We start from the raw sequence: 325,703 nt of genomic DNA, 5'->3' as shown, positions 1-325,703 counted from the left end.
TCGCCTGTGCCGCGGCCGGTATGAAGCGTTCCGGCTGGGACAAGCTGTTTCTTTGGTTACTTTCTTTGCAGCAGCAAAGAAAGTGACTGCCGCCCCGCACAGGGGCAACACTAATAGACCGACACGAATACGGGATCCGGCGAAACCCCCACGTATGCCACCCCATACGGGTAAACCTAAATTCAACAATATAAAACGTCTTGTACAATAATAAACAGATAACCGAAATCGAAGCAATTCGCACCTGAGCCCGAAGCGTCATACCACGACGAGAGGAGGCTCCACGATGGAGACGATCGAATGTCCGTGAACTACGCCACGCTGCGTTTCGACTACGCCCGCGCCCCCGAGCACGATGCGCCCGCATCCTCGCCCTATCCCGTCGCCGTGATCGGCGCAGGCCCGGTGGGTCTCGCGACAGCGATCGATCTCGCGCAGCAAGGCGTACGCACCATACTCCTCGACAACGACGACACCGTATCCACCGGCTCACGCGCAATCTGCTTCGCCAAACGGACGCTGGAAATCTTCGATCGCCTCGGCTGCGGCGACAGAATGATCGAGAAGGGCGTGAGCTGGAACGTCGGCAAGGTGTTTCTGCATGACGATCTCGTCTACACCTTCAATCTTCTGCCGGAAACGGGGCACGCGCGTCCCGCGTTCATCAACTTGCAGCAGTACTACGTCGAAGGCTTTCTCGCGGAACGCGCAATGCAGATGGAGCAACTGCAATTGCGCTGGAAAAGCAATGTGATCGGCGCGACGCAACACGACGAATACGTCGAACTGCAAGTCGAAACGCCCGACGGCGTCTATCCGCTCAAGGCGCAATACGTCGTGGCCGCCGATGGCGCACGCAGCCCGATGCGCCGCGCGCTCAATCTCGATAGCCACGGCCGCACGTTCAAGGACCGCTTTCTGATCGCCGACGTGAAGATGAAAGCGCCATTCCCGACCGAACGCTGGTTCTGGTTCGATCCGCCGTTTCATCGTAACCAGTCGGTGCTGCTGCATCGCCAGCCGGACAACGTATGGCGTATCGATTTCCAACTCGGCTGGGACGCGGACCCCGTCGCGGAAAAAGAACCCGAACGCGTGATTCCACGCGTGAAGGCGCTGCTCGGCGAAGATGCCGAATTCGAACTGGAGTGGGTGAGCGTCTACACGTTCTCGTGTCTGCGCATGGATAGCTTCAGACATGGCCGCATCATTTTCGCGGGCGATTCCGCGCATGGCGTGTCGCCGTTCGGCGCGCGCGGCGCGAATAGCGGCGTGCAGGATGCCGATAATCTCGCGTGGAAGCTGAAGCTCGTCGTCAATGGCGATGCACCGCCCGCGCTGCTCGATACCTACGCTTCCGAGCGCGAATACGCCGCCGACGAAAACATCCTCAACTCGACGCGCGCAACCGATTTCATCACGCCGAAGAGCGCGGTTTCACGCCTCTTTCGCGATGCGACGCTCAAGCTCGCGAAGGATTGCGCGTTCGCGCGGCGCATGGCGAACAGCGGCCGGCTCTCGGTGCCCGCGGTGCTGCGCGACTCGACGCTCAACACGCCCGATGCAAACGACGATGCCTTCGACTGCGCGATGATCCCCGGTGCGCCTTGCGTGGATGCGCCCGTGCGCGTCGATGATCGCGATGCGTGGCTGTTGCCGCAAACCCATGGCGGCGCGTTCACGGGCATCTATTTCTGCGGACTGGGCCACGGCCCCGACGTCTGCGCGCAAAGTCTCGCTGAATTGTCGAAGACGCCGCTGCCGGTGCGTACGCTGATCGTCGTGCCGAGAGGCATGGCCTGCACGGTGCCGGGCGTGACGGTGGTGGAAGATATCGAAGGCATGGTCGCGCATCGCTTCGACGCGCGGCCGGGCACGTTCTATCTGCTGCGTCCCGATCAACACGTATGCGCCCGCTGGCGCACCTTCGAAGCCGCATCGGTCACGGCCGCGGTCAAGCGCGCAACCTGCAACGGATGATGAATCGTATGAAGCTCAATCTCGAACTGAATATCGCGGACCACGACGCGTTCTATGAGCGTCTCATCGACACGCATAACGGGCTTACCGATGAAGAAAGCCAGATGCTCAACGCGAAGCTGATCTTGCTGCTGGCGAATCATATCGGCGATAACGACGTCCTGAAGGAAGCGTTGACGATGGCGCGTCACGGCCTCGCCGCCAGTTAAATCTTCAGCACGATGCCCGCGCGCGCGCAGATGAACGCGCCGATGCCCGCGATGTCGTCGAGCGCGAGCAGCGGCAACGCGGAATCGATCGCGGCGGGCTCATCGGTTGCGATTGCCAGAATCTCCACATCGGTCTTGTAGAGTGGCTCGCGGCCGGCCGACGGACGCACGACTTCCAGACGCGGCATCGCTTCGCGCGCGAATCCTTCGACGATCACGAGGTCCGCGTGCGACAGCCGCGCGGCCAGCTCGGTCAGCGGCGGCTCCGCGTCGCCGTTCAGTTCACGCACGATCGCATACCGGTAAGGCGATGCGATCAGCACTTCGCCCGCGCCCGCGCGACGAAAGCGCGCACTGTCCTTGCCAGGCGGCTCCAGTTCGATCGAGTGATGACTGTGCTTGATGACGTTGACCGTGAGGCCGCGTGCGCGCAACCACGGCAGCAGCGCTTCGATCAAGGTGGTCTTACCCTGGCCCGAGCGGCCCGAGATGCCGAATAGCGGCGGATGTTGCGGATTCATGCGAATGGTCGGCACTTTGTTCTGGTTTCGATCAGACGAGTTTAACGGGTCAATGGCGAGCGAGGAGAAATCGCGCTATCGTCGGGCATTGCCTTTGCGGCACTTCACGCCAGCGCGCGCAACGCGTTTCCGACGCCATCGCGCGAGGCAGCAATCAAAGGATCTCCGACATGGCCGAAGACAATCCCAGCACCGCTCTCGCACCGCAACAGTTCTCCGTCGACGTGATGCTCGAAAAATATGCCAAGGGCGACGAGACGCGCGTCGAGGATATTTATCGCCGCGTGGCGCGCGGTGTCGCGCAAGCCGAGCCGAACGAGGCGCGCGCGAAGATCGAAGCGGAGTTCGTCGACAACTTCCGGCGCGGCGCACTCGGCGCCGGACGCATCATGAGCGCGGCCGGCGCGGGCATCGACGCGACGCTCATCAATTGCTTTGTGCAGCCGGTGGGCGACGCGATCCAGAGCGCCGACAGCAACGGTCTGCCGGGCATCTACGTCGCGCTGTTGCAGGCGGCCGAGACGATGCGTCGCGGCGGCGGCGTCGGTTATAACTTCTCCGCGATCCGTCCGCGCGGCGCGCGCGTGCATTCGACGGGATCGGCGGCATCGGGTCCGTGCAGCTACATGGACGTGTTCGATGCGTCGTGCCGCACGGTGGAAAGCGCCGGTTCGCGGCGCGGCGCGCAAATGGGCATTCTCGATTGCACGCATCCCGACCTGCTCGAATTCATCGCGGCAAAACATACGAAAGGACGCTGGAACAATTTCAACGTATCGGTCGCGGTGACCGATGAATTCATGCAGGCCGTCGCCGACGACGCCACATGGCAGCTCACGCACAAGGCCGAGCCTTCGCCCGCGCAGCGTGCAGCCGAGGACATGCATCGGCGCGATGATGGCCTGTGGGTCTATCGCGAAGTGAAGGCGCGCGAAGTGTGGAACACGATCATGCGCTCGACCTACGACGTCGCGGAGCCCGGCGTCGTGTTCATGTCGCGCATGAACGACGACAACAACTTACGGGCGGTCGAAGCGATCCGCGCGACCAATCCATGCGGCGAACAGCCGCTGCCCGCATACGGCTGCTGCAATCTCGGTCCGCTCAATCTCACGCGCTTCGTGCACGATCCGTTCGCGCAGATGCGTGGCGGCGTGCCTTCCTTCGACTGGGACGGCCTCGCTCACACGACGCGCACGCAGGTGCGTTTCCTCGACGACGTGCTCGACGTCACGCTCTGGCCGCTCGACGAACAGGCGCGCGAAGCGGAGGCGAAGCGTCGTATCGGCGTCGGTTTTACGGGTCTCGGCGACACGCTCGTGATGCTCGGTCTGCGTTATGACGAACAGGAAGGGCGCGACTTCGCCACACGCGTCGCGCGCACGATGCGCGATGAAGCGTATCGCGCGTCCGTCGAACTCGCGAAGGAGCGCGGCAAGTTTCCGCTCTTCGATGCGAAGCGTTATCTGGAAGAGGGCACGTTCGCTTCGCGGTTGCCGGACGACATCAAGAGTGCGATTCGCGAGCACGGCATTCGCAACAGCCATCTGCTGTCGATCGCGCCGACGGGCACCGTGAGCCTCGCGTTCGCGGACAATGCATCGAACGGCATCGAGCCTGCGTTCTCGTGGACGTATCAGCGCACGAAGCGCATGGCGGACGGCTCGCGTCAGACCTTCGCCGTGGAAGATCACGCGTACAGGCTGTATCGCGAGATGGGCGGCGATGTGAACGCGTTGCCCGCGTACTTCGTGAGTGCGCTGGAGATGTCCGCGCACGATCACATGGAAATGATGGCAGCGGTGCAGCCGTTCGTCGACACGTCGATCTCGAAGACCGTGAACGTGCCCGCCGATTATCCGTTCGACAAGTTTCAGGATCTCTATTTCGAAGCGTGGCGGCGCGGCCTGAAGGGGCTCGCGACGTATCGGCCGAACGAGACATTGGGTGCGGTGCTTTCCGTCACGCCCGCTGAAACGCCGAGCGATTCGCCGGACCCCGAACTCGATCTCGATCCGCTGCGCATCGCGATCGATCATCGGCCACGAGGAGAATTGCCCGCGATCATCGAGAAGGTCGAGTATCTGACGCAGGCAGGGAAGAAGTCGATCTATCTCGCGGTGTCGTTCATCGAGGTGACGGGGCGGATTTCCGGTGAAGACGTGACGATCGAGCGGCCGATCGAATTCTTCATTCCCACCGGCCAGCGCGACGAATCGCAGCAATGGATCACGGCGACGATGCGTTCGCTTTCACTGGCCGCGCGCGGCGGCTTTGCGGCGCGCACCTTGCAGGACATGCGCAAGGTGTCGTGGGATCGCGGACAGGTTCGTCTTGGCGATGTCGAACGGCTCGATGGACATCGCAGCCCGCGCTGGCACGATTCGGAAGTCGCCGCGCTAGCGTATGCGATCCAGCAGATTCTTCATCGCCGCGGTTTTCTTGATGCAGAAGGAAACCAGGTACCGTCGCGCGTGCTTGCGCGCAAGGGTGCCGATCGCGCGCCGCATGCAGTAGCTGTAGCGGACGAGGGCGAAGAAGTATCCGAGGGTATCGCGCGAGTCGAGATCGATCCGCATAGCCTTCCCCTGATGCACGGCCGAAAGTGCGCGACATGTGGTGCGAATGCAGTGATCCGCAAGGATGGCTGCGACTTCTGCACGGCGTGCGGCGAAATCGGCGCGTGCGGTTAAGTTGAAGAAAAAAAGGCGCGGGCTTTCGTCCGCGCCTTCTGTCACGCTCGATGCGAGCGTTCGGTCTTACTCTCTTCGTGCGATTCGCGCGCAACATCCGACCCATGCGATGCGTGCTGCGTGAACGGATGCCATACCGGCGTGAGCGAAGGAAGTTCGTCGAGAAGCGAGAACTGATCGAGTGATGTGTTTTCGAACATGATGACCTCTTGAATCTTTTCCTGACGACGCGATCAGCGCGCCGTCACGTTTGCATGCGTGGCCGAGCCGTTGGCGTACTCGACGATCTCACGGTTGCGCGCTTCCGCTTGCGCAGCGACGGCGTCGCCCCACATGCTGCGCTCGGGATAGGTGTTGCGGTTCAATGCGGGCAGCGAGCCATTCGAATACGCAGCGACGAGTTCGGCACGTACTTGCGCGCGGGTCTTGGGCGTATCGCTCGCGCTTGCTTGCGTCTGCGTCGAAACCTGATAGGTGCCCGCGCGGCCGATGCCTTGGCCGCCCTCCGCAAATGCGGTGGTCGAGACGACGGCGGAGATGGCGGCGAGAGAGAACCCCGTGATGAGCTGTTTCATGCTTGCGACTCCTTTCTTTCCGATGCGGCGTGCGGGCAAATGCGGATTGCATTCGGTGTGAAGCACGCTGCGTTAGGAGCGAATGTAGCCGCGCGGACCGGGCGGATAAATGCCGTATCGGCGAATAGATTTATCGATTTCGGCGAATAATCGTGCGCAGGCTTGATGGGCGGGCGTTTGCGGCCCGCGTCAAACGAGTTGCTTATGGAAGAAAGTGGTCCCGCATGGGGTGCCGTCGGGCATCAATGCGTAGTTCGGCACCACGCCCACGCGCTGCCATCCGGCGCGCTCGTAGAGACGCTCGGCATCGCCGCCGGTGACGGTGTCGAGCACGAGAACGGACTTGCCGGCGTTGCGCGCGGCATCGTCGGCGGCCGTCATCAGTCGGCCTGCAATGCCCTGGCGCCGCGCTCGACGCGCGACGAGCATCTTCGCGACATCGGCGCGATGCGGCTGATTCTCCGGTTGATCGATGACGAGCTGCACCGTGCCCAGCAAATGCCCTTCAACGTTCTCGGCGACGAGCAGAATGCGTTCGTCGCGCGCGACGCCATGCGCGACGCCCGTCCAGAACGCGACCGCCGTCGCGCGTGAGATCGGCAACATGAAGCTGACGGACGCGCCACCTTCGACGCAATCGATGAGCACATCCGCCAGCGACTCGACATACCCCGCTACTTCGTTCGCGCCTATGCGGCGCACGGTGACGTTTTCGTTCATTGGTGTTCTTGTCCCGCTTGCAGCGCCGCCAGCGGCGGATGGTTAGCTATGCAACGACATCCTCGGTGCTCGCAACTTCCGGCGTGCCGTGACGCACGATGGCAGGCGACGACGTGCTCGTCGGCAGGCAGCGCTCTTCCGCATCCTTTTGACCTTGCAGCAGCGGGCAACGCTCGAACAGCTCGGCGGCCCAGTCGACGAACACGCGCACCTTGGGCGAAAGATGGCGGTTATGCGGATACACCGCCGAAATCGGCATCGGCAGCGGGTTCCATTGCGGCAATACTTCGACGAGTTCGCCCGCGCGCAGATGCGGCAGCGCCATGAAGCGCGGCACCTGAATGATGCCGACACCCTTCAGGCCGCAGCTCAGATACGCTTCGGCGTCGTTCACCGCGATCATGCCGCGCATCTTCACTTCGATGGTTTCATCGTCGATGACGAAGTCCATGTCCATGACGCGTCCCGTGCGGCTCGAAAAATAATTCACCGCCGTGTGATTCTGCAAATCCTCGATCGTCTGCGGCGTGCCGTTGCGTTCGAGATATTGCGGAGCCGCGACGGTCACGCCCTGAAACACGCCGATGCGCCGCGCGACGAGACTCGAATCCTGCAGCGTGCCCACGCGAATCACGCAGTCCACGCCTTCCTGAATCAGATCGACCGGTTTGTCGCCGAAGCCCATCATCAGCTCGATTTCCGGGTAGCGCGTGTGGAAATCGCATAGCTGCGGCATCACGATGAGCCGCCCGATCGCGCCCGGCATATCGACGCGCAGCTTGCCGTGCGGACCCTTGCCATTATTCGAGAACGAGCCTTCCGCTTCCTCGATGTCGGCGAGGATGCGCACGCAGCGCTCGTAGTACGCCGCGCCATCGGGCGTGAGGTTGAGCCTGCGCGTCGTGCGCTGAAGCAGCCGCACGTTCAGATGCGCTTCCAGATTCTGGATGATCGTCGTGACCGAAGCGCGCGGCAGATTGAGCGTGTCCGCGGCGCGCGAAAAGCTGTTGGTGTCTACGACGCGAGTGAAGACCTGCATTGCCTGAAGCCGATCCATGTTCTCTCACCTTCCTTGACTAGCGATGCACTAATTAAGCACGCGCTAAAGAGTGGCCGAAAAAACAATCGCAAGGGATAACCACGATTGTTCGGTGCGACCGAATTGTGTTGCCGGATTATAGGCATTTATCTAAAAAGGCGCGGACTCCAGAATTCGGACCATCGCAACTCATGCGTGAAGGCCTTGCAGCATCGGCCCTGCACCGAAAATAACCATGGCAACACTGTTGGATCTCGAGTCGGGCCCGCGTTTGTGCATCGAGGATGTGCACATCACGGGACACGCGCAACCGATCACCCTGCGCAGCTATCGCCCGGCGTCGGACGGCACGGTGCTGCCCATCGTTCTGTACTTTCACGGCGGCGGTTTTATTCGCGGCGGACTCGACGACGCGGATATCGCCGCGGCGACGATTGCACGCGATACGCCCGCCTGGGTCGTCGCGGTGGGCTATTCGCTCGCGCCGAAATTTCCGTTTCCCGCCGCACCCGAAGACGGTTATCGCGCGGCGCAATGGGCCGTCGCGCATGCGCGTTCGCAGCGCGCGGACCCGCAGCGCATCGGCGTGATGGGCCACGACGCGGGCGGCAATATCGCTACGTGCGTCGCGGCCATCGCGCGCGATCGCGGTGATATTCGCATGTCCGCGCAAGCCTTGCTCGCGCCGCTGCTCGATCCCAGCATGACGCGCCTCGCCGACGAACGCAAAGTGCTGTGCCCCGATTTCGAAGCCTGCGAATGCGCACAGTGGTATCGCGCGTATCTGCCGAATCCGTCGCAGCGGCTGCATCCATATGCGGCGCCGCTCGAATCGCGCCGTCTCGCGGGCCTGCCGCCCGCGCTCATCGCGAGCGCCGAGCACGATCTGCTGCATATCGAAGCCGAGAAATACGCGGGCGAACTGATCGCCGCGGGTGTCCCGACCGAAGTCACGCGCCACGGCAAGACATCGCATCAGGCGCTCGCCGCGCATCCCGATGCGCTCGCCGATGTCGTCACGTTCTTCAGAAAACGGCTTGCGCGCGGGAAATGAGCGCAAGAAACGGCACGCCGCACACGCACCAGACAACAACAATCTCAACGTAACCGGAGCCTTTGACCATGTTATTCACTCGCAAACGCATCTACGCCGCGCTGGGCGCGACGCTGATCGTCGCCGGCGCGGGCGGCTATACCGCCTGGCGCGGTCACGGCGACGCGGCGATCAATCAGGCGCAAGCCGCCGCACACAGCCCGACCGCCACCGAGGTGGACGTGGCCACCGTGGTCTCGAAGACCATCACCGACTGGCAAAGCTATTCGGGCCGGCTCGAAGCCGTCGATCACGTCGACATTCGTCCGCTCGTGCCGGGCACGATCGTCGCCGTGCATTTCAAGGATGGCCAGCTCGTGAAGAAGGGCGATCCGCTCTTCACGATCGATCCGCGTCCCTATGAAGCCGAAGTGGATCGCGCGCAGGCGCAGATCGCGGCGGCGCAGGCTCGCAACGGGTATACGTCGACCGATGCGGCGCGTGCGGAACGTCTGCTCGCCGATAACGCGATCGCCAAGCGCGACTACGACGAGAAGCAGAACGCCGCGCGCGAGGCCGTCGCCAACCTGAAGGCCGCGCAGGCCGCGCTCGAAACCGCGAAGATCAATCTCGCCTATACGCATATCGTCGCGCCGGTCTCCGGGCGCGTCTCGCGTGCGGAACTCACGGTCGGCAACATCGTATCGACGGGCGCGAACGCGCCTTTGCTGACGACGCTCGTATCGGTCTCGCCGATCTACGCATCGTTCGATGTCGATGAACAGACGTACTTGCGCTATCTCGGTCGCGACGCGGGCAGCGCCGTGCCGGTGTCGCTCGGTCTCGCGAACGAGGACGGTTATTCGCGCGATGGCGTCGTCGATTCGGTCGACAACCGGCTCGATACCACGTCCGGCACGATCCGCGTGCGCGCGCGCTTCAACAACCCCGACGGTACGCTCGTACCGGGTCTCTATGCACGCGTGAAAGTGGGCGGCGGCACGCCGCACCCGGCCGTGCTCGTGGAAGACGAGGCCATCGGCACCGATCAGGACAAGAAGTACGTCATGGTCGTCGACAAGGACAACCGCGTGCAGTATCGCGAAGTGATCACCGCGCAGACGCATGAAGGCCTGCGCGTGATATCGAAGGGCCTGCAGCCGGGCGAGCGCATCGTCGTGAATGGCTTGCAGCGTGTGCGCCCGAACGATGTGATCAAGGCCAACAACGTCGCGATGAACGACAGCGATGCACCCGTCGTGAAGACCGCGTCCGCACAGTGATGCGCGTCCTCCGCAACAGACAGAACTCGTCATGAACATATCCAAATTTTTCATCGATCGCCCGATCTTTGCGGGTGTGCTATCGGTGGTCGTGCTGCTGGCGGGCATCATCGCGATGTTCAAGCTGCCGATCTCCGAGTATCCGGAAGTCGTGCCGCCTTCGGTCGTCGTGCATGCGCAGTATCCCGGCGCGAACCCGAAGGTGATCGCGGAGACCGTGGCCTCGCCGCTCGAAGAGCAGATCAACGGCGTCGAGGACATGCTCTACATGCAGTCGCAGGCCAATAGCGACGGCAACCTCACGACCACCGTCACGTTCAAGCTCGGCACCGATCCTGATAAGAACACGCAGCTCGTGCAGAACCGCGTGAACCAGGCGCTGCCGCGCCTGCCGCAGGATGTGCAGCGCCTGGGCGTGACGACCATCAAGTCGTCGCCGACCTTGACCATGGTCGTCCACCTGAACTCGCCCAACGGCCGTTACGACATGACGTATCTGCGCAACTATGCGCTGATCAACGTGAAGGACCGGCTCGAACGCATCGCGGGCGTGGGCGAAGTGCAGTTGTGGGGCTCGGGAGATTACTCGATGCGCGTATGGCTCGATCCGCAAAAGGTCGCGCAGCGCGGCATGACGGCGACGGATGTTGTCAACGCGATCCGCGAGCAGAACGTGCAGGTCGCCGCGGGCGTGATCGGCGGTTCGCCGACGCTGCCGAATGTGCCGCTGCAACTGAACGTGAATGCGCGCGGCCGTCTCACGAGCGAGTCTGAGTTCCGCGACATCGTGCTGAAGACATCGCCGGATGGCGCGGTCACGCATCTCTCCGATGTGGCGCGTGTGGAACTCGCCGCATCGGAATATGGCTTGCGCTCGTTGCTCGACAACAAGTCGGCCGTTGCAATCGCAATCAATCAGCAGCCGGGCGCGAACTCGCTGCAGATCTCCGATGAAGTCCGCAAGACGATGAAGGAACTGCAAGCGGACATGCCGGCTGGCCTGGAATATCAGATCGTCTATGACCCGACGCAGTTCGTGCGCTCCAGTATCGAAGCGGTGATCCACACGCTCGCGGAAGCGATCGCGCTGGTCGTGCTCGTCGTGATCGTGTTCCTGCAGACGTGGCGCGCATCGATCATTCCGTTGCTCGCGGTGCCGGTGTCGATCGTCGGTACGTTCTCGCTGCTGCTCGCGTTCGGCTTCTCGATCAACGCGCTGTCATTGTTCGGGATGGTGCTCGCGATCGGTATCGTCGTTGATGATGCGATCGTGGTCGTCGAGAACGTGGAGCGCAACATCGAAGCGGGGTTATCGGCGCGGGAGGCCACGTATCAGGCGATGCGCGAGGTGAGCGGGCCGATCATCGCGATCGCGCTGACGCTCGTCGCCGTGTTCGTGCCGCTCGCGTTCATGTCCGGTCTCACGGGCCAGTTCTACAAGCAGTTCGCGATGACCATCGCCATCTCGACGGTGATCTCCGCGTTCAATTCGCTGACGCTGTCGCCGGCACTGGCCGCACTGCTGCTGAAGGGTCACGATGAGCCGAAGGACTGGCTCACGCGTGGCATGGACCGCGTGTTCGGCGGCTTCTTCCGCGCCTTCAACAAGGTGTTCCATCGGGGTTCGGATGCGTATGGCAAGGGCGTGAAGAGCGTCATCAATCGCAAGGCGCTGATGATGGTCGTGTATGCCGTGCTGCTCGCGGGCGCCGTGCTGATGGGCAAGGTCGTGCCGGGCGGCTTCGTGCCCGCGCAGGACAAGGAGTATCTGATCAGCTTCGCGCAGTTGCCCAACGGCGCATCGCTGGATCGCACCGAAGGCGTGATCCGTCAGATGTCGGATATCGCATTGAAGCAGCCGGGCGTGGAAAGCGCGGTCGAATTCCCGGGCTTGTCGGTGAACGGCTTCACCAACTCGTCGAGTGCGGGCATCGTGTTCGTCACGCTGAAGCCTTTCAAGGAGCGCGTGCATGACAAGGCGCTGTCGGCGAATGCGATTGCCGGTGCGCTGAATCAGAAGTACGCGGGCATCAAGGGCTCGTTCATCGCCGTGTTCCCGCCGCCGCCCGTTCTCGGTCTCGGCACGCTCGGCGGCTTCAAGATGCAACTGGAGGATCGCGGCGCGCTCGGCTATGCGGCGCTCGCCGATGCGACGCAGGCGTTCATCAAGCGCGCATCGCAGACGCCCGAACTCGGCCCGACGTTCTCCAGTTATCAGATCAACGTGCCGCAGTTGAACGTCGATCTGGATCGCGTGAAGGCGAAGCAACTGGGCGTCTCGGTGACGGACGTGTTCGACACGATGCAGGTCTATCTCGGCTCGCTCTACGTGAACGACTTCAATCGCTTCGGACGCGTGTATCAGGTGCGCGTGCAGGCGGACGCGCCGTTCCGTGCGAATCCGGAGGATATCGGCTTGCTGAAGACGCGCAACGCGAACGGCGACATGGTGCCTTTGTCGTCGCTCGTGAAGGTGACGCCGACGTACGGCCCCGAGATGGTGGTTCGCTATAACGGCTACACCGCGGCCGACATCAACGGCGGCCCGGCGCCGGGTTACTCGTCGGGTCAGGCGCAGGCGGCGGCGGAACGTATCGCGGCGGAAGTGCTGCCGCGCGGGATCAAGTTCGAATGGACCGATCTCACGTATCAGCAGATCCTCGCGGGCAACGCGGCGCTGTGGGTGTTCCCGATCAGCGTGCTGCTCGTGTTCCTCGTGCTCGCGGCGCTGTATGAAAGCCTGACGTTGCCGCTCGCGGTGATCCTGATCGTGCCGATGAGCATTCTGTCCGCGCTGGTCGGCGTATGGCTCACCGATGGCGACAACAACATCTTCACGCAGATCGGTTTGATGGTGCTGGTGGGCTTGTCGGCGAAGAACGCGATCCTGATCGTCGAGTTCGCACGCGAGCTGGAGATGCAGGGACGCTCGATCGTGCAGGCCGCGATCGAAGCGAGCCGGCTGCGTCTGCGTCCGATTTTGATGACGTCCATCGCGTTCATCATGGGTGTGGTGCCGCTCGTGCTGTCGACGGGGGCGGGCTCGGAAATGCGTCACGCGATGGGCGTCGCCGTGTTCTTCGGCATGTTGGGCGTGACGCTCTTCGGTCTGATGTTGACGCCGGTGTTCTACGTGATCCTGCGTAAGCTGTCCCGCACCGAGCATGTGACGGACAAGCACGGCTCGCATCCGCAGATGCGCGGTATCGGTGCCTCCTACGAGGCGCAATGAGGTCGATGATGATGAACAAGCTACATATCGTATCGAGTCTGATGGCCACGCTGTTGCTGGTGGCAGGCTGCTCGCTCGCGCCTACTTACGAGAAGCCGGACGTCAACGCGCCGTCCGCCTACAAGGAAACGCCGCAACAGACGCTCGACGCGTCCGAGGCGGGCACCTGGAAGACCGCGCAGCCTTCGGAAGAGATGTTGCGCGGCGAATGGTGGACGATCTTCGACGACGCGACGCTGAACGATCTGGAAAAGCAGGCGCAGGATGCGAACCAGAACCTGAAGGCGACGGCGGCGCGCGTGAAGGAAGCGCGCGCGATCAACCAGACGGCGCGCGCGGGCCTGTTCCCGACGCTCGACGCGGGCTTCGGCCCGACGCGCGAGAAGTTCTCGCCCGCATCGCAGTTCCTGCCAGCCGATGGCAACGTGCCCGCGCAAACGCTGTGGCGCGCGCAGGCGAGCGTGTCGTATGAAGTGGACCTGTTCGGCCGCGTGTCGAACTCGGTGCAGGCCGCCAACGCCGACACGCAGCAGAGCGAGGCGCTGTTCCGTTCGGTGCAGCTTGCGTTGCAGGCGGACGTCGCGCAGAACTACTTCAATCTGCGCGAGCTGGATGCCGAAACCGATGTCTTCACGCGCACGGTGCAGTTGCGCGAGCAAGCGCTGAAGCTCGTGCAGAAGCGCTTCACGGAAGGCGATATCAGCGAACTCGACGTCGCACGCGCGAAGTCGGAACTCGCGACCGCGCGCTCGGACGCGATGACGGTGCAGCGTCTGCGCGCGGCATCGGAACATAGTCTCGCGGTGCTGCTCGGCAAGGCGCCCGCCGAGTTCTCGATGGCCGCGAATCCGCTCAAGCAGGTGACGGTGCGTGTGCCGCCGGGTCTGCCTTCGGCGTTGCTCGAACGTCGTCCGGATATCGCGGCGGCGGAACGTGCGATGGCGGCGGCCAATGCGCGCATCGGCGTGGCGAAGGCGGCGTTCTTTCCGTCGCTGACGCTGACGGGTTCGGGCGGCTTCGAATCGGCGACGCTCGGTGATCTTTTCAAGTGGTCGAGCCGCACGTTCCTGCTTGGGCCGTTCGCGGGCACCGCGCTGAATATCCCGATCTTCGATGGCGGTCGTCGCAAGGGCAATCTCGCGAATGCACGCGCCGTGTACGAAGAGGATGTCGCGAATTATCGGCAACAAGTGCTGGTTGCATTCCGCGAAGTTGAAGACAATCTTTCCGATTTGCGCATCCTCGAAGGTCAGACCGCGACTCAGGACGATGCCGTGAAAGCTTCGGTGCGGGCCGCGCAGCTGTCGCGGACGCAGTACACCGAAGGCGCGGTCAATTATCTCGATGTCATCGATGCGGAGCGGACGGTGCTTCAGACGCAGCGAGCGTCGGTGCAGTTGCAGGGGACGCAGGCGATATCGACGGTGAATCTGATTCGCGCGTTGGGAGGCGGTTGGGGCGATGCCATGCCCAAGCCTGTGGCGGAGCCGAGCCTCGCGCAGAAGTAGGTTTTGTTTCTTTGGTTTTCGTCGCCGGATCCCGAATACGAGATCCGGCGAAAGCCTATTTACTCGATAAACAAAACCGATTGTTCGTCGAATGGAACATATGTCTTCACCTACGGAGCGTTTATCCGCAAGCCCCAAATCCATAAAATTCTAACTATGGGATAGGGAGCCGAAGATGAAAGACTTGATTGCAAGACAACTGTATCAGCCGGCGGTGGTGCTGCCACTGCTACTGTTGACGCGCCTGATGGTCACGCTCGACTTCAATCTCGCGCAGGTGATGTTCGTGATCATGCTGAGAGGTTCGCAGCACGCGTATCAGTTCGCGCTGCGTCTTGCAACGGCACGTCAGCGCAGCAATGCAACAGTGAAGCATCTTCCCTGCAGCAACTGCTGCTGACGCAAGCCGCGACGATATCGACGCTCAATAGATCTCGGGAACGTACATCTCATCAGGCACAGGCTGCCGCAAATAATCGGGGTTGAACACGCGATCCGGCAACTCGATCTGCTGATGTTCGACCTCGTGATACGGCACCTGACTCAACAGGTGATGAATGCAGTTCAGTCGCGCACGCTTCTTGTCGACGGCCTGCACGACCCACCACGGCGCTTCGGCGATGTGCGTGCGCTGAAGCATCACTTCCTTCGCCGCTGTGTACGCTTCCCATCGCCGGCGGCTTTCCAGGTCCATCGGGCTCAGCTTCCATTGCTTGAGCGGATCCTCGATGCGCGCCTCGAAACGCACTTCCTGTTCGTCGTCGGTGATCGAGAACCAGTATTTGATGATCTGGACGCCGCTGCGCACCAGCATCTTCTCGAACTCGGGGACCGAACGGAAGAATTCCTCATACTCGGCGTCGGTACAGAAGTTCATCACGCGCTCGACGCCCGCGCGGTTATACCAGCTGCGATCGAACAGCACGATTTCGCCGGCCGCCGGCAAGTGCGACACATAACGCTGGAAATACCACTGCGTCCGTTCGCGATTGTTCGGCGCGGGCAGGGCCGCCACGCGACACACGCGCGGATTCAGCCGCTGCGTGATGCGTTTGATCGCGCCGCCCTTGCCAGCGGCGTCGCGTCCCTCGAAGATCACGACGAGCCGATGCCCCGTATGCACGACCCAGTCCTGCAACTTCACGAGTTCGCCCTGAAGACGGAACAGCTCGCGGAAATAGGTCTTGCGCAATTGCCGCTCTTCTTCCGAGAAGGTCGATTCGCCGTCCAGGAAGCGATCGTCGACCTCCATCTCGAACTCTTCGTCGTAACTGTCGATGATATCGGCGTGAAAACGGCGCTGCTTGTCCGTCGTGTTCATGAAGGGCTCCATGGGCGTTCTGGGGCCGCCGCCGGATCGATACCGGTTGCGGCGCGGAACCGCCGATTATGCCGATATTCGATGGCAGTCATATGACAGCGGCTGATTCGGGCATTGTAGTAACCCGATGTCGCGCACCGTTAGAATGTTCCCGCACTTCGATGGCATGCCGATGGCATTGCCAGCCTCCATTCAACGCCCACAGCGAGCGAATCCGATGACCGCAACGATCCAGAGTTTCGACGAAGCCCAAACCGCGCGCCTCGTGCCGTACGACCGGCTCGTGGACACGCTCGCCGCGACGATGCTCGATTACGCGGCGGGCCGCATCGTCAGTCCCGAGCGCATGGTGGTGCCGATCGAGGGCGGCGTCATGCTGTCGATGCCCGCGAGCGCCGCCGATCTCGCGATGCACAAGCTCGTGAACGTCTGCGCCGGCAATGGCGCGCGCGGTCTGCCGACGATCCACGGTCAGGTCACCGCATACGATGCCGTGACCGGCGTGCCACAGTTCATGCTCGACGGCCCGACGGTGACGGGTCGCCGCACCGCTTCGGTGTCGATGCTCGCGATCCGCGCGCTTCATGCGAACGCGCCGCGCGAAGTGCTCGTGATCGGCACGGGCAAGCAGGCGGCGTATCACGTCGAAGCGCTCGCAGCGGTTTATCCCGAGGCGCGCATTCGTGTGCAGGGCTCGCGTCCCGGGCGCGCGCGCGAATTTTGCGCGGCGCATGCGTCGGCGTCTGCGCTGGACGAAGCCGCGATTCCCGATTCGATCGATGTCGTCATCGCCGCGACCACGAGCAAGACGCCCGTCTACACGATGCCTGCGCGCGCGGGCCGCCTCGTGATCGGCGTGGGCGCCTTCACCGCCGACGCCGCCGAGATCGCCGCCGCGACCGTCCATGCGAGCGAGCTTTATGTCGACGATCCCGCGGGCGCGCGGCACGAAGCCGGCGATTTCATTCTCGCGGGCATCGACTGGAACGCGGTGCATGCGCTGGCCGAAGCGCTCGCAACATCGTCGAGCACCGTCGATACCGCGCGTCCCGTGATGTTCAAGTCGGTTGGCTGCGCGGCGTGGGATCTGGCGGCATGTTGTGTCGCGCGGGCGGTTTTGTCGGAAGAAAGCGGGACGGCGTAAAGCAATCGAGCTTGGAACGGTACTTGCTGCTGGTTTACAAATATGGACGGGCGCCAAGCGCCACCGGACAAACGGCGCAGCAATGCGCCACAGCAACCGAGCCAGTGAACCAACCCATGAAAAGTCGATACGACAGCAAATGGCATCCGTGGATTCCCGCGCGCGAAGACGGGCGCGAAGGCGCGGGCGGGGACCGCCGTGCGGCTTCCCAGACAAGCGCCTCACCGCCAGCGGCCTACTTCATCTCCGTACTGGAGCTTGCCACCGGCGAGAAGCTTGGAAGTGACGAGCGCGTGCGCGCCGTGGCCATGCTCGAATCGCAATTCGGCGAAGGCAGGCCGCGCACGCTGAAAGAAGCGGTTCGAATCTGCGCCGCCGCGATCGATTCATCGACATTGCAGCGCATGGCGCGCGGCGCGAAGGCGTAAGCAAAACAACATCACGCGAGGCGCGTTTTTTCACACGAGTGTAAAACGAGCGTGCTCGCCATAAAAACGCGCGCTCGTGCGGAACGCGCGCCTTCATCGCCTATTTGACGGTCTGAATCACCTCGAATCCTTCGAACTCCGGGTGGCCGAGATAAAGCTGGCGCGTCTCGCCGCCGGCATTGCGATGCGCCGCGCGGAACGCGTCCGAGCGCGTCCAGTCCTCGAAGGCCGCCTGATTCGCCCAGATCGTATGGCTCGAATAGAGAACGTGATCGTCCTTCACGGGCCCCTTGAGCAGATGAAACTCGACGAATCCCGGCACATCCTTGAGATGCGTGTCGCGGCTGGTCCACAGGCGTTCGAAATCGGCCTCGGCGCCGGGCACGATCTTAAAGCGGTTCATGGCGATATACATGTCGATGCGTTTCCTTCAACGTAAGCGGTCAAAAGTAAAAAATATCAGCTGCGCCCGAGTTCGACGATCGTCTTGAAGCCGCCGAAAAACATTCGCTGCGGGTCGAACGGCATGTCGGCGGATTCCATCATCGACTTGAGGCGCGGGTCTTCCATCACCTTCGCGTTGACGCGGTCGCGCTCCTCGCGCGATGCGTAGACGATATACGAGAACACGACGGTCTCGCCGTCCTTCAACTGCACGCTCTGCGGAAACGATGTGACCTTGCCGGGTTTCACGTCGTCGGCGAGGGTCTCCACGAACTGCAGCGCGCCGTGCTCCAGCCAGATCTTGCCGGCGGCTTCGGCCATCGCGCGATAGGCATCGATCTTGTCGGCCGGCACGGGTACGACGAATCCATCCACGTAGTGCGCCATCTGAGTCTCCTGAATCGGTTCGGGAAAGGCCGCGCATGTGATGCGCTGCTCGTTGGAGCGCTTTGTAAGGAACGAAGTTCAGACGAGCGTCCAGGCATCTTCGGGCGACGCGCGTTTGAGCACCGTGGACGAAAGCGGCGCGAGGTCCATTCCGTAGACGGAGGCGAGCGGCGTGCCGAGCACATGCGCGAGCGCCACTTTCACGACGATCGCATGCGTGACGACGATGCAGCGCTCGCGCGCATTCAGGCGGTCGATGAAGGTGAGGCCCTGCGCAACGCGCATCGCCAGCATGCCGACGCTCTCGCCGCCGTGCGGGCGCGCAAGCGGGTCCGCGAGCCACGCCGCAACATGCTCCGGCTCGCGCTCGCCCATCTCGCGGATGGACAGGCCACGCCAGCGGCCATAGTCGATGTCGTCGAACGCGGGCACGATCTCGAACGCATCCGCGATCCATCCGGCCGTCTCGCGCGTCACGCGTGCGGGGCTCGCGATCACGCGCGTGTCGCCATACGCGCGCAATGGTGCGAGCAGCGCGCGTCCGTCGAACTGGGCGGGTTCGTCGCCGGTGGGAAAGCGGCCGGTTTTCATCGCGCGCGTGGCGGCGTGGCACAGGAGGATGAGTTCCAAGGGAGCGGGACCGGCGGGATGAGATCGTTTTACTTTGCCGTCAATCGTCATAGAATGGCAAGCTTGCAGTGCGAGGAAGCCGGTGCAAACCCGGCACGGTCGCGCCACTGTATGCGGTTCGTGTGTCGAAAGGCGCTGTGCCGCGAGTCAGACCCCGCTGCACGCTCTTCATCAATCGGGACGCGCTTTTCCCTGGAGAACCATAATGAATGCTTCCAACACGCCGGCCTTTTCCGCTCCGGTTTCCCCGTCGCTCGACGTACCCGTGCCGATTCCGGTGCGCGAAGTGCTGCCCTGGGCCGTGTTCATCGGCCTCATTTTGCTGATCGCAATCTATTTCGTCGGGGCCGAGCAGGGCGCGACGTCGATTTTCTCGGGCACCTACGTCCACGAATTCGTTCACGACGGCCGGCATCTGCTCGGCTTTCCGTGCCACTGAGGTCCCGTCATGATTCGCACTTTGCTGATACGCGGCATGATCGCGGGATTAGTCGCGGGCCTGATCGGCTTCGGTTTCGCGCGTGCGTTCGGCGAGCCGTCCGTGGCGCGCGCGATCGCATTCGAGGCGCAGCATGAGCACGCGCAGGCGCCGCATGACCATGAACATGCCGATGCGTCGGCCACCGCCGCACATTCGCACGATCACGGCGACGAAGAACTCGTCTCACGCGATACGCAAGCGGGCCTCGGTCTGCTGACTGGCGTTGCGGTGTTCGGCACCGCGCTGGGCGGTCTTTTTTCGCTCGTGTTCGCGTTCGCTTATGGACGGCTCGGCGCACTGCATGCGCGCGGCACGTCGGCACTGCTGGCGTTATTCGGTTTCGTGAGCGTCGCCATCGTGCCGTTTCTCAAGTACCCGCCGAATCCGCCGGCAGTGGGCAATCCCGAGACCATCGGCCCGCGCACGGCGCTTTTCTTCGGCATGGTGGCGATTTCGATCGCGGCGGCTGTGTTCGCCGTGCGGCTCCAGCGGCGCATGCAGGCGCGGCATGGCGGCTGGAACGCGACGCTCATCGGCGCGGCGGCGTATATCGTCGTGATCGTGGTGGCGCAGGTCGCGTTGCCGCGCATCGATGAAGTTCCTGCCGAATTCTCCGCATCGCTCTTGTGGAATTTCCGCCTCGCCGCGATCGGCATGCAGGCGCTGATCTGGGCTGCGCTCGGTCTCGTGTTCGGCGCGCTCGCCGCGCGGGAACTGGAACGGCCGGCAGTCAGGCGCATGGCCACGGCCTGAGCGGCCGCGTTGCCTATTTCGTTATCGCCGCACGCCGCGCAAGCAGTTCGTCGAACAAGGCGAGTTTCGCGGCGTCATCCATCGCGCGGAAGGTCTTGATCTCTCCGCGGCTTCGGAAGCAGCCGAGGCACAGTCCGGTATCGGCATCGAGCTTGCAGACGTCGGTGCAGGGCGAGCCGACTGGCTGCTGAGTTTTGGCGCGTTCGATGGTGAATGCGAGGTCGAGCGGCGTGCGAATGTCTGGCGTGGTCGTCATAGTGATTCACCGCGAAAGAGCGCGGCGGCTGCGGCCGGATTCGACGGCCAGTATGCGTGCATATACGTGGCCGTGACCGGGCCGTGTCGATAAAGCGCTTCGCCCGATGTGCCGGTGGTCGCGTGCATCGCCTGAAGCGTGGGCTGCATCGGCGTCTGCAAGGTCGAGTAATGGAAAGTGTGGCCAGTCATCGGGCCGTGCGTCGTATCGATGCGCTGCATCGCGAGGCGCGACAGCTTGCGTTGCATCGCCGCATCGCCGGGCAGAACGCCGAGCATCGCGTGCCGGGTGCCTTCTATATCTGTCAGCGTGTCGAGCAGATATAGCATGCCGCCGCATTCCGCGACGACCGGTTTATTTTGCACGACGTGCTCATCGATCGACGCGCGCGTGCGCGAATGCGCAGCGAGCGCGGCGGCATGCAACTCGGGGTAGCCGCCGGGAAGATAGAGCGCGTCGGCATCGGCAGGCGCGGGTTCGTCGGCGAGCGGCGAGAACGTGCTGATGCGCGCACCCATCGCGACGAGCAGATCGACGTTTGCCGGATAGACGAAGGAAAACGCGGCGTCGCGCGCCATCGCGATATGCAGGCCTTCGAGCAGACGCGGCGGCGCGGGAAGCGTGGCATCGTCGAAATGAACCGGCGGCGGCAGATCGGCCAGCGCGGTTTGCGCGATGGCGTCGGCGGCGCGTTCGAGCCGCGCGTCGAGGCCCGCGACTTCTTCGGGCTGCGTGAGACCGAGATGACGCTCGGGCAAGGCGATATCGTCGGCATTCGACAGATGGCCGCAATAGCGCAAGCCTTCGGGAATCGTCTCCGACAACATTTGCGCATGACGCGCCGACGCGACGCGATTCGCGAGCACGCCATGAAACGGTACGTCCGCGCGATAACGCGCGAGCCCGAACGCGATGGCGCCGAACGTCTGCGCCATGCCGTGCGCGCCGATCACCGCGAGCACGGGCACCTTGAACGCGGCGGCGAGATCGGCGCTGCTCGGCGTGCCGTCGAACAGGCCCATCACGCCTTCGATGAGAATGAGGTCCGCCTCGCGCGCCGCCTGCGCGAGCAATGCGCGGCACGCGTCGAGCCCGACCATCGACAGATGCAGCGAATAGACGGGCGCGCCGCATGCGCGTTCGAGGATCATCGGATCGAGAAAATCCGGACCGGTCTTGAAGACGCGCACCTTCAGGCCGCGTCGCGTGTGATGGCGCGCGAGCGCGGCCGTCACCGTGGTCTTGCCTTGATGCGACGCGCTTGCGCCGATGAAAAGAGCGGGGCAGTCGGACATCGCGTTCAGAATTCCACGCCGCGTTGCGCCTTCACGCCCTGCTCGCGATACGGATGCTTCACGAGGCGCATCTCGGTGACGAGATCGGCGAGCTCGACGAGGGCATCGGGTGCATGGCGTCCCGTCACGACGACATGCAACATCGCGGGCCTTGCCTTCAGCACGTCGAGCACTTCGTCGAGCGGCAGATATTCATACTTGAGCACGGCGTTCAGTTCGTCGAGCACGACCATCTGATACTCGCCGCTTTCGATCATGCGCCGCGCCTCGTTCCAGCCTTTGCGCGCGGTCGCCATGTCGGCTTCGCGGTCCTGCGTGTTCCAGGTGTAGCCGTCGCCCATCGTGATGAAATCGCAATGTGCGATTGCGCCGAGGAAATCGCGCTCCGATGTGTGCAACGCACCCTTGATGAACTGCACGACGCCGAGCTTCATGCCGTGGCCGAGGACACGGACGGCCATACCGAAGGCGGCGGTGGTCTTGCCCTTGCCGTTGCCGGTGTTCACGATCAGCAAGCCTTTCTCGTGGTCGGCGGCGGCCTGTTTCTTTTCGTGGCCTTCCTTGCGGCGCTGGGTCATGCGCAGATGCGATTCGGTATCGGTTTTCACATGAACTCCGGTGAATGGGGTGGCGGTCTGTGCCCGCATGACGAAAGACGGCCGTATCGTACCTTGGCGAGCGGCCTCGGTGTGGCCTGTCCACGCGTTAATTCTGCGCTAACAGACGGTGTGCATCATGCAATCAGGCAATGACGCAATCACCGAAATCGGGAGCAAGGAAATGGACGCGATCTACCTATATCTGGAACTCGTGGCGCTGGCGATCCTCGCCTGGCTCTGCCGCGACAAGCTGATATCCATCGTCGCCAAACCGTCCGCCAGCAAGGAAACCGCGCGCACGACCGTCAAGCCGCGCCCGCACAGGACCCGCGCGCCACTGCGATCGCGACGGTTACGCCACAACCGATCGTCTTTGGCACGATGAGCGTTTGCGCGTTGCCCGCGAGCAGCGCGCATGGCTCGCATACGCCGTCCACGTTCAGATGCTTCGCCGCGTGTTGCGAAGTCGTAGTGCGCGGCGCCCGCGCAATTTCATCGGCGCGATAGAAACACAACGGCAAACGATGACGCTCGCAGAACGCGAGCAACCCCGCTTCGTCGCGCTTCGCATCGATGCTCGCGACGATCGCGATATCGCCGAGCGAATGCGGCCCGAGCGCCAGCCGCACGGCGTGTTCGATCGCATCCGCGCTGGCGCCGCGCCTGCATCCTATTCCTACCGCGAGTCGCGCGCTGACGGATTTCATGTCGATTCGAAGCGGTTGCATTTCAAGGCGGCCCAACATTAACACAGCACGTCGCGCGCGCGGCCCTTCCATTCTTGACGCTCGTAGCCGCCGGGCCTAGACTTTCACGCAGTTTTGGTGCTCGCGCGCGGATTCTCTCGCGCGCAGTTAAACGGGAAGCAGGACGCGTTCCATTGCTCCGATCGAACGGACGTCAACCTGCGCTGCCCCCGCAACGGTAAGCGATGCCCTTGTATGGTCGATGTTTTCATCGCATGCATGGGGAGCCGGCTTCGAGGCCACTGCGCGTGAACGCGCGGGAAGGCGAAGCGGCGTGGTCGTCAGCCCGGATACCGGCCAGACTTCAGAAGGATCGCTGCCGCGGGGATGCGGCGCGGTCCGTGATCCATCGAAGCGTGCGTTTCCTTTTTGTCCAGCAGCGTTGCCACGCATCGCGCGACACGAAGCGCACGCACCTGAAAAGCCACGGAGCTACGATGCAAACCCGCAAGATCCCCGTAACCGTCGTGACCGGCTTTCTCGGCAGCGGCAAGACCACGCTGATGCGGCATATCCTGTCCCACGCGCAAGGAAAGCGCATCGCGGTGATCGTCAACGAGTTCGGCGAACTCGGCATCGACGGGGAAATCCTCAAGGGCTGCGGCATCGGCTGCGACGATGAAGCCGCTTCGAAAGACCGCAATCTGTACGAACTCGCCAACGGTTGCCTCTGCTGCACCGTGCAGGAAGAGTTCTATCCTGTGATGGAGCAGCTCGTCGAGCGGCGCGACAGCATCGATCACGTGCTGATCGAAACGTCGGGACTCGCGTTGCCGAAGCCGCTCGTGCAGGCGTTCAACTGGCCGTCGATCAAGAACGCCTTTACCGTCGATGCGGTCGTGACCGTCGTCGATGGTCCCGCTGCCGCGAGCGGCCAGTTCGCGGCGAATCCCCTCGCGGTCGATGCGCAACGCAAGGCCGATCCGAATCTCGATCACGAATCGCCGCTGCACGAATTGTTCGAGGATCAGCTCGCGTCGGCGGATCTCGTCATCGTCAACAAGACCGATCTCATGGATGCCGACGCGCTGCGAAAGGTCGAAGCGCTCGTGCGTCCGGAGATTCCGCCCGAAGTGAAGATCGTGCCCGCGCAGATGGGCAAGCTCGATGTGCATACGCTGCTCGGGCTCGAAGCGGCATCGGAAGAGACCATTCATCTGCGCCATGATCATCACGGCGCGCCCGACGATGAAGGCCACGCCGATCATCATCATGACGCGTTCGATTCGGTTGTCGTGCATGGCGAGATCGAATCGCGCGAACAGGCGCTTGCCGCCTTGCATGCGCTCGTCGAGCATCACACGATCTATCGCGTGAAGGGCTTCGCGGCGCTGCCGGGCGCTGCGATGCGGCTCGTCGTGCAGGGCGTCGGACGACGCTTCGACAGCTATTTCGACCGGCGCTGGGAAGCCGGCGAAGCGAAGACGCGAAGCCGTTTCGTGCTGATCGGCGAAGACCTCGAACGCGATGCATTGCAGCGCGCGTTCGATGCCGCGCTCGCGGGCACGCCGGCGCAGGTCTGACGCGATGCATCTGCTTCGCACCACGCCGGGAGGCTTCGTCGACGATGCGCAAGGCGTCATGCGCATCGAGCAGACGCGCGCGCCGATCGTCGTGCTCAGTTCCGCCGACACCACGCTCGCCTTGCTCGCCAGCGTATTTCCGCGTCTGGAAGCGGGCTTTCCCGAAGTGCGGCTCGCGAATCAATCGTTTCTGCGTCAGCCCGCATCGGTCGATTTCTATGTCGACGATGTATTGCGTCACGCGAAGGTCGTCATCGTCGATCATCTCGGCGGCGAATCGTACTGGCCTTATGGCATCGAGCGGATCGTCGCGCTTGCGAAAGAGCGCAAGCAGATGCTCGCGATGTTCTCGGGCGACCTCACCGAAGACCCGAATCTGACCGCGAAAAGCACGGCGGACGCGGCGTTCTGCCGTGAGTTGTCGCGCTATCTGCGCGAAGGCGGCGCGCGCAACGCGGAAGAATTCCTGCGTTCGATCGCGTATGCCGCATTCGGCTTCGGGCGCGAGCCGCAACGCCCGAGCCCGTTGCCCGCGGTCGCGATCTATCATCCCGAACGCGATATCGCGGCTATCGAGGACTGGCAGGCGCGCTGGACCGAAGGCGCGCCGGTCACCGCGATTCTGTTTTATCGCGCGCATTTGCAGTCGGGCAATACCGCCGTGTTCGATGCGCTGATCGAAGCACTCGAACAGCAAGGCATGAATCCGCTGCCCATCGCGATTTCGTCGCTGAAGGAAAGCGTGAGCCGTGAAGTGGTCGAGCGTTTGTGCGCGGAGCATCGCGCATCGCTCGTGTTGAATACGACGGCGTTCGCCACGAGCGTGATCGGCGAAGACGATGCATTCGAAGTCGCGGGCGATGCGCCCGTGCTGCAGGTCATTCTGAGCGGCGGCAATCGCGACGACTGGCAAAAGGACAATCACGGCCTGAATTCGCGCGATGTCGCGATGCACGTCGCGCTGCCCGAAGTCGACGGCCGCATCATCACGCGCGCGGTGAGCTTCAAGGGGCTCGCCTATTACTGCAAGCACACGCAGGTGGATGTCGTGCGCTATCAGGCCGATGCGGAGCGGGTGCGCTTCGTGGCCGAACTGAGCCGCCGATGGTGCAGGCTGCGGCATACGCCGAACGCACACAAACGTATCGCGCTCGTGCTTGCGAACTATCCGGCGAGCGAAGGGCGTATCGGCAATGGCGTGGGTCTCGATACGCCCGCATCGGCGATCGGCATTCTGTCGATGCTCGCGCGCGAAGGTTATCGCGTGGGCGAGATTCCCGTGCATGGCGATGCGCTCATCGCCGCGCTCACCGAAGGCGTGACCAATGATCCCGTCGTGCGCGATTTGCGCCCGGCGTTGCAGAGTCTTTCGCTCGACGAGTATCTCGATGCGTATCGCTCACTGCCCGCCGATGCGCGCGCCGCGCTGGAAAAGACCTGGGGCGCGCCCGAAGACGATCCCACGATCAGACGCGGCCGCTTCATGATCGCGGGCTATCGCTGCGGCGAAGTATTCGTCGGCATTCAGCCTTCGCGCTCGCGCGCACGTAACGATTACGCAAGCTATCACGACGCCGAACTCGTGCCGCCGCATTCGTATCTCGCGTTCTATTTCTGGCTGCGTCTGCGCTTTCAAATGGATGCGCTCGTGCATGTCGGCAAACACGGCAATCTCGAATGGCTGCCGGGCAAGAGCGTCGCGCTATCGTCGTCATGCTGGCCCGACGCGATTCTCGGACCGATGCCGCATCTCTATCCGTTCATCGTGAACGATCCGGGCGAAGGCAGCCAGGCGAAGCGTCGCGCGCAGGCGGTGATCATCGATCATCTGATGCCGCCGCTCACGCGTGCCGAAAACTACGGGCCATTGCAGGATCTGGAACGTCAGGTCGACGAGTACTACGAAGCATTGATGGTCGATGCGCGCCGAGCGAAACTGTTGCGCAAGTCGATTCTTGCGAACATCGTCGAGAACAGGTTGCATGACGAACTCGGACTCGATGCGCCGCGCGATAGCGTCGGTGAAGATGCGCTGCTCACGCGCGCTGATGCCTACCTCTGCGAACTGAAAGAAGCGCAGATTCGCGACGGCCTGCATGTGTTCGGCGTGTCGCCACAAGGCGTGCAACGTCGCGACACGCTGCTCGCGCTCGGCCGCTTTCCTGTCGGCGACGGGCAGGGCGGCAATGCGAGCCTCATCACGGCGATCGCGCGCGATCTGCAATTGCCCGCCGGTTTCGATCCGCTCGATGCCGACTGGGCCGCGCCGTGGGACGGACCGCGTCCACGCGCGCTCGTCGAAGTCAGCGATGCGCCATGGCGTCATCATGGCGACACGCGCGAGCGCATTGAATGGTTCGCGATGCAACTACTGTCGGACGACGATGCCGCCGCGCCCGGTCCGTATGCATCGCTCGTGCTCGAACGCCTGCGTGGCGACGTGCTCGCGCGGCTCGATGCGTGCGGTCCGCAAGAGCTTTTGCAACTGAAGCGCGGACTCGAAGGACGTTTCGTGCCGCCGGGTCCGAGCGGATCGCCGTCGCGCGGACGGCCCGATGTGCTGCCCACGGGCCGCAACTTCTATTCCGTCGATACGCGCGCCTTGCCGACGCAAGCGGCATGGTCGCTCGGCCTCAAGTCCGCGAATGCGCTGGTCGAACGGCACGCGCAGGATCACGGCGATTTTCCGCGCGCGATCGGTCTGTCCGTGTGGGGCACGGCGACGATGCGCACGGGCGGCGACGATATCGCGCAAGCCTTCGCGCTGATCGGCGTGCGGCCGAAGTGGGCGGCGGGCAGTCATCGCGTGACCGACTTCGAGATTTTGCCGATCGCCATCTTCAACCGGCCGCGCATCGACGTGACATTGCGCGTGTCGGGATTCTTCCGCGACGCGTTCGCGAATCTGATTCATCTCTTCGATGCGGCCGTGCAAGCCGTCGCCGAACTCGACGACGAGCCCGCCGACGTCAACCCGATCCGCGCACGCATCCTGCGCGAGCGCGACGAACTCATCGCGCGCGGCATCGATGCGAAGGAAGCGCGGCGTCGCGCGGGCTGGCGCGTGTTCAGCACGAAGCCCGGCGCATACGGCGCGGGCCTGCAGGAACTGATCGACGCGAAGCAATGGCAGACCGATGCAGATCTCTCCGCCGCGTATCAAAGCACGGGCGGCTACGCGTATTCGCAAACCGGCGATGGCGTCGAAGCACGCGCGAGTTTTGGCGCGCGGTTATCGACGCTCGATGTCGTGCTGCAGAATCAGGACAACCGCGAACACGATCTGCTCGATTCGAACGACTATCATCAGTTTCAGGGCGGCATGGTGGCGGCCGTGCGTTATCTGTCCGGCGTGCAGCCACAAGCCTATAACGCGGATCACAGCAATCCCGCCGCGCCGCGCGTGCGCACATTGAACGAAGAGATCGCTCGCACGGTGCGTTCGCGCGTCGTCAATCCGAAGTGGATCGACGGCGTGAAGCGCCACGGCTACAAAGGCGCGTCCGAGCTTGCCGCGACCGTCGATTATCTGTTCGGCTATGACGCCACCGCGCGCGTCGTGTCGGATCATCAATACGCGCTCGTCACCGATGCGTATGTGAACGATGAGGACACGCGCGCGTTCATCAAGCAACACAATCCCCACGCACTGCAATCGATCTGCGAGCGTTTGCTCGAAGCGATGCAGCGCGGTTTGTGGCAGGAGCCTGCCGATTATCGCGAGCAGGTCGAACGGCATCTGCTCGATATCGAACAGCGCATCGAAGGCCGACAACATTGAATCCACTCAATTTTCCCTTTACCGCGCTCGTGGGTCAGGAGCCGTTGCAACAGGCTTTGCTTCTTGCGGCGGTCGATCCCGCGATAGGCGGCGTGCTCGTCAGCGGGCCGCGCGGCACAGCCAAGTCGACGGCGGCGCGCGCGCTCGCGGAGTTGTTGCCTGAAGGGCGGCTCGTGACCTTGCCGCTCGGCGCGAGCGAGGAGCAACTGATCGGCACGCTCGACATTCAAAGCGCGTTGCGCGATGGCGGCGTGCAGTTTTCGCCGGGCTTGCTCGCGAAAGCGCATCTGGGCGTGCTGTATGTCGACGAGGTCAATCTGCTGCCGAATCCGCTCGTCGATCAGTTGCTCGACGTCGCGGCGAGCGGCGTGAACATCATCGAGCGCGATGGCATTTCGCATCGGCATGACGCGCGTTTCGTGCTGATCGGCACGATGAATCCGGAAGAGGGCGAGTTGCGTCCGCAATTGCTCGATCGCTTCGGGCTCGCTGTTGAGATGAGCAATTGCTTCGATGCGGGCGTGCGGCAGCGCATCGTGAAGGCGCGTCTCGCCTTCGATTCGGATTCCGATGCATTCCGCGCGCGGCATGCAAGCGAGCAGACGTCGCTGAGCGCCCGCATTCATGCGGCGCGTGCGGCGCTCCCGTCATTCGAGTTCGACGATGCGGTTCACGCGCGCGTGAGCGAGCTTTGCATCGAGGCGCATGTCGATGGTTTGCGCTCGGACATCGTGATGTTGCGCGCAGCGCGGGCGCTGGCTGCGTTCGAAGGCGCATCGAATGTGGTCGTGGCCCATGTCGAGCGTGTCGCCGATGCGGTGCTGAAGCATCGTCGGCGAGAGGTTGAAGCGCCTGCGCGTGAGCCGGCCGCACGTGAATCGGTGCAACGCGATGCAGGTTCGGGCGATTCGGACTGGGGCTATCTGCCGCCGGAGCCGACCGGAACCGCGAAGATCAAGCAAGTGAGGCCGCTGCCCGCAAAAAAAGCCTGAACCATCGAGGGCGCGACGCGGATGCCTTCAACACAGGGCATCGCCTTCGATGGAACGAAGCGCGTGTGAAAGGCCGCATCGCCGCGCGCGATGGGGAACGCAGCAGGACCATCGACTGGCTGGCGACATTGCGGGCGAAGCGTTCTGCGCGCCTCGATACTCAACATTTGCGCTATCGACGTACGCAGGGCGAAGGCGCGGTGCTGCATTGCTTTCTGCTCGATTGCTCCGGTTCGATGCTCGCGGGCGAGCGGCTTGCGCGCGCAAAAGGGATGCTCGTCGCGTTGTTCGATCGGGCTTATCGCGAGCGTGCCCAAATTGCGCTCGTGTGTTTCGGCGGCGGACGTGCGCAGGTTCGCCGGCAACCGGGCGCAGCGCATTGGTTCAATGAGCGCTGGGTTGCCCCAATCGCCGGTGGCGGCGGCACGCCGCTCGCGCTAGGACTGGCGAGCGCGGCGACGGTGCTCGAACGCGCGGCAAGGCGCAGACCGTCGCAGCGGCGCAGGCTTTGGGTGCTGACCGATGGGCGCACGAATGAACGGCCGGACGCGCCGGTATCGGCGGATGAAATCGTCGTTGTGGATTTTGAAGAAGGGTTGGTGCGTGTGGGGCGATGCGGGGAGTTGGCGCGTCGTTGGGATGCGGAGTATTGCGTTATTGGGGAATTGATTGGAGAGGTGGGCCGGTAGTGTTATGGCCTTTTGTGCAAGTAACCAAAGAAAGCAGCTTTTCCCCTCCGGAACGCTTCAAGCCGGCCGCGGCACGGGCGAGCGAGTTTGGGCACAGCAGTAGCACGTGCCCTCGTAGGTCTAACGGGGCGTGGACCGCGCACGGTACACGATCAGGGGATCAGGCGAGAGCCAGCTTGTGTTTGTAGCGTGTACCCCACGAGGCGGAATGACAACCGAATGCCGCGCCCCGATCTCACCCATACCACCGCGGCGTATAAACCCAATCCCCCACCACCCGCGTAGTCGATGACCCCACGATCACCATCGTCCGCATATCGACGAGATCGCTTTTCAACTCGCCCAGCGTAACGACACGCAACGCTTCGGCCGGACGCCCAATATCTCGCCCGAGCACGACAGGCGTCTCCACGCCACGATACCGCTTCACGATTTCAATCGCACGATCGAACTGCCACGGCCGCGCCTTCGATAGCGGGTTATAGAACGCCATCACGAGATCGGCTTCGCCCGCATGCGCGATGCGTTTCTCGATCACGCTCCACGGCTTCAAATTATCCGACAACGACATCACGCAAAAATCATGACCCAGTGGCGCACCCGCCCGCGCGGCCGTAGCAAGCGATGCCGACACACCCGGCACGATCGCGAGTTTCACCGCGCTCCACTCGGGATGCGCGGCGCGCCCTTCGTCGAGCGCTTCGAGTACGGCAGCCGCCATCGCGAACACGCCCGGATCGCCCGATGACACCACGACCACACGCCGTCCTTCGCTCGCCAGTTCGAACGCGTGACACGCACGCTGCAATTCCTCGCGATTGTCGGTGATATGCACGCGTTGATCGTCGCGAAACGGCCCGGCCATGCGGACATAGGTTTCATAGCCGAGCACGTCTTGCGCGGCGGCGAGCGCATCTTTCGCGGCGGGCGTCATCAGTGCGGCGCTGCCGGGGCCGAGTCCGATCACCGTCAGCGTGCCGCGCGCGCGGCCTATTGTTTGCACGTCGATGGGTGCATCGCGCACCTGCAAGGCGATATCGCGCGCATCGCTCACATCGAACGGCGCGGCATCGCAAAAGCGCAGCGGCACATCGAGTGCATGAGCGGCATCGGCAAGCGATTGCGCTGTCATGTCGCGCACGGGCGCAATCAGCGCCGCGAGCGCAAGCGGCGCGAGACCCCGTTCGTGCATTGCGCGACGCACGCGTTCCACGATGTCGTCGTCGCGCGAAGAATCTTCGATCCACGCTAGCACGCAACGCGGGTGAATCACGAGGCTATCCGCATCGCTGACGGCAAGCGGCGTGATGCGCACCGCGCGACTTGCAGCGTCGGCGCGGGGCAGCGCGGCATCGTCGAGCCAGGGCGCGTGGCCTTCGATGCGCGTCGTTTCTCCCGCGAGCAAGTCGGACACGAAGCGCTTGCCTTGCTCGATATCCGCGAGCGCATAGCCTTCGGGCGGCGCGAGCAGACATTGACCGAAGCGCAGTTCGCCGCTTGTCGTGATCGCGGGCGCGACGTCGAGCGCGGCGCCGATATCGCGCGCCAGCACATTCACGCCGCGCACGCCGCCGAGCAGCGGCACGACCGCGCTGCCATCCTGTGCGATGGCGAGCACGGGCGGCTCGGCGCCCTTGTCGGCGAGACACGGCGCGAGCGCGCGAATCACGATGCCCGCGGAACACAACGCGACGATGGGCGTTCCCGCTGCATACAGCTCGCGCACGTGCGCGCCGAAATCGTCATAAGCGATGTCCGCGCTCACACGGCTCGCCAATCCATGTACGCGCGATTCCGGAAAGCGCGCCTGTATGCGCCGCGCGGTCGCGAGCGCGCCCGCACCCAGCACGACGAGCGCCATCGGCATGGAAGCACTCATGCGCGCCATTTTTTCCCCGGCACGACGAGCAGTGAAAAATACGGCGACGCCATCGGATCGACGTCATCGAGCGGCACGATGCGCTGATTGGCCATCGTCGCGCGTTCGACATACAGCGCGCGCTCATCGAGTCCGAGTTCGCCGAGCACGCGCCGCACCTTCTCGAAGTTGCGTCCGAGTTTCATGATGACGGCCGCATCCGCCGCTTCGAGCCGGCGCTTCAGATCGTCTTCCGGCAACACGCCCGACAGCACCGACAGACTCTGATTGCGATACACGAGCGGCACGCCCAGTACCGCGACGCCGCCGAGCATCGAACACACGCCCGGCACGACCTGCGCATCGAAGCAACCGGCGAGCCGGTCGTGCAGATACATGTACGAGCCATAGAAGAACGGGTCGCCTTCGCAGATCACCGCGACATCGCGTCCGGCTTCGAGATGAGCGGAGATCGTGAGCGCGGCTTCGTCGTAGAACGCGCTGATGATCGTCTCGTAGCAGAGTGGCGGCTCCAGCGCCTCGGTCGTCACCGGATAGACGAGCGGCAGGCGCGTCTGGTTATCGCCGAGATGCGCTTCGATGATGCCGAACGCGTTGCCCTTCTTGCCCTTCGCGACGAAATACGCGACCACGGGCGCGGCCTTCAGCAGGCGCAGCGCCTTCACGGTGATAAGTTCCGGATCGCCCGGACCGACGCCCAAACCATAGAGACGTCCGCTCATCATTCGGCCTCCGAAGCAAGAGCGTTCACTGCCGCTGCTGCCATCGCGCTGCCGCCGCGACGGCCGAGCAGGGCGACGAAGGGCACGCCGCGGCTATCGGCGGCGAGCATCGCCTTGGATTCCGCCGCGCCGATGAAGCCGACCGGAAAGCCCAGAATGAGCGCGGGCTTCGGTGCGCCGGCATCGAGCATGTCGAGCAGATGAAAGAGCGCGGTCGGCGCATTGCCGATCGCGATGATCGCGCCTTCGAGATCCGGCCGCCACAGTTCGAGCGCGGCGGCCGAGCGCGTGTTGCTCATCGCGCGGGCGCGCTCGGGAATCGACGGATCGCTCAACGTGCAAATGACCCGGTTGTCCGCGGAAAGGCGTGCCCGCGTGATGCCTTCGGCGACCATGCGCGCGTCGCACAGAATCGGCGCGCCGGCTGCGAGCGCGCGTCGGCCCGCGTCGCCCGCGCCTGGAGAAAAGCGCAGATCGCTCACGATATCGATCATGCCGCACGCGTGGATCAGGCGTACCGCGAGCTTTTCCAGATCGGCGGGCATGGCGGCGAGGTCGGCTTCGGCGCGGATCGTCGCGAACGACTGGCGATAAATCTCCGCGCCGTCGCGGATGTAGTCAGGCATCGGCATGGCTCCGGGCGAGCCGTTCGGCCGCCTCTTCGATAGTCAGATTGCGCGCGACGATGCGACCGTCGCGATGAAAGTCATAGCGTCCCGGCGCGACCGCAAAGAGCGTCACCGGGACCGGATGCGCCGCCGCGCACGAACGCTCGCAGCCGCTCAGATGCACGGGCGTTTCGTCGTGCGCGGGCAGAAGGGACGCGAGGCGATGCGCGTCGGCTTTGGTGTCGGCGTGGCTTTTTGCGCAGCCCTCGGACCCGGCACACGCGATCAGGCGCGCGAGCGGATCGCGCGGGTCGGTGGCGAGCCCGAGCGCGCGCAAGGTTTGAAGCACTTCGTGCGTGTCTTGCGGCGCGATGCCTGGCAGCAGCACGCTTTGCCACGGCGTCATCGTCAGGCGCCCTTCGGCGTGCTGTTCAGCGAGATCGGCGAGGGCTTCGAGCGTGCGCGCGTCGAGGCGTCCGAGCGGCGTCTGCGCGCCTGCGTACCACGTCGCGCGATACGGTTCCGCGTGCGCGCCGAGCCGCAGCGATGCATCGGCGGGGGCGCGTCGCCAGGTCTGCACGTCCGCGTCGAAATCGAATCCTTCGAGAAATTGCGCGACGCCTACACGCGCGAGCAGATCGCGCATACGATGTTCGTCAGGCGTCGCGAGCGCGAGAAACCTGCGCAGCGCGCGCGCAACGAACGTCACCAGATTCGCGCGCGGCACCGCGCCGAGCGCGCACTGCGACATCGTTCCCGCGAAACCGAAGGCGAAGCGCGCGCCGTCGTCGAATGTGGAGAGCCAGAGATCGTGTGGGTGATCGAGCATCGCGAGACGTTCGCCGGCATCGAGTTGCAACGCGAACTTGGGCGACAGCGCGTGCAGCGAGGCATCGGCCTGCATCGCGTCGATGATGTCCGCGGCGAGCGCGCGCGTGGCGTCGCTCGCGAGCGGGCTCAGCATCACGTTGCGGATGTCGTCGGCGCTTGCCGTCGACGGACCGAGGGCCGCGTCGAGTGCGATGTCGATCAGCGCGGCGTGGGCGTCGTCGCGGATGCCGCGCAATTGCAGATTCGCGCGATTGGTCACTTCGATCACGCCCGAGCCGCAGTCGCGCGCCGCACGCGCAACGGCCCGCGCCGCGTGCGCGCTCAGTGCGCCGCCCGGAAGACGCAGACGCGCGAGACCGCCATCGCGCGCGGGCACGATGCGCATCAGGCCCGGGCACGCCGAAGCGCGCGGGGCGGCGTTGAGCGATGGGCGGTCGAATGAAGTCAAAAGCAGGACCCGTTGGGCTTCGCACGTGATGAGCGAACCGGTACACCCCGCCCGGTCGGCGTCGCGCGAAAGCGATGAGTCGGCAGGTCTCTTGGCTGGCAGGTCTTCATTCGCGCCGGCCTTCCCGGTAAAAACCAGTGGCAGTGGAGCGCGGACTCGCTGCGTACAATTGCGGGGGCAGCCACAGTTTTGCTGTGTTCCCTCTTAGGCCCCAACGGGCACCGACGGACCTGTATTATGCCCGCTTTTATCGACCATCCAGGCGCTTCAGGGCACAAGCCCGAAGCGCGATTCGAATCGCAAGGAGGCGGCGCATGTCGACCTGGCTGACCGTGGTGGGGATCGGCGAAGACGGCTGGCACGGCCTTTCCCGTGTGGCGCGCCGCGCGCTGCTCGACGCGCAATCGATCCACGGCGGCGAGCGCCATCTCGCGCTGCTGCCGGTGCGCATCGCCGCGCGCCGCGTGCCGTGGCCGAAGCCCTTTTCGATCGATGCCGTGCTCGCCGGGCGCGGCGACGGCAAGACCCGCATATGCGTGCTCGCGAGCGGCGATCCGATGTGCTTCGGCGTCGGCGCAACGCTCGCGCGTGAAGTCGCCAATGGCGAAATGCGCGTGATTCCCGCGCCGTCGTCGCTGTCGCTGGCGGCGGCGCGTCTGCGCTGGGCGTTGCAGGACGCGGTGTGCGTGTCGCTGGTCGGGCGGCCCGTCGCGTCGCTGCTCGCGAGCCTGCATCGCGGCGTGCGCCTGCTCGTGCTGAGCGGCGACGGCACCACGCCCGCCGCCGTCGCCGCGCTGTTGACCGCGCACGGTTTCGGCGCGAGCCGCATGACCGTCTTCGAACACTTGGGCGGCAACCACGAGCGCCGCGTCGACGAACGCGCCGACGACTGGCGCGAGCCGCTCGTCGCCGCGCTCAATCTCGTCGCGATCGAATGCCGCACGCATGCAGGCCACGCCGGCCCGCCGCTCACGCCCGGTTTGCCCGACGACGCCTATCGTCACGATGGCCAGCTCACGAAGCGCGACGTGCGCGCCGTGACGCTCGCGCATCTCGCGCCGCAGCCGGGCGAATTGCTGTGGGATGTGGGCGCGGGCTGCGGCTCGATCGGCATCGAATGGATGCGCGCGCATGGCGCGTGCCGCGCGATCGCGATCGAAGCGAACGAAAGCCGGCAGCGTCTCATCGAATCCAACCGCGATGCGCTCGGCGTGCCCGCGCTGCAACTCGTGAAAGGCGAAGCGCCCGCCGCGCTCGACGGCCTGCCCGCGCCGGATGCCGTGTTCATCGGCGGCGGGCTGACCGTGCCGGGCCTGCTCGATGCCTGCTGGACGCGGCTGCGTCAGGGCGGCCGCCTCGTCGCCAATGCGGTGACGCTGCAAAGCGAAGCGGCGCTGGTCGAATGGCGTGCGCGGCATGGCGGCGAGCTGACGCGCATCGGCATCGCGCAGGCGGAGCCGCTCGGCAGCTTCGATACGTGGCGGCAGGCGCTGCCGATCACGCTTCTGCACGCCAGCAAACCGTGAAGCGTCATGCGTGAAGAAACGCCGGAACAGGCCGCGCCGCTCAGAAGCGGCTACACGACCGGAAGCTGCGCGACCGCGACGAGCCTCGCGGCCGCGCGCCTCTTGCTGCTCGGCGAGACGGGCGAGCGCGCGGAGATCGTGCTGCCGAAAGGCCAGTGCGTGACCATGACGCTTTCCTTCTGCCGCCGCATCGCCGAACCAGCCGACGCAGCGGAAGCCGGCGTCATCAAGGACGCGGGCGACGATCCCGACGTCACGCACGGCGCGCTCGTGTTCGCACGCGTGCGTCTGTCCGACGAAACCGGCGTGCGTTTTCATGCGGGACCGGGCGTCGGCACCGTGACGCGCGCGGGGCTGGCGCTCGCCATCGGCGAACCGGCGATCAACCCGATGCCGCGCAAGATGATGGCGCAACATCTCGACGCGCTCGCCGCGAGCACGGGTTATGGCGGCGGCTTCGACGTGAGCATCGGCGTGGAGAACGGCGAGGCGCTCGCGCAGAAGACGATGAATCCGCGCCTCGGCATCGTCGGCGGCTTGTCGATCCTCGGCACGACAGGGATCGTCAGGCCGTTTTCGTGCTCGGCGTATATCGCGTCGATTCATCAGGGCATCGATGTCGCGCGGGCGAACGGGTATCGGCATATCGCCGCGTGCACCGGCAATCAGAGCGAGGACGCGATGCGCGCGCATTACGGCCTGCCCGATATCGCGCTGATCGAAATGGGCGACTTCGCGGGCGCCGTGCTGAAGCATCTGCGCCGCGCGAGCGTCGACAAACTGAGTCTGTGCGGCGGCTTCGGCAAATTGTCCAAGCTCGCGGCGGGGCACATGGATCTGCATAGCCGCAACTCGAGCATCGACCTGACGCTGCTCGCCGTCTGGGCCGCCGACGCGGGCGCGAGCGACGCGCTGCAGGCGGCCATCCGCGCGGCCAACACGAGTCAGGAAGCGCTCAAGCTCGCTCGCGTCGAAGGCATCGCGCTCGGCGATATCGTGTGCCGTCGCGCGCGCGCCGTCGCGCTCGATGTGGTGCCGCCGGGCATCGAAGTCGAGACCTTCGCGATCGACCGGCACGGCAATATCGTCGGGAGCGCGGCATGAGGCGCGTGCTTCTGCTCGGCGGCACCGGCGACGCGCTCGCGATCGCGCGCAGCCTGCCCGCCGCGCATGTCTACAGTCTCGCGGGCCTCGGGCGCGTGCCCGGCGATCTGGCGTGCGCGGTGCGCGTCGGCGGTTTCGGCGGCGTCGACGGGCTCGTGCGCTATCTGTGCGATGAAGACATCGCGCTCGTCGTCGATGCGACGCATCCGTATGCCGCGCAGATGAGCCGTCACGCGCGCGAGGCCTGCACGATCGCGCGCGTGACGCTCTGGGCGGTGCGCCGTCCGGCGTGGCAGCCGCAGCCCGGCGACGACTGGCGCGACACGGCGGACTGGCGCGGGATCGTCGAACGGATCGCGGGGTTTCATCGGCCGCTGTTTACGCTCGGACGCGAACCGCTCGCGCATCTGCACGAAATCCCCGCATTGCAGCACTGGACGATTCGCTGTCTCGACGCCCATCCGGGCAACGAACGCGCCGATATCATCGATGCGCGCGGGCCGTTCGATCTTGCCGGCGAACGCGCGCTGTTCGACGCGGCGCGCATCGACGTGATCGTCAGCAAGAACAGCGGCGGGCGAGCGACCGAAGCGAAACTGGCCGTCGCGCGCGAGCGAGGCTTGCCAGTCGTGATGCTCACGCGTCCCGCGCTGCCCGACGCCGACCGATCTTTCGACGATGCCGTGAGCGCCCGCGACGCGCTCCAACACTGGCTCACCACACAATGACTGTTTACTTCATCGGCGCCGGTCCGGGCGATCCGGAACTCATCACCGTCAAGGGGCAGCGGCTCATCCGCGCGTGTCCCGTGATTCTGTACGCCGGGTCGCTGGTGCCGCGCGAGGTGCTCGACGGCCATCGCGCGACGACATGCATCGACACGGCCGAACTCGATCTCGACGCGATCGTCGCGCTGCTGCGGGACGCGCACGCGAACGGGCAGGACGTGGCGCGCGTGCATTCGGGCGATCCGTCGCTCTACGGGGCGATCGGCGAGCAGATCCGCCGGCTCGACGCGCTCGCGATTCCCTATGAAGTGGTGCCGGGCGTGACGGCGGCGGCCGCATCGGCGGCGGCGCTCAAACGCGAACTCACGCTCCCCGGCATTTCCCAGACTGTCATCCTCACGCGCTACGCAACCAAAACGTCGATGCCGGAAGGCGAAAGCCTGGCGGATCTCGCGCGCCACCGCGCGACGCTCGCGATTCATCTCGGCGTGCGGCATATCGAGCGAATCGTCGCGGAGCTCGTGCCGCACTACGGCGCGGATTGTTCGGTGGCGGTCGTGTTCCGCGCGAGCTGGCCGGACGAGACGCGCGTGCAAGGCACGCTTGCCGATATCGCGTCGAAAGTGCGCGCGGCGGGCATGGAGCGCACGGCGATGATTCTCGTCGGGCACGTGCTGAGCGCCGAAGGTTTCGCGGATTCGACGCTCTACGCCAAGGACTGATCACGCCATGCGCGACCTCGACGCCGTGTTCGATGCGCTCGCGAAATCGGCGTTTCGGCGGCGCTTCGCGCTCGGCGTGCGGGAGGGGAAGATGCTGCGCGAGACGGGCATCGACAGGATTGTCGCGCAGGCGCATGAACTGATCGGCAAGCGGCTCGCGCCGCAAGCGCCGCTGAACGACGGCAAACAGACGTCGTTTCGCGGGCATCCGGTGTTCATCGCGCAACACGCGACGGCGACGTGCTGCCGCTCGTGCCTCGCCACGTGGCACGGCATCGCGGCGGGCAGGGCGCTCGATGAAAGCGAGCGCCAGCATGTCGTCGATGCGATCGAACGCTGGCTGCGGGCGCAACCGCTGCCGCCCGCGAACGCCGCCACGCCCGACGATCCGCAGCTTCGCCTACCGTTCTGACGGTCGTTCGAATGCGGCAAGCGTGCTGCCATCGGCCGCTTCGAGACGCGCGCGCCGTATCGCCACGAATATCAGCGACGCGAACACGAGCGGCCCCGGCCCGAAGCCGAAATGCTTGGCCAGCAGATCGCCCATCTGCGGATACAGCCACGCGAGCACCAGAATGGCGATTTCGCCGCGCAACCAGCCATCGCGCATGGCGCGGGCGGCGAGAAGCGCGAGCGGCACGCCGAGCCAAACCGCATCGTAGTTATAGATGTAGGGGCTGATCATGAACGTGCCCGCGACGAGCGCGGTGGCGCGCACTTCCAGCGACTTGGCGTTGCGCCACACCCACGCGACCGCGCAGACCGCGACGAGCGCCTGACACGCCTGCGCGACATACGCCGGGCCGGTCGCGAAGTGCGCCATGCGCAAGGTCGCGAACAGGCTCGCCGTCTGATCCCAGGGCAGCACGCCGCTTGCGATATAGCCGTTGGCTTCGCTGAGCCCGTGCAGAAACTCGGGCACGATATCGAGCCCGAACACGGCGACCGATGCAGTCGTGAAGAGCACGGCCGTCACCGCGGCGGCGATGAAGGTCTTCCACATGCCCGCGCACGCGAGCGCGACCGGAAACAGAATCGCCAGATGTGGCTTGATCGACAGCAGGCCGATGAAGACGCCCGCGAGCACGGGCCGCGTGCGTATCGCGAGGAATGCGGCGAGCGCGAGACTGGCGGTGATGCAGGCGTTCTGTCCTTGCGCCGCGTTGAGCCACAGGCCGGGAAACGCGAGTATCCATATCAGCATGGACCGCATCGGCAGCACCCGGCGGATCAGCAAGACGAACAGCGCCGACGACAACCCGATGAAAAGCGCGTAGCCGACGGGCGCACAAAGCAATGCGAACGGGCGCACCAGCAGCAGAAAATTCGGCGGATAGAACCACGGGCCGGGCATCACGATATCCGGCGACAACTGCAGCAGAACGTGCTTGATCGCGCTCCAGGAATAGGCCGCGAGCGGCGTGCCGTCGAGCGTGAGGCGCGACGCGGCCCAGAACGTCAGGAAGTCCCAGCCGCCCGGATGGCCGTATGCGGCCCAGGAATGCCGGGCATTGAAGCAGAACCCGAAGCACTGGAAGGCGAGCAGGGCCGTGGCGCACCAGGCGCCCGCCCGCCAGCCGTTGAACCAACGGCGTGCGGGCTCGCGTGCGAGGGAAGCGGGTTGGGTCGTCATCCGTTCGATATCGGCGGATGACGGGGGAACTTTAACCGGGCTTCGTCCGGGATTCGAAGCCGCCGGTGACTTATCATGTATTTGCTTAACAATTCTTCAGACCATGTAAAATGACGCCCTACAAGAGGTCGCACGATCGCGACCCGAATCAATAAACGGGTTATGCAAGTAAAGAAAGTCGAAGTCGGGAATGTTTTTCTGAGCAGTGCAATTTTTCTGATTGTGTTCGTTGTTTCGACGGCGTTTATTTTCGCCGTTCTGCAAGGCTCCGGAATTGCCAGTCAATGGGCTTTTATCGCTCCTCTACTCGCGGGTGGCGCATCGCTGACCGTGACGAAATATGCTTCCCCAACGGTATTCGTCAAAAGCGCCGTATGCGGCGTTACGCTCATCGCGCTTTCCTTCGCGCTATCGAACGCATATTTTGATTTCTCGAACGATGGCATTGGATACCACTCGGAGGCGATCATCGAACTCGCGAGACGATTCGATTTTCTTGAATCGACGCTGCGCGGAGTGAACGCAATCTATACGAACAACTATCCCAAGCTCGCGTGGTTTTATGGCGCGGCCATTTACAAGCTCTCTGGAAACCTTGAACTCGCGAAGAGCATCAATTTCCTGCTGCTTGTCTCGGTGATGTTGATCTGCCTTTCCGTGACGAGCAAGCTGCGAGCCGATGCGCGCCTGCTCGTGTGCGTCGGCGTCGCGGCGAATCCCGTTGTGTTGGCGCAGCTCTTTACGCACTACGTCGATGGTTGCATGGCAAGCTTTCTGGCGATTCAGATTCTTACGCTCTACGGCTTTTTCTGGGGCGCGCCTTCGAGAAATCTCGTGTTGGTGTTTGTTTTGTCGCTGATCGGCTGCGCAGCGTTGAAACATACTGGACTCGTCTTTTCGACCATTTCCATGGTTGCATTTCTGGCGATAGCCCACCGAAAGAAAGTCGACTTGCGTCCATATTTTTTCCCGTGGTGGCGAATTGCCGGTCTGGCCTTGGTCGGCATCGTGCTCTGCGTGAATCCGTACGTGAAGAATCTCATTGAAGGACATCATATTTTCTATCCTTCGATGGGCGAAGGGCGTGTGCAGAATCTCATTTCCGCGCAGACAACGCCCGAATTTCACGCGCTCGACAGATTTTCCCAGGTCGCCTTGAGCGTCTTCGGCGAGACGGCCAATCAAAGCCCGAGCAATCCGGCGACACCCCGGCTGCCCGAGATTAAAATGCCATTCTCCATGACGGACGCGGAAGTGTCGGCTGCCGGCGCCGCGGACGTTCGATGGGGCGGGTGGGGACCGCTCTTCGGCGGCGCGTGCCTCGTCGCAATGGTCTTCGCCGCGGTTCGATTTCGCTCGATGCGCTCCGAAGCGCCGGTCTTCATCCTGGTCTGGGTGCTGTGTTTCATCAGCCCCGAGTCGTGGTGGGCAAGGCTGAATCCACAGATTTATCTCCTCGTGGCCTTGGTCGGCGCGCTCGCGATCGGAAGACATCGGCTCGCGGGCTACGCGATTTGCCTGATTCTCCTAGCCAATTCAGCAGTCGTGGAATATAGCGCGCTAACGATTGCCCGGAACGGCAATGACTATCTTCATAAGGCAGTGAACGAATTGACGTCGAACGGGCAAGAGCCGGTTTATTGGCGGCGCACCGGTGTCGCGCTAGGACCGATGTTCGACCGTTTTCACGTCCGCGTCATCAACGATGCGCCGTGTGCCCGTGATTCGTGCAAAGACTTCCGATGCAAGACGCTGCTCTGGAATTCGTTGGTCTGCGTGAAGCACCGTCCATCGGACGATATTCACGATAATCGCAAAGCCACGGCGACCATCGCGACGAATTAGGCTTCGCCTGTCGCCGGAACCCGATATCGCGCCGACGCGGAGTTGTGTTAAGTTCGGTCGGCGAGCGTAATGGCGCGCCCGCATCAAGCGTCCGCGGCCGTCTGTCCGCCGGCGATTCGAACTCGAATGTGATGCAGAGGAGCCGTCGATGAATCTCGTAACGCAGCTTCGGCGTGGTCATCTTTTGAAGCACACCGACCTGTCGGGGCTCGGGTTGGAACTGGGCCCTTACGACCAGCCGACGGTCTTCAAGACCGAAGCTCAGGTGCGTTATCTCGACTGGAAGAATCGCGAGCAACTGGTGCGCGAATGCACGCATCCTGATCTGATCGAGCAGATTCCCGAGATCGATTACGTTGTCAGTTCGAACCGGTACGGCGATTACATCAGCGACAAGTTCGACTACATCATCGCGAATCATGTAATGGAGCACGCGCCAAACATGATTCAGTGGCTTGCGGATCTCTGCGCGATGATGAACGACGGCGGGATTCTTTTCCTCGCCTTGCCCGACAAGAAGTTCAGCTTCGACAAGTACCGGCCGGATACGGCGCTGAGCCACTTCGTCGCCGAGTACCTGGCGGGCGTGGAAGAGATTCCGCGCGAGCATCAACTGGAGTGCGAAATATATTACGACGAGGCCTTCGTCAATCGGCCGATGGACGTGCGCGACAAGCTGAATCTCGATCGCATCAGTGAAAAGCTGAAGGCGCCGCCGCATGTCGGCATTCACAGCCATGTGTTCGACAGTGAAACGATTGAGAGCAAGGTGCTGAAGCCGATCCTCATGATGGGCTTCCTGACGTTCAATCTCGTCGATTTCGTGGCTGCCAGGGGCGAGACCGGCGGCGAAATGATCATCATCCTGCGCAAGGAACGTCCGGACGTGCAACTCACGACGGAGGAGTTCTACACGGCGAGTGGGGGAATGGAAAAGCGGGCCGCCGAAGCCGAAAGCCGTGCCACGCTCGCGGAGAGCGACCTCGCGCGAGCCCAGGCCATGCTCGCGGACACCCGTCGTATTCTCGCCGATGCCGAAGGCAAGCTCGGCGAAACGATGGACAAGCTACGGACTTCCCAGACCGAACTTCAGGCCAGCAACGCGGTCATCGCGGAGTTCGTCTCTTCCACGTCCTGGCGCATCACCGCGCCGCTTCGGCGCATCGTGACCGCGCTCCGGGGGAACGGTGCGCGCGGTCATACCCATGCCGGCTAATTAATCTGCGCAGGCGAGCGTTTCATCGAACGTTTTCGCGGGGGGCTCGCCGCCCCTTCGCGCGCCGCGCCAGCATGTTCAACCCTTCCACCAGCGCCGAGAACGCCATCGCCGCATAGATATAGCCTTTCGGTACGTGCGTGCCGAAGCCTTCGGCGACCAGCGTCATCCCGATCACGAGCAGGAAGCCGAGCGCGAGCATGACGATCGTCGGGTTGCGTTCGATGAAGCGCGACAGCGGCCCCGCCGCGAACAGCATCACGGTCACGGCGGCGATCACCGCGACGAACATGATCGGAATGTGCTCGGTCATGCCGACCGCCGTCACGATGCTGTCGATCGAAAACACGAGATCGAGCAGCAGGATCTGGCCGATCGCCGACAGCGGTGTCAGGCTCGCGCCGGATTCGGTTCCGGCGTGGTCACCGGTGTCGAGCGCGACGTGATGGTGGATTTCCGTCGTCGCTTTCCAGACGAGAAACACGCCGCCCGCGATCAGGATCAGATCGCGCCACGAAAAGCCGTGGCCGAACGCTTCGAAGATCGGCGCCGTGAGGCGCACGATCAGCGCGACCGTGCCGAGCAGACCCAGCCGCATCACGAGCGCCAGCCCGATGCCGATCCGCTGCGCGCGCGCCCGATGCGCGACGGGCAGCTTGTTGGTCAGGATCGAGATGAAAATCAGGTTGTCGATGCCAAGCACGACCTCCATGACGACGAGCGTCGCGAGGGCGGCCCAGGCTGCGGGATCGGCGAGGAGAGCGACGAGATAGTCCATGTTCACGAGGGTTCGACGGTGAGGGCGTGATATTAGCCTGAGAATCGCCAGAAATGAAAGGAACTTGAAACCTTCTGAAGAGATCGAAGGATTTTGTCGGCACAACTGGCGAATCGGCCACAAATACCGGATTAGAAACGTTTATTTGCGCTTCTTCTGATGATGCACTGCGTCATTTACGGGTAAACTCCTATGCTTTCGTGCCGCGTGCCCGCGGCCGCCGTCCAATCTCCTGTCGCCGCAGGACATCACGCGAAGCCGCATGCAGCAAAAATCACAACGTCTCATCGAGCTGGACTTCTTCCGGGGACTGGTTCTGCTGATCATCGTCGTCGATCATATCGGCGGCAGCATGTTGTCGCGCTTCACGCTGCATTCGTTCGCGCTGAACGACGCCGCCGAAGTGTTCGTCTTCCTCGGCGGCTTCGCTACGGCGACGGCGTATGTGTCGCTGGCCGCGCGCCGCTCCGAGCACGCGGCGCGCATGCGCTTCGTCAGGCGCGCGTTCGAACTGTACCGCGCGTTTCTCGTCACCGCCGTGCTCATGCTCGTCGCGTCCTTCCTGCTGCGGCCCTTTTTCGGCCACGCGCCGAATCTGGCGCTGCATGATCTCGACAGTTTCGTGTCGGAGCCGGTTGCGTCGATTGCGCAGATCCTCACGTTCGAGCGTCAGCCTTATCTCGCCGCCGTGCTGCCCATGTACGCGCTGTTTGCGCTCGCCGTGCCGGTCGTGCTGCCGCTTGCGCGCAGCAAGCCGTGGCTCCTGCTGGGTCTGAGCCTCGCGCTATGGGCTTTCGGGGCGCAGATCGGCGAATACCTGCCTTCCGTCGACGACAACCTCTGGGACTTCAATCCCGCCGCATGGCAGTTGATGTTCGTGCTCGGCGTGCTGGCGCGTTGCCAGCCGGTTTATCAGCGCGTGAGCGCGAACCGCTTTGGCTGGATCGTGAGCGCGGGCGCCGTCGCGCTGATCGCCGGCATGGCGTATTACAAACTGCTGGTGCTGCCGCCCGTGCTGGACAGCGCCTTCAAGCGCGATCTGGCCGGCCCGCGCGTCGTGAATTTCCTCGCTATCGCTTGGGTCGCGGCGAATCTCGCGCGGTATGGCGTCGTCAAGGCCGTGGCGCGACGGCTGCCGTGGGTCGGCGCGTTGGGGCGTGCCGGCATGGTGTCGTTCGTCGCCGGCACGGTGATTTCGCTCGTCGTCGATTCGATCCTGTTCACGCTGACCGATGGCCTCATCAACGTGCCGGCCGGGCTCGCCGCCGATGCGATCGCCATCGGCGCGCTGCTCGCCGTGCCGCGTGTGCAAGAGGGGATCGCCAACTGGCTCGGTACGCGAAAGCCGGTGCCTGTACTAGCCAAAGCCCCCGCCCCCGCGACCGTTGCGGCGACGGACAATCGCCTGCGCTGAGTCCGAGCGAAGCGGGCGGTTCGCCGCCCGCTTTTTATTCGTGCGAGTCACGCAACTAACGGTCTTTCCAGCCCGCAACCATCAACAAAAGCGCGACGCGGCACGCGCCTTGCAGGCAAGAGTCATCACAACAAAACCGGACCTGCCATGCTCAAGCTCGCCATTCTTTTCGCGGTCATCTCCGTCGTCGCCGGCTTTTTCGGCTTTACGCGCGTGTCGTCGGGCGCGGCGGGCATCGCCAAGATCTGCTTCTTCATCTTCCTGATCCTGTTCGTCGTGTTCCTGGTGATCGCGATCACGGCGGGGTCGCTGGTGCTGTAGCGATCGCGGGAAGCACGCGCACCCGCGTGCTTCCTCGAATCGACCGCCACGTCACGACGGTGTTACATTGCCCCGAGGAGACATTCACGCGACGACGCACGTTGCGATGAACCAAAAGGAGGAGGCGATGCAGCATGCCATCGGCGCGGCCTTGCAGCCTGCGCAACGCGAGGTCATCCGTCACTCGCACGAGCGCTCGGCCACGTTCGGCCTGTTCGAGACGATGCGCCCGGAATACGCCGTGCTCTCCGGCGCAGAACTCGCCGTCAAGCTCGATGAAAGCCGCGCGCTGTTCGCGCACGCTCTGCCGGTGATGGAAACGCTGTACGCGCAGATCGCGAACACGCACAGCATGATCGCGCTGACCGACGCGAGCGGCCTCATCCTGCATTCGCTCGGCGACGACGACTTTCTCGCCCGCGCCGAAAAAGTCGCGCTGCGGGCGGGCGCGGTATGGAGCGAGGCGCATCAGGGCACGAACGCGATCGGCACGACAATCGCCGAGCGCACCGCCGTCACCGTGCATGGCGACCAGCACTATCTGCGCGCCAATCATTTCCTCACTTGTTCCAGCGTGCCGATCCTCGATCCGCACGGCAATCTCTCCGGCGTGCTCGACGTCACCGGCGATCGTCGCGGCTATCACCAGCACACGATGGCGCTCGTGAAGATGTCCGGGCAGATGATCGAGAACCGCCTGATCGCGAGCGCGTTCGGCGACGGTTTGCGCATCCGCTTTCATAGCCGGCCCGAGTTCCTCGGCACGCTGATGGAAGGCATCGCCGTGTTCGATCTCGACGGCCATTTGCTATGCGCGAACCGCAGCGCGCAGTTCCAGCTCGGGCTCGAACTGGGGCATCTGCGTTCGCAGACGCTGGAGACGCTGTTCGGCGAGCGCGTCGATGCGCTCATCGCGTGGTCGGGTGACGCACCTTGCCGGCTCGAACTGCATAGCGGCGTCGTGGTGTTCGCGAGCGTCGATGTCAACGCGCGTCTCACGCCGAACGTACGGGCCACGACGAACGTACGGGCCACGACGAACGCCGTCGTCGTGAGGGAACGGACGACCTCGGGGCTCGCCGATCTCTGCACCGGCGATGCGCAGATGAACGACATCGTCGCGCGTGTGCGCAAGGTCATCGGCAAGAACATCCCGATTCTGATCGGCGGCGAGACGGGCGCGGGCAAGGAAATGCTCGCGCGCGCGATTCACAGCGATTCGCCTCGTCACGCGGGGCCGTTCGTCGCGGTGAATTGCGCGTCGCTGCCGGAGACGCTGATCGAATCCGAGCTGTTCGGCTATGCGCAGGGCGCGTTTACGGGCGCGGCGAAGCGCGGCGCGACGGGCAAGATCGCGCAGGCGAACGGCGGCACGCTCTTTCTCGATGAGATCGGCGACATGCCGCTCGCGATGCAAAGCCGTCTTCTGCGCGTGCTGCAGGAACGTGTCGTCGAGCCGCTTGGCGCGGCGCGCGCCATGCCGGTGGATTTCATGCTCGTTTGCGCGAGTAATCGCAAGTTGCGCGAGCGCGTGGCGCAAGGGATGTTTCGGGAGGATCTGTATTACCGGATCAATGGTCTTTCGGTGACGCTGCCGCCGCTTGCCGAGCGCACGGACCTGCGCGCGGTCGTCGACAGGATCGTTCGACACGAGCGTTTCGCGGGGCGCGTCGTGAGTATCGACGATGATGTGCTCGCGCTTTTCGCGCGTCATCCGTGGCCGGGGAATTTGCGGCAGTTGAGCAATGTGCTGCGCACGGCGTGCGCCATGCTCGACGATTACGATACGCATATTCGCGTCGAGCATCTGCCGCATGATTTCGTCGATGAACTCGGGGCATGTGTGCAGAGCGACAGGACACCACCGCCTGCGAGCGGGGCGCGGCTCGTCGATATCGAAGCGAGCGCGGTGGCGGCTGCGCTTGCGGCGCATGGCGGGAATGTATCGGCGACGGCACGCGCGCTGGGGATATCGCGGACGACGCTGTATCGAAAGTTGCGGGTCTAGGCTTCGATGATTCCAGCATCCGGCGCCGGCAGCGATCCGCTGTGATCCTTGAGCGCGACCCCGGTGAGCTTCAACCTGCGCGCTTCGTTCAACAGCCACGTCAACTTGAACGCAGCGGTTTCGTAATCAAGTCCTTCGGGCCGCACATTCGAGATGCAGTTGCGCTCGGCATCATGGCGGCCCGTGCGCGGCGCATACGTCACATAGAGACCGAGGCTGTCGGGCGAACTGAGTCCCGGCCGCTCGCCGATCATCACGACGACGATCCGCGCCCGTAAAAGCTCACCGATACGATCGCCCAGCGCGACACGCGCCTGCGTCGCGATCACGACCGGTGCAACGCTCAAGCCACGGAGTTTCGCGCGCACGCGCGTGAGCAGTGGCACGACGTGGCGTTGCGCGGCGAAAGCCGAGAGACCATCGGCGGCGATGAAGAGCAGATCGGGCGCATCGCTGTTCGCCGCAGCTTGTTCGGCAAGACGCGCCTCACTCGCATCGTTCAGCATGCGACCAAGATCCGGGCGACGCAGATAGTGATGACGATCGGGCGCGGCGCTCTGCACATCGAGCGTGTCGAATCCGGCGGCACGCAGCGTGGCGGCGAGCGCGGCCGTGTCGAGCGGCTGATGCACCGCGTCGCGCGCCTGCGCATGCGCGAGTTCGAACGCGAGCAAGGGCGCCGTCGGCAGGCTGCTGCCCGCGCGGCCAAGCGCGATGCGCGCGTTGGTGAAGCGCCGCAGCGCATCCCAGGCGTTGGCGTTCGTCATGAGTCGATCCAGTCGAGCAAAGGCGGCGCGCTTGCCGCGAGGAGGTCGCCGTGGCCATCGGTGACGCGCATCTTCGCGAGCCATGCTTCGAATTCCGGCGCGCGTTTCAGGTTCAGCACGCGGCGCACGTAGAGCGCGTCATGAAACGACGTGCTCTGATAGTTGAGCATCACGTCGTCCGCGCCCGGCACGCCCATGATGAAGTTGACGTTCGCCACGCCGAGCAGCGTGAGCAGCGTGTCCATGTCGTCCTGATCGGCTTCGGCGTGGTTCGTGTAACAGATGTCGCAGCCCATCGGCACGCCGAGCAGCTTGCCGCAGAAGTGATCTTCGAGCCCCGCGCGGATGATCTGCCGCCCGTCGTAAAGATATTCCGGGCCGATGAACCCGACCACCGTATTCGTCAGCAGCGGGCTGAAGCGGCGCGCGACCGCATACGCGCGCCCTTCGCAGGTCTGCTGATCGACGCCATGATGCGCGTTCGCCGACAACGCGCTGCCTTGCCCGGTCTCGAAGTACATGACGTTATCGCCGACGGTGCCGCGTCCGAGCGACAACGCCGCGTCGCGCGCTTCCTCCAGCAGCGCGAGCGACACGCCGAAACTCGCGTTCGCGCGTTCGGTGCCCGCGACCGACTGAAACACCAGATCAACGGGCGCGCCTTGCTCGATCGCCGCGAGCGTGTTGGTCACGTGGGTCAGGACGCACGACTGCATCGGCACGTCGTAGCGCTGGCGGAAGTCATCCATCATCGCGAGCAGTCTGCCGATGTCGGCGGGCGAATCGGAGGCGGGATTCACGCCGATGACGGCATCGCCGCAGCCGTAGAGCAGGCCGTCGAGCATCGATGCGGCGATGCCCTTGGGATCGTCGGTCGGATGATTCGGCTGAAGGCGCACCGAGAGATGTCCGGCCAAGCCGATCGTCGTGCGAAAGCGCGTGATGACCGGGCGCTTGCGCGCGGCGAGAATCAGATCCTGATTGCGCATCAGCTTGGAGACGGCGGCGGCCATCTCCGGCGTGACGCCCATCGTGATGCGTTCGAGCGCGGCGGTATCGGTCGTATCGGCGAGCAGCCATTCGCGGAATTCGCCGACCGTCAGATGCGCGATCGGCACGAAGGCCTCGCGCGAATGCGTATCGACGATGAGGCGTGTGACTTCGTCGTCTTCGTAGGGAATGAGCGGTTCGGCGAGAAACGCGGCGAGCGGCACCTGCGCGAGCGCCAGTTTCGCGGCGACGCGCTCTTCCTCCGTCGCCGCCGCGACGCCCGCGAGTTCGTCGCCGGAGCGGCGCGGGCTTGCGCGCGCGAGCAGCGTCTTCAGATCGTCGAAGCGGTAGCGGCGCGCGCCGATCGTCTCGTGATAAGTCATCGCTCCCCCTGAATGGATCGATGCAAGCACTTTAGCCGCTTCGCGCACGCCGCGCCTCGTTCAAAAATACCCGCCGAGGGCGAAACGCGAGCGCGTGAGATAATTTTTCGCTCGACTCAGCCTGAGCCTCGTCCGTAGCCCGTGAAAAACCTGCTCGTTTCCATCGACCGTCTGGGCGATTTCGGCGAAATCGTCGATGTCCGCACGCCGCTCGAATTCGCCGAAGATCACATTCCCGGCGCGATCAATGCGCCGGTGCTCAGCAATGAAGAGCGCGTGATCATCGGGACGATGTACAAGCAAGTGTCGCCGTTCGAGGCGACGCGCGTCGGCGCGGCGATGGTCGCGCGCAACATCGCGATGCATCTCGATACGCTCTTCTCGGCCAGGCCGCGCAACTGGCGCCCGCTCGTCTATTGCTGGCGCGGCGGCAAGCGCTCCGGCGCGATGACCACATGGCTCAACATGATCGGCTGGCAGGCCCGTCAACTGGAAGGCGGCTACAAGAGCTACCGGCGCGACGTGATCGAGCGGCTCGGCACGCTGCCCGGGCGCTTTCGCTATGTCGCGCTGATCGGCCATACGGGCAGCGGCAAGACGCGGCTCCTGCAGGCGCTCGACGCCGCGGGCGCGCAGACGCTCGATCTCGAAGGGCTCGCGGCGCATCGCGGTTCCTTGCTCGGCGCGTTGCCGGGGCGGCCGCAGCCGTCGCAGAAGGCGTTCGATTCGGCGCTCGTCCACACGTTTTCCGGCTTCGATGCAGCAAAACCGGTTTTCGTCGAAGCGGAGGGGCGGCGCATCGGCTCGATCACGGTGCCCGACGCCGTGCTCGACAAGCTCCACGTGGCGTCGTGCGTGCAAGTGGAAGCGCGCCGCGAAGACCGCATCGCGTTCCTGTTGCAGGACTACGCGCATCTCTTCGACGATCCCGCGTCCTTCAAGGCGCAGTTGTCGAAGCTCGTCGCGCTGCATAGTCGCGAGCGCGTGGCGCACTGGCATCGGCTGATCGATGAGAACGCGCGCGCCGCGCTCTTCGCCGAGCTGATCGAGCGTCATTACGATCCCGCGTACCGGCGCAGCAATCAGGCGCTCTATACTGAATTGCCGCATGCGGCCCGCGTGCTGTTCCGTCCGAACGATTCGGACAGCATCGATCAGGCGAAAGCCCTGCTCGCGCAGCTCGAATCGACACTCGCCACTTGAAAGAAAAAACTATGACCACGCTCCGACAACCGCGCGTCGCGCTTGGCTGGTTGGTGTTCCTGCTGATCGCCGTTGCAGGACTGTTCTACGTGAAATGGTTTCCGTACTACAACCGGGCGTTCGTCGCGGCGAGCCAGCACTCGATCGGCAAATCGATTCTGATGGGCACGGCGACGAGCGCGCCGGAGCCATCGTGGCAGGCCGCCCTCGATTACGCGATGGCCTACGGCCGCGCGATCTGGCAGGCGATGGTGCTCGGCCTGTTGCTCGGCTCGGCGGTGCAGGCGCTGATTCCGCCGCGCTGGGTCGCGCGCGCGCTTGGCGAGCATAACTTCGGCAGCGTGGTGAACGGTGGCCTGATGTCCCTGCCGGGGATGATGTGCACGTGCTGCGCGGCGCCGGTCGTCGCGGGCTTGCGTGCGCGCGAGGCGGCGCCGGGCGCAGCTGTCGCGTTCTGGCTCGGCAATACGGTGCTCAATCCGGCGGCGCTGGTTTTCATGGGCTTCGTGCTCGGCTGGCAGTGGACCGGCTTGCGGCTCGTGCTCGGCGTGCTGATGGTGTTCGGACTCGGTTACGCGGTGAACCGCATGGTGACGCCCGCGCAGGCGGCGGCGTCGCGCGCGACGCTCGCGAAGCTGATCGAGGAAGACGAACCGGGCACGGCGTTCTCGCGCTGGATCAAGATCCTCGGCCGCATGACCTTGCGGCTCGTGCCGGAGTACATCGTGCTCGTGCTGCTGCTCGGCGCGGCGCGCGCGTGGCTCTTTCCGCACATCGGACCGGATATCGACAACGGCATGCTGTGGATCGTCGCGTTCGCGGTCGCGGGCACGCTGTTCGTGATTCCGACGGCGGGCGAGGTGCCGATCATTCAGGCAATGCTGTCGCTCGGCATGGCTGCGGGGCCGGCGGGTGCGTTGTTGATGACCTTGCCGCCGGTCAGCGTGCCGTCGCTCGCGATGCTGGCGCGGTCGTTTCCGCCGCGTGTGCTGGCGTTTGTCGCGGTGGCGGTGGTGGGGTTCGGGATTGCGAGCGGGTTGATCGCGGCGGCGGTGTTTTAGAGTTTTTTGAAGCAGGGTGCTTTCGGGCATTAGTCTGAAAGCACTCTTGCCTGCTGAAGTTCAGCTTTGTCTGTGAGTTAACTGCGATAAGACATTAATTATTTAGGATTACTCGTGGTGACTTCGATTTAATCGCGTCCATAAAATGTCCCATTCGCCATTGACACAGGGGCAGAAAAAATGGCCCAGGATATTTTCCTGAACCTCAGCGGCATCGCAGGCGAGGCACTGGATGCCGCTCACGCGCAGCAGATCGATGTGCTCAATTGGGAGTGGGCCGTTTCCCAACCCTCCAGTACGCATGTTGGTCAAGGCGGCGGAGCGGGCAAGGCGCAGGTCGACGACCTGGTTTTCGAGCACTACGTCGATCGTGCGAGTCCCAATCTGATGATATATAGCCTCACCGGCAAACATATTCCTACCGCGACGCTTACCGTGCGTAAGGCCGGTGGTGCACCGCTCGAATATCTGACCATCAAGATGCATGACGTCATCGTCACTCGCGTGGCGCCGCACGCGCAACCCTCGATGACGGCGGCACGGGAAGAGGTGGCGCTGTCATTCGCTCGCGTCGAACAGGAGTATGTCGTTCAGTCGCCCAACGGTGGGAGTGCCGGCACCGTTCGGATGGCGTTCGACATCAAGAAAAACTGTGAATTCTGACGCTGGAGGCGCGCATGCTGTTCATATCGAAGCAAGGCCATGTCGATCATGATCGGGTTCGGATCAGGATATTCAATGCGATCGAGCACGGTTCCATGAACGTCGTACATGGCATCGTCGTGCACCAGACAGGAGCCAGCACGGCTGAGAGTACGTTCAGCAGCTATCAGCAGAAGGGCGCTAATGGTGCTCACTTTCTGCTCGACCAGGACGGGACGATTTATCAGACGGCGTCATTGACGCGAGTCACCTATCACGTGGGCAACATCAAATCGCGGTGTCTGGAAACGTTGCAATGTTCACCGGTGGAAATCGCCGCAAGTCGTGAAGCGTTTCGCCAAGGCAAATACAAGGGTTTGAATCGGCACGAGATGACCAAATCGTGGCCGGACCGCTTGCCGTCGAACATCGATTCCATTGGGATCGAACTGGTTGGAATGTATCGAGGCGAGGGCAAAGAGCAGATCTATGAAGATCCAACCAGCGAGCAGAACGACTCCCTCAAATGGCTGATCGCGGAATTGATAGAAACGCTCAGCATCGACAAAGCCGAGGTTTATGCACATCCGGCGGTGTCCTACAAAAATCCAACGGAAGCGAAGGCAGCACAATGGTGAGGTTCGGCGCACTCTCCAGAATCAAGTCCGTCGTGCTCTTTCTCATGTTGCTCGCGTGTTGCGAAATCAGCCTGGCGCGCGGGATAAAAAGCGTGACGATCGACGAAGTGGGCATCGTGCGGCCTGAGTCGGAACAGAAAGACGAGGCGCTGATCTTCTGGTGTCGAGCGTTTCGGCCGACTGTTGCTCAGGTACGCCGATATTTCGCAAACGCAGTCCCTGTTCCCCCCGTCGTAACCAGTCACGACCGCTATTCCCCTTGCGCAGCCAAAGGAACGGTCACGTTCAAGGACGGCTTCCGGGCCGACTGGATCCTTTATTCCGATGGGTCGGCCAGGATCGACTGGCAAGCCGGCGGGCACGTCTATCTGCTGCTCAAAGACAACAAATGGTACGACCCGATCGGCCCTTATGACCAGGGCTGACCACTCAGCCGCTCAATGAATCGCCGCCCCCGCCTTGATCAACAACTTGAACGGCAGCGCGAGCAGCATCGTGCCCCCGACGCCCGCAGCCCACAGCGCGACGAACCAGAACACCTTCCGCGCACGCTCAGTGGTAGTGATGTTCGCCATGGCGCACCTTTCCTCTGAATACCCAATACCCCAGCATCGTATAACCGACGATCAACGGCAAAATCACCGCCGCGCCGACGATCGTGAAAAGCTGGCTCGAACGGGGCGCGGCCGCATCCCAGATCGACACACCCGGAAAAATCTCGTGCGGTGAAATGCTCGCGACCAGTCCCGCATAGCCGAGCAGCACGAAGCCGAGCGCCATCGCGAACGGGCGCTTCTCGTGCCGCGATCGAATCGAGCGACGCATCGCCCACGCGCACGCGGCGACGAGCACCGGCACCGGCAGCAGCCGATAGAACAGCGGCGAATCGAACCAGCGCGACGCGATGCCCGCATCCTGCAACGGCGTCCAGATGCTGACCACCGCGATCGTTGCGAGCTGCAAGACGGTCAGCGGCCACACGACGCGATACATCCGCCGCTGCAGATCGCCTTCGGTCTTCGCGATCAGCCAGCACGCGCCGAGCAGCGCATACGTGACGACCAGTGCGCCGCCCGTGAAGATCGAGAAGGGCGTGAACCAGCCGAAGGCATCGCCGGAAAAACGGCCATCGGCGACCGGAATGCCGCCGAGGAACGCACCGAGCGCCACGCCCTGAAAGAACGTCGCGCCCGCCGATCCACCGATGAACGCAAGGTCCCACATGTGCTTCGTGCGCTGCGCCTTCGCGCGAATCTCGAACGACACGCCGCGAAAAATCAGGCACACGAGCATCAGCACGAGCGGCAGATAAAGCGCGGACAGTACGGTCGAATAGACCATCGGGAATGCCGCGAAAAGTCCCGCGCCGCCGAGCACGAGCCACGTTTCGTTGCCGTCCCAGACGGGCGCGACGGTGTTCATCATCACATCGCGATCGTGCTGATCGGGAAAGAACGGAAAGAGAATGCCGATGCCGAGGTCGAAGCCGTCGAGCACCACGTAGAGGAACAGGCCCAACGCGATGATCGCGGCCCAGGCGAGTGTGAGATCCATGTCGTTACGCTCCTTCGATGGACTGATGCGGGAGGCTGAGCGGACGTCGCGCGCTGCCGTCGGAAGGTTGCGAAGGCGAGTCCGGCAGAGCAGGACCATGACGCAGCAACTTCAGCAGGTAGTAGATGCCAGTGCCGAACACGATCGTGTAGACGATCACGAACGCGAGCAGCGACACGCCGACTTGTTGCGCGGTAACGGGCGACACGGCATCGGCGGTGCGCATCACGCCGTAGACGACCCACGGCTGACGGCCGGCTTCGGTCGTGACCCAGCCCGCGAGCAGCGTGATGAAACCGGTCGGACCCATCGCGAGTGCGAAGCGATGGAACCAGCGCGCATCGAACAATGCGCGCTTGCGATGCAGCCACCACGCGGCCACCGACATCACGATCATCAGCACGCCCAGACCCGCCATCACGCGGAAACTCCAGAACACGAGCGTCGAGTTCGGACGGTCTTCCTTCGGAAATTCCTTCAGGCCGCGAATCTCGCCGTCCCAGCTATGCGTGAGGATCAGGCTGCCGAGATGCGGAATCGACACGGCGTACTTCGTGGTTTCGGCTTCCATGTCTGGGATGCCGAAGAGATTGAGCGCGGTGCCGCCTTTCTCGGTTTCCCAGATGCCTTCGATCGCGGCGATCTTCGCCGGCTGATGTTCGCGTGTGTTGAGACCGTGCGCGTCGCCGACGAGCGCCTGGATCGGCGTCAATGCGAGCAGCAGCCAGAGCGACATCGAAAACATCTTTTTGATGGCCGGATCGCGGCGGCCTTTCAGCAGATGCCACGCGCCGGTCGCGGCCACGACGAGCGCCGCCACGATGAACGCCGCGATCGCCATATGCGCGAGCCGGTACGGGAACGACGGATTGAAGATGATCGCCCACCAGTCCACCGGCACGACGTGATCGCCCTCGATGCGAAAGCCTTGCGGCGTCTGCATCCAGCTATTGGACGCCAGAATCCAGAAGGTGGAAATGAGCGTGCCGATGGCGACCATCAGCGTCGCGCCGAAGTGCGCCTTCGGGCCGACCTTATTCCAGCCGAACAGCATGATGCCGAGGAAGCCCGCTTCGAGGAAGAACGCGGTCATCACTTCGTACGTGAGCAGCGGCCCGGTGATAGGACCGGCGAAGGTCGAGAAGCCGCCCCAGTTGGTGCCGAACTCGTACGCCATGACGACGCCCGACACGACGCCCATGCCGAAAGCGACGGCAAAGACCTTCGACCAGAACAGACACAGTTCCTTGTAGACCGGCTTGCCGGTTTTGAGCCAGGCGCCTTCGAGCACCGCGATGAAACTCGCGAGCCCGATGGAAAGCGCCGGAAAGATGATGTGAAACGAGACGGTGAACGCGAACTGGATCCGCGCCAGATCGAGTGCTTCGGGAGTCGAATGCATGATGACGTGTGCCTTGAAATTCACCCGCGCTCGCATGGCGAGGCGGCTTTGTCCTGTATCGGATCAGACGTGTGACGGGCCGGAGCTTAGCGCCATTTTGAGAAAGTGTTGCGCTGCGTCAGTGAATTCGCGTTGTGCGCAAATGCCGCAGTTTCAAGGGTGCGGCGTGCCTATCGAATTGATTTTTTGGTAATTTCGAGATGAATGGATGGTGCGGTGCGGCAAGAGCGCGCAGCGGCTTTCGCGACAATCGACCGCACTAATCGGATGCAGAGCGAGCAAGCCGGGAAAGAACTTTTACGATGCACCGGCACAAGACGTGCTGTTCGCGCGGGTACCATAATGGCTTTTGAACACGCGCACCGCGTGGGCAGCAAGGAGAACCAACATGCGCCTCGATGACGAAGCGGAAAGTCGGAACGTCGAAGACCGGCGCGGCGGGGGCGGCGGCTTTCGGGTCGGCGGCGGATCGATCGGCATCGGCACGATCATCGTGGCGCTCGCGGCATCGTATTTCTTCGGCATCAATCCGATGACGATCATCAACGGCGCGCAGGTGTTGCAAGGCAACGCGCCGCAGCAACAGGCCGCGCCGAGCAATGCGCCGCCCGCCAACGATGCCGGCTCGGTGTTCGTGCGCCGCGTGCTCGGCAATACCGAGCGCACCTGGCAGCACATCTTCCGCGCGCAGTTCAATCAGGACTATCCGGCACCGAAGCTCGTGCTGTTTTCGGGCGGCACGCAGACCGCGTGCGGCATGGGACAGGCGGCGATGGGGCCGTTCTATTGTCCCGGAGACCGCAAGGTCTATATCGATCTCTCGTTCTATCGCGAGTTGCGCGATCGCTTCGGCGCGAGTGGCGACTTCGCGCAGGCTTATGTGATCGCGCATGAAGTCGGGCACCACGTGCAAAACGTGCTCGGCATCATGGACAAGGCGGACCAGGCGCGCGCGCGGATGACGCGCGAGCAGGCGAATGCGCTATCGGTGCGCGTGGAATTGCAGGCGGATTGTTTCGCGGGCGTGTGGGCGGCCGTCGCGCAGCGCGATAACGCAAAGCTGATCGAGCCGGGCGATTTCGAGCAGGGCTTGAACGCGGCCGCCGCGATCGGCGATGACCGTCTGCAGCAGCAATCGCAAGGGCGCGTCGTGCCCGAGGCGTTCACACACGGCACGAGCGCGCAGCGGCAGCGCTGGCTGCGGCGCGGCATGGCGTCCGGCGACCTCAGCCAATGCGACACATTCTCGGCGCGCGCGTTGTAATGACGACGGCGTCCTCCGGGGTGGTCCGCCCATCCCGAAATAGGCTATTCTGAATCGTCGAATCGCCCTTGCTCGCGGTCGATGCTTACAAACGCTGACAGTGCGTTTGTCTTGAATTTATTAGAATCGCTAGTTTTCCGGGGCGCGGCTGGCCGCGCCTGGTGATGTGGCGACCGCCCGGATCGGCACACGCAGCGGAACACTCTCCTACCTTTTCATGAAGCGAATTCTGGTCGTCAAAGTCACGTCGCTCGGCGATATCGTCGAGACGCTACCGGTCGTATCGGATTTGCGGCGCGCGTTTCCGTCCGCCAAGGTCGACTGGGCCGCCGACGCCGCCTTCGCCGATATCATCCGCTGGAATCCGGGCGTCGATCGCGTGCTGAGCGCGCCGCTGCGCAAGTTCAAGAAGGCGCGTAGCTGGAAGGATCTGAAGGATATCGCTGCGTCGATCGGCGAGCTTCGCGCTGAAAAATACGATGTGATCGTCGATATTCACGGCGTCTACAAGAGCGCGATCATCGCGTTCATCGCGCGTGGGCGGCGGCGTTACGGCTATCTGAATCAGGATCTCGGCGAGCGCGGCGCGGCCTTCGCGTACAACGCGCGCTTCGGTCCGCGTCCGCTTACGGACGCGTGGCGCGGCATGCGGGTGAGTGTCGCCGATGCGCTCGGATATCGATTCGACGACACGCCCGACTACAACATTCGCCTTCCGGCAGTCACGCGCGATCTGGAGATTCCGCACAATACACGCATCGCGATGCTGTTTCATGCGACATCGGCGGATGTCAAAAAGTGGCCGAAGGAGCACTGGGCCGAGGTCGGCCGATGGCTCACCGCGCGCGGCTATTCGATCGCGCTGCCGTGGGGCACGGAACGCGAGCAGGGGGAGGCGCAGGCCATCGCTGCGCTCGTGCCGGGCGCGACGGTACTGCCGAAACTTTCTGTCGTGGAATGCGCGCACTGGATTCAGGCGTCGGAACTGGTCGTCGGCACGGATACCGGACTCGTGCATCTCGCGCATGCGCTGCAGCGCCGTACCGTAATGCTGTTCGCGGCGACGTCGCGCGAGCATTTCGGCATCGACGAGCCGGGGCGCTCGGTCTCGGTCGGCGAGGAAGGCGCGCCGCCCGATGTGCCGCAAGTGCTGGCAGCCATCGAAAGCGTGACGGGCGCGCCCTTGCAATTCGGCGAGCGCGTTATCTCATAAAAGAATTTATGCGCATAAACCTGCCGGCCACGGTTTGGCGGTAGGAAGTCCACGCGACAAGCGAAAATATCGGTGCGCTAACGTAAAACTTGCCGCACGACACTTGACGGCAGGCCCGGCAAGCACGACGATTGCAAAAAACACTTAAGAATCGTCCGATAAGATGACCGAAGAAACCGTCGTAGACGCGCGCCAGTCTCTGGTTCGCCTCGAACCATCCGAGATCCCGTTGGACAGCGCGCTCGAGTTCCCGATCGTCGCCGCCGATGGCGCGTTGCTGTTCGATGCGGGCACGGTCGTGCCGGACGGCGCGTCGCGCGAATTCATGTTTCGGCACTTCGAGCCGCACCGCGCGATTCAGGAGCCGGCGCAGAGCGTGCCTGACGAGGACGCGCTCAAGGATGGTCCGCTGACGCTGGAGGATATCGGTCTCACCATCGGCGCGCGGGTCGGCTTGCGCGGTACGGGCGGCACGGGTTCGGCCATGTACGCAAGCCGGGTGATCGGGTTCTCGACGCCGCGTCGCAACGGCGAGCGGTCCCTGTTCGTGACACAACCATTGATGACCGGGTTCGATCCGCTCGATCTCACGCTCGGCGAGCAGGTCGACCTCGTCGCGCTGACGGGGCGCGGCGTGTTCCGCTTCGCCTGCACGGTCGATGCAACCTGCCGCGAGCCGTTCAACTACGCGGTGCTATCGGCGCCGGGTGCGATCCGCAGACTGCGCACGCGCAAGTTCGCGCGCATGCCGACGCGCCTCGCGGCGCATTTCGCTGCCGAAGGCGCGCCGCAAAGTGCACGTCAGTTGAGCCGCGTGAGCGATATCAGCCCGTACGGCATGTCGCTGACGGTCGCGAATCCGGTCGCGCGGATGGGCGACCGTCTGCAACTTTCGTTTCAGTTCAAGACCGATGGCGTCGACGTGAAAATCGACACCATAGCGATCGTGCGCCATGTGGGAACGCTCGATCCCGCCGACGGCAGCGCGGCGTACGGACTCGAATTCGAATCGATCGAGCCGTCGCAGCGAATCGCACTGAAATCGTTCATGGCCGAGCACAGTTAAGGTTTTAGTTTCCCGGAAATCCATCCGGAAAGAGCCGTTCGACCGCCGCTTCGAAATGCTGGACCGGCGCTGCGCCGCGCAGCGCGATCGGCGGCGGCGCTTCCTGACCGGGCGCCGCTTCGCGCGACAGCACCGCGAACGGCACGCCGCTTACGCCCAGCTTCGTTGCAAACTCTTCGTCCTCGATCACGAGATCGGTGTAGGTGCCGTCATCGAGCGCTTCTTCGAGCATTTCGGGATCGATGCCGCAGGTCGCCGCGATGTCGAGCAGTGCGTCGGTGTCGCCGATATCGATGCCTTCTTCGAAGTACGCCTTGAAGATCGCGCGATGCACGAGATCGAAGCGTCCGGATTCGCGCGCGAACATCGCCGCTTCGAAGGCCTTGCGGCTGCGCGGCGTGACGGGCGGCATGCGCATCGTCACACCGCGTTCTTCCGCGAGCGGGCGAACCGAGTTTTCCCAGGATTCGACGATCTTGTCGCTGTTGGGATCGGTAAGCGGCGTCGGCTCCGGGCGCAGCTCGAACGCGTGCCAGCGGATTTCGATTGCATCGCCGTAAGCGTTGCGGAACTGATCGAGCACGGGCGTTTCGAGATAGCAGAACGGACACACGAAGTCCGACCAGACGTCGATAAACAGAACAGGCGTGGATGCCATGTGAGCCTCAAAAGCGAACGGCGCATGTGCGCCGTTTGACTGAACCGGGCGAACGTCGCGCAGCGGCGACGGACGCAAAACCGGTATGTTAGCGCGAGCCGACAGTCGGCGCGCGCGTCCAGGATGTGTCAGAAGCCACCGTCGATCTCGATCTTGCTGCCGTCGAAGAAGCGCGACAGGCGAAAGGCGCGTGGATCGACGAGCGGCGCATCGTTCGCGACGAGATCCGCCATCAGCTTGCCCGCGGCTGGCCCGATGCCGAAACCGTGACCCGAAAAGCCCGTCGCGATGAACAGCCCGGGTTTCCGGTCGACGCTCGAGATGACCGGCACGGCATCGGGCGTCACGTCGATGTAGCCGGCCCACGCCTGTTCGATGCGCAGTTCGGCGAGCGCCGGGAAAAGCTTGCGGAACTCCGTGACCGCGGTACGGTTGAACGACTCGACGGGCTCGGGATCGAGCGTGCGCGCGGTTTCGAAAAGCGTCGGCTGATCGAGCGGCCAACGGCGCGGCCGACGCAGCTCGTCGAAGAAACGCGCGTTCAGGCCGAGTTTGATCGAACCGATCTGACTCTTCAGCGCGGGCAGGAATTTCGCGAACAGACGGAAGCTGTCCGGCGTGATGTCGTGGTAGCTGTGAAACGCGTTGGCGATGGTGTAGCCGCCGTCGAGACGTTTGCGGTAGCCCATCTCCTGATTGCACGCGCTCACGTCCGGTCCGTTTTCCAGCGGGGACGTGCGCATGACCGACGAGCGCACCATGAGTTGCGGCACATCGACGCCGAGGCTCCCAGCGAAATATCGCGTCCACGCGCCGCCCGCGACGACCACGCTCGCGCAACCGATGCGCCCGTATTCCGTAACGACACCGCTGATCGCGCCGCCGCTCGTCTCGATGCCGCGCACCGCGCAGGGCGTCAGCACTTTCACGCCGCGTTCGCGCAGCGCGGCGGCCATGGCGGGCACGGCGCGCTGCGGTTCCGCGCGGCCGTCGCTCGGCGTGTAGATGCCGCCCGCGAAGCGCCGCGACGTGCCGGACATCAACGCAGCGGTTTCATCCGGCGAGACGATGCGCGAATCGAGCGCGTCGCGACCCACGAGTGCGACGGCGCGCGCGAGCCATGCTTCGTGATCGGCGAGGGCTTTCGGGTCGTCGGCGGCGTAGAGGATGCCGCATTCGCGATAGCCCGCATCGATGCCGAGTTCGGCATCGATGCGACGCCAGAGCTTGAGGCTTTCGAGGCTCAGTTCGAGCTCGCGCAAGTCGCGATGCGTCGCGCGGCACCAGCCCCAGTTGCGGCTCGACTGCTCGCCCGCGATATATCCTTTTTCGCACACGGCGACCGACAACCCTTTCTCTGCCAGCGCCCGCGCGGTGCTGATGCCGATGACCCCACCGCCGATGATGACGACATCGGCGTGATCGGGAAGGGTGCGGTCTTCAGGGATGCGTTCGGTGGGTGGACCCATGTTATGTGGTGCTCTTTAGTATGGTGGTGGCGAGTTTTGCGGATTGCGCTGCGAGTGCCTGATCGATGTGTTCGTTCAGGTGATAGTCCGCTGTGACACGCGCTTCGCGGAGCGTCCTCAATGTCCCTCCAATTGCTTTCGAGAGTGCGTAATGTTCATCGCTCAGACTGATCATTGGATTGCACAATTGTTCGATGAGTTGTTCGTGGCGACCTCGCGCCCGACGCACGGTTCCAGGAGCACGCAGTCGCCGATGGAATGCGTAGGCCGCGTGGTACGCGCCGTAATATGCGCGGCTACAGACAGCACGAAACTGTGGTTCATCCGTCGCATTGCGCATCAGTTCCTCCGCGCATTCGACGAGTCCTTGCGCAGTGCTGCTCATACGCCTGTTCCCGTGATGTTGACGCTGAACGCCGCGGTGTTGAAGTACTCGAGCTTGTCCTGCTCGAGCATCGCTTCGTGATCGATCTCCAGCGCGCGCTCGAACGAAACCGGGACGACGAGCTTGTAAGAGACGATGCGGCAGACGCCCTGCATGTAAAAGACCTTGGGCCTGACCACCGGCCTCAATCGAAGTCGCCGCAATACATTTCCCGCGCAATCGAGCCGTTGGGCGATCTCCTCGTCGGTGACGCCGATCTCAGTCATGATCGCGCGCGCCTGAATGACTTCCTGCACCCAAGCGTCGTCCCATGCGAAACCGTTCGCCCGCCCATCCTCAACCAACTCCGCCGTACGCCCAATTGCGCCAGCCAGAAACCCGTACCGCGCGATGATTCCCATATCCCCATTCCGCGTCACATCAAACTCGCGATACAACGCCTGCGCCGCTGAAAACAAACCGAGATTCAACCGCGTGATCATCCAGTTCTCGCGATTCACACCCGTCTCACCGAGCGCCACGCTGTTCCTGAACGCCGCCTCCGCGCCCTCGACATCGCCGGCGAGCGCGCGCCATGATCCCGTCAACTCCCACGCGGCGCACGCGTCCACGCGCATCAACTGATCGATGTCGTGTTTGATCGCGCGCCATTCGCGCGAGAGCGGGGTGACTTGCGATATGTCGATGAAGCGAGGCGAAGCGCTTTGCAGCGCGTTGATGCGATCGACGATCTGATGCGTTTTCGGTTGCGGTATTGCGTTCATGCCAGTTGCCGGGAGGTGCGAAAAGCGATGCCGTATCGGATGCGTGACCCGCGCGAGCCTTATCGCGCATGGGTCAAAACGGCGGGTCAAGGCATGCTAAGTGAATCGTCCGTTTTTGACCATACGAATGAAATTGCCTCCCGGCAGCGTGATCGCGAATGCTTGTCGCAAACCCTTGTCACGCAAGGCAAATCGGCCTGCATAGCCCGGCCGGCATAAGCCGATTGGCCAGCTCGCTGCGCCCGCTCGCGCGTTCCGCTACGATGCAGATCGACGCGCTTGCGGCAACCACGCAGGCTATCGAAGGACGCCGGAGCGGGCACGGCGCGTGCGGCTCGTTATCACCTGCAGGTCAACGCAGTTCCACTCATATTCTGGAGAACTCTCGTGCAAAAGACAGCATCGGCAAAATGGAGCGGCGGCATCAAGGACGGCAAGGGTTTCATCTCGACACAGACCGGCGTGCTCAACGAAGCGCCCTACGGCTTCAAATCGCGCTTCGAGGAAGGTCCGGGCACGAATCCGGAAGAGCTGATCGGCGCGGCGCACGCGGGCTGCTTCACGATGGCGCTGTCGCTGCAACTCGAACTGGCGGGCCTGAAGGCCGAGAGCCTCGAAACCAAATCGACGGTCACGCTGGACAAGGACGGCGACGGCTTCACGATCACCGCCTGCCAGCTCGATCTGAAGGCGAAGATTCCCGGCGCGGACAAGGCCGCGTTCGACAAGGCCGCGCAGGCCGCGAAAGAAGGCTGCCCGGTCTCGAAGCTGTTCGCGGGCAACGCGAAGATCACGCTGAACGCCGAACTCGTGTCGTAACGCGTGATGTAAATCGCCAGACGGACGGGCACTTCACCCGTCCGCGTTTTTTTCACGCGTGAGTTCCTCGATGATGAGTCGCGCGGGCGCCGGCAGCGTCGCGCCTTTGCGCGTCACGAGGCCGTACGGCTCCGTGCGCGAGCGCACCGCAATGGCCAGCCGCTTCGCGAGCCCGTGAGTTTCAAGGAACGTCGCCATGTCGAGCGGCATCATCGCGACGAGTGTCGGATCGCGTTGCAGCAGCAGGACGGTCGTGATGGTCGAGGCCGTTTCGATCGGATGAAGCGGCAGCGGCAGGCCCGTTTCCCTGAACTCGCGCTCGTAGAGATTGCGGATCGGCATGATGGCCGGATAGACGATCCATCGGCTCGATGCGAGTTCGGCCAGTTCGACGCGCGGCGCATCGACCAGCGCGTGCGCGACGCCCGCGACGATCGCAAGCGGTTCGTCGCGCAACTCGACATAGTGGTAATGGTCCGGCTGCCGCGCCACACTCGCGCGGCAGATCGCGACATCGAGCCGTCCCTGATCGAGCAGCGCGAGCAGCCGCGCGCTCGTGTCCTCGACCACTTCGACGGTCAACGCCGGTTGCCGCTCGCGCAGACGCGCGAGCGCATCGACGAGCACGCCCGACACCGCGCCGGTGATCGCGCCGATCGCGAGCCGCCCGCCCGTTCCTTGCAGAATCCCCGCCATTTCCTCGCGCAAGTGCGCGACGTCCATGTGAATAAGCCGCGCGTAGCGGATCACGCAGCGCCCGAGTTCGTTCGGCTGGATGCCTTGCGCGGAGCGCGTGAAGAGCGTCGCGCCGAGCGTGGCTTCGATCTCGCGCAGCGCCTTGGTCGCGCCGGGCTGCGTGAGCGCCATTTCATCGGCGGCGCGATGCAGCGAGCCGTGATCGTCGAGCGCGATCAGAAGGCGCAGTTGCTTGAGCCGCAGGCGCGCGGCGATGGAATCGGTATTCGGCAGCATGGATCGAAGCGGCTAGGGGATGACGAGAAGATAACGGAAAGTTATCGCCAAGGCAGCAGCTTTCATTATCCAAGGCCGGACGGCTTCTCTACATTGTGGGCTTCCGTTCAACCTGTTCAAGGAAACCCCGACTCATGAAGCTGCTGCGATACGGCGCGCCCGGCCAGGAAAAGCCCGGCCTGCTCGATTCAACCGGCGCGATCCGCGACCTGTCCGGCGTGATCGGCGATGTCGCCGGCGACGCGCTTCTGCCCGAATCGCTCTCGCGTCTCGCGAAACTCGATCCGTCGACGCTGCCGGCCGTGCCCGCGGGCGAGCGCATCGGGCCGTGCGTGGGGCGCATCGGCAAGTTCATCTGCATCGGCCTGAATTACGCGGATCACGCGGCGGAATCGAATCTGCCGGTGCCGTCCGAGCCGGTCGTGTTCAACAAATGGCTGTCGGCGGTCGTCGGCCCGAACGACGACGTGCGCATTCCCCGCGGCTCGCAAAAGACCGACTGGGAAGTGGAACTGGGCGTCGTGATCGGCAAGGGCGGCGCGTATATCGACGAAGCCGATGCGCTCAACCACGTCGCCGGTTATTGCGTGATCAACGACGTGTCCGAGCGCGAGTATCAGATCGAACGCGGGGGCACCTGGGACAAGGGCAAGGGCTGCGACACCTTCGGCCCGATCGGTCCGTGGCTCGTCACCGCCGACGAAGTGCCCGATCCGCACCGGCTGCCGCTCTGGCTCGAAGTCGACGGCAAGCGCTATCAGAACGGCAACACCAGCACGATGATCTTCAAGGTCGGCGAAATCGTCTCGTATCTGTCGCGCTTCATGAGCCTGCAACCGGGCGACGTCATCTCGACGGGCACGCCGCCGGGCGTCGGCATGGGACAGAAGCCCGCAGCCGTCTATCTGCGCGCGGGACAGACGATGCGCCTCGGCATCGAAGGGCTGGGTGAACAACGACAACGCACGGTGGACGCATGAACCAATACGACTTCACGAATCGCGCGGCCGTGGTGACGGGCGGCGCGCAGGGCATCGGCTACGCGGTGGCGGAGCGTCTGCTCGAAGGCGGCGCGCGTGTCGCGCTGTGGGATCGCGATGAAGGCGCGTTGTCCGAGGCGCGCGCGCGTCTGGGTGACGTGCAAACCGTGCTCGTCGATCTGACGGATCGCGACGCGGTCAGCAAAGCCACGTCGCGCACGCTGGAACACTTTGGACAAGTCGATGTTCTCGTGCACAGCGCGGGCATCGCGGGCGCCAACGCGACGGTCGCCGAGTACGCGCCGGATGAATGGTCGCGCGTGATCGACGTCGATCTGAACGCCGCGTTTCTCGTCAATCAGGCCGTCGTCCGGACGATGATCGCGCGCGGCTATGGCCGCATCGTCAATATCGCGTCGATCGCGGGTAAGGAAGGCAATCCGAATGCATCGGCGTACAGCGCGGCGAAGGCCGGCGTGATCGCGCTGACCAAGAGCCTCGGCAAGGAAACGGCAGGGCTCGACATCGCGGTGAACGCCGTGACGCCCGCCGCCGCGCGTACGAAGATCTTCGACCAGATGAAGCAGGAGCACATCGACTACATGCTGTCGAAGATTCCGCGCGGGCGCTTCGTCGAAGTGAAGGAGATCGCGGCGATGGTCGCGTTCCTGGCGTCCTCGGAGAACTCGTTCACGACGGGCGCGGTGTTCGATCTGTCCGGAGGGCGCGCGACGTACTGATCAACGCGGTATCGCAATAACAAAACCAGGAGACAACCACCGTGGATTCCATCGCCGCCCCGCGTGAACTCGCGCACGACGACGCCCAGATTTACCGCAAGGTGTTCTGGCGCTTCGTGCCGCTGTTCGTCGCGTGCTTCGTGTTCTCGTATCTCGACCGCATCAACATCAGCTTCGCGAAGCTGCAGATGCAAAGCGAACTCGGCTTCTCCGACGCGATGTACGGCTTCGGCGCGAGCGTGTTCTTCGTCGGCTATTTTTTGTTCGAAGTGCCGAGCAATATCGTTCTGCATCGCGTCGGGGCGAAGCGCTGGATCGCGCGGATCATGATCACGTGGGGCATCGCGTCGGCGTGCATGATGTTCGTGCGCACCGATACATGGTTCTACGTGCTGCGTTTTCTGATCGGCGCGCTCGAAGCGGGCTTCGTGCCGGGCGCGCTGTACTTCTTCACGAAGTGGTTTCCGTCGTCGCGGCGCGGGCGCATCAATTCGTTCTTCATGGCCTCGATCGCGCTGTGCGGGATCATCGGCAGTCCGCTGTCGGGCGCGATCATGAAGTTCTGCGACGGGCTGAACGGCATGCCCGGCTGGCAATGGCTCTTTCTGCTCGAAGGCATTCCGTCCGTGCTGCTCGGCTTCGTCGTGCTCGCGTTCGTCGATGACGAAGTCGATCACGCGAAATGGCTCGACGCCGGTGAAAAACGCGCGCTGAAAGCGCAACTCGCAAGCGATCCGAAAGTCGGCGAAGTGCATTCGCTGAGGGCCGCGTTCAGCGAGCCCGTCACGCTCGTGATGGCGCTCATCTATCTCTTCCTCGCGATGGGCATCTACGGTCTCGTCTTCTGGATGCCGCAACTCGTGAAGACCGCCGGCACCAGCGATCCGTTCATGATCGGCCTGATCTCGATGTTGCCGTACGCGGTCGCGGGCGTCGGCATGATCCTGATCGGCAGGCATTCGGACCGTACCGGCGAGCGGCGCTGGCATCTCGGCGCGTGCGCGCTCGCGGGCACGGTCGGTTACGTGCTGTGCGGCTTCTTCCCCGGCAACACGGTGATGCTCGTGATCGGCCTCACGATCGCGGCGACCGGCATCATCACATCGCTCGGGCTGTTCTGGATTCTGCCGACGCGCTTTCTCACCGGCATCGCGGCGGCGAGCGGCATTGCGCTGATCAATTCGGTCGGACAGTTCGGCGGCATCATCAGCCCGTACATGGTCGGCAAGGTGAAGACGATGACCGGCAGCGCGACGCCCGGTCTCTACGCGATCGCGTTCGCGTGCCTGCTCGGCGCGATGCTGATCGTGTGGGGCCTGCCGCGCCGTCTCTACTTCCGCGAGAGCGGCAGCGAATGACGCACTTCAGCGCTCCTGGCCGTTCTTGCGGGCGGCCTTGTGCGCGTACATTTTGCTGTCGCTCGACGCGAGCAGGTCGATGACCGACGCGTGCCGTTCCGCTTCGAAGCGCGTCTGCCCGACGCTGAAGCGAATCCGATAGCCACGCGACGTTTCCGCGTCGCGCGCCGCCAGCGCGTCGCGCAAGCGGTCGAGTGCGTGGCGCGCGTCGTCGTCGCCGGCGTCGGTCAAAAGCGCGACGAACTCGTCGCCGCCCAGCCGCCCGATCACATCGCTTTCACGCAGCGATTCGCGCAACGCGGTCGCGAAGATCGTCAGCGCGCGGTCGCCTTCGGCGTGGCCGAACGTATCGTTGATGCGCTTGAAATCGTCGAGATCGAAAAACAGCAGCGACGCGTCGCGGCCCATGCGCTTGCAGACATTCAACGCGTGCTGCGCGAGCGCCTCGAAACCGCGCCGGTTGGCGATCAGCGTCAGTTCGTCGACGGTCGCGAGTTCGATCGCCGTGATCTCCTGTTCGACGATATGCGCGAGGTCGCGCAGCAATCCGCATTGCTCCGTGTCGAGTTCGCGCGGACGCGTGTCGATCAGGCACAGCGTGCCGAGCCGCGTGCCATTGGGAATCGACAGCGGCTGGCCCGCGTAGAAACGGATGCCCGGACCGCCCGTGACGAGCGGATTGTCGTGAAAGCGCGTGTCGGTGCGGGCGTCGGGGATCATGAAGACGTCGTCGTGCATGATCGCGTGTCCGCAAAACGAGATATCGCGCGATGTCTCCTGCGCGTCGAGGCCCGCGCACGACTTGAACCACTGCCGGTTTTCGTCGATGAGGCTCACGAGCGCGATCGGCACATCGAACAGGCGCCGCGCGAGGCGCGTCAGGCGATCGAAGCGCTCTTCCGGCGGCGTGTCGAGGATTCTGAGGGTTCGCAGCGTGGCGAGGCGGGTGGGTTCGCTCTCGGGTATCGGTGCGACGAGCATGTGTCTCCGGTTCCTGGGCGTGGCCATCGAAAGCGCTATTCTCCGACAATTGCGCGATAGATTCACCCGCTGACGTTCTCGCACGGCTTCGAACGCGCGGCCGGCCGCGTTTTCGCTATCATGCCGATGGGCTGCGGCCTTATTGCGGCGGTTTGCGGCCGTTTGTCGCGGCAAACTCTTCGCACGCCCGGCGTTCGAGCGGGTCCGACGCATTCGGCGCGCTTTGCAGACCTGCGGCCACCTCGCATGAGCCGACGATCCCCTTCACCCGATCCGCCCGGAGCGCCGATGAAATTCAAGCTGGACTGGACCCTTCTAACCCCGATCCTCGCGCTCGTCGTGCTCGGCGCGACCGCGACGTTCCAGAGCACCGCGCTGATCGTGCTCGCGGCCGTCGCGCTCGCGTTCGCTGTGTTCGCGGCCGTGCATCATGCCGAAGTGGTCGCGCATCGCGTCGGCGAGCCGTTCGGCACGCTGGTGCTGGCGATCGCGGTCACGGTGATCGAGGTCGCGCTGATCGTCTCGGTGATGCTCTCCGGCGGACCCGATAAAGCCGGCCTGCCGCGCGACACCGTGTTCGCCGCGATCATGATCTGCTGCGGCGCGATCGTCGGCTTGTGTCTGCTCGTCGGCGGCTTGCGGCATCACGTGCAGGACTTTCAGCTGCAAGGTGCGAGCGCCGCGCTCGCGATGCTCTGCGCGCTGTCCGTGCTCACGCTCGTGTTGCCGAACTTCACGAGCACGGTCGTCGGTCCCGGGCTGTCTACCTCGCAGTTGATTTTCGTCGGCGTGATCTCGCTCGTGCTGTATGTGACCTTCGTGTTCGTGCAGACGATCCGCCATCGCGATTATTTCCTGCCCTTCACGCCGCCGGTCGTGGCGGGCGCACTGGACGAAGACGAGGCGCCGCATGCGCCGCCGCCGAGCAACGGCGAAGCGTGGCTCGCGCTCGGCTTCCTGATGTTGTCGCTCGTGGCGGTGGTCGGGCTCGCCAAGCTCCTGTCGCCGGCGGTGGAGGCGGGCGTCGCGGCGGCGGGCGCGCCGGAAGCGGTCGTCGGTATCGTGATCGCGGCGCTCGTGCTGCTGCCCGAAGGGCTCGCGGCACTGCGCGCGGCGCGCCTGAACCGCCTCCAGACGAGCCTGAATCTCGCGCTCGGCTCGGCGCTCGCGAGCATCGGCCTGACGATTCCGACGGTCGCGGTCGTATCGATCGTCATCGGCCAGCCGATCTCGCTCGGGCTCGCGCCCAAGGAAATCGTCATGCTGGCGCTCACGCTGCTCGTGTCCGTCATCACGCTCGGCACCGGGCGCTCGACGGTGCTGCAAGGCGTCGTGCATCTCGTGATTTTTGCGGCTTTCCTGTTTCTTTCGGTCGTGCCTTGATCGGCGTCGTGCGGCGAACCGTGTGGTTTTGTTACCATTCCCGGTTTTTCGCGCGACGGTTCACATGCCGTCGCGCGACGTTTCGCCGTCTCATCGAAAGTCACGAAGGAAAAGCATGTCATTCAAGAAGTCCGCGTCGCTGGCGTTGCTGGCCGCGCTCACCGCTGTTTCGTTTTCCGCGCAAGCCAAAGAGATCACGCAAATCCGCTTTGCAGTCGATCCGTCCTATCCTCCGTTCGAATCCAAGCAGGCCGATGGCAAGCTCGCCGGCTTCGATATCGATCTCGGCAATGCGCTGTGCGCGCAGATGAAGGTCAAGTGCGTGTGGGTCGAAAACAATTTCGACGGCATGATTCCCGGCCTGAAGGCGCGCAAGTTCGACGCCGTGCTGTCCGACATGGGCATCACCGAAGAGCGCCTGAAGCAGATCGATTTCACCGATCCGCTCTACGATACTCACGCGCAGCTCGTCGCGCGCGCCGGTTCGGGCATCCTGCCGACGCCGCAGGCGTTGAAGGGCAAGCGCGTCGGCGTGGAGCAGGGCACGGTGCAGGAGCGTTTCGCGAAAGTGAAGTGGGAGCCGCAGGGCGTGACGGTCGTGCCTTACGGCGATCAGGAACAGGTCGAGGCCGATCTCGTCGCGGGCCGCATCGACGCGATGTTCACCGACGCCGCGCAAGCCGCCATCGGCTTTCTGAAGAAGCCGCAGGGCAAGCCGTTCGCGCTCGTCGGTCCGATCGTCGAGGATCGCGCGATCATCGGTCCGGGCACGGCCATCGGCCTGCGCAAGGGCGACGCCGATCTGAAGAACGGCCTGAACAGCGCGTTTGCCGAGATCAGGAAGAACGGCACGTTCAAGCGCATCATGGCGAAGTACTTCGAGACGGACATCTCGATCCAGTAAGCGTTTTTTCCGACGCATTCGACCGGAAAGGCATCGCGCGCGATGCCTTTTCTTTTCGATGAGAGATTTTCGAAGATGCAGGTTCATCATCATCGGCTCGTCGGCGCGGCGCTCGGCACTCAGCGCGCGATCACGAGTTACGGCTTCGGTCCGCAAGACGGCGAGCTATCGCGCAAGGTGTACATCCAGGCGTCGCTGCATGCGGACGAATTGCCCGGCATGGTCGTCGCGTGGTATCTGAAGCGGCGCTTCGCCGAGCTGGAAGCGGAAGGGCGGCTGACCGCGCGCGTCGTGCTCGTGCCGGTCGCGAATCCGGCGGGGCTGAATCAACACTGGTTCGGCGCGCAGATGGGCCGCTTCGAACTGCGCTCGGGGCAGGACTTCAACCGGCGCTTTCCCGAGTTCGGGCCCGCACTGGCGCTCGATCTGAAGCATCGCCTGACGGGCGACGCAGCGCACAACGCGCGGCTCGTTCGCGCCGCGCTGCGTGGACATCTGTCGGCGCTGCGGGCGGCGTCCGAGCTCGAATCGCAGCGCATCGAACTGATGAAGCTCGCCTGCGATGCCGATCTCGTCATCGACCTGCATTGCGACTGGGAAGCTGTCGCGCATCTTTATACGACGCCCGACGCGTGGCCCACGATCGAGCCGCTCGCGCGCCATCTCGGCTGCGCGGCGCAATTGCTCGCGGATGTGTCCGGCGGCGAGCCGTTCGACGAGGCGTGCGCGTCGGCGTGGCGCTATCTGCGCGGCGCGTTCGGCGATCGTTTTCCGATTCCGATGGGCACCACGCCGGTTACGCTCGAACTGCGCGGTGTGCGCGACGTGTCGCATGACCTGGCGGCGCGCGATGCGCAGGCGATCGTCGACTATCTGACGCAGATCGGCATGATCGCGGGCGAGGCGCCGGAGCCGCCGCCGCTGCGTCATCCCGCGACGCCGCTCGCCGGATGCGAGTACGTGCACGCGCCGATATCGGGCGTGATTCTGCATCGGCGGGAGATTGGCGAGACGGTGCGCGCGGACGACATCATCGCCGAAGTGCTCGATCCGCTCGATGACCGGCTCGTGCCGCTCGTCGCGCAAACCGAAGGCGTGCTGTACGCGCGGCACTGGACGCGCTTCGCGACGGCGGGAATGCTGGTCGCGCGCATCGCAGGCCGCGACGCGGCACGCACGGGCGACCTGCTCGTGCCCTAGCCGTGCCGCGCGGTTACCATAGGTTCGGCCGGTTTCACGTCATGGAGAACAAGAAAACATGCTGAAGAACATCGATCCGCTGCTCAACGCCGACATCCTGCACGCCCTCTGCGCGATGGGCCACGGCGACGAAGTCGTGATCTGCGACGCCAACTTTCCCGCCGATTCCGTCGCGCGCCAGACGGTGCTTGGGCGTGTGCTGCGTCTCGACGGCGTCGATGCGCCGCGCGCGGTGCAGGCAGTGCTGTCGGTGTTGCCGCTCGATACGTTCGTCGATCATCCCGCCGAGCGCATGGAAGTCGTCGGCGACGCCGCCGCGCTGCCCGCCGTGCAGCGCGAAGCACAACGCGAAGTCGACGCCGCTGAAGGCCGCGCGGTGCCGTTTGCGTCGATCGAACGTTTCGCGTTCTATGAGCGCGCGAAGCAGGCGTATTGCGTGATCGCAACCGGTGAATCGCGCGGCTACGGCTGCTTCATCTTCAAGAAAGGCGTGCAACTCGCGCCGGACGCGCCGCGGCAAAATTGACCGGCCAACCTAGGGAATACCCTGTTGCATTTTTGAGAAGTTGTTGCAATGCAGCGTAAAAAGCGTATAGTCAGGGTTATCCCCTAGCTACTTACCCTGAGGCGCACATGAAAACCACCGCTCAACAATCCCTGCTCGTTTCGTTCGGTTCCTGGCTGCGCGCTTCGAAGGCTGCGGTGCGTCGCGAGTGGAACCGTGCGCTGCAACTGCATCTGCAGAACTGCGAGATTCTCGTCGAATCGTATCGCCGCAAGTAAGCAGCGCGCGACGCAAACCCGGTCAAGGGCATCAAGCAACGCCCCGGAAGCGAAAGGCTTCCGGGGCGTTGTCGTTTATACGCTGTCCGTTTCAATGATCGAAGCCGCTTGACATGCAACCATATGGTTGCATAATGCGTTCATGGATGACGATTCGGTATTTCGCGCACTCGCGGACGCGAGCCGCAGGCAACTGCTCGACCGGCTGCACGCGGAGAACGGTCAGACGCTCGGCGATCTGTGCGACGGCCTTCGCATGACGCGCCAGGCCGTGTCGAAGCATCTCGCGATACTCGAGGCCGCGAATCTCGTGTCGACACAGCGCCACGGGCGCGAGAAGCGTCATTTCCTCAATCCGGTGCCGATCCACGAGATTGCGCAACGCTGGATCAGCAAGTTCGAGCGTCCGCGCCTGGACGCTTTGTCCGACCTGAAACGCACGCTTGAAGGAGACGATCATGAGTAGCGACACGTTCGTGTATGTCACTTACATCCGCACGACGCCGGAAAAGCTATGGGAAGCGCTGACGACACCGGAATTCGTCCGGAAATACTGGTTCGGTATGCACCAGGAATCCGACTGGCAGGCCGGCTCGTCATGGAAGATGCTGTTTTCCGATGGACGCGTCGCGGATGCCGGCGAGGTGCTCGAAGCCGAGCCGGGCAGGCGCCTCGTGCTGAAGTGGCGCAACGAATTTCGCGAGGATCTGAAAGACGCGGGGTATTCGCGCTGCACCTACGAACTGGAGCAGCAGGGCGAAGCGGTGAAACTCACCGTCACGCATGTGAGCGAGAGCAAACCGTTCATCGAGGCCGTGTCGGGCGGCTGGCCGAAGATTCTGTCGAATCTCAAGTCGTTGCTGGAGACGGGCGCTGTCGCGCTGACGTCGAAGTAGCCGCGCAATGAAAACGGCGCGCTGTCCTTTCGGGCAGCGCGCCGTTTGCGTTTCAAGCGATGCAGCCGTCGATCAGATCGCCCAGCCGCCGAGGTAGAACACCGCCAGCACGACCGCGATCACCACCGTGCCGACATTCAGCTTGCGCCATTCACCCGCGACGATCCGGCCGATCACAAGCGTCGTGAAGCCGAGCATGATGCCCGTCACGATGTTCGCCGACAGCACGATATACACCGCGCAGACGAGACCGGACATGGTGTCGACGGTGTCGTCGAAGTGCAGCTTGCTGACGTTGCCGAGCATCAGCAGGCCGACGTACATCAGCGCCGGAGCGGTCGCGTAGGACGGCACGAGTGCGGCGAGCGGCGAGAGGAACATCACCGCGAGGAACAACACGCCGACGACCGTCGCCGCCAGACCCGTCTTCGCACCCGCCGCCACGCCCACCGACGATTCGATGTAGGCCGCCGCCGGCGCGCCGCCGAAGCAGGCCGAGAAGATCGAGCTGAGCGAATCGGCGGTCAGCGCGCGGCCGCCGTTGACGATGCGCCCGTTCTTGTCGATCTGGCCTGCCTGGCCGGCCACGGCGCGGATCGTGCCGGTCGCGTCGAACACGGCGGTCATCACGAGAGCGAGCACGCTCGGCAATACGGCCATCGAGAGCGCGCCCTTGATGTCCATCGCGCCGATCAGCGACGCATGACCCGGCGCCGACAGTGCGGGCCACGCGAACACGCCGTGATAACGCACCGACGGATCGAACATCAGGCCGATCACCGACAGGCCGATCACCACCAGCAGGATGCCGCCCGGCACGCGCCGGCGCTCCAGACCGAAGATCGCCGCGAGGCCGAGCACCGACATCAGCACCGGAAAGGCCGTGATGTGCCCGAGCGAGACCGGCATGCCGGGCGCGGGATTCTTGATGATCAGGCCGACATCGTTCGACGCGATCAGCAACAGGAACAGCCCGATGCCGATGCCCGTGCCGTGCGCGACGCCGGTCGGCAGATTGCGCAGGATCCACGAGCGCACGCCGGTGACGGAAATCGCCGTGAACACGACGCCCATCAGGAACACCGCGCCGAGCGCGATGGCGGGCGTGAGGCCCTTGCCGAGCACGAGCCCGAACGCCGTGAAGGCGGTCAGCGAAATAGCGCAGCCGATCGCGATCGGCAGACGCGCCCAGACGCCCATCAGCAGCGAGCCGAACGCGGTCGTGAGACACACGGCGACGAACACCGCGCTGGTGTCGAAGCCCGCCTTGCCGAGCATGCCCGGCACGACGAAGACGGAATAGACCATCGCGAGGAACGTCGTGACGCCCGCGACGACTTCGACCTTCTGGGTGCTGCCGGTTTTGGAAATGCCGAAGTAGCGATCGAGAAAACCGCTGTTTCCGGACGGAACGTTGTCCTCTCGTTCTGTGGGGGTGATGTCGATATCGCCAAGCTGCTGGGCGGAGGATTCCAACATGACTGCTCCTTTATCAGCACGCTGAAACGAAACTCCGTGCGCCGCGCATCAGCACGTCGGGCACTGCGGGTCCGTCGTCAGGGTCGTCTCGTATGTAGTTCTGGATGGTGCCGAGTGACGGGCGTTAGCGGCTGCACTCGGTCAGGACAGAGACTAGGGGAACAGAACGCGGGGTCCAATCCCATGAAAAACATGCCGGTCATGCCGAGGGGCTTATATGGGGCGAGTCCCGCGCGGGGCGGGGCTCTCGCGAGACCGGAAGAAGGCCGGACTAGGGCAAACGCCTAGTCCGGCCAAGGGCGCGATTTTACGCGATTGGCGTTGTGCGCCGCATCATTGAATCACGCGCGACACGCCGCGTCCGCGCGGGTCGGACATCGGTTCGGGCTTGTCGCCGTCGATGCGGATCGCCTGGATGTCGCCGTTGAAACCCTGCATCGTGAACTTGTAGCCCTTCGCTTCGAGTTGCTTCACGACCTCGGGGTCGAGCTGATGATACGGCTCCTGATAGATCGTGTTCGGCGGCAGCAGTTGATGATGGAAGCGCGTCGCGCCCACGGCTTCGGCGAGCGGCATCTCGAAGTCGTACACGTTCGTGATGACCTGGAAGATCGACGTGAAGATGCGCGAGCCGCCCGGCGTGCCGATCACCATCGCGACCTTGTCGTCCTTCGTGAGGATGGTCGGCGTCATCGACGAAAGCGGGCGCTTTTTCGGCGCGATGGAGTTCGCATCGCTGCCGACGACGCCGAACATGTTCGGCACGCCCGGCTTCGACGCGAAGTCGTCCATCTCGTCGTTGAGCACGACGCCGGTGCCGTCCGCGATCACGCCCGCGCCGAAGTAACCGTTGATCGTGTACGTGTTCGAGACCGCGTTGCCCCACTTGTCGACGACGGAGTAATGCGTCGTTTCCGCCTTCTCGGGCATCGACGTGCCGAGACCCGGCTGCACGCTCTTGGTGTCCGAAGGCTCGTCCGGATTGACTTCCTGCGCGCGCTTCAGGATGTAGTCGTCGTTGATGAGCTGCGCGACCGGCACCTTGTAGAAGTCGGGATCGCCGAGATACTGCGCGCGATCCGCGAACACGCGCTTCTCGATTTCCGCGACGAGGTGGATGTACTGCGCGGAATCGAGCGGCACGTTCTGGAACTTGTCCTTGATATCCGCCTTCATCTTCAGCAACTGCACGAGGCCGATGCCGCCCGAGCTCGGCGGCGGCGCGGTGATCACGCGGTAGCCGTTCCAGCTCGCGGTGATCGGCTGACGCCACACGGCCTTGTAGTCCTTCAGGTCGCGCTTGGTGATGAGGCCGTGACCTTCCATCGACTTCGCGATCAGATCGGCGGTCTCGCCTTCGTAAAAGCCTTTCGAGCCCTTGTCGGCGATGCGTTGCAGCGTCTTCGCGAGATCGGGCTGCTTGAAGACTTCGCCCGCCTTCATGCCACCGAAATACAGATCGAAGTTGGTCTTGCCGGCGAAGTCCTTCGAGGCGTCGTCGCGGCGCTTGACCAGTTGATCGTCGACGACGAAGCCGTCCTGCGCGTACTTGATGGCCGGTGCGAGCACCTGCTTCCACTTGAGCTTGCCGAAGCGCTTCTGCGCTTCCCACATGCCGTCGACGGTGCCGGGCACGCCCACCGCGCGATGCCCGAACAGGCTCATGCCCTTGATGACCTCGCCCTTGTCGTCGAGATACATGTTGCGCGTGGCGGCGAGCGGCGCGCGCTCGCGGTAGTCCAGAAAGTACGGACGATGATCGACGTAGAGCGTCATGAAGCCGCCGCCGCCGATATTGCCCGCTTCGGGATAGGTGACGGCGAGCGTGAAGGCGATCGCGACGGCCGCATCGACCGCATTGCCGCCGAGCTTGAAGATCTGCTCGGCGGTATCGGCGGCGTATTTGTCGGCCACCGCGACGGCCGACGCGGTGAGGACCTGCGGCTGGCTGTCGGCGGTTTTCGCGTAGGCCGGCGCGGTCTCGACGAATCCCGCCGTCATGAGCGCCGACGCGACGAAGGCGCCGAGCGCGAGGGAGCGGAAGCGCGGTTTCTGGTTCACGGACATCTCCTGCGTTCTCCTGTGTTATCTGCGACGAAAGACCAGACGTTTATATACCATGCGGCACGCCGCGCAAGAATCACGGCATCAGCTGACCGCCGTTCACGTCGATGATCTGTCCCGTCACATAGCGCGACATCGCTTCGGACGCGAGATAGAGAAACGCGCCGCTGCAGTCGTCGGGCTCGCCGATAAAGCCCATCGGAATCGACTTGCGGAACGACTCCAGTTGTTCCGGCGAGGTGAAACGCTCCTGAAACGGCGTCTGGATCACGCCGGGCGCGACCGCGTTCACGCGGATGCGATCGGGCATCAGCTCCTTCGCCATGCCCTTGGTGATCGTGCTGACGAAGCCCTTCGAGGCCGCGTAAAGCAGCGCGCCCGGGCCGCCGCCGTTGCGCGCCGCAACAGACGTCACGTTGATGATCGAGCCGCCGCCGCCCTCGCGCAGCGACGGCAGCGCCGCGCGCGTGAACGCGACGACCGAGCGCGCGTTGATGTGCATGATCTCGTCGAAGAGTTCGTCGCTCACGGAGGCGATCGGCTCGCGCTTCACGAGGCTGCCCGCGTTGTTGATGAGCACGTCGATCTTGCCGAAGCTGTCGACCACCTGCGCGACGGCGGCGTCGATCGCCTTCGAATCGCGCACGTCCGCGCCGACCGTGATCGCCGTGACGCCGAGCGCCCGCACGTCCTTCGCGACTTCTTCGGCTTTGTCTTTCGAGCTGTTGTAGTGCACCGCGACATTCGCGCCGTACTGCGCGAACGCGCGCGCCGCCGCCGCGCCGATGCCGGTGCTCGCGCCCGTGATGAGGATCGATTTGCCTTTCAGATCGTGCATGAGTGCTCCGTGTGGATGAGGATTGGCAACAAGCGAGAGTATGGGCGTGTCAGTCCGCGGCGAGAAGAACCTCTTCCGGGGCGTCCCCCGGGGCGTCAAACGAATAATGCTCGACGATTCGCTTCACCGAATCCCGGAACGACGCGACGAGATCCGAACGGATGCCGCTGCTCGGATACGACAGCACGTATTCATACTCGATGTCGGTCTCGAACGGCCGCACGACCACGCCGTGGGGGCGCCAGACCTTCGCTGCGAACGGCTCGACGATCGAGATGCCGAGCCCGCCCGCGACCATCGCGTAGCGCGTGTGGGCCGTGTCGGTGAAGACGGTGTAGCGCGGCCGGTCTTCCGTCGATGAAATCAGCGATTGCTCGGCCTCGTAGGGCTGGCGCGAATTGGGCAGCCAGCCGATGAGCTTTTCGCCGCGCAAGTCGGCCGGACGCACGATTTTCTTTTTTGCGAGCCGGTGCGTCGCGGGCATCGCGCACGACGCGGGCGCCTTCAGCAGCGTCTCCACCTCGATGCCCGCGACTGCCGGGAACGCGAGGCTCAGCGCGATATCGGCCTTGTGGTTCTGCAGGTTCACGAGCACCTCGGGCACCTTCACCGAATCGACCCTGATCGGCACGCCGGGGTGGCGCTCGGTGAAGTCGGCGAGCACGGGCGGCAGGAGCGTCGTCGCGAGCACGGGCATGCATGCGACGGTGAGGCCATCGGAGGCTTCCTCGCGGATCATGTCGGCGACCTGCTTCAGACGTTCCAGCCCGAGGAAATTCTCCTCGACGGACTTGTAGAAGCGCAGCCCGGCGGTCGTCGGATTGAGGCGGCCGCCGATGCGCGAAAACAGGCTGAAACCGAGATCGGCTTCGAGATCGGCGATCAGACGGCTGATCGCGGGTTGCGTCACGTGGAGTTTTTTTGCTGCGCCGACACTGGTGCCGGTCATGATGAGGCTGCGAAAAGCCTCGATCTGGCGAAAACGGATCATCTTGCGCAAAGTCGAAAAAGGCGACGCAATCTTATAGGAAACAAGCACTTGGTGCCGCAACCCTGTGCGCCTGCCAGGCGCTCACAAGTGCGTCTAACCAACAAATTGAACGAGTATTCGAAAAATTTAGTGTCTATAAGCACATGTGAGTGGCATCCGTCTTATTGATGCGAAATACTCGCCGCCAGCCTGAAGCGCGAAAGAAAGCGTCTGCGTAAGAAAACCTGCGTCGGACGCGCGTCCCGCGTGTGCGTGACCGCAGCGCACCGACAGAAATCAGAAAGCTTTTCGTTAGCTTTGCTAATTTCGAGCGCGGTTTGTTTATCCCGATCGAGATAAACAGCCGAGGCACGAAGACCGCGAACGTCCGCAAGGACAACGAAAAGTTACAAGCGTTAAACGAGACTAGGAAGGAGGATCCCCCATGACAATTTTTGCCATTCCCCACGCATCGATCCAACGCACGAAGCTCGCCGCCGCAGCGGCGCTGCTCTCGCTGTCCGCATTGCACGCGACGGCCGCCATCGTGCCGTCCGGCGTCACGCTTGCCGCGAAGCAGGAACTCGTGCGCAACAACGGCTCCGAGGTCGAGACGCTCGATCCTGCGCTGGTCGAAACCGTCGTGGCGGCCAACGTCGCGCGTGACCTGTTCGAGAGCCTGACCGCCACCGATTCGGACGGAAAAGTGGTGCCGGGTGTCGCGGACAAGTGGGAGCAGAAGGACTCGACGACCTGGATCTTCCACTTGCGCAAGAGCGCCCGCTGGTCCAATGGCGACGCCGTCACCGCAAACGATTTCGTCTACGGCAGCCAGCGCTTCGTCGACCCGAAAACGGCGTCGTCGTATGCGAGCGTGTTTGGTCCGTTCCTGCAAAACGGCGCGGATATCGTCGCGGGCAAGAAGCCGGCGAGCGCGCTCGGCATGCGCGCCATCGACGCGAACACGATCGAAGTCAAAACTGACGGTCTCGTGCCGTTCCTGCCCGAACTGATGTCGAATCCGAATTTCGGCCCCGTTCATCGCGCGACGGTAGAAAAATTTGGCAAGGAGTGGACGAAGCCGGGCAACCTCGTCAGCAACGGCGCGTTTCAGCTCAAGGACTGGCAGGTCAACAGCAAGCTCGTGCTGACGAAGAACGCGAACTACTGGGACAAGACGAACGTTCAGTTGACGCAGGTCACCTATCTGCCGGTCGAGGACGAAAACACCGACGTCAAGCTGTTCCAGTCCGGCGAAAACGACATGACGTATCAGTTGCCGACAGGCACGTACGCGAAGTACAGCCAGCAATTCCCGAAGGACATCCGCAACTCGCTGATTCTCGGCACGCGCTATTACAGCTTCAACAATCGCGATCCGCTGCTGAAGGACGTGCGCGTGCGCAAGGCGCTCTCGATGGTCATCGACCGCGATCTGCTCGCGCAGCGCGTGACCGCCGACGGCCAGACGCCGCTGTACGGACTGCTGCCGAAGGGCGTAAGCGGCGCGGACGTATCGAACTACGAATGGTCGACGTGGCCGATGGCGAAGCGCATCGAAGAAGCGAAAAAGCTGCTGGAACAGGCGGGCGTGAAGCCGGGCACGCAGCTGCGTTTCGCGATGAACACGAGCGACTACAACAAGAAGATGGCGATCTTCGTCGCGTCGGAATGGAAGACCAAGCTCGGCCTCACGATGGAAATCGAGTCGATGGAGTTCAAGGTGCTGCTGAAGAAGCGTCATAGCGGCGACTATCAGATCGCGCGCAACGGCTGGGTGGCCGACTACAACGACGCGACGACCTTCCTCACACTCGTGCAATGCAAGTCGGAGCAGAACGACAACTTCAACTGCAGCCCGAAGGCCGACGCGCTCATCAAGGAAGCGGCCGGAACGACGGATCTCGCGAAGCGCACGCAGTTGCAGACCCAGGCGGCAAAGATCGTGATGGACGACTATCCGATGCTGCCGCTGCTGCAATACGGCTTGCCGCGTCTCGTGAAGAGCTATGTCGGCGGCTACTCGCTGAAGAACCCGATGGATCACTACAGCAGCAAGGACCTCTACATCGTCAAGCACTGACATCATCGGTTTCACTGACATTAGCGAAGGGGAACGCTCATGTGGTCCTACACGTTGCGGCGCGTGCTGCTCACGCTGCCCACACTTCTGATCGTCGTGACGATCTGCTACCTGCTGCTGCACGCGACGCCGGGCGGTCCGTTCGACGGCGAGCGCAAGGTGTCCGCGGAAGTGCTCGCGAACCTGCAGGCGAAGTATCACCTCGACGAGCCGTTGTGGAAGCAGTACCTGCTCTATCTCAACGGCCTTCTGCACGGCGATCTCGGCGCGTCGTTCCGTTATGCCGACTGGAGCGTGAACGACCTCGTGCTGCGCGCGCTGCCGGTGTCGCTCACGATCGGCGGCGTGTCGATGCTGCTCGCCATCGTGACCGGCGTCGCGCTCGGCTGCACGGCGGCCCTGCGCCGTAACAGCATCGCGGACTACGCGCTCATGCTCGTCAGCAACGCGGGCAATGCGTTTCCGTCGTTCGTGCTCGGACCGGTGCTGATTCTCGTCTTCGCGATCCTGCTGAAGTGGCTGCCCGCAGGCGGCTGGAACGACTTCCAGTCGCGCTACATGGCGCTGCCCATCGCGCTGCTCGCGATGATCAACGTCGCGACGGTTGGCCGCGTAACGCGCGCGAGCCTGATCGAGGTGCTGAACACGAACTACATCCGCACCGCGCGCGCCAAGGGCTTGCCGATGCGCACCATCGTGCTGCGCCACGCGCTCAAGCCGACGCTGATTCCGGTCGTCTCGGTGATCGGGCCGCTCGCCATTTCGTCGATCACGGCGGCGGTCGTCACGGAATCGGTGTTCTCGCTGCCGGGAATCGGCAAGCTGATCGTGAACGGCGCGGCCAATCGCGATTACACGCTCGTGCTCGGCCTCGTCGTGCTGGTGACGGTGGTCGCCGTGCTGCTCAATCTGCTGGTCGACGTTGCGTACGCATGGCTCGATCCGAAAATCCGCTACTGAGAGGGCGCGCGATGAAATCTGCTTCTCTTGCACCCATGCTCGAAAAGGCGGTCGCGGGCCGCAGCCCGTGGCAGGACGCGCGCGCGCGTTTCCTGCGCAACAAGGCCGCCGTCGTGAGCGCAGCCTTGCTCGTGGTGATCACGCTAGCGTGCATCATCGGGCCGTGGCTCCTGCCGAACGCGTTCGATTCCACCGACTGGAACGCGACCAGCACGCCGCCCACGCTCGACAACTGGCACCTCTTCGGCACCGACGACACCGGCCGCGATCTGCTGGTGCGCTGTCTGATCGGCGGACGCGTGTCGCTGATGATCGGCGCGCTCGCCACGCTCACGTCGGTCACGCTCGGCATCGTGTGGGGCGCGATCGCGGGCTTCGTCGGTGGGCGCGTCGATAACGCGATGATGCGCATCGTCGACATGATGTACGCCATTCCGTATCTGCTCATCGCGATCCTGATGGTGACGCTGCTCGGCCGCGAGTTCTATCTCGTCGTCATCACCATCACGATCTTCTCGTGGATGGACATGGCGCGCGTCGTGCGCGGCCAGACGCTCTCGATCCGCTCGAAGGAGTATGTCGAGGCGGCGCGCGCGATCGGCGTGCCGACGCGGCGCATCATCGCGCGGCACGTGGTGCCGAATCTGCTCGGCATCGTCGCGATCTACACGACCGTGACCGTGCCCGGCGTCATTCTCACGGAATCGGTGCTGTCGTTTCTCGGTCTCGGCGTGCAGGAACCGATGACGAGCTGGGGCGTGCTGATTCAGGACGGGGTCGGCGTGATGGAATCCGCGCCGTGGATTCTGCTGTTCCCGGCGGCGTTGTTGTCCATCACGCTTTACTGCATCAACTTTGTCGGCGACGGGCTGCGCGACGCGCTCGATCCGAAGGACAGGTGAGCCATGCCGCTACTCGAAGTCAATGACCTGCAGGTCGAATTCAGGACGCACGACGCCGCCGTGCGCGCGGTGAACGGCGTCAACTTCACGCTGGAAGAGGGCGAGACGCTCGGCATCGTCGGCGAATCGGGATCGGGCAAGAGCCAGAGCGTGCTCGCGATGCTGGGGCTGCTCGCATCGAACGGGCGCGCGCGCGGCCGCGCGATGTATCGCGGCGAGAATCTGATCGGCCTGTCGGATCGCGCGATGAACCGCATTCGCGGCAATCGTCTCTCGATGATCTTCCAGGACCCGATGAGCTCGCTCAATCCGTATCTGACGATCGAGCGGCAAATGACCGAAGTGCTGGAGCTGCACAAGAACGTCACGCGCCGCGAAGCGAAGAAGCGCGCGATCTCGATGCTGGAAGCCGTGCGCATTCCGGAGGCGGCGCATCGCATCGGGCAGTATCCGCACGAGTTGTCGGGCGGCATGCGCCAGCGCGTGATGATCGCGATGGCCTTGCTGTGCGAGCCCGAAGTGCTCTTCGCCGACGAGCCGACCACCGCGCTCGACGTCACCGTGCAGGCGCAGATTCTGCAACTGCTGCGCAATTTGCAGCACGACTTCGGCACGTCGATCGTGCTGATCACGCACGATCTCGGCGTCGTCGCCGGGCTGTGCGAAAAGGTGATGGTGATGTACGGCGGCCGCGTGATGGAGCAGTGCGATGCGGCCACGCTGTTCGCGAAGCCCTCGCATCCGTACACCATCGGTCTTTTGCGCGCATTGCCGCGACTCGACCACGACGGCGGCGAGCTGACCGGCATCCCCGGCAATCCGCCGAACATGGCGCAGCCGCCGGCGGGCTGTCCGTTCCACGAACGCTGCGCGGACGCCAACGGCGAATGCGCCGTCGATGCGCCAGCGCTGAAGGCCGTCGAACCGGGCTGGCTTCGGGCCTGTCATCGTCCGGTTCATCAGATCACGAAGGAAACGAGCCATGTCTGACGCGACGATTCTTTCCGTGCGCGACATGCGCGTGCATTTTCAGGTGAAGCCGAAGAACCGCCTGCCGTGGGCGCCGCGCCGCACATTGAAGGCGGTCGACGGCGTGAGCTTCGATCTCAAGGCGGGCGAGACGCTCGGCGTCGTCGGCGAATCGGGCTGCGGCAAATCCACCTTGTCGCGCGCGATCCTGAACCTCATTCCTGCCACCGCCGGCGACATCGTATGGATGGGCGCGAAGCTGTCGGGCGCATCGACGCGCGAATGGCATCGCGTGCGCGGCGATGTGCAGATGATCTTTCAGGACCCGCTCGCGTCGCTCGATCCGCGCATGACGATCGGGCAGATCATCGCGGAGCCGCTCGTCGAGCATCGGCCGGGCATGAACAAGCGGGAAATCGATGAACGCGTGCGCGCGATGATGGCCAAGGTGGGCTTGCGCGAGCAGATGATCAACCGCTATCCGCACGAGTTCTCGGGCGGCCAGTGCCAGCGCATCGGCATTGCGCGCGCGCTGATCGTCGAGCCGAAGCTCGTCATCTGCGACGAGCCGGTATCCGCGCTCGATGTGTCGATCCAGGCGCAGATCGTCAATCTGCTCAAGTCGCTGCAGAAGGAGATGAAGCTGGCGCTCATCTTCATCGCGCACGATCTGGCCGTGGTGCGCCACATCTCCGATCGCGTGATGGTGATGTACCTCGGCCGCGTAATGGAGCTCGCGGACAAGCACGCGCTCTACGACACGCCGCGCCATCCGTACACGCGCGCGCTGCTGTCGGCGGTGCCGGTGCCCGATCCGGCGGTCGAGCGCGCGAAGACCGTGCAGATCCTGTCGGGCGATATTCCGAGCCCGATCGATCCGCCTTCGGGCTGCGTGTTCCATACGCGTTGTCCGATGGCGCAGGCGCGCTGCTCGCGCGAAGTGCCCGCGCTGCGCACGCTCGGGAGCGATTCGTCCGCGGCGTGCCTGTTTGCGTGAACGGCCTGCCGCGCTGATAAAAAACCCACGACACTCGAGGAAACGATTCCCCCGCAATAAATCACACTGACCCATGAGGCGGCCGCGCCGCCTCTGTTGCCCCGTTTGCCAATCCGCCTGTACACCTCGACGCTTCATTCGCGCCGCCGGGTGAGGCTTTTCGCAATCCTTAGTTTCGATCAAGCCGTTAGAAGTTGAATCAGAAAGTGGAGATTTTTTTCGTGAAAAAACAAAAACGTTCACTCGCGCTATCGATTTTGTTGTTCAGCGGTTTCATGGCTGCCGCAGTCACCGCGCAAGCCGATGAAACCGATGCCCAGCCGCCTTCGCGCCACACCGAGGCGCCGCCGGATTCGCCGCCCAATACCGAAGCGGACGCGCCGGTGAGCAGCCAGGCGAAATCGAAGGGCTTCGTCGAGGATTCGCATCTGAATATCCTCGCGCGTTCCTTCACCGAACATGACGAGTTCAAGGGCGCGGGCAAGAAGGACGCCTGGGTGCTCGGCGCGCAGGCGGTGTTCGAATCGGGCTATACGAAGGGGTTGATCGGGCTGGGCGGCGATGTATCGCTGTTCGGCGCGTTCAAGCTGAACGGCGGCAATGGCGCGGGCAATCGCGTGCACGTCGGCACGGACGGCGGCGGATCGAATCAGCTCGCGTGGGCGTATCCGGGCGTGTGGGACGTGAAGGCGCGCGTGTCGAATACGGTGCTCAAATACGGTCAGCAACTCTTCGACAACCCGTTCCTCGTGCCGCACGACAACCGCGCGCTGCCGCCGACCTATCGCGGCTTCTCGCTCGCGAGCGACGAGATCAAGAACCTGACGCTCAAGGCCGGCACGGTGGATGGCGTCATCGCGCGCGGCATGACGACTGTTACCGGTCTCACGACCGAATACGGCGGCACGCACGTCTCACGATTCACGTACTTCGGCGGCGACTGGACCCGCGGCGACGACACGGCGGTCACGCTCTACGGCAGCATCGCGAACGATGTGTGGCAGCAGTACTACCTGACGGCGACGCAGAGCATCGGCGATCCAAAGAGCATCCGCTGGACGGGCTCGCTGAACTACTACTACACGGGCGCGATCGGCGACAAGCGGCAGGGTTCGATCACCAACAACGCGTACTCGCTGGCGCTCGCCGGCACGCATGGCGCGCACACAGTGCAGTTCGCGTTCCAGCAGATCGTGAGCGATCAGACCTTCGACTACATGGGCCAGTCGGCGGGCGATTACCTCTCGAATTCACTCGATGTGGACTACAACCAGCCGCACGAAAAATCCGTGAGCCTGTCGTATTCGCTGAACATGAAGGACTACGGCGTACCGGGCCTGAAGTTCACGATGTGGGGTGCTTATGGCTGGGGCGCCGACGGCAGCACGATGGCCAACAGCGGCACCGCGCAGGCCGCCAACTACGTGATCAACGGCGAACCGCTCCATGGCACGCACTACGAAATCGGCGTGATTCCAAGCTATACGATCCCGGACGGCAAGTTCAAGAACACGTCTGTCAAGTTCTACTACATGCATCATCACAGCAACAGCGCGTACTATCCGGATGGCACGAGCAACGTGTATCGCCTGATGGTCAACGTGCCGGTCAACGTCTTCTAAAACCGCGAGAAGCACCGCAGCGTAAACCCTACAAAAATACCAGTTTACATTACGTTTAACTTTCATTTATAAAGAAGGTGCGTGTTGCGGATTGCCATGTCTCGCCACGCTCATCGCCCGGCAGGCCTGTCTCTGCCGGGCTTTTTTTTGTCTGCGCAAAGCAGGTGCACTGCAGCTTTCATGCGCTTACGCTGAAAGCTTTCATAAGTGAAAACCCCGTCATTTCTTTCGCTTGACTTACTTGATATATCACATACTGTGTATATGCGGCGCGACATGAAAACGCGTCGCAGGAGGCGCCGTTCGGCGTCCGAATACACAAGGCAAGCTTGCCAAGGAGACAGGCATGGGAATGAACCAGATGGGCCGCGAAGACAAGGTGTCGCGCCTGGCGTCGCCGTGGGTGCAGTTGGTTTTCGGCGTGATTTGCATGGCGATGATCGCCAACATGCAGTACGGCTGGACTCTTTTCGTCAATCCGATCGACGAGAAGTATCACTGGGGCCGCGCGGCCATTCAGGTGGCGTTCACGATCTTCGTCGTGACGGAAACCTGGCTCGTACCGGTGGAAGGCTATCTCGTCGACAAATACGGGCCCAGGCCCGTCGTGGTCGGCGGCGGGCTGCTATGCGCGATCGCGTGGGCGCTCAACTCGGTGGCGTCGTCGCTGCCGCTGCTGTACTTCGCGGCGGCGGTCGGCGGTGTCGGCGCGGGCGCGGTGTACGGCACGTGCGTCGGCAATGCGCTCAAGTGGTTCCCGGCGCGCCGCGGACTGGCCGCGGGCATCACGGCGGCGGGCTTCGGAATGGGCTCGGCGGCGACCGTCGTGCCGATCGCGCACATGATCAAGTCGAGCGGCTATGAAGCGACGTTCCTGTGGTTCGGTCTCGGCCAGGGGCTCGTCGTGTTCCTGCTCGGCATGGCGCTGTTTGCGCCGCCCGAGAAGATGATCGCGTCGGTGAAGAGCGCCGTCAAAACGGCGGTCTACAACGCGAGCCCGAAGCAGGTGCTGGCCTCGCCGATCTTCTGGGTCATGTACCTGATGTTCGTGATGATGGCCGCCGGCGGCCTGATGGCGACCGCGCAGCTCGGGCCGATCGCGAAGGACTTCGGCCTGCACGATTCGCCCGTGTCGCTGCTCGGTCTGACGCTCCCCGCGCTGACCTTCGCGCTGACCATCGATCGCGTGCTCAACGGGCTGACGCGGCCGTTCTTCGGCTGGGTATCGGACCGGATCGGGCGGGAGAACACGATGTTCATCGCGTTTGCGATCGAGGCGGTCGGCATCGTCATGCTGTCGAAGTATGGGCACAATCCGGTGGCTTTCGTGGTGCTGACCGGCATCGTGTTCTTCGCGTGGGGCGAGATCTACAGCCTCTTCCCGGCGACGTGCGGCGACACCTTCGGACCGAAGTTCGCTGCGACCAACGCGGGTCTGCTGTACACGGCGAAGGGTACGGCCGCGCTGCTGGTGCCGTTCTCGAGCGTCATCACGTCGATGACCGGAAGCTGGCACGCGGTGTTCATGCTGGCGGCGGGCATGGCGGCGATATCGGCGCTGCTCGCGCTCTTCGTGCTGAAGCCGATGCGCAATGCGCATTCGCAGAAGCATGCGCGTGCTGCATCGCTGGACATGTCGTCGTACTCGACCGTGAAGGAATGATGTTCAGGGCGTGATAGGGGCCTGGGCGGGCGACCCGGCGTGTCGCCCGTTTCTAGTTATCGAGCTCGCGCTTTCCGCATGCGGATGCGCGTTTTATCGTGCCGCCGGCAGGTGGTCTCCTCGCTCCCTTATCCCCGTGATTTCGAGCGATCCCGCGGCAGCAGGATGGGCGTTCAACGCCGCCGCGCACTAAGGCGACGCACGGAACGAGAGCAGATGCCGCCTCGGATTGGACGCGCCGCGATGCACGGCGCAACAGGCGAGGCGCGGCACGCATGCGTCGATGCTGGCGACCCACACCCGGAAGGCCGGCGCGCAGGCCGGCGCTACGAGAGCGAGAAGAAGCAGACTTACGTGAGCGTTCATGCCTATCTCCAGTCGATGTCGGTGTGAACTGCCGCCGACGGTTGCCCAATGAACGTAGTGTCCTCGCGAGCGGCGCGCGGGCAAACCCGGCACGCGCGGGGGCGGCGCGATTATTCAGGAGATAGACGAAGTGAGCCCTGCATGCGCAGGGACCGCGCGGTCAGAACCGCGTGCCGACGCTGCAGCCGCCGAAGCCGCCGCCGTTGCTCGCGAAGCCGCTGCAGCCGAACAGGCCGCAGCCGGAAAGTGTGAGGGAGGCGCCGACGAGCAGGGCAGCGGCGCAAAGAAGACGAAGGTGTTTCATGGCGACATCGGAATGGGGGAGAGCGGACGCGATTGTCGCGGAAGCCGCGCATTCGGATGTCAAAAGCCGTTGCCGCATCAACCCGGCTTGCCGTCTTCGCGTGGCCGGGAAAGCGGGGCCGCGTAGCTGGCGACGTACAGCGCAAACGCGACGACCCAGCAGATGCCTGCGGCGAAGATCCAGGTCGAATGCCACGAGGGCGCGACGAGCGGCCCGAGCACGCGCAGCGCGCCCGCCGCCATCACGAGCGCGTAACACGCGACATCGCGCCTGTCCGCGACGAGCGGACGGCCCGTATGTCCGCGCGCGGTGCGCGTGATCATCGCGATGATCGCGCCGCCGATCGCGCCGGCTGCGAACGCGTGCATCGCGAGGCTGTGCGGCACGCGTGCCGATCCGAGGGCGGATAGCGCGAGCATCGCGAAGCCGAGCGGCAGCCATGCGTACGCGAGATGCAGGATCGCGAGAATAGGGCGTCCGCGCACCGCATGGGAGCGCCAGCCGATCATCCGCGCGAGATGCACGCCGCACGCCAGCAAGGCGAGCGGCGCGACGATCGCGGCATGGAGCGCGAAGGCGTCCGCGAAGAACGCCGCCAGCGTGAGCGGCGCGACCGTCAGTTCGACGAAGCGCCAGCGTCGCGCGACGAAGCCGGGGATCGCGTTGGCGGTGAACATCGGAATCACGCGCCCGCTGATCACGCTGACCAGCAACACGACGATGCCCGCCGATGCGTACACGGCGCGCATCGCGAGATCGGGGCGCGCATCGATCGAGAAGGTATGGAAGGCGGCGTTCAGCGCGCCGAACGCCAGCAACACGACGGCGATGAAATAGTTGCGCCGGTTACCCGCCTTCACGAGCACGCGCAACAGCAAAAGCGCCGCGACGGGCAGAAACACGCTGTCGACGACCGCAGCCGGCAGCGCCGGTCCGCTCCACACGAGCACGCGGCCCGCGAGCCAAAGCAGTGCGAGCGAGGCGAGCGCCGCGCCTCTCGCGGTGTCGCGCCCGGTCCACGCGCGCACGGCCGTCAGCAGGAAGCCGACGACGATCGCCGCCGCGAAGCCGAACACCATTTCATGGGCGTGCCAGCCGATCGGGTCCGCGCGCAACAGATAGCCGCCGAAGAGCGGCTCGCCCGCGAGCACGAGTAGCCAGATCGTCAGGGCAAGCGCGCCGAACGCCGCGCCGCACAGATAAAACGGGCGAAAGCCGAGATCGAACAGCGCAAGGCGCCGCCGATGTTCAGGCTTGCGCCCTTCTGGCGCGGCAACGAAAACGGCGTTCGGTTCTGCGATCTTCATGACATCCTCACGTTGAAAACATCGACCCGGTCAGTGCGGAATCGGCTGCTTGACCGGATCGTTCTCGCCGACGACCGCGAACACGAGCAGCTTCGCGGGCTTCGTCGCGCTCGCATTCCTCGATACGACGTGATGCGCGCCCGGCGGCTCGTACCACGATTCGCCCGGACCATACGTCTTCGCCGCCGAGCCTTCGAGCTGCGAAGTCACATGGCCTTCGAGCACGTACGCGAAAATCGACCCCGGATGCATATGCGCTTCGGACGCCTGTCCCGGTTTGTACGAGACCGTTGCCATCAGCACGTTCTTGCCGGCGGCTTCCGGAATCGCCTGCTTCATCACCGGCGTGACGACCTCCGCGCCTTGCGTGTCGTGCGCGCCGGCGTTGGCCGCGCCGAGCATCAGCGCGGCCGCGACGACGAGAATCTTGCGCATGCTCATGTCGATGTCCTCACGCCGGCGTCTTGCGGAACGCGATCGCAAAGCGGTTCCAGCTATTGATCGCGGAGACGAGCAGCGTCAGGTCGACGATTTCCTCATCGCTGAAATGCGGCTTCACGGCTTCCCAGACGGCGTCGGGCACGTGATCGTGCGACACGAGCGTCAGCGCTTCGGTCCACTCCAGCGCGGCGCGCTCGCGATCGGTGAAGAACGGCGTTTCGCGCCACACGACGACCGTCGCCAGACGCCGGTCGGTTTCGCCGCCCTTGCGCGCATCGGTCGTGTGCATGTCGACGCAGAACGCGCAGCCGTTGATCTGCGATGCGCGCAGCCGCACCAGTTCGGTCAGCGATTTTTCGAGCGCCGACTTCGCGATGCGCTCTTCGACACCGACGAGCGCCTTGATTGCGGCGGGGCTGGCTTTGTAGAAGTCGAGACGGGGTTGCATTGAAGTATCCTCTTTGACTGGGTTCGAAAAGTGCGCCATATCGGCGCGGCAAGAGAAGATTAGGCGTTCAGGCGGCTATTTGAAATGACCGGTTTTTGGAAATTTCAGGTGACCAGCAAGACGACATCTTCGATGCTGCGCGGGCGCGCAAAAAACCCGCGGCCGACTGCACCGCGGGTCGGAAAGCGCCGCGCTACCCGCGCAATCAGTCGAGCGCCGCAGCCGGGCCGAAGAACTCGAAGCGGCTCTGCGCCTCGGGCACGCCGAGCACCTTCAGATGCTTCTTCACGGCCTTCATGAACGCCTTCGGTCCGAGGAAATACGCGTCGACATCGCGGTTCTTCGGCAGCCACGTGTCGAGCAGCTTTTCATCAACGAAGCCGATGCCGTGCGCTTCGTGATCGCCGTCGCGCTTGTGCTCATAGCAGTAGAAGCGCTTGAGCTGCGGATGGCGCGCCGCCAGATCCTCGATGACCGCGCGGAACGCGTGCACGCCGCCGTGCCGCGCCGAGTGAATGAAGTGGACCGGACGCTTGGTTTCGAGCGCGGCCTGCAGCATCGCGAGCGTCGGCGTGATGCCCACACCGCCGCTGATCAGCACGAGCGGCTTCTCGCTTTGCTCGAGCTTGAAATCGCCCGCGGGCGGATAGAGCTCCAGCACATCGCGTTCGCCCACGTTTTCGTGCAGGAAGTTCGACACCTTGCCATTCGCTTCGCGCTTCACGCTGATGCGATATTCGCGGCCATTGGGCGCGGCGGACAGCGAGTAATTGCGGCGCAGTTCCTCACCGTCGATGAGCACACGCAGGCCGATGTACTGCCCCGGATGAAAGTCGAGCAGCGCGCCGCCGTCTTCGGGCACCAGATAGAACGAGGCGATTTCGTCACTCTCCTTTTCCTTGCGCGCGACGGCGAAACGCCGCGTGCCGCGCCAGCCGCCCGGCGCCTTTTCGCGCTCGCTGTAGATGCCTTCCTCCAGCCCGATCAGCAGATCGGCGAGTTGCCCGTAAGCGGCGGCCCACGCGTCGATGACGGCATCGGTCGCGATCTCCTCGCCGAGCACTTCGCGGATCGACGCGAGCAGGCAACTTCCGACGATCGGATAATGTTCCGGCTGGATGTTCAGCGCGACGTGCTTGTTGATGATCTGGCCGACGAGCCCGCCGAGCTTCTCCAGTTGATCGATATGCCGCGCGTACATCAGCACGCCGTTGGCGAGCGCGCGCTGCTGCGCGCCGCTGGCCTGATGCGCCTGGTTGAACATCGGGCGCACTTCCGGGTACTCGGTGAGCATCTTGTTGTAGAAGTGCCGGGTGAGCGCTTCACCGCCGCTTTCCAGGAGGGGGACGGTTGCCTTGACGATGGCGCGGTGTTCTGCTGACAGCATGCTTCGGTTCCTCGTGTGATGGGCGGAAGCGGGGCGCTTCCGCATCGAAAGTCTTCGGCAACTTCTCATACACGAACCGTGCCAGAGTAGAATCGTCGATAAATCAATCAGTTAATTTCGCATATGGTCGATTCGACTCTAGTCAAAAGGACTGCCTACGTAGTCGCAATGACTTCACGGGTGCTGCTCGACGCCTTGGTTCCGCTGATCGAGGACCTGTCGAGCGAGATGCCCGACACCGAGCGCTACCGGCGTTTGCTGCACACGCTGCGCGCGCTCTTTCCCGGCGACGCCACCGCGCTGTTGCGGCTCGACGGCGACACGCTGGTGCCGCTTGCCATCGATGGCCTGTCGAGCGATACGCTCGGGCGGCGCTTTCGGGTGAGCGAGCATCCACGTTTCGCGCGCATTCTCGCGCGCGAAGAGCCGACGCGCTTCGCCGCCAGCTCCGATCTCCCCGATCCCTACGATGGCCTCGTGAAAGGCGTGAGCGGCCATCTGGAGGTGCACGATTGCCTCGGCTGCCCGCTCTTCATCAACGGGCACGCATGGGGCGTGCTGACGCTCGACGCGCTCGATCCCGCGCGCTTCGACGGCATCGACATGGCGTCGCTGCAAGCCTTCCTGAGCCTCGCGGCGGCGACCGTGAGCGTGGCCGAGCGCATCGACAGGCTGTCGAAAACGAGCGAGGCCGAGCGTCAGCGCGCGGAGGTGTATCGGCAGGCGAGCGGCCCGCGGCGGCGCGAGATGATCGGCAGCAGCGCGCCGCATAACCGTTTGCAGGAGGAGATCGCGATCGTCGCGTCGAGCGATCTCACCGTGCTCATCACCGGCGAGACGGGCGTCGGCAAGGAACTCGTTGCGAGCGAGATCCACGCGCTCTCGCCGCGCGCCGACAAGCCGCTCGTCAGCCTGAACTGCGCGGCGCTGCCCGATACGCTGGTCGAAAGCGAGCTTTTCGGGCATGTGCGCGGCGCGTTCTCGGGCGCGTCGTCGGACCGGCGCGGCAAGTTCGAACTCGCCGATGGCGGCACGCTCTTTCTCGATGAAGTCGGCGAACTGCCGCTGCCCGTGCAGGCGAAGCTTCTGCGCGTGCTGCAGAACGGCCAGTTGCAGCGCATCGGCTCGGATAGCGAGCACGAGGTCGACGTGCGGCTGATCGCCGCCACGAATCGCGATCTTGCCGAGGAAGTGCGCGCGGGGCGGTTCAGGGCGGATTTCTATCATCGGCTGTCGGTGTATCCGCTGGTGGTGCCGCCGCTGCGTGAGCGTGGCCGCGATGTACTGTTGCTCGCGGGCTACTTCCTCGAAGAGAACCGTTCGCGTCTCGGCCTGCTGAGTCTGCGTCTGTCCGCCGATGCCCAGGCCGCGCTGCTTGCGTATCGCTGGCCCGGCAACGTGCGCGAGCTGGAGCATCTGATCGGGCGCAGCGCGTTGAAGGCGCTGGCGGCGCATCGGGAGCGTCCGCGCATCCTGACGCTGACCGCCGACGATCTCACGCTGTCCGGCGACGGCGCACCCGGCACACCGGCGATCGCGCCCGCGCCGCCGTTGCCCGCGCCAGGCACCGACTTCCGCGACGCGGTGAGCGCGTACGAGCGCACGCTCATCCTCGACGCGCTCAAGCGTCACGATCAGAACTGGGCATCGGCCGCGCGCGAGCTCGGGATGGATCGCGCGAATCTCAACCGGCTGGCGAAGCGGCTCGGTCTCAAATGAGCGGTCCGCGATCCATCGCTTGTCCTGAAATAATTCGATCGACTGTTCAAAGCGATGATCTGCAATCCACAGCGGATGGGCACAAAGTCATTGCTCGTCTCAAAAAGATGCTATTCATTGTTCAAACGCAAAGAACGGTGCGTTGTGCGAGTCGAATCGACATCATGCATTGAGACAATCTCCAAGCTGGGAAAAACGGGCGGTCTCTTCTAAGATCAGAAAAGCCAAGCGCAACCCATCGGCACCAAGAACATCGCAGCGCCTGAAGAACCGCGTCGGACGCATGCCTCACGCCCGACTAATCGAACACGGCAAATCGACAACGGGGGTTACGTGCGAAACGTGGCAAAGCTCGGCGCTTTCCTTTTGTCCGCGCTGTTCGCGTTTTCCAGCTTCGGCGCGTTCGCGGCTGACGCCGTCCCACTGGAGCGCGCGCCCGATACGATGCAGGCCCGCGTGATGGGCTGTGCGGCCTGCCACGGCGCACGCGGCGAGGGCACCGACAACGACTACTTCCCGCGTCTGTCCGGCAAACCCGCCGGCTATCTGTACAACCAGTTGCTCGCGTTCCGCGATGGCCGGCGCAAGTATCCGCCGATGAACTACCTGCTCGCGTATCTGCCCGACGCCTACCTGAAGCAGATCGCCGACTACTTCGCGAGCGAGCGTCCGCCGTTTCCGCCGCCCGCGCCCGTCAAGGTCGATACAAAGACGCTCGATCTCGGCAAGACGCTCGTCGCGAAGGGCGACACCGCGCGCAAGGTGCCTGCCTGCGTGAGCTGCCACGGCGCGGCCATGACCGGCATGGAACCCGCGATTCCCGGCCTGCTCGGCCTGCACGCCGACTATCTCAGCGCGCAATTGGGCGCGTGGCGCTACGGCACGCGTTCGACCGTCGCGCCGGATTGCATGGCGCAGGTGTCGAAGCTGTTGAACGACCGCGACATCACCGCGATCGCGGCCTATCTCGCGTCGCTGCCCGCGCCGGCCGATCCGGTGCCCGTCGCCGCCGGTTCGCTCAGAATGCCGCTCGCCTGCGGCAGCGTTCACAACTAACCGAGGACCCGACGTGCTCCGATTTCGCCCGTTCCGAGCGCTGACCGTCGCGGTCTTTCTTGCGGCCTGCGCCGCGCCCATCCAGCAGGCCACGGCGCAGGCCGCCGACGCCGCCACCATCAAGCGCGGCGAATATCTCGCGCGCGCGGGCGATTGCATCGCGTGCCATACGCTGCCCGCGGGCAAGACCTTCGGCGGCGGCCGCCCGATGGACACGCCCTTCGGCACGCTCTATACACCCAACATTTCGTCGGACAAGGAGACGGGCCTGGGCAAATGGACCGCCGCCGAGTTCTACACGATGATGCACACGGGCAAGTCGCGCGACGGCTCACTGCTCTATCCGGCGATGCCCTTTACGTCCTATACGAAAGTCACGCGCGCCGACTCCGACGCCATCTACGCGTTCCTGATGTCCACGCCGCCGGTGCATCAGCCGAACCGGCCGCACGAGCTGCGTTTCCCGTTCAATCACCGCGAACTGCTGTTCGGCTGGCGCTCGCTTTTCTTCCGCGCAGGCGAGTATGAGCCCGACGCGACGCAATCGGTCGAATGGAATCGCGGCGCGTATCTGGTCGAAGGGCTCGGACACTGCTCGATGTGCCACACGGCCATCAACGCGCTCGGCGGCAATGTGAAGTCGAAGGCGTTCGAAGGCGGCCTGATCCCGATTCAGAACTGGTACGCGCCGTCGCTCACGTCGAACCGGGAAGCGGGTCTGGGTGACTGGAGCCTCGACGACATCGTCGGCCTGCTGCATGCGGGCGTGTCCAATCGCGGCGCGGTCTACGGACCGATGGCCGAAGTCGTCTACGACAGCCTGCAATATCTGACCGAGGACGACGTGCGCGCGATGGCCGTCTATCTGAAGGCGCTCCCCGCGCGTTCGGGCGACAAGGCGGAGCCGCCGAGCCAGGCCGCCGTCGAGGCGCGCTCGGATCTCGCGCCGCTCGGCAAGAAGGTCTACGACGCCCAATGCGCCGAATGCCATGCCGCGCAAGGTCAGGGCAAGCCGCCCGATTTCCCGCCGCTCGCGAACAATCAGTCGATCGTGATGAACTCGTCCGTCAACCCGATCCGCATGGTGCTGAACGGCGGCTATCCGCCCGGCACGTTCAAGAACCCGAAGCCCTACGGCATGCCGCCGTTCGCGCAGTCGCTCTCGGATCTCGAGGTCGCGGCGGTGGTCACGTATATCCGCACCGCGTGGGGCAACCACGGCACGCCGGTCACCGTGAAGGAAGTGAACGAGCTGCGTTCGGCGCCACTTTATTGAGCATCGATCACACCATGAACGAAGACCCGAACGAACTCACGAAGGAAGACGCGAAGCTCGACGAGATCGTGAAGCGCGGCCCGTCGGGCGCGATCGCGCTCGCAGGCATCTCGACCGCGATCGTGATCGGCATGTGGTTCATCTTCTACTTCGCCGTATTTCTGCCGCGTGGCGTGATTCAATAAGGCATCGCATATGGCCATCAATCCAAGCTCGCACGACGTCGCCGAACGGGTCGAACGGCGCTGGGCGATCCTCGTTCTCGCGATTGTCGTCGTGCTGGTCGGCATGGTCGTCTATACCGGCGTGCACTGGGCGATGATGCCGCCCTCGCGCGTCGAGACGGTTCGCCCGGAAACGCTGCATGTGTCGGGCGAATTCATCGAAAGCAATCTGGGCAGCGCGCCCGAGGCGGACGGCTCGGTGACGGTGCGTATCGTCGCGCAACAGTATTCGTTCACGCCGCAGTGCCTCGTCGTGCCGGCGGGCGTGCCGATCACGTTCCGCGCGACGAGCTCGGACGTCATCCACGGGTTTCTCATCACCAACACGAACATCAATTCGATGCTGGAGCCGGGCTATGTCTCGACCTTCAAGACGACCTTCGACAAGCCCGGCGAACATCTGATGCCCTGTCACGAATACTGCGGCACGGGGCATCAGAACATGTGGGCGCATGTGAAGGTGGTCGATCGCGCCGAATTCATGCAGATGGCCGACAAGGTGCCGGTCGCTTCGCGGAGAGTGTCCTGTGTTCAATAGCAAGCGCCTCGTCCTCGCGCATTTCTGGCTGGCGTTCATCGCCTTCGGCGTCGCGCTCGTGCTCGGCGCGTGGCAGATGCTCGTGCGCAGCCCGCTGCATCCGTGGCTGCAGAATCCGGAAATCTACTATCGCTCGGTCACCGCGCACGGCTCCGCGATGGGCTACGTCTTTCCCACCCTGATCGCGATGGGCTTCGGCTACGCGGTCTCCGAGCTTGCGCTGAAGCGTCCTCTCGTCGGCCTGCGCTGGGCGTGGCTCGGCTTCTGGCTCGTGGCCGTAGGCGCGGTGGTCGCGATGGTGCCCGTCGCGATGGGCCTCGCCTCGGTGCTCTACACCTTCTATCCGCCGATGATCGGCAACGCGTTCTACTACATCGGCGTGGTGCTCGTCGTGGTCGGCTCGTGGGTGTGGGTCGCGCTGATGTCGGTGAATCTCGCGTCATGGAAGCGCGAGAACCGTGGCAAGCCGGTGCCGCTCGCGATGTTCGCGACGGTGGCGGGCGCGTATCTGTGGGGCTGGACGGCGGTCGGCGCGGCAATCGAAGTGCTCTTCATGATCCTGCCCGTCGCGCTCGGCTGGAAGTCGACCATCGACGCGGGGCTCGCGCGCGTGTTCTTCTCGTGGACGCTGCACGCGATCGTCTATTTCTGGCTGATGCCCGCGTATATCGCGTACTACACGATCATTCCGCGCGCGATCGGCGGCCGCCTCTACAGCGATGCGATGGCGCGCATCTCGTTCATCCTGTTTCTCGTCGTGTCGATGCCGATCGGCATTCACCATCTGTTCGCCGATCCGCAAGTGGGCTCCGGCTTCAAGTTCATGCATTCGGTGTTCACCGCGCTCGTCGCCGTGCCGACGCTGCTGACGGTGTTCACGATCTGCGCATCGGTGGAGATCGCGGCGCGGCTGCGTGGCGGGCGCGGGCCGCTCGGCTGGATCAAGGCGCTGCCGTGGGACAACCCGATGATGCTCGCCGTCGCGTTCTCCTTCGCGATGCTCGGCTTCGGCGGCGCGGGCGGGCTCATCAACATGAGCTATCAGCTCGACTCGACCGTGCACAACACGCAATGGGTGACGGGCCACTTCCATCTGATCTTCGCGGGCGCGATCGTCATCATGTACTTTGCGATCGCGTACGACCTGTGGCCGCATCTGACGGGCCGCGCGTTGCAGAGCCTGAAGCTGATGCGCTGGCAATTGTGGCTGTGGTTCATCGGCATGATCGTGCTGACGTTTCCGTGGCACTTTGTCGGCATTCTGGGGATGCCGCGGCGCATGGCGTTCTACGACTACAACGATCCGGAGATCGCCGCGCAAGGTTTGTCGGTGGCGATATCGGTGCTGGGCGGATTCATTCTGGTGGTGTCGGCGGTACTGTTTTTCATCGTGCTGATCAAGGCGCATCGCGCGCCGCAGGTCACCGTCGAGGAGTTTCGCTTCAGCCGCGCGGTGCATGAGCCGCGCACCATTCCGGTGGCGCTGAACAGTTTCGCGTTGTGGCTCGTGCTGATGATCGGCCTCACGCTCGTCAACTACGGCTATCCGATCGCACAGCTCATCGCGCGTTCGGACACGGCGGTGCCCGCGGTGCCGATCGGAGCGCAGCGATGAGCGAAGAACGCCTCTTCACATTCCGCAACCGCTGGTTCACGGTCAGCGTGCTGGGGACGATTGCGATTGCGGTGGTATCGGCGTTGATCGGCTTCGTGTGGCTGCCTTCGGTGCAGCGCGACGCGTCCTTCACCGGGATCTGGAACGCGATCTGCAGCGCGGCTGGCGTGCCGCGCAACTGGTATGCGGGCGATACGACGGTCGAGCCGAAGATGAAGCTGACGAGCGTCGAGGTCACGCCGCAATTGCTCGTGAACGTGAGCGCGAATTCGATCGGGCGCGGCGCGACGTTGGCCTTGCGCTGCACGATGTGTCATGGCGAGCGCGGCATGAGCGACGCCAATTCGCCGAACCTCGCGGGGCAGTATGGATCGGTGATTTATAAGCAGCTGATCGATTTTCAGAAGGGTGCGCGTACGAACGCGGTGATGTCGCCGATGGCGATGAACCTGAGCGATCAGGATATGCGCGATCTCGCGGCGTATTACGCGAGCCTGCCGCGGCCGCCCGCGCAGCGCAAGGTGAGCGATGCGCTTGCACCGGCGATCGTGGCGCATGGCGCGCCGATGAGGAATATCGCGCCGTGCGCGGCGTGTCATGGGGGCATCGACAACAAGGCGGGAAGTCCGTGGCTCGATGGTTTGCCGGCGGCTTATACGAAGGCGCAACTGGTTGCGTTTGCCAACGGGACGCGGACCAACGATATCAATGAGGTCATGCGCAATGTGGCGCGGAATATGACCGCTGAGGAGATCGATGCGGCGGCGATGTATTATGCGCGGGAGTTGAATGCGGGTAGGTGATTGGGTTTGGTTTTGCTTCTATTCCATAGAGGCCGCACAAGCCAAACAGCGCAAAAAAATCGCCGCTACCCCAACAGGGACTTGATTGCTGCAAGCAAGACCTTTCTGTATCGTGACCCAAAGAATGCTGAAAAAACCAGCAAACCAAGGAAAAGCGAAACCGAAATGGAAGCAATCAAAACCGACATCCTGATCGTAGGCGCGGGCCCGGTAGGGCTATTCGCCGCCTTCGAAGCCGGCGTGATCGGCCTCACATGCCAGATCGTCGATACACTCGGCCGCATCGGCGGTCAATGCATCGAGCTGTATCCCGACAAGCCCATCTACGACATTCCCGCGATCCCCTCATGCACCGCGCGCGAACTCGTCGACCGATTGCTAGAACAGATTCGCCCCTTCGATGTCCCGATCCATCTCGATCAACGTGTGCAATCCGTCACGCAACGCGACGACGATCATCGCTGGACCGTGACCACCGAAGGCGGCATGACCTTCGACTGCGCCGCGATCCTGATCGCCGCGGGCAACGGCGCCTTCGTACCGCAGCGGCTGCAATTGCCCGAAGCCGCCGCGCTCGAAGGCCGTGACATCCACTACAGCGTCTCGCGCGCGGCGGATTTCGCCGACAAAAGCATCATCGTCGCGGGCGGCGGCGATTCGGCGCTCGACTGGGCGCTCGCGCTGAAGGACATCGCGAGGAAGCTCACGCTCGTGCATCGGCGCAATGGGTTTTCGGCGGCCGCGAATTCCGTCGCGACGATGAAGCGCGCAGTGGAGGCGGGCGAAATGGAATTCGTCGTCGGCATGATCGAATCGCTCGATGCGCCCGATAACACGCTGCGGGGCGCACGTATCAAGCAGGTCGAAGGCGCGACGGATATCGCGGCGGACAAGATCGTCGCGCTGTACGGCCTCGTCTCGGAACTCGGGCCGATCGCGACCTGGAATCTCGATGTGCGCGGCGGGCGCATCGATGTAGATACGTCGAATTACGAATCGTCGCGGCCGGGCATCTTCGCGGTCGGCGATATCGCCAATTATCCGAACAAGCAGAAGCTCATTCTGTCGGGCTTTCACGAAGCATCGCTTGCGTTGCGCAAGGCGTATTCGTATGCATATCCCGAGAAAAAACGCGTGCACGTGCATTCGAGCTACGACGCGAAACTCGCCGAACGCGTGAGCGCCGCGCACGCGGCCGACGACGCGTAAGCGCTTCGCGTGATCGCACGCATCGTCGCGTGGCTGTTGCTGGTGTCGCTGATCGGCGCGATGGCGTTCGCTTACGCGGTGTATTCGAAGCGCATCGCGCTGCCCGAGCGCTTCGATCCATTCGCGCCGCTCGACGTGCGCGCGCCGCAAGGTCCGCTCACGCGCTTCAAGCTATGGCGCACGATGCACGACGCGCAACTCTGCGATGCCTCGCTCGCGCGCTCAGGTCTCGTCTATCGCGCGATGGCCGATGCGACCGGTCCTGGCGGCTGCGCGCTCACGGACGTGGTGCGCGTCACACGGGCCGACGATCTGCGCTTCAGCGCGCCGTTTCTCGCGACCTGTCCGCTCGCGCTCGGCATCGCGTTTTTCGAGCAGCAGTATCTTCAGCCCGCCGCGCTCGACACATATGGCGAACGCGTCGCGCGCATCGAACATGTCGGCAGCTATGCGTGCCGTAACGTGAATCATCAGCAGGACGCCGCGTTGAGCCAGCATGCGAGCGCGAACGCCATCGACCTGACGGGTTTCGTGCTCGACGACGGACGCCGCATCACGCTTGCGCGCTGGGCCGATGCAGCGTCGCCGGACGGCCAGTTCCTTCGCCGGGTTCACGAAGGCGCATGCCGTTCATTCGACACGACGCTCGGCCCCGACTACAACGCGCTGCACGAGACGCACTTTCACGTCGACATGGGACCGTATCGCGTCTGTCGTTGATTCACGCATGCTGATGCGCCGGATTGCGGCACGTCGCATGATCGTGAGGCTGGTCGTTCCACGCCGAGCCGAGGATGATGCTGCAGAAGTTCAGCCGCCTGTAGTTCGGGTCTTTCAGCGCGAGCACATCGGCCTTGACGTTGCCGAAGGTGGACTCGGGCTTGTCGATTGTGCCTTTCGCGAACGCATCGATGATGCCTTCCTTGAAGTTCGCCTCGCGCGGATGCGCTGCGACCACGAGCCGGCGTTGATCGGCGCTGAATTCGTCGTAGGCGAGGCCGAGCACGTCCATTTCCACGCCCGCCGTGACCAGCGCGACGACCGGCTTCTTGTACTGCGGAATGCCAGGCGTGGTGTGCAGCGCGATCGCGTCCCATACCTGTTCGATGTCGTATTCGACGATGCCATGCTGGCGCAGGAAATCGCGCGCCGCGTTCGCGCCATCGACTTCGAAGCGATCGTGCGGGCTGCTGTACGCTTCGGTGAGGCCCATGTCGTGGAACATCGCGCCGATATACAGCAGCTCCGGATCGTACTTCAGTTGCTTGCGCTCGCCCGCGAGCGCGCCGAACAGAAACACGCGGCGCGAATGGTGATAGAGCAGGTCGGGTTCGGTATCGCGCACGAGTTGCGTGGCTTCGCGCGCCATCTGACTGTCGGGAATCCTGATGCCTGCGATGATTTCGCTCATGAGTGTGGCTCCGTGATGTGAGTGTGAGTGTGAGTGGCTCCGGCGCGCGAACGCCTGTGCGTTGCTAAAATCGCGCAGCGCGCCGGATGCCTTCAAGTCTCGTCAAAACGCCTGCACGTCTCAATCGGAACGACGCGTCGAACCCTGCCAGGCGCACGTCGTCTCCTGCCACGCGAACCCATCACGGACATTCCTTTCGATGCGTACAGTTGCGATCGCAATCTTCCAGGGCGTGCAGGCGCTCGATGTGGCCGGTCCCGTCGATGTATTCGCGGAAGCGAACGGCTTCATTGGCGCATCGGACGCCTACGAGATCGCGCTGGTCGGACCCGAGGAGCGCATCGTGCGGGCATCGAACGGCACGCGGCTCGTCGCGGATCTGTCATTCGACGAAGCCGATCGCCGTTTCGGCACCGCGCTCGTCGCGGGCGGCCCGAGTCTTCCCGTCGATCCACCGGATCCGCGCCTGAGCGCCTGGCTCACCGATGTCGCATCGCGCTGCGAGCGCTACGGCTCGATCTGCACGGGCGCGTTCGCGCTCGGGCACGCGGGCCTGCTCGACGGCCGCGACGTGACCACGCACTGGCAGAACGCGCCGCGTCTCGCGGAGCGTTTTCCGCGCGCGCGTGTCGAACTGGACCGCATCTATATGCGCGACGGCAATCTGGTCACGTCGGCGGGCGTGACGGCGGGCATCGATGTCGCGCTCGCGCTCGTCGCCGAGGATCACGGCGCGCAGGTCGCGCTCGCGGTGGCGAAGCGGCTCGTCGTGTTCGCGCAGCGGCGCGGCGGCCAGTCGCAGTTCAGCCCGTATCTCAGCGCGCCCGCCGATGAAACATCGCCCGTCGCGAAGGTCCAGGCTTATGTGATGGAGCATATCGGCGAGCGGCTGGCGGTCGCGCAACTGGCGAGCGTCGCCGGCATGAGCGAACGCAACTTCGCGCGCGCGTTCGTGCAGCTCGCGCAGATGACGCCGCACGAGTTCGTCGAACGCGCGCGCGTCGACGCGGCCCGCAATATGCTCGAAAGCAGCGACACGCCGCTGAAAACCGTCGCCTGGGAGTGCGGCTTCGGCACGGCGGATCGGATGCGGCTCGTGTTCGCGCGGCGGCTCGGGGTTTCGCCGAATGACTATCGGCTGAGCTTCCGCACGGGCTTTACGAAGTGATCGTGACCCTCGCGCGCCGACGTCGCCGCGATGGGTTCGTTAAAATTGAGATGAACGCGGCGCGCGTGGCAGTACGTGCGCCGCAGAATCCACCCTCGACATATCGGAACAGCGAATGACGAAACAACAGACCGCCACGCAAGATCCCTACGAACGACGCGCATTGCTTCTGCATCTGGGCGATGTGCTGGAGTCGGTGTTTTGCCTGAGCCAATGCGCCGACGAATTCGCGAGCATCGGCGAAGCGGTGAAGGGCAACGACGCGCTCGCGGCCTTTACGCTGCTCGGCTTCATCGACGAAAAGATGACGCCGCGCGATTTCATCAGGCGCGCGTCGGGCGCGTTCTTCGTGTGGCCGAAGGCGCTGCTCGACGAAACGCTGAATCGGCCGATGCTCGCCAACACCGTCAAGCACGATCTCTTCGCCGATAACGCGAAGGGCTGGGATGCCTACGCGGAAGAGCGGCGCAAGGGCGTGCCGTGGTTCGGCGAGGAACTGCCGGAGGTCGTGGAAAGCGCGGCGCCGGCGCACGCGACGGCGACGGCTTCGGTTCCCCCGAAGAAGAGCAGGACGAAAGCGTCGCGCTATTCGACCTGGCCGTGGCCGGACAAGCCCGCCGACGCCTGATCGCGGTGCCGTCGCTTTATTGCTTCTTGCCCATGCTGCTTGCGCCCGCGTCGAAGCCGAGACCATTCGGCCGATCGGGCGCGGCGCCCTTGCCGGATGACGTCTTGCCCGGCCGCGTCTTCAAGGCGTCGCTGGCGTTCGCGGCTGCTGTCGCGGGGGGCGTGACGTTTTTCTCCTGATACGCGGGCGTGCTGTCGTAATCGAGCTTGTTCGGCTTGCCCGTCGACTGCTGGGCACTCGCCACGACGGCCAGCGTGCCGCCGAGCAGAATCCCCGCCATGCGTCCACAGGTGCTGAGTGTGGGTCTCATCTGCCGCCTCCCATTTGTTCTGCACTTTCCCAGAAGCGCAGCAAAGCGCGGACCCGGCCGATATGTGCCGCCGCGCGCATTGTCTGAATGTTGGCGGAAGATGCCAGTGCTTCTGGCGTGGACGGTTGAACGGCCGCGGTATCCTTGACAGCAGGCCCGGCGCAGACTCGCGACGCTCGATCACGCATGAGCGTCGCGCGCCTGCAACGACTAATAAAACTGCATCGGGGAACTGCAAGCCAATGAGACCTTCCACTTACGCGGGAATCGCCTTGCTAGCGGCGTGTAGCAGTGCCTTCGCGCAACAGCCGCTGACCGTGCCCGGACGCAGCCAGAGCACGTGGCAGCAATCGGTCGATAACGCCGCCTGCTACGGCTACGCCAACCAGACGACGAAAGTGAACATGGCGCGCGAATCGCAAACGCCGCCGCGTGATGCCCAGCGCGAAACGCGCGTGCTCACGCCGCCGCGTGCGGTCGAACCGCCGTTGCCGCCGGGCGCATCGGGTGCATCGGGTGCGCTCGCGGCCTCGGCCGCGTCGCCCGCATCGGCGGCGATCGCGGCGTCGGCCTTGCCGCCGGGGCGGGTGTCGGGCGCCAACGGGCTGCCTGGCGCGTCCGGCGCGATGCCCGGCATGCCCGCGATGCCGGCATCGATGGCGGCCGGCGCGTCCGGCGCATCCGACGCGATCTACGGCGGCGACATGAAGATGCCGCCGCTGCCGCCGCCCGAGCCGCCGATGACGCGCTACTGGCGCGCCTACAGCGAATGCATGCAGAACCGCGGCTACTTCACGCGATGAACCTCGCTGCGCGCCCGGGCGACTCAGGGCGCGCAGCGATACGCGGGAGCAACGGCCCATGACCGCTCAGCCGATCCACGAAGGCGGATGCGCCTGCGGCGCGGTGCGCGTGCGCGTCACGGGCGAGCCGAAGGAAGTGAACCTGTGCCATTGCATGACGTGCCGGCGCATCCACGGCGCGCCGTTCGGCGTCTATGCGATTTTTCCGCGCGCGGCGTTTCAGGTGTCGGGCGACACCGCCGCGTGGGCGAGTTCCGCGACGGGCAAGCGGCACCATTGCCCGGTATGCGGCTCGCCGGTGTATCTGGCGTTCGACGGCGTCGACGAGATCGAAGTGCCGACCGGCATCTTCGATGAAATCGGGTTGTATCCGCCGCAGTACGAAATCTGGTGCAGAAGCGCCGAGCCGTGGCACGACGCGCAGGGGCGGCCGCGCTACGCACGCGGCGCGCCCTGATCAGACCTTCAGCACTCGACGATCGCCTTCACGACGCCCGCCTTCGGATCGAGCAGCGACGAGAATCGTTCGGGCACGTCGGCAAGCGTCAGACGATGCGTGTTGAGCGCATCGGTCGGGACTTCGCCCTTGCGCATCGCGGCGAGCACGGTCTCGAAGTCCTCGGGCGTCGCGTTGCGGCTGGCGAGCAGCGTCGCTTCGCGCTTGTGAAACTCCGGATCGGCGAACGAGATGCGGTCCGGCACGATCGACACCAGCACATACTTCCCGCCATGCGCGATGAACTCGAAGCCGCGTTCCATCGCGCGCGAGTTGCCGGTCGCGTCGAACACCACGTCGAAGAATTCGCCGTTCGTGAGCGTCGACAAGGTTTCCTTGTCGCGTTCGCCGATCTGCACGGTCGCGTCTACTTTCAGTTCGCGCTTGCAGAAGGCGAGGCGGTCTTCGCGCGTGTCGAGCGCGGTGACGTTCGCCCCGCGCAGGCGCGAGAACGTGATGGCCGCCATGCCGATCGGACCCGTGCCGACAACCAGCACGCGCTGGCCCGGCTTCACGTCCGCGCGGCGTACGGCGTGCGCACCGATCGCGAGAAATTCGATCATCGCGGCCTGATCGAGCGTGACGCCCTCGGCCTTGTGGACGAACTGCGCGGGCAGATTCAGATATTCCGTGAACGCGCCGTCGCGATGCACGCCGAGCACCTGGATATTCACGCAGCAATTGGTCTTGCCCTGACGGCACGCGATGCACTTGCCGCACGAGAGATAGGGCATCACGTAGACCGTGTCGCCCGCCTTCAGGCCGCTCGCCGGGTCCGCTTCCTCGATCACGCCGGAGAGTTCGTGGCCCATCACGCGCGGATACGAAAGATACGGCTGATTGCCCGTGAAGATGTGCAGATCGGTGCCGCAGACGCCGACGCGCTTCACGCGCAGCAGCACTTCGTTGTCGCCGCGCTGCGGCTTCTCGCGCTGTTCGGCTTTCAGGGTTCCGGGCGTTTCGCAAATGACGGTCAGCATGCTCTTGTCTCGTGGAGTCTTTGGAATGGGGCGTTCGACAATCTAACGATGCCAACGGATTTGGTCAAGCCAATTTAAATATTGTAAAAGTGGTAAGGCCAGAGAGGCGATCAGCGGCGCGCGCGGTTTCGCCTTATATTTCCACGAGAGCGAACCCCGCAAAACGCACAAAAAGGACGGCCCGTGCAGCAGCTTCATGAATTCGTCGAGCGGTATCCGCGGCTGTTCGTGCTTTCGGGCGCGGGCATCAGCACGGAGTCGGGCATTCCCTGTTATCGCGACCGCGAAGGCGAGCGCACGGGCCGTGCGCCCATTCTGCTGAAGGATTTCCTCGGCTCGGACTATGCCCGGCGACGTTACTGGGCGCGCAGTCTGATCGGCTGGCCGGTGGTCGCGAGCGCCCAGCCGAACGGCGCGCATCACGCGCTGCGGGCGCTGGCGGCGCGTTCGCGGGTGCTTCGGCTGGTTACGCAGAATGTCGACGGGCTGCACACGCGCGCGGGCAATCCCGATGTGATCGAACTGCACGGCAATATCGGCCGGGTGCGCTGCATCGAATGCGGCGAGCGTCATACGCGCGCGGCGGTGCAGCGTTTGCTGGAAGCGGCGAATCCGGACTTCGTCGGCCATACGGCGCCCGCCGTGCCGGACGGCGACGCGCACATCGAGGATCTCGATTTCGCCGCGTTCGATGTGCCCGGCTGCACGCGCTGCGGCGGCGTGCTCAAGCCCGACGTGGTGTTCTTCGGCGAGAGCGTGCCGCGCGCGCTCGTCGACGACGCGGCGCGCTCGCTGGAAGCCGCCGACGCGATGCTGGTCGTCGGCTCGTCGCTGATGGTGTATTCGGGCTACCGCTTCTGCGAATGGGCCGCGAAGAGCGGCAAGCCGATCGCGGCGATCAATATCGGCAAGACGCGCGCCGACGCGCTGCTCGCGCTCAAAGTCGAAGCGCCGTGCTCGACGGCGCTCGAAGGTCTGATCGAGCGCCTCGACGCGCGGCCGGTCGCGGGTTAGCCGCTACTTCAGCTCGCGCGATAGCGTCGCGATGCCTTCGAGCAGCCGCTGCGCATCCGAGATGCGGGAAAACAGCGCGGGCGTCACGCGCACGACTTCGCCCGCGTCGGGACCGGGACGCGTCACCGTGAACACGCCGAAGCGGTCGCGCAGCGCGGCGACGATCGCGTCGCAGCCCGCTTTGGTCGCGCATCCGTTCAGCCGGAAGGCGGTGATGCCGGCGGTCATCGTCGGGTCGGGCGGCGTCATGATCTGCACGCCGGGCAGCGCGCGCGCCGGTTCCGCCCACGCATCGCGCAAGGCGCGCAGGCGCGCTTCCTTCGCCTTCGCACCGATCGCCCCGTGCACTTCCAGCGCGGCCGGCAGCGTGAACCACGCGGCGAAGTTCGGCGAGCCGGTATGCACGCGCGCGCGGATATCGTCGGCGGGCCAGGTGCGGTCGCCGAGATACGGATCGATCGACGCAAGATCTCCCTTGCGGATGTAGATTGCGCCGCAGCCGAGCGGCGCGCCGATCCACTTGTGCAGGTTGAGCGCGGCGAATGGCGCGTGCAGGCCGGGCACGTCGAAGTCCAGTTGCCCCCACGAATGCGCGGCATCGACGATCACGTCCGCGCCCGCTGCCTTAGCCATATCCGACAGTTCGGCGACCGGCAGCACGAGGCCCGTCGCGAAGCATACGTGCGAGAGCAGCACGAGCCGCGTGCGTGGATGTTCGCGCAGCGCACGCGCGTAGGTTTCGAGCACCGCTTCGCGCGTCGCGGGCTCGGGCATCGTCAGGCGCACGGGCGTCACGCCGCGCCGCTCGCGCAGCCATTCCATCGCGTCCTTGCCGCACGGGTAATCGAGATCGCTGTAGAGCACGGTGTCGCCCGGCGCGAGACGGTTGTAGCCGCTGATCAGCGCGAGCAGTGCTTCCGTCGCGTTGCGCGTCAGTTCGATTTCCTCGACCGCGCAGCCCATCGCCGCTGCGAGGCGTTCGCGCAGGCCCTGATACAGCGTCATCAGATGCGGGCGGATCAGCAGCGTCGTCTCGCGGTTCACGCGCTCGGTCCAGTGATGGAACATCGCCTTCACCGGCTCGGTCATCGCGCCCCAGAAGCCGTTCTCCAGATTGATCAGCGCGTCCGAGTGGCGCCACAGGCCGCGCACCGCCGCCCAGTAAGGCTCGTCGGTGGCGAGTGCGGTCGTCGGGGTGGGCGGTAGCGCCGCGAGCGCAGCGTCGAATTCGGGTGTGCGGTAGGCGAGGAAATCGGGCATCGGCAATCGAATGTGTAAGAGAAAGGTAAGGCTTGCTCAGGACTCTCGTCGTGGATGGTAGCGGTATTACCGGTGGACGTGGACAAAATGCAGACCATTTGCATCTTTTCCCTTCAGTCTGGAACTGGCCCGCCGTAATCAGCAAGAAGAGCGCCGCGCTTCACGCGCGGAATAATGGCGCCGTATGTCCACCGAACGGACCCCTGAGAGAACCCAAAACATGAACCTCAAGAACATCACGATCAAAAACAGGCTGATCGCGGGATTTGGCATTCTCGCCGTACTGGTCGTGCTGGTTGCAGGCATGTCGCTGCGCGCGTTGTCCCACGCGACAGACGGCTTCGTCCACTACGTGAACGGCATCAACGCCCGCGCCGATGTGGCCGGGCAGATCCGCACCGCCGTCGACCGGCGGGCGATCGCGGCGCGCAATCTCGTGCTGGTCACGAAGCCCGCCGACCTCGAACTCGAAAAAGCCGAAGTCACGCGCGCGCACGAGGACGTGCAGGCGCGATTGCGGCAATTGAAGGACATGGTCACCAATGCGACCGACACGAACGAGAAGGCCCGCAGCCTCGTCGCCGAGATGGCGCGCGTGGAGACGCTGTACGGGCCGGTCGCGACGGGCATCGTCGGACTCGCGCTCGCGGGCAAGCACGACGAGGCGATCGTCAGAATGGACGACGAATGCCGTCCGCTGCTCGCGCAACTGGTCAAGGCCACCGATGATTACGCCAGCTACACGGCCACGCGCCGCGAGGAAATCGTGCGCGACTACCAGGCCAACTACGAGACGCAGCGCAACGTGCTGATCGCGCTGTGCGCGGCGGCGGCGCTGTTCGCGGTGGGTGCGGGCATCGCGATCACGCGCTCGATCACGACGCCGATCGGCGAGGCGGTCGGCATCGCGCAAACCGTGGCGCGTGGCGATCTGACGAGCCATATCGTCGCGGAAACGACCGACGAAACCGGCGATCTGCTGCGCGCGCTCGCCACCATGAACACGCGCCTCACCGAAACCGTCAGCCGCGTGCGCGAAAGCAGCGGCGCGGTCGGCGGCGCGGCGAAGGAGCTCGCGACCGGCAATACCGATCTGAGCCAGCGCACCGAAGAACAGGCCGCGTCCTTGCAGGAAACGGCGGCGAGCATGGAAGAATTGACATCGACGGTGCGTCAGAACGCCGAGAACGCGCAGCAGGCGAGCACGCTCGCATCGAATGCGTCGGATATCGCGAAGAAGGGCAGCGATGTGGTGGGCCGCGTGGTCGATACGATGAACGGCATCAGCGACAGCTCCGGCAAGATCGCCGAGATCACCGGAATCATCGAAGGCATCGCCTTCCAGACGAACATCCTCGCGCTCAACGCAGCCGTCGAGGCGGCGCGCGCGGGCGAGCAGGGCCGGGGTTTCGCGGTGGTCGCGAGCGAAGTGCGCAGCCTCGCGCAGCGCTCGTCGACGGCGGCCAAGGAAATCAAGGAACTGATCGCCGATTCCACCGCCAAGGTGCGCGACGGCTCCGTGCTGGCAGGTGAAGCGGGCACGACGATGGCCGAAGTCACGCAGGCCGTCGCGCGGGTGACGGACATCATGGAGGAGATCGCGGCGGCGTCGGTGGAACAGGGACGCGGCATCGAGCAGGTGAATCAGGCGATCACGCAGATGGACGAAGTCACGCAGCAGAACGCGGCGCTGGTCGAGGAAGCGGCGGCGGCGGCCACTTCGCTCGAAGAGCAGGGACGCAGGCTCAACGAAGCGGTGGCGTTTTTCACGGTGCAGGGCGCGGCGGCTGCGTTCACCGCGCACGCTGCGACCGCGCCGCGCGCGAAGGCCGCGCCTCGCGTGACGCGGGTTCAGGTGGCGAAGGTCGCCAGCGGCGACGGCTGGAGCACCTTCTGACGCGCGTCTACGCGTTCACATCGACGATCACGCGCCCCTTGATCTCGCCGCGCAGCAAACGCGCGGCGGCTTCGGGCGCATCGGCGAGCGTGATGGTGGTCGCGACGCGCTCGATGGTCGCGACCGGCACTTCATCGGCAATTGCCTGCCACGCCGCGACACGCCGTTCGCGCGGCACGTAGACGCTGTCCACGCCCAGCAACGCGACGCCGCGCAGGATGAACGGCGCGACCGTGGCGGGCAGATCCATACCTTGCGCGAGGCCGCACGCGGCCACTGCGCCGCCGTAGCGCAGGCTCGCGCAGACATTGGCGAGCGTGTGGCTGCCGACACAATCGACCGCCGCCGCCCAGCGCTCCTTCTGCAGCGGCTTGCCCGGCTCGGACAGCGTCGCGCGCTCGACGATGTCCGCCGCGCCCAGTTCGCGCAGCCGCGCGGCTTCCTCGGGACGGCCAGTCGACGCGATCACGCGATAGCCGCGTTTCGCCAGAATCGCGACCGCGAAGCTGCCGACGCCGCCGTTCGCACCCGTCACGAGAACGTCGCCGTCTTGCGTCGCGACGCCGTGTTTTTCCAGCGCCTGTACGCACAACATCGCCGTATAGCCCGCCGTACCGACGGCCATCGCCTGGCGTGTGGTGATGGTCGCGGGCAGCGCGATCAGATGATCGCCCGGCACGCGCGCCTTCTGCGCGAGTCCGCCCCAATGCGTTTCGCCCGCGCCCCAGCCGTTCATCACGACCTTGTCGCCGGGCTGGTAATCCGGGTGCGAACTCGTTTCGACGACGCCCGCGAAGTCGATGCCCGGCACCATCGGCCACTTGCGCACGACCGGGATCTTGCCCGTGATCGCGAGTCCGTCCTTGTAGTTGAGCGTCGAGAAGTCGACGCGCACGAGCACGTCGACTCCGCCGTGTGAGGCGAGCCGGGATTCGTCGATCGACTGAATGGACGCGACGGTGCGATCGTCCTGTTTGTCGAGCATGAGGGCGTTGAACATCGCGTGCTCCCGGGCTTCAGCCATGAAAAGAGGCGGCGCGCGGCCGCCCCGGTTTACAACGAACGATGCATCAATGATGCTCGAATTCCGCGCGCGGCTTGGGCGTCGCCTTCACCTTGTTGTACTGGAACTCGGGCAGCGCCTTGATGGCGTCCTTGGTCGCGCCCGCGAGCACGAACTTGCCGTCCTTCACATCCAGTTGCTCGATGGGAATCGCGACATCGTGACGCGCGACGCCCAGGAACTTGTTCGCCGCGATGATCGCGAACGAAACCGACTTGTCGGGCGCGACGATGATGTCGTTGATCACGCCGACGCGCTCTCCCTGTTCGTTCACGACAGGCTTGTTGAGGACGGATTTCTTGACGCTCCAGCCGTCGATGATGGCGGTCGAAACTTCGACCGTCACCCCGAGCGGCTGCGCGCCCGCGACCTGGGCGTAGGATGCCGTGGAAGTCAGGCCGAGTGCCGACGATGCAACGAGCAGTGCCACGAGCTTCGATTTCATTGTTCGTTTCCCTCAAAGGATGAGCAGACTGTTTCAATGGACAATGCGCGATTCAAGCTTCCAGCGCGGTAGAAGTTTGAACGTTAATCGGGGTTTTTGCAGAAGCGGTGTCAGGTTGCGCCGCGCGCACTATAAAAGTGCGAACGTACGGCGCATGGCGAGGCGGATTTCGATACTAAATTCAGTGAGATAGCCGCGTGAGCGCATCGGCCCTGTGCACGGCGCGCTTGCCGCTCTTGTCGCTTTCGACTTCGTAGTGCGGATCGTCGTGCGACGCATTGACGGTGTGTCCGTCGAGCGTCATGCGCTCGGTGACGATCCGCACGACATGTCCCGTCGTCTCGCCTTGCGGCGTGTTCCAGCGGACGTGATCGCGCAGCTTGAATGATGTGCTCATGACGCTCGGCTCCCGGGACCTATCGATCACCGTGAAGCGCAACCGTCATGCCCGTCAGCGCAGGCGCGCGAGCGTCGCGTCGTCGGGCTGGCCTGCGAAGTAGTGGCGCAGCGCGCCGTCGAAGACCTCCGGCGCGTCGGCGATGTGCGCGAACAGGGTCATCGACGAATGAAATTTCATGTCGTCCGGATAGCCGAAGATCTCGCTGGCGCCGCGCCCCTGCAAGCCATCGACGATGCGCGTCAGCTCGACGAGCCGTGCGCCCAGCACCGGATGCGCCAGATAGGCGCGCGCTTCGTCGGGCGATGAAATCGCGTAGTGTTGCGCCATCGCGCTGTGCCCGAGACCGGCGATCTGCGGGAACACGAACCACATCCAGTGCGTGCGCTTGCGACCGGCCGAAAGCTCGGCGCGCACATCGTCGATGACGCTTTCCTGCGCGTCGACGAAGCGTTGCAGGTTGAAGGGATCGCTCATGGCTTGCTCCTTACGCGACCGCGTCGGCGATGCGTTGTCTCATCGCGGCATCCGGATAGACGCCGATGCCCGCGCGCGCGTTGTCGGTCATGTATTCGGGCCGTCCCGTGCCGGGGATCACGCAGGTCACGGCGGGGTTGCCCAACACGAACTTGAGCAGAAGCTGTGCCCATGAGGTGCAGCCGAGTTCACCGGCGAATGCGGGCACCGGGCGGTTGCGCAGGCTCGCGAGCAGCGAGCCACCGCCGAACGGCTGATTCACGATAACCGCGACGCCGCGTTCGGCGGCGAGCGGCAGCAGGCGCGCTTCGGCATCGCGATCGTTGGCGGCGTAGTTGATCTGGACGAAATCGATGCGCTCCGAACGCAGCACCGCTTCGACCTGGGGAAACGCGCTCGACGTGTAATGCGTCACGCCGATGTAGCGCACTTTTCCGGCCGCTTTCCAGTCGCGCAGGGTGGCGAGATGCGTGCGCCAGTCGAGCAGGTTGTGAATCTGCATCAGGTCGATGCGATCGGTTTGCCACAGGCGCATCGACTGCTCCATCTGCGCGATGCCGGCGGCGCGGCCATCGGTCCAGACCTTGGTGGCGATGAACGCCTTTTCGCGCGTGTGCGATTGGGCGAGCAGCGCGCCCGCGACGGCTTCGGAGGAGCCGTACATCGGCGATGAATCGATCACCGAGCCGCCCGCGGCGAAGAGCACGCGCAGGACTTCGGCGAGTTCGCGGCGGCGCGCGGGGTCGTCGGCGACGTCGAAGGTGCGCCAGGTGCCGCAACCGACGACAGGCAAGGGCTCGTTCGTCGAGGGAATGGGGCGTTTGTGCATGGGTTGCGGAGACGGTTCGGCGGCGTGCGTGGCTTGCGTGGCGAGCGCGGCGGCGGCGAGGCGGAGGAAGTCGCGGCGGTTGGTCATGGGCGTTGCCGGCGAAAGGGCATTTGTCTGGATCCTGAAGAGTAACCGTCCGGTCGATTCTTTCTCTCCCCGAAACGCACGATGACGCAAAGTCCGTTTTCATCCCGGCCAACCGCGCCTACCTTGAAGTTACGCTTTTTTGCGATTTCGGACGCTGCGAGGAAGTAGCATACCCAGCCTTCGCCCGACATTTCAGACGACGACAATCCGTCATGGCCCAACCAAACGACCTGCAACACATGGAGCCGCTCGAACTGATCCGCGCTCTGCGGCTGGCCGGCCGCGCCAGAGAGGCGCAAGCGCTCGGAGCGCAATTGTCCGCGTCCGCCGATCCCGGCTGCTGGATCGGCCAGCTTGGCATCGACCTGAGCTTTGCCGGCCTGCACGCCGATGCGGAAAAGCACCTGAAGCGCGCGCTGGCGGACGCGTCGGTGTCTCATCTCGATCGCTATATGCTCGCCGAAGAACTCGCGATCGTGCAATTCATCCTCGGCAAGTTCCACGAAGCGAACGAGCTATACCGCGTGATTCGCGGCCCGGCGTACGCCGACGCGTTCCACCACCTCATTCTGGGCGCTCATCCCTCGTGGCGGAGCGCAATGTCCGAGAAGCTCCTCGGCATGGAGGAACCCGTCGCGGGCAAGCGCATATTCATACCCTCCGAAGGCGGTTTCGGCGACTTCGTGCAGTTCTCGCGCTACGTCGATGTCCTGCTTCGCGAAGGCGCGCGTGCGGTGGTCATGGAGCAGTTCCCGGGATGGAACGAGATTGTCCGGCAAAGCGGCGCAGTGATGCTTTCGATGGCCACGGAGGAGCAGCGCGCGATCGAGCTCGAGCGCTGCGATCGCGTCACCTTCGGCTTCAGTCTCTACGCGCGATACCAGCGCTCGCCGTATTTTCCGGCGGAGAATCCGGCGGCGCGCGTCGCCATCGATCCGGCGCAGACCTTGTCCGGCGCGGCGAACGCGCTGCTGAGCGCCGACACCAAGCGTCCGAAAATCGGCCTCGTCTGGACGAGCGCGAGCGGCGTGCGTCACGAGCCGTATCGCTCGATTCCGCTGGAGCGGCTGGAACCGGTGCTTGCCAATCGTGCGTGCCGTTTCTATTCGTTGCAGGTCGGCGAAATCAGCGACGACACACGTGCCGTCATGCAACGCCACGATGTGATCGACATGGCGCCACATCTTTTAACATTCGGCGACACCGCCCGTGTTCTCGAACAGTTCGATCTGCTCATCACCATCGACACGGGCACCGCGCATCTCGCCGGCGCGCTGAATCGGCCGGTGTGGGTGCTGCTGGCGCAGGCTTGCGATGCGCGCTGGCTCGATTGCCAGCGCTTCACGCCGTGGTATCCGTCGATGCGCCTGTACCGTCAGACCGAACTCGGCGACTGGACGCAGCCGCTCGCCGACCTGCAGGCCGATCTCAGTGCTTTCTCAACGCAGGCGCCCGTCGAAAACCTCTGAAGCGCTCGCGCTGATGCTCTTCGTCGAAATGCTTGCGCGCGGGTTTCACGAGATCGCTGCGCGACACGATGCCGACGAGCCGCAGCGACTGCCTGTCCGCGACCACCGGCAGACGCTCCAGTTCATGTACGGCCAAGCGCGTCGCGGCGAGGCGGCACGGTTCGCCTGGCAGCGCGAAGACCGGCGCGTCCGGCTGAAGCTTCTGCAACGCGCAGCCGACGCCCACGTTCGCCTCGCGCTCCATCAACGTCCCCAGCTTCGCCCGATCCAGCACGCCGATGAGCACGCCGTCACGCACCACCGGATACGCCCGATGCGCCTGATGCGGCCCGAAGTGCCGCGCGAGCACATCGCCAAGAGGCGTGGCGGCGTCGATCGTCAGCACGTCGCGGGTCATGACTTCATCGACATGATGGCGCTCCAGCGGGTCCACGCCGTATTCGCGATAGATGTGATAGCCGCGCCGCGCGATCTTTTCCGTCATGATCGAGCGCTTCATCACGACGGTCGCGAAGCCATGCGCGACGAGCGTCGCGGCGAGCAGCGGCAAGAGCGCGTTCGCGTCGTGCGTGAGGCCGAACGCGAAGACGATCGCGGTGAGCGGCGCACCGAGCGTCGCGCCGAGCGTGGCGGCCATGCACACGAGCGGCCAGAGCGCGGCGTCGTGGCCCGGCAGGATCGCGCCGAGCGCGGTGCCGAGGCCCGCGCCGAGCATCAGTAGCGGCGCGAGCACGCCGCCCGAGGTGCCGGACGCGAGCGCGACCACCCAGATCACCGCCTTCACGGCGAGAATCGACAGCGCCACCTGAATCGCGATGTGCTGATGCAGCAGATCGCCGATCACGTCATAGCCGACGCCGAGCGCGCGCGGCTCGATATACCCGCCAATGCCGACGACCACCGCGCCGAGCGCCGGCCACCACATCCAGTGGATCGGCAGCTTGCCGAACAGATCCTCCAGCTTGTAGAGCGCCGCCGACAGCCCCGACGCCAGCGCGCCCGACAGCAGCCCGGCGACGAGGCACGACAGCAGCGAAATCATCTGCGGCGGCTGCGTTTCGAGCGGAAACAGCGCGCCCGTGCCGAACACGGCCGCGCGCGCGAAACCCGAGACGGCGCACGCGAGCGCGACCGGCAGGAAGCTGCGCGGACGCCATTCGAACAGCAGCAGTTCGACCGCCAGCAGCACCGCCGCGACCGGCGTGCCGAACACGGCCGTCATGCCCGCCGCCGCGCCCGCGACGAGCAGCGTCTTGCGCTCGGCGGCCGTCACGTCGATGCACTGCGCGATCAGCGAGCCGAGCGCGCCGCCCGTCATGATGATCGGGCCTTCCGCGCCGAACGGCCCGCCGCTGCCGATCACGATGCCCGACGACAGCGGCTTGAGGATCGCCACCTTCGGCGACATGCGGCTCTTGCCGAACAGGATCGCCTCGATCGCTTCGGGAATGCCGTGGCCGCGAATTTTCTCCGAGCCGAAACGCGCCATCAGCCCGACGATCAGGCCGCCGATCACCGGAATCACGATGACCCAGGCCCCGAGCGTGTTGAGCGCGGGCGAGCGGTCCTCGATGGAGAACGTGCCGAAGAAGAACAGGTTCGTGAACAGATGGATGAGCGCGAGGAGCACGACGGCCGCCAGCGTGCTGACGCCGCCGATGATCGCGGCGAGCCCGCATATCTTCAGCAGCCGGTCATTGACCGAAAAGTCGCGTTTGTGATGGTCCATGCTCTGTGCTCCTGGAATTCAAAGATCGATTTGCGGCACGCGGAACGCGCCTTCGAGCGACTTCAGTTCCGCGCGATGCAGCGCGGCGAGGCGTTCGAGAACGTCTTCGCCGCGCGGTTCGACATGCACCCGCACCTGGCGTCGATCGTCTTCGCTCGGCGCGCGCCGCACGAGCCCGGCCGCCTCGCAGCGCGTGACCAGCGCCACGACGCCGTGATGATGCGATTGCAGCCGCTCGGCCAGCTCGCCGACCGTCGCCCAGTCGCGGCCGGGATAGCCCTTGATGTGCAGCAGGAGCAGGTATTGCAGCGGCGTGATGCCTTCGTCCTGCGCGGCGCGCTCGGAGAAGCGCTCGAAGCGCCGCATCTGATAACGGAATTCGGACAGTTGCTCGAAGTCCGGCTTGTTGAGCGTGCGCGGGTGGTTCATCGGATGTCGTGATGGACGACGCGGATCAGGCGCTCTTGCGCTCGCCCGCGAACGATTGTCGATAGAGGCCCGAAATCAGATCGGTCTCGGTGATCATGCCCGCGAGCTGATCGTGCGCGCCGATCACCGGAATATGGTGGTGCCCGAAGTGCGCGAACATCGGCACCAGTTCGGCGATGGCCGTGTCCGTCTTCACGGTGCAGACGTCGGTCGTCATCAGTGCGGCGACGAGCGGCGGCGTCTCCGACGGGCCGCGCATGAGCCGCTCGATCGCGTGCTTCACGCCATCGGCGAAGCCGCCGCGACGCACCGGCGCCAGGTCCGCGCGCGTGACGATGCCGCACACGCGGTGCGTCGCGTCGATCACCGGCAGCGCCTTCACCTGATGCCGGTCGAGGAGCGCGAGCGCCGCCCGCGCGCTGGTCTGCGGCGTCACCGAGACGACCGCGCGCGACATGATGTCCGCGCAGGTGAACTCGGTGAAGCGGCGCGCGTAGGCCTGCAATTGGGTTTCGCGCAGCAGCGCTTCGAGATCGTCGGGATCGACGTCGAGCATTTCGCTGCGGCGCGCGAGCACCGCTTCGAGATCGGCGCGCGTGAACGATGCGGCGTCGGGCGGCGCGGCGGCGGGCTTCGGCGCGGCGTGGCCGTGCGGATAGCGATGGCCCGTCAGCGAGTGAAACACGACCGCCGACGAAAGCAGCGCCAGCGACTGGATCGCCACCGGCGCGAGCACGAAACCGTAGCCGAGCGCGTGGATCGACGGCCCGCCGAGCACGGCCGTCAGCGCGACCGCGCCCGACGGCGGATGCACGCAGCGCAGCGCGAACATCGCGCAGATCGCGAGGCAGGCGGCGAGCGCGGCGGCATCGACGGGATCGTGGACGAACATCGCGCAGGTGACGCCGACCGTCGCCGACACGATATTCCCGCCCATGATCGACCACGGCTGCGCCAGCGGGCTCGCGGGCACGGCGAACAGCAGCACGGCGGAGGCGCCCATCGGCGCGATGAGGAACGGTATGGCCGCCGCATCGCCGATGAGCAGATGCGCGACGCCGCCCGTCAACGCGATGCCGATCAGCGCGCCGAGACCCGCGCGCAGCCGCTCGACCCAGCGCAGGTTGACGGGAGCGGGAAGAAAACCATGCAGCCAGCGAAGCAATGCGTTACGCGACACTTTTCAGCGTTCCGGTCGGGTCTGTGGAGGATCACACTGGCTGGCCGGATCGGTGGCGCGGGCGCAAGCGTGCGTCAATCGCAAAATTATATCGCAATATGATACAAATTGTCGCGTGCTTCCTCATGCCACGTCGGAACGGCCGTGCGCGGCGGCGGCGTCCTCCTGTACGATGACCTTTCATTCACGCGGCGCGGACACCTCGACATGGCTCGTCGCTTCATTTCCCGTCTGGCGTGCGTCCTCGTCGGCGCGTGCGTGTGGTCGTGCGCCGTCGCGGCTTCGGACGACGATCCGTCGACTGTCGTCAGCGATGTCCACGAATTCGTCGTCGCGGCCGACGGCTCGCTCACCGAAGACGACATCACCGTGCTGCGCGCCAACACCGCCGCGGGCGTCGACGAAATCGCGCAGCGCTACGTCTGGTACGACAAGAGCGTGTCGCAGGTGGATATCGTCGAGGCGTTCACCGTCGATGCGAACGGCGTGCGCCACGATGTCTCGCCGGACCAGATCCGCGACATTCAGGAGCCGCGCTCGGCGGGCGCGCCGACCTTTCAGGACGCCAAACTGCGCGCGGTGATTTTCCCGGCGGTGGGCGTCGGATCGACCGTGCAGTTGCGTTTTCGCAAGAGCCAGGCGGCGGCGGTGATTCCGGGACAGTTCAACTATTTCGTCGATCCGGGGCAGCGGCCGGTATTGCAGCAGCGGCTCGTGTTCGATCTGCCGGCCGACAAACCGCTGTATGCCGACGCGCGCGGCTATGCCGCCGAGCCGCCCGTGACGGAGAACGGGCGCACGCGTTACGCGTTCGTGTACCGGCGCGAGCGGATCGCGCGCATCGAAGGCGGCTCGGTCGGCTATGCGCAGTACGGCGATCGCCTGATGGTCACGACCTTTGCCGATTACGCGAGCTTCGCGAAAAGTTACCGCGAAGCCGCCGCCGATCCGGGCGCGAGCGATCCCGCGATTCGCGCGCTCGCGCAGTCGCTCACCCAACACGACCCCGACGATCGCGCGAAGGCCAGAACGCTGTACGACTGGGTGCGCCACACGATCCGCTATGTCGCGATGTTCATCGGGCAGAGTCCGGCGGTGCCGCATCGCGTGACGGACGTGCTCGCGAACCGCTACGGCGACTGCAAGGATCACGTCGCGCTCTACGGCGCGCTGCTCGATGCCGTCGGCATCCGCAACGAGCCCGCGCTGATCGGCCTCGGCTCGGTCTATACGCTGCCTTCGGTGCCGGGCTACGGGGCGGGCGCGATCAATCACGTCATCACGTGGCTGCCGGATCTGAACGTGTACGCGGACAGCACGGCGGCGAGCGTCGAGTTCGGCTTTCTGCCGCTCGCGGACATGGACCGGCCCGCGCTGCTCGTGACGAGCGGCGCGCTCGCGCGCACGCCCGCGACGCAGCCGCTCGCGCGTACGGCGCGCCTGCAGATCGAGGTCGCGCCGCAAGGCGAGGCGCATTTCGCCTACTGGGTCGAGGATGCGGGCTGGAGCGCGGAAATCGAGCGGATGACGCTGCGGGCCGCGAACGGGCAGCGGCGCGACCAGATCGCGGCGGACCGGCTGCGCTTCACGAATCTGCGCGGCGCGGGCGCGCTGACCACGAGCGATGTCGATGCGACCGGCGGCCCGTTCGCGACCACCTTGCGCGGCACGCTCGACGACATCGTCTGGCCGACGGGCACGACCGCGCTGCCCGCGCTCACGAGCCTGTCGGGCGGCATCGCGACGCAGACGCGCAACTGGCTCGCCGAGCGCACGCGCACGCAGCCGTACCTGTGCATCGGCGGCGCGTTCGACGAGGTGTCGCAGATCACGCTGCCCAGGGCGATGCGCGTGGCCGAAGTCCCCGAGGATGTCGACCTGACGAGCGGGTTCTTTCGCTATCGCGCGCGCTATCTGTTCGATCCGTCGACGAACGTCATCCAGATTTCGCGCACGCTGGATGCGCGCTTCGGCAAGCAGGTCTGCACGCCCGACGACTTTCGGGCGGCGTCGGCCGCGCTCAGGACGATCGAGCGCGACACGCAGGCGCAGATCATCGTGAAGGCGGCTGGCCGATAGCGGCTCACTCCAGATCGCGCGCGACCCGGAAACCGTTCTGCGATTGCCGCACGCTCGAACTGTATTTGAAGCGCGTCGCCGATTGCATGTAGGCCGCGCCTTCGCGCCACGAGCCGCCGCGAATCACGCGCACGGAGCACGAGGGATCGTCCCACGCGCGGCCATCGGCGGGCGCGTTCTTGTATGAGCTGTGCCAGCAGTCGGCGACCCATTCCCACACACTGCCGTTCATGTCGTAGAGACCGTACGGATTCGCTGCGAACGTCCCGACCGGCGTCGGCGCTTCGGGCTTGTACGGATCGCCGCAATCCTTGCAGTCCGCCGTGCCTTTTTTCATCTGGTCGCCCCACCAGTAGGTCGACTGCGTGCCGCCGCGCGCGGCGTATTCCCATTCCGCTTCCGTCGGCAGCCGATACGCCTTGCCGCCCACCTTGCTCAGCCATTTGACATAGACCTGCGCGTCGTCCCAGCTCACGTTGCGCATCGGCGCATTGGCGGGCGGGGCCGTGTCGCCTTCCGGCGCGATGCGTGTGCAGGCGCCCGCATCGGCACAAGCGTTCCATTGCTCGACGGTCACCTCGTATTTGCCGATGGCGAACGGATGCCCGATCGACACGCGATGCGGCGGCTTCTCGGCGGGATCGTCGTTGTTGCTGCCCATCGTGAAGCTGCCGGGCGAAAGCGGAATCAGCACGGGGCACGACGGGCAATCCTTCAGTTCGCCGCCGCTCGCGGTTTTCGCGGCGGGCTTCGCGGCTGCGGCCGGTGCCGCGGGGGCGGCGGCGGCGGGCGCGGCCGGTGTGCTCGGGCGCGGCTTCTCCGGTGCTGCGGCGGTGGCTGGCGGCGGCTTCGGCGTCGGTGCGGCAGGCGTGGCCGTCGCCGCTGGCGGTGCCGATGGCGCCGATGCCGCGGGCTTGGCGGTCGCCGCCCCCGACGCACGCAGGCGCTCGATGCGCGCCTTGGCGAGCGCCGCGAAACGGCCGTTCGGATAGGACTTCAGATAAGCCTCGTAGTCGCTCGGGAAGGTGCTGTCCTTGATCGAATCCCAGAAGGTCAGTTCGTACTGCTCGTTGCTGTCTTTCGGCAGGATGCCGCGCGTGCGGATGGCGTTGGCGGATTCGGCCGGATCGATGGCGTTCGCGTCCGTCCCGGCGACGCGCATGCGCGTCGATGCATCGGCGATCGCAAAGTCTGTATCGAGCGTCGACGCGAGCCACGGCCGTTGCGCGCCGCGCGATCTAGTCGCGACATCGGAAGCGGCGGCGGCGAACGTCGCGGACGTGAGCGGCGAGCGTGCGTCCAGCGCGCGCAAAAGCGCCGCCGTGTAGCGCCCGTTGCGCTCGCCTTCGGTGGCGGCATCGCCCGGCGCGGCCGCATACGCAACGAGCGTGCGCGGCGGCAGCGGCCACGATCCCATGCTCGTTTTCCCGAACGGATCGGTGAGGCACATATCCAGCACGACGATGTTCGTCGCGTCGGGCCGCGCGCGCGTCATGCGTTCGAGGATCTCGTTCGCGGAGAGCGCGTCGCGCACGAGCGTCACGGGCTCGCGTTCGCGTGCGTCGAGCGGCACCAGCAGCGCGTCGCCGCCCGCCTGCAGGCCGTGACCGGCGAAATAGACGAGCGCCGTATCGTGCGGGCCCAAACGCGCCGTGAACGCATCGAGTGTTTGCCGCATCGCGGCTTCATCGAGATTCGTGCGGCGCGTGACGTCGAAGCCGCGCGAGGCGAGCGCGGCGCTCATGTCATCGGCGTCGCGCGATGCGCTTGCAAGGGGATGATCGGCATAGTCGGCATTGCCGATCACGAGCGCGCGATGTTTCGGCGCTTGCGCGGCCGTCGAGGCAAGGGCGGCCGATGAAGAGGGCGCCGCGCTCGCTGGCGCGAGCACTCCGCCGATCGTCATGAACACGCCCGCGATGAGTAGAGTTCGCCACATATTCACACCCTGTCCGTCCGGCTTTGAGTGGAGGGCATAGCGTCGCATTTTCGCTCGTATGCCGAGGCTTGCTTCGGGCGAGGTCCGCGCCCTCGTGAATCCGCACCAACAACGATAGCACGCGCTCGCGCGCAGCCTGAATCCCCTGAAAGAAGGGGTACGTCATGAGGGGCGAACGACCCTCCTGTGTACGTATCTTTTTTAAACGTTACGTCCTAATCTAAAAGCCGAAGACGATGCATCACGCGATACATCCCGCTCCGGGCACGAGCGTTCGCGCGTTTCGAGGCGCGATTACGCTGGCCCATCCGCGAGCCCTTCCAACGAGAGAGGCGTGCATAACATGCTGAGAAGAACCGTGCTTGGCGCGCTGGCTTCCCTGGCCGCACTGGCCGCCGATTCGTCGTTCTCCGCCGCGCGTGCGCGCACGCCCGCGCCGCCGAACGCCGAGGCGTACATCATCTGGCCGCCCGACGGCGCCGTGATCTCCGGCGGCAAGCTCTGGGTGCGCATGGGCCTGCGCAACATGGGCATCTGTCCGAAGGGCGTCGATCTGCCGAACGTGGGGCATCACCATCTGCTGATCGATGTGGATCTGCCGCCGCTCGATCAGGAGATTCCGTCCGATCGCAACCATCTGCACTATGGCGCGGGCGAAACCGATGCGCGGCTCGAACTGCCGCCGGGCAAACACACGCTGCAGTTGCTGCTGGGCGACTACAACCACGTTCCGCACGATCCGCCGGTCTATTCGAAGAAGATCACGATCACTGTTAAATGAGCCGCGAAATGACTCGCGAAACCCGCGCATTTGCCGAGGGCATACGACATGAAGAATCGATCCGCTGACGCGCTCGCGCTCTCGCGTTCGCTGCTCGTCGCCGCCGCGCTGGCGACGGCGTGCGTCGCGCCTGGCGCGTTCGCCGGGCCGACGCCCGCGCCCGCCAATGCTTACGCCTATATCGGCTATCCGAACGATGGCCAGACCGTGCCGGCGGGCAAGCCGTTCAAGGTCTGGTTCGGGCTGCGCTACATGGGCGTCGCGCCGCGCGGCGTGAAGTTTCCGAACACGGGGCATCATCATTTGTTGATCGATGTGGACCTGCCGCCGATGGATCAGGAGATTCCATCGGATCGCAATCACCTGCACTACGGCGCCGGCGAAACCGAAACCATGCTCGAACTGCCGCCTGGCAAGCACACGATTCAGCTTCTGATGGGCGACGACAAGCACATACCGCATAACCCGCCGGTGTATTCCAAGAAGATCACGATTTACGTCAAGTAAGTTCGGGCGCTGCTGGAGCGGGCTGAGCGGCGCCTTTCCCGGTTTCCTTCATCGACTTCGATTCCGCGCGCACAGCGCGGGGGGAAACGTTCGTCTGCGCGTCATGAGTCGATGTCGTTCGGAAACCGACAGTCGGAGTCCGAAGTGTTGGTCGAGCGACATCACGACGCGTAGCGAGAGTCACTCGCAGGAATCGCCGGAAGCCATATGCAGTATGGGCGAACACGAAAAACAGCAGGTGCGTGAAGCGGTTGGCACAGCCTATGCATTGAATGGTTGCAAGCAGACAAGTTGTCGAAGCCACCACCGAATGCGCGATGCGCACCCAAGGAGCACGGAAATGAAGACGCTGACCATCAAGGACCTTCCCGTCACCACCGAACTCGACCGCCGTGCGATGTCGGCCGTGCACGGAGGCAGTGCCGTGCTGTTTCCCGGCTTCATCTCGATGGACGGGGCGACGCTCTCGATGCCGTTCAACCCGCAGCAGATCATCAACCAGACGCAGACCACGTTCAACCAGAACGGCAGCAACATCGCGTTCGCCGAGGCGCTCAAGTCGCAATCCACGGTCGCGCCGAAGCAGGACGCGCGCAACATCGCCAACGTCAACTTCGGCCTGGCGGGCAATCTCGCATGAAGCGGCGAACGCGCGGAATGAAACGCGCGCCGACGCAGTAAAGCATCCATGCCGTCAGCAGTAAAAGCGGGGTACGGGGATCTCCGCTGTAATACCGCCCGCATTCCGGGGCGTCGCGGTTCGGCGAGGGTCGCATCCTCAGCCGGACCGCTTCACGGGCGCGCGACGTGTCGAAGAGCACGCGCGCGCCACGTGACTTAACCCGTATGGAGTCCCGGCGCGCCGTGTGATTTACTTGAAGAACCGAACGGGCGCCGTGCTTCTCATCACTAAAACCTGACCGTCGGTGCGCGTTCACCGGGAGCGAGATCGTGCAAGCCTTGTTGTCATCGTTGCGCGTGACCATCGAGCGAAAAGGGGCCGTGCTGCCAGCGCTCATTGCCGCGGCGCTGCTGTCGGGCTGCATCGACGTGAAAGTGCCGACCTATCAGCGTCCGGACACACCCGAAAAAACCGCCTTCACGAAAATCGACGCACCCAAGGTCGCCGCGTCCGACACCATTCAGCCGGACTGGTGGAAGCAGTTCCACGATCCGTATCTCGACTCGCTGGTCGAGAAGGCCATCAACGGCAACTTCGATATCAAGGTGCTGGCCGCGCGCATTCAGGTGGCGGGCGCGCAGATCGGCGAGGCGCGCGCGGGCGCATTGCCGTCGATGGATCTCGGCGCGGGCGCGAGCTTCGAGAAGACGACCGGCCAGCAGTTCTCGAAACAGTACAACCTGGCGACGCAGGTGAGTTGGGACATCGACATCTGGGGCTCGGTCGAGAAGGGCGTGCAGGCGCAGAAAGCCGAATTCCGCGCGACCGAAGCCGACTGGCGCGCGGGCTATCTGGAACTCGTCGCGCTGGTGTCGACGACGTACTTCCAGATACTCCAGTTCGATGATCAGATCGCGCAGCAAAACCAGACCATCGCGACCAACCAGCAGATTCTGACGATCTTCGAGGGCATGCAGAAGAACGGTCTCGTGCCGAAGACGCAGGTCCTCACGCAGCGCGCCGAACTGAACCGGCTGACGCGCGAAATGCTGGAATTGCGCCGCTCGCGCGACCTCGCCAACAATGCGCTCTCGACCCTCACCGGCGTGCCCGCCGGCGAATTCAGGGTGCCCGACGGCAAGCTGCAAAAGCGCGTGCAGGTTCCGCCGGTGCCGAGCGGCCTGCCGTCGCAACTGCTCGCGCGCCGCCCCGATCTGATCGCGGCGGAGTATCGCGTGCTCGAAGCCTATGATCTCGTCGGCCAGGCGAAGCTCGCGCAGCTGCCGACCATCAACCTGACCGGGCGCGCCGGCTCGGCGAGCTTTCAGCTGACCGACCTGCTGAAGATGTTCACGCTGAGCTTCGTGCCGAGCATCAATATCCCGATTCTCGATCCGGCCGTGCGCGCTCACGTGAAGACGACTGAAGCGCAAACGACAGTCGCCGAACAGCAATATCGCAGCACGGTGATGAACGCATTCGAGGAAGTGGAGAACGCGCTCGTCAATCTCGATTCGCACACGAAGCAGCGCGTCGAGTTGCAGCAGGAAGTCGATCAGTTGACGATCGTCGCCGCGCAGATCGATGCCCAACTCAAAGAGGGCGTGATCTCGCAACTGCAGGTATTCGAGACCGAGCGCACGCTGCTCGCCGCGCAACTCGCGCTGCTCGCGAATCATCAGCAGATTCTGTCGGACACCGTGACGCTGTACAAGGCGCTCGGCGGCGGCTGGCCGACGGTGGATGTGCAAAGCGCGAGCAAGGACGAAGTGAAGTGAAGTGTTTCACGAATAGCGTCGAACGCAATGTTATGAATAACTAACGATCGTTTTTAAATCGCCCGCCATTTGCATGACGAGCCGTTGCTGCACGATTGACTACGACGATGCGTGACTTAAACTCTCAACAGCCGCCGGTTGCACATGACATCGATTTCGGCGCGGTCCAACCTGTCCATGCGCCCGACGTTGCCGGGCATTCCTCTGGACGTACCTCGTGACATGGACATGGCTCAAGGCGTTTCCGTGGCGATACAGCAGCCGGGCGTGAGCGAGGCGTTCGACGTCATCCTCAAGCCCGCGCCGCATCCCGAGCTTCCCGGCGAGCTGGCCGAGCGGCTCACGGAAATCCGCATCGACGAAAATCTCTTCGCGATCGGCCGCACCGAGGCGCCGTTCGACACGAGCCCCGCCGAGGCCGTGGCGCAGCTTTCGCGCCGCCATGCGCGCATCTTTATCGAGCATGGGCTCGTCTATATCGCCGATCTCGGCAGCAAGAACGGCACCGCTGTGAATGGCACGCCCGTGCGCGACACGCCCGCGCGCGTGCGAAACGGCGACGTCATTTCATTCGGCAGCCGGCTTTCGTACCGCGTGCAGTTCGCGCCCCGCACAAGGCGTCTCGACGCGCCGAAGCCTGTCGGCCTCACGCTCACGCCGCAGCGCGACGATCTCGGTTTGCATCCGGTCGAACTCGCGCAGTTCCCGTTTCTGGTCAGCAAGAGCGACGAGACTTTTTCGCGCTATCGCGAGCAGTATCCGCATCAGGTCAATTACGTGTCGCGGCGGCACGCGCACGTCTTCATCAAGGGCGGCGCGCCGTTCGTCGAGGATCTCGGCAGCACCAACGGCACCTTCGTCAACGGCGAGCGGCTCGGCGCGTCGGCGGTCGAGCTGAAGAACGGCGACACCGTCGCGTTCGGCGGCACGCACTTCGCTTACAAGGTGCAGATGCACGGCGACGAAGGCGAATCGACGCTCACCGAAATGGTGGCGCAAGCCGTCGCACCGACTCACGACGACGACGAATTCGACAGCGACAAGACCACGTTCGTCGGCTCGGCGCATTCGTTCCTCGATATCTTCTGCGTCGATCAGGCTGCGGCGCGCGAGGACGAAGTCAACGAAGAAGCGCAGCCCGTGCCCGCCGAGGAAAAGCGCCCCGACACGCGCGCCGCGAAGCGCAGCAAGTCCGCGCTCTTCGTGGGGGAAGTTCGGCGCGCGCTCGCCAGCGACGACCCGCATGCCGCGCGCCGCACGCGCATCGTGCTCGCGTGCGTGCTGGCCGTGCTCGTCGCGGGCGGCGCGGCGCTCTTCTATATGGGCACGCCCGAGCGCGAGGCGAAGTCGCTGATGTCGAGCGGCGAATTCGGCGAGGCCGCCACGGTCACCAACGACTATCTCAAGACGCATCCGAAGGACACGCAGTTCGTGTCGATGAACACCGAGGCCGTGCTCAAATCGAACGTGCCGCGCTGGCTCGCCGCGTTGAAGAAGGGCGACTTCGCGGGCGCGGACGCGATCATCGCGCAGATGCGAACGCTCGCCGAGCACAACCCCGACGTGCATTCGCTGATCGACGAACTGGAATGGATCGGCAAGCTGGAAACCTTCGTGATGGGCCGTGGCGGGGCCGAAGCGCCGATCCGCATGTATGGCGACGAGTCGCGTATCAGTGCGATCCTGAAGCACTGGGAAGCGGACGCGGGCGGGCATCAGCGCGATCTGGACCGCATCGCGGGATACGTGCCCGAGTTCCGCGATCCGTATGCGCTCGCGCTGAGCCATCTGCGCAAACTGCAAAGCGACGACTCCGTGTATCTCGCCGCCATCGACCGGCTCAATGCGAGCATCGTCAAGAGTCTCGGCCAGGACGATCCCGATGCGATCGGCGCAACCTTGAAGGAATACGCCGATAAATATCCGCGCCTCGCCGGTCTCGATCGCGTGCGCGCCGATCTCGATGCCTATGCCGGCCTGCGTCGCGGCCTCAATGGCGCAAGCCTCGCGCCGCTCGCGGGCTCGGTGGGCAAGACCAGTTTTTCGACGCCGCCGTTCCAGGAAAAATTCAAACAGATGAGCGCGAGCCAGTTGCCGCCCGCCGATGTGCTCGCGCAATACACGAGCGTCGCCGATGCGTGGAACCGCGGCCAGAGCGCGCAGGCGATCGATGGCCTGCAGAAGCTGCCGCAAGGGTCGTGGTCGCCCACGGTGCAAAAGGAACTCGCGCACAAGAAGGCCGTGGCCGCCCAGTTCGCCGATGTACAGAAGGCGCGCGGCGCGAAGAATTATGAGGACGCGCTGCTGTCGTTCTACGAAACCCTCGATCTCGACGCCGACACGTTCTACGCGAAGGCGGTCGCGCCCGAAGTCGCGGCGCTGAAAGACAAGGCCACCAGCCGCGCGCAAACACTGATGACGCAGGCGCAGACGGCCTGGCAGCAGTATCGGACGAATGGCGGCATCGGTGGGTCGCAGCGGCTCGAATCGGGCGTGTCGGATGTATTCAGGACGCAGGCGCGCTTGCTGTCCGACGCGCAGGATGCGGCCACGCGCGGCATGCGCATCTTCCGGCAAGTGAAGGCAGACAGCGCAACGGCGAAATGGACCGCGCTCGCCAACGAGATCGACACCGAAGCGGACTTGCAGCGGCGTTCGCTGCAGGACCTGCGCATGGTGCTCGAACCAGGACTTCTCAATACCAAGCTGAGTCTGATCGGCGGAGGCACGAGCAGTGAAGAGAGACGCACACCTTAAGCCGTTGTCGGAGGCGCTCGGCGAGCACGGCGCCGAAGGCATCGCCATTCTGACCGCCGAGCCGGCCAGACTTACGCAAGGCCTCGTCTTCGCGATGGTGGCGCTCGTCGCGTCCGCGCTCGTGTGGTCGTTCGTCGGCCATGCGGACGTGATGGTCAGCGCGCAGGGCACGCTCGCGCCCGAATCGGAAGTGCGCCGTTTCTATGCGCCGATCGATGGCGAACTCGCGGACCTCTATATCGCCGAAGGGCAGCCCGTGCGCAAGGACGATGTCGTGGCGCGCCTGAATGCGCGCGGCGCGATCGAGGCGGCGACGAACGCGCTCGAAGCGCAACTGAAGCTCGATGACGCCGAACGCGAGTGGAAGCAGTTCCCCGAAAAGAAACTGCTGATGGAGCGCCGCATCGCCGCGCTCAAGGATCAGATGGACGTGGAAGAGCATCAGCATCAGCAGCGCGTCGCGGAAGGCACGAGCAAGCTCGCCGAAGGTCAGAAGGCGCAGTTGCAGGAAGCGCGCAGCACGCTGGAAAACGCGCGCCGCGCGCGCGACGCCGCCAAGGTCGAGTACGACCGCTTTCAGCGTCTGCTCGCATTGCCGGGCGGCGGCGGCGTGGCGGAAACACAGGTCGATGCGAAGCGCAACGCGTATCTCGAAGCGGACGGCGCGTATCGGGTCGAGCAGTCGCGCCTCGCGGAACTGGACTTTCGCCTGAGCCACGATTTCACGCAGGCCAAGCGCCAACTCGAAACGAGCGGCCAGGAAGCGACCAGTCTGCGCCTGCAATACGAAGCCGCGATGCGCGAAGTCGCCAGCACCGAAGACAAGTTGCGTCTGCAACTACAGACGGCGCGTCTGGTCGCGGATGCGGCTGCGCGCATCAAGTTCGAGAACATCGACAAGGATAATTTTCTGCTGATTCTCGCGCCGGTTTCGGGCGTGATCACCGATGTGACCTCGACGCAGCCTGGCGACAAGATTCAGGCGAACACGCCGCTCGGCGGCATCGCGCCCGCCAATGCGAAGCCGGTGCTGAAGATCGAGATCGCCGAGCACGACCGCGCGTTTCTGCGCGAAGGGCAGCGCGTCAAGCTCAAGTTCAACGCGTTTCCTTATCAGCGCTACGGCGTGATCGAGGGCACGCTCGCGTTCATCTCGCCGGCCACCAAGCCGAGCCCCGGCACGAAGCAGCCGGTTTATGAAGGACGCGTGACGCTCGATCGCGATTCGTACCAGGTTGCGGACACGAAGTATCCGCTGCGCTACGGCATGACGGCGACCGCTGAAATCGTGGTGCGCGAGCGGCGCCTGATCGACCTCGGGCTCGATCCATTCCGCAACGTGGCGGGATAGGAATGGGGGGTTACACGAACGCCGCAACGCGGACAAGATGCGCAATTCAACAGAGAACCGAACGGAGAACGATATGACGGCGATTGTGCGTATCGACGACGAAGTGGTCGACGTCGGCGAATTCATCAGGTTGTTGAAGTTGAACGGTCAGTTCGACGGTCTCATCGAGCAACTCGTGCGCGACAAGCTGACCGTGCGCGCGGCGAAGAAGTCGGGCATCGTCGTGAGCGACGATGACATCCAGAATCGCGCCGATCAGTTCCGCCGCATTCGCGGGCTGCATCGCGCGGCGGACATGAACAACTATCTCGATGCGCTGCACGTGAGCCTCGACGAGTTCGAGGTGTTCATCACCGATACGCTCTATCACGAGAAGATGCTCGACAAGGTCGGCACGCCGCGCGAGGTCGAAGAGTATTTTCAGCTCAATTCGCCGAAGTTCGACAGCATCGAGGTCAGTCACATCCTGCTCGATACCGAAGGCAGCGCGAAGGAAATGATCTCGTATCTCAACGACGATCCCGACAGCTTCGCCGAGATGGCGCGCGAGCATTCGCTTGCCGATACGCGCGACGAAGGCGGCGTGATCGGCCGCGTGATGCGCGGTCAGATGAAGCCGGAGGTCGAGGCGAAAGTCTTCAACGCGGAAGTGGGCGATCTGCTCGGACCGTTCGTGTCGGCGGACGGCGCCTCGTATGAAATCTTCGCGGTGACGGCCAAGTATCCCGCCAAGCTCGACGAAGACGTGTCCGCGGAAATCCGCCGCCTGCTGCGCGAGGAATGGATGATGACGCGCGCGCAGGAACATGTCATCGAAGCCCGCTGACCCGAACGGAATCGCGATAGAACATGGACGCTCCATCGAGCCTTGATTCGCCCGCCGAGTTCCTCTCGTCGGTCGAGATTCTCTCGCCCTTCACGCGCGAGGAGATCGAGCATCTGGCGGCGCACGCGGTGTCGCGCCGCTTCGGCTTCGGCGAGACCGTCTGCAACGCGGGCGATGCGGCCGACGGGCTCTATATCGTGAAGGCCGGGTCCGTGCGCATCTTCACCGAGGAGCACGGCAAGGAAATCAGCATGGGGGTGAAGAAGGAGCGCGAGACTTTCGCGGATATCGCGATGCTGCGCGAATACCGCCATGAGTCGTCGGTGCGTTCCTCCGGCAAGACCGAGCTGCTGCATATTCCGCGTGTCGTGATCGAGCCCGTCATTGCGAAGAATCCGGCCGCGCTCGCGTTCATCACGAGCTATGTCGCGATCAACTCGGCGGGCGGCTTCGTCGCGAAGCTGTTCGATCTGCGCGGCAAGCTCGACAAGGCCGAGCTGGAGGAATGCGTGCGCAGCGTCGGCGTGAAGCGCGTGGCCGAAGGCAAGGAGATTCTCAAGCAGGATTCGCGCGACGACCGGCGGCTCTATGTCGTGCGTCAGGGCGAAGTGCGGATCGTGCGCGAAGAGAGCGGCGTGCAACATGTGATCGCGACGCTCGGCCCTGGCGAGATTTTCGGCGAGAAAGCGTGCGTGATGCGTCAGGAGCAGATGGCATCCGCGATCGCGAGCGCCGATACGCGCCTGCTCGTGATTCCCGAGAAGACGGTGCATTTCATCATCGAGCGCAACGTGAAGCTGCGCGAAGTGCTGGAAGAGCGCATCCGCTTCAGCGAGCGCGAATTGCAGCGGCAAAAGAAGCTCGCCGAGCGCCGCAAGCTGCCCGCGATGCTCGATCTGCACACGAAGCCCGAACTGGGCGAACGCGTCATTAAGCGTTTCGCGTGGGTCGAGCAGGCCGAGGAGATGGACTGCGGCGCCGCGTGTCTCGCAATGATCTGCCGTCACTACGGCATCAACATGACACTGGGCAAGCTGCGCGAACTCGCCAACGTGACGACGTCCGGCGCGACGCTCGATTCGCTTGCGCGCGCGGGTGAATCGCTCGGCTTCACGACGCGCGGCGTGCAGTGTACGTTCGAATCGCTGCGCGGCTTCGAGATGCCGTTCATCGCGCATTGGGAGGGATATCACTACATCATCATCTATGGCGTGTCGAGCGACAACGTGTGGGTCGCGGACCCGGCCATCGGCTTTCGGAAGATGACGGTCGGCGAGTTCGAGCGCGGCTGGAGCGGCACGTGTCTGCTCTTCACGCCGGGACAGGACCTCGCGCAGAAGGAAGTGTCGCGTTCGCCATGGCTGCGTTTCGTCGGCTATCTGAAGCCGTACAAGAAGATCCTGCTGCATCTCTTTCTCGCGACCTTCGTCATTCAGGTGCTGGGCGTGATACCGCCGCTCATCATCCAGAACATTCTCGATGGCGTGATCGTGCATCAGAACGTGAATCTCCTGCACGTGCTGATCTTCGGGCTCGTGATCGCGAGTGCGTTCACGCAACTGATGACGACGATACGCGCTTACCTCGCGAACTTCATGGTCCGCAATATGGACTTCGCGATGATGTCGCAATTCTTCAGGCACACGTTCTCGCTGCCGTTCGGCTTCTTCGCGAAGCGCAAGACCGGCGATGTGTTCGCACGCTTTCAGGAGAATCACACGATCCGCGCGTTCCTCACGGAATCGACGGTATCGACCGTGCTGAACCTGCTGATGATCTTCATCTACTTCACGATCATGTTCCTCTACAACGTGAAGCTCACGTTGCTGCTGATCGCGTTCGTGATTCCGATGATGGTGCTCACCGTCGTCGCGACGCCGCGCATCAAGCAGAACGCGCGCGAAACGTTCTCGGCGGGCACGGATGCGCGCTCCTATCTGATGGAAGCGCTAGGCGGCGTGGAGACGGTAAAGGGCATGGGCATCGAACGGCCGGTGCGCCTGAAGTGGGAGAAGAAGTACGCGAAGTCGCTTGAAGTGCAATACAAGTCGCAGCGCTTCAATATCGCGGTGGGCCTGTGCAGCCAGGTGCTGAATGCGGCGACGACCATCGGCGTGTTGTGGGTCGGCGCGAATCTCGTGCTCGCGCGCGAACTCACCATCGGGCAACTGATCGCATTCAACGCGTACATGGGCAGCGTGCTCGCGCCGCTGATGGGGCTCATCAACTTGTGGAGCCTGCTGAACGACGCGGGCGTCGCGATGGAGCGGCTCGGCGACGTGCTCGATATCGAGCCGGAACAGAAGCCCGAAGACATGCAGCAGCGCGTGATGCTGCCCGACCTGCAAGGCGATATCAGCTTCAACGGCGTGTACTTCCGCTATGGCGAAGGCGATGCGCCTTATGTGCTGGAGAACATCAGCTTCGATATCAGGCCAGGCGAGCTGATCGCGATCGTCGGACGCAGCGGTTCGGGCAAGACGACGCTCGCTAAATTGCTCGTCGGCTTCTACGCGCCGAGCGAAGGCAAGATGACGGTCGATGGCTACGATATCAACGTCGTCGACAAGGGTTTCTTTCGCGCGCAGATCGGCTATGTGATGCAGAGCAATCTGCTGTTCTCGGGCACGATCGCAGAGAACATCGCGAGCGGCGATGAAGCGCCTGACAGAAGGCGCATCGAGGAAGTGGCGAAAATGGCCGATGCGCATGCGTTCATCGCGAAGATGCCGCTCGGTTACGAGCAAGTGGTGGGCGAGCGCGGCGTGGGTCTTTCGGGTGGACAGATTCAGCGGCTATGCATCGCGCGCGCGCTCTATCACGACCCGCGTCTGCTCGTGTTCGATGAAGCGACCTCCGCGCTCGATACGCAATCGGAAAGCAATATTCTCGGCAACATGCAGGAGATATTGAAGGGACGCACGGCGGTGATCATCGCGCACCGGCTGTCGACGATCATGCGCGCCGACAAGATTCTCGTGCTGTACGAAGGCGGCATCGTCGAGCAGGGCAAGCACGACGAACTCGTCGCGAGAAAGGGCATGTACTACCAACTCGTGCAAAAGCAACTGAGCGCAGCATGAAAATACTCGATCAACCGGAAAGCGATGCAAGCGCGCCAGCGACATCGGCGATTTCGTATGCGGGACTCATCGAGAAGATCGAGATTCTGCGCTCGACGCTCAGATGGACCTCGCGCCTCGAACGGCCCGAGATCGAAAAGCTCTTGCGGCAGGCGAGCACCTTGCGCGACGAAGTCATGCAGTTATCGCACAAGGAGCGTTTCGTGCAGGCGGCGGCCGCGGAGCCGAAGCGCGATCTGCCGGCCGGCGCGCGGCGGCAGGCGCTGATCGAGCGCAGCTTCGTGTTCGAGGGCACCTTCGGCGATAACCCGAAGCTGCTCGAAGCGCTGGAAATCGCGGAAAAAGCCGCGCCGACGGATTTGCCCGTGTTGATCGACGGCGAAAGCGGCACCGGCAAGGAACTGATGGCGAAGGTCATTCACGCGAACGGTTCGCGCGCGGACAAGCCGTATATCTCGGTGAACTGTGGCGCGATTCCGGATAATCTGCTGGAGTCCGAATTATTCGGGCATCGCAAGGGCGCGTTCACGGGGGCGACCAACGATCGCAAGGGCAAATTCGAAAGCGCGCATACGGGCACGATCTTTCTCGATGAAATCGGCGAGTTGCCTTTGTCGGGACAGGTGAAATTGTTGCGCGTGCTCGAAGCGCACGAGATTCAGCGCGTGGGTTCGGATGAGCCGATCGGGGTGGATACGCGCATCGTCGCGGCGACGAATCGCAACTTGCGCAAGTTCTGCGAAGAAGGGCGTTTTCGCGAGGATCTGTTTTATCGGCTGAGCGTGATTCATCTGACGCTGCCGGCGTTGCGCGAACGGCGCGACGAGATTTCGCTGTTGCTCGCCTATTTCGGCGATGAAGCGGCGGCGACGTTGAAGCGCAGGCCGGTGAAGCTGTCGCCGAGGCTGCGCGATTTTCTACGCAACTATGACTATCCGGGAAATATCCGCGAGTTGAGAAACGTGGTGTACCGGCTCGCCTGTCTGGCGGGCGATATGGCGGACATCGACCATCTGCCCGTGGATATTCGCCCGAAGTCATCGCTCTCGCTGGCTATGGGCGGCCCGGCGGTGAGCGGCAACGGCATCGCGACGGCCAGTTCGCTGGCGGAAGCGAAACGCGTCGCAAGCGATGAGGCCGAGCGCGCGTTCCTCGAGCGCGGCTTGCAGGAAACCGGCGGGACGGTCGCGGAGCTCGCGCGGCGGTATGAGATGAACCGGTCGCATCTGCAGATGCTTCTGAAGAAGCATGGGCTGCATTCGAAGGAGTTTCGGGCGGCGGCGCAGAAGAATCGGGAGGCGGAGGGGTAGCGGCCTGGCCGTCGAACGCATGTTGTGCCGCCCAAGCAGGCCGTGACGATGCGGTTGGATGCCGACGTGCTCGAATGGTTTCGTCAGCAAGGAAAGGGATATCAGACGCGTATCAATCGGCTTCTGCGCGCCTACATGCAGACTCAGCAACGGCGTCATTCCTGACCGTCGCTACTCAAATCGACGGATTAACCTGCGTCTTATCCGACGCCATCAAATCCTCCGCATGCGCGACAACCACCGAAATGTTGTCGCGCCCGCCCCGCGCCAGCGCGATCTCCAACAACTTCTGCGCCGCCGACTCGCAATTACCGGGCGCGAGTTCGTTCGCCATCTCCGCTTCGCTCACCTCATTGGACAACCCATCGCTGCATAGCAGAAACGTATCGCCATCGTTCAGGGTGAGCGTGTTCTCGTCGAGTTCGAGAATGTCGAGCGCCCCGACCGCGCGCGTGATCAGATGCTGCGCCGGATGATGCAGCGCTTCCTCGGCCGTCAGTTGCCCGCGCGCCTTCAGTTCCTCGACATGACTGTGATCGCGCGTGAGCTGCATCAGCCGTCCCTGCCGGAGCAGATAAATACGGCTGTCGCCGGCCCACACGTAACCACACGCGCCGTCGCGCGCCGCGAGCAGCACCACCGTGCTGCCGATACGCGATACCTGACGCCGCGCCGCCTCCACGCGTAGCCGTTCGTTCACATCGAGCAGCCGCGTGCGGGCATCGGCGATGACGCCCGCCAGATCGCCCGCGGGTGACACCTTCGCGAGGCTCTCGATGACCATCCGGCTCGCCAGGTCGCCGACCGCATGGCCGCCCATGCCGTCCGCGACGGCCCACAGGCCGCGCTCGGGGGCATCGAGCAGCGCGTCTTCGTTGATCTGCCGCACGCAGCCGGTGTCGGTGCGGGCGGCGGAGGTCCATCGAAACTCGGTGCTGAAGGTCATGGCAACCTCCGGAATTCTGGGTGGCGCGGCGTCGGGCGGCTGTTGCGGACGGGCCCGCCCATTGTGACCCAACCCGCGCGCGAAACGAATCTTGATGTGCACCGCTCAGCCCGCGCGGTTTCCCGCCACCGAGTTCGGATTGACCGTGAGCGTCGCACCGTTGCCGGTGTTGCTGACCGCGACGTTCTGGAACTGGTTGATCATCTGGCCGACCGTGATGTTGGTGACGTTGTTGGTGACCTCATAGATGTTGTTCGTGACATCGATGAGATTCACCACAGCGCCGCCGCTCGCGCCGCCCGACGGACGATCGACATACGGCGTGATCCAGCCGTAGACCCATGGCGCGCCACCTCCGCCGTTGATAGCCGACATCGCCGCGTGATCCAGCTCGCGGTCGTAGTGAAGATCGGTGACGGTGAGGGCGCACATGTCGGTTTCTCCGTGATGGCCAGCAGGCAGGACGCACGGACTTAATGCAAGGCTCATGCCGACCCGCATCGCATGCCGCCACTTTCCGCTGGCTGGCCGATCGCGCGGGGTTCCGGCCAGATTCATCGATATCCGCAGCGGCGACCACGCGGCCGCATCAGTTGGATTCCAGCCGACACACGATGTCGGCGCGGCGGCAACCAGCCAACACATCAAAGAAACGCGGTCGGACGCCTTTTCACGCGTGGCGCGCCGTCGTTCCGGCGACTCGGAATCTGGCGCAACGAACCCAACAAACATTGCCGAAAACTGTTGGTTCAACAAAAACACAAAGTCATCAAGAATCGCTCTCGAAATGGCATTAATCGTTAAAAATCAATTATTTAAGAAAGCTGGCAAGGAAGATGCAAATGGCTAGACAACCCGGCGTCAAACAAACACCTGACGCCAAGCCGAAAAAGAATCGGAGCCAGCCATGACCACCAACCAACAATCCGGACTGATCGACCAGCAAGCCGCCGTGAGCGGCTTCTCGCTCGACGACGAACCGGCGCTCGGCACCGAACTCGTTACGCGCCGCTCGGGCTACGAACACCACGGCATCTACGCGGGCAACGGCATGGTCATCCACTACGCCGGCTTCGCCAAGTCGCTGCATCGCGGTCCGGTCGAGGAAGTCACCGTCGAACAGTTCGCCGCTGGCCACGAAGTCACGATCCATCAGAACCCGGCCGCGAAGTTCGTCGGCATGGAAGCGGTGCGCCGCGCGCGCAGCCGCCTCGGCGAAGACAAGTATCACCTGCTGACCAACAACTGCGAACACTTCGTCACGTGGTGCCTCGACGGCCGCGCCCGCAGCCGTCAGGTGCAAGCGTGCTTCGTCCACCCGAGCGCCGCGTTGCGCGCGGTGTCGGGCCTGTTTCGCGCCTATGTCGCGGCCGAACGCCGCCGCCGCATGAACGCGGCGCTCGCAGCCTGAACCGCCTGTCTTGCCGATCGATTCCGAGGAGACCATCATGCAAACCGCCGAAAACTCGCTGCACTGGGCCGTCGACAAATGGCTCGCCCCGACACCCGCGCATCCGGCACGCGTCGTGCGCCTGTGCCGCTCGCAGATGACCGGCGCGCGCTATGTCTGCATCGAGGCGCAGCATCCGGGCGGCCCGCTCGCGATCATCTTTTTCCGCCACGACGACGGCACCTGGAACGTGTTTCCGCCGCAGGTCCGGCGCCCGTCGATGAGCGCGCAACGGCTCGCCGCCTGAGCGCATGCCGAATGTGTACGATGGACCGGGGCGCGTCGGGCTGCCCCGGCTTTGACACGGCAATCCCGCTGCCGCTACTCTAGGCGCATTCAATCCGGTCTTCGACGAAGTCGCCGGGTCGCACGGATGCGGCAGGTCGTGGTAGTTTTGCGTCCGTGAACCAGATCGTACATTTTCGAGGTATTGCCGATGACCCAGCCCGACTCCTCTTCCTCCGCCCGCGCGACGCCCGATTCGACCCTCGGCGACAATCCGCTCGGCATCGCGGGGCTGGAGTTCGTCGAGTTTTCCAGTCCCGATCCTGAAGGGCTCGCCGCGCTGTTCGAGACGCTCGGCTTTGTGCCCGTCGCGCAGCACGTCAGCAAGGCGGTGACGCTGTTTCGTCAGGGCAGCATCAATTTTCTGCTGAACGCAGAGCCCGACTCGTTCGCATCGCGCTTCGCCGAGTCGCATGGCGTCGGTATCGCGGCGATCGGCATTCGCGTGCTCGATGCGCAGATCGCCCATGAGCGCGCGCTCGAATACGGCGCGTGGGATTTCGAGGGGGAGAAGATCGGTCCGAACGAGCTTGCGATTCCGGCGATTCAGGGCATCGGCGATTCACATATCTATTTCGTCGATCACTGGCCGGGCAAGGACAGCGGCGAGACCTCCATCTACGACATCGATTTTCGGCCGATCGCAGGCGCCACTGCGGCCCCGGCAGGCACGGGCCTGCTCGAAGTGGATCACTTCACGCAGACAGTCGGCCCGGGCCGCATCCAGGAATGGCTCGATTTTTACCGCGAAGTGCTGCACTTTTCGGAGATTCATCAGGTGCATCCGGACTGGCACGTGTCGCAGGATTCGGCGGTCACGCTGTCGCCGTGCGGCTCGATCCGCATTCCGGTGTATGAGGAGGGGACCTATCGCACGGACCTGATGCAGCAGTATCTGCCCGATCACGAAGGCGAGGGCGTGCAGCATATCGCGCTGGCATCGGCGGATATCTTCGCCTCCGTCGATGCATTGCTCGCGCGCGGCGTGCGCTTCCTGCAACCGCCGCCGCGCTATTACGACGAGATCGACGAACGGCTGCCCGGCCACGGTCTCGATATCGAAAGACTGCGCACGCGCGGCATTCTCGTCGATGGCGAGATTCTTCCCGACGGCACGCCGCAGCTTTTCCTGCAGACCTTCGTCGAGCGCAAGCCCGGCGACATGTTCTTCGAGATCGTCGAGCGGCGCGGGCATCACGGCTTCGGGGAAGGCAATCTCGCGGCGATCGCGAAGGCGCGCGGGTAAGAAGCAAGCCCGCGCGCCTCTCCACTTACTGGACGACGACCGTCCCCGTCATGTGCGGATGCAGCGAGCAGAAATACTTGTACGTGCCCGGCTTGTCGAACACATGCGAGAAGCTCTCGCCGCTGTCGAGCGGATCGGACTTGAAGGTCTTTGCCTCATCGGCAACGGTGTGCAGCATGTCGTCGTGATTCACCCATGTCACCTTCGTGCCGACCGGCACAGTGAGCGTCGGCTGGCTGAACGCGAAGTTGTCGATGGAAACGGTCGGCGCGTTCGCCATCGCGACCTGTTGCACGGGCTCTTGCGCGCAGGCCGTCGGAATCGCGCTCACGACGCCTTTGACGATCAGCGCGAACGCGGCCTTGCGCAGGAACCTGCCGGCGAGCGGGCGGAGATTGGCGGGCGAGACATAGCTCGCGATCATGGCGGCGTTCATGATTGCGCGGCGGCGAGCGCCGTGTCGGTGATGGCCAGTTGCGAGCGCCCCGCGATATGCGTGACTTCGCGCAGTCCGAGCATCGTGCGCAGTTGCTCCGCCGGCACCTTCATCGGCCCGGGGCCGGATGGCGCGCCCGGCGCGGGCTGCGGAAACGCGGTGGACATCGCCGAATAAAAACGCATCTCTCCCTCCACTTTCTGCGCCACCTGATGGACGTGGCCGTTCAATACCGTCACCGAGCCGAAGCGCTTGAGCAGTGCGAGCGCCTGCGCGCTGTCGTCGGTGCCCCAGCCCCACTGCGGATACAGCGCCCACAGCGGGATGTGCGCGAACACGACGATCGGCGTGCTGCTCGATTTGCCCTGCAGGTCGGCCTTGAGCCAGGCGAGTTGCGCATCGCCGAGAAAGCCGAGGCCACCGCCCTTCAGGTCGATCACGTTGGTCAGCCCGATGAAATGCACGCCGCCCTGATCGAAGCTGTACCAGTGGCGCGTGCTGTCCTTGCCGTATTGCCCGGAGAAGCGCTCGAAGAACGGATTGCCGTCCTCGACCAGCACGTCGTGCTCGCCCGGCACGTAATGCACGTCCATGCCTGCGCGGCCGATGATCTGCGTCGCCGTATCGAACTGCGCGGGCTTCGACAGATGCGTGATATCGCCCGTGTGGATCATGAAGGCGGGGCGCTTGCTCATCGCGCTCACGCGGTTGACGGCTTCTTCGAGCGTGCTCGTCGGTTCGGTGTTCGGGTCCTTGTTGAAGCCGATATGGCTGTCGCTGATCTGCACGAAGCTGAACGAGCTGGTGTTTTCCGCGGCCTCGGCGGACGAGATCAGGCGCGAGACCGGCACGCCGCCGCTCACGGTCCAGATCACGCCCGCGCCGGCCCAGGCCATGCAGGACAGGGCGGTGCGGCGGCGTTTGCCGTGTTCGTCGAGTTCGTCGCGGGTCTGCCCGGGCGGCAGGGCGGTCGGGTCGGGTTTCATGGCGGTTCCTTGTGATGATGTCGGCCGCGGTTCTTGTCGTTGGAATCGGTAGAGTCGCGCTCATGGCGGCTCGGTGCATGAGCGCGAGGCCCGCGGCTCCCCTCGTCGGGCGAGACCGCTGTGGCATCCGTCCATCGAACCGGCGAGAGGGGCGTGATATTCCCGCTATATTTTTTCGAGCCGCCATCGCAAACGGGAATAAACCGGGTGCGTGGGGAGTAACGGAGGGGAAGGCGCGCAAAAGCGGCATCGGTGAGCGCCGGAACGATGTTTTCCGAACGTGGTTGGCGAGAGGAGACCCGCGCGATGTGGCAGAGCAGGTCGAAAGAAGACAAGTCCGGGCGCCGCGGCAAAGCGGACGCCGAGGCGGCGCACGCGCGTTTCGAGGCGACGGTGATGCCGCATCTGGACGCCGCCTACAACCTTGCGCGCTGGCTGTCGGGCAGCGCGAACGACGCCGACGATGTCGTGCAGGAAGCCTATCTGCGCGCCTTCCGTTTCTTCGGCGGATTCGAGGGCGGCGAGGAGGCGAACGCGCGGGCCTGGCTGCTCGCGATCGTGCGCAACACGTGGTTCACGGAATGGCGGCGGCGCGTGCAACTGGCGGACGCGACGCCCTACGACGAGGAACTGGGCGGCGACGAAGCCTTGCCGGGCTGGTCGGAGGAAGGCGGGGCCGATCCGGAGACGCTTGCCGTGCGCCGCGACGAAGTGCATCTGGTGCATCGCGCGCTGGAGACGCTGCCGCTTGCCTTTCGCGAGGTGCTGGTGCTGCGCGAGCTGGAAGACATGAGTTACAAGGAAGTGGCGTCCGTGACCGGCGTGCCGATCGGCACGGTGATGTCGCGGCTCGCGCGCGGCCGCAAGATGCTGGCGGGGGCGGTGCGCGCGGCGCAAAACGGGCAGGACAGGCCGAGCGTGCGCCTTGTGCGCCGCGCGGGACCGGGTCATTCAGAGGAGTCGGGAAATGGAAAATAACGACACCGCCTCGCTCGACACGAGGCTCACCGATGGTTCGCTGTACCAGCGCGCGCCGGTTCATCTGCGCTCGCAGGTGCTGGCGCGCGTGCGCGCCGAGGCCGATGCGCAAGCGCGCGAACGGGAACCCGTGCGCCGCGCGAAGCGTGGCTGGAACAATCCGTTCGCCGCGCCCTGGCCGTTCTTCGGCGGCGCATTCGCGGGCGCGACGCTCTCGGCGCTCGTGCTCGGCACGATGCTGTGGTTCCAGGCCGTGCCGCTCGTCACAGGCGTATCGGGCGGTTCGCCGATCGCGCAGGAGGTCGTGTCGAGCCATGTGCGCGCGTTGATGTCGGACCGTCCCATCGACGTGCTGTCGAGCGACAAACACACGGTCAAGCCGTGGTTCAACGGCCGCATCGACTATGCGCCGCCGGTGATCGATCCGGCGGGACCCGGCTTCGCGCTCGTCGGCGGGAGGCTGGACTACATCGATCATCGGCCGGTCGCGGTCGTCGTGTATCGCTATCTGAAGCATCCGATCGACGTGTATGTATTCCCCGAGCGCAAGGGTGAAGTGAAGAGCGACACGAACGACAAGGAGTTCTCGCCGGTCATCACGCAATCCGACGATGGCTACGCGCTCGCGCGCTGGAATCACGACGGCATGACGTTCTGGGCCGTCACCGATGCATCCGGCGCGGTGCTGCGGCAGTTCGCCCATGCGATCGAAACGGGCGCGCCGCGATAAACGCTTTTCATGCATGGAGTGCGCAAGGTTGCGCGCGGTCGTCCTCCGGGGGATTGCCGCGCGCTTTTTTTAAGCGTATACCCGCGCTGCCTTGATGCGTGCCATGAAGCAGAAACGCTTTGGCATGCTGCCTAAATCCCGCCTTGCACACTCGTGATGCATCGGACGTGCGCTAACGCTCGTGCTCTTCGGGTATGTCCGAATATGGTCATATCCTTACATTTTTCTAAACTCGCTCACAGCCCATGTAATCGATAACGCACAGCGCACTTAAAAAGCGCGTCCGGCGTTGCATGGGACTTCAAATAACGATTCAGGCGACGGAGACACACATGGGTATGAAGATGAAGCTCATCGCGAGCGCGCTGGCGTTCGGCGTTTTCTCGTTGGCGCACGCGGCGGACCCGATCAAGCTCGGCGTCGATGGTCCGTTCACGGGCGGTTCGTCTTCCATGGGTGTCAGCATGCGCGACGGCGTGCGTCTCGCCACCGCCGAGATCAACAAGTCGGGCGGCGTGCTCGGCCGTCAGATCGTGCTCGTCGAGCGCGATGACGAAGCGAAGAACGAACGCGGCGTGCAGATCGCGCAGGAGCTCATCAACAAGGAGAAGGTCGTCGCGGTCGTCGGCTATATCAATACCGGCGTCGCGCTCGCGTCGCAGCGCTTCTTCCAGGAAGCGAAGATTCCCGTCTTCAACAACGTCGCGACGGGCACGGTGGTGACGAAGCAATTCGACGATCAACCCGATAACTACGTGTTCCGCAACGCCGCCGCCGACCGCATCCAGGCGCCGATGATCGTCGAGGAAGCCGTTACGAAGCGCGGTTTCAAGAAGGTCGCGATCCTCGCCGATTCGACCAACTACGGCCAGCTCGGCCGCGAGGATCTGGAGAAGGCGCTGGCTGCGAAAGGCGTGAAACCGGTTGCCGTCGAGAAGTTCAACATCAAGGACGTCGACATGACGGCCCAGTTGCTGAAGGCGAAGGAAGCGGGCGCGGAAGCGGTGCTGACCTACGGCATCGGGCCCGAGCTTGCGCAGATTGCCAACGGCATGGCGAAGCTCGGCTGGAAGGTGCCGTTGATCGGCAGCTGGACGCTTTCGATGGCGAACTACATCGACAATGCCGGCGCGAACGGCGAAGGCGCGCGCATGCCGCAGACCTTCATCCAGGAAGCGAACACGCCCAAGCGCAAAGCCTTCATCGATGCCTACGTGAAGGAGTTCAAGCCGAAGAACGATCGCATCGATTCGCCGGTGTCGGCAGCGCAGGGTTACGACTCGGTGTATCTGCTCGCGGCGGCGATCAAGCAGGCCGGCACGACCGATGGCCCGAAGGTCAAGGAAGCGCTCGAAAACCTCAACACGAAAGTGGAAGGCGTCGTGATGGTCTACGACAAGCCCTTCACGAAGGCCGATCACGAAGCGATCAGCCCGAACGTGCCGGTCATCGGCGAAGTGAAAAGCGGCCGCGTGATCTACGCGTACGACGCCGACAAGAAGGGCGGCGGCACGCTGCGCGCCAAGCAGACGACGACCGCGTCGAACTGAGACCGGTCGCTCATCATGTCGATGTGAGCCGCGCTCGCCACGAAGGCGGGCGCGGCTTTGTCATGCTTTTTCAGGCGCTCGAAGATGATCCTTCTGCAACTCGTCTATAGCGGCATCGCGCTCGGCATGATCTACGCCGTGATCGCGTTCGGCTATCAACTCACATTCGCCACATCGGGTACGCTGAACTTCGGTCAGGGCGATGCGCTGATGCTCGGCGCGCTCGTCGGGCTCACGCTCGTATCGGCGGGCGTCAACTACTGGCTGATGATTCCGCTCGTGTGTCTGTTCGGGCTCGTGCAAGGCTCGTTCGTCGAGCGCATCGGCGTGCGGCCCGCGATCAAGATCAAGTCCGAATTCGGCTGGATCATGTCGACGATCGCGCTCGGCATCATCTTCAAGAACGTCGCGGAGAACGTCTGGGGCCGCGACGATCTGCGCTTTCCGTCGCCGTTGCCCGAAGCGCCGCTGAAGGTCTTCGGCGCGAACGTGTTGCCGATGGAACTGCTCGTCGTCGGCGGCGCGCTCGTGATGATGCTCGCGGTCGAGTTCTTCAACCGCAAGACCATCTTCGGCAAGGCCGTGGTCGCGACCGCGAACGATCGCGACGCAGCCTCGCTCATGGGCATCAACACGGGACTCGTCATCACGTTCTCGTATGCGCTTTCTTCGTTGACCGCTTCTTTCGCGGGGGTTCTGATCGCGCCGCTCACGTTGACCGGCGCGACGATGGGCGCGGTGCTCGGCCTCAAGGCCTTCGCAGTGGCGATCATCGGCGGCTTGTCGAGCGGCATGGGCATCATCGTCGGCGGGATGATTCTCGGCATCGCGGAGACGACCACCGGCTTCTACATTTCCACCGGCTACAAGGATGTGCCGGGGCTCGTGCTGCTCTTGATCGTGCTTGCGGTCAAGCCTGCAGGTCTGTTCGGCAAGACAGCGATCAAGAAAGTCTGAGGCGGCGACGATGAAAGCAAAGAACTGGATCGCGGCCCTCGTCGGGCTTGCCGCACTCGCGATTTTTCCGGTGGTGTCGGGCAATCCGTATTACATCCACCTCGTCGAAACCATCATGATCTACGCGATCCTTTTGTTCGGGCTCGATATCGTGGTGGGTTATACGGGGCAGGTATCGCTCGGACATGCGGGCTTGTTCGGCGTGGGCGCATACACGGCGGGCGTGCTGTTCATGAAGCTCGGCATGCCGTTCTACGTGACCGCGCCGCTGTCGATTCTGGTGACGGCAGGCTTCGGCGCGATCCTCGCCTTGCCCGCGTTGCGCGTGTCCGGCCCCTATCTCGCGATGGTGACGCTCGCGTTCGGCACGATCATCCAGATTCTCATCAACGAGATGGATTTTCTGACGAACGGACCGATGGGCCTGAAGATCCCGAAGCCGATGTTCGCCGGGCACAGGCTCGACGAAGTGCAGTATTACTGGCTCGTCGCGGCATTGCTGGTCGTGTCGCTGATCGTCGTGCATCGCGTGCTGAAGTCGCATCTCGGGCGCGCGTTCGAGGCGTTGCGCGACAGCCCGATCGCATCGGATTGCATGGGCGTGTCGGTGTATCGGTACAAGGTGTATGCGTTCGTCATCAGCGCGGGCTTTGCGGGACTCGCCGGCTGTCTGTATTCGTACTCCGAGCAATACATTTCGCCCAACACGTATAACTTCGAACTGACGATCCTGTTCCTGCTCGCGATCATCATGGGCGGGCGCAAGACACGCACGGGCGCGCTGATCGGCTCGACGGTCATCGTGATGTTGCCGAAGCTGCTCGACGATATCTCCAACTTCCGCGTCGTGGCGACCGCGCTCGCGGTGGTCGTCGTCGCGGGCGCGGTGCTGGCACTCGCGCGCAAGACCACGACGCCGCAGCGTGTCGCGGTGCCGGTCATCGGCACGGCGGGACTTGCCGCGTTCTCGTTCTGGATCGAAGCGCTGACCGACTGGCGGCTGACCATCTTCGGCCTGATGATCCTGCTCGTCGTGTATTACTTGCAGGACGGGATCGTCGGCTTCGTGCGCAAGACGCTCAACCTCGGCCGCGTGCGCGTGACCAAGGTCGATACCGAGGAACTCGCGAGCCATACGCGTCAGGACGACGCGGTTGCCGCGGTCGAGACGCAAGGCGCGGACACGATTCTGGACGTGCGCGGCGTGCTCATGCAGTTCAGCGGTCTCAAAGCATTGAACGACGTGAATCTGACGGTGAAGCGCGGCACCATTCACGGCCTGATCGGACCGAATGGTTCGGGCAAGAGCACGATGATGAACGTGCTGACGGGCATCTACGTGCCGACTGCCGGCGCGATCGAATACGAAGGGCAATCGCTTGCGGGACGTACCTCGTCGAAGATTGCGCTGTCGGGTATCGCGCGGACGTTTCAGAACGTGCAGCTCTTTGGCGAGATGACGGCGCTGGAGAATGTGCTCGTCGGGTTGCATCACACGTTCAGGTCGAATCTTGCAGATGTGGGGGTGATGAGTCCGCGCTATCGGCGTGAGGAGCGCGCGGCGCGCGAGCGGGCCTTCAATATGCTGCGTTTCGTTGGACTGGAAAACGTGGCGGCGGAGGAGGCGCGTAATCTGCCTTACGGGAAGCAGCGGTTGCTGGAGATTGCGCGGGCTTTGGCGCTCGATCCGCAACTGCTTTTGCTCGATGAGCCTGCGGCGGGGTTGACCGCGCCGGACATTCGCGAGCTCGTCGCGATCATTCGCAAGGTGCGCAATCATGGCATCACGCTCGTGTTGATCGAGCATCACATGGATGTGGTGATGAGTGTGTGCGATACGGTTTCGGTGCTGGATTTTGGGCAAAAAATTGCCGAAGGAAAGCCTTCCGAGATTCAGGCTAATGAGAAGGTTATCGAGGCTTATTTGGGGGGGCAGGCTGTGCAGGTTGCTTGATTTTTTTCTTGACCCAAAAAACATGCTGACGATAAAAAACCTCCACGCCGGCTACGGCAAAGTGAAAGTCCTCCACGGCATAACATTGAACGTGCCGAAGGCAAAAGTCGTGACTTTGATCGGCTCCAACGGCGCGGGCAAAACCACGACCATGCGTGCGATCTCCGGCATGATCAAGCCGACCGAAGGCGAAATCACCATGGGCGTCGGCAGCAACACAAAGCGCATCGACTCGCTGGAGTCACACAAGATCGCGCGCCTGGGCCTGGCGCATTCGCCCGAAGGCCGCCGCGTCTTCGCGACAATGTCCGTCACCGACAACCTGCTGCTCGGCGCATTCCCGCGCCTCACATGGTCACGCCCGAAAGGCGACGTCAACGCCGACCTCGAACGCGCGATCGATCTCTTCCCGCGCCTGAAAGAGCGCCGAAACCAGCTCGCAGGCACACTGTCAGGCGGCGAACAGCAAATGCTCGCGATGGCCCGCGCCATCATGCTCAACCCTGACCTCGTGCTGCTCGACGAACCGTCGATGGGCCTCGCGCCCATTCTTGTCGATGAAGTGTTCCGCATCATCGAGCGCTTGAAGGCCGATGGCGTGACGATGCTGCTCGTCGAGCAGTTCGCCGCCGCCGCGCTCAATGTCGCGGATTACGGCTATGTGCTGGAGAACGGCCGCGTCGCGACCCACGGCCCGGCGGAGCAGCTTCGCAACGATCCATCGGTGAAGGCGGCGTATCTGGGCGCCAGTCACTGACCGCTTCAATGCAATTGCCGCAGTGCGCAAAACAAAAGCCGAACTATCATGAGTGACGGCGCGCCCCCGCGCGCGCCTCCGACATCCCCACAAGGAGCTGCCATGATCAGCGGCAAGACCACTCTGATTGCTCACCTCGGCTACCCGACCGAAGCGTTCAAGGCGCCGATGATCTACAACCCCTGGTTCGACAAACAGGGCATCGACGCGGTCGTCGTGCCGATGGGCGTCAAACCCGAGGATTACGTCGCGTTCCTGCCGCATCTGTTCAAGCTCACGAACATTCGCGGCGCGCTCGTCACCATGCCGCACAAGATCACGACCGTCGGCCTGATGGATGAAGTCAGCCCGACCGCGCGCATCGCCGGGGCATGCAACGCGATCCTGAAGCGCCCGGACGGCACGCTCGTCGGCGATCAGTTCGACGGCGCGGGCTTCGTGCGCGGCGTCGAACGCAAGGGCCGCAAGCTCACGGGCGCGCGCGTGCTGGTGCTCGGCAGCGGCGGCGTCGGCTCGCCGATCGCGGCGTCGCTCGCGGCGGCGGGCGTCGCAGAACTCGCGGTATTCGATACCAACACACCGTCTGTCGAAGGGCTCGCGTCGCGTTTGCGCGAGCACTATCCCCAACTCGTCGTGCGAACGGATACGAAAGACCCAGCCGGCTTCGACGTGATCGTGAACGCTACACCGCTCGGCATGAAGGAAAGCGATCCGCTGCCGTTCGATATCGATCGCATCGCGCCGGAGACGTTCGTCGGCGAAGTGGTGATGAAGTCGGAATACACGCCGCTTCTGCGCGCGGCCAAGGACAAGGGCTGCGCCGTGCAGGTCGGCACGGACATGCTTTTCGAAATGATTCCGGCGTATCTGGAATTCTTCGGCTACGGCACCGCGACGGCGGACGATCTACGCGCGGTCGCGCAGATCAAGTACGCATAGAAAACGCTGCGCGCACATAACCGCGCATCCGTTCCTATACTGCAATCGAGACAGCAACGCAGACGCTCATCCTCTGACAAATAGGCCGCCCGCACACGCGGCGGCCCGGAAAAAGCAGGGAGGAACCATGGGATCGACTGCACCCGGCTTGCCGGCCGACGACAAACACGCGCCCGAGCCACACGGCCATCCGGCCTTGTTCGGGCTCTCGCTCGCGGCGCTCGGCGTGGTCTATGGCGATATCGGCACGAGTCCGCTCTATACGCTCAAAACGGTGTTCGATCCCGCTGGCGGCCTGCCTTTGCAGCCCGCGAACGTGATCGGCATTGTGTCGCTGATCTTCTGGTCGCTCACGATCATCGTGTCGCTCAAGTACGTGACGCTGATCCTGCGCGCCAACAATCACGGCGAAGGCGGCATCATGGCGCTGCTCGCGCTCGCGGCGTCGTCGGTCGAATCGAAGAAGCGGCTCAAACACGTGCTGTTGCTGGTCGGCGTGATGGGCGCGGCGCTCTTCTACGGCGACGGCGTCATTACACCCGCCATTTCGGTGCTGAGCGCGGTCGAAGGGCTCGAAGTCGCCGCGCCCGGCCTGCAGCCCTATGTCGTGCCGATAACACTCGTCGCGCTGGTCGCGCTGTTCGTGATGCAGAAGCACGGCACGTCGGGCATCGGCGCGGTGTTCGGGCCGGTCATGGTGCTGTGGTTCATCGTGCTGGCGGTATCGGGCTTCATGAACATCGCGGACGCGCCGCGTATTCTCGTCGCGCTCAATCCGCTCGAAGGGCTTGCTTTCTGCGTGCATCATCGCTGGCTTGCGTTCGTTGCGCTCGGCGCCGTCGTGCTGTCGCTGACGGGCGCGGAAGCGCTGTATGCCGACATGGGCCACTTCGGCTCGCGGCCGATCCGCCTCACGTGGTTCGCCGTAGTCTTTCCCGCGCTCGCGCTCAACTATCTCGGTCAGGGCGCGCTCCTGATCGCCGATCCGGGCGCGCTGCAGAATCCGTTCTACCGGCTCTTTCCATCGTGGATGCTGTATCCGATGGTCGTGCTCTCGACCATCGCGACCGTCATCGCTTCGCAGGCCGTGATCTCCGGCACGTACTCGATGACCAAGCAGGCGATGCAGCTCGGCTTTCTGCCGCGCATGAGCGTCGTGTACACGTCGGCGAAGGAGATCGGGCAGATCTATGTGCCGGGCATCAACTGGACGCTGCTGCTCGCGGTGGTGGCCGCCGTGCTCGGCTTCGGTTCGTCGACCGCGCTCGGCTCCGCATACGGCATCGCCGTGACCGGCACGATGCTCATCACCACGGTGCTGACCTTCTTCGTGATCCGCTACGCGTGGCACTACAACTGGTCGCTGTGCATCTTCGCGACGGCGTTCTTCTTCGTGATCGATGCGATGTTCTTCTCGGCGAACTGTCTGAAGATCGCGGAAGGCGGCTGGTTCCCGGTCGCGATCGGCCTCGTGATGTTCACGGTCATGGCGACCTGGGGACGCGGCGCGCAGATGATGATTCAGGAAGCCCGCCTGCGCGCGGGCGCGACGCCGCTCAAGCCCTTCCTCACCAGTCTGCTGGCGCGTGCGCCGGCGCGCGTGGAAGGCACGGCGATCTTCATGTCGAACGATCCGACCGGCGTGCCGCATTCGCTTCTGAATAACCTGATGCACAACCGCGTGCTGCACGAACACACGGTGTTTCTGACGGTCGCGACGGAGCCTGTGCCGTGGGTCGACAAGGCGCACCGCGTGTCGCTGGAGTCGCTCGGCAACGGCTGCTTTCAGGTGACGGTGAACTACGGCTTCAAGGACGAAGTCGACTTGCCCGCCGCGCTCGAAACGTGCCGGTCGTCGGGGCTCAAGTTCGATCGCGCGACCATTTCGTACTTCCTTTCGCGAGCGACCGTCGTGCCGACGCCGGGCACGGGCATGGCGTTATGGCGCGAACGGCTCTTCGCGATCATGCTGCACAATGTGGGGAACGTCGCGGCCTATCTGCGATTGCCGGCTGATCGCGTCATCGAACTCGGGGCGCGTGTCGAAATATAGAACTCACCACAAGAAACGCGCGAACAGGAGACGCCATGACCGCCAGCAGCACGCCGACCCGCCATCCGTTTCCCTCGACCGCGCGCCTCGTCGAACGCGGCAAGATCGTGTCCGCGCGCGAGGCCGTGCGCCTGATCCGCTCGGGCGACACCATCGCGACGAGCGGCTTTGTCGGTATCGGCTTCGCGGAGGAAGTGGCGATCGCGCTGGAGGAGCGCTTTGTCGAAGGCACCGATCCGATCGCCGGCCTGACGCTGGTGTATGCCGCCGGGCAGGGCGACGGGCGCGCCAAAGGCCTCAATCACCTGGCGCACGAGGGACTCGTCAAGCGCGTGATCGGCGGGCACTGGGGGCTCGTGCCGGGCCTGCAGAAGATGGCGATCGAGAATCGCATCGAAGCGTACAACCTGCCGCAAGGCGTGATCTCGCAACTCTTTCGTGACATCGCCGCGCATCGGCCCGGGCAGCTTTCGACGGTCGGGCTCGGCACCTTCGTCGATCCGCGCAACGGCGGCGGCAAGCTCAATGCGCGCACGACGGAAGACCTCGTGCGCCTCATGCCGATCGACGGCACGGACTATCTGTACTACCCGACCTTTCCGATCGATGTGGCAATCGTGCGCGGCACCACCGCTGATCTCAACGGCAACGTCACGATGGAAAAGGAGGCGCTGACGCTCGAAGCGCTGTCCATCGCGATGGCCGCGCGCAACTCGGGCGGCATCGTGATCGCGCAGGTCGAGCGGCTCGCGGAATCGAACACGCTCAATTCGCGGCACGTGAAGATTCCGGGCGTGATGGTCGATTGCGTCGTGCTCGCGAAGCCCGACAATCACTGGCAGACCTTCGGCGAGCAATACAGTGCGGCGTTTTCGAGCGAATTGCGCGTGGCCGCGAGTTCGGTGCCGCCGATGGCGCTCACCGAACGCAAGATCATCGCGCGTCGCGCCGCCTTCGAGCTGATGGCCAACAGCATCGTGAATCTCGGCATCGGCATGCCGGAAGGCATCGCGAGCGTCGCGAACGAAGAGCAGGTGATCGACCTCTTCACGATGACGACCGAGCCCGGCGTGATCGGCGGCATTCCGGCGGGCGGCCTCAATTTCGGCGCGGCCACGAACACGCAGGCGATCATCGATCAGCCGTATCAATTCGACTTTTATGATGGCGGCGGTCTCGACATCGCATTCCTCGGTCTCGCGCAGGCGGACCGCGAAGGCAATCTCAACGTCAGCAAGTTCGGGCCGAAGCTCGCGGGCGCGGGCGGTTTCATCAACATCAGCCAGGCCGCGAAGAAAGTCGTGTTCGTCGGCACGTTCAACGCGGGCAAGCTCGATGTGGCGATCGAAGCGGGCAAACTCAGGATTCGCCGCGAAGGCGATTGCCAGAAGTTCGTCGACGCGGTCGAGCATCGCACCTTCAGCGGCCGTTATGCGGCCGAGCGCGGGCAGACCGTGCTCTATATCACCGAGCGCTGCGTGTTCGAACTCACGGACAAGGGGCTGGTGCTCACGGAAGTCGCGCCGGGCATCGATGTTGAGCGGGACATCATCGCGCAGATGGGTTTCGCACCGATCATGGACAAGCCGCCGCGTCTGATGGACGAACTGATCTTCCGCGATGCGCCAATGGGCCTGCGCGCGATCCTGCTCAGGCTCGACTTGTCGGAACGCTTCAGCTATGACCCGGAAAAGAATCTTTTCTTCATCAATTTCGAAGGCCACGAAGTCAAGAGCGTGGACGATGTCGAGGCGATCCGCCGCGAAGTCGAAAAGCAGTTGGCGAGCGCGAAAACGCGGCCGCACGCTATCGTGAACTACGATAACTTTTCGATTCGTCCCGACATGCTCGACGCTTATTCGGAGATGGTTACTAAGCTGGTGGATGGCCACTACGACCGCGTGACGCGCTACACGACGAGCAGTTTCCTGCGCCTCAAACTCGGCGATGCATTGAAGCGACGCGGCGTGGCGCCGTATATCTACGAAAGCCCGGAAGAAGCGCGCGAGCACGAATCGAAACGCGCGGCGGAGTGAGTCGATGCGAAGAGGCCGCGCTGCCGGCGGCCTCTTCGAATGTCATGTGCGCTGATCGCGCAGTCTGCTGTGCCGTATGCCGTAGACGAAGTAGATAACGACGCCGATCACCATCCACACGATGAGCCGGATCCATGTATCGGCGGGCAGACCGGACATCAGGAAGATCGACGACAGCGCACCGAGCGGCGCGACGATGAACACGGCCGGCGTCTTGAACGCGCGTTCGAGATTCGGCTGCGTGATGCGCAGCACCAGCACGCCGACGCACACGACCGTGAACGCGAACAGTGTGCCGATGCTCACCAGCTCGCCGACGAGTCCGATCGGCAACAGTCCCGCGAGAATCATCACGATGACGCCGGTGATGATCGTCGTGATATAGGGCGTGTGAAAGCGCGGATGAATCTTCGATGCGAACGGCGGCAACAGGCCGTCCTTGGCCATCGAGTAGAAAATGCGCGGTTGTGACAGCAGCAACACGAGGATCACGGAGGTGAGGCCGAAAATCGCGCCGAGCTTCACGATGGGCGAGAGCCAGCGCATGCCGATCGCATCGACGCCGACCGCGATCGGGTCCGCCACGTTGAGCTTGTCGTAAGACACGATGCCCGTCAGCACGTAGGACACGAGCACGTAGAGAATCGTGCAAATCGTGAGCGAACCGAGCAGGCCTATCGGCATGTCGCGTCGTGGATTGCGCGTTTCCTGCGCGACGCACGAGACCGAATCGAAACCGATATAGGCAAAGAATACGACCGCCGCGCCGCGCAGCACGCCGCTCATGCCGAACACGCCCGATTCGCCGGTATTCGGCGGAATGAACGCGCCCGTGGGGTTTTGTGCGGTGACCCAGTGGCTCGTATCCACATACGCGATGCCTGCGGCGATGAACGCCAGCACGATCAGCACCTTGATCACGACGATGACGCTATTGACGCGCGCCGATTCGCGGATGCCGAAGACGAGCAGCAGCGTGATGAGCCCGACGATCACCATCGCGGGCACGTTGAGGATCGAGCCGACATGGCTCCAGCCGTGTCCCGGCTCATAGGCGAATGGCGCTTTCGACAACTGCTCGGGTATGTCGATGCCGAACGAATGCAGAAAGCTCACGACATATCCAGACCAGCCGATCGCGACGGTGGTCGCGCCAACCGCGTATTCGAGAATCAGATCCCAGCCGATGAGCCACGCGATCAGTTCGCCCATCGTCGCGTAGGCATACGTGTAGGCGCTGCCCGATACCGGAACCGTGGATGCCATTTCCGCATAACAAAGGCCCGCGAGCGCGCAGACGACCGCGCCCAGCACGAACGATATGATGATGCCCGGCCCGGCGTTGGTCGCGGCCGCATGACCGGTCAGCACGAAAATCCCCGCGCCGATGATGCAGCCCACGCCGAGCATCACGACATCGAGCGCGGTGAGCGATCGTTTCAGCGCGTGGCCGCCGTGTTCCTGGAGCACTTCGTCGGTTTCGGCCGCTTCGCTTTGCAGCAACGCGACGGATTTTCTTTGCATGACGGTCACGATCGCCTCCTGTGCGGCGGCAGCGTGGCCGCGCCCGGTGGCGCGGCGAAGTCTGTCCGCCTGTTCAAGTGCGGGATGTTCCACTTGCCTTCTGCTTCACGCCTGCACGTTTGTTCTGACGGACAGTCGTTCCGTGATAGCAGATTTTTCCGGGGAATTCGAGCGCAAACCCATGTGCGCGCACGCTCGTTCACGGCGACCGCATGCAGCACGAAGCGTGCCGCGTTCTGTCAGCGAGCTTGCAAAACCCCACGCGGCTCAAGGGCTTGGTCCCGCGCCCGGGGCGTCTGCGCGCGGGGCACTATAATCAGAGTCACAGTTTCGCTTTTCAACCCCGGAATCCGTTCCGCTTAATTCATGGGACGTTCACCGGACTTTCCTCACGTGTGGAGATTTGATATGGCTATACGCATTGGTGATGAAGCCCCTGATTTCACGGCAGAGACGACCGAAGGCACGATCCGTTTCCACGAGTGGATCGGCGACAAGTGGGCCATCCTGTTCTCGCATCCGAAGGACTTCACGCCGGTCTGCACGACCGAGCTCGGCTATATGGCCAAGCTCAAGCCCGAGTTCGACAAGCGCAACACGAAGGTGATCGGCCTCTCGATCGACCCGGTGACGAACCACTCGCAGTGGGCGAAGGATATCGAGGAAACGCAGGGCACCGCGGTCAACTATCCGATGATCGGCGACGCGGATCTGAACGTCGCGAAGCTCTACGACATGATCCACCCGAACGCGAGCGGCGCGAACCCGCGCACGGCGAACGACAACGCGACGATTCGCGCGGTGTTCATCGTCGGTCCGGACAAGAAGGTAAAGGCCACGTTCACGTATCCGATGAGCGCGGGCCGCAACTTCGACGAAGTGCTGCGCCTGCTCGACGCGCTGCAACTGAACGCGAAGCACACGGTCGCGACGCCGGTGAACTGGCGGCCGGGCGACGACGTGATCATCCCGACATCCGTGTCGGATGACGACGCGAAGAAGAAGTACCCGGACGGCTTCAAGACGCTGAAGCCGTATCTGCGCACGGTGGCGCAGCCGAAGTAACGCGCGCGCGTTGCAAGCGTGTCAGACGCCGGTCCGCGCAATGCGGACCGGCGTTTTTCGTTAGCGCGCGGAAATCACGTATGACCCGAGCGGCGTTCCGGCGAGGTCTCGACTTCGCCCGGCCTGCGCAGCATCTTGTCTACTTCGCCCGCGTGCATTTCCTCGACCTGGATCATTTGCCGCGCGTATTCCTCCAGCGCGACGGAGCGGTCCTCGACGAGTTTCAGCAAGTCGCGATACAGACCGAGCGCGACGGTTTCCGCCTGTAGAGATTCACGCAGGATGGTCGCGATGTCGAAGGTGTGATTGTCCAGCAACTGGCCGATTTCCAGCGACGGATACGCGCCCAGCGTCGTGATCCATTCGCCGGCCTGATGCGCGTGCATCAGCGATTCGTCGGCCTGTGCGCGCAGCCACGAGACGATCGGAATGCGCCCGAAGCCGAACACGAGAAACGAATAGTGCGTGTAGCGCACGACGCCCGCCAGTTCGGATTCGAGAATCCTGTTCAGGACGCCGACGACCTTTTCCTTTTCGAGCTCTGCCATTCTTGCCTCCGTTTTCCTGCCCCGGCTTCACTCATTGTAGTCACAGGTGGACTGCATGCGAGCCGAAACTGCGGCATCGGGGCGCGCAAGATACGCTCCCGAAGCGGAGAAGGCGGAGGAGACGGTGCGGCCGCCTCGCGGCTGCGGCACCGGACAGCACGGATACGCCGGTGTCAGGCGATTTCCTCGACCCAGAGCGAGGCCGTGCGCGTGAGCACTTGCGACATCGCATTGCGCGCACCGTCGCCATCGGCGGTTTCGATGGCGCGCACGAGCCGGCCATAGTCGCCCAGTTGCGATTCGGGCACGCGCGGCAGCGGGTGCGGCTGCGAGCGCAGCGCGGCCTTCAAGGTCCGGATGCCGACGCGCACGACGCTGCCCATCTGACACAGCAATTCGTCGCCGCTGGCATCGACGATGGCGGCCTGCAGCGCCTCTTCTGCAGCGGACTGCAAGGGCTCGGACGGACTCGCATGCACGAGCCGCTGATAGGCCGCGTTGATCGCGATGCGCTGATGCCGGTTCGCGCGCGTTGCGGCGAGCGCGGCGGCGGGCGGATCGACGAGCGAGCGGAACTCGATCAGCCTGCGAAAGCACTCCGGATCGTGCAGCGCCCGCATGCGCCACTCGGCCACTTCCGGGTCCATGATGAGCCACTCACGCGCCGGCTTGATGCGTGTGCCCGTCTTGGGCCGCACATCGAGCATGCGGCGCGAGATGAGAATGCTCAGAGCCTCGCGCATGATGGTGCGGCTCACGCCGTGCTGCTTCGAAAGAATGACTTGTGGCGGCAGCACGTTGTCCTGGTATTCGCCGCTCACGATGCCCGCGACGAGTTGGTTCACCACGCGCTTGACGAGCGATGCTTCATATCCATGATTCATTTTCTTGTTCTCGTGATAACGCCCACGCCTATGGCTCTTCACTACTCGTCGCCGAGCGGCGAAACCAGCGTTTGTCTAAGAGCACGGCGCGTCGGTGCGCCGCGCGGCCTCATGCTCGCGCAAAACGCTTCCCCCCCGGCATGCCGTGTAGTTGGTCCCCAGGTTTCAGCTACCCGATGCGGCATGCGCCGCACACCCCATAGCGGTCGGCAGTTGTTTGGACAGCATCGTCGATCCGCTGAAAGGAAGCGTATATCGGTGCGCCCCGGTTTAACAATATGGTTCACCGCTAATTCGACAGACTATCGTGCGTCGGCCCACAAAATGCCGCCCTCAGCGCATGCGGCGCAATTTCCGTCGACGTGCGCAAGCGTTTGCGCGTAATCGGTTATGCGAAGCATCGCCGGCGCCGGTCGATGCAACGGCCATGTGTTACCGTTTCGAGCCATGGCAAAGCAAACGAGGAGAAGCGAAACATGAAAGTCGCAGTCATGGGTGCGGGCGCTGTCGGTTGTTATTACGGCGGCATGCTCGCGCGCGCAGGTCACGAGGTCGTGCTGATCGCGCGGCCGCAGCACGTCGAAGCGATCGGGCGCGATGGCTTGCGACTCGACACACAGCATTTCGACGAGCGCGTGCGCGTGTCCGCCAGCACCGAAGCCAGCGCGGCGAAGGGCGCCGGGCTCGTGCTGTTCTGCGTGAAATCCACCGATACCGACAGCGCGGCGCACGCGCTCGCACCCTGGCTCGAACGCGACACGCTGCTGCTCTCGCTGCAGAACGGCGTGGAAAACGCCGAGCGACTGCGCGAACTGTTGCCGCAGGAAGCGGCGGCAGCGGTGGTGTATGTCGCGGCGGAAATGGCGGGGCCGGGGCACGTGAAGCACAACGGCCGCGGCGAACTCGTGATCGAGCCGTCGACGAAAAGCGATGAGGTCGCCCGCACATTCGTGGCGGCGGGCGTGCCGACCGAGATCTCCGACAACGTGCGCGGCGCGCTGTGGGCCAAGCTCGTGCTGAATTGCGCCTACAACGCGCTGTCCGCGATCACGCAGATGCCGTACGGCAAGCTCGTGCAGGGCGAGGGCGTCACGCGGGCGATGCGCGATGTCGTCGATGAATGCCTCGCGGTCGCCCGCGCCGACAACGTGACGATTCCCGGCGATGTCGATGCCGCCGTGCGCCGCATCGCGGAGACGATGCCGAACCAGTTTTCATCGACCGCGCAGGATCTGGCGCGCGGCAAGACGAGCGAGATCGATCATCTGAACGGGCTGATCGTGCGGCGCGGCGAGGCGCTCGGCGTACCGACGCCGGCGAATCGGCTGCTGCATGTGCTCGTCAAGGCGATTGAAAGCAAGACGTCATAGTCCGCGATTCGCGGTGAACCGAGGGACGGGCTGGCACGGGCGATGCTGAATTCATGGAGCACGCACAGAAAACACCGTGCGGAGCCCAACACATCCGGAGGTTCACCATGAAATCGTTCGTCAAGGCCGTGGCCATCGCCGCTGTAGTGGTGGCGCCGGCGCTCTCGTTCGCGCAAACCGATTCGTCGCTCACGCGCGATCAAGTGAAGCAGGATCTGCGGCAGGTCGAAGCCGCGGGTTATGATCCGGCGCGCTCGAATAACACGTCGTATCCGGCGGATATTCAGGCTGCCGAAGGCCGCGTGTCGCGCCAGAACAGCGCGGACATGAATGCATACGGCGGCGCGGCCGGCGGCGCATCGGCTGCGGGCATGCGCGCAATGCCGCCGATGAACAACGACGGCACCAAGCCCATCTACTTCGGCCGATGATGGTGGGTTCTGCGCGTTCGGCGCAACGGCGCTACCATCGATTCTTCCCTTCGCTGGAAGACAATCATGGATAGAGCCGTCAAGATCCCCGGTCCCGATCATCCGATCACGATCACGCGCAGTTCCTCGCGCGTGATCGTGAAAGCAGGCGGGCGTGTCATCGCCGATTCGACCGAAGCGCTTTCGTTGCGCGAGGCATCGTATCCTGAGGTGTTATATGTCCCGCGAAAGGACGTGGACATGTCGCAGCTGGAACGCACGTCACACGCCACGTATTGCCCTTACAAGGGCGAGTGCAGCTATTACAGCATTCCATCGGGTGGACAAAAGGCCGCCAACGCCGTGTGGACTTATAAAGCGCCTTACGATGCCGTTGCGTCGATCAAGGATCATCTGGCGTTCTATAAAGACCGGGTCGATTCGTTCGAAACCGCTTGATACTCAGTCGAGAAAGCTCTTGGCGCGATGCTTGAGCATCGCACTTAAATCGTCGAGCCAGCCGAGCGCGAGACGCCAGCTTTGCCAGTAAAGATCGACATCGAAGCGCGATCCCGGCGACACCTCCACGAGCTCGCCGTTATCGAGTTGCCGCGCGATTAGCCGTTGCGGACACATGCCCCACGCAAGCCCCGACGTGCACGCGCGCACGAAACCTTCGCCGTGCGGCACGACATGCGCGGGTGGTTCGATATCCACGCGGCTCACGCGCTTGATAAAGCGTTTCTGCAACTCGTCCTTCTCGTTGAAATTGACGCACGGCGCGCTGCGCAACGCGTCGCGTGTGAGACCGTCCGCAAAATGACGCGCGAAATACGCGGGCGAACATACTGCGCGATAGCGCATGCGTCCGAGCTTCGTTGCGCGCCAGCCGGGAACGGGCTCCGCTTGCGTGGTGATCGCGCCTTGCACATCGCCTTCGCGAATGCGCTGCGCGGTGTGATCCTGATCGTCGACGACGAGATCGAGCATCAATTCGCGTTCGATGCAGAAATCCGCTGCGGCGTCGATGAACCATGTGCTCATGCTGTCGTCGTTCACCGCGATGCGCAGCTTCGCGCGCCGCTCGCTCGGCGTGCCCGGCAAGGTCGGCATACGCCCGCCCAGTTCCGCTTCGAGCAGTTGCACGCGTTCGGTATGACGGCACAGCAGCGCGCCCGACGCCGTCGCCTCGCACGGCTGACCGCGCTTGACGAGCAGGCTCCCCACGCGCTCTTCCAGAAGCTTCACGCGCTGCGAGACCGCCGAAGGCGTAACGCTGAGATCGCGCGCCGCGCGCTCGAAGGAACCGGTGCGAACGACAGCGAGCAGCGCATCGAGCAGGGCGTAGTCAAGCATTAGCGTTCCTTAATCGAGATTAGACAGTTTAGCTTTTTGATTGTACGGATGCAGAGCAGACTACGGCTTTCTTCGATCCCGATCAAGCCACGCCATGCAACCCAACCCCTTCAAACTCGAACGCTACTTCGCGCAGCACGAATTCACCGCGCGGCATTTGCTGTGCAGCTCCGATCCCGAATCGATGTCGATCGGCGAATTGCTCGCCCTGGAACCAGACGCGATGGACGGTTTGCGCGAAACATGGCTCGGCTATACCGAATACCCCGGCGCGCCGGCGCTGCGTCGCGAGATCGCAAGCCTTTACAAGCGAATCGGCGAAAATGAAATCATCGTGCATACGGGCGCGCAGGAAGCCATCTATTCGTTCATGAACACGATGCTGACGGCGGGCGATCACGTGATCGTGCATATGCCCGGCTATCAGTCGCATTACTCGGTGGCCGAGGCACTGGGCGTGAGCGTGTCGCCGTGGAAGGCGCGCGAAGAAGCGGGCTGGGCGCTCGATCCGGACGAACTGGAAACGCTCGTCACGCCCGCCACGCGTGCGCTCGTGATCTGCGCGCCGCATAATCCGACCGGCTATCTGCCGTCGCGCGAGGTGTTCGACGCGATCGTCGCCTTCGCACGCAAGCACGGTCTATGGCTTTTCAGCGACGAGGTGTATCGCGGACTAGAACACGATCCCGCCGACCGCCTGCCCGCCGCATGCGATGTCTACGAGCGCGCGATTTCTCTCGGCGCGCTTTCGAAAACACACGGACTCGCCGGCCTGCGGCTCGGCTGGATCGCGACGAAGAGCGCGCAAGTGCTCGCGCGCATGAGCACGTTCAAGGACTATCTCACCATCAGCAACAGCGCGCCGAGCGAGTATCTTTCAGCGATCGCGCTGCGCCACACCGATGCGCTCATCGAACGCAATGTATCGATCGTGCGCGCCAATCTGCGCCTGCTCGACGATTTCTTCGCGCGTCATGCGGACCGCTTCGCATGGCATCGTCCGCGCGCGGGCACGATCGGCTTCGTGCGATTGAAGCGCGCAGGCGCGGAGCGGTTCAGCGCCGAACTGCTCGAACGCACCGGCGTGCTGCTGCTGCCTTCGACACTGATCGATCACGGCGACGCGCATGTTCGCCTCGGCTTCGGCCGCCGCAACATGCCCGACGTGCTCGCAATTCTCGACACCTATCTGGACGCGACCGACACGAGCACCGCGTCCTGACGATACGCATCCGGGAACATCTGCTTGAGATTCGCGACCTTCGGCAGATCGTTGATCGCGATATACGGGCTGTCCGGATGCTGCGTCAGATAGTTCTGGTGATAGCCTTCAGCCGGATAGAAACCCTTGTAGTCCTCGATCTTCGTGACGATCTTGCCGCCATACACGTGCGCCTTGTCGAGCTGCGCGACATAGGCATTGACGATGTCGCGTTGCGCTGCGCTGGTCGGAAACACCGCCGAGCGATACTGCGTGCCGTGGTCCGGGCCCTGATAGTTCAGTTCGGTCGGGTTATGCGCGACCGAAAAGAAGATCTGCAGGAGCTTGCCATAAGAGACCTGCGCCGGATCGTAGCTGATGCGCACCGATTCCGCGTGACCCGTATCGCCTTCGCTCACGCGTTCGTATTGCGCCGTGTTCGCCGCGCCGCCCGCATAACCCGACATCACTTCCTTCACGCCGCGCACGTGCTGAAACACGCCTTGCACGCCCCAGAAGCAGCCGCCCGCGAACACGGCGGTTTCGGTATGCACGGCGCCTGCGGTTTCGTCGTGCGCGGGCGGTGGAATCTTCACGGCATTCTCGCTGGAATGCGCGGCGCGCTGCAAGGCGAACGCGCCGGCGAACAGCACGGCCACGCTCGCGGCCTTGAACGTCTTGCTGGTGGTTTTCAACATGTCTGCTCCTCAGGTTCAACCGAAGGTGAATGCGTAGGCCTCGACACCGGGGTCGAGAAACTCGATCGTGAAGGTGCGATCCGCAACCGGGCCCGTCTGCCGCACGAGCTGATAGAGGCGTTGCTCGGTCACGGTCCCTGTTCCATCGGCCTGCACGTCGCTGCCGTGCGAGGCGCCCGGCGCCGCGCCGTCGATACTCACGCGAAACCGCACCGGCTTGCCGTCCTTCGTCGGTCCGAGCACGAGGTGCAGATCGCGCGCATGAAAGCGGTACACGATGCGGCCCGTCGCGCCTTCGAGCGTTGCATGCTCCGCGCCGACTTTCCATACGCCCGCGAGTCCCCAGTCGTTGACATCGAGCGACTTCGGCGCGGCGTAGTCGTGGAGCCGATCCGCCGCTTCTCCGCCCGGCGACATGAACTGCTCCGCGCGCTCATAGCCAATATACGTTTCGGGCGAACGCATGTCCGCGTTGTCGGCCTGCATCATCGCACCCTGACCGATGGCGTCGTCGCCGGCTTTCGCGGCCATCGCCATCGCGGGCGGCGCGCCGTGGCCCGCTTCGGCGAGCAACTGCTGGATCACATGCTCGGAGTGCGCGTAATCGCCCTCGCCGAAGTGGTGATAACGGATATTGCCCTGTGCATCGATGAAATAATGCGCCGGCCAATATTGATTGTTCAGTGCGCGCCAGATTGCAAAGTTATTGTCGATCGCGACGGGATAATCGATACCGAGATCCTGGACCGCCTTCTTCACGTTGTCGGCATTGCGCTCGAACGCGAACTCCGGCGCATGTACGCCGATCACCACGAGCCCCTGATCGCGATACTTCTGCGCCCAGCTCTTCAGATACGGCAGCGTGCGCAGGCAATTGATGCACGAATACGTCCATACATCGAGCAATACCACCTTGCCGCGCAACGCTTCCTTCGTGAGCGGCGGCGAGTTGATCCACTGCACCGCGCCGTCCAGCGGCGGCAACGCGCCTTCCACGGGCAAGGGCGCGGGATTCGGGGACTTCGGCGGTTCGGTGCTGGCGCGCATCATCGCGGGCGCGCTGTCATCGCGGTTCGCGTTCGCGTTGGCGGACATCATCATCGCGCCGTTGTTTCGATTCGAAAGATGGTCGACGAGCTGCTGTTCGATGCCTGACGTCGCCACCGTCGACACGCGCGCGAGCACGCCGGTGTCCAGCCCGAGCCCGATCGCGACGACCCCGACCAGCATCGCCGCGCCGATGCCGCGCCGCACCCATTCGCCCGCGCCGAGCGAGCGCTTCATCGCGGCGAATACGCGTCCGCCGATCAGCAAGGCGACTGCAAGCGAGGTCGCCGCGCCCAGGGCGTAGGCAAGCAGCAACAGCGTGGTGCCGACGCTCGCGCCATTGAGTGCCGCGCCCGTCAGCACGAGGCCGAGGATCGGGCCCGCGCACGGCGCCCACAAAAGCCCCGTCGCGATGCCGAGCACGAACGAACCGCCCGCGCTCGTCTTGCCGTCGCCTCGCTGCGCGAACGCGGTGAGCCGATTGCCCGCGCTGACGAGCGGATGCATCACGCGCTCGGCGAGGCTCGGCAACAGCAGCGTGAGCCCGAAGATCGCAAGCAGCGCGATGGCGGCCCAGCGGCCGTATTGATTGGCCTGTGTGACCCAGCCGCCGCCGACCGCCGCGAGCGTGGCGACTACGGCGAACGTCAGGCCCATGCCCGCGAGCAATGGCAGGCCGCTCTTCACGAACGGCTGATCCGCGCGCGAGAACACGAAGGGAAGCACCGGCAGGATGCACGGACTGAGAATCGTCAGCGCGCCGCCGAGATAGGCAAGGACGATGAGCAACATGATGGTGTCGGGTCGAGGTTGATCGTTGGGTGAGGGCGCTTTATGCCGCGCCCGGCGTGAAATTCATCGCGATGCCGTTCATGCAGTAGCGCAGGCCCGTGGGCTTCGGGCCGTCATCGAACACGTGGCCCAGATGACCGCCGCAGCGGCGGCAATGCACTTCCGTGCGCACGACGCCGAACGAACCGTCGATGCGTGTCGCGACCGCATGATCGAGCGGCGCCCAGAAACTCGGCCAGCCCGTGTGGCTATCGAACTTGGTGCGCGACGAGAACACCGCGAGCTTGCATCCCGCGCACTCGAACGTGCCGGCGCGATGTTCATCGTTCAGCGGGCTCGTATAGGGACGTTCGGTGCCTTCGCGGCGCAACACGTCGAATTGCCGGGGATCGAGCAGGCGATGCCATTCGTCATCGGTATGAACGATTTCGAAGCGTTCCTGCGGCGGCGCGGGCGCTTCGCCGCCGGCCGCGAGCGCGCGCAGACGCCCGCCGAAGGCGAACGCGGCGGCCGCGGCGGCGGCGCCCGTCAAAAGAAAGCGGCGGCGTGTTTGCATGATGCACTCCTCGTTTTCGAGTGGGTTAGCCGCATCGTAGTCGCGCGCGTATCCCCGAGTCCTCACCGAAAGTTAAATTAAATGTGATACTTGGCCGCGCGCTTTTCTGCACAATGGCACGGACGCCCGTCGCTTTGTTCTGCGGATAGCGCGCATTTTTTACCGTCCGTCGATGTCATTCGTTCATGGATCATCCGAAACGCATTCTGATCGTCGAAGACGATATGCATATCGCCGATGTGCTGAGTCTCCATCTGCGCGACGAGCGCTATGAAGTCGTGCATAGCGCGGACGGCGCCGAAGGGTTGCGCCTGCTCGAACAGGGCGGCTGGGACGCGCTGATCCTGGACCTGATGCTGCCCGGCGTCGATGGCCTCGAAATCTGCCGCCGCGCCCGCGCGATGACGCGCTATACGCCGATCATCATCACGAGCGCGCGTTCGAGTGAGGTGCATCGCATTCTCGGCCTCGAACTCGGCGCGGATGACTATCTTGCCAAGCCGTTTTCCGTGCTGGAACTCGTCGCGCGTGTGAAGGCGCTGTTGCGCCGTGTCGATGCCGTCGCGAAGGATTCGCGGCTGGAGACCGGGCGCATCGAAGTCGCGGGCATCGCCATGGACCCGCTCGCGCGCGAAGCGTGGGTCGACGGCGCGCGTATCGAACTCACGCCGCGCGAATTCGATCTGCTGTATCACTTCGCGCGTCATCCGGGCAAGGTGTTCTCGCGCATGGACCTGCTCAATGCGGTGTGGGGCTATCGGCATGAAGGCTACGAGCACACCGTCAACACGCATATCAACCGGCTGCGCGCGAAAGTGGAAAAGGACGCCGCCGATCCGAAGCGCATTCTCACGGTGTGGGGGCACGGTTATAAGCTCGTGACGCAGACGCCCGACAGCAAGGATGGCGCGCCGTGAAGCTCACGCTGTCGCAACGGCTTTTCGCGGTGTTCTGCGTGCTGCTGCTCGCGTGCTGCGGCGCGTCGGCGTGGTTGCAGATTCGCGCGAGCGACCTGCGCGAGAAAGAGGTCATTCAAAGCCTGTCGCGCGGGCTCGCGGCGCACATCGCGCGCGATAACTCGCTTGCCGATGCGAACGATATCGACGCGCCCGCCGTGCGCCGTCTCTTCAGTCAGCTGATGGTGGTGAATCCGAGCGTCGAGGTCTATCTGCTCGACAGCACAGGCCGCATTCGCGCCGACGATGCGCCGCCCGGCCATCTCAAACGCGATCATGTCGATCTCGCGCCGGTGCGCAAATTTCTCGACGGCGATCCCTTGCCGATACTCGGCGACGATCCGCGCAGCGACGACAACCGCAAAGTCTTCAGCGCCGCGCCGCTCGCCGCGCCGGGCAAGCCGCCCTTCGGCTATGTCTATGTCGTGCTGCTCGGCGAGGAGCACGATGCGCTGGCCGCGAAGGCATCGGCGAGCGCGGTGTTGCGCACGACGCTCGCATCGATGGGACTCGTCACGCTGCTCGGGCTCGTCGCTGGCGTGGTCGCGTTCGGGCTCGTCACGCGGCCTTTGCGTCGACTCACCGAAGCGATGCGCAAGTTCGACGCGCGCGGTGCGCCGGCGGAACCGCCCATGCTCTCTAAGCGTCACGTCGACCAGAGCGGCGAGCGCGACGAGATCGCCGTGCTCGAAAGCGCATTCGCGCAGATGGCCGAGCGCATCGGCGAGCAATGGCGCGCGCTCGGCCAGCAGGACCGTGAGCGGCGCGAGATGGTCGCCAATATCTCGCACGATCTGCGCACGCCGCTGTCGTCGCTGCACGGCTATCTGGAGACGCTTTCGCTCAAGGCCGATTCGCTTCCCGAATCCGATCGCCGCCGCTATCTGTCGATTGCGCTCGCGCAGAGCGCGAAGGTCGGCCATCTCGCGCAGTCGCTGTTCGAACTCGCGAAGCTCGAACATGGCATGGTCGCGCCGGAAGCCGAACCGTTCTCGCTGGCCGATCTCGTGCAGGACGTGTTCGAGAAGTTCGAGTTGCCCGCGCAATCGCGCGGCGTGCGGCTCGATGCGCACATTGCGCCGCGTCTCGTCGCCGTGATGGCGGACGTGGGCATGATCGAGCGCGTGCTCACCAATCTGCTCGACAACGCGATACGTCACACGCCCGCGCAAGGCACGGTGAACGTGACGCTTGCGAACGCGGGCGAACATGCGGACAGGGTCGAGGTCACGATCAGCGACACAGGACCGGGCATTGCTCCCGCAATGCGCGATGCGCTCTTTCAGCGCCCGTTCGCATCCGGCGGCGCGCACGGTGGAGGGCTAGGCTTGCTTATCGTGCAGCGCATGCTGCAATTGCACGGCAGCCAGATTCGACTGATCGATACGGCAGGCATCGGCGGCACGACGTTTCGCTTCGATCTGCCCGCCGCCATCGCGCAGACCGGAGATGGTGCAACGCATTCGCATGGGCGGCGCGGATAAAAAAAGCCCGGCATTCTGCCGGGCTGAATGGGATGGTCATCGCCTTCGCCTGGTCGCGCGGTAGGGATGCGCGTGCGGCGTTGCCCGGTCTGACCATCCGCGTGGACGTTCGAAGCGTGCCTCCTGTGACACGTTTTAGTCTCCGTTGCTTAAACCAGTCTTAAGGCCGGTGCCGCGCGTAATCCGGCGCACTCGCGCTATCACGCGTGTTAATCATATTTTCACGCCGGCTTCTTGCGATCTCGGGCATTCGCATGGACCATTCAGCGGCGAAGCGCTTCAGGGAAAATCCGCAATATGACGGCCGGATGATGAAAACGCGGTGTTCTTCCATGCGGAAACTTTCCTTGGTTTCCCGCAATATGTTTGCTAGCATGTAATCGGGTTGCAGCCGTGACGTGACACGAAGCGCGCGCTGACGGTGCTTCCGCAGCCTCGTGCCGGAACTGACAAGCACCGACGTTCAGCGCATTTCGCATTGTTGGCCATTGGCTTTGTTTCTTTCCAGACAGGAAATTACAAAGCACTGCGCGTAATAAGGTGCGCTCAGCCAGTATTCGAATACAGTTTGCTTTGGCGTTTCACGTTTTGGCGCAATGGGTTTCCACCATTGATGCGCACGAGACGATATAACGCAATCGCGCGATTCGCGCATCTCTCTTGGCGTTGCAGGTGAATTCCAGGCTATCCGCTGCCGTCGTTCATTATCGAACGATGGTGGAATGTCGCACGCATACGATCCGCATCATGCGGGAGGAAACGTGGAAACGGAACTCAGTCAACGGCTTGCGAAAGCGTTATGGCGCTGTGCATCGCACGGGCAGGTGCTGACCTATCAGCGCTTTCATGCATTGTGCGATAAAGGTGTGCCGTTGCCGCAACGTTATGCTGCGCTCGAATCCGCAATCGGGACACTCGCCGATGTGCGCGACATCGACTACGGCGTGCTCATGGCGCTCGATAGCGGCCTGCCCGGCGTGGAATTCTTCCAGCGCTATCTGCGGCACCGTCATGGCGAATACGTGATGCAGATGGGCGATCCCCGATACCATCGACAGACGCTCGCGGGCAAGCGCACGCTCGTCGCGCGCGAACGCGATCGCGTGTATGCCCATGCGCGCATGATCGGCGAGGAACGGGCGCGACAGGCAGCTTGAGTCAGACCCTGGCTTCGGCCTCGTCAGTCTGTTCGAGGCCGGCCTTGGCGAGTACCCAATCGCAAAAGCATTTCACTCTTTCGACATTGCGTTCATTCTCGCGATAAGAGAGAAAGTGCGTCTCGCGCGCGAGCGGTGCGAATACGCCCGCGCCCAGCTCGGTCAGATCGCCGCGCGCGAGTTCGCGCTCGGCGAGGCGCGTCGTTTCCAGCGCGACGCCCATGCCATCCACTGCCGCCGAGATTGCGAGCGCTGCCCGGTCGAACGAAGGGCGCGGACCACGCGGCATGTCCATTCCGTTGAGCGCGAACCAGCCGGGCCATGTCACGCGGCTCAATTGCGAGTCGATCAAGGTCATTCCGGCGATCTGTTCCGCGATCGGCACACCTTCACGCAGCAGCGACGGCGAACACATCGCGATGATGCGCTCCGTACCCAATGCACGCGTGACGACACCCGGGCGTTCATGCGCGAAACCATATGAGATCGCGACATCCACTTCGCGCGCGCGCAAGAGGTCGGCGGGCTCAGCATCCGAAGACAGGCGAATCGTCACGTTCGGATAGGCCTGCATGAATTCGGGCAGGCGCGGCCCGAGCCATTTCGCCGCGAAACTCGGCGCGCAGTGAACCGCGAGCACTTGCGCCAGCGGGTCCAGCGTCACCTCGGCGCATGCAGCTTCGATCACATCGAACACACGTCCCAGGCTTTCATGCAGGCGCCGGCCTTCCGAGGTCGCCTCCACGCGCCGGTTGCGCCGATGAAACAGCGGTCTGCCGAAATATTGCTCGAGTTCCTTCACCTGATGGCTGATCGCCGATTGCGTGAGATGTAGCTCGCTCGCGGCAAGCGTGAAGCTTTCCAGTCGCGCGGCCGCTTCGAATGCGCGAAGGAGAACGAAGTTCGGGATGCGCCTCATGGAAATACCTTATGCATGAGCGCCTGTCATGGTTCTATGAACAGGCATCGTTTGTCTTTCGTGGTGCGGGTGACGAACATGGGAACCATCAAAACGCATCACATAACCAGGAGACACAATATGAGTTCCCATAGTCCGGTTGCCTATCTGGCGGGCGACGAGTCGTCCACGTATGCGAAGGTGACATGGCGCCTGCTGCCATTTCTCTTCGTGTGTTATCTCTGTGCGTATCTCGATCGCATCAACGTGAGCTTCGCGAAGTTGCAGATGCTCAACGACCTGCATTTCAGCGATGCCGTCTATGGCGCTGGCGCGGGCGTGTTCTTTATCGGCTATCTGTTGTTCGAAGTCCCGAGCAATCTCATTCTGCTGCGGGTGGGCGCGCGGCGCTGGATTGCCCGCATCATGGTGACATGGGGCCTCATATCCGCCGCGATGATGTTCGTCACCACGCCGACGAGCTTCTACATCATGCGCTTTCTGCTTGGCGTGGCCGAGGCGGGCTTCATTCCGGCGATCCTGCTCTATCTCACGTACTGGTTTCCGGCTTCGCGCAGAAGCAAGGTCACGGCGCTCTTCATGACGGGCATTCCGATGTCCGGTGTGGTCGGCGGCCCGCTGTCCGGCTGGATCATGACGCACATGAGCGGTGCACATGGCATCGCGGGATGGCAATGGCTCTTTCTGCTCGAAGGCATTCCGACGGCGATCTTCGGTGTCGTGGCGTTCTTCTACCTCGACGACAAGGTCGCCGATGCGAAGTGGCTCAGCGATTCGCAAAAGGCCATGCTCGAAGCCAATCTGCGCGACGAAAAGCCGGCGCATGCGCTGCATTCCGTGCGAGACGGCCTGCTGCATCCGAAGGTACTCCTGCTCTCCGTGACGTATTTCTTCTTCACGATGGGCCTCTACGGTGTGAGCTTCTGGCTGCCGACGCTCGTGAAGGCGAGCGGCGTCACCGATACGCTCAACATCGGTCTGCTTTCGGCCATCCCGTATGCAGCGGGCGCGATCGCGATGCTCGTGGTCGGCCATAGTTCGGACAAGCGTGGCGAGCGCCGCTGGCATCTGGCGGGCGCGGGCATCGTCGGAGCGATCGGGCTTTACATGAGCGTGGCCTTCGCGCACTCGACGCTCTTCGGGATGATCGGCCTCACGCTCGCGACGATGGGCGTCGTGACGACCATCTCTCAGTTCTGGGTGCTGCCGCCCGCGATTCTCAGCGGCGGCGCGGCGGCCGCGGGCCTCGCGCTGGCAAACTCCGTGGGCAGTATTTCCGGCGTCGTGAGCCCGTGGCTCATCGGTGTGATCCAGACGCATTCGGGCTCGACCGGCAACGGTGTGCTGGGACTCGCGGTGAGTTGCGTGATCGGCAGCCTGCTGGTATTCACCGTGCCTGCCGCGCTCGTGAACAGCCCGCGGCGCAAAGACTGACAGTCGCGCGTCGTGACGAAACGCCCCGCAAAAGCGGGGCTTTTCGCGTCGATGTTTGCCGAGGCTCATCACGTGGGTTGTGCTTGACGCTCGCGTTGCTCGCTCAACACGAGGCCGAGCCGCTCGACGAGATTCTTGCGTGCGTTCGCGGTATGCAGATCGGTGAGTTGGGCGGCGCGCTGGCCGTCGCCTTCGGATATCGCCGTTGCGATGGCCGCATGCTCGTCCCAGATCGATTTGCGTTGTCCCGATGCCTGCAGCACCGCGCCCATCACGCGACGCAGATGCACCCAATGCGTTTGCGCGGTCTCGGCGATCAGGGGATTGCCCGATGCCGCGTAGATCGCGTTATGGAAGGCCATGTCGGTGTCGATCATTGCTTTGACGTCGTCGCCCTTCGAGGCGCGGCGGCCGTTGGTGATGAGCGCCTTGTCGATCTTTGCGCCGCGTTCGGCGGCGAGGCGTGCGGCGAGCGAATCCAGCGCACCGCGAATCTCATAGAGATGACTGATCCACGCGGGATCGAGCGGCGTGACGAGCAAACCGCGTCCTGGCGCGTCGATCACGAGGCCGTCTTTCTTCAGCAGGCGCAGCGCCTGCAGCACGGGCGAGCGCGAGACAGCAAGCTGCTCGGCGATCTCTTCCTGCGTGATGCGCGTGCCTGGCGCGAGCGAACCCGAGCTGATGGCGTCGAGCAGCACCTTGTAGACCTCGTCCACATAGTCCGTGCGGGCCTGAAGCTTGAGAAGTTTGGCGGGCATGATTTCGACCGTAATCTCTGGATACAGAATACGGCAAGGTTACAGCGCGGCGGTGCCGCGCGTCAACGCACGCTATTTCATGCCTGATTAAACTCGCGTTTACCCATAGAGACAAGGCATCGGCTCGTCGTTAATCTTTGTATACAGAGTTCGGAGTTCGGTAACCGGAATTCGGTTCTCAGGCGTCAATCAATCTCAACCCCCACTCAAGACAGGATTTCTCATGACCATCAAATCGGACAAGCTGGAAGGGCAGAAGAGCAGCGGCGGCGCAGCCGCGACGGTCAAGAAGCTGGTGCCGTATGGCGGTTACTACGTGAACAAGGTGCCCGGTCACGATCCGGAGCTTACCGAGACGGGGCCGGGCACGCCGATGGGCGAATACATGCGCGCGTTCTGGCATCCGGTCTGCATGTCGATCGAGCTGACCGACACGCCGCGCTTTCTCAAGATCCTCAACGAAGAGCTGGTGGCGTTCCGGGACGGCAGCGGCCGAGTGGGCCTGCTGCATGCGCATTGCGCGCACCGTGGCGCGTCGCTGGAGTACGGCGCGATTCAGGAACGCGGCATCATGTGCTGCTATCACGGCATGGTGTTCGACGTGGATGGCGCATGCCTGCACGTGCCCTTTCCGCAAGGCGAGGAAAAGGAGGCCGAAAAATACGCCTGTTCGATTCGTCAGGGCGCGTATAAAGCGGTCGAGCGCCATGGTCTGGTATTCGCGTATATGGGACCGCCCGAGAACGAGCCGCCTTTCCCGGAATGGGAGGGCGATTACACGGTCATGCCCGGCGACGAACTCGTCGCTTACAGTAACTTCCAGCATTGCAACTGGTTGCAGGTGCAGGACAATGCGGCGGACAACTTTCACCCGACCGCATTGCACGCCGCGAAGAACGTGGTAAAGGGCCAGTTTCAGGGAACGACTTTCGATGAAGTCGGCGCAGCGTCGATGGAAGTGGCGCCCGACATGCACTTCCAGCCGGTTCAGCAAGGCCGCAGTCTCGCGTGTGCGGGTGCGCGCCGCGTCAACAAGGATCGGCTGTTCGTGCGCGTGCAGCATCAGGTGTTGCCGAATCTGAGCCTGCACGCGTACACATCGGAAGATGGCTCGAACAAAAAGCTCTTCAGCCGCTTCCATATCATTCGCTGGACCGTGCCCGTCGACGACGAAAACAGCAAGATGATCGGCTGGCGTGTGATGGGACCCGGTATCGACACGCGTGGCGTCGGCAAGAAAGAACTGGTGGGCTATGAGTCGATAGACTTTCTCGACGGCCAGGTCGCGATGCGCCGCCCCGAACGCTTCGGCGATTACTCGATCGAGGATATCGTGCCGATCCCGGCGAATCATCGCGAGCGCGCGAACTACAAGCAGGCGCAGTACGCACCGGGCGACTACGAGGCGATCATCAGCCAGCGTCCGATCGCGGTGCATTCGCTCGAAAACCCGACCAGGTTCGATGCGGGCGTGTTTCTGTTTCGCAAGATGCTGCGTGATGCGTTGCGCGGTTCGAACCCGGCCGCATCCGCGCAACATTTCGCCGAATGGTTCCGCGAGAATGCGGGCGCGCCGAACAGCTTCTGTTCGGGCAACGTGTTCGAAATACCGGAAGGCGCAACCGTCGAAGAAGAAGTGGTGCGGCGCCGTAAGGTGACGAAGCAGATCGTCGCGATCCTCGCTGAAAGCGAGACGCTCAAGGGCGAGGCGCGCGCCGCATTCGTGCGTGAGCGCTTCGAGGCTCTCGAACAGTCGATGAAACCGTAACGCAGCGAACGCGAGGGCGCATCGCGCTCTCGCGATATCGACGTATCGATTCGAGGAAAGGCGACCATGTCAACGCAACCCATCTCTACTCAGCCGCAAGAGCAGACGCTGAACCTGCTCGTGCGTCAGGTCCGGTTCGAAGGCCGGGGCATCAATTCATACGAACTCGTCGATCCCGAAGGCGCGGACTTGCCGGCTTTCACGGCGGGCGCGCATATCGACATTCATCTTGCGGGTGGCGTCGTGCGGCAGTATTCGATCAGCAACGCGCCGCGCGAACGTCATCGCTATGTGATCGCGGTATTGCGCGACGAGCGCGGGCGTGGCGGATCGAAGGCGCTTCACGAGCAATTGCGCGTGCAGGACGTCGTGCGCGTCAGCCGTCCGCGCAATAACTTTCGTCTCGTCGACGGAGCGCGCCGCGTGCTGCTGATCGCGGGCGGCATCGGCGTTACGCCATTGAAAGCCATGGCGCATGAACTCGACGATGCGGGCATCGACTACGAAATGCATTACTGCGCGAGAGATGCGCGCTGTGCCGCGTTCGCCGAGGAATTCGAGCCGATGCGCGCGAGCGGACGCCTGCATTTTCATTTCGATAACGGCGATCCATCGGCGGGTCTCGATCTTCGCGATTTGCTCCATGTCCCGGGCGAAGGCGAACACGTCTACTACTGCGGGCCGGGTGGATTCATGAAGTCATGCGCTGAAGCGGCGCAGCATTGGCCTTCGGGCACGGTGCATTTCGAGCATTTCAAGGCACCCGAGCGCAGCCCCGACGAGCAGGCGGCCAACGATGCGCTCGACAGTTTCATCGTGCGCGTTGCCAGCACGGGGCGGGAGATCGAAGTCGCGAAAGAGAGCACCATTGCCGATGCGCTTGCCGAAGCGGGTGTGGCATTGGAGACGTCATGCTGCGCGGGTTTGTGCGGAACCTGCAAGGTGCGCTATCTGGAAGGAGAAGTCGAACACAACGACTGCATTCTGAGCGACGAAGAAAAGACTGAATATCTGACCGCATGCGTATCGCGCGCAACGAGTAAGTTGCTCGTGCTCGATTTGTGATCCGCGCAGGCCGACTAACAGACGAAATGAGCGCTGGCGAACACACGTCTTGCCTTATGCGCCAATAGATAGCTCGTTTGGACATATACCCTCGACCGGCCTCGTTACGTAGAATCCACTTAATATAATGGGCTTATCCCTCGCGCTCCGCGTGGGGAGTCGAGCGGCTCACAAGGCGCGCAATCTCGTCCTGCCAGTCATCAGCCTCGACTCGGTAAGAGGATAAGACTCAATGAGACCGGTTGTATTCGGGAACCGCTTCGGATGGCTGCATGCTGGAACCGGCAAGCGTGGTGTTGTGCTTTGCAATACCTATGGCCACGAATACGTGTGGACTTACAGCGGCATGCGCCAACTGGCGGATGCGTTGTCGGCGCGCGGCATCTGGGTGCTGCGCTTCGACTATCGGGGAACAGGGGATTCGGCGGGCGCCGAGCTCGCACCGGATCAATTCGAATCTTCAGTCGATGATATCGGCGCGGCCGTCGAATGGCTCAAGGCATCGACGCGAATCGAACATGTCACGTTATGCGGTTTTCGGGTAGGCGCGGCGTTCGCGCTTGCAGCGGCCTTACGAAAACCCGTCGACGATCTCGTTCTGCTCGCGCCCGTTGCGAGCGGGCGCGTGTATATGCGCGAGCTGAGCATCGTGCGCAAGACCTGGCTCGAGTTGCTGGCGCCGCCGCTGCGCGACATGCAGCAAAACGACGCCCAGCTCAACGTGCTGGGTCAAGTGTATAGCGACGAATTCAAACACGCTCTCGAAGCGGTCGATCTCGTGGCGAGCGTGAATGGCGCGACCATGGCGCCAGCGCGGCGCGCATTGATCATGAACCTCAAGGCCGGCGGCAAGGACCCTGTGTGCGAAGCGCTCTGTCACAAGGGCGTCGATGCAGAAGCGCGTCCATTCGAGGATCTCACGGGCTTCATTCAGGAACCCGCATTCAACGTATTGCCGCGCGCGGCGTTCGATGTTGCGGTGCAATGGATAGCAGGCACTGCTTCGCCGATAACTTCAGAGGCACCGACGCTCGCGGCCGATGACTGGCCGGCGTTGCGAATAGAAACGCCCGAAGCTATCGAACGCCCGGTTCGCATCGGCGACGAAAGCCTTTTCGGCATCATGTGCGAGCCGCGCACGGGCCCGGCGCGCGGCCCCGTGTTTCTGATTGCGAATACATCGGCGAGTCCGCATGTGGGCGACAGCAGGCTATCGGTACGCATTGCGCGCGAACTCGCGCGACGCGGCGTGGCGTCGCTGCGTTTCGATGCGCGCGGGCGCGGCGACAGTCCGGCCGCACCCGGCGACGTGCAATCGGATACGGCGTTCGGTCGCATCTACAACCCGATCGCAACCGACGACACCGCCGCCGCCGCGCGCTGGCTCGCGCGGCAGGGCTACAAGTCGATTTTTTCGTTCGGCGTCTGCTCGGGTGCGTATCACGCGCTCAAGGCAGCGCTCGTCGAAGACGTGATCAGTGGCGTCATCACGGTGAACCTGCCGACTTTCAAAAAGCCCGCCGATGTTACTCCTGATGGGCTGCGTCAGTCGACACGCAACTCGATGGCGGGCTACGCGTTCTCGATGCTCGATCCGCAAAAGTGGAAAGCGATCTTGCGTGGCGAGAAGCATGTCGCGCGCGTGACGCGTTTCGTACTCGGCTATATGCTGACGCGCGCGCGTTCGCGTGTCGTCGACGCGCTGCGGCTCGATCGGCTCAGCAATACGCCGCCCGAAATGGCTACCGAACCCGGGCCCATCATTCGCGCACTCGATGCGAGAAAAGTGAAGACGGTACTCGTCTACGGCGCATATGACGCGGGCATGGATCTGATCGCCGCGCATTTCGGCAAGCAGGGCGCACGCCTTTCGCGGTTTGCATCGGTGCGCGTGGCGGTCTTTCCCGATCTGGATCATTCGCTCTTCATGACGAATGGCTCGGCGCACGTCGTCGCTTTGTGCGAGCGCATCGCCAGGGAAGCGCATTCGCCCGTTTTTGAACAGACGTTTCCCGCGAGGGAACCTGCCGTGTCGTGATATCGAGTCAGCGCGCGTGCCGCGTCTTGAGTATCCTTTGATGCTGGAACCCGCCCGTCCGGGGCGAGTACCACTCAATACAACGCACAGGAGTCTGGCGATGTCGATTGAAAAGGTTCTATACCGCGCGCACGCTCATGTCACCGGCGGGCGCGATGGCCGCGCAACGGTGCCGGAAAGCAATCTCGATCTCAGGCTGACGACCCCGAAGGAACTGGGTGGCGGTGGCGGCGATGGCACGAATCCCGAGCAACTCTTCGCCGCAGGTTATAGCGCGTGCTTTATCGGCGCGATCAAGTTCGTCGCCGCGCGCGACAAGATCACGCTGCCAAAAGATGTCGCGGTGGATGGAAGCGTGGGCATCGGTCAAATCCCGAACGGCTTCGGCATTGAAGTCGAATTGAAAATTTCGCTGCCGGGCATGGACCCGAGCGAGGCAAAGGCGCTGATCGACAAGGCGCACATCGTATGTCCGTATTCGAATGCGACGCGCAATAACATCGACGTCAAATTGACGCTCGCCTGAGGATCTCACAGACCGATTGCTCGAGCGTCCGTTTCATGGGCGCTCGAACTCATATGCCCAACCATCCGGAGGGAAACGATGCTGACCGCTGGAATCGATCACATTGGCCTCACCGTGCGCAATCTCGACGCCACGCGTGACTTTTTCGTTCAATGTCTCGGCTGGCAGACCGTCGGCGAGCGCCCTGATTATCCAGCTGTTTTCGTCTCCGACGGAAAGCTATTGGTCACGCTATGGCAGGTGAAAGAAGAATCGGCGCCTGTCGAGTTCGATCGTCGCAAGAATATCGGGCTTCATCATCTCGCGTTGCGCGTAGTGGATGAGAGCGCACTCTCGACGATTCTCGAGCGCGTGAAGGCATGGCCAGGAGCGAGGCTGGAGTTTGCGCCGGAACTGTTAGGCGCGGGGCCGAAACGCCATATGATGATATATGAGCCGGGCGGCATTCGGATCGAATTCGATTTCGATCCTCGCGTGTAGACAGGGAGCTGTGAACGACACGGCGGAGTCGTGAATGAACTCCGCCGGTGATGAATGCGCTGTCAGCCGATCAGAAACGGCGTGCGGTCTTCGACAGAGGCGAGCCATGCGGGCGCGCGGCCGCGTCCGCTCCAGGTCGCGCCGGATTGCGGATCGCGATAAAGCGCGGGTTGTGGACCACGCGGCTGGCCTTTGCTCTTTCCCTTGCTCTTGACCGCGGCACGTGCTTTGCCTTTTGCCTTGCTTTCTTGCGCGCTCGCGCCGACCGCAAACTTGCTGCGGTCCTTGGCCTTGGCGATCCAGCCCGGTGCGCGGCCGCGTCCACTCCATGTAGCTCCGGTCTTCGGATCCTGATAAGCAACCGTGCTTTGCTTTTGCGCGGAATTCGATCTCCCAGTCTTCTTGCGGGTGCCGGAGAACTTTTCGATGTCCGAGATGTTCAATCCGTGGCGCGCCATCAAATCATGAATCTTTTGCAGGGCGCCTTCGGATTCCTTTGCGAGTAGCGCATCGGCTTTCGCTTGAAGTGCTTCGATACGCGCCTGAATACTTTCGAGCGTTGGCATGAGTTTCCTCTAATAGATTGTTTTCTGCACTATGCCACGCAGGTGCGCCTTGCGCCAGAGGAAATTCGTGCCAATAGGTAGCAATTGAGCGGTGAACAGTCTGCTTTAAGGCATAAAACAGTGCGACAAACATTTCGCATTTTGAAGACTGTTCTTCGGCTCTGTGTTACCAATTCAGCGTTCTTTAATTGAGGTATATCTCTCTCTTCTCCCGAATTGGCACGCAAAGCAAACCGTGTATTGCGCTTCAGCTTCCGCGATAAGTCCCGAAGCTCCAGGGCGAGCACAGCAGCGGCACGTGATAGTGCTGCGCGGCATCCGCGAGCGTGAAACGCACCGGCACCACGTCCGCGAATACATCGGGTGTCTTGAAGTAATCCGCCACCCAGAAGCGCAATTCGAAGTCACCGGCGCGCGCTTGCGCGGCCGGCAGAATCGGCGAGTCGGTGCGACCGTCGCGATTGGTGCGCGTGCGCGCGAGCAACGTCGGCGGTTGTGTGCCGACGTCGAACAATTCGATCTGCATGCCGGCGGCGGGCCTGCCGAGCGCGACGTCGAGTACATGTGTAGTAATGCCTGCGGCCATGATGTGTCTCCTGATCTCGCGTTTCGTCTGTGTGCCGCTCAACTGCCGCGGTAGTAGTTGTAGCTCCACGGCCCGAATAGCACCGGCAAATGAATGCGCTGATTGACGTCGGTGATGCGAAAGCGCAGCGGTATCTTCGAGAGGAATAGCGGCTGCGGGAGATTGGCTTTGCGCGCGGCGAAGTATTCGTCCGCGTGCAGCAGAAGCTCATACGTGCCCGCGCGATAGGTATCGCCGATCAGAAGCGGCGGCTCGCTGCGACCGCTCGCGGCGAGCGTGGCCGTCTGCAGGAGTTTCTGGCGGCCGTCTTCGATCGCGAACAGATCGACGCGCATGCCCGCTGCAGGCGTGCCGTGCCACGTATCGAGCGCATGCATCGTGAGACGCGGGCTCAGGCCGTCCTGCTGCACGGGGCCGGTGGTCTGATTGGGCGCGGGTGCATCGGCGGCGAGTGCGGTCTTTGCGATCAGCATGCTGCCGCCCAGCGCCATCGATTGCAGGGCAAAGCGGCGGCGGCTCACATCGAAAGCCGCGGGAGTGTCTTTGTCGCGCATGTCAGGCCTCTTGTTTGTTGCCGAGCTTGCGGATGCCGATGAGCACGAGCACCGCCGCGATAACTTCGATGATGGCCACGAGATACAAACCGGTCGTGACCTTGCCGGTCGCGTTCTTGATGAGTCCCATCGCGTAGGGCGCACCGAAGCCCGCGAGATTGGAGACGGAATTGATGAGCGCCACGCCGACCGCCGCCGCGCTGCCCGCAAGATAGCGATTCGGCAATTGCCAGAACACCGGAATTGCGCTCATGGTGCCAACGAGCGATACCGTCATGGCCAGCAATGCGATGACAGGCGAGATCTTGCCGAAGCCCATCAACACGGCGAGTACCGCCATCGCGACGCCGCCCACGATCGCCGCGCCGCTGAAGTGCCAGCGCACTTCGTTGCTGCGGTCCGAATGCGCGCCGTTCAGAATCATGCCGGCCGCGCCGCACAGATAAGCGATCGCCGCGATCCAGCCGACCGCCATCGGCGTACCGATGCCCAGATCCTTGATGACGGTCGGAATCCAGAAGGTCAGCGTCGAATTCGCGCACAGCAGGCAAAAGAAGATCGCGATCAGGAGCCACACCTTGCGATTGCTGAAGAGCGAGCGCCAGTCGTGACCGCGTTCGCCCATCGCGGCGTTGTCGCGTTGCAGGGCGTCGAGCACGACGCGCTTTTCATCGTCGGAGAGCCAGCGCGCCTGCTCGGGCTTGTCGGTCATGTAGAACCACGCGAAGATGCCGGCGAGCACCGACGGAATGCCTTCGATAATGAACAGCCACTGCCAGCCGTGCATGCCGTTCACGCCGCCCATCGACGTCATGATCCAGCCCGCGAGCGGGCCGCCGAGCACGCCCGCGATCGCCGATGCCGACATGAACGTGCCGAATGCCCGTGCGCGCCGTTGCGACGGATACCAGTACGTGAGGTAGAGAATCACGCCGGGATAGAAGCCTGCTTCGAACGCGCCGAGCAGGAAGCGCAGGACATAGAACTGCGTGGGCGTGGAGACATGCGTTTGCAGCATGCAGATGATGCCCCAGCAGATCGTGATGCGCATGATCGTCTTTTTCGCGCCGATCTTCTGCAACAGCATGTTCGACGGCACTTCAAAGAGAAAGTAGCCGATAAAGAAAATGCCCGCGCCCAGACCATAGACCGCTTCGCTGAAATGCAGCGAATCCAGCATCTGCAGTTTGGCGAAGCCGATATTCACGCGATCCAGCCACGCGAGCACCCACAGCACGCCGAGAAACGGCAACAAGCGCCATGAGACCTTGCGATAGACGCTCGCTTCGGCGCTTTCGGCCTCGCTCGCGAACACCGGCATCTCCTGTTTGATCAGCGACATGGTTTCTCCTTTCCAGTCGGTTTGCGTCGCCCGGACGATGCCGTGCGCTCGGTTGGAAGCAAGTATAGAAACGACCAAAAAATCGGGAACGGGGGACGGGCCAATAAGCCCCATAGCAACGCGTATATGGGTTTCAGAGCCTTATGCGGCGCGGCTCCGCGAGTTTTTTTACGTCACGTTTTTCGACCTATGGATTACCCTAGCGCGGCGGCCATGAAGCGGATACCGTGATGGTGGCTGGCAAAATAGCGGCGCAGCCATGCGAATAACAGAGACACGGAACGCACCATGAATCGCACCGACGATCCATTCGATACCTATCTGCTGCGCGTGTTGTGCACGCTGATCGCCGAACGCAGCGTGTCGCGCACGGCGATTCGTATGAATCAGTCGCAGCCGGCCATCAGCTCGGCGCTCAAGCGCTTGCGCGCCATCTTCAATGACCCGCTGCTCACGCGCGAAAAAAACGTGATGGTGCCGACGCAGCGCGCGATACAACTGGCGCAGAGCGCGCAAGCCGCACTCAGCGCCCTCGATAACCTGCTCGTGTCGGACGATCATTTCGATCCGGCCACGACCGAGCAAACCTTCACCGTGGGCATGCCGGACTATCTGGCGCCGCCGTTTTTCGCGCATGTGGTGCGCGAATTCAGGCGCGCCGCACCGCATGCGCGCATCGTCGCCGTGCCGCTCTCGGCTTCCTTCAACTATGAGCAGGGGCTTTCCGAGGGGGCGCCGGATATCGTCATCGGTAACTGGCCCAATCCGCCGGAGCATTTGCACTTGTCCGTGCTGCTCGAGGACGACGTGGTGTGTGTCGTCGCGCGCGACAGCGTTCACGCACAAGCAGGCAAGTTCGATGCCCAAGACTATCTGAGCGCATCGCATATCGTGCCGACGCCGTATTCGCGCGATCAGCGCGGCGTCGTCGATACTGGACTCAGCACCATGCGCGTGCATCGCGATAACCGCGTGAGTTGCCCGTATTTCAACCTCGCGCCAAGCCTGATTCCGGGAACCGATCTGATTCTCACGACCGGTCGCCACTTCGCGAACTATCACGCGCAGCATCTGCCGCTGGCCGTGCTCGATGCGCCGATCGAATTTCCGTTCATGCGCTTTTATCAGTTGTGGCATCCATCGCGGCATCGTTCGGCATCGCACGTGTGGTTGCGCGGCATGCTGACCGAGGGCGCGCAGGAATTGCGCGCGCTGCGCGACATGCATCGCCAGTAGTGCTATCGCGTTCTGTTATGTGGTCAATAGGATCGGCTGTCTCGCCGCTGATGCGCGCGCTTCCTATACTCGGCACGAATCGCCTTCGACGCCAGGCGAATGCGGCGTGCCTTATGGGAGAAGCAGTTCATGTCACAGTCGATCAATCTCGAACCGGTCAACGCGCTCGATCACACCGCCTTCGTCGGTGCTTTCGCGAGCGTGTTCGAGCATTTTCCGCAAGCGGCGGAAGGCGCGTGGAGCGCGCGTCCGTTTGTATCGGAAACAGCGTTGCATGACGCGATGATGAATGTCATCCGCACTCTGGACGCCAACGGCCAGCGCCGATTCCTCAATCTGCACCCGCTGTTGTCGGGCGCGAACATTCGTTCTGGAACGATGACAGCGGATTCGGATGCCGAACAAAAAAGCGCCGGCCTCGACTCCATGCCGTCCGATCAGGAAGCCGCGCTCGACCGGCTCAACGCGGCTTATCTGGAACGGCATGGCTTTCCGTTCATCATCTGCGTGCGGCATTACACGCGGGAAGGCATTTTCAGTGCGCTCGAACGACGTATCGGGCGCAGCACGCAGCAGGAACTGGATGAGGCATTCGCGCAGATTGCCGCGATCACGCGTGCGCGTCTGAATGCGCGGCTTCGCACGTTGAACTGACGGCAATCAGGGCCATTGGCTGATTATTGCGGCGGCGCTGCGTTCCATGTCTGCGCGGTGGTTCGCCACTTGCCGTCCGTGCCTTTGGTGAGCACTTTCAGCACGACGCCCTTGTAGGGCGTCTTCTTGCCGTCCTTTTCCGCGACGACGGTCCAGTTCGCGGTCTGATAGATCAGATTGCCGACGTGTTTTGCACTGACGACGTCGATCGTATGATCGCGAAAGCCTGCATCGAACAGGCCTTTATAGAATTTCTCGACATCCGCGCGTCCCTGAATGGTCGTTCCATTTCCCGGCGAAACCACGGCTTTCTCGTCGTACAGGGCGCCGAGCGCCCGCGCATCTCCCTTGTTGAAGGCCGCGTTCCAGGCGGTGTTTGCATCGTCGAGTACCTTGTCGTGTTGCGCGAGTGCCGGTTGCGAAGCGACCAGCGCGAACAGCGCGCATGCACCGAGTTGCCTTAAGGACTTGTTCATCACGTATCTCCAAGTGGCGATTATGCAGATCTCGGCGATGCGTGACGGCGTGCGGATGATAAAAGCACAAGCACCGTTTGCCGGCGCCAATATTCGATTTAGCTTTCAGTCGCCCGTCTGCGCGTGGAGTATAGGTAGTGGTGTTCCTGTAATCAATTAACGCAGAACGGGCGATGCGACTTCACTGCGAGGCACAACCGCGCGGCACGCGATGAAAGTTGCGATCGAAATAAATCAGGCTGTCGCCATCGTCGCGCACGCGGATATCGTGTGTTTCGACGAACATCACCGAATGCGATCCCACTTCCTTCGCCTCGACGATGGTGCCCTGCAGACTCGCCAGCGCATCGCGCAATACCGGTACGCCGTTTGTGCCCGCGTCCCAGACGGGCAACGAGAAGCGCTCGTCCATCGAGAGCGGCGTGAGGCCGGCGAAGTGCCGCGCGATCTGTTCGAGATGGCCCGGCAGGACGTTCACGCACACGTTGCGATTGCCGGCGAAGGCGGCGTGCATCGCACTCGAACGATTGATGCAGACGAGCAGCGTGGGCGGCGAATCGGTCACCGAGCACACGGCGCTTGCGGTGATGCCGCAGCGGCCGTGCGCACCCATCGTCGTGATGACATTCACCGCAGCGCCAAGATGGGACATGGCCTGGCGGAACAGCTTGCGCGCCTGATCGGGATCGGTGAAGTCGGGGCGGGGCAGCGCTGACATAGGAGCGTCTCCTGTTCGTTTCGTGTTTAAGGTTGTGTATAGCAAACCGTGAATCAAGCGTACGCGCTGAACCGCACAAAACATATCGGCGCGATCCGCCGACTTGCCCGGCGTCGTTACCGAGCGCACTAAAGGTTTTACCTATCCCGGAAAATCGAAGTAAAGAAGGGACTTTCGCAGTGGATATGGGCTGGTTATCATTGCCTTTCCATCGAATCCTCATTTGCAATGAATCCTCCCGCTCCCGTGGTGTATATCGTCGACGACGACGACGGCATGCGTACGTCACTCGCGTGGCTGCTCGATTCGGTCGGCGTGAAGTCGGAGGGATTCGCCAGCGCCGCCGAATTCCTGCATGCCTTCGACGTGTCCCGGCCCGCCTGTCTCGTGCTCGACGTACGCATGCCGGAGATCGGCGGCTTCGACGTGCAAGCCGAACTCAATCGTCGTGGCGCGACCTTGCCGATCATCTTCGTGAGCGGCCACGGCGACATTCCGATGTCCGTGCGCGCGCTTCAGCATGGCGCGATCGATTTCGTCGAGAAGCCCTATAACTCGCAGCAAATGCTCGATCGCGTGCAGCGCGCGATGAAGCTCGCCACACAACGCCACGCGAAACATCAACGCCAGCGTGAACTGCGCGAGCGCGTCGAATCGCTGACCGCGCGCGAAAAAGAAGTCTTGCGCGGCGTGATCGAAGGCAAGGCGAGCAAACGCATCGCCTCCGATCTGTCGATCAGCGTGAAGACCGTCGACGTGCATCGCGCGAGCATCAAGGACAAGCTCGGCGCGGCATCCATCGCCACGCTGGTGCGCGACGTGCTCGAAGTATGGAGCCCGCCGGACGACGGGCTCGCATGACTCACGCTTCAGCGCATGTAGAGACCGCCGTTCACGTCCCAGCATGCGCCGTTCGCGAAGTACGCATCGGGCGATGCGAGCAGCACCGCGACATCGGCGATGTAATCGGCCGAACCCAGACGCCCGACGGGAATGCCCGCGATCACCTTGTCGAGTTTGTCGGCGGGTACGCTCTCATGCACCACGGGCAAGTCGAGCGGGCCGGGCGAGATAGCATTGACGGTCACGCCATGCGCCGCGAGATCGCGCGCGAATACCTTGGTCAGCGTGATCGCGCCGCCTTTGGCAGCCGCATAGTGCGCGCCGGTGGCCGAGCCGCCGTTCTGCCCCGCGAGCGATGCGATATTGACGATGCGACCCGCGCCGCGATCCGCGAAATAGCGGCCGAATACCTGACAGCCGAACAGCACGCTGCGCAGATTGACGTCGATGACCTGATCGAACTGCTCGGCGGTAATCTCCATCACGGGCACGACCTTCGATGCACCCGCATTATTGACGAGTACATCGATACGGCCCCAGCGTTCGTGCACTGCATCGCGTGCGCGTTCGAAATCCGCTTTCGACGTGACATCGAGTTGCAGCGCGAACGCGCTGGCCCGATCTTCGCTCAACTCGTGCGCGAGTGCTTGCGTGGCCTCGATTGCGATATCGGCCAATGCGACCTTGTAGCCCGCGGCATGAAAACGGCGCGCAACGACTGCGCCCAGGCCGCGCGCGGCGCCGGTAATGAGCGCGATTCTATTCGACATGTTCGAATTCCTTTATTGACGAAGTGCGGCTTCGAAATGCGCGGCCACTGCGCAAATCTTTTCATCGGCGCCTCTACGCCCGACGATCTGCAAGCCGGCTTTGAGCGTTGAACCTTCGATCGGAAGAGGAAGACTCAGCGCGGGATGGCCGCTAAGATTGAATGGCCTGATCAACGACGACATCGCGATCACCGACGTACCCGCGCGCGCCGCTTCAAGCGTGATCGGAAGCGCGGGCAACGTGGGAAGCACGAGCACGTCGGCATCGCCGAGCGCGCGATCTACTGCGGCCGTGAAGATGCGCCGCACGTTTTCCGCTGCGTCGAGATCGGCGGCGGTCGTGTTCGACGCCGAGCGAAGGCGTGCTTCGAGATCCGCGCCGAGCTTGCCCGTTTCGACGAGATGACCGAACGCATGCCACGTTTCCGCATTGATGACCGCAAGACCGGCAGTGAATGCATCGCCGATCGATTCGAGCGCGACGCCGCGTGATGCGAGTCCCGCGCGGCGCACGGCGTCATCGACGGCTTTGCGAATACTCGCATCTGCATCGACCGCAACGATGCCAACTCGCATTTTCGATGCATCCCTGCGCGCGCTATTCACATCGAACGATGGATCGATCGCGCCCATCGCATCGACTAGCACGCGCATCTCGCACGCAAACGGGCCGACGCAATCGAGCGTGGTTTCGACGGGCGCCACGCCGCGACGCGACACGCGGCCAAACGTCGGCTTCAATCCGATCACGCCACAACATGCCGCAGGGCCGCGCACCGAGCCGCCGGTGTCGGTGCCGAGCGCGGCATCGACGAGTCCGAGTCCGACAGCGCAAGCCGAGCCGCTCGACGAGCCACCGGGAATGCGGGTGGCGTCCTGTGGATTACGCGGCGTGCCAGTGAATTCGTTGATGCCAGTCATGCCGAAGGCGAGTTCGTGCATGTTCGCCTTGCCCTTGATACGCCAGCCCGCATCGAGCAGACGTTGAACCACGTCGGCATGTTCGGTGGCGGCGGGGGTGTCGGCGAGTGCGCGGCTCGCTGCCGTGGTCGGATAGCCCGCGATATCGATGCTGTCCTTGATCGCGATGGTCGGACCATCGATACGATCGTGCGCGCGCAGATCGAATTCGCTGATGAATGCGCTCATGCGTTCAACTCCTTGCGAGGGTTCACGCGCCACGGCGCGTCGAAGAGACGCTCGGTGCGGAAGTGTCGAATCAGCCATTCATCATGCGCATCGCGCGGCGAAAGCACGAAATCGATCTCGAGCCGCGCGGCGATGAGTTCAGCCTTTTCGTCCGCATAGCCCGACGCTTGCAGCATGATCCATCGGCCTTTGGCGATATCGCTTCGAACCTCGATATGCTCCGACGTCAGGAAGTGCACATTGGTCGAGAAATGCGGAGACGGCGGCAGATAAGCTTGCAGCATCTCGACGATCGCCGCGCGCCCTTGCATACGCCCGAACTTCTGCGCATATTGCGGGCCGATGCCTTCCCACACGGCGTCATCGGTGAAAAGCGCGGCGAGCGATTCGCCTTCGAGCGGCGCGCAAGGCACATCGCATAAGGCCATATAACGCGCGATAGTCTTGCGCACTGCGTTCTGCGCTTCGAGCACGGCGACGCGTTCGAGCAGCGCTTCGATGGTCGTGTTCGTCATGGCGTCATGCGTGATTGGCCGTGGCGGGCGGAACGGCCAATGCACGTCCGACGCGCGCTTCGATCTTTCCATAGCGCCACAGGTTGTACGGGCCAACGGGCGTCGTGCGATAAAGATTGCACACGGCGGTGGCCGTATCGAAGTCCGCGACATCGGCCATGATGTAGAACGTCCACGGCGCGCCATCGGACTGACCGACGACGAGTCGATCATCGTCCATCACGCCCAGTACGCGCACGTTCTCCATTGCTTCGACGGCGGCAAGCATCTTGCCGTAGGCTTGCCATACTTCGCCGATCTGTTCGCGCGGCAAGTCGAAGAAGTTCTGGGTCACGCCGCAGCAGAACAGCACGCGCAGGGGCAGGTTTCGGTTATCGGACATGAAGCGTTACTCCTATTGTTATGCGATGAAAGTGGATCAGAGATAGCCGGGAATCGGCGGCACGCCGACGAACACCGCGCCCGCGCCGTCGTAGTTGCCTTCGCCGAGGAAGGCGTGCTGCGTGACGACCATCGCATCGCGCATCAGGCGTTGCAGCGGATGTGTGCGATAGATCGCCATCGTCCCACCCAGCCGATAGGCGCGATTCACGACGTCCGCGCCTTCGCGTGCGATCTGCGTCGCGGAAAGACGCAACAGACTGACCTGTTCGGGCGTGACTTCATTGCCCGCGATAATCGACTGCCATACGCTATCGGTCGATTCATAGAAGAACGCACGCGCCGAGCGCAATTGCGCCTCTGCCTTGGCAAGCTCGATCCGGTAGTAGGCGCGATCGGCAAGTTGGGGCGCGCCAGTCGTCGTCTTGCGTCCGCCCGCCATGTGATTCGCAACGTCGAGCGCGGCGCGCGCCAGCCCCAGATTCACGACAGCGAGCACTTGTGCGGCATAAGCGATCGTCGGATAGCGATAGAGCGGTTCATCGACCGTCGATGCACCGCCGCGCACGAAGGTCCAGTCTTCCGCTACGAACTGATCCGTTACGCGCAGATCGTGACTGCCCGTGCCCTGCATACCGACCACGTTCCAGTTCTCGACGATCTCCACTTGCGCGGGACGAAACACCGCGGTGCGCGGCTTGCCCGGCGCTTCGCCCGGCTTGCCCGTGCCGATGCCGACGCCGAGCCAGTCCGCGCCCTTGCAACCACTCGCGAACTTCCAGGTGCCATTGACGCGATAACCGCCATCGGCGGGTTGCACGTTCTGCACGGGGAACAGTCCGCCCGCGAAGACCTGATCGGGGCCGTCCGCATAGATCGCGGCCTGCGTCGCGAGCGGCAGGGCGGCGAGATAGAGATTGGCCGAACCGAAGCTCGCGACCCACGCGGCGGAGCCGTCGGCGACCGCAATGCGCTCGATCATCGCCAGGAATTCGCCGGGCGCGCGCGCGTCGCCGCCGAAGCGCTTCGGCGTCGCCGCACGATAAATGCCGGCGCGCTTGAGCTTGGCGATGACATCGCGCGGCACATGTGAGAGCCGGTCGAATTCTTCGCGACGCTGAGCGATTTCGGCGATCACGTCGTCGAGCGTCAGGGCATCGTCCTGATTGCAAAGATCGTCGCGGATAGCGACGGCAGCGGCGGAAGCTGACATGGGGACGTCTCCTTGTTCGGTCGTATGACTCATAGGGATGGGCGAGCGTGCTTTCGAACTGCTCACGTTGATGCCAGTCTAGAAACGCAAAAAAGCCGAGACAATTGGGATGACGTGCGCGTGATTCAGTGAAGTACCCCGGTTCTCTAAAGAAATCTTTAGGGGCGCGCCGCGCGCGCCGATGCTATGGTTAGCGTTGCAACCATGTTTTCCTCGCACCGCGACATGAACTTTCCCGCCGAAGACGATTTCCGCCGCCTGCTCGACGCATTGACGCAATGCGTGCTTCTGCACGACGCGCAGACGAAGGCGATCGTGTGGGCGAATCGTGCCGCGTGCGCGGCGCTGGGCTTTTCGGTGGAGGAGCTGCTGCCGCTCAAGGCGCACGACATGACGCGCGACGACATCAGATATCGCCGTGAAATCGCGGTGAACGCGATGGACCGCTCGATCACCGAAGGCCCGCAAAGCTATGAATGGTGTTATCGCTCGCGCGCGGGCGTTGATATGTTGTCCGAGGCGATCGCAACCTACGTTCCGCTCTCCGGTCGCGCAGTCGTCATGGTGCAGTTCCGCGACATCAGCGCGGAAGATGCGATGCGCCAGAAGCTGCGGCGCTATGAAGCGCGGCTGCGCGAATACATGCAGGATCTGGGTGAGGGCGTTGCGGTGCTGTCGCCGCGCGGCAGGGTGAGTTTCATCAGCGAGTCGGGACGGCGCGTGCTGGGTGTTGCGAGCGATGCGCCGCTCGGCGTCGCGCTCGACTATTGCACGAGAGCGGATCGCGACCGGCTGATCGCGCAGTTGCGCAGCGCGACGCGCCAGCATTCGACGCCTGCGCAACGCTATGCGATTACGCGCCGTGACGGCATGAAGCGTTGGTTGCGCATCACGTTCAGGCGCATCGATATCGAAGATGGCACGCTGGTGCATTTCCGCGATATCAGCGATGAAGTCGCGATCGAAGAAGCACGCCGCAACGAAGCGCGCATGCTGGAATACGCGGGCCGCAATAACGCGATGGGCGAAATGGCGATGGCAATCGCGCATGAGTTGAGCCAGCCACTCGCAGCCGTACGCAATTTCATCGAAGGCGCGATTCAGCGGCTCGCGCAGCCCGATTCGATCGAGAGCGCGATCTGGGGCCTGCGCGCAGCCGATCGTCAGGCCGAGCATGCGGCGCATATCATCAAGAGCGTGCGCGAATTCATCGTGAAGCGCGAACCCGTCGAAGCGCAGGCCGATCTTCGCGACATACTCGCCGACGTCGCGTACTTCATTCAACTGCGCGCACGGGACGAGGGCGTGACGGTCAGGATCGAGCAATGGCACGAGCCGTTGCCGATACGCTGTGAACGCGTGCTCATCGGTCAGGTCATTCTCAATCTGGCGTTCAACGCGGTAGAAGCGTTGAGCGGTGCGAAGCCGTCGACGGGCATCGTCACGCTTGCCACGACGATGAACGGCGAGGCGGCCGAACTGCATGTGACCGACAACGGCCCGGGCGTTCCCGACGATGCGCTCGAACGTCTTTTTGACGGCTTTTCCTCGTCGAAGGCGGGCGGCAATGGCATAGGCTTGTCGTTGTGCACGAACATCGTGTCGCGTCACGAAGGGCGCATCTGGGCGCAACGCGCCGCGAGCGGCGGTCTCGAATGTTGCTTCGCTTTGCCCCTGTCGCATGGCGTTTGATCGACCGGTAGACACGCATCGGCGTGAATGCGCCGATGCGTACGTGCACATCAAAGCAGGAAGCCGATTGCGCTCAGCGCTTCCGTCGAATCGATCAGGCGGATAACCTTTTCGACGAGCTTCGGTTCGCCGCTTGCCATGCTGATCTTGTGCGTGAGATCGGCGGCGAAGATCGTCGACACACCGCGCTTGTACGCGACGATGACCTGCGCCGACTTCACTTCCACCACATCGGCGCTGTCGCTCGACAGCGTAAAGCGCGACACGGTGCGCACCGTGCGCGCCGCATCCGACGCGGACGCGGAATAGCCCGACGTCATGCGCTGCACGCGCAATTCGCGCATGTGCTGATCGTCGTAGGCGTAGTTCAGCGTGGCGGCGAAGTCGGTCGCTGCGGGATCGATCGGCACCACATAGAAGCCCGACGGCTCCCATAAGTCGAGCCATGCGCGATAGTCGCGGCGGTCCAGCAATTCGGCTTCGCGCCAGATGAATTCGATCGCCCGCGCGAACGTTTGTTGCGAGAAGAGTGCGTTGCGATCGTCCATCATGCTTTCTCCATCATTGCGCGCCATTGTTTGTAGGCTTCACGCATGCCGGTTTCATCCGTGGCGTGCGCGGTCTTTTCTCCGTTCGGTGCGGTTGTTTCGCGGTTCAGGCCGCGATTGACGAGAATCGGCACATCGGGGCCGGCGTGCGAGCCGCGCTGCACGCGTTCCCATGCTTCGGCGTCGTCGGGGCTGCCGAAACCGAACGGGCCTTGGAAATGCTCGTGAATGCGCAGGCGCACGCGATTCGCTTCTTCCGGTCCGCCGTCCATCGCGAGCGCGACGTGACGAATCTCCGTTTCCTCAGCCGAGATCGGACGCAGCACGCGGAAGAACGCCATCGAGAGTGCGAGGTTCGGAAAGAGGTTCAGATTGAAACCCACGCCCATCAGCGAGCGCACGATGCGGCGCACTTCATCGGGCGTATGTTTCTCGGCGAGCTTGGCGGCCAGATCGTTGAAACGTTCAGGCAAGGGCGCGCCGTCGTCCTTGTCGAGATCGACGATCTCGGGCACCAGCACCGCGAGGCTATGACCGTTGCCGAGCGAGCGGCAGAAGGCCTGGTCGCTCGTCATGAAGCTCGTGATGACCGCGGCGGTTTCATCGTCGATCGACTTCATCCACGACTTGTGCACCACCGGGAAGTGATAGAGATCGGTCGTGTTCTCGAGCTGGATTTTCCAGTTGCCCTTGAACTTGAATTTGTGCTCGCCGTTCGCCTTGATCGGATATCCCGCGCCCTGTTTCATGAACAGATCGATCCACGGCTTCGCTCCGCCGAGAAAGTCTTCGAGCGGTTCGATCGCTTCGTCGAAGCTCGCGAAGATCAAACCCTGATAAATCCCGACGCGCAGTTTCTTCAGCGGCAAATCGCCTTTCTCGCAGACGCCTTCGTAACCATCGCCGTAAGGCAATGCACGCAAGGTGCCGTCGAGTGCATAAGACCAACTGTGATACGGGCACGTAAATCCCTTTGCATTGCCCTTGTGTTCTTCGCACACGGTAGCGCCGCGATGGCGGCAGCGGTTTTGCAGCACATGCACCGCACCGGTCTTGTCGCGCACGACGATCACCGGCTGGCGGCCGATGGTCGTCGTGATGAAATCGCCGGGCTTCGGCAATTCGCTTTCATGCGCGACCCAGATCCACGTCTTGTAGAAAATGCGCTCGAGCTCGGCTTCGAAGAGATCGGCATCGTAGTAGAGCGACGGCGCGATACGGTCCGCTTGCGCGCGCTTGCCGAGCGCGCTGGTATCGATGATTTGGGTAGTCGGCGTACTCATCGTTGATGTGTGGGGTGAGGTTGATCGGTCAAGAGGAGGGCAATGAAGATCAGCGCATCCTCTCGTTGACATCAGTCTCGCTTTGCGAGGATCATGCGTCAAATCGATTAAAAAACGGTTGCTCGATAAGTCCCACCGATATCTTGAGAGTGCCCCGATGACATCCCTCGATCATGTCGATCTCAATCTGCTGCGCGTGTTTCAGGCGATCGTGGAAGAGCGCAGTCTCACCAAGGCCGGCGAGCGGCTCGCGCTGTCGCAGCCTGCTGTGAGCTATTCGCTCGGCCGTCTGCGCACGCTTTTCGATGACACGCTCTTCATTCGCACGCGCGCGGGCATGCAGCCGACGCCGGTCGCGCTGGAACTGGCCGAGATTGTCGGACGCGCGCTCGATACAGTGCGTGAAGCATTGCGCTTCGCCGAGCGTTTCGATGCATCGACCAGCAATCGCACGTTTCGTCTGTCTCTTTCGGATGCGGGCGAAATGGCGTATTTGCCCGCGATCTGCCAGGCGCTGCATGAAGCTGCGCCGCGCGTGAAGCTGCTGGTGGAGCCGCTGCCTGTGGAGGAGATGGAAGAGGCGTTGCGTTCGAGCCGGCTGGACTTTGCGATCGGCAATCTGCCTTCGCTATTGCCGCGCACGCGGCACGCGCTGCTTTTCGAGGAAGCCTATGTGTGCATGACGAGAAAGCGCGATGGCTTGCCCGCCGGTGAAACCTTGAACCTCGATGAATTCCTGGCGGCGTCGCATGTGCAAGTGCGCTCGCTCGAACATAGCCATCATGCACTCGACGACGCCTTGCGCGCGCAAGGCGTCGGCCGCAATATCGCGCTCGCGTTGCCGCACTTCGTCGCGGTGCCCGGCGTGCTCGCGGTGACGGATCTGTTCGCGACATTGCCGGAGCGGCTCGCGCATATCCTCAATCGCAGCGACGCGTTTCGCATCTATGCATTGCCGGTTCAATTGCCCAAAGCCGCCGTGACAATGCACTGGCACGAGCACTTTCACGAAGACGAAGGCATCGCGTGGATGCGCGGCCTCATGACCGACATCCTCGCGGGTTTCGACAAGCTGTGACTTCAGAGATCGAGCACGAGCACCGGTGAGCGAGAGCGGGACACGCAGCAGCAGATCACGCTGTTGCTCGCGCGTTCTGCCTTGCTCAGACAATGATCGCGATGCTCGGGTTCGCCGCTCACGACATCGACCATGCAGGTGCCGCACACGCCTTCGCCGCATGACGTATCCACTTCGATGCCGATCGATGCGAGCGCGTCGACGATCGAGGTCGAAGCATCGACTCGCACGGTCTGACCGCTGCTGGCGAGCTGAACCTCGAAAGTATCGAGCGACGTTTCCGTCTGCGCCTGTGGCTCGGCCTTGAAGCGTTCGAGATGAATGGCATCGGCAGGCAGGCGCTTCTTGGCCGTGTCCACAACGACATCCATGAAGGGCGCGGGACCGCACGTGTAGACATGTGCGTCCTTGCTCGCTTCGCGCAGACAGGCATCGAGTTCATCGTTCAGCGCATTGCGTTCGATACCGAAATGCAGCTTGACGTGCTTGTCGAATGGCGCGCGGGCAAGAAGCGGCAGAAACGCCGCATGAGTTTCGCTGCGCGCGAAATAATGCAGCGTGAAAGGCGCGCCGATCGCGACGAGACGATGTGCCATCGAAAGCAGGGGCGTGATGCCGATGCCCGCGCCGACAAGAATATGCTCGCTCGCGCCTTCTTCGAGCTGGAACAGATTGCGCGGCGCGCCTATCGACAATTCGCAGCCGACGCTGACTTCGTCATGCAGCGAGCGCGAGCCGCCGCGCGACTGTTCTTCTTTCTTGACCGCGAAGACATGTGATTCGCGGCGTGCCGGATCGCCGCACAGCGAGTACTGGCGCGTGATGCCCGAGGGGCTCGTTACGTCGATATGCGCACCGGGCGTGTAGGCGTCGAACGGCCGGCCATCAAGACGCGAGATGCTGAATGACCGGACGCCGTGTGCTTCCTCGCGCAACGCGTCGACGCGAACTTTGAAGGTTTGAGCTTGCATGATGCCTTTCCAGTGTTTTCGAAGGGACGATGCAATGAGCGTAGCGCCCCTTGCCGGATAAGCAAAATAGATTAAAAAGCGCGAGTCACATCAATTCAATGGATATCTTCAAGCCGTCGTCGTTGTTGCGCCTGACGGCAGGCTCTCGCGGGTGTCCGGCGCATCGAGCGTGACGCGCGCTTCACGCGCTTCGCGTTCGAGGCTCCGCCGATACTGTTTGCAGCCGATAAAGAGCAGCACGGCCGCAAGCACGATCGCCACGGCATTGATGATGGCCATGGAATGGCCGACCGCGAGCGGCGAGCCGAATAGCTTATCGGTGATCACCGCGACGAGTGTCGTGCCCAACCCCAACCCGATCAGATTCGACACGAGCAGGAACATCGCGGAGACTTGCGCGCGCATCTGATTGGGCGCGAGCGCCTGCATGGCTGCGGCGGAGGTCGGAAGCGGGAACGATGCGAAGAACATCGCCGCGACGAGCCATGCAAGCGATGCGCCGAGGCTCGTGGTCTGCGAGAACGCGATCGCAGGCACGAGCATGCACGCAGCGCCGATCCATGCGGCACGCATGGGTGCATCGCTGCGGCCGCGGCGCAGCAGCCAGTCGTTGAGCCAGCCGCCGCAGAAGACGCCTGTCGTGTTGGCGACGAGCATCACGATGCCGAGCATGTAGCCCGTTTCGACCGGCGTGAGGCCGAAGCGGCGCATATAGAACGCAGGCGTCCAGCTCATCAGGCAATAGAGGCCCATCGCGTAGAAGGAAAAGCCGATGTAATGACAGAAGAACGTCTTCCGGTGGCTGCCGATGAAACGCAGCGCATCGCCCATTGCAACGCGTTTGACCTGGCCCGCGCCGTCTTGCGCGAGTCCTTTGCGCGCGGGATCGCGCACCGTCAGCATAAAGATGAATGCGACCAGCAGACCTGGCAAGCCAACGATGAAGAACGTGACTTGCCAAGCACGCAATTCGCCGATGATCGGCAAGGTAAAGACGCTCGCATGTTTGAGCAGCGCGATCACATAACCGCCGACAAGAAACGCAATGCCGCCGCCGATGAACGAGCCGAGCGAATAAATGCCGATCGCGCGGCCCATTTTCTCCTTCGGAAAGAAATCCGCGAGCATCGAATAGGTTCCGGGCGAGAGCGCGGCCTCGCCCACGCCGACGCTCATGCGCGAGACGAACATATGCACGAAGCTCTGGCTCAGGCCGCACGCCGCCGTCGCGATGCTCCACAGCGCGATGCCCGTCGCGATGATGCGCGGGCGCGCGAAACGGTCGGCGAGATAGGCGATCGGCATGCCCATCACCGCGTAGAACAGCGAGAACGCGAAGCCATGCAGAAGACTGAATTGCGTATCGGTGAGTTGCAGGTCGCGCTTGATCGGCTCGATCATCAGCGCGAGCACCTGGCGGTCGATGAACGAGAAGACATAGGCCAGCATGCAGATCACGACGACATACCACTCATACGTATAGCGTTTGTGTCTTGGTTTCATGGTGCTTGGTGACTCCATAGTTTCTGGACGTGCGCAGGCATTCGCGCGGGCCAGCGCCGCGCGAATGCGAGTCGACTGCGGGAATAGGAAGGGCGCGCGTTACTTGCCGCGCGTTTCGTGCGTGTACTTCAGCGTGACGACCGTGACGAGGGCGAGGCCGATCAGGAATACGGAAACCGGCCAGTACGTGTGATAGTGCACGAGCAGCGCCGTGGCGATCAGCGGAGAAAGACCGCCCGCGAAGATCGACGCGACTTCGTGGCCCAGCGCGACACCCGAGTAACGCACTTCGGTGCTGAAGAGTTCGCCGACGAGCGAGGGCAGCGTGCCGATCATCGCGCCATGGCACACGGCCGTGCCGAGCACGAGCGCGAGCCAGATGAGCGGAGTGGAATGCGTATCGAGTAGCCAGAAGAACGGGAACGCCATGAACGCGAGCGACACCGCACCGATCATATACACGGGCTTGCGTCCGATGCGATCGGATAACTTGCCCCAGAGAAGCATCGCCGCCATTTCGACGACCATCGCGATCATCACGCCGGTAAGCATGGTCGAGTTGTCGATGCCCGCGAACTTCCCGTAGACAAGCGAGAACGCGAGAAAGATATATGCGCCGCCATTTTCGGCGACACGCAATCCCATCGCCATGAGGATTTCTTTCGGATGACGCTTGATGACTTCGATCACTGGCATATGCGATGTCTTGCCCGCGCGATCCGCATTTTCGAAGTCACGGCTCTCCGGAAGGTTATGGCGGATATATACGCCGAGCGCGAAGATCAGGATGCTCGCGAGAAACGGCAGACGCCAGCCCCATGAAATGAACTGATCGTGCGGCAATGCCTGTACGGCGAGAAACGCGCCCGAAGACAGCACGAAGCCGCCGCCCACGCCGAGCTGGCTCCATGCCGCGTAATAGCCGCGTTTCTCGGGCGGTGCGCTCTCGCTGATCATCAGAACTCCGCCGCCCCATTCGCCGCCCGAGGCGACGCCTTGCAGAAGGCGCAATCCGACGAGCGCGGCCGGCGCCCACAGTCCCACGTGATCGTAAGTCGGCAACAGGCCGATGCCGAAGGTCGCGAAGCCCATGATGAGCAGCGTCCATACGAGCGATGCGCGCCGTCCATATCGATCGCCGATATGCCCGAACACGACGCCGCCGAGCGGACGCGCGACGAAGCCCATCGCGAACGCCGCAAATGCGCCGAGCGTACCGATGAGCGGGTCCGCATTGGCCGGAAAGAAAAGTTGGCCGAACACGAGCGCGGCCGCCGTGCCGTAGACAAAGAAGTCGTACCACTCCATCGCGTTGCCCGCGACGGATGCGACGACGATCCGGTTCAGCGCGCGGTCCTGAGTGATGGCCACGCGGTCCGCGGAGGTCGAGGAGTGAACGGAAGACATGTGGGCTCGCTTGAAAAGGAGTGGGGCGTCTGTCGATGCTTTCGAAACGCTTCGCTTGGGAGGCAGTGTCGATGCGACAGATCACTGCGTCAAATTCGCCGAAAAGGGATCCGCTTATCAGTGCGGCAAATTTGAAATCGCATCGGCGCGCTTTATCGACGATTCGATTTTTGACTGATTTGCCGTGCGCTATCGACGAGCGCAGACTGCGTCGAAGGCCCGTGCGAGCAGGCGTTCGGCGCGAGTTCTAATGTAATGTCTGAAGTACGCGCGGGCACTTTTGCGTGAGATGCATGCTCGCGCGTATTTTTCAATCGTGCATTCCTAGCATTGCGCGACAAACAACAAGCGAGAACAATCACAAAGCTTGACGCCAAAAAAACGAATATTTATAAGCGATCGCATCAATGGCGACGCAAGTAGCAGGAGGAGGGCATGTATGCCAATTATCAAACCTTTGAAGATGCCGACCGTCACGCGCACGCGCTGACGGGTTGGGATCAGCGCTATGACCAGGTTGGCGAAGGCGCTTTTCGCAGCACGGTGAAGCAGGTTTCGGTAGCGGGCGTGCAGGTGTTTCAGGAATCGGCGAACGTTCGTATCGTTCAGCGCGGACAGCTTCCCGCGGGTTTCGTCACGTTCGGGCTCGTGCTCGGCGGCGGCGCACCCTTCTCGTTTCAGGGCGTGAGAGTCGACGAAAACGCGCTCGTCGTCGCGCCTGGTTCGAGAGAATTCCTGCTGCACTCACCGCCCGATATGTCTATGTTGGGCGTTGCCGTCGAATCGAATCTGCTCACGGCGGCGGCCGACGCGGCGGGCGTCGATATCCAGGACGAAATCTTCAATCGCCATGTTCTGAGCATCCCGGGCGCCGCCGGCGCGCGCGCGGGAAAGCGCATTATCGCGGCGGTCGAAACGGTGCTCTCCGACTCCACTCCGTTTTCTGGCGGCGATGGCACGCATCGTTTCACGCAGACGGTGACGGAAAGCCTTCTGGACCTGCTGACGTTTCATGTCCCGACGCGTGAGGACCGTCTCACGTATGCGTGCCGGGCCGATGTCGTGCGACGCGCACATGATCTCGTGCTGGCAAGTCCGGAGCAGCCTATTTCTGTTCTCGATCTGTGCGAAAAGCTGCGCATCAGTCGACGCACCATTCAAAACAGCTTTCAATCCGTCACGCAGATGAACCCCGTCAGTTATCTGCGGGCCGTGCGTCTCGCGCAGGTAAGACGGCTATTGACGACGACATCGCAAGGCGAAGTCCCGGTGCGTGAAGCCGCGATGCGTTGGGGATTTGCCAATCTCGGTCACTTCGCCAGCGATTACAAAAGCCTGTTCGGCGAGCTTCCCTCTCAAACGCAGCGCGCGCGATAGCGCGAGGCGCATTCCCTTTTCCTGAATACTTTCGAGCCGCATTGGCGCGGCTGAATCGTCATGTCGGCTGGATATGCGGGTTTGTACGCGTATCGGGCGCGTCTCTGTCGGCTCCCTTTCGAATGCTCCATTTCGGCACGTACGCGCTGCCGGTTACGAAGTGCTCTTTTTTATTGTCATCTTTAGAGTCCATTCGACGATAACTAAGGAGGAGCAGAGATGAAGCTGAGACGGCTGGCCGCCGCTATGGGGGCTGTATTGTATGGACTGCTTGCGTGTCAGTCGCACGCAGGCGCGGCCGAAAAGCCGGAAGAACTGACGGTGGCGAAGGTGCCGCCGTTCAACCCGCATCGCGTGTTCGTGGCCGATGTGGCGTTCTCGAGCATGACCGACGCACGCGTGCACGTCTTCGATGGCGACACGAAGCGCTTCGTCGGCCAGATCGACGCCGGCTTCGCACCGGGCTTTACGATCTCGCCGGATCACAAGACAGGCTATGTCGCGACGACATACTTCGCTCGCGGCGGACACGGCGCGCGCACGGACGTGGTCGAGATCATCGACAACACCACGCTCGACGTGGCCGGCGAAATCGTAATCCCGGCCAAGCACGCTCAGACCGTGCCGACGCCTTACCTCACGAATCTTTCGGAAGACGGCAGCCGCCTCTATGTGTCCAACATCACGCCGTCGACTTCGGTCACGGTGATCGATACGGCCGCGAAGAAGGTCGTCGGCGAAATCGATATGGACGGCTGCGTGCTCGCCTATCCGAGCGGCAATGACCGCTTCTCCTCGCTGTGCGAAAGCGGCAAGGCGCTCACCGTCAAGCTCGATGCGACCGGCAAGGAAGCGAGCCGCAAGCTCTCGGACGCGTTCATCGACGTCGACAAGGATCCCGCGTTCATCAATGCCGTGCGCGACGGCAATACATACCTGTTCACGACCTTCAACGGCAACGTGCGCACGGCCGACTTCTCCGGCGATGCGCCGGTATTCGGCGCGTCGTGGTCGCTGCTCAGCGATCAGGAGCGCAAGGCCGGCTGGCGTCCGGGCGGCCTGCAGCAGACCGCGCTGCACGTGAAGAGCCATCGTCTGTACGTCGCGATGCACAAGGGCGCGGACGGCTCGCACAAGGATCCGGGCACGGAAATCTGGGTCTACGACACGCAGAGCAAAAAGCGCGTCGCCCGCTGGGATCTCGCAAAGCAGAAGATCGATCCGCTGCTCTCGATTCAGGTCAGCACCGACGACAAGCCGCTCTTCTACGGCCTCACGCCGACCTCCGATCTCGTCGTGCTGGATGCGACGACCGGCAAGCGTCAGCATGTCGAAAAGCAACTCGGCTCGACGTCGACGTTGCTGCTCAATCCCTGAGGTGATGCGATGATCGATCCCGTCATTCTCATGGTGTGCATCGCGTCCGCGACGATCATCGCGCTCGCGAGCGCGTTGCCCAAGTGGCGCGAGCCGGTGCGTTTTCGCGCCTCGCTCGAAGCGTTCGCGCTGCTGCCGTCGTTCGCGGTTAAGCCTTTGTCGTTCGTGTTTCCGGCACTGGAAACCGCGGGTGCGATCGGCTTGCTGTTCGCCGAAACGCGCATGCCCGCCGCAATTCTTCTGATCGCGTTGTTCACGCTGTTCGGCGCGGCGCTCGCATTCAACGTGCTGCGCGGTCATACCGATATCGATTGCGGTTGCTCGGGCTTCATCGCTGCCGCGCGGACATCGGACCGCACGCCGAAGTCGATCGGCTGGTGGCACGTCGCGCGCGCCGCCATGCTCGCCGCGCTCGCCGCCGCCGCGCTCGTTCCCGCAACCGGCCGCGCGCTCATGGGTTTCGATTACCTGAGCGCAGGCGCCTGCACGCTCTTCGCCGTCGCCGCGTGGTTCACGCTCGACGTGCTGCTGGTCAATCTTCCCAAGCTCGATTCTCTGAGGAATTCATGATGCAAACCGCTTTGATGATTTCGGCCGCGCTTTCGTGGGCCGCTCTGCTCGCGCTCGGCGCGATCTGTCTCGCACTCGTTCGCCAAGTCGGCATTCTGTATGAACGCATGATGCCCGCGGGCGCACTCATGATCGACAAGGGTCCGGCAGTCGGCGCCATTGCGCCGGTGTTCGAACTCGGCGATATCGCTGGCCGTGCCGTGAAGGTCGGCGGCCTGTCGAATTCGAAGCGCAACACGCTGGTCTTTTTCCTCTCGCCGTCGTGCCCCGTGTGCAAGAAGCTGCTGCCCTTGCTGCCGTCGATCCAGGCGCGCGAAGGCGCAACCGACATCGTGCTCGCAAGCGATGGCGATTTCGAAGAACACGCCGCCTTCTATCGCAAGGCCGGTCTTTCGCAATATCCGTATGTGCTGTCGCAAGAGCTCGGGCTCTCCTATCAGATCGGCAAGCTGCCTTATGCGGTCCTGCTCGACGAAGAGGGCAAGGTGCGCGCGAAGGGTCTCGTGAATACGCGTGAACATCTGGAAAGCCTGTTCGAAGCGAAGGAGCGCGGCGTCGCTTCGCTGCAGGAGTTCGTCCACGGCAAGCACGACGATCACGCGCATCACGACCATGAAGGTCAAGTCGGGCAGCACGCCTGAAGACGCCGATAAATCATTCATTCCTACAGGTGAGCGTCCATGAAATGGCTGGATTCATTCTTCGAACATAAGGCGCGCGGCGTTGCGCAGCGCAGCTCGCGGCGCAGCGCAATGGCGAAGCTCGGCAAGGTGTTGGTCGGATCGGCGATGGTGCCGCTGCTGCCGGTGGACCGCACCGCGTATGCGACGGAACCGAAGAAGCCGGGTGCATCGGCAAGCGATGATCCGATGAGCTGCGACTACTGGAAGTATTGCGCGATCGACGGCTGGCTTTGCAGTTGCTGCGGCGGCACGTCGAGCAGTTGCCCGCCGGGCACGACGCCTTCGCCGATCACGTGGATTGGCACCTGCCGCAATCCGCACGACGGGTCCGATTACATCGTGTCGTACAACGACTGCTGTGGCAAGACGACTTGCGGCCGCTGCTTCTGCAATCGCAACGAACGCGAGAAGCCGCTTTACAAGCTGTCGCTCAATAACGACATCAACTGGTGCATGGCGAACAGCAATTCGAATTACCACTGCTCGGTATCGGTTCTGTTGGGAGCGGCAACGCAATGAAGACGGCACGTGTATTGATGGCGGCAATCGCCGCCGGCGCGATGAGTCTCGGAACTCAGGCGTCGGCGCAAACGGTGCATTATCCCGGCGGCAAGTCGACCTTCGACGGCAAGTGCGCCGTCTGCCACCAGGCGGGCGGCAAGGGCATGGACGGCCTTGCGCCGCCGCTCGTCGAGTATCCGGGCAAGTACGCAGGTTCGCCCGATGGCCGCGCGCAACTCGGGCATACCGTGATGTACGGCATGTTCGGTCCGATCAAGGTCAAGGAGAAGAGCTACAACTTCAAGATGCCGAGCTTCGCATCGCTCTCCGATGAAGAGATCGCCGACGTGCTGAACTATGTCGTGTTCGATCTGAATGCGCAGCATGGTTCGGCCAAGCCCTTCGACGTGGCCGAGGTCAAGGCCTGGCGCGCAGGGCCGCTCGACCAGACCGCCGTGCATCAGCGGCGCGACGCGGTCGTGAAGGGTCTCGGGCTATGAAGCCGCGCGCGGTCATCGCCGCCGCGATGCTCGCCGCGCTCGGCACGCCGGGAGCATCGCAGGCGCAGGAGTACGACGCGGCGCGCGCGCGTCAGGACTGGGTGCTCAACTGCATGGGATGCCATACCGCCAATGGTTCGGGCATACCCGGCAAAGTGCCGGCCTTGCGCGAATCGCTCGGTCATTTCGTCTCGTTGCCGGAGGGGCGTCAGTTCGTGATGCGCGTGCCCGGCGCGGCCAACTCCGCATTGAACGATGCCGAACTCGCGAACGTCCTGAACTGGCTGCTCGCGACGATGAACGAGCGCTCCCGGCCTGCATCGTTCAAGCCTTATACAGCGGATGAAATCGCGGCACATCGCCGTCCCGCGCTCACCGATGTCGCGCGCACCCGCACGAAGCTCGTGAAGGAATTGCAGGAGAACGGCGTGAACGCCGTCCCGGAACACTACTAGGAGACACAAGATGAATAACAACCAGCATCTTTCGATGCTCGATTCGACGCGCGCCTTTCTTGCGTCGACGCAGAAGATGTTGATCGACGGCGCATGGGTGCAAAGCACCAGCGGCGCGACGCTCGACGTCATCAATCCCGCCGATGGCGAACTGCTCGCACGCGTGCCGAGCGCCGATGAAACCGATGTGGATCGCGCGGTGCTCGCCGCGCGCCGGGCCTTCGACGACTCCGCATGGTCACGCATGAAGCCGACCGATCGCGAGCGTCTCTTGTTGCGCGTCGCCGATCTGATCGAAGCGAATGCGCGCGAGCTCGCGGAAATCGAATCGCTCGACAACGGCAAGCCGGTCACGGTCGCGCAAGGGCTGGATGTGTCGATGGCCGCGCAATGCTTCCGCTACATGGCTGGCTGGGCGACGAAGATCGAAGGCAGCACGCTCGATGCATCGATCCCGTATAGCCCGTCGAATGCTTTCTTCGGCTATACGCGCAAGGAAGCGGTGGGTGTCGTCGGTGCGATCATTCCGTGGAATTTCCCGTTGCTGATGGCGTCGTGGAAACTCGCGCCCGCGCTTGCCACGGGTTGCACCGTCGTGCTCAAGCCGGCCGAAGATACGCCGCTGTCCGCATTGCGGCTTGCGATGCTGATCGAGGAAGCCGGCATCGAGAAGGGTGTCGTGAATGTCGTGACGGGCCTCGGCCGCACGGCGGGCGCGGCGCTCGCGCGTCACCCCGGCATCGACAAGATCGCCTTCACGGGCTCGACGCCGACGGGCAAGGCGATCGGCCGTGCAGCGCTCGACAACATGACGCGCATGTCGCTCGAACTGGGCGGCAAGTCGCCGGTGATCGTGCTGCCCGATGTCGATATCGACAAGGCCGCGGAAGGTGTCGCCAACGCGATCTTCTTCAACTCGGGACAGGTGTGCACGGCGGGCTCGCGCGTCTATGTTCACGACAAAGTATTCGATCGCGTGATGGAGCGCGTCGCGGCGATCGCGCAATCCTTGCCGATGGGACCGGGACTCGATGCCTCGACTCAGATCGGGCCGCTCGTCTCGGCACGGCAGATGGATCGCGTGCTCGGTTATATCAAGGCGGGACGCGACGAAGGCGCGCGTGCGATCGCGGGCGGTGCGCGCAAGGAAGGCGCGGGGTTCTTCGTGAAGCCCACCGTGCTGGTCGATACCGATCATTCGATGAAGGTCGTGCGCGAGGAAATCTTCGGGCCGGTGCTCGTCGCGATGCCGTTCAACGATATCGACAACGTGGTCGCGAAGGCGAACGATACGCCGTACGGACTCGGCGCGAGCATCTGGTCGAACGATCTTTCGGCGATTCACAAGCTCGTGCCGCGCATCAAGGCGGGCACGGTCTGGGTCAACTGCCATTCGCTGCTCGACAACGCGATGCCCTTCGGCGGCTTCAAGCAATCGGGTTTCGGGCGCGAACTCGGACGCGCGGTGATCGACATGTACACCGAATCGAAGTCGGTGCTGATCAACTACGCGTAAGGACGCTCGCATGATAACTAAAACAATCGCACGTCAACTGATGTCGACGGCGGCGCTCGCGGCATGCGCGAGCGCATCGGCGCAAAGCACGGTGACGCTGTACGGAACCGTCGATGCGGGGCTGACCTACACGACGAATCAGCAATTCACCAATGCCGACGGCAGCGTCGGCTCGGGGCATAACTTCGCGTTCTCGGGCGGCAATCTCGTGCCTTCGCGTTTCGGCTTGCTTGGCGTCGAAGATCTCGGCGGCGGACTGCAGGCGAAGTTCAATCTGGAAAACAGCTTCTATACGGGCACCGGCGGTTTTGTTCAGGGCGGGGCGCAATTCAACCGTCAGGCGTGGGTCGGGCTGGGCCACGAGCAATTCGGCACGTTGTCGTTCGGGCGTCAGTACGATTCGTATTCGGATTTCCTCGGACTTTACGTGTCGAGCAATTCGTGGGCGACGCTGTACGGCTCGCACATCGGCGACGTCGACAACCTGAACGAAGCGTTCAACTTCAACAACTCGATCAAGTACACGAGCCCGGACTGGAATGGTTTCTCGGTAGGCGGCACATATAGTCTCGGCGGCGTGGCGGGTGATTTCAGCCAACGGCGCGGCTATTCGGTCGCTGCGGCTTATACGCGATTGCCCGTGTCCATCAGCGCGGGTTATCTGAACCTGCGCAATCCGCTCGATGCGGCCCTGGGCGGCACGAACGGCTATATCGGCGATTTCGCCTGCTCCAATCCGACTGCGCTCTATTGCCAGTTGCAGAACGCGGAGGCGTTGAAAGCGTATGGCGCGGGCGCATCGTATGCGATCGGACCGGCGACCATCGCGCTGACTTACACGCATAGCCGCCTGGAACATAGCCAGTACTTCGCGGACAGCGCCAATCCGCAAGGCCGCGATATCGCGTTCGATATCGGTGAAGTGAATCTGACCTACGCGGCCACGCCGTTCCTGCAACTCGGACTCGCGTACATCTATAACAATGCGAAGCCGGATGGATCTTCATCGACGCGCTTTCATCAGGTGAACCTCGGTGCGAATTACGCGCTGTCCAAGCGCACGGCGCTGTATGGCGTCGCGATCATGCAGAAGGCGGTAGGCGCGGGTCTCGGCATCGATCCGGCGACGGGTGGCTCCGCGAATTACGCGCAGATTCCCAATCTGCCGAATTCGAACAGCGATCGACAACTGTCTGTGACGCTCGGCATACGGCATAACTTCTAAATAATTCCGAGGGCGTGTTTGACCCGGCCGGGAGCTTTCCCCGCCGGGTTTTTTCGCTTGCAACCTGGCTTCGTAGAATCAATCTTATGGATGCGCATCGCCATATATGATTGATTTGACCGATATAAGCGCGTCGTTTAATTTCGTTGCAGACACAACGAAACGGAGACGCAAGCCGTGCCATTCCCCTTCATCGGCATCGAAAAGATAGAAACGATGCTCGTCGACGTGCCGACGATTCGCCCGCACCGCTTGTCGGTCGCCACCATGAACTGCCAGACGCTCGTGATCGTGCGCGTGACCTGCACGGACGGCATCGTCGGATGCGGCGAAGGCACGACCATCGGCGGACTCGCTTATGGCGAGGAAAGCCCCGAGAGCATCAAGACCAACATCGATACGTATTTCACGCCCTTGCTCAAGGGCATGGACGCGAGCCGCCCGGGCGCGGCGATGGCCAAAATGCGCGATTGCTTTCAAGGCAATCGCTTCGCGAAATGCGCGCTCGAAACCGCGCTCTTCGATGCACAGGCGCAGCGTCTGAACGTGCCGTTGTCGGAGCTGTTCGGCGGACGCGTGACGGATCGCGTCGATGTCGCATGGACGCTTGCGAGCGGCGAGACAGGCCGCGATATCGACGAAGCGGAGCAGATGCTCGACCGCCGCAGACATCGCGTGTTCAAGCTGAAGATCGGCGCGCGCGCGTTGGCGGACGACGTCGCGCATGTGATCGCAATCAAGCAGGCACTCGGCGATCGCGGCGAAGTGCGCGTGGACATCAATCAGGCATGGAGCGAAAGCGACGCCGTATGGGCCGCCAGGCGTTTCGCGGATGCGGGCATCGGCCTGATCGAACAGCCTGTCGCCGCGAGCGATCACGCGGGACTCGCGCGCCTGACGAAGCTTGCGCACGTTCCCATCATGGCCGATGAAGCGCTGCGCGGCCCCGGCGATGCCTTCGCGCTCGCCAGCACGCGCGCGGCCCATGTCTTTGCCGTGAAGATCGCGCAATCGGGCGGCCTGATGGGCGCGGCGAGCGTCGCATCGATCGCGCGGGCCGCGCACATCGATCTCTACGGCGGCACGATGCTTGAAGGCGCGATCGGCACGATGGCATCCGCGCAATTGTTCAGCACCTTCGGCGAGATGCGCTGGGGCACGGAACTCTTCGGACCGCTGCTGCTCACCGAAGACATTCTCATCGAGCCTTTGCGGTATGAAAACTTCGCGCTTCATCTGCCGCAAGGGCCGGGACTCGGCATCGCGCTCGACTGGGAGCGTATCGAACGTTTGCGTCGCGATTCGAAGCGCGGCGCGTTTGTCGCAATGAACTGATCACTGCAGTACCCCACATATACCGATTCACGGAGACATCGACATGAACAGAGAAAGCATCGACGCCCTGCTGCAAAAGTTCAACGACAGCGCCACGAACGAGGGCAACGCGCGCACGAAAGCGATCGTGAACCGCATCGTGCGCGATCTCTTCTACACGATCGAAGACCTCGACGTGAGCCCGGGCGAGTTCTGGGCCGCGCTGAATTATCTCGGCGAAACGGGGCAGAGCGGCGAGTTCGGCTTGCTCGCGGCGGGCCTCGGTTTCGAGCATTTCCTCGATGCCCGTCTCGATGAAAAGGAAGCACAGGCCGGTCTCGAAGGCGGCACGCCGCGCACCATCGAAGGACCGCTCTATGTGGCGGGCGCGCCCGAGTCAGTCGGACACGCTCGTCTCGACGACGGCACCAGTCCCGGCGAAACGCTCGTGATGCGCGGGCGCGTGCTGACGAAAGACGGCAAGCCGCTTGTGAATGCGCTCGTCGAAGTGTGGCACGCCAATCATCTCGGCAATTACTCGTTCTTCGACAAGTCGCAGTCCGCCTTCAATCTGCGCCGCTCGATCCGCACCGATGGCGAAGGCAATTACGCGTTCACGAGCGTCGTGCCGGTGGGCTATAGCGTGCCGCCTACCGGCAAGACGCAGCAATTGCTCGATCAACTCGGACGGCATGGCCATCGCCCTGCGCATATTCACTTCTTCGTGTCGGCGCCGGGGTATCGCAAGCTGACGACGCAGATCAATATCGACGGCGATCCGTATCTGTGGGACGACTTCGCGTTCGCCACGCGTGATGGTCTCGTTCCCGAAGTGCATAAAGCCGAAGGCGCGCAAGGCAAGCCGTATGGTGTGGAAGGGCGCTTCGCGCTGATCGATTTCGACTTCACGCTGTGCAGCGAACGCGACGATGTGCCGGGCACCGAAGTGCCGCGTGTGCGCGCGGCGGTTTGATTAACTGATCGGAGCGAACATGCTGTTTCACGTCGAAATGACGGTCAATCTGCCGCACGATTTATCGCCCGCGCGCGCGGAAGAACTCAAGGCGCAAGAAAAGGAAATGGCGCAGCAATTGCAGCGCGAAGGCGTATGGCGGCATCTGTGGCGTGTAGCGGGACGTTATGCGAACGTGAGCATCTTCGATGTCGAAAGTCCCGCGCATCTGCATGACGTGCTGAGTCGTTTGCCCTTGTTTCCGTATATGTCGATGGAAGTGACGGCGCTGTGCAGACATGCGTCGTCGGTGCGGGAAGGAGACGCGTAACACCATTCGATCGCTTCGGGAGAAGCGATCGAATATACGGTCTTCTGCTAAGCGCTCGCCTTGCGATAGTGCGCCACGTGCAGCGCTTTCACACGCTCCGCGAATTCCTCGACGGGACCATCGACCACCGTGTCCGCGATCACGTCCTGAATCGCCAGCGCACGCACGCGCCCCGGTTGCGCGCCGAGTTCCGCGCGCCATCGCGTGAACTGCTGCGTCGACGCCGCATAGACGATGCGCCCCAGTCCAACCCACGCATGCGCCGCCGAACACATCGGGCAATGTTCACCGGACGTGTACACCACCGCGTCCGCGCGCTCGGCTTCGGGCACGTTCTCAGCCGCCCATTTCGCAATAGCGAACTCCGGATGCCGCGTATGATCCCCACCGCTCACGCGATTGCGGTCTTCGAACAGCACGCGCCCGTCCTTCGCGACGAGCATCGAGCCGAATGGTTCGTCGCCGTCGTCGAGCGCTTCCTGCGCCAGTTCGATGCAGCGCATCAGGTGCTGCTTGTCGGTATCGTCGATCATGCCGTGTCCTCCTTGTTTGACAGCCGGACCATGATGTTAGCGGACATCCCGATTAGCGGAACGCCCGCATCTGCGCCGTCATGAACTGCAGCATCTTGTTCGTCGCGACCGACAGCCTGCGCCCCGCGCGCGTCACGAGATGCGCTTCGGCATCGGCGAGAATCGGATGATTGATGTCGATCGCGAAGAGTTCGCCCGCTTCCATCTCGCTCGTCACCGCGAACGCGGGCAACACCGTGATGCCGAGCCCCGACTTCACGAACTGCTTGAGAATGGCGATGGAATTCGTCGTGACGACCGGATCGAGCCGCAGCTTCTCTGCATATTCGACGGCCTGCAACATTTGCCGCGTGCCGTATGACGCGTGCGTCACCGCAAGCGGATAGTGCGCGAGTTCCTGCACGCTCATCGACTTGCGGTCCTTGCGCGGAAAGCTCGCGCCGACGATCGCCATCATCGGCTGACGCTTGATCGCGCGCGATACGAGCTTCGGTTCCTGCGGCGGGTTGTAGACGAGGCCGATCTCGCCTTCGTCCTCGGAAATCTTGCGAATCACGTCGTTGGTGCCGCCGAGATCGAGATTCACCTTGATGCCGGTGTATTGCTTGCAGAACTGCTGCATCGGCCCCGATAGAAGATCTGACACGAAGCCTTCGCCGAGCACGATATTCACTTGCCCCGTGCGCAGGCCGCGTAATTCCTCGAGACGCGAAAGCAGGTCATCGCGATGCGCAAGCTGCTCGCGAAAATATTCGATCACGCATTGCCCGGCCTCGGTCGTCTTCACGCCGCGCGCGTGCCGTTCGACGAGCGCCGCATCGAGTTCCTTTTCCAGCAGGCCGATCTGCCGGCTCACCGCCGACGGCGCGACGTTGAGGTAGTCGGCTGCCGCGCGAATCGTGCCGCAGCGCACGGCCTCGAAAAAATAGACGATTCGGCTGTCGGTCAGATTGTCTGTCATGGGGGTCCCAGTGTTCTAAAAATTAGAACACTTTCAATATTGGCGTTGATTGATTGTACGGCTTCACCAGCGGAATATGACAGCACTGCAATAACGCGCGACGCGGCCGGCAGACGGGCTGACCGAACCGCCTCGCGCACGAGAAGGAGAGTTGGCTGATGAAGACGGTGGGTGTGATCGGTCTCGGGAACATGGGGCGCGGCATGGCGCGCTCGGCGCAGCGCGGCGGCTATCGCGTGCTCGGCTTCGATGCCGCGCCGGGCGTCGCGGAAGGGTTGCAGGCGGATGGCATCGAGCCACGCGCGTCGATCGCGGCGATCGCGGCCGAAGCCGACGTGCTGATCCTGTCGCTGCCGACTTCCGCGATCGTCGAGGAAGTCGTGCTCGGGCAAGGCGGCGTGGCGTCGAGCGGCAAGCCCGGCCTGATAGTCGTCGATACGACTACCGCCGATCCGGCCAGCACGAAGAAGGTCGCGGCCGCGCTGGCGGAATGCAGTATCGGCTTCGTCGACGGCCCCGTGAGCGGCGGCCCGAAAGGCGCCGCAACCGCCACGATGACGATGGTCCTCGGCGGCGCGGAAGCCGACGTCGCCGCGGTCGAACCGATTCTCGCGGTGATCAGCGCGAAGCGCGTGCACGTCGGGCCGGTCGGCGCGGGGCACGTGACGAAGATCATCAACAACATGCTGACGGGCGTGCATCTGCTCGTGGCGAGCGAGGCCGTGCGCGCAGCGCAGGCATCGGGCGTGGATCCGGAAAAGCTCGTAGAGGCGCTCAACGGCGGCTCTGGGCGCAACAGCGCGACGCTCACCAATTACCCAACGTGGATTTTCAACGACACGTTCGACTCCGGCTTCACGATGAAACTCATGCGCAAGGACGTGCGCCTCGCGATGGCATTGCTCGACGGCGTGCACGCGAACGCGCCGATCGCGCAGGAAGCGGGGCGCCTGTGGGCGGCGAGCGAGGCGAGCATCGGCGATGCGGAGGATTTCAATCGCATCGTACAGTTCATCGAATCGAAGTAAGGGGAACATCCGGACATGGAACACAACGCAGCAGAACAGCTTCTCGCGGCCTTCGCGCACTTCTTCCCGAATGCGAAGACCATCGGCTCATTTGTCGGCGGTGAATTGATCGAAGGCGCGGGCGACGCCATCCAGCTTTACGACGCTGCCACGGGCAAGCCGAGCCTCGCGTACAGGGACGGCGGCGCGGCGGTCGTCGAACAGGCGGCGAGCGCGGCCACGCGCGCGCAGAAGCAATGGTGGGCGCTCACGCACGCGGCGCGCGGCCGGGTGATGTTCGAGATCGCGCGGGAAATCCGCAAGGAAGCGGAACAGATCGCGCGGCTGGAATCGCTCGGCTCGGGCAAACCGATCCGCGATTGCCGTGGCGAAGTGGCGAAAGTCGCCGAGATGTTCGAGTACTACGGCGGCTGGGCCGACAAGTTTTATGGCGATGTCATTCCCGTGCCGAGTTCGCATCTGAACTACACGCGCCGTGAGCCCGCCGGTACGGTGCTGCAGATCACGCCGTGGAACGCGCCCGTTTTCACCTGCGGCTGGCAGGTCGCGCCCGCCATCTCGATGGGCAACGCGGTGCTGCTGAAGCCGTCGGAGCTGACGCCGTTCACGTCGCTCGTGATCGGCTTGCTGGCCGAGCGCGGCGGTGCGCCGAAGGGTCTCATCAACGTGCTGGCGGGGCTCGGGCAGACGGTCGCGCAGTCGGCGATCGCGCACAAGGCGGTGAAGAAAGTCGTGTTCGTCGGCTCGCCGGCGACGGGCGCGCGCATCGCCGAGGCCGCGGCCAAGCGCGTGCTGCCGTGCGTGCTGGAGCTGGGCGGCAAATCGGCCAACATCATCTTCGCCGATGCCGATCTCAAACGCGCCGCCTTGACCGCCCAGGCGGCGATTTTCGCGGGCGCGGGGCAAAGCTGCGTCGCGGGCTCGCGCCTGCTCGTGCAGCGTTCCGTCTATGACGAATTCGTCGCGATGGTCGCGGCGGGCGCGAAGAAGATCAGGGTAGGCGCTCCCCTCGACGATACGACCGAGGTCGGCCCGATCAATAATCGCAAGCAATATGATCACGTGATGTCGATGATCGAGAAGGGCGTCGCCGAGGGCGCGACGCTGGCGGCGGGCACGGCCGCGCGCTCGGACGCAGGCTATTTCGTCTCGCCGACGGTGCTCGCAGGCGTAACCAACGACATGGACGTGGCGCGCACGGAAATCTTCGGGCCGGTGGTCGCGGCGATTCCGTTCGACACGGAAGAGGAAGCCGTCGCGATCGCCAACGATACCGAGTTCGGCCTCGCGGGCGCGGTGTGGACCAACGACGTCGCGCGTTCGCATCGCGTCGCGAGTCAGGTCGATGCGGGCACGTTCTGGGTGAATGGCTACAAGACGATCAACGTCGCGTCGCCGTTCGGCGGCTATGGACTGTCCGGCTATGGACGATCCAGCGGCGTCGAGGCGCTTTACGAGTACACGCAGACCAAGAGCGTGTGGATCGAAACGGCGAAGGAGCCGGCAACCACGTTCGGCTATCTATGACCAAAGCGCCCGCGCGTTTCCGATGACGGCATCGCGCGGGCCATCGAGGGGAGCAGAGAATGCAAAGCACGTTGAGCGCGGATCGCGCGCAAGGAAGCGGCTTGAGAACCGCGAAGCTCTTTTTCTATGCGGCGATCATTCTGTTGATCGCGGAGTTCATCGGATCGTTCACGTTCAAGATCGGCCCGGGCAAGGTCGTCCTGCTGCCGATGATCTGGGCGCTCCTGCTGGGCGCCGCGCTCGGACTCATCTCCGAGCGCTGGCAAAGCCCGGCGCGGCTCGACGTGCGCAGCCAGTTTCACGCGGCAGCGATTCTTCAGCCCGCGCTGCTGCTGTTCGTCGCGAAGCTCGGGCTGATGGTCGGCAGTGCGCTGCCGAAGCTCGCAGCGGCCGGTTGGGCGCTCGCGTTTCAGGAACTGGGCCACTTCGTCGGCACGATCCTGCTCGGTCTGCCGCTCGCGCTCTTGCTCGGCATCAAGCGCGAGGCGATCGGCGCGACGTTTTCGGTCGGGCGTGAGCCGAGTCTTGCGATCATCGGCGAGAAATACGGCATGGATTCCGCCGAAGGGCGCGGCGTGCTCGCCGAATATCTGACGGGCACGGTGTTCGGCGCGGTGTTCATCGCGATCTTCGCGGGGTTCGTCGCGAGCTTGCATATCTTTCATCCGCTCGCGCTCGCGATGGGTTCGGGCGTCGGCTCCGGCAGCATGATGGCGGCGGCGTCGGGCGCGATCGCGGCGCAGCAGGACCCGGAGACGGCGAAATCCGTGCTGACGTTCGCGGCGGCGAGCAATCTGATCACGACGACCATCGGCACGTACTTCACGCTTTTCATCTCGCTGCCGATGGCGGTGTGGGGCTATCGGCTGCTGGAGCCGCTGATCGGTCGTACTAGCCGCGCATCGGACACGCGCGAGGCGGCGTCGTCGGCGCCGAAACTGGGCGACGTGAAGACCGAGGCGCCTCATCTCGGCTATGGCGGCAAGTTGCTCGCGTGGGGCGTGACGGCGCTGATGGCGCTCGTCGCAGACTGGATCACGCACGGCACGACGCCGCTGCAAGGTCTGCCGGGCATGGCGGTGATGGTGCTCGCGACGATCGTCGGCGACGCGATCGCGCAGGTGAGCGGCCGCAAGATTCCGGCGGTGTGCTGGGTGTCGATCGTGGCGATGTTCCTGACCTCGCCGTGGTGTCCGTGGGGCGCGCAGATCGCTGCGGCGAGCGCGCAGAACGACTTCCTCGGAGTCACGACGCCGATGCTGACCTTTGCTGGGCTTTCGATCGCCAAGGACATTCCGGCTTTCCGCAGACTCGGCTGGCGCATCGTGCTGGTGTCGTTCGTGGCGAATGCCGGCACGTTCCTGGGCGCGGCATTGGTGGCGCAGCTGTTTCACATCTGAGGGCGGTTCTGACGCGCGGAAACGCGCTACGGCGGCGGGCAGGGCGGTATAAAATCGAGAGGTATTCCCTTCGTATCGCGCTTGCATGCGCCCGCCGCCATGGAAAGTCCTTCGGGCAAAGAAACCTCTCGCAAGCGGATGTCGCCCCGCATGCTCAACGTGCTGACGGCGCTCATCGGCATTGCCACGCTCGCGCTGGGCGTCGCCTGGCTGATCTATACCTGGATCGTCCATCTGGAGATCCCGTATTTCGCCATTCCGCTGGTGCTTACGGTGCCGGTGATCGTCGCGGTGGCGTTCCGCAATTGCTGGGATTGACGCGCAAAATGAAAAACGCACCGTGGCGATGCAGATCGCTGCGGTGCGTTTTTTATATCGTTGGTAGGCTCGATTGGACTCGAACCAACGACCCCCACCATGTCAAGGTGGTGCTCTAACCAGCTGAGCTACGAGCCTACGGAAGCCGCGGATTATAGAGGATGGTATTGAATTGTGCGAGGTTTTGGGTGAAATTTTTTTGGTTCGGGGATTATTCGGGTGCGGGTGGTTGGGAGTGTGATGTTTGAAGAGTGCTTTTTGTCGAGTTTGTTGTTTGACATAACATAAATTATCGAATTTTGTATGTAGGTCTCAGATTCAAATGTCGCGTTTCTGCCAGCTAGAAATGGTCGCGTGGACTCACACCCCCCACCTCAACCCCGCCGTATGCACCGGACAATCCCAATACCGCATCATCTCGTCATCGAGCGTGCAGAGCGTGATCGACGCGCCCGCCATCTCCAGCGACGTCGTCAGCGCGCCCACTTGCGAGCGCGCGACGCTCAACCCGCGCCCATCGAGCCACGTGCGCGCCGCGTTATAGAGCAGATAAAGCTCCGACAACGGCGTGCCGCCCAGCCCATTGACGAGCAAAAGCAAACGCGCATCGGCGGCCGGCTTCAGATCGCCGACGATCGCCGCAAGCAGTTCATCCGCGATCGCGTTCGCCGTTTCGAACTTCGCGCGCCTGCGTCCCGGCTCGCCGTGAATGCCCACGCCGATCTCGATTTCATCGTCGCCGAGTGTGAAGGTCGGCTTGCCCGCGGCCGGCACCGTGCAACTCGAAAACGCCACGCCCATCGACGCAATCCGTTTCACCACACGTTCGCCGAACGCCCTGCACGCGTGCAGATCGGCGCCGGTTTCCGCGAAGCCGCCCACGAGCTTCTCGACGATGACCGTGCCCGCGACGCCGCGCCGTCCCGTCGTGAAACTGGAGTTCTCGACGGCGACATCGTCGTTGACGAGCACCGTCGCGTTCGGCATCTCGCACAGTTCCGACGCCATCTCGAAGTTCATCAGATCGCCCGAGTAGTTCTTCACGATGAACAGCACGCCCGCGCCCGTATCGGCGGCCTGGGCGGCGGCCAGCATCTGATCGGGCGTCGGCGACGTGAAGACCTGGCCGGGACACGCGGCATCGAGCATGCCGTGCCCGACGAAGCCGCCGTGCAGCGGCTCGTGACCCGAACCGCCGCCCGAGATGATCGCGACCTTGCCCGGCTTGAGCGTCTTGCGCACGATATAGAGCGGATCGAAGTTGACCGTGACGAGATCCGCGTGCGCGGCGGCAAAACCCGCGAGGCTCTCGGTCAGATAATCATCGACGCGATTGATGAACTTCTTCATGTCCCCTGCTCCTTTTTTGTGTTCAGGCATCGTCCTGCGCGAGTCGCGAGCAGACCGCCGCGATCATGAGCTGGCTCGACCGCGCGCCCGGATCGATATGACCGCGCGAGCGCTCGCCGAGAAACGACGCGCGTCCTTTCGTCGCGAGCATGTCGCGCGTGGTGAGCATGCTGGCTTCAGCGACGCGCGGCAGTTCCTCAAGAACATCCTTTCCGGATGCGCCCGTGGCGGCCATCGCGCTGAAGCGTTCAGCGACGGGAATCAGCACGTCCATCATCGTCTTGCTGCCGGCGCCGGTCTTGCCGCGCTGTCCGACGGCCTCGACGCCCGCCGCGAACGCGCGCGCGAACGGCGCCACGCCGGCTTCGTCGGACGAGGCTTTCGCCATGCCCGTCAGCATCGAAAAGAACAATGGGCCGGACGAGCCGCCGACCGTCGACAGCACCTTGGTCGCCGCGAGCTTGAGCGCGGGCGCGAAGGCTTCGGCTTCGATGGCCGCGCGCATGGCGGTGAGCGCATCCATGCCGCGCAGCAGATTGACGATGTGATCGCCATCGCCGATAGCCTGATCGAGCGATGCGATTTCGTCGGCATGCGCCTTGAGCGACGCGTGCGCCGCGTCGATGCACGCCATGACCGTCTTGCCGTCCATGCGCCGATCCTCCTTTCACGGGCCACGTGGTCTGAAAGGATACAGCGTCGCGGCGGGCCACGCAGATCGATCAGGTCCAGGGCACGTGCACGCGGTCCAGGTTTCTGTCGAGTTGATAGGCGGCGCTGATGAGCGCGAGATGCGTCAGCGCCTGCGGAAAGTTGCCGAGCGCCTCGCCGCTGGTCGCGGCTTCTTCGGAGAACAGCCCGACATGGTTCGCGTACGCGAGCATTTTCTCGAACACGAGGCGTCCTTCGTCCACCCGCCCCGCCCGCGCGAGCGCTTCCGCATACCAGAACGAGCACGCGGAAAAACCGCCTTCCGAGCCGGGCAAGCCGTCGAGCGTGGAGCCGCGCGTATAGCGGAAGATCAGCGGATCGACGCGCAAGTCGCGGCCGATGGCGTCGAGCGTGCCGATCCAGCGCGGGTCCTTCGGGCCGATGAAGCGCACGAGCGGCATCATCAGGGTTGAAGCGTCGAGCGTGGCCGAGCCCGGTGTCTGCACGAAGCTCCTGATGTCGTCGTTCCAGAACTGCTCGTGGATATCGCGATGGATCTCGTCGCGCGTCGCGAACCATTTCGCGAGCGGCGCGGGCAGCGAACGCTTTTCCGCAAGCCGCAGCGCGCGGTCCAGCGTCACCCAGCACATCAGGCGTGAATGCAACAGCGGGCGCGCGCCGTTGCGAAACTCCCAGATGCCGTGATCGGGTTCGCGCCAGTGCTCGACGACGTAATCGACGGTGCGCGTCACGTGCCGCCAGCCATCGTAGGAAATGGCCGCGCCGTATTTGTTGTAGAGATAGACCGAATCGAGCAGCGCGCCGTAGACGTCGAGCTGGATCTGGTCGCGCGCTTCGTTGCCGACGACGACCTGCCCCGGCGTATCGCCCACGAAGCTCGTCACGGCGGTTTCGGCGAGCGCATCGGTGCCGTCGACGGAATACATCACGCGCAACTGGCCGTGCGAAGCGCAATCGCGGCTGCGTTCGGCGATCCATTTCATGAAGCGTTCCGCCTCGCCGGTGTAGCCGAGTCGCAGCAGCGCGTACACGGAAAACGCGGCGTCGCGTATCCAGGTGTAGCGGTAATCCCAGCGGCGCGCGCCGTCCTGCGTTTCGGGCAGGCCGAAGGTCGGCGCCGCGACGATCGCGCCGAATTCCTCCGAGCTCAGGAGCTTCAGAGTCAGCGCCGAGCGCAGCACGACTTCGCGATAACGCCCGCGATACGTCGAGCGCGACGACCATTCCTTCCAGTAATCGATGGTCTCGGCGAGGATCGCGTCGTGGTTCGCCAAGATGTCGTCGAGGCCGTTTGCGTCGCCGAGCACGAAGCAGGCGCAATCGCCCTCCGCGAAATCGAGCGTGGCGCGCGCGCCTTGCGCGTCGATCGCGAGCGGCACGCTTGCAAGCAGACGTACGCGCGGAAAATCGCCCGCAGCGGTGAATTCGACGCCCTTCTCCACGGCACACGCCGTGTGCGTCGCGCGCGCATAGTCGAAGCGCGGATCGCAGCGCACATCGAGCGTCATGCGCCCGTACACGAGTCGCACGATGCGCAACACGCAGTTCGGAACATGCGACGGATTCGATGTCACCGGCATCAGATCGAGCAGCTCGCAGACGCCCTCGCCCGTCATGAACCGCGTGAGCAGCACGTTCGTTTCGGGCAGATACATCTGCTTGACGTTGGCGCCGGTCTCGCGCGGCGTGATCGAGAAAGCGCCGCCGCGCTCACGGTCGAGCAGCTCGGCGAAAAGCGTGGGCGAGTCGATGCGCGGAAAGCACATGAAGTCGATCGCCCCGCAGAGCGACACGAGCGCCGCCGTGTTCATGTTGCCGATCATGCCGCGCGCATCGACGGGCAACGCGGCCGGCGGAACCTGCTGGGGATGGTGTCCCATCGCGAATGTGCTCCCGACGCGCCTTGAATGGCATCGTCAGGCGGGCAGCAAGTCGTATTCCACCGCCAACAGTCAGCGCGCGGCCGTCTGCTCACCCTGCGCGGTTTCGGGCGCTTTCGGCGCGTGGGCGAAAGGCACCACGCTCGCGGCCCCGTCCTGCGCGGCGAGCGCGGACGGAGCCGGCACGGGCGCGTCCGCGTGACTCGACCTGCCGAAGCTCGCGATATACAGCACGGCCGCCACGGCGACGCCCACCAGCACGGCCGCCACCGCCACGCCCGACGACTTTCGTCTCATTTTGTCTCCCTTTCGGATACGATGACCCGGCTCGCCGCCCGGCCCCCGCGCCGATGGTAGCAGCGCAATGCGCGCCGCCTGCGTGGGACGGCGCGCATTGCGACTCAGGAACTCATCACCAAGAGGACAATTCATGCACGCCGCCACGGCATTCAATCTGGTGCTCGTCTCGCTGATCGCGATCATCGCGCTCGAAGTGCTCGCGAGGCGTTTGCGGCTGCCGCCCGCAGCCGCGCTGCTCGTCGGCGGCGTCGCGATGGCCTTCGTGCCGGGCCTGCCGCACCTCGAACTCGACCCGGAGCTCGTGCTCGTCGTGTTCCTGCCGCCGCTTCTGATGTACGGCGCGTACTTCTTCGTCTGGGACGATTTCAAGCGCAATCTGAGCGGCATCCTGCTGCTCGCGATCGGCGCCGTGGCGTTCACGACCTTCGTCGTGGGCGTCGCGGTGCATCTCGCCGTGCCCGCGCTGCCGTGGGCCGCGTGCTTTGCGCTCGGCGCGGTCGTGTCGCCGCCCGACGCCGTCGCCGCGAAGGCCGTGCTCGAACGCGTCGCGCTGCCGCGCCGCCTGATGGTGCTGCTCGAAGGCGAAAGCCTGCTCAACGATGCAGCCGGCCTCGTGCTGTTTCGCTTCGCGCTCGTGGCGGCGATGAGCGGCGTGTTCAGCGCGCCGCGCGCCGTCGCGAGTTTCGCGGGGCTGGCCATCGGCGGGATCGTCGTCGGGATCGTGGCGGGTTTCATCGCCGTCAAGCTGATGCGCGCGCTCGAAGACGATTACCTCGTCATCACCGTGTCGATGCTCACGTCGTGGGTCAGCTATATCGCGGGCGAGGAACTCGGCGTGTCGAGCGTCATCGCGACGGTCACGTGCGGGATGGTCGTCGGCTGGCATCAGCACGAAGTGTTCACGGCGGCGCAACGCATGCGCGGCACGGCGTTCTGGCAGGTCGTCGTGTTCGTGCTGGAAGCGCTCGTGTTCGTGCTGATCGGGCTGTCGCTGCGCGGCATCGCGCTGCGGCTCGGCGGCGTCGGCGATGCGTTCTCGCTGCTCGGGCCCGCGACCGCCGCGGTGATCGCCGTCGTGATCGCGTCGCGCTTCGTGTGGGTGTTCGGCGTCGAGGCGCTGAAGTGGATCGCGTGGAGCGTGACCGGCCGCAAGCGTGCGAGCGGCGAAGAAGCCGGCGCGGCCGTTCCCGACTGGCGCGCGGCGACCGTCGTGAGCTGGGCCGGCATGCGCGGCGTGGTGACGCTGGCGGTCGCGCTGTCCCTGCCCGAAGCGATGCCGGGCCGCGATCTCATCGTGTTCGCCGGGTTCGCGGTGATTCTCGTCACCGTGCTGTTGCAAGGCGCGACCATCGGCCCGCTGATCGCGTTGCTCGCACTCACGCGCGGGCACGAGCGCTCGTCGCGGCATCTCAGCGAGCCGCAGGCATGGGCGCGCATGGAGAACGCGCAACTGGCCGCGATTCAGCCGCTCGTGCACGACGCGGACGGCAACGTGATCCATCCGCGCTTGCTGGAGCAGTACACGTATCGCGCGGGGCTCACGAGGCGTTTCGAGGACATGGAGACGTTTCCGGCAGACGCGCGCCACGCGCATTACGACGTCGTGCTCGCCGCGATCGCGGCCGGGCGCGCGGAGTTGCTCCGCATGCACCGCGCCGGACAGATTCACGACGAGCTTCTGCATTCGCTGGAGCACGATCTCGATCTTCAGGAGATCATCGCGCTCCATTCGCGCGGTTGAAGGAGGATCAGGCTTGCGCTCTCGGCGTCTCGTCGGAGGATTCGTCGCACTGCATCCACGCGTAGGCGGTGACGCTCGGGCGCGCGTTGTTCCTCAGGCGAATGCGCCACTCGCCCGCCGCCGCGCGGCGCATGCCGCTGCGCGCCGCGGTCGGTGCGAGCGCGACGAGAATCATGTGACCGTCGCCGCGCGCGCCGCGTCCTAGGTGCACCACGGTGCAGATCGTTTCGTCGCCGCGTAGGTATCTGCCGATGTCGCCGAGCGTAAGCCACGCGCTCTCGGTCCCATCGGGCGGCACGATCTGCACGTCGACGCTGGGCGCCGCGGCGTCGCTTGCGAACCAGATCTCCGCGAGGCTCGGCGATGAAGAGTGCGCACGCACCGGCCAGCGCAACTCCGAGATCGCGTGCTCCCCGATCGTCAGCGCGCCACGGCAGCGCGACATGTCGACGTTGCCCGTGGGCAGCACGACGGAGCACGCGCCCGTATCCATCAATTCGTCGAGCGCGCTTTCGATGAGCGAGCTGCCATCCTGCCGCCATGCGGCATTGCCCGCGCTCACGCTGACGAGCGCGTGACATGCCGCGCCGCCGATTTCCTGCGCGCGCTGCACGATATAGCGGACCGCATCGAGCAGTTCGGCGTCGAGACAGGGACCGAAAGCATCGCGCATCGTGCGGCAGCATTTCTTGAGTTGCACGCCGATCATCGGCAAGGGCGCATCCGAATGCGCGTCATGATCGTCGGAGTCGGCACGTTCGCCGTCCGCGAATGCGTAGACACGCGCACCGCCGGATGCCTGCGCTGTTTCGGCGGACAGACGCGCATCGTTCAGCAACGCGTCCATCTGATGTTTGAGCAATTCGCTTCCGTAGCCGAGATCGGCGGCCGTATCGGCGGGATCGTTCTGATTCCAGAAGCACAGAAAGCGCGTGCGCGCGCCGCTCGCGTCCTCCGCGAAACGCCGGTGCGTGAACGCGAGATCGTCGTCGCACAGGCCGACGACGGCGTTGCCGAGTCGCGCGTGCATCGGCGCGTGATCGGCCTGCGCGTGGTCCATGTTCGCATCGGCATGTGATGTGATCGCGAGTGCTTCCGTGAAGCGCTCGAATCTGCCGGCGAGATCGGTAAAGAGGCGCGCGTAGAACTCGCGCGTCACATGCGCGGTGCAGAAGCGCGTCGCTTCGAGCGCGGGCGGCGGGTCGCGATACAGCGCCGACATCCAGATCCAGTCCTGCCAGCCGTTGCGTTCGATCGTCCGTGCAAATTCCCGCGCAGTGTCGCCGCCCTGCTTCATCTCGATGGCGATCGGAATACGGTCGGCCGGAATGCCGCCGAGGTCGCGATAGTGCGTCGCATTGGCCCACACGATGTAAGGATCGATCCGCTCGATGGACGCGAGCGCTTGCGACGCGACGGGCTCGAACCCCGCGCTTGCCGTGCCGATCTCCCAATGCGGGCTCATTCTTCCCTCCTGTCGCCAACGTTGCGAGGGAGCGAGTCCACGGTCAAAGTCCAGACCAATCGGACGCAGGCTCTTCTGTTTATTCCGACGACGATTGATTGCACTGACCGCGGCGCGCAACCATTCCTCTGCGGATGTTTCGGGAACCGAAAGGATCGAGCGGTTGCTATCGCATAACGTAGTCACTTGGCGGGGGATACGCAAGGCGAATTCGTGTTTGAAAGCGTGGCGGCTTTCGTCAGTTTCTTCAAGGCGATAGCGCGCGCGTCCCCGGCTTGTCCACAGGGTTGGTCACAGAAACTGTGGATAAGCGAGGCGCGCGCCGGCTCGACGGTCAACCGGACACGCCATCGAGGCGCGCGGGGCTTTGAGTCTGCACATCCCTTTCACGCTTGCCCTTGCCGCGGCGCGAGAGCAGATTCAACCCTTCGACGAATCCGGCAAAACCCATCGCCGCATAGATGTAGCCCTTCGGCACGTGGGTTCCGAAACCTTCGGCAATCAGGGTCATCGCGATCACGAGCAGGAACGAGAGCGCGAGCGTGACGACCGTCGGATTGCGTTCGATGAAGCGCGAGAGCGGTTGCGCGGCGAAGAGCATCGTCGCGACGGCGAAGATGACGGCGATGTACATGATCGGCAGATGCTCGGTCATGCCGACCGCGGTGATGATGCTGTCGACGGAAAACACGAGGTCGAGCAGCAGGATCTGGCCGATCGCGGACCACGCCGTGATGCTGACGACACTCGACGCGATACCGGGCGCATCGTCGTGATCCTTTCTGACGTGATGATGCATCTCCTTGGTCGCCTTCCAGACGAGGAACAGACCGCCCGCGAGCAGGATGAGATCGCGCCACGAGAAAGCGTGATCGAACACGGCGAACACCGGCGCGGTCAGTTGCGCGATCCACGCGACCGCGCCGAGCAGCGCAAGCCGCATCACGAGCGCGAGCATGATGCCGATACGCTGGGTACGCGCGCGTTGCGCGACGGGCAGCTTGTTGCTGAGAATCGAAATGAAGACGAGGTTGTCGATGCCGAGCACGACTTCCATCACGATCAGCGTGACGAGTGCGGCCCATACGGCGGGATCGGCGGCGAGCGAAAGGAGATATTCCATGAGTGAGGAGAGTTTTGATTGACTGGATGTATCGCGCCATCATCGTCCGATCGCTCTCCTGGAAAAATCAGCGATAATCGAAGCCATGCTTCGGTTTTTTCGAAGTAACCTGCTTTGCGATAACAGCGAGGACGCGGTACGTATGCTCAACTACCGACATCTGCACTACTTCTGGGTCGTCGTGAAGGAAGGCGGTTTCGCGCGCGCGGCGGAGCGGCTCGACATGGCCGTGCAGACCATCAGCGCGCAAGTGCGCGAACTGGAAAAGGCGCTCGGTCATCAACTGCTCAAGCCCGCGGGGCGCGGCGTCACGATGACCGAAGCAGGACAGGCGGCGTTCGCGCGCGCCGAGGAAATCTTTCAGATCGGCCAGTTGATTCAGGACGAAGTTCGCGAAGCGGCGAGCGGCACGCTTGCGCGTCTCGCGGTGGGGCTGTCGGACGGCATCTCCAAACTTGCGGCGCATGCGCTGCTCGCGCCGGTGCTCGGCAATCCGTCGTTGCGCCTGCTCTGTCACGAAGGCGAGACCGATGAACTGCTCGGCGAGCTGGCGCTGCATCGGCTCGATCTGGTGCTCGCGAGCCACGCTGCGCCGCACAATCAGAATCTGCGTCTCACGAGCGAGCGGCTGATCGCATCGCCGGTGGACTGGTACGGGCCCGCTTCCATCGTGCGCAAGAGCGCCATCGACCACTTTCCGGAGAGTCTCGCATCGCTGCCCATGCTTCTGCCGACGGGCCATTCGTCGCTGCGCGCGCGGCTCGATCGCTGGCTGGAGACGCAAGGCATCGCGCCGCGCATCGTCGGCGAATTCGAGGACAGCGCGCTGATGGCCGTGTTCGGCGCGCGCGGTCTCGGCGTGTTTCCGCTGGCAGAGTTCGGCGCGGGCGATGCGCCGCTGTTGCGCGGCCTGCGCTGGCTCGGCCGCTCGCCCGAGGTGAAGGAGGAAGTGCACGCGATCGTATCGCGGCGCGGGCGGCATCATCCGTTGACGCAGCAGCTTCTCGCGGTAGCTCACGACTGAACTTCGGTTTTTCCGAAGTTTTTGTTCCGTTGGTTCTGCTTTTTCGCACCGCACGGACGCCTTACTCTGAATCCACGTTCAACAAGGAGGCGTCAATGAAAGTCCTGTTCAAGTCCCGCGAGCCCGAAGCCATTGCGATGCACGATCTCGCGAAGGCACGCAGCGAATTCGTGTTTCGCCGCCTCGCGTGGCTGATCTCGAAAGCGACTGTCAGCCTGTCCGACATCAACGGGCCGCGCGGCGGCGTCGACAAGCGCTGTCAGGTGGAGGTGCAACTGAATCGGGACAACAAGGTCGTGGCGACATCGATTGCGCGCGACTGGCGCGGCGCGATCGATCTTGCGCTCGCTCGCGCCGTGCGCTCACTGGTACGCAGGCGTCAGAACGTCAAGCCGACGCGCCGGGTGCGTGCGCGCGGCTTTGCCTGGAATCTCGCCGAGGAGCCGGCGTTGCAGGAAGTCGTCGATCCGCGCGTGCGTGTCATGAGAAAGATGGCAGGCGCGTAAGCGGCGTGCGCGTGGCCTTCGCCGGCCACGCGAACATTCACGCGGTTGTGCGTATCAGGATCTGCGTGGGCGGCACGGCGCCGAAGGTCGGCCGCGGCACGTCCCGTTCGATGGCTTCGAAGCCGCCATCGGGGACGGTATCCATCGACATGTAAAGGGTCCGCAACTCGGTGCTCAGGCCATGGAAGTGGCACAGGAACGTGTTTCGGTCCGCGTAGTACCACGGCGTGTTCAGATCCCTGAAGCTCACCAGCTCGGGCGAGTCCATCTCGGGACACAGGCCGTGCGCAATCAGTTGCTCCATGAAAATGTACTGATCGCCGTGACTCGAGAACGTGTACTTGACGTCTTCGATCTCTCTCACCTTTGCGAGGATGACGTCGAGCACGCGCGCGTTCTCTTCGGTATTGCGAAAGCCCATCACGCCCGAGTTGAAACGCCAGCCGCAGATGTCGGCGGTCAGCACGCGCTCGCGCCCTTCGGTGAAGGTCTCCAGCTTCACCGACTGATTCATCGCGATGATATCCGCGTCCATCCAGAAAACCCATTCGTGCCGCGGCAGATACTTGCTGAGCAGGAACGGCTTGGCCCAGTTGCCGCAGGCGTCGCGTCCGAAATCCGGCGGTACGTCGCGATGCACGTAGAGGGTATAGCCGTTGCGCTCGCAATAGGCGCGCAGGCTTGCTTCCCCGAAGCGGGCATAGCTCGCGATATTCGGCGTGTAGAGCATCACGACCGCGACGGATCGTCCAGGCTGATAGACCGAAACCGGCTCGTTCGAATCGCTCGACAACGGCGCCGCGTTCCCGAAAACGCGCAATTCGCCCGATGCGTGGCATGCGTTGACATGCCGCGCGAACGTTGCGCGCCACAGCGGGCCGTACTTGCTATAGAGGCGCGGCATGTAGACCAGCGAAACCGCGGTGATCTCCCTGTCGCGAAGCTCCGGATGCTGACTCGACCACATCGATGCGATCGGCACCACGCCGTTCAGATCGTCCCAGTCGGGCACGGTCGGCAGATCTTCGAGCAAGGCTTCCTCGGTGACGAAGTTTCCGTATTCGTAGTATTGGCGGCATCGCGCGGCGAGTCCGCGTGCGATGCGACGGTTCTCTTCGGTGCTTCTCAGCACGAACATCTCGGTGTTGACGCCGAAGTGACCTTTCGTCAGCAGCACGTCGCGGCCGGCCATGATCTGATGGAAGTCGTGAAAGCGGATGAACAGCGCGTTTTCCGTGGCGAAGATGATCACTTCGCCCTCTTCCGCTTCACGCAGCATGTCGCTCACCAACTGGTACTTGTAGAGCGTGCGGAGTTCGATCGAATCGACGCAGCTCGACGTCGGCTGGAAGCGATGTTTCACCTGTGTGCGTCGGCAATATTCGACATGGTTGTCGAGCGACGATGTCGCGTTGCGATCAGAGAAACAGCTAATCAGAGTCACCATGGCGGTTAAGCAATCGAAAGACGGAAATCGAGATACAAGGAATGCAGACGACCTGCACGAAGCGTCGGAGCATATCCGGTCTATTCTGCGAATTTGTAAATTATTGAGTCAAACGAGGCGAGCGACGTTAGGAATCCGCCGATTCTCTTGATTTTCTAGAAGGATGCGCACACGGCGTGTTTAACGCGCATCGTCGATTCCTGTTCGAAGCGCGTCCGATAGCGCTCGCGGATCTCGCCGACGGCTGTTTCGCTGCTTCGATCGTCGGGATGCACGAGGTTCAGCACGTAGGAGGCCTCGCGCACGATGGCGCCATCGGCCGTGCGCCACTGTCCATACGCCTGCCAGACAGTGAAACCTTGCGCGAAACGCGGCGTGACTTCGACGCGCAGGAAGTCGTCCCATTCTTCGCGCGTGACCTCCCCCTTCGGGCGTCCTGTGCCGAAGTAGACGAGATCGTCGACGGCGCGTTGTTCCCCTGCCGCGCACGTCTCGATGGCCGGTGTCGCGCAAGCGGGGACGAGCGCGGCGAGAGCAAGCATCGAAATGGTTCGATATCCGGACATCGTCATCGTGAAGCGAGTGTGGAACACGATGCTATCGCGAACCCGCCGATGACCTCAGCCCGACACCGCGACCTGCGGAACGCGCGCCGTCATGCGGCCGTCGAGTTCCGCCTTGCCGCATTCGATCGCGAAGTTTGCCGCAGCATGCGCTGTTGGAAACGCGCGAAACGGCCCGATCGCGCGGCGGACGCCGCCCGGCCGCTCGATCAGCAGGGTCGCGACAAATTCACCGGCCATGTGCCGGACGATGACCGAAAGCTCGCAGCCTCGATATTCGATAGGAGTGGAGTCCACCGCTGACCTCGCTTGCTTGATTGCACTGTTGTCTAGTCAATCTACGCAAGGTCCGCGAAGCGCGTAACCCCGCGTGTGAGTGGCTGCGAACGTAGGCGAAACGATAGTCTGGGGCGGCGGCGGCGAAGGCATCGCGCAAACGTTTCACTGTGTCGGTCGATCGTCTGAATGAGATCCGTTTCGTGCAGGATTTCCCTTAAGTCGCTATCCTGCGACGGACACGCCCGACGAATGCTCACGTGATGACACACCCCAAGAGAACACGACATTGCCGAACCGCCGCCTGGGTGATCGCGTGCGCCGCGCTCGGCATGGCCAGCAAGGCGTCTCACGCCCAGGAATTTTCCCTACTCGCCGGCCCGCTCAAGAGCAGCAGCCAGAACACGTACTCCTGGGAAGTCAACTATCGCGAAGGACTCGGCCGTTACGCCGCCTGGAGTTTTTCGTGGCTGAACGAAGGCCATATTCCCGATCATCACCGCGACGGGCAGGCCTTTCAGCTCTGGGGGCGAATGCCGCTCTGGAACGACCGGCTGGAGCTGTCGGCGGGTGCGGGGCCGTACCGCTATTTCGACACGAGTCAGGCGCAGGCCGGCGGCAACTATTCGAACACGCACGGCTGGGGCGGCATGTTTACGCTGCGCGCGGCGTATTACTTCGATAACCGCTGGATCGCGGAGATGAAGCTCAATCGCGTGCAGGCCTTCGGCGGCCCGGACACGACCGCGTTGCTGTTCGGCATCGGCTACCAACTCGACGCGCCCGAGGGCCGCGGACCGCGCGCGCGCGCCGTGCCGCGTTCGACGAACGTCACGAACAACGAAGTCACCGTGATGCTCGGCACGACGATCCTGAACAGCCCCGACTCGGAAACGAATCTGGCCGAGAGCATCGAGTACCGGCGCGGGCTGTGGCATTACGTCGATTTCACCGCTTCGTATCTGCATGAAGGCGGACACGTGCAATCGCGTCGTGATGGCATCGCCGCGCAGCTCTGGGCGACGCGCGCGTTCTTCGATGACAGGCTCACGCTCGGCGTCGGTGCGGGGCCGTATCTGTCGATCACGCAGAACGACGATTTGCCGCAGAATCGCACCGGCGACGGTCGGTTTTCGGGGCTTGTATCGGTGTCGGCGAGTTACCGCTTCACGAATCGATGGCTCGCGCGGGTGACGTGGAATCGCATGGTCACGCGGTATGACCGCGACGCGGATATCATCGAGGCGGGGTTCGGGTTTCGCTTCTGACTCAGAACAGCTCCTTCTGCCCCGACATCAACGCGATGAAGTCATCACGCAGAAACGGCAGGATGCCGTCCGCAACCGGCTGAAGCTGCTTGCTCACGTAATGCTCGTAGTCGATCGGCGCATGCCGCGCTTCCACGGGCTCGGGACCGGCCGTCGTCATCACATAGCTGATCCAGCCGCCATTCTGATATTGCAGCGGGCGGCCGGCGCGCGCGTTGTATTCATCGGCGATACGCGCGGCGCGCACATGCGGCGGCACGTTACGCTGATAGTCGCCGAGCGTGCGGCGCAAGCGCTTGCGATACACGAGCAATTCATCCATCTCGCCGCGCCGCGTGCGCCCGACGTAATCGCGCACGAAGTCTTCATACGCCCGGCCCTTGAACACGCGCATGTAAAGCTCCTGCTGGAAGCGCTGCGCGAGCGGCGTCCAGTCGGTCCGCACGGTCTCCAGGCCCTTGTAGATGATTTCCTCGCCGCCGTCCGCGCGCGCGGTCAGCCCTGCATAGCGCTTCTTGCTGCCTTCTTCCGTGCCGCGAATCGTCGGCATGAGAAAGCGTTTGAAGTGCGTCTCGAATTGCAGCTCGAGCGCGCTTTCAAGCCCGAACGTCTCGCGCAGATGTTCGCGCCAGTAGTCGTTCACATGTACGACCAGCGCGCGCCCGATCCGCTCGGCATCTTCCTCGCTGCGCGCGCGCCGCAGCCAGACGAAGGTCGAATCCGTATCGCCGTAGATGACGGTGTAGCCGCGCGCCTCGATCAGTTCGCGGGTGCGATGCATGATCTCGTGACCGCGCATCGTGATCGACGAAGCCAGACGCGGATCGAAGAAACGGCAGCCGCTCGATCCGAGCACACCGTAAAACGAGTTCATGATGATCTTGAGCGCCTGCGACAGCGGCTTGTTGCGCTGGCGCTTCGCGGCCTCGCGCGCTTCCCACACCTGCGCGACGATCGCCGGCAGGCAGTGCGTGTCGCGTGAAAAGCGCGCGCCGCGAAAGCCGGGCACGGTGGCGGCGTCATCGGGCGTCGCCATGCCTTGAGCGAGTCCGGCGGGATCGATCAGAAACGTGCGGATGATCGACGGATACAGGCTCTTGTAATCGAGCACGAGCACGGAATCGTAGAGGCCCGGACGCGAGTCCATCACGAAACCGCCGGGACTCGCTTCCTCGGGCACGTCGCCGAGATTCGGGGCCACATAGCCCAGCCGATGCATCCGCGGCATGTACAAATGTGTGAACGCCGCGACCGACCCGCCGCTGCGGTCGGCCTGCAAACCGGTCACGGTCGCGCGTTCCAGCAGAAACGGCAGCAACTCCGTTTTCTCGAAGACCTTCGTGACCAGTTCGCAATCGTTCAGGTTGTAACGCGCGAGCGCGGGCTTGTCCTCGTGAAACCGGCGCTCGATTTCATCCATGCGCGCGTACGGACTGTCGATCGCCTTGCCTTCGCCCAGCAGCGACTGCGCGACATATTCCAGACTGAACGACGGAAAATTCCACGTCGCCGAACGCAGCGCCTCGATGCCGTCAATGACGAGCCGTCCCGCGATCGAAATAAAGAAGTGATTGCGCTTCATGCCGTGCTCGCGCCATTCGACCGCGCTGCCGTCGCGGCCCAGCGCGAGCGGCACGCCGTAGTCGTCGGCGTGTCGCTGAAGGATGCGCAAGTCGAATTGCACGACGTTCCAGCCAATGATCGCGTCTGGATCGTATTGCGCGATCCACGCGTTGAAACGGCGCAGCATGTCGGCGCGTGTTTCGCAATAATCGAGCGCAAAATCGGTTTGCGCGGCATCGCCATTCGGCGAACCGAGCATATAGACCTGACGCGCGCCGCAGCCTTCGAGCGCGATCGAGTAGAGATCGCCTTTCACGCTCGTTTCGATATCGAGCGACACGACTTTCAGCGACGGCCGGTAATCCGGCGCGGGCTTCAGTTCGCTGGAAACGTCGCGTCCGGCGCCTTCGAACAGGACCGGCGCGGTGATGAAGCGCTCCATCAGATAGCGTTCGTGCGGACGGATATCGGCTTCGAAGACATTGACGCCCGCGCTGCGCAGATTCTTTTCGAGCGCGAGCAACTGGCGATACTGCGGGCAGTAGAGTCCGAGCACCGGCTTCTGGCGAAAGTCCCTGAGCGGCAATTCGCGCAGGTACGCGTCCCGCACGCCGGCGACGACCGGCTCGGCCTTCGCGCGATCCTCCGCGCGGATGAACGCAACGCTCGTCTGCAAGCCGATGCGGATTTTCCTCGGACCGTCGTCGGTTGCGAGCCAGAAATCGACTTCCGCGCCGGCCGCGGTGTCGCGCCAGTGACGAGTCAGCAGAAAACCCTGTTGTGCGGAAGCCAAGCCGATATCTTCGAGAGCGCGTGCCATCGAAACATTTTACTTGGCGGCAAAACAAAAAAGCCCGGCTCGCCAATCGGCGCCGGGCTTCGGAATCAGAAATTCGCAGGAAACGGGAAGTAAAACGCGGTAGCGGCAAGCCGGTCGTCCACCGTCCTTGCGGACGGTCCCCGGAGAACGGCCGCCGCCGCTACCGCCTAAGCAGCCTGTGCGACCAGGCCTGCCCGTTGCGGCTGTAACGCCGCTACGTTACCGAGTACCGTGTGCTCCGCATGCTCCGGCACTTCGTTCTTCGACATCACCACCTCCAGAGCGGCTTCTTGACTGGCCTGTTTCGCGGCCGCCGCTTTCTTGGTCTTCCCCGCGCGTGACGGCGGCTGGCAGGCCCCGCACACCACGTTGTTCTGCAAATCATGTTTGTGTGCGACAAACTTCCCGGTGCAGCGGCAGCACGGCGTCATCTGCAGCATGCCCGCGTCGAAGAAGCGCACAAGAGTCCAGGCCCGCGTAAGGTCGAGTACCGCCTCGGCGCCGCTATGATTGCAGTGCTCGAGATACAGCCGATACCCTTTGGTCAACGCATCGAGATGCGAACAGCCAGCTTCGTTCTTCAGGAACGTATAGGTGTTATAGAAAAGCGATGCGTGGATATTGGCCAGCCACGTCATGTACCAGTCGGCCGAGAACGGCAGCATGCCCTTCGGCGGCGATACACCCTTCACTTCGCGATACAGACGGATCATGCGGTCGCGCGAGAGCGTCAGTTCGCTCTCCAGCACTTGCATGCGCGCGCCGAGCTCGATCAGCGCGATGGCGCGGAATACTTCCTGGGCGTCTTCAGTGAGGCTCTTCTTCAGCATGGCTCGCTCCGTCACCTTGGTCACCTTAACCGAACTGTTCGGCCGGCTGGCCAGCCAGCAGGATTGCCGCGTGCGTCGGCGCGATGTCCGCGTTCTTCGCGGGTTGCGTCAAGGCCGACAGCATCGTGTGATCGTTGAAGCGGAAAGCGCAAAGCAGGTTGTCCGACGACGCGAGCTTGACGACCTGTGCGAGCGTCAGGCCCGACAGCAGATCGGCGAGTTCCGCCGAAAGACCGAGCCGGAACATGCCGATGGCGCGGTCCTCGCGCAAGAGACGCTGCGCGAGCATGATGTACGACAAGTTGATTTCCCGGATCGATTCCAGCGTTTCGCGACCGTTCATGGTTGCAACTTCCAGTAAATCCCCGAATTTCCCGCCGGCTTTTTGCCGATATCTTTTTTGTGCCTCACCGGGCTTGTCCTGCCCCGGCTACGTACTGCGTAATCTTTGTTTCAGTGAGTTACATCTTGTAACAACCACCGTGAGACGAATTCTAAGTACGGTCTAAATCCAAAGCAAGCCCATCTCAATAATATTTTGTTGCAAACAACACTTTCGATCGGTAATTTTTTCGGTCAGTCGAATTCGGTCGAATTTGCCATGCGATTTCTATTCTTCTGATGTTTTCGATAGCAAATCGGAGCGCGTCTGTTTTAGTCGTAGTAATCGCGTGCCGCCAGCAATAACGAGGGATTGCGCGATCCGGTTGACACTTCGGACCGCTATTTTTGAGACGATTCATCAGATGAGAAATCGCCAAAAATGGCCGTGTCGACCGCCTTTACCGAAAGGCGGTCGAACAGGTAATAATTGCTTGTAGCGTGTTACGTCGATGTTACGGGCTTTGTTACCCGAGTTTGTAACGCGGCTTGTTACCTTTGCGGTACGCCCTTTCGCCAGACGTCCCAATGTGTAACAACATCCTGTACGAATGGATTACCGGCCCGGTACAGGTTTTCGATGGCCGGCGCGAAGCCGCCCTGCGCCGCGTAATTCAAAAGATTGTCGACCGCGGATTGCCCCTTGTAAGGACGGTCGAAATCCGAGCCGGCACGTAACACGGCCACCCGCGAGACATCCACCCGTTGCACGCTCGCCGCACGCTTGAGCGCCTCGTAGGTCGCGTTGTCTTCCTGCTGTGTCGTGCAATAGACGCCGCGGCCATCGGTCAGAAGTTTCGTCCACGCGCGCGCCCGCTCGCCGATGTACTTGCCCGACCACCACGTATCGCCCGCGAGCGTGTCGCACTGGATCACGCGCGGCGGCCGGTTCGCCGGCGTGGTGTTGAACTTCGCGCGCGCGGCCTTCGCCTCGGCGCTGTCGGAAAGCGCGACGTTGCGCGAGAGCGCGAAAGCCGTGTCGGCGAGCGTCGCGTTCAGCGCGAACACCTCCGTGCGATAGTCCGGCGCCGGTTTCTCGTTCGGCCCTTTCGTGTTGATGCCGATGAACCCGCTCGGCCAGCGGGCGGGCTTCTCGCGGGCGTCGAGTTCCCATTGCGGACCGAAATCGACGAGATACTTCGCCCATGCCGCCGAGCCGACCGTGCCCTGCGCCGGATCGATGCCGGCGATCCCGGCGATCAGGAAGTACGTGCCGCGCAAATCGAAACGGTCGGAGAACGCGAGCGCCATCGTCGAAGCGGCGGCGTTGGTGTGGCCCATGCCCGTCGTGACGATGCACACCTCGTCGCGGTTGCAACGCACCTCGGGATAATCGGGCGACAGGCCCGCTACTTTGATCGCGTCCCACGGGCCGAGTCTGTCGAGCCACGGTTTGGCCTCGGGCGCGAACATCGTGACGATCATGACCTTGACCGCGCGGGCCCCCCCCGCGCTGTCGGACGATTGCGGCGCGGACGCGCATCCGGCGAAACCCGCAGCGACCGTCATCGCGACGACGGCCTTCCCGAGTGGCTTCCTTGTCTTTTTCGATTGCGATGCGGCGACTGTCATGGCTGACGTGACCCTCGTGAACGTTCGACCTTCGAAAGAAGATCGCGCCCGTCGACAGAACGAGGGGCGCGATCAGGCCGAACGATTATAGGATCACGCCCCGCCTTGCGAGGCCCGTGGCGGCGGCGCATTCGAGGCGACGTTCGCCGAACCCGCCGCCTCGTTCGTCGGGTGCTGCGCGGCCTTCGACGGCTCGCCGCGCTGATCCGCGCCCGCCTCGTCCGCATCGGGCGCGGCCACCTGATCGCTGCCGTTCACGATCACGAAATTGCGCTGCGGATTCGCGATCTCGATGCCGCGCGCCGTGAACTCGTTGAGAATGCGCCGGTTGAACTCGCGCTGCACCGGCCAGCGCGCGCTGTCGCGGCATTGAATCTGGCCGGCGAGCGTGACGGTCGAGCCATCGACGGCGTCAACGCCCCAGAAGCTGAAGTCGGAGAGGATGCCATCGCGGAACGCTTCGTCATTGCGCAAGGCCGCGCCGATTTCCTTCAGCGTGGAGATCGCGAGATCGACATCCTGGCCGAGCGCAATCGACACGCGCACCGCCGCGTTGCCGATGCCGCGATTCGTGTTGTTCACCGTCGACACCGAGCTGAACGGCACCGTGTAGAGCGAGCCGTCGCCGCCGCGCAGGCGCACCGTGCGGATCGACAGATATTCGACCGTGCCCGAGACGCCCGCGAGCGTCACCCAGTCGCCGACCTGCATCGCGTTTTCCATCAACAGGAAAATGCCGGTGATGAGATCCTGCACGAGCTTCTGCGAGCCGAAGCCGAGCGCCACGCCGAAGATGCTCGCGCTTGCGAGCAAAGGCGCGGTGTTCACGCCGATCTCCGAGAGCCCAGTCAGGACGACGACCATCGCGATCACGATGAACAGGCCCGTGCGCATCATCGGCAGCAACGTGCGCAGGCGCGCGGCGCGCACGCGCTCGCCGCTCGCGGTCCACTGTTCGAGCCGCTGCTCGACGGCGATGTTCGCCGCCTCCCACACGAGCACGGCGAACAAGGCGGCGAACACGATCGTGACGAGCGCCGACGCGAGCCGGTTGCCGATCCCGCCCGCCGTGAAGAAATGCACGATATCGATGTGCCACACCTGCAGGAGCGCGATCACCGTGACGACCGCAATGAGCGCCTGCACCCCACGCCGCAACACCGGGTAATAGCGGTACGCGCGGCGGCGCACAAGCGACTGGCCGGTGAAATCGTCCTCGTCATCGCGATGGAACAGGCGCCCGAGCGCGCCGAACGCGACGATCGCCACCACGCGCGCGCCGACCAGCACGAGCAGCGACAGCCCGCCCAGATGAAAGAGCGTCCGGTAGCCGTTCTGCACGTCGAGCGCCCACACGAACCAGAGCGCGAGCACGAAGAAGATCGCCACGCCCGCCCAGACATCGGCGACCCAGTTGCCGAAGAGCCTGAAGGAACGGTTCGCCCGCGAGCCGCCGCGAATGCGCTCGGCCACCGGCGTGCGGCATTCGAAGATCATGTACGCGATCATCACGTGCACGATCAGCAGGACGACCTTCGTAATCGCAATGCGCGCGTCGCCGGACAAGCCGAGCGGCTCGGCCGCGTTGGCGAGCGCGAGGCCCGCGCCCGCGACACACACGATGCGGCCCACCCAGCGATGCGTGTAGGTCGCGTAGACATCGCGCATCTGGATGAGACGCAGGCCGGGCGCACGCGGCGCGACGAAAAAGCCGCTCACGATGACGATCGCGCGGCACACGAGATAAACGTCGATGAGCGAGCCCGCGACGTGCGCTTCGGGCGTGTTGTCATCGATGAAAACCGACATCAGCAGCGTCACGGCCGCGATGAACACGATCAGCGGAACGAGCGACAGCAAGCCATACAGCAGCGCGCTCGGCAGGCGTTGCAGCAACGTCCAGTGACGCGCCGCATGGCGCTGACCGCGCGCGCTGTCGACATTGCGCTCGGCGAGATGCAGCGCGGTTTCGTCGCCGCTTCGCTCGGCGGCGTCTTCCGCGCGCTCGGCGGCGCGTTGCTGGCGCACGAGGTCCGGCTCCTGCGCCTCCGCGTCGGCGACGCCCCGCGCCGCGATCCGCGCGCGTGGCCGCCTGAGCAGCCGCGAGCACAGGAATTCGAGCAGCAGCGCGGGCAACAGCGACGCCAGCACGGTCCACGCGACGTGCCCGATGAGCGCGCGTCCGCCATCGGTCGATGTGCGGTCGTGCCACCACGACATCACCGAGCCGAAATCGAGCAGCGCGGCGGTCGAATGCCGCAGTCCCCCGCCGATCTGCACGAGCCAGTGCCCCGCCTGCCGCGACAATTGCGAGGCGAGACCGTTCGCGGTCAGCGAATGCGCGAGCACGCTGGACGCGCCCGATGCGGGCGTCGCGGCGGCCGTCGATGCGGGCTGCGGCGCGCTCGCGGGCGCGGCCAGCGCGCCAGCCGCCGCGATGGCGCGCAGCGTATCCGCGACCTGCGAGCGGCGCGCGGGATCGTTGAGCACCGAGAGGGCGTCGCGCGCCTGTTGCGGCGTCAGCGCTACGGCGGGCTGCGACGCGTGCTGCGCGGGATCGGCGGCGGCGAAGCAGGACTGCGAAAGGATAGGCAAGACGCTCGATAAAACGACGAGCAGCACAGCAAGGAGCAATTTGCGCATAAGTCGGATGAAGATCACGAAATGTCAGGGACTCGATGCGGACGACGCGCACGCCGTATGCTAACGCGATGCCGTCAGCGCGGCAGAAACGGTCCCGGTAGCACGCGGCGCGCCTGCCCGGTCTGCGCTTGGTGACTCAGAGCGTCGCCGGTTGATCGCGATCGCGCGCGACATCGGGTTCGAAGAACACCCAGCGCACTTGCGGAAACGCACGCTGCAGATCTTCTTCGATGATGTTGATGGCATCGATCATCGCGCGGCCGCTGGCGTAGTCGATCATCTCGGCCTGTACCGCGACGACCACGTGCTTGCCCCATTGCAGCGTGATGAGGCTGATGATGCGCGTGATCTCGGGACGCGCGCGCAGGTGCGCATCGATCGCCTTGCGCACTTCGGGACTCGCGGATTCGCCGACGATCATCGACTTCACTTCGCGCGCGACGAGATACGCGACGATCATCAACAGCACGCCCACGCCGATCGAACCGGCGGCATCGTAGGCCGGATTGCCGGTGAGCATCGTCATGAGCACGGCGGCGAACGCGATAGCGAGACCGAGCAGCGCGGCGACATCCTCGCCCGCGACGACCAGCAGTTCCGACTCGCGCGTTTCGCGGAACCATCGCCACAAGGTCTTGTTCGGCGCGCCCTTGCGAATCTCGCGGATCGCGCCCGCGAGCGAGAACGCCTCCAGCACGACCGACACGCCGAGAATCACGAGCGCGACGAGCGGATTGGACAAGGGTTCGTGATGCAGCAGCCGATGCGCGCCCTCATACACCGAGAACGCCCCGCCGACGAAGAACAGCAGAAGCGCGACGATCAGCGCGTAGAAATAGATCTCGCGCCCCGAACCCAGCGGATGCAGCGCGTTCGCAGGCTGCTGCGCGCGTTTCAGGCCGAACAGCAATAGCAACTGATTGCCGCAATCGGCGGTGGAATGGATGGCTTCGGCGAACATCGCGCCGGAGCCGGTATAAGCCGCCGCCCCGAACTTGCAGACGGCGATGCCGAAGTTCGCGGCGAGCGCGTAGAAAATGGCTTTCGGGGATTCTTCCTTCATGCGTTTTTATGTTCGCTCAGATCACGTCGACGCGGCTCGGGCCGTCCACCATCTCGCCGATGACCGCCGCATCGTCGAAGCCGTCCGCGCGGAAGATTGCGAGCACATCGTTCACGGCTTGCGGCGCGCACGATACGAGCAGGCCGCCCGATGTCTGCGGATCGGTCAGCAAGGCGCGGGCCGCGTCGCCTTCGATGTTCAATGAGACATCGCTGCCGTACGCGGCCCAGTTCCGTCCCGACGCGCCCGTGTAGATGCCTGCGTCAACGAACTCGCGCACCTGCGGCAGCCACGGCAGATCCGCATAGCGGATGCGCGCCGTCAGCTTCGCGCCGCGCGCGAGTTCGAGCGCGTGGCCGAGCAGACCGAAGCCGGTCACATCGGTGAGCGCGTGCACGGCGTCCAGTTGCGCGAGTTCCGCGCCGGGCCGGTTCAGTTTGGTCGTCGCGTCGATCATCGCTTTGTAACCCGCCGCGTCGAGCTTGTCCTTCTTCAGCGCCGCCGACAGCACGCCGACGCCGAGCGGCTTGCCGAGCACGAGCACATCGCCTGCGCGCGCGGCGGCGTTGCGCTTCACGCGCGACGGATGCACGATGCCGAGCGCCGCGAGCCCGTAGATCGGCTCGACGGAATCGATCGAATGGCCGCCCGCGACCGGAATGCCCGCTTCCGCGCACACTGCTTCCCCGCCCTTCAGAATCTGCGCGATCACTTCATGCGGCAGCACGTTGATCGGCATGCCGACGAGCGCGAGCGCGAGTATCGGCTTGCCGCCCATCGCGTAGACATCGGAGAGCGCGTTGGTCGCGGCGATGCGGCCGAAGTCGAACGGGTCATCGACGATCGGCATGAAGAAGTCCGTCGTCGCGACGATCGCCTGTTCGTCGTTGAGTTGGTAGACGGCGGCGTCATCGGCGGTGTCGTTGCCGACGAGAAGATTCGGGAACGCGGGCAGCGGCGTCGCGCGTTTGAGGAGATCCGCGAGCACGCCGGGCGCGATCTTGCAGCCGCAGCCGCCGCCGTGGGACAGGCTCGTGAGACGGGGGGAAGTCGGTTCGTTCATCGATTGAAAGTCAGTTTGAGGTGTCAGGGTATCTCACACGACGCGCTTGTAGAGTCCCGGATAATCGAGCACGAGGCCGCTTTCGTCGACGGTGATGTCCGCCGTGAAGCCCGTATCGAGCCCTTCGTAACGATAGCGATGATTCGGCTCGATGCATGTGTACGCCTGCTCCACCGCGCTCACGCTTAGCTCCGGCACGCGCACGTAGACGACGCGAATCACGCGCCGCTCGCCGCGCTCCAGTTGCAGACGGCGGATAGGCAGCGTGTTGGTGAAAGGCGTCGCGGTGATATCCACATCGATGCAGCCGCGCAGCAGTTCCTGCGGCTCGCCGTGCGCATTGCTCCATGCGTGCGCGTCGCCGTTGTCGCCGTCTCTTCGATGCAGATCGAGCGTCGCGCCGCCCGCGAGCTTCAGCGCGAGACGCGTGACCTGCCAGCGTGCATCGCATTCGATCCGGTACACGAGACCGAATGGATGCGACTCGTCTTCGCCCACGACCGCACTTTCGACCACGACGCCATCGCCCGTCTCGTCGAGAACGAGATGTTCGAGCCCCGTGCCGTCCTGCTGCGACCATCGCACCGCTTTCATCGTGCACCTCGTCGACGTGTGTTCATCCACATCAAAGGATACAACGCGGCGCGCAATGCTTTCGATCGGCATTCGAAATGCGCTATTCGCTCGACGTCACAAAACTTCACACGGTATACTTCGCGCCATTCCTGCGCAGGCGTGTTCCTGTCTGCCCGAACGCCTCTTTGTCATCGCTCATCGCATGAAGAACACTCTTGCTCCCGCCTTGCTCGCGCTCGCGCTGTCGGCGTCGATGTTTCAGCTCGTCCAGGCGCAGGAAACGCCGGACCTGCCCGAAGATTATGCATATCTGACCAGGCTTCGCGTGCCGGAGGCCGTGGCGCAATGCGTCGCGGCATTCGATCGCTGGGCGGAAGACGCGCCGAAGTACGACACGCTCATCGTGCCCGACCGGCGCGTGCTCTCCGCGAAGATCGACGATGAAACTCCGATCTTCAGTGTCGGCAACCCGATTCCGGTGGACAAGGTCATCGTGATGCGCGCGTTCGCGAAGGCGCGCGGCAAGGAGCAGTGGACGCGCATGGACAGCCGTTGCGGCGTGCGCGATGGTCACGTGGTCGGCGTTTCGCTCACGCCGAACATGAAGCCGAAGATCGTTCGCTGAGTTCCAGTTCTTGCGTTAGCTCTTTGAGGCGCGCCGCTGGCTGGTGCGCTCATCGAGCCACTTGACGACTTGCGGTCCGAACGTACGCGGCGCCTTCGCATGCATACGGCCCGCGAGATCCGACAGCCGGTCCGCCGCGAGCGCCTCGCGCATACGCTTCTCGGCGTTCTTCATCACGGCGTGAACGGCACACACGCCGCTCGTCGCCCACGGCGGCGCGTCCTCGCCGAACACGGCGCAACGCGCGCGAATCTCGCGGCAATCGAACAGCGCCTTGTCGCCGTCGATCGCATCGACGACATCGAGCACGCTGATCTCCTGCGAGGGGCGCGCGAGCGCAAAACCCCCGCGCGCGCCTTCGGTCGCAACGACGAGTCCCGCCTTGTGCAGCTTCGTGAAGAGCTTGGCGACGTACTCCGCCGGCACGCCCTGCAATTCCGCGAGATCGCGCACACTCGCCTCGCGCACGCCGTGCGGCGGCTCCGCGAGATAGAGCATGCAGTGCAGCGCGTACTCCACGCCCGTGCTGATGTGGGGCATATCCACTCCGACAATATGAATCGTAGTTCAGGATAACGCGTCGCGCGGCCGCGTGCAACGACCGCCACGCCTTTACAGACGCCAATCTTAAATATTTCAGGTTACACGTTTGCTTACAAACGATCACGGCTTGTCATTTTGCGGTCCGCTACATTGGTCTCCATGGATTCACACGGAGAAACCCATGAAGAAACTAGCGATCCTTGCAGCGTTGGGCGTGGTGCTGAGCAGCGCGCTATCGGGCTGCATCGTCGTGCCGGGTGATGGCGGCGGGTATCACCATCACCGGGATTACTACCGCTACTGAAGCCTTTCCGAAGCCACACCGAATCACCACGAAACTACACCCTGGTGGATCGCGGTTTCGATTGCAAAGCAAACGACCAAGGAGCAAACCTCATCATGAACAAGACGAAGAAGAGCCTGCTGATCGCCTCCCTTGCCGCAGCACTGGGCATGGGCCTCGCAAATGTCGCTTCGGCGGAAGTGCATCACGCCCCGCCCCATCATGTGACCGTGGGTTGGCATGGCGACCGCTACTGGGATGGTCATCGTTACTGGCAGCGCCAGGAATGGGAGCGTCATCACCATCCCGCGCCGCCCGCGCATCGTTACTACTAAACCGAAAAGCCCATGAGAAAAGCCGCAGCGAAATGAATCGCTGCGGCTTTTTTGTGTAATAGCGAAGGCCTCACCAGCTCTTCGGATCGCCACCCAGCTCCTTGCATGTGTCGTAGGCGATCGCCTGCAACTTCGCTTCGCCGATCTGCCCCGAGAGCGCATACCCGACTCGGTCCCACGCCCAATAGAACGTCGTGCGCTGACCATCCTTCAACGTTCTGATCTTGCTGTCGTTGCGCCTGATCGTGGCCGTCGTCATGTAAAGCGTGAGGCGCTCGCCGGCCGCGTTCTGATACATGAACTGCGCGGCAGGCCCTTCCTCGTCCGGCAACAGACGTCCGCCGACGAGCTGAAAACCATACTCCGCCAGCGACGGAATCGTCACCGCGCGGTTCAGCCGCTTCGACAGCCAGGTCACGAGATGGTCCTGCTGCGACGCCGCCACTTCCACCGCGTGCCGCTGCTCCGGCGCGTACACCGCGTAGGCGATATCCGCGCGCTCGGCGAAGCGAGGCTTGTCGCCGAGCGCCGGCACGAGCATGTGAAGCAGGAATCCGCACGCGACGCCCACGACGAGAAAGCACGCCGCGATCAGATAACGCTCGCGATTGCTCGGCCGCAGACGTACGACCTGCGGCTCGCTCTGATCGGCGAACATCGCCCGCAGCGCATTGTCCTGCGCGCGATACGCGGCGACGGTCGCCTCGCTGGCCGGATCGCTGGCGATGCGCTCGGCCACGGCGTCACGCTCGTCGCCGTGCAGTTCGTCGTCGATGAAAGCGGACAGCGCCTGCAGATCGCGATCGGGTTTGGGGGGACCCATACGGTCGCCGCCTTCGGATGGACGGTCTTGATTGGTCATGAGCGGCTCACCACTTTCAGCGACGAAGGCGTCGACTTGCGGCCCGATTCCTCGCCGAGCAGAACGCGCATATGCTCCCGCGCCCTCGACAGGCGCGACATCACGGTTCCGGTCGGCACGTTCAACACCACGGATGCCTCCTGATAACTCATTTCCTCGACGCACACGAGCAGCATCACTTCGCGCTGCTCGACCGGCAGACAATACAGCGCGCGCTGCACGTCGCGCAGCACGAGCCCGTCGACTTCACCGCGCGGCGCGGCCATCTGCCGCCAGGGCGCGGTTTCATCGTCGACGGCGATATCGCGGCGCCCGCGCAACTGGTCGATATACAGGTTGCGCATGATCGTGAACAGCCACGCTCTCAGGTTCGTGCCCGCCTGGAACGACTTCGCGCGGTTGAGCGCGCGTTCGGTCGCGTCCTGCACGAGATCGTCGGCCCACGCGCGATCGCCCGTCAGCGCGCGCGCATAGCGGCGCAACTGCGGCAGATGCGCAAGCAGATCGCTCTCGAAGCTCAAGGCCGTGCGCCCGCTTGTCTGCACGAAGCGTCGGTGGCGCGCGCCATCAGTAGCTGCCTCCGCCGGACGGCGCGCTCGGCGCGCCCGACGAATTCGGCGCACTTTGCGTGCCGCTCGCGCAACCGGCAGTGCCGAGGGCGAGACTGAGCGCGATCAGGAGCATCGTCACTCCGATCGATCGTTTCATGATCGTTACCTGTTTCATTGATTGACCGGCGCGCGCGCCGTTTTATTCCGCGCGCGCGCCGAATCGCGAGTTTTCCGTTCCCTTGCGCGTAAAGAATCGCTCAGGGCTTCACGACGTGCCAGACGTCGCGGAAGTTGTCCCCGTTCTTGTCGCCGGGCTTCGTGTCCTTGGCGAAGCGATAGACGCGCTTGCCGTCGTAGGCCCATTGCTTGCCGCCATCGGCCGCTTCCGTGGTCCATTTGCCGGACGGCTTGTCGGAATCGCTCGCCATCGCGGCGGGCCATGCCTGCGCGCAGCCGCCGGTGCAGGCGCTCGCGCCGCCTTTGGTGTCCTTGTCGAAGGTATAGAGCGTCATGCCGTTTTCATCGACGAACATGCCGTTCGCTTCCTTCGGCGCCGCAGCATAGGCGGACGAAGCGAGCGAGGCGAAAGCGGTTGCGACTGTTGCGGCAGCGGCGAACATCTGGATGCGCTTCTTCATTTCATCTTTCCTTTTTTGTAGAAGTATCCGTAGAACGTTCGGAAGCGCTGCACTATTCCGCGGACGATGAAATAAATCGATGCGGCAGCGCCGTCGCATCGCCAGTCGGCAATCCATTCAAGACCATTCGCGCGCTCGTGAATAGTGGTTCATCGAAATTTCTTCGTCAGACGCCGGCGGCGGCCGCGGTCGCATCGCGCCAGCGACGCGTGTCGCGCAGCGGCGGCGCGCCGAACAGGCGGCTGTACTCGCGGCTGAATTGCGACGCGCTCTCGTAACCCACGCGATGCGCGGCCGTGGCGGCATCGACGATATCGAGCATCATCAGGCGGCGCGCCTCCTGAAGCCGCAACTGCTTCTGATACTGCAACGGGCTCATCGCCGTGACGGCCTTGAAATGATGATGCAGCGACGACACGCTCATGTGCACGTCGCGCGCGATATCCTCCACGCGCAGCGGCTGATCGAAGTGCTGACGCAGCAACTGGATCGCCTTCGCGATGCGCTGCGTCTGGCTGTCCTGCAGCGCGATCTGCCGCAGCCGCGCGCCGGAGCCGTTCATCAGCAGCCGATAGAGAATCTCGCGTTTCACGAGCGGCGCGAGGATCGGCACGTCCTCGGGCGCGTCGACGAGGCGCAGCAGGCGCAGCACGGCGTCGAGCATCGAGTTGCCGAGGCGGTTCACGTACAGGCCGCGCGAGGCGTCGGCCTGCGTCGCGGGCGGCAGATGCTCGTCCTGGATCAGCGAGGTGATCTCCTCGACATCGAGTTCGAGCCGCATGCCGAGATACGGCTCCGACTCGCTCGCCACCGAAACTTGCCCGCAAACGGGCAAATCGACCGACGACACCAGATAGTGCATCGGATCGTAGATATAGACCTCGTCGCCGACCATCAGACGCTTGCTGCCCTGCGCAATCAGCGCGAGCGCGGGCGTCTGGATGCCGTGCTTCGGCCCGCCAGGATTCATGATGCGATGCAGGCAGAGACCCGGCACCGGCGTTTCCACCGAGCCTTCGCAACCGGCGGTGAACCGATCGAGCAGCGCGACGAGATCGAGGCGCGCCTGATCGAGCGCGGGGTCGTGGCGGACTTCCTGTGGCGAATCGTGAGTGTCTTTTGCGGCGAGGCCGGGCGTGTCGTTCAAAGCCATGATTTCCGGACCATTTTCGAGATGAGATGGGTTCGACTAGCTTACTCGCGCGGGCGCGAGATTGCTCGCAGCCACCCCCAGCGTTTGCAGGAACAGGCAAGGATTGAACAGGATCAGGCTATGAGCCCGCCGCGCGCCGGGACGATACTGCATTGCCGGCGCGGATCGCTCACGCAGTTCGTTCGATGCCGCGCCTTTCCAGTCAATCGGGAGCAACCATGCGCTACAGGAAATTCGGCAATACCGGTCTTTTCGTCTCGGAACTGTGCCTGGGCACGATGACCTTCGGCGGCGGAACGGGCGGCATCTGGGACAACATCGGCCAGTTGCAGCAGGCCGACGCGGACAAGCTGATCGGCCGCTCGCTCGACGCGGGCATCAATTTCATCGACACCGCCGACGTCTACGCCGACGGTCAATCGGAAGTCATCACCGGACAGGCGCTGAAGAATCTGAAGGTGCCGCGCGAGAACGTGGTCGTCGCGACGAAGATTCTCGGCGAAACCGGCACCAAGGGCGCGAATTCGCGCGGCGCGTCGCGCTATCACATCATCGACGGCGTGAAGGCGAGCCTCAAGCGCCTGCAACTCGATCACGTCGATCTGTACCAGATTCACGGCTTCGATCCGGCGACGCCGATCGAGGAAACGCTGCGCGCGCTCGACAACCTCGTACAGCACGGGCATGTGCGTTATATCGGCGTGTCGAACTGGGCGGCGTGGCAGATCATGAAGGCGCTGGGCATTTCCGAGCGGCTCGGGCTCGCGCGCTTCGAGTCGCTGCAGGCCTACTACACGGTCGCGGGCCGCGATCTGGAGCGCGAAATCGTGCCGCTGCTGCAAAGCGAGAATGTGGGTCTGATGGTGTGGAGCCCGCTCGCGGGCGGCTTGCTGTCGGGCAAGTACACGCGCGAGGGCGGCAAGGAGGAAGGCAGCCGCCGCACCAAGTTCGATTTTCCGCCCGTCAACGTCGAGCGCGCGTACGACTGCGTCGACGTGATGCGACGCATGGCCGAGACCAAAGGCGTGTCGGTGGCGCAGATCGCGCTCGCGTGGCTGCTGCATCAGAAGGTCGTGTCGAGCGTGATCATCGGGGCGAAGCGGATCGAGCAGCTCGATGACAACATCGCCGCGACGAAAGTGCGCCTGAACGAAGACGAACTCGCCGCGCTCGATGAAGTGAGCCAGTTGCCTGCGGAATATCCCGGCTGGATGCTCACGCGCCAAGGGGAGTTCCGGCGCAATCAGTTGAAGGAAAAAGCGGCGGAATAAGGCGGCCGGCGCGGGCAAACCGCCCGCGCCTTCTAGGGATTTACCCGTAAATCGAGCGATTTCAGGCCATTTTCGGCCCTTTATCTCAAAAACAGATAGACCTTATCCTTCGTATCGCGTTGCGGCATAAGGCCGCTCTGCCGACACTGTACGCACAACATCACCACTGCCTCACGGAGACTAACATGCGTACTCAAGTCGGCATCATCGGCGCGGGCCCCGCCGGGCTTCTTCTCTCTCATCTGCTTCATCTGCGCGGCATCGAATCCGTCGTGCTCGAAGCGCGCAGCCAGAACGATATCGAATCGACGATTCGCGCCGGCGTGCTCGAACAAGGCACGATGGACACGCTCAACCAGGCCGGACTCGGCGCACGCATGCAGGCCGAAGGCGCGCTGCATCACGGTTTCGAGCTCGCGTTCGAAGGCCAGCGCCGCCGTATCGCGCTGACCGAACTGACCGGGCATTCGATCACGGTGTACGCGCAGCACGAAGTCATCAAGGATCTGGTCGCGGCGCGGCTCGCGGCGAACGGCGCGTTGAAGTTCAACGTGTCGAACGTGTCGCTGCACGACTTCCAGGAAGGCAGCGATCGCAAACCGCGCATCAAGTATCAGCACGAAGGCCGCGACGAAGAGCTGGAATGCGACTTCATCATCGGTTGCGACGGTTCGCAGGGTGTAGCGCGCCAGTCGATTCCCGAGGCGGTCAGGCAGGATTATCAGCGCATCTATCCGTTCGGCTGGTTCGGCATTCTGGTCGAAGCGCCGCCCTCCTCCGACGAACTCATCTACGCCCGCCATGACCGCGGCTTCGCGCTCATCAGCACGCGCTCGCCGGGCGTGCAGCGCATGTACTTCCAGTGCGACCCGAAAGATACGGTCGATGCCTGGTCCGACGACCGCATCTGGGCCGAACTGCACGCACGCGTCGATACCGCCGACGGCTGGCAGATCACCGAAGGCAAGATTTTCCAGAAGAACATCGTCGGCATGCGCAGCTTCGTGTCCACGCCGATGCAGTCGGGCAAGCTCTTCCTCGCAGGCGACGCTGCGCACATCGTGCCGCCGACCGGCGCGAAGGGCCTCAACCTCGCGGTCTCGGACGTACGCGTGCTGACAGCCGCGCTCATCGACTTCTACAAGGAAGGCGGCAAGGAACAGCTCGCGCGTTACACGGAGACGGCGCTCAAGCGCGTCTGGCGCGCCGAGCATTTCTCGTGGTGGATGACGCGCATGCTGCACAAGCTCGACGACACGTCGCCCTTCGAGCAGCGACTGCAAGTGGCGGAACTGGAGCACGTGACGACGTCGCGTGCGGCAGCCACTGCGCTCGCCGAGAACTACGTCGGCAGCGTGGCGGTTTAAGCGCATGACACACGCACAGCGCCTTTGCGGCGCTGTGCGCCTGCCGCATCACAGCACGGCGACCACCCGTACGTCGCCTTCCACCGACGGAATCACCTGCCCGCCGACGCGCCGGAAAGTGATCGTTGCGGTCTTGTCGCCGAGGCGCAGATCGCCGATTTCCAGCCAGTCGATGCCCTCCGGCAGTTCCGGCCGGTCGATCCGCACTTCATCGTTGATGGCATCGACGGTCACGCCGAGACACGCTTCCAGCACCATGAACGGTGCGCCCGCCGCCCACGCCTGCGGCAGACACGCAACCGGATAGGCAATCGGCCGCTCGCCGCGCTGACGCGTGAAGCCGCAGAACAGCTCCGGCAGACGCATATCGAAGGTAACAGCCGCTTCGAACAGCGACTGCAACAGACTGACGGCCGCGCCGCGATCGCCATAACGCGCGAGACCGCGCGCGCACAGCGCTGTATCGTGCGGCCAGACCGAGCCGTTGTGATACGACATCGGATTGAAGCGCGGCTGTCCGGCCGCCAGCGTGCGCACGCCCCAGCCGGTGTGAAAGAGCGTCGATTCGAGCTGACGCGCGACGGCCTCGCCGCGCTTGCGCTCGACGAGATCGAACGCAAGCAGATGCCCTGCATTCGACGACAGCACGCGGCACAGATCGCCCTTGCCGTCGAGCGCGATGCCGTAGAACTCCGCCTCCGGCATCCAGTACATCGCCTCGACGCGTTCGCGAATGTGACGCGCGCGCCGTTCGTACTCGTGCGCGTGCTCGTCTTCGCCGCGCTCACGGGCGAGACGCGCCATCGTCGAAAACGCGGTCGATGCGTACGCCTGCACTTCGACGAGCGCGATCGGGCCGATCGGGAAGCGCCCGTCCGCGTGGAACACGGAGTCCTGGCTGTCCTTCCAGCCCTGATTCGCAAGACCATGCTCGGATGCGCGCTGATAGTCGAGCAGACCGTGCGGATTCTTGTCGCAATGACGCGCGACCCATTGCGCCGCGAGTTGCAGCGCGGGCCAGATTTCATCGACCAGTGCGTGATCGCCGGTGCGTTCGGCGTAGGCGCCCGCCAGCACGATGAAGAGCGGCGTGCTGTCCACCCCGCCGTAATACAGCGCGAACGGCACCTCGCCCGTCGCTGCCATCTCGCTCTTGCGCGTTTCGTGCATGATCTTGCCGATCTCGGCATCGCGGAACGCCGAGTCCTCGCGCGCCTGATGCGCGGCGAGAAAGCGCAGCACGCCGCGCGCAAGTGTCGGATGCAGCCAGAGCATCTGTAGCGAAGTGATAATCGCGTCGCGCCCGAACGCCGTCGAGAACCACGGGATGCCCGCATACGGATACGGGCCGGTTTCGAGATCGGTCGTGAGCAAGCCGAGATCCGCGAGCGAACGATCGATCCATTCGCTGAAGAGCGGATTGCTCGACCGCACGCGCGCGCTCGCCTTGCGTCGGTCACGCATGCGCCGATGCGCCTCGACGAGCGCCTCGCGGATTGCCGGACGACCCGATTCGGGCGCGCACTCGGCCGCTTCGGCCGCGTTGCGCTTGCTTTCCTCGCTGGCGTCGCTCAGGGCGTGCGTGACCGCCGTCACCGACAGATACACGGAGATCGCCGTTTCCGACTGAATATGCAGCGCGTAGTCGGCGCGCGTGGGCGAGAGGACATCCGGCGCGGGCGTGAACTGAATGCGCGCCGTGCGCTCCACTTCGTCCAGACCGACATAGCGCAGCACGACTTCACCGTTTTCCACCACCGGCGGCCGCAAGGTACCGCGTTTGCCGCGTTTGGCGCCGCGCACCTCGAACATGTCGAGAAAATCCGCGGCGAAGGAAATGGAGAGCGGCACGGTAGACGGCTCCGTGCCGTAGTTCGTGAGCACGATGCTCTCGTGCAGCACATGCCCCGACAGCACGCGCTTGCGTTCGACGTGAATCACGCCTTCAGGCGTGCGCGCCCCGCCGATGGGTGGCAGCGGGCGGTTCGTCAGGTGCGCGGTAAATACGGCGTTATCGCTCGATACGCTGCCGGAAAGCAGCGACGGCGCGCGTCCGCCGAAGGTCAGCACGAGCTCCGAGAGCACGCGCGTATCGTTGACGAAGAGGCCATCGTCGCCGCCGCGGATGTCGCCGTTGGCATCGTAGACGGCGAAGGTGTTGCCGGACTTCAGCACGAATTGCCGTTCGCTCGGCATGTTGGAGCGCTCGGTCGGAATGAACGCTTCGTCCACGCTCGCGGGCGTCGGCTGCGCCTGCTGCATCTGTTGTTGCTGTTGTTGCTGCGTCTGTCCTTGCGTCTTTTCCTGTGTATCCATCTCGCCTTCCTGAAAGTAATCTGAAGGGTATTCGTGAATCACCCGTCACGCGTTCGAGTGCCGACAGCGTTGCTTTCATGCAGCAACCAAGCGGCTTACCCGCTATCATCGACGGTTTTTCGACCCACCCACGCCTGACGGGTTCTCCGCGCGCAATGTCATTTCCGCATATCGACTTACTTTATTCTGCCTCAGGGCTCGCGGTGGGCTTCCTCGTCGGTCTGACTGGCGTGGGCGGCGGCTCGCTGATGACGCCCTTGCTGGTCCTGCTGTTCGGCATCCATCCCGCGACCGCCGTGGGCACCGACCTGTTATACGCCGCCGCGACCAAGACCGCCGGCACGCTCGTGCACGGCATCAAGGGCTCGGTCGATTGGCGCATTACCGGCCGCCTCGCTGCGGGCAGCGTGCCGGCTGCGGCCGTCACGCTGTATTTTCTGCATACGCACGGCATCTCGGCGCCCGGCACCGCGCGGCTGATCCAGGTGATCCTCGGCTCCGCGCTGCTCATTACAGCCATTTCCCTGATCTTCCGACCGCAACTCGCGCGTCTCGCTTACAAAAAGGGCCACGGCCGGCCTGAACACCCGGTGCGCACTGCCGCCTGGACCGTATTCACCGGCGCGGTTCTCGGCGTACTCGTTTCCATCACCTCCGTGGGCGCGGGTGCGATCGGCGTGACGGTGCTGCTTCTGCTCTATCCGCGCCTCGCGACCGTGCGCATCGTGGGTTCGGACGTGGCCCACGCGGTGCCGCTCACGCTGATTGCCGGCGCGGGCCACTGGATGCTCGGCTCGGTCGACTGGTCGCTGCTCGCCTCGCTCCTCGTGGGCTCGATTCCGGGCATTGCCGTGGGCAGCATGCTGTCTTCGAAGGCGCCCGAAGCACTGCTGCGCCAGGTGCTCGCCGCGACGCTGATTCTCGTCGGAGCAAAGCTGTTGTTCAGTTGATGTTAGTCACGCCGCATCGCGGATTCCAGTCGACCGAAAGATATAAGCCGAATCACGCAACGTTCCGTTTTTTTGCCTATGCCGTTTGGCCGGGTTTCCCGCGGCCCGACGATGCGGCATCATTGCCGCTCAGTCACGAGGAGTCAGGCGATGAACGAGAACGAACATCCGCAGCACGAACTTCCCTCCAGCAACGACACACCCGCGGACCCCGCGCGGCGGCGGCTGCTTGCGGCTGGCGTGGGTCTCGCAGGGCTATCGCTCGGCGGGTGCAATCTGTTCGAACAAAAGCCGTCCACGCCGAAGACCGCGGTCGATCTCGAACTCGACCGCACGCTCGCGGCGAAAGTGCAGCATATCGTCGTGATCTATGCGGAGAACCGCAGCTTCACCAACCTCTACGGCAACTATCCGGGCGTGCAATATCCGCTCTCGGCCGTGCCGTCCTCGCGCTACACGCAGCTCGACCGCGACGGCGTGACGCCCATGCCGACGCTGCCGAAAATCTGGGGCGGACTCGTGCCGCAGGCGCAGGAAGTCGGCGGCAAGCGCTTTGCGATCAGCGAGCAGCAGATCGTCGATCTGCGCAACGCGCCGTTCCAGATCATGGACGCGCAGGGCGCGCCGCTGCCCAATTCAGTCATCACGCGTGATCTCGTACATCGCTTCTATCAGAACCAGATGCAGATCAACGCCGGGCGCAACAATCAGTTCGCGGCGTGGGGCGACTCCGGCGGCCTCGTGATGGGTCACTACCAGAACTCGCCCGATACGCTGAAGCTCTGGGGACTGGCGCAGCAATACACGCTCTGCGACAACTTCTTCATGTCGGCTTTCGGTGGTTCGTGGATGAACCATATCTTCCTGATCTCCGCGCAGGCGCCCTTCTATCCCGACGCGAAGAACGGTCCCGCGGCCAAGCTGCTCGCGGTCGTCGAAGGCGACGACCCCACCGGCTCGCGCCTGAAGCTCGCGCCCGATTCACCCCGATCGGCGCTCGAAGGGCCGCCGAAGTTCGTCCGCGACGGCGCGCTCACCGCCGACGGCTACGCGGTCAACACCATGTTCCCGCCGTATCAGCCGAGCAATGTGCCGCCGCCGAAAGACGGCGATCCGCGTTACGCGGACCGTGCCAATGCGCTCGTGCTGCCGCCGCAGACCTATGCGACCATCGGCGACCGGCTGTCGGACAAGAATATCGACTGGGCCTGGTATAGCGGCGCGTGGCAATACGCGCTGGAGCATCGCGATACCGGCGCGGTGCCGGATTTTCAGTACCACCATCAGCCGTTCAATTACTTCGTGAACTTTGCGCCGGGCACGGCGGCGCGCGCCCGGCATCTGCGGGACGCGGGTCTGGGCAACGATCCATCGACGAACAAGCTGCTCGCGGACATCGACGCGGGCCGTCTGCCGGCCGTCACGTTCTACAAGCCGCAGGGCAATCTCAACATGCACGCCGGTTACGCGGATGTCGCCTCGGGCGACCGGCATATCTCGAACGTGATCGAGCACATCCAGCGCGGGCCGCAGTGGCAGAACACGGTCGTGATCGTCACCGTCGATGAAAACGGCGGCTGGTGGGACCACGTCTCTCCGCCGAAGGGCGATCGCTGGGGTCCGGGCTCGCGCATTCCCGCGCTCGTGATTTCGCCGTTCGCGAAAAAGGGCTATGTCGATCACACCGTGTACGACACGAACTCGATCCTGCGTTTCATCTCGCGCGTGCACGATCTGACGCCGCTCGACGGCGTCGCCAATCGGGATCGCGCGTTCGCCGCGAACGGCCAGGCGCCGCTCGGCGATCTGACGAAATCGCTGGATCTGGCTTAGCCGCTACGCGCGCTCGACCCACGCGCGCGCGGAAATTTCGAGCAGATAGCCGTAGTGCAGCGCGCCGACGGGAACGACGGCGCGCGCCGGCTTCCACTCGCCGAAGTGGCGCGCGTAGATTTCGTTGAACGCCTTCCAGTGCTCGACGCCGACGAGATACACCGTCACTTCGATGCAATCCGTCAGGCGCGCGCCCGCCGCTTCGAGCACGGTACGCAGATTCGCGAGCGTCTGTTCGGCCTGCGCTTCGAACGGCAGGTCGCCGGTATGCGTGCCGTCGGGGCGGATCGGCAACTGGCCGGACACGCAGACGAGTTTGCCCGCGCGCGTCGCGTGGCTGTAGTGGCCGGCGGGAATCGGCAGGCCGGGCGCATTGATGGTTTCGATCGGTGGCATCGTCGGTTCGGGTTGAGTGCAACTCAGTTGGTGAATTGTTGATTCTGAGTCAAGTTTCATTTGAGACTATCACCGTTTTTGCGAAAGTCGAAGCGGCTCATACTGTGCCCATCGTAGTTTGAACATTCAACGGAGCACAGACATGAACATCTTCATTACGGGCGCGGGCGGTTTCATCGGCGGATCGATTGCGGCGGGACTCGCGCGCGACGGGCATCGCGTGCGCGGGCTGATCCGGCGCGCGGAGCAGGCCGACGATCTGAAGCGGCTGAACATCGAACCGGTGATCGGCAGTCTGGACGACACGGCGCTGCTCGTTGCCGAAGCCCGCGCCGCCGACGCGGTCATCAACGCGGCGAGCAGCGATCATCGCGGCGCGGTCGAGGCGCTGATCGGCGCGCTGGAAGGCTCGAACAAGCCGTTTCTGCATACGAGCGGCTCGAGCATCGTCGGCGACGCGTCGGGCGGCGAGGCGTCGGACAACATCTACACTGAGGACGACCTGCCCGAGCCGACGCCCGACAAGGCGCCGCGCGTGGCGATCGACAATCTCGTGCTCGCGGCCGCCCGGCGCGGCGTGCGCTCGGCCGTGCTCTGCAACACGCTGATCTACGGCCACGGCGCGGTGCCGGATACGGCGAGCGTGCAGTTGCCGCGTCTGGAGCGGCAGGCGAGGAAAAGCGGCATCGTGCGCCACGTGGGACGCGGTCTGAATATCTGGTCGAACGTGCATATCGACGATGTCGTCGCGATCTATCGACTCGCGCTGGAGAAATCGCCGGCGGGGACGTTCTATTTCGTCGAGAGCGGCGAGGCGCAATTTCGCGACATGACAGCCGCGATGGCGAAGACGCTGAACCTCGCCGGGCCGCAAGACTGGCCGCTCGAAGACGCGATCGAGGAATGGGGCTATGAAATGGCGTCGTACGGGCTCGGCTCGAACAGCCGCGTGCGCAGCAAGCGCACGCGCGAGATGCTCGGCTGGCAGCCGAAGCGCACGTCCGTCGTCGAGTGGATCGAGAAGGATATGGTCGGCTGATCGCGACCGGCGCGGCAAACTGGCTTGACCAATTTGCCGCGCGCGCCGTCGGGGAATTACTTCAGCGCGGCCGCAAACTCTTCGATTTGTGTTTGCGGCATGCCCGAAGTCGTCGCCGATTCGCGAATCTGCTTCCATGTCGTCGGATCAATGGCGATGCCGTTCGCCGTGCGGTCCGCGCGACGCGCCTCTTCCGGCTCGCCAGGCGCGTAGATCGCATCGACGCCTTCCGCGCGCGGCGACGCCTTCATCCATTCGAGGAACGCTTCGGCTTCGGCTTGCGCGGCCGGCGCGTCGAACGCGTTCGGATCGAGAATCACCGAGGTCATGCAGTTGATGATCGCACTCGACTGTTCGAGCGTGCTGTCGTGCGTCGTGTAGCCGCCCGAAAGCGCGCCACCGAAAATCTCGCACAGCGCGGCGAGCCCCGAACCCTTGTGAAGGCCGAACGCGGTGAGCGAGCCGAACGGCTCCTCGTGCATCACCTTCGGCTCGACGGTCGGCTTGCCTTCGTGATCGAGCAGCATGCCCGGCGCGACATTCACACCCTTGTTGTACGCCACACGCGTCTTGCCGTACGCGATGCCGGCCGTCGCGAAATCGAGCACGAGCGGGCTCTTGCCGTCGCGCGGATACGCGGCGCAAAACGGATTCGTGCCGAAACGCCGGTCGATGCCGCCGAACGGCGCGACGAGCGGATCGCCCGCCACGTTGACGAAGTGGAACGACACGAGCCCCGCCTTCGCGCACTGCTCCGCCCAATGGCCGATGCGCCCGATGTGATGCGCGTTGCGCAACCCGACCGCGCACACGCCGAGCTTCTTCGCACGCTCGATGCCGTGCTCCATCGCCTCGAAGGCAACGACCTGTCCGAAACCCTTGCGGCCATCGACGGTCAGCACCGCGCCCGCGTCGCGCACGATCTCGGCGTGCGTGTTCAGCTTCAACTGGCCTTCGCCGAGCGAGGCGACATAGCGCGGGATCATGCCGACGCCATGCGAATCGTGGCCCGACAGATTCGCCATCACGAGGTGATCCGCAACCAGTTCCGCCTCGCGCGGCGCGCTGCCGGCGGATTCGAAGATCGCGCGGACATAGGCGTGCAGCGTGTCGGCGGCGATGCGCTGTTCGGTGGCGGAAGTCGTGGACGTGGGGGATGCATTCATTGCGGCACTCGTCTCCTTGGTTGATCGCTCGCGCGCCCGTCTTTTGTTGAAGCGCGCGCGGGCCTATCACTTTACAGACGATCAACTGGCCTTACCAGTTTGTTTTTATAAAATCGCTGAAAACGGTCGAAAAAAAGCCCGGACACGCCGGGCTTTCCATACGATCGATCGAGCCGAAAATCTCAAGGCGCCGCCGCGATTACCTCCGCGACCGATGCCGTCAGCTTCTTCGCATACGGAATGTGCAGGAATTCGTTCGGACCGTGCGCGTTCGACTTCGGGCCGAGCACGCCGCAGACCATGAACTGCGAGCGCGGGAAGCCTTCCTTGAGCGTATTCATCAGCGGAATCGTGCCGCCCTGCCCGATATACGCGACATTCGCTCCGAAGTGCCGCTTCGACGCCTCATTGAGCGATGTCGCGAGCCACGGCGCGAGATCGGGCGCGTTCCAGCCGGTCGCGGCGCCCGCTTCGGGCTTGAACGTCACCTTGGCGTTGTACGGCGGGTCCATTTCGAGCAGGCGCTGCAGTTGCACGACCGCCTTGGCCGCGTCGACGAGCGGAGGCAGGCGCAGCGACAGCTTGAAAGCCGTGCGCGGTGCGAGCACGTTGCCCGCATCCGCGAGCGGCGGCAGGCCCGATGCGCCCGTGACCGTCAACGAAGGACGCCAGGTGGAATTGAGCAACGCTTCGCGCGGATCGGTCGTGGTCGGCAGAACGCTGCCGCCATCCGCACCGCAAGCCCACGGCAGCTTCTTCCAGACATCGTCGCCGAGGATGCGCGCGGTCATTTCGGTTTCGCGGCGGCGCAGCATCGGAATCGGACAGTGAAAGCCCTCGGGCAGCAGATTGCCCGTGCTCGCGTCTTCGAGGCGCTCGAACAGTTGCCGCATGATCCGGAACGTCGATGGCGCGATGCCGCCGTAGCCGCCCGAGTGAATGCCTTCGTCCAGCACCTGCACTTCCAGATCGCCGGCGACGAGACCACGCAGCGAGGTCGTAAGCCAGAGCTGATCATAGTTGCCCGCGCCGGAATCGAGGCAGATCACGAGCCCGACATCGCCGAGCCGGTCGCGCAAGGCGTCGATGTAAGGCAGAAGATCGTAGCTGCCGGATTCCTCGCACGTCTCGATGATGCCCACGCAGCGCGGCCGCTCCACGCCCTGCGCGTCCAGCGCCGCGAGCGCGGTGATGCTGGCGTAGGTGGCGTAGCCGTCGTCGGCGCCGCCGCGGCCGTAGAGCTTGCCGTCTTCGAGTTTCGGCGTCCACGGACCGAGGTCGCTGCGCCATCCTTCGAATTCCGGCTGCTTGTCCAGATGGCCGTAGAGCACGACCGTTTCCGTGCTGCCCGAACGCGTTGCAGGCGCTTCGAAGAAAATGACGGGCGTGCGCTCGGCCAGGCGCACGATTTCGACCTTGAGTCCCTTGACCGGCTGTGTCTTGACCCAGTCGACCGCGTCCGTGACCACCCGTTCGATGAAACCGTGGCGCGCCCAGTCGCTGTCGAACATCGGGCTTTTCGCGGGCACTGCGATGTAATCGGTCAGTGCGGGCACGATCTCGTCGTTCCATTTGCGATCCACGAAACCCTGCAGCGCGGCTGGGTCGAGCCGGACTGTTTCGTCGTGTTGCGTGTTGTCGCCGATAGTCATGACCGTGTTTCCATTCGAGGCAAACTTCAATGATAGACGGGTTTTGCACGCGACTCGACCGGCGGCGGGCCGCGCCCGCGCGTTTTACGTGATTTTTTTCAACGCCGCGGCGCGCCCGTCCCTTCGTCGCGCGCTCCCGAGACGACGACGCGCGTCACCGCCGGATCGGAAACGATCGCCTGTTCGGTGAACGGAAAGCGCGACCAGCGTTTGGCCGCGAACGCGCGCGTGGCGTCGCCCGAATGCGGCGAAGCCGGGTCGTCGGATTCGGAGTGCGAGAGCATGGTGTCGGCTTCCACGCCGTTCTCGCCGAAGGTGACGACCTGCACGTAGCTGTCGCCCTGGCCGCTGATGTCCATCGGATAGCCCTTCGGATCGAGCGGACGCCGCGCGCAGACGATCGTGAAGTAGCCCGCTTCGTCGCAGCCGCCGTAGAGCGGCACGCGCGCGCCGTTGCGTTCGGTGTAGAGAATGTCGCCGCGGCGCGAATCGAGCGCGAAGCCGTTCAGCTTCAACGCGAGCGCCGCGCCGCCGAGCGCCTGGCGCAAGTCCTGGAGCACGGCGGGATTGTCGACGCTGAAGCCGCCCGGCGTCGCGAGCGGCTTGTTCGGATCGAAACCCGCTTCGTACAGGCGCTCCGGCGCGATGCGCGTCGCGCGCGACCAGAACTCGTCCCACAGATTCGCGCCGCGCGCGTCGATGTCCGCCGTGCCGTTCCAGTTGCGCAGAACCTCGCACGCTTCGTGCAGCGGGCCGACCGCTTCGTTCACCGTGCAGACCGCGTCGAGCAACGGCTTGCGGAACAGCCGCTCGGACATCGAATGAGTCTCCAGCACGGCCGATTCGAGCGCCTCGCGCGTGATGCCGCCTCGCTCGCGCTGCAGCCGCGCGGCGAGCAGATGCCCGTAACGCGTGCGCAGCGACTGCTCGACGCGCGTCGCGCCTGCGATGCGCGGAGAGCCCGACAGCGGCGCGTTCGCGTTCGTGAGCCAGTAGCTGTCGTTGAAATTGCCGACGTAATCGCCTCTCACGGTATTCGGCAACTGCTCGACGGGCAGCGCGCCCGGCTGCACGCTCGTCGAATCCACGCGCCATGCGCACGCGCTCTTCGAGCCGTCGAGGAACGGCACGCCCGGCACGCGCCCCGCGAACGCGCGGCCTGCGGGCGTCGTGCACGATTCCGCGAGCGCGTCGGGCACGTTCGGGATCGGGCCGATGTCGGCGAACCAGACGCGGTCGTCGCCGCGCCCGATGGCGAAGGTGTTCGCCCACGGCATCGCGGCGTAGCGCTTCTGGATCGCCATGAAGTCGTTGAGCGAGCGCGCCTGATTCCACGCGAAAAAGTTCTGAAACGCGCGCGCGTTGTCGATGTTGACGTCGGCGAGCGCGTACGCGCGCTGCGTGCTCCAGCCGAGGCCCTGCGCCATCGGCGAGAGATCGACGACCGGCCCGAAACGCGTGCGGTAAAGCGTGCGCGACACGGATTCGTAAGCGCCGTCGGCGCGGCGCGAGCGCACCGTGAGCGCGACGGGCGTCATCGGCTCGCTACGGCCATCGACGAGATAGCGCGTCGGATCGGCGGGATCGAGCGTCAACTGGAAGATGCCGAAACGCCGCGCGCTCGACACGGTATGCGTCCACGCGATGTTCTCGTTGAAGCCGAGCACGATCAGCGGCACGCCGAGAAACGACACGCCGGCGACGTTCACCTGACCCGGAATCGTCAGTTGCGCCTGATAGAAACGGTCGGGCCCGCGCCAGAACCAGTGCGGGTTGCCGAACAGGATGCTGCGTTTGTCACGCGTGACCGGCGCACCGAAGGCCAGCGCATTGCTGCCGATGCCCGGATGCTCGCCGATGGAAAAGCGCAATGATTCAAGCGCGCCCGGCGATGCTGCCGACGCCGCGGGCGACGCGCTGTCGCCGCGCTTCGGCGGGTGCGCGATCGCGATCGGCGTCAGAAAGCGGACCGAGCCCACCGCGAGATTCGCCGCGATGAGACGCAGGTAGATATCGTCGGCGCCGATCTTGCCGACCCACGGCTTGCCCCGGCACGCCGCGTGCGCGTTCGGAAAGGCGCCCGCGTTCAGATCGGTGAGATAGCGGTTGTAGCCGTTCGCGAAACCGTCGATCAGATTGCGGAGTTCGGCCGGTTGTGCGGCGCGGTAACGGTCCACGGCCGCTTGTTCGCCCATGAGCCGAAAGAAGAAATCGGCGTCGATATTGCGTGGCTGGCCGAAGGTCGCGCTCGCGGGTGGTCGCGCGTCCGGACCGAAGTACGCCGAGCGTTCTCCGCGATACGTAACGAAGGCATCGGCGAGCGTGCACAGGTTGTCCTGCGCCTGCGCATAGCCGAAACCGAAGCCGAGACTGCCCCAGTCGGCCGCGCGGATATGCGGAATGCCGTCCTGCGTGCGGCGAATCTCGGCGCTCCAGGCGGTTTGCGCGCCCGCGTTCGTCTGAAATTCCGCGCCGGGTCCGCCCGATGTGTCAGGCGGCATGGCGCAGCCGCTCAGCAAGGCGCCCGCGAGCGCGGCGGAGATCGCAAGGCTGACGATCTGGTTCATCGCGTGAGTCCCTCGGTCCGATCCGACGTCATGACGGGCGGATGACTGCCCCGCGCGCAGTATCGCATTGCGCGCGGCGCGATCCGACGCCAAAGTTTAGCCACTCGCGCCCGCGCCGCGAAGCCGATGCACGATGAACCGATTACGCCTTGCTCATCGCGATGACCAACCGCCACGACCCCGCCGACGATCCGCGCCCGACGCCGCCCGAGCGTCCGTTGCCGGAGGATTGCTGCCAGAGCGGCTGCGACCCGTGCGTCTTCGATCTTTATCAGGAAGCGCTCGAAGGTTACAGGACGGCGTTGCGCGCGTGGGAAGCGCGGCATTCAGGGCCGTCCGGGCAGTGAGAGTCGAGCAGGCTCGCGCAGCGAGCGCTATGCTTGTGGCCCCTGTCGTCATCGAAAACAGAACTTCAAGGAGCACAAGCCCATGTCACTCACGATGTATCGCGCATCGATTCCGGTTTTCATTCGCGGGCTCGAAGTCTGCGCGGATCTGCTGAAGAAAGGCGCCGCCTTCGCCGATGAAAAAGGCCTCGCCCACGACGATGTGCTCAACGCGCGCCTCGCGCCCGACATGCTGCCGCTCGTCGCGCAGATCCAGCGCGCAAGCGACACGGCGAAACTGTCGGCGGCGCGTCTCGCGGCCATCGAAGCGCCGCGCTTCGAGGACAACGAGGACAGCTTTGCGTCGCTGCACGGTCGGATCGAGAAGACAATCGCGTTTCTGAAGAGCATCGACAAGGCGTCGCTCGCGGGTAGCGAAACGCGCACGGTTACGCTGAAGTTTCCGGACTTTTCGCCGTCGTTCTCGGGCGACGATTATCTGTTCGGCTTCGGGTTGCCGAACTTCTATTTTCACGTCGTCACGACGCATGACATTCTGCGCCATCTCGGCGCGCCGATCGGCAAGCGGGACTATCTCGGACCGCTCAAGTGATCAAACGCGGACCACAGGCCGATCCGCGCCTCGCGATATCAGCGGATCAACCCTGCCGCGCCGCGATCTGCTTGCGCCAGCCCGCGAGAATGCGCCGCGCGAGCGCATCGTAGTCGCCCCCAAAGTGGTGATCGCCGGGCAGCTTCACCACTTCGATACCCGTCTTCGTGAGCTGCGGACACAGCGTGTCCTCTTCCTTCTCGCCGTAGATGCATTGCACCATCGACGGCGGCAGCTTGTTCAGCTCCGGCCGCACCTTGAGCGCCTTCTCGCTCGCCGGCATGCCGAGCCAGCCCGTGACGCGAATCTGAAAATCCGCCGACGGCGAAAAACCCATCAGCGAGATATACGAAACCTGCTCGCGCACCGCGTCCGGCAGACGGTTGTATGCGAACGGCATCACGTCCGCGCCGAACGAATAGCCGACCAGCGCCACATGTTTCGTATGCCAGCGCGCGTTGTACGCGCGGATCACGCGCGCAAGATCGCTGGCCGTCTGCTGCGGCGTCTTTTCGCTCCAGAAGTAGCGCAGCGAATCGATGCCGATCACCGACACGCCATCGCGTTGCAGCGCGAGCGCCATCGTCTTGTCGAGATCGCGCCAGCCGCCGTCTCCGGAAATGACGATCGCGAGCAGATCGGTCGGTTGCGCGGCGCGCAGTTCGATCAGCGGGAGGTCGGAGACATCGCCGTCAACAACCGGCTCGGCCTTCTTCAGATGCGGCGACGTCATCGCGACGAGCGCGTCGGCCTTCGAGCGGCCCGCTTCGAGCACGGCCGTGTATTCGAAGAAGCCCGGCAACCCGTTCGCGTGGATGATGGTCGAATCCGGCGCGCAGGGATTGAAACGCGCGTCGAGCATCGGGTCAGCCGCGAGCGACACCGCGCCCTTGACGGTGTTGTCCGGCGCCTGCTTCAGCGCGCTTTCCGCGATCATCGCGCCCTGCCCCGTGCCGACGAGAATCGGCGAGAAATAATGGTTCGACTGAACGGTGCGTTCGAGCTGATGGCTCATGTTCTCCGCATCGCCGACGAGGTTGTGACAGGACTTCTCGGTCTTGTCGGCCGCCACACGCGCGGCATAGCGCGGCGTGTCGACGCCGATGACCATCGCGCCTTTGGCTGCGAGTGCATCGGCGGCTTGCTGGTCGGACGGGCTCCAGCCGCTTTTCTCCGAGAACAGCACGACGAAGCCGGTCATCGCACCGGTCGGCTTCGTGAGCGTGACCTGGCCGTAACGGCCGCCGGAAATCGACTCCGCCGCATGTGCGAAACCGGACAGAGCCACACCACAGGCGACGGCCGCTACGAGCGCCGTCGCTTTCTTGCAAAGGAATTTCATGAACGCCAACCGCCCGCGAGGAGCGAAAGATCCGCCAAAGTGAAAAATACGCCGACCGAACCGGACGCCGCCAGATAGCGCGGCTCCCAGCGCGGCTGGAACTTGCTTTTGAATCCGCGCAGCCCGCGGAAGTTGTAGAACCGCCCGCCGAAGCGCCACACGAGCCCGGCAAGCCGATGCCAGTGCGAGGCGAGCGGCGTCGGCTCCATGCCCGACAGCGGCGCGATGCCGAGCGACAGCGACTTGAACCCCGCTTCCTTCAGATGCAGCGCGAGCTTGGTGAAGAGGTATTCCATCGCGTACGGCGACGCTTCGGCGACATGGCGCATCACGCCGACGGTCGCTTCGGTGTTCATGTCCGTCGTCATGAAGGTGACGAACGCGACCGGCGCGCCCTGCTGGCGCACGAGCAGCACCGATTGCGCCGAGAGATAGTCCTCGTTGAACGCGGCCACCGAGAAGCTCTTTTCGCGCGCGGAGCGGCTTTCGAGCCAGTCGTCGGAGATTTCGCGCAGCATCGGCAGGCTGGCGGCGATCTGTTGCGGCCCGATCACTTCGGTATCGAAGCCATCGCGTTCGCCGCGCTTGAGCGCGTAGCGCAAATGCGAGCGGTGCGAGCCCTTCAGATCGAATTCCGACAGCGCGACGTGGGCTTCCTCGCCCAGCTTCATCAGCGTGAGACCGGCGTCGAGATAGAGCGGCAGCGCGTCCGCGCGGACCTGATAGAACGCGGCGCGGCCATTGTGGGCGTGCGCCAGCGCGACGAACTTGCGGATCAGTTCCGCCCATTCGCGGCGCGGGCCGACCGGATCGTGCAGCGCGGCCCACGTGCGGCCGTGCTTCGCGTACATCAGAAAGGCTTCGCGCGACTCGGAGAAGATGAAGCTCTTGTCGCCCATCATCGCGAGGCCGGCGTCGCTGCGTTCCTGCGCGCGGAAGATGCGCGCGGCATCGGCGAGATCCTGCGGGACCGGTTTCACGAAACGGCCAGCGGCCGGGCGCAACAGTTGCCACACCCCGAACGCCGACGCGAACACCGCCGCCGCGAGCGTCGCGCGCAGCGCACGCGGGGCGCGCTCGTCGAAGGCGAATTGCCACCAGAGATCGCGGCTGTACGGCACATCGCGGAAGGCGAAGAACATGATCCAGACGGCGAGCGCCATCACGACGCCGATGGAAATCAGCCACGTCGCGGTGAAGCGCTCGGCGAAGAGCGACGAACGGCGGTTGAAGCGCTCACGCGTCGCGACGAGCAGCACGACGAGGAAGGCCAGCACGCCCACTTCGACGAACGCGAGCCCTTTCGCCAGGGACAATGCAAGGTTCGTCACGGCGAGGATCACCGCGAGCCACCAGGCGGCGTCCAGACGGCGCATCAGGCCGCGCGCGACGAAAAGCAGCAGCACGCCGAGCACGGAGCCGAGCAGTTGCGAGCTTTCCAGCACCCACAGCGGGAGGATCGTCTGCAACAGCGCGATGCGCATCTTGAACGCGGGCGTCGCGCCCGAGATCACGAGCATCGAGCCGGCCGCGAACGTGACGATCGACAGGAACACCGGCGCGAGCTGCGAGACGTTGCGCGGGCTCAGGAAACCGAAGCGGCCCTTGAGCGCGCGGCCTTCGAACGCCGCCATCACGCCCGCCGAGAGGATCAGCGGCAGGCCGAAGTAGATCGCGCGATACGCGAGCAGCGCGGCCAGCACGTCCGGCGTGTGGGCGCTGCCGCCGAGCGCGAACACCATCGCCGCCTCGAACACGCCGACGCCGCCGGGCGTGTGGCCGATCATGCCGAGCAGCATGGCCGCGGAGAACACCGTCATGAAGTCGCCGAAACCGACTTGCGCGTTCGGCAGAAGCGCCCAGAGCGCGAGACCGGCGCCGAGGACGTCGACGACCGCGAGCGCGGCCTGCGCGACGAAGTCGCGGCGCGCCGGGACGGTGAACGAAAGCCACTTCCAGCGCGAGCGCAACGTGCGCGGCGCGCTGCCGCAGACGATGACCATCGCCGCGAACACGGCGAGGAGCAGCGCGCCGGTCACGCGCAACGCGGCCGGCGACAGGTGCATCATGCCGGAGAGCGTGCCCGCGCCGAACAGCATGCCGGCAGCGGCCATGAACGCGAGGGAGAGTGCGAGCGTGACGCTCGTGAAAATCGTCAGCCGGCCGACCTGCGCCGGGGTCACATCGGCCGCGCCGTAGACGCGGCAGCGCACCGCACCGCCCGTCAGCGCGCCGAAGCCCGTCACGTTGCCGAGCGCGGAACCGACCGTCGCTCCGACCCACAGCAACGAACGCGGCATCGTCACGCCGATATGACGCAGCCCGACCGCGTCGCGCCCGACCAGCGCCGCGAAGGAGAGCGCGGTCGCGAACAGCGCGGCGACCCAGGCCTGCGGCGTCATCACGCGCAGCGAGTGGATCACCGACTTGTAGTCGACCGAGCGGGAAAGGTGCTGGAAGACCACCAGCAGCAGCACGCAGATCACGACCGTGAGCACGGGCGCGGCGAGCCGCTGAAGATCGAAGCCACCGGACGGACGTCCGGCAGGGGAAATGGCGCGAAGCCGGGCAAGCAACTTTGTGCGAGACATGCGTTCTATCAAACTGGCTCACGCTGCAAATCGGCCGCGAACGGTCGACAGCAACGCAACATCACGGTTATCGGGGACCCGCGCACCACACGCGGTCGGAGAGCGCCACTTCGGCTCCCGCCGCCCGCGCTCGCGCCATACAAACGGCTTCTAAGCGTGAAACGCCTATATAACGGCGCCGGTTGACCCGACTTGACTAATATTGGGAAAACTACGGATCGAAAGCTTGTAATCAGAGCTGGCGCGGCTTTCCGGGGTGCTCGTTAGGCACGAACGAACGGTCGCGTTCGCCTTACGGTTTGTCAGCGGAAGGGTTACGATCGACGGCCTGTGGCGTCGACGAGGACACAGGGCGCAAGCTTAAGCGGTTACTGCAAAAAAAGGCATAGGAACCATGACAAAAAACAACATCGCAATGCTGTTCGCCGCAATCGGCGTATCCGTTTTGAGCGCCTGCGCCGCGACGGACGACACACTGCTCAGGACCGTGCCCATCGGGTCGGGCACGTCGCAGGTCAAGCCGTACGATTTCGTCCGGTGCGTGAAGGAAAAATGGACACCGATCGCCGGGCGCGTGCGCGAATACTCGCCGAGCACCGATACGCAGGCCGTTTCCGTGCCCAGCGGCGGATATACGAGTCAGTCGGTGGTTTTGGTGATCGCGCAGGCATCGGCCAACGGGACGGGTTACACGATTTACGGCGATGTCGCGGTCGCGAGCCGCTACGTCACCGCGACCCACACCTGCGATTAGGAAGGCTTGCCGTTTTTCATATCGACGCCGGCCAGATGCGTCCCGATGACGCGCCCGATCAGATAACCGTCTGACGAGCACGCGTTTGTGCGTTCCTTGCCGTCCCACTGGATCTTGTACTGGTCGTCCTGGGAATGGACCGTGGACGCGTCGAACTTGCGCTTCGGCTTGCCGCCGTTGCGCACTTCTTCGCCGACGAGGCGATTCCACGTCAGCGCGTAGCCGTAGCGCACGCCATCGGCGAAGGCGTCGCTGTCGCAGACTTGCGATGGCGGGGTCGTCTTGACCATCAGGTGGTAGCCGTTCGCGGTGCCGACCATGATGCGTCGCTCACCTTGCTGCGCGGGCGGCATAGGCGGTCTGGGCGCCGCCTGAACCACTTGCGGAGCCGATGCGGCCGACGCCGCAGCGGCGGCATCCGTGCCATTCTGCTGCGGAAGCGGCGCACACGCGCCGAGTAGCAGCGCCGCTGTCACCGTGAATGCCGTGCCGGCGCCTTGCATTTTTATGAACGTCATCCTGCGAATCACCTACGCTGACTCCATCTCGAATATAGTCCGGGCTCTACCTTACCATCCCTCGGCCTATTCCTCGGAACGATAAGAAAAAGGTCGCGCGCATGCGACGACGCAGGCGCCCTTGCGGTTGCGCCCGCGTCGAAAAAAGAGGATGAAGCGGCTGCTCAGGAGGCCGACGACGTGTTGCTCATCGGCATTTCGATCCCGCGCCGCGCCATTTCGACGATCAGGAAGGTTCGGCGCGTGACGTGAAAGCGTGCCAGCAGATCGCTCGAATATTCCTTGGCGGTGTTTTCGCTGATATTCATCTTGCGCGCGATCGCCTTGTTCGAGAGTCCCTGCAACAAGTAACGCAGCGTTTCGGTGAGCCGTGGCGGCAGATCGAGCGATTCGACCGTCACGCCCGCGTGCGGCGAAACCGGCTTCGGGCTGTGACCGCCCTTGCCCAGCACGGTGTTCGGCAGGTAGACGCGCCCGTTGAGGATCGTCTTCAGCGCCTCCCGAAACACGCCCGCGCCCTGCTCGCTGCCCTTGGAAATAAACCCGCACGCGCCGTTCTTGATGCAGTCGAGCACCGTATCGCGGTCGTCCTGCGCGGACAGCATGATCGTCTGGATCTCGCGTTCTTCCTCGCGGATCCAGTTGAGCAGGTCCATGCCGGTGGCCTGGCCGCGCAAGTGGTAGTCGAGAAACATCAGATCGTAGGTGTTGGCGGAAAGCTTCGCTTTCGCCTGCTCGAAACCATCGGCTTCGTCGATTTCGAGCAAAGGCTCGTTCGCCAGGATGAGGCTTTTCATGGCGCTCCTGGTGAGCCCTTCGTCCTCTACTAGCAACACAGTTTTGAAATAGCCATTTTCCATTGCGACGCTCCGAGAACGGTTCCGATATTACGCGCGCCTTGCCCGACTACTACCCCCCTTTCGCAGGGATACATTCGGCAGTCTCCCAAAATCCTCCGCAGCCCCCTCCCGTGCCGGGTTCAGCGATAAGCACATTCGGTCGAAACTGGTCGCAGTCGAATCAACCACGTAACCCAATACGAGCACGGAGGATGAGATGTCAAGCCGTCTGGCCGACAACGAAAGCGAATTCGCCTTGTGGCGCATCAAGCGGGCACGCGCCGGAGACGCATCGCGCCGTGTGCTGATCGCGCACAAGGACAAGTCGATCGGCGATTCGCTCGCCGTGCAACTCCGGCTCAAAGGCTTGCAGGTCATCCATTCGCAGGAACTGAGATCCGTGCGCGCGCTGGTGCATAGCTGGCAGCCGCACGCGCTGTTGCTCGATACGAGCCTCGACAACGAATCCGGCTACGTCTTTCTGCGCACGCTGCGCATGGACGCCGACGTCACCGGGCGGCTGCTCGTCGCGATGAGCAACGTGTGGCCGGCCGATCCGGTGCAGACGCTGAAGGAAGCCGGCTTCGACGCCCATTGCCGCCGGCCTTGCGCGACCTGGCGCATCGTCGATCTGGTCGAGTCGTTTTTTTCCATGCCGCTCACGCGCTGATACACGAAACCGGAGATGCCGCCATGAACACGGATACTTGCCTCGTCGGAGGTGTGCTACTGGCGAATGCATCGCGGCTTCCCGCGGCCCGTGAACGCGCCTGCGTGGAGGCGCGCGTCAGGCGGCGCCGCCGTCGCGCCGGGCCGGGTTCGCGCCGGCTGCCATCACGAGCGACACCTGTATTTCACTACCTGGCTCGATGACGGCGACACCCGTGCCGGCCAGCCCGCGTGCCGCGAGATTGAAGCCGTCGCTCACGTGCGAAACCGGCTCGACGCACAAATACGCCGCTCCAGCCGGACAATGCACGACGACATGGTTCAGCGCGCCGTCGGCGTGCAGTTCGAGCGTGCGGCCGTCGGCGTAATGCAGCTTCGCGCAGCCGTCCCAGCCGCTCAGATAACGCGTGTATCCCTCCATTTCCCGCACATGCCGATACACCGGCCGCTCGACGGTCGGTTCTATCGCGATTTCCGCTTCGTGACGCCAGTGTGTCGTCGTGTGCAGTTCGGCTTCCTGCGCGCCGAAGTACGGATGAAAGCCGAGGCCGACCGGCATCGGCCTCGACGAGCGGTTCGCGACGCGCATCGACAGCCGTGCGCCATCCGCGTTCGCCTCGATCAGTTGCACGGCCTCGAACGCCCACGGCCAGCCGTGCTCGCCCTCGCCGTGCAGATACCGCAGCACGACGCAATCCGCCTCCTGCAATTCGACGCTCCACGCCGCGAACTGGCCGAAGCCGTGCAGCGCGTGCGCCATGCCGGGAAACGTCGCGAGCTCGACAATCGCGCCGTCCGGTGCAGGAAAGCGCGCATCGCGCACGCGATTGGAAAACGGCACCAGCGGATAGCTGCCGCCCTTGGGCCACGTATCGCACGGCCAGCTCGACACGGTCACAGGCGCGAGCCATTCGTGCCATCCGCGCTCGCCCTCGGTGGCGAAGCGCGTGATGCGCCCGCCCGCCTTCGGTGCGATCTCGATGACATGCGGCCCGCTCGAAATACTCAGGCGCGGCCCGGCGTCCAGCTCCACGACTTCACGAAATTTGGTCACGACACGACTTCGGTATGAAAAGAGCCCGCGCGCGGCCGCGCGGGCAAACATCACTGTTTCTGTTCCTTGACGCGAGACACAAGCTGCGTCGGGCTCACGAACTGCAGCGCGATCAGCACCCAGATCATCGTGATGGCCATGTAGATCATCGCCATCGCGTCGATGGATTGCGGCGCGCGCACCCCTGTGGAGAACACCGCGTAGTACAGCGCGACGACGAGCGTCTGGGTCGTCGGCCCGGCGGTGAAGAACGTCAGCTCGAACATGCCGATGGTGCGCACCAGCACGAGCAGACCCGCCGCGAGCATCCCCGGCACGAGCAGCGGCAGTAGCACGTAGCGGAAATAGCGGAACGTGTTCGCCCCGAAAATGCGTGCGGCCGATTCCAGATTCGGATCGATCTGCTCGATGAACGGTGTCATCACGAGAATGACGAACGGCAGCGCAGGCACCAGATTCGCGAGAATCACGCCGGTCAGCGTGCCCGCGAGGTGGAACTTGTACATGACCGTCGCCATTGGGATGCCGTAGGTCACGGGCGGCACCATCAGCGGCAGCAGGAACACGAGCATCGCGAAGCGCTTGCCGGGAAACTGCACGCGGGCGAGCGCATACGCCGCCGGCACGCCGAGCACGATGGACAGCAGCACCACCGCGCCCACCACTTCGAGCGTCACGAGCAGCACGCTCGAAAGCTGGAAGTCGCTCCACGCCTGCGCGTACCAGTGCAGCGTGAAGCCTTGCGGCAAGAGCGTGCCGAACCAGCGCGTCGCCACCGAGTTGACGGCGACCGTCGCGATCAGCAGCAACACGTTGACGAGAAAGAAGCCCATCGTCGTCCAGACGAAGAACTTCCATAGCCTGTCGCGCAAGCTTGCTTGCTGTTTCATCTGTCTGCCCGTGCGTTGATTGAGCGTGCCGGCCTGCCAGCCGGACGCCGCGCGGTTATCGGTCGTCATTATCCCTTGCCTCCCGTCACCGGACCCGTGTAGAAGAAGCGGCGCGCGCCCAGCATGCCGCCCACCACCAGCAACTGCACGAAGCCCATGACGATCGCAATGGTCGATGCAAGCGCGTAGTCGTAGCTCTCGAACGCGGCTTCCGATGCGGCGATCGAAATCACGCGGGTCGGGCCGGCCGGCGCGCCGAGCAGCACCGCCGAAGGAAACACCGAGAATGCCTGCACGAACGAGAGACACGCGGTCATCGTGAGACCGGGCAACAGCAGCGGCAGATAGATCTGACGGAACTGCTGCCACGGGCTCGCGCCGAGCGTCGCGGCGGCGCGCGCGAGCGTCGGATCGATGCCCGTCACGTACGACAAGGTCAACAGGAACGCGAACGGAAAACCCGACACGATCAGCGAAATCAGCACGCCCCAGTAGTTGTGCGTGAGGCGCACTTCATCGCCGTAGAGATGCAGTGCCTGCAATGCCTGCGGAAACCAGCCGTTCGGGCTGAAATACGTGAGCATGCCGTCGGCGATCAGCACGGTGCCGAGCGTGACCGGCACCACGAGCAGCGTCGTGACGAACTTCTGCCACGGCGACGTGCGCCGCAGCGCGAACGCGACCGGCACCGACACGCCCACGTTGATGATGGTCGCGGGCACGGCGAGCTTCAGCGTGACGATGATCGTCGGCCACATCGACGAGTCGGTGAAGAACGTGACGTAGTTCGCCCAGATGCCGCCGCCGTTCATCGGATTGAACGACAGCATTAGCCCGTAGGCGAACGGATAGATGAACAGCGCAAGAATGAAGATGAGCGCCGGAGCGACGAGCCAGCCCTTCGGATCGCGCTGCGCGGGAAGCGCGATCATTTGTCTTCTCCGTAGACGAGTGTCTTCGAAGGCGCGACGCGCAGCGTGATGCGCTCGCCCTCGCTGCATTCGCCCGCGATGCGCGCCCACAGCTTGCCGAACGCCGTATTGACGATGATCAGCGAATCACGGCCGCCGTACTCGACGACCTCGACGTGCGCATCGAACGCATTCTCCGCGCCGGGCGACGCCCGTTCCATGTCTTCCGGACGCAGCGCGACGCTGACGTTCTTGCTGTCGAAGCCTTCCATCGGCGTGCCGACGAGGCGCACGCCGCTGGCGTTCACCGCCACGCTTTCGCCCTGCGTGCCTTCGAGGGTTGCCGGCACGACGTTGCGAAAGCCCATGAATCGCGCAACGTGCAGGTTCTTCGGCCGCGAATAGACTTCCTTCGGCGACGCCACCTGTTGCACGACGCCCTCCCTCATCACGACGATGCGATCGGCCATCGACAGCGCTTCGTCCTGATCGTGCGTGACATAGATGGTCGCGCGCTCCAGCTTGCCGTGAATGCGGCGGATTTCGGCGCGCATCTCGATGCGAAGCTTGGTGTCGAGGTTCGAAAGCGGCTCGTCCATCAGGACGAGCGGCGGCTCGATGACGATCGCGCGCGCAATGGCGACGCGCTGCTGCTGCCCGCCCGAAAGCTGGCCCGGCAGCTTGGCGTCGTGGCCGATCAACTGCACGAGCTGCAAGGCGGCCTTCGCGCGCTTCATCGCTTCGGCTTTCGGCGTGCCGCGCATCTTCAGACCGAAGCCGACGTTGTCCAGCACCGACATATGCGGAAACAGCGCGTAGTTCTGAAAGACCATGCCGAAGCCGCGCTTCTCGGGCGGCAGCACGTCGATGCGCTTGTCGTCGAGCCAGATGCCGCCGCCTGTCAGCGGTTGCAATCCGGCAATGCAGTTCAGCGCGGTCGACTTGCCGCAGCCCGACGGCCCGAGCAGCGCGATGAATTCGCCGCGCTGAATGTTCAGATCGAGGCCCTTCAACGCCGCGAGCTGCTGCCCTTCCGCGTTGGTGAAGCTGCGCGAGACCGAGTCGAGGCGCAACTGCTCAAAAGTGTGCTTCATGACGATTTCCTGCGCTTATCTTGTGCAAGCGGCGACGTCCCTCGCAGGGAACGTCGCCGTCTGATGACAGAGATCTGTCGCCTTACTTGGTCTTGGCCGCGCCGATTTCGCGGTCCCACTTCTGGAACGCGGCGACCATCGCCTGTGCATTGAGCGGCAGCACGTGCGGACGATCGGCGAGCAGCTTCGCGTACTCGGGCCGGCCGAACTTCTGGATGACTTCCTGGCTCTTCGCGGGCGCCATCGAAAGCGGCACGTCCTTCACCGCCGGGCCCGGATAGAAGTAGCCGTCGTCATACGTCAGCGCCTGCTGCGCCGGCTCGAGCATGAAATTCATCAGCTTGTAGAGCACGTCGAGCTTTTCCTTCGGTACGCCCTTCGGAATCACCATGTAGTGCGCGTCGTTGACCCACGTCATGTTGTCGAACGCGCCGACCTTGAATTCCGCCGGCACGATGCCCAGTGCGCGCGGGTTGATGTCCCAGCCCGTCACCGTGACGGTCATGTCGCGCGTGCCCTCACCCAGTTCCTTCATCACGGCGGAGGTGCCGCCCGGGTAGTAAGGGATGCAGTCGTTGAGCTGTTTGAGGAACGCCCAGGTCTTGTCCCAGCCGTTGATCGGGTCCATCGGGTCCTTGTCGCCGAGCACATACGGCAGGCCCATCAGGAAAGTGCGGCCGGGGCCCGAGTTGGCCGGACGCGCGTAGATCAGCTTGTTCGGATGCGCCTTGCACCACGCGAGCAGTTGATCCGGCGTCTTCGGGACATCGGTGACCTTGGCTGGGTTGTATTCGAGCAGCGGACCCGCGGGCATGTACGTGACTTCGAGACCGTAGCCTTGCGCGATGTCCTGCATCTTGCGCGGGCCGGGCGCGTATTTGTCGAGCACGCCGGGGAAGGCCTTCGCGTTCTCGGGCAGCAGCTTTTCCCACAGGCCTTGCTGGATGCCGGCCGCGAGCGCATCGGTGCCGGTCACGACGAGGTCGATGTCCGAGCGGCCCGCCGCCTGCATCGCCTTGATCTTGCCCGGCAGTTGCGGCGCGGGCGCGTTCGTGAACGTGATGCTGGAAACCAGGTCGGGATATTTGGCCTTGAACGCCTCGAAGCCCTTTTGCGTCAGTTGCAGATTGCCTGCGACGTCGACGATGTTGATCGATACGGGATCAGCCGCGTGTGCCGCGCTGATGCCGAATACCGCGCTGACGGCGACGCAAACCGCCGCCAGTTTCACTGACAGTCCTGCCTTGAAAGCCATTTTGTCTCCTCACTTCTCTCGCAACCACGGGTCGGGAAGAGGTCCGGTCGTATCGTCGATATTGTCGATTGTGTCGATCGCCGGCCTGTTTCTGCTGATTCTGATTCTCGCCTGTCTCTGTGCGCGTGCGCCCTCGTTGCGACTGGATGCTGAAAAATAGCTAACGAGGTTATAGGATGTCAAGCAAATTGGTCGCATCGGATGGGTGTTAACGAAGCGCGTTCCAAGCGCTTTTCCTCTGCCGATAGCGGTTTGCAAGCTTGCCTCGGGAGATACCCCGAGCGCCTGTTACCTCACCGTTTTACCTGATTTTAACTAGTGTTTCCTACCGATTTCTCGCGAGTTTTTTTGGCTGCGCGCGGTGCGCTTCGCAGCATGCAAAAGCAAGCCTCGGCACAGTTGTCAAACAACTTTTCTTCGATTCGACAGTTTTGACGCGCTTTCGTCAATGTTGTGTGACAACTGCAGCGGCGATCCGGCTAACTGCCGAACATCCGATCGACGGCATTTTCAAGATGCGCTCGCATCGCCCGTCCCGCGCGTACGGGATCGCGTGAGCGGATAGCATCGAGTACATCGAGATGTTCGCGCTGCACGAGGCGCTGCCGTTCGAGCGTTTTCACGAACGACAGGTTGCGCGACAGGTTCATGCTGAATGCGATCTGTTCCTCGATGAACGACAGCACGGTGATGAAGAACTGATTCTTCGACGCCCGCGCGACCGCGAGATGAAACGCGTAGTCGTCTTTTGCGCCGATGCCCTGCTGCGATTCGACGACGCGTTCGAGTCGATCCCAGGCGTCCTGAATCGCGCGGATATCGTAGTCATCGGCCTTGATGGCGGCGAGTTCCGCTGCGCCGGCTTCCGTCACGATGCGAAATTCGTAGCAACGGCGAATGTCCGACAGGGTTTCGAGAGGCGCGAAACGGCGCACGTCCGGATCGGGGCGGCGTCCGACGATCGTCCCCGAGCCGCGCCGCGTCACGATGATGCCGTCCGCGCGCAATCGCGCGAGCGCTTCACGCACGGTCGGACGTGAAGTCGCGAAGCGTTCAGCGAGTGCGTGTTCGGTGAGGAGCCGGTCACCCTCCTTGAACTCGCCTTCCATGATGCTGTTGAGGATGTCGTTGTAGATCCGGTCGGCGAGCCCGGATGACTTACGCTCGTTCATGTTCGCGCGGCGTGCTTGTCAGGGTGGAGAACGATTGTAAGACAGATTTTTCGGCGGTGGATGAGCGGCACTTATGACGCGCGTCCCAAAAAATCGGTCGACACAATGACTGTGTCGACCGATTCAGATGCCCGGATGCTTCGTCAGGCGCTTACCACTGATGACCCGCGCCGATGGTGAACCCGACATTGCCGGAGCTGCTGGTGTTGCCCGAGGCCTTCACGACCCACCGTTCGTCCTGCGTCACGTACGAGATACCGATGGCCGCACCGGAGGCGCTCGCGTATCGCGCACCCGCGATCGCCACCATGGTCTTGCCGGGAGCGGTTGGCTGCGGCAGACCCGCTGCGGCCATTGCAGCCGCGATACCGCCGTAGGCCGTGCTCGCCACGTTGTTGATCTGGCTTTGCACGCCGGCGATGCGCGTATCGGTATAGGCTTGCGACTGCGCGGCCGACAGATTCAACTGACCAAGATTGACTGCGTCAGTGTTCTGCGTGCCGTTGGCGACATTGGTGATCTGCCGCTCGTTGCCTGCCGAACCAACCGACACCGTATTCGCCCGATCCGCGACCGAATTCGCGCCCAGCGCCACGGAGTTGTCAGCGCTCGCGTTCGCATTCGCGCCCATCGCGGTGGCATGCGTGCCGGTGGCGCTGGCGACCTCGGTGTTGCGATCGCCGGACGCCGCGAACATCGGATTGCCGCCGCTCTCGGCGATGTTCGACACGCGATCCAGCGCGGCGTTCATCTGATCCACGTTCACGGCATCCGTACCGCCGACGCCTGCCGCGACGTTGTGGATCGTCGTGGTGCCGGTGCCATTGCCGAGATTGAGGTTCGAGTAGTCCGGCTTGCCGTCCGCGCCGTTGTCGTACGTCACGGCCGTCTTCGAACTGCCGTCGCCGTTGATGAGCCCGGCCTGCTTCAACTGCGACACGTTGACGGCGTCGGTGTCCTCCGTGCCGGCCGCGACGTTCGTGATCTGACGTTCCGCGCCTGTTGCGCCCACTGACACAGTGTTTGCCCGATCCGCCACCGAGTTCGAGCCGATCGCCACCGCGTTAGCGCCCTTCGCTTGCGCGTTACCGCCGATCGCGACTGATTCCACGCCCTCGGCCTTCGAATCCTCCAGTGTTGAATTGGCATGGAAGTACTTGATGCCGCCACCGGTGGTGATGTCGTTCAGCGTGTTGTTGATCGTGGTGATGGCGGACGTGTTCTGCGTCACGCGGCCGTCGAGGTTCGTGAGCGCTTCACCAACGTTGTTGAACGTCGAGTTGTCTTCGAACGTGTAGGTCGGTTTGGTGATCTTTCCGTCAACGTCCACGGTTGATCCACCGCCTAACGCGTCTGCCGCGCTTTGTGCTGTCGCGAAGAGTTGCGAGCCGTTGATTGCTTGCTTGCTCGTCGCGTCCACCTTGCCGGCTTCGACGCCATCCAGCACGCGCGCGCCCGCCGTGCCTGTGAAGTCCACCGTTGTGCCGTCGGTGTTCTTCGCCACGGTGATGTTGCGCGACGTCGCGTCCTGCTGCACCAGGCCGATCTCGCCATTGTTGATCTGATTGGTCAGGTCGCTGATGTCGGTCGTGTTCTGCGTCGTGCGGCCGTCGAGGTTCGTGAGCGCTTCACCAACGTTGTTGAACGTCGAGTTGTCTTCGAACGTGTAGGTCGGTTTGGTGATCTTTCCGTCAACGTCCACGGTTGATCCACCGCCTAACGCGTCTGCCGCGCTTTGTGCTGTCGCGAAGAGTTGCGAGCCGTTGATTGCTTGCTTGCTCGTCGCGTCCACCTTGCCGGCTTCGACGCCATCCAGCACGCGCGCGCCCGCCGTGCCTGTGAAGTCCACCGTTGTGCCGTCGGTGTTCTTCGCCACGGTGATGTTGCGCGACGTCGCGTCCTGCTGCACCAGGCCGATCTCGCCATTGTTGATCTGATTGGTCAGGTCGCTGATGTCGGTCGTGTTCTGCGTCGTGCGGCCGTCAAGGTTCGTGATCGCGTCGCCGACGTTGCTGAACGTGGTCGTCGAACCATCAGACTTGTGCACTTCGTAGCTCGGAGGGGAGATCGTGCCGTCTTCGTTTACCACCGATCCGCCGCCCAGCGCGTCTGCTGCGCTTTGCGCGGTCGCATGGAGTTGTGAGCCGTTGATTGCCTGCTTGCTCGTTTCGTTCACCGCGCCTGCGTCGACACCATCCAGCACGCGTGCGCCCGCCGTGCCTGTGAAGTCCACCTTCGTGCCGTCGGTGTCCTTCGCCACGGTGATGTTGCGCGTCGTCGCGTCCTGCTGCACCAGGCCGATCTCGCCATTGTTGATCTGATTGGTCAGGTCGGTGATGGCGGTCGTGTTCGTTGTCACGCGGCCGTCGAGGTTCGTGAGCGCGTCGCCGACATTGTGGAACGTCGAGTTGTCTTCGAACGTGTAGGTCGGTTTGGTGATCTTGCCATCGACGTCCACGGTTGATCCGCCGCCCAACGCCTCCGCAGCACTTTGCGCGGTTGCAAAGAGTTGCGAGCCGTTGATTGCCTCAAGGCTGCTATCGCTTACCTCACCAGGAGCGACATTCTTGAGGATAACGGGCGTTCCAGGGTTGCCGAACGTGACGCTCGTGTGACTATTCGGATCATCGTACTGAACTGTGTTGTCCATCGCGACCGACAGCGAAGTGAATCCGGTCGACAAAGAAGCGATACCGGAGGTCACTGTACTGAGGCCCGTCGAAAGCGAGGCGACGCCCGACGTCACGGTGCTCAAGCCGGTCGAGGTCGAGGTCGACAGCGAGTCGACGCTCGAGGTCACGGTGCTCAGGCCGGTCGAGGTCGAGGTCGAAAGCGAATCGACGCTCGAGGTCACGGTGCTCAAGCCGGTCGACGTTGAGGTCGACAGCGAGTCGACGCTTGAGGTCACGGTACTCAGGCCGGTCGAGGTCGATGTCGAAAGCGAGTCAACGCTCGACGTCACCGTACTCAAACCGGTCGAGGTCGATGTCGAAAGCGAATCGAGGCCGGACGTTACCGTGCTGAGACCCGTGGAGAGAGAAACAACGTTCGATGCAACCGTGCTCAGGCCGGTCGAAAGGGAGTTGACGCCCGAGGTGACCGTGCTCAGTCCCGTCGAAGTCGAACTTGACAGCGAATCGAGACCCGAGGTCACCGTGCTCAGACCGGTCGAGGTCGAGGCCGACAACGAATCGACGCTCGAGGTCACGGTGCTCAGGCCCGTCGAGGTCGATGTCGACAGCGAATCGAGGCCGGACGTTACCGTGCTGAGACCCGTGGAGAGAGAATCAACGTTCGATGCAACCGTGCTCAGGCCGGTCGAAAGGGAGTTGACCCCCGAGGTCACGGTGCTCAGGCTCGTCGAAGTCGAACTTGACAGCGAATCGAGACCCGAGGTCACCGTGCTCAGACCGGTCGAGGTCGAGGTCGACAACGAGTTGACGTTCGAGGTTACGGTACTCAGACCGGTCGACGTCGAGGTCGACAGCGAATCGACGCTCGAGGTCACGGTGCTCAAGCCCGTCGACGTCGAGGTCGAAAGCGAATCGAGACCGGACGTTACCGTGCTGAGCCCCGTGGAGAGAGAATCAACGTTCGACTCAACCGTGCTCAGGCCGGTCGAAAGCGAGTTGACACCTGAGGTCACGGTGCTCAGGCTCGTCGACGTCGAACTTGACAGCGAATCGAGACCCGAGGTCACCGTGCTCAGACCGGTCGAGGTCGAGGTCGACAACGAGTTCAGACCCGAAGTCACCGTGCTCAAGCCCGTCGAGGTCGATGTCGAAAGCGAATCGAGGCCGGACGTTACCGTGCTAAGCCCCGTGGAGAGAGACTCAACGTTCGATACAACCGTGCTCAGGCCGGTCGAAAGCGAGTTGACGCCCGAGGTCACGGTGCTCAGGCTCGTCGACGTCGAACTTGACAGCGAATCGAGACCCGAGGTCACCGTGCTCAGACCGGTCGAGGTCGAGGTCGACAACGAGTTGACGTTCGAGGTTACGGTACTCAGACCGGTCGACGTCGAGGTCGACAGTGAGTTGACGTTCGAGGTCACCGTGCTCAGGCCGGTCGACGTCGAGGTCGACAGCGAATCGACGCTCGAGGTCACGGTGCTCAAGCCCGTCGACGTCGAGGTCGACAGCGAATCGACGCTCGAGGTCACGGTGCTCAAGCCCGTCGAGGTCGAACTCGACAGCGAGTTGACGTTCGAGGTTACGGTACTCAGACCGGTCGACGTCGAGGTCGACAGTGAGTTGACGTTCGAGGTCACCGTGCTCAGGCCGGTCGACGTCGAGGTCGACAGCGAGTTCACGCTCGAGGTCACGGTGCTCAAGCCCGTCGAGGTCGAACTCGACAGCGAGTTGACGTTCGAGGTTACGGTGCTCAGACCGGTCGACGTCGAGGTCGACAGCGAGTTCACGCTCGAGGTCACGGTACTCAAGCCCGTCGAGGTCGAACTCGACAGCGAATCGACGCTCGAGGTCACCGTGCTCAAGCCCGTCGAAGAGGAGGTCGACAGCGAGTTCACGCTCGAGGTCACGGTGCTCAAGCCGGTGGACGTCGAGGTCGACAGCGAATCGACGCTCGAGGTCACGGTGCTCAAGCCCGTCGAGGTCGAACTCGACAGCGAGTTGAGGTTCGAGGTTACGGTACTCAGACCGGTCGACGTCGAGGTCGACAGCGAGTTCACGCTCGAGGTCACGGTACTCAAGCCCGTCGAGGTCGAACTCGACAGCGAATCGACGCTCGAGGTCACGGTGCTCAAACCGGTCGACGTCGAGGTCGACAGCGAATCGACACTCGACCTCACCGTGTTCAGGCCCGTCGACAACGAATTCACGCTTGACGTCACCGTACTCACGCTCGCGGACAACGAGCCGACGACCGTTGACAGCGAATTGACTCGGCTTCCTACGGTACTTATGCCCGCTGACATTGAACTGGACACGGTGTAAAGCTGCGAACCGTTGATCGCGTCCATGCTTACACTGGAGATCGCTCCATTATCCAATCCTGTGACAAGGCGTCCGTTCATGTTTAGGTTCGCGTAGGCACTGATCGTCGTGCCTATGCCAGGAACCGTGATGATCGTTAACCGATCCGTGCCCCCGGTGCCTATCCTAAGCGTGTTTCCGTCAGACGCCAGAGCGTAAGCGCCCGCCATAGCAGCCGAATCGAACGCTATGAAGCCTGCGCCCGACCTACCCCCGCCATCGCAAGTAGACGAGTCGCTTGGCCCATCGGCAATCGATGTAAAGCAATTGGAGAAATTATTCGAATCAAAGACGCCGCTGGTATAGCTGTTCGCTTCCGCAGCATACGCACTCCCTCCCGCCAACGTTACCACTGCAGAAGCAGCAACAACCACCGAGCGGCTCGTACCCTTGCCTCTCGTCCTGGCGACTTCAGACACTGCAACCCACTTTCCCTGCGCCTGGCTCCAAACCACCTTGTACGTTCTGTTCACTCAAAACCTCGTAGATTCAATCGCTCAAAATTCGATGGCGCAGCACGGGACGCCCACCATAACTATGGTGGTAAATTAGGATGGCGAAATTAATACATGTCGACACAACCGATTCCAGACAACTCTCCCTGCACGATTGTCGAATGGAAACCCGACATGTCGTTCGCTTGCCCAACCCTCCTAAATACTCAGGCACCCCTTACCAATCGTCCATTCCTGCACAGCAATGGAGTGCAATCTTTGGTTTTATTCGGTGGACTTTCAATTCAACAATTCTTAAAAACATGCTTTCTGCGTATGATTTGCAAATAATTCACGAATTATCGCGTTAAGCATCAAGAATTCGACACACAAAAAATGCCTAATGGCAGGAATTAATTATTCTTAATTGCCATTAAGCACGTAAATTTGCTTTGTCGATTTGATGCGGAAAGCAGTCGAATATCAAGGTCCAGTCGGCATGCGATCAAAGCACCGTCGGAATTAAGGCATGCGAGTGAAAACAGAAAAGGGCGACTTTTTTTTGAATGACCCTGGAAAGGGCGCTTTTGACCGGCGCCCCGATGAACATCCATTTACCACCGCGACTACAAAAAAAAGCGCGCCGCAGTTTCCCGCCGGCGCGCCCTACACCACAAACCACCAATCCACCCCTCAAATCGACAACAACTTCCTCGCCTCCTGCGCTGTCGCGACCGGCCTTCCATACTCCGCACACAACGACGCCACCCGGCTCACCAACTGCGCATTGCTCTTCGCGAGCGTGTCTTTATCCCAGCGCACATTGTCTTCGAGTCCCGTACGACAATGCCCGCCCAGTTGCAACGTCCAGTGATTCACTTCCAGCTGATGCCGCCCGATGCCCGCCGCAGTCCACGTCGCATCCGGGAGATGCTTCTTCAGCTGTTCGACCTCGAACTCGAGAATCTCGCGTCGCGCCGGCAGCGCGTTCTTCACCCCGAGCACGAACTGCACGTGCACGGGCGACTTCAGCAAGCCCTGCCCCACCAGATCGACCGTGCTGTAAAGCATCGCCAGATCGAAGATCTCGATCTCGGGCTTCACATTGTGATCGAGCATCATCTGCGCGAGCGAGCGCACGAAGTCGGGCGGATTCTCGTACACGATCGTCGGAAAATTGACCGATCCCGTCGCGAGCGACGCCATGTCTGGCTTCAGATCGAGCATCGCGCCGCGCTGCTCGAACGAGCGCCCGCGCCCGCCCGTCGAGAACTGGATGATGATGTCCGGGCAATGCTTGCGAATGCCCTCCTGCAATTCCGCGAAGCGATGTCGATCCGAACTCGAGCGTTCATCCTCGTCGCGCACATGCAGATGCACGAGCGTCGCGCCCGCTTCATACGCCTCGTGCGTGCTTTCGATCTGCTCCGGAATCGTGATCGGCACGGCGGGATTGTCCTTCTTCTTCGGCACCGATCCGGTGATCGCTACCGCTATGACGCAGGGTTCTTTCGTAGGGGATTGGGTCACGCTTCGCTCCTTGACGGCGCCATCCTTCCGGCAACACTGTGAGGATCGGGAATGGCGCTCAAATTTGAACTAACTAGTACGTTTGTCATGATGGGACATTGTCCAGCGCGCTGCAAGCCACACAAACCCTAATCGTGTTGGTACGACGAATCGGCGCTCTTCCGGCTACTGTCGCTCCGCGTATTCGGCCAGCATTTTTCCGACCTGTTCGTCGGTGATCGCAGGCTTGATGTCGAACATGAACAAGTCGGCCCATTCGTGCGCCCAGCGCGCGAGCGGTTCGAGGCTATCGCATTCGCACACGGCGATGCCCCAGATCGAGCCGATCGCATGCCAGCGGCCCAGCAGATGGATGCCGTCGGGCGGCGCGCCGCGGGTCTGCAGAAATCGCTCGGCCGCCTGCCGTTCGACATTGGGCTGCGCAGTCCAGTTGACGATGAATAGCATGGCTCGATCCTCCTGTTGGAACGCCATGAACCGGCGCGCGGCGCCGGGCTCGCCGCCGCGCCGGCACGCACGCGCGGCCGATGCGGTTCATCCAGTATAGAAGGCGGCCGCGCATTGCATCGCTGCGTCATCCAGTACTCATTCGATGCGGCCGAATTGCACTATGCTCTCAACGCACCACGACGACCGGCGCCGCGAGCACCGGTTGTGCATAGGTCACCCTGACGGCCGGCGCGACCGCATACGGCGCCACGACCACGGTCGGTCGTGGCGGAGGCGGCGGCGCCATGACCACCACGGGCGGCGCCACCGGCGCGACGACCATGGTGCGCGCGGGCATGTAGTAATAGGTCGGTCTCGGCGGCGGCGCGTAGTAATACACGGGACGCGGCGGCGGCGCATAGACGACGGCGGGCGCCACGTAGGAAACCTGCACGCTCGTTCCAGCCGACGCGGTCTCCGTGCAGGTCAGGGTGATGGCGGCAACGGCGGAAACGCTGAGCAAACGGAAGTTCATGATTGAGTCCTCATGCATCGCAAGACATTGAATTCGGCAGCGCAAGCAAGCGGCAGCCGGCGATGAGAACGATAGCGAAGTGCCGCGCGCAGCACGAGGCGTAACTTGTGTCACGAAATGTCGGCGAATGCGTCGGGCATCGCGCATGAAATACGGCGACACGATTCGCAGCGTCCGCGAGATTGCGTTCGCCGTGCGGCTCAATAGAATGGCATCACCGTTCACGTTCAATCGCATCCGAACCAGGAGAGCGCCATGCGAAAGATCCTCGTCATCCTTGCCGCATGCGCGGCCTGCGCCACATCAGGCGTGGCCTTCGCCCAGACCGCCACGCAACCGATGGGCGCGAGCCCGCGCGTCGAACGCGCGCTCGGCCAAGTGCAGACCCGTTTCGCCAGCGCCAACACCACGCACGACGGCAAGCTCACCCGCGAGCAGGCCGCCACCGGCATGCCGATGGTCGCCAAGCACTTCGACGAAATCGACACGCACAAAAACGGCTACGTGACCCTGCCGCAGATCGAAGCCTTCATGCGCGAGCACGCCACGCAACGCTGATCCGGAGCATCCATGGAAACCCTGCCGAAGATCATCGTGCTCGACGACGAAGCCGAGTTGCGCAACATGCTGCAGCGCTTCCTGAGTTCTCAGGGTTTCGAGGTGCGCGTCGTCGAGAACGGCAAGCGGCTCGACCGCTACCTGCAGCGCGAGCCCTACGACCTGCTGGTGCTCGACTGGATGATGGAGCCGGAGGACGGCCTTTCCGTCTGCAGGCGTCTGCGCGCCGAAGGCCAGACGCTGCCCATCCTGATGCTGACCGCGAAAGGCGATCCCGTCGACAAGGTGGTCGGCCTGGAAACCGGCGCCGACGACTACCTCGCCAAGCCGTTTCTGCCGCAGGAACTCGTCGCTCGCGTGCGCGCGTTGCTGCGCCGTCAGAAGATCGCGGCCGGCGATCCGACGCTCACGCAGCAGATCATCCGCTTCGGCGAATTCCGTCTCGATCTCGGCAAGCAGAAGCTCTATCGCAACGGCGAGGCGTTCGACATCCACTCCGCGCAGATGCAGTTGCTCACTGCGCTCGGCTCGTCGCCGAACCGCGCGGTCAGCCGCGACAATCTCATCGCCCGCACGCGCGGCCGCGATCACGACGCGCTCGACCGCAGCATCGACGTGCAGGTGCTGCGCTTGCGGCAGATCGTCGAGGAAGACCCGGGCAAGCCGCGCTTCATCAAGACTGTGTGGGGCGTCGGCTACATGCTGCTCGCCGAGCTGGAATCGTGACGCTCGTGCCGCGCTCGCTCTTCGCGCGCAACATTCTGCTGCTCGTCGCGCTGGTCGCGGTGAGTCAGGTGTGCGCGTTCGCCGTGCTGCTGCATTTCATCCAGACGCCGCGCATCGAGCGCGCGGCTGCCACGTTCGCGAGCTACATCGTCACGCTCGACACATTGCTGAAGACGACACCGCCCGACGCCGCGCATCTCGACCTTCGCGCGGAACTGCCCGCCGGCGCGCGCGAAACCGCGCCGGCATCGCGTCTGCGCTTCTATCAAACCTATCAGCGTCAGACCTTCGTCGAGAGCCTGCGGCGGCATCTTCCTGCGGACATGCCGGTGCGCTGGCAAGGCGGCGACTCCGCCGACGACGGTCAGCAGCGTTTATGGATCCGCGTGCATCAGTCGGGCGAGCCGCGCTGGCTCGCGCTGCCGGTGCCGGAAGCCGCCCACGACGACGGCCTGACCACCGCGCTGCTGCTTTCGCTCGGACTCGGCGCGCTCGCGTTCGCGACGGCCTATCTGATCCAGCGGCATCTGAACCGCCCGCTCGCTCATCTCGCCGATGCCGCGCGGCTGGTTTCGGCGGGCGGCGAACCGGGCGTCCTGCCAACCGACGGCCCGACCGAAATCGCGCAGGTCAGCGGCGCGTTCAACCGCATGACGGCCGCGCTGAAGGAAGCCGACGCCACGCGCGCGCTGATGCTCGCGGGCATCTCGCACGACATTCGCACGCCGATGACCAAGCTGCGCCTCGCCATGGCGATGTCGTCGGTGCCGTCGACGGACGCGGCCTTCGCGGCATCGGCGGAAGGGTATCTCGACACCATCGACACGATTCTTCAGCAGTTCATGGATTACGCGGGCAGCGGCGCGAAAGAGACGCCCGTCGTCGGCGATCTCAACGCGTTGATCGCGAACCTCGCCGCCGATTTCGCCGGACTCGGACACGAATTCGCGCTCGATCTCGGCGACATCGAACCCTTTGCGTTTCGGCCGATCAGCATGATGCGTTTGCTGATGAACCTGATGCAGAACGCGATACTGTACGGCGTCGTCGGGCTGGAAGTCCGAACGTGGGCCGACCGGCAGGCAAACACGGCGTGCGTCGTGATCGCGGATCGCGGCAAGGGGCTCGGTGGCCAGGACCCGGAAGCGCTCAAGCAGCCGTTCAAACGCGGCGGCGGTGAAGGCCAGCCGAAGGGCACGGGACTAGGGCTCGCGATCGTCGAGCGCATCGCGCGGCTGCATGGCGGCACGCTAACCTTGCGCGCGCGCGAAGGCGGCGGGGCCGAATCGTGCATCGTGCTGCCGCTTTCGGACGATGCGACCCGCTGACACCTCCCGTACACGCGACGAATTTTCCTTTCCTCCATCCGTGAACCATACTGGTCTGTAGGAGGAAACCGTCATGGAACCGTCGATTGACCCGGGAGCTTCGCTTAAACGGACAGCGCACGGCGTCGCGCCCAGTCTGCACGTGCGCCTCTCGGACGCCGACGCCATCCCGTTTCCAACGCGCACCGTCGAGCGCGGCGATGCCCTCTATTGCGCGGGCGAGCCGCTGCGCAGCCTCTATACGGTGCAAAGCGGCTGCTTCAAGACCGTCTCGACCTACCCCGGCTCCGACGACGACAGCACGCTGCACACGCAGGTCACCGGTTTTCACTTCGCAAACGAAACGCTCGGCCTCGACGGCGTGTGCACGGGCCGCCACGAAAGCGACGCCGTCGCGCTCGAGCCGAGCGTCGTGCGCATCATGCCCGTCGGCATACTGGAGCCGTTGTGCCGCGAGTATGCGGCGATGCAACACACGCTCCTCGCGATCATGAGCGCGGAGATCGTGCGCGCGTCGCGTCTCGCGCTGATGCTCGGAACCATGCCCGCCCGCGAACGCGTCGCCGCTTTCCTGCTCGATCTCTCGGAACGGTTGGACGCGAGCGCGGCGACATCGGGCGAACACGCGGTGGAATTATCCCTGCCGATGACACGCGCGGATATCGGCAGCTATCTCGGGCTGGAACTGGAAACCGTGAGCCGCATGCTCTCGAAGCTGCAACGCGAAGGTGCGATCGGGCTCAATGGGCGGCAGGTGCGTATCGTCGACCGGACGATGCTCGCGCATCACTGACCGTCAGCACCGCCGCGCCGGTGAGCCTGCCTTCACGCAGGTCGGCGAGCGCGCGATTCGCTTCGTCGAGCGGATACGGCGTCGTATGCAGATCGAGGTGAAACTGCCCGGCGATGCGCATGAACGCGCGTCCGTCCTCACGCGTGAGATTCGCAACTGATACGACACGCCGTTCGCCCCACAGCAGATCGTAGGGAAACGAAGGAATGTCGCTCATGTGGATGCCGCCGCACACCACCACACCGCCCTTCGCGACCGCCTTCAGCGCGACGGGCACGAGCGCGCCCGCCGGCGCGAAGATGAGCGCGGCATCGAGCGCGTCGGACGGCGTCTCGTCGCTGCCGCCGGCCCAGTGCGCCTTCAGGCCGAGCGCGAAACGCTGCGCGGCGATGTCGCCGGGGCGCGTGAACGCATAGACCGCGCGCCCCTGATGCCTCGCCACCTGCGCGACGATATGCGCCGCCGCGCCGAAGCCATAGATCCCGATGCGCTTCGCATCGCCCGCCATCGCGAGCGTGCGATAGCCGATCAGTCCCGCGCACAGCAGCGGCGCCGCTTCAACGTCCGAATAACGCGGCGGCAGATGCAGGCAGTAGCGCGCATCCGCGACCACGCGCTCGGCGTAGCCGCCGTCGATCGTGTAGCCGGTGAAACCGGGCGTATCGCAAAGATTCTCGCGGCCCGCCGTACAGTAGCGGCAATGTCCGCACGTATGCCCGAGCCACGGCACGCCCACGCGATCACCCGGCGCGAAGTCGGTCACGCCCGCGCCGAGTTGCGCGACCGTTCCGACGATCTCGTGCCCCGGAATCACCGGCCGCTTCGGATGCGCCAGCTCGCCGTCGACGACGTGCAGATCGGTGCGGCACACGCCGCACGCATGCACTACGATGAGCAGTTCGCCCGCGCGCGGCATCGGATCGGGCCAATCACGCGATTGCAGGACGGGCGTGTTGCCGTTGAAGACCATTGCGCGCATCGTGTGACTCTCCGGTTCGCTATTGCAGTGCAGCGCGGCTGGGTAATCAGAGCGCGCGCGTCGGCGACGTCGTGGGGCGACGAAGCCCGCGGTGGTGCACGTGTGCACGCGTAACGAGCGTCCGCGTAACGTGACATCGTTCGATGGTGCGCCGCATCCATCGAACATGCGTCACTCGTTGCATGCGGCGATATGCCTCCGACGCTTGTCGCTGAACAGTCAGATTGTCATACTAAACTTGAATCATGCAGTCACGATGCGAACATGAGTCACGGACGCATTTCGGCATCGGTCTTGCTTGTGTGATTCGAACGTCGTCGCTGTTGCGTTGCCGCAAGTCGTTCAACGCGTCGTCGATGGAACCCATTACATATGGTGCGATTAAACTTATCTGTCGCACACTGTTCGAATCACTCATCGCGGCCTTCACGGACCGCGCTGTAACGCCTTAACAATACGCGTGGCGAAAGCCGCCATTCACCGATGACGCTCATGGCCGGTGCGAAAGTGCTGAGCGTCTCGTCCATCGAATCGTTTCATGGAGGATGACATGCGTATCACAGTCAAGCTGGATGGCTTCGAAGACGCTCAATCGGCGGCCTACGCCATCCTGTGGCTCGACAAGGAAACCCGCCGCTGGTCGCGCGAGGGCCACCAGGCCGTCGAAGTGCCGGACTGGGGTGGTCTGCGCTCAGGATCGAACGGAACGATGATCTGCGGCCAGCACGTCGAAGATCCCATCTGCGTGCTGGAACGCCTCGATTTCGACGCGCCGGACGGGCCGTGCGAAGGTCTCGCGGGACGCGTGCTGTGGTATGCGGACGGCGCGGGTCTGAAGAGCACCGGACGCTGGCACGTGCAGTGCATCGACCGCGAGCAGATCAAGGCGGAGCACAGCGTATTCGCCGGAGAGACGGACAGTTGATCAGTTGATCGACCCGAGGAATCGTCAGGGCTCGTCGCTCGGCAATGGTGTGAGCATCACGACGAACGACGCAGCCCCGATCAGAATCGCCAGCACGCCGTAGTACATCACCGCTGTCTCGTCGAAGAGCAGGCCGCGCAGCGCAGCATGAATGCCGCCGAGCGAGACGAACACGGCGCCCAAGGCCGCGACGATGCGCCCTTCACCCCTGATCATGATGTCCTCCCGCACGCGTGCAAATATTGCGCCGCCATGATTCATGGTCGCCCGCGCGGCGGAGCGCGACTTGACCTGCATCAACCGGGACGAGCGCCCGCTCTGGTGTTTTCCCTTGCCCCATTTCCACGGCTTATATTGGTAGTATCAGGTGCCGGCCGCGCGTTGGCATGATTACGTGCGACGGTACATGCTGCCCGGGCCATTTCTCGCCTTTTGCCCGCAAGAGTGGCTCTTATTCGACCGCAAGAACCCCTGGGGAGGCACGATGAATCAAAACTTCAGCGATCCGTTCAGCCAGTTCGCCGCCATGTTCCAGCAGTACCAGCTTCCGGGGTTCGACGTCACAGCCATCATGGAATCGCGGCGCAAGGATGTCGAAGCGCTCGCGGCGACCAATCGCGTCGCGTTCGGCGGCATGGAGGCGTTGCGGGACAAACAAGTCGAAATCCTGCGCCGGACCCTGAGCGATCTCGAATCCATCGCCAAACAATTCGCCACCACGTCCACTCAGCCTCCGTTCAACGCCAATGAAGTCGTGCAACGCGCGCTGCACAACGCTCTCGCCGACATGCAGGACATCGCGCGCACGACCCAGCAAACTCAGGCCGAAGCCTATGCGCTCGTCAGCAAACGCATGGAAGACGCCCTGAGAGAGCTGAAAGCTTCCATCGAGAAGCCCAAGACCTAGCCTCGCGCGTTTTCGCGAGGCCCGGCCTCCGGCTTTGGCCCGAGCCGCGCGAGCGGCGAGCGGAGGTACGTCATGCAATTCGACGAGTTCGCGGCGTTCGAAAAGGACGGCTGGGAGCATGTCGCCCGGCCTTATGAGGATTATTTCGGAAGGCTTACTGTTCAGTCGCATCCGGCGCTGCTGGATGCGCTCGGGATCGGTCCCGGCACGCGCATGCTCGATGTCGCCGCCGGGCCCGGCAATCTCGCCGAGGCGGCGATCGAGCGTGGCGCGACCGCGACGGCCGTCGATTTCTCCGCGTCGATGATCGCGCATGCGCGCCAGCTTCATCCCGAGATCGAGTTTCAGATCGCGAGCGCCGATCATCTGCCCTTCGACGCCGAAAGCTTCGACGCCGTCGGGATCAGTTTCGGCATGCTGCATTTTCCCGATCCCGAACGCGCGCTCGCCGAAGCGGCGCGCGTGCTGCGCCAGGGCGGACGTGTCGCGTTCACTTCGTGGGCGGCGCCGGAACGCGCGGTTGGCTTCGGCATGGTGCTCGACGCGATCCAGCTTCACGGCAAGCTCGATGTCGGTCTGCCGCCCGCGCCGCCCTTCTTTCGCTTCAGCGATCCCGACGAATGCGTGCGCGTGCTGACGGAAGCGGGCTTTGCCGCCGCGCGCGCCGATGAAGTCGAGCAGATCTGGCATCTCGTGCTGCCGGAAACGCCGCTCGACGGACTGATGCACGGTGGCGTGCGCATGGCCGCGCTGCTGCGCGCGCAATCGAGAAGCGCGCTCGCATTGATCGAGCAGGAAGTGAAAACGCGCGTGAAAGCCTATTCGCAACACGGCGAGCTGCTCGTGCCGATGCCTTGCGTGCTCGCCTGCGCAGTCAAGCCTTGAGCGCTGCTATTTCCTGGCTTGCGTGGTGATCTGGAAGATATCGACGGCCACGTGGTCGCGGCCGTATTTGCCCGCGAGCGCCGCAAGGCGCTTTTCGACGGCGCGCAGATATTCCGGTTTGGCCTCGCTGTCGGGGCGCGGCGTATCGAAGAGCGGCGCGGGCGCGACCGTCAGCACGATCATCTCCGAGCCGAACGGCTTGCCGACGACCCAATCGCCCATCGTGCCGATGGTCGCCGTGTAGTTCGCCGGCGCCTGGTTATCGCGCGAGCGCGCATTGGGCACGAGATGCACCACGCTGCCGTCGAGCATGAAGTAGTCGACGTAGACGTAGGACTCGAACGCGGGCGTCATCAGATCGACGATCAGCGGATCGCCTTCGGTGAGGTGCGTCGCGCGCGAACGCGTGTGCACCGACGCGGGCCTGCCCAACTGCCGGTTGGCCGTCCAGAAGGGGCCGAACACCTTCAGCAGATCGCACTTGTCGTCGGCAATTTGCTGCACGCCGAAGTTCGTCGTCTTCACGCCGGGCACGCGGCCGAGCGCTTCCTTGAGCCGCGCCTGACCGTATTTCTGCGACACGAAACCCTGCACGTCGACGGTCTGATCATGCACCGACGCGACGAGCGCCGAGCACGGCACACTCGCGAGCACGGGCGTGACGGCGGCCATCGTGAGTTCGGGAACGGGCGTGGCGGGCACCGCGGGCGTAACGGCCACCGTGGAAACGGGCGCTGCCGCGGCTCCGGGCGTATGCGGCGTGACCGCGCCCGTGGCGCTCCCTTCGGACGGCCGCGCCGACGCCTCGTGCGCGGTTTCCTCGCCGCCTTTCGACTGGTCGTAGAAGTAGTAGCCCCCGCCCGCGATCAGCAGCGCCGCGACCGCCGCCACGCCGATCGCGATCTTCGGCCCGGCGCTCTTCTTCGCCTTGCGGCCTGCTGGCGATGTGGCGTGCTCCTCGCTGATCTCATCGAGAAATTGCGCGACCGCCGGCGTGCGCGCCTCGCGCTCGAACGCGAGCGCTGCCTTCAGCGCTTTCCACTGCTTGCTGCCGAGATTCTCCGGACGCTGCGGCTTCATGCCCGCGCTTCTCGCCTGCAACGCGGGCACGCGGTCGAACGGGTGTTTTCCCGTCAGCAGCTCATAGGTGATGCAGGCGAGCGCGTAGATATCGTCGCGCGGATCGGGCTCGCGATGCTCCATCATCTCCGGGCTCGCGTAGGCGGGCGTCATCGCGCCGAGGCTGCCGGGATCGAACACGGTCGCCTCGGATTCCTCCTCGGGACGCTGAATCACGCGCGAAATGCCGAAATCGATCACCTTCACTTCCGACGTGTCCGTCAGAAACACGTTGGGGGGCTTGAAATCGCAGTGCACGAAACCGCGCTCGTGTGCGTAGGCGAGCGCGTTGGCCATGCCCTTGAAGATCGGGAAGACTTCCGGGAACGGCATGCCCTTGAAATTCGGGTTCCGAAGCAATCGCGAGAGCGGCTGTCCGGACAGATATTCCATGGTCAGATAGACGACCTGACCGTCGCGATCGAAATCGTAGACGGTCACGATGTTCCGGTGCGCGAGCTGCTGCGCCTTGCGCGCCTCGCGCTGCAACGCGATCAGCGAGTTCGGATTGCCGCGGAACTGAAGATTGAGCACCTTGATGGCGACATACGGACGCCGGTCCGATGCTTCCAGCTTGCGCAGATCGAGCGCCTTGTACACGGTGCCCATGCCGCCGATGCCGAGACACTCTTCCAGCACGAAGCGGCTGTTGAGCGTGTCGCCGACGCCCTTCATCTTCTGATTGTGATCGACGATGACCTGAGTCGCCTGGCTGCCGGTGCCGCTGCTCGGGTCGCGCGACGCCGGTGGCGCGAAGCCCGGCGAGGTTTGCAGGCGCGTTTCGTCGAGGTTCACGGGGCCGGTGGCGGAATCGGCTTCGGAACGCATGCGCGCCCCATGCTCGATGCGGCGGCGGATGGCGGCATAGATGTCGGGCGGCAATGGTCGCGCCGCGTGCTCCTCTTCGAGGATCTCCATGAGTCGCTTGGCCGGAGTCTGTTCGGTCGCCAGGGCGCCGTCCACTCCCGCAAAGAACTCGTCGCGCGACCCGCCGTCGCCCTTATATGTACGAATCGCTTGCGCAAAACTTGTCATCTGTGCGACGCGACGCGGCTCCAAATCGATCGACAACTCACTTGTCGTAACAAAACCCCGGTGCTCGTTCGATACTAGCCTCCGCATGAAGCTTTCGCAAATGGCGTTTTCGATCATGAGCGGTATCGCGCACATGTCGTTCGGAGACCGACACATCGGTCCGAAGTGTTGGCGGGACGATGGCTAAGTCATTCGCCGACGCGCGATCCCGATCGAATAAAACGCAGATAAATCATGGCATTGCGACGTTTCTTCCATCCACAGGCCGGCTGGCACGCGTTTCGCATGATCTGGCGCGAACGTCTTTGCGGCAGAAGGCATGCGCCTTTTGCCGCCATTGGCGTTTTCCGACCGTTGCATGGGTCTATACTCAACCGCGACTCCCCACACTCTGGAGGAAGCTCATGGCCGTCATCAAGATCAGGGATCTCGCCGACAGCGTCGAACTCGACCGGCAGGCGATGCATACGATAATCGGCGGCGCGCGCGACGGCTTGCGTGCGACGTTTCGCATCCGTCCGGCTTCGGCCACGAACCGTGTCGTCGATTATCCCGGCGTGCCGGTGAAGGACGTGCCTGCCGCACGGACCGGACCCTTCACGACCAAAATCGTGAAATAACCCTCGCTGTTTCAATGGCGCGCCGGCACGCCGGCGCCCGTCATTCCGCCTGCAACCGAAGTCCCGAGCGAACGCGCCGTGCGCTTGACGAGCGCCAGACGCACGCGTTCACGCCCTTCTCCTTCGACATCGCCGAAATAGCGCGTCTTGCCCGCGATCACCGCGCCGACCGGCACGCCGTCGAGATACAGCACGCGATTGCCCGCGAGCGCCGGTACTTTCTCGCCCGGCAGCAGCGTGCCGACGAGATTGAGCGGATCGACCGCCGAGAGCGCCACGAGCACGCCGTCCTTCGGTCGCTTGCGCATGTCGCGCAACAGCGGCACCGCGTCGGGCAGCGCGAACTGTTCGCCGGCCAGCCCGGCGACGAAGCGGCCGCCGCGAATCTCGCCGCGCGCCTCCAGCCGGTGATACACGCGCAGCAGCTCGCGCCACGGCGGCAGCCATTGCGCCTCGCGCTCCAACAGGCGCCAGAACACGACGCCATAGCGCCGCAGCAGCGTCAGCGCGACGTGCTCGATGTCGATGTCTCCGCGTGCGTCGTCGTGCTTCGCGCGCCGCAGGAGCGCCCAGCGTCCGGCATCGTCCATGCCTCCGATGAACAGGCCGCCGCGCCTCGGCCGACGCGCAAAGGCGTTGCGTTTCGCCGCCGGCGCGAGCAGGGCGCGCAGGCCCGCGAAACTATCCGCATTGACGAGCCCGAGCGACACCAGTTCGCCGAGCGCATCTTCGAGCTCGGTGCGCAGCAGACGCGCATCCGCGAGCAGTTCGTCGAAGAACATTGCGCCGTGGGTGTTCAGCGCGTCGAAGACACGCTCGGCGCGCGACGAGAGGCGCGGCGCTTCATCGGCGGACATGAGCGCGTTCCACGCTTCGAGATGACGGCGCGGCAGCAGCACGATCGGCGTGCCGCGCACCGGGCCGCCCGCCGCGCGCGAACGTCCCGCGGGGCGCGTCCACACGAGCTTGCCCGCGCGGCAGAGCTCGTCGAGCCAGCTCCCCGAATAGTCGGCGATGCGCGCCGGCAGAATCTCGTCCTCCCACGCGACGGCCGGCGCCTCGAAGCCTTCGAGCTGTTCGAGCACGGCGCCGAGCGCGTCGCGGCCTTCGCCGTGCGCGCCGGGCGCGGCGCGCTGCCATTCGAGCAGGAAGCGCATGAAATCCTGCCGCTCGACCGGTTCGATTTCACGACGCAGCCGCCGCACCGTATAGCGATGAATCCGCGCGAGCAGATGCCGCTCGCACCATTCCTCGGCTGGCGCGCCCGGCGTGAACCGTCCGCGCATCACATAGCCTTGCGTTTCGAGGCGCGTCAATGCGAGCGCGATCGCCGACGCCGGCAGCGCGAGCGGCCGCGCGATCTCCGGCACCGTCAGCGGCCCGAAGCCCGACAAACGCGCGCGCACGATTTCGACGAGCGCGTCGTCGGGCGCCCAGGCTTGATCGAAGCCGGACGGTGGTTGCAGCGGCGGATGCATCGGCGCGTGCTCGTAGACGGCGCGCACGCACGCGAGCCGCTCGACGGGCGTCCAAAGCGCATCGTGCTCCGCAATCTGCAGACGCGTCGCGCGGCCCGATTGCGCCAGGGCGTCGAGCCACGCCATCCATTGCGGACAGCGCTGCGCTTCCGCTTCGGCGATGCAGGCGAGTCCCGTCAGCGCCTCGTGCATTTCATCGGCGCTCGTGACGTCGGGCCACGCTTCCTCGCGCACGCTCGTGATGGCTTCGGGATCGAGCGCGCCCAAATCGTCCGCCGATTGCGGATCGGTCCAGCGGCGCGCGAGCACGGCCTGCGTGCGGCGCTCTTCGAGCGGCGCATCGTCGAGGAATGCATATGGCTTCGCCGACAGGATTTCGGCGGCGAGCGGCGACGGCGCGGGCAGTTCGCGCGTGACGAGCCGCATATCGCCCGCTTCGATGCGTCGCAGCAGCGCGAGCCAGCCGTCGCTGTCCATCGCGTCGTGCAGGCAATCGTCGATGGTTTGCTCGACGAGCGGATGCGCCGGCACGTCGCGCTCGCCCGCGAGGTTTTCGGCGCACGCGACCTGATCCGGAAACACCGCCGCGAGCAGATCCTCGCTTTTCATGCGCTGCAGTTGCGGCGCGACCTTGCGCCCGCCGGTGTAGCGCGGCAGCGCGAGCGCGTTGGTCGCGTTCCAGCGCCAGCGCACGCCGAACAGCGGCGCATCGAGCAAGGCCTGAATCAGCACGTGTTCCGCCGTCGCCGATTTCAGATAACGCCAGACCTCGTCGAGCGCGAAGCTGTGGCTGCCCGTCAGCGACAGCACGATTGCGTCCTCGGTCGCGGCCGCCTGCAATTCGAAATTGAACGTGCGGCAAAAGCGCTTGCGCAGCGCGAGACCCCACGCGCGGTTCACGCGACTGCCGAACGGCGCGTGGATGACGAGCTGCGTGCCGCCGGATTCGTCGAAGAAGCGCTCCATGACGAGCGTGTCCTGCGTCGGCAGCACGGAGAGCGCGGCGCGCGAACGCGCCAGATAATCGACGATCTGCCGCGCCGCTTCCACGCCGACGCCGCACGATTCCGCAAGCCATTCGACGGTTTCGTCGACGCCGCCCTGCGCGAGCCGCGTGTCGATCTTGCCGCGCAGCCGCGCGATCGCGTGAGAAAGCTCGTCACTGCGGCCCGGCGCTTCACCGAGCCAGAACGGGATGTTCGGCGGCTGGCCGTTCGCGTTCTCGACGCGCACGCGCCCGCCTTCCACGCGCATGATCCGGTACGAGGTATTGCCGAGCTGGAAGATATCGCCGGCGATGCTCTCGACGGCGAAATCCTCGTTCACCGTGCCGATCTGCAAGCCCTGCGGTTCGAGGATCACGGCGAAATCGGCGTTGTCGGGGATCGCGCCGCCCGAGGTCACCGCCGTCAGCTTGCCGCCGCGCCGGCCGCGCAGCGTGCGCGAGACGGCATCGCGATGCACATACGCGGCGCGCACGCCCTGACGTCCCGTGTAGCCTTCAGCGAGGGTGCGCAGCACGGCGTCGTAATGCGCGCGGTCGAGCGTCGCGTATGGATATGCGCGCGTGATGCGCTCGAAAAGTTCGTCCTCGCCCCATTCGCGGCACGCGACTTCGGCGGTGATCTGCTGCGCGAGCACGTCGAGCGGCGCGCGCGGGATGGTCAGCGCGTCGAGCTCGCCGCGCCGCACGCAGTCGAGCAGCGCCACGCATTCGATCAGATCGTCGCGCGAGGTCGGAAAGAGCCTGCCTTTCGGCACGCCGCCGACCTGATGCCCCGAGCGCCCGACGCGCTGCAAAAACCCGCCGATCGAGCCGGGCGAACCGATCTGGCAGACGAGATCGACATCGCCGATATCGATGCCCAGTTCCAGCGAAGCCGTCGCGATCAACACGCGCAATTCGCCGCGCTTCAGGCGCTGCTCCGCCTCCAGCCGATGCTCGCGCGCGAGGCTGCCGTGATGTGCCGCGACGGCCTCCTTGCCGAGACGCTCGGTCAGATGCCGCGCCGCGCGCTCGGCCATGCGCCGCGTGTTGACGAAGACGAGCGTCGTGCGATGCTGCGCGGACAGTTCGGCGAGCCGGTCGTAGACGCGCTCCCACATGTCGTTCGACATGATCGCTTCGAGCGGCATCGGCGGGATTTCGAGCGCGAGATCGCGCGCGCGGACGTGGCCGACATCGACGATCTCGCACGAATCGCCCTCGTTGCCCCCGCCGACGAGAAACTTCGCGACGAGTTCGACAGGCTTTTGCGTCGCCGACAGGCCGACGCGCACCGGACGCCGCCCGCCCGCGTCCTCGCACAGCGCGTCGAGCCGCGCGAGCGACAGGCTCAGGTGCGAGCCGCGCTTGCTGCCCGCGACGGCGTGAATTTCGTCGACGATCACGGTGCGCGTGGTCGAAAGCATCGCGCGGCCCGAATCGGAGCAAAGCAGCACGTAGAGCGATTCCGGCGTCGTCACGAGAATATGCGGCGGGCGCTTCTTCACCGCGTTGCGTTCCTGCTGCGTCGTGTCGCCGGTGCGCACGGCCGCGCGAATCTCGGGTGCGGCCACGCCGGCATCCCGCAGCGTCTGCGCGATGCCCGCGAGCGGCGCCTCCAGATTCACATGAATGTCGTTCGACAGCGCCTTCAGCGGCGACACGTACACGACGCGCGTCTCGTCCGGCAGCGTCCCGCCGAGCGCGATGCCATCGCGCACGAGTTCGTCGATGGCCGCGAGAAACGCGGTAAGCGTCTTGCCCGAACCCGTCGGCGCGGCGACGAGCGTCGAGCGCCGCGCGTGGACGAGCGGCCACGCGCGCGCCTGCGCGGCGGTCGGCGCGGCGAAGCGCGCACGGAACCAGCCGGCGACGGCGGGATGGAAGCCCTCCAGGGCGTCAGTCGCGGGAGCGGATTTTCGGGTCATTCGACATTCTATGAGCGCAAGCGAAACGACGTATTGCATGCGGTTTTCGGACAGTTCCCATCTGAACAATGCGTGGTTCCGGCGATGCTTAGCGGTTCGCCCGTCTGGACGTGCTTCCGCGCGTCGACGCGGCGCCTGTCGAAGCGCAATTTCCATTCACCCGCAGCTCTCATGATCGTCATCAGCCTTCTGTTCGACCGCGCGCGCGCCGCGCTTATCAACCATCGCCACTATGCGCGCGAGCACGCTTACCGGCACGTCGAGATCGACCTTTCCGATCTGTCCGGCACCAGCAACGAAATCCGCTGGGTCTACAAGTACGAAACGCTCCTGCGCCAACTCGAACAGGCCCAATCCAATGAAATCGTGATGCTGCTGAGCGAGAACGCAGCCATTCTGCGGTCCATTCCCCTGCCCGACCTCATGGCGGGCCGCGACTGGCTCCTTACTTGCAGCGATTCCGATTTGCCGCAAACCGACGTCCTCATGTTCCGTAACACGCAGGCGGTCCGTGAGAAGGTCGCGGATCTCGTCAGGCGTTGCCGTTTCGGCGTCGTGCTGCCGGAACGCGAGGGGGAACTACTGCATGCTTTCGACGCGTGTCCGCAACAGCATCGCATCGACGATGTGTGTGTCGTCATTCCGGCCGCGACCAACCTCGAAAGCGCCTGGGCGAAGTGGCAGGCGTTCTCCGTGAGCATCGCCGACGAAAAGCAGCATCGGCGGTTTCGCACGGCGCTCATCGAGCACATCAACGAATGCCAGATTCGTGGCCTACCCTATCTGACGCTGACAGACACCGGCGTGCGCGAAAGTGAAACGCACAGCGTTTACCAGCCGCACCGGCCGATCGCGGTCGTCACGCTCTACACACCGAACGTCGCGTGTTACGGACGTATCGCGGAGGCGAACTTCAGGCGCTACTGCGAGCGTCGGGGCTACACGCTTTACGTCCATCGCGACATTCCGGCGCGTCTGAACGACGGCAAGACCGCCGGCAACTGGTTCAAGGCCGCGCTGCTGCGCGAGTACCTGCCGAATCATCAATGGGTATTCTGGATCGACGCCGATGTCCTCATCAACGACATGAACCAGCGGCTCGAACCGTTCACGCACGGGCGCGAAGCCGTGCTCGCGCGCGATATGGGAGACTGGACTTTCAATTCCGGCATCATGGGCTTTCAGTGCAATCAGCAAAACTATGACGCGTTTGCGCGCGTGATCGACGAGTGCGCGAAGCTGGAAGACAAGTCCGGTGTCTACGCGAGTCGCGGCGATCAGCACTACTTCGTTCGCGCGTTCGAAGCGTTGCCGGATTTGCAGGTGTCGACGTTCATCGACATCAACACGCCGTGGATCTACCGCCGTCCGGACAGCTTCATGGTCCACTATGTCGGCATGTGGTACGACAACCGCGCGCTGCTGATGGACTACGACCTCCGCCAAAGCGCGATGGAGTGACGCACCCGGCTCATTGATCGCAGGATCGCCGATAAGATATTCCGCTGCGCGTCGCGCGCGTGCGCTGCAACCAAAACGCCACAAACACCTCCGATCATTGACACACGCGCGGGATCCGATCCCGCGCGCCCGCCCGCACGACGCTCGACCAATCCTCTCACTCGAAGGAGAAGCAATTGAACGACGACGTCACCGCCACGACCGCCCCGCAGACCCCACTCGACCCCGATCTCCTCGCCAGAATCGATGCCTACTGGCGCGCCTGCAACTATCTCTCGGTCGGCATGATCTACCTGCGCGCGAATCCGCTGCTGCGCGAGCCGCTCCAGTCCGGGCACATCAAGCGGCGTCTGCTCGGCCATTGGGGTTCGGACCCGGGCCAGTCGTTCGTGTGGGTGCATCTGAACCGGCTGATCCGGCGCGACGATCTCAACGTGCTGTTCGTTTCCGGTCCGGGCCACGGCGCGCCCGCGACGCTCGCCAACTCCTGGCTCGAAGGCCATTACTCGGAAATCTATCCCGACCGCAGCGCCGACGAGCGCGGCATGCTCAGGCTGTTTCGCGCGTTTTCGTCGCCGGGCGGGATCGGCTCGCATTGCACGCCGGAGACGCCGGGATCGATTCACGAAGGTGGCGAGCTCGGCTATAGCCTGTCACACGCGTTCGGCGCGGCGTTCGACAATCCCGATCTGATCGTCGCGACGGTCGTCGGCGACGGCGAGGCGGAAACCGGCCCGCTCGCCACGTCGTGGCACTCGAACAAGTTCCTCAATCCCGCGACCGACGGCGCGGTGCTGCCGATCCTTCATCTCAACGGCTACAAGATCGCCAATCCGACGATCCTCGCGCGCATTCCGCACGACGAACTCGAAGCGCTCTTCAAGGGCTACGGCTACGCGCCGCATTTCGTCGAAGGCGACGAGCCCGAGGCGATGCACCAGCGCATGGCCGCGACGCTCGAACGCTGCATCGCCGATATCCGCGCGATCCAGGCGAACGCGCGCGCGAATCCGGGCAACGTGACGCGCCCGCGCTGGCCGATGATCGTCCTGCGCACGCCGAAAGGCTGGACCGGGCCGAAGGAAGTCGATGGTCACAAGGTCGAAGATTTCTGGCGTTCGCATCAGGTGCCGATCGCCGATCCCGCCAGTAACCATCGCAACCTCGCGTTGCTGGAAAAATGGCTGCGCAGCTATCGGCCCGAAGCCTTGTTCGATGAAGACGGCCGCCTGATCGAATCGTTGCGCGCGCTCGCGCCCGAGGGCACGCGGCGCATCAGCGCGAATCCGCACGCAAACGGCGGGTTGCTGCGGCAATCGCTCGACATGCCCGACATCCGCGATTACGCGTTCGAGTTCAAGCGCGCCGCGAGCGTCTATCAGTCGCCGACCGCCGTGCTCGCCACCTTTCTGCGCGACGTGATCCGCCGCAACATGACGAGCTTCCGGCTCTTCGGACCGGACGAAACCGCGAGCAACAAGCTCGATGGCGTGTACGAAGCATCGGGCAAGCGCTGGCTCGGGCAGACGCTGCCCGAAGACGCGGACGGCGGCGCGTTGTCCATCGATGGTCGCGTGATGGAGATGCTCTCCGAACACACGCTCGAAGGCTGGTTCGAAGGTTACGTGCTGACGGGCCGCCACGGCCTGTTCGCGACTTACGAAGCCTTCGTGCACGTGATCGACTCGATGTTCAACCAGCACGCGAAGTGGCTCGAAAAGGCCAAGACCGAACTCGACTGGCGCAAACCGGTGCCGTCGATCAATCTGCTCATCACGTCGCTCGTGTGGCGGCAGGATCACAACGGCTTTACGCATCAGGACCCCGGCTTTCTCGATGTCGTCACGAACAAGAGTCCGGGCGTCGTGCGCATCTATCTGCCGCCGGACGCGAACTGCCTGCTGAGCGTCGCGGACCATTGCCTGCGCTCGCATGATTACGTCAATGTGATCGTCGCGGATAAACAGCCGCATTTGCAGTATCTGAGCATGCGCGACGCCATCGTGCATTGCGCGAAGGGCATCGGCATCTGGGATTGGGCGTCGACCGATCAGGGCCAGGAACCGGACGTCGTGATCGCGTGCGCGGGCGATATCGCCACGATGGAAGCGCTCGCCGCCGTCGAAATCCTCAAGGCGAACTGCGCCGATCTGAAGATCCGTTTCGTCAACGTCGTCGATCTGTTCAGGCTATTGCCGGACACGGAGCATCCGCATGGACTCTCGCATCGCGATTTCGATTCGATCTTCACGCGCGACAAGCCGGTGATCTTCAACTTCCATTCGTACCCGACGCTCGTGCACAAGCTCACCTACAACCGCACGAATCACGAAAACATGCACGTGCACGGCTATCGCGAGCGCGGCAACATCAACACGCCCTTCGAGCTCGCGATCATCAACGGCGTGGACCGCTATACGCTCGCCATCGACGTGATCGACCGGGTCTCGCGCATTGCGGGCAGCAGCGCGCATACGAAGGAATGGCTCAAGAATCAGATCATCGAGAGCGTGCGGTATGCGCATGAGGAAGGCATCGATCGCGATGAGATTCGTGAGTGGACGTGGAAGGAGTGATCCTCATCGCGCGCTTGCGGGCTTGAAACGCGTCACGACCGAAGTGGAAAGAACGGCCGGACGGCATTGCCGTCGGCCGGAATCCGAACAAAACCATTCAGGTAAATTTTAGCCTTATTTGTTGTTATTTGAGGTTTATCCGGATTGGTTAATAAATAAGAATATACGCGCGCGGGATCATTACGCTTCCCTCTAGAATCTTTCATGTCGCTTGCATGAAAGCCGCGCTAACTGCTTCTGCAAGTGAGGCCTAACGGTACTTCATCAAGCGGCCTCTAAAAACATCGTTATCCTTAATACCACTATGAAAAAAAACGAAAGGCAAATGAACCTGCGCAAGAGACCGGCACAACGGCATGCTTTCCGTCTTGCAATCATTCCTTCCCTGATGATTGCGGTCATGAGTTGCTCGGGCAATGCGCTGGCGGTGCAAGGCGGCGTGGTGGCGGCGGGCGCCGGCAGCATCAGCACGAACGGCGGCAATACGACCATCTCGCAACAGAGCGACAAGATGGTCGTCAACTGGAAAAACTTCGACATCGCGAAGAACCAGTCGGTGACGTTCAGTCAGCCCACCGCGAGTTCCGCTGTGCTGAACCGCGTCACGTCCTCGGATCCGACGCAGATCAACGGCGCACTCACCGCGAACGGGCGCGTGTTCGTCGTCAATCCCTCTGGTGTGATGTTCGGCAAGGCCGCGAAGGTGGATGTCGGCAGTCTGGTGGCATCCACGCTGGATATGGACGACAAGCAGTTCATGGAGGGCGGCCGGAGCTATGGCACGAACGGCGCGCGGGCTCTAGTCCTTGACGGTATCGGCGGCAACGGCGTCGTTTCCAACGAAGGTGACATTCACGCGACTGAAACCGTCGCGCTGCTCGGGAGTCAGGCGATCAACCGCGGCACGATTCGCGCGAAGGACGTCACGCTCGGCGCGGCAGACAGTGTGTCGATGGAAACCGCCGGCTCCGGATTCACAGTCAGTATCGGCCGGGCGGCGCGCAATGCGTTGGCCGCCAACTACGGCGATATCTCCGTGCGGGGCGGCAATATCGAACTCAACGCAGCGGCTGCGGGCGCCGTCCTGGCAACGGTGGTAAAGAACACCGGAACACTGGAGGCGACCGTCGCGGTACCCGACCATCAAGGCGGGGTCATGCTGAACGCGCAAGGCGGCGACATCAGTACGGGGCGAATAACGGCAGACGGCGGTATTTACGTAGGCAGCAGTGACAACGTCACGGTCAGCGGTCCCTTGACGGGGTATTCCGTCGTGGTGGGCGGGGGGCGTGACGTCACGATCAACGCGCCGATCGCGGCACCCCAACTCGTGAACGTCTCCGCAGGTTCCGGAAATGCGGGCGATCTGGTCCAGAACGCGAACATTTCCGGAGACGGTGTCTTCCTAATTGGCGGGAACATCTTCCAGGCAGATGGCGTGAAGACCACCGGCACGAGTCAGGTGGTCCTCACCTCGTTTCCCGGAAGCGATGCTGGCGGAAAGATCGTGGCTTCAAACCTCAGCAGCAACATGGTCTACGTCTCGGGCGGCGACGTCGAGTTGAACGGCAAGGTGAAGGGCGACTACTCGGTAGGCGTCTCCGCAAGCTCCCTCCGTGCTGAAGACATCAGCGGCGAATACATCTACCTCTCTGCTGACAAGGCTCTTACGACCGGCGCCATCAAAGGCGACACCGTCAACATCTGGGGCGGAGACGTCACATTGAACGGCGATGTGAAGGCGAAGAACGACATCTACGTCAACGCATATGGCAAGCACGCTGAATGCGAAACGTCGACCTCGTGCGTCTACGTGACCGATGGCGGAACGTGGGGATTCTCCGGCGGCTCCATCACCCAGAACGGCAAGATCGTCAGCGACGAGGGCAGCGTTGCGTTGCACGCCGACGGCGCGCTCACCCAGACCGCGCTTGCTAAAACAAAGGCGGCCTTTGACGTCCAACTGGATTCGTTCACCGCGTCTGTCGGCGACATTACGGCAGGCCGCGAGATCGCGATCAACTTCAACCCGGATGCCGTCCGTAACACGTACGGCGACGCGGTAGCGATGCCTGCCGTGACCACGCAGCTCAACGGTAAGTTGAAGGCACCCACGATCCTGGTTCCGGAAGACACGCAGAACCTGGCGGGCAACACTGTCGGTTACGTGGCCAAGATCCCGCTCTGAACGGGGTGGAGTGTTGACGGACCGGGCATAGCTCATCGCAGCGGCCGTTGCGCTCGATAGTCAAGCCAGCCGGACCACAAGGCGAGGGGGAGGCGTGTATCGCCTCCCCTTTTGTTTGCGGTCACTTCCCTTCTCATTTCCGTGGCACGACCGCGATGAGATTCGTGAGTGGACGTGGAAGGGGTGATCACATAGCGGATGCTCGCGCCTGAAACGAACGGTGGGCGAAGAAAAAACACATCGGCAGGCGCGTTGCTCGTGACCGGAGAAAATACAACTACTCGAATCAATTTTCGCCTATTTAGTTGCGAATTGAGGTTTATCTGGAATGCTTAATAAATAGGAAGTTTCCAGACAAAGATCAATCGCGCTCCACCTAAAATCTTTCATGCCGCTTGCAGAATTGCCGCGCGGAATATTGAAGTGAAAGGACCAAAAGGCGTTCTGCAAGAGGCCTCTGAAAACATCGTTATTCTTAATATCACTATGAACCATAACGAAAAACATTTGGAAGATCGAAAGAAATCGAATCGGCGACAGGTTTTCCGTCTCGCGGTGATCCCCTCCCTGCTGGCCGCGGTCATCGGTTACTCGGGCAGCGCTCTGGCGGTGCAAGGCGGCGTGGTGGCGGCGGGCACCGGCAGCATCAGCACTAACGCCGGCAATACGACCATCTCGCAACAGAGCGACAAGATGGTCGTCAACTGGAAAAATTTCGACATCGCGAAGAACCAGTCCGTGACGTTCAATCAGCCCACCGCGAGTTCCGCTGTGCTGAACCGCGTCACGTCCTCGGATCCGACGCAGATCAACGGCGCCCTCACCGCGAACGGGCGCGTGTTCGTCGTCAATCCGTCCGGCGTGATGTTCGGCAAGACCGCGAAGGTGGATGTCGGCAGTCTGGTGGCATCCACGCTGGATACCGACGACAAGCAGTTCATGGAAGGCGGCAAGCTGTACGGCGCCAACGGCGCGCGGGCTCTAGTCCTTGACGGTATCGGCGGCAACGGCGTCGTTTCCAACGAAGGTGACATTCACGCGACTGAAACCGTCGCCCTGCTCGGCAGTCAGGCGATCAACCGCGGCACGATTCGCGCGAAGGACGTCACGCTCGGCGCGGCAGACGGCATGGCGATGGAGACCGCCGGTTCCGGATTCAAGGTCAGTGTCGGTCGGGCGGCGCGCAATGCGTTGGCCGCCAACTACGGCGATATCTCCGTGCGGGGCGGCAACGTCGAACTCAGTGCCGCGGCCACGGGCGCCGTGCTTGCAACGGTGGTGAAAAACACCGGAAAGCTCGAGGCGACCCGGGCGGAAAGCGGCGAAGGCGGATCCGTCATCCTGAATTCGCAACAAGATGGCAATATCAGCGTCGGCGGCCGCGTAACGGCGGATGGCGATATCTCGATCGTATCGGAGCCGCTGTTCAAAGTCCCTCCATATTTGGACGGGACCAGCGGGTATAGCTCTTACGGGATGGACAACTCGCACGGCATCACAGTCGCAAGCAACGCAACGCTGAACTCGTCGCAAGGCGCAGTGCGGATCTTCACGCAGAGCGGAGATGTTCTGCTGAATGGTCGCGTGAATGCCGGTGGATATGGCCTGCTGGATGTCTACGGTAATAACATCACGGTCAACGATCTCATCAGTGGGACCAACATCAACCTCGGCGGAAACCACGATGTCACGATCAATGCTCCGATCAAGGCAGCCAATGTGCTGTCAGTCGGCGCAGGTTGGGACGGCTCGGGTGACCTCATCCAGAACGCGAACCTGTCAGGGGACGGCGTTATTTTGGGTGGGCGGAACATCTTTCAAGCGGATGGCGTGAAGACGACCGCAAAGAGCCTTTTGTCCCTCATCGCGCTTCCCGGCGGTGAAGGTGACGGGAAGATCGTGGCGGCGAACCTTAACGGCAGCCAGGTCTACGTCACGGGTGGCGATGTTACGTTGGGCGGCACAGTGAAAGGCGACTACGAGGTAGGCGTCTTAGCGAACTCCCTCAAGACGGCAGACATCAACGGCGGGAGAATCCTCATCACTGCCGATAACGCCGTCACGAACGGAAACATCAGAGGCGACTCCGTGGATATCGTTGGCGGTGATTTCACATTGAACGGCGATGTGAAGGCGAAGAACGACGTCAACGTCTATGCAATTGGCAAGCAGGCTGAGTGCGATGTGTCGACCTCGTGCGTCTACGTGACCGATGGCGGAACGTGGGGATTCTCCGGCGGTTCCATCACCCAGAACGGCAAGATCGTGAGCGACGAGGGCAGCGTTGCGTTGCACGCCGACGGCGCGCTCACTCAGACCGCGCTTGCTAAAACGAAGGCGGCCTTTGACGTCCAACTGGATTCGTTCACCGCGTCTGTCGGCGACATCACGGCAGGCCGCGAGATCGCGATCAACTTCAACCCGGATGCCGTCCGTAACACGTACGGCGACGCGGTAGCGATGCCTGCCGTGACCACGCAGGTCAACGGCAAGTTGAAGGCGCCCGTGATCCTGGTTCCGGAGGACACGCAGAACCTGGCGGGCAACACGGTCGGTTACGTGGCCACGACCCCGCTCTGAACGGGCTCGAGCGTGACGGACCGGGCATAGCCCATCACATCGGCCGTTGCGCTCGATAGTCAAGCCAGCCGGACCGCAAGGCGAAGGGGGAGGCGAATATCGCCTCCCCTTTTGTTTGCAGTCACTTCCTTTCTCATCTCCGTGGCACGCGTTCGATCGCGTCCACCGACACCACCTCATCGCATTGCATCTTGAAAGTCTCCAACCGTTTTCGGCCCCTTCGTCGGCATGTCGGTTCCGTATGCCTGCCGCTCATCGGCGCAATCGTGTGGCACACGCACGCGCAAGCCGTCGAGCCCGTCAATGCGGGCACTCTGCTGAGACAGAACGCCGATATCACGCGAGGCATCGGCACGGAGCCTGGCGCCGACAGCACGACCGGGCTCCAGCCCTCCTCCACGACCGCCCCGCCCCCTTCGGCCGACGGCGCATTCGTCTTCACCGTCAGCGATTTCGAATTCGCGGGCGCGCTATCGGAGGCGGAGCGCCAGCGGGTCGACGCGTTCCTTGCGCCGTGGCGTGACCGCGAAGTCACACTCGTGCAATTGCAGGCGTTGCGCGATGCGCTGACGGCCGTGCTTTACAACGGCGGCGACTCGCTCGTACGCGTCGTGCTGCCGCCGCAAACGGTCAAGGGCGGCGTCGTGCGCTTCGAGATCGTGCGCGGTCACGTCGAGTCGATCGATGTCAGGAACCAGTCGCGCGTCTCCACGAAGCGCCTTGAAAGCATCCTGGGAAGCACGAGCAGCGCCACGCCGACCTTGCGCGAGATCGAGCGCAACATGCGCTTCGTCGATGGCATTCCCGGCGTCGGCACGGTCTCCTCCGCGCTCTCGACGGGCACCACGCCGGGCGGCACGATCGTCGACGTCGATGTCACACCGGCCGACCGTTTCTATGCCGCCGCAACGGTCGACAACGCGGGCTCGAAGCAAGCCGGCTGGCGCCGGCTCGTCTTCTCCGGCGGCGCCAACAATCTGCTGGGACTCGGCGACCAGTTGCAGGCCATCGTGCTCGGCACGCCACGCTTCATGCAGACGCGTGCAGGCGAGAATGGCCGCACGCGCCTTGGCCGCCTGTCCTACGACATGCTGACCGGCGTGGGTGCAAGCCGCGCCGGCCTTTCCTATTCGCACGTGGACTACCGGCTCGGCGAAGCATTTGCGGGCCTCGGCTCGGGCAATGCCGATGTCGTCAGCCTCTACGGCACCTATCCCATGATCCGCTCGGCCGGCGCCACGCTCGATGTCGGCGCGAGCATCGAGGCGCGACGCTCTACCGACGATCGGTTCGACAACGTGCTGGAGAGTCAGCAGCGCGGCCTCGTGGCCTCCGTGCGCGCCGACGGCAGTCTGGCCGGCAGCTGGCTCGCGCGCCGCAATCTGACGCAGTACAGCGCGGCGCTCAGCGGCGGAAACACAAAACAGAAAGAATTCGACTACACCAGCAGCGATTCCCTGCTCGACAGCCGCAGCTTCAATTTCGCCAAATTCGAGCCGGCTGTCTCGTACATTCAGTCCATCACGCCGACGATCCAGCTCATGGTTTCCGCGCGCGGCCAGTGGGCCAGTCGCAGCCTGGACGGTTCCCAGCGTCTTGGGCTCGGTGGACCGACGGCGGTGCGCGCTTACGACCAGAACGCCGCTGCCGTCGATGACGGAATCATCATGTCCATTTCCGCGAGCAAGTACCTTCGCGTCTTGCCGGGCGCCGCCTTGCAGGCCTTTTACGATGACGCCCGAGGCAGAGTGCGCGACGACGGCATGTTCTCGGGAGGCTCAGTCCGCCTGCAAGGCTATGGCGTCGGCGCGAGTTATAGCGGCAAGCACATCGCCGCCCAGATCAGCTACGCGATCCGGGCGGGACGGCCGCTCGAAAACAGTGCTGGCCATCAGTTCTGGTTCACCCTGTCCGTGACGGGTTGAGCTGCCTCACGGCACGGACATGATCGGACAAACCGTGCCGTCCGGCTCATCGCAACGGCTGACCGTCGATCACGCACCTCGCTCCGAGTGATCCTTTTGCCGCAGCGTCTCGGGCAACCCGAACAGCAACAACAGCGCACACACCACGCTCATCGCGCCGATCGCATACAGCGCGGGCGTCGTGCTGCCCATCGTGTCGCGAATGCGGCCCACCATCACCGGGCTGACGATGCCGCCCAGTTGCCCCAGCGTGTTGATCAGCGCGATGCCGCCCGCCGCGCCCGCGCCGGTCAGCAGCTTCGGCGGCAACGCCCAGAACGCCGGGATCGATGCGATCACGCCCGCGCCCATCACGCCGAGCGCGGCGATGAGCAGCGTGGTCTGCTTGTCGAAGATGCCCGCCGCGAAGAAGCCGACCGCCGCCATTACGAGCAGCGTCGCGACGAACTTGCGACGCTCGCCCGAACGGTCCGACATGCGGCCGACCACCACCATGCAGATCGCACCGCAGATATACGGCACCGCCGTCAGCAAACCGATAATCGTCGGATTCTGCGTGCCCGCCGCGCGGATCAGATGCGGCGCCCAGAAGTTCAGGCCGTACGACGCGATCTGAATCAGGAAGTAGATCAGGCCGAGCATCAGGAAGCCGGGCGTCTTGATCGCGCCGAACAGCGAATGGCCCGTGTCCGTGTGCTGGCTTTGCGTCGAGATCTGGCTCTTCAGATACGTCTTCTCGGCGCCCGTGAGCCACGCGGCGTCATCGATGCGGTCCTTCAGCACTTTCAGCACCAGCACGCCGAGCACTATGCACGGCAGGCCGCCGAGCAGGAACAGCCAGTGCCAGCCTGCAATGCCGAACACGCCGTTCATATGACCGAGCACGAGACCGGAAATGGGAGCGCCCACGAGTCCCGAGAACGCCGAAGCGAGAAACAGCAGCGACGTGATGCGTCCGCGATAGCTCGCCGGGAACCACAGCGTCAAGTAATACAGCACGCCGGGTGCGAAACCCGCTTCCATCGCGCCGATGATGAAGCGCAGCCCGTAGAACTGCCATTCCGTCTGCACGAAGACCATCAGCGCGGTCGCGATGCCCCACGAAATCATGATGCGCGCGATCCAGCGGCGCGCGCCGACCTTGTACAGCAGCATGTTGCTCGGCACTTCGAAGATCACATAACCGATCACGAAAAGGCTCGCGCCGAGGCCGTAGGCCGTGTCGGAAAAGCCGAGCGAGCTTTGTAGCTGAAACTTCGCGAAGCTGATGTTGATGCGGTCGAAGAACGCAAAGAGATAGCACAGCATGATGAGCGGCATCAGCCGCCACGCCACCTTGCGAATGATGTCCGCGGTGTTCTGGAAAGTCTGCGGCTTGTCTGCCGTGCCTACGCTTAGATCGCTCATGGTTGTCTCCGATAATTGTTCTGGTCTGTGATTCAGATGGCGCGCGCGTACTCGGGCGCCGGATGCAGATCGCAATTGCGTCCCGCCTTCGCGACTTGTCCCGACACCTCATGTCCGACGAGCGCGGGCAACGTGCGCGACAGCGCGATCAGCTTCTGCAGATCGACGCCCGTCGGAATGCCCATCTCATCGCACAGGTTCACGAGGTCTTCGGTACAGATATTTCCCGATGCGCCCGGCGCGAACGGACAGCCGCCGAGACCGCCGAGCGCGGCGTCGAAGCGGCGAGCGCCTGCGTCGTAGGCGGCGAGCACGTTGGCGAGACCGAGGCCGCGCGTATTGTGGAAATGCAGCGTCAGGTCAGTGGATGGCACGTATTCGAGCACGCGCGCGACGAGTCTCGCGACCTGACGCGGATTCGCCATGCCGGTCGTATCGGCGAGCGTGATGCCGGCGATGCCCATCTCGCGATAGGTCCGCGCGATCGACACCACACGATCCTCGTCGATGCGCCCTTCGAACGGACAGCCGAACGCCGTGGCGACGGTTGCGTTCAGCGAAACCGGATACGGCGCGCCCTGAACGAGCCGCACGATATCGCCGAAACCGGCCAGCGACGACTCACAGCTCATCCGCATGTTGGCGCGGTTGTGCGTCTGGCTAGCGGACATCACGAGGTTCAGTTCGTCGGCGCTGGCGGCGAGCGCGCGTTCGGCGCCCTTCACGTTCGGCACGAGCGCGACATAGATCACGCCCTGGCCGCGCCGGATGCCGTTGAACACCGCATCGCCGTCGCGCAGCGCGGGAATCGCCTTGGGCGATACGAACGAGCCCGCCTCGATGCGCGTGAAGCCGCACGCCGAGAGGCCGTCGATCAGCGCGATCTTGTCTTCCGTCTCGACCCATTGCTTTTCGATCTGCAAGCCGTCGCGCGGCGCGACTTCCTGAACGATCAGCGCTTCGCTGTATGCGTCACTCATTGCACGGCTCCTTCGGCACGCAGCCGTTGCACTTCATCGGCGTTAAAGCCGAGGGATTCGAGCACCGCTTGCGTGTGCTCGCCGAGCGCCGGACCTTGCCAGCGCACTTCGCCGGGCGTGTCGGAGAGCTTCGGCACGATGCCCGGCATCTTCACCGTCGCGCCGCCCGGCAAATCCGCCTGCAGCAGCATGTCGCGCGCTTGATAATGCGCATCGTCGACGATGTCCGCGACCGAGTAGATGCGCCCCGACGGCACTTCCTCGCGCTCGAGGATCGCGAGCACGTCGTCCATCGCGTGATGCGAGGTCCATGCGGTGATCGCTTCGTCGAGCATCGCGCTCTGCTTCACGCGGCCGTCGTTGTGGGCGAGCGCGGGATCGTCGGCGAGGTCGGCGCGGCCGATCAGGTTCATCAGGCGCTTGTAGATCGGGTCGCTATTGCCCGCAATCACCACGAACCCGCCGTCTTCCGTGCGATACGTGTTCGATGGCGCGATGCCCGGCAGCGCCCCGCCGCTGCGCTCGCGCACGTGACCGAGCAGGTCGTATTCGGGCACGAGGCTTTCCATCAGGTTGAAGACGCTTTCGACGAGCGACACGTCGACCACCTGGCCATCGCCCTGTCCGGTCTTCACGCGCAGCACCGACATCAGCGCACCGATCACGCCATGCAGCGACGCCAGCGAATCGCCGAGACTCACGCCGACGCGCGCGGGCAGTCCTTCGGCGTCGCCGGTCGTGTAGCGGATGCCGCCCATCGCCTCGCCGATCGCGCCGAAGCCCGGACGATCGCGGTACGGGCCGGTCTGACCGTAACCGGAGATGCGGACCATCGTGAGCTTCGGATTGATCACGTGCAGCACGTCCCAGCCGAGCCCGAGCTTTTCGAGCGCGCCGGGGCGCATGTTTTCGATGACGATGTCGGCGTCCGCGGCGAGACGCTTGATGACGTCCGCGCCTTGCCGAGACTTGAGGTTCACGCAGACCGACTTCTTGTTGCGCGATTGCAGATACCACCAGAGCGAGGTGCCCTCGTGGAGCTTGCGCCATTTGCGCAACGGGTCGCCGCCGTTGGGCGTTTCGATCTTGATGACTTCCGCGCCGAACTCGGCCAGCATGCGCGCGGCGAAAGGCGCGGCGATGAGGGTGCCGATTTCGATGACGCGAATGCCTTGAAGGGGTCCGCTCATGTTGCTTGTCTCCGTCTAAGTATCGTGGAAACAAGCTTATTGGCGAACGCTGGGGTGCGTCCAACCGCATTTCGGCAAGGATCGTTCGTGAAACGCGAACGCTCGTCGAACAGCTGAGAGCTAGGTGCGTGCTTCGATAGTCCGCAAATGATCGAACAACAGTCGGCTCACAGGCGAAAGCGCATCCGAATCGCGCACCACGATCACGAGACTGCGCGCGGCCCATTCCTCATCGAGCGGCACGGCGGCAAGCCCCAACTGACGCCCCATCGCCTCGAACACCTGCAGCGGCAGCACGCCGACCCCCATCCCCGCCTGCACCATCCGGCAGACGGCATCGAATCCCGGCACATGGATACGCAGCCGCAACGCGCGCCCCGCCTGCCGGGCCGCGAGATGCGTGCGCATGTTGATCGAGCTCGCCGAATGCAGGCCGATGTGATCGAATTCGAGCGTCTCCGCGAACGCTACACTCTCGCGATGCGCGAGCGGATGATCGCCCGGTGTCACGATGCAAAGCCGGTCGTGCCGGTAGTGCGCCGTTTCGAGACCGCGCGTATCGGCGTCGCCCGAGCAGATGCCGAGATCGACGAGACTGTCCGCCACGCCCTCCACGATGCCACCGCTCGGCCGCTCCTCCAGATCGATCTTGATCAGATCGTGCACGGAAAGAAACGCGCGCAGGTCTTCCGGCAGGAATTCGACGATCGCCGACAGGTTCGCCATCATCCGCACATAGCCGCGCACGCCGCTCGCATGCTCCGCCAGCTCGATGCCGATGTTCTCGACATCGCGCAACACGCGCCGCGCGTGATGCAGCAGCGTTTCGCCCGCCGGCGTCAACGCCATGCCGCGCGCCTTGCGCTCGAACAGCACGGCGCCCACGGCCTGCTCCAGTTCCAGCAGCCGCTTGCTCGCCGCCGATACCGCGATCGCTTCGCGTTCCGCTGCGCGCGTCAGCGTGCCTTCCTCGAACACGGCGAGAAAGAGCTGCAGCGTCGTGAGATCGAGGCGTCTGAGGAGATTTCGCGTGGCCATCGCTCAGCGCGCGTACTTGAACGTGCCCTGCGCGCTCGCGATCATCACGCGATCGTCGACCCACGCCTCGCCACGCGCGAAGTACACGGAGCGCCCCTGCCGCTCCAGAAAACCTTTCGCGACGACCTTGTCGCCGATGCCGCGATCGAGATAGTTCACGGTGAGCGAGAGCGTGAAACCATGCACGGGCGTAGCGCCCGTCGTGAAAAGACCCGCGTAGCCGCAAGCCGCGTCGAGCAGCGTGGCGATCGCGCCACCTTGCAGGATGCGCTGACGGTTCAGATGCCCCGCGTGGATCGGCGTCAGGAATTCGGCATAGCCCGCGCGCCATTCCGTGAAGCTCGCGCCGAGCGCTTCGAGAAACGGATTGTCCAGATCCAGATTCGCCACCTTGGCTCCTGATTTGCCTGCGTCAGCGAGCGATTGTGCCATCGGCGCGCGTGGGCTGCCGAGAGAAGCAAGGATGGCGAAACGTGCGTCATACATGAAAAAACCCGCGCGGGGCGGGCTTGTTTTGCGAAATGCCGATTAACAACGCATTTGCGTTTGATAACGCACACAACATTTACAAAGCCGGTCAAAATCACCGGCATTACGCGTTTCATGAAATCTCGTCATGAATCGCGTAATGCGCCTATTTGCATGCGTTTTAAGCGTGCCGTGACAAACCGTGTCACGCGCGCAACACTGCGTTAGTGCGTCAGTTATATCCGCGAATTACACAGGAGTTTTTTTCCTCCTCGGTTTTTCCAAAACGCCCGCAAATCTCGGCGACATATTCCGGCGCGGCGGATACCTGGCTGGAACGGTGCGATACATGCACGCTCGTGTCCGGCGGGATTTCGCCGTCGTCGATCCAGGCGTAAAAGTGCGCGCTCGTACTGGCTTCCATGTTCGTCTCCTATCGGTTGAAGCGCGAAAAGCGTCTGATGGTTCCAGAATGCGCCTGTTCAAGGCGGCTGGCCCTAGTGGATTTCATTGATGGACGCAGCCCCATCGCATGGCGATGATGATAAGAATGCCCGTTCGAAACGCAAACCAGACCGGTGTCAAACCGCTTATCTGTATCGTAGCCAAAAAAATGCCCGGTACGAAACCGGGCCGACTTAAATGATCGATTATGGAGACTTGCTTTCCCGAGTCTTCTAACAGTTATACGACATTCTTTTCGACGATAGGCCGCCCTTCCAATACACGCGTCCAGTCGAGCAGCGATAAATCCAGCGTTTCGTAACGTCCACGCAAAATCAGTTCGCTCACGCCGCGCCCCGTCGCCGGACCTTGTTGCAGGCCGTGTCCGCTGAATCCATTCGCGAAAATGCAATTATCGATGTCGGGATGACAGCCGATGATCGCGTTCTGGTCGAGCACGTTGTACTCGTAATAACCAGACCAGCAGCGCTCGACACGCAGCGCTTCGAACGCCGGCACGCGATGCGCGAGCGTCGGCCAGATCACGTCGTCGAAGAGCGCGTGGTCGACTTCGTCGAGCGGCAGGTCGTCGGGATCGTGATCCGCCGAGGGCGACGTGCCGCATAGATACGTGCGCCCCTCGGGCCGGAAATAGACGCCGCTCGGATCGATCAGCAACGGCGCGCGTTCGAGCTTCGCCGGCGACGACACGTTGAAGATGCTGCGCCGCCGCGCATAAACCGGAATGTCGATGCCGAGCATCGCCGCGACGCCGCGCGACCACGCGCCCGCCGCGTTCACGACGACATCGCACGCATAGGTTTCGCCGTTGGCCGCGCGCACGGCCGTCGCACGATGCGCTTCGCGCTCGATGCCGACCACTTCCGTCGGCACATAGCGCGCGCCGAGCGACTGCGCCTTGCGCCGCAACGCCTGCACGAGACCGTAGCCATCGAACCAGCCTTCGCCGCTTTCGCCGAACGCGCCCGCCGCGAGGTCTTCCGTGTTGAGCCACGGAAAGCGCGCGCGCAGTTGAGCGGGATCGAGCAGGCTGATGTCCGCGCCGAGTTCGCGTTGCAGCGCGTGGTTTTCACGCAGCGTGTCCGCGCCGGCTGGCGTCGCGAGGAACAGATAGCCGCCTTCGTGCAGATCGATCGACGGTCGCTCGCCATTGACTTCGAGCCGCTCGCCGATCGAACGCAGAAAGTCGATGCCGAACAGCGACATGCGCACGGAAAGCGGCGTCGAGAACTGCTGCCGGATCGACGCCGCCGACAGCGCCGACGACGAACGCGCGTAAGTCGGATCGCGCTCGATCACCGTCACCTGCACCGTTGGGTCCGACGCGCGCAGAAAATACGCGACCGAACTGCCGATCACCCCGCCACCGACGATGACAACGCTGGAAGTCACGTCACCCTCAGTTCAGATTGAAGTCGATGCCCTGCGCCAGCGGCAATTCCGACGAATAGTTGATCGTATTGGTCGCGCGACGCATATAGGCCTTCCACGCATCGGAGCCCGATTCGCGGCCGCCGCCCGTTTCCTTCTCGCCGCCGAACGCGCCACCGATTTCCGCCCCGCTCGGCCCGATGTTCACGTTCGCGATGCCGCAATCGCTGCCCGACGCCGACAGGAAGCGCTCCGCTTCGCGCAGGTCGGTGGTGAACGCGCACGACGACAGGCCGTGCGCGCTGGCGTTGTTCGCGGCGATGGCTTCATCGAAATCGGCGTAGCGCATCACGTAGAGAATCGGCGCGAAGGTCTCCTTCAGCACCACATCCGTTTGCGACGGCATTTCGACCAGCGCCGGGCGCACGTAGTAGCCGTTTTCATGGCCCTTCACGGCGACGCGCTCGCCGCCGGACACCTTGCCACCCTCGCCCTTCGCCTGCTCAAGCGCGTCCTGCATGCGCGCAAACGCCTGCACGTCGATGAGCGGGCCCATCAGCACGCCCTGCTCCAGCGGATTGCCGACGGGCACTTTCGCGTAAAGATCTTTCAGGCGCGCGACGGTTTCGTCGTAGATGCTTTCGTGCACGAACAGACGCCGCAGCGACGTGCAGCGCTGCCCCGCCGTGCCGACCGCCGAGAACAGAATGCCGCGCAGCGCGAGATCACGATTGGCCGTCTGCGAGACGATGCCCGCGTTGTTGCCGCCGAGTTCGAGAATCGAGCGGCCGAAACGCTGCGCGACCGCGACGCCGACCTTGCGGCCCATTTCCGTGCTGCCCGTCGCGCTGACGATATCGGAGCGCCGGTCCGCGACGAGCGCCGCGCCGACCTCACGCCCGCCGATGATCACCGACGCGAGGCCCGCCGGCGCGGAACCGAATTCATCGATGACGTCGCGCAGAATGCGATCGACCGCGAGCGCGGTGAGCGGCGTTTTCTCGGACGGCTTCCACACGACCGCGTTGCCGCAGACGAGCGCGAGCGCCGCGTTCCACGACCACACCGCGACCGGGAAATTGAACGCCGAGATGATCGTGCACACGCCGAACGGATGCCACGTTTCCGCCATGCGATGGCCCGGGCGTTCGGACGCGATCGTCAGACCGTACAACTGACGCGAGAGGCCGACGGCGAAATCGCAGATATCGATCATTTCCTGCACTTCGCCGAGGCCTTCCTGAAGAATCTTGCCCGCTTCGAGCGACACCAGGCGGCCGAGCGCCTCCTTCTTCTCACGCAGCCGGTTGCCGAGCAGACGCACGAGTTCGCCGCGGCGCGGCGCGGGCACGTTGCGCCACGCGGCGAACGCGGTGCGCGCGGCGCCGAGCGCGGCGTCGACATCGGCGGTGGTGTTTTGCTTCACGCGGCCGATGACTTCGCCGGTGATCGGAGATGTGACGGTCATATCGCCGTCGGACACGAGGCTCGCGATGCCGAGGTCGGTAAGAATCGATTGTGCGTTCACGGTGATGTCCTTCGAAGCGGGTTCGTTCTACGGATCGAAGTTTCTTATAAGAAACTTTCGTAAGTCAGGAGACTATACGCGCAGCCGTCGCCTCCGACAACAGCGGACGATATCGGGGTTGTCACCAATGCGCACGCCCTTCTGTGGCGGTAGATTCGGCATGTTTCGAGTCCGTTTGCGATGCCGGCAGTCCGCACGCGCGATGTTATGATCGGAAACAAAAAAGCTTCCCACAACACTTTCCTATGTCCAGTCTCGCCACGAAACAGCCGCCCGATCAGTCCGCCGCCGATCTCGGCCGCCGGGTGAAACGCGCGCGGCTCGCGCACGATCTGACGCTCGAAACCGCGAGCCGCATGTGCGGCGTGTCGCGTTCGGCGTTGTCGAAAATCGAGAACGGACTGATGTCGCCGACTTTCGACGTGCTGCAGAAAATCGTTCGCGGCTTGCAGATCGACCTGGCCGAACTGTTCGGCACCGCGCCCGCGCCCAGCGCGAGCGGACGGCGCGCGCTCACGCGCCGCGATGAGGGTCAGCGTCACGCCTATCGCGGTTATCAGATGGAGCTGCTCGCCACCGAACTCGCGCACAAGGCGATGCTGCCCTTTCGCATCCGCATCTCCGCGCACACGCTCGACGCATTCGATGACTGGGGCCGCCACGAAGGCGAGGAATTTCTCTACGTGATCAGCGGCAGCGTGTGCCTCTATTCGGAACTCTACGCGCCGACGCATCTGAACGCCGGCGACAGCATCTACTTCGACAGCCGCACCGGCCACGCGGCCATCTCGACGAGCGTTGAAGACGCCGAAGTGCTGTGGATGGCAACCGGCGGCGACGTGCCGGCAGCCTGAGCGCGGCCTGAGCGCGGCTATCGCAAGGCGAGGCGCATCGGCATTTCGCTCGGCACGGCGGTGAAGGTGCAGATTTCGTGGATATCGGCGGGATTCGTCGCGAGTTGCGCGGTGAAGTTCGCCGTGAGCATCGACACGACGAGCCGCATTTCGACCGCCGCCAGATGCCGCCCCGGACACACGCGCGGACCCGCGCCGAATTGCAGATAGGCGCGCGGCTCGTGCGCCCCGCGCTGGGTCGCCTGCGCTTGCCGATGCTCGTGCAGCCATCGATCCGGATCGTAGCGTTCGGGATCGGCGTAATTGTTCGGGTCCATCATCGCGGGACGGTTCAGCATGAACATCTTCGTGCCGGCGGGCAAACGCACGCCCTGAAGCCGCACTTCCTCGAGCGGTTCGAACGACAGATACGGCGCGACCGGATGCAGGCGGCTCGCTTCGGTGCAGACCGCTTCGCACAAGTCCAGTTCACGCATTGCGGCGTAGCTCGGGCACACGGCCGAAGTGCCGAGCGCGCGGCGCGAATCGGCGGCGAGGCGCGTCTGCAAGGCGTCGTCCGTGCCGAGAAAGAGCAGCGCCCATGCGATGCTCGTCGCCGTCGTCTCCTCGCCCGCGACGAGCATCGTCAGTACGTTGGCGGCGACTTCGTCGTCGGTGATGCCGGAGCCGGGGGCGTCGCGCAAGGCGAGCATCGCTTCGAGCAGGTTGCGCGGCGGCGCTTCGCTGGCGTCGAGCGCGGCTTCTTCGCGCATCCGTGCCCGCGCGCGTGACATCAACTCGCGGATGTGGCGATGCACATCGGCCATCGCTTCGTCAAACTTCCGATCGCGCGGAAACTTCACGTAGTGCCAGTATGCGAACGGCGCGTTCACGCGCGTCATCAGCATCGGCAGGAGCATGGCCAGTTGTTCCTGGATCAGCACGCGCTCGTTTTCCAGCGTATTGGGATCTTCGCCGAAGGCGAGCGCGCTCGTCACATCGACCGTAAAGCGCTTCAGATCATCCGTCATGTCGACGACGCGCCCGTTGCGCGCCGCGCGTTCCCAACGGCTGCGCAGGCGTTCGGTGATCGCGGCGAGTGTCGGATAGAACGCCTTGATGTGCGGGATCGAGAGCGCCTGCATCACGAGACGGCGCTGCGGCTCCCATGCGGCGCCTTCGATCGAAAAGAGCCCATTGCAGCCGAATTCCTTCAGGATGTTTTCGATCGGCGCATAGCGGCGATAGCGATGCGGCCGCTCACGCAATACCGCGTGCGACAACTCGATGTCGTTCCAGACTGTGACGGGTGTCGTCGCGAAGCGGAATACGTAGGGCGTGCCGAGTTCGGCGGCCCAGCGTTCGAGCGTCAGATGGTGGGTGGCGGGCGGCAACTGATGCAGATTGCCGAGCAGCGGCAGACCGCGCGGCGACGGTAAGTCATCGACTTCGCGCAGAGGTGCGCTGACGGACGCTGCGTTCATGATCGGCCTCGTGAGGGCTTGATCTGTGAAAGTGAAACATCAAGCGTAGCAGCCTCCAGCCTGACTGCAATCCGCCCCTTCGATCACACGAACGGATAGCACTGTCGCGCGTGCAGCACGTTGAGCACTTCGATGCGGTCCGTCTCGACCGCGTAGATGACAACATAATTGGGATGAACGACGATTTCGCGCGTTCCGGGAATACGACCGTGGCGGTAAAGATACGGGGCGATTGCGGCGGATTGCGGCGCTGCCTGAATCGCGTTCTTGATCGTGCGCGCGGCACCGGGACTGCGTTCAGCGATGTATCGAATGATCTCCAGAAGGTCGAGGCGCGCGGTTTGAGTCCAGACAACTTGCAGCGTCAAGCGGCCCTCGACTTGTGACGTTTCTCGGCACCCGTGATGATCGCTTCCGCCTCGGCCATCACCTCGTCATGCGGAACGCGCGGCCGCGTATCCGCCATCGAACGGCGTACTTTCTCGCGAAACCACTTGTCATAAGCTTCCGCTTCTTCGACGGTGGCGAACTCGGACACGATGGGATCGAGCGGTGTAGGCATTTCAATTTCTCGTTTCATGATGAAAACGATGATAACGCAGGCGTTTCCACCGCGTCGCCTCGTCCATTCGGGCTAATCCCGCGCGCGCCCTCAAACGGTGTTCACGTTCTTCGCTTTCTTGACCGACGGCGCCGCCGCCTCGTCGACTTTCACCACCGAGCGCTTGAAATAAGGCGAACTCAGCGTCGCCGCGCCCATATCCGACGCCGCTTCGAGCAGCGCCGGCGCAAGCGCCTCCAGCCGCGCCTCGGGCAAACGGCTCGTCGGTCCGGCGAGACTGACCACGCCCACGACGATACCCGTCACCGGATGATGGATCGGCGCGGCCATCGACGTCATGCCGGCCTCATAAGTCTCGCTCGCGATTCCATAGCCACGCTTGCGCGCCGCCTGCAGATCCGCGAGAAACTGCTGGATCGTCTTCGGCGCCTTCGGCCCGCCCGCGCCGGGCTTGCCGAGACCGCCCTGCTTCGACACGAGTTCGAGCGCTTCCTCGTCCGTCAGCGACGACAGCCAGGCCTGCCCGCTCGCCGTGCAATGCAAAGGCGGCTGACTGCCCATGTCCGGGTCGTAGCGCAGCCCCGATTTCGCGCCCTGCGCCTTGCCGACGAACGTAATGTGATCGTCCTCGACCACACCCAGCCGCGCCAGTTCGCCCGACTGCGCCGCGAGCCGGTCGAGCACCGGCTGCGACACGTCGAGCACGCCGCCCGTCGACAGATAAATGAGCGCGAGCGACACGAGTTTCAGCGCGAGCATGTACTCGCCATGATCCTCGTCCTGCCGCACATAGCCTTCGTCGATCAGCATCGCGAGCAGGCGGTGCGTGCCGCTGCGCGGAATGTTGAGCGTGTCGGCGATGGCGGCGAGCTGCATGCGCCCGCCGTTTTTCGCCAGCAACTCGATGATCGACAACGCGCGCTCAAGATTTCCTGCCATCTTTCATTCTCTGGAAGTTCCGATTCGGAATGAGAACACGATTCCACCTCGGAATTCAACTGCCTGAGTCAATGTTCGGCGTAAGTTTCCTGAACCACCGCGAGCGTCGCTTCGCGCAGACGCTTCGCGCGGGTCAGCGCGTTCGTCGATTTGGCCCATTCGTTCATCGGCACTTCGATCGACAACGGCAGATCGTCCGGCAACGCGCGCAGGATGCCCGCGAGATCGAGTCCGCCCTCGCCCGGAATCATCCGTTCGGCGCGCGCCTGATAGAGCAGCGTGTCGAGATCGGCGGGACGCGCGGCGGGCGCGTCGCAGAACTGCACGTAGCCGAACCATTCGCGCGGCAACGCGCGCAGCGTATCCGTCGACGAACCCGCGCGGTCGAAATGAATCGGATCGACGATCAAACCCGTGTTCGCCCGCCCCGCCGCCTTCACGATGCGCGCGCCCTGCACGATGTCCTTCGCATCGGTCCACGGCATCGGTTCGAGCGACGGCGACAGGCCATACGGCTTGGCGAGATCGCAGAGCGCCGCGAGCCGGTCCGCTGTGCGCGCCTCATCGGGATCGTTGCCCGCGACGAGCACGTAGCGCGCGCCCAGTTCGGCGGCGGTTTCGAGCATCGGCTGGTAATCGGCCACGTTCGTATCGGGCTTCAGGCGCAGGATTTCGGCATCGAGCACGCCGATGCCGGTGTCCTTCAGCACCGCGAGCGTCTCGCGCTTCAGGGACGTCGCGCCGACGATCTCGTGGCGCACTTCCGTGTCGGTCGCGGGCAGAAGCCTCAGGCCGACGAAATCGTAGCCCGCCTGCGCCGCGCACTCGACCATCTGCGGCGGCGTCAGTTCGAGGACCGTCAGCGCGGACAGGGACAGCTTGCGTCGTGACATCGATTCGTCTCCGGTTAGCGCAGCGGCGAGAACGGCGCGGGCATGTAGATGGTCGATTCCATCGTCGTGAGATGCGCCGGTCCGCCCTTCGGCGGCCAGATGCCGTCCTTCACGGCTTCGGCGCGAATGCGCGAGCGCTCGTCGACGCTCTGGTACGGCCAGATATTGAGAAAGCGCGGCACGGTGCCGTCGAGCGCGTACATCGCGCCGATCAGCGGCGAGCGCTTCGTGCGCTCGGGCACGGCGTTCTGCCATGCGTCGATCGTATGTTGCAGGCTCGCGAGCTTGGTGCCGTAGACGCGCATCTCGTAGACGCCGCCGTGCACGGCCGGCTCGATCGGCGGCAGGAACGGGAAGAGCGCGTAGCTGTTCACTTCGACATCGGTGATGAATTCGCCGCAGCCGAACGGATTGCCTTCGAGCAGCAAACGCCGCCGCTCGCCGATCAGCGCCGCTTCCGATTCGAAGCCGCGCAGCACCATCACGCGGCCGAGCGCGCCGATATCCGAATACCAGCAGCCGAGCAGCTTCGAGCCGGGCGCGTCGCCGCTCGCCTTGATGTTCTCGAAAACCTGCGCGTTCGCGCCGATCTTCACCGTCAACGTGACTGTGTCGTACAGAGTCATTGCAAAGTCCTTGCCTGTTTGAAGTTGGAGAGATTCGTGATGCTGCTTTCGCGCGCCGGTTCGGCCAGTTCGAGGCCCGCGAGATAGCCGAAGGTCATCGCGGGGCCGAGCGTGATGCCGCCGGCGGGGTAATGTCCGCCCATCATGCTCGCGGCGTCGTTGCCGATTGCGTAGAGGCCGGGAATCGCCGCGCGCGATGCGTCGAGCACGCGGGCGCGCGCATCCGTCGACAAACCGGCGAACGTGCCGAGGCTGCCCGGCACGACCTTCACCGCGTGAAACGGACCATCGGCGATCGGCGCGAGACACGGATTCGGCCCGTGCGATGCATCGCCCTGCACGCGGTTGTAGGGCGTCGAGCCTTTGTGGAATTGCGGATCGAAGCCGTCTTTCGCATAGGTGTTGTACGCGGCGACGGTGTCGGCGAGGCCGCGCGCATCGATGCCGCATTGCTGCGCCAGCGCTTCGAGCGTCGGCGCGGATTTCAGATAGCCCGAGCGTTCATAAGGCCCGAGCGGAAACGGAAACGGCTTCGCGAAGCCGAGGCCATAGCGCCGCTGAAAGCGATGATCGCAAACGAGCCACGCGCACGCTTCCTCGCCCGCCGGCGTCGTGCCGATCAGCGCGGAGATGAAGTCGTAATACGACGACGCCTCGTTGGTGAAGCGCCGGCCCGCGCGCGTCACGGCGATCACGCCCGGCTTCGCGCGCTCGATCAGATGCGGAAACGCAACCGGCGCGCCGTCGCCCTTCGGCACGAGCGATACCGGCGCCCACGCGGCGGGCGCTTCGAGCGCGGCATCGAAATGCGCGCCGGCCGCTTCGCCGAGGCGAATGCCGTCGCCGGTATTGCTTTTCGGCGCGGCCGACCAGTGCGGCGTGTAGGGAAAGGTTTCAGCCTGACGCGCCGCGTCGTGCGGATAGCCGCCGCAAGCGAGCACCACGCCGCGCCGCGCGCGCACCGCATGCATCACGCCTTCGATCTCGACGCGCGCGCCCGTCACGCGATCCGCCTCGCGCGTGATCGACACGGCGCGCGCGCGTGTGCGCAGATCGACGCCACGATCCGCCGCCGACTTGAGCAAACGTGCGACGAGCGCGTTGCCGTTCACGAGATGCATCGAGCGTCGATAACGCAGCAGATGCCACGCGAACGCGGCGAAGCGCTTCGTCACGTGCCACGCCGACTTCGCGCTGCGCGTCGCGTTCAGGAAATGTGCGAGATCCTGTCCCGACGCGATCGCCATGCCCTTGACGGTCACTTCGGCCAGCGGCGGCCGCAATTTGCCGATGAGCGGACCGAGCGCGCGCCCGTCGAACGGCATCGCGCAGACGGAGCGGCCGCCCGTCGCCGCGCCTTGCGTCGTGTGGAAATCGGGAATGCGGTTGCCGTCGATGAAGCGCATCGACGTATTGCGCTCGAAGAATTCGATCATGCGCGGACCCTGCTCGATGAGCGCATCGGCCTTCGCGGCGTCGAAGTGCGCGCCGAGCTCGCTCTTCAGATACGTGCGCGGCACGCTTTCATCTTCGACGATGCCCGCGCGCGTCGCGAGCGGATTGCGTGGAATCCACATCCAGCCGCCCGACCACGCGGTCGTGCCGCCGAACACGTCCTCCTTCTCGCAGACGAGCACGGACAAGCCCTGCGTCGCCGCCGTCACGGCCGTCGACAGCCCGCCCGCGCCGGAACCCAGCACGAGGACATCGCATTCGAGAATCGGTTCGTGCTTCATCTGGCGTGCTCGGGCGTGTGAAGTTCGACGGGCAGCGCGAACGCTTCGTGAGCTGTCTTGCCGCGCGCCACCGCATGCCGGGCCGCCAGATAACCGAACGCGAGCCCCGGACCCAGTGTGATGCCCGGTCCCGGATAGACGCCGCCCATCACCGATTGCATGTCGTTGCCGCACGCGTACAGACCGGCGATCGGCTGATCGTCGCGATCGAGCACGCGTGCATCGGTGTCGGCGACGAGGCCGGTCGCCGCGCCGATATCGCCCGGATAGAGCCGCACCGCATAGAACGGCGCCTGGCCGATCGGGCCGAGGCACTTGTTCGGTCCGGTCCAGTTGGCGTCCCCGTTGGCGTTTTGATAATCCGTCGTGCCGCGCTGAAAATCCGCATCGACGCCGGTTTGCGCATAACGATTGATGCGCGCGACGCTATCGGCGAGACCGGCCTTGTCGATGCCGAGCCTGGCCGCCAGTTCGTCGAGCGTGCTGCCTTCGACGAGATAGCCATCGGCGAGGAAAGGCGCGAGGCCACGGCCGCCCGGACGCACCATGCCGAGGCCGTACTTGCGCAGTCCTTCGGAATCCGTGACGAGATACGCGGGTACCGATGGCGCCGACTTGTTCGCCTGCTGCATCGCGATGCCGAACAGGTGATACGACGTGTTCTCGTTCAGAAAGCGCCTGCCCGTCTTATCGACGGTGATCATGCCCGGCTTGCCGCGATCCATGATGAAGTGCGGAAATACGGCGGTCGTGCCATCGGCGCGCTTGCGTACCGAGACCGGCGCCCAGAATGCGTTCGACAGCGCGCCCTCGCCGAAGCGCGCGCCCACACCCAGCGCGAGATCCTGCGCGCTGCCGGTGTGGCCGGGCGCGCCGGGGCACCAGGCAGGATCGGCGCCGGGCAACATCGCGTCGCGGCGTTTCGGATGCCGATTGAAGCCGCCGCTCGCGAGAATCACGCCGCCTTTCACGCCAATGCGCCGTCGCGCGTTGACGTGGCTGAGCGTCACGGCTTCGATGCCGTGCGCGCCACGATGCAGCGCTTCGACCTTCGTGCCCGTCAGAATAGTGACGCCGCGCTGCAGCAGCGAGTACAGCAGCCGCCCGATCAGCGCGTTGCCCATCACGAGCCGCGTGCCGCGCGGCGAATTCATGCGGTCGCGCGCGTGACGCGCGAGCAGCTTCATCGCGTGAGTGAACGACGCGAAGGACTTCGTCATGTTGAGCAGATGCCCGACGTCGTCGCGGTCCACCATCATGCCGCCGAGCACGGTGAATTCGGGAAGCGGCGGACGGATCAGCGAGAACGCGCGGCCGAGCTTGCGGCCGTCGAACGGCAGCGGCTCCAGCGCGCGGCCACGCAACGTCGAGCCTTCGACTTCCGACAAATAATCCGGATGAAACGGCCGCGCGCGATATTTCACATCGGAATTCGCTTCGATATGCGCGACCGCCCGCGGACCCGCCTCGAGGAACGCGCGGCGCATCGCGGCGCTGCTGCGTTCGCCGACCGCGCGATTCAGAAAGCCTTCGGCGTTCGCGGCGGTATCGTCGCGATTGACGCTCGCCGCGTGCATCGATCCGGGAATCCACGTCGTGCCCGCCGAAAACGCCGTCGTGCCGCCGACATACTCGGTGGCTTCGACCAGCAGCACGCGCGCGCCGTCGATCGCCGCGACCAGCGCCGCCGACATGCCCGCGCCGCCCGCGCCGACCACCACGACATCGAAAATTTCGTTCTGCCCGAGATTGTCCAGTGTCTCCACCATTCGTCCGCTCCGTGCCGCTTCGTTGCGTTTCGCTCCGCCGTTCCTCCGACGATTCGAAATCAGTGTTTGCTGTAGAACTTGCTTTGATATTGGAATAGTATTCCAGAAACGCAGCGTGGATCAACTATTTTCGAGACGAACAGAGGTAAGGACATGCAAGTGCTGGTGACAGGCGGAAGCGGATTTCTGGCGGCGTGGGTGATGCGACGTCTGCTCGCGCGCGGCATGCAAGTGCGCGCGTTCGATGTGCGCGAGGATGGGCGGCTCGTGCGCGCGCTCGCGCCCGAGCATGCCGATAACGTGCAATGGCGCATCGGCGATATTGGCGAAGCGCGCGATGTCGCGAGCGCGCTCGACGGCTGCGACGCCGTCATCCATCTCGCCGGCATTCTCACGCCGGCCTGCGCCGCCGATCCGGTGCGTGGCGCACGCATCAACCTGATGGGCACGCTGAACGTGTTCGATGCGGCCATTGCGTGCGGTTTGCACTCGGTGCTGTATGCGAGCAGCGCCGGCATCTTCGGCCCCGACGATGGCGCGACGCCTCATCCCGTGACGCACTACGGCGCGTTCAAGCTGGCGTGCGAAGGCTCGGCGCGCGCGTACTGGCACGATCACGGGATCGCGAGCATTGGCTTTCGGCCACTCGTCGTGTACGGCGCGGGCCGCGAAACCGGTTCGAGCGCAGGGCCGAGCCTTGCATGCCGCGCGGCCGCGCTCGGCGAGCCGTACACGATTCCGTTCACCGGCGCGACCGGCCTCGTCTACGCCGATGACGTCGCCGCGGCCTACGAATTCGCGCTCGCACGCAACTTCGACGGCGCGCACGCGTTCACGCTCGCGGGCGATATCACGCCGATGCACAGCGTCATCGACACGCTGAAGACGATCGCGCCGCACGCGCGCATCGACGCGGCGGGCGCGCCCCTGCCCATCGCGACATCCTTCCCCGAAGATCCCGCGCTCGCCCGCTTGCTGCCCGATCTGCCGAGGACGCCGCTCATCGACGGATTGCGGCAAACCGTGGCGTTCTATCGGTAGATAGGGCACGATTCGCTTGTCCAGGGACACGGCGCCACGCATGCACGATTCGACTCGAAGCCCGACGGCGAGCACACGATTTCTCAAAGGCATCCTGCCGATCAACCGGCGCGCGGCCTTGCGCGATGCGCTCGCCGGCATCTCGCTCGCGTCGATGGACATTCCGCAAGTGCTCGGCTACGCGCGCATCGCCGGCATGCCCGCGGTCACGGGGCTGTACACCGCGTTTCTGCCGCTTCTCGCGTTTGCGCTGTTCGGGGCGTCGCGGCATCTCGTCGTCGCCGCCGATTCCGCGACGGCGACCATCTTCGCGAGCAAGGTCTCGTCGATGGCCGCGATGGGCAGCCCCGAGTACGTCGCGCTCGCGGGCATGGTCGCGCTGCAGACCGCCGCGCTTTTGCTGCTCGCGCGTCTTTTCAAGCTCGGCTTTCTGGCCGATTTTCTGTCGCGCACGGTGCTGACGGGTTTTCTCGCGGGCGTCGGCGTGCAGGTGTCGATCGCGATGCTCGGCGATCTGTTCGGCATGGCCGTGCCCTATCCGTCGTCGCGCAGCGTCGCGCAGTTCGTGTATGTGATCGGGCATGTGACGCGCGCGCATGGACTGACGCTCGGGCTCGCGTTGCTCGTCATCGTCGCCATTCTGGCTTGCAAGCGCTTCGCGCCTCGCCTGCCGATGCCGCTCGTCGCTGTCATCGGCAGCATCGCCGCAAGCAAGGCGTTCGATTTCGCCGCGCACGGCATCGCGGTGCTGGGTCCGGTCGACGGCGGCCTGCCCGCGATCCGCCTGCCCGATGTCACCTGGCAGCAGTGTCTCGATCTCATGCCGGTGGCGGCGTCGTGCTTCGTGATGATCATCGCGCAGAGCGCGGCGGCAGCGCGCGTGTTCGCGCAGCAATATCACGAAGATGTGGACACCAACAGCGACATTCTCGGCCTCGCGGCGGCGAACGCGGCGGCTGCGATAAGCGGCACCTTCGTCGTCAACGGCAGCCCGACGCAGACCGCGATGGCCGAACGCGCCGGCACGCGCAGCCAGTTCGGACAACTCGTTTTCGCGGCGGTCGTCGCGGTCGTGCTGCTGTTTCTGAGCGGCTATCTGCGCTATCTGCCGCATTGCGTGCTGGCGGCCATCGTGTTCACGATCGCGATCGGCCTCGTCAACGTGCAAAGCCTGAAGGACATCCGCGCGGAAAGCCCGGGCGAGTTCACGCTGGCGCTCGTCACGGCCGGCGCCGTCGTGCTGATGGGCGTGGAGCATGGCATTCTGCTCGCGGTCGCGCTGTCGCTGCTGCGGCACGTGCGCCACAGCTATCATCCGCACACGATGGTGCTCACGCCCGTCGCGCCCGGTAAGCCCTGGCGCTTCATGCCGACGCAGCCAGGCGCGATGACCGCGCCGGATCTGATCGTCTACCGCTTCGGCGCGGATCTGTTTTATGCGAACGACCATCTGTTCGTCGCGGAAGTGCAGCAACTCGTCGATACCGCCGCCGATGGATTGCGCCATGTCGTCGTCGATGCGGGCGCGATCACCGATCTCGATTACTCCGCCGCGCGCACGATAGGCGAATTGATCGAGACGCTGCGCGGGCGCGGCGTTGCGGTGCTGTTTGGACGCGTCAACCGCTTTTTGCGCAGCGATATGGATCGGCACGGATTGACTCGCGTGCTCGGCGCGGAAAATGTGTTCGACACCCTCCACGAAGCGCTCGCGGCGGCGGGCGTGAACCCGGCCGCGCATGAATCTGAACCGTTGTGAGACGCGGCGGGGTTCCGCTGCCGGACATTTTTCGGTCTTGATTTTGGTGAAGTTCAAAAGATTTGACGGTTAGTTGCCTCCCAATCGATAACTCAATTTTCTTGAACACTATTCCATTTTCAATTAGCATTCATCAAATCAACATTCACGGAGGCAATCGAAGCATGGCGCAGGACACTTCCTTTTCCGCATCGCTCGATGCAGGCTTGAGCGGCGCAACCCGCGTGTATTTCATCGTCGGCGACCCGATCGCGCAGGTGCGCTCGCCTTCCGGCGTCACGGCGGCGCTGCGCGCGGCGAGCCGCGACGCGATCGTGATTCCGGCGCACGTTGCGCCCGACGATCTCGACACGTTCTTCGCAGGCATCGCGCGCTTGCAGAATTGCGACGGCGTGATCATCACCGTGCCGCACAAGTTCAGCGCGACGGCGCACTGCAAATCGCTGACCGACGAAGGCGCGTTTCTCGGCGCGGTCAACATGCTCAAGCGCAACGCCGACGGTACGTGGCATGGCGGCGCATCGGACGGCATCGGCATGGTCGCGGCGTTGCGCGACGCGGGCTGCGAGCCGAAAGGCAAGCGCGCGCTGCTGATTGGCGCGGGCGGCGCGGGATCGGCGATCGGCCATGCGCTCGTCGATGCGGGCGTCGCGTCGCTCGCGATCGCCGACTTCGATGCCGCGCGCACCGGCGCCCTCGCCACGCGCCTGGCCGCGCTGGGCCGCGGCGCGGTGA

Annotated in this window: 307 protein-coding genes, 1 tRNA gene, 1 pseudogene and 3 riboswitches; of the genes and pseudogenes, 162 read left to right on the top strand and 147 right to left on the bottom strand. The window is 63.8% G+C overall.

What is annotated here, in order from left to right:
* Positions 1–300: 300 nt before the first annotated feature.
* Together AWB80_RS12505 and AWB80_RS12500 are read left to right on the top strand one after the other, a co-directional pair.
* Complete coding sequence (locus AWB80_RS12505) at positions 301–1,980, top strand: FAD-dependent oxidoreductase (protein ID WP_061174951.1); 1,680 nt, start codon at positions 301–303, stop codon at positions 1,978–1,980.
* A complete protein-coding gene (locus AWB80_RS12500) occupies positions 1,980–2,189 on the top strand; it encodes a DUF2783 domain-containing protein (RefSeq protein WP_061174989.1) in 210 nt (69 codons plus the stop codon). Before AWB80_RS12505 ends, AWB80_RS12500 begins: the two co-directional genes overlap by 1 nt.
* Here the strand turns inward: AWB80_RS12500 and mobB are convergent.
* Entirely contained in the window at positions 2,186–2,710 is a 525-nt protein-coding gene (mobB, locus tag AWB80_RS12495; protein ID WP_061174950.1) for a molybdopterin-guanine dinucleotide biosynthesis protein B, read from the bottom strand. The genes AWB80_RS12500 and mobB overlap by 4 nt on opposite strands.
* Positions 2,711–2,880: 170 nt before the next feature.
* On the opposite strand from mobB, the gene AWB80_RS12490 reads away from it, so the two are divergent.
* The gene (locus AWB80_RS12490) at positions 2,881–5,403 is read left to right on the top strand and encodes an adenosylcobalamin-dependent ribonucleoside-diphosphate reductase (RefSeq protein WP_061174949.1); all 2,523 of its coding nucleotides are present in this window, start codon (positions 2,881–2,883) and stop codon (positions 5,401–5,403) included.
* 41 nt (positions 5,404–5,444) lie between these two features.
* Here AWB80_RS12490 and AWB80_RS44375 read toward each other — a convergent pair whose 3' ends face one another.
* From AWB80_RS44375 to AWB80_RS12475, 4 genes are all read right to left on the bottom strand, one after another.
* Entirely contained in the window at positions 5,445–5,603 is a 159-nt protein-coding gene (locus tag AWB80_RS44375) for a hypothetical protein (RefSeq protein ID WP_167390450.1), read from the bottom strand.
* Positions 5,604–5,636: 33 nt separating this feature from the next.
* Positions 5,637–5,978: a DUF4148 domain-containing protein gene (locus tag AWB80_RS12485; protein WP_061174988.1), complete on the bottom strand. Its 342-nt coding sequence runs from the start codon at positions 5,976–5,978 to the stop codon at positions 5,637–5,639.
* 189 nt (positions 5,979–6,167) lie between these two features.
* Positions 6,168–6,698: a GNAT family N-acetyltransferase gene (locus tag AWB80_RS12480; RefSeq protein WP_061174948.1), complete on the bottom strand. Its 531-nt coding sequence runs from the start codon at positions 6,696–6,698 to the stop codon at positions 6,168–6,170.
* 46 nt (positions 6,699–6,744) lie between these two features.
* On the bottom strand, positions 6,745–7,755 hold the full coding sequence (locus tag AWB80_RS12475; RefSeq protein ID WP_061174947.1) for a LysR family transcriptional regulator: 1,011 nt from the start codon (positions 7,753–7,755) through the stop codon (positions 6,745–6,747).
* Positions 7,756–7,972: 217 nt separating this feature from the next.
* Between AWB80_RS12475 and AWB80_RS12470 the strand changes: the two genes are divergently transcribed.
* The 5 genes from AWB80_RS12470 (at position 7,973) to AWB80_RS12450 (ending at position 15,193) form a co-directional block, all read left to right on the top strand.
* The gene (locus AWB80_RS12470; RefSeq protein ID WP_061174946.1) at positions 7,973–8,791 is read left to right on the top strand and encodes an alpha/beta hydrolase; all 819 of its coding nucleotides are present in this window, start codon (positions 7,973–7,975) and stop codon (positions 8,789–8,791) included.
* Positions 8,792–8,859: 68 nt separating this feature from the next.
* A complete protein-coding gene (locus AWB80_RS12465) occupies positions 8,860–10,053 on the top strand; it encodes an efflux RND transporter periplasmic adaptor subunit (protein WP_061174945.1) in 1,194 nt (397 codons plus the stop codon).
* Positions 10,054–10,084: 31 nt separating this feature from the next.
* Positions 10,085–13,285 carry an efflux RND transporter permease subunit gene (locus tag AWB80_RS12460; protein ID WP_061174944.1) on the top strand — a complete coding sequence of 1,067 codons (3,201 nt, stop codon included), beginning with the start codon at positions 10,085–10,087 and terminating at the stop codon, positions 13,283–13,285.
* Entirely contained in the window at positions 13,282–14,793 is a 1,512-nt protein-coding gene (locus AWB80_RS12455; protein WP_061174943.1) for an efflux transporter outer membrane subunit, read from the top strand. The genes AWB80_RS12460 and AWB80_RS12455 overlap by 4 nt, the downstream gene beginning before the upstream one ends.
* Before the next feature lie 175 nt (positions 14,794–14,968).
* On the top strand, positions 14,969–15,193 hold the full coding sequence (locus tag AWB80_RS12450; RefSeq protein ID WP_061174942.1) for a hypothetical protein: 225 nt from the start codon (positions 14,969–14,971) through the stop codon (positions 15,191–15,193).
* 24 nt (positions 15,194–15,217) lie between these two features.
* On the opposite strand, the gene ppk2 is transcribed toward AWB80_RS12450, so the two are convergent.
* Positions 15,218–16,114 carry a polyphosphate kinase 2 gene (ppk2, locus tag AWB80_RS12445; protein ID WP_061174987.1) on the bottom strand — a complete coding sequence of 299 codons (897 nt, stop codon included), beginning with the start codon at positions 16,112–16,114 and terminating at the stop codon, positions 15,218–15,220.
* A gap of 217 nt (positions 16,115–16,331) precedes the next feature.
* Between ppk2 and lhpI the strand changes: the two genes are divergently transcribed.
* Positions 16,332–17,258, top strand: coding sequence for a bifunctional Delta(1)-pyrroline-2-carboxylate/Delta(1)-piperideine-2-carboxylate reductase (gene lhpI / locus AWB80_RS12440; protein WP_061174941.1), 927 nt, complete (start codon positions 16,332–16,334; stop codon positions 17,256–17,258).
* A 23-nt stretch (positions 17,259–17,281) separates the two neighbouring features.
* Positions 17,282–17,686, top strand: coding sequence for a hypothetical protein (locus tag AWB80_RS12435; protein WP_244206483.1), 405 nt, complete (start codon positions 17,282–17,284; stop codon positions 17,684–17,686).
* Positions 17,687–17,786: 100 nt separating this feature from the next.
* Here AWB80_RS12435 and hmuQ read toward each other — a convergent pair whose 3' ends face one another.
* The 3 genes from hmuQ to AWB80_RS12420 all read right to left on the bottom strand — a co-directional run bounded on the left by hmuQ (position 17,787) and on the right by AWB80_RS12420 (position 19,147).
* Positions 17,787–18,101 (bottom strand): heme-degrading protein HmuQ, encoded by a 315-nt coding sequence (hmuQ, locus tag AWB80_RS12430; RefSeq protein ID WP_008353090.1) that lies wholly within the window; start codon positions 18,099–18,101, stop codon positions 17,787–17,789.
* 44 nt (positions 18,102–18,145) lie between these two features.
* Positions 18,146–18,517 (bottom strand): DUF1428 domain-containing protein, encoded by a 372-nt coding sequence (locus AWB80_RS12425; RefSeq protein WP_061174939.1) that lies wholly within the window; start codon positions 18,515–18,517, stop codon positions 18,146–18,148.
* A 78-nt stretch (positions 18,518–18,595) separates the two neighbouring features.
* Positions 18,596–19,147, bottom strand: a complete 552-nt coding sequence (locus AWB80_RS12420; RefSeq protein WP_061174938.1) for a histidine phosphatase family protein — start codon at positions 19,145–19,147, stop codon at positions 18,596–18,598.
* Between the two features lie 49 nt (positions 19,148–19,196).
* A riboswitch (cobalamin riboswitch) is annotated at positions 19,197–19,323 on the top strand.
* Positions 19,324–19,352: 29 nt separating this feature from the next.
* Here AWB80_RS12420 and AWB80_RS12415 point away from each other — a divergent pair.
* Entirely contained in the window at positions 19,353–19,586 is a 234-nt protein-coding gene (locus AWB80_RS12415) for a CbtB domain-containing protein (RefSeq protein ID WP_061174937.1), read from the top strand.
* A 9-nt stretch (positions 19,587–19,595) separates the two neighbouring features.
* Positions 19,596–20,381 carry a CbtA family protein gene (locus AWB80_RS12410; protein WP_061174936.1) on the top strand — a complete coding sequence of 262 codons (786 nt, stop codon included), beginning with the start codon at positions 19,596–19,598 and terminating at the stop codon, positions 20,379–20,381.
* A gap of 13 nt (positions 20,382–20,394) precedes the next feature.
* Here AWB80_RS12410 and AWB80_RS12405 read toward each other — a convergent pair whose 3' ends face one another.
* The 4 genes from AWB80_RS12405 to AWB80_RS12385 all read right to left on the bottom strand — a co-directional run bounded on the left by AWB80_RS12405 (position 20,395) and on the right by AWB80_RS12385 (position 23,238).
* Complete coding sequence (locus AWB80_RS12405) at positions 20,395–20,637, bottom strand: DUF1289 domain-containing protein (RefSeq protein ID WP_087131222.1); 243 nt, start codon at positions 20,635–20,637, stop codon at positions 20,395–20,397.
* Complete coding sequence (locus AWB80_RS12400; RefSeq protein ID WP_061174935.1) at positions 20,634–21,932, bottom strand: cobyrinic acid a,c-diamide synthase CobB; 1,299 nt, start codon at positions 21,930–21,932, stop codon at positions 20,634–20,636. Before AWB80_RS12400 ends, AWB80_RS12405 begins: the two co-directional genes overlap by 4 nt.
* A gap of 5 nt (positions 21,933–21,937) precedes the next feature.
* Positions 21,938–22,540, bottom strand: a complete 603-nt coding sequence (gene cobO, locus AWB80_RS12395; protein ID WP_061174934.1) for a cob(I)yrinic acid a,c-diamide adenosyltransferase — start codon at positions 22,538–22,540, stop codon at positions 21,938–21,940.
* Positions 22,541–22,836: 296 nt separating this feature from the next.
* Complete coding sequence (locus AWB80_RS12385; RefSeq protein ID WP_061174933.1) at positions 22,837–23,238, bottom strand: cobalamin biosynthesis protein; 402 nt, start codon at positions 23,236–23,238, stop codon at positions 22,837–22,839.
* A 98-nt stretch (positions 23,239–23,336) separates the two neighbouring features.
* Positions 23,337–23,593: riboswitch (cobalamin riboswitch) on the top strand.
* Positions 23,594–23,714: 121 nt separating this feature from the next.
* Here AWB80_RS12385 and cobW point away from each other — a divergent pair.
* The 4 genes from cobW to AWB80_RS12365 all read left to right on the top strand — a co-directional run bounded on the left by cobW (position 23,715) and on the right by AWB80_RS12365 (position 30,262).
* Positions 23,715–24,800 (top strand): cobalamin biosynthesis protein CobW, encoded by a 1,086-nt coding sequence (cobW, locus tag AWB80_RS12380; RefSeq protein WP_061174985.1) that lies wholly within the window; start codon positions 23,715–23,717, stop codon positions 24,798–24,800.
* Between the two features lie 4 nt (positions 24,801–24,804).
* On the top strand, positions 24,805–28,581 hold the full coding sequence (cobN, locus tag AWB80_RS12375; protein ID WP_061174984.1) for a cobaltochelatase subunit CobN: 3,777 nt from the start codon (positions 24,805–24,807) through the stop codon (positions 28,579–28,581).
* Entirely contained in the window at positions 28,578–29,573 is a 996-nt protein-coding gene (locus tag AWB80_RS12370; protein WP_061174932.1) for a magnesium chelatase ATPase subunit I, read from the top strand. Before cobN ends, AWB80_RS12370 begins: the two co-directional genes overlap by 4 nt.
* A gap of 119 nt (positions 29,574–29,692) precedes the next feature.
* Complete coding sequence (locus tag AWB80_RS12365; protein WP_061174983.1) at positions 29,693–30,262, top strand: vWA domain-containing protein; 570 nt, start codon at positions 29,693–29,695, stop codon at positions 30,260–30,262.
* Between the two features lie 235 nt (positions 30,263–30,497).
* Here AWB80_RS12365 and cobJ read toward each other — a convergent pair whose 3' ends face one another.
* Genes cobJ through cobG form a run of 4 tightly spaced genes read right to left on the bottom strand, consistent with a single transcriptional unit; the run spans position 30,498 to position 34,750 of the window.
* The gene (gene cobJ / locus AWB80_RS12360) at positions 30,498–32,150 is read right to left on the bottom strand and encodes a precorrin-3B C(17)-methyltransferase (protein ID WP_061174931.1); all 1,653 of its coding nucleotides are present in this window, start codon (positions 32,148–32,150) and stop codon (positions 30,498–30,500) included.
* Positions 32,138–32,866 carry a precorrin-2 C(20)-methyltransferase gene (locus AWB80_RS12355; RefSeq protein WP_061174930.1) on the bottom strand — a complete coding sequence of 243 codons (729 nt, stop codon included), beginning with the start codon at positions 32,864–32,866 and terminating at the stop codon, positions 32,138–32,140. The genes cobJ and AWB80_RS12355 overlap by 13 nt, the downstream gene beginning before the upstream one ends.
* On the bottom strand, positions 32,863–33,489 hold the full coding sequence (locus AWB80_RS12350; protein WP_061174982.1) for a precorrin-8X methylmutase: 627 nt from the start codon (positions 33,487–33,489) through the stop codon (positions 32,863–32,865). Before AWB80_RS12350 ends, AWB80_RS12355 begins: the two co-directional genes overlap by 4 nt.
* Positions 33,482–34,750 carry a precorrin-3B synthase gene (gene cobG, locus AWB80_RS12345; protein ID WP_087131219.1) on the bottom strand — a complete coding sequence of 423 codons (1,269 nt, stop codon included), beginning with the start codon at positions 34,748–34,750 and terminating at the stop codon, positions 33,482–33,484. The genes AWB80_RS12350 and cobG overlap by 8 nt, the downstream gene beginning before the upstream one ends.
* Before the next feature lie 64 nt (positions 34,751–34,814).
* A riboswitch (cobalamin riboswitch) is annotated at positions 34,815–34,991 on the bottom strand.
* A 73-nt stretch (positions 34,992–35,064) separates the two neighbouring features.
* Here cobG and AWB80_RS12340 point away from each other — a divergent pair.
* The 5 genes from AWB80_RS12340 to AWB80_RS12320 are packed head-to-tail and all read left to right on the top strand — an operon-like array spanning position 35,065 to position 39,242.
* Positions 35,065–36,276, top strand: coding sequence for a bifunctional cobalt-precorrin-7 (C(5))-methyltransferase/cobalt-precorrin-6B (C(15))-methyltransferase (locus AWB80_RS12340; RefSeq protein ID WP_061174928.1), 1,212 nt, complete (start codon positions 35,065–35,067; stop codon positions 36,274–36,276).
* 6 nt (positions 36,277–36,282) lie between these two features.
* On the top strand, positions 36,283–37,380 hold the full coding sequence (locus AWB80_RS12335) for a cobalt-precorrin-5B (C(1))-methyltransferase (RefSeq protein WP_061174927.1): 1,098 nt from the start codon (positions 36,283–36,285) through the stop codon (positions 37,378–37,380).
* Positions 37,377–38,108 carry a cobalt-precorrin-6A reductase gene (locus AWB80_RS12330; protein WP_061174926.1) on the top strand — a complete coding sequence of 244 codons (732 nt, stop codon included), beginning with the start codon at positions 37,377–37,379 and terminating at the stop codon, positions 38,106–38,108. Before AWB80_RS12335 ends, AWB80_RS12330 begins: the two co-directional genes overlap by 4 nt.
* Complete coding sequence (gene cobM, locus AWB80_RS12325; RefSeq protein ID WP_061174925.1) at positions 38,105–38,830, top strand: precorrin-4 C(11)-methyltransferase; 726 nt, start codon at positions 38,105–38,107, stop codon at positions 38,828–38,830. The genes AWB80_RS12330 and cobM overlap by 4 nt, the downstream gene beginning before the upstream one ends.
* Positions 38,831–38,837: 7 nt before the next feature.
* Positions 38,838–39,242: a DUF4186 domain-containing protein gene (locus tag AWB80_RS12320; protein WP_061174924.1), complete on the top strand. Its 405-nt coding sequence runs from the start codon at positions 38,838–38,840 to the stop codon at positions 39,240–39,242.
* Here AWB80_RS12320 and AWB80_RS12315 read toward each other — a convergent pair.
* Positions 39,231–40,463 carry a glycosyltransferase family 87 protein gene (locus AWB80_RS12315; protein WP_061174923.1) on the bottom strand — a complete coding sequence of 411 codons (1,233 nt, stop codon included), beginning with the start codon at positions 40,461–40,463 and terminating at the stop codon, positions 39,231–39,233. The genes AWB80_RS12320 and AWB80_RS12315 overlap by 12 nt on opposite strands.
* A 162-nt stretch (positions 40,464–40,625) precedes the next feature.
* Here AWB80_RS12315 and AWB80_RS12310 point away from each other — a divergent pair, with 162 nt between their 5' ends.
* Both AWB80_RS12310 and AWB80_RS12305 read left to right on the top strand, forming a co-directional pair.
* Positions 40,626–42,308, top strand: coding sequence for a hypothetical protein (locus AWB80_RS12310; protein WP_061174922.1), 1,683 nt, complete (start codon positions 40,626–40,628; stop codon positions 42,306–42,308).
* A gap of 148 nt (positions 42,309–42,456) precedes the next feature.
* Positions 42,457–43,524 (top strand): class I SAM-dependent methyltransferase, encoded by a 1,068-nt coding sequence (locus AWB80_RS12305; RefSeq protein ID WP_061174921.1) that lies wholly within the window; start codon positions 42,457–42,459, stop codon positions 43,522–43,524.
* Between the two features lie 22 nt (positions 43,525–43,546).
* Here the strand turns inward: AWB80_RS12305 and AWB80_RS12300 are convergent, their stop codons facing one another.
* Positions 43,547–44,302, bottom strand: a complete 756-nt coding sequence (locus AWB80_RS12300) for a TerC family protein (protein WP_061174920.1) — start codon at positions 44,300–44,302, stop codon at positions 43,547–43,549.
* Between the two features lie 262 nt (positions 44,303–44,564).
* On the opposite strand from AWB80_RS12300, the gene AWB80_RS12295 reads away from it, so the two are divergent.
* The 3 genes from AWB80_RS12295 (at position 44,565) to AWB80_RS12285 (ending at position 48,045) form a co-directional block, all read left to right on the top strand.
* Complete coding sequence (locus tag AWB80_RS12295) at positions 44,565–45,716, top strand: OpgC domain-containing protein (RefSeq protein WP_061174919.1); 1,152 nt, start codon at positions 44,565–44,567, stop codon at positions 45,714–45,716.
* A gap of 147 nt (positions 45,717–45,863) precedes the next feature.
* Entirely contained in the window at positions 45,864–46,037 is a 174-nt protein-coding gene (locus AWB80_RS12290) for a DUF1328 domain-containing protein (protein ID WP_087131217.1), read from the top strand.
* 127 nt (positions 46,038–46,164) lie between these two features.
* Entirely contained in the window at positions 46,165–48,045 is a 1,881-nt protein-coding gene (locus AWB80_RS12285) for a sigma-54-dependent Fis family transcriptional regulator (RefSeq protein WP_061174981.1), read from the top strand.
* On the opposite strand, the gene eutC is transcribed toward AWB80_RS12285, so the two are convergent.
* Together eutC and AWB80_RS12275 are read right to left on the bottom strand one after the other, a co-directional pair.
* Positions 48,042–48,812, bottom strand: coding sequence for an ethanolamine ammonia-lyase subunit EutC (eutC, locus tag AWB80_RS12280; RefSeq protein WP_061174918.1), 771 nt, complete (start codon positions 48,810–48,812; stop codon positions 48,042–48,044). The two genes, AWB80_RS12285 and eutC, sit on opposite strands and share 4 nt — an antisense overlap.
* Positions 48,809–50,185 (bottom strand): ethanolamine ammonia-lyase subunit EutB, encoded by a 1,377-nt coding sequence (locus AWB80_RS12275; RefSeq protein ID WP_061174917.1) that lies wholly within the window; start codon positions 50,183–50,185, stop codon positions 48,809–48,811. Before AWB80_RS12275 ends, eutC begins: the two co-directional genes overlap by 4 nt.
* Positions 50,186–50,326: 141 nt before the next feature.
* Here AWB80_RS12275 and mnmH point away from each other — a divergent pair, with 141 nt between their 5' ends.
* The 5 genes from mnmH (at position 50,327) to AWB80_RS12250 (ending at position 54,154) form a co-directional block, all read left to right on the top strand.
* Complete coding sequence (gene mnmH / locus AWB80_RS12270) at positions 50,327–51,388, top strand: tRNA 2-selenouridine(34) synthase MnmH (RefSeq protein WP_061174916.1); 1,062 nt, start codon at positions 50,327–50,329, stop codon at positions 51,386–51,388.
* An 11-nt stretch (positions 51,389–51,399) separates the two neighbouring features.
* A complete protein-coding gene (locus AWB80_RS12265; protein ID WP_061174915.1) occupies positions 51,400–52,449 on the top strand; it encodes a permease in 1,050 nt (349 codons plus the stop codon).
* A 180-nt stretch (positions 52,450–52,629) separates the two neighbouring features.
* On the top strand, positions 52,630–53,112 hold the full coding sequence (locus AWB80_RS12260) for an Hcp family type VI secretion system effector (RefSeq protein WP_061174914.1): 483 nt from the start codon (positions 52,630–52,632) through the stop codon (positions 53,110–53,112).
* 14 nt (positions 53,113–53,126) lie between these two features.
* The gene (locus tag AWB80_RS12255) at positions 53,127–53,729 is read left to right on the top strand and encodes a peptidoglycan recognition protein family protein (protein WP_208635639.1); all 603 of its coding nucleotides are present in this window, start codon (positions 53,127–53,129) and stop codon (positions 53,727–53,729) included.
* A complete protein-coding gene (locus tag AWB80_RS12250) occupies positions 53,723–54,154 on the top strand; it encodes a hypothetical protein (protein ID WP_061174913.1) in 432 nt (143 codons plus the stop codon). Before AWB80_RS12255 ends, AWB80_RS12250 begins: the two co-directional genes overlap by 7 nt.
* 12 nt (positions 54,155–54,166) lie before the next feature.
* Here the strand turns inward: AWB80_RS12250 and AWB80_RS44370 are convergent, their stop codons facing one another.
* The 3 genes from AWB80_RS44370 to AWB80_RS12240 are packed head-to-tail and all read right to left on the bottom strand — an operon-like array spanning position 54,167 to position 56,685.
* Positions 54,167–54,304 carry a hypothetical protein gene (locus AWB80_RS44370; RefSeq protein ID WP_167390449.1) on the bottom strand — a complete coding sequence of 46 codons (138 nt, stop codon included), beginning with the start codon at positions 54,302–54,304 and terminating at the stop codon, positions 54,167–54,169.
* Positions 54,282–55,283: a cytochrome d ubiquinol oxidase subunit II gene (gene cydB, locus AWB80_RS12245; protein ID WP_061174912.1), complete on the bottom strand. Its 1,002-nt coding sequence runs from the start codon at positions 55,281–55,283 to the stop codon at positions 54,282–54,284. Before cydB ends, AWB80_RS44370 begins: the two co-directional genes overlap by 23 nt.
* Before the next feature lie 4 nt (positions 55,284–55,287).
* The gene (locus AWB80_RS12240; protein WP_061174911.1) at positions 55,288–56,685 is read right to left on the bottom strand and encodes a cytochrome ubiquinol oxidase subunit I; all 1,398 of its coding nucleotides are present in this window, start codon (positions 56,683–56,685) and stop codon (positions 55,288–55,290) included.
* A 388-nt stretch (positions 56,686–57,073) separates the two neighbouring features.
* On the opposite strand from AWB80_RS12240, the gene ypfJ reads away from it, so the two are divergent.
* From ypfJ to AWB80_RS12225, 3 genes are all read left to right on the top strand, one after another.
* Positions 57,074–57,949: a KPN_02809 family neutral zinc metallopeptidase gene (ypfJ, locus tag AWB80_RS12235; protein WP_061174910.1), complete on the top strand. Its 876-nt coding sequence runs from the start codon at positions 57,074–57,076 to the stop codon at positions 57,947–57,949.
* A 217-nt stretch (positions 57,950–58,166) separates the two neighbouring features.
* Positions 58,167–59,162 carry a lipopolysaccharide heptosyltransferase I gene (waaC, locus tag AWB80_RS12230; RefSeq protein WP_061174909.1) on the top strand — a complete coding sequence of 332 codons (996 nt, stop codon included), beginning with the start codon at positions 58,167–58,169 and terminating at the stop codon, positions 59,160–59,162.
* 229 nt (positions 59,163–59,391) lie between these two features.
* Positions 59,392–60,228, top strand: coding sequence for a flagellar brake protein (locus AWB80_RS12225; protein ID WP_244206482.1), 837 nt, complete (start codon positions 59,392–59,394; stop codon positions 60,226–60,228).
* A 4-nt stretch (positions 60,229–60,232) separates the two neighbouring features.
* Here AWB80_RS12225 and AWB80_RS12220 read toward each other — a convergent pair whose 3' ends face one another.
* The 4 genes from AWB80_RS12220 to AWB80_RS12210 form a co-directional block, all read right to left on the bottom strand.
* Positions 60,233–60,886: a DsbA family oxidoreductase gene (locus tag AWB80_RS12220; RefSeq protein WP_061174907.1), complete on the bottom strand. Its 654-nt coding sequence runs from the start codon at positions 60,884–60,886 to the stop codon at positions 60,233–60,235.
* Between the two features lie 128 nt (positions 60,887–61,014).
* Positions 61,015–62,355: an NAD(P)/FAD-dependent oxidoreductase gene (locus AWB80_RS12215; RefSeq protein WP_061174906.1), complete on the bottom strand. Its 1,341-nt coding sequence runs from the start codon at positions 62,353–62,355 to the stop codon at positions 61,015–61,017.
* Between the two features lies 1 nt (position 62,356).
* Positions 62,357–62,740 (bottom strand): hypothetical protein, encoded by a 384-nt coding sequence (locus AWB80_RS43210; protein ID WP_143328018.1) that lies wholly within the window; start codon positions 62,738–62,740, stop codon positions 62,357–62,359.
* Positions 62,737–63,504, bottom strand: coding sequence for a hypothetical protein (locus AWB80_RS12210; RefSeq protein WP_061174905.1), 768 nt, complete (start codon positions 63,502–63,504; stop codon positions 62,737–62,739). The genes AWB80_RS43210 and AWB80_RS12210 overlap by 4 nt, the downstream gene beginning before the upstream one ends.
* 387 nt (positions 63,505–63,891) lie before the next feature.
* On the opposite strand from AWB80_RS12210, the gene AWB80_RS12205 reads away from it, so the two are divergent.
* Entirely contained in the window at positions 63,892–64,323 is a 432-nt protein-coding gene (locus AWB80_RS12205) for an OsmC family protein (protein ID WP_061174904.1), read from the top strand.
* Positions 64,324–64,356: 33 nt separating this feature from the next.
* On the opposite strand, the gene AWB80_RS12200 is transcribed toward AWB80_RS12205, so the two are convergent.
* Positions 64,357–65,295 carry a LysR family transcriptional regulator gene (locus tag AWB80_RS12200; RefSeq protein ID WP_061174903.1) on the bottom strand — a complete coding sequence of 313 codons (939 nt, stop codon included), beginning with the start codon at positions 65,293–65,295 and terminating at the stop codon, positions 64,357–64,359.
* Positions 65,296–65,429: 134 nt separating this feature from the next.
* Here AWB80_RS12200 and AWB80_RS12195 point away from each other — a divergent pair, with 134 nt between their 5' ends.
* From AWB80_RS12195 to AWB80_RS12185, 3 genes are read left to right on the top strand one after another with little or no spacing between them, the layout of a single operon-like run.
* Positions 65,430–66,275, top strand: coding sequence for a fumarylacetoacetate hydrolase family protein (locus tag AWB80_RS12195; RefSeq protein WP_061174902.1), 846 nt, complete (start codon positions 65,430–65,432; stop codon positions 66,273–66,275).
* Positions 66,272–67,015, top strand: coding sequence for an SDR family oxidoreductase (locus AWB80_RS12190; RefSeq protein WP_061174901.1), 744 nt, complete (start codon positions 66,272–66,274; stop codon positions 67,013–67,015). The genes AWB80_RS12195 and AWB80_RS12190 overlap by 4 nt, the downstream gene beginning before the upstream one ends.
* 41 nt (positions 67,016–67,056) lie before the next feature.
* The gene (locus AWB80_RS12185) at positions 67,057–68,373 is read left to right on the top strand and encodes an MFS transporter (RefSeq protein WP_061174900.1); all 1,317 of its coding nucleotides are present in this window, start codon (positions 67,057–67,059) and stop codon (positions 68,371–68,373) included.
* Positions 68,374–68,379: 6 nt separating this feature from the next.
* Here AWB80_RS12185 and AWB80_RS12180 read toward each other — a convergent pair whose 3' ends face one another.
* Entirely contained in the window at positions 68,380–69,354 is a 975-nt protein-coding gene (locus tag AWB80_RS12180; protein ID WP_061174899.1) for a GGDEF domain-containing protein, read from the bottom strand.
* Positions 69,355–69,642: 288 nt separating this feature from the next.
* On the opposite strand from AWB80_RS12180, the gene AWB80_RS12175 reads away from it, so the two are divergent.
* From AWB80_RS12175 to AWB80_RS12150, 7 genes are all read left to right on the top strand, one after another.
* A complete protein-coding gene (locus AWB80_RS12175) occupies positions 69,643–70,737 on the top strand; it encodes a calcium:cation antiporter (protein WP_061174898.1) in 1,095 nt (364 codons plus the stop codon).
* A gap of 115 nt (positions 70,738–70,852) precedes the next feature.
* Complete coding sequence (locus AWB80_RS12170) at positions 70,853–71,641, top strand: ABC transporter substrate-binding protein (protein ID WP_061174897.1); 789 nt, start codon at positions 70,853–70,855, stop codon at positions 71,639–71,641.
* Positions 71,642–71,716: 75 nt separating this feature from the next.
* Positions 71,717–72,841, top strand: coding sequence for a succinylglutamate desuccinylase/aspartoacylase family protein (locus tag AWB80_RS12165; RefSeq protein WP_061174979.1), 1,125 nt, complete (start codon positions 71,717–71,719; stop codon positions 72,839–72,841).
* Positions 72,842–72,899: 58 nt separating this feature from the next.
* Complete coding sequence (locus AWB80_RS12160) at positions 72,900–73,367, top strand: RbsD/FucU family protein (RefSeq protein WP_061174896.1); 468 nt, start codon at positions 72,900–72,902, stop codon at positions 73,365–73,367.
* Between the two features lie 107 nt (positions 73,368–73,474).
* Entirely contained in the window at positions 73,475–73,624 is a 150-nt protein-coding gene (locus AWB80_RS43935; protein ID WP_160147434.1) for a hypothetical protein, read from the top strand.
* 142 nt (positions 73,625–73,766) lie between these two features.
* Positions 73,767–74,090 (top strand): ArsR/SmtB family transcription factor, encoded by a 324-nt coding sequence (locus AWB80_RS12155; protein WP_061174978.1) that lies wholly within the window; start codon positions 73,767–73,769, stop codon positions 74,088–74,090.
* A complete protein-coding gene (locus tag AWB80_RS12150) occupies positions 74,083–74,520 on the top strand; it encodes an SRPBCC family protein (protein ID WP_061174895.1) in 438 nt (145 codons plus the stop codon). The genes AWB80_RS12155 and AWB80_RS12150 overlap by 8 nt, the downstream gene beginning before the upstream one ends.
* 72 nt (positions 74,521–74,592) lie before the next feature.
* Here AWB80_RS12150 and AWB80_RS12145 read toward each other — a convergent pair whose 3' ends face one another.
* The 4 genes from AWB80_RS12145 to AWB80_RS12130 all read right to left on the bottom strand — a co-directional run bounded on the left by AWB80_RS12145 (position 74,593) and on the right by AWB80_RS12130 (position 79,892).
* Positions 74,593–75,999, bottom strand: a complete 1,407-nt coding sequence (locus AWB80_RS12145) for an NCS2 family permease (protein ID WP_096031977.1) — start codon at positions 75,997–75,999, stop codon at positions 74,593–74,595.
* 333 nt (positions 76,000–76,332) lie between these two features.
* Positions 76,333–78,000, bottom strand: a complete 1,668-nt coding sequence (gene ggt / locus AWB80_RS12140; RefSeq protein ID WP_425266848.1) for a gamma-glutamyltransferase — start codon at positions 77,998–78,000, stop codon at positions 76,333–76,335.
* 139 nt (positions 78,001–78,139) lie between these two features.
* Entirely contained in the window at positions 78,140–78,901 is a 762-nt protein-coding gene (locus AWB80_RS12135) for an SDR family NAD(P)-dependent oxidoreductase (protein ID WP_061174893.1), read from the bottom strand.
* A 49-nt stretch (positions 78,902–78,950) separates the two neighbouring features.
* Positions 78,951–79,892 carry a LysR substrate-binding domain-containing protein gene (locus AWB80_RS12130; protein WP_061174892.1) on the bottom strand — a complete coding sequence of 314 codons (942 nt, stop codon included), beginning with the start codon at positions 79,890–79,892 and terminating at the stop codon, positions 78,951–78,953.
* Between the two features lie 424 nt (positions 79,893–80,316).
* On the opposite strand from AWB80_RS12130, the gene AWB80_RS12125 reads away from it, so the two are divergent.
* The 8 genes from AWB80_RS12125 (at position 80,317) to AWB80_RS43930 (ending at position 89,460) form a co-directional block, all read left to right on the top strand.
* Positions 80,317–81,954, top strand: a complete 1,638-nt coding sequence (locus AWB80_RS12125; protein ID WP_061174891.1) for a peptide ABC transporter substrate-binding protein — start codon at positions 80,317–80,319, stop codon at positions 81,952–81,954.
* A 39-nt stretch (positions 81,955–81,993) separates the two neighbouring features.
* A complete protein-coding gene (gene oppB, locus AWB80_RS12120; RefSeq protein WP_061174890.1) occupies positions 81,994–82,914 on the top strand; it encodes an oligopeptide ABC transporter permease OppB in 921 nt (306 codons plus the stop codon).
* Between the two features lie 11 nt (positions 82,915–82,925).
* A complete protein-coding gene (locus AWB80_RS12115; protein WP_061174889.1) occupies positions 82,926–83,816 on the top strand; it encodes an ABC transporter permease in 891 nt (296 codons plus the stop codon).
* Positions 83,817–83,819: 3 nt separating this feature from the next.
* Entirely contained in the window at positions 83,820–84,806 is a 987-nt protein-coding gene (locus AWB80_RS12110; protein ID WP_061174888.1) for an ABC transporter ATP-binding protein, read from the top strand.
* On the top strand, positions 84,799–85,782 hold the full coding sequence (oppF, locus tag AWB80_RS12105) for a murein tripeptide/oligopeptide ABC transporter ATP binding protein OppF (RefSeq protein ID WP_061174887.1): 984 nt from the start codon (positions 84,799–84,801) through the stop codon (positions 85,780–85,782). Before AWB80_RS12110 ends, oppF begins: the two co-directional genes overlap by 8 nt.
* A gap of 221 nt (positions 85,783–86,003) precedes the next feature.
* Entirely contained in the window at positions 86,004–87,404 is a 1,401-nt protein-coding gene (locus AWB80_RS12100) for an OprD family outer membrane porin (RefSeq protein WP_061174976.1), read from the top strand.
* Between the two features lie 346 nt (positions 87,405–87,750).
* Positions 87,751–89,067 carry an oxalate/formate MFS antiporter gene (gene oxlT, locus AWB80_RS12095; RefSeq protein WP_087131215.1) on the top strand — a complete coding sequence of 439 codons (1,317 nt, stop codon included), beginning with the start codon at positions 87,751–87,753 and terminating at the stop codon, positions 89,065–89,067.
* Positions 89,068–89,283: 216 nt separating this feature from the next.
* Positions 89,284–89,460, top strand: a complete 177-nt coding sequence (locus AWB80_RS43930; protein ID WP_160147433.1) for a hypothetical protein — start codon at positions 89,284–89,286, stop codon at positions 89,458–89,460.
* Between the two features lie 133 nt (positions 89,461–89,593).
* On the opposite strand, the gene AWB80_RS44365 is transcribed toward AWB80_RS43930, so the two are convergent.
* From AWB80_RS44365 to hmpA, 5 genes are all read right to left on the bottom strand, one after another.
* Positions 89,594–89,737 carry a hypothetical protein gene (locus AWB80_RS44365; protein WP_167390448.1) on the bottom strand — a complete coding sequence of 48 codons (144 nt, stop codon included), beginning with the start codon at positions 89,735–89,737 and terminating at the stop codon, positions 89,594–89,596.
* 77 nt (positions 89,738–89,814) lie between these two features.
* Positions 89,815–91,044 (bottom strand): NnrS family protein, encoded by a 1,230-nt coding sequence (locus AWB80_RS12090; RefSeq protein WP_061174885.1) that lies wholly within the window; start codon positions 91,042–91,044, stop codon positions 89,815–89,817.
* 30 nt (positions 91,045–91,074) lie between these two features.
* Positions 91,075–91,485, bottom strand: coding sequence for a cupin domain-containing protein (locus tag AWB80_RS12085; RefSeq protein WP_061174884.1), 411 nt, complete (start codon positions 91,483–91,485; stop codon positions 91,075–91,077).
* 10 nt (positions 91,486–91,495) lie between these two features.
* Positions 91,496–91,933, bottom strand: a complete 438-nt coding sequence (locus AWB80_RS12080) for a carboxymuconolactone decarboxylase family protein (protein ID WP_061174883.1) — start codon at positions 91,931–91,933, stop codon at positions 91,496–91,498.
* A 205-nt stretch (positions 91,934–92,138) separates the two neighbouring features.
* Entirely contained in the window at positions 92,139–93,320 is a 1,182-nt protein-coding gene (gene hmpA / locus AWB80_RS12075; RefSeq protein ID WP_061174882.1) for an NO-inducible flavohemoprotein, read from the bottom strand.
* A 123-nt stretch (positions 93,321–93,443) separates the two neighbouring features.
* Between hmpA and norR the strand changes: the two genes are divergently transcribed.
* The 9 genes from norR (at position 93,444) to AWB80_RS12030 (ending at position 102,480) form a co-directional block, all read left to right on the top strand.
* Positions 93,444–95,039, top strand: a complete 1,596-nt coding sequence (gene norR, locus AWB80_RS12070) for a nitric oxide reductase transcriptional regulator NorR (RefSeq protein ID WP_061174881.1) — start codon at positions 93,444–93,446, stop codon at positions 95,037–95,039.
* 444 nt (positions 95,040–95,483) lie between these two features.
* Positions 95,484–96,095: a c-type cytochrome gene (locus tag AWB80_RS12065; protein ID WP_208635641.1), complete on the top strand. Its 612-nt coding sequence runs from the start codon at positions 95,484–95,486 to the stop codon at positions 96,093–96,095.
* Between the two features lie 13 nt (positions 96,096–96,108).
* Entirely contained in the window at positions 96,109–97,371 is a 1,263-nt protein-coding gene (locus AWB80_RS12060) for a c-type cytochrome (protein ID WP_096031975.1), read from the top strand.
* 14 nt (positions 97,372–97,385) lie between these two features.
* Positions 97,386–97,556, top strand: a complete 171-nt coding sequence (locus AWB80_RS44360; RefSeq protein WP_087131231.1) for a hypothetical protein — start codon at positions 97,386–97,388, stop codon at positions 97,554–97,556.
* Between the two features lie 10 nt (positions 97,557–97,566).
* The gene (locus AWB80_RS12050; RefSeq protein ID WP_061174879.1) at positions 97,567–98,133 is read left to right on the top strand and encodes a cupredoxin domain-containing protein; all 567 of its coding nucleotides are present in this window, start codon (positions 97,567–97,569) and stop codon (positions 98,131–98,133) included.
* Complete coding sequence (locus AWB80_RS12045) at positions 98,123–99,748, top strand: cbb3-type cytochrome c oxidase subunit I (protein WP_061174878.1); 1,626 nt, start codon at positions 98,123–98,125, stop codon at positions 99,746–99,748. The genes AWB80_RS12050 and AWB80_RS12045 overlap by 11 nt, the downstream gene beginning before the upstream one ends.
* Positions 99,745–100,551, top strand: a complete 807-nt coding sequence (locus AWB80_RS12040; protein WP_061174877.1) for a c-type cytochrome — start codon at positions 99,745–99,747, stop codon at positions 100,549–100,551. The genes AWB80_RS12045 and AWB80_RS12040 overlap by 4 nt, the downstream gene beginning before the upstream one ends.
* Positions 100,552–100,716: 165 nt before the next feature.
* On the top strand, positions 100,717–101,760 hold the full coding sequence (locus AWB80_RS12035; RefSeq protein ID WP_061174876.1) for an NAD(P)/FAD-dependent oxidoreductase: 1,044 nt from the start codon (positions 100,717–100,719) through the stop codon (positions 101,758–101,760).
* A 9-nt stretch (positions 101,761–101,769) separates the two neighbouring features.
* Entirely contained in the window at positions 101,770–102,480 is a 711-nt protein-coding gene (locus tag AWB80_RS12030; protein ID WP_061174875.1) for an extensin-like domain-containing protein, read from the top strand.
* A gap of 1 nt (position 102,481) precedes the next feature.
* Here AWB80_RS12030 and AWB80_RS12025 read toward each other — a convergent pair whose 3' ends face one another.
* Positions 102,482–103,171, bottom strand: coding sequence for an HD domain-containing protein (locus AWB80_RS12025; protein ID WP_061174874.1), 690 nt, complete (start codon positions 103,169–103,171; stop codon positions 102,482–102,484).
* A 199-nt stretch (positions 103,172–103,370) separates the two neighbouring features.
* Here AWB80_RS12025 and AWB80_RS12020 point away from each other — a divergent pair, with 199 nt between their 5' ends.
* Both AWB80_RS12020 and AWB80_RS12015 read left to right on the top strand, forming a co-directional pair.
* Positions 103,371–104,339, top strand: a complete 969-nt coding sequence (locus AWB80_RS12020) for a GlxA family transcriptional regulator (RefSeq protein ID WP_061174873.1) — start codon at positions 103,371–103,373, stop codon at positions 104,337–104,339.
* Positions 104,340–104,454: 115 nt separating this feature from the next.
* Complete coding sequence (locus AWB80_RS12015; protein ID WP_061174872.1) at positions 104,455–104,967, top strand: hypothetical protein; 513 nt, start codon at positions 104,455–104,457, stop codon at positions 104,965–104,967.
* A gap of 16 nt (positions 104,968–104,983) precedes the next feature.
* On the opposite strand, the gene AWB80_RS12010 is transcribed toward AWB80_RS12015, so the two are convergent.
* Positions 104,984–105,277 carry a hypothetical protein gene (locus tag AWB80_RS12010; protein ID WP_143328017.1) on the bottom strand — a complete coding sequence of 98 codons (294 nt, stop codon included), beginning with the start codon at positions 105,275–105,277 and terminating at the stop codon, positions 104,984–104,986.
* A 242-nt stretch (positions 105,278–105,519) separates the two neighbouring features.
* Here AWB80_RS12010 and AWB80_RS12005 point away from each other — a divergent pair, with 242 nt between their 5' ends.
* On the top strand, positions 105,520–106,080 hold the full coding sequence (locus AWB80_RS12005; RefSeq protein ID WP_061174870.1) for a hypothetical protein: 561 nt from the start codon (positions 105,520–105,522) through the stop codon (positions 106,078–106,080).
* A gap of 58 nt (positions 106,081–106,138) precedes the next feature.
* On the top strand, positions 106,139–106,537 hold the full coding sequence (locus tag AWB80_RS12000; protein WP_061174869.1) for a GFA family protein: 399 nt from the start codon (positions 106,139–106,141) through the stop codon (positions 106,535–106,537).
* A gap of 8 nt (positions 106,538–106,545) precedes the next feature.
* Here AWB80_RS12000 and AWB80_RS11995 read toward each other — a convergent pair whose 3' ends face one another.
* A complete protein-coding gene (locus tag AWB80_RS11995) occupies positions 106,546–107,556 on the bottom strand; it encodes a zinc-binding alcohol dehydrogenase family protein (RefSeq protein ID WP_061174868.1) in 1,011 nt (336 codons plus the stop codon).
* 135 nt (positions 107,557–107,691) lie between these two features.
* Between AWB80_RS11995 and AWB80_RS11990 the strand changes: the two genes are divergently transcribed.
* Positions 107,692–108,570 carry an NAD-dependent protein deacetylase gene (locus tag AWB80_RS11990; protein ID WP_425266847.1) on the top strand — a complete coding sequence of 293 codons (879 nt, stop codon included), beginning with the start codon at positions 107,692–107,694 and terminating at the stop codon, positions 108,568–108,570.
* Between the two features lie 3 nt (positions 108,571–108,573).
* On the opposite strand, the gene AWB80_RS11985 is transcribed toward AWB80_RS11990, so the two are convergent.
* Complete coding sequence (locus AWB80_RS11985; protein WP_061174866.1) at positions 108,574–109,830, bottom strand: aminotransferase class V-fold PLP-dependent enzyme; 1,257 nt, start codon at positions 109,828–109,830, stop codon at positions 108,574–108,576.
* A 220-nt stretch (positions 109,831–110,050) separates the two neighbouring features.
* On the opposite strand from AWB80_RS11985, the gene AWB80_RS11980 reads away from it, so the two are divergent.
* The gene (locus tag AWB80_RS11980) at positions 110,051–111,727 is read left to right on the top strand and encodes a methyl-accepting chemotaxis protein (protein WP_061174865.1); all 1,677 of its coding nucleotides are present in this window, start codon (positions 110,051–110,053) and stop codon (positions 111,725–111,727) included.
* Between the two features lie 7 nt (positions 111,728–111,734).
* Here AWB80_RS11980 and acuI read toward each other — a convergent pair whose 3' ends face one another.
* The 5 genes from acuI to AWB80_RS11955 all read right to left on the bottom strand — a co-directional run bounded on the left by acuI (position 111,735) and on the right by AWB80_RS11955 (position 115,025).
* The gene (gene acuI / locus AWB80_RS11975; protein ID WP_061174864.1) at positions 111,735–112,727 is read right to left on the bottom strand and encodes an acrylyl-CoA reductase (NADPH); all 993 of its coding nucleotides are present in this window, start codon (positions 112,725–112,727) and stop codon (positions 111,735–111,737) included.
* A gap of 70 nt (positions 112,728–112,797) precedes the next feature.
* The gene (locus tag AWB80_RS11970; RefSeq protein ID WP_061174863.1) at positions 112,798–113,235 is read right to left on the bottom strand and encodes a PRC-barrel domain containing protein; all 438 of its coding nucleotides are present in this window, start codon (positions 113,233–113,235) and stop codon (positions 112,798–112,800) included.
* A 181-nt stretch (positions 113,236–113,416) separates the two neighbouring features.
* Positions 113,417–113,632: a hypervirulence associated TUDOR domain-containing protein gene (locus tag AWB80_RS11965; RefSeq protein ID WP_061174862.1), complete on the bottom strand. Its 216-nt coding sequence runs from the start codon at positions 113,630–113,632 to the stop codon at positions 113,417–113,419.
* Between the two features lie 54 nt (positions 113,633–113,686).
* A complete protein-coding gene (locus AWB80_RS11960; protein ID WP_061174861.1) occupies positions 113,687–114,109 on the bottom strand; it encodes a DUF1810 domain-containing protein in 423 nt (140 codons plus the stop codon).
* A gap of 10 nt (positions 114,110–114,119) precedes the next feature.
* A complete protein-coding gene (locus AWB80_RS11955) occupies positions 114,120–115,025 on the bottom strand; it encodes an aldo/keto reductase (protein WP_061174860.1) in 906 nt (301 codons plus the stop codon).
* Between the two features lie 212 nt (positions 115,026–115,237).
* On the opposite strand from AWB80_RS11955, the gene AWB80_RS11950 reads away from it, so the two are divergent.
* Positions 115,238–116,494 (top strand): glycosyltransferase family 9 protein, encoded by a 1,257-nt coding sequence (locus AWB80_RS11950; RefSeq protein ID WP_143328016.1) that lies wholly within the window; start codon positions 115,238–115,240, stop codon positions 116,492–116,494.
* Here the strand turns inward: AWB80_RS11950 and AWB80_RS11945 are convergent.
* From AWB80_RS11945 to AWB80_RS11935, 3 genes are read right to left on the bottom strand one after another with little or no spacing between them, the layout of a single operon-like run.
* Positions 116,454–118,223 (bottom strand): chloride channel protein, encoded by a 1,770-nt coding sequence (locus AWB80_RS11945; RefSeq protein ID WP_061174858.1) that lies wholly within the window; start codon positions 118,221–118,223, stop codon positions 116,454–116,456. The two genes, AWB80_RS11950 and AWB80_RS11945, sit on opposite strands and share 41 nt — an antisense overlap.
* Positions 118,224–118,241: 18 nt before the next feature.
* A complete protein-coding gene (locus AWB80_RS11940; RefSeq protein ID WP_061174857.1) occupies positions 118,242–118,652 on the bottom strand; it encodes a MarR family winged helix-turn-helix transcriptional regulator in 411 nt (136 codons plus the stop codon).
* Positions 118,653–118,677: 25 nt separating this feature from the next.
* The gene (locus tag AWB80_RS11935; RefSeq protein WP_061174856.1) at positions 118,678–119,832 is read right to left on the bottom strand and encodes an HPP family protein; all 1,155 of its coding nucleotides are present in this window, start codon (positions 119,830–119,832) and stop codon (positions 118,678–118,680) included.
* 207 nt (positions 119,833–120,039) lie between these two features.
* Between AWB80_RS11935 and AWB80_RS11930 the strand changes: the two genes are divergently transcribed.
* Positions 120,040–121,911, top strand: a complete 1,872-nt coding sequence (locus AWB80_RS11930; RefSeq protein WP_087131229.1) for a DUF3857 domain-containing transglutaminase family protein — start codon at positions 120,040–120,042, stop codon at positions 121,909–121,911.
* A 4-nt stretch (positions 121,912–121,915) separates the two neighbouring features.
* On the opposite strand, the gene AWB80_RS11925 is transcribed toward AWB80_RS11930, so the two are convergent.
* A complete protein-coding gene (locus AWB80_RS11925) occupies positions 121,916–123,850 on the bottom strand; it encodes an SUMF1/EgtB/PvdO family nonheme iron enzyme (protein ID WP_208635638.1) in 1,935 nt (644 codons plus the stop codon).
* Between the two features lie 343 nt (positions 123,851–124,193).
* Between AWB80_RS11925 and AWB80_RS11920 the strand changes: the two genes are divergently transcribed.
* The 10 genes from AWB80_RS11920 (at position 124,194) to AWB80_RS45300 (ending at position 137,030) form a co-directional block, all read left to right on the top strand.
* Entirely contained in the window at positions 124,194–124,631 is a 438-nt protein-coding gene (locus tag AWB80_RS11920; RefSeq protein WP_061174854.1) for a DUF4399 domain-containing protein, read from the top strand.
* 48 nt (positions 124,632–124,679) lie between these two features.
* Positions 124,680–125,138 (top strand): DUF4399 domain-containing protein, encoded by a 459-nt coding sequence (locus AWB80_RS11915; protein WP_061174853.1) that lies wholly within the window; start codon positions 124,680–124,682, stop codon positions 125,136–125,138.
* A 340-nt stretch (positions 125,139–125,478) separates the two neighbouring features.
* Positions 125,479–125,778: a hypothetical protein gene (locus AWB80_RS11910; RefSeq protein ID WP_061174852.1), complete on the top strand. Its 300-nt coding sequence runs from the start codon at positions 125,479–125,481 to the stop codon at positions 125,776–125,778.
* Between the two features lie 311 nt (positions 125,779–126,089).
* A complete protein-coding gene (locus AWB80_RS11905) occupies positions 126,090–127,538 on the top strand; it encodes an efflux transporter outer membrane subunit (protein ID WP_061174851.1) in 1,449 nt (482 codons plus the stop codon).
* 228 nt (positions 127,539–127,766) lie between these two features.
* Positions 127,767–130,295: an FHA domain-containing protein gene (locus tag AWB80_RS11900; protein ID WP_061174972.1), complete on the top strand. Its 2,529-nt coding sequence runs from the start codon at positions 127,767–127,769 to the stop codon at positions 130,293–130,295.
* Positions 130,273–131,646 carry a beta-barrel domain-containing protein gene (locus AWB80_RS11895; protein ID WP_061174850.1) on the top strand — a complete coding sequence of 458 codons (1,374 nt, stop codon included), beginning with the start codon at positions 130,273–130,275 and terminating at the stop codon, positions 131,644–131,646. The genes AWB80_RS11900 and AWB80_RS11895 overlap by 23 nt, the downstream gene beginning before the upstream one ends.
* 73 nt (positions 131,647–131,719) lie before the next feature.
* Entirely contained in the window at positions 131,720–132,472 is a 753-nt protein-coding gene (locus tag AWB80_RS11890) for a peptidylprolyl isomerase (RefSeq protein ID WP_061174849.1), read from the top strand.
* Positions 132,473–132,495: 23 nt separating this feature from the next.
* Positions 132,496–135,555 carry a peptidase domain-containing ABC transporter gene (locus tag AWB80_RS11885; protein WP_061174848.1) on the top strand — a complete coding sequence of 1,020 codons (3,060 nt, stop codon included), beginning with the start codon at positions 132,496–132,498 and terminating at the stop codon, positions 135,553–135,555.
* Positions 135,552–136,865, top strand: coding sequence for a sigma-54 interaction domain-containing protein (locus AWB80_RS11880; protein WP_061174847.1), 1,314 nt, complete (start codon positions 135,552–135,554; stop codon positions 136,863–136,865). The genes AWB80_RS11885 and AWB80_RS11880 overlap by 4 nt, the downstream gene beginning before the upstream one ends.
* A gap of 24 nt (positions 136,866–136,889) precedes the next feature.
* A complete protein-coding gene (locus AWB80_RS45300; RefSeq protein ID WP_087131211.1) occupies positions 136,890–137,030 on the top strand; it encodes a BrnA antitoxin family protein in 141 nt (46 codons plus the stop codon).
* Between the two features lie 10 nt (positions 137,031–137,040).
* On the opposite strand, the gene AWB80_RS11870 is transcribed toward AWB80_RS45300, so the two are convergent.
* A complete protein-coding gene (locus AWB80_RS11870) occupies positions 137,041–137,811 on the bottom strand; it encodes a PP2C family protein-serine/threonine phosphatase (protein WP_061174846.1) in 771 nt (256 codons plus the stop codon).
* Between the two features lie 105 nt (positions 137,812–137,916).
* Positions 137,917–138,243 carry a hypothetical protein gene (locus AWB80_RS11865; RefSeq protein WP_061174845.1) on the bottom strand — a complete coding sequence of 109 codons (327 nt, stop codon included), beginning with the start codon at positions 138,241–138,243 and terminating at the stop codon, positions 137,917–137,919.
* 55 nt (positions 138,244–138,298) lie between these two features.
* On the opposite strand from AWB80_RS11865, the gene AWB80_RS43205 reads away from it, so the two are divergent.
* The 4 genes from AWB80_RS43205 (at position 138,299) to AWB80_RS11850 (ending at position 140,792) form a co-directional block, all read left to right on the top strand.
* Positions 138,299–138,661: a hypothetical protein gene (locus AWB80_RS43205; RefSeq protein ID WP_143328015.1), complete on the top strand. Its 363-nt coding sequence runs from the start codon at positions 138,299–138,301 to the stop codon at positions 138,659–138,661.
* A gap of 57 nt (positions 138,662–138,718) precedes the next feature.
* The gene (locus AWB80_RS11860; RefSeq protein ID WP_061174844.1) at positions 138,719–139,222 is read left to right on the top strand and encodes a lecithin retinol acyltransferase family protein; all 504 of its coding nucleotides are present in this window, start codon (positions 138,719–138,721) and stop codon (positions 139,220–139,222) included.
* Positions 139,223–139,259: 37 nt separating this feature from the next.
* Positions 139,260–139,508 (top strand): hypothetical protein, encoded by a 249-nt coding sequence (locus AWB80_RS11855; RefSeq protein ID WP_061174843.1) that lies wholly within the window; start codon positions 139,260–139,262, stop codon positions 139,506–139,508.
* Positions 139,509–139,697: 189 nt separating this feature from the next.
* Positions 139,698–140,792 (top strand): 4-hydroxyphenylpyruvate dioxygenase family protein, encoded by a 1,095-nt coding sequence (locus tag AWB80_RS11850; protein WP_061174842.1) that lies wholly within the window; start codon positions 139,698–139,700, stop codon positions 140,790–140,792.
* Positions 140,793–140,817: 25 nt separating this feature from the next.
* Here AWB80_RS11850 and AWB80_RS11845 read toward each other — a convergent pair whose 3' ends face one another.
* Positions 140,818–141,228 carry a cupredoxin domain-containing protein gene (locus AWB80_RS11845; RefSeq protein ID WP_061174841.1) on the bottom strand — a complete coding sequence of 137 codons (411 nt, stop codon included), beginning with the start codon at positions 141,226–141,228 and terminating at the stop codon, positions 140,818–140,820.
* Positions 141,225–142,214 carry a metallophosphoesterase family protein gene (locus AWB80_RS11840; protein WP_061174840.1) on the bottom strand — a complete coding sequence of 330 codons (990 nt, stop codon included), beginning with the start codon at positions 142,212–142,214 and terminating at the stop codon, positions 141,225–141,227. Before AWB80_RS11840 ends, AWB80_RS11845 begins: the two co-directional genes overlap by 4 nt.
* 306 nt (positions 142,215–142,520) lie before the next feature.
* Between AWB80_RS11840 and AWB80_RS11835 the strand changes: the two genes are divergently transcribed.
* The 9 genes from AWB80_RS11835 to AWB80_RS11795 all read left to right on the top strand — a co-directional run bounded on the left by AWB80_RS11835 (position 142,521) and on the right by AWB80_RS11795 (position 154,168).
* The gene (locus AWB80_RS11835; RefSeq protein WP_061174839.1) at positions 142,521–143,192 is read left to right on the top strand and encodes an RNA polymerase sigma factor; all 672 of its coding nucleotides are present in this window, start codon (positions 142,521–142,523) and stop codon (positions 143,190–143,192) included.
* On the top strand, positions 143,182–143,922 hold the full coding sequence (locus tag AWB80_RS11830) for an anti-sigma factor family protein (RefSeq protein WP_061174838.1): 741 nt from the start codon (positions 143,182–143,184) through the stop codon (positions 143,920–143,922). Before AWB80_RS11835 ends, AWB80_RS11830 begins: the two co-directional genes overlap by 11 nt.
* Before the next feature lie 338 nt (positions 143,923–144,260).
* A complete protein-coding gene (locus tag AWB80_RS11825; RefSeq protein ID WP_425266846.1) occupies positions 144,261–145,472 on the top strand; it encodes an ABC transporter substrate-binding protein in 1,212 nt (403 codons plus the stop codon).
* An 84-nt stretch (positions 145,473–145,556) separates the two neighbouring features.
* Positions 145,557–146,429, top strand: a complete 873-nt coding sequence (locus AWB80_RS11820) for a branched-chain amino acid ABC transporter permease (RefSeq protein ID WP_061174836.1) — start codon at positions 145,557–145,559, stop codon at positions 146,427–146,429.
* Between the two features lie 10 nt (positions 146,430–146,439).
* Entirely contained in the window at positions 146,440–148,383 is a 1,944-nt protein-coding gene (locus tag AWB80_RS11815; RefSeq protein ID WP_061174835.1) for a branched-chain amino acid ABC transporter ATP-binding protein/permease, read from the top strand.
* 22 nt (positions 148,384–148,405) lie between these two features.
* Entirely contained in the window at positions 148,406–149,140 is a 735-nt protein-coding gene (locus AWB80_RS11810; RefSeq protein WP_061174834.1) for an ABC transporter ATP-binding protein, read from the top strand.
* Between the two features lie 102 nt (positions 149,141–149,242).
* The gene (locus tag AWB80_RS11805) at positions 149,243–150,079 is read left to right on the top strand and encodes a shikimate dehydrogenase family protein (RefSeq protein ID WP_061174833.1); all 837 of its coding nucleotides are present in this window, start codon (positions 149,243–149,245) and stop codon (positions 150,077–150,079) included.
* Positions 150,080–150,206: 127 nt separating this feature from the next.
* Positions 150,207–152,132 carry a potassium transporter Kup gene (locus AWB80_RS11800; protein ID WP_061174832.1) on the top strand — a complete coding sequence of 642 codons (1,926 nt, stop codon included), beginning with the start codon at positions 150,207–150,209 and terminating at the stop codon, positions 152,130–152,132.
* Between the two features lie 35 nt (positions 152,133–152,167).
* Positions 152,168–154,168 carry an acyl CoA:acetate/3-ketoacid CoA transferase gene (locus AWB80_RS11795; RefSeq protein ID WP_061174831.1) on the top strand — a complete coding sequence of 667 codons (2,001 nt, stop codon included), beginning with the start codon at positions 152,168–152,170 and terminating at the stop codon, positions 154,166–154,168.
* A 42-nt stretch (positions 154,169–154,210) separates the two neighbouring features.
* On the opposite strand, the gene AWB80_RS11790 is transcribed toward AWB80_RS11795, so the two are convergent.
* The gene (locus tag AWB80_RS11790; protein WP_061174971.1) at positions 154,211–155,692 is read right to left on the bottom strand and encodes an amino acid permease; all 1,482 of its coding nucleotides are present in this window, start codon (positions 155,690–155,692) and stop codon (positions 154,211–154,213) included.
* Between the two features lie 408 nt (positions 155,693–156,100).
* Between AWB80_RS11790 and AWB80_RS11785 the strand changes: the two genes are divergently transcribed.
* Complete coding sequence (locus AWB80_RS11785; RefSeq protein ID WP_061174830.1) at positions 156,101–156,757, top strand: peroxiredoxin; 657 nt, start codon at positions 156,101–156,103, stop codon at positions 156,755–156,757.
* 74 nt (positions 156,758–156,831) lie between these two features.
* Here AWB80_RS11785 and AWB80_RS11780 read toward each other — a convergent pair whose 3' ends face one another.
* Both AWB80_RS11780 and AWB80_RS11775 read right to left on the bottom strand, forming a co-directional pair.
* Positions 156,832–157,305, bottom strand: coding sequence for a ferritin-like domain-containing protein (locus AWB80_RS11780; RefSeq protein ID WP_061174829.1), 474 nt, complete (start codon positions 157,303–157,305; stop codon positions 156,832–156,834).
* 173 nt (positions 157,306–157,478) lie between these two features.
* Positions 157,479–158,189 (bottom strand): FadR/GntR family transcriptional regulator, encoded by a 711-nt coding sequence (locus tag AWB80_RS11775; RefSeq protein WP_061174828.1) that lies wholly within the window; start codon positions 158,187–158,189, stop codon positions 157,479–157,481.
* Between the two features lie 476 nt (positions 158,190–158,665).
* On the opposite strand from AWB80_RS11775, the gene AWB80_RS11770 reads away from it, so the two are divergent.
* The 3 genes from AWB80_RS11770 to AWB80_RS11760 all read left to right on the top strand — a co-directional run bounded on the left by AWB80_RS11770 (position 158,666) and on the right by AWB80_RS11760 (position 160,428).
* Positions 158,666–159,559: a ketopantoate reductase family protein gene (locus AWB80_RS11770; RefSeq protein ID WP_061174827.1), complete on the top strand. Its 894-nt coding sequence runs from the start codon at positions 158,666–158,668 to the stop codon at positions 159,557–159,559.
* 107 nt (positions 159,560–159,666) lie between these two features.
* Positions 159,667–159,990, top strand: coding sequence for a DUF4148 domain-containing protein (locus AWB80_RS11765; protein WP_061174826.1), 324 nt, complete (start codon positions 159,667–159,669; stop codon positions 159,988–159,990).
* A gap of 66 nt (positions 159,991–160,056) precedes the next feature.
* Positions 160,057–160,428 (top strand): DUF427 domain-containing protein, encoded by a 372-nt coding sequence (locus AWB80_RS11760; protein ID WP_061174825.1) that lies wholly within the window; start codon positions 160,057–160,059, stop codon positions 160,426–160,428.
* 3 nt (positions 160,429–160,431) lie between these two features.
* Here AWB80_RS11760 and AWB80_RS11755 read toward each other — a convergent pair whose 3' ends face one another.
* On the bottom strand, positions 160,432–161,325 hold the full coding sequence (locus AWB80_RS11755) for a LysR family transcriptional regulator ArgP (RefSeq protein ID WP_061174824.1): 894 nt from the start codon (positions 161,323–161,325) through the stop codon (positions 160,432–160,434).
* Between the two features lie 94 nt (positions 161,326–161,419).
* Between AWB80_RS11755 and AWB80_RS11750 the strand changes: the two genes are divergently transcribed.
* On the top strand, positions 161,420–162,547 hold the full coding sequence (locus tag AWB80_RS11750) for an aminotransferase class I/II-fold pyridoxal phosphate-dependent enzyme (RefSeq protein ID WP_061174823.1): 1,128 nt from the start codon (positions 161,420–161,422) through the stop codon (positions 162,545–162,547).
* Here AWB80_RS11750 and msrA read toward each other — a convergent pair.
* The 3 genes from msrA to msrB are packed head-to-tail and all read right to left on the bottom strand — an operon-like array spanning position 162,511 to position 165,619.
* Positions 162,511–163,224 (bottom strand): peptide-methionine (S)-S-oxide reductase MsrA, encoded by a 714-nt coding sequence (msrA, locus tag AWB80_RS11745; protein WP_061174822.1) that lies wholly within the window; start codon positions 163,222–163,224, stop codon positions 162,511–162,513. The genes AWB80_RS11750 and msrA overlap by 37 nt on opposite strands.
* Positions 163,225–163,239: 15 nt before the next feature.
* On the bottom strand, positions 163,240–165,063 hold the full coding sequence (locus AWB80_RS11740) for a cytochrome c biogenesis protein DipZ (protein ID WP_061174821.1): 1,824 nt from the start codon (positions 165,061–165,063) through the stop codon (positions 163,240–163,242).
* Positions 165,064–165,103: 40 nt separating this feature from the next.
* The gene (msrB, locus tag AWB80_RS11735; RefSeq protein WP_061174820.1) at positions 165,104–165,619 is read right to left on the bottom strand and encodes a peptide-methionine (R)-S-oxide reductase MsrB; all 516 of its coding nucleotides are present in this window, start codon (positions 165,617–165,619) and stop codon (positions 165,104–165,106) included.
* 185 nt (positions 165,620–165,804) lie between these two features.
* On the opposite strand from msrB, the gene AWB80_RS11730 reads away from it, so the two are divergent.
* The 3 genes from AWB80_RS11730 (at position 165,805) to AWB80_RS11720 (ending at position 169,216) form a co-directional block, all read left to right on the top strand.
* A complete protein-coding gene (locus AWB80_RS11730; protein WP_061174819.1) occupies positions 165,805–166,536 on the top strand; it encodes a response regulator transcription factor in 732 nt (243 codons plus the stop codon).
* Entirely contained in the window at positions 166,533–168,059 is a 1,527-nt protein-coding gene (locus AWB80_RS11725; protein ID WP_061174818.1) for a sensor histidine kinase, read from the top strand. Before AWB80_RS11730 ends, AWB80_RS11725 begins: the two co-directional genes overlap by 4 nt.
* A 722-nt stretch (positions 168,060–168,781) precedes the next feature.
* Positions 168,782–169,216 carry a hypothetical protein gene (locus AWB80_RS11720; RefSeq protein ID WP_244206481.1) on the top strand — a complete coding sequence of 145 codons (435 nt, stop codon included), beginning with the start codon at positions 168,782–168,784 and terminating at the stop codon, positions 169,214–169,216.
* A gap of 1 nt (position 169,217) precedes the next feature.
* On the opposite strand, the gene AWB80_RS11715 is transcribed toward AWB80_RS11720, so the two are convergent.
* Positions 169,218–170,135: a LysR substrate-binding domain-containing protein gene (locus AWB80_RS11715; protein ID WP_061174817.1), complete on the bottom strand. Its 918-nt coding sequence runs from the start codon at positions 170,133–170,135 to the stop codon at positions 169,218–169,220.
* Positions 170,136–170,255: 120 nt separating this feature from the next.
* Between AWB80_RS11715 and AWB80_RS11710 the strand changes: the two genes are divergently transcribed.
* Positions 170,256–171,569 carry an MFS transporter gene (locus AWB80_RS11710; RefSeq protein WP_061174816.1) on the top strand — a complete coding sequence of 438 codons (1,314 nt, stop codon included), beginning with the start codon at positions 170,256–170,258 and terminating at the stop codon, positions 171,567–171,569.
* Positions 171,570–171,637: 68 nt separating this feature from the next.
* On the opposite strand, the gene AWB80_RS11705 is transcribed toward AWB80_RS11710, so the two are convergent.
* A complete protein-coding gene (locus AWB80_RS11705; RefSeq protein WP_061174815.1) occupies positions 171,638–172,330 on the bottom strand; it encodes a GntR family transcriptional regulator in 693 nt (230 codons plus the stop codon).
* 223 nt (positions 172,331–172,553) lie between these two features.
* On the opposite strand from AWB80_RS11705, the gene AWB80_RS11700 reads away from it, so the two are divergent.
* The 5 genes from AWB80_RS11700 (at position 172,554) to AWB80_RS11680 (ending at position 178,207) form a co-directional block, all read left to right on the top strand.
* Positions 172,554–174,098: a Rieske 2Fe-2S domain-containing protein gene (locus AWB80_RS11700; protein WP_061174814.1), complete on the top strand. Its 1,545-nt coding sequence runs from the start codon at positions 172,554–172,556 to the stop codon at positions 174,096–174,098.
* A gap of 66 nt (positions 174,099–174,164) precedes the next feature.
* Positions 174,165–175,163 (top strand): PDR/VanB family oxidoreductase, encoded by a 999-nt coding sequence (locus tag AWB80_RS11695; protein WP_061174813.1) that lies wholly within the window; start codon positions 174,165–174,167, stop codon positions 175,161–175,163.
* 232 nt (positions 175,164–175,395) lie between these two features.
* Positions 175,396–177,201, top strand: a complete 1,806-nt coding sequence (locus AWB80_RS11690; RefSeq protein ID WP_087131210.1) for an alpha/beta fold hydrolase — start codon at positions 175,396–175,398, stop codon at positions 177,199–177,201.
* Between the two features lie 100 nt (positions 177,202–177,301).
* The gene (locus tag AWB80_RS11685; RefSeq protein ID WP_061174812.1) at positions 177,302–177,727 is read left to right on the top strand and encodes an organic hydroperoxide resistance protein; all 426 of its coding nucleotides are present in this window, start codon (positions 177,302–177,304) and stop codon (positions 177,725–177,727) included.
* 78 nt (positions 177,728–177,805) lie between these two features.
* Positions 177,806–178,207, top strand: coding sequence for a VOC family protein (locus AWB80_RS11680; RefSeq protein ID WP_061174811.1), 402 nt, complete (start codon positions 177,806–177,808; stop codon positions 178,205–178,207).
* A 62-nt stretch (positions 178,208–178,269) separates the two neighbouring features.
* Here AWB80_RS11680 and AWB80_RS11675 read toward each other — a convergent pair whose 3' ends face one another.
* From AWB80_RS11675 to AWB80_RS11660, 4 genes are all read right to left on the bottom strand, one after another.
* Positions 178,270–178,773, bottom strand: coding sequence for an H-NS family nucleoid-associated regulatory protein (locus AWB80_RS11675; protein WP_061174810.1), 504 nt, complete (start codon positions 178,771–178,773; stop codon positions 178,270–178,272).
* A 247-nt stretch (positions 178,774–179,020) separates the two neighbouring features.
* Positions 179,021–179,359 (bottom strand): hydroxyisourate hydrolase, encoded by a 339-nt coding sequence (gene uraH / locus AWB80_RS11670; RefSeq protein ID WP_061174809.1) that lies wholly within the window; start codon positions 179,357–179,359, stop codon positions 179,021–179,023.
* Positions 179,360–179,397: 38 nt separating this feature from the next.
* Positions 179,398–179,913, bottom strand: a complete 516-nt coding sequence (uraH, locus tag AWB80_RS11665; protein ID WP_061174808.1) for a hydroxyisourate hydrolase — start codon at positions 179,911–179,913, stop codon at positions 179,398–179,400.
* Position 179,914: 1 nt separating this feature from the next.
* Positions 179,915–181,255, bottom strand: coding sequence for an MFS transporter (locus tag AWB80_RS11660; RefSeq protein WP_061174807.1), 1,341 nt, complete (start codon positions 181,253–181,255; stop codon positions 179,915–179,917).
* A gap of 288 nt (positions 181,256–181,543) precedes the next feature.
* Between AWB80_RS11660 and AWB80_RS11655 the strand changes: the two genes are divergently transcribed.
* Together AWB80_RS11655 and uraD are read left to right on the top strand one after the other, a co-directional pair.
* Positions 181,544–182,491 (top strand): LysR family transcriptional regulator, encoded by a 948-nt coding sequence (locus AWB80_RS11655; RefSeq protein WP_061174806.1) that lies wholly within the window; start codon positions 181,544–181,546, stop codon positions 182,489–182,491.
* A 129-nt stretch (positions 182,492–182,620) separates the two neighbouring features.
* Positions 182,621–183,145: a 2-oxo-4-hydroxy-4-carboxy-5-ureidoimidazoline decarboxylase gene (gene uraD, locus AWB80_RS11650; protein ID WP_061174968.1), complete on the top strand. Its 525-nt coding sequence runs from the start codon at positions 182,621–182,623 to the stop codon at positions 183,143–183,145.
* Between the two features lie 23 nt (positions 183,146–183,168).
* Here uraD and AWB80_RS11645 read toward each other — a convergent pair whose 3' ends face one another.
* Together AWB80_RS11645 and hpaC are read right to left on the bottom strand one after the other, a co-directional pair.
* The gene (locus AWB80_RS11645) at positions 183,169–183,621 is read right to left on the bottom strand and encodes a YybH family protein (protein ID WP_244206480.1); all 453 of its coding nucleotides are present in this window, start codon (positions 183,619–183,621) and stop codon (positions 183,169–183,171) included.
* A 181-nt stretch (positions 183,622–183,802) separates the two neighbouring features.
* Positions 183,803–184,339 carry a 4-hydroxyphenylacetate 3-monooxygenase, reductase component gene (hpaC, locus tag AWB80_RS11640; RefSeq protein ID WP_061174805.1) on the bottom strand — a complete coding sequence of 179 codons (537 nt, stop codon included), beginning with the start codon at positions 184,337–184,339 and terminating at the stop codon, positions 183,803–183,805.
* A gap of 228 nt (positions 184,340–184,567) precedes the next feature.
* Here hpaC and AWB80_RS11635 point away from each other — a divergent pair, with 228 nt between their 5' ends.
* Positions 184,568–185,200, top strand: coding sequence for a response regulator transcription factor (locus AWB80_RS11635; protein ID WP_061174804.1), 633 nt, complete (start codon positions 184,568–184,570; stop codon positions 185,198–185,200).
* Positions 185,201–185,208: 8 nt separating this feature from the next.
* Here AWB80_RS11635 and AWB80_RS11630 read toward each other — a convergent pair whose 3' ends face one another.
* Genes AWB80_RS11630 through AWB80_RS11610 form a run of 5 tightly spaced genes read right to left on the bottom strand, consistent with a single transcriptional unit; the run spans position 185,209 to position 189,210 of the window.
* Positions 185,209–185,952 carry an SDR family NAD(P)-dependent oxidoreductase gene (locus AWB80_RS11630; protein WP_061174803.1) on the bottom strand — a complete coding sequence of 248 codons (744 nt, stop codon included), beginning with the start codon at positions 185,950–185,952 and terminating at the stop codon, positions 185,209–185,211.
* 12 nt (positions 185,953–185,964) lie between these two features.
* A complete protein-coding gene (locus AWB80_RS11625) occupies positions 185,965–187,101 on the bottom strand; it encodes an amidase (RefSeq protein ID WP_061174802.1) in 1,137 nt (378 codons plus the stop codon).
* A complete protein-coding gene (locus AWB80_RS11620) occupies positions 187,098–187,616 on the bottom strand; it encodes a nuclear transport factor 2 family protein (RefSeq protein ID WP_061174801.1) in 519 nt (172 codons plus the stop codon). Before AWB80_RS11620 ends, AWB80_RS11625 begins: the two co-directional genes overlap by 4 nt.
* A gap of 4 nt (positions 187,617–187,620) precedes the next feature.
* Positions 187,621–187,998 carry a hypothetical protein gene (locus AWB80_RS11615; protein ID WP_061174800.1) on the bottom strand — a complete coding sequence of 126 codons (378 nt, stop codon included), beginning with the start codon at positions 187,996–187,998 and terminating at the stop codon, positions 187,621–187,623.
* Between the two features lie 36 nt (positions 187,999–188,034).
* A complete protein-coding gene (locus tag AWB80_RS11610) occupies positions 188,035–189,210 on the bottom strand; it encodes an acyl-CoA dehydrogenase family protein (RefSeq protein WP_061174799.1) in 1,176 nt (391 codons plus the stop codon).
* Positions 189,211–189,435: 225 nt separating this feature from the next.
* Between AWB80_RS11610 and AWB80_RS11605 the strand changes: the two genes are divergently transcribed.
* On the top strand, positions 189,436–190,902 hold the full coding sequence (locus AWB80_RS11605) for a PAS domain-containing sensor histidine kinase (RefSeq protein WP_061174798.1): 1,467 nt from the start codon (positions 189,436–189,438) through the stop codon (positions 190,900–190,902).
* Positions 190,903–190,952: 50 nt separating this feature from the next.
* Here the strand turns inward: AWB80_RS11605 and AWB80_RS11600 are convergent, their stop codons facing one another.
* Both AWB80_RS11600 and AWB80_RS11595 read right to left on the bottom strand, forming a co-directional pair.
* Entirely contained in the window at positions 190,953–191,453 is a 501-nt protein-coding gene (locus AWB80_RS11600) for an aromatic-ring-hydroxylating dioxygenase subunit beta (RefSeq protein WP_061174966.1), read from the bottom strand.
* The gene (locus tag AWB80_RS11595; RefSeq protein WP_061174797.1) at positions 191,450–192,733 is read right to left on the bottom strand and encodes an aromatic ring-hydroxylating oxygenase subunit alpha; all 1,284 of its coding nucleotides are present in this window, start codon (positions 192,731–192,733) and stop codon (positions 191,450–191,452) included. The genes AWB80_RS11600 and AWB80_RS11595 overlap by 4 nt, the downstream gene beginning before the upstream one ends.
* Positions 192,734–192,890: 157 nt before the next feature.
* Here AWB80_RS11595 and AWB80_RS11590 point away from each other — a divergent pair, with 157 nt between their 5' ends.
* Positions 192,891–193,811 (top strand): LysR family transcriptional regulator, encoded by a 921-nt coding sequence (locus AWB80_RS11590; protein WP_061174796.1) that lies wholly within the window; start codon positions 192,891–192,893, stop codon positions 193,809–193,811.
* Between the two features lie 2 nt (positions 193,812–193,813).
* Here the strand turns inward: AWB80_RS11590 and AWB80_RS11585 are convergent, their stop codons facing one another.
* The 3 genes from AWB80_RS11585 to AWB80_RS11575 form a co-directional block, all read right to left on the bottom strand.
* Positions 193,814–194,782 carry a PDR/VanB family oxidoreductase gene (locus AWB80_RS11585; RefSeq protein WP_061174795.1) on the bottom strand — a complete coding sequence of 323 codons (969 nt, stop codon included), beginning with the start codon at positions 194,780–194,782 and terminating at the stop codon, positions 193,814–193,816.
* A 108-nt stretch (positions 194,783–194,890) separates the two neighbouring features.
* Positions 194,891–196,285 (bottom strand): spinster family MFS transporter, encoded by a 1,395-nt coding sequence (locus AWB80_RS11580; protein WP_244206479.1) that lies wholly within the window; start codon positions 196,283–196,285, stop codon positions 194,891–194,893.
* 99 nt (positions 196,286–196,384) lie between these two features.
* Positions 196,385–197,692, bottom strand: a complete 1,308-nt coding sequence (locus tag AWB80_RS11575) for an MFS transporter (protein ID WP_061174793.1) — start codon at positions 197,690–197,692, stop codon at positions 196,385–196,387.
* Here AWB80_RS11575 and AWB80_RS44600 point away from each other — a divergent pair.
* The 13 genes from AWB80_RS44600 to catC all read left to right on the top strand — a co-directional run bounded on the left by AWB80_RS44600 (position 197,691) and on the right by catC (position 208,493).
* Positions 197,691–197,870, top strand: a complete 180-nt coding sequence (locus tag AWB80_RS44600; RefSeq protein WP_143328014.1) for a hypothetical protein — start codon at positions 197,691–197,693, stop codon at positions 197,868–197,870. The two genes, AWB80_RS11575 and AWB80_RS44600, sit on opposite strands and share 2 nt — an antisense overlap.
* 257 nt (positions 197,871–198,127) lie before the next feature.
* Positions 198,128–199,069, top strand: coding sequence for a helix-turn-helix domain-containing protein (locus AWB80_RS11570; RefSeq protein WP_061174792.1), 942 nt, complete (start codon positions 198,128–198,130; stop codon positions 199,067–199,069).
* Between the two features lie 219 nt (positions 199,070–199,288).
* A complete protein-coding gene (locus AWB80_RS11565; protein WP_061174791.1) occupies positions 199,289–200,446 on the top strand; it encodes an amine dehydrogenase large subunit in 1,158 nt (385 codons plus the stop codon).
* Between the two features lie 9 nt (positions 200,447–200,455).
* Entirely contained in the window at positions 200,456–201,016 is a 561-nt protein-coding gene (locus AWB80_RS11560; RefSeq protein WP_061174790.1) for a MauE/DoxX family redox-associated membrane protein, read from the top strand.
* Positions 201,013–201,657, top strand: coding sequence for a methylamine dehydrogenase accessory protein MauD (gene mauD / locus AWB80_RS11555; RefSeq protein WP_061174789.1), 645 nt, complete (start codon positions 201,013–201,015; stop codon positions 201,655–201,657). Before AWB80_RS11560 ends, mauD begins: the two co-directional genes overlap by 4 nt.
* A 39-nt stretch (positions 201,658–201,696) precedes the next feature.
* Positions 201,697–202,218, top strand: a complete 522-nt coding sequence (locus AWB80_RS11550; protein WP_061174788.1) for a methylamine dehydrogenase light chain — start codon at positions 201,697–201,699, stop codon at positions 202,216–202,218.
* Positions 202,215–202,700: a c-type cytochrome gene (locus AWB80_RS11545; protein WP_061174787.1), complete on the top strand. Its 486-nt coding sequence runs from the start codon at positions 202,215–202,217 to the stop codon at positions 202,698–202,700. Before AWB80_RS11550 ends, AWB80_RS11545 begins: the two co-directional genes overlap by 4 nt.
* On the top strand, positions 202,697–203,155 hold the full coding sequence (locus AWB80_RS11540) for a c-type cytochrome (protein WP_061174786.1): 459 nt from the start codon (positions 202,697–202,699) through the stop codon (positions 203,153–203,155). The genes AWB80_RS11545 and AWB80_RS11540 overlap by 4 nt, the downstream gene beginning before the upstream one ends.
* A 10-nt stretch (positions 203,156–203,165) precedes the next feature.
* Complete coding sequence (locus AWB80_RS11535; protein WP_061174785.1) at positions 203,166–204,671, top strand: aldehyde dehydrogenase family protein; 1,506 nt, start codon at positions 203,166–203,168, stop codon at positions 204,669–204,671.
* A 10-nt stretch (positions 204,672–204,681) separates the two neighbouring features.
* Entirely contained in the window at positions 204,682–205,896 is a 1,215-nt protein-coding gene (locus AWB80_RS11530; protein WP_061174784.1) for a porin, read from the top strand.
* Between the two features lie 177 nt (positions 205,897–206,073).
* Positions 206,074–207,231, top strand: a complete 1,158-nt coding sequence (locus AWB80_RS11525) for a muconate/chloromuconate family cycloisomerase (RefSeq protein WP_279628648.1) — start codon at positions 206,074–206,076, stop codon at positions 207,229–207,231.
* 43 nt (positions 207,232–207,274) lie between these two features.
* Positions 207,275–208,183 (top strand): catechol 1,2-dioxygenase, encoded by a 909-nt coding sequence (gene catA, locus AWB80_RS11520; RefSeq protein ID WP_061174783.1) that lies wholly within the window; start codon positions 207,275–207,277, stop codon positions 208,181–208,183.
* A gap of 19 nt (positions 208,184–208,202) precedes the next feature.
* Positions 208,203–208,493, top strand: a complete 291-nt coding sequence (catC, locus tag AWB80_RS11515; protein ID WP_061174782.1) for a muconolactone Delta-isomerase — start codon at positions 208,203–208,205, stop codon at positions 208,491–208,493.
* Between the two features lie 47 nt (positions 208,494–208,540).
* Here catC and AWB80_RS11510 read toward each other — a convergent pair whose 3' ends face one another.
* Together AWB80_RS11510 and AWB80_RS11505 are read right to left on the bottom strand one after the other, a co-directional pair.
* Positions 208,541–209,026 (bottom strand): nucleoside deaminase, encoded by a 486-nt coding sequence (locus AWB80_RS11510; protein WP_061174781.1) that lies wholly within the window; start codon positions 209,024–209,026, stop codon positions 208,541–208,543.
* 52 nt (positions 209,027–209,078) lie between these two features.
* Positions 209,079–209,987, bottom strand: coding sequence for a LysR family transcriptional regulator (locus AWB80_RS11505; protein WP_061174780.1), 909 nt, complete (start codon positions 209,985–209,987; stop codon positions 209,079–209,081).
* Between the two features lie 158 nt (positions 209,988–210,145).
* Between AWB80_RS11505 and AWB80_RS11500 the strand changes: the two genes are divergently transcribed.
* The 4 genes from AWB80_RS11500 (at position 210,146) to AWB80_RS11485 (ending at position 214,260) form a co-directional block, all read left to right on the top strand.
* On the top strand, positions 210,146–211,015 hold the full coding sequence (locus AWB80_RS11500; protein WP_061174779.1) for an NAD(P)-dependent oxidoreductase: 870 nt from the start codon (positions 210,146–210,148) through the stop codon (positions 211,013–211,015).
* Positions 211,016–211,030: 15 nt separating this feature from the next.
* The gene (locus AWB80_RS11495; RefSeq protein WP_061174778.1) at positions 211,031–212,542 is read left to right on the top strand and encodes an aldehyde dehydrogenase family protein; all 1,512 of its coding nucleotides are present in this window, start codon (positions 211,031–211,033) and stop codon (positions 212,540–212,542) included.
* 59 nt (positions 212,543–212,601) lie between these two features.
* Positions 212,602–213,942 carry a DUF3100 domain-containing protein gene (locus AWB80_RS11490; RefSeq protein WP_061174777.1) on the top strand — a complete coding sequence of 447 codons (1,341 nt, stop codon included), beginning with the start codon at positions 212,602–212,604 and terminating at the stop codon, positions 213,940–213,942.
* A 150-nt stretch (positions 213,943–214,092) separates the two neighbouring features.
* Positions 214,093–214,260, top strand: a complete 168-nt coding sequence (locus AWB80_RS11485; protein ID WP_311394672.1) for a hypothetical protein — start codon at positions 214,093–214,095, stop codon at positions 214,258–214,260.
* A 61-nt stretch (positions 214,261–214,321) separates the two neighbouring features.
* Here AWB80_RS11485 and AWB80_RS11480 read toward each other — a convergent pair.
* The 5 genes from AWB80_RS11480 to AWB80_RS11460 all read right to left on the bottom strand — a co-directional run bounded on the left by AWB80_RS11480 (position 214,322) and on the right by AWB80_RS11460 (position 218,459).
* Positions 214,322–214,398: transfer RNA gene (locus AWB80_RS11480), tRNA-Val, on the bottom strand.
* Between the two features lie 222 nt (positions 214,399–214,620).
* Positions 214,621–215,610: a dihydroxyacetone kinase subunit DhaK gene (gene dhaK / locus AWB80_RS11475; RefSeq protein WP_061174775.1), complete on the bottom strand. Its 990-nt coding sequence runs from the start codon at positions 215,608–215,610 to the stop codon at positions 214,621–214,623.
* 22 nt (positions 215,611–215,632) lie between these two features.
* The gene (gene dhaL, locus AWB80_RS11470; RefSeq protein WP_061174774.1) at positions 215,633–216,262 is read right to left on the bottom strand and encodes a dihydroxyacetone kinase subunit DhaL; all 630 of its coding nucleotides are present in this window, start codon (positions 216,260–216,262) and stop codon (positions 215,633–215,635) included.
* Between the two features lie 70 nt (positions 216,263–216,332).
* On the bottom strand, positions 216,333–218,162 hold the full coding sequence (locus AWB80_RS11465; protein WP_061174773.1) for a glycoside hydrolase family 15 protein: 1,830 nt from the start codon (positions 218,160–218,162) through the stop codon (positions 216,333–216,335).
* A gap of 72 nt (positions 218,163–218,234) precedes the next feature.
* Entirely contained in the window at positions 218,235–218,459 is a 225-nt protein-coding gene (locus tag AWB80_RS11460) for a hypothetical protein (RefSeq protein WP_061174772.1), read from the bottom strand.
* A gap of 133 nt (positions 218,460–218,592) precedes the next feature.
* Between AWB80_RS11460 and AWB80_RS11455 the strand changes: the two genes are divergently transcribed.
* Positions 218,593–220,203, top strand: coding sequence for a Na+/H+ antiporter (locus AWB80_RS11455; protein ID WP_061174771.1), 1,611 nt, complete (start codon positions 218,593–218,595; stop codon positions 220,201–220,203).
* Positions 220,204–220,210: 7 nt separating this feature from the next.
* Here the strand turns inward: AWB80_RS11455 and AWB80_RS11450 are convergent, their stop codons facing one another.
* Positions 220,211–221,668, bottom strand: coding sequence for a S8/S53 family peptidase (locus AWB80_RS11450; RefSeq protein WP_061174770.1), 1,458 nt, complete (start codon positions 221,666–221,668; stop codon positions 220,211–220,213).
* A 334-nt stretch (positions 221,669–222,002) separates the two neighbouring features.
* A complete protein-coding gene (locus AWB80_RS11445; protein ID WP_061174769.1) occupies positions 222,003–222,791 on the bottom strand; it encodes a TerC family protein in 789 nt (262 codons plus the stop codon).
* A gap of 142 nt (positions 222,792–222,933) precedes the next feature.
* On the opposite strand from AWB80_RS11445, the gene AWB80_RS11440 reads away from it, so the two are divergent.
* Together AWB80_RS11440 and AWB80_RS11435 are read left to right on the top strand one after the other, a co-directional pair.
* Positions 222,934–223,815, top strand: a complete 882-nt coding sequence (locus AWB80_RS11440) for a LysR family transcriptional regulator (RefSeq protein WP_061174768.1) — start codon at positions 222,934–222,936, stop codon at positions 223,813–223,815.
* Positions 223,816–223,910: 95 nt separating this feature from the next.
* A complete protein-coding gene (locus tag AWB80_RS11435; protein WP_061174767.1) occupies positions 223,911–224,321 on the top strand; it encodes an HPF/RaiA family ribosome-associated protein in 411 nt (136 codons plus the stop codon).
* A 37-nt stretch (positions 224,322–224,358) separates the two neighbouring features.
* Here AWB80_RS11435 and AWB80_RS11430 read toward each other — a convergent pair whose 3' ends face one another.
* The 3 genes from AWB80_RS11430 to AWB80_RS11420 form a co-directional block, all read right to left on the bottom strand.
* Positions 224,359–225,684 carry a glycosyltransferase family protein gene (locus AWB80_RS11430; RefSeq protein ID WP_244206478.1) on the bottom strand — a complete coding sequence of 442 codons (1,326 nt, stop codon included), beginning with the start codon at positions 225,682–225,684 and terminating at the stop codon, positions 224,359–224,361.
* 239 nt (positions 225,685–225,923) lie between these two features.
* Positions 225,924–226,361 (bottom strand): DUF3574 domain-containing protein, encoded by a 438-nt coding sequence (locus AWB80_RS11425; protein ID WP_244206477.1) that lies wholly within the window; start codon positions 226,359–226,361, stop codon positions 225,924–225,926.
* Positions 226,362–226,388: 27 nt separating this feature from the next.
* Positions 226,389–226,628, bottom strand: a complete 240-nt coding sequence (locus AWB80_RS11420; RefSeq protein WP_061174765.1) for a hypothetical protein — start codon at positions 226,626–226,628, stop codon at positions 226,389–226,391.
* Between the two features lie 242 nt (positions 226,629–226,870).
* Here AWB80_RS11420 and AWB80_RS11415 point away from each other — a divergent pair, with 242 nt between their 5' ends.
* Complete coding sequence (locus tag AWB80_RS11415; RefSeq protein ID WP_061174764.1) at positions 226,871–227,875, top strand: hypothetical protein; 1,005 nt, start codon at positions 226,871–226,873, stop codon at positions 227,873–227,875.
* 1 nt (position 227,876) lies between these two features.
* Here AWB80_RS11415 and AWB80_RS11410 read toward each other — a convergent pair whose 3' ends face one another.
* The 8 genes from AWB80_RS11410 to AWB80_RS11375 all read right to left on the bottom strand — a co-directional run bounded on the left by AWB80_RS11410 (position 227,877) and on the right by AWB80_RS11375 (position 238,404).
* Complete coding sequence (locus AWB80_RS11410) at positions 227,877–230,258, bottom strand: DNA polymerase II (protein WP_208635637.1); 2,382 nt, start codon at positions 230,256–230,258, stop codon at positions 227,877–227,879.
* A 167-nt stretch (positions 230,259–230,425) separates the two neighbouring features.
* Positions 230,426–231,088, bottom strand: coding sequence for a flagellar transcriptional regulator FlhC (gene flhC, locus AWB80_RS11405; RefSeq protein ID WP_061174763.1), 663 nt, complete (start codon positions 231,086–231,088; stop codon positions 230,426–230,428).
* Between the two features lie 25 nt (positions 231,089–231,113).
* Positions 231,114–231,431 carry a flagellar transcriptional regulator FlhD gene (gene flhD / locus AWB80_RS11400; protein WP_061174762.1) on the bottom strand — a complete coding sequence of 106 codons (318 nt, stop codon included), beginning with the start codon at positions 231,429–231,431 and terminating at the stop codon, positions 231,114–231,116.
* Positions 231,432–231,961: 530 nt separating this feature from the next.
* Positions 231,962–232,978, bottom strand: coding sequence for a purine-nucleoside phosphorylase (locus AWB80_RS11395; protein ID WP_425266845.1), 1,017 nt, complete (start codon positions 232,976–232,978; stop codon positions 231,962–231,964).
* A 156-nt stretch (positions 232,979–233,134) separates the two neighbouring features.
* A complete protein-coding gene (locus AWB80_RS11390) occupies positions 233,135–235,684 on the bottom strand; it encodes a mechanosensitive ion channel family protein (RefSeq protein WP_061174760.1) in 2,550 nt (849 codons plus the stop codon).
* Positions 235,685–235,820: 136 nt separating this feature from the next.
* On the bottom strand, positions 235,821–236,747 hold the full coding sequence (locus AWB80_RS11385) for a cation diffusion facilitator family transporter (protein WP_061174759.1): 927 nt from the start codon (positions 236,745–236,747) through the stop codon (positions 235,821–235,823).
* Positions 236,748–236,763: 16 nt separating this feature from the next.
* Complete coding sequence (gene selD / locus AWB80_RS11380; protein WP_061174758.1) at positions 236,764–237,810, bottom strand: selenide, water dikinase SelD; 1,047 nt, start codon at positions 237,808–237,810, stop codon at positions 236,764–236,766.
* Between the two features lie 33 nt (positions 237,811–237,843).
* Complete coding sequence (locus tag AWB80_RS11375) at positions 237,844–238,404, bottom strand: putative glycolipid-binding domain-containing protein (protein ID WP_061174962.1); 561 nt, start codon at positions 238,402–238,404, stop codon at positions 237,844–237,846.
* A gap of 184 nt (positions 238,405–238,588) precedes the next feature.
* On the opposite strand from AWB80_RS11375, the gene AWB80_RS11370 reads away from it, so the two are divergent.
* Complete coding sequence (locus AWB80_RS11370; protein ID WP_061174757.1) at positions 238,589–239,011, top strand: BspC domain-containing protein; 423 nt, start codon at positions 238,589–238,591, stop codon at positions 239,009–239,011.
* A gap of 15 nt (positions 239,012–239,026) precedes the next feature.
* On the opposite strand, the gene AWB80_RS11365 is transcribed toward AWB80_RS11370, so the two are convergent.
* Entirely contained in the window at positions 239,027–239,551 is a 525-nt protein-coding gene (locus tag AWB80_RS11365; protein WP_061174756.1) for an RrF2 family transcriptional regulator, read from the bottom strand.
* A gap of 184 nt (positions 239,552–239,735) precedes the next feature.
* On the opposite strand from AWB80_RS11365, the gene AWB80_RS45295 reads away from it, so the two are divergent.
* Together AWB80_RS45295 and AWB80_RS11355 are read left to right on the top strand one after the other, a co-directional pair.
* Positions 239,736–239,858, top strand: a complete 123-nt coding sequence (locus AWB80_RS45295) for a hypothetical protein (RefSeq protein ID WP_087131205.1) — start codon at positions 239,736–239,738, stop codon at positions 239,856–239,858.
* Positions 239,859–239,953: 95 nt separating this feature from the next.
* Positions 239,954–240,172, top strand: coding sequence for a hypothetical protein (locus AWB80_RS11355; RefSeq protein WP_061174755.1), 219 nt, complete (start codon positions 239,954–239,956; stop codon positions 240,170–240,172).
* Positions 240,173–240,242: 70 nt separating this feature from the next.
* On the opposite strand, the gene AWB80_RS11350 is transcribed toward AWB80_RS11355, so the two are convergent.
* From AWB80_RS11350 to AWB80_RS11335, 5 genes are all read right to left on the bottom strand, one after another.
* On the bottom strand, positions 240,243–241,034 hold the full coding sequence (locus tag AWB80_RS11350; protein ID WP_087131204.1) for an anti-sigma factor family protein: 792 nt from the start codon (positions 241,032–241,034) through the stop codon (positions 240,243–240,245).
* A complete protein-coding gene (locus tag AWB80_RS11345; RefSeq protein ID WP_061174754.1) occupies positions 241,031–241,555 on the bottom strand; it encodes an RNA polymerase sigma factor in 525 nt (174 codons plus the stop codon). The genes AWB80_RS11350 and AWB80_RS11345 overlap by 4 nt, the downstream gene beginning before the upstream one ends.
* 46 nt (positions 241,556–241,601) lie before the next feature.
* On the bottom strand, positions 241,602–241,742 hold the full coding sequence (locus AWB80_RS43925; protein ID WP_160147432.1) for a hypothetical protein: 141 nt from the start codon (positions 241,740–241,742) through the stop codon (positions 241,602–241,604).
* Positions 241,743–241,842: 100 nt separating this feature from the next.
* Positions 241,843–242,223 carry a COG4315 family predicted lipoprotein gene (locus AWB80_RS11340; RefSeq protein ID WP_061174753.1) on the bottom strand — a complete coding sequence of 127 codons (381 nt, stop codon included), beginning with the start codon at positions 242,221–242,223 and terminating at the stop codon, positions 241,843–241,845.
* Positions 242,224–242,389: 166 nt separating this feature from the next.
* Complete coding sequence (locus AWB80_RS11335) at positions 242,390–243,376, bottom strand: AraC family transcriptional regulator (RefSeq protein WP_061174752.1); 987 nt, start codon at positions 243,374–243,376, stop codon at positions 242,390–242,392.
* A 218-nt stretch (positions 243,377–243,594) separates the two neighbouring features.
* Here AWB80_RS11335 and AWB80_RS11330 point away from each other — a divergent pair, with 218 nt between their 5' ends.
* Together AWB80_RS11330 and AWB80_RS11325 are read left to right on the top strand one after the other, a co-directional pair.
* Positions 243,595–244,647, top strand: coding sequence for an aldo/keto reductase (locus AWB80_RS11330; protein ID WP_061174751.1), 1,053 nt, complete (start codon positions 243,595–243,597; stop codon positions 244,645–244,647).
* 185 nt (positions 244,648–244,832) lie between these two features.
* Positions 244,833–246,014, top strand: coding sequence for a 4-hydroxybenzoate 3-monooxygenase (locus AWB80_RS11325; protein ID WP_061174750.1), 1,182 nt, complete (start codon positions 244,833–244,835; stop codon positions 246,012–246,014).
* A 48-nt stretch (positions 246,015–246,062) separates the two neighbouring features.
* Here the strand turns inward: AWB80_RS11325 and AWB80_RS11320 are convergent, their stop codons facing one another.
* Entirely contained in the window at positions 246,063–248,276 is a 2,214-nt protein-coding gene (locus tag AWB80_RS11320; protein WP_244206485.1) for an amylo-alpha-1,6-glucosidase, read from the bottom strand.
* Between the two features lie 209 nt (positions 248,277–248,485).
* Between AWB80_RS11320 and AWB80_RS11315 the strand changes: the two genes are divergently transcribed.
* The gene (locus AWB80_RS11315) at positions 248,486–249,280 is read left to right on the top strand and encodes a sulfite exporter TauE/SafE family protein (protein ID WP_061174748.1); all 795 of its coding nucleotides are present in this window, start codon (positions 248,486–248,488) and stop codon (positions 249,278–249,280) included.
* Positions 249,281–249,430: 150 nt separating this feature from the next.
* Entirely contained in the window at positions 249,431–251,113 is a 1,683-nt protein-coding gene (locus AWB80_RS11310; protein WP_061174747.1) for an acid phosphatase, read from the top strand.
* A 3-nt stretch (positions 251,114–251,116) separates the two neighbouring features.
* Here the strand turns inward: AWB80_RS11310 and AWB80_RS11305 are convergent, their stop codons facing one another.
* Entirely contained in the window at positions 251,117–251,509 is a 393-nt protein-coding gene (locus AWB80_RS11305) for a RidA family protein (RefSeq protein ID WP_061174746.1), read from the bottom strand.
* A gap of 142 nt (positions 251,510–251,651) precedes the next feature.
* On the opposite strand from AWB80_RS11305, the gene AWB80_RS11300 reads away from it, so the two are divergent.
* Positions 251,652–252,548: an NAD-dependent epimerase/dehydratase family protein gene (locus AWB80_RS11300; RefSeq protein WP_061174745.1), complete on the top strand. Its 897-nt coding sequence runs from the start codon at positions 251,652–251,654 to the stop codon at positions 252,546–252,548.
* 56 nt (positions 252,549–252,604) lie between these two features.
* Here AWB80_RS11300 and AWB80_RS11295 read toward each other — a convergent pair whose 3' ends face one another.
* From AWB80_RS11295 to AWB80_RS11285, 3 genes are all read right to left on the bottom strand, one after another.
* Positions 252,605–253,714 (bottom strand): malate/lactate/ureidoglycolate dehydrogenase, encoded by a 1,110-nt coding sequence (locus tag AWB80_RS11295; protein ID WP_061174744.1) that lies wholly within the window; start codon positions 253,712–253,714, stop codon positions 252,605–252,607.
* Between the two features lie 182 nt (positions 253,715–253,896).
* Positions 253,897–255,366 (bottom strand): M20 family metallopeptidase, encoded by a 1,470-nt coding sequence (locus AWB80_RS11290; RefSeq protein WP_061174743.1) that lies wholly within the window; start codon positions 255,364–255,366, stop codon positions 253,897–253,899.
* Positions 255,367–255,464: 98 nt separating this feature from the next.
* Positions 255,465–257,933, bottom strand: a complete 2,469-nt coding sequence (locus AWB80_RS11285; protein ID WP_061174742.1) for a penicillin acylase family protein — start codon at positions 257,931–257,933, stop codon at positions 255,465–255,467.
* Between the two features lie 161 nt (positions 257,934–258,094).
* Between AWB80_RS11285 and AWB80_RS11280 the strand changes: the two genes are divergently transcribed.
* Positions 258,095–258,280, top strand: a complete 186-nt coding sequence (locus tag AWB80_RS11280; RefSeq protein WP_061174741.1) for an oxidoreductase-like domain-containing protein — start codon at positions 258,095–258,097, stop codon at positions 258,278–258,280.
* An 82-nt stretch (positions 258,281–258,362) separates the two neighbouring features.
* Positions 258,363–258,872: a DUF1993 domain-containing protein gene (locus tag AWB80_RS11275; RefSeq protein WP_061174740.1), complete on the top strand. Its 510-nt coding sequence runs from the start codon at positions 258,363–258,365 to the stop codon at positions 258,870–258,872.
* Positions 258,873–258,918: 46 nt separating this feature from the next.
* On the opposite strand, the gene AWB80_RS11270 is transcribed toward AWB80_RS11275, so the two are convergent.
* Entirely contained in the window at positions 258,919–260,214 is a 1,296-nt protein-coding gene (locus tag AWB80_RS11270; protein WP_061174739.1) for a virulence factor family protein, read from the bottom strand.
* Entirely contained in the window at positions 260,211–262,805 is a 2,595-nt protein-coding gene (gene mprF / locus AWB80_RS11265; RefSeq protein ID WP_087131202.1) for a bifunctional lysylphosphatidylglycerol flippase/synthetase MprF, read from the bottom strand. The genes AWB80_RS11270 and mprF overlap by 4 nt, the downstream gene beginning before the upstream one ends.
* Positions 262,806–263,199: 394 nt before the next feature.
* On the opposite strand from mprF, the gene AWB80_RS11260 reads away from it, so the two are divergent.
* Entirely contained in the window at positions 263,200–263,559 is a 360-nt protein-coding gene (locus AWB80_RS11260; protein WP_244206476.1) for a hypothetical protein, read from the top strand.
* On the opposite strand, the gene AWB80_RS11255 is transcribed toward AWB80_RS11260, so the two are convergent.
* Together AWB80_RS11255 and AWB80_RS11250 are read right to left on the bottom strand one after the other, a co-directional pair.
* Entirely contained in the window at positions 263,556–264,077 is a 522-nt protein-coding gene (locus AWB80_RS11255; RefSeq protein WP_061174738.1) for a hypothetical protein, read from the bottom strand. The genes AWB80_RS11260 and AWB80_RS11255 overlap by 4 nt on opposite strands.
* Positions 264,078–264,241: 164 nt before the next feature.
* Positions 264,242–264,937, bottom strand: coding sequence for a response regulator transcription factor (locus AWB80_RS11250; RefSeq protein ID WP_061174737.1), 696 nt, complete (start codon positions 264,935–264,937; stop codon positions 264,242–264,244).
* Between the two features lie 196 nt (positions 264,938–265,133).
* Between AWB80_RS11250 and AWB80_RS11245 the strand changes: the two genes are divergently transcribed.
* A complete protein-coding gene (locus tag AWB80_RS11245) occupies positions 265,134–265,586 on the top strand; it encodes a response regulator (RefSeq protein ID WP_061174736.1) in 453 nt (150 codons plus the stop codon).
* A 117-nt stretch (positions 265,587–265,703) separates the two neighbouring features.
* On the opposite strand, the gene AWB80_RS11240 is transcribed toward AWB80_RS11245, so the two are convergent.
* The 11 genes and pseudogenes from AWB80_RS11240 to AWB80_RS11170 all read right to left on the bottom strand — a co-directional run bounded on the left by AWB80_RS11240 (position 265,704) and on the right by AWB80_RS11170 (position 279,883).
* The gene (locus AWB80_RS11240; RefSeq protein ID WP_061174958.1) at positions 265,704–266,639 is read right to left on the bottom strand and encodes an aldose epimerase family protein; all 936 of its coding nucleotides are present in this window, start codon (positions 266,637–266,639) and stop codon (positions 265,704–265,706) included.
* Positions 266,640–266,689: 50 nt separating this feature from the next.
* Positions 266,690–267,598, bottom strand: a complete 909-nt coding sequence (locus AWB80_RS11235; RefSeq protein WP_061174735.1) for an ABC transporter permease — start codon at positions 267,596–267,598, stop codon at positions 266,690–266,692.
* On the bottom strand, positions 267,598–268,461 hold the full coding sequence (locus AWB80_RS11230) for an ABC transporter permease (RefSeq protein WP_061174734.1): 864 nt from the start codon (positions 268,459–268,461) through the stop codon (positions 267,598–267,600). The genes AWB80_RS11235 and AWB80_RS11230 overlap by 1 nt, the downstream gene beginning before the upstream one ends.
* A complete protein-coding gene (locus tag AWB80_RS11225; RefSeq protein WP_061174733.1) occupies positions 268,458–269,534 on the bottom strand; it encodes an ABC transporter ATP-binding protein in 1,077 nt (358 codons plus the stop codon). Before AWB80_RS11225 ends, AWB80_RS11230 begins: the two co-directional genes overlap by 4 nt.
* An 82-nt stretch (positions 269,535–269,616) precedes the next feature.
* Complete coding sequence (locus tag AWB80_RS11220; RefSeq protein ID WP_061174732.1) at positions 269,617–270,789, bottom strand: ABC transporter substrate-binding protein; 1,173 nt, start codon at positions 270,787–270,789, stop codon at positions 269,617–269,619.
* Positions 270,790–271,268: 479 nt separating this feature from the next.
* Complete coding sequence (locus AWB80_RS11215; protein ID WP_061174731.1) at positions 271,269–271,961, bottom strand: FadR/GntR family transcriptional regulator; 693 nt, start codon at positions 271,959–271,961, stop codon at positions 271,269–271,271.
* A gap of 151 nt (positions 271,962–272,112) precedes the next feature.
* Complete coding sequence (locus tag AWB80_RS44875) at positions 272,113–274,419, bottom strand: YadA family autotransporter adhesin (RefSeq protein WP_244206484.1); 2,307 nt, start codon at positions 274,417–274,419, stop codon at positions 272,113–272,115.
* Positions 274,420–274,428: 9 nt separating this feature from the next.
* Positions 274,429–277,428 (bottom strand): annotated as a pseudogene (locus tag AWB80_RS44870) (ESPR domain-containing protein); the annotation flags it as partial.
* Positions 277,429–278,082: 654 nt separating this feature from the next.
* Positions 278,083–278,919, bottom strand: a complete 837-nt coding sequence (locus AWB80_RS11180; RefSeq protein ID WP_061174728.1) for a 3-oxoadipate:acetyl-CoA acetyltransferase — start codon at positions 278,917–278,919, stop codon at positions 278,083–278,085.
* Positions 278,920–279,084: 165 nt separating this feature from the next.
* Positions 279,085–279,366: a DUF3303 domain-containing protein gene (locus AWB80_RS11175; RefSeq protein ID WP_061174727.1), complete on the bottom strand. Its 282-nt coding sequence runs from the start codon at positions 279,364–279,366 to the stop codon at positions 279,085–279,087.
* A gap of 169 nt (positions 279,367–279,535) precedes the next feature.
* A complete protein-coding gene (locus AWB80_RS11170) occupies positions 279,536–279,883 on the bottom strand; it encodes a hypothetical protein (protein ID WP_244206475.1) in 348 nt (115 codons plus the stop codon).
* 255 nt (positions 279,884–280,138) lie between these two features.
* Here AWB80_RS11170 and AWB80_RS11165 point away from each other — a divergent pair, with 255 nt between their 5' ends.
* The 4 genes from AWB80_RS11165 (at position 280,139) to AWB80_RS11150 (ending at position 283,288) form a co-directional block, all read left to right on the top strand.
* Positions 280,139–280,441: an EF-hand domain-containing protein gene (locus tag AWB80_RS11165; RefSeq protein ID WP_061174725.1), complete on the top strand. Its 303-nt coding sequence runs from the start codon at positions 280,139–280,141 to the stop codon at positions 280,439–280,441.
* A gap of 12 nt (positions 280,442–280,453) precedes the next feature.
* Entirely contained in the window at positions 280,454–281,167 is a 714-nt protein-coding gene (locus tag AWB80_RS11160) for a response regulator (protein ID WP_061174724.1), read from the top strand.
* Positions 281,164–282,495, top strand: coding sequence for an ATP-binding protein (locus AWB80_RS11155; RefSeq protein WP_087131201.1), 1,332 nt, complete (start codon positions 281,164–281,166; stop codon positions 282,493–282,495). The genes AWB80_RS11160 and AWB80_RS11155 overlap by 4 nt, the downstream gene beginning before the upstream one ends.
* 73 nt (positions 282,496–282,568) lie before the next feature.
* Positions 282,569–283,288, top strand: a complete 720-nt coding sequence (locus tag AWB80_RS11150) for a Crp/Fnr family transcriptional regulator (RefSeq protein WP_061174722.1) — start codon at positions 282,569–282,571, stop codon at positions 283,286–283,288.
* On the opposite strand, the gene AWB80_RS11145 is transcribed toward AWB80_RS11150, so the two are convergent.
* Positions 283,236–284,267 (bottom strand): zinc-dependent alcohol dehydrogenase family protein, encoded by a 1,032-nt coding sequence (locus tag AWB80_RS11145; protein WP_061174957.1) that lies wholly within the window; start codon positions 284,265–284,267, stop codon positions 283,236–283,238. The genes AWB80_RS11150 and AWB80_RS11145 overlap by 53 nt on opposite strands.
* A 550-nt stretch (positions 284,268–284,817) precedes the next feature.
* Here AWB80_RS11145 and AWB80_RS11140 point away from each other — a divergent pair.
* Positions 284,818–285,192, top strand: a complete 375-nt coding sequence (locus AWB80_RS11140) for a DUF3564 family protein (RefSeq protein WP_061174956.1) — start codon at positions 284,818–284,820, stop codon at positions 285,190–285,192.
* A gap of 24 nt (positions 285,193–285,216) precedes the next feature.
* On the opposite strand, the gene AWB80_RS11135 is transcribed toward AWB80_RS11140, so the two are convergent.
* Entirely contained in the window at positions 285,217–285,408 is a 192-nt protein-coding gene (locus AWB80_RS11135; protein ID WP_061174955.1) for a DUF2964 family protein, read from the bottom strand.
* 190 nt (positions 285,409–285,598) lie between these two features.
* On the opposite strand from AWB80_RS11135, the gene AWB80_RS11130 reads away from it, so the two are divergent.
* Together AWB80_RS11130 and AWB80_RS11125 are read left to right on the top strand one after the other, a co-directional pair.
* Positions 285,599–286,099 (top strand): phasin family protein, encoded by a 501-nt coding sequence (locus AWB80_RS11130; protein WP_244206474.1) that lies wholly within the window; start codon positions 285,599–285,601, stop codon positions 286,097–286,099.
* Positions 286,100–286,171: 72 nt separating this feature from the next.
* Positions 286,172–286,984 (top strand): class I SAM-dependent methyltransferase, encoded by an 813-nt coding sequence (locus tag AWB80_RS11125; protein ID WP_061174720.1) that lies wholly within the window; start codon positions 286,172–286,174, stop codon positions 286,982–286,984.
* Between the two features lie 6 nt (positions 286,985–286,990).
* On the opposite strand, the gene AWB80_RS11120 is transcribed toward AWB80_RS11125, so the two are convergent.
* The gene (locus AWB80_RS11120) at positions 286,991–289,138 is read right to left on the bottom strand and encodes a serine/threonine-protein kinase (protein WP_061174954.1); all 2,148 of its coding nucleotides are present in this window, start codon (positions 289,136–289,138) and stop codon (positions 286,991–286,993) included.
* Between the two features lie 404 nt (positions 289,139–289,542).
* On the opposite strand from AWB80_RS11120, the gene AWB80_RS11115 reads away from it, so the two are divergent.
* Positions 289,543–289,758 carry a hypothetical protein gene (locus tag AWB80_RS11115; RefSeq protein WP_061174719.1) on the top strand — a complete coding sequence of 72 codons (216 nt, stop codon included), beginning with the start codon at positions 289,543–289,545 and terminating at the stop codon, positions 289,756–289,758.
* An 11-nt stretch (positions 289,759–289,769) separates the two neighbouring features.
* On the opposite strand, the gene AWB80_RS11110 is transcribed toward AWB80_RS11115, so the two are convergent.
* The gene (locus AWB80_RS11110) at positions 289,770–294,149 is read right to left on the bottom strand and encodes an Lhr family helicase (protein ID WP_061174718.1); all 4,380 of its coding nucleotides are present in this window, start codon (positions 294,147–294,149) and stop codon (positions 289,770–289,772) included.
* A 171-nt stretch (positions 294,150–294,320) separates the two neighbouring features.
* On the opposite strand from AWB80_RS11110, the gene AWB80_RS11105 reads away from it, so the two are divergent.
* The 5 genes from AWB80_RS11105 to AWB80_RS11085 all read left to right on the top strand — a co-directional run bounded on the left by AWB80_RS11105 (position 294,321) and on the right by AWB80_RS11085 (position 304,879).
* Positions 294,321–295,610, top strand: a complete 1,290-nt coding sequence (locus AWB80_RS11105; protein WP_061174717.1) for a hypothetical protein — start codon at positions 294,321–294,323, stop codon at positions 295,608–295,610.
* A gap of 176 nt (positions 295,611–295,786) precedes the next feature.
* Complete coding sequence (locus AWB80_RS11100) at positions 295,787–298,186, top strand: phosphoketolase family protein (protein WP_061174716.1); 2,400 nt, start codon at positions 295,787–295,789, stop codon at positions 298,184–298,186.
* Between the two features lie 325 nt (positions 298,187–298,511).
* The gene (locus AWB80_RS11095; protein WP_160147431.1) at positions 298,512–300,374 is read left to right on the top strand and encodes a filamentous hemagglutinin N-terminal domain-containing protein; all 1,863 of its coding nucleotides are present in this window, start codon (positions 298,512–298,514) and stop codon (positions 300,372–300,374) included.
* Positions 300,375–300,797: 423 nt separating this feature from the next.
* Positions 300,798–302,954 (top strand): two-partner secretion domain-containing protein, encoded by a 2,157-nt coding sequence (locus AWB80_RS11090; RefSeq protein WP_143328012.1) that lies wholly within the window; start codon positions 300,798–300,800, stop codon positions 302,952–302,954.
* A 266-nt stretch (positions 302,955–303,220) separates the two neighbouring features.
* Entirely contained in the window at positions 303,221–304,879 is a 1,659-nt protein-coding gene (locus tag AWB80_RS11085) for a ShlB/FhaC/HecB family hemolysin secretion/activation protein (protein ID WP_244206473.1), read from the top strand.
* A gap of 69 nt (positions 304,880–304,948) precedes the next feature.
* On the opposite strand, the gene AWB80_RS11080 is transcribed toward AWB80_RS11085, so the two are convergent.
* The 8 genes from AWB80_RS11080 to amaB form a co-directional block, all read right to left on the bottom strand.
* A complete protein-coding gene (locus AWB80_RS11080) occupies positions 304,949–306,286 on the bottom strand; it encodes an MFS transporter (protein ID WP_061174713.1) in 1,338 nt (445 codons plus the stop codon).
* A gap of 32 nt (positions 306,287–306,318) precedes the next feature.
* On the bottom strand, positions 306,319–307,266 hold the full coding sequence (locus AWB80_RS11075) for a hydroxymethylglutaryl-CoA lyase (RefSeq protein WP_061174712.1): 948 nt from the start codon (positions 307,264–307,266) through the stop codon (positions 306,319–306,321).
* Entirely contained in the window at positions 307,263–308,456 is a 1,194-nt protein-coding gene (locus AWB80_RS11070; protein WP_061174711.1) for a CaiB/BaiF CoA transferase family protein, read from the bottom strand. The genes AWB80_RS11075 and AWB80_RS11070 overlap by 4 nt, the downstream gene beginning before the upstream one ends.
* 120 nt (positions 308,457–308,576) lie before the next feature.
* Complete coding sequence (locus tag AWB80_RS11065; RefSeq protein ID WP_061174710.1) at positions 308,577–309,494, bottom strand: LysR family transcriptional regulator; 918 nt, start codon at positions 309,492–309,494, stop codon at positions 308,577–308,579.
* A 3-nt stretch (positions 309,495–309,497) separates the two neighbouring features.
* Positions 309,498–309,926 carry a PaaI family thioesterase gene (locus AWB80_RS11060; protein ID WP_425266843.1) on the bottom strand — a complete coding sequence of 143 codons (429 nt, stop codon included), beginning with the start codon at positions 309,924–309,926 and terminating at the stop codon, positions 309,498–309,500.
* A gap of 268 nt (positions 309,927–310,194) precedes the next feature.
* Positions 310,195–310,386 carry a hypothetical protein gene (locus AWB80_RS11055; protein WP_061174709.1) on the bottom strand — a complete coding sequence of 64 codons (192 nt, stop codon included), beginning with the start codon at positions 310,384–310,386 and terminating at the stop codon, positions 310,195–310,197.
* A 260-nt stretch (positions 310,387–310,646) separates the two neighbouring features.
* A complete protein-coding gene (locus AWB80_RS11050) occupies positions 310,647–311,819 on the bottom strand; it encodes an NAD(P)/FAD-dependent oxidoreductase (RefSeq protein ID WP_061174708.1) in 1,173 nt (390 codons plus the stop codon).
* A 7-nt stretch (positions 311,820–311,826) separates the two neighbouring features.
* Complete coding sequence (amaB, locus tag AWB80_RS11045) at positions 311,827–313,326, bottom strand: L-piperidine-6-carboxylate dehydrogenase (protein ID WP_061174707.1); 1,500 nt, start codon at positions 313,324–313,326, stop codon at positions 311,827–311,829.
* A gap of 245 nt (positions 313,327–313,571) precedes the next feature.
* Here amaB and AWB80_RS11040 point away from each other — a divergent pair, with 245 nt between their 5' ends.
* Complete coding sequence (locus tag AWB80_RS11040; protein WP_061174706.1) at positions 313,572–314,180, top strand: helix-turn-helix domain-containing protein; 609 nt, start codon at positions 313,572–313,574, stop codon at positions 314,178–314,180.
* A 17-nt stretch (positions 314,181–314,197) separates the two neighbouring features.
* Here AWB80_RS11040 and AWB80_RS11035 read toward each other — a convergent pair whose 3' ends face one another.
* From AWB80_RS11035 to AWB80_RS11000, 8 genes are all read right to left on the bottom strand, one after another.
* The gene (locus tag AWB80_RS11035; RefSeq protein ID WP_061174705.1) at positions 314,198–315,643 is read right to left on the bottom strand and encodes a cytochrome P450; all 1,446 of its coding nucleotides are present in this window, start codon (positions 315,641–315,643) and stop codon (positions 314,198–314,200) included.
* Positions 315,644–315,726: 83 nt separating this feature from the next.
* The gene (locus tag AWB80_RS11030) at positions 315,727–316,011 is read right to left on the bottom strand and encodes a type II toxin-antitoxin system RelE/ParE family toxin (RefSeq protein WP_061174704.1); all 285 of its coding nucleotides are present in this window, start codon (positions 316,009–316,011) and stop codon (positions 315,727–315,729) included.
* Complete coding sequence (gene relB, locus AWB80_RS11025; RefSeq protein ID WP_061174703.1) at positions 316,008–316,205, bottom strand: type II toxin-antitoxin system RelB family antitoxin; 198 nt, start codon at positions 316,203–316,205, stop codon at positions 316,008–316,010. The genes AWB80_RS11030 and relB overlap by 4 nt, the downstream gene beginning before the upstream one ends.
* A 90-nt stretch (positions 316,206–316,295) precedes the next feature.
* Positions 316,296–317,144 (bottom strand): IclR family transcriptional regulator, encoded by an 849-nt coding sequence (locus AWB80_RS11020; protein WP_061174702.1) that lies wholly within the window; start codon positions 317,142–317,144, stop codon positions 316,296–316,298.
* A 68-nt stretch (positions 317,145–317,212) separates the two neighbouring features.
* Positions 317,213–318,037, bottom strand: coding sequence for a sugar phosphate isomerase/epimerase family protein (locus tag AWB80_RS11015; protein ID WP_061174701.1), 825 nt, complete (start codon positions 318,035–318,037; stop codon positions 317,213–317,215).
* 14 nt (positions 318,038–318,051) lie between these two features.
* Positions 318,052–318,663, bottom strand: coding sequence for an NIPSNAP family protein (locus AWB80_RS11010; protein ID WP_061174700.1), 612 nt, complete (start codon positions 318,661–318,663; stop codon positions 318,052–318,054).
* The gene (locus AWB80_RS11005; protein WP_061174699.1) at positions 318,660–320,399 is read right to left on the bottom strand and encodes an FAD-dependent oxidoreductase; all 1,740 of its coding nucleotides are present in this window, start codon (positions 320,397–320,399) and stop codon (positions 318,660–318,662) included. The genes AWB80_RS11010 and AWB80_RS11005 overlap by 4 nt, the downstream gene beginning before the upstream one ends.
* Entirely contained in the window at positions 320,396–322,168 is a 1,773-nt protein-coding gene (locus tag AWB80_RS11000; RefSeq protein ID WP_061174698.1) for an FAD-dependent oxidoreductase, read from the bottom strand. The genes AWB80_RS11005 and AWB80_RS11000 overlap by 4 nt, the downstream gene beginning before the upstream one ends.
* Before the next feature lie 153 nt (positions 322,169–322,321).
* Between AWB80_RS11000 and AWB80_RS10995 the strand changes: the two genes are divergently transcribed.
* The 3 genes from AWB80_RS10995 to AWB80_RS10985 form a co-directional block, all read left to right on the top strand.
* A complete protein-coding gene (locus AWB80_RS10995; RefSeq protein ID WP_061174697.1) occupies positions 322,322–323,209 on the top strand; it encodes an NAD-dependent epimerase/dehydratase family protein in 888 nt (295 codons plus the stop codon).
* A gap of 40 nt (positions 323,210–323,249) precedes the next feature.
* Entirely contained in the window at positions 323,250–324,968 is a 1,719-nt protein-coding gene (locus AWB80_RS10990) for a SulP family inorganic anion transporter (RefSeq protein ID WP_061174696.1), read from the top strand.
* Positions 324,969–325,132: 164 nt separating this feature from the next.
* A partial coding sequence (locus AWB80_RS10985; RefSeq protein WP_061174695.1) for a shikimate dehydrogenase family protein occupies positions 325,133–325,703 on the top strand: 571 nt, incomplete at its 3' end.

The organism is Caballeronia pedi (assembly GCF_001544915.2).
GTDB lineage: Bacteria > Pseudomonadota > Gammaproteobacteria > Burkholderiales > Burkholderiaceae > Caballeronia > Caballeronia pedi.
This window is presented reverse-complemented; position numbering and strand designations above follow the sequence as displayed.

Excerpts from the sequence above, each read along its gene's own strand:
- AWB80_RS11550 (WP_061174788.1), top strand. The coding sequence starts at position 201,697 with ATGAAATGGCTGGATTCATTCTTCGAACATAAGGCGCGCGGCGTTGCG.
- AWB80_RS12295 (WP_061174919.1), top strand. The coding sequence starts at position 44,565 with ATGCAGCAAAAATCACAACGTCTCATCGAGCTGGACTTCTTCCGGGGA.
- AWB80_RS12305 (WP_061174921.1), top strand. The coding sequence starts at position 42,457 with ATGAATCTCGTAACGCAGCTTCGGCGTGGTCATCTTTTGAAGCACACC.
- AWB80_RS44370 (WP_167390449.1), bottom strand. The coding sequence starts at position 54,304 with ATGGCGAACATCACTACCACTGAGCGTGCGCGGAAGGTGTTCTGGTTC.
- AWB80_RS11010 (WP_061174700.1), bottom strand. The coding sequence starts at position 318,663 with ATGACTCTGTACGACACAGTCACGTTGACGGTGAAGATCGGCGCGAAC.
- ypfJ (WP_061174910.1), top strand. The coding sequence starts at position 57,074 with ATGCGCCTCGATGACGAAGCGGAAAGTCGGAACGTCGAAGACCGGCGC.
- AWB80_RS12065 (WP_208635641.1), top strand. The coding sequence starts at position 95,484 with ATGCAGGCCCGCGTGATGGGCTGTGCGGCCTGCCACGGCGCACGCGGC.
- AWB80_RS12150 (WP_061174895.1), top strand. The coding sequence starts at position 74,083 with ATGAGTAGCGACACGTTCGTGTATGTCACTTACATCCGCACGACGCCG.
- AWB80_RS12135 (WP_061174893.1), bottom strand. The coding sequence starts at position 78,901 with ATGCACGATCTGAAAGGCAAATCGATCCTCATCACGGGCGCGAGCACC.
- AWB80_RS12160 (WP_061174896.1), top strand. The coding sequence starts at position 72,900 with ATGCTGAAGAACATCGATCCGCTGCTCAACGCCGACATCCTGCACGCC.
- cobW (WP_061174985.1), top strand. The coding sequence starts at position 23,715 with ATGCAAACCCGCAAGATCCCCGTAACCGTCGTGACCGGCTTTCTCGGC.
- AWB80_RS11880 (WP_061174847.1), top strand. The coding sequence starts at position 135,552 with ATGAAAATACTCGATCAACCGGAAAGCGATGCAAGCGCGCCAGCGACA.
- mauD (WP_061174789.1), top strand. The coding sequence starts at position 201,013 with ATGATGCAAACCGCTTTGATGATTTCGGCCGCGCTTTCGTGGGCCGCT.
- AWB80_RS43205 (WP_143328015.1), top strand. The coding sequence starts at position 138,299 with ATGCCGACCCGCATCGCATGCCGCCACTTTCCGCTGGCTGGCCGATCG.
- AWB80_RS11810 (WP_061174834.1), top strand. The coding sequence starts at position 148,406 with ATGCTGACGATAAAAAACCTCCACGCCGGCTACGGCAAAGTGAAAGTC.
- AWB80_RS11495 (WP_061174778.1), top strand. The coding sequence starts at position 211,031 with ATGGAACACAACGCAGCAGAACAGCTTCTCGCGGCCTTCGCGCACTTC.
- AWB80_RS11900 (WP_061174972.1), top strand. The coding sequence starts at position 127,767 with ATGGCTCAAGGCGTTTCCGTGGCGATACAGCAGCCGGGCGTGAGCGAG.
- AWB80_RS12450 (WP_061174942.1), top strand. The coding sequence starts at position 14,969 with ATGAAAGACTTGATTGCAAGACAACTGTATCAGCCGGCGGTGGTGCTG.
- AWB80_RS12040 (WP_061174877.1), top strand. The coding sequence starts at position 99,745 with ATGAGCGAAGAACGCCTCTTCACATTCCGCAACCGCTGGTTCACGGTC.
- AWB80_RS12465 (WP_061174945.1), top strand. The coding sequence starts at position 8,860 with ATGTTATTCACTCGCAAACGCATCTACGCCGCGCTGGGCGCGACGCTG.
- AWB80_RS12460 (WP_061174944.1), top strand. The coding sequence starts at position 10,085 with ATGAACATATCCAAATTTTTCATCGATCGCCCGATCTTTGCGGGTGTG.
- AWB80_RS11860 (WP_061174844.1), top strand. The coding sequence starts at position 138,719 with ATGACCACCAACCAACAATCCGGACTGATCGACCAGCAAGCCGCCGTG.
- AWB80_RS11280 (WP_061174741.1), top strand. The coding sequence starts at position 258,095 with ATGACCAACCGCCACGACCCCGCCGACGATCCGCGCCCGACGCCGCCC.
- AWB80_RS10995 (WP_061174697.1), top strand. The coding sequence starts at position 322,322 with ATGCAAGTGCTGGTGACAGGCGGAAGCGGATTTCTGGCGGCGTGGGTG.
- msrA (WP_061174822.1), bottom strand. The coding sequence starts at position 163,224 with ATGTTGAAAACCACCAGCAAGACGTTCAAGGCCGCGAGCGTGGCCGTG.
- AWB80_RS11815 (WP_061174835.1), top strand. The coding sequence starts at position 146,440 with ATGAAAGCAAAGAACTGGATCGCGGCCCTCGTCGGGCTTGCCGCACTC.
- AWB80_RS12290 (WP_087131217.1), top strand. The coding sequence starts at position 45,864 with ATGCTCAAGCTCGCCATTCTTTTCGCGGTCATCTCCGTCGTCGCCGGC.
- AWB80_RS11805 (WP_061174833.1), top strand. The coding sequence starts at position 149,243 with ATGATCAGCGGCAAGACCACTCTGATTGCTCACCTCGGCTACCCGACC.
- AWB80_RS12335 (WP_061174927.1), top strand. The coding sequence starts at position 36,283 with ATGCGTGAAGAAACGCCGGAACAGGCCGCGCCGCTCAGAAGCGGCTAC.
- AWB80_RS43935 (WP_160147434.1), top strand. The coding sequence starts at position 73,475 with ATGAAAACCACCGCTCAACAATCCCTGCTCGTTTCGTTCGGTTCCTGG.
- AWB80_RS11040 (WP_061174706.1), top strand. The coding sequence starts at position 313,572 with ATGTCCAGTCTCGCCACGAAACAGCCGCCCGATCAGTCCGCCGCCGAT.
- AWB80_RS44375 (WP_167390450.1), bottom strand. The coding sequence starts at position 5,603 with ATGTTCGAAAACACATCACTCGATCAGTTCTCGCTTCTCGACGAACTT.
- AWB80_RS11600 (WP_061174966.1), bottom strand. The coding sequence starts at position 191,453 with ATGATGGACGATCGCAACGCACTCTTCTCGCAACAAACGTTCGCGCGG.
- AWB80_RS11830 (WP_061174838.1), top strand. The coding sequence starts at position 143,182 with ATGGAAAATAACGACACCGCCTCGCTCGACACGAGGCTCACCGATGGT.
- AWB80_RS12275 (WP_061174917.1), bottom strand. The coding sequence starts at position 50,185 with ATGACTTATCACGAGACGATCGGCGCGCGCCGCTACCGCTTCGACGAT.
- AWB80_RS11565 (WP_061174791.1), top strand. The coding sequence starts at position 199,289 with ATGAAGCTGAGACGGCTGGCCGCCGCTATGGGGGCTGTATTGTATGGA.
- AWB80_RS12500 (WP_061174989.1), top strand. The coding sequence starts at position 1,980 with ATGAATCGTATGAAGCTCAATCTCGAACTGAATATCGCGGACCACGAC.
- AWB80_RS12210 (WP_061174905.1), bottom strand. The coding sequence starts at position 63,504 with ATGAACGCAATACCGCAACCGAAAACGCATCAGATCGTCGATCGCATC.
- AWB80_RS11340 (WP_061174753.1), bottom strand. The coding sequence starts at position 242,223 with ATGAAGAAGCGCATCCAGATGTTCGCCGCTGCCGCAACAGTCGCAACC.
- AWB80_RS12320 (WP_061174924.1), top strand. The coding sequence starts at position 38,838 with ATGCGCGACCTCGACGCCGTGTTCGATGCGCTCGCGAAATCGGCGTTT.
- uraH (WP_061174809.1), bottom strand. The coding sequence starts at position 179,359 with ATGGCCGCAGGCATTACTACACATGTACTCGACGTCGCGCTCGGCAGG.
- oppB (WP_061174890.1), top strand. The coding sequence starts at position 81,994 with ATGTGGTCCTACACGTTGCGGCGCGTGCTGCTCACGCTGCCCACACTT.
- AWB80_RS11070 (WP_061174711.1), bottom strand. The coding sequence starts at position 308,456 with ATGAGCGGACCCCTTCAAGGCATTCGCGTCATCGAAATCGGCACCCTC.
- AWB80_RS11300 (WP_061174745.1), top strand. The coding sequence starts at position 251,652 with ATGAACATCTTCATTACGGGCGCGGGCGGTTTCATCGGCGGATCGATT.
- AWB80_RS11325 (WP_061174750.1), top strand. The coding sequence starts at position 244,833 with ATGCGTACTCAAGTCGGCATCATCGGCGCGGGCCCCGCCGGGCTTCTT.
- AWB80_RS11435 (WP_061174767.1), top strand. The coding sequence starts at position 223,911 with ATGAAAGTCCTGTTCAAGTCCCGCGAGCCCGAAGCCATTGCGATGCAC.
- AWB80_RS11490 (WP_061174777.1), top strand. The coding sequence starts at position 212,602 with ATGCAAAGCACGTTGAGCGCGGATCGCGCGCAAGGAAGCGGCTTGAGA.
- AWB80_RS12400 (WP_061174935.1), bottom strand. The coding sequence starts at position 21,932 with ATGTCCGACTGCCCCGCTCTTTTCATCGGCGCAAGCGCGTCGCATCAA.
- AWB80_RS12220 (WP_061174907.1), bottom strand. The coding sequence starts at position 60,886 with ATGGCATCCACGCCTGTTCTGTTTATCGACGTCTGGTCGGACTTCGTG.
- ggt (WP_425266848.1), bottom strand. The coding sequence starts at position 78,000 with ATGACGGCGGGATTCGTCGAGACCGCGCCGGCCTACGCGAAAACCGCC.
- AWB80_RS11680 (WP_061174811.1), top strand. The coding sequence starts at position 177,806 with ATGCTGACCGCTGGAATCGATCACATTGGCCTCACCGTGCGCAATCTC.
- AWB80_RS12130 (WP_061174892.1), bottom strand. The coding sequence starts at position 79,892 with ATGATCCGTTTTCGCCAGATCGAGGCTTTTCGCAGCCTCATCATGACC.
- AWB80_RS12490 (WP_061174949.1), top strand. The coding sequence starts at position 2,881 with ATGGCCGAAGACAATCCCAGCACCGCTCTCGCACCGCAACAGTTCTCC.
- lhpI (WP_061174941.1), top strand. The coding sequence starts at position 16,332 with ATGACCGCAACGATCCAGAGTTTCGACGAAGCCCAAACCGCGCGCCTC.
- AWB80_RS11545 (WP_061174787.1), top strand. The coding sequence starts at position 202,215 with ATGAAGACGGCACGTGTATTGATGGCGGCAATCGCCGCCGGCGCGATG.
- AWB80_RS43210 (WP_143328018.1), bottom strand. The coding sequence starts at position 62,740 with ATGAGCAGCACTGCGCAAGGACTCGTCGAATGCGCGGAGGAACTGATG.
- AWB80_RS11790 (WP_061174971.1), bottom strand. The coding sequence starts at position 155,692 with ATGCAAAGAAAATCCGTCGCGTTGCTGCAAAGCGAAGCGGCCGAAACC.
- AWB80_RS11710 (WP_061174816.1), top strand. The coding sequence starts at position 170,256 with ATGAGTTCCCATAGTCCGGTTGCCTATCTGGCGGGCGACGAGTCGTCC.
- AWB80_RS11485 (WP_311394672.1), top strand. The coding sequence starts at position 214,093 with ATGCTCAACGTGCTGACGGCGCTCATCGGCATTGCCACGCTCGCGCTG.
- AWB80_RS11795 (WP_061174831.1), top strand. The coding sequence starts at position 152,168 with ATGACCGCCAGCAGCACGCCGACCCGCCATCCGTTTCCCTCGACCGCG.
- AWB80_RS12315 (WP_061174923.1), bottom strand. The coding sequence starts at position 40,463 with ATGACGACCCAACCCGCTTCCCTCGCACGCGAGCCCGCACGCCGTTGG.
- AWB80_RS11855 (WP_061174843.1), top strand. The coding sequence starts at position 139,260 with ATGCAAACCGCCGAAAACTCGCTGCACTGGGCCGTCGACAAATGGCTC.
- AWB80_RS12405 (WP_087131222.1), bottom strand. The coding sequence starts at position 20,637 with ATGACGACCACGCCAGACATTCGCACGCCGCTCGACCTCGCATTCACC.
- AWB80_RS11445 (WP_061174769.1), bottom strand. The coding sequence starts at position 222,791 with ATGGAATATCTCCTTTCGCTCGCCGCCGATCCCGCCGTATGGGCCGCA.
- AWB80_RS11110 (WP_061174718.1), bottom strand. The coding sequence starts at position 294,149 with ATGACCCGAAAATCCGCTCCCGCGACTGACGCCCTGGAGGGCTTCCAT.
- AWB80_RS11740 (WP_061174821.1), bottom strand. The coding sequence starts at position 165,063 with ATGTTGCTCATCGTCCTTGCCTATCTCGGCGGCGCGCTGACGATTCTC.
- AWB80_RS11685 (WP_061174812.1), top strand. The coding sequence starts at position 177,302 with ATGTCGATTGAAAAGGTTCTATACCGCGCGCACGCTCATGTCACCGGC.
- AWB80_RS11220 (WP_061174732.1), bottom strand. The coding sequence starts at position 270,789 with ATGGCTTTCAAGGCAGGACTGTCAGTGAAACTGGCGGCGGTTTGCGTC.
- AWB80_RS11590 (WP_061174796.1), top strand. The coding sequence starts at position 192,891 with ATGACATCCCTCGATCATGTCGATCTCAATCTGCTGCGCGTGTTTCAG.
- AWB80_RS12005 (WP_061174870.1), top strand. The coding sequence starts at position 105,520 with ATGAGACCTTCCACTTACGCGGGAATCGCCTTGCTAGCGGCGTGTAGC.
- AWB80_RS11455 (WP_061174771.1), top strand. The coding sequence starts at position 218,593 with ATGCACGCCGCCACGGCATTCAATCTGGTGCTCGTCTCGCTGATCGCG.
- AWB80_RS12255 (WP_208635639.1), top strand. The coding sequence starts at position 53,127 with ATGCTGTTCATATCGAAGCAAGGCCATGTCGATCATGATCGGGTTCGG.
- acuI (WP_061174864.1), bottom strand. The coding sequence starts at position 112,727 with ATGTTCAACGCCCTCATGCTCGACAAACAGGACGATCGCACCGTCGCG.
- uraH (WP_061174808.1), bottom strand. The coding sequence starts at position 179,913 with ATGCGCGACAAAGACACTCCCGCGGCTTTCGATGTGAGCCGCCGCCGC.
- hmpA (WP_061174882.1), bottom strand. The coding sequence starts at position 93,320 with ATGCTGTCAGCAGAACACCGCGCCATCGTCAAGGCAACCGTCCCCCTC.
- AWB80_RS11800 (WP_061174832.1), top strand. The coding sequence starts at position 150,207 with ATGGGATCGACTGCACCCGGCTTGCCGGCCGACGACAAACACGCGCCC.
- AWB80_RS11580 (WP_244206479.1), bottom strand. The coding sequence starts at position 196,285 with ATGAAACCAAGACACAAACGCTATACGTATGAGTGGTATGTCGTCGTG.
- AWB80_RS11015 (WP_061174701.1), bottom strand. The coding sequence starts at position 318,037 with ATGTCACGACGCAAGCTGTCCCTGTCCGCGCTGACGGTCCTCGAACTG.
- AWB80_RS43930 (WP_160147433.1), top strand. The coding sequence starts at position 89,284 with ATGCCGCCTCGGATTGGACGCGCCGCGATGCACGGCGCAACAGGCGAG.
- AWB80_RS11910 (WP_061174852.1), top strand. The coding sequence starts at position 125,479 with ATGAAGACGCTGACCATCAAGGACCTTCCCGTCACCACCGAACTCGAC.
- AWB80_RS12090 (WP_061174885.1), bottom strand. The coding sequence starts at position 91,044 with ATGAAGATCGCAGAACCGAACGCCGTTTTCGTTGCCGCGCCAGAAGGG.
- AWB80_RS12415 (WP_061174937.1), top strand. The coding sequence starts at position 19,353 with ATGAATGCTTCCAACACGCCGGCCTTTTCCGCTCCGGTTTCCCCGTCG.
- waaC (WP_061174909.1), top strand. The coding sequence starts at position 58,167 with ATGAAGCGAATTCTGGTCGTCAAAGTCACGTCGCTCGGCGATATCGTC.
- AWB80_RS11125 (WP_061174720.1), top strand. The coding sequence starts at position 286,172 with ATGCAATTCGACGAGTTCGCGGCGTTCGAAAAGGACGGCTGGGAGCAT.
- AWB80_RS11170 (WP_244206475.1), bottom strand. The coding sequence starts at position 279,883 with ATGAACTTCCGTTTGCTCAGCGTTTCCGCCGTTGCCGCCATCACCCTG.
- AWB80_RS11995 (WP_061174868.1), bottom strand. The coding sequence starts at position 107,556 with ATGCTGACCGTCATTTGCGAAACGCCCGGAACCCTGAAAGCCGAACAG.
- AWB80_RS12505 (WP_061174951.1), top strand. The coding sequence starts at position 301 with ATGTCCGTGAACTACGCCACGCTGCGTTTCGACTACGCCCGCGCCCCC.
- AWB80_RS11450 (WP_061174770.1), bottom strand. The coding sequence starts at position 221,668 with ATGAGCCCGCATTGGGAGATCGGCACGGCAAGCGCGGGGTTCGAGCCC.
- AWB80_RS11075 (WP_061174712.1), bottom strand. The coding sequence starts at position 307,266 with ATGAGTGACGCATACAGCGAAGCGCTGATCGTTCAGGAAGTCGCGCCG.
- AWB80_RS11575 (WP_061174793.1), bottom strand. The coding sequence starts at position 197,692 with ATGTCTTCCGTTCACTCCTCGACCTCCGCGGACCGCGTGGCCATCACT.
- AWB80_RS11000 (WP_061174698.1), bottom strand. The coding sequence starts at position 322,168 with ATGGTGGAGACACTGGACAATCTCGGGCAGAACGAAATTTTCGATGTC.
- AWB80_RS11350 (WP_087131204.1), bottom strand. The coding sequence starts at position 241,034 with ATGACCAATCAAGACCGTCCATCCGAAGGCGGCGACCGTATGGGTCCC.
- AWB80_RS11505 (WP_061174780.1), bottom strand. The coding sequence starts at position 209,987 with ATGACAGACAATCTGACCGACAGCCGAATCGTCTATTTTTTCGAGGCC.
- AWB80_RS12340 (WP_061174928.1), top strand. The coding sequence starts at position 35,065 with ATGTCGACCTGGCTGACCGTGGTGGGGATCGGCGAAGACGGCTGGCAC.
- AWB80_RS11215 (WP_061174731.1), bottom strand. The coding sequence starts at position 271,961 with ATGAACGAGCGTAAGTCATCCGGGCTCGCCGACCGGATCTACAACGAC.
- AWB80_RS11950 (WP_143328016.1), top strand. The coding sequence starts at position 115,238 with ATGGCCCAACCAAACGACCTGCAACACATGGAGCCGCTCGAACTGATC.
- uraD (WP_061174968.1), top strand. The coding sequence starts at position 182,621 with ATGTCACAGTCGATCAATCTCGAACCGGTCAACGCGCTCGATCACACC.
- AWB80_RS12050 (WP_061174879.1), top strand. The coding sequence starts at position 97,567 with ATGGCCATCAATCCAAGCTCGCACGACGTCGCCGAACGGGTCGAACGG.
- AWB80_RS11635 (WP_061174804.1), top strand. The coding sequence starts at position 184,568 with ATGAATCCTCCCGCTCCCGTGGTGTATATCGTCGACGACGACGACGGC.
- AWB80_RS12300 (WP_061174920.1), bottom strand. The coding sequence starts at position 44,302 with ATGGACTATCTCGTCGCTCTCCTCGCCGATCCCGCAGCCTGGGCCGCC.
- AWB80_RS11675 (WP_061174810.1), bottom strand. The coding sequence starts at position 178,773 with ATGCCAACGCTCGAAAGTATTCAGGCGCGTATCGAAGCACTTCAAGCG.
- AWB80_RS12125 (WP_061174891.1), top strand. The coding sequence starts at position 80,317 with ATGACAATTTTTGCCATTCCCCACGCATCGATCCAACGCACGAAGCTC.
- cobJ (WP_061174931.1), bottom strand. The coding sequence starts at position 32,150 with ATGGCGCGCATGAGTGCTTCCATGCCGATGGCGCTCGTCGTGCTGGGT.
- relB (WP_061174703.1), bottom strand. The coding sequence starts at position 316,205 with ATGCCTACACCGCTCGATCCCATCGTGTCCGAGTTCGCCACCGTCGAA.
- AWB80_RS11870 (WP_061174846.1), bottom strand. The coding sequence starts at position 137,811 with ATGACCTTCAGCACCGAGTTTCGATGGACCTCCGCCGCCCGCACCGAC.
- AWB80_RS11465 (WP_061174773.1), bottom strand. The coding sequence starts at position 218,162 with ATGGGACACCATCCCCAGCAGGTTCCGCCGGCCGCGTTGCCCGTCGAT.
- AWB80_RS11965 (WP_061174862.1), bottom strand. The coding sequence starts at position 113,632 with ATGAGCACATCATTCAAGCTGCGCGATCACGTCCGCTGGAACACGCCG.
- dhaK (WP_061174775.1), bottom strand. The coding sequence starts at position 215,610 with ATGAAGAAGTTCATCAATCGCGTCGATGATTATCTGACCGAGAGCCTC.
- AWB80_RS11460 (WP_061174772.1), bottom strand. The coding sequence starts at position 218,459 with ATGAGACGAAAGTCGTCGGGCGTGGCGGTGGCGGCCGTGCTGGTGGGC.
- AWB80_RS11285 (WP_061174742.1), bottom strand. The coding sequence starts at position 257,933 with ATGAACCAGATCGTCAGCCTTGCGATCTCCGCCGCGCTCGCGGGCGCC.
- AWB80_RS12175 (WP_061174898.1), top strand. The coding sequence starts at position 69,643 with ATGAAATTCAAGCTGGACTGGACCCTTCTAACCCCGATCCTCGCGCTC.
- AWB80_RS12035 (WP_061174876.1), top strand. The coding sequence starts at position 100,717 with ATGGAAGCAATCAAAACCGACATCCTGATCGTAGGCGCGGGCCCGGTA.
- AWB80_RS11955 (WP_061174860.1), bottom strand. The coding sequence starts at position 115,025 with ATGACCAACCGCCGCGACTTCCTCCGCCTCGCCGCCGCCGCGCTCGCC.
- AWB80_RS11310 (WP_061174747.1), top strand. The coding sequence starts at position 249,431 with ATGAACGAGAACGAACATCCGCAGCACGAACTTCCCTCCAGCAACGAC.
- AWB80_RS11245 (WP_061174736.1), top strand. The coding sequence starts at position 265,134 with ATGTCAAGCCGTCTGGCCGACAACGAAAGCGAATTCGCCTTGTGGCGC.
- AWB80_RS11695 (WP_061174813.1), top strand. The coding sequence starts at position 174,165 with ATGTCAACGCAACCCATCTCTACTCAGCCGCAAGAGCAGACGCTGAAC.
- AWB80_RS12330 (WP_061174926.1), top strand. The coding sequence starts at position 37,377 with ATGAGGCGCGTGCTTCTGCTCGGCGGCACCGGCGACGCGCTCGCGATC.
- AWB80_RS11915 (WP_061174853.1), top strand. The coding sequence starts at position 124,680 with ATGAAGAATCGATCCGCTGACGCGCTCGCGCTCTCGCGTTCGCTGCTC.
- AWB80_RS12000 (WP_061174869.1), top strand. The coding sequence starts at position 106,139 with ATGACCGCTCAGCCGATCCACGAAGGCGGATGCGCCTGCGGCGCGGTG.
- AWB80_RS12425 (WP_061174939.1), bottom strand. The coding sequence starts at position 18,517 with ATGGCGCACTACGTGGATGGATTCGTCGTACCCGTGCCGGCCGACAAG.
- AWB80_RS11585 (WP_061174795.1), bottom strand. The coding sequence starts at position 194,782 with ATGCAAGCTCAAACCTTCAAAGTTCGCGTCGACGCGTTGCGCGAGGAA.
- AWB80_RS11775 (WP_061174828.1), bottom strand. The coding sequence starts at position 158,189 with ATGAATCATGGATATGAAGCATCGCTCGTCAAGCGCGTGGTGAACCAA.
- AWB80_RS11780 (WP_061174829.1), bottom strand. The coding sequence starts at position 157,305 with ATGGCAGAGCTCGAAAAGGAAAAGGTCGTCGGCGTCCTGAACAGGATT.
- AWB80_RS12470 (WP_061174946.1), top strand. The coding sequence starts at position 7,973 with ATGGCAACACTGTTGGATCTCGAGTCGGGCCCGCGTTTGTGCATCGAG.
- AWB80_RS11835 (WP_061174839.1), top strand. The coding sequence starts at position 142,521 with ATGTGGCAGAGCAGGTCGAAAGAAGACAAGTCCGGGCGCCGCGGCAAA.
- AWB80_RS11295 (WP_061174744.1), bottom strand. The coding sequence starts at position 253,714 with ATGAATGCATCCCCCACGTCCACGACTTCCGCCACCGAACAGCGCATC.
- AWB80_RS11355 (WP_061174755.1), top strand. The coding sequence starts at position 239,954 with ATGAACAAGACGAAGAAGAGCCTGCTGATCGCCTCCCTTGCCGCAGCA.
- AWB80_RS11275 (WP_061174740.1), top strand. The coding sequence starts at position 258,363 with ATGTCACTCACGATGTATCGCGCATCGATTCCGGTTTTCATTCGCGGG.
- AWB80_RS12355 (WP_061174930.1), bottom strand. The coding sequence starts at position 32,866 with ATGATGAGCGGACGTCTCTATGGTTTGGGCGTCGGTCCGGGCGATCCG.
- AWB80_RS11700 (WP_061174814.1), top strand. The coding sequence starts at position 172,554 with ATGACCATCAAATCGGACAAGCTGGAAGGGCAGAAGAGCAGCGGCGGC.
- AWB80_RS11660 (WP_061174807.1), bottom strand. The coding sequence starts at position 181,255 with ATGTCGCTGATCAAACAGGAGATGCCGGTGTTCGCGAGCGAGGCCGAA.
- AWB80_RS12110 (WP_061174888.1), top strand. The coding sequence starts at position 83,820 with ATGCCGCTACTCGAAGTCAATGACCTGCAGGTCGAATTCAGGACGCAC.
- AWB80_RS11865 (WP_061174845.1), bottom strand. The coding sequence starts at position 138,243 with ATGTGCGCCCTCACCGTCACCGATCTTCACTACGACCGCGAGCTGGAT.
- AWB80_RS11770 (WP_061174827.1), top strand. The coding sequence starts at position 158,666 with ATGAAAGTCGCAGTCATGGGTGCGGGCGCTGTCGGTTGTTATTACGGC.
- AWB80_RS11940 (WP_061174857.1), bottom strand. The coding sequence starts at position 118,652 with ATGAACCACCCGCGCACGCTCAACAAGCCGGACTTCGAGCAACTGTCC.
- AWB80_RS11235 (WP_061174735.1), bottom strand. The coding sequence starts at position 267,598 with ATGACGACCGATAACCGCGCGGCGTCCGGCTGGCAGGCCGGCACGCTC.
- AWB80_RS11225 (WP_061174733.1), bottom strand. The coding sequence starts at position 269,534 with ATGAAGCACACTTTTGAGCAGTTGCGCCTCGACTCGGTCTCGCGCAGC.
- ppk2 (WP_061174987.1), bottom strand. The coding sequence starts at position 16,114 with ATGAACACGACGGACAAGCAGCGCCGTTTTCACGCCGATATCATCGAC.
- AWB80_RS11625 (WP_061174802.1), bottom strand. The coding sequence starts at position 187,101 with ATGAGCGCATTCATCAGCGAATTCGATCTGCGCGCGCACGATCGTATC.
- dhaL (WP_061174774.1), bottom strand. The coding sequence starts at position 216,262 with ATGGACGGCAAGACGGTCATGGCGTGCATCGACGCGGCGCACGCGTCG.
- AWB80_RS11570 (WP_061174792.1), top strand. The coding sequence starts at position 198,128 with ATGTATGCCAATTATCAAACCTTTGAAGATGCCGACCGTCACGCGCAC.
- AWB80_RS11230 (WP_061174734.1), bottom strand. The coding sequence starts at position 268,461 with ATGATCGCGCTTCCCGCGCAGCGCGATCCGAAGGGCTGGCTCGTCGCT.
- AWB80_RS12480 (WP_061174948.1), bottom strand. The coding sequence starts at position 6,698 with ATGAACGAAAACGTCACCGTGCGCCGCATAGGCGCGAACGAAGTAGCG.
- AWB80_RS12200 (WP_061174903.1), bottom strand. The coding sequence starts at position 65,295 with ATGCTGCCGAATACCGATTCCATCGCCGCGCGCCTGCGGCTCAAGCAA.
- AWB80_RS43925 (WP_160147432.1), bottom strand. The coding sequence starts at position 241,742 with ATGAAACGATCGATCGGAGTGACGATGCTCCTGATCGCGCTCAGTCTC.
- AWB80_RS11080 (WP_061174713.1), bottom strand. The coding sequence starts at position 306,286 with ATGAGCGATCTAAGCGTAGGCACGGCAGACAAGCCGCAGACTTTCCAG.
- norR (WP_061174881.1), top strand. The coding sequence starts at position 93,444 with ATGGTCGATTCGACTCTAGTCAAAAGGACTGCCTACGTAGTCGCAATG.
- flhD (WP_061174762.1), bottom strand. The coding sequence starts at position 231,431 with ATGAACGGTCGCGAAACGCTGGAATCGATCCGGGAAATCAACTTGTCG.
- AWB80_RS12310 (WP_061174922.1), top strand. The coding sequence starts at position 40,626 with ATGCAAGTAAAGAAAGTCGAAGTCGGGAATGTTTTTCTGAGCAGTGCA.
- oppF (WP_061174887.1), top strand. The coding sequence starts at position 84,799 with ATGTCTGACGCGACGATTCTTTCCGTGCGCGACATGCGCGTGCATTTT.
- AWB80_RS11510 (WP_061174781.1), bottom strand. The coding sequence starts at position 209,026 with ATGATCGACGATACCGACAAGCAGCACCTGATGCGCTGCATCGAACTG.
- AWB80_RS12015 (WP_061174872.1), top strand. The coding sequence starts at position 104,455 with ATGACGAAACAACAGACCGCCACGCAAGATCCCTACGAACGACGCGCA.
- AWB80_RS11985 (WP_061174866.1), bottom strand. The coding sequence starts at position 109,830 with ATGCCCGATTTCCTCGCCTACCGCACACCCGAATTCGACGCTGCGCTC.
- AWB80_RS11755 (WP_061174824.1), bottom strand. The coding sequence starts at position 161,325 with ATGCTTGACTACGCCCTGCTCGATGCGCTGCTCGCTGTCGTTCGCACC.
- AWB80_RS12195 (WP_061174902.1), top strand. The coding sequence starts at position 65,430 with ATGAAGCTGCTGCGATACGGCGCGCCCGGCCAGGAAAAGCCCGGCCTG.
- AWB80_RS11720 (WP_244206481.1), top strand. The coding sequence starts at position 168,782 with ATGTCGCACGCATACGATCCGCATCATGCGGGAGGAAACGTGGAAACG.
- eutC (WP_061174918.1), bottom strand. The coding sequence starts at position 48,812 with ATGACGAACGCCAACGCCTGGGATGCGCTGCGGCGCTTCACCAACGCG.
- AWB80_RS12165 (WP_061174979.1), top strand. The coding sequence starts at position 71,717 with ATGCAGGTTCATCATCATCGGCTCGTCGGCGCGGCGCTCGGCACTCAG.
- AWB80_RS11530 (WP_061174784.1), top strand. The coding sequence starts at position 204,682 with ATGATAACTAAAACAATCGCACGTCAACTGATGTCGACGGCGGCGCTC.
- AWB80_RS11645 (WP_244206480.1), bottom strand. The coding sequence starts at position 183,621 with ATGAACAAGTCCTTAAGGCAACTCGGTGCATGCGCGCTGTTCGCGCTG.
- AWB80_RS12155 (WP_061174978.1), top strand. The coding sequence starts at position 73,767 with ATGGATGACGATTCGGTATTTCGCGCACTCGCGGACGCGAGCCGCAGG.
- AWB80_RS12260 (WP_061174914.1), top strand. The coding sequence starts at position 52,630 with ATGGCCCAGGATATTTTCCTGAACCTCAGCGGCATCGCAGGCGAGGCA.
- AWB80_RS11730 (WP_061174819.1), top strand. The coding sequence starts at position 165,805 with ATGGATCATCCGAAACGCATTCTGATCGTCGAAGACGATATGCATATC.
- AWB80_RS11395 (WP_425266845.1), bottom strand. The coding sequence starts at position 232,978 with ATGACGGTCGCTGCGGGTTTCGCCGGATGCGCGTCCGCGCCGCAATCG.
- AWB80_RS11055 (WP_061174709.1), bottom strand. The coding sequence starts at position 310,386 with ATGGAAGCCAGTACGAGCGCGCACTTTTACGCCTGGATCGACGACGGC.
- AWB80_RS12455 (WP_061174943.1), top strand. The coding sequence starts at position 13,282 with ATGAGGTCGATGATGATGAACAAGCTACATATCGTATCGAGTCTGATG.
- AWB80_RS12240 (WP_061174911.1), bottom strand. The coding sequence starts at position 56,685 with ATGCATTCGACTCCCGAAGCACTCGATCTGGCGCGGATCCAGTTCGCG.
- AWB80_RS11925 (WP_208635638.1), bottom strand. The coding sequence starts at position 123,850 with ATGTGGCGAACTCTACTCATCGCGGGCGTGTTCATGACGATCGGCGGA.
- AWB80_RS11620 (WP_061174801.1), bottom strand. The coding sequence starts at position 187,616 with ATGACGAACACGACCATCGAAGCGCTGCTCGAACGCGTCGCCGTGCTC.
- AWB80_RS44600 (WP_143328014.1), top strand. The coding sequence starts at position 197,691 with ATGTGGGCTCGCTTGAAAAGGAGTGGGGCGTCTGTCGATGCTTTCGAA.
- AWB80_RS11160 (WP_061174724.1), top strand. The coding sequence starts at position 280,454 with ATGGAAACCCTGCCGAAGATCATCGTGCTCGACGACGAAGCCGAGTTG.
- AWB80_RS44365 (WP_167390448.1), bottom strand. The coding sequence starts at position 89,737 with ATGAAACACCTTCGTCTTCTTTGCGCCGCTGCCCTGCTCGTCGGCGCC.
- AWB80_RS12265 (WP_061174915.1), top strand. The coding sequence starts at position 51,400 with ATGACCACGCTCCGACAACCGCGCGTCGCGCTTGGCTGGTTGGTGTTC.
- AWB80_RS11610 (WP_061174799.1), bottom strand. The coding sequence starts at position 189,210 with ATGTCAGCTTCCGCCGCTGCCGTCGCTATCCGCGACGATCTTTGCAAT.
- AWB80_RS11375 (WP_061174962.1), bottom strand. The coding sequence starts at position 238,404 with ATGAAAGCGGTGCGATGGTCGCAGCAGGACGGCACGGGGCTCGAACAT.
- AWB80_RS11615 (WP_061174800.1), bottom strand. The coding sequence starts at position 187,998 with ATGTCCGATAACCGAAACCTGCCCCTGCGCGTGCTGTTCTGCTGCGGC.
- cobN (WP_061174984.1), top strand. The coding sequence starts at position 24,805 with ATGCATCTGCTTCGCACCACGCCGGGAGGCTTCGTCGACGATGCGCAA.
- AWB80_RS12010 (WP_143328017.1), bottom strand. The coding sequence starts at position 105,277 with ATGAGACCCACACTCAGCACCTGTGGACGCATGGCGGGGATTCTGCTC.
- AWB80_RS12410 (WP_061174936.1), top strand. The coding sequence starts at position 19,596 with ATGATTCGCACTTTGCTGATACGCGGCATGATCGCGGGATTAGTCGCG.
- AWB80_RS12080 (WP_061174883.1), bottom strand. The coding sequence starts at position 91,933 with ATGCAACCCCGTCTCGACTTCTACAAAGCCAGCCCCGCCGCAATCAAG.
- AWB80_RS12145 (WP_096031977.1), bottom strand. The coding sequence starts at position 75,999 with ATGTTGGAATCCTCCGCCCAGCAGCTTGGCGATATCGACATCACCCCC.
- AWB80_RS11980 (WP_061174865.1), top strand. The coding sequence starts at position 110,051 with ATGAACCTCAAGAACATCACGATCAAAAACAGGCTGATCGCGGGATTT.
- AWB80_RS11630 (WP_061174803.1), bottom strand. The coding sequence starts at position 185,952 with ATGTCGAATAGAATCGCGCTCATTACCGGCGCCGCGCGCGGCCTGGGC.
- AWB80_RS11890 (WP_061174849.1), top strand. The coding sequence starts at position 131,720 with ATGACGGCGATTGTGCGTATCGACGACGAAGTGGTCGACGTCGGCGAA.
- AWB80_RS11705 (WP_061174815.1), bottom strand. The coding sequence starts at position 172,330 with ATGCCCGCCAAACTTCTCAAGCTTCAGGCCCGCACGGACTATGTGGAC.
- AWB80_RS11655 (WP_061174806.1), top strand. The coding sequence starts at position 181,544 with ATGAATCGCACCGACGATCCATTCGATACCTATCTGCTGCGCGTGTTG.
- AWB80_RS11845 (WP_061174841.1), bottom strand. The coding sequence starts at position 141,228 with ATGAACGCCGCCATGATCGCGAGCTATGTCTCGCCCGCCAATCTCCGC.
- AWB80_RS11385 (WP_061174759.1), bottom strand. The coding sequence starts at position 236,747 with ATGAAGGAAGAATCCCCGAAAGCCATTTTCTACGCGCTCGCCGCGAAC.
- AWB80_RS11305 (WP_061174746.1), bottom strand. The coding sequence starts at position 251,509 with ATGCCACCGATCGAAACCATCAATGCGCCCGGCCTGCCGATTCCCGCC.
- AWB80_RS11540 (WP_061174786.1), top strand. The coding sequence starts at position 202,697 with ATGAAGCCGCGCGCGGTCATCGCCGCCGCGATGCTCGCCGCGCTCGGC.
- AWB80_RS11260 (WP_244206476.1), top strand. The coding sequence starts at position 263,200 with ATGACAAAAAACAACATCGCAATGCTGTTCGCCGCAATCGGCGTATCC.
- AWB80_RS12215 (WP_061174906.1), bottom strand. The coding sequence starts at position 62,355 with ATGGGTCCACCCACCGAACGCATCCCTGAAGACCGCACCCTTCCCGAT.
- AWB80_RS11440 (WP_061174768.1), top strand. The coding sequence starts at position 222,934 with ATGCTCAACTACCGACATCTGCACTACTTCTGGGTCGTCGTGAAGGAA.
- AWB80_RS11390 (WP_061174760.1), bottom strand. The coding sequence starts at position 235,684 with ATGCGCAAATTGCTCCTTGCTGTGCTGCTCGTCGTTTTATCGAGCGTC.
- cydB (WP_061174912.1), bottom strand. The coding sequence starts at position 55,283 with ATGGATCTCACACTCGCCTGGGCCGCGATCATCGCGTTGGGCCTGTTC.
- AWB80_RS11060 (WP_425266843.1), bottom strand. The coding sequence starts at position 309,926 with ATGGCACAATCGCTCGCTGACGCAGGCAAATCAGGAGCCAAGGTGGCG.
- AWB80_RS11145 (WP_061174957.1), bottom strand. The coding sequence starts at position 284,267 with ATGCGCGCAATGGTCTTCAACGGCAACACGCCCGTCCTGCAATCGCGT.
- AWB80_RS12020 (WP_061174873.1), top strand. The coding sequence starts at position 103,371 with ATGCGTACAGTTGCGATCGCAATCTTCCAGGGCGTGCAGGCGCTCGAT.
- oxlT (WP_087131215.1), top strand. The coding sequence starts at position 87,751 with ATGGGAATGAACCAGATGGGCCGCGAAGACAAGGTGTCGCGCCTGGCG.
- AWB80_RS12475 (WP_061174947.1), bottom strand. The coding sequence starts at position 7,755 with ATGGATCGGCTTCAGGCAATGCAGGTCTTCACTCGCGTCGTAGACACC.
- AWB80_RS11785 (WP_061174830.1), top strand. The coding sequence starts at position 156,101 with ATGGCTATACGCATTGGTGATGAAGCCCCTGATTTCACGGCAGAGACG.
- AWB80_RS12190 (WP_061174901.1), top strand. The coding sequence starts at position 66,272 with ATGAACCAATACGACTTCACGAATCGCGCGGCCGTGGTGACGGGCGGC.
- AWB80_RS12115 (WP_061174889.1), top strand. The coding sequence starts at position 82,926 with ATGAAATCTGCTTCTCTTGCACCCATGCTCGAAAAGGCGGTCGCGGGC.
- catA (WP_061174783.1), top strand. The coding sequence starts at position 207,275 with ATGAACAGAGAAAGCATCGACGCCCTGCTGCAAAAGTTCAACGACAGC.
- AWB80_RS12485 (WP_061174988.1), bottom strand. The coding sequence starts at position 5,978 with ATGAAACAGCTCATCACGGGGTTCTCTCTCGCCGCCATCTCCGCCGTC.
- AWB80_RS11130 (WP_244206474.1), top strand. The coding sequence starts at position 285,599 with ATGCTGCCCGGGCCATTTCTCGCCTTTTGCCCGCAAGAGTGGCTCTTA.
- AWB80_RS11005 (WP_061174699.1), bottom strand. The coding sequence starts at position 320,399 with ATGAAGCACGAACCGATTCTCGAATGCGATGTCCTCGTGCTGGGTTCC.
- AWB80_RS12385 (WP_061174933.1), bottom strand. The coding sequence starts at position 23,238 with ATGAAATCCGTCAGCGCGCGACTCGCGGTAGGAATAGGATGCAGGCGC.
- AWB80_RS11120 (WP_061174954.1), bottom strand. The coding sequence starts at position 289,138 with ATGACAAGTTTTGCGCAAGCGATTCGTACATATAAGGGCGACGGCGGG.
- AWB80_RS11750 (WP_061174823.1), top strand. The coding sequence starts at position 161,420 with ATGCAACCCAACCCCTTCAAACTCGAACGCTACTTCGCGCAGCACGAA.
- AWB80_RS11165 (WP_061174725.1), top strand. The coding sequence starts at position 280,139 with ATGCGAAAGATCCTCGTCATCCTTGCCGCATGCGCGGCCTGCGCCACA.
- AWB80_RS11885 (WP_061174848.1), top strand. The coding sequence starts at position 132,496 with ATGGACGCTCCATCGAGCCTTGATTCGCCCGCCGAGTTCCTCTCGTCG.
- AWB80_RS11595 (WP_061174797.1), bottom strand. The coding sequence starts at position 192,733 with ATGAGTACGCCGACTACCCAAATCATCGATACCAGCGCGCTCGGCAAG.
- AWB80_RS11140 (WP_061174956.1), top strand. The coding sequence starts at position 284,818 with ATGCGTATCACAGTCAAGCTGGATGGCTTCGAAGACGCTCAATCGGCG.
- AWB80_RS11250 (WP_061174737.1), bottom strand. The coding sequence starts at position 264,937 with ATGGAAAATGGCTATTTCAAAACTGTGTTGCTAGTAGAGGACGAAGGG.
- AWB80_RS11930 (WP_087131229.1), top strand. The coding sequence starts at position 120,040 with ATGGCTCGTCGCTTCATTTCCCGTCTGGCGTGCGTCCTCGTCGGCGCG.
- AWB80_RS11115 (WP_061174719.1), top strand. The coding sequence starts at position 289,543 with ATGGCCGTCATCAAGATCAGGGATCTCGCCGACAGCGTCGAACTCGAC.
- AWB80_RS11825 (WP_425266846.1), top strand. The coding sequence starts at position 144,261 with ATGAAGATGAAGCTCATCGCGAGCGCGCTGGCGTTCGGCGTTTTCTCG.
- AWB80_RS12180 (WP_061174899.1), bottom strand. The coding sequence starts at position 69,354 with ATGCTCGTCGCACCGATACCCGAGAGCGAACCCACCCGCCTCGCCACG.
- AWB80_RS11135 (WP_061174955.1), bottom strand. The coding sequence starts at position 285,408 with ATGATCAGGGGTGAAGGGCGCATCGTCGCGGCCTTGGGCGCCGTGTTC.
- AWB80_RS12170 (WP_061174897.1), top strand. The coding sequence starts at position 70,853 with ATGTCATTCAAGAAGTCCGCGTCGCTGGCGTTGCTGGCCGCGCTCACC.
- AWB80_RS11760 (WP_061174825.1), top strand. The coding sequence starts at position 160,057 with ATGGATAGAGCCGTCAAGATCCCCGGTCCCGATCATCCGATCACGATC.
- selD (WP_061174758.1), bottom strand. The coding sequence starts at position 237,810 with ATGAACGAACCGACTTCCCCCCGTCTCACGAGCCTGTCCCACGGCGGC.
- AWB80_RS11920 (WP_061174854.1), top strand. The coding sequence starts at position 124,194 with ATGCTGAGAAGAACCGTGCTTGGCGCGCTGGCTTCCCTGGCCGCACTG.
- AWB80_RS11970 (WP_061174863.1), bottom strand. The coding sequence starts at position 113,235 with ATGAAATCGAAGCTCGTGGCACTGCTCGTTGCATCGTCGGCACTCGGC.
- AWB80_RS45295 (WP_087131205.1), top strand. The coding sequence starts at position 239,736 with ATGAAGAAACTAGCGATCCTTGCAGCGTTGGGCGTGGTGCTGAGCAGC.
- cobM (WP_061174925.1), top strand. The coding sequence starts at position 38,105 with ATGACTGTTTACTTCATCGGCGCCGGTCCGGGCGATCCGGAACTCATC.
- AWB80_RS12250 (WP_061174913.1), top strand. The coding sequence starts at position 53,723 with ATGGTGAGGTTCGGCGCACTCTCCAGAATCAAGTCCGTCGTGCTCTTT.
- mobB (WP_061174950.1), bottom strand. The coding sequence starts at position 2,710 with ATGAATCCGCAACATCCGCCGCTATTCGGCATCTCGGGCCGCTCGGGC.
- AWB80_RS11330 (WP_061174751.1), top strand. The coding sequence starts at position 243,595 with ATGCGCTACAGGAAATTCGGCAATACCGGTCTTTTCGTCTCGGAACTG.
- AWB80_RS11605 (WP_061174798.1), top strand. The coding sequence starts at position 189,436 with ATGAACTTTCCCGCCGAAGACGATTTCCGCCGCCTGCTCGACGCATTG.
- msrB (WP_061174820.1), bottom strand. The coding sequence starts at position 165,619 with ATGCAAACACGCCGCCGCTTTCTTTTGACGGGCGCCGCCGCCGCGGCC.
- AWB80_RS11500 (WP_061174779.1), top strand. The coding sequence starts at position 210,146 with ATGAAGACGGTGGGTGTGATCGGTCTCGGGAACATGGGGCGCGGCATG.
- AWB80_RS11150 (WP_061174722.1), top strand. The coding sequence starts at position 282,569 with ATGGAACCGTCGATTGACCCGGGAGCTTCGCTTAAACGGACAGCGCAC.
- AWB80_RS11035 (WP_061174705.1), bottom strand. The coding sequence starts at position 315,643 with ATGAACGCAGCGTCCGTCAGCGCACCTCTGCGCGAAGTCGATGACTTA.
- AWB80_RS11255 (WP_061174738.1), bottom strand. The coding sequence starts at position 264,077 with ATGACGTTCATAAAAATGCAAGGCGCCGGCACGGCATTCACGGTGACA.
- AWB80_RS12350 (WP_061174982.1), bottom strand. The coding sequence starts at position 33,489 with ATGCCTGACTACATCCGCGACGGCGCGGAGATTTATCGCCAGTCGTTC.
- AWB80_RS11715 (WP_061174817.1), bottom strand. The coding sequence starts at position 170,135 with ATGAGGCGCATCCCGAACTTCGTTCTCCTTCGCGCATTCGAAGCGGCC.
- AWB80_RS11945 (WP_061174858.1), bottom strand. The coding sequence starts at position 118,223 with ATGGACCATCACAAACGCGACTTTTCGGTCAATGACCGGCTGCTGAAG.
- AWB80_RS10990 (WP_061174696.1), top strand. The coding sequence starts at position 323,250 with ATGCACGATTCGACTCGAAGCCCGACGGCGAGCACACGATTTCTCAAA.
- AWB80_RS11290 (WP_061174743.1), bottom strand. The coding sequence starts at position 255,366 with ATGACTATCGGCGACAACACGCAACACGACGAAACAGTCCGGCTCGAC.
- AWB80_RS12025 (WP_061174874.1), bottom strand. The coding sequence starts at position 103,171 with ATGAGCGAAATCATCGCAGGCATCAGGATTCCCGACAGTCAGATGGCG.
- AWB80_RS11270 (WP_061174739.1), bottom strand. The coding sequence starts at position 260,214 with ATGAAATTCCTTTGCAAGAAAGCGACGGCGCTCGTAGCGGCCGTCGCC.
- catC (WP_061174782.1), top strand. The coding sequence starts at position 208,203 with ATGCTGTTTCACGTCGAAATGACGGTCAATCTGCCGCACGATTTATCG.
- AWB80_RS11410 (WP_208635637.1), bottom strand. The coding sequence starts at position 230,258 with ATGGCACGCGCTCTCGAAGATATCGGCTTGGCTTCCGCACAACAGGGT.
- AWB80_RS11020 (WP_061174702.1), bottom strand. The coding sequence starts at position 317,144 with ATGGCAGGAAATCTTGAGCGCGCGTTGTCGATCATCGAGTTGCTGGCG.
- AWB80_RS11095 (WP_160147431.1), top strand. The coding sequence starts at position 298,512 with ATGAACCTGCGCAAGAGACCGGCACAACGGCATGCTTTCCGTCTTGCA.
- AWB80_RS11335 (WP_061174752.1), bottom strand. The coding sequence starts at position 243,376 with ATGGCTTTGAACGACACGCCCGGCCTCGCCGCAAAAGACACTCACGAT.
- AWB80_RS12285 (WP_061174981.1), top strand. The coding sequence starts at position 46,165 with ATGCAGCATGCCATCGGCGCGGCCTTGCAGCCTGCGCAACGCGAGGTC.
- hpaC (WP_061174805.1), bottom strand. The coding sequence starts at position 184,339 with ATGTCAGCGCTGCCCCGCCCCGACTTCACCGATCCCGATCAGGCGCGC.
- AWB80_RS11105 (WP_061174717.1), top strand. The coding sequence starts at position 294,321 with ATGATCGTCATCAGCCTTCTGTTCGACCGCGCGCGCGCCGCGCTTATC.
- AWB80_RS11560 (WP_061174790.1), top strand. The coding sequence starts at position 200,456 with ATGATCGATCCCGTCATTCTCATGGTGTGCATCGCGTCCGCGACGATC.
- AWB80_RS11960 (WP_061174861.1), bottom strand. The coding sequence starts at position 114,109 with ATGAGCGATCCCTTCAACCTGCAACGCTTCGTCGACGCGCAGGAAAGC.
- AWB80_RS11820 (WP_061174836.1), top strand. The coding sequence starts at position 145,557 with ATGATCCTTCTGCAACTCGTCTATAGCGGCATCGCGCTCGGCATGATC.
- AWB80_RS11370 (WP_061174757.1), top strand. The coding sequence starts at position 238,589 with ATGAAGAACACTCTTGCTCCCGCCTTGCTCGCGCTCGCGCTGTCGGCG.
- hmuQ (WP_008353090.1), bottom strand. The coding sequence starts at position 18,101 with ATGTATATCGCCATGAACCGCTTTAAGATCGTGCCCGGCGCCGAGGCC.
- AWB80_RS11850 (WP_061174842.1), top strand. The coding sequence starts at position 139,698 with ATGACCCAGCCCGACTCCTCTTCCTCCGCCCGCGCGACGCCCGATTCG.
- AWB80_RS11065 (WP_061174710.1), bottom strand. The coding sequence starts at position 309,494 with ATGGCCACGCGAAATCTCCTCAGACGCCTCGATCTCACGACGCTGCAG.
- AWB80_RS11315 (WP_061174748.1), top strand. The coding sequence starts at position 248,486 with ATGTCATTTCCGCATATCGACTTACTTTATTCTGCCTCAGGGCTCGCG.
- AWB80_RS11765 (WP_061174826.1), top strand. The coding sequence starts at position 159,667 with ATGAAATCGTTCGTCAAGGCCGTGGCCATCGCCGCTGTAGTGGTGGCG.
- AWB80_RS11175 (WP_061174727.1), bottom strand. The coding sequence starts at position 279,366 with ATGCTATTCATCGTCAACTGGACTGCGCAGCCCAATGTCGAACGGCAG.
- AWB80_RS11535 (WP_061174785.1), top strand. The coding sequence starts at position 203,166 with ATGAATAACAACCAGCATCTTTCGATGCTCGATTCGACGCGCGCCTTT.
- AWB80_RS44360 (WP_087131231.1), top strand. The coding sequence starts at position 97,386 with ATGAACGAAGACCCGAACGAACTCACGAAGGAAGACGCGAAGCTCGAC.
- AWB80_RS11415 (WP_061174764.1), top strand. The coding sequence starts at position 226,871 with ATGACACACCCCAAGAGAACACGACATTGCCGAACCGCCGCCTGGGTG.
- mprF (WP_087131202.1), bottom strand. The coding sequence starts at position 262,805 with ATGTCTCGCACAAAGTTGCTTGCCCGGCTTCGCGCCATTTCCCCTGCC.
- flhC (WP_061174763.1), bottom strand. The coding sequence starts at position 231,088 with ATGCTGAAGAAGAGCCTCACTGAAGACGCCCAGGAAGTATTCCGCGCC.
- AWB80_RS11320 (WP_244206485.1), bottom strand. The coding sequence starts at position 248,276 with ATGCAGCAGGCGCAGCCGACGCCCGCGAGCGTGGACGAAGCGTTCATT.
- AWB80_RS11365 (WP_061174756.1), bottom strand. The coding sequence starts at position 239,551 with ATGCCCCACATCAGCACGGGCGTGGAGTACGCGCTGCACTGCATGCTC.
- AWB80_RS12085 (WP_061174884.1), bottom strand. The coding sequence starts at position 91,485 with ATGAGCATGCGCAAGATTCTCGTCGTCGCGGCCGCGCTGATGCTCGGC.
- AWB80_RS11690 (WP_087131210.1), top strand. The coding sequence starts at position 175,396 with ATGAGACCGGTTGTATTCGGGAACCGCTTCGGATGGCTGCATGCTGGA.
- AWB80_RS11840 (WP_061174840.1), bottom strand. The coding sequence starts at position 142,214 with ATGAAACCCGACCCGACCGCCCTGCCGCCCGGGCAGACCCGCGACGAA.